Here is a 461,373-nt window from a genome sequence, read left to right on the forward strand (position 1 = left end):
GGTGGTGCCGGCCTCGTCGAATACCACCACCCGGTCCTCGCCCAGCAGGCGGTTGACCAGGGTCGACTTGCCCACGTTGGGACGACCGATGACACCGATCCGGATACCCTTGCTGCCGGTATCCGCGGGGATGTCCATGTCGCGCTCGGGGAACGGCGAGAGCACCTCGTCGATCAGCGCGGTGACATTACGGCCGTGGGCCGCTGCGATGGGCCGGGGATCGCCGAGACCGAGCTGCCAGAAGTCGGCCATGGCCGAGTGTTCCTCGAGGCCGTCGGTCTTGTTGACCACCAGCCAGGTCTTCTTCTGGTTGACCCGCAGGTGGTTGGCGATGGCCTCGTCGGCGACATTGAGGCCGGCACGCGCGTCCACCAGGAACAGCACGATGTCGGCTTCGTCGATGGCCTGCAGCGACTGTTCGGCCATGGCCGCGTCGATGCCTTCCTCGTCACCGCTGATGCCGCCGGTGTCGATGACGGTGTAGGCCTTGTTGCCGAGCATACCGTTGCCGTACTTGCGATCCCGGGTGAGGCCGGGGAAATCGGCCACCAGGGCGTCGCGAGAGCGGGTCAGGCGGTTGAACAGGGTCGACTTGCCCACATTGGGCCTGCCGACCAGTGCGATCACGGGGGTCATGGGCGGATGTCCAGAGCCTCCAGGCTTCCGTCATTGGCCAGGGCGTACACGCGCTTGCCGTCGGTGAGAGGGCGCACGCTGATGCCTGAGCCGTCAATATGGGTGCGGCCGACCAGGCGTCCGCTGCTGGCGTCGATAAAGTGCACATAGCCTTCGGCGTCGCCGAGCACGATGCGGCCGTCGGCGAAGGCCGGGGCGGTCACCGAGCGACCGTAGAGGTCCTCCAGGCGCCACAGCTCGTTGCCGCTGTTGGCGTCGAAGGCGATCAGGCGGCTGGCCTCGTCGACCACGTAAAGCGTCTCGCCCACCAGCACCGGGGTGTGGTAGCTGGACAACGGCGTCGACCACAGGGTCTCGCCGCTCTGGGCGTTGAGCGCCACCAGGCGACCATTGAAGCTGGTCACGAACAGGCGGCCGTCCGGAGTCAGCACCGGCTGGCCGGCCAGGTCGACCAGACGGTCGATGTCATTCATGCCGGTGGCCACGGCGATGGTGCGCTCGGAGATCTGCTGGCCCGAGCGGTTGTCGATGATCGACAGACGGCCGTTGGCAAAGCCGGCGAAGGTCACCTGATCGATGGCGGTGGGGGTGCCGGTGCTGCGCAGGGTCAGCGACGGCATATTGGCGCTGAACACCCACTGGCGGTCACCGGACAGGCGATCCAGGGCGGTCACGGTGCCGTCCACCGCCTGCACGATCAACAGCTGGGTGGTCGGCTGGGGCGCGGCCAGCACTTCGCTGGGCACACGGGTACGCCACTTGACCCGGCCATTGCGCTGGTCGAGGGCGACCACCTCGCCATTGCGGGTGGCGAGGAACAGATCGCCGTCCACTGCGGTGATACCGCTGGAGATCGGTGAATCCAGTTCGGCTTCCCATTGGGTGTCGCCGTTGGCGGTGTTGAACGCCTCGACCAGGCCTTCCTCGTCGGCGGCGAACAGGGTGGAACCGGCCAGGGCGGGTTCGATGGGGTAGGTGGCCTCACCCAGGCCTGCGCCCACGCCTTCGCTCCAGCGGGTTTCGACCCGGGTGGACTCGGCGAAGTCCTTGAGCTCCTTGGGCGGATACTGGGGCTCGGACTTGCTGGCGCAGCCGGTCAGCAGGGCGGTCAGGGTGACGGCGGTCGCCAGGGCGATCCGGGTTCGGTTAAACGGGGTCTTCATAGGGTGGCCTCCTGATCACCGAGGTCGTCGAGCTTGAGCGAGATACCGTAGAGCGGCTGACCGCTTTCTTCGGCCAGTGACTGGGCGCTCTGCCAGGCCTCGGCGGCCTGGTCGTGCTGGCCGGTGGCGTGGTAGATGTCGCCGCGCACGTTGTCGCGCTGGGCGGCCAGGGCCTCGGGGATGTCACCGTCGAGGGTGGCAAGGGCGGTCTCGTGGTTGCCCTCGGCGCTCTGCAGGCGCGCCAGGCGCAGGCGGGCGAGGCCGGTCAGGTAACCATCGTCGCTGCCCTCGATGAGGGTCTCCAGCGACTCGCGGGCGCCCTCGACATCGCCTGCGTCGACCTCCAGGCGGGCCTCGAGCAGCAGCGCAAGCTCGCTGTACAGGGTGCCGTCGTGGTCTTCCTGCAGGGTGTCGACCAGCCCCTGGGCCTGGGCCAGGGCCCCGTCGTCGAGGCTGTCGCGGCTGGCCAGGTCAAGAAGCTGCTGGTAGCTGCTGGAGGCGGCCACGGCCTGCCCCTGCTGGTAGTCCTGCCAGGCGTTCCAGCCGAACACGCCAGCGGCGGCCAGTACCGCACCGGCGAGCAGCGAGGTGCCGTTTTCCTTCCACCAGCGCTTGATCGCCTCAAGCTGTTCTTCTTCGGTTCTCAGCTCCGCCACGGGCGGTCTCCTTCTAATGGTCGTGCCGTCACTCGGACAGCAGGCTCGTCAGGGTGGTGGCCAAGGACGCTTGCTCGACCACGCGTTGTTCGCGGTCGTCACGCAGGAACTTGATCGCCACCTGGCCGTTTTCACGTTCGTTTTCGCCGATCAGCAGGGCGAGGCGGGCACCGCTGCGATCGGCCTTCTTGATGCGGCTCTTGAAGCTGCCGCCGCCACAGTGCAATTGCACGCCAAGGGCCGGCAGTTCATCGCGCAGGCGCTCGGCCAGGGCCATGGCGTCGCCGTCGGTGCTGGCGTCCATGCCCAGCACGTAGGCGTCGAGCGGGGCGCGGGCCTCCTGCGGCACGATGTCCAGGGTCTCGAGCAGCAGGATCAGACGCTCGATGCCCATGGCGAAGCCCACCGCCGGGGTCGGCTTGCCGCCGAGCTGCTCGACCAGACCGTCGTAGCGTCCGCCGGCGCACACGGTGCCCTGGCTGCCGAGGGCGTCGGTGGTCCACTCGAACACGGTGCGGCAGTAGTAGTCGAGACCGCGCACCAGGCGCGGGTTGATCACGTAGTCGATGCCGGCGGCGTCGAGTCGCGCGGTCAGCGCCTCGAAGTGCTCGCGGGACTCCTGATCCAGGTGATCCATCAGCTGGGGCGCCTGGCTCAGCATCTCGGCCATGGCCGGATTCTTCGAGTCGAGGATACGCAGCGGGTTGCTGGTCAGGCGGCGCAGCGAGTCCTCGTCGAGGACCTCGCGGTGCTGCTCGAAGTAGGCCACCAGGGTATCGCGGTAGGCCGCGCGCGCCTCGTTGGAGCCCAGCGAATTGAGCTCCAGGGTGACGTGATCAAACAGGCCGAGCTGCTTCCATAGACGCGCCGACAGCAAGATGACTTCGGCGTCGATGTCCGGGCCTTCCAGGCCGTAGGTCTCGACCCCGACCTGATGGAACTGACGGTAGCGGCCCTTCTGCGGGCGCTCGTGGCGGAACATCGGGCCGGTGTACCACAGCCGCTGGGTCTGGTTGTACAGAAGGCCATGTTCCATCGCCGCGCGAACCGCGCTGGCGGTGCCCTCGGGGCGCAGGGTCAGGCTGTCGCCGTTGCGGTCCTCGAAGGTGTACATCTCCTTCTCGACGATGTCGGTGACCTCGCCGATCGAGCGGGCGAACAGGGCCGTCTGCTCGACGATAGGGGTACGGATCTCGTTGTAGCCGTAGCGCTTCATCAGCGCCTGAACCTGGGACTCGAAGTACTGCCACACCGGCGAGGCGTCGGGCAACAGGTCATTCATGCCACGGATGGCCTGGATCTTCTTGCTCAAAACTTGCTCCTTGGTCTCGCCGTAGTCACGGCCCTCGCCCGGCCTCACCGGGCGAGAGCGTTACAGGCGAGCGATGACGTCGCGTTCTGTCGCTTCCTTCTCGGCGACCTTCTGGCGAATCAGCGCCTCGAGATCGTCGACCAGGTGGTCATTGCGCAGTTTGCTGGCGGGCTTGCCGTCGATGTAGACGAGGTTGGCCGGGGTGCCGCCGGTCAGACCCAGATCGGCTTCCTTGGCCTCGCCGGGGCCGTTGACCACGCAGCCGATGACGGCCACGTCCAGCGGCGTCATCACATCCTCGAGGCGCTCTTCGAGGGCGTTCATGGTGCTGATGACGTCGAAGTTCTGACGCGAACAGCTTGGGCAGGCGATGAAGTTGATACCCTTGGCCCGCAGGCGCAGGCTCTTGAGCATGTCAAAGCCGACCTTGACCTCTTCGACCGGATCCGCTGCCAGCGATACCCGGATGGTGTCGCCGATACCGTCCATCAGCAGCATGCCAAGGCCGATGGAGGACTTGACGGTGCCCGAACGCAGACCGCCTGCCTCGGTGATACCCAGGTGCAGCGGCTGCTCGATGCGTGAGGCCAGGTCACGGTAGGCGGCCACCGCCATGAACACGTCGGAGGCCTTGACGCTGACCTTGAAGTCGGGAAAGTCGAGGCGATCCAGGTGATCGATATGGCGCATCGCCGATTCGACCAGGGCCGCCGGCGTCGGTTCCCCGTACTTCTTCTGCAGGTCCTTCTCCAGCGAGCCGGCGTTGACGCCGATACGGATCGGGATACCGTTGTCACGGGCGGCGGAGACCACCGCCTGGACGCGGTCTTCACGGCCGATATTGCCGGGGTTGATGCGCAGGCAGTCGACGCCGAGCTCAGCCACGCGCAGGGCGATGCGGTAGTCGAAGTGGATGTCGGCCACCAGCGGCACCTGGGTGCCCTGCTTGATGCGACCGAAGGCCTCGGCGGCGTCCATGGTCGGCACCGAGACGCGCACGATATCGGCGCCGGCCTGTTCGAGGGCACGAATCTGGCCAAGGGTGGCCTCGACGTCCAGGGTGTCGGTGTTGGTCATGCTCTGCACCGAGATGGGAGCGTCGCCCCCGACCGGTACCGAACCGACATGAATCTGGCGTGACTGGCGTCTTTTGATCGGTGAGTGCGAATGCATGGCGATCAATCACTCTCCCAGGGTAAAGCGGGCGACATTGTTTCTGCCGGCACGCTGTTGCAGGTCGACGGTTTCTCCGCCCCACAACAACTCCACGCCGGTGGCGTTGCCGACAGTCATGCGGAAGGGCGGCTCGCCCTCCACGGTGGCTTCGGTGCCCGGTGACTGCAGGCCGACGAAGACACGGGTATTGGTGCTGTCGAAGATCTCGGTCCAGGACTGCTCGTTGAAGGTCAGCTTGAGGATACGACGGCTGTCGGCAGCCGGCGCGGCCTCGGCGGCGCCCTCATCCTCGGTGCCCTGTGCATCGTCGGCGCTAGCTGTCTGCTCGGCGCTGGCGTCGTCGGCACCAGCGCTTGCAGCCTGGTCGGTGCTGTCGTTGGCGCTGTCGTCAGCGGGCTCGCTGGCTTCGGCGGCAGCCGCTTCGGTGGCCGCCACGGTGCTCGGCGTCGAGGCGCCAGGCTCGGCGCCGGCGCTTTCTGCAGCGCTGTCGGCGGAGGCCTGCTCGCCATCGACCAGTCCCATCTCGCTGTCCTCGGCGGGCAGCGGGGGCAGGTTGTCGTCGCCCTCGGTGCCCTCGTCGCTGACCGCGGCGTTGCCGTCGATGGTGTCCACCGAGACCGGGCCGTTGTCGCTGACCTCGGGCGGCTCGCTGCCACCACGGCTCTGCCACCACATCAGGGTCAGCCCGATCAGGCCGGCGATGACCACCAGGGTCATCAGCCGAAACAGCCAGGCGCCCAGGCGCGAGGGGGGCTTGTTGATGTACACCGGGGTGACCTTGCGCTCGACTTCCTCGTTGCCCATGCGCGCTTCATACAGCGCCATCACCCGGCCGACATCGACGCCGAGCAACTGGGCGTAGCTGCGCAGGTAGCCGCGTCGGTAGGTCACCACCGGCACTTCATCGTAGTTGTCGATCTCCAGCCCCTCGATCACGGCGGGACGGAGGTTGAGGGCTGCCCCGACTTCCTCGCGGGTCAGCCCCTGGCTCTCTCGTTCATGGCACAGCAAGGCGCCGGGAGAGGCGTCCCCGGAGGGCGTTTTGGACAAGGAGACCTCGGAGTCGGTGTACTGACTGTCGCTCATGGCTGAGCTTCCTTCATCGTGTAAACAGTGATCAAAGCGCGCGTGAAGGCTGGTCGGGTTCGGCCGATGTCCGGGCGCCGGTGTCGGCGTCTCCCAGGCTAGCGGCAAGCTGCCTGGCGGCGGTGGTCCATCCCGCCTGGCTCACGAAGCGATCCAACTGTGATCGGGCGCGCATAAGGTTGCCCTGTGCGTATTCCAGTTCGGCGAGGGTCAAGTGGCTCGCGGGCAGGCTCGAGTCGATGCGTTGGGATCGCTCCAGCGCCGCCCTGGCCGTCTCGACCTCGCCGAGTTCCCACCGGCAGCGTCCCAGGTTGGCAAACAGCTGGGCCCGGTGGGCATAGTGTATATCGTGACTGGCCTGTTCAAGCTGCTCGCAGGCCTCACCGGTTTGCCCCCGATCATACAGGAAGGCGGCGTAATTGTTGCGTGCCCGGGTGAAGTTCGGGTCTTCATCGAGGGCGCGTCGAAAGAACTCGTCCGCCAGCGCCGCTTCCCCCTGGCGTTGGTGAATCAGTGCCAGGGCCTGCAGCGCGGCGGCGTCATCGGGATCGAGCGAGACGGCGCGATCGAGTGCCGCCGTGGCGCGGGGAAGGTTGCCCTGGCGCAGGTAGGCTTCGCCGAGGTTGCGATAGGCGACGGCGGGGGACTCGTCGGACTGGGGCACGGCGACGGCGCAGCCGGCAAGCGTCAGCGTCAGGGGGAGCGCGATGGCCAGTCCGATGACCAGGCCGCGCAGGCCGGCGCTTGAGCTGTCTGCCTGGCACGTCATGGCGTTGTCGTACTCCCGCTGCTTGGCCGTGGCGGGAAGGCGTCTGGCGACACCCGCCCGTGGGCAGGAAAAGGCCCGAATATCAAAGCGCCGTGCCGGAATGAAGTCAAGACGGCAGGGTCAGTCGGCGTCGATCTGGATCGACTGAATGTAGCGTTCGTGACGACGCGTACGATCCTTGACCCGTCCTACCAGCTGGCCGCAGGCGGCGTCGATGTCATCGCCCCGGGTCGAACGGATCGGCGCGGTATGACCCAGTTCGTAGAGCCAGCGCTGGAAGCGCATCACCTGGTTGCGGGAGGGCTTCTCGTAGCCGGAATGGGGGAAGGGGTTGAAGGGGATCAGGTTGATCTTGCAGGGCAGTTCCTTCAACAGTTCCGCCAGTTCACGGGCATGCTCCTGCTGGTCGTTGACGTCCTTGATCACCGTGTATTCGATGGTGACCTGGCGGGTGTCATCGCACTTGGCCAGATAACGGTGGCAGGCGTCCAGCAGTGAGCGGATGTTGTACTTGCGGTTGAGCGGTACCAGTTCGCTGCGCAGCGCATCATTGGCGGCGTGCAGCGAGATCGCCAGGCTGACGTCGAGTTCGTCGCCCAGGCGGTCGAGCATCGGTACCACCCCGGAGGTGGACAGGGTGACACGGCGTTTCGACAGGCCGTAACCCTGATCGTCGAGCATCAGCTTCATCGCCGGCACGACGTTGTCGTAGTTCATCAAGGGTTCGCCCATGCCCATCATCACCACGTTGGTGACCGGACGATTGGCGCTGTCCTTGCGTGAGCCGCCACTGTTGGAGGCGACCCATACCTGGCCGATGATCTCGGCGCTGGTGAGGTTACGCTGAAAGCCTTGCTTGCCGGTGGAGCAGAAACTGCAGTCCAGCGAGCAGCCGACCTGGGATGACACACACAGGGTGCGGCGCTTGCCGTTGTCGGCGGGGATAAGCACGGTTTCGACGTAGCTGCCGTCCTCGACCTCCACTACCCACTTGCGCGTCCCGTCCTTGGAGGCGCCTTCATAGACGACCTTGGGACCGCGTACCTCGGCGGTTTCCTCGAGGCGTGCGCGCAGCGCCTTGGACAGGTTGGTCATGGCGGCGAAATCGTCGACGCCTTCGTGGTGAATCCATTTCATCACCTGGGCGGCACGGAACTTCTTCTCGCCGATGGAGAGGAAGAAGGCTTCCATCTCTTCTCGGGTCATGCCGAGCAGGTTGACGCGTTGGGGAGCAGCGGTGGTGGTCATGGCAGGTTCAGCGGGTCGGTGGGCAGAAAGGAGCGAACGGATGCCAGGGGCATCCGTTCACCGATGGGGCCGCAATCACGAGGGTCGGACCCCGACGCCCTTAGCGCGGGCAGATCTCGTCTGCGCCGAAGAAGTAGCTCACTTCGCGCTCGGCGGACTCGGGGGAGTCGGAGCCGTGGACGGCATTGGCGTCGATGGAGGAGGCGAAGTCGGCGCGGATGGTGCCGGCGTCGGCTTCCTTCGGGTTGGTGGCGCCCATCAGCTCGCGGTTCTTGGCGATGGCGTTGTCACCTTCCAGCACCTGCACCACGACCGGACCAGAGGTCATGAAGGACACCAGGTCGCCGAAGAAGGGGCGTTCCTTGTGCTCGGCGTAGAAGCCTTCGGCCTGCTCCTGGGACAGGTGAACCATCTTGGCGGCGACGACCTTCAGTTCGGCCTTCTCGAAGCGCGTGATGATCTCGCCGATGACATTCTTGGCGACGGCGTCGGGCTTGATGATGGACAGAGTGCGCTCTGTAGCCATGAAACTCTCCAGTAGTTGGGCCCAGGAAGTGGGCATGGATGCCAGGTAGATGGCGTCGCGCCGCCCCGGGGACCGGGGCGGCGCGACGCGGGAAAACGAAGCGATGCGGCGTGTTGCGCCGAAGAGCGCAGATTATAGCGTCCTCGTGGCGCCTTGAACACAATTGTTCGTCGCGGCGCCAGCGAGTCCTGTCGCGATCACGGCGAATTCAGACGGTAAAGCTCTCGCCACAGCCGCACTCGTCCTTGACGTTGGGATTGTTGAAGCGGAAGAACCGGTTCAGCCCCTCGTTGACGTAGTCGACCTCGCTGCCGTCGAGCATCTCGAGCGCTTCCGGGGCGACATAGACCCGAGCGTCGTGTTCCTCGAACAGGGCATCGTCGGCCTGGACGTCGTCGGCGAAGTCGAGGACGTAGCTGTAGCCGGAGCAGCCGCTGGGCTTGACCGAGACCCGCAGTCCAAGCCCCTGGCCTCGCTCGTCGAGCACGCGGCGGATCTGGTCGGCCGCGGCGGGGGTGATCTTCAGGTGTGCCATATCATTCTCCTGGGTCGGGCGCTGCCGCCTGGGCGGCAGTCACCGAAACTGTCTCTGTCGTGCGCTGCCTGTCGAAGGGTGATGTTCTCAAGGCATGTCTCAAGGCATGGCGCGGGGCTCAGGCCTCACGGCATGGCGCGCTGGCGCAGGCCAATCAGCGCGGTGCGCAGGGCCTGGCCTGCGCGGTCGATGTCGTCTTCGCTGGTGAAGCGTCCGATGCTCAGGCGCAGCGAGGCCAGCGCCAGGCGGCGCGGCACCCCGATGCCCTGGAGCACGTAGGACGGTTCGACGCTGGCCGAGTTGCACGCCGACCCGGTCGACAGGGCGATGTCGCGCAGCGCCATCAGCAGCGACTCGCCGTCGACGCCCTCGAAGCCGAGGTTGATGATGTTGGGCACCGAGGCCTCGAGGCGGGTGTTGCAGTGCACGCCGTCGAGATCGGCGATGGCCTCGAGCAGGCGATCCCGCAGGCTCTGGATACGTGCCTGATCGGCCTCGCCTTCGTTCGCCGCCAGCGCGAAGGCCTCGCCCATGCCGGCGATCTGGTGGGTCGCCAGGGTGCCGGAACGCATGCTGCGTTCGTGGCCGCCGCCGTGGATCAGCGCCTCGAGACGAAGATCGGGGCTACGCCGCACATAGAGCGCGCCGATGCCCTTGGGGCCGTAGGCCTTGTGGCCGGACAGCGACATCATGTCGACCTTGCTTCGCCCCACGTCGAGGTCGATGCGGCCCACCGCCTGGGCCGCGTCGACGTGGATCATGGCGCCGTGGTCATGGGCCACCTCGGCCAGGGCGGCGATGTCATTGATGGTGCCGAGTTCGTTGTTCACCGCCATCAGCGATACCAGCACGGTGTCGGGGCGCATGGCCTCGGCCAGCTGGCCAGGGCTGACGCTTCCGTCGGCCTGGGGCGTCAGCCAGGTGACGTCAAAGCCCTCTCGCTCTGCCGCCTTGGCGGTATCGATGACCGCCTTGTGCTCGATGATGGAGGTGACCAGGTGGCGGCCCTTGTCGCGGTTGGCCCTGAGGAAGCCGGTAATGGCCAGATTGTCCGCCTCGGTGGCGCCGCTGGTCCAGACGATCTCTCGCGGGTCGGCCTTGATCAGGTCGGCGACCTGGCGCCGGCCGTTTTCCACCGCCTGCTCGGCCAGCCAGCCGGGCATATGGCTGCGCGACGCCGGGTTGGCGAAGGTGCCCTCGAGGGTCAGATGCCGACTCATGACCTCGGCGACACGGGGGTCGACCGGGGTGGTAGCGGCGTAGTCGAGATAGACGGGTGAAGTCATGGCGATGTCATCGTTGGCGGGCAGAGGGGCGAAAGTCTAGCTCAGGGCGCCGAGGTCACAATGTCGTCGTTGTGCTGGCGACGGCGCTGACGCCCGGCGATCTCGGCGATCTCCTGGCGCTCGGCCAGCTCGCCCAGGGTGACGCCGTCGAGGAAGTCCTGGATGCGCTCGGACAGCTCGAACCACAGGTGATGGGTCAGGCAGGTGTCGCCCTTCTGGCAGTCGGACAGACCGCCACAGCGGGTGGTGTCCACCGACTCCTTGACCGCATCGATGACCCGGGCCACCGAGATGGACGCTGCCGGCTCCGCCAGCAGGTAGCCACCGCCTGGCCCGCGCACGCTGTCGACCAGGCCGGCGCGCCGCAGGCGGGCGAACAGCTGCTCGAGGTAGGACAGCGAGATCTGCTGACGCCGGGCGATGTCGGCCAGGCAGATCGGGCCCTGGTCGGCGTTGACCGCCATGTCGAGCATGGCGGTGACAGCGTAGCGTCCCTTGGTGGTCAGGCGCATGGGGCGAACCCTCGACGCCGACATGGGTCGGCGGTCCGGAAAGTGTGGGCGTGGTCGGTAGCCGACGACGCTTGGATCAAAGCGATATTATGGGAAAGACCGAGTGTCGTGGTCAACTATTGGCGCCGTGCCGTCGTCGCCTCGTCTTCCCGCTCGGCCCCGTGCTCGGCGTCATTGGCCGTCTCGCTGCCGCCGGCACTGTCCTTGTCGGTGGTGCCTGGGTCGGAGGTGCCTTGGTCGGAGGTGCCTGGGTCGGAGGTGCCTGGCCCGACGTCTTCATTGCCGCTGGCGCTTTCGGTGCCGCTGGTGGCGGTGTCGGAGCCCAGGATATCGGCGTTGGCGTCACGCCCGATCACCGGCGCGCAGGCGCGGTCGACGTCTTCCAGTATCTCGGCAAAGTCCTCGTCGCGAATCTCCGGCATCTGGCCGTCGCGGTAGCTGTGGTCCAGTTGCCTCAGGGTCTTGCACATGCCGCTGATGCGTTCATCCACCGCGTGCATATGGTCGAGCATGGCCTGCATCGACTTGGCCACCGGGTCGGGCATGTCCTGGCTCATGCCGTAGGCGTCGAAGCCGAATTTCTGGCACATCGCCTCGCGACGGGCCGGGTCGACCTCGAGGCCCGGGTCGCTGTCCGGGTCGCGGCGCTGGACGATCTTGCCGGGGATGCCGACCACGGTGGCGCCGGCCGGGACTTCCTTGGTGACCACCGCGTTGGAGCCGACCTTGGCGCCAGCGCCGACGGTGAAGGGGCCGAGAATCTTGGCGCCGGCACCGACGATCACGCCGTCCTCCAGGGTCGGGTGACGCTTGCCCTTGTTCCAGCTGGTGCCGCCCAGGGTCACGCCCTGGTAGAGGGTGACATCGTCGCCGACGATGGTGGTCTCGCCGATCACCACGCCCATGCCGTGGTCGATGAAGAAGCGCCGGCCGATGGTGGCGCCGGGGTGGATCTCGATGCCGGTGAACCAGCGGCCCAGCGTCGACAGGGTACGCGCGATCCATTTGAGATTGCGCTTCCACAGCTGGTGGGAGATCCGGTGCAGCAGCAATGCGTGAAGGCCAGGATAGTTGGTCAGGACTTCAAGAAAGTTGCGCGCCGCCGGATCCCTGGCAAATACGCTGTTGATGTCTTCGCGTAGGCGTTGAAACATGCGGCGGTCCCTGAGTCGGTCAAGAGAATCATAGTGGGGGCTGGTGGTGGGCCATTCAAGCCTGCCACCTGTCGAGTCAGTGATCTGGTTAAGCTCAGCGGCTCGAAGGTGGACGCCGTGTCGCTCCAGAGCCGCCGGCCTGGCGCTGATCCTGCTGTTGGTTCTGCTGTTGGTTCTGTTGTCGGTTCGGGCTAGTCCTGGGCCGGCTTCTGGCCCTGGTGCGTGTCATGTTCCCGCTGTAATTCCGGCTCGTTGGCGCGGGCGCCCAGCGCCTGGCCGCCTGCGGCCTTCTCGGTGGCGCTGAGGATGCCACGCAGGATGTTGAGCTCCATGCGTTCGGGGCGCGAGCGCAGGATCACTCGGCGCAGCCTGGCCATCAATTGGCGAGGCTTCGCCGGGTCGTGGAAGCCGATGGTGATCAGCGCGCGTTCCAGATGAGCGAAATAGTGCTCCAGCTCCTCGTGGCTGGCCAGTGGCTGCGCTTCTTCCTCATCGTCCTGTGCCGGGCCTGGCTTATTCTGGGTCTGGGTCTGGGTCTGGGTCTGGGCCTGGGCCAGCCAGGCAAGGCGGCATTCGTAGGCCAGCACCTGCACCGCCGCGGCCAGGTTCAGCGAGCTGAAGTCGGGATTGGTGGGGATGTGGACGTGGGCGTGGCAGCGTTGCAGTTCGGCGTTGGACAGGCCGCTGTCCTCGCGGCCGAAGACCAGCGCGATGCGGGCCTCGGGCGTGGCCAGCTCGGCGGGCAGACGCTCGCCCAGCTCACGCGGGGTGATCATCGGCCAGGGCAAGGTGCGCGAGCGCGCGCTGGCTCCCACCACCAGGGTGCAGTCGGTGACCGCCTGCTCGAGGCTGTCGACCACCCGAGCGTCGTGGACCAGGGCATCTGCCCCGGAGGCGCGGGACACACTGTCGGCGGTGATGACCTCGCAGCGTGGTGCGACCAGGGCCAGATCGGCGAGTCCCATATTGTGCATGGCGCGGGCGGTGGCGCCGATATTGCCGGGGTGGCTGGTGCCGATGAGAACGATGCGAATGCGCTCGAGCATGGAAGATCCTGTAACGACGCGGCGGGTTGATGCGGTGGTTGGTGCAGTGGTCTATTCAATGACCGATGCAAGGGCGCTGATGGCGGACCGGTCGGCAGCGCCAGGGGCGCCAGTCTAGCATGGGTAGATGCGCGCTGGGGCGAAGTGCGTGGCATTCATGCCCGTGGTCTGCTAGGATTCGCGCCGAGTCAGTTACCCACGTCGACTCCGTTCTTTAACACCACCGACTCCCAAGGCCCGATCATGCATCCGATGGTCCAGTACGCCCTGCGCGCTGCCCGCAGCGCCGGCGAACAGTTTCTGCGCATTCGCGAACGAATCGAGAATGCCCACGACGAGCACAACCTCGACCGTCTGCTCGAGGACACGGCTCGCAACGCCGAATCCCTGATTACCCGCCAGCTGACCCGCGGTTATCCCCAGCACGGGGTCGTCGGTCGCTACACGCCCCACCGTGCCGGTGAAGGCGAAGGCGCGGATATCCTGTGGCGCATCGAACCCTTCCACGGTTACTCGAACCTGAGTGTGGCGTCCCCTGAGTTCGCCCTGTCCGTGGTATGTCTGATCAAGGGCCGCCCGGAGCACGCGGTGGTGATCTGCCCCTTCAGCGATGACGAATACCTTGCCAGCCGTGGCCGTGGCGCCCAGCTCAATGGCAAGCGTCTGCGTGTGTCCAAGATCAAGAGCGCCGCTGGCGCCCGCCTGTCGCTGGGGCTTCCCGATACCTACCTGCGCTCGCGTTTTCTGCCGACCTACCTGACCCTGGTGCAGCAGCTCGGCCCCCAGGCCGAACAGCTTCAAGCCAGCGCCTGTGGCCTGCTCGACATGGCCCGTCTGGCCGCCGGTCGTGCCGACGCCGCCTTCGTGCTGGGAGTCGAGGAGCAGGACCTGGACATCGGTTCGCTGCTGCTCAAGGAGTCCGGTGCCTTGATCGGCACCCCGGATGGCCAGCCCTCGGTGCGTATCGAAGGCGCCCTGATGGCCGCCAACCCGCGCCTGTTCAAGGCGTTGATCAAGCAGCTTGCGCCCCACGTGCATACCGCGCCCAGTCAGCCCTAAGAGGACTGATTCGGCACCGCTCGCGCGAGCGAGCGGTGATCGTGACGCCGTCACAGCAACGCCCCCGCGGCCTGGCCGCGGGGGCGTCATTCGTTGTTGGTGCAGTGAGTTCGGTGTGACCCTGGTCAGGGCGCCAGCGCGGCCACCACCTCTTCGACCTGGAGGCGGGTGCTGTCCAGGCCCTGGCCGGCCAGATACCAGAGTCGCGGCGAGCCGACGGCGATCGCCAGATCGTCACCGATGGCCTGCGTCAGCGCCTCGACATCGAGAGGCGTCTGGCCGATGGCGGCGCTGCGGTCCACCACCCACACCAGGTCGGGCTGGGTGGCGGCGATCTGCGCCGGCGTCAGCGGCGTGAAGGTACGCTCACCACGCGTCACGCTCTCGACGTTTTCGGGAAGTTCGGGCGAGGCCAGTCCCATCAGGTCATGCACGACGGCGTTGTGCTGGACGATAAGCTTTCCGTCGTTGTGGACGACCACCAGTACCTTGGGCGTCCCGCTGATCTCGGCCAATTGCTGATCGAGCGACTGGCGCAGGTCCGCAAGCGCCTGCTCACCCGCTTGCTGTGCATCGAACAGCGCAGCCAGATCGTCGACCCGATGTTCGAGCTGGTCCCAGGCGTCCTCGCCCTCGGTCGCCACGGCGTAGACCGGGGCAAGAGCTTCCAGATTTTCGCGTTCGGCTTCCAGACGCCCGCTGATCAGGATGGCATCGGGTGACAGTGACTCAAGGGCCTCCATGTCGGCGACCTTGAGGGTGCCCACGTCGGTGAAGGCGTCGTCGGCATAGTCGGACAGATAGTCGGGAAGCGTTGCCTGGGCGACACCTGCGATACGCTCGCGCTGCGCCAGGTTGTCGAGGATGTCCAGGGCCGCGTAGTCGAGGGCGACGACCCTTTCCGGCACCGGTTGCGCCCAGGCCTGGGCAGTGACGCTGAGCAGGGCGGCGATGGCGAGAGGCTTGTACATGCTTTCTCCATTGATAATCATTTTCAATGGAGATGTTATCGCAAATGCTCGGGCAAAGGGGGAGCGTCGCCGTGCTACGTTGCGTTGCGTACTGGCGAACGCTCCCTGGCGCCGGGGTTCAGGAACCCTGGCTGGCCGGGTCGCCGGAGTCTGTCTTGGCTGACCTGCCTTGTCGACGCTGGGTCCAGCGCTGCTTGGCGTACTTGCGCATATTGGTGACGTTGTCGGTCTCGTCGACGATATCCTGGCCGAGCACCGTCTCGATCACGTCCTCCATGGTGATCAGCCCCACCCAGGTACCGTGGTCGTCATACACCACCGCCAGATGCTGACGATCCCTGAGCATCATGGTGAAGACGTGCTCGACGCTGTCGTCGGCCTGTACCGAGGGGGCGTCCTGCATGATCTCTTTCATGTCCACGGATTCATCCGCCTGGTAGGCGTCGGCCTTGTGCACATAGCCGATGGCCTGCTCGCCGCCGTCCATCACCGGAAAGCGGGTGAACGGCGAGCGCACCAGTTCCTGCTCGAACTGGGCCACGGTCATCGATGGGCGCACCGTGACGCACACGGTTCTTGGCGTCATCACCTTGCTGATCTTGATCTCGTGCAGGTTGAGGATGTTGGTGATGGTTCTGGCTTCGTCCTGGTCCAGTGCCTTCTCGTCCAGGCCGATACGTGCCAGCGCCTTGATCTCGCCACGCATGTCGGTGTCGGCGGCATTGCCGCCGATGCGCTGGGTGATCTGTTCGGACATCCAGATGAATGGCTTGAGGAGCAGGATCAGGGTGTTGAGGATGGGCGGCAGCCAGGGCGACAGCTGGCGCCAGAAGGTGGCGCCGATGGTCTTGGGGATGATCTCCGAGAGGATCAGGATGGCCAGCGTCATCACCGCCGAGGCGACGCCCAGCCAGGCCTCGCCGAAGACCACCGCGACCTGGGCGCCGACGCCGGTGGCGCCAACGGTGTGGGCGATGGTGTTGAGCGTCAGGATAGCCGCCAGCGGGCGATCGATATCCCGCTTGAGGGCGTTCAGCTTCTTGTGCAGCGGCTCGTTGGTCTCCTGGACCTGGGCGATATAGCTCGGTGTCAGCGACAGGATGGCCGCTTCCAGTACCGAACACAGGAAGGAGGCGCCGATGGACAGTACGGCAAAGGCGATCAGCAGGAACATGCGGCCTCGTCACGTTTTAATGGGGTGGATGACAAGCATGAAAGGGGGCGCTGGCCAGGGCAAGTGACGGGGGGCATTTTCTGGAAAGAAACGACCTATCTCGCGTTGCTGCATGGTTTTCGAAGTGAACTGAGAGGCCGCCGACAGCGGTGCCGGCTCGCCGTGATCTTGCACCGACCTCGGAAAGCAAGAGGCCCCGCCGTGGATGATCCACGACGGGGCCTCGAGGGGCAGTTGCGGTGATATCAGGGCAGCTGCTCTTCCTCGGCGTCTTCCTTCTTCTCCGGGATCAGGTCGCGGCGCTGGAGCTTGAGCTTGATCAGCAGGGCCGCCGCCACGTAGATCGACGAGAAGGTACCCACGCCGATACCGATCAGCAGGGCCACCGAGAAGTTGTGGATCATGTCGCCACCGAGCCAGGCCAGCGCCAGCAGTACCAGCAGGGTGGTGCCGGAGGTCGCCAGGGTGCGGGACAGGGTCTGGTTGATCGCCTCGTTGAAGATCGCCGGCATGTCGTCGATACGCGACTTGCGGATATTCTCGCGGATACGGTCATAGACCACGATGGTGTCGTTGAGCGAGTAGCCGATCACCGCCAGCACGGCGGCCAGCACCGTCAGGTCGAACTCCATCTGGAACAGCGAGAAGGCGCCGACCACGATGATCACGTCATGGACCAGTGCCAGCAGTGCGCCGATGGCGAACTTGTACTGGAAGCGGAAGGCCACGTAGAGCATGACCACGCCGAGGGCGACCAGCATGCCGAGACCGCTCTGGTCACGCAGTTGACCGCCGACCTGGGCACCGACGAACTCGGCACGCACCAGGTCCACCTGGGCGCCGCCCTGGGCCAGCAGGCCCACGACCTGGTCGCCGACGTTGGCCTCGAAGGTCTGCTGCAGACGAATCAGCACCTCATTGGCGGCGCCGAAGGTCTGTACCGAGATGTCATTGAAGCCGGCTCCCTCGAGGGCGCCGCGCACGCTGTCCAGCGCCGGGGCGGTGGCGTAGCGGACTTCGACCAGGGTGCCGCCGGTGAAGTCGAGGCCCAGGGCCAGGCCCTGCACCACCAGCGACACCAGCGAGACCAGGATTAGGATCGCCGATATGGCAAAGGCGATCTTGCGCTGGCCCATGAAGTCGAGATTCAGGTTGGTGAGGCGTTTCATACCCTCTCCCCGTTGTGTGCAAGTGGACATGGGCTTAGATCCATAGCTTCTTCACCGGCTTGCCGCCGTAGATCAGATTGACCATGGCACGGGTCACCAGCAAGGCAGTGAACATCGAGGTCAGGATGCCCAGCGACAGGGTGACGGCGAAGCCCTTGACCGGGCCGGTACCGATGGAGAACAGGATCAATGCCACCAGCAGGGTGGTGATGTTGGCGTCGACGATGGAGCTGAAGGCGCGCTCGTAGCCGGCGTGGATCGCCTGCTGCACCGACAGTCCTGTGCGCAGCTCCTCACGAATACGCTCGAAGATCAGCACGTTGGCGTCGACCGCCATGCCCAGCGTCAACACGATACCGGCGATACCGGGCAGCGTCAGGGTGGCGCCGAGCATCGACATGGCGGCGACCAGCAGGGTCAGGTTCAACGCCAAGGCGATGTTGGCGATGACGCCGAACACCTTGTAGCGGATCAACATGAACAGCACGACCAGCAGCAGGCCGATCTGTACCGAGAGCATGCCGCGCTCGATATTGTCGGCGCCGAGGCTCGGGCCGATGGTGCGTTCCTGGGCGAAGTAGATCGGTGCCGCCAGTGAACCGGAGCGCAGCAGCAGTGCCAGCTCGCCGGCTTCGGTGGGCGATTCCAGCCCGGTGATGCGGAAGCTGTTGCCCAGCGCGCTCTGGATGGTGGCCAGGCTGATGATGCCGCGTTCGGTGTAGGGATCACGCACGGTTACCTGCTCACCGTCCTCCATCACCGTACGGTCACGGGTCTTGTGCTCGATGAACACCACCGCCATGTTGCGACCGATGTTGGTGCGAGTGGCGCGGTTCATCAGGGTGCCACCGGTGCCGTCCAGGTTGATGTTGACCTGGGGGCGACCGTTCTCGTCGAAGCCGCGGCTGGCGCTGGACACGCTGTCGCCGGTGATGATGACGTCGCGCATCAGGTCGGCGGTGCGTCCGGGCTCGTTGCGGAAGGACAGCGCCTCGGTCTCGTTGGACGGGGTGTCGGTGCGCGCCTCCAGGCGGAACTCCAGGTTGGCGGTGGCGCCGACGATACGCTTGGCGGCGGCGGTGTCCTGCACGCCGGGCAGCTCGACCACGATGCGATCCGGGCCCTGGCGCTGTACCAGCGGTTCGGCCACGCCGAGCTCGTTGACGCGGTTGCGCAGGGTGGTCAGGTTCTGGTTGATCGCGTAGTCCTGGATCTCGTCCACGGACGCGTCGGTCAGGGTCATCGCCAGGCTGGCGCCGCGTTCACGCTCGACGTCCTGGTACTGGAAGTCGGGGAACTCGCGGCGAATCAGCGTCTCGGCGGCGTCGCGGTCCTCGGCGTTCATGAAGTCCAGCGAGATGGTGCGGCCGTCGATCTCGGTGTTGCGGTAGCGGATGCGCTCTTCACGCAGGGTCTCGCGCATGGCGCTGGCGTTGACCTCGAGACGCTGATTGACCGCCGCTTCCATGTCCACTTCCAAAAGGAAGTGCACACCGCCACGCAGGTCCAGACCAAGGGTCATGGGCGAGGCCGCCAGCGAAGACAGCCACTCGGGGGTGGACTCTGCCAGGTTCAGCGCGACCACATAGTCATCGCCGAGCTGCTGTGCGATCAGGTCACGGGCGGGAATCTGGTCCTCGGCGTCGTTCAGCCGGATCAGCAGGCTGTTGGGCTCCTGTTCCACCGTCTTGACGTCGATGTCCGCCTCGGCCAGGGCCTGTTCGAGGCTCTGCTGCTGGGACTGGCTGAAACTCAGCTCGCCACGATCACTGCTGATCTGGACCGCTGGGTCTTCGGGAAACAGATTGGGAAGGGAGTAGACCAGGCCGACAAGAAGTACCACCAGGATCAGCAGGTACTTCCATAAAGGGTAACGATTGAGCATCGGGGCTCTGCCCTCAGGTTGCTGACAAATAAGGGAAAGCCGGGGGCGCTCGAGAGGTGCTCCGGGGACTTTCCAAAGCGAAGGGTGCGGCTGCCTCGCCAACGCGCGACAGCCGACCGATCGGCTCCCCCCGCGTCAGCATGGGGCCCCCTTCGGCGCACAGGGCCGAAGGGGAATGACACCAATCAGATGGACTTGATAGTGCCCTTGGGCAGCACGGCGGCCACGGCGTTCTTCTGCACGCTGACTTCGGTGCCTTCGCTGATTTCCATGGCGAGGAACTCGCTGTCGTCGCTGACCCGGGTGATGCGGCCCATCAGACCACCGCCGATGACGATCTCGTCACCCTTGGACAGGCCAGCGATCAGCTGCTTGTGCTGCTTGGCGCGCTTGGCCTGGGGACGCCACAGCAGGAAGTAGAAGATCAGCACGAAGCCGACCAGCATCACGATCTGGGCGATACCACCACCGGCGGCAGCGCCAGCATCCTGGGCCAGGGCCGGGGAGATGAAGAAGTCCAACATGTACGACGGTCTCCTGAAGTCGTGGGGAAAAGGGAGTCAGACGGCCGGCGGCTGCCGACCGGGTCATCAATTCGGGGCGGGGGGAACCGGCAGGCCACGCCTGGCATAGAACCCTTCCACGAAGTCAGCCAATGTACCCGCTTCGATAGCACCGCGCAAACCGGCCATGACACGCTGATAGTGACGCAGATTATGGATCGTGTTGAGCATCGATCCGAGCATCTCGCCGCAGCGGTCCAGGTGGTGCAGATAGCCCCGCGAGAAGTTCTGACAGGTGTAGCAGTCGCAGTCATCTTCCAGCGGGCGGGTGTCGTGACGATGCTTGGCGTTGCGGATCTTGACCGTGCCCTCGGCGGTGAACAGGTGGCCGTTGCGGGCGTTGCGGGTGGGCATCACACAGTCGAACATGTCGACCCCGCGGCGTACCCCTTCGACCAGATCCTCGGGCTTGCCGACGCCCATCAGATAGCGCGGCTTGTCCGCCGGCATCCACTCGGGCAGGTAGTCGAGCACCTTGATCATCTCTTCCTTGGGCTCGCCCACCGACAGCCCGCCGATGGCGTAGCCGTCGAAGCCGATGTCGCCGAGGCCCTTGAGCGAAGCCTCACGCAGATCCGGGTACATGCCGCCCTGGATAATGCCGAACAGCGCCGACGGTGAGTTGCCGTGGGCATCGCGGGAGCGCTGGGCCCAGCGCAGCGACATCTCCATCGAACGGCGCGCCTCGTCGTGGGTCGCGGGGTAAGGGGTGCACTCGTCGAAGATCATGACGATGTCGGAGCCCAGCGAGCGCTGCACCGCCATCGACTCTTCCGGTCCCATGAACACCTTGGAGCCGTCCACCGGCGAGCGGAAGTGCACGCCCTGCTCGGTGATCTTGCGCGTCTCGCCCAGCGAGAACACCTGGAAGCCGCCGGAGTCGGTGAGGATCGGCTTGTGCCACTGGGCGAAGTCGTGCAGGTCGCCGTGGGCCTCGATGACCTCGGTACCGGGACGCAGCCACAGGTGGAAGGTGTTGCCGAGGATGATCTCGGCGCCGATCTCTTCCACCGAGGCCGGGGTCATGCCCTTGACCGTGCCGTAGGTGCCCACCGGCATGAAGGTCGGGGTCTCGATGGTGCCGCGGGGAAAGGTGATGCGACCTCGGCGGGCCCGGCCGTCCTCGGCCAGCTTGTCGAAGCGCATGAAGCATTGCTCGCGCATGGGTCTCTCCGTGCCCCTTGGGGGCGTTGATTCGAGCCTGACGACGGTGGACCGCTCGGCCGAGCGGCCACCGCCTGGCAAATAGGGTCAGCGTGCCGGCGTCAGCAGCATGGCGTCGCCGTAGCTGAAGAAGGCGTAGCGTTCCTTTACCGCCTCGCGGTAGGCCTTCATCACGGTGTCGTAGCCGGAGAAGGAAGACACCAGCATCAGCAGGGTCGATTCCGGCAGATGGAAGTTGGTGATCAGGGCGTCCACGCAGCGCCACTCGTAGCCCGGGTAGATAAAGATGTCGGTGTCGCCGGAGAAGGGCGCGATCTCGCCCGACTGGCTGGCGGTCTCCAGGCAGCGCACGCTGGTGGTGCCAACGGCGATGACCTTGTTGCCGCGAGCCTTGGCCGCGCGCACCTGGGCGCAGGCCTGGTCACCCACCTCGATCCATTCGCTGTGCATGTGGTGCTCCTGGATATTGTCGACGCGCACCGGCTGGAAGGTACCGGCGCCTACGTGCAGGGTCACGTAGGCGGACTCGACGCCCCGCTCGGCCAGCCGCTCGAGCAGCGGCTCGTCGAAGTGCAGCCCGGCGGTCGGCGCGGCCACCGCCCCGTCGCGCCGGGCGTAGACGGTCTGGTAGCGCTCGCGGTCGGACAGCTCGTCGTCCCGGGTGATATACGGCGGCAGCGGCATATGGCCGTGGCGCTCCAGCAGCGCGATCATCGGGGTATCGCCGAGAAAGCTCAGCTCGAACAGGGCGTCGCGGCGGCCTTCGACCACCGCCTGGATGCCGCCCTCGAAGTGAAGCTCGGTTCCGGGCTTGGGCGACTTGCTCGAACGCAGATGGACCAGCCCCCGATGGGCGTCCAGCGGCCGTTCGAGCAGCATTTCCACCTTGCCGCCGCTGGCCTTGTGGCCGTGCAGGCGGGCGGGGATCACGCGGGTGTCGTTGAACACTAGCAGGTCGCCGGGCTCGAGCAACTGCTCAAGGTCCGGAAAGCGGCGGTGGTCGAGGTGTCCGCTGGCGCCGTCGACACACAGCAGGCGGCAGTCGCTGCGAACGTCGGACGGGTAACGGGCGATCAGCTCTTCAGGGAGCTCGAAATGAAAGTCGGCGCGCTGCATGGGAATTCGCAAGTCGTCAGGCGGGATGAAGGATGCCAAAGGCGCACAAGGATACCGTTTCCTGACCGCCACGTCAGGAAACGGCGTCGATCTTCTGTCACGACCACGCCATGGGCGTCAGCCCGTTTCGGCCATCCGCTAGGCGGGCAGCGCAGTCGGGTCGACGACCAGGGGCCATCGGGGTGGCTACCACAGCAGCAGAATCAGACCGTAGGCCATCAGCGTCACCACCACCGTACTGATCAGGTTGAGGGCAAAGCCGGCACGAATCATCGACTGGATCTTCATGTGACCGGTGCCGAAGACGATGGCGTTGGGTGGTGTGGCCACCGGCATCATGAAGGCGCAGCTGGCGGCGATGGCGGCCGGCACGGTGATCAGCATCACCGGCAGATCCAGCGACAGCGCCAGGGCGCCGAGCAGCGGCAGGAAGGCCGCCGCGGTGGCGGTGTTGGACGTTACCTCGGTGAGGAAGATGATCACCAGCACCACGCCGCCGATGATCGCCAGCACCGGCAGGGCACCGAGGATCGACAGCTGGTTGGCGATCCACTCGGCCAGCCCCGACTTGCTGATCGCGCCGGCCAGCGCCAGGCCGCCGCCGAACAGCAGAAGGATGCCCCAGGGCAGCTTCACCGCGTCTTCCCACACCATCAGCGCCTCGCCGGCACGACGGCCGGAAGGAATCAGGAACAGCGCCATGCCGGCGACGATGGCGATGGTGGTATCGGACAGCCAGGAGGCGCCCATGTCATTGAGCAGCGGGCGCAGGATCCACAGCGCCGCCGCGGCCAGAAACAGCAAGCCGACACGGCGTTCGGCGGCACTCATCGGGCCCATCTCGGCGAGCTGGTCCTTGATCAGGTTGTCGCTTTCACCCTTGCCGACCTTCAGCGAGAAGCCGCCGCGGGACAGCCACCACCAGGTCAGCGCCATCATCACCACGCTGATCGGTACCCCGACCAGCATCCACTGGGCGAAGCCCAGGTCGATGCCGCGATCATCGGCCAGATAGCCCGCCAGCAGGGCATTGGGCGGCGTGCCGATCAGAGTGGCCACACCACCGATGCTGGCCGAATAGGCGATGCCCAGCAGCAGCGCGGTGGCAAAGCGGCGCAGCTCATCAGGGTCGGAATCCTCGAGCAGGCTCAGCACCGAGATGCCGATGGGCAGCATCATGATCGAGGTGGCGGTGTTGGACACCCACATACTGAGAAAGCCGGTGGCGATCATGAACCCGGCGATCTGGCGCTTGGGCTCGCTGCCGACGACCTTCAGCACGTGCAGGGCGATACGCTTGTGCAGGTTCCAGGTCTGCATCGCGATACCGAGCAGGAAACCGCCGAGGAACAGATAGATGATCGGATTGGCGTAGCTGGCCGCGACCTCCTTGATGCTGCCGATGCCCACCGCCGGGGCCAGTACCAGGGGGATCAGCGAGGTCACCGGGATCGGGATCGCCTCGGTGGACCACCAGCTGGCCATCAGCAGTGCCATGCCGACGCAGCCCCAGGCGGCCTGGGACATGTCGCCGGGCGGGGGCAGCACCAGGGTGGCGATCAACAACAGCGGACCCAGCACCAGCCCGATGCGGCTGGCGATGGACGGATGGGGAACGGCTTCATTGCGAGTGTCAGCCATGGGCGACTCCATTCTGGGCTGGACGCGGGTCTTGTTGACCAGGGGCTTGGTTGACCTGGGGCAGGCGGAGCGCAGTCTACCAAGGTCTAACCCGAGCGGGCGAGCGTCAAGACATGGAGGAATGACCCACCTGCCGCCAGGGTGCCGAAACCGACGGCCGGTGGGGCTTTGGCTGACAACGGCCGAGGCCGATCCCAGGTCGGTGCTCGGCCGGATGCGGCGGGTGCCGCGCCCGACAGGGGCGGGAGTCGCCTCGACAATGCGCCATCCGCCCCGACAGGCGCCACCGAGCGGCTCAGGGGAATTGACCTCTGGCGCCACCCACGTATAATCCTCGCCCGTTGCCGGTGTGGCGGAATTGGTAGACGCAGCGGATTCAAAATCCGCCGGGTGCAAGCCCTTGTCGGTTCGAGTCCGACCGCCGGTACCACTTTAAAAACAGTCGCTTACGAGCGGCTGTTTGTGTTTCTACCCTCCCTCTTTCTAGTGTGTGGTCGCAGTTTGGTCGCAGAAGGCCGCGCTCAAGCTCGGCAGGCGCGAGCCTATGTCGTCCAGGCCCGCATCGAACATGTGCGAGTAGCGGCTGGTGACGATCAGGCTGGAATGCCCCAGCAGGTCGCGCACCGTGGTCATGCTCTCGCCAGCCTGGGCCAGCATGCTGGCATAGCTGTGGCGCAGGTCGTGGAAGCGCAGATCCTGGCGCCCCACCGCTACCCGGGCCTTTTCCCACACCGTTCGCAGCCGATGATAGGTGGTAGCGAAGGGCAGCTCCTCCAGCCAGGGCCTGGCATCCTCCGGTACTGGCACCACGCGGGCCTTGCCGCTCTTGGTCTGGTCTGGCCGCAGCAGGATGCGACCACCGTGGACGTTCGAGGCATCGAGGCTGAGCAGCTCGCCCTGGCGTAGCCCGGTCAGTGCTGCCAGGGCGATCACTCGTTTCTCGACAATGGAGTGATCGGGGATGGCTTGCAGCAGCTGACCCACCTGCTCGATGGTCAGGTACACATGCCGTTCGTTCTTCGGCATCTTCTTGCGGATCTTGTCGCCCAGGGGGCGGTCCAGCCACCCCCATTCCCGATAGGCAAGGTTCAGAACCCGCTTTACCACCTGCAGATGGTTGTTGATGGTGCTCTGCGCACGCCCTTGCTTGCGAAGGTCTCGGGCCATCTCGCGAGCCTTGTCGACGCTCTCCATGCCGAGCAGCACCCGGTCGCCCATGTAGTGGGCCACCGGACGGATGGCCTTCACCTGGCTGGCCACGTCGTATTCGTCGATCCATCGCTCGAGCCCCTCGATGAAGGTGCGCCGCGGCTGGCGTCCCATCACCTCACCCTGGAAAGCCGCTTCGTTCAGTTCGGCTTGGCGCTTCGCGGCGTATTCCCGCGCCTGCCGCTCCCCTTCTCTATCCCCCGCAAACGATCGTTGATGTCGGTGACCGTGGTACGTTTCCGTGACCACCCACCGGTTCCTCTTTTCCCTGTATCTGACTGTGATTCCCATGTGTCGCGTTCCTCAGGCTGAGGGCCGCGCTTGCAGCTCTCAGCGTACCTCTCCACTGCGATCTGCTCAAAGCGCACTGCGGTCCCGAACTGGACGAACCCGATCTTGTGCTTGTTGCCATAGACCCAGCTGAGGCTCATGCCCAGCCGTTCAGCGACCTGCTCGGGGCGTAGTAGTGCTCCTGCCATTGCAGTTTCCCTAATTCGCTGTCCTTGATGGCCCAATCTTGGCGACCCGTCGTCGCCTGCGAATCGGCACTCCTTAAGCTTCTCGGAAATTTAGGGGGCGACATTGACATTGTTTCTTGGATGTGTGTCGGCTTTGTTGGGGTGGCTGCAACCAGAAGCGGGTGCTATATAAGGGGTCACTGGATTAGACAGGGAGGCATGAGTGACGTGACGACAATAGACCCTTGGCAGATGATCTTTGATAAAGCCGGTGATCTTGTTGATGCTATATTGCATGAGCAACCGAAGAGTGAATTCGATGCGATCGATTTTGAAAATGCAATAAATAGCAAGGCGATAGAAATTGTTTGGGGGAAGATTGACCCTGAAGATGATTGGTCTGTGGTTATACGACCTGTAAAAAAGGGGGTTAAGCTTGATGATAAGATAGAGGAGCACTTCAATATTGCCCTGCGACAAGGTGTTTTTGCTCGTATGCTTTATGAAGAGAGCATGCGAAAAATAATAAAGAATTACACTGAAAGCTCTCAGCCAGGTGAATTGTTTAAGGTTGGTGATAAAATGATTTTAGCCTTTGCTTGTGCAGAGCAGCATGCAACGGCTTGGCGAATTTTGAAAGACGTAAAAAACAATAGTTATGAAGTGAAGCAGGAAAAGGCCCGCGCTGCGACTCAGGAGAAAAAGGAAGAAGGAGAGATTTTGCTGCGTGGTTTGGTGAAGGGAGCACTATCTAAACGCCCAGTCCATGGTTGGCAAGGGCATGTTAGAGCGGCGCAGACGATTGCCAAGACTTTATTTCCCCTGATCGATGAATATAGGCTTCCGCTGCCGAGTAGCGAAGACAAGCTCTCTGAGAGGATTGAGAAGCTCATCTTTCGTGAGCCCAGCGTTCGAAAAGTCTACAATGAAAATGCTAAGCATCCGCTTGAAGAGCCTACAAAGGTGCGTGAGGTGGGTGGAGTTAGAGTAGCATATTCACGTGATAGTGGGCCAGTCGGGTAACTCATTACAATGCGCGCACGGCGGTTTGAGTTTAGGGTTGAGCCGCTCTGACTTGCCGCCGTATTCATGCCATTAGCCTGAGGCTTGATAGCGTGATTGAATCGGATGCCCATGGTGGGCTTGGCAGGCGACTTTACAGAAGCTTGAAACAAATTCCTTCGGCAGAGTAGCACTTGCCGCCCCGCAGGGCGGCAAGTGAAAACGAGTGTCAGTACATGCTCGGATTCGGTGGCCCAAGCCAGGGGGCTAGGTCGATGTAGCGTGTTCGGTGGTCAGTAAACAAAGCCACCTGCTGGTGGGCAATCAGCACATCCAGGGCTTCCTTGAGGCGCTTTTTATCTCGCAGCGGGCGTGGGCCGCGTTGGCGTACATCGTTGTAACGCATGGTGCGCCAGTTGAACTGCCTGAGCTCATTGAACCACTCGTTTAGCAGCTGAGCATCTTGCTCCTCCTGGGGAGGTGGCATGAAAACCTGCATGAAGTGACCAGAGTAATAGAGGGTGATATCCATTGCCATCAACACCGTCTCCGGTGTGATGTTCCCCTCATACTCCTCGAACAAGTGTATCAGCGCAGCAACGCGAGCTATGTTTTCCGCAAGTTTCGAGCCATGATCGGGGCACGCCTCGAAATACCCGCCTGGGCCCATCTGGCGCTCGATTTCATTCGCCACTTGCACCCAACAGGCTGCACCTTCTGGCGTGAATTCCAATACTTCACGCGGCGTGTCAGGTGCCTTCACCAGGGTCAGGTTCTCCCGCGCCAAGGTGGTTAGGCGTGCTTCAGCCTGCTCCCAGGCATCCCATGTCAGGGAGGGCTGCAGCGAGTAGAAGCGCTGACCGCGGAGCGATAGTGGTGCACAGACAAGGAACCGGGCGAGCATGCCGGAGTCCCTTGCCTGTTGACCTTGTCTCTCCATGTACCTCTGTAGAACGCCGGGCTGCACCATCAGCAGCAGCATTAGACGAGCATCGTCCAGCACGATATCGTCCTTGGTGGCTCGTGTGATGACCGTGCTGCCGCCACTCCAAAGTGAGTTGATGTGGCCGCGTGCCCGGTTCATGGCGCCCTTGAAAAAGATCTCAGCCTCGTCAGTGGCCAGAGCGGCGGAGGGAATCGCCTTTTCCAGCCCAAGGAAGAGTGCTTCCGGTGAGGTGTCCTCAAACAGCAGTCGGAACTCGCGGGGCGGCTCGGGCCGGCGCTGATACAACTCGCGCAGCGATTGACGCTCACTCTCCGCAGTACCGCCCTTGGTCTGCTTACGGTAGATCGCCGAAGTCAGCACCTTTTCCTCGGTACGCCACTCCTCTAGATCCCCCAGATAGGTATCCAGCCGCTTGCGCCACTCTCGGCGCTGTTCACGTTGTACCTCCTGAACGGGATTGAGCACGCTGTCGAAAAGCGGTGTCTTGCCATCACCTGAGCCGGCGACACCCATTACGTATATCGTGGTCGGCTTGATCGTGCCGTAGGGCATCTTCAGGGCGTTGCGCCCTTGAGCCACCATGCTGATCCCGCCCAGCAGGGTCAGGACAGTGAGGTCCAACGGCACCTGACATTTCTGACTGAGCTCATGGCTGGATCGCCACAATAAAGTGGATTCGACGCGCTGGGGGGTGAAGCTGCCGGGGGCAGGCAGTATCGGTTGAAAGGGATAGCTCATTGTCACTCTCCTGTTTCGTGTGGTGGGTGCCACCAGGCCCGTTTCGGTGGCAGGACAGAGAGTGACGTTTCCAGCGCAGCAAAAAATCGGCACTGCTTAAGAAACGCAAATTGTTAAGCAAGGGTGTTGACATGGAGAGAAAAATACTATCTAGAATTTAGGGCTCTGTGATTAGCTAGGCTAACCTAAGTGGTTATTTCGGCTATTAGTAGCCGAAATAACCGGTTTCCAGTGGACGTTTGAAGCCAGGCTCCATGTCGCTGAGCAACTGGAGCTCTGTCTGGCTAAAAAATGGTCTAGATTTTTTTGTCATATCAGGTGTTTTTTATAGGCTTTTATCGGGTTGCTGTTTGGCATGCTGCGTACCTTGCCAACGAGCGTGGAAGCTGTCGGGGACTGTCGATAAGGGATTACAGGGAGTAGTGGAATCACGGGTGGATACAGATGGTGACCCGGTCTGAAGGTGAACTGTCAGGTGGTTCGCAGGATGGGGTCCACTTCGATGAAAAGCCTACCGGCGGCTCCCATCGAGACAGCGGATGCCCTGAGCGATCGGCTTGGTGTACGCCTTGCAGAGGTAACTGGCGGCGTTGAACACCTGGGCAAAGGTCGCCGTGTCATCGCGGTGCAGGCAGTACACGTAAGGCTGTCGTGTCAGCTTGTCCTTGGCGACATGAACCCTTCCATGCATGTCATAGTGGGTCCAGCCAATGGCCCAGTTCCAGGCACGGACGCAACGGTGGTAGAGGTTATCGTAAGAATAGCTGCCGTCTGGTGAGCGGGAAAACGTCCCAAGCGAGCAAAAGGCGTCGTAGTTGAGCAGCAGCATCAGGTGGTAGTGAGGCTTGGGGCTTGTGTCCTGTTCTCGGGCCCACAGATAGCGAATCTCGGTGTGGTACTTGGTGCCTGCCGCGTCGAACTCCCCGCGCAAGGCATAGAAGAACCGGTTGAGGCATGCGTTGTTAGCGTGAATCGGTCCCACCGGCATGGCTTGCGGAAAGCGCGGGTCGAGGCGAAACGCCAAGGTCCGGTTCTGCTGGAACGTGGTGTGCTGGAGGACCCGCAGGGTGGTCTCCAGGTAGTTCTCGATCTGGGGGCCCTGTTCACGCTGCTGCACGGGTAGCCCTCGGAACCAGTTATCGTAGTAGAGGCGAAGCTTTGGATTGTGAGGATGACGTTTGGGGCGATTCGGGAACATGGGAGTCTCCGAGTTGTGGCTCATGACACACGCGCACACGGCGCTCTCCGCCGTGAAGCGGTGGCTGTGACTGATGGTCATGGGCTTGGGGGTGGGTCTGTCGTCGTTGGCCCCCTGGTAGGGGCCACATTGCGATCAAGGGGAGTCAGCGCTCATGCGCAGCGCTGTGGATGCTGGTGAGTAGGGGGCTTGTCTGGGAATCGCCTCTGGCCAGGCGATCCTCTGTGGTGGTCTGCTCGTGCTGGCGTCATCCGCCATCATGTCGTTGTGAGTGTGATATCTCCTGATGATGTCGTGATGGGCATGGCCTTGTCTGCCATGCCTCTCTCTGTTGATCTCTCCCTTCTCGGTAATGGTCTCCTCTGATCTCTTCCGATGGAACGGTCGGAGGCTATGGAGGCCTCCTCCCTTGGTGTTCTTCTCCTTCTTCCCTTTCTGTTCTATCCAATATCCTTATTATTCTTTCAGTGCATATTACTAATACCGTAATGTCATTTATCGAGGTTGGGGAGTCAGTGCCCCGTGGCATGTGCGGTGGGGAATCGATGGTGAGGCAAGATCGGTCCCTGATCTGGAAAAAATAATTCCATTTCATCAAGGGGATAACTGTGAACCGGCCAAGTTCACATCATGAGGCAGGCCAGTAAAAAGTTTTCCAGATCTATATCACTCCTGTGAGCTGAACCCGCCATGGGCTTGTTTCACCTGAACAGGAGACCCGTTATGTCCCCACCCTGCGTGCGCTGCGAATCGCGGCGCATCATCAACCTCGAGACAGCCCGTACGCTTGGCACCGCCGCTGGCGGGCTGGTCGGCTCCCTGAAGGGCGCCTACGTCTCACTTTACTCGGGCAGCCTGCCGCTCAACCCATCATCGTCCTTTGCACATAGTCGGGTAGCGGCTGCCGTGATGTCGGCATCGACCGGTGGGATTGCCGGGGCTGCCGCCGGCCACCAGATGGTCCAGCACCTGTTTCCCCCCGGGCAGGGCTCACCCTGGCTCTGCCTTGGCTGTGGCCATGCCTTCCGGGTACTGGACTGATCCATCTCCCCACTTTCTCTCTCACTGCCGGCGACTTGCCGGCTTTTTCGTCCTGGAGATTTCTCATGGCACATCAGATCGAACACATGGCCTACGTCGGCGATATCCCCTGGCACGGCCTGGGGCAGCAACTCTCGCGTCATCAACCGCTGGAGGTCTGGCGGCAGCAGGCCGGCATGGACTGGCACATCGAGGCCTCCCCGGTGCGCTTCATCGCCGATGGCGCAGGCCACCTGGGCAGCATCCACTCCTTCCCGGAGCAGAAGGTGCTGTACCGCTCTGACACCCGGGCGCCGCTGTCGGTGGTCTCCCAGCGTTACAAGGTGGTGCAGCCTGAGGAGGTGTTGGAGTTCTATCGGGACCTGACCGAGTACGCCGGCTATGAGTTGGAGACCGCGGGGGTGCTCAAGGGCGGGCGCAAGTTCTGGGCACTGGCCCGCAGCGGCCTGGGTACTGCCCTGAAGGGCCAGGACCAGGTCAACGCCTACCTGCTGCTTGCGACCTCCTGTGATGGGTCGCTGGCCACCGTCGCCACACCCACCTCAGTAAGGGTGGTCTGCAATAACACCCTGACCATCGCCGTGGACGGCATGGCCCAGGGCGTGAAGGTGCCGCACAGCACCGAGTTCAACCCGCAACGCGTCAAGCAGCAACTGGGCATCTCGGTCTCGCAGTGGGACGACTTCATGTACCGCATGAAGACCCTGGCCGAGCGCAAGGTCAGCCAGGAGGAGATCAAGGCCTACTTCCAGTCGGTGATCTGCAACGCCGAGGCGCCGCTGGACGACCCCTCCAAGCTGCCCAACGTTCGCGCCCTCAATCGCGTCCAGAAGCTCTACCAGGGCAAGGGGCGCGGCTCCCAGCTGTGCACGGCGCAAGGTACTGCCTGGGGGCTGCTCAACGCGGTCACCGAGTACGTGGATCACGAGAAGCGCGCCCGCAGCAACGACTACCGCATGGACTCCGCATGGTTCGGCCAGGGCGCTGGCCTCAAGGACAAGGCGCTGGAGTCCGCCCTTGCGCTGGTGGCCTGAACGGCATCCGCGTTCTCCCAGTTCTGTTTTTCCCCTACCACGGCATAGCGCCCGGCCCTCTTAAGGCCGGGCGTTCCTGTTTCTGGAGGTATATATGCAATCGCCCATGACATTCGAAACCTGCCATGCCCTGACCCAGCTGACGCGTCAGTTGCTGGAGGCTGGCGAGCAAACGACCGAGACCCACGTGCTGGCCAAGGGTCAGGTCTATCGCGTTGCCGTGTCCCTGGAGCCGGTCTCTACCGAGCAACTCCCTGACGTCATCCAACGCTATCTGTAACGGAGGCCATCATGGCAACGCCCATTCATCCCAAGACCGCCGACCAGGCTCCGATCACTCAAGCCACCCAGGACAGCACCGCGATCATCCAGGTGATCGAGCGGGCCGCCCTCAACCCCGAGGTCGACATCGACAAGATGGAGCGTCTGCTGCAGATGCAGGAGCGGGTGCTCGATCGTCAGGCACTGATGGCCTACAGCGCCGCGATGGCGGCCATGCAGACCGAGCTTCCGAGCATTGCCGAGCGCGGCCAGGGCAACAACGGCGCCTACGCCACCCTGGAAGACATCGTCGACACCGTGCGCCCGATCATGCAGAAGCACGGCTTCGCGGTGAGCTTCCGGATCCAGACCCAGGAGCGCGGCATCCAGGTCACCGGCGTGCTGATGCATCAGGACGGCCACCGCGAGGAGACCAGCATGCTGCTGCCGGCCGACACCAGCGGCAGCAAGAACGCCGTGCAGGCCTTCGGCTCCTCGACCAGCTACGGCAAGCGCTACGTGCTCTGTGCCCTGCTCAACATCACCACCCGCGGCCAGGACGACAACGGCCATGCCGCCGCCCCGGTCAAGCTGGTCACGCCCTTCCAGTCGGGCCAGCTCAGACAGCTGATCGCCATCTGTCCTCCCGCCACCCAGGAATGGTTCGTCGGCAAGTACGGCGAGGCCGAGCGGGTGCCGCGCAGCGATTTCGACAAGCTGCGGGCCTCCCTACAGAAACGGGCAAAACCTCACCGTCAACGTCACTGACCGGCAGCGAGGGGGCAACCTCTCGCCCTCTATGCCGTGTTATCGAAAAGGAGAGCATCATGCAGATCCTGACACTGGAACAGGGCACGCCCGAGTGGCATGCCGCACGCCTGGGCATCGTCACCATGTCCGAGCTGAAGACCCTGCTGGTCAAGGGCAAGGGGCCGGCCGGCTTCGGTGCCGGTGCACTGAGCTACATGCACCAGCTGATCGGTGAGCGCATCACCGGTGAGCCCTCCGATGCCTTCCCGGGCAATGCCCACACCCAGCGCGGCCACGAACTGGAGCCGGTGGCCCGTGAGCTCTACCAGGAGGCCACCGGTCTGCCCCGGCTGGAGCAGGTCGGCATCATCCTCAATCACGGCGTGGGCTACTCGCCCGACTGCCTGGTGGACAGCCGCGGCCTGGTGGAGATCAAGACCAAGCTGCCCAAGTACCAGATCGAGCTGCTGCTGACCGACGAGCTACCCGAGGAGCACATGGCGCAATGCCAGGGTGGCCTGTGGGTCAGCGAACGGGAGTGGATAGACTTCGTCAGCTACTGGCCGGGGATGCCGCTATTCGTCAAGCGGGCTTACCGCGACGAGGCAATGATCCGCACCATCGCCGAGCGGGTCGAGGCCTTCTACGAGGAGTTGGAGCGCCGCATGGCGCTGGTGATGGCGGCCTGAGGAGAACAACCATGAACCACCGAAAGCTCAAGGCCGGCGAAATCGCCGGCACCTATGACATCACCGCCCCCATCACCGAGGCGGAGCTGGTCAGCATCGCCCAGGCCTTCGCCAGACGGCGGCTGGCCAAGGGACGCAGGATCACCCAGCCAGCGCTCGCATTCGACTACTTGCAGGTGCTACTGCAGGACTACGAGCACGAGGTATTCAGCGCTCTGTTCCTCGACAGCCAGCATCGGGTGATCTGTTTCGAGGAGCTGTTCCGCGGCACCATCGACTCAGCCAGCGTCTATCCGCGAGAGGTAGTCAAGCAGGCTCTGGCCTGCAATGCAGCCGCGGTGATCTTGGTCCATAACCATCCCTCGGGTGACCCCGAGCCTAGTGATGGGGATCGCCGTATCACCTTGCGCCTTAAGGAAGTAATGGGACTGATTGAAATCCGAGTTATTGATCACATTGTAGTAGGGGCAGAAGGTTTTTTCTCTTTTGCAGAATCGGGAGAAATTTAAGGGTGTGCGGGACCCTTTTTGTTTCTGGTTAAAAATATAAAATTGCGCTTCTTTTTTTCAGCAATAATTCATTTAAGAATTATTTTTTTTATTTTTTTTGCCATTTCTTCACTTGATACCTCTATGTCATCTGACAAACTTATCTTGCAATGATAGAATTCAGCGCCATTGGTAGTTGAGCCAATGCGCTCAATAGTAGTTCTCTCTCCATGAGCTGGTGAAATCCAAACACCAAGAGGAGCTCTCAGAGCCATCACATGGCTAATTAATTGATATCTATCTTTCTCATCTATTTTTGGTTTGTATTTTATTTCGCCCACGCCTAGAACGTTCTTTTTTTGTTGAAATATCAAGTCAGGTTTTACTGGAAACCTTCTGTTGTCCGTAAACAAAGTTTTTTGGTTTTTATGCTTATTTCCATCTTTTACTGATATTTTTTCGGACAAGAAGCTTTTGTTGAGATAGTTGCGGACAAAATCCTCAAAGATAGTATCCAAAGAAAAAATAAATGATGGTAAAGAGCTTCCTTGTGGGTCATACGAAAAGCCGATACGTTCGTGCCCAAGGTATATTGAATATATTTTTAGTGCATTTTTATAACTATCGATTATCCAGGAAGGGATTTGAGAAAGGCTAATTTGGTAATTTTCAGGAAGAGGAGCTGAGGGAATGCGATCAAGCGCATTCAATGAGTCAAGAAGGAGAAACCTCTCTTCTTCGAAATTAAGAGAATTCGGGATTATTTTAAGAAACTCAAGGCACGCGGATTTTAAATACTGGTTCGCTGTGAGGTTGGGGGAAAAAGAGAAAACATCTGAAAAAACCTCAATGTCGTTCCCCCTAGATAGATAGTTTTTTACCGTCTTGCCAAAGTTGATCTTTGGCTTGTAGTAGCCTGTATGTTTTTCTTGTACATAGTCCCTTGCAATGCCTTGTGTGTTTATGGATTTAAGGTAAAAACAAAAGCTTCTTATCAATACTTGGTGTGGTGCAAGAGAGTTTGATGTGGAATATTGACGTGTTACTGGAAGGAACGCATCGCAAGCCGAGTTGGCAATAGTCAGCATATGCCAAAGGTTGCTTATTGGGAATTTTGTTTTTAGATTTAGGGATAGCTCAGGTGTCAATGGAAGCAGGCCTATCAAGCCTTGAACTCTAAGCTCTGGGCCTGATAAAGTCTCTCTTATTTCAATCGCAGACATTTCTCTTATGCTAGAGAATACACGAGCCTTACCCAGGTTATCAAAGAGGGCGCTCCTGGGGAAAATTCTTGCCTCTCGCTCATGTAGCTCAATTATTTCTTTTTTGGTATTGGTTTTTATCATCCGTTTTCAACGCCTTCTTCCTCTGTCTCCTCATCTTCTTCGGGCTGAACTGTTATAACCTCCTCTATTTTTGCCTTTGTGGCATCAAAGGTGGCTTTGTCATGAATAAGGGCTCTCTTCAATGGTAGGGATACTCTCCCTGACCACACTTCGTTTAAGTCCTCAACCGATTTTACCTTCAAGAAGTTGGTATGGCCAAAGCCGTGAGGAAAGACCTCATTTAATATGTTGAACAGGTGGACTGTTCTGCTGATGACGTCACTTGGAACATGGTTGCTTTGCAGTTTTTCCTTCAAAATTGCTTCACTCGGTTCTAAGTCGACCACCCAGAACCTCCTGAGCAATGCGTCATCTAATTCGGTGACAGATCGGTCATATGGGTTAGCTGTGGCAATAACGACTAGATTCTCTGGTAAATGTGCAGAGTTTCCTGAAAAAGGCAGTGTGAAATGTTGTCCACGATAATCAACTTCAAGATATGTCAGTACTTCTCCAAAAACCCTTGCTATGTCTCCTCGGTTTAATTCATCAATCACGGCGACATAAGTTTTTCCCGGATTTTTAGAAGCTTTCTCTGAAAAGTTTAGGAATAACCGTGGTTCAAGCTTGTAAGTTACCCCTTTTCCATCAGAGGATTCGGCTGGTCGAAACCCTTCAATGAAGTCATCGTAACCAATTGCTGGATGGAATTGTAAGAAAAGAGTTTGATCTTTTTCGCCAGCAGTTATGGTGGTTGCAAGTTTTCTGGCGTAACTGGTTTTTCCGGTACCAGGAGGGCCTGCTAAAAGAAATGAAAAGCTTTCTTTTGCATGCATTGCTCCCAAAATAGTGGAGTATACTGGATCGTCTTCCGTTAAAGTGGTTTCTTCGCTTTCTGCTTTTTTTGTTTCTCCGTATGATGCTTTAAGGTTCAAGTGCGCGAGAAGTTTAGGTGCTAACTCTGACAGGTATTCTTCGTTGCTTGGCCGTTCACTTAAGAAGCTTGGCCATGGTACCTTGTGGTCAGATAATTTAAAGCGAGATTTGTAGGGCGGTTTAAAGTCGCTGAGACCCAGTTCGGTTTCGAGGAAGTGGCTCATCAACTTCTCCCAGCTATTTATTTCATCTGGGATTCCTTCGAATGCATAAATCCAGACAAGTAGGTCTTCGAACTGGAATGTGTCAGATATTTTTTCTTCGAATTTGGGCTTAAATTCTTCAGTCAGCTTTACTACGGATTTTTCACCTTCAATGATTCCCTGAAGGCGCATTTCACGATAGCCGCGTGAAGAAAATAAATTCCCCCACATTTTTGTGTCTTGCCTGATGATGTAGTCACCCGCAAACTCACCTTGATTCCACTGTATCCCTTTAAGCCTAGGGCGAAGCAGGTTGTTTCCACGCTCAGTGGGCGGAATTTTTAAACGACTACCGTTAAAATACCTGTCAAGGAAATGATCGGTACCTAGCTTTTTCGACATATCCACAAATTCGTCTGTTCCAACATCGTTAGAAGCAAACACAAAAGTGGGCAGTAGCCAATTAGCAGCATAGGACTGCAGACTTTCAATTGAGCTTTTGATTGTGTCTATGTCAAAATATTTCACGACTGTTTCTGCTCTTTTGCTGATGGCTTTTTGGATTTTCCTGGTTTTCTGTAATTGGATTTATTGCCAGCCCAGCTATCCCAAAGAGGGGATGGCTGCTTGACGCGTTCTACAACGCTTTGCCAGCTTATTTCTTTATTGCCGTCAGCTTCTAGCGCTGACTCGATGTAGTCGATGTAATCATCGCTCATGTCGATGCCCACAACATTTCTGTCGTGCGAAAGAGCAGTGAAAATAGTGGTTCCACTGCCAACGAATGGGTCTAGTACATGTCCGCCAGGAGGACTCCCTGCTTCTATACAGCGGCGTACTAACTCCGATGGGAAAGCTGCATTATGTTTGGCTCTCCGGCTTCTCTCGATTGGTATATTCCATACATCTTCTTCTACCAGCATTGAGCGATCAAAGCTGTAGAATCGGCTTTTGGAGAACATGAAAACGAACTCATACTGCCTGTGTGGCCTATCTCTTGCAGTCGGCTCAACAAAAGCATTGCAGCGGTTCCAAACTATCGCACTGCGGAGAGTCCATCCTCTTTCCTGCATAGCGAAGGCTACTTTCCAAGGTATTCCTATCATGCTTTTCTTGGGGATATCCCAGCCGCTTCTGTCTACGGGCCTTACTTTTTTTCGAAAGAAATCGCGCGAGGAGCATTTGGGGTCGCGGCCATGTGGCTGACCATTGCCGGAGTAGTAAGTATCACCAATATTTAGAAAAAAAGTTCCCTCAGGGTGAAGAGTTCTTTTCACTTCATCAAAAACTTCCATCAGCTTGTCAATGTAAATTTCAACGCTATCTTCATGACCAAGCTGACCATCGTAGCCATAATCCCTAACCCAGAAGTAGGGTGGAGATGTTACAGCGACGTTGAAAACGTTGTCTGGTATTTTTTTTAACGAGCTTGCAGAATCGCCCCGAAGAAGACCGGCAACATGATGGGCGCTGGATTTAAACCCTTGTTCTTCCCTTGTCACACAGGGGGACTGAAAACCTGAGTCTAAGTTTAATTGAATGTTCTCAGCTATCTTGTCCATTTTTTCCTCAAATATACGAATTTGATCTTTCTTAGCCCAAGCAGGTAAAAAAGCTGACATCACCCTTCTTCCGTGATCCGGAAAAGGCTGTGCTGGGCAAAAGAATGCTGCTTTATGTAAGTTCGCATGAATTCGCGCAGAACATCGGAGGCGGCTCTGTCTTCGGAACGACAAGCCTCCAGAAACTCTTCTCGGAGCTGTTTATCTACGCGAATGCGCATTCCGCAGTCTTTAGTTTTCATGGCGCCAACCGTAGCACATGGATACACGCATGTGTATCCATGCCAAGAGAAATTGGTTGCTACCATATACTTGGCAATTTGTCAACAATTTGTGAAGGATCGATGAATATCGAGATAGTTGCACCGGTTTCTGCTTGGTTGCTCCGTGTTTGAGCGATTTAATATGTGGAAAAATATAATCGTTTTAAATCATAGAATTATGAGGTGCTGGCGTGTTTCACAACAAGGATTTGGTTGCAAAAAGGATCTCTGGATGGATGACCCTCTGATGAATAGCTAATGGTCTGTCAGCTGATTGAGACGCTTTCGCTTCGGGAGCATTCCATGAAGCGCAGTCCGTGTGCTGGAAATACCCACGCTAGAGAGTCGTCACCTGCGCAGCGGACAGTTGTCCGCTGCGGTATCCCGTGAAATGTGGTCGCAGTTTGGTCGCAGATCACAGCGAATCCATGTGGTGTGTGTAAGCAGTGTAAATCTGCAACCCTTTGATCTATATACAAATGCCTGTAGCAAGCGCGGCCTTGTATTATCGAAAAACGGATTCAAAATCCGCCGCTGGAAACAGTGTGTCGGTTCGAGTCCGACCACCGGCACCATTCCCAATGCAGTTCGTGTATTCCCTCCTTACGCTCGTTTTTCCCTATCTGCAGTTCCCTAGGCGCTAGCGACTCGAGACAGGCCAGAACAGTACCCTCGATGGGCAACCTGAGAGACCGTTCAAGCTCGGGTCAGCAGATCATGAGGGTCGGTGTTGTCACGACCGGACCATCGTCCACGCGAAAGGTCGCGAGCCTCGAAACAAGCCCAGTACCCATTCCGGCGCTTGTCTCGCCTGACCATGTCTGTCAGCCGGTTCGATAAATCGAGCGCCTTATCCGCTCAGGACCTTCAAGACGCTCAAGCCTGATTCGAAGGCATGCACCGCACGCATCTCGGTAGGCAGCGGTGACAATGCGTGCCGATGTTGTATGCCAGATTAATGGTCCTGTCTTCGTCTATTTATCTCCTTTTTCCTCGGTGTTTGTAAGTAATAGTCCTTCCTTGTATCTCCCATGCTCGTAGGGTGCCGCCGAACAATACGGCTAGGATGAAAGTTGATTCAGGCCTTATGACAACAAGATGACAGGGTGGGCCCATGCTCAATAAAACGTTGCTTGCGTTGTCGGTTGCCGGCGCCAGTCTTGGTGTTTGTGCCGATGCCACCGTGATTCATGATGCCAACGGCTACGGTTTCGATGCCTATCGCCAGTTGGTGAGCTTTACCACCCTTGTCGTCGAGGATGGCAAGGTGGTGGCACGAGGCGATGAGCAACTGCTATCGCAGTATCCTGAACCACAGGCAACGATCGATGCGGGTGGCCGCACGCTGTTGCCTGGCCTGATCGACGCCCACGGACATCTGATGGGGCTCGGCTATAGCCTGCTCGAGGTCGAGTTGCGTGGCCTGGCGTCGGCCGAGCAGAGCGCCCGGGAAGTAGCCGACTTCGCCGAGGCAAATCCCGATCTGGAATGGATACGCGGCAGGGGATGGAATCAGGTGCTGTGGGACGGCAAGGCATTTCCCACCGCGCTAGTGCTCGATGAAGTGATTGCCGATCGCCCCGTGGTGCTGAGTCGAGTGGATGGGCATGCGATCTGGGTCAACAGCAAGGCCATGGAAATGGCAGGCGTGGATGGCGAGACCCAGGCACCGGAAGGGGGCGAGATCATTCGTGATGATGCCGGCACACCGACCGGCGTTTTCATCGACAATGCCGAGTTGCTTATCACCGACAAGATTCCCCCGCGCAGTGCACAGGAAATGGCCAAGGCCTTCGATACCGCTGTGGCACATCTGCAGGAGCTTGGCATCACTGGAATGCACGATGCCGGCGCCAGCGCCGCTGAGCTTGAGATGTACCACTCCAGGGCCGATGCAGGTGAGTTGGGGGTGCGCATCTACCCGATGGTGTCATCAAGCGACCCACAGCTTGACGAGATTCTCGCGCAGGGCATCCACGACGACCCCGAAGACTGGCTGGATATTCGCAGCGTCAAGATCTATGCAGATGGCGCCCTCGGCAGTAGAGGAGCGGCGCTGCTGGCGCCCTACAGTGATCGACCCGATTCCAGCGGACTGATGATCCAGAATCAGGACGCCCTGCAGGCGCTGGTCGATCAGGTCAGCAGCCAGGGATTCCAGGCCAATATGCACGCGATAGGCGACCGCACCAATCGTGTCGCTCTGGACGTTTATGCGCGTAGCCTGGAGCAGGATCCCCAGCGGCGTGAGCTTCGCCATCGCATCGAGCATGCGCAGGTGGTGAACGTCGATGATATACCGCGATTTACGGAACTTGGCGTCATTCCCTCGATGCAGCCCACCCATGCGACCAGTGACAAGAACATGGCCGGCGACCGGCTAGGCCAGGAGCGTCTCGCCGGTGCCTACGCCTGGCGCTTTTTCATGGACAGCGGTAGTCGTATCGCCGCGGGTTCCGACTTTCCGGTCGAGCCTGCCAACCCCTTTTACGGCTTGCACGCCGCCGTGACTCGGGAAGACCGCGACGACCAGCCCGAAGGAGGCTGGCTGCCCGGGCAGAAGCTCACCGTGGCCGAAGCCCTGCGCGGCTTTACCGTCGATGCGGCCTACGCGGCGCACCAGGAGGGTAGCCTGGGTGGCTTGATGCCGGGGCAGTGGGCGGATTTCGTGCTGGTGGATGCCGATATTCTGCGTGCCGATCCGGCGGAACTCTGGCGAACACAGGTGAGTGAAACCTGGATTGCTGGAGAGCGAGTGTTTGTGCGGGACCAATAGGCCGAAAGGTGCCCTACAAGGCTTGGAGCAAGGCCGATATGCAGAGGTTGTGGCGAAGGGGGGGGAGGGCGCCTGTTTACTCGTTCACGATGGCTCGATTTCAGTCTGACTCAGGGCGGTGATGGCGGTCTCGGCCAGGCCCACCAGCGATGAAATGTCCAGCAGCGAGGAGTGATGATACTCGGCGAGGCCGGGCTGGGTCCGCCAGTAGCGGGAGTCCTGTCCATCGATCTCCCACCCTGGTGGAATGTCCTGGACATCCCGCGGTTCGATGCTGAACGCGGCCACCAGCCCTTCGCCCTGATGCCAGCTCAGCAAGGTGGTCAGTGGCTGGCCGTTGTCGCGATTGATGAAGCACCGAAACAACCCTTGGGTCCAGACGTTCTGGGGGCTCGGTTGCTGTTCCGGGGCGAGTTCTCCGATGGAGAGCTCGCGCCAGATGGTGCCCTTGATCAATGGCTTCCAGATGCGCTTCGACGCCTTCAGCAGGATTTCCAGATAATCGTTGCGGATCTGATGCGCCAGAATCAGCGTATTGCAGTGGTTGATGAGTTCGTCCCACTGCATGCCGACCGCCAGGTGCTCCAGCTCATGGGCGAGCAGGGCGTCCACGGCGTGTCGTGTGGAAGGGTGTTGCAGGTAGTCGTGAAGCGGGTCGGACAGTTTCAGGTCATGGCGAGAGGTTTTCATATCGGTCCCTGCTGGGAAGAGGGACGGAATGCCACCTCTTGCCCCCGAAAAGCGATGCGACGGCGTCCATGCCGTCGCTGACTTGTCACTCGACCAATCCTTGGTCGGCAAGATCAGAATAGCCCCCTTAGACGGCTGTGCCTTTGACCAGGATCAGGTGGCCATGAGCATGGTTGTGCGATAGCGCTACTTTGCTGTTTTTTGGGCACAACTGGCCCAGTGTGGCGGAAAAACCTGTGGCCAGCTCTTCGCTTCAGCGCACCGTGGCCGTGCGTGAAGCGCGGGGCGAGGCTCGTGCGCCGGCTTTACAAGGGTTCGAGGCTCATCCATGTTGCCATTCTGAATCCACCGTCGGGCAGGAGGCTCATCATGAAGAAGCTGATCAACGATCCCAGAGGCAGCGTTCGCGAGATGCTGGAAGGCATGGTGGCCCTTCATCCTGGGCTTGCGCTGATGGATGAAGAAAACGTGGTCATCGACGCTAGCTTACCTGAAGACCCTGAGCGTCGGTCGGTGGCGGTGATATCCGGCGGCGGCAGCGGACACGAGCCGGCCCACGCTGGCTACGTCGGGCGCGGCATGTTGACGGCCGCCGTGGCGGGAGACGTTTTTACCTCACCGAGCGTCGATGCCGTGCTGGCGGCGATCCTTGCCTGCGCCGGTCCACGTGGGGCCCTGCTGGTGGTAAAGAACTATACCGGGGATCGTCTCAACTTCCGCCTTGCCGCTGAACTGGCAAGGGTCCGGGGGATTCCAGTAGAGGTGGTGATGGTCGCCGATGACGTGGCGCTGCGCGATTCACTACCCCGGGAGCAGAGTCGTGGTGTGGCCGGGACGGTACTGGTGCACAAGATCGCCGGTGCCGCTGTGGCCCGTGGTCTACCCCTCGAGGAGGTCGCCGCGCTGGCTCGGGGAGCGGCCGAATCGGTGGCGACCATGGGTATTTCCTTGGGTGCCTGCACGGTGCCGGCGGTCGGCCGGCCGGGGTTCGAACTCGGTGATGACGAGATCGAATTCGGATTGGGCATCCATGGCGAGAAAGGGGTTCGCAAGTCGGCCATGCTGCCGGCGGATACCATCGTCGATAGCATGCTGGAATCTCTGAGCCAGGCGTTGTCGGTGAAGGGGTGTCGCCTGGGTGTGCTGGTCAATGGTCTCGGCGGCACACCGCCGATGGAGCTTGCCATCGTGGCGCGACGGGCCTTGACCAGGCTGCGTGAGCTGGGGGCCGAGCCGGTGCTGGGGTGGTGCGGCAACTTCATGACGGCGTTGGAAATGCCGGGGTGCTCGCTGTCGTTGATGGTGCTCGACGAAGCCCGCGAGGACTTGCTCACGTCGCCGACCGAGGTACGCATCTGGCCAGGCAGTGCCGAAGTGGCAGCGGAGGTGAAGAGTGTGACTGCCAGCGTGCTTGATGAGCCGCTGCCGGGCGCCGACGAGGCTGGACCACCCTGCGAGCGACTTCAGCGAGCGGTGGCGGCGGTGGCGAGCGCCATGGTGGCCAGCGAGGAGCGCTTGACCGAGCTCGACAGTGCCGCCGGCGACGGCGACCTGGGGGCCAGCATGGTGCGCGCGGCTCAGGCGCTGCGCAAGCTTCCGGACAGCGCTTTTGGTGCGCCTGCCGACTGCCTGGCCAGGGCCGGGGAGGCCCTGAGGCGAGCGATTGGAGGAAGCTCAGGTCCCTTCTACGCCTTTGCCCTGCTGCGTGCGTCGCAGGCATTGCCGAGCGAAGGGGAGGTCGCAGCACAGGATTGGGCAAGGGCGCTCAAGGCCGCCGGTGACGCTATCGCCGAGATCGGAGGTGCTGCTCCTGGGGATCGCACCATGCTGGATGCGCTGATGCCGGCCAGCCAGGCCTTCGAGGCCGCGCTGGCAGAGGGATTGGACGGATCTCAGGCCTTTGCTCGGGCGGTCGAGGCGGCCTGGCGCGGCGTCGAGGCTTCGGCCCGCATGCATCCACGCTTTGGTCGCGCGGCCTACCTCGGCGATCGGGTGATGGGCGTGCCCGACGGTGGCGCCGAGGCGGTGGCAAAATGGCTCGAGGCCATCGACCGGTCCTGCGGCCGGCGCTAGAGCGCCACCAGTACCACCCAGGCGGTGGATAGGGTGAAGAGGTAGCCCAGCAGCGCCATCAGGCCGTCTCGTGCCAGCAGGGCCAGGCCGAACATGGTCTGAGCCGCGCCGGCGAGCGTGGCACTGAATGGAATCAGCTCCATCGGTGGCGTGGCGAGCGCAATGGCCAGACAGGCCAGGCCGATGGGGTAACGGGCGATCTGACCGGTGAATACAGTCAGCCTCGGTTTCAACAACCGATCGATCCAGGCGGCCGGCTTGCGCAGCCAGCCGATGGTTCGCTCGACCTTGTCGGTCTCCACCTCACGCCGCGCCAGCCAGGCCGGAAGCCAGACGCTCTTTTTTCCGGCCAGCAATTGTGCTGCAGCAAGCACGATTAGCAGCGCCATCATGGTGGGCACACCGGGGATATCACCGATCAGCGGAGTGAGCGTGACCAGGCCTGCGACCAGCAGAATGGGGGCAAAGCTGCGCCTGCCGACGGCGTTGATGACCTCAGCCAGACTCAGGCAGCGCTTGTCCTGGCTGGCGGCCTGTAGCTGGTCGAGCAGTTCGGTCAAGGATTCTGGAGAGGACTCTGAAGCGGTGGAACTCGTCGGCATGGGGCCTCGGGCGTGGGTAAAGCGACGTAGTATGGGGGCTGGAAAAGCCGCCTGTCCATGCCGTGAACCCAGCGCGCTTGACGCCTCCGGAGGCAGGCGGCGGTGTAGAGGCAGGCTTGCCAGGCCTGTCACATCGATCGTCAACTGCGTCCGCGCTTGTCGATGCGACGGCGACAGAACGGTGTCCAGGCAAGGGGCGAGGCGGGTGCGAGTTTAATATAAGTAGTTTCTTATTTTTAGAAGTTGTCGTATGCTGAAACTGATACGAGTCCTTCCCTATATCGGGGAGGGCTTTTTTTGTTGCCAGGCCTGATTCTCGATCGTTGTCTTCGACGCAGGCCGACGTTTAGCAGTGAGGTGCCAAGGATGTCGTTGAGACTTGCCAACCGTCTTGATGCGGAGCGTTTACAGCGCCTGATCGATGAAGCCTGCGGAACCGAACGGGCTGCCGCCGACCTGCTGGAAGAGCGACTGGAGCGTGCCGAGATTCGCGACCCGGACGAGATGCCCGATGACGTGGTCAGCATGAACAGCAAGGTTGTGCTCAGGGACGTCGACACGGACCGACTTCTGACGCGCACGCTGGTCTATCCTCATGCGCTGGCGACGACCGAAGATGGTCTATCGGTGATGGCGCCGCTGGGCGCCGAGCTGTTGACCCGTCGGGTCGGGGAAGAGTGGACGACCCAGGTGGCATTGGGGAAGCCAGGGCGCTGGCGGGTGGAAGAGATATTGTGGCAGCCGGAGCGAGAGCGTCAGTTTCATCGCTAGGGCTTGTCTGAAAAGTGCCTGCGCTCGGTAATACGGCGTTAAAAATCGGCTGGGGCGCCAGCCCGGTCAAAATACTCATTTACACCCCGTAAACTGCGCTTTCTCACCGATTTTTGCCTTGTCTAACCTTCGTTCGTCGACTTTTCGCTCATCGACTTCTCGCTCAAGGCCCAGTGAGCAGCGCAGCCGCAGCCTTTGGCATCACCTGGATGAGCAAAGGAGGAGGGAGATGGGCCGATTCACTCACCGGTTCTCAGGGTGTGTCCTCGGGCTGGGGCTTTTCCTCGCGGGTACAGGCGTTGCCGTGGCCGATATTGTCGTGCGGTTCTCCGGGACTCAGGGCATTCCCTTCACCGCTCAGTGGGAGTGGACGGGCCCAGGGCAGGAGCACAGGAGCGGGACCTGGGCGGGACGAGCGCCTCGGGTAGAGCGCCTGCCCGACGGAAGGTTCAGCATGACCGTCATCCAGCAGGCGTCCGGGGGCCGGCTGGAGGTGCTGGTCACCGGGCGCGGCAATCGTTCTTCCTCGTCCAGCAGTGGTGCCGGGGCGACGATGTTGTTCTCGTTGCAGTGAGCCTGGCCGCAAGGCCATGTCGTGATCGGTTCAGCGAGGCTCGAGCTCCCGGGGCAGACGGCTGCGATGTGAATTCTTGGTCATGGGGGGCGGGATGCCCAAGTGCTTGCGCGCCCAGTGTGCGGCCTCGGCGCGGTGATGCACCTTGATCTTCTTGAAGATGTTGTACAGGTGAGACTTGACCGTATGCTCACTCAGGAAAAGTTGGGTGGCGATATCCTGGTTGGACGCGCCGTTGCCGATGAAGCCGAGAATTTCCAGCTCCCGCTGGGTCAGACCGGCGACGGGACGGTAGGTGTTGAACTGCTGTCGTCGGAAATATTCGAACATCTGCTGTAGCAGCGGACGCGACATCCACAGGGCGCCATCGAGGAGTTGGATGATTCCCTTGCAGATATTGTCCAGTTCGTCGCGGCGATAGAAGATGCCCTGAAGGTGCAATGACGCCAACAATTCAGCGGCTTGTTCCTGGTTGGCCAGGTTGAACGCCGCCAGCAGAATGTCGGGAAACTGTGCCTTGAGCTCGTGGCAGCGATGCATGTCGCTGTGCGATAGCTGATCGGCGTCCAGTAGCCACAGTTGCACACCAGGAGGTGAGTTCGACAGTTCCGCTTCCAGGCCGGACACCGCCTCCGGGGCAAGAGGACTGACCTGGCAGTCGAGTACCTGGCTCAGGTGATGGGTGAACAACTGCGACTGCACGTTGGGGTGCGTGATCAGCCGGACGATCGGACCTTCCTGAAGGGCAGACATCGTCCCCTCCCTGTTCCCATGCGATGATTGATCGTTATCGTTTTTTGGTGATGCCGATTTAGTATCGTTATCGATACTAATATGCTTGTAAATGACCATTGGGCGTGAACTTTGTCATTTCCGAAGAATGGTTTTTTTGATTCGGGCCGCAAAGGATGGCCGCTGAGCGCCGTGGGTCGTAGGTGTCAGCACGCTGAACTGTGCGCCATTCGTCGTCTAGTCCATCGGAATTCTCACGAGGGAGTGTGATGCCGCTGTCATTGTGGATGTCTCTGGCCGCCATCTGTGCCATGGGGGCCATGTCTCCTGGTCCAAGTCTGGCCTTGGTGCTTCGTCATACGCTGGGAGGGGGGCGCAGCTCCGGGGTGGTGGCGGCGATCGCCCATGCGCTGGGCGTCGGCCTCTACGCCTTGCTGACCGTGTGGGGGCTGGGGGAGGTGATCGAACGCCATCCCTCCGCCTTTCGCGTGATCACGATCGGTGGGGCACTGTATCTGGCCTGGCTTGGCATAAAGGCGCTGAGGGCCGGGCGTGGCGGAGCGCTGGGCGCCCGACCCACCGCCGCCAGTCACCGCGTCGCTGCGAGAGAAGGGCTGTTGGTTGCCCTGGGTAATCCCAAGCTGATCCTGTTCTTCGTCGCGCTGCTCAGTCAGTTTGTCAGCCCCGAAATGTCCTCGATCGAGCGTGCCATCATTGTGCTGACGGCGATGCTGATCGACGGTGGCTGGTACGTCATCGTGGCGTTGGGGCTGTCGCACTCCCGCGTGCTGCCCTGGCTCCAGGCTCGCGCCCACTGGATCAATCGCATCAGCGGGGTGCTGCTGCTGGGGCTGGCGCTGAGGGTACTGGCGGGATAAGGCCGCCGCCGGCTGCGAGCATTTCGTGGCCGAGGCTGCTGGCGATGTCGGTTCATGCTGGCGCTGAGCGATGGAGGATGGCGTCCAGCGGACTTGCCGTCGGCAACACGCCATAGGCCGGGCTCGGGTGCTGGCCCAGGCGGGTGCGGCAGAAGGTATCCGCCACCTCGTGCGGCGCGTGCTGGACCAGCAGCGCTGCCTGGGTGCACTGGGCCAGCCACTGGGTCAGCCAGCGGGCCCTGGGCACCAGGTCTTCGCTGGTCTGTGGCTGAGGCAGCTGGGCCAAGGCGCGATCCAGATCCGGATGTCCACCTCGGGCATGCTCGAACAGCTGATACAGGGCCGCCATGGCCTCGGGGTGTCGCGCCATGACCCGCAGCACGTCGAGGCAGATCACGTTGCCGGACCCTTCCCAGATGGAATTGACCGGCGCTTCGCGGTAGAGCCGCGCCAGCGGTGCTTCCTCGACGTAGCCGATGCCTCCGAGGCACTCCATGGCCTCGGCCATGAAGCCGGGGGCGCGCTTGTTGTGCCAGTACTTGGCCAGGCTCGGCAGCAGCCGGGCCAGGGCGCGCTCCTGCTCCTCCCCGCGGCTGGCGCCGTCGAAGGCCTGAGCGGTGCGCAGCATCAGCGCCACGCCGGCCTCCACCTCCAGCGCCAGATCCGCCAGTACCGCCCGCATCACCGGCTGCTCGGCCAAGGGCGCCCCGAAGGCATGACGCTGACAGGTATGCTGCCAGGCCTCGCGCCAGGCCTGGCGCATCATGCCCACCGGGGCGCTGGCGGCGTCGAGACGGGTCTGCTGAACCATTTCCAGGATGGTGGCGATGCCGCGCCCAGGGTCGCCGAGCGGGTGGGCCCAGGCCCCCCGATATTCGATCTCGGCGGAGCCATTGGCGCGATTGCCGCACTTGTCCTTCAGTCGCTGAATCTCGATGGCGTTGCGCTCGCCATCAGGGGCGAAGCGAGGCACCAGGAAGCAGCTGAGGCCTTCGTCTCGCTGAGCCAGGGTCAGGAAGGCGTCGGACATGGGGGCGCTCATGAACCACTTGTGTCCGTACAGGCGCCAGCCGTCCTCGCCATGTTCGGCTCGGGTGGTGTTGGTGCGCACATCGCTGCCACCCTGCTTCTCGGTCATCGCCATGCCGAAGGTCAGGGCGTGCTTGTCGCTCGCCGGTAGTGCCCTGGAATCGTAGTCCTCGACGAGCAGCCCAGAGGCCCACCAATCCGGCAGTGAGCGTTCTCGACGCAGCACCGGGTAGGCGGCGTGGGTCATGGTCACCGGGCAGCAGATGCCGGTTTCGGCCTGGGTCAGCAGATAGAGTCCCGCCACGTGCGCCTGATGACCGCCGTGCCCCTCCTCCGTCCAGGCCATGGTATGGACGCCACGGGTGGTAGCCAGGCGCATCAGGGCGTGGTAGGCCGGGTGGTAATCGACGGCGTCGAGCCGGCGACCATGACGATCGAAAAGTCGCAATGAGGGTGGGTGGCGGTTGGCCTCGTCAGCCAGTCGCTGGGTCTCCGCACGACCGACATCCTGGCCCAGCAGGGACAGTCGGCAACTCACCCAGGCCGGCGCCAGATGGGCCAGCCAGAACTGAAGCACGGCGTCGTCGGCGAAGGCGTCGAAGGGAAGAGAGTACGGCTGATTGTCGACCCGGTGGCTCGCCAGGCACTCTCGCGGAGCTTGGTCATGCATGGCCCTGTCCTGATGACGAAAGACCTGATAGTCAGCATGGTGTGCTGTGCCCCTCGGGTCAAACGAGAGGGATGACGCAACGGGACGGGATGGGTAGTCTTGGGGCTTTCTCGGTGGAGCCCTTCGATGTGCCCTGTTTCCTCTTTCGACTCGGCTCCCACGGCCTCTGGCGTGACGAATGCTGGCGAGGCGTCCCCTGATAACCAGCGCGAGGCGCCCGCAGCGGTGATCGCCCGGGAGCGTGTGCAGGTGGTGGATGCCCGCAATCGTCCCTGTGGCAGCGCCTGGCGCGCAGAAATGCGCCGCTATCGGTTCTGGCACCGCGCCACCTACATCGTGGTACGCAATCGCCGTGGTGAACTATGTGTGCAGCATCGAACGCTGACCAAGGAAGCCTTTCCCGGCGGACTGGACCTGGCGGCGGGAGGCGTGGTCGGCGCCGGGGAGGCGGTCCACGTCTCGGCACGTCGTGAGCTGGCCGAGGAGCTCGGTATCCGCGCAGTAGCGCTGCGCCATTGCCTGGAGTTTCGCTACGATGAGGACGGGTATCGCATCTTTGGCAGCGTCTACTGCGTAGAGTGGGACGGCCCCTTGTCGCTGCAGGCCGAGGAGGTCGCCAGTGTGGCCTGGATGTCACCGCGTCGAGCCCTCGAGCTCGCCGGCGTGACGCCGGATACGCGGCTGGCCCTCGAGTTGCTGCTCGAGCGCGAGGGGGACAATTGAATGCCGCTTTGCCGCCAGGGCGTTGCGACTGGCGCAATGACGTCTGGCATGTCATCGTGAAGACAGTAAGCGCGAGTTCATCCCATGACCCTGCATGATGTCGAGTGCCGCACCCATAGCGGCGAGCCCTTCAACCTCCGCGCCCTGCGTGGCCAGGTGCTGCTCGTGGTGAACGTGGCGAGCAAGTGCGGCTTCACCCCTCAGCTGGCGGAGCTGGAGGCGCTCTATCGTGAACACCGCGAGCGCGGCTTCACCGTGCTCGGGTTCCCCTGCAACCAGTTCGCACGGCAGTCGCCGGAGTCCGCCGAGCAGTTCTGCGCTTTCGGTGAGCGTGAGTTCGGTGTCACCTTTCCCTTGATGGAAAAGGTCGAGGTCAATGGCGCCAAGGCCCATCCGCTGTTCAAACGCCTGAAGGCCGAAGCCCCAGGATGGATGGGGACGCGCGCCATCAAGTGGAACTTCACCAAGTTTCTGGTCGCCCGAGATGGCCGTGTGCTCAAGCGCTATGGGCCTCGCGATGGGGGCGACGCCATGATGCTGGACCTCGAGCGGGCACTGGACGAATCCTGACCTCTCTCCCGCTCAGCGTATGTCTCCTCCGCGCGCCACCACCAGCCGTTCCACCAGTTCGTTGTAGCGATGGCGCACCATCATGGTGGTCAGGCCCGAGAACAGCGCCCAGAACTTGCGTCGCCAGCCCTTGAGGCGAAGGTTGTGGGCGACCAGACGGCGCATCAATTGGTGGTCATCGAACTTGCGCCACTCACCGGCGACCGACATCTGCTGACGCGACAATACCGGCGCCAGCTCGATCCGAAAGACCCATTCCAGGTCCTTGAGGGCGATGCCGTCGCGCTCGATCACCTCGACCATCCGCGCATAGTCGGACTCTCTGGGCTCGCGTTCGAGCCACATGGGCGCCAGGGCAAGCCACAGCTCGCCGCGTTCATCGACCAGGGTCTGTGCATCCATCGGGCGGTCTCCTCAAGCGGTGGGCAGCATCCTGCCCGACCCCGTGCCGGTGGGCAAGAGAGCGACGCGATCGCCAGCAGAGCCGGACAGGGCCCTGGTGTGTTCAGGCGCAATGCGCGGCAAGGAAAAGCGCGGGAAGTCAGGGGCATGTGCACAAAGGCGGACAGGGCGGCGCTGTGCCGCTAGAATATCGCGACCACGCTCTACACATTGGATGGCTCTCCCTCGGGAGCCGCGAGTAACGAAGAGGTCTGTCGTGATCATCAAGCCCAAGGTACGCGGATTCATCTGCACCACCACCCATCCCGTCGGTTGCGAGAAGAACGTCCTCGAGCAGATCGAGGCGACCCGTGCGCGCGGCCTCGATGCATCCAAAGGGCCCAGGAAGGTGCTGGTCATCGGCGCCTCCAGTGGCTACGGTCTGGCCGCGCGCGTCACCGCGGCCTTCGGCTACGGCGCCGATACCCTGGGGGTGTTCTTCGAGAAGCCGGGCAGCGAGAAGAAGCCGGGCACGGCGGGCTGGTACAACTCTGCCGCCTTCGACAAGTTCGCCAAGCAAGAAGGGCTCTACAGCAAGTCCATCAATGGCGATGCCTTCTCCCACGAGGCGCGTGACAAGGCGATCGAGCTGATCAAGGCCGACATGGGCCAGATCGATCTGGTGGTCTACTCGCTGGCTTCCCCGGTGCGCAAGCTGCCCGATTCCGGCGAGCTCAAGCGCTCTTGCCTGAAGCCCATCGGCGAGACCTATCGTGCTACCGCCATCGATACCAACAAGGACACCATCATCGAAGCCCAGGTGGAGCCGGCGACCGAGCAGGAGATCGCCGACACCATCGACGTCATGGGTGGTCAGGATTGGGAACTGTGGATGGAGGCGCTGTCCGAGGCCGGCGTGCTGGCACCCGGCGCTCGCAGTGTGGCGTTCAGCTACATCGGTACCGAGATCACCTGGCCGATCTACTGGCACGGCGCCCTTGGCAAGGCCAAGGAAGACCTGGACCGGGCAGCCTCCGCCATCGATGACTCGCTCAAGCAGAGCGGTGGCGGCGCCAACGTGGCGGTGCTGAAGTCCGTGGTGACCCAGGCCAGTGCGGCGATTCCGGTCATGCCGCTGTACATCGCCATGGTGTACCGCGTGATGAAGGAGCAGGGTCTGCACGAAGGCACCATCGATCAGCTCAATCGTCTGTTCGGCGAGCGCCTCTACGGCGGCGAGGCGACCACCGATGACGTCGGGCGCCTGCGCCTGGACGACTGGGAGTTGCGTGACGATGTCCAGCAGGCGTGCAAGGACCTGTGGCCCCAGGTGACCAGCGACAACCTGTTCGACATCACCGACTACGCCGGCTACAAGCACGAATTCCTGAAGCTGTTTGGCTTTGAGCGCGATGACGTCGACTACGACGCCGACGTTGATCCTGTCGCCGAGTTCGACGTGGTGCAGCTGTAAACCAGAGGACTGCCGTTCGGCGATGAAGGAGGCCGCGACCGAGAGGTCGCGGCCTCCTTCGATGTGAAGCCAGCTGCCGTGGGTGTCGACCTGGTGTAGCCCATGCGCAACGGACATGGGCGCTGAATCTCGCAGATCAGTGGCGTAATATATGCCTCGCGCACACTCCTCGAGACCCCCCATGCCACACACCGTCAGCACAACACGTTCGCCGGATTTGCTTCGACAGGTCGGGGTCGTGGTCATGCCGGGGTTTTCGCTGCTGGCGCACGCCTGTGCCACCGAACCGCTGCACGTGGCCAACTTGCTGCACGGGCGAACCCTGTATCGATTGACCAGCTACGCCAGCGGCGGCGACGCGGTGACCAGCGCCTCCCAGCAGACGGTGTTGCCACGCGCCGCGCTGGGGGAGGCGGAGTCGCAGCCCGATATGGTGCTGGTGTGTGGTCCGGCCAAGCTGCCGGGGGGCATTCCTGATGACCTGGCCGCCTGGCTCAGGCGTCTGGCGGCGTCCGGGGTGGTGCTTGGCGGTATCGGCGGTGGCACCGAAGCCCTGGCCCGGCTGGGCCTGCTGGATGGCTACCAGGCAACGCTACCCTGGCAGCGTTTCGAGGCCTTCGCTGCGGCCCATCCCAGGGTGCGCCTGTCTCAGCAGCTGTTCGAGATCGACCGCGACCGGATCACCTGCGGCGGGGGGACCGCCGCCATGGACATGATGATCACCCTGGTGGAAAGCCACCACGGCTCAGGCCTTGCCACTCGTATCTCCGAGTACTTCGTGATGGAGCGCATCCGCATGGGGGACGAGCCCCAGCAGATCCCCCTGCGTTCACGCCTGGCCCATGCGCCGGACAGCCTGGTCGAGGCGGTCCAGCTGATGGAGGCCAACATCGAGGAGCCGCTGTCTACCCATGAACTTGCCGAGCACCTGGGGATCTCTCGCCGTCAGTTGGAGCGGCTGTTCAAGAAGTACCTGAAGTCGGTGCCGAGCCGCTATTATCTGGACCTGCGCCTGCAGAAGGCCCGTCGAATGTTGCGCGATACCGACCAGCCCGCGGGCGAGATCGCCCTGCAGACCGGCTTTTCTTCTGCCGCCCACTTTTCCACGGCCTATCGCAACCACTTCGGCATGACCCCGAGAGAAGAGCGACTGGGCTGACGCTCGAGGCTTTCTGTATCCGGTACGTCTTCAGGCCTTGATGAGCGACGCTTGTCGGAATGGTCTGGTCCTGAGGGTAACGGCTGCTGTCTTCACCGTGCTTCTCCCCTCCGTCGCGTTTCAGCTTCTCGCTCCGACCCTCTCGCTTCGCCCCTGCTCACTCCCGCATTTCTAGCCTCGCCTCCACTCGTTCCGTCTGCACGCGCTCCACTCGCCTCGTCTGCACTCGTCCCGTCTGCACTCGCTCTACTCGCCTCTGCGCTCTACATCATCTCCAGCACGACTCCTCTCGCTGATCTCTCCCCGGCTTCTGTCGTCCTATCGTTTCGCCTCTTGCTATCTCTACTGTGCACTGCCCGATGTGCCTACCCGCTAACAATTGGCGTATTTCCTTCTTTTGCGTCGCCGAGTGCATAGACCGGCACAGCAGTGGCACGTAAGGAATCTCCAATAAATGCTACATAGATACCGTAACTCCTGGAGCCGTTACGGCTTGTCCGCTGGCTGAGGTCAGGCAACGGCCAAGCAAATGGATCTGCTTTCGTCCCGGGAATGTCGATGGGCGTGTCGATAGCGGCCCGGGACGAAAAAAAAATGAAGAAGGCGTGTAAGAAAGTCGCAGGTAACACCTACCAACCACCATGAACAACAGACGAGTTGCTCGGAAGCCTGCCGCTATTGAGGTCGGAATTCTGTGCATATTCGAACGAAGCGTGAATGAAACGGTAGCAGCAAAGTGGAGGCGTCAGGATGCCATCCACGCAAACTAAAAAAGTGAAGACGGAGAGTTAGACATGAACCACACCACCATTTCTCGACTGGGTTTCTATGTGGCCCTGTACGGCGTCGTCGCCATTCTTTTCTGGATCGGCTTTTTCAAGTATCACCCCGATGAAGCTGCAGCGATCCAGGGCATTGTGGCCAGTTCGCCACTGATGGCCTGGCTCTATGATGTCGCCAGTGTCAATCAGGTATCGGCCGCGATCGGAACCGCCGAGATTATCGTCGGCCTGCTGGTAGCCGCCTATCCCATCTCGAAAAAGGCCGGCCTGGTGGGTGGTGCCTTGGCAAGCGTGATCTTTCTGACAACGACCAGCTTCCTGTTGACCACGCCGGGTGTGCTGCACGTCAGCAGCCTGTCGGGTGACACCCTGGCATTCCCGTCCCTGTTCGGAGGCTTCCTGGCCAAGGATCTGGTACTGCTCGGCGCATCGCTGGTGATCACCGGCTCAGCCTGGCAGGCGGTGAGTGCAGAGCGCAGTGCACAGCATGCTCAGGACGACGCTCTGGTTGCTGATGCTGCATAGAAATGAAAGGGCTTTTCGGTCTCGGGAGTGTGGCTTTCCCGGGCTGGAAAGCCCGGTCCGCGCCTGGTCCCTTTGTGAAGGGGCGCTGGTGGAGGACATGGCTACCAAGGTGTGTGGGCGCAAGAGTCCGTGTCGGCGCACCTTTCTAATCAAGAAGTTTGGGTGAATTAAATCAGCAGCTTAAACGAATATTGTGCCTGAATGATTAGATGGACATATTTGCAATTGCCAATATGAGGGATGCCGATTAGATTTGATGTTGCCGGGTAACAAAACGTTACGACGAGAGTCGGAAAGACGGAAAGTGGTTAGACCGAAGATAGAAGTAGAGGGCAGAGTGTCGGCGCGTCCAGGAAGATGATCCCAAGGGATGCTCGATAACGCACAAAATATCAAAACGATTCAACGTCGAAACACTATCGACGACTCCAAGGAGAGTGACATGAAAACCAAAATGATCTTTGCCGCAGTGATGGCCTCCATGTTTGCCGCTGGCAGTGTCTATGCCATGGACTCCGACACCCTGCAAAAGCGCATGCAGGAAATCGAAGAGCGCAGCACCGAAGCCTCTGAAGAGCAGAAGGTCGAGGCCCTGGAGCAGGAAGTGGCTGAGCTCAAGGACCTGCTGCAAATGACCGTAGAGAGCCTGGAAGAGTCCCAGTAACACAAGCTGGAGAAAGACACGCTGGAACACTGACGTAAAGGGCGCTCGCTCTGCAACCCGAGAGGATCGCCCTGGCAGCGCATGAACTAGCCAAAAGGACATGCAAGCGTGAAGGGAAATGTCGGTAAGGTGATAGAAAAGGTGTGCTCATCTTGATGACTCCCTTATCTACAGCGGCAGGGACGCCGTCTTGCCTTGCGGGTTTGAAGCGCTCTTTGGGTTGGTTGTGACAAGAAGTTGGGCATCAATATGCAGGCGGTTTCCGCTGGGTAGATGCCGCCAGCCAAAAGCGCTAGTGGTCAAACCAATGTTCGGACTGTGCAAGTCTGGTCATGCAGAGCAAGCGTCGGTTGCGTGCTGAAATGGTGCCCTTTAGATTGATCTTGTCGATTTGTGAACAGTGTTTTTCGAACGGATATCGATGCCTGTTCGTCGACACGTGGACGTTCATGGACCGAGCGCCTCAAGGACTTGAGTCGAAGGATTGGCTCACTGGCCGCAGGGACGCGGTCTTGCAGAGCGATTGAAGCGTGACATTGGATGTCCGGCGGAAGAGCTCGGGAGTGGTCGTCGAAGCGCCTACCTGTCGGTGGCCGTGACGCACCTTGGCTTTCACTAACGTTGGTTGATTACCGCTTCCTGCCACCACCCGGCAGCGCCATCCAGGGGCGGCGGTCAGGACAAGTGGTCGAAGGATGTTCGACGAAAACGAGGAGAGAGACATGAAAACCAAGATGTTGGCAACTGCAGCGCTGGTCTCGATGATGGCCGTCGGCTCAGCCTTCGCCATGGATTCCGATACCTTGCAGAAAAACATGCAGCGGATCCAGGAGAATGCCGAAAGCGCAGAGCGCCAGGCCAAGATTGCAGCCCTCGAGCAGGAGGTTGCAGAGCTGAAGGAACTGCTGCGCGAGACCATCGCGGCGTTCCAGGAAGCGAATATGTAAGTCGTCAGCAAAGACGGCAGCAGTGTTGTCGCGTTTCGCGACCGCTACGTGAAAGGCTCACTCAGGTGGGCCTTTTTAGCGTTTGAAGGATGCTGCGTTCGAATGCCCCTGCGTTCATGACATGCTCAACCGTGGCTACGCTGCTGCGGTTTGCTGGTATCCAGCGCTCGTCCATTGATGGGAGAAAGGTCAGGGCAGCCGATACCGATTCCTATGCTGGTGCCGATGGACGGAATCCTCGATAGTCACGTCATGTCCGGATCTGCCCCCTTCAGGGCCGGCCCTCTTCTGCGCATCGCTGCTGCGGGGCACTAGTCTGCAATCTCCCCCCGTTTGCTGGAGATTGGACATGACCAAAGCACTTCTCGTCATCGATGTTCAGGCCTCTTTTCTCCCGCGCCCCTACTGGGATGCCACTCGACTCGGTGATTGGCCGGAAGCTCAGCGTGCCTTGATCGATCTGGCACGCGAGGCTGGCATGTTGATGGTGCGAATCATCCATACGGAGCCGGGAAGCCAGGGCGCCTTTGATCCCGACAATGGATTGACCCGAGCCATGGAGGGCTTCGAAGACCCCGCTGATGTGACCTTTTACAAGACCGCCCACAACGCCTTCACCGATACAGGGCTGGACCGCTGGCTACGCGGTCGAGGGGTGTCTCGGCTATGGATCAGCGGTATTCGCACCGAGCAGTGCTGCGAGACCACCACCAGGGTGGCCTCCGATCTGGGATACGCAGTGGACTTCGTCAGTGAAGCGACCCTGACCTTTGCCATGCAGCGGGGAGCGCGAACCTTCAGCGCCAGCGACATCCGCGAGACATCGCCGAGCGGGTGGGGGTGAGCGACGAACGTCAGTTGCGCCGGCTGTGGAAGCGCTTTGAAGCTGACACGCCTGCCCGGTGGCGCCGCCAGCATAGTCAGTGGACGCAGGCTCAGCCGGACTGATGTTCAGTAGGCCCAGATTCTGCTGGTCGAGATTCGGCTGGTCGAGGTTCTGCTGGTCGCGGTTTCGCTGGTCGAGGCCCGGCGTGGTCGGCCTTGGCGGCGATCAACGCGCGAAACAATGAGCCCATCATCACCGGAGTGTCCTGTTCGATGACGAAGCCTGCCTGGTCCAGCAATGGCCGGGCCTGGCGAGTGATATCGGTGGCGATGGCGGATGTCAGCAGATTGAGCCCCCTGCGCGCCAGTCCCGAGGGCCGCTCGTCGCTCTGGAACTTGTCCATCACGCATAGCTGGCCGTCGCCTTTGAGGACGCGATGGGTCTCGGTGAGCCCCTTTGCCGGATCCGGCATCACCGCCAGGATCAGGTGCATCACCACCACATCGAAGCTGTTGTCGGCGTAGTCCAGCCGCTCGGCATCCATGGTTCTGGCCTCGACGTCGATGCCAAGCCGACAGGCGCGATCCTTGAGACGCTTGACCATCGCCGGGCACAGGTCGCTGGCGTGGATCTCCAGGTCTCGCGGTAGCCACGGCAGGTCAAGGCCGGTGCCGGCCCCCACCAGCAGTACCTTCATCCCCGACTGCCAGCACACCTGATTCAGAGCGCGCCGCCGCGCCCTGGCAAAGGTACGCTGGGCCACCGTGTCGTAGACGGGGGCATAAAGCGAATAGCGCCAGCGGTTCCAGACGGTGGTGTTGAGCATGGCGGAGCCCCTGGAGGTGGTAGTGATCGGGTCAGGTCCTGCGGGAGTCTTCAGCCTAGACGAAGCCTGGGTAGGCGTCATGACGATGGTGCAAGGGCAGGGCGCAAGGACAGAGCTTTGTGAAAAAGCGGGTCCCATTGCTGAAAGCCGTGGAGCGAGGGCGTCCCTATACTCGAAGCATCGATCCATTTCATGCTTTGCAGTAGCGCGCAAACTGCGCGCTCCCGTCCGACGACGGGCAACGCCAACCACAGCGGAGATCCCCGATGAGCCATACCCCGAGCCGTGCCGACTTCGACCAGTACATGGTGCCCAACTACGCTCCTCAGAAGGTCATCCCGGTGCGCGGCGAAGGCAGCCGTCTGTGGGATCAGGAAGGCCGCGAGTACATCGACTTCGCCGGCGGCATCGCGGTGAACTCGCTGGGTCACTGCCACCCGGTGCTGGTCGAAGCCCTCAAGGCCCAGGCCGACAAGCTGTGGCACCTGTCCAACGTCTACACCAACGAGCCGGCACTGGAGCTGGCTCGGGAGCTGACCGAGCGTACCTTCGCCGACAAGGTCTATCTGTGCTCTTCCGGTGGCGAGGCCAATGAGGCCGCGCTGAAGCTGGCGCGTCGCTGGGCCCATGACAAGCACGGGGCCCACAAGGACAAGATCATTTCCTTCCGTCAGTCCTTCCATGGTCGCACCCTGTTCACCGTCAGCGTGGGTGGCCAGCCCAAGTACTCCCAGGGCTTCGGGCCGGTGCCCGGAGGCGTGCTCCACGCCGAGTTCAACAATCTGGACAGCGTGCGCGAACTGGTCGGCGACGACACCTGCGCCATCATGGTCGAGCCGATGCAGGGCGAGGGCGGCATCGTGCCGGCCACGCCCGAGTTCCTCCAGGGCCTGCGTGACCTGTGCGACGAGCACGACGCCCTGCTGGTGTTCGACGAGGTGCAGACCGGCGTGGGCCGCTCCGGCTCGCTGTACGCCTACATGGACTACGCCATCACCCCGGACATCCTGACCAGCGCCAAGAGCCTGGGCGGTGGTTTCCCGGTGGGCGCCATGTTGACCACCGATCGCGTCGCCCCGGTGCTGGTGCTGGGCACCCACGGCTCTACCTACGGCGGCAACGCCCTGGCCTCGGCGGTGGCATTGGCGGCGATTCGCCATATCGACACGCCGGAAGTGCTCGGTGGCGTCGCCAAGCGTCACGACCTGTTCCGCGAGCACCTGGAAGCGATCAACCGCAAGCACGGTGTGTTCAAGGAAATTCGTGGCATGGGACTGCTGATCGGTGCCGAGATGGCCCCCGAGTATGAAGGTCGCGCCAAGGACATCCTGCCGCTGGCCATCGAGGAAGGTCTGATGGCGCTGATCGCCGGCCCCAACGTGCTGCGCATGGCGCCGTCGCTGGTGATTCCCGAGGCCGACATCGTCGAGGGACTCGAGCGTCTCGAACGCGCCATCGCACGGATGGTCAGCGCGTCGTGAAAGGTGCCGATCAACATGAGCTGACGGGAGGGCATCCGATGCTGGCCGTTCGCCCTGTGCGGCTAGGTGACCTGCCGGCGCTGGAGCGCCTGGCGGGTTCCGCCCAGCCACGTTTGACCAACCTGCCGGCCCACCGTGATCGCCTGGAAGAGCGCATCGCGCGCTCCCAGCGGGCGTTTGCCAGTGAGGCCGAGGTACCCGGGGACGAACACTACACCTTCGTGCTCGAGGATCGCGAGCGGGGTGAGGTGGTCGGTACGGCGACAATCCGCGCCCTGGCCGGGGCCACCGAGGCGTATTACACCTATCGCCAGGAAACCCTGATCCACGCCTCGCAGCAGCTCAATGTTCGCCGTGAGGTGCCGACCCTGGCGCTGTCCCATGAGGTCTCGGACGCCAGCCTGCTGTGCGCGCTGTCGCTGGATCCGCGGTACAAGGGCACCAGCGCCGAGAGCCTGCTGCGCCGCGCCCGGCTGATGTTCATCGCCCAGTACCCCGAGCGCTTCGCCGAGGTGCTGGCGATGGCCTTCCCGGGGTATCTGGACGACGACGGCGAGTCGCCGTTCTGGAACAGTGTCGGTCGCCACTTCTTCGTGCGCGACTACCACGAGATCAACTACACCGCAGGCGTGCGCTCGAAGAGCTTCATTGCCGAGGTGATGCCGCAGTTCCCGCTGTACCTGGCGCTGCTGACGCCCAAGGCGCGCGCTGCCATCGGGCGCGAGCACCCGGCCCACGAGGCGGCGCTGGAGGAGATGCTGGCCGAGGGCTTCCTGCGCTCGCGCCACGTCGACCTGTTCGACGCAGGCCCGGTGATCAAGGGTGACCGCATGCGTCTCGAGTCCTTCCGTCGCGCCGCCTGGCACCCGGTACGCATCCGCCCCGAGCACGCTCTACCCGACGCCGAGCCTGCGATGGTCGCCAACCAGCGCCTGGACGGCTTCTGCTGCACGGTGGCGCGCTACGCGCTGTCGCCGACCGGCCAGCTGATGCTGTCGCCGGCCCACGCCGAACTGCTGGGCGTGGAAGAAGGACGTGCGGTGCTGGCGGCGCCGCTGGGGCTGAGCGATGACGGGCTCGACCCGGGCTACGACGAGGGAGAGCTGTAATGCGCATGCGACCGATCATGGAAGGGGACCTGGACGAACTCCAGGCGCTGGCTCGGGAGACCGGCGTCGGCTTCACCTCCCTTCCCGATAACCGCGAGTTTCTGGCGGACAAGATCGCCTCCGCCACGAGCGCGTTCAACGAGCAGACCCCGGTGGACCAGCGTCTCTACTTCTTCGTGCTGGAGGACGAGGAGAGCGGGCATCTGGCCGGCTGCTGCGCCATCGAAGGGCAGGTCGGGCGTGAAGTGCCGTTCTATCACTACCGCGTTGGCACCCTGGCGCACTCGTCCAAGCAGCTCGACCTGCATCGCACCGTCGATACGCTGTTTCTGAGCTCGGATCACACCGGCGACGCCGAGGTCGCCTCGCTGTTCCTGCGCCCGGAGTTCCGGGGTGCCGATCGCCGCCATCAGCGCAACGGCGCGCTGTTGTCGATGATGCGTTGGCTGTTCATGGCCGAGTTCCGCGATCGTTTTCCCGAGAAAGTGCTGGCCGAGATGCGCGGACGCTTCGACGAGAACGGGCGCAGCGCCTTCTGGGACTGCCTGGGGGCCAACTTCTTCCCCATGGACTTCAACGAGGCGGATCGGCTGACCGGCCTTGGCCAGAAGAGCTTTATCGGCGAGCTGATGCCCAAGTTCCCGATCTATACGCCGTTTCTCTCGGAGCAGGCGCGTGCCTGCATCGGTCAGGTCCACGAGCACACCCGCCCGGCCCTGGCCATGCTCAAGAAGCAGGGGCTGCGCTGGGAAGGCTATATCGACATCTTCGACGGCGGTCCCACGGTCGAGGCCTACATCGACGACGTCAAGGGCGTGCGCTTGTCGCGACACGTGCGTGTCGAGGTCGACCCCAACGCCGACAGCGCCGAGCGGCCCCAGTGGCTGGCGGCGACCACCCGCATGGCCGACTTCCGTGCCGCCTGGGTCGGCCGCGGTCCCGACGCCGACGGCGTGCTGGTGCTCAATGACAACGAGGCGCGCAGGCTGGAGGTCGCCTCCGGCGACACCCTGCGCGTGCTGAATTCCGACGAGGAGGCGTGATGCAACCCACACAACAATTGCTTATCGATGGACAGTGGATGTCCGGCGACGCCGAGGCCTTCACCAAGCTCGACCCGATCACCGGCGCCGAGCTGTGGCAGGGCAAGGCCGCCAGCGCCGAGCAGGTCGCCCAGGCCGTTGCCAGCGCACGCAAGGCTTTTCCCGACTGGGCATTGACCTCGCTTGACGAGCGTGAAGCCTTGGTCGAGCGCTTCCGTGGCGTGCTTGAAAGCCACCGCGAGGACCTGGCGGCCAGCATCGCCCACGAGACCGGCAAGCCGCTGTGGGAAGCACGCACCGAGGTCGGCGCCATGATCGGCAAGGTGGCGCTGTCCATCCGTGCCCGCGAGGAACGCACCGGCGAGCGCGAGCGTGACCTGGGTGACGCCCGAGCGGTACTGCGCCATCGCCCCCATGGCGTGATGGCGGTATTCGGTCCCTACAACTTCCCCGGCCATCTGCCCAACGGGCATATCGTGCCGGCGCTGCTGGCTGGCAATACCGTGGTGTTCAAACCCAGCGAGCAGACCCCGCTGACCGCCGATCTGACCCTGCAGTGCTGGCTCGAGGCCGGCTTGCCGGCGGGCGTCATCAACCTGGTCCAGGGCGCGGCACAGGTCGGCCAGGCGCTGTCCGCCGATGCCGGCATCGACGGCCTCCTGTTCACCGGCAGCGCCAAGGTCGGTGGCCTTCTGCACAAGCAGTTCGCCGGCCAGATGGGCAAGGTGCTGGCGCTGGAACTCGGCGGCAACAACCCGCTGGTGGTCAAGGACGTGCCGGACGAGGACGCCGCGGTGCTGACCATCCTGCAGTCGGCCTTTCTGTCCGGGGGCCAGCGTTGCACCTGCGCCCGCCGCCTGATCGTGCCAGAGGGCGAGGCCGGTGATCGCCTGATCGACGCCCTGAGCGGTGCCATCGAGCGCCTGCGCGTGGCCGAGCCCTTTGCCGAGGAGGCGCCGTTCTACGGTGGTCTGGTCAGCGTCGAGGCGGCCGAGGGGCTGCTCGCCGCCCAGGCAGACCTGGAGGCTCGCGGTGGCAAGGTGCTGTCGCGCATGCGCCAGGTCGAGCCGGGCACCAGCTTGCTGACACCGGGACTCGTCGACGTGACCGGGGTCGAGGTGCCGGACGAGGAACACTTCGGGCCGCTGCTCAAGGTCTACCGCTACCAGAGCTGGGACGACGCCATCGCACTCGCCAATGACACCCGCTATGGCCTGTCCGCCGGGCTGATCGGTGGTGAGCGGGCCGATTGGGACGACTTCCTGCTGCGCATCCGCGCCGGTATCGTCAACTGGAACCGCCAGACCACCGGTGCCTCCGGCGACGCGCCCTTCGGCGGCGTCGGCGACAGCGGCAACCATCGCCCCAGTGCGTATTACGCTGCCGACTACTGCGCCTACCCGGTCGCCTCCGTCGAGAGCGAAGCCCTCAACCTGCCCGAGAAACTGCCGCCGGGGGTGAGCCTGTGAGCGATATGAGCCAGCGGGACGTGGTCGAGGTCAACTTCGACGGCCTGGTGGGGCCGACCCACAACTACTCGGGGCTGGCCCACGGCAACGTGGCGTCGATGTCCCACGGCGGCCTGGTGTCCAACCCCCGAGAGGCGGCGCTGCAGGGCCTGGCCAAGATGAAGGCGCTGAAGGACGCAGGCTACGTGCAGGGCGTGTTGCCGCCACAGCAGCGCCCTGACCTGGGGGCGCTGCGCTCGCTGGGCTTTGCCGGCGACAACGGTCAGGTGCTGGCCCAGGCCGCCAGCCAGGCGCCGCAACTGCTGCGCGCGGTGTGCTCCGCCTCCAGCATGTGGACGGCCAACGCCGGCACCGTGACACCGAGCCTGGATGCCGCTGACGGTCGAGTGCACTTCACCCCGGCCAACCTGCAGTCGAGCTTCCACCGCTTTCTGGAGCCGGAGACCACCGGTCGGGTGCTGGCGGCGATCTTCGCCGATCCCGCCCACTTCGCCCATCACCCGGTGCTGCCGGCGACGCCGGCGTTCTCCGATGAAGGCGCGGCCAACCATACCCGGCTGTGCGGCGAGCACGGCGAGCCAGGGGTGCACCTGTTCGTCTACGGGCGTCAGGCCTTCGGTGGTGACGGCGTCGAGCCGCGTCGCTTTCCGGCGCGCCAGACCCTGGAGGCCAGCCAGGCCATCGCCCGCCAGCATGGGCTCGCTGAGCATCAAGTGGTCTACGCCCAGCAGCACCCGGATGCCATCGACGCCGGGGTCTTCCACAACGATGTCATCGCCGTGGGCAATGGCCCGGTGCTGCTCTACCACGAGCTGGCCTTCCGTGACGAAGAGGCCACCCTCGATGCGCTGCGCGAGAAGATGTCGACGCCGCTGATTCCGGTGCGGGTACCGCTTGAGGCGGTCAGCCTCGAGGACGCGGTGGCCTCCTACCTGTTCAACTCCCAGCTTCTGTCCAATGACGACGGCAGCATGACCCTGGTGGTGCCGGGGGAGTGTCAGGAGCGTGAGGCGGTGTGGCGGTGCATCCAGGATCACCTGCTGGCCGGCAACAACCCGATCGGCGAAGTGGTGGTCAAGGACGTCAAGCAGAGCATGCGCAATGGCGGTGGTCCGGCCTGCCTGAGGCTCAGGGTGGTGCTGAGCCAGGCCGAGCGCGAGGCGCTGTCCGGCCGGGTGCTGCTCGACGACGCCCTCTACGCCGACCTGGTCGCCTGGGTCGAGCGTCACTATCGCGAGCGTCTGGCACCGGAAGACCTGGCCGACCCCAGACTCGCCGAGGAGACATTGGCGGCGCTGGACGAGCTGACGTCCCTCCTCGCGCTGGGCCCTGTGTACCCCTTCCAGGGAGCTGGCAACTGAGCCGCGATGGGCTCAAATGAACACGCGTATCCTGGTTGCTGTTTGTCGATTCGACCCCACCCTCCCCGGTGGGGTTTTTTATTGAGCGAGAGCGCCAGGTGGGCCTTGGTGCAGCGCTTCTGCCCAGGGCATGTAACGCAGCGAAAAGACCGCGTCCGGATGGCAGTCGTTGCCGCGTTGGCGTGGGGTCGCCGGGCTTGCCTGGAAGTCGGATTCGGTCGCGCTGGTGCGGGCGAAGGCTTCGCGGACGACGCCGATGCGACAGCTCAGGGCGTCGCGGTAGGCCTGGCGCATGGGCGGATCCAGGTTGCGGGCGCCTTCGTCGTCCTGCCACCACACCTGCCAGCCGCTTTCGGTGATGTCCTCGGCCCAGGCCGCGTAGACCCCTGGCGTCACGAAGCCTCCGCTGAACATGCTCAGGTGCAGCGGGCCCGTCAGTTGTTGGCTGGCGCTGGCCAACTGGCGCGTCAGTTCCTGGCGTACGCCGGGTTCACGAAACAGCCAGTCATCGAGTTCTTCCGGCAGGTACCAGCCCACCGGCGTCAGCGGCCATTGGCGCTGGATCTGCTGCTGTCGCGCGTGCGCCTTGGCCAACTGCTGGTACCAGTAGTGACGGAAGCGGGCGTTGTCGGGGAGGGTTTCGTAGTATTCGGGGTCCTGATAAAGACCGAGAATCAGATCGAGTCCCTGGCGTTCAGCGTCGACCAGGGCGCTGGACAGCCAGCCATCGGCGCCGCCGAAGGTCTCTTCGCCGTACTGGGTCCACTGCACGATCAAGGTGTGGACGCCGTTCTCGCGGGTACGCCGCCACAGCGTCTGCCACTGCTGTCGGCTGAGCGAGGCGTCGCGATTCTGAGGCTGGTAGAACAGGGTTTCGCTGCGGTAGGCCTCGGCGGCTCTTGTCTGGGGGCTGTCGTCGGCGGCAGCGACCGTCCCCACGGGCATCGCAAGGACCACCGTCAGGGTCAGTGGCGCGACAATGCCAGCGAATGGGACTGGCACCGCGGTGCCTTTGAGGTGTCCGACCACAAGAATGCTTGAGTTCATCACAGGCTCAGCTCCAGTTGGATCATCCAGCCGTCGCGTCCCTGGTAGAGGTTGCCCCCCAGGGATTGCTGGTACTCGGTGGAGACGCTCAGCTTGCGGCGAAAGGCGTTGTAGTGATCCTCGTCGTACCACAGCTCCCAGCGCAGTCCGGCGGCGAGACGTACATCCTCGTCCCAGCCGGTGGTGTCGTGGCTGGTGGCCTGGAGACTGGTGTAGGGCATCAGCGTCTGGGCCGAACGGGTCGGCAGCTTGAAGGTGCGGCCCTGGCGGTAGCGGCCGAACAGCTGGACATCGCCACGTTGGGTCCACCAGGCGGCGTCGAGATAGAGCGAGCGCTCGTTCCACTGCTCCTGGCTCGCGCGCCATTCGCTGCTGTAATCGCCCTGATCCAGAAAGGAGCCGGTGGCCCTCAGCAGCAGATTGTAGTCGGTGTGCTCGTCATCGTTTTTCTGGGTTTCGGCGAACATCTCGGCGTACAGGTTCAGGTTGTGACGGGACAGCGGCTTGGCCCGCAGACCCAGGCCTAGGGATCGTCCTCGTCCGTAGTCATCACGATCATCGCCGCCGAGTATGGTGCGCACATAGCCGGCCAGCTCCCGCCCCTGGTGGATCGGGTCGTGGCCAAGCGCGTGGTCCCATTGAACCACCTGGGTGTTGATATCGTGGCCGCTATCTTCGTCGTTATCGTGGTTCGATGGGTCACTGCGTATCCCCGGCGTCGGGCTGGTCGGCGACCAGCTGCTGGTCAGCGTGATCCGGTCGCGCCGCGTCAGCGTCTCGTGGGTCCTTCGCAGCCGGTAGCGGCGCTCGGCCATGGCCTCGAGGCTGTCCTCGCCCACCGCCAGGTCGAAGGGCTGCAGGTCGATGGCGTCCTCGATGCGCGTCATGGAGCGGGGGTTGTCGCCAATGCTGCTGTAGAGGTTCCCCAGGGTAGCGGCGCTGACGTAGTCCTCGGGATAGGCCTGGCGAGCGCGCTCCAGCAGCGCAATGGCCTCTGACCGAGCACCTGCTTCCTCCGTTGCAGCGAGCGTTAGTCCCAGCTCCCGGGCAAGCCTTGGCGAGTCCGGCGAGGTCGCCTGGGCCTGGGTCAGCCAGCGGCGAGAGAGGGTCGGATTGCCTGCCTGACGGGCCACTTGGCTCGCGCCTTCCAGGACGGCGGTGTCGGTCTTGGGCTTTCCGCCAGCGGCTGCCACTGCGCCTCTGGCCAGCGCCATGGCGTCGGCGTCGTCGTGGCGGGCCAAGGCGATGCGTGCGCCGAGCAGCCTCGCCTCAGGGCTGTCGCTATCCTCGGGCCACCAGCGCCAGGCGCCCTCGGTGTCGCCACTTGCCAGGGCACTGCGCGCGCCGGCCAGGCGATCTGTCAGGTCGAGTTCTCCGTCGCTGGTGCCGTCGCGTTCGAACGCTCGCCACTGACGCCAGGCGGCGTCGGGGTCGCCGGCGGCAAACAGCGCGAAGGCCAGGCGTTTGCGGGCCTGGACCTCTGGCTGCGTCATTGCAGCGGTCCCCGCGCCAGCTTCTGGCTGGCGCGGGGTGAGCTGTGTCAGCGCCCTCTGAAAATAGGCGGCGGCCTGGGCGGGCCTGTCTTGCGAGCAGATACCGAGGGCCGCCCAGGGTGGCGTGCTGGCGTCGGCCACGCTGCGAACGACAGGGCAACGATCGTGGCGGGCAAGCTGCTCGAGCAGGTTGTTGCGCTCGGTATCGGCCAGTCGGGGCCGGCGTACCAGCGCTTCCAGCGTTGAATCGGTGACGCCGGCATTGTCGTCGGCGTAAAGCTGGGCCAGTCGCGCCAGTGAGGTCGCCGATAGCCGCTCGGGGGCAAGCTTGAAGGCTTGCTCCAGCAGTCGCCGGGCCGCCTGGGGCCGCTGTGATGCCAGATACAGATAGCTTGCCTGCTCAAGCGAGCCGGAATCGCCGGTCAGATGATAGTGCTGCTGCCATAGCTCGGCGGCCTCGGGGCGTCCCAGCCGCTGGGTCAACTCGGCGCGCTCGCGCAGGATCGCCGGCGTCTGTGGCTGACGTGTCAGCAGGCGCAGCGCCTTGTCATCCAGCCCGTCGGCGCGATAGCGATCCAGCAGCACCCGATCGCGTCGCTGGTGCCAGGCCTCCGGCAGTTCCGTGGTTTCCAGCAGGTCGAGGGCATCGAGACGATCGGCGAGTATCAGCCAGCTTTGCGGACCTTCCTTTGCGTCGCACTCGGTGAAGGTGCTCAAGGCCTCGGGGTCGCCATGATCGCTGAGCCAGCTCACCAGCGTCAGGCAATCCATGTCCTGGCGGCTGGCCATCTGGCGGACCCTGTCGGTGTCGCCCACTGCCAGCGAGGTCTGCAGCAGCTTGCGGGTGTCGCTGGCGTCCAGCTGATCCGACTGCTCCAGGGTGGCCAGCCAGCGCTGGGCGATCCCGGGGTAGCCGAGAGCGATGGCGCGATCGGCGCCTGCGCGCAGCACGAAATGGCGGACGTCGCCCTCGGGAAGCCTGGCGATCACGGCATTGATGCCGCGTGCATCATCGGTCTGAATCATGGCGATCGACAGGCGTCGCCAGTCGTCGTCGTTCAGCGTATCTTCCATGGCGTGGGGCACCAGCGCATCGATCACGCCGTTCCAGTCCTGGATCTGCTCGGCCAGGGCGGCACGGTAGCGGTCCTGTGCCAGGGCGTCCTGCCGGGCGGGCACCGTAGCAAGCCATTCCAGCGCTGCCCGGGCGCCGCGGGTTGCGCGCAGATAGTCGGCCTGGGCGCTCCACAGGGCCTCCCGGGCGCTGCCCGACGTTTCGCTGAGCCATAGCGTCAACTCGCCCTCGCTGGCGTGGCCGTCGGCGATCCAGGCCTGGCGCAGGGCATTGATCTGGACCGCCGCCACGTTGGCGTCCAGCGCCCCCAGCGCCGCCATGGCGCCATCCAGATTGCCCTGCTTCGCCAGTGCCTGGGCCAGCAGGCGATAGGCCTCGACGTTCTCGGGTACCTGACTGATCAGGTGCTCCATCAGCTGCTGGACTTGCGCCCAGTCGCGCTGTTCTGCTGCCCGGTAGGCCTTGTCGAGATAGGGGTAGCTGTGAAACTCCTCGAACTGGCTCAGCCCCCAGGCCGGTGGCTGAGCCAGCAGCTGAGCCAGCGACACGGCGATCAGCAGCGACATTGCCCTGGCCTTCATACCGCCACATCCTCGAGGCTGCGGGCCGCCTGTCGGCGGTGGTCCGCCTGGAGCGCGAGCGCTCGCTCCAGATCATTCGACGTAATCATCCCGCGTGCGACAAGGAAGTCGCCCAGACGACCCTGTTCAGGATCGAAGTCGATCATCGCCTGACCGAACAGGGCGGGTGTGATAAGCCCTTGCTCCAGCAACAGTTCTCCGAGCAGGTACTGGTGAGCGCAGTAACCATCGAGGCGTGCGGCGTCGGCGTCTGCATCCAGTTCAAGCAGCCGGTCCCGGTCGACGTCGCCAAGCTCTCCCAGGTACCAGTGGCGCAGGCCAAGGGTGACGCGACCGAGCGGGACCAGACGCTGCTCGACAGGACGCTTGATGCGCCGGCCAATGGCGCCGATGGCGACCGGACTCAAGGCGGTCTCGGTGGCGATGATCAGGCTGTCGCCGCTCTCGCCGATGGGCAGCGTGGCGTAGCGCAGGGCGACATGCCGGGGCAGGGCGTCGATCAGCGGGGGCGACAGCACCAGCGGATGGATCTCGACGCTGGCGATGCCCCGCCGCCTGGCATCCAGCCTGGCCAGCGTCGCCCCGGACACCAGGTCTCGTGCAATCAGCTCTCTGGGTAGCCGACGTGCTCCGACGTCAACACCTATGCGTTCGATATCGCTTGCGGTGACAACGCCATCCTCGATCAACAGGGCTTCGAGAGAGACTTGCACGGCGTCGTCGAGCTGGGGGAAGTCGTGGGTGGTCTTGTCCCAGGCGAAGGTGCGGTGACGCGCCCGGGTGAAGAAAAGCTTCCAGGCCCGCACGTTAGCCAGAAAGTTGACCAGATTGCTCCACAGCATGCGTGGAAAGGACAGCAGGCCCTGACGCCAGCCGTAGTAGATCTTGACGAAGTAGAAGCGCTGGAAGGCCCTGTTGACCAGCAACAGGCCATTGATGGTGAGCAGGGTCTCCAGCAGCCAGCCACCGAGGATCGACTGGAAGTGCCAGGCCTGTGGCGACAGCACGGCGTACAGCCAAAGCCCTGCCAATACCAGCATCAGCAGGGTGGCGACCAGCGCCAGGGGGTAGGCCACCAGGCCACGACGGTCGCGCCACAGAAAGTAGTTGAGACGCCAGTTGGTGCGGCTCCAGCCCAGATGCTGATAACCCTGGAAGACGATACCGGTGATCCAGCGGGACTTCTGCCGGACCACCGCGCCCAGCGCCGTGGGGAAGTGCTCGCGCACACAGATCACCTTGCTGTCACGAATCGACAGGCCGTGGGCCTGTTCGCGCCGAGGCGACAGCTCGTCGCGCTCGACGCTGTAGCGCACGAAGACACAGGACAGTCCGCTTTCGTGCAGGCGAAAGCCGATATCGTAGTCTTCGGTCAAACTCCAGATGTCGAAGGTGATGCCGTCATTGAGCTCTCTCAAGTGGGCCAGCGCACGACGACTGAAGCAGGTGCCGACCCCGGCGCTGGGCACCTGGCCGCACATGGCCTCGCGAATCAGCACGTCCTTGCCGTGGTACTCGGAGAACTCGTCGATGTAGTGGCCGCCGGAGAGCTGATACCAGCGTGGTCGGAAGGGGTAGACCGGGACCTGGATCAGGTCCTTGTCCGGCAGCAGATAGTTGTAGAGCCTAAGCTCCATCGGCGAAATGACGTCTTCGGCGTCATGCAGGATGCAGCCGGCAAACTCGATCCCGGCGGCCTTCTCGAAGCGCGCGATGGCCTCGATGATGTTGTTCAGGCAGTCGGCCTTGCTGGTGGGGCCGGGGCGTACCGTGACCACCTTGTGCACGTTGCTGAAGCTCTGGCAGACCGCGTCGACCTCGGCCTGGGTCTCGGGGTCGTTGGGGTAGGTGCCGACGAAGATCTGATAATTCTCGTAGTCCATGGTACTGGCCATCAGCTGGGCCATCTGGCCGACCACGCCGACTTCCTGCCAGGCCGGCACCATGACCGCCAGCGGTTTCTCCCGGGCCTGATAGAGACGCTCCTCGTTGGCCCTGGGGTTATCGCGATAGATCGACCAGTAGCGCCAGCTACGCCGGGTCCAGTAGATCAGGTCGAGAAACAGATCATCGATGCCCATGGCCAGCATCAGCAGGCACAGCGTTATGGCGACGTACTTCAGGGCGTACAGCACATGGATGGTGGCGTCGACCAGCCACAGTGACAGCTCGGGGGATAACTCAGGCATCGCCGGCCTCGAGTGTCTCGACGGCGCGGACAAGCCAATCGTTGAGGTCTGCGATGATCTGCCTGGCGGCGTCGCCGCTACCGTAGGGATTGGGGATCGCGGCCATGCGCCGGCGCGCCTTTTTATCGTCGAGCAGGAGCGCCGAGGCGGCCACGATGGCGTCGCTGTCACTGCCGGTGAGGATGACGGTACCGGCGCTCAGGGCATCGCATCGCTCGGTGTGCTCACGCATCACCAGTACCGGCACACCGAGGGCGGGAGCCTCCTCCTGGATGCCGCCGGAGTCGGTGAGGATCAGATAGGCGCGGCCCATCAGCCAGACGAAGTCACGGTAGTCCTGGGGGGGCACCAGCAGCACGTTGGGGATGCCCGCCAGGGCGTGTTCGACGACGTCCTTGATCGCCGGGTTGAGATGGACCGGGTAGACCAGGTCGACGTCCGGGTAGCGAGCGGCGAGTGCGGCGATGGCGGTGCAGATGGTACGGATGCCATCGCCGTGGTTTTCCCTGCGGTGGCCGGTGATCAGCACCAGCCTGGCGTCGTCGCGCAGCGCGGCAAGCGGTGAGGGGGCTGCCGGGCGATAGCCTTGGCGGTCGAGGCGGTCTTTCATCCAGGCCAGGGCGTCGATGACGGTATTGCCGGTCACCAGGATGGAATCCGGTGCCACCTGCTCACGCAGCAGGTTGTGACGCGCCGACGCGGTGGGGGCGTAGTGGCGCTGGGCGATACGCGCCACCATGCTGCGGTACGCCTCCTCCGGCCAGGGCGACGCGATATTGCCGGTGCGCAGCCCGGCTTCCACGTGAGCCACCGGGACCCGCCGGTGGAAGGCCGCGAGGCTCGCGGCAAAGCAGGTAGCGGTATCACCATGGACCATCACCAGGTCGGGGGCCACCCGGGACATCACCTGATCGAGTGCCTGGATCATGGCCTGCATCAGACCGTTGAGGGTCTGCGCTGGTCTCATCACCGCCAGATTGCTGTCCGGCGTGAGGTCGAACAGCGACAGTGCCTGGAACAGCATCTCGTCGTGCTGGCCGCTGGCACTCAGATGCAGTGACAGTGCCGGGCATGCCTGTATGGCCTGGGCGACCGGGGCCATCTTGATCGCCTCGGGACGGGTTCCAACAACGAGCATGACGACAGGCATGAGACGTCCCATAGGAGCGGAGTAAAGTATTCTTTGATTATCTCAGCATACTTCGGTGCGAACTGGGCGCCATCGCAGTGATCTAGGTCAACAAAAGGATATTTTTTGCCGAAAGCGGCGAGAGGGCGACACCTCGTAAGGGAGAGGTGGAGCGACTCTTGGGAGAGAGGGTGGCGGCGAGCCTGGAGAGAGGGTGGCGGCGAGCGTGGAGAGAGAGCAGCGGCGGGAATCGAATCCCGGGACGACCCAGCCAGCCAGTCAGCAGGTTTTGCAATGCACAAGGAAGTCGAGCACCTTGTGCTCGCTCATCTCGCAAGGCTTCAGTTGCCACCCACGAGCGGTCAGGTAGCCATTGAGACTGACCATATCGTTGCCGCCCAACTCCCGCGCGAACACCTTGAGCGAGCGCCCTCGGTTGAAGGTGCGTCGGGTCATGGCGTAGCGGCGTCCCCGGTAGTGCACCTCGCTGTACCCCTCGGGCACACCTTCGAGCAAGAGCGCCAGGTCGTCGGGCGTCAGCTTGTCGGCTGTCAGATCGTCAGCAGCGGGATCTGAAGCCGGCTGCGGCCTGGCATCGGGCAAGTCTGGATGGGCCTTTGATGCTGCCGGCTTTCCAGTGGATGCTTGCGACATGGCATAGACCTCCAGGGCAATTGCTGCGGCGGCGAAGGGGCCGAGCGGTTATGCTGAGTCTACCCAAGTTTTCCCAGGCCAAGGAGGGATGCCCTGTGGCTGGAAGTAGCCTGTTAACCCTGATCGACGACATCGCCACCCTGCTCGACGATGTCTCGGTGATGACCAAGGTGGCGGCCAAGAAGACCGCCGGTGTTCTCGGCGACGATCTGGCGCTCAACGCCCAGCAGGTCACCGGCGTGGCGGCGGATCGCGAGCTGCCGGTGGTGTGGGCGGTGGCCAAGGGGTCGCTGTTCAACAAGTGTTTCCTGATTCCCGGCGCGCTGTTGATCAGCGCCTTCGTGCCCTGGCTGGTGACGGTACTGCTGATGCTTGGCGGGGCCTTTCTGTGCTTCGAGGGCGCCGAAAAGCTGGCCCACAAGTTCCTGCACAAGGAAGACGCCGAGCAGGAGCGCCAGGCGCGACTGGCGGCGCTGGCCGACGGCGAAACCGACATGAAGGCCTTTGAACGCGACAAGATCAAGGGCGCCATCCGCACCGACTTCATTCTCTCGGCGGAGATCATCGTCATCGCGCTGGGCACCGTCAGCGCCGCCCCCCTGAGCCAGCAGATCGCGGTGCTGGTGGCCATCGGCCTGCTGATCACCGTGGGCGTCTACGGCCTGGTGGCGGGGCTGGTCAAGCTCGACGACCTGGGGCTCTACCTGACGCAGAAGGACGGCGGCCTGGCACAGGCCCTGGGCCGAGGACTGCTCAAGGGCGCACCGCTGTTGATGAAGGGGCTGTCGATCTTCGGCACCCTGGCGATGTTCCTGGTCGGCGGCGGCATTCTTGCCCACGGCATCCCGGTGGTCGGGCACTGGATCGAGGGGCTGGCCGAGACCGAGGTAGCCCTTCCCGGCCTCGACGCCATCATGCACGGGCTGGTGCCAATGCTGGGGAACGGCCTGTTCGGCCTGGCCGTGGGTGCTGCCCTGGTGGCCGTCTGGACCGGCGTCCAGCGGCTTCGGGGCAAGGGCCACTGAATGTCAATGCTGGTCGATCATGCTTCGTTCGTCCTGGCCGTGGGCGCGGCTCAGGGGCAAGGGCCTCTGATCGTGGATAGGTAGACAGGGGCGGAGCGTGCTCCTGGCATCAAGCAAGAAGGGCGACCCGTGGGTCGCCCTTCTTGTGCGGTGGATGGCCCTTTCCTGGCTTTGCCGATGGCCCTTTCCTGTCTTTACTGATGTGGGGCCTAGCCGGTAGCGCGTCGGCGGGCCGCGACCAGGGCACGCAGGGCGTCCACCGTCAGGAATATCACCAGGCTTACCCCCATTACCGGCATCGCCAGTCCCAGCAGCAGCGCCACCAGCGAAATGAGCGCCAGCACCGACAGCGGCAATTCCAGCAGGGCTTGCCACAGTGTCTGGCTGTCGCGGGTCAGGGCACGGCGGCGCCACCACATGGCGTAGCCCCAGCCGACCATGGTCATGATGCCGATGCCGAGAGAGGCCAGCAGCAGTTGGTTGGGCAGGCCGAAGAGGATGCCCATATGGCCGTCGATGCCCCAGCGGGTGAGCTTGGCCGCAGGCGGGTAGTCGTTGAAGCTCACCTTATCCAGCACCTGGAAGCTTTGCGGATGGATCGCCACCTCGTCCACCTGGGACGGCCAGCTACGGTCGATCTCGCGCACCTTCCAGGCCTGATTGTCGCCGGGCACCAGCAACTCGATCTTGCCGGCGTCGAGGCCAGCCTCACGGGCCTGGCGTTCGACCGCGTCGAAGGCCTCAAGCGACCCCGACACGGTCGGGTGAGCGCCGGGCATTGAGTGGTCGGCGTGTGCGTCGTAGGCGACGTCGTGGGCCTGAAGCGACTGGGACACCCGAGGCGTCCCCCAGCCCGCGGCCTTGAGCATGGTGAAGAAGTTGTCGCCGGCGTACTTCGACCAGGTCATGCCGGTGGCCGACAGGGCCAGCAGGCCGACCAGCAGGAACAGCCCCAGCAGACTGTGGCGTCGGCGGGTGCGCAAGCGACGGGCGGTGCGGGTCTGCTTGCCGGGCTGCACTCGGGGCGAGGGGGTGACCGCCCAGATGGCCAGTCCGCCCAAGGCGGCGAGCCACATCCAGGAGGCGGCCAACTCGCTGTAGAGGCGGCCCGGGTCGCCCTGCATCAGGCTGCGGTGGATCTGGTCGATGATCCGGCGTAGCGGCAGCACCCCGCTGGTACCGTAGACGGTCATGTCGCCACGGATCTCGAGGCTTTGCGGATCGACAAAGATCGCCCGGTGTTCGCCGGCGTCAAGGCTCGGGTCGGCGAACATCACCCGGGTGGTGGCGCCGGGTTCGGGGGCCGGGCGCACGGCGCTGGGCAGGGCGGAATCATCGAGATAGTCCTGGGCCGCTGCAATCTGGCGTGACAATGGCCGGGCCAAGGTCGCGGAAGCGCTGTCCGAACCGGTGGTCAGTGCGTCCCGGTACAGTGCCTGCTCCAGTGCCGGGGTCAGCGCATAGAGCGTGCCGGTGAGGGCGGCGAAGAAGATGAAGGGCCCGACCAGCAGGCCGATATAGAAGTGCAGTCGTATCACCAGCGTCTTCAGCGCCGGCGCAACGGGTTTCGCGTGCGTCGTCATGGTCATTCTCTTGGAGTCGGAGTTGCCGACGGCGATGCCGTTCGGTGGCTCTGGAGGCGGTGGCCTCGATGGATCACGACAATGACGCGGGAGGGGCGCGGGGAGTCGGACGCTGGAAGCGCCCGCTGACAACGGGGGGAATGCCTGCAGCACAACGTGCCGGCGGGGCCCGCGGCGCCAGGCTAACCAATACCAGCAACAGCAGGGCCAGCCACGGCACCTGGGCAAACAGTACGCAGTAGCCACAGGCGGCCAGGTGATGATGCCCGGCGTCACCGATAGCCCCCTCGGCGGCAGGCTCGAACGTGCCGTGCCCCTCGACCTTGCCGACCGCCCCCTCGGCGGCAGGCTCAAACGTGCCGTGCCCCTCGACCTTGCCGACCGCCCCCTCGGCGGCAGGCTCAAACGCGCCGTGCCCCTCTACTTCCGTGGCGCTCGGCGTGGGATCATGCTGGGCATGGCCTTGTCCGGTGCCTTGAGCCAGGCCTTGGTGGTGACCATGTCCATGGTGGTGTTGTCGACCGGCCTCGTCCTCCATCGCCAGGCGCTGGACCTGGCTGATCAGTGGGCCTACGAACAGCATCAGCATGGCCAGCACCGCCAGCAGGCAGACCCGGCGCTGACGGCGGGGTCGGGAGCTCAAGAGACGAGCGGCTGAGGGCATGAAAGAGGCAACCTTAGCGATCGGGAATATGCAGACGGGCCACTATAGTGCAGCGCCTGGCGTTTGCCCACGGTGGAGGCATGCTCTTCCGAGGGACCTGTGCCGGCGGCAATAGGGGCACACGGGACAGCAGCACCAGCCAGGGAGCTTTCAATGGGTGACCGCTTTGAAGAAGGCGAAGAGATCGATGAAGGGATCGATGTGCGCCAGGGGCCGCATCCTGGGCCGGACCGAGAGGCGCCATCGCTTGGCAGCCAACGGCTGGATCGGCCGCTCCATGGGCCGTTGAACCAGTCTCGATGTCAGCCGTTGTCGCTGGGCTATCAGGCGCTGCTGGAGGAGGGACATCTGGTTGCCGATGCCGCCCAGGCCCGGGCGGTCGAGGCGCTGGACGCATTGCAGCAGGAGCTCGCTGGCGGCGTGATGAGCCGGGGCCTGTACCTCTGGGGGCCGGTGGGTCGTGGCAAGACCTGGCTGATGGATCTGTTCGTCGAATGCAGTCCGGTGACGGTGCGTCGTTGGCACTTTCATCACTTCATGCGCTGGGTGCACCAGCGTCAGTTTTACTGGCGCGGACAGCCCGACCCGCTGGCAAGGCTCGCCGAGGAGCTTTCCGCCGAGGTCGGGGTGCTGTGTCTCGATGAGGTGTTCGTCGAGGACATCGCCGACGCCATGCTGCTGGGCGGGCTGATGCAGCAGCTGTTCGCCAGACGCCTGACGCTGGTGGCTACCTCGAACCAGCCGCCGGCCGAGCTCTATCGAGATGGCTTCAATCGCGAGCGTTTCCTGCCGGCCATCGCCGCCATGCAGGCCCATCTTCAGGTGCTCGAACTGGATGGCGGTCAGGATCATCGCCGCCATCCCGGCGACGTTCACCAGCGCTATTTTGTGCGTAGGGCCGGCGACCCCGGCATTCTGTCCGAGCAGTTTGTTCGGCTGAGCGGCAGGGCGGCGACGCCCCGAACACTGGCGCTTGGTGGCCGCAAGCTGGAGGCCAGAGGCCTCGAAGGCCAGGTACTCTGGTGCGACTTCGCGGCCCTGTGCGAGGCGCCGCTGGCGGCGCTCGACTTTATCGCGCTATGTGATCGCTTCGATACGCTGTTGCTGGGGGAGGTGCCGTGCCTGGCTTCCAGGCCTGATGAGGATGACAGCGACGGCAGAGCCGCGCCGGATCGGCGACCGGGCGCTCCGCGTCCCATCGCTCGGGGTACCGAAGACGCCAGTGAGCGGGTGGCCGCCGGTGATCGCGTACTGCCGCCGCTGGGAGCCAGGGACGACAGCGTGCGTCGCTTTATTGCCCTGGTCGACGAATGCTACGACCGCCGGGTACCGCTGGTGATCGAGGCGTCGGTGGCGATGGAGGAGCTTTATCCCGACGGCTATCTGGCGTTTGCCTTCCGGCGCACCCTGAGCCGGCTTGGCGAAATGCAGCTGGCGCGCTTCGGGCAGCGCCGGTTGCCTTGATCCTTCCGGCGTCAGCCTGGGCGAGGCCGCGCTTGGCAGGCGCCGTCGAAAAGTGTCGGCAAGGACAACAACGCTCACAAGTGAACGGCAATAGACGGAAGTGGACAGCAATGGACGAAAATCGACAGATGAACGGGATCACCATCGAGCGCTTGAGCGCCGCTTCGCAACAGCTTGACCAGGTCGCCGACTGGACCTTTGACGCCTGGGGGCACCTGCATCCGGAGGCCGACATCGCCGGCTGGCGACAGGCGGTGGCTCAGATGTGCGGTCCGGCCGGGGTGCCCTCGGTGTTCGTGGCGATGAAGGAGGGGCAGGCCCTGGGCACGGCGAGCCTGTCGCCGGATGACATGAGCATTCGCCGGGAACTGTCGCCGTGGCTCGCCTCGGTCTACGTGCCGCCCGAACAACGCGGTCAGGGGCTCGCCTCCGCACTGGTACGGCGGGTGGAGCGGGAGGCCCGCGACCACGGCATCGAATGGCTTCACCTCTACACGCCGGATCAGCAGTCACTGTATCGCCGGCTGGGGTGGGAGGAGCTCGAAGAGCTCGACTACCTGGGTGAGCGGGTCACCATCTTGCGGCGGCGGCTGATTGATGGGTGAAGTGAAAAGGTTTGTCGGAGGATGGACTGTGCTCAAACAGTCTTTTTCGGAAGTTATCTGGTTGAATTTTTTATAAAAAACGAAGGTGTGTGGTGGGGTGGGCTAGCCGCTGGGTTTGCCGCAGGCTAGCCTTCGTCAGGAGTATGCCATCTACCTTTTTGCAATCGACTGACCCGGAGATCATGCCATGGACAAGCACACCATCGAAGGCAAGTGGAAGGAACTGAGCGGTGCCGCCAAGGAAAAGTGGGGAGAACTCACCGACGACGAGATTCAGCAGGCCGAAGGCAACAAGGAAAAGCTGATCGGCATCATCCAGCAGAAGTTTGGCCTGGCCAGAGAAGAGGTGGAGAAGGAGTTCGACAAGCTCAAGGGCCGGCTCGATCAGTAGCGGCGAGTGCCGCGGGCTCTGTCGCCCGTGCGGGCAGGCAGCGTCTTGTACCAGCGGGGAGTCATCGTGACTCCCCGTTGTTCGTTGTGGGTCAGGTCTGGTGTCCTCAGGTGCTCTCACCTTCCAGCAGGGCGAAGCCAACGTCGATCTGGCGTTCGGGGTCACGGCCCTCCAGATGGTCGATGATCTGCGAGGCGGCGAGCCGGCCGATGGCCTCGCGGGGGGAGGAGATGGTGGTCAGACGCGGCATCAGCGAGCGGCCGAAGGGCAGCCCGGTAAACCCGGCGATGGCGATGTCGTCGGGTACTCGCAGGCCCCGGCGCTGTGCGCCCAGCAGGGCGCCGCTGGCCATTACATCGTCGACGAAGTGGATCGCCTCGACGCCCGGGTGGTGGCGACGGACCTCGTCCAGCGCCGTGGCGCCCAGATCGAAGTGGCTGTCCTGGTGCCACTCCATCAGCGGGGCCGCAAGTCCGGCCTTCTCGAGCCTGGTGCGGTGGCCGGCGTAGCGCTGGGCGGCGCGATAGTTGGACTCGAGCCGGGTGCCGGCGAAGACGATATGACGGTAGCCCCGAGCGATCAGATGATCGGCCATGGCGGCGCCTGCCTTTTCGTGGTCCATGCCGACGTTCATGTCCAGCGCCGGGCCCAGTTCCATGATTTCCACCAGCGGTCGAGGAAAACGTTCCAGCAGCGCGCTCAGCCCCGGCTGGTGGCGCAGGCCGGTGGTCACCAGGGCGGTAGGGGACCAGCCGAGAAAGGTGCGGATCAGCTCTTCTTCGCGCTGCATGCTGTAGTCGGTGTTGCCCAGCAGCATCTGGTAGCCGTGCTGATCGAACTGTGCCTGCAGCCCCTGGATGACCTCGACGAACACCACATTGGACAGCGACGGCACGATCACCGGGATGAAACGCGAACTGGCCGATGCCAGGCTACCGGCCACCATGTTGGGCACGTAGCCAACCTTGGCGATCGCCGCCTCCACCTTGTTGCGGGTGGTCTCGCGTACGCTCTCCGGGCGGTGAATCGCCCGGGATACGGTGATCGAGGAAACACCAGCCTCACGGGCGACGTCGTCAAGCGTCGGGTTGTCCAGGCCCTTGCGGCGGCGGCGATCACCGCCCTGGGTCTCGTTCATCGGACTCTCCTTGATCGATGGCATCAGAGGGACGCCTGCCTTCCATGGTATGCCGAATGGAGCGCGCTGGCTCGCTCGTTCCCGGGCTGTCTACGTCGCAGGTCGGTGGAGACATGGCCCAGTTCCACGGCCTCGAGCGGCGGATGCCGAGCGCTTCATGCAGGGCAGCTTGGATCAAACGCTGCGCGCCTCGGGGCACCCATGGTCCCGACACCGGGATCACGGCGGTAGTTAGACATTGGTCGATGCCTATCGCTTTCGTGCTTGTGCAACAAGGGACTCTGGACTAAAAATGTTAGCGCTAACATCTTGCAGGACAGCAGCGGTGATCTTCACTCATCATCGTCGACCGGATTTCCTATCGTCCTGTTATCGGTATTGGTCGCTGGCCTTCGATGTGCCGGGGACAGATACCGCCTCCCTGCTCCTTCCGCAGATGAAGTCGAAGCAGGCCATACTCTTGTTTGTCGGCCCTGACGGCCTCGTTCCCGGAGAGCAGCATGAGCGAATCATCCACAACATCCGCCGGATCCCCTGTCTGTGGCGTGGTGGGGCTTGGCGCCATGGGCATGGGTATCGCCCGAAGCCTTCTGCGTGGCGGCCTTGAGGTGATCGGTTGCGACGTTTCCAGCGCCTCCCGTCAGGCCTTCGAGGAAGCCGGTGGCGAGGCGGTGGCGTCGGCCCGTGAGCTGGCGCCGCGCTGTGACGTGGTGCTGCTGGTGGTCGTCAACGCCGATCAGGTCGAGGCGGTGCTATTTGGAGAAGATGGCCTGGCGGCGACGCTTGCGTCGGGCAGCCTGGTGATCCAGTGCGCCACCGTGGCGCCGAGTTTCGCCGAATCCCTGGGACGCCGACTGGCAGAGGCTGGGCTGATGATGCTCGACGCCCCGATCAGCGGCGGGGCGGCCAAGGCGGCCAGCGGAGAGCTGTCGGTGATGGCCTCCGGGAGTGCTGAGGCCTTCGCCCTGGCCGAGGCACCGCTTGGTGCCATGGCGGCCACGGTCCACCGGCTGGGTGACACGCCGGGGCCCGGCTCCAGCGTCAAGCTGGTCAATCAGCACCTGGCCGGGGTGCATATCGCCGCCGCCGCCGAGGCCATGGCGCTGGGCCTGAAGATGGGCATCGACGGTCGCGCGCTGTACCGGGTGATTACCCAGTCGGCGGGCAATTCGTGGATGTTCGAGAACCGGGTGCCGCACATTCTGGACGGCGACTATCACCCGCTGTCGGCCGTGGACATCTTCGTCAAGGACCTCAACATCGTCCACGACACCGGCCGCGAACTGCGCCTGTCGATGCCAGTGGCGGCCAGCGCCCTGCAGCAGTTTACCGCCGCCAGCGGCATGGGGCTGGGACGCGAAGACGACGCCGCAGTGGTCAAGGTCTACGCCGCCACCGCAGGGATCGCACTGCCCGCGGCCAATGACGACGACGCCGGATAAGGCCGCGTCGCAGCCGTGCCCCTCCCCTTTATTCACCGTATTTGACGAGGACTGACCATGACTCTGGTACTCGGCGCCATCGCCGATGATTTCACCGGCGCCACCGACCTGGCCAACAATCTGGTGCGCTCCGGCATGCGCACCGTGCAGATGCTCGGTGTGCCCACCGGCAAGCCGCTTCCGGAAGGTGTCGACGCCGTGGTCGTCGCGCTCAAGTCGCGCACCTGCCCGGTGGAGGAGGCGCTGGCCGACAGCCTGGCGGCGCTGGACTGGCTGACCGAACAGGGCGCACGGCAGGTCTTCTTCAAGTACTGCTCGACGTTTGATTCCACCGCCGAGGGCAATATCGGCCCGGTGGCCGATGCCCTGCTCGAGCGTCTGGGCGGCGATCAGACGGTGATGGTGCCGGCCTTTCCGACGACCGGACGCACGGTCTATCAGGGTCACCTGTTCGTCGGCGATCGCCTGCTCAACGACAGCGGCATGCAGGATCACCCGCTCAATCCGATGACCGACGCCGATCTGGTGCGGGTGCTGGGCGCGCAGACGTCGCATGCGGTGGGGCTTCTGTCCCACTCGGTGATCCGCCTGGGCGCCGAGGCCTGTGCCAGCCACCTCGAACGCCTGGGAGGTGACAAGGTCCGCCACGTCATCTGTGACACCCTGGATGACGCCGACCTTGAGGTGCTGGCTGCGGCCTGCGTCGAGCTGCCCCTGGTCACCGGCGGCTCGGGCCTTGGCCAGGCGCTGCCCGCCGAGTATCGGCGCAAGGGCTGGCTTGAGGCGGTCGACGATGCGGCTCGGTTGGCCTCGGCCCAGGGACAGGCCCTGGTGCTTTCCGGTAGCTGCTCGCGGGCGACCCTGGCCCAGGTCGAGCACTTCCTCGAGCGCCATCCGGGGGTCGCCCTGGACCCGCTGGCGCTGGCCGAGGGTGACGCGCCCATCGCCGAGGCGCTGGACTTCGTGCGTCGCCACTATCGTGACTCGCCGGATGAACCGGTGCTGGTCTACGCCTCGGCTGCACCCGAGCGGGTCAAGGCCGCCCAGCAGCGCCTGGGTGTGGCCAAGGCGGGCGAGCTGGTCGAGCGGGCCCTGGCGACCCTGGCCGCCACCTTGGTGGACGAAGGTGTCGGCAGGTTGCTGGTGGCCGGCGGCGAGACCTCCGGTGCGGTGGTCTCGGCGCTGTCGCTGGACCAGTTGCATATCGGCGGGCAGATCGATGCCGGGGTGCCCTGGACCCAGGCCCGCGTCGGCGGGTCGACCCTGTCGCTGGCGCTCAAGTCCGGCAACTTCGGCGGCGTCGATATCTTCAGCCGCGGCTTTCAGGTGCTCAAGGAGATGAGCCAATGAGTGCACGTGACGTCAATCGTCTGCGCGAGCAGATCGCGACCTACGGCAAGTCATTGTTCGACCGCGGCCTGACCATGGGCTCCAGCGGCAATATCAGTGTGCGTCTGGACGACGGCGGCTGGTTGATGACCCCGACCAACGCCTGCCTGGGACGACTCGATCCGGCCAGCATCTCGACGTTGTCGGCGACGGGGGAATGGCTCGATGGCGACAAGCCGACCAAGGAAAGTTTCCTGCATATGGCGATGTACGCCGAGCGGCCCCAGTCCGAGGCCATCGTCCACCTGCACTCGACCCACTCGGTGGCGGTATCCTGCCTGCCGGATGTGGACCACCACGACTGCATTCCGCCGCTGACCGCCTACTACGTGATGCGCGTCGGCCGCCTGCCGCTGGTGCCCTACCACGTACCGGGGGACCCCAGCCTTGGCGACGCGGTACGTGGGCTCGCCGGCAAGCACAGCGCGGTGCTGCTGGCCAACCACGGCCCGGTGGTGGCGGGCAAGTCGCTGGAAGCAGCGGTCTACGCCACCGAAGAGCTCGAGGAGACCGCCAAGCTGTTCCTGCTGCTGCGCGGCCAGAATCCTCGTGGGTTGACGCCAGAACAGGTAGAGGAGCTCGAAGCACGCTTCCCCCGAGACTGACACGGCGCTTGCTGCGTCGATCTCAAGGCCCGCACGACAATGACAATCAGGAGAGCGAGATGCCCCGCCTGGCCGCCAACCTCAGCATGATGTTCACCGAACACGCCTTTCTCGACCGCTTTGGTGCCGCCGCCAAGGCGGGCTTTACCGGCGTCGAGTACCTCTTCCCCTATGACTTCGAGGCGCACGAACTGCGTGAGCGGCTCGACCAACATGGGCTGACGCAGGTGCTGTTCAACCTGCCCCCCGGCGACTGGGAGGCCGGCGAGCGAGGCCTTGCCAGCCTGCCGGGGCGCGAGGGGGAGTTCCGCGAGGGACTCGAGCGCGCGCTCGACTACGCCGCGGCGCTCGACTGTCCGCGCCTGCATGCCATGGCGGGGCTGCTGCCGCAAGGCGCCAGCGAGGCCACCCGAGAGGCCCATCTGGCCACCTACGTCGACAACCTTTCCCATGCCGCCGAGGCCTGTGGCCGGGCCGGGCGCACCCTGTTGATCGAGCCGATCAACGGTCGCGACATGCCGGACTTCCTGTTGCAGCGCCAGGAGCTTGCCAGGGAGGTGATCCAGCGCGTCGGCTCACCCCACCTCAGGCTGCAGTTCGACCTGTACCACTGCCAGATCGTCCAGGGCGACCTGATCCGTACCCTGGAAGCGCAGTTCGATGTGGTGGGACACGTTCAGCTCGCCGGGGTCCCGGAGCGCCATGAACCGGACCAGGGGGAGGTGAACTTTGGCCCGGTGCTCGAGCGTCTCGACGCCCTTGGCTATGACGGCTGGATCGGTTGTGAATATCGTCCCGCAGGTGACACCGTCGATGGCCTGGGCTGGGCGCGCGCCCATGGTGTTGTTGCCAAATAACTCGCCGCCGAAGGAGGAGGGCTTCCATGCATATCTTGATGACTGGTGCCTCTGGTGTATCGCTGGGGCAGCGCCCGGCGTGGGCCATCGTCCCCAAAGGAGGAGAACACCCATGCATATCTTGATTACTGGTGCAGCCGGCTTCCTTGGCCAACGTCTGGTTCAGGCGCTGCTGGCCAAGGGCGAGGTCAACGGCCAGCCGCTTTCACGCCTGACCCTGGTCGACCAGAGCACGCCGCCTCACCCGCAGGACTCAGGCCAGGTGGCGGTGACGTCCACCGCTCGGGATCTTACCGAAGAGGGAGCCTGGGACGCCCTGCTGGATGGCGCCCCGGACGTGATCTACCATCTGGCGGCGGTGGTCAGTTCTGCCGCCGAGGCCGATCTGGAGCTGGGGCTTGCGGTCAACTTCGACGCCACCCGGGCGCTGCTCGACGGCTGCCGCCAGCGCGGCCTGGCCACGACCCGGGTGATCATGGCCAGCTCGGTGGCGGTGTACGGCGGCGAGTTGCCCGAGGTGCTCGACGACATGACCGCGCTGCGGCCCCAGAGCTCCTACGGCAGCCAGAAGGCCATGTGCGAGTTGTTGATCAACGACTACAGTCGACGGGGCCTGATCGACGGTCTGGTGCTGCGCCTGCCGACCATCGTCATTCGGCCAGGCCGGCCCAACGCCGCGGCCTCGAGCTTTGCCTCCAGCATCCTGCGTGAGCCCCTGAACGGCGAGGCCGCGGTGTGCCCGGTGCCCACCGAGCTCGAACTGTTCGTGATGTCGCCTGGCAAGGTGGTTCAGGCGCTGGTCCACGGCGCCGAAGTCGCCGCCGATGCCCTGGGTGACTTCCGCGCCTTCATGCTGCCGGGTATCAGCGTGAACGTGGCGGCCATGCTCGACGCGCTGGAGCGTCAGGCTGGCGCTCAGGCGCGGGAGCTGGTGAGTTTCGAGCCGGATGAGCGTATCCGCGCCATCGTCGAGAGCTGGCCTGGGCGCTTTCGTACCGACAAGGCTGAGGCCCTTGGCTTTGTCGGTGACAGCGACTTCGATGCCATCGTCGCGGCCTTTGTCGAGGATCAGGCGACGGGCTAGCGCTAGCGGTGGGGAATCGAGGCTGAAGGCGGTTGCCCAAGGGCTGGCGCGGGTGCTTGGCGCGAGTCCTTGGCGCGGGGCCTTGGCGAGAGTCCTTGGCGTGGGTGCTTAGCGTGGGTCTTCGGGGGTATCCAGGTCGCGCACCACGCCGGGATCATCGACGTCGATCTCGAGCAGTGCCTGGCGGTGGCGGTGCAGTAACGCTCGGGCGCCGTCCTGGCCGTGAAGCTGCGTCATCTCGGGCCAGAAGTCGCAGCCAACGATCACCGGGTGGCCGGGTTGGCCGTGAAAGCGCGGCCTGACCAGTCGGTCGGCCCTGGCGCTGGCGGCAAGCCGGCGGCAAGTCGGTGCCGAGATCCAGGCCATGTCGCCGAGCCATACCGCCGCTGCGGTGAGCTCAGTACGTTGCTGCTGGCGTTGCTGAAGCAGCCAGCGAAAGGCCGCCGACAGGCTGTCGCCGAGGGCGTCGCTGGGACGTTCAAGCGACAGCAGCTCGAGGTTGGCAGACGGTGCAAGGTCCCAGTCGGCGAGGCTCTCGCCCGGCCCCAGCACCACCAGCCGCCGAGGGGTCAGCTCGGCCGCCGCCGCAAGGCTTGCCGCCAGCAGCCGACGACCATCCTTGAGGCGTGCATGGCGCTTGTCCGCGGCGCCGAAGCGCCGTGAACGACCCGCCGCCGCTACTACACAAATCAGTGGGGTGACGTGGGACGGATGGCGGCTTTCCTCACAAGAGGGGGTTGAAGCGGGAGTGCCCGACTGGCCGCTAGAGCGCATGGCGGTCCTTGCCCCGGCGTACCCGAACGATATCGGCCATCACCGCCAGGGCGATCTCCGCCGGGGTCTTGCTGCCCAGGTTCAAGCCGATCGGCATATGGATACGCGCGATCTCGTCATCGCTCAGACCACCGCTGCGGGATAGCCGCTCTGCCCGTGCCCGGGACGTCTGCAGCGATCCCATCACTCCGATATAGAACGCCTCGGAGCGTACCGCCTCGATCATCGCCAGATCATCGATGCGCGGGTCGTGGGTCAGCGCCACCACCGCCGTGGCAGCATGGCAGCCGCCTTCGGCGATAAAGCGGGACGGTAGGGTCGCCACCTTCTCGATGTTGCCGGAGGCGCCCCCGAGTTCATCGATAAAGGACTCCAGCATGCCTTCCCGAGGGTCGCAGACGATCACCTCGAAGCCGAGCCCCACGGCGAACTGGGCGCAGGCGACGGCCACCGGCGAGACCCCGGCAAGCAGCAGTCGGGCGGCTGGGCCGACGCGCAGTTGCGCACTGGCCTCACCATTCCCATCGACCAGAACGACGCGATCACCCAGGCCATCGTCTTGAACGAGTGAACGCGCGCCGCTGTCCAGATCGACGCGGCGAATCAGCGGCTTGCGTCCTTCCAGCGCCGCCTCCAGGGCGGAGAAGTGCGCCAGTGCCGCCTGGCCGGGGGCGAAGCGTTCGACCAGGACGTCGAGCACGCCGCCGCAGGGAAGGCTGGGCGCCGGGTAGTCGACGTCGTCGCCGGCGCCGTAGCGCACCCGCCTGACCGGCGTATCGAAATCACCCTGCCCAAGGCGCTCAAGAAAGTCCTCCTCGACGCAGCCGCCGGACAGCGAGCCAACGTGATCACCGTCACGGGTAGCAGCCAGCCAGGCGCCGGGTTCGCGTGGTGAGGAGCCATAGGTGGACAGCACCGTGGCCAGCCACAGGGTGCGCCCGTCGCGCAGCCAGGCGAGGGCACGTCGCACCACCGTAAGATCCAGATGTTGCATGGTCAGCGTGTCCTGTGTGTGACGAGCGCCACGCGATCAGCGTGGCGCTCGGGTGGCGGGTCAGGCCCCCAGTGCGGCCTTGAGCGCCTCCGGCCGCATCGGCAGGTCGCGCAGGCGCACGCCGGTGGCGTGAGCGATGGCGTTGGCGATGGCCGGCGCTACAACGCAGGTGCCAGGTTCGCCTAAGCCGACCGGGGTGTGGTCGTTGTCGACGAATTCAAGGTCCAGCTCCGGCACCTGATGCATGCGCAGCGGCGTATAGCTGTTCAGGTTGAGGTCCGCAGGCTGGCCTTCGGCGTACTCGGTGCCTTCGTGCAGGGCCATCGACAGGCCCCATAGCAGCGAGCCCTCCAACTGGGCCATGGCACCGTCGGGATGGGCCAGGGTGCCGGCATCCACCACCGAGGTCAGCTTCTCGACCGTCACCTCGCCGCTGGCACGATCCACCTTGACGCGGGCGACACAGGCCACCCAGGTCGGCATATGGCGTTCCTGGCCGAAGCTCAGCGCCACACCGAGACCGGTGTCCTCGGGCAGGGCGTCGCGCTCGTTCCAGCCGGCCTTGTCGAGGGTGCGTTCGAGCACTGTCTTGAGGCGCTCGGCGCCGCCGACGCTGTTGGGCGCCTCGCCGGCGTTGCGTCCTTCGGCCTTGAGCAGGTTCCGGCGGAACTCGGCAGGGTCCTGGTCGGCGGCCAGTGCCAGTTCGTCGATATGGCTCTCCACCGCCCAGGTGGTCCAGCCTGGCCCCACCGCACGCAGATAGCCGGGAACGAAGGCCTCGTGGGCCTTGTGGTTCTGCTGGGCCCACACCCGCTGGGCGCCCAGTGCGTACCAGTGGTCGGCACCACTGATGGCAAAGGAATCGATCTTGCCGCCACCTTCGACGAATTCGCCGAGAAAGCCGGGTGCGATATCGGCGGTGGGCCAGCCGGCGGCGGCGGCGTGTTCGCTGGCCTGGATGGCGCCGTCGGCTGCCAGGGCCGAGCGCAGCCGCTGCACCGAGGGTGAGCGCACGCAATCCATGCGACTGTCATCGGGGCGGGTAAAGACCATCTTGACCGGGGCACCCACGGCCTTGGCTGCCAGCGCCGCAGGCACGGCATAGTCGCCATAGAGACGGCGTCCGAAGCCGCCGCCCAGATAGTACTGGTGGAAGGTCACCTGGCTCTCGTCGACTTCCAGCGCCTTGGCTACCAGGGGCACCGCCACGGACTGCTGCTGGTTGCCGCAGTGGACGTGCCAGTGGCCGTCGCGCTCGACCACGGTGGCGTTGACCGGCTCGAGCTGGAAGTGCAGCACGCTGGACGTGGTGTAGGTGGCATCGATCAGCGACACGTCCTCGGCGGACGCGGCCTGCTCGAGGGTGGACGTCACCTCGCCGATATCGACGAACAGGGCGCCGTTGTCACGGCTCGGTGACTGGGTCAGACGGCGGCCTTCATCGAGAATGTCGGCCTCGGTGATCGAGATGCCGGAGCCGTTTTCCCATTCAATCTTCAGCGCATCGGTGGCACGCATGGCGGCGGAAAAGTTGTCGGCGATCACCGCCAGCCAGCCCTGGCACAGGCCCGAGGGGTCCTCCAGCCGGATGGTCTGGCGATAGCCGGCGATGGACTGGGCTGCGCTGTCATCGATGGAGGTGGCGCGGGAGCCGAAACGGGTAGGCGGCAGCACCGGGCGGGCGTAGAGCATCCCATCGACCTTGGCGTCGATGCCGAAGACGGCCTCACCGGTGGTCTTGGCGGGGATGTCCTGGGCTCGGCCGGAGGTGCCCAGCACGCGGCGCTCGGAGGCCGGCTTGAGCTCGATGGCTTCAAGCTCTTCGGCGCTGTAGCTGCGCGACAAGGTGCCGCTGGCAACGATCTCGCCGTAGCCGATGCGCTTGTCGCCGCTGATGACCTGACCGTCACGGGCCTGGCAGTCGGCGGCGTCGACCTCGAGCAGGCGCGCACCTGCTTCGATCAGCGCCTGGCGTCCGGCGGCGCCGGCACGGGAGAGCGGCAGGAAGCTGTGGTTCACCGACCAGCTACCCCCGGTGATCATGTAACCCCACTTGGGGTCGCTGTCGACGTATTCGATGGCGATCGTCGCCGGGTCGACCTCGAGTTCCTCGGCGACCAGGCGGGCCAGGCTGGTGCCCACGTGCTGGCCCATCTCGGCCTTGGTGCAGTGCAGGGTGACGTGACCCTGGGCGTCGATGGCGTACCACAGGGTCGGCTCGAAGCGACCCTTGGCCAGGGCCTCGCTGGCCGCGTCGGCGGCGCCGAAGGCCATGCCGGGCAGGCCAAAGGCGAGAACCGCGCTGGCGCCCAGGGTGCCGATCAGAAAGCCGCGGCGGCTAAGGCCGGGGCCTGCGTTTCGGTCGGCTAGGGACGTATCGCTGCGGACTGCGGAAGCGCCCCGATGGGCCGCCAGGGTGTCATCAAACCGGCTCATGGCGGGGCTCCTCGGCGCTGGTACGGGTTTCGCTGCGGGCAGCAGTAGCGGAGGCGGGGTCGAAGGTCTCGACGCCGCCCTGCTGAAGCGAGGAGGCGCGTTTCACCGCGCGATGGATGCGCACGTAGGCCATGCAGCGGCACAGGTTGCCGCTCATGCCCTGGGTGATCTCGTCATCGCTGGGGGAAGGCTTGCGCTTGAGCAGATCGGCCGCTTGCATGATCTGGCCGGATTGGCAGTAACCGCACTGGGGCACCTGCTCTTCTCGCCAGGCCTGTTGCAGCGGGTGGTTGCCGTCGGCGTCGAGGCCTTCGATGGTGGTGATCTCGGCACCTTCGGCGGCGGCCAGCGGCAGCACGCAGCTACGCGTGGCCGAGCCGTTGAAGTGGATGGTGCAGGCGCCGCACTGGGCGATGCCGCAGCCGAACTTGGTGCCGGTCAGGCCCAGGGTATCGCGCAGTACCCACAGCAGTGGGGTCTGGGGATCCACCTCGACGCTCACCGCTTCGCCGTTCAGGGTGAAGCTGGTCATGGGGGCTGGTTCCTCGCTGGTTTCATTGCGTAGCTTCAGGGTCCGTTGGTGCTTCTGATTTTTTTGTATGCGTCCCTTTTACCCGTTCTTGAGGCAACAGGGGACGCGAGGACGGTCGGGATGCCGTAACTGGCACACCATCTGCCTCTTAATAAGCGATGTCGCGATACTATAGACCAGTCGACTAGTGGGCAACGTTGAATGCGGGAACGGGCGAAATGCGTGGATGGCGGTTACCGCAAAGGCGCCGGGGGCGTCTGGCGCCTCTCGTGGTGAGGGCTGCTTCTCGACATGGAGTTCAGGGCGTCAGTGAATCTAGCTCTCGCTGAGACGTCGATGGAGTGCGTCGCCCTTGAGCATTTCGGGGTTCAGGCGAACGCCCAGCCCGGGTTCGCCGCTGACGCGGATCATGCCGTCCTCGACCGGCGGCAGGCCCTCGACGCAGTCGGCGTACCAGCCGTAGTAGAAGGCCCGGGTGAACTCCTGCTCGGCGACGTTGGCAAGCGCCATGGCCAGGTGGGTGGATACCGCCAGCGTCACCGGGCCGGAACAATCATGGAAGGCGATCGGGCGACCCTCGGCTTCGGCCAGGGTGGCGGCCTTGCGGGCGAAGCTGACGCCGCCGCCCCAGGTCACGTCGATGATCGGGGTGTGGATACGTCCGCGATGCAGCAGGTCGCGAATCTGCCCCAGGCCGCCGAGGGTCTCGCCGCCGGCCAGGGGGACGCAGGTGTCGGCCAGCTCGCCAAGCTGGTCGAAGCGATCCATCCACAGCGGGTCCTCGATCCAGTCCGGGTCAATGGGGGCCAGCGCCTGACAGATGGTGCGCGCCGCCGGCAGACTCCAGAGTCCGTGCAGTTCCGCCTTCAGGCGCATGCGATCGCCGTGGACACGACGGATCTCCTCGAACGGCCACAGCGCACGATTGAGATCGGCGGGCGAGATGGACATGCCGTGGCGGGCGCCTTCGGCGAAGTCGAAGGGCCAGATCTTCATGGCGGATATGCCCATCTCGAGAAGCTCTGCGGCGAGCTCTGCCGGACGCTCGAGAAAGGCGTCCAGGTCCTCGTAGCGGGGAGACGCCCCGTCATCCCCCGAGCCACCCTTGATGCCGAAGTTGTCCGGGCGTACCTCGGCGGACTTGGACACATAGTCGGGGCCGGCGCAGGTGTTGTAGAGCGGCACCCGCGCTCGGGTGGCGCCACCGAGCAGGTCATGCAGAGGCAGGCCGGCACGCTGACCAGCCAGGTCCCACAGGGCCACGTCGATGGCGGACAGCGCGCGGGTCTCGGCACTGGTGCCGCCAAAGCCCACGTAGGGTTGCATCTTGCGGTGCAGCGCCTCGATGCGGGAGGCATCCTCGCCCAGCAGCAGGGGAGCGAGGCGGCCATGAACATCGGCGTCGATGGCGTCGGTGCCGAACCAGCTCTCGCCCAGGCCCACCAGGCCGTCCTCAGTGTGGACGCGCACCCAGATCAGCGACGGACGAGCCGCAGGACGCAGGGTTTCGATACGCTGGATCTTCATGCTGGTCTCCGCAAGGTTCAGTGTTTCGCTACCGTTGATCGGCCCCGTTCGTCATTGCCGCGTACCGCCACCGTTCATCGCTGTTGTGCATCTTCAATGGCCACCCTTGCTGACGTCGCTTGATCCGCTCAGGCAGCTTGCGAGTGGCCGCCGTCAAATGACGTGTGACGCAAGCATCATGGCTGCTTTGACTGTGATTCGCCGAGCAGACTGACCAATTCCGGGACCAGTCTTTCACCGTGGCCGGCATCGACGATGTCCTGGTAGAGCCGGGTGATCGCCTGACTGAGCTGGCGCGAGGCGCCGAGGTCCTCGGACATGCTTTGATAGTAGCCCACGTCCTTGAGCGAGTTGGACAGGCTGAAGCGGAAGCCTGCAGGGTCGGCGTCGGTCAGGAAGGGACGCAGGCGTTCGAGCACCACGCCGCCGCCGCCACCGTTGCCCAGCACCTCGAGCAGCACGGCGTCGTCGATGCCGGCGCGTCGAGAGGCGGCGCTGGCCTCGGCCAGTACGGCGGTGAAGCCCAGCGAGACGAAATTGTGCAATAGCTTCAGGGTGTGGCCGGCGCCCACCGGGCCGCCGTGGGTGATGTGCTCGGCGAAGGCGCCAAACAGCGGCTTGAGCTCGTCAAACAGCGCCTGATCGGCACCGACGATCAGGTTGAGGCGGCCCTCGGCGGCCTCCTTCGGGGTGCGGGTCATGGCGGCGTCGACGAAACGGCCACCGGCCTCGCGCACCCTGGCGTCGATGGCCTGGGTGGAGCTGGGGATGGCGGTGGAGCAGTCAACCACGATCTGGCCTGGCTTGAGCCCCTCCAGCACGCCGCCTTCGTCGAACAGCACGCTTTCCACCTGGGGAGTGCCGGTGACGCACAGGATCACCAGATCGGCGGTCTCGGCGACCTCGCGGGCGCTGGTCAGAGCGCTTGCCCCTTTGTCGATCAGGTCGTCGCTGGGCTGATTGCCGGGGTGATCGAGAAAGCTCAGGCGATGGTCCGCGCGCAGCAGGCTGGTGGCGATCCCGTGGCCCATCAGGCCGACGCCGATCAGGCCGACGTGAAGCGAGGTGGTCATGTCCCTTTCCTTGTGGTGGTGGTAGTGGTGATGATGGTGGTTGGTGCTTGATAGTCCTGGGTGACGGCCTAGAGGAGGGCCGGCACCTTTCGTGCCAGGCCCAGACGTTTCCAGCGACGTCTAGCCGTGATGAATCGCAATGGTCTTGATGCGGGTATAGCTCCTGAGCCCTTCAAAGCCCTTTTCGCGGCCGTGGCCGGAGCGGCCGACGCCGCCGAAGGGCAGCTCGATACCACCGGCGGCGCCGTAGTTGTTGACGAACACCTGGCCCGAACGGATCGCCTTGGCCAGACGCAGTTGGCGGCCGCCGTCGGTGGTCCATACGCCCGCACACAGGCCGAAGTCGGTGGCGTTGGCCAGGCGTGCGGCCTCGGCCTCGTCGGCGAAGGCCTGGACCACCAGTACCGGCCCGAACAGCTCCTCGCGGCTGACGCCGTGGCCTTGCGGCACCTGGGTCAACAGGTGGGGGACCACGAAGTGGCCGTCCCGGGGGGCGTCGTCGGCCAGGCGTCCATGGGCGGCGATGTGGATGCCATCATCCTGTGCCGCCTGGATCAGCGTCATCACCTTGTCGCGCTGGCGTTCATTGATCAGCGGTCCGCAGTCCGGGTCGTTCTCGCCGACGTCACAGGTCAACCGCGCGAAACGCTCGCTCAGTGCCGCCACCACCTCATCGTGGATGCTCTGCTCCACCAACAGACGGCTGCCGGCGGAACAGGTCTGGCCGGCGTTCTGGATGATCCCGCGTACCACGGCGTCCAGGGCGCGTTCACGGTCGGCGTCGGCGAACAGCAGCTGGGGCGACTTGCCGCCGAGTTCCATGGTCACCGGCACGTGGTGCACCGCCGCCGCCTGAGTCACCAGGGTGCCGGTCTCCGGCGAGCCGGTGAACGACAGATGATCGATGCCGGGGTGGGCGGCCAGGGCGGCGCCGGCTTCACGGCCGAGGCCAGGCACCAGGTTGAGCGCGCCTTCCGGCAGCCCGCAGTCGACGGCCAGCTGGGCCAGGCGCAGCACGCTCAGACAGGCGTCCTCGGCGGGCTTGAGCACGCAGGTGTTGCCAGCGGCCAGCGCCGCCGCCACGCAGCGTCCGAAGATCTGGGCCGGGTAGTTCCAGGGGATGATCTGGGCGCACACGCCCCAGGGCTCGCGCAGGGTCATCACCGCATAGTCGGGATCGAAGGGGATGGTCTCGCCGTGGAGCTTGTCGGCGGCGCCGGCGTAGAAGCGGAAGTAGCGCGCGCAGGCGGCGATGTCGCCCCGGGCCTGGCTGATCGGCTTGCCGGTGTCGGCGCACTCGAGGGCGGCCAGGGTCTCCCTGTCGGCGTCGATGGCCTGACTGAAGGCATACAGCCATTCACTGCGCGCCCGCGCCGAGAACGTCGACCACTGGCCAAGCTCGCCTGTGAAGGCTGCCCGGGCGGCGGCCACCGCAGCATCGACGTCGGCTGCGCTGGACGCGGCGATACGGGCGATGACTTCGCCGCTGGCCGGGCGCAGCACCTCGAGGGTGTCGGCGGTATCGACCCAGTGACCGCCGATCAGGGCGCCGGTGGGTGGAGTGAGGGGGAGGGCGTACATGCTGTCGACTCCTGAGAAGGGGCGGAAGATGGGGTGGGCCCCGGCGCGGCCGGGGCAGTGATCGGTATCAGTAGAGCAGATCGACCAGGCCCAGCGAGATCCAGGGCATGTAGGTGATCGCCATCAGGCAGGCCAGGACCACCAGCACGAAGCGCGCAAGCCAAGGGATCAGCTCGTCGATGGACAGCTTGGCCACGGCGCAGGCGGCGAACAGATTGACCCCCAGCGGAGGGGTGAACATGCCGAGCGCCAGGTTGACCACCACGATCAGGCCGAAGTGCACCGGGTCGATGCCGTACTGCACGGCGATGGGGGTGAAGATCGGGGCCAGCACCAGGATCGCCGCCGAGGTCTCGACGAACATGCCGATCACCAGCAGCATAACGTTCACCGCCAGCAGGAAGCTGACCGGGCTCTCGAACACCTGGGTGACCCAGGCGGCAACCTCGCCGGGTAGCCCCGAGCGGCTGATCAGGAAGCTGAACAGCGCCGCCGCCGAGATGATCAGCATCACCGTGGCGGTGGAAATCACGCTCTGGCGCAGGATCGGCACCAGTTCCGACAGTGGCAGCTCGCGGTAGACCAGACCGCCGACGATCAGGGCGTAGAACACCGCCACCGCCGAGGCCTCGGTGGGGGTGAAGACCCCGCCATAGATGCCGCCGATGACCACCACCGGCATCAGCAGAGCGGCCCAGGCGCGACGCATTGAGGTGGTGAAGGCGGCGCGATCCTCGCGGTCGCGCAGGCCGTAGCCGCGCAGCTTGCAGAAGATGTACAGAAACAGCAGCAGCGCCGAGCCGATCAACAACCCCGGACCGATACCGGCAATGAACAGGCGCCCGATCGAGGTGTCGGTGCTGACGCCGTAGAGGATCAAGGGGATGGAGGGCGGGATCAGTACGCCGAGCTCCGCCGAGGAGGCCTGGATCGAGGCCGCCAGCGGACGCGGGTAGTCGTGGGCCACCATCGCCGGAATCAGGATGGAGCCGATGGCGAAGGTGGTGGCCACGCTCGAGCCGGAAACCGCGGCGAACATCATGCAGGTCAGCACGCAGGTCATGGCGAGCCCGCCCTGGAGCCCGCCGACGATGGACTTGGCCAGGTCCACCAGGCGCTGGGAGATGCCGCCGGCGGCCATCAGGTTGCCGGCCAGGATAAAGAAGGGGATCGCCATCAGCGGGAAGTTGTCGATGCCGACGAACATCTGCTGGGGCACCATCAGCAGCGGAAAACGGGTGAAGAACTCGATACCGATCACCGACGCCAGCAGGATCGACACGGCGATCGGCACGCCCAGGGCGAACAGGATGATCAGCGACAGTCCGATAGCGGCGTTCATGGCTGCTTCCTCCCTTCGGTACCGGACGAGGTCCCAGTGTCAGGGCCAGGACTGGATTCGGGTTCAGGCACGTGTGCGGGGGCCTCGGCATCGACCACGCCGATGGTCTCGCGTCCGGTCAACTGGGCGATCAGTCGAGTGATCACCGACAGCAGCGAAAAGGCGGCGCCGATCGGAATGGCGGCGTAGATCCAGGCGATCGAGATGCCGACGCCGGAGAGCATCTGGTTCTGCACGCGCAGCGTCATCTGATAGCCGTAGATCACCAGGATCGCCAGGACGATCATGCAGCAGGTGGCGATCAGTATCTCCAGCGTCTTGAGGGCGGAGGTCGGCACCAGCTTGTAGATCACTTCGACGGCCATCATGTAGCCGCCGCGAAAGGTCGCTGCGGCGCCCAGAAAGACGCACCAGATCATGGTGGAGCGGGCCATCACCTCCGACCAGGTGGAGGGGGCGTCGAACACGAACCGGGTCAGCACCTGGTAGAAGCCAAGGCTTACCGAGGCGATCAACATCAGCACCGCTGCGTAGAGGGCGACCTGGGAGATGGCCCGCTCGAGACGGAAGAACAGATCCAGCATGGGGCTTTCCTCATCGCGGGTAAGGCCCGAGGACGGGTCAGGCTTGACCGCCCAAGCGCTCGCCAACGGCAGGTAGCGAGCGCTCGGGCGGGAAGGTCAGTCGAGGATCAGTGGACGATCAGCTGCCGCAGTCGCTGGAGCGAATGCGATCGAGCATCTCCGAGCCGTACTCGTCGGTGTAGACCGAGTAGGAGGGCTCGACGGCGGCCTGGAACTGGGACTTGTCGATGTCATCGACCACGGTCATGCCCTTGGCCTTGAGTTCCTCGACGCCTTCGGTCTCGAGTCTCGACACCATCGCTCGGGTGGCCTCGGCGCCGGCTTGGGCGGCCTCCATGAACCAGCCCTTCTGCTCATCGGACAGGCCGTCCCAGAGGATCGGCGAGGCCAGCATGATGGCCGGAGAATAGACGTGGCCGGTCAGCGACAGGCGATCCTGGACCTCCCACAGATTGCCGGTGAGGATCACCGAGATGGGGTTTTCCTGGCCGTCCACGGTGCCCTGCTGCAGCGCGGTAAACAGCTCCGGGAAGGCCATCGGTGTCGGATGTACGCCCATCTCGTTGAACGCCGCCATGTGCATCTCGTTTTCCATGGTACGGATCTTGAGACCCTGGGCGTCTTCGGGGGTCTCGATGTCACGCTGGCTGTTGGTCATGTGGCGGAAGCCGTTCTCGGTCCAGGCAAGACCCACCAGGTCGTGCTCGCCGATCTTGTCGAGCAGGTCCTGGCCGACCTCGCCATCCAGCACGCAGCGGGCGTGGTCGTAGTCCTTGAACAGAAACGGCAGGTCGAGCACGTAGGTCTCGGGGACGAAGTTGCCCAGCGGCCCGGTGGAGGTGACAACGGCGTCGATGGTGCCGATCTGCAGGCCTTCGATCATGGCGCGCTCGCCGCCCAGCGCACCGGAGGGCTGCTCGTTGACCGTGAATTCGCCGTCGGACAGCTCCTCCAGGGTCGCCTTGAAGGCATCGATACCCTCGGAGTAGTGAGAGCTGTCCGAGGTGGTGTGGCCGACGGTGATGGTCTGGGCGGCAGCCGCTGGCAGGGCAAACCCGGCCAGTGCCACGGCCAGCAGGCAGGGCTTGAGGTGAAAGGCGGGGCGGCGTGTTGCGTGGCGTACAGTCGTCGTCATTGTTGTTTCCTCTTTGCGGGATGACGCTTGGGTGTGGCCGTGCCCGGTGGCACGGCCGGATCAGTGCTCGTGGTCGGCCAGGGCTCGTCCTCGCCTTAGCCGCTCGAAGTAGTCGTCGCCACCGATCTGACCGCCCTTGAAGGCGATCTCTAGATCCTGGTAGCGCGGGTCGTCGCTGTGGGCCTGGCACAGCGGCGAACCCGGGGTGTCCGGCAGCGGCATCTTGACCGTCAGGGCATGGATGTTCAGGGCGGTGATGGCATGGCTCGAGGTGTCGCCGCCGGCGACGCACACCCGGGTCAGCCCCTGATCGTCCACCAGCGCCTTGAGCATCTCGCCGAGGGCCTTGCCCAGACTGTGGCGGCTGGATTCGGTGGCCAGGCTGTCGTCGTGGCTGTCGGGTCCCATGGCGGTGTGCAGGATGACGCTGCGGCCACTGCTCAGGGCATCCAATGCCTTGAGGATGGCGGTAGCCATGGCCTCGTTGCGATGGGCGGGGATGGCCAGGCTGCGAGGGTCGAGCTCGATGCGCTGAAAACCGGCATGCTCGACCGCCCAGTGAATCTGGCGTGCGGTGGTGCTGGAGACGCTGCCGGAGACCACCGCGATGCGCTCGACCGAACGGGGCGGAGTGAAGTCCTCGCCACCTTCCACCAGCCCCAGGCGTTGCCACTCGGCGAGCAAGGCGTACTCGACGCCGGACGAGCCGACCACGAAGCCGCCCTTGCCGCCTTGTTGCTGCGGGCGAGTGCGCCAGAGTTGATGACCCACCACCTGTTGATGGGCGGGTTCGAGCACGTCGAACAGCACCGCCGGATGCTCGGCGAGGGCGTGATCCACGCGTTCGTCGATATCCGGCAGGGCCAGGCTGGGCACATCGATCAGGCCGACCGGCAGAGTGGTCTGGGCGGCCAGGTGGCGGCGCAGGTCCGCCTCGTGCATGGGGGTGACCGGGTGGCGCGACATCACGGGGTGTCGATCGATGCGGTAGATCTGATCCTGATAGGCGGCGTAGAGCTCGCCGAAGACGGTGTAGCGGCGCATCTGCGGCACCCCCACCACCAGTGGGATCGGTGTCTCGCCGAAGACGCCGCGCGCGACCTCCATGGCACAACCGATGCTGCCGACCTCAGGGCTGCTGTCGAAGGTGGAGCAGGTCTTGTAGTGGGTCAGCGCTGCGCCCTGTTCGGCCAGCCACTGGAAGGAACGCTTGAGCTCGCGGCGCATCCAGTCATTGGACTCGCTGCGGCTGGTGCCGGCCAGACCCAGGGCACGACAGTGGTCGAAGCGGGCGCGCTGCTCGGCGCTGGGGCGAGCGGTGAACAGCACACTGGGGACGCCCTGGCAGGCCAGGGCCTCGAGCGCGTCGGTGGAGCCGGTCAGGTCGTCGCCGTAGTAGCTCAGCAGCAGGTCGTTCATGGGCAGAAGGTCTCCAGAGCCTGGGCCAATTCGCCATGGTCACGGGCGTGGTCGGACAGCGAGATGCCGCGTGCAGCGGCGTCGTAGGCCTGGCGCAGGCTTCTGACGCCGGCGGCGATACCTCCAGGGTGGGCCATGATGCCGCCGCCTGCGGTGACGATCATGTCGCTGCCGCCCCCCATGGCGCGACAGGTGTCGATGGCCTGGCAGGCGGTCTGGTTGGACGAGAATACCGGCATCACGGTGTGGGCCGGTCCCGGGGGCTCGAACAGCGGCGTCAGGCAGGCCCGGGCGCTGGCGGCGACGCTGTCGTCGGATTCCGAAAACTTGTTGGCCAGACCATTGACGTGAAGGTGATCGACGCCGGCCAGGCGCCAGAAGGTCTGCCAGGCGGCGAAGTCCATGCCCAGCAGCGGCTCCCGGCTGAACATGCCCCAGCCGGCGCGGTGGCCGTGGATGGGCAGCTCACAGTGGCGCCGCAGATGACTGACGCCGGCCAGACCCACCGCGTTCAGGGCGACCATCACACAGCTACCGCCGGCGGCCAGCACGTGGTCGTGGTGCCGGCGCATCTCGTCGATCTCGCCGGTCATGTTGAAGGCCACCATGACCTTGCGTCCGGTGCGCTGCTCATGTTCAAGCACCAGCGGCATGATCGCGTCGACCCGCTCGGTGAACGGGCAGTGCGGGCCGTTGGCCTGGAGTTCATCGTCCTTGATGAAGTCGATGCCGCCATCCAGCAGTTCCTTCACCACCTCGGCGGTGGCATCGGGTGAGAGCCCGACGCTGGGCTTGATGATGGTGCCGATCAGGGGACCCTGGTCGACGCCGCTGAGGCGGCGGGTGCCGTCGATGCCGAACTGGGGCCCGGGGCAGGCCTCGGCAAAGGCGTGGGGCAGGCTGACGTCGAGCAGCCTGAGCCCGGAGAATTCCTTGAGTTCATACAGATTGCCGGCGAGGGTGGCCATCAGCGTGGTCAACGACGGACCGAGGTTCTCAAGGGGCCAGGACAATCGCACCCGGGCGCGCTGGTAGCGGGTGCCGGGCGGCTGGGGCCGGGTCGGCATGGGCAGCGAGGGCGCGTCGACGCTGTCGAGCAATTCGATGGACTCGACTCTGGCCGCATGACGCTTTCGAAAGTCATCGGTTTCCGCGGCCAGGCGGGTGAAGGTGCCGCAGGATTGCTCCCCGGCCATCACCTGGCAGGCCTGCTCCACCTCGAAGGGGGTCTCGATCAGGTAGCTGGCTTCGATTCGGTTCATGCCTGGCCTCTTGGTACTCGCGATGGCGCTGTCGTCAGACTCTGTGGAGAGCGTGGCCCCTCAGGTGATGCGCTGAATGCTGTCGGCGATGGCGTCCGGCTCGAACACCCGCTTCCAGTCATCGCGCATCAGCATCGGCTTGCCGTTCTCGATCGCCTTGTTGCAGGCATCCGAGAAAGCGCCGGGCTGTTCATCGAAGATCACCGCACCGAGGATGTTGAGATGGCCAAGCAGAAAGTCCCTGGCGCACTCATGGCTGACGCCTCGATCCACGACTTCGTCCATCGCTTCACGCATCACCGATAACAGTGTGGCACATACCGTTTCCGACAGACCGGGTTCCAGCAGCGCCATCTGTTCAACGCTGACGCGATGGCTGCGCCCGACGGGGGCATAGATGGTCCTGGCCACGGCCTCGCCGAGGGCAAAGTGGCGGTCATCGCCCTGCATCAAGGCGCTGACGATATGCTGGGTGGCGTGGCTGCCGCCGAAATAGTCGCGCTTGGCCTCGAGGGTGGTCTCGTCGTTGAAGATCGGGGGGTGGCAAGGGTGAGTGACGAAGTAGACCAGGTCGTCACGTTCGGGCAGATGGCCGGCGAAGGGGGCGGCGGCGTCCAGGCAGACCACCATGGTGCCGGCTTCGATCGACGGTGACAGCTCGGCGGCAATCTTCTGGATCAGGGTGTCGGGAACGGCCAGGATGACCACATCCGCGCCGGCCACCGCCTGCTCGGCGCTGTCGACGCACTCGATGTCGAGTTCGTCGCGAAGCCGTTGGCGGCCCTGTTCGCTGACCTCGACGTGACGCACGTCGAAGTCCGAAGTCTTGAGATTGCGGGAGAGGCGGGCGCCCATCTTGCCGCCGGCACCGATCAAGGCAATGGTCGTCATGGCCAGGTAACCTGTGTGAAAAAGTGGAAGAGGCAAGCTGTGCTGCAACTGGTATGATGACAATATAAGTGGCCGGGGCTGTCAAACACGACCTTGGTCGAGTGTCATGTTCCAGGACCGCTGGCATGGGTATGCTGCGGGGCCTGGCGCCGCGAGGTAGAGGCCATGAGCGACTCGTTGAAGATTTCTCGCCGCAAACTGTCCGACGAGGTGTTCGATCGGCTTTATCAGCAACTGCTGAACGGCGACTATGCGCCGGGGGACAGCCTGCCCTCTGAGCGGGAATTGATGGATACCTTCGGGGTCGGCCGGCCGGCCATCCGCGAAGCGATGCAGGCGCTGGAGCGGCTGGGGCTGGTGTCGATCCACCACGGGCAGCGGCCCAAGGTGCTGACGCCCAGTGCCGACGGCATGCTGGCCCAGATAGAACTGACCGCGATGCACCTGCTGTCGACCGAACCCGCCTCGCTCGAACACCTCAAGGAGGCGCGGCTATTCTTCGAGGTGGGCATGGTGGCGCGGGCGGCGCGGCAGGTGGGCGCCAAGGATCTGGCGCGCCTCGAGGCGCTGGTGGAGCGCCAGCGGGTGGCGTTGAACAAGGACATCGATGCCTTTATCGCGGCGGACATGGGGTTTCATGTTGCCATCGCCGAGACCACCGGTAACCCTATCTTCATCGCGGTCAGTCGGGCGATGTTCGAGTGGCTGGCCAGGTTCCATACCTCGCTGATCCACTGGAAAGGCAGCGAGCATGTGACGCTGGAGGAGCACGAGCGCATCTTGGCGGCGTTGAAGAACGGCGACGAAGGCGCTGCCATTCGCGAGATGACGCGTCATCTGGAAAGGGCGCGTTCGGTGTACGCTCCCAGTTGAGGGCGCATTGATCCCCGCTTTTGACGCTCGCCCCGGACGGGCGACACTTATCGAGAAGGAACGGGACCTTGGATAGTGATCTGGTCTACGCCCTGGACATGGCGGGGACGGTGGTCTTCGCCCTGTCGGGCATCTTGCTGGCGTGCCGCTCACGCATGGATCCCATCGGCATGCTGGTGCTGGCGGCGGTGACCGCCGTCGGAGGAGGGACCCTGCGTGATCTGGTGCTGGGTGTCGCCCCGGTGTTCTGGATCCGCGATCCGACCTATCTTTGGGTGATCCTGGCCACGGTGCTGTGCGCACTGGTCGGATTTCACTATATCCACCGCCTCAATCGGGTGGTGCTGCCGGTGGCCGACGCCTTCGGTCTGGCGCTGTTCGTGATCATTGGTGCCAATAAGGCGATGCTGCTGGGGACCTCGGGGGTCGTGGCGGTGTTGATGGGGCTGTTTACCGGGGTAGCCGGCGGCATGATCCGTGACGTGCTGGCAAGGCGGGTGCCGATGGTGCTGTGTCGTGAGGTCTACGCCACCGCCGCCATCGCCGGCGGTGTGGTCTTCGTGGCATTGGCGAGCCTCGGCGCCCCCAGGCTTGGCATCCTGCTGTCGCTTGCCACCACCCTGGGGCTGCGGCTCGCGGCGATCCGCTGGCAGCTGGCGCTGCCGGTGCTGGCCTGGGTGGTGATCGAGCCATCTCCAGGCCAGTCGGCGTCGAGTCGGGCGGCGGATGCCGACGCCGCAGCGGTGCCTCCTGACCCGGCGTCGATGCCGGCCGATGGCTATGACACACCGCTGACATCGGCCCGCGAGACGGCATCGTCCGCCGACGTCGCGCGTCCCAAGATGCGGGTGAGGATGGTCTCCCGAAGCAAGGCCGCCCGCCTGTGGCCCGAGGATGAGGACATCGACTGAGCGAGATCTGACGCGTTCACTTGTTCGCGCTGTTCAACCGAGGTGGCAGGTGCCATGCTCTTGTTCAGTGAGCCGATGTATTTGTCCCCTGCATGGTGAGAAGGGGGACGCCGCTCCCCCATGAGCGAGTGATGCCGACACTCTTGAGAAAAGGCCCGTACCGGTTTTTCTTCTACAGCGACGAAGGCGATCCACGAGAGCCGCCCCATGTTCACGTGGCGGCGGGCGATCAGGTCGCGAAATTCTGGCTGGATCCGGTCGAGTTGCAATCGAGCAAACGTCTGCGTGCCCATGAAATCACCCAGCTCTGTCGGCTGGTTGAACGGCACCAGGCAGAGTTTCTGGAGGCATGGCATGCGTACTTTACGTCTTGAATCCGAACCCCTGGCTGTTGATGTGGCATTCTCCTCCGATGCATTTTGCGTCACCCTGAATGATGGGCGAGAGCTTTCGATTCCGCTGGCCTGGTTTCCCAGGCTATTGCACGGCTCACGTGAGCAACGTGAGCAGTGGGAGCTGATCGGCGGCGGAGAAGGGCTGCACTGGGAGGCCTTGGACGAAGATGTCTCTGTGGCAGGTCTGTTGGCCGGTCGCGGTGATCAGACGCGCCGCCGCGAAAGCGTCGCTTGACCGGCCGTCTGGCTTGAAAACCACCATGAAGGGCGCTTCGGTGCGTCGAGCGTGCTTGTTCACGCTATTCGGCGCGATGACGCTGCTGCTGAGCGTCGCATCGCCGGCCCTGTTGTCATTACCGAGTGACACTGCCGTCTTTGCCTCGACTCAGGTTTCTGAGCAGGCCTCTCGATCTTCTCCTGTCGGCCAATCTCCAGGTGCGGTTGGCGCAAGTGTTGCTGTTGGCGAAAGCGGTGCTGCTGGCGAGAGTCGTACTATCGCCGAGAGGCGCGCCGCCGCCGAGATCCGTGCCGTCTACGAAACCTCCTTCGACCTTCTTCCCGCCGACAAGCAGCGCCACTACGCCCAGCGGCTGTGGCGGGTGACCGGTGACCCTGCCTACCTATGCGCCAATCATGCCTACGGCCGACGTCTGCTCGATCAGCTCGCGCGTGACGCCTTCACCGTCGCGGACAGTGACCGGCTTCGCCAGCGCAATCGCGAGTTGCTGGCGGCCTACCCCGAGACCAGCCCCAAGCAGCGTCGGCGCAAGGCCATGCTGTCGGAACATGTCGACATGATGCTGCCTCGGGGCATCCTGTTTCGGCTGGCCCAGGCCCGCTACCACGGCTTGCTTGGACAACTTTCCGAGGCTGATCGGCGCTTGCTTGAGCAGGCCGTGGGCGCAGTGGATTGGCGGGCCTTTCTGACCGACCCCGAGGTGGTGTCGGTGTATGCCGCCCAGGTGGCCAACCAGGCCGCCTTCCTGGCCCAGCTGGGGATCGTGGATCTGCGTGGCGAACTCGCCCGGGCCTTTCGTGACCGTTATCCACCCGGACGGATCGAGGAGCTGTCACCGGCGGAATATCGCAACTGGGTCTACGGCCTGACCCACTTCATCATCGCCGCGAGCCACTACTACCAGCGAATGCTGTCCGACGGCGAGCTCGATTGGGCGGTGGCGGCGTTGCTCGGCCAGGGAGAGGCGTTGGTGCAGGTCAAGGCCGATATCATCGCCGAGGTGGCGCTGTCGCTGCAGTTGGCAGGGCAGGCCGATCATCCGCTGGTGGCGGTGCTGCATGAAGCGCTGCTGGCACGACGGGATCCGCAGTCGGGCATCCTGCCCGCCACCGACGGCGGGTTCGATCTGGGCGAAGGTGAGCATCGCAATGTGCTGGCGATCATGACACTGGGGTGGGACGGGCGGTTGTATTCAAGGCCCCGGCTGGTCCTCAAGGACATCTCCGAGGAGCGTGACTGCCGACTACCTGGGCGGTCCCTGGCAACGTCGCCAGAGGACTGAGTTGGAGGCCGGGTCGGAGGTCCGCTCAAGGGGCAGGTCGAGGGTCGGGTCGAGAGGTCGGACGCTCGATCGACGCCTTGCTATACCCGGCAGCTCGACGTCGAGCGCCACAGGCTCCCCAGTCCGTCGAGGTGGTCCCGGGTGGCGGGCAACTGGGCCCCCAGTGACTCGTGCAGACGAAGGTAAAGCGGCGTCAGCAGCGGATTGCGTTCGCGCTCGGCGCATTCGTTGTCGATGTAGTAGGCACGCCGGGTACCGCAGTAGTGGATGGTGTCGCTCACCGGCTGGAAACGAAAGCCGGACAGGGTCAACAGCCGCGCCAGGGGAGGCTCCATCAGGGCGTAGAGATGTCGCCGTGCGGTCAGGCCGGCAAGGGCGTGGGCGCTCAAGAACAGGCCGGTGACGATCAAAGGAAATGCCTGGCGTTCCTCCGGAGGAAACTGTACCGGCAGCGTTTCTTCGCCCTTGCTTGGGGCCCGGAAAAGCCGCGAGATCGCCAGGCGAGAAATTTCGGCGATCTGGCGCCCGTCGTGCTGTCGCGGATGTAGCGAAGGCGCCGTGAAGACGCTGCGGGTGGCGTTCATCACCGGCAGGTCATCCGGACGATCGACGGGGGGAAATACCAGTCGCACGCAGCCCGCCGCCAGACCGCTTGAGCGATGTTCGACCAGGCAGTGGATGGCCTGTTCATCGAAGTCATCATGCTCCTGTCGCTTGTCACTGTCGCCTGGCAGGGCGTATTGAAGCTCACGTAGAAAGACGTCATGGCGCAGCGAATAGACCCGCTCCCTGTCCGCGACCGTCTTTACCAGGATCACCCGGAACTGGTCGGCGAACTGCTCCAGCAAGCGCTGTTGCCGGGATGGCCTCTCGGTGTCTGCTGCTGGCATGGGGGATCACCTCCGTGTTGTTATAGCCGGGCCGTAAAGGCCCGGCGGGCGTCCGGCTCCCTGCTCCGGTACACCCTGTCTATGATAATACCCATTCAATATGCACTAGTTTACCGAATCGATGTCGATCACTGGATCGAAGGCGAAGACCTCTTTGAAGGGCACAGGACGGCCCAGGTGATACCCCTGGCCATAGGTGATGTTGTAGGACGACAGCAGCGGAATCAGCGCCTCCTGGTCGACGAACTCCGCCACGGCCTGTTTGCCGAAGCCGGTGGCGATGTCGGACACCGCCTTGACGATGACGCGGCTGTCGGGATTGGTCGCCAGGCTGCGGATGAAGGAGCCGTCGATCTTGATATAGTCCACCGGCAACTGGCCCAGATAGTGGAAACTCGAGAAACCGACGCCGAAGTCGTCCAGCGCGGTCCGACAGCCTAGATCACGCACGCTCTGCAGCACCCCGCGGGCGGTGGAGAAGTCGGTGACGGCGGCGGTCTCGGTGACTTCCAGCACCAGATGATGGGGATCGGCCTGACTGACCGTCAGCAGGTTGGCCAGGTACTGCTTCAGCCCTTCGTCGTGGAGCGACTGTCCCGACAGGTTGACCGCCAGGCTGATGCCCTCGAGCCTCGCCAGGGCATGCACGCAGTGATGCAGCACCCAGCGATCGATGGCCACGATCTGGCCTGAATGTTCGGCCACCGGGATGAAGCGTGCCGGTGATATCAGGCTGCCATCGTCGTCGCGCATGCGCAGCAGCACCTCGTAGTGGCGGATCGAGCGATCCTCCAGCCGCACGATGGGCTGTACCATCAGCACGAAGTCACCCTCCACCAGGGCTCGGCGAATGCGGTCGACCCAGTAGACTCGCTCGTTGAGCTCATCCCGGGCGTTTTCCAGGGTGGCCAGCAGGTGCCAGCGCTGCAGGTTGCTGGCCTTGGCCTTGTACATGGCCACGTCGGCGCTGGCCATCAGGTCAGCGGGGGTGGCGCCCTCGGTGGGGAAGGGGACGATACCGATGCTCGCGGTGACCCGGTGGCGACGTCCTTCGGCGACGAACCCGAGGCTCTCGAACAACTGGTTGAGGTGCTGGGCGACGCGGATCGCGTGGTCGTCGTCGACCCCAGGCAGCAGCAGGGCGAACTCGTCGCCGCCGAGGCGCGAGATGACCCCTCGGTGGGCGTACTCCTGCTGCAGCAGGCGGGCCACGGTATGCAGCATGCGATCCCCGGCATGATGGCCGCTGAGCTCGTTGACCTCCTTGAACTGGTCAAGGTCCAGCAGCATGACCACGCCCTGCTCGTCACGGGCCAGGGCCTTGCGCAGCGACTCCAGGAAGAAGCGACGATTGTAGAGCTCGGTCAGCGGATCGCGCTCGGCGAGCCAGGTCAGTCTGGCCTCGGCGGCCTTGCGCTCGGTGATATCAAGTCCCACCGATATGCGTGCCAGGGAGGCTTTGGCACCGCTGTTCAGCGGGCTGTGGTACCAGATGATGGTGCGTGGCTCCCCATCGGGAAGGGTCAGGGTGCGTTCTTCCTGATGCAAGGGCTGGCTGGGCTCGCTGTCCCCCGGGCCTGCGCCGAAGATGTCGTCGAAACGACGCCCCAGCAGTTCCTGGGAGGGGCAGCCGAGCTGGTCCTTGAGGTAGTCGTTGACCATGTCGATGCGCCCCTCTTCGTCCAGCGTGAGGATATGCACCTGGGCGGTATCGATCAGATTGCTGACAAAGTCCCGCTCCCTGGCCAATTCATCGATACGACGTGCCAGCTCATCCCCCCGCTGAGCCACCTGGCGCTGCAGGCGCTCGAGCTTGTCGGCCAGGGTCAGGGTGCTGGATTCCAGCACGTCGATCTCGTCCGGCAGGCGACGTGGCGCCAGCGGCAAGGCTTCGCGCGCCTGGGAAAAGCCACCACTGGCCAGCGGCGGCAGCACCGAGGCCACCCGGCGCAGTCGAGCCATGGGACGCAGCAGGATCGCCAGCAGCAGGAGTTCGGCAGACAGCCAGCCAAACAGACTGGCCATCATCTGGGTCCGGGTATCGAGCTGGATGGCATGGATCTGGGTGGTGATGTCCGAGATCAGCACGAAATAGGCGGGTGCAAGAGCCCCGGAGGACGAGGTCAGCGGGACGGCGGAAAGCTCCAGATGACGTCCCTGCTGTTCGAGGCGCAGGGGTTCCTGCGCCAATGCCTCGAGGGAACCTTTTCGGCTTGCCTGGTGCAGCAGCGGCAGGCTCTGTGAGGCGTTGGTCACCGCCTGTACCCGTCCCTTCCAGCCGTCCAGTCGACGTGGTTCAAAGGCGGCTTCGGTGGCGCTGGTATCGACGCTGATCAGGGCGACTTCGCTGGTGGATATCTCGCGAGTCTGGCGGGCGACGTCCGCCAATGAGCGAGACAGCAGCAGGGTGCCTGCGCTGCCGCCGCTGGCCAGTATCGGGACCACGGCATACTGGCGGCACTCGGGAGAGCACTCGAGCGGCGACAGGGGGAGCTCCCGGGACATGACGCTTTCCACCCAGCGCCGATAATGAGGCGGCGGCGACTGGCCTGGTTCGAGCCCCAGCGACATGACCGCACGGGTGCGATCATCGTAGACCAGCATCTGTTCGATGCCCGCCTCCAGCTGGAGCGAGGGCCACAGTGAGGCCAACGCAGGGGACAGCGCCTCGGGCGGTGACGGCGGGGCCCCCTGCTCCAGCGCAGGGCCCAGGTCGGGCGAGGCCGCGATCAGTCCCGCCAGCTGCTGCAACCCTTTTTCCGAACGGCGGATGGCGAACTCGAGCTCACGCTGCTGGCGCTCGATCTGCTCCTGGCGCGTGGCGGTGAACTGACGTGTCAGGTTGGTGTGAGACAGGTAGGTGAACAGCACTGCCAACGCCACCAGCAAAAGGCTGGTGAGGGTGACCACTCGCCATGTGAGGCCCAGGCGAAGGCGCTCGGGGCGTGACGGGCTGGTAACCGGCATCAGAACCTCAACGAGAGCTGGAAGAGCCACATGTTCCAACGTCGCTCGGTGTCTTCAGGATCTGGATTATCCTGAACCGGCAGCCAGGCGGTCCCGTCCACATAGTGATATTCGCCCGCCAGCATGACCCGTGAATGGGGCTGCCACTGTAGACCGAAGGTCCAGTCATTGGCGTACTGGGAGTGGGCCGGACCACGGCCTTCGCGTTCGTAGTCGGTGCCGTTGCGGTCGTCGCGGTCGTTGACCAGGCTGTCGTAGCGGACCAGCCAGCGCCAGTCGTCGAGGAAGCGCCGGCGATATTGCACGTACCAGCTTTCACCCTGGTTCTCGTTGTCCTCGAAGGCGTCGAAGCCGGTGAGGCTGACGTCGCGCAGCGCGTACTCCGCGGTCAGGCTCCACAGCTCGGCGTTGTATTGAGCAGAGAAGATCCACGGCTGGAAATCGAGCTTGCCGTCTCCGGGAAAGGCACCGGGGGAATCGTAGTCGGCCTTGACCGAAGCCGCGCTGACGGCAAATACCATGCGACCGCCGTCGTGTTCGTAGCGCACCTGGCCTACCGCCGAGGTGTCGGCGTCGAAGGAGCCGGGTAACACATCGAGACCCAGCACCTCTTCCACATCGTCATCCACCTGCGCCTGGCCGACACCCAGCTGGGCATGGATCACGCCGTTGTCGATGCGCTCTTCGTGGTAGAGGCTGACGCCGTCGGCAGACAGCCCCAGGGAACGGGTGCGGTCGAAATAGATCGACTGTGGCAGCAGAATGCTGGGGCGGGTAAAGGCCACGTCCCGGGTCTGGTTGTAGAAGCCGAAGGGATTCTTGAAGCGCCCGACCTGAATGCCGAAGGTGCGATCCCGGTCGGACAGCATCTGCCAGTCGACGATACCGTAGTCGAGTTCCACCGAACCGTTGTCGACCTCGCCGGCGCGCCGGCTCAGGGCCTGGGCGGCCAGCAGCAGGTTCTCGGTGGGTCGGATGGAGGCGTTGATGCCGAGCTCCGTGTAGTCCCAGCTGCCGCCACTATCGCTGCTGTCGCCGAACATGTTGTTGTCGTCGGTGATCACCAGCGCCTGGCTCAGAAAACCGTGCACCTGGAAGGTGTCCAGGGGGGACGCCTGTGCGGTGGACACCAGCAGCAGCGGCACCAGCAGCGAAGGCGCCAGCAGCCCCAGGCGGCAACCCACCGACCTAATCCCTGGCAATGGCTTGGACGCGCTCATCCAGATACTCCCTTTCGATGTAGCCGATGGCTCCGGGGGTGGTGGCCACCGTGTCGATCATGTCTTGCTGACTGCGCACACGATGTGGCGCCTGCCCGGTACCCGAAAAGACGATGCGGTCCCAGGCCAGCTGCAACTGGTGAGGATAGACAGACAGCCATTCCTTGACGAAGGTGGCGTGGACGGGGTCGTCACTGGCCAGGACGTACACCTCCGCGCCTTGCCCGCTGGGCCAGGTGCGCAGGCGCATGGCAAAGATCGCCCGCAAGGTATCGCGGTCGAGCTCGTTCAGGGCAAGGCCAGGATGAGAAATGACCACCACCTCGTCTGCGGTCTTTCCCCACGCAGCCGTGCTGGCCAGCCCTCCGGAGATCAGGACCGTCCAGATGCAGAACAGGAGGCGAAGAGATAACCGACGCATCAACGCAGCCTCTCTGCAGCCTCGATGGAGGACAATCGCCACCTGGAGAGTGGCATCCACTGTGTCATAGTGCTCCGGATTCCCTGCATGGCTTCCTTGCGACGTCGCATTTCTTGGGCTTGGCCGCAGAAAAACGCTCTTTATAGGTAGATAGCCAGATGTCGTTACGCATCAAATGCGCCCAGCTTGTGCATTAACAAGCTTATCCTAAGGTGAGTCACTGTGGGGGAAAAGAGAGGTAGTAAAGAGTTTATGCCACCAACGCAAGGCGATGTGGTGCTTGCGAAGGTGGCATGGCAGAGAGAGGGACGGCCGGGATTCAGCCCTGAATGGCGAAGCTGGCCTGGTTCAACCACAGGTGCGCCGCGACGCTGGCGGCGTAGCCCAGCGCGATCACCGGGGCCCAGCGCAGGTGGCCCATGAAGGTGTAATAGCCGCGTGCCTGGCCCATCAGCGCGACGCCAGCAGCGGAACCGATCGACAGCAGGCTACCACCGACGCCAGCGGTCAGGGTGATCAACAGCCAGTGGCCGTGGGACATCTCTGGCTCCATGGTCAGTACCGCGAACATCACCGGAATGTTGTCGACCACCGCCGAAATGACACCGAGCGCGATATTGGCCCAGGTCGCGTCCCACTGGTTGTACATCACGTCAGACAGCAGTCCGAGATAGCCCATGAAGCCAAGACCGCCAACGCACATGACGACACCATAGAAGAACAGCAGGGTGTCCCACTCAGCCCGGGCGACCCGGTTGAACACATCGAAGGGGACCACGCTGCCGAGTTGCTCGAGCTTCTTCCAGTCGCCCTTCTGGGTATAGACGGTGCGCTTGCGATCCAGCGACTTGGGCAGGCTCTTGCGCAGATAGAAGCCAAAGAACTGCAGATAGCCCAGTCCGGTCATCATGCCAAGCACCGGCGGCAGGTGCAGCAGGGTGTGGCAGGCAACGGCGGTGGCCACCGTGAGCAGGAACAGGACGATGATGCGGCGTGCCCCACGCTTGAGCTCCACCGTCTCCTCGAGGCTGTCCGGGGTGCGATTGTGGATGAAGAAGCTCATCACCACCGCCGGGACCACAAAGTTGATCAGCGAGGGAATCAGCAGTTCGAAGAACTCCTGAAATTCGATCAGGCCGGCCTGCCAGACCATCAGGGTGGTGATGTCGCCGAAGGGGCTGAAGGCGCCACCTGCGTTGGCTGCGACCACGATGTTGATACAGCAGAGATTGATGAAGCGCTTGTCACCTTCGGCCACCTTGGTCACCACCGCACACATCAGCAACGCCGTGGTCAGGTTGTCGGCGATCGGCGAGATGACGAAGGCAAGGCCGCCGGTGAGCCAGAACAGGGTGCGGTAGCTGAAGCCTTTCTGGACCATCCAGGAACGCAGGCCATCGAAGATCCGGCGCTCGTCCATGGCGTTGATGTAGGTCATCGCTACCAGCAGGAACAGCATCAGCTCGGAGAATTCCAGCAGCGTCATATGGAAGGCATGCTCGGCCTCATCCGGCATACCGGATTGCACGTAGGTCCAGCCGATCAGCGCCCAGATAAGGCCTGCCGCCACCAGCACGGGCTTGGACTTGCGCATGTGCAGCTTTTCTTCCGCCATCACCAGGGCGTAGGCCAGTACGAAGATGGCCACCGCCAGAAAGCCGGCGAAGGAGCCGGTGAGGTCGAGTTCTCCGGTCACCGCCTGGCTGGCTCCCGCCAGGGTGAGCCCCATCAGCAGCAGAGCGGCGAGGACGAGCCAGCGACCCGGTCGTCGTATCCTCTTGTTGTCATAATTATGCATGACGATGTCATCCTGAATGTGAATGAGAAAGGGAGAAATCGACGTCGAGACTACCACAGCGTTTTGCACTGCAATATGCTGCCAAAGGCGCGCTGGAATGCACCTTTGGTAGGAGTAGTGAGGCCCTGTCCGGTTGTCGGGGCAAGAATCTGTGCTAGTTGATGCCGGCGGTGCTCATCTCGGCAGGTTCTGTGGCATCATGCTCGCCTGGAGAGCCTCCGGGAGCTCCATCTTCAGTTTCAGCCAGGCGCCTGTTCCATGTTTCTTGATGACTACCACTCCTGCGTCGATGATCGCATCGTGATTTCCGCTGACCAGGCGAGCCGCTTCGCCAAGTGCATAGCCGGCGACTTCAACCCCATTCACACACCGGGCGCACGGCGGTTCTGCGTACCGGGCGACCTGTTGTTCGCTCTGGTGCTGAAGCGTTTCGGACTGTCGCCGCACATGAACTTTCGCTTTCTCGCCATGGTGGGGGCGGATCGGGCGCTCAGTTTTCGCGAGGAAGGCGACCGGGTGATACGGGTGCTGGACGATGACGGCAAGTGCTATCTGGAGGTCGAACGGCGCGGAGAGGCGACCTTCGACGAGAGCGTCGTCGAAGCCTTCACGCGCTGCTACGTGGCGTTTTCTGGAAAGAACTTTCCTCACTACATGAAGCCGCTGATGGAAGACTGCGGTGTCATGTTCAATCCCAAGCGGCCGCTGGTGATCTACGACAGCATGGGCTTTTCGCTGACGCGACTGGATGCGCTGGAGCCGGCGTTACGGCTGCTGGATTCCCGCCTGGAGGTCATCGGCAAGCGCGGTGACGTGCACCTCGAGTTCGCCATCGACGCCGCTGGAGAAAGTATCGGTCATGGTGGCAAGAAGCTGGTGGTCAGTGGCCTGTGTCCCTATGACGCCGAGGCCATGGACGACATCGTCGACCAGTTCTACCAGTTGAAGCGGGATCACGCCGGCACTCCCTGCTGAGTCCGGGCCGGACCTGACGGCCGGCTGCTGGTATCGCCGGCGTCGGGAGCGACACCTTCTTCATGGGCAGGCACCTTTCGTACCCGCCAAGCCCTAGGCGCTGTCCGAAAAGTCGACGAGCGAAGGTTAGACAAGGCAAAAATCGGTGAGAAAGCGCAGTTTACGGGGTGTAAATGAGCATTTTGACCGGGCTGGCGCACCAGCCGATTTTTAACGCCGTATTACCGAGCGCAGGCACTTTTCAGACAAGCCCTAGCCCAGCAGCCCCCTGACCAGCCCCAACGCCAGAAACGCCAGCACCAGTGCCCACACCGGCAGCCGCTTCAGCAGCACGAATCCTGCCACCACGATCGCCACGTCGAGGGTCGAGACGATGGCGCTTTGCCACACCGGATCGATGAAGGCGGCCCCCAGCAGCCCGACCACAGCGGCGTTGGCACCGCTCATGGCGGCCCTCAGGCGAGGGCGACGGCCGAGCCGTTGCCAGGCCGGCAACAGCCCGATCACCAGCAGGGCCCCGGGAAGGAAGATGGCGACCAGCGCCAGGGCGCCCGCCCACACGCCGCCGGCAATGCTGCCCAGATAGGCGGCGAAGGTGAACAGCGGCCCCGGAACAGCCTGAGCGGCGCCGTAGCCAGCCGTAAACTCCTGAGTCGAGACCAGCCCGCGGCCGACCACCTCGGCGTCCAGCAGCGGCAACACCACATGGCCCCCGCCAAACACGAGTGCGCCGGCGCGATAGAAACCGTCGGCCAGCGTCGTCCAGGCGTTGGGCGAGAGCCAGTGCAGCAGGGGCAGCCCTCCCAGCAGCAGCGCGAACAGCACCAGGGCAACGGGACTCACCCAGGACGCCAGCGATGGTGCCGGCACGCCAGCGTCGTCGGTCGACGTTGGCGTCGCGCCTTCCAGCAGCAGGAGACCTGCCAGGGCTCCCAGCACGATGACCGCCACCTGGGCGCCGATGCCGCCGACGACCAGCATGATGGCAAGCGCCACCAGCGCCATCCCGGCACGCGGAAGATCCGGGCAGAGGCTGCGGGCCATGCCGGTCAGGGCCTGGGCGACGACCACCACGGCGACCAGCTTGAGCGAGTGGATCAGCGCTTCGCCAAGGGCGCCGTCCATGGCACCGGCACCATAGGCGAAAGCCATCATCGCCAGTGCCGAGGGCAGGGTGAAGGCGAGCCAGGCCAGCAGGGCGCCGACCAGGCCGCCGCGGATCAGTCCGATGGCGAGCCCCACCTGGCTGCTGGCCGGGCCGGGAAGAAATTGGCACAGCGCCACCAGTTCGGCGTAGGCGGATTCGCTCAGCCAGGCCCGGCGCTTGACGAAGACCTGATGGAAGTACCCCAGATGAGCGACCGGACCGCCGAAGGACGTCAGCCCGAGGCCAAGGAAGGTCAGAAAGATATCCAAGTGGCGTCGCGGCTGTTGTCGGAGGGGTTGTTGCGATTGTTGAGGGCTGTGTTCCATGACGTCACCGCGAGAAGTGGCAGTCCAGTCTGGCACCTCGAGGTGACAGTGAAATGAAAAGAGATAACGGAAGGCAGGTGGCATGGATAGGGGGCGTCATGCCCCCTCTCTGTCTGCGCTCTGTCTCCAGTCTATCTCAACTCAATCTCCGCTCTATCTCCAGTCTGGCCGACTAGCCCTTCGGCCAGGGCCTCATCCCACCAGTCAGCCAGCGCCGGTACTTTTCAGGAAAGCCTTAGGCGCTGTCCGAAAAGTCGACGAGCGAAGGTTAGACAAGGCAAAAATCGGTGAGAAAGCGCAGTTTACGGGGTGTAAATGAGCATTTTAAGCCGATTTTTAACGCCGTATTACCGAGCGCAGGCACTTTTCAGCCAAGCCTTAGCGCAGGTAGAGGCGGCCCTGTTCGTACAGACTGCGGCAGTCGCTGGCGTCGTGGAAGCGATCGGCTTCGATATTGCCGCTGGCAACCCCGGGGCCGGCGAAGCGAGGATCATCGCACTCACCGTCGTGGCTCCACTGGCTGCCGTCGTCGCCCCACTCGATCTCGCCACCGACGTAGCTGCTCGATGCGCTGGCAGAGGCGCCGGCCGACGCTGCGCTGCTGGTGGACAGCGACTCGGATACCACCAGGGTCGCGGGTGCCAGCTGGCCGCTGCCATCGTAGCTGCCGACCCAGACGTTGTAGTTGCCGCTGGGGGGCGAGGTCAGTACCACCGCCGGATCGGTGCCGTCGGCGTCATCGCTGCAGTGCCAGATGCCGCTGGCGTCGTAGACCACCAGGGTGGTATCGCTGGCCGAGGTGGCGGCGATCTTCAGCGGATAGCTGCCGGCGGTGTAGTTGATGTCCACATCCGGAGCCTCGGCGTTGACGAAGCCGGCGCAGTCGGCGCTGACCACACTGGCCCGGGTATTGCCGCCGGCCATCACGTCGAGGGTCTGGGGATCCGGCTGGAAGCCGGCGCTCAGGGTCAGGGTGGAATAGACCGGAGCGGCGGACCAGTCGAGCTGCTGGGCCACGGCAGGCTTGCTGGTGGACATGCCGGCGCAGGCGGTGGTCAGCAGAGGAAGCGCCAGAATGAGGGAGGTACGTGCGAAGGGGGGCATCGGATGTCCTTGGATGGCGACGGGGCGAATGAGACACCAGGTCAGTTGAACGAGGGGGCAGTCGAATGGACGGACGACATGACAAGAGCGACGCCCGAATTTCAGCGCACGCCCGGTCCTTAGCATAAAAAACCTGGATATCGGATACCACTTAATAAGCACTCACTAGCTCTGGGCGATAGTGCTGTGCTGAATCGGCGCATCAGGCTGAATCAGCAAAAAGTACGCTGAAAGTGTGTTCTACAGGCGTGGTACTGTGATTCATGGAAATTTGAGAGCAGGCGATGGCGTCGGGGGTCTTCGGAATGGGCCCGCGCAGGGCACCCGGGAATCCGGTTCGGTCTTCGCCAGCACTCGACGAGACCGTCATCTTCCCGACACGCAGAGGATGCTGCCGATGGATACCCCCCGTACGGAGCGAATCTCGATCTACCCCTTGACCACCCGCGTAAGAGTGGACGTCGAAGGCCAGGTCCTGGCCGACACCCTGCACGCGCTGGAACTCACCGAACCGGGCTACCCGCCACGTCTCTACCTGCCTCGCAGCGACGTCGACATGAGTCGTCTGGTAGAAAGCGACACCCGGACCCACTGCCCGTTCAAGGGTGACGCTCGCTACTTCCATGTGGAGGTCAACGGCCGCCGTTACGAAGATTCGGTGTGGAGCTACGAACAACCCCTCGATGGCGTCCAGGCGATCCGCGCCCACCTGGTATTCGATCCCAGGGTCGCGACCGCCAGCGTCGAATCCTGAAGAGGGGCCGCTTGGCGATAGAGAGCCCTGTCAGGCGGTCAGGCTGCCAGAAACTGGTCAGCACAGCTCCAGCGGCACTTCTTGGGCCTCGAAGGCCAGCAGCCATTGCTTGCGGCCCATGCCACCTGACGATAGAGAGCCCTGTCAGGCTGCCAGGAACTGGTCAGCACAGCTCCAGCGGCACTTCCTGGGCCTCGAAGGCCAGCAGCCATTGCTTGCGCCCCATGCCACCTGCATAACCCGTAAGGCTGCCATCACTGCCGATGACCCGGTGGCAGGGCACCACGATGGCGATGGGATTGCGTCCGTTGGCCGCGCCCACCGCCCGGTGGGCTCCCTTGCGGCCGAGTCCTTCGGCGATCTGGGCATAGCTTCGGGTCTCGCCGAAGGGGATCTCCGACAGCGCCTTCCACACCTGACGCTGGAAGTCGGTGCCCAGGGGATCCAGCGGCAGCGAGAAGCTCTGGCGTCGCCCCGCAAAGTAGTCATCAAGCTGTTCGCGGCAGGCGCGAGTGTGCTCCGAGGGGCGAGCCGTGATGGTCTCGGCACGACCGATGTCGATAAAGTCGAGTCGGGCGACGCCGCCAGCGGTAGCGGCGATGACGATGGCTCCCAGAGCGTCGACCTCGGGCGGATGGTAGACCTCGAGTCCAGCGAAGGCGTCGAGACAGGCGATGGGATCAAGGGTCGTTGTCATGGTCATGACTCCAGAGTTGCAGCAGCAGATAGCTGCGCCAGGGGCGGGCCTTGTCAATGTCGATGCCGATGTCGCTGTCGCCCCCAGCCAATGAAGGGGGGGACAGGACGCGTCGAATCACGGCGTCACCGGCGAGCCAGACATCGGGATCGCTTTCGCCCCTTAGACGGGCGTAGCCGGCGGTCCAGGGGCCGATGCCGAGAATGTCCTCCCAGTGCGGAGGCTTGCGCTCGTCACCTGCCACCGCCTCGGCCAGGCGTCGAAGCGTCTGGCGTCGGCTGTCGGGCATGCCGAGAAAGGCAAGCGGCGAGCCTGCCAGCGACGCCGCGCTCGGAAAGTGGCAGCCACCGTCCGGGGTCCTCTCGCCGAGGGCATCGACCAGCGTCTGGGTCAGGGCGCGCGCCTGGACGAGGCTGACCTGCTGGCCGAGTACGGCGCGAACGGCAGCCTCGAAGGGTGACCATAGCCCAGGCAGGCGCAGGCCTTCCACCAGCGGCAGAACGGGAGCCGCGTCGCGCAGGGTCGCGTCGATCAATGAGGGGGTAGCGTCCAGGTCGAGCATGCGCCGAATATTGGCGATGACGCCGGTCACCTGATTCAGATCGTCGATGACCAGTTCGACACGAAAGCCATGGCGTTCGGGCTGATGGAAGGCGGTGAAGTGCCCACGGGCGCTACGCCAGCGGAAACGTCGGCCGTAGTGATCGTCGCCGACCCACTCGAGACCGCGGATCGCTCGGCGAGCGAAGAAGTCGCGCAGCGTGGCGAAGGCGTAAGGGGGACGATAGCCGAGGGTCAGGCTCAGGCACTGGCCGAGCCCCTGCCCTGTGTCCTTGCGCGTGCTGGTGCTCGACACGCGCCGGCGGATATCACGGGGGCTGAGTCCGATGCGCTCGCGGAACACCTCGTTGAAGCGTCGTACGCTGCCGAAGCCGCTGGCCAGCGCGACCTCGCCGATGGTCAGGCTCGATTCATGCAGCAACTGTTTGGCGAACAGACAGCGACGATGCTGCGCATAGCCCGATGGCGAAATGCCCAGGTGGCGCTGAAACAGCCCTCGTAGATGGCGAGCTCCGATACCGAGCCGTGCGGCCAGGGCCTCGACCGAGTCACCATCCAGCGCGCCCTGGTCGATCAGCGCAAGCGCTCGCTTGAGGGTGGTGTCACTACCTTGCCAGGCAGGCGAGCCCGGGGCGCTGTCGGGACGACAGCGCAGACACGGTCGGTAACCCGCCTGGAGCGCGCCCAGCGCACTTTCGTAGTAGCGCACGTTGTCTTCCCGCGGCAGTCGCGCCGGACAGATGGGCCGACAGAAGATACCGGTGGTCAGCACCGCCACGAAGAAGCGACCGTCGAAGCGTGGGTCCCGGCTGAGCCGGGCACGTCGCAGCGTCGCGAGGTCAAGCGTCATGGGGTGGGATGCGCGGGCGCCTGATGCGTGGCCCGGGGCGCCTGGCTGGCGGGTGGCGTTCAGGTTGGCGGACGGCGCAGGCATGTCCCTCTCCCAGACGGTATGCTTGAGGACAAGTCTATCGCGTCCTTGTCCCCACAATGGCGGAAATCGGCACTCACTGGAAGATCGTTGTCCCCCCCGCACAGGAGAACCGCATGTCGCTACCCTTGACTCGCCACAATCGTCCGCGTCAGGTGCTTGACGCCATCGAGGCAGCCAATACCGGTCTCAGGGAAGACGACCGGCAGGCCAAGTTCGACAAGATCGCGGCCTCGCCCTACGCCTTCTTTCGAGGCACCAATCATCTGTACTGGGCCGATGTCTGGCATGACTGGCGCTTTTCGCTCTACGGCGGTCAGGTCGACACCCAGACCTGGTTGCAGGGTGACGCCCACGCCTTCAACTTCGGCGCCTATGGCCACCACGATGACCACGTGCGCTACGGCATGGACGATTTCGACGACTCGCTGATCGGTGACTATCAGTATGATCTCTGGCGCCTGGCCATCAGTCTGGTGCTGGACGCCCACGACAATCAGGGTCTTTCGCCCAAGGCGCTGCGCCGTGGTCTCAAGCACCTGGTGCTGGCCTACCATCGGGAGCTTGCCGACCATCGCCGAGGCGAGACCCCAGGGTACGTCAATGTGGAGAGCGCCAAGGGGCCGCTCAAGCCGTTCATGCAAAAGGTCGAGCGCAAGAAGAGTCGGGCCAAGATGCTCGACAAGTGGACCCGGCTCGACGATGACGGCCGCCGGCTCGAGCGTGAGGGCAAGCTGTCCAACCTGCCTGCCCACCTGGACAGCCAGTTGCGCAAGGCCATCAACGAGGAGTATCGCGATACCCTGAAAGGCGAGCGCAGCGAGTCCGAGGACGAGCACTTTCGCATCAAGGACACCGCGCGGCGTCTGGATGCGGGCACCGGTTCACTGGGACTGGACCGTTTCTACGTGCTGATCGAGGGTGGCAAGGACCACGAGCACGACGATGTCATTCTCGACGTCAAGGAGCAGCCTGGGCCGGCCGGACTGGTGCTGATGAGCGAGGCCGGCAAGCGCGCCTGGAAGGCGACCTTCCCGCATGAGGGCATTCGTCATGCCGCCGCTTTCCACGCCATCGCCGAACACCCGGATATCTACCTGGGCTGGCTGCACCTGGGCGACAAGGTGTTCTCGGTGCGCGAGCGCTCGCCCTACAAGGAAGACTTTCCTACCCACAAGCTGAAGGGCGGCAAGGACTATCGCCAGCTGGTAAAGCAGTGGGGTGGCATCCTCGCTCGCGAGCACCTGCGCGGCGCCGCTGCGCTGACGCCGGACGATCCGGGCCGTTTTGCCCGGGCGGTGGGCCGGCGGGTCGACGGTCACCTCGATCAGGTGGTCGAGATGGTGACCACCCTGGCGCACAGCTACGCGCGTTGTGTGGCCCAGGACCATCAGACCTTTGTGCAGTCACGCAAGGATCGGCAGTGATGCCTGGCCTGGCTCAGGTCTGCTCGCCCGGCTCCAGCGGCTCGCGGGTGGGGCCTCGATAGACCCGCGCCAGGGTCCGCGTCATCAGCTTGCGTGACAGACCCGGCACCAGGCGCATGCCAAGGGTGGCCAGGCGTGCCTGGCGGGTCGGCACGATCAGGTAGTCACCCTTGTGCAGTCCCGTGAGGGTATCGTCGGCGATGGCGTCCAGGCTGGCCTTGGGGATGGACAGGGTCTGGGCGCGATTTTCCGGCGTCCGGCCCTGTTCCAGGGTGTCGACCATGGGCGAGTCGAACTCGCCGGGGCACACCAGCTGTACACGGATGCCCTGGGGCGCGAGCTCGTAGTAGAGCGACTCGGTCAGCCCCACCAGGGCGTGCTTGCTGGCGCAGTAGGGGGTGTAGCCGAAGACCCCGGTCAAGCCCGCCACCGAGGCAATATTGATCAGCCAGGCCGCGGGGGCATTGCCCTTGTGTCCGTGCTGGCGCCCGCCCTGGGCCGCCAGAAACGGCAGCGCCGCCCGAGTGGCGTTGAGCGGGCCGAAGTAGTTGACCTCCATGACCTCGCGAAAGTCCCGCTGGGTCAGTGTCTCGAAGTAACCCTCGCGCATTACCCCGGCGCAGTTGATCAGACCGTCGATGGCGCCGCTTTCGGCGGCGATGGCGGCCATGGCCTCCTGCATCGCGGTTTCATCGGTGACGTCCGCCACCCGACAGTCGACCACCGCCGCCGGCGACTCGCCTCGCAGCGTCTCGAGCGCGGCAAGCAGGCGCTGTTCGTTGCGGGCCACCAGGGTGACCCGCGCGCCCTCGCGTATCAGCCGCTGTGCCAGCGCCAGGCCCAGACCCGAGGAACCTCCGGTGATGACGAAGTGACGATGTTCGAACATGGTGGCTCTCCAGCCGCCAGCCTGTCATGGCAGTCTGACAAGCGTGGCCTCTTGTGGATGGTGGTGGTCGACGGTGTGCCAAACGCTCTCGGTGATCAGGATGCCTGTCGCCAGCGACAGGGGATCGGAAAGGCCTCGAGGCGGGCCTTGAGAGAGGAGAGATCGACATCACCCGGCACCCTGATCTCCGCCACCAGGCCGAGGGTCGCATCCTGGCATGCCGTGATGCGTGCCACCCCGGGCCCCAGTTCGGCTTCGGCGATCTCGCCATAGACCCGGGTGACCGCGTCCTGTCGCAGGGCCGGCTTGAACACCTTGCCCACCGCCGTCAGTGGAATGCTGTCGAGGATCCAGATGTTCTTGGGGATGGCGGCCTTCTCGGCCAGGTGGGCCTGACAGTGGCTGAGCAGGTCGTCCTCGTTGACCTGGCGATTGGGCTGCAGGCTGACGTAGGCCACCGGCAGTTCGCCGACTCGGTCGCAGGGCTTGCCCACGGCAGCGGCCATCTGCACCGCAGGGTGGCGGTAGAGCGCGTCTTCGATCATCTGCGGATCGATGTTGTGCCCCCCGCGGATGATCAGATCCTTGGCGCGCCCGGTGATCCACAAATAGCCGTCGGCATCCTGGCGGGCCAGGTCGCCGGTGTTGAACCAGCCATCCTCGACCCAGATGTCGCGGTTCTGTTCGGGCCTGGAGTAACCGTCGAAGACGTTGGGGCCGCGGATCAACAGCGTCCCGATCTCGTTGACCTCACAGTCGCGCAGGTAGCGGTCCTGGTCGTCGAGGGCGACCACCCGAGCACCGGTATAGGGCAGCGCCAGGCCCACCGATCCGGTGCGACGCTCGCCTGCGAGCGGGTTGGCCATGCTGCCGCAGGTGCCCTCGGTCATGCCGAAGCCCTCGATCAGCGAGATGCCGGTCAGCTCCTCGAAGTGGCCGTGGACCGCCCGGGGCAAGGGCGCGCCGCCACTCAATGCACTTTCGAGGCTCGATACCTCGGCGTCGCCGAAGGGCACCTCGAGCAGGCGAGAGAAGATCGCCGGCACCGCACTGAAGAAGCTGACCCGGTGGCGCTCCATCAGCGACCAGAAGTTGTCGACCAGGCCGGGGCTGCGAAAGCCGCCCGGGGTGGCCAGCAGGATCTCCGCGCCGATCATCAGCGGCACCAGGCCGGTAATCAGTACGGCGTTGACGTGAAACAGCGGCAGGCCACAGAGGATCACCGCGTCCTCTCGGTGGCGAAACAGCATCTGCATCATCGCCGCGTTGGCCACCTCGTTGGCGTGGCTATGGGGTGCCAGCTTGGGCAACCCAGTGGTACCGCCGGTGTGGAACAGCGAGGCGCGCTCCTCGGGGCGAATCCTACGTTCATTGATGAGCCGATCGGCGGGGGCCCGATCGAGGCAACGGTCGAAGTCCTCGCACCAGTCGGCGGCGTCGGGCAGCGGCAGACGTTCGCGCAGAGCGCGGGCTTCGTCATCGCCGAGAAAGCGCGCGGCATCGACGTACAGCACCTTTTCGAGGCTCGGTACCCGGTCCTTGATGGCTTCCACCTTGTCCCAGATGTCGCTGCCCGGAAAGGGCGCCAGCGCCACCAGCACTCGGGTGCCGGCGGCGTTCATGATGCCGGCGATATGCTCGGGCTCCAGCATCGGGTTGATCGGGTTGACCACGCCGGCCGCCTCGCCGCCCCACAGGGTGAAGTGGGTCTGGGGCAGGCTCGGCAGCAGAAAGGACACCACGTCGTCAGCGTCCACGCCGAGGCGGTGAAAGGCGTTCGCAGCCTGCACCACACGGGCAAGAAACTCGGCGTAGGTGTAGCGCTGCCCCTGCTGCTGGGCCGTGGCGTCCATCACGAAGCGCAGCGCGGTGGCGTCGGGTCGGCGCCTGGCGCTGATCTGAATCAGCTCGAGGGTGCTGTCGGGCAGCTCCAGCGAGGCCCACGGGGTCGCCTCGATGACCTCGATGTCGGCGCGATCGCGAATCGCCGGAAAACGACTAATTCGCTCGAGATAGGAGGGCAGGGACGAGGCTGCGGCGGAAGCGGTGTCGATGGTCATCTTGGTTTCTCGAGGCGTCGCGGCGTCAGGACCAGGCGCGACAGCAGCAATCGTAAGTGTTGTTGTTGAACGTGCTAGCGGACCAGCCACTGCATCAGCTTGAGGACCTTGTGGGTGGTGCTGGTGTAGGGCGGTATCAACAGTTTCATGCTGTCGACAGGGCCCTGACGGTAGACCGGGCGCATCTTGGAGAAGGTGATGAAGCCGTCGCGGCCGTGGTAGTGACCCATGCCGCTATCACCCACGCCACCGAACGGCAGGTCATGCTGGCCCACGTGCAGAAGGGCATGGTTGACCGAGACGCCGCCCGACTGGATACGCTCGATGTAAAGGTCCACCAGCGCCCTGTCCTGGGAGAACGGATACAGCGCCAGCGGACGAGGACGTGCGTTGATGTAGTCGATGACTTCTTCCGGCTGGCGGTAGGTCTTGACTGGTAGCAGCGGACCGAAGATTTCGCGCTGCATGATCTCCATGTCATCGGTCACGTCCAGCACCAGGTGCGGGGCGAACTTGCGTGTCTCAGGGTTGCTTTGCTGTTGCGACAGGGGAATCACCCGCGCGCCCTTGGCCCTGGCGTCCTCCAGGGTCGCCTCGAGCCGGGCGAAGGAGGCGTCGTCGATGATCGAGGTGTAGTCGGGACTGGCGAGATCCGGATAGCGGTGTCCGACGATGCCCTTGGCGGCGTCGACCAGGGCATCCACGCTACCTTCCGGGAGAAACAGGTAGTCCACCGTGGTACAGATCTGGCCGGCGTTGAGCAGCTTGACGAACAGGATTCGCCGAGCGGCCTCGGCCAGGGAGAAGTCCGGGGCGATGATTGCCGGCGCCTTGCCGCCCAGTTCCAGGGTGACCGGGGTCAGGTTGTCGGCGGCGTTGGCCATGACCTTGCGCCCGGTGGCGGTGGACCCGGTGAACACCAGATGGTCGAAGGGCAGGCGGGTGAAGTGAGGCCCCAGCTCGCCGTCGTCGGCGAAGAACTTGAGCTTTTCCTCGGGGAAGTAGTCGGGGCTGAGGTCGATCAGCAGTTGGGCCAGTCGGGGAGAACGATCCGACATCTTGACCAGCGCCCGGTTGCCGGCGGCGAAGATGCCGATCAAGGGGGCGAGGCTCAGGTTCAGCGGAAAGTTCCAGGGCACCAGTACACCGACGACGCCCAGCGGTTGCGGGATAACGCTGTTGCGTGCACCGAAGTAGAGGCTGTGGTCGACCCGCCGGCGCTGGGGCTTCATCCACGACTTCAGGTGCTTGATGGCGTCCTTGATATCGCCGAGCACCACCACGAACTCGCAGAACAGGGTCTCCTCGCGGGAGCGATTGCCGAAGTCGTCGCTGATCGCCTGGACGAACGCCTCCTGGTGGTCCTTGAGCATGTTGGCCAGGGCCTTGAGGTGGCCGATGCGCTCCCGGTAGCTTGGCACCGGCGCCGCCAGATAGGCGCTTCGCTGCTGGTGGAAGGACTGCTCAAGCTGATCGAGGGTGCGGGGATCGGGTGACATCAGGGGGGCATTCATGCGTCGACTCCAGAGGTCGCGGTGGTCGTTGTGGCGGCGTCGCTGGCAATCAGGCCATGCAGGTCGCCGTGGCCGTCCAGCGCCGAGCAGGAGCCCGGCAGGGGCTTGGAAAAGTGGACGCGCGACACCTCGGCGGCCCGTCCTTCATCGAACACAGGCTCCTCTGCCCAGGCGTACTCCGCCAGGGCGAGGATGGTCAGCGAAGGGTTCACCCCCAGGTTGCCGGGAATCAGCGAGCCATCGATGACCCTCAGATTGTGGTAGCCGAAGGCGCGACCGCGATCATCGACGACGCCATCCTCGGCGCTGGTGCCGATGGCGACGCCGCCCATCAGGTGGGCGGTGCTGGGGGCGCCGGAGAGCACTTCGGTGGCCACGTTGCCGGCCTCGCCGCCACCGGCGGCCTCGACGAAGTGACGCGCCGCCTCGTGGGCGATGGGGAAGTAGTTCGACAGCGCCCGGTCATCCTTGTCCTGGTATACCGACCAGCCGGGCTTGAACATGGTGTACCAGGGGCGCTGGCTCTTCAGGTGGACGTAGGTGTCCCTGGTCTGCATCACCAGAAAGATGATCGAGTGTTTCGACTTGCCCACCGGGTTGAGCATTCGCAACGTGGTCAGCGGCTGGCGCAGGATATTGATCAGCATGCTGACAGAGCGCGGCACCTGACCATGGGTATCGGTCAGCGGCACGGCGCTCTGCAGCGCGAAGGTGGCGTCGCCGTAGCGGGGGAAGCGGTTGATCTCGATGCGGGTCTCGTCGTCGGGATCGAACATCGAGGTGATGGTCGGGCCGTGGCAGATTTCCTGGGGCTGGCCGCTGGCGTCGGCGAACCTGGCGGTGTTGACGATCAGCGTCTCGGAGTTGGTGCGGACCTCTCGCCCCAGGCGCGATGACAGCCGGGGCAGGGTCTGGTCCTGGTCCCTGGCCTTGAGCAGCAGCGGGATGGTGCCGAATACGCCGGCGGACAGCACCAGGCCCCGGCAGCGCAGCCGGTAGGGCTTCTTGGCGAACCAGGCGGTGGAGGACTGCACCGTGATCTCGTAGCCGGCGCTGCCGTCGCGCTGACCCTTGGCATCGGGCAGCGCCTCGATGCGCGTGACCTCACTCTCGGCGCGTATTTCCACGCCGTTGCGTTCGGCAAACCATAGGTAGTTCTTGACCAGAGTATTCTTGGCGTTGTGGCGACAGCCCATGGTGCAGCCGCCACAGTATTGACAGCTGTTGCGCTCGGGGCCGTCGCCGTCGAAGTAGGGGTCGCCGCGCTCGGCGCCGCTGGCGTCGTCGGGGTCCTCGGGAAAAAGCACCCCGGTATTGACCGTCTGGTAGGTGTGTTCGCGGCCCATGCGCCTTGCGGTTTCCTTCAGCGCTTCGTCGGCGGCGTTCTCGTAGTGGCTCTTGGTGACGCCGAGCATGCGCTGGGCCAGGCCGTAGAAGGGCGCCAGGCGTTGCTTCCAGTCGCCATGAACCCGGGTCCAGGACTCGGCGGCAAAGACCTCGTCCTTTGGAATCAGGTGCACATTGGCGTAGACCAGCGAGCCGCCGCCGACGCCGACGCCGTGCAGGGCGGTGATCTTGCGGGTCAGGCTGATCTGCAGATTGCCGGTCAGACCGAGCCTGGGGGCCCACAGGAATTTTTTCAGGTTCCAGGAGTTGTCCGAAAATTCCTCGTCCTTCCAGCGCCGGCCCTTCTCCAGCATCAGCACGCGATGGCCCTTTTCCGAGAGCCTCAGCGCGCTCACCGAGCCGCCGAAGCCGGTGCCGATGATGATCTGGTCATAGTCGAAACGGTCGTCTTGGCTGGACGTCATGGACTGGCCCCTCACGCTGTCGTTGTTGTCTACACCGAGCATAGTGAAGGCAGGGCCGGGCGGATTGACCGAAGGCGCGCGCTATTTGACAGATCGCGCAATATCGAGCGTTTCGGTCTTATGCTTTCGTCGCCATTGGGCGGGACTCTCGCCCATGATTCGCTTGAAGCTGCGGGTCAGGGCGCTCAATTGGCTGTAGCCAAGCAGGTCGGCGATCTCGGTCAGGCTCAGTTGGGTGTCGAGCATGTAGACCCGAGCGCTGCGCATGCGCACGCGATCGAGCAACTGCTGGAAGCTCAGGCCGCGCTTGAGCAGGCGGTCCTGGAGGGTACGTGGTGGTACGTCCAGGGCCTGGGCCACGGCCTCCAGGCTGACCTGATCGAGCGGCAGCAGGTTGGTGATGATCCACTCCACCTTGCTTTCGATGTCGTCCCAGCGATGACGGTGCATCAAGGAGTTGATCAGGTGCCGCAGGGCCGGACTGCCTCCGGCGATGGCGTGGTCGAGACAGCTGCGGTCGAACACCAGGGTGTTCTCGGGATGATTGAAGCGCAGCGCCGAGTGCAGCTGCTGGGTGTAGGGTTCGAGGTCTCTTGGTTCCTCGCCGCACAGGTAGACCGCGCGCAGCTTGATCGGCTCGCCGTAGAGGAAGGTGAGGATGTTGTAGGCGCCCATCAAGGTATTGTCGTTGTGCTGGCGTGATGGGGCGCTGCGCCCGGGCACACGATAGGTGAAGTGGTAGTAGGCCTGGTCATCGCGCTCCTCGAGACGCACATCGAGTCCTTGCACGTGGCGGCCGATTTCCTCGGCCACGGTGACCATCGCCTCGCGCAGGGTGGCGCACTGCTGGATCAGCAGGCCCACCATGCCCAGCATCGAGATATTCTGGTAGCGCCCCAGCAGCAGGCCGAAGTGGCGACAGCCGCTCATCTGGGCACCCAGTTCGAGCAGGTCGATCTTGGTGGCCACCGGAATCAGGCGGTCCGGCCGGTCGAGGTAGTCCGGCGGCAACGACAGTCGTGCCAGCGCCTGGTCGGCATCGACACCCTGCTCGTCGAGCAGGGTACGGTAGCCGGTCAGGGCCGCGGCACGCACCATGGGCTGCATGGGGGTATCTCCGGGACAGGGTGTGATCAGTATATCGCTCTGTGCGCGGGGCCGCGCTTGGTCAAAAGATATAGATGCCAGGCGTCTAATATGCCGAAGCGGGAGGTGCTGGTATACGCCGGCGGCGCCCCGCAGGGCGCCGCCGATGATGGAGCGAGTGTCGAGCTGCGCCGAAGAGGCGTCCCGGACTCAGCGATAGGTGTCCTTGAAGCGATCGCGCAGCTGATTCTTCTGCACCTTGCCCATGGTATTGCGCGGCAGGCTTTCGACGAAGAATACCCGCTTGGGCTGCTTGTAGCGGGCCAGCTTGTCGCTCAGCGCGGCGATGACGTCGGCCTCCTGGGGCGAGGCGCCTTCGGCGGGCACCACCACCGCGGTCACCCCTTCGCCCAGGTCAGGGTGGGGCAGGCCGATGACCGCGGATTCGGCGACGCCGTCCATCTCGTCGATATGCCCCTCGACCTCCTTGGGGTAGACGTTGTAGCCGCCGGAGATCACCAGATCCTTGTCGCGTCCGACGATCTGCACATAGCCCCGCTCATCGATCTGGGCCAGGTCGCCGGTGATGAAGAAGCCATCTTCCAGCAACTCCTCGGCGGTCTTCTCGGGCATCCGCCAGTAGCCCTGGAACACGTTGGGGCCGCGCACCTCCAGCATGCCGATCTCGCCCTGGGGCAGCGGCGTATGGTCACCCCCCTCTCGGTCGGTGATGCGTACCTCGACGCCGGGCAGCGGCATGCCCACGGTGCCGGCGATGCGATCACCGTCGTAGGGGTTGGAAGTGTTCATGTTGGTTTCGGTCATGCCGTAGCGCTCGAGGATGGCGTGGCCGGTGGCGGCCTCGAAGGCCTCGTGGGTCTCCGCCGTCAGCGGCGCCGACCCCGAGGTGAACAGACGCATGCGGGCGGTGGCCTCGCGGGTCAGGCGGGGATCCTTGAGCAGCCGGGTGTAGAAGGTCGGCACCCCCATCATGGTGGTGCCTTCGGCCATTTCCTCGAAGATGACGTCCGGGTCGAACTTCGCCAGGAAGCGCATGCTGGCGCCGGCCATCAGGATCACGTTGCAGGCCACGAACAGCCCATGGGTATGGAAGATCGGTAGGGCATGGATCAGCCGGTCGTGCTCGTTGAAGCGCCAGGCCTCGACCAGCGACTCGGCGTTGGAACCAAGATTGCGATGGCTCAGCATGGCGCCCTTGGAGCGGCCGGTGGTGCCGGAGGTGTAGAGGATCGCGGCCAGGTCATCCGGCCCGCGCTCGAGCATCTCGGTGACCGGTGTGGCCGCCTCGGCGGCCTCCATCAGGCTACCGTCGGCGGCGGTGCCCAGGGATTCGACTCGGGCGCCACCGCAGGAGGCAGCGACCTCGCGGGCGGCCGTGAGTGAATCCGGGCGGCAGACGAACAGGGCGGGTTCGGCGTCACCGAGGAAGTAGCGAATCTCCTCGCTGGTGTAGCCGGTATTGAGCGGCAGGTAGACTCCGCCGACCTTGAGGCTCGCCAGGTACAGAAGGATCGCCTCGGGGCTCTTGTCGACCTGGACGGCGACCCGGTCACCGGGCCCCACGCCGAGCGCGACCAGCGCCCCGGCGAGCCTGGCCACCGCTTCCAGCGCATCGCTGTAGCGGTAGTCACGGCCTTCGCGGGTGGTGATGAAGGGCGCGTCGCCACGCTCGGTCATGCGCTTTTCAAAGGTGGCAAAGAGGTTGTGATTCATGTGACGGGATCTCCCTTCAAGTGCTTGCGGGCGCGACGACGCTGGTCCCTGACCTGAGACGAGCAGGCCACCTTGCCTTCGGTGGTGTAGCGCTCATGGTTGCCTTCGATGTCGTCGAGCACGTAGAGATAGTTGACCATCAGTGAGCCGAACTGTGACAGCCCCCGGCGAGAGGTATCACCGAGCCAGTTGATGCGGTGCAGTTCGGCGCCATTGCCGAGATGGAAGCGGGCGACGGTATTCAGCGGAAGATTGCGCGCGTTGCGCTCCTTGGTGAGGTAGTGAGCGGCCAGCGGCTTGATCACCTCACCCAGGGCCTTGCTGCGCTCGGGGTCCTCGAGCCAGTCGTCCTGATCGAGCTCGGCCAGCAGGGCGCGGGTGTCGTCGTCGAGGCGACCGCGTTGGTCCTGGCGCTCGGCGTCCAGCCAGGCGCGAAAGCCGGGTACCGGTGACAGGGTGACGAAGTTCTTCAGCCGCGGCAGTTCCGACTTCAGCTCCTTGACCACCTGTTTGATCAGGAAGTTGCCGAAGGAGATGCCGCGCAGGCCGACCTGGCAGTTGCTGATGCCGAAGAAGGCCGCACTGTCGGCGTCTTCGGCCTCGATGGCCTCGTGGTTGGCGTCCAGGATCGGCTGGATGCGCTCGGGCATGCCCCTGGTCAGGGCCACCTCGACGAAGATCAGCGGCTCGTCGCCGATGGCCGGGTGAAAGAAGGCGAAGCAGCGCCGGTCCCGGGCGTCGAGGCGCCTGCGCAGGTCGTTCCAGTCGCAGATCTCGTGCACCGCCTCGTAGCGGATGATCTTCTCCAGTACCGCCGCCGGGGTGTTCCAGTCGATCCGCTTGAGCACCAGAAAGCCACGATTGAACCAGGACGCGAACAGGTGGGCGAAGTCGGCATCGAGCGCCTCCAGCGCCGGGAAGGCCTTGAGCCGGGGCAGCAGGTCCTCGCGCATGCGCACCAGCTCATAGGTGCCGCCGGCGGTCAGGTTGAGCCGGCGCAACAGCTCCTGGCGCTGCGGTTCGCAGGCCTCGAACAGTCGCTGCAGGTCGACATTGCCGCGACTGTCCCGGTAGCACTCGTAGGCGCCGTCGACGGCCTCGGGATCGGCACTGAACTGCTCGGTCAGGCACTGGAAGAAGCGCGTCTTCTCGTCTTCATCGAGGCAGCTATAGCCGTCCAGGGCCTGGCCGGCCAGGGCGATGCTGGAGGCCTCGCCATCGCTTTCCAGAAGCTTGCGACAGGCGTCGATCACCTGGGTATGTTCCAGCGGCGGGCCATCGCCCCGGCGTCTGAGCAAGGCGTCACGCTGGGTGATACTGGAGAACAGTTCCTGCAGAAAGCTGAAGTTCATCGGGGACATCTCCTCGGGGCTGGGCCAGGTGGGAGCGGGCCTGGTGGCCCGCTGGTCACACGCGTCGGCGTCGGGATCATCCGGCGCTCTCCATGATCAGGTCCGGCAGCCAGGTAGCGATGCCCGGGAAGAAGCACAGCAGCACGATGCCGAGCACCATGCACAGGGCGTAGGGCAGGCTGCCGAGCAGGATGTCCTTGAGCGCGATATCCGGCGCGATCCCCTTGATGATGAACAGGTTAAGGCCCACCGGTGGGGTGATCAGGCCGATCTCGAGGTTGATGGTCAGGATCACCGCGAACCAGTAGGGATCGAAGTTGGCCGCCAGAATGATCGGCAGCAGGATCGGCGCGGTCATCACGATCACCGCCACCGGCGGCAGGAAGAAACCGGCCACCAGCAGGAAGACGTTGATGATCCCCATCAGTACCCAGCGATTGACCTCCAGTGCCGCGATTGCCTCGGCCACCGTCTGGGTGATGAACAGCGACGACAGGGCGTAGGCGAAGATCTCGGCGCAGGCGATGATCAGCATGATCATCACGCTCTCGCGCAGGGCGTCGCGCATGATGGTGGTCAGCGGCTTCACCTGCCACATGCGATAGACCACGATGGCCAGGGCCAGACACAGGAAGGCCCCGGCGCCGGCCGCCTCCGAGGGAGTGGCGACACCGCCGTAGAGGGCGAACAGGATACCGCTGACCACCACCAGGAAGGGCAGCACCCGCACCAGCGCCTTCATGTTGGTCTCGACGTTCCTGGCGACGGTGTCCTTGAGCTCGCGGGCGGCGTCGGCGACGGGGCTGGGGGTGTCATAGCCACCGGCCAGCTTGCACGCGATCAGCGTCCAGGCCATGAACAACAGCGCCAGCATGATGCCGGGCAGGGCGCCGGCGATGAACAGCCGTCCGATCGAGGTCTCGGTGGAGATGCCATAGACGATCATGGTGACCGAGGGCGGAATCAGGATGCCCAGGGTGCCGCCGGCGGCGATGCAGCCAGCCGCCACGCCGTCGGGATAGCCGCGCTTGCGCATCTCGGGGATACCCAGCTTGCCGATGGCGGCGCTGGTGGCAGGCGACGAGCCGGACAGGGCGGCGAAGATCGAGCAGGCACCGATATTGGAAATGGCCAGTCCCCCCGGCACCTTGCCGAGCCACAGGTCCAGCGAACGGTAGAGGTCGCGGCCGGTGGGGGAGGAAGCCACGGCGGCGCCCATCAGGATGAACATCGGAATCGCGACGAAGCCGAACGACGCCAGGCTGCCGAAGAAGGTCTCGCCGAAGTAGGTCAGCTCGCTGACGCCCCGGTCCATCACCAGGGCGGCGAGGGACACGCCGCCAAGGGCAAAGGCGATGGGTGTGCCGATGGCCATCAGCACGAACAGGGCGGTAACGATAAGGATGCCACTGGTAACCGGATCCATCAGCGTGCTCCTCCCAGAATTTCCGCCAGGTACTGCAGCGCCAGCAGGGTCGAGCCCAGCGCCAGCGGCACCAGCGCTGGCCACAGTGGCGGATTCCACACCGTGCCGGTGGTCCAGCCTCCGTGGTAGGCCTCCAGCAGGTAGAGCCAGGAGCCGTAGGCCAGGGCGATGCAGAAGGCCAGGCCGCACAGTGAGGCGATCAGGTTCATGGCGCACTTGATGCCGCCCTTGAGCGCATCGGGCAGCACCGTGACCGCCACCTGGCCGCCGGTCAGCAGCACATAGGGGGCGCCCAGCAGCATGGCGCCGGTGATCGAGAAGATCGCGAATTCGGTCTGCCAGGTGGTGCTTTCACCGAGCAGGTAGCGCACGAAGATCATGTGGCAGACGGCCAGCACCCCTGCAAAGAGGGCGGCGCCGGCCACCACTGCCATAGCGATGGATAGCCGGTCCATCAGCCGACAGAAAGCGCCCACCGGGCCGGAGGCATGTCGCCGGGAACCGGGGGCTGCGGGTGCAGAGACGTGGGGGGGAGAGTGGGACGGTGTGTGTGACATGGAGCCTCCGAGGTGACCTGACCGCAACGAACGACGAGGCGCGGCCAGCGGCCGCGCCCACCTCGGTCTATTCCACCGCCAGGGCGGCGTCGATCAGTGCCTGGCCGTTGTCGACGTTCTCGGCAAAGCTCTTGTAGGCGCTCTCTTTCGCTACCTCGAGCCAGGCGTCGTAGTCTTCCTGGGACATCTGGACCACTTCGACGCCGTTTTCCTCGAACACTTCCACCATGGTCTGGTCGAGCTGGGCGGCCTGCTCGGCGAAGTACGCCTCGGCCTTCTCGCCAGCGTCGATCAGTGCCTGCTGTTGCTCCTCGTTGAGCCCGTTCCAGCTCTGCTCGGAGATCAGGATCGGCTCGTACATGAACCATAGGGCGTTCTCGCCCGGCGCCGTCAGGCAGCTGACCTGCTCGTAGATGCGATAGGAGACGAAGGAACCCGACGAGGTGTTGGCGCCGTCGAGCACGCCGGTCTGCATGGCGGTGTAGATCTCCGACGAGGGCATCGAGGCGATGGAGGCGCCGGCGGTGGCCAGCATCTCGTCGAACGCCGGTCCGGCGGCGCGCATGGTCTGGCCCTGCACCGTGTCGGGCGAGGTGATGCACTGCTGGTTGGAGGCGAAACCGCCAGCCAGCCAGGCGTCGGCCAGTACCCGGGCGCCGGCGTCCTCGATCACCTGCTTGATCATGTCCATGAACTCGGAGTCGTTGAGGCGCTGGGCACGCTCGTGATTGCGCACCAGACCCGGCATCAGGGTGGCCGAGAACTCGGGGTGGCGACCGCTGGCGTAGTCCAGCGGCAGCGAGGTCATGTCCAGGCGGCCGCGTACCAGCGCGCCCCACTGCTCCTTGGCCTTGAACAGCGACTGACCGGGATAGACCTGCAGGGCCAGGTCGACGCCGGCGGCTTCGACCTCCTTGGCCATCAACTGGACCATTTCGTCGCGCACGTCGCCCTGGCCACCGGGAAACTGGTGGGACACGCGCAGGGTGGTCTCGGCGCTGGCAATGGACGCGCTGGCGGTGGCGATGGCGGCGACAGCGAGAGTGAGAGCTTGGCGTTTCATGGTGACTCCTCGAGGCGTTGTTGTTGTGATGATTGTTGTAGTGGGTGTTGTAGCGAGCGTGATGATCACTGTTGTGGTGGTGGGATAAACGCGCCGAGGTCGGCGCGGGGGATGGAGGTCAAACATTTTTTATCTGCTATGATGTATACATCAATAGCCAGCATGTATATTCCTGTCAATTCGTGGGACTTAGACCATGGTGGAGTGAGGGCGCCGAGGGGTCAGCCGCATCAGTACAGGATATGCTGGAACGATTCGAGTTCAGCCAAGGGACAGCCAGGGGACAGCCATATGAGCAAGAAGCCCTCCAACGCCCAGCGTCTGCGGGACTCTCTCGAGGACGACATCATCAATGGTCGGCGCACGCCGGGTGAGCGACTGGACCCCGAAGAGCTGTGCAGGACCTACCAGGTATCGCGTACCCCGGTGCGCGAGGCCATCCAGCAGCTGGTGGCCAGTGGCCTGGTGACCGTCTACCCCAAGAAGGGCACCTTTGTCGCCAGGCTAGGGCTCGAGCGACTGATCGAGATGTTCGAGGTGATGGCCGAACTCGAGGGCATGTGCGGTCGACTGGCGGCGCGGAGAATCTCAGCCGATGAACTCAAGGCCTTGCGCGACGCCTTCGAAGGATGTCGCCGCGCCGGCGAGACCGGTGACAGCGACGACTACTACTACGAGAACGAAGCCTTCCACAGCGTCATCTATCAGGCCAGCCACAACGCCTTCCTGGCCGAAGAGGCCCAGACCCTCAAGCAGCGGCTCAAGCCCTATCGACGCCTGCAATTGCAGGTGCGTTCACGCATGCAGAGCTCGCTCGATGAACACCGTGAGGTGCTCCAGGCGATCGAAGCCGGTGATGCCGAGAGCGCCGAGCGCATCCTGCGTGACCACGTGCTGATCCAGGGCGAGCGCTTCAGCGACTTTGTCTCCAGCGTGCGCAAGCTGGAGGAGGGTGGGGGCGAGTTGCGACGCGCCACTGCCTCGAACTAGCCGGGCTCTGCCGTACCGGGATGGTGGTGTCGCAAGCAATGTCGCTTGACGACCACCACAGGCAGGGCCGAGGGTAGTCGGCATCCCACTTGCCAGCCTGAGGTAGCAGCCCATGTTTCCTGCCTTCGCCGGGCGCTATGCGTCCCTGCCCGATCGTATGCGCGCCGAGATGGCGCCCACCCCTGTGGCGGCGCCGCGTCTGCTGGCCTTCAATCGTCCGCTGGCCGAGGCGCTGGGTTTCGACCTTGACGCCTTCGACGCGACCCGTGCCGCCGAGGTGCTCGGTGGCAACGCGGTGCCCGATGGAGCGACGCCGATCGCCGCGGCCTACGCAGGGCATCAGTTCGGCAACTTCGTGCCACAGCTCGGCGATGGTCGGGCGATCCTGCTGGGCGAGCTAGCCCATCGAGACGGCGGCCTGCGTGAGGTCCAGCTAAAGGGCGCCGGACGCACGCCCTTTTCCCGCGGCGGTGATGGTCGCGCGCCGATCGGACCGGTGCTGCGCGAGTATCTGGTGTCAGAAGCCATGGCCGCACTGGGGGTGCCCACCACCCGGGCGCTGGCGGCGGTGGCCAGCGGCGAGCAGGTGGTGCGCCAGATGGTGGAGCCCGGGGCGGTACTGACCCGGGTAGCCTCGAGCCATGTGCGGGTCGGCACCTTTCAGTATTTTGCCGCCCGCCGTGACAGCGAGGCGCTGTCGCTGCTGGTGGACTTCTGCATCGAGCGACACTACCCCGAGCTGGCCGACTTGCCCGAGGCCGAGCGCGCGCTGGCGCTGGTCGAGGCGGTGGTCGAGCGCCAGGCCAGCCTGGTCGCCCAGTGGAAGGGGCTCGGCTTTATTCATGGGGTAATGAACACCGACAACTGCGCGATCTCGGGGGAGACCATCGACTATGGTCCCTGCGCCTTCATGGACGCCTTCCACCCGCACAGGGTGTTCAGCTCCATCGATGAGCGCGGCCGCTACGCCTGGGACAACCAGCCGGCCATCGCCCAGTGGAACCTGGCGCGCCTGGCCGAGACGCTGCTGCCGCTGATCAGTGACGATCAGGAGCGAGCGGTGGCGCTGGCCACCGAGGCCATCGAGGCCTTCGCCGAGTGCCATGACGACGCCTGGACGGCGGTGCTGCGTGCCAAGCTGGGGCTCGGGGCTGAAGACTCGCAAGGCCAGCCGGAAAGCCGCTCGACCGATGGTCAGGGGGGCCAGGTGGCAGACGAGGACCTGGCCCTGGGCGAGGACTTCCTCAAGGCCATGGAAGAGGGCAACGCCGACTTCACCCTGAGCTTTGCCCATCTGTCCCGGGCGCTGGCCGGTGATGAGGCAGCGCTTGCCGAGGGCTTCGAGCGCAGTGGCAGGCTCGAGGCCTGGCTGCCGCGCTGGCGCGAGCGTCTGGCCCGTGAAGGCGTCTCCGACGAGGTCGTCGGCGCGCGCCTGGCGGCGGCCAACCCCCAGGTGATACCGCGCAATCATCTGGTCGAGAAGGCCATTCGCGCCGCCATCGATGACGACGACCTGAGCGTATTCGAGACGCTGCTCGCCGCCGTGACCCGGCCCTACCGGATCCCGGACGATACCAGCCTGCTGGCCCCACCCGGGCGCGACGAGCGAGTGCTCAGAACCTTCTGCGGTACCTGAGGGACCCCACCGGCAACGTCGTCGCCGCCGGTGGGCTGCTCGCCAGCAGGACTTACGCCGACAGAACTTTCGCCAGCAGGGCTCGCGCCGGCTACTGCGGTGCCTGGCTGGCCTGCAGGGTGCGCGTCAGCAGTGCCCGCAGGGCGGCCGGGCGCACCGGCTTGAGCAGCAGCTGGTAGCCACCGCGGCGGACCTCTTCGGCCACCTCCTCGGTGCGGTCGGCGGTGATCACGATACCGGGCACCGCGCCGGTCAGGCGCTCCCCCAGGGCGTCCAGCGCCATCAGGCCGGTGACCTCGTTGTCCAGGTGATAGTCGGCGAGGATGGCGTCGGGGTCATCGTCCAGATGGCGCAGCACCGACTTGGCGCCACCGATGGAGGTGGCGGTGAACACCTCGCAGCCCCAGCCCGACAGCATCGCCTTCATGCCCTCGAGGATCAGCGACTCGTTGTCGATACACAGGATGCGCTTGCCGTCGAGCTTGCTGGCGACCTTGCGCGCAGGCCGGGAGTCCGTGTCCTCGGCCGGGGCCTTTGCCTCGACCCTGGGTACGCTGACTGAGAATACCGTGCCCACGCCGACCCAGGAGCGCACCCGGATGGGGTGGTCGAGCACCCGGCTCATGCGGTCGGCGATGGATAGGCCGAGGCCCAGTCCCTTCTCGCTTTCCTTGTGGCGCGAGGCCTGATCCAGGCGACGAAACTCCTGGAAGATCTCGGCCTGCTTGGCCTCGGGGATGCCGGGGCCGCTGTCCCATACCTCGATCAGCAGGCGCTCACCGCGCCGGCGAATGCCCAGCAGCACCCGGCCCTCCTGGGTGTAACGGATGGCGTTGGACAGGAAGTTCTGGATGATTCGGCGCAGCATCTGGCTGTCGCTGTCCACCCACAGGGCCGACCCCACCACCTTGAGGTCCAGGCCGCGATCTTCGGCCATCACCGCAAACTGGGCCTGCAGCGGGCGCAGGATGTCGGTCAGCGCAAAATGGCTGCGTCTGGGGGTCAGCGCGCCGGCGTCCAGCTTGGAGATATCCAGCAGGGTGCCGAGCAGCTCTTCGGCGGACTGCAGTGAGCTGTCGATATGGCCGATGGTGCGCTTCATGTCCTCGGCGCCCATGTCCTGGGACAGCGCCGAGGTAAACAGCCGCGCCGCGTTGAGTGGCTGCAGCAGGTCATGGCTGGCTGCGGCCAGGAAGCGCGTCTTGGAGGCGTTGGCGTCCTCGGCCACCTGCTTGGCCTGGCGCAGGGCCTGCTCGGCTTCGGCGCGCACTCGGTTCTCCTGGCGCAGCGCGGCGTTGGCTTCGGACAGGGCCAGGGTGCGCGAGCGTACCCGCTCCTCCAGGGTCTCGTTGGTTTCCTTGAGGGCGATCTCGGCCCTCCGGCGCTCGGTAATGTCCTGGTAGAGCGCGAAGAAGCCGAGGATCGCGCCGCTGTCGCCGAAGTGCGGAGTATAGGTCACCAGCATGTAGCGCAGGCCTTCGTTGGTGATCTCGAGCGACACCTCGAAGCTGACCCTTTCGCCACTCAGGGTGCGCTGAATCCAGGGAATGCGCTCCTCGGCCATGGTCTCCGGAATCACCTGGGTCACCTTCTTGCCGATGACCTCGTTGCGGTTGATGTTGAAGGCCTGCTCGTAGGCACGGTTGGTAAAGAGGTAGCGACACTCCCGGTCGAAGTAGGCGATCAACGCCGGCACGTTGTCGGTATAGATGCGGATATTGTTTTCCGAGCGGATCAGCGCTTCTTCGGTGCGTTTCTGCTGGGTGATGTCCTGATAGGTGTAGACGAAGCCGCCACCGGGCATGGGGTTGCCCTGGACCTCCAGCACGCTGCCGTCCTGGCGATATCGCACGTAGCGGTGGGGCTGGCCCTCGCGGATGTTGTCGAGCAGCAATTCCACGTGCTCTTCCGGGTCGCCGGGGCCGTACTCGCCGTTATGGGCGTTGTAGCGGAAGATGCGGTCGATCGGTGCGCCGACACGGATCAGGTGGTCAGGGAAGCGGAACAGCTCCAGATAGCGCTGGTTCCACACTACCAGGCGCAGGTTCTGATCCACCACGCTGATGCCCTGGTTGATGTTCTCGATGGTGGCCTGGAGCAGGGCGCGATTGAACTCCAGCACCTGGGAGGCCTCATCGACGATGGAGATGACGTCGGAGATGCCGATGCCACGCCCCTGCAGCGCGGAGTTGACGACGATGCGCGCCGACGAGGCGCCCAGCACCGAGGCCAGAAAGCGCTCGGTGAACTGGATCACGTCGATGGACGCTCGGGCACTGTCTTCCAGCGCCTTGCCGTTGCGCCGGGCGTAGTCCGAGAAGGCGCGGTCGACCTGGCCGGCGCTGAGGAAGCGCTGGCACAGCACCTTCAGGTCGCCGACCGTGGTAGCCCCGGTCCAGGGGCGATTGACCGAGGTCTGGCGGGTCTCGACGCTGTCGACGAACAGCGACGCCTGAATCCGTTCCACCACCCGCTGAGGGGTTACCTGGGAGACAAAGATGTAGGCCACCAGGTTGACCCCCAGCGACAGCATCACGCCGTGGGTAAAGCTGTCACCCACGTGCAGGCCGAACAGCGAGGTCGGTGACAGCCAGGCGATCCCCAGCGGCCCACCCTGGAGCCAGCCGGCGGGCAATACACCGGCGTTGATCATCGCTGGCAACAGCAGGGTGTAGGCCCAGATGGCGAAGCCCGCGTTCATGCCGACGATGACCCCCAGGCGATTGCCGCGCTTCCAGTAGAGCCCGCCGATCAGCGCCGGGGCGAACTGGGCGGCGGCGGCGAAGGACAGCATGCCGATGGAGGCCAGCGAGGTGAATTCGCCGATCAGCTGATAGAAGCCATAGGCCATGGCCAGGATCACGGCGATGGTAATGCGCCGTGCCCGCAGGACCAGGCGTCCGTAGTCGCGAGCCTTGGTGTCGAACCAGCGCATGCGGAACAGTGCCGGGATGACGATCTCGTTGGAGATCATGATCGAGACCGCCACGGCGGCGACGATGACCATGCCGGTGGCGGCGGAGAAGCCGCCGATAAAGGTCAGCAGGGCCAGCCAGCTCTGGTTGGCGGCCATCGGCAGCGACAGCACATAGGTATCGGGTGATACGTCGGTGCCGGCGAAGATGGTCAGGCCGGCGGCGGCCAGCGGCAACACGAAGAAGGCGAACAGCACCAGGTACAGCGGGAACATCCAGCGCGCGCGGGCGGCGTCGTCGCGGTGGGTGTTCTCCACCACGGTGACGTGAAACTGACGCGGCAGACACAGGATCGCCAGCATGGCCAGCAGGGTCTGGGCCCAGAAGCTCTGGCCGAAGTCCTGCTGGGCCAGTTGCCGCTGCAGCTGCAGGTGGGTGTCGGCCCGGGTCATCAGGTCCTGCAGGCCATCGAACATGCCCCAGGTGACGTAGGCGCCGAGGATCAGGAAGGCTACCAGCTTGACCAGCGACTCGAAGGCCACCGCGTGGATCAGGCCCTCGTGGTGCTCGGTGGCGTCGGTATGGCGGGTACCGAACAGGATGGCGAAGATCGCCATGACGATGGCCACATAGAAGGCGGTGTCACCGAACAGCGGCGCCTGGGTGATGTCGGAGGCGTCGGTGAGCACGGCAAAGGACGTGGACACGGCCTTCAACTGCAGGGCGATGTAGGGCAGGGTGCCGATCAGCGCGACCAGGCTGGCGAAGGCCGCCAGAGACTGGGTCTTGCCGTAGCGAGAGGCGATGAAGTCGGCGATCGAGGTGACGTTCTGGTGCTTGGCGACCCGCACCATCTTGGCCAGTACCGGCCAGAACAATAGAAGCGTCAGTACCGGACCGACGAAGATGCTGGCGAACGACCAGCCGGAGGTCGCCGCCTGGCCCACGGCGCCGTGGAAGGTCCAGGAGGTGCAGTAGATCGCCAGCGCCAGGCTGTAGACCAGCGGGCGACGATGGCTGGCCCCCAGGTGGCGTGCACGACGATCGCCGCGCCAGGCGATGGCGAACAGCACGGCGATGTAGATCAGTGAAACAGCGATCAATAGCCAACCGGCAAACATGGGCACCTCCTCGACGTCAGCGGCCATTCTAGGGCATTGGCGGCCTGCTCGGCAGGGGCGCAGCGTGGTTGCCTCGATTCGGGCGCCTGAAGCGCGAAGCATTGACGGAATTTTGCGCCATCAAGGGAAAGGCATTGCCTGGTCTCAAGGCCTTGGATCGCGACTAAGGTGGATTGCACCTTTGTAGTGATAGACCATCGGCTAATATTCCAGGAATGTTTGTAAGTTGCTGAAATATTTAATGTAATGGTTTTCTTGGTGCGGTGCATTTATGCTTTTCGACTAAAGTTATCGTTCCAGGAAAGGCCATTTTGTCTAGTCTGCTTCTCGAGCCTTTGTGTCGTCTTTGCGGCGGCATTTGGCGATCAAACCACTTCTTGAGGGTAGCCTTATGCTAGACAAGAGCGCACAGGCCTACTGGAAACGAAACATACGAACCATCCTCGGCTGTCTGGCCGTATGGTTCATCGTCTCCTATGGCTTCGGCATTCTGCTGGTGGATGTACTCAACAATATCCAGTTCTTTGGCTTCAAGCTCGGCTTCTGGTTTGCACAGCAGGGATCCATCTACACCTTTATCGTGCTGATCATTTTCTATGCCTGGAAGATGAACAAGCTCGATGAAGAGTACGACGTCCACGAACAGTGACACCCGCAAAATAACGTCAATGAACGGGAATTGATTCCATGGATGTACAACTACTTACCTATATATTTGTAGGGGCGTCCTTCGCGCTCTACATCGGTATCGCGATCTGGTCGCGTGCCGGGTCTACCAAGGATTTCTACGTCGCCGGCGGCGGCGTCCACCCTGCCGCCAATGGCATGGCTACCGCGGCAGACTGGATGTCGGCGGCCTCTTTCATCTCCATGGCGGGTCTTATCGCCTATCTGGGTTACGACGCCTCGGTCTACCTGATGGGCTGGACCGGTGGCTACGTCATGCTGGCCATGCTGCTGGCGCCTTACCTGCGCAAGTTCGGCAAGTTCACGGTGCCGGACTTTATCGGTGACCGTTACTACTCGAATATCGCCCGTACCGTGGCGGTCATCTGCGTTATTTTCGTGTCCTTTACCTATGTCGCCGGTCAGATGCGCGGCGTCGGTATCGTCTTCGCCCGTTTCCTCGAAGTCGAGGTCAATCTGGGCGTGGTCATCGGCATGGTCATCGTGTTCTTCTACGCGGTGCTCGGTGGCATGAAGGGCATCACCTACACCCAGGTGGCCCAGTACTGCGTGCTGATCACCGCCTTCATCGTGCCGGCGGTGTTCCTGTCGATCATGATGACCGGCCACGTGCTGCCGCAGACCGGGCTCGGTGCCACCTTCGTCGATGCCGCCGGCAACGACAGCGGCCAGTACATTCTCGATCGTCTCGACGGTCTGCTGACGGATCTGGGCATCACGCCCTACACCGACGGCAGTCAGCCGATGATCAACGTGTTCTTTATCACCGCAGCCCTGATGTGCGGTACCGCGGGTCTGCCCCACGTCATCGTGCGCTTCTTCACCGTGCCGCGGGTGCGTGACGCCCGGGTCAGCGCCGGCTGGGCGCTGGTGTTCATCGCACTGCTCTACACCACCGCTCCGGCGGTCGGCGTGTTCGCCCGCACCAATATCATCGAGACGGTACACGAGACCAGCTACGAAGAGGCACCGGCCTGGTTCAAGAGCTGGGAAGGCGTGGGCCTGATCGGCTGGCTCGACAAGAACGACGACGGTCGGGTGCAGATGGGGCCGGGCGCGCCGTTCGAGGGCAAGCCGACCTTCGAAAGCGGCCCGCTGGAAGAGGAAACTCCCGGCGAGCACGGGCAGCGGGTGGTGACCAATACGCCTACCGACAGCCCCAACGAGGTCTATATCGACCGCGACATCATCGTGCTGGCCAACCCCGAGATCGGCGGCCTGCCGGCCTGGGTGATCGCCTTGATGGCCGCCGGTGGCGTGGCCGCGGCGCTGTCCACCGCAGCCGGTCTGTTGCTGGTGATCTCGGCGGCGGTGTCCCATGACCTGATCAAGAAGCAGATCAATCCCAACCTCAGCGAGAAGGGGGAGCTGCTGGCGGCGCGTAGTGCTGCTGCGGTGGCGGTGGTGGTAGCCGGCTACTTCGGCATCAACCCGCCGGGCTTCGTGGCCCAGGTGGTGGCCTTTGCCTTCGGTCTTGCTGCCTCGTCCTTCTTCCCGGCGATCCTGCTTGGCATCTTCGACAAGCGCATGAACCGCGAAGGGGCCATCGTCGGCATGGTGCTGGGTCTGAGCTTCACTTTCATCTACATCGTCTACACCAAGTTCATCAACACCGATCCTTCGATCTGGTGGTTCGGCATCTCGCCGGAGGGTATCGGTACCCTCGGCATGATCCTCCACTTCGTTGTGGCCTTCGTGGTCTCGCGGGCAACCGCGGCACCGCCGGAGCACATCCAGGAACTGGTGGAGAACGTGCGTGTGCCGAGAGGCGCGGGTGAGGCCCACGCTCACTAGAGCGGGCCATCAGGCAGGGGCGTCGGACCACCATCCGCCGCTCCCTGCCAGACGACAACACTCCCCGACCCCGGCCTCGCCGGGGTCGGTCATGGAGCAGACATGATCGACATCGACTTCACTCATCCACCGTTTTCATTGCTCGACGAGGCCGAGCGCGAGCGGGTCCTGGGCGGGCTGGATATCGCCTACTACGGGCGGGATGACGTGATCCTCGATGCAGGGCAGTCCGGCGAGTTCGTCTTTGTGATCCACAAGGGCGAAGTCGCCGAACTGGACCCGGCCGAGGGCCCCGCCGGGGGGCGCATCGGCCACTACACCGGGGGCGATCTGTTCGGTGCCATCAGCGTGATCAACGGCCAGAGCCGTTACCGCTTCGTCGCCGAAGAAGAAAGCCTGTGTTACCTGATGCCGCACACCTTGTTTCTGTCGCTGTGCGAGAACAACGCCGCCTTCTCGGACTACTTTCACCAGCGCCTGATCAGCAAGACGCGCTTGCTGGCCGAACGTCGCGCCGAGGGCGGCGTCACCCTGGCCGGATTCATGCTCGCCCGGGTGAACGAGTGCATGCGTGAGCCGCTCAAGGTCGGCTCGACGACATGCATTCGCGACGCCGTGCTGACCCTCAAGGACAAGGGCGCCGACAGCCTGCTGGTCGAGACGCCCGACGGTCCTGGCATGCTGACCAAGACCGACCTGCTCGAGGCCCTGGTGCTGGAGGGGTGCGACGGTGATGCCGAGGTCGGTGGTATCGCTCATCTGTCGCTGGTGACGGTGGATGAAAGCCAGTACCTGTTCGAGGCACTGATCGAGATGACCCGCCACAAGGTGGCCAGGGTGGTGGTGCTTCAGGGCCAGCGGCTGATCGGTGTCGTGGAGCTGACCGATGTGCTCAGCTTCTTTTCCAGCCGCAGCTACGTGGTCAGCCTGCAGGTCGAGCAGGCGACGACCCTGGCCTCGCTCAGCGAAGCAAGTCAGCGTGCGCCGGAGCTGGTCGAGGCGCTGATGGCCCAAGGGGTACGCATGCGCTTCGCCATGGGCATGCTGTCGGCGCTCAATGGGCGCATCATCAGCAAGGCCTGGCACTTCTCGATGCCGGCCCCTCAGCGCGAGCGCGCCTGTCTGCTGGTGCTCGGCAGCGAAGGGCGCGGCGAGCAGATCCTGAAGACCGACCAGGACAATGCGCTGATCCTGGCCGATGACCAGCAGTGGGACGAGCTCAGCGCAGATACCGCGCGGTTCACCAGCGTGCTCGACGATCTGGGCTATCCGCGCTGCCCGGGCAACATCATGGTCTCCAACCCCCAGTGGGTCGGCACCCTTGCGCAATGGCGCGCGCGCATCCGTCGCTGGGTCAGCGAACCCGACGGAGAAAGCCTGATGCGTCTGGCGGTGCTTGCCGACGCCTCGGGGGTGGCCGGTGACTTTGCCCTGGTGGACCGACTCCACGACGTGCTGATCGAAGAAACACGGGGCAATGAACTGTTGCTGACCCATCTGGCGAGGGGAGTGTTGCGGTTCTCGACGCCCTTGACCCTGTTTGGAACGCTGAAGAAGCCCGAGCACGGCGTCGACATCAAGAAGGGTGGCATCTTTCCCATCGTCCACGGTGTTCGCACCATGGCGCTGGAGTGCGGGCTGCGCGAGACCTCGACCCACGACCGGCTGGCGGCGCTGGCGTCACTCGGGCGCATCGAGCGAGTGGTGGCGGAGGATCTCGGCGAGGCGTTGTCGCTGTTCTGTGAGCTTCGGCTTCGGGCGCAGCTGGCCTACCGGCGCGACGATGCCCGGGCCACGGACGCCCCGGACAGGGTGGTGGTGCAGTCGCTCAATTCGCTGGAGCGGGACTTGCTGCGCGAGGCGCTGCACCTGGTCAAGGAGTTCAAGGCCAGCCTGTCCCACCGCTATCACCTGGAGTATGCATGAGTGTCGAGGCAGCCCCCCAGGGCAAGCTGCCTTGGCGTCAATGGTTTCGCTTGGGAGAGTACCCGATGCTGAGAGCGATCAGGCGTGTGGCCGACAGGCGTCGGCAGGCCGATGGCGATTTCGCCTGGCTGTTCAATCCCTATACCGGCGACGAGCTGGTGTCCCTGGACTGCGAAACCACCGGCCTGGATACCCGTCATGCGGAGCTGGTGTCCATCGCTGCGGTGCGCATTCGTGACGATCGCGTCTTGACCAGCGAGTCGCTGGACCTGCGGCTCGCGCGTCCTGCCAGTCTGAGTGGTGACTCCATCTGTATCCATCGCCTGCGTGGGGTCGACCTGGAAGGCGGCCTCGAGGTGCGCGAGGCCTTGACGACGCTGCTGGAATTTATCGGCAATCGCCCATTGGTCGGCTGGTGTATCGACTTCGACCTGGCCATGCTGGATCGCTACCTGAAGGCGGAGTTTGGCTTCTCGCTGCCCAACGCCACCATCGACGTGGCCCAGCAGTACCGCAAGCGGCTGCGCCGAAGTCACCCGGAAATCGAGGTGCAGCCGACCTTTGAACAATTGGCAGAGCGACTTGGAGTCCCGATCATGGGACGCCATACGGCCCTGGGCGACGCCGTCACCACGGCGCTGATGCATCTGCGCCTGGAAAGCGGGGCACTCACGGCGCCATCGCGCTGACCCGTTGCCGTCATCCGCGCTGACCCGTTGCCGTCATCCGCGCTGACCCGGTGCCACCCGCACCGGCAACCATTCACCTGCAAGGAGATCCTGTCATGAGTCTGCACGCCATGTTGACCCTTCTCGAGCCCACGCTGCTGGCGCTGGGCCTGGTCTCGGTGCTGGTGGCCTACCTCCAGTACTATCGCCGTACCCGGGACCTGTGGGGCATGGTCAAGTTCTGGGAGAAGCGCCTGACCCTGACCGTGCGCGAGTTCGGCTGGCAACGTGCCGGCATCCTGCTGCTGTTGCTGGGCGTGGTGGTGCGCTATCTGCTGGCGCTGAACGTCGTCTAGGCCCCGGCTGACAGGCACTTGCGTTCTTCGACTTGCCAGACCAGACCAGACCAGACCAGACCAGACCACGACGCGCAAGGGCGCCACTACGGCGGTGTCGTCCTTGGCGGTTTCCGATGTGCTGCCGACGAGAAGCCCCTCCCGTATTGTCCTCGCCGGGGTAAGCGGTCGCTGACCTCTTCGCCACTAAAGCGTCCGGATGGTAGACTGGCGCCTCTTTCATTTTCAGCCGTGATGTCCCGCTCCCATGTCGCCACAGTCCGCCTCCGCCACCCTGTTCGATCCCCGTACCCCCGAGGATGACCATCTCTCGATCGATGCCGGCGACAGCCCGGCCGACCCTGCTGCGGGTGACGATCAGACGGAAGCCCAAGTTCAGGCCAAGGCACGGCGTGAGTTCAACAAGCTGCAGAAGCGCCTGCGCCGCCAGGCCGGCAACGCCATCATCGACTACGGCATGATCCAGGAAGGCGACAAGATCATGGTGTGTCTGTCTGGTGGCAAGGACAGCTACACCATGCTCGAGATCCTGCGCAGCCTTCAGCGCAACGCGCCGGTCAACTTCTCGCTGGTGGCGGTGAATCTGGATCAGAAGCAGCCGGGCTTTCCGGAGCATGTGCTGCCGAACTATCTGGACAGCATCGGCGTGGACTACCACATCCTTGAGCGCGACACCTATTCGGTGGTGAAGGAGAAGACGCCGGAGGGCAAGACCACCTGCGCGCTCTGCTCACGCCTGCGGCGCGGCTCGCTCTATGGCTTCGCCGAGGAGATCGGGGCGACCAAGATCGCCCTGGGCCACCACCGCGAGGACATTCTCGAGACGCTGTTTCTGAACATGTTCTTCGGTGGCAGCCTCAAGGCGATGCCGCCCAAGCTGCTCTCCGACGACGGCAAGAACATCGTCATCCGTCCGCTGGCGTACTGCCGCGAGGCCGATATCCAGGCCTACAGCGAGGCGATGGAGTTCCCGATCATCCCGTGCAACCTGTGTGGTTCCCAGCCCAACCTGCAGCGCCAGGTGGTCAAGGAGATGCTGGCCGAGTGGGAGGTCAAGCATCCCGGGCGCCTCGAGAGCATGTTCAAGGCGGTGACCAATGTGGCGCCGTCGCAGCTGGCGGATCGGCAACTGTTCGACTTCGAGGGGCTGGAGGCCGTACAGGCCGAACGCCAGGCCCGGCGCATCGACGTGGTGGATGCCGGCTGATCTCGCCAGCAGCGAATGTGCATGATGCCATGACAGCGAAAGAGGCCGCATCTCCGGATGCGGCCTCTTTCTTGTCACACGCCATCTATTACGCTTTGCTTTCCAGATCCTGGATACCGGGCCCTGCCGGCCAAGCCCGGCACACTGCCGCCAGGCCCGCTCAGGTAACTTCGGTGTCGGCCAGGGTCGACAGCGCGGTCAGGTCGAGGATATTGACCTCACGTCCCGATACCGCCACCAGATCCTGCTGCTGGAAACGCCCGAGGATACGGCTGACCGTTTCCACCGCCAGCCCCAGGTGATTGCCGATGTCGGCGCGGGACATGGACAGGCGGAAGCTGAACGGTGAATAGCCGCGGCGGCGGAAGCGGTCCGACAAGCCGAGGAAGAAGCAGGCCAGGCGCTGATCGGCGGTCTTGCGTGACAGCAGCTGCATCATCCGGCGGTCTTCTCGCAGCTCCTTGCTCAGGGTGCGAAACAGCTGGGCACGCAGCTCCGGTAGGGTCTGGGTCAGCGCATCGAGGCGGTCGAAGGGAATCTCGCACACCGTGGTGGTCTCCAGCGCCACCACGCTGCCGGGATAGCGGCCGTCGTCGATGCCATCCAGGCCAACCAGTTCACTGGGCAGGAAGAAGTTGGTCAACTGAGCTTCGCCGCTGCCTTCGGTGGTGATCTGCTTGAGACTCCCCGATCGGACCGCGAAGACGCTGGTGAAGCGATCTCCCTGCTCGACCAATCGTGTGCCTTTCTTGATCGGCGGGTGACGACGGATGATGGAATCGAAGCGCTCGAGGTCGGCGGTCTCCAGCGACAGCGGAAGGCACAAGGAACTCAGGCTGCAGGACTCACAGCGAGTCTCATGCAGCATGGGACGCCGCCGATCTTGGGCCGTAGGACTCATTCGCAGCTCCTGTGGATCTGGGATCGATATTGACTGGGCCATGGGGAGAACAGACGTCGCCCGTACAGCACGTTGATGGCACTATTCTACACCCTCAGATCAGCTAAAAGTGGCGTCTACCTCTTTAGGATTAATAACTTAGAGGTAGGATGCGTCATTGATGCAGCCCAGTCCAAAGTTGCCAGACGGCAAAGGCGATGATCATGCCAGCGGCGACAAGGCGTGTTGCCCGATGCGCCAGCAGGGCCTGCATTTGTCTGGCGGCGAGGCCCGTCACCACCAGCGCCGGAAGCGTGCCAAGACCGAAGCTCGCCATTAGCAGTGCGCCCTCGAGGGGCTCGGCCCGTGCCAGGCTCCAGGCCAGCATCGAGTACACCAGGCCACAGGGCAGCCAGCCCCAGATGGCGCCCAGCGCCACCGCCTGGGGCAGACGCACCACCGGCAACAGGCGTCTGCCTGCGGGTTCCAGGTACCTCCAGAGGTGACGTCCCAGTGCCTCGACGTGACGCAGGCCTTTCCATAGATCGGCAATGTAAAGCGCCATCAGGATCAACATCAGGCTGGCGACGATCTGCATCAGGCCACGCAGGGTCGGCGAAAGGCCGATCACCGAACCCAGGGTGGCAACCAGAGCGCCCGCCACACAGTAGCTAGTGATACGACCTACATTGTAGCCGAGCACAAGTGTGCTCACCCGCCAAGGTTGACGCATGCTGGGGGGGATGGCAAAGGTCAGGGCGCTCATGATACCGCCGCACATGCCAATACAGTGTGCACCGCCGAGCAGGCCAAACACGAAGGCCGCCATCATGGGGGGCAGTTCCAGGCCGGTAGGGTTCACTCAGGCCCTCTGGACGATGGATCACGCTCGGATGTCTGCGCAGGCGTTTCGGAAGAGGAAGCGCCGTCATCGGCACCGCGAGTGTCGTCCTCATCCTCGAACAGGATGCGATAGGCGGGGCCTTCGAGGTCCTCGAACTGGTCGTTGCGCACCGCCCAGAAGAAGGCCCAGACCGCCAGGCCCAGCAGGATCAACGACAAGGGTATCAACAGGTAAAGGATGCTCATGGGCCGGGGCTTGCGGTGACGGGTGAAGGCGTCGCGGTCGGCCTGGTGCGTCCGCGCCGCAGACGCAGGGCATTGCCGATGACCAGCAACGAGCTGAGTGACATGCCGATGGCGGCAAGCCATGGGGGCACGAAGCCCAGAGCCGCTGCGGGCAGCGCCACGACATTGTAGAGCACCGACCAGGACAGATTCTGGCGAATGATGCGACGGGTCTGGCGGGCCACCTCGATGGCTTCGACGATACCCGTGAGCGGTTCGCCCAGCAATACCAGATCGGCGCGGGTGCGGGTGAGGTCGCTGGCCCCGGCCATGGCGAGGGCAAGGTCGGCGCCCGCCAGTACCGGCACGTCATTGATGCCATCACCGACCATGGCCACCTTTTCGCCCTGCGCCTGCCGCGCCTTCAAGTGCCCGAGCTTGTCCTCGGGGGAGGCCTCGCCACGCCACTGATCGACGCCCAGCGTGCGGGCCAGCTGGCCAACGTTGACGGCGCGGTCGCCCGACAGGATCTCGATGGCAAGCCCCCGCTGGGCGAGGGCGGCGAGGGTCTCGGCGGCGTCGTCACGGGGCTGATCGTCGAGCTTGAACCAGGCCTGGGGCTTGCCTTCGCAGGCCAGCAGCAGCCAAAGCCCTGCGCCAGGGAGCTCAGTAGCGGGTTGGCCCAGGCAGGCAAAACGCGGCTGGCCCAGTCGCCAGCGCCGGCCGTCGATCACGCCTTCCACGCCCTGACCCGGGTGATTGCGCAGTTCGCTGGCCTGGCAGCTGGCGTCGCGCCAGGCAGCGAAGGCACGGGCGATGGGGTGCTCCGAGCCGGTCTCCAGTGCCGCCGCCAGGGCCAGATGACGGCGCTTGGCGGCAGCGTCCATCTCGCCATTGTTGGCGCTTCCTTCGGCGTCGCTCAGCGGCCGGTGTTCGGCGAGTTGCATGCGACCCCGGGTCAGGGTGCCGGTCTTGTCGAAGACGACGCGATCGAGGCAGGCCAGGGTCTCCAGCGCATCGGCTCGGGTCACCAGTACCCCGGCACGTCTCAGCCGGCCGTGGGCCACGGTCAGGGCTGTGGGGGTCGCCAGCGCCAGGGCGCAGGGGCAGGTCACCACCAGTACCGACAGGGTGATCCACAGGCTGCGGCTAGGATCGATCAGGCTCCAGACCAGCGCCACCAGGGCGGTGATGACCAGCAGGTTCAACACGAAGCGATGGGCCACCTGCTCGGCCAGGCGGGCGATACGTGGACGATGGGCGAAGGCACGGTCGGTGAGATCGAGAATGCCGGCGGCGCGGGTGTCGTCGCCGACGCGGGTGACCATCACTTCGATCGGGCTGTCCATGCACAGGGTACCTGCGTGCACGGTATCTCCCTGGCGACGCAGGCAGGGCAGCGATTCGCCGGTCAGCAGCGACTCGTCGATCTGGGCCAGGCCCGAGGTCAGGTTGCCGTCCGCGGGGATCTGGGCGCCGGGGCTGACCCGAACCCGGTCACCCGGGACCAGCCGACTGGCGGGGATGACGCGTTCATCGCCATGCTCGTCGAGGCGCACCGCGGCACTCGGCAGCGCGCTGGCCATGGCATTGCCGCTACGGCCGTAGTGGGTACGGGCGCGAGACTCCAGGTAGCGTCCGAACAGCAGGAAGAAGGTGAACATGCTGACCGAGTCGAAGTAGCGATCACCGGAGTCGCTCACGACCGACCAGGTGCTGGCGACGAAGGCCCCACCGATGGCCAGGGCCACCGGCACATCCATGCCCAGCACGCGGGTTCGCAGATCGCGCAGGGCGCCGACGAAGAAGGGTTGGGCCGAGTACAGTACCACCGGAGTGGTCAGCGCCAGCGATAGCCAGGCAAACAGACGCTCGAACTCGCTACTGAGATCACCGCCGTCGACGTAGTGCGGGATGGAAAACATCAGCACCTGCATCATGCCGACGGCCGCCACGATCAGGCGTCTTATCATCTGGCGCGACTGTTGCTTGAGCCGCTGCTGAGCCTGGTCCGGCTCGTAGGGCTGGGAGGGATAGCCGATGGCGGCCATCTCGGCCAGCAGGCGCGACAGCGACAGGCGTTCGGGATCCCAGCGCACCTGAAGGCGATGCTGGGAAAGATTGACAGCGCAGCTCTCCAGGCCGTCGAGGGCATTCAGGCGGTGTTCGATCAGCCAGGCGCAGGCGGCGCAGGTGATGCCATCCACCGCCAGGGTCGCTACCTTGGTGTCGCCATCCTGACGCACGAAACGATCCTGCAGGCCCGGATCGTCGAATACCTGATAGCGGGCCTCGTCGGCGGGTGTCGGCGATGGGCGCTCCGGCAGGGCGGTGCGAAAGCGATAGTAGCTGTCCAGGCCGCCGCCGACGATGGCCTGGGCCACCGCCTCGCAGCCCGGGCAGCACAGCGGATGGCGCTGGCCATCCAGGGTGATCGACCAGGGTGCTGTGGCCTCCACCGGGGCGCCACAGTGGTAGCACGAGGCCGCCATCAGAGTCCCGGTGTCAGGCGCACGGAGGTCTCCCGCGGGAACTCTGCCTCGCCGGTCAGGCGCCATTCAGGCTGTCCTGACGCGCCTTCTGCGTGGGGCTGCAGCTGAAGGTACCAGCGATAGCGCAGATTGCGGTCGAGGGTGCCGACATAGTGGCCTGCACGGGTGTGGGTCAGCACCAGTGCCCGGTCGCGGGCGCCATCGGTGGGGAACTTCAGCGCCAGATCCAGCCGCTCTGGGCGTTCGTCGCCATCGAGCGTTACCACCACGTCGCCGGTGGTGGCGTCGATGCGCAGCTCGGCCGCCAGCCCCAGCGCCTCGGCACGTTGCTGCTTTTCGAGCTGGACGTTGATGGCCAGACCTTCCTTGTAGTAATCGTCCGGCACCGAACCGTCGAAGTAGCGGATCGAGAAGGCCAGGTAGACCATGCTGAAGGTGACCGACGACAGCAGCAGGGCGATCAGGAACCAGGGCCAGAACTGCTTGTACCAGGGCGGCACCTGGGGATCGGACAGGGACATCAGGGGGTAACTCCTATAAAGCGGCTTTCACGTTCGATGGCCACGGACGGATCGTCCTCGGCGAGGACGCGAACGCTGATATCGGCACTGCGTTGTTCCATCTGATCAGGATTCACGCTCAAGGTCATCACCAGTTGGCGGGACTGGTTGGCGGGAACCTCGATGGCGGTGGTGTCGCTCTCGAGACCCTCGATGCCGGCTACCTCGATCACGTAGCGATGAGGGCGGTTGTCGAGGTTACGCACGGTCATGGCGTAGGAGTTGGCGATGCGTCCATCGGTCAGTGTCTGGTAGAGCCGAGCGCGATCGCGCTCCACATCCACATCCAGCGGTGTGCGGTCGGCGATGGTCCAGACGAACAGGCCGATCATCACCACCAGGGCGACCAGGTAGCCGATCAGGCGTGGTCTCAACAGGTGGGTCTTGTTGCCGTCGAGGGCGTGCTCGGTAGTGTAACGCACCAGGCCACGGGGGTAGCCCATCTTGTCCATGACGCTGTCGCAGGCGTCGATGCAGGCGGCGCAGGTGATGCACTGGTACTGCAGACCGTCGCGGATGTCGATGCCGGTCGGGCAGACCTGAACACAGAGGTCGCAGTCGATGCAGTGGCCAAGGCCCTGCTCTGCCGGGTCGGCGTTGCGCTTGCGCGGGCCGCGAGGCTCCCCGCGGTGGTAGTCGTAGGACACGATCAGGGTGTCGCGATCGAACATCACCGACTGGAAGCGGGCGTAGGGGCACATGTACAGGCAGACCTGCTCGCGCAGCCAACCGGCGTTCAGGTAGGTGAAGACGATAAAGAAGCCGACCCAGAAATAGGACCAGCCGCTGGCCGAGAGGGTGGCAAGGTCCGTCATTAGGCCACCGATCGGGGTGAAGTAACCGACAAAGGTGATGCCGGTGGCCGCCGAGATGATCAGCCAGATGGCGTGCTTGGCACTCTTGCGCCAGGCCTTGTCGGCGTCCCAGGAGCGTTTGTCGAGCTTGATGCGACGATTGCGCGGCCCCTCGATACGGTGCTCGACCCAGATGAACAGGAAGGTCCAGACGCTCTGGGGGCAGGTGTAGCCGCACCATACTCGACCGGCAAAGACGGTGATGAAGAACAGGCCGAAGGCGCAGATGATCAAAAGCCAGGACAGCAGCACGAATTCCTGGGGGTAGAAGGTGGCGGCGAAGATATGAAATTCGCGCCCCGGCAGATCAAACCAGACCGCCGGTCGATCACCCCAGGGAATCCAGGGCAGCAGCAGAAAACCGAGCATCAGCGCCCAGTTGGCGACCCGACGGACACGCTGGAACACGCCTTTGATCTCGCGTACGTAGATGTGCCGGCGGCTCTCGTACATGCTCTGGCTGTCGGGGGAATGGTGCGACACCGCAGGGTCGGTGACGTCGTGGGCAGGGATCTTGTCGCTCATGGCAGACTCACATCGCGTCGATGGGGCCGAAGCCCCAGTCTAGCGATTGACGGGTAGGTGGGTGGCGAGTGCGGCCAAGCGCCGCACTCGCCGCGGGAGCGATCCCGCTGGGGTCACTACTGACTCTTCTGGTCTTGATTCTGGCTCAGACCATAGACATAGGCGGCGACCAGGTGGACCCGCTCCTCGCCGATGTAGGCGGCCTGCGCCGGCATATGGCCATTGCGGCCGTTGCGCAGCGTCTGACGCACGGAGTCGGCCAGGCTCTGGCCCGGTGCCTGGTACAGCCAGCTGTCGTCGGTCAGATTGGGCGCGCCCAGCGCCTGGTTGCCGGTACCGTCAGGCATATGGCAGGCGGCACATACCGAGGTGAAGACGGCGCCGCCTTTTTCGGCACGTTCGGCGTCCTCGGCCTGGCCGGACAGCGACAGCACATGCTGGGTCAGGTTCTCGATATTGTCCGCGCCGAGCTGCTGCCATGACGGCATCAGGCCATTGCGTCCGTTGTTGATGGTGGTGACGATGTGCTCGGGCTCGCCGCCGTAGAGCCAGTCGTCGTCGGTCAGATTGGGGAAGCCGTAGCCGCCCTTGGCGTTGGAACCGTGGCAGATGGCGCAGTTGTTGAGGAAGATGCGCTCGGCCACCTGCATGGCGTCACCGTCCTGGGCGAGTTCCGGGATGGGTACCTGCTGGTACTTCTCGAAGATCGGTGCAAAGCGCTCTTCGGCCTGGGCGACCTCTTCCTCCCACTGACCTTCCTGGCTCCAGCCCAGCACACCGGCGAAGTTGCCGAGGCCCGGATACAGCACCAGATAGCCCAGGGAGAAGATCACCGTGGCAACGTAAAGCTGAAACCACCAGCGAGGCAGCGGGTTGTCGTATTCGTCGATACCGTCGGCGGTGTGGCCGGTGGTCTCGACGGTGCCGTCGGCGTCAGGGCGCTTGTCGGTCTTGCGGTTGGCCCACAGAAGCCAGAACGCAAAGCCGATGGTGCCGAGCGTGATGACGATGATCCAGGCACTCCAGAAGCCTGAGAGGGCATCACCCCAAAGCGTATTCATGTGTTCTTCTCTCCCCTGTCCTCTCGGGAATCGGCCTGTCGCTCGGCCGTGCGGTCACGATTCGGTTGTTCGTCGTCGTCGGCGAACGGCAGCTGCGCCGCCTGATCGAACTCGCGCTTGCGGCGGCTCGAGTAGGCCCAGGCCACCAGGCCCAGGAAGGCGATCAGCAGGATGCCGGTCAAGATGCCGCGAAAGGTTCCGATATCCATGGTTACGGGCTCTTCGCCGAGCTGGGCAACACCGTGCCAAGCTGCTGCAGGTAGGCGACCAGGGCGGTGATTTCACGCTCACCGCGGACCTCGCTGGTGGCGTTGGCGATCTGCTCGTCGGTGTAAGGCACGCCCAGTTTCTGAAGGGTGCGCATCTTGGCCGGGGTGTCCTCGCCGTCCAGGGTGTTCTCGAACAGCCAGGGGTAGGCCGGCATCACCGATTCCGGCACCACGTCCCGCGGGTTGTAGAGGTGGGCACGATGCCAGTCGTCACTGTAGCGACCGCCGACGCGGGCCAGGTCCGGGCCGGTGCGCTTGGACCCCCACAGGAAGTTGTGCTCGTAGACGGATTCACCGGCCACACTGTAGTGGCCATAGCGCTCGGTCTCGGCACGGAAGGGGCGAATCATCTGCGAATGACAGCCGACGCAGCCTTCGCGGCGATAGATGTCCCGGCCTTCCAGTTCCAGCGCGGACAGCGGCTCGAGGCCCTCGACCGGCTCCGTGGTCTGCTTCTGGAAGAACAGCGGTACGATCTCGGCCAGGCCACCGAAGCTGATTACCACCAGCACCAGCACCGCCATCAAACCGATGTTCTTTTCTATGATCTCGTGTTTCATGTCAGTCTCGGTCCTTCGTTGACTCAGGCGGTCTGGGGCAGGGGCGCGCCGCGCTTGGCGGAACCCTTGACGGTCATGGCCACGTTGACGGCCATGATCAGCATGCCGGTCACCCAGAAAAGGCCACCGATCAGGCGCACGATATAGCCGGGGCCGCTGGCCTCGACGGTCTCGACGAAGGTGTACATCAAGGTGCCGTCTTCGTTGATGGCGCGCCACATCAGGCCCTGCAGGATGCCGTTGACCCACATCGCGGCGATGTACAGCACGGTGCCGATGGTGGCCAGCCAGAAGTGCACCGCCACCAGCTTGACGGAGTACATCTCGGTGTGACCGAACAGGCGTGGAATCAGGTGGTACATCGAGCCGATGGTGATCATCGCGACCCAGCCGAGGGCGCCGGCGTGGACGTGACCGATGGTCCAGTCGGTGTAGTGGGACAGGGCGTTGACGGTCTTCACCGCCATCATCGGGCCTTCGAAGGTCGACATGCCGTAGAACGACAACGCGACGACGAGAAAGCGCAGGGTCGGGTCGGTTCGCAGCTTATGCCAGGCCCCGGAGAGGGTCATCATGCCGTTGATCATGCCGCCCCAGGAGGGCGCCAGCAGAATGATCGACATCACCATGCCCAGCGACTGCGCCCAGTTCGGCAGGGCGGTGTAGTGCAGGTGGTGGGGGCCGGCCCACATGTAGACCATGATCAGCGCCCAGAAGTGGACGATGGACAGGCGGTAGGAGTAGACCGGGCGCTCGGCTTGCTTGGGCACAAAGTAATACATCATGCCGAGGAAGCCGGCGGTCAGGAAGAAGCCTACCGCGTTGTGGCCGTACCACCACTGCACCATGGCGTCGATGGCGCCGGAGTAGATGGAGATGGAGTAGGTGGCGGTGACCGGAAGGGCCGCGCTGTTGACGATGTGCAGTACGGCAACGGTCAGGATGAAGGCGGCGAAGAACCAGTTGGCCACGTAGATGTGGGAGGTCTTGCGGACCTTGATGGTGCCGAGGAAGACGGCTGCGTAGGTAACCCACACCACCGCGAGCAGAATGTCGATGGGCCATTCCAGCTCGGCGTATTCCTTGACCTCGGTGAGGCCCAGCGGCAGGGTGACGACCGCGCACAGGATGACCGCCTGGTAGCCCCAGAAGGTAAAGGCGGCCAGCTTGTCGCTGATCAGCCTCACCTGGCAGGTGCGCTGGACGACGTAGTAGGACGTCGCGAACAGGGCGGAGCCGCCGAAGGCGAAGATGACCGCATTGGTATGCAGCGGGCGAAGCCGACCGAAGCTTGTCCAGGGCAAGCCAAGGTTGAGTTCCGGCCAGACCAGTTGGGCGGCGAGAATCACACCGAGGGTCATGCCCACGATGCCCCACACCACCGTCATGATCGCGAACTGCCGGACCACCTTGTAGTTGTAGGTCGGATGTTCAAATGCTGTGCTCATGATCAGTTTCCCATCGATCGCGTAAAGGGGACGATCCCCCGGCCATAGTGCCTGCCCGGCAATTGCCTCAGAATGATGCAGATCAACAACCACTCAGAATTCTAGCCCAGCCTGGCAGTGAGAAGAACTTAGCCTCTGGTGGCAGTGAACTTTGGAAACTTTGCCGTGTCACAACTCGTTTTACCCGACGCTTTTACTCAGGAATTCAGCCAGGCACTCGCCGCCGGGCACCGTGGCGAGTGGCAGGTGCCCGACCTGGCGCCGGTGATCCTGGAGGGACCACCTTGCCGAGACGTGTTGTTGCTGGCGCATGGGGCCGGTGCCGGACACGATTCACCCTTTTTGCTTGAATGGCGCGCGGCGCTGGCCCGGGCCGGCGTACAGACGCTGTCATTCGAGTTTGCCTATCTGCGCGAGATGCGTGCGGCGGGGCGTCGGCGGCCGCCGCCCAGGGTGGCTCGGCTGGTGGAGGAAATGCGCCTCTGGCGTGACGTTTTGTCGCAGATGGTGCCAGGGGCGCTGTGGCTCGGCGGCAAGTCCATGGGCGGGCGGGTGGCCAGTCTGCTGGCCGCCGAGGACGGTGCACCGGGGCTGGTGCTGGCTGGCTACCCCTTTCATCCCGTGGGCAAGCCCGAGCGCCTGCGGCTGGATCACTGGCCGTCGCTGGCTTGCCCTCTGGTGGTGCTGCAGGGTACCCGGGACCCTTTCGGTACTCGAGACGAGGTGGCGGGCTATGAGTTGCCGGCGCATGCGCGTCTTGAATGGCTCGAGGATGGTGACCACGACTGGTCGCCGCGGCGCTTGAGTGGACTGTCGCGTCAGGACCTGATGGCTAAGGCGGCGCGCGCTACCGCGGACGCCATGGGCAAGTCGTGAGCGCTTCTTTCTGCAAGGGTGGATATCACGGCGCTGTGGCGCCAGCCCTTGCGCCGTCTGGCTTTCGGCCCAAGTCGATGAATGCACGGGCAAAAGTCGGGACAAAAAAAACGAGAAAGATGCGTGGAGCGCGTTGACATCCCCCGGATGTTCTGTAGAATGCAGCGCCACGTGACCAGGGGTGGTTAGCTCAGCTGGGAGAGCACCAGCCTTACAAGCTGGGGGTCACAGGTTCGAACCCTGTACCACCCACCATCATGAAAATGATGGATGGACACGTAGAGTAGAGAGCGCTGGACCGGTAGTTCAGTTGGTTAGAATGCCGGCCTGTCACGCCGGAGGTCGCGGGTTCGAGTCCCGTCCGGTCCGCCAGCGTCTCTTCTCGAATTGGTCATCATTGCGGACCGGTAGTTCAGTTGGTTAGAATGCCGGCCTGTCACGCCGGAGGTCGCGGGTTCGAGTCCCGTCCGGTCCGCCACGATGACAAGCCAAAGACGACGTCTTCAGGAAACTCGAGACATCGCACCGTGTGAAATAACGTGGGTGATTAGCTCAGTTGGTTAGAGCACCAGCCTCACATGCTGGGGGTCACTGGTTCGAATCCGGTATCACCCACCACGCGGACCGGTAGTTCAGTTGGTTAGAATGCCGGCCTGTCACGCCGGAGGTCGCGGGTTCGAGTCCCGTCCGGTCCGCCAGTTTCACTCGATCCAGTTCGCTGGAAAAGTCCGGTCCTGTTACCGGCGCTTATTTCGGAAGGCCCCGCTGCTTCGCAGCGGGGCCTTTTTCGTGTGCGTCAGGTCAGCGGTGGTGGACGAGGGTTGACTGGAGGGCTATCCAGAGAGCTGTTCCAGGAGGGCGATTCCAGGGGCTATTTTAGGAGCTCTTTCAAGAGCTATCCCCGGAGCTGGCCAGAAAGAAACCTTTGCCCGACGATGCGTTTTGCGCGCATTTTCATCGAGGGGGGTGGCAGAGGGTGGACTGCTATCATACAGTTGTTTGAAATTGGTCGATGAGTGGCGCCAATTGTGTGAGCGCGCCATCCGACACCGCCAACAACAACGCGCAGCCTGTGCTGCGAAGGACCGCCCCGTGACCGCCTATCCCCAGCTCTTCACTCCCTTGCGCCTGGGCCATCTGAGCCTGCCCAATCGTGTGCTGATGGGCTCCATGCATACCAACCTGGAAGAAGCACCGCGCGGCTTCGAGCGTCTGGCCGCCTTCTACGCCGAGCGCGCCCGCGAGGGAGTGGCGCTGATTGTGACCGGCGGCATCGCCCCCAACGCCGAAGGCGCCGTCTTCCAGGGGGCCTCGCAGTTGACCAGCGAGGACCAGCTCGAGGGACACCGTCAGGTCGTCGAGGCGGTGCACGCCGAGGGCGGACGCATCTGCATGCAGATCCTGCACGCTGGGCGCTACGCCTATTCGCCGGAGCTGGTGGCGCCGTCGGCGATCCAGGCGCCGATCAATCCCTTCGTGCCGCGTGAGCTTACTGACGAGGATGTGGAGCGGCAGATCGACGACTACGTGCGCTGCGCGCGCCTGGCCCAGCAGGCCGGCTACGATGGCGTCGAGATCATGGGGTCCGAGGGCTACCTGATCAACCAGTTCATCTGTCGGCGCACCAATCAGCGCCAGGATCGCTGGGGCGGCGACTTCGACAATCGCTGTCGCTTTGCGCTGGAGATTTTGCGCCGGGTACGCGCGGCGGTGGGGGATCGCTTTCTGCTGATCTACCGGCTGTCGATGATCGACCTGGTGGAGGACGGCAGCACCCATGACGAGGTCATCGCCCTGGGGCGGGCGGTGGAAGCCGCCGGTGCCGACGTCATCAACACCGGCATCGGCTGGCACGAGGCCAGGGTGCCGACCATCGTCACCAGTGTGCCGCGGGCGGCCTTTACCGAGGTGTCCCGGCGCATGCGCCAGGCGGTGACAATTCCGCTGATCACCACCAACCGCATCAACATGCCCGAGGTGGCCGAGCGGGTGCTCGCCGAGGGCCACGCCGACATGGTCTCCATGGCTCGGCCTCTGCTGGCCGACCCCGCCTGGGTGGCCAAGGCTCGCGGCGACAGGGCAGACGAGATCAACACCTGCATCGCCTGCAACCAGGCCTGCCTCGACCACACCTTCCAGGGCAAGCTGACCTCGTGCCTGGTCAACCCTCGCGCCTGTCACGAGACCGAGCTGTCGCTGGAGCCGGCCGCCACGCCGCAGACGGTGGCGGTGGTAGGGGGCGGTCCTGCTGGACTCGCTACCGCCGTCAGTGCCGCCGAGCGGGGCCACAGGGTCACCCTGTTCGAGCGCCAGGCCAGTCTGGGGGGGCAGTTCAACTTTGCCCGTCGGATACCTGGCAAGGAGGAGTTCGACGAGACGCTGCGCTACTTCCGGGTCATGCTCGACAAGACCGGTGTCGACGTCAGGCTGTCCTGTGAAGCAACGGTGGCTGATCTTGAGGGCTTTGATCATGTGGTGCTGGCCACCGGCGTCCGTCCCCGCCAGCTTCAGTTGCCCGGTGCCGATCATGCCAGTGTGCTGAGCTACGCAGAGGCAATCGAGTCACCCGGGCGGGTCGGGCGGCGGGTCGCCATCATCGGCGCCGGCGGTATCGGCTTTGACGTGGCGGAGTTACTGACCCACGTCGCCCCGGGTGACGACCCCCTGGCCGAGTGGTGTGACGAGTGGGGCGTGGATCTCTCCGTGAGCGCGCCGGGAGGGCTCAAGCCCGCACAGCGTCCCGAGTCACCGCGGGAGGTCTTTCTGCTGCAGCGCAAGAGCTCCAAGCCCGGCAAGGGGCTCGGCACTACCTCTGGCTGGGTGCATCGGGCCTCGCTGCGCCATCGGGGAGTCCAGGCGATACCCGGCTGCGAGTATCAGCGTATCGACGACCAGGGCCTGCATCTGAGCGTTGACGGCGAGGAGCGCACCCTGGCCGTGGACAGTGTGGTGGTGTGTGCCGGGCAGGAGTCGGTGCGTGAGCTGGTAGCGCCACTTGAGGCCGCCGGCGTTCGGGTGTCGATCATCGGTGGGGCGGACAAGGCAGCGGAGCTGGACGCCAAGCGCGCCATCGATCAGGGCGTGCGTCTGGCGGCGTCACTGTAGGATTGTCGACAATAAAATATGCAGATTCGGTAATCCTCAGGAGGTGCGCTGTCGTGCCTCATGAGGACCGGGCAGGTGGCGTCCGGCGCTGGCTTCCCGGCCGTCGGCTACCTCGGCTTTGGTGCCTCTTGACCCTCTTAGGTCGAATTACGTCTGGACAATGAAACGCTTCTGCTGGCATGAGTTCTTATAGGTAAGGACGTTCAGCGTTGAAGATCCGAGCATCGTCATTGGCTAATGCTGTTCTACGCTGAGAGTACCCCCTCGACAAGGGCGATGGCAGGCAAGGGTGGGTGACGTCGTCCAGATCGAGTCCCGGGCATCACAGGAGGCATCGATGAGCATCTTCGACCATGTGCAGAACCGCTTCGCTCGCGTCCAGCAGGAAGAAATGTCCCTGCAGGAATATCTGGAACTCTGCCGTCAAGACCCTTCCGTCTACGCCAGTGCGCCAGAGCGCATGCTGGAGGCCATCGGTGAACCGGAGGTGATCGACACCGCCAAGGACCCGAGGCTGGCGCGGATCTTTTCCAACAAGGTGATACGCCGCTACCCGGCGTTCAGTGAATTCCATGGCATGGAGGAGGCCATCGAGCAGATCGTGGCCTACTTCCGCCACGCCGCTCAGGGCCTGGAAGAGAAAAAGCAGATTCTCTACCTGCTGGGGCCGGTGGGGGGCGGCAAGTCGTCGTTGGCCGAGCGGCTCAAGCTGTTGATGGAAAAAGTGCCGTTCTACGCCATCAAGGGTTCTCCGGTGCACGAGTCCCCGCTTGGCCTGTTCTCGCCCGAAGAAGACGGCGAGCTGCTCGAGAAGGAGTACGGCATTCCCGGTCGCCACCTGCGCAGCGTGATGTCGCCCTGGGCAGCCAAGCGACTCAAGGAGTCCGGTGGTGACATCTCCCAGTTCCGGGTGGTGCGGCTGTATCCCTCACGTCTCAATCAGATCGCCATCTCCAAGACCGAGCCTGGCGACGAGAACAACCAGGACATCTCCTCGCTGGTGGGCAAGGTGGACATCCGCCAGCTCGAGCTTTATTCCCAGGATGACCCGGACGCCTACAGCTTCTCCGGTGGCCTGTGTCGGGCCAACCAGGGTCTGATGGAGTTCGTCGAGATGTTCAAGGCGCCGATCAAGGTGCTGCATCCGCTGCTGACCGCCACCCAGGAAGGCAACTACAACCCCACCGAGGGCATGGGCGCGATACCCTTCGATGGCGTTGTGCTGGCCCACTCCAACGAGAGCGAGTGGCAGGCGTTCCGCAACAATCGCAACAACGAGGCCTTCCTCGACCGGGTCTACATCGTCAAGGTGCCTTACTGCCTGCGGGTCTCCGAAGAGATCAACATCTACAAGAAGCTGCTCGAGCACTCCTCGCTCAACCAGGCTCCCTGCGCGCCGGATACCCTGCGCATGCTGGCCCAGTTCTCGGTGCTGTCGCGGCTCAAGGAGCCGGAGAACTCAAGCGTCTACTCCAAGATGCGGGTCTATGACGGCGAGAACCTGAAGGACACCGATCCCAAGGCCAAGTCGATCCAGGAGTATCGCGACAGCGCCGGGGTGGACGAGGGCATGGACGGGCTGTCCACACGCTTCGCCTTCAAGATCCTGTCGAAGGTATTCAACTTCGACAACCATGAGGTGGCGGCCAACCCGGTGCACCTGCTGTACGTGCTGGAGCAGCGTCTGGAGCAGGAGCAATTGCCCAAGGAGACCTTCGAGCGTTACCTGCGCTACATCAAGGAGTACCTGGCGCCGCGCTACGTCGACTTCATCGGCAAGGAGATCCAGACCGCCTACCTGGAGTCCTACTCCGAGTACGGTCAGAACATCTTCGACCGCTACGTCACCTACGCCGACTTCTGGATCCAGGATCAGGAGTACCGGGATCCCGAGACCGGCGAGCTGTTCGATCGCCAGTCGCTCAATGACGAGCTGGAAAAGATCGAGAAGCCGGCGGGCATCTCCAATCCCAAGGACTTCCGCCACGAGGTGGTCAACTTCGTGCTCAGGGCGCGTGCCCAGAACAACGGCATGAATCCGGGCTGGCAGTCCTACGAGAAGCTGCGTGGTGTGATCGAGCACAAGATGTTCGCCAACACCGAGGAGCTGCTGCCGGTGATTTCCTTCAACGCCAAGGCATCCTCTGCCGACATCAAGAAACACGAGGACTTCGTGGCGCGGATGAAGGATCGAGGCTACACCGAGAAGCAGGTGCGCCTGCTGTCGGAGTGGTACCTGAGGGTGCGCAAGTCGCAGTAGCCGTGAAGGCACCGGGAGCGTCCCGGTGCCTGCCACCCTTGTCGACTGCGCCCAGGAGGTCCCATGACCTACTTCATCGATCGCCGAGCCAACGCCAAGAACAAGAGCGCGGTCAACCGCCAGCGCTTTCTTGACCGTTATCGGACCCATATCAAGCGCTCCGTGGAGGAGGCGGTGAATCGCCGTTCCATCACCGACATGGAGCGCGGCGAGAAGGTCTCGATCCCGAGCCGTGATATCTCCGAGCCGGTATTCCAGCACGGCAGCGGGGGGCGTCGCTCCATCGTCGCGCCGGGCAATCGCGAATTTCAGGAAGGGGATCGCCTGCGCCGTCCGGACGGTGGCGGCGGTGGTGGCGATGGCAGCGGCGAAGGCGGCGCTTCCAATCAGGGTGAGGGCATGGACGAGTTCGCCTTCACCCTGACGCGGGAGGAATTTCTCGAGTTTGTCTTCGACGGCCTGGAGTTGCCCCACCTGGAGCGCAAGCCGCTGGTCGACGTCGAGGAGGTGCGGCCGGTGCGCGCCGGGGTGTCCCGGGACGGGGTGCCGGCGAGGATCAACATCGTGCGCTCCATGCGCGAGGCCCAGGCCCGACGTATCGCCATGCGGGCGCCCATTCGTCGGGCCCTGCGCGAGGCTCAGGAGGCACTGGAGGTCGAGGAACGCAAGGATCCGGTGCTCCGAAACCCCGCTCGCATACAGGAGCTCAAGGACGAGATCGAGCGCCTGGAGCGGCGCCTGGAGGCGGTGCCCTTCATCGACACCTACGATCTTCGCTACAACCACCTGATCAACCAGCCCCAGCCATCGAGCAAGGCGGTGATGTTCTGCGTGATGGACGTCTCCGGGTCGATGACCCAGGCCCACAAGGACATCGCCAAGCGCTTCTTCCTGCTGCTGTACCTGTTTCTCGAGCGCAGCTACGAGCGGGTCGAGCTGGTCTTTGTCAGGCATCATACCGCCGCCAAGGAGGTCGACGAGGAGGAGTTCTTCTACTCCAGGGAGACCGGCGGCACCATCGTCTCCAGCGCCTTGACCCTGGTCGACGAGATCATCGACAAGCGCTACCCGCCGGGTCAGTGGAATCTGTACGTGGCCCAGGCCTCGGATGGCGACAACTGGGACGATGATTCGGTGAACTGTCGCGAGCTCCTGACCAAGTCACTGATGGGGCGCCTGCAGTACTTCACCTACGTGGAGATCACGCCCCACGCCCACCAGGCCCTGTGGGAAGAGTACGAGCGGGTGGAGGCGGCCTATCCTGACCGTTTCGCCATGCGTCAGATCGTCGAGCCGGGGGATATCTATCCGGTGTTCCGTGCCTTGTTCAAGCGTCGCGCCGAGAGTTGACCCCTCGGTCGATTCGACAGCAGGCCGGGGCCTTGCGGCCCCTGAACAAGCGCTACGCAACTCCGGGCGATGATAGAGCCCCGGAGAGGAGGGGAGCTCCATGACCACCTTGACCAAGCGCCACGCCAAGCCCATCGCCACCGGCTCCGACTGGAGCTTTGACGATCTCACCGAGTTCGAGGCCGAGATCGCGCGACTGGCAGACGAGTACCGGCTCGATACCTACCCCAACCAGATCGAGATCATCACCACCGAGCAGATGATGGACGCCTACGCCAGCGTCGGCATGCCGGTGGGCTATCACCACTGGTCCTTCGGCAAGCAGTTTCTGGCGGTGGAGCAGGCCTATCGGCGTGGTCAGATGGGGCTGGCCTACGAACTGGTGATCAATTCAGATCCCTGCATCGCCTACCTGATGGAAGAGAACACCCTGATGATGCAGGTGCTGGTCATGGCGCACGCCTGCTATGGCCACAACTCCTTCTTCAAGGGCAACTATCTGTTTCGGACCTGGACCGACGCCTCCTCGATCGTCGACTACCTGGTGTTCGCCCGCAAGTACATCAGCCAGTGCGAAGAGCGCCACGGTGTCCAGGCGGTGGAGCAGCTGCTCGACGCCTGTCACGCCCTGCAGAATTATGGCGTCGACCGCTACAAGCGTCCGTCCCCGGTATCTCCCGAGGAGGAGGCTCGCCGTCAGCAGGAACGCGAAGACTACCTGCAGACCCAGGTCAACACCCTGTGGCGCACCATTCCAACCGGTGATGTGGGCAGCATCGCCGAGCCCATGGCGTCCGAGGACGATCCGCTGGGGCTGCGAGGTGGCGGGCGTTATCCGCCGGAGCCCCAGGAAAACCTGCTGTACTTCATCGAGAAGAACGCTCCGCTGCTGGCGCCCTGGCAACGTGAGGTGGTGCGTATCGTGCGCAAGCTGGCCCAGTACTTCTACCCCCAGCGCCAGACCCAGGTGATGAACGAGGGCTGGGCGACCTTCTGGCACTACACCCTGATGAATCGTTTGTTCGACGAGGGCGCGGTGGACGAAGGGCTGATCCTCGAGTTCCTGCAGTCGCATACCGCCGTGGTCAGTCAGCCGGCCTTCGATAGCCCCTACTACAACGGCATCAACCCCTACGCCCTGGGGTTCGCCATCTTCACCGACCTGAAGCGTATCTGCGAGGCGCCCAATGACGAGGACCGCGAGTGGTTCCCCGACATCGCCGGCAGTGACTGGCGCGAGACGTTGAACTTTGCCATGCGCAACTTCAAGGACGAGTCCTTCATTCAGCAGTTTCTCTCGCCCAAGGTGATCCGCGATCTGAAGCTGTTCCAGATCGTCGACGATGACCAGGAGGAGACCCTGGAGGTCGGCGCCATCCATGATGAGCGAGGCTACCGGCGGGTGCGCGAGGCGCTGTCCACGCAGTATGCGCTGTCGCTGCGTGAGCCCAATATTCAGGTCTATGAGGCGGATATCCGTGGTGATCGTTCGCTGACGCTGCGCCACGTGCAGGATCAGCGGCGACCGCTGGCACGCAGTGTCTATCCGGTGATCCGTCATCTGCATCAACTGTGGGGCTTTCCGGTCAAGCTGGAGTCCTGGGACGGCGATGAGGTGGTGCGTCGCTATCAGTGGCCGCTGCCGGACAGCGAAGAAGGCGCTTGAGACTCGGCAAGAGCGGCAAACGACAACACCCCGGGCCATCGGCCCGGGGTGTTGTCGTTCTGGTGTGGCTCAGGGGCGCGCTCTTTTCAGCCTACCCCTGGTGAATCCGACGCTGGTCAGCCAGACGTCAGGGCTTGGCGGTCCAGGACTGGCACCACCCGCCCGGCTCCACGCTGTTCTGCGGGAACAGCTGGCAGCCTTCGGTCTCGGCGTTGAAGAACATGCAGTTGGCGCAGGTCTCTCCCTCTTCGTAGGCGGCGTTGCCACTGGCGTCGCTGGCGTTCTCGACGTAGCCGAGCGCCTTGGCCTGGGCGTTGTCGGTATCCAGGCGCGGCAGGCTCTGGGCCAGGGCGGTGCGGGACAGTACGCCAGCGCCCAGAGGCAGGGCGGCGATGCCCAGCAGACTGTGGCGCAGGAAGTCACGGCGGCTGTGCTTGGCCATGGTGGGGCTCCTCGTTGTGGCTCGATCGATGGTGATCGAAGTCGATAGTCGAACGGTCTTGGTTGGGCCCGTTTCTGCTGGACCGATGTTATCGAGTGTGCCCGGTGAGCCTGGGCGACCTCGTGCGCTCTAGGCGGCGCTGAACATTCAGATTAGCTAAGCCTTTGAGTCTTGGCGAATCCTCGCTACTCCGCTGCGGCAATCCGCCACGCAGGTGGTGCCTGTCGGGTGGTGCTGCCCGTGCCGCGCCGGCGCTGATATACTGCGCCGCGAGCACACCACATCTTGCCGTCTGTGCCGTGGGCTTGGTTGGCCTGGCGAAGACGGACATCGAAGGAGGGCGACCATGCAGAATGCAGTGATCCTGATCAATGCCGAAAAGGGCCAGGTCAAGGCGGTGGCGGAGCGCCTCGCCGAGGTCGACGGCATCAGCGAGGTGTACTCCACCTGCGGTCGCTACGACCTGGTGGCGATCGCGCGCACCCGTGATTTCGAGAGCCTGGCCGAACTCGTCACCGGGCGCCTGAACGCGGTGGAAGGGATCGCCGACACCGAGACCCTCAACGCCATGCAGGTGCACTCCCGTCACGACCTGGAGACCATGTTCTCGCTGGGGTGGTAGCAAGATCGCGTCGGCGGCCCGGTGACTGCGCCGGGCCGGCGCAACGCCGCTCGTTCGACGCGCCGGCGACCAGCACCTCTTCGCCATCTCGTGACTCTTTGCATCAAGGAAGCGTGTGGACCTTTCACTCGATCGCCTGATACCCCGCCCCCGAAACCTCCTTGTCTCGCTGGTGCTGGTCGCCGCGGGTGCCTTTCTGTGGCACAGCACAGAGCAGGGCTACCGTGATCGCATGAGCTGGATGGGGGTAACCGAGTGGGCCGAGCCCGGCGTCTTGTCCTTCACCCGCGTCATGCGTAACGATGGCTATCTGCTGGGATGGTCGGATGTCCGCGTCGGTGCGCTGTGGGTCAGCTATGAGCTACGCCAGAGCGGGGATCGGCAGATCGGGCCGCGACCCGGTTTCCGCCAGGACTGGCGCACGCTGTGGCCTGTCAGCACCTCTAGCTACTCGGGCAGTGGTTACGACCGTGGCCACCTGGCCCCGAACTACGCCATGGCCAAGGTGTGGGGAGAGGACGCCCAGGACGACAGCTTTCTGATGAGCAACATGATGCCGCAGAAGCCCGCGCTCAATCGGCAGCTGTGGCAGCGCCTGGAGGAGGTGGTGATGGACCACTTTCTGCCGCGCTTCGGCCGGCTGCAGGTGATCACCGGCCCGATCTACGCCGAGACACGAATCACCGATCTCGAGATCGATCGTCTACTCGATCGCGTCGGCTTCGTCGAGGTGCCGGTGGCGTTCTACAAGATCGTGGTGGTGCCGGGCGATACGCCGCTGGCGGTGGCATTTATCATGCCCCAGGACGTGCGTGGCGACGAGTCGCTCAAGCAGTTTCTGGTCAGCATCGACGAGGTAGAAGCAAGCACCGGGCTGAATTTCCTGCCGCGGCTGCCGGCGAGTCAGGAATCTGACTGGGAGTCGGTCGCGGGTGTCGGCGACTGGGCGTTGTCCCAGGTGGCGGAGTTGCCCTCGCGATTTGATTAGGGGGCGAAGTCGCGGGTAGCGCAATACCGTCGGGTCGCCTGTTGCTGTTCTGCTGCGTCAGGAGGGGGCGCAGAGGGATAGGGCAAGAGGAAGGTGAGGTAGAGGGATATCTGGGATCGGTGCAGATTTCAGACACAAAAAAACCGCGACGAGGCGCGGGTTCTTGTCGATCCAATGCGGATCCGTTGTCTGCATGACGATGGTGCCCAGGAGAGGACTTGAACCTCCACGTCCATAAGGACACTAGCACCTGAAGCTAGCGCGTCTACCAATTCCGCCACCTGGGCATGTCATGCGATTCTCTTGTCAATCTTGCATCAGTCTGTCGTGTTCGTCGACCCTGACGAGTCGATGGTGCCCAGGAGAGGACTTGAACCTCCACGTCCATAAGGACACTAGCACCTGAAGCTAGCGCGTCTACCAATTCCGCCACCTGGGCGAACACGTGCTGCTTGACTGACAAAGAGCGTGACGACTTGCATCGTCGTGATCCCGAAGGATCGTTGGTGCCCAGAAGAGGACTTGAACCTCCACGTCCATAAGGACACTAGCACCTGAAGCTAGCGCGTCTACCAATTCCGCCATCTGGGCAAGTGGCGCGTATGTTACCGAATCATCTGAATAATGCAAGCGTCTCGATAAGGAATCGCGCGATTTTTTTTGCCGTTGTGACCATTGCCTGAATGGGCCCTCGGTGGGCGGTGGGTCTATCCACGGGCGCTTATGGTTGGGTCAAGGCCGCGCCAGCGCTATACTGCGCGCATGTTACGACAAATTTTCGACAAGACCGCACGCTCGCGCCCGGGAGTCGGCGCTCACCTGCCGTCCTCGACCCTGCCAAGGATGCCTTTCGCATGACCCATTGGACGCTCGACGCCGACGAACACGCTCTCCGCGAAGCCCACAAGTACGACAACCCCGCCCCGTCCCGCGAATACCTGCTCAAGCGGCTCGAGGAAATCGGGGCGCCGGTGACCCATGAGGCCATGAGCGATCAGCTGGGTCTCGATGACGAGGACCTGCGCGAGGCGGTGCGTCGCCGCCTGTCCGCCATGGAGCGGGACGGCCAGGTGCTGCGCAACCGTCGCAACGCCTATGCGCTGATCGACAAGCTTGATCTGATCAAGGGCAAGGTGCTGGGGCATCGGGACGGTTTCGGCTTTCTATTGCGCGACGACGGCAAGAAGCCTGATCTGGTGATCCCCCCGCGACAGATGCGCCGGGTGTTTCACGGTGACCACGTGCTGGTGCGCATCAGCGGACGCGATCGCAGGGGCCGTGACGAGGCCACGGTGGTGGACGTCATCGCGCGCAACACCCAGACCATCGTCGGTGTGTATCGCGAGAATACTCCCGAGTTCGGGGTACTGATCCCCGAGAACAATCGGATCACCCAGGAGGTGATCATCCCGCACAGCGCCTGTGGTGGCGCCCAGGACGGCCAGGTCATCTCGGCACGCATCGTCAAGCAGCCCGAGACCCGGGTGCAGCCGGTGGGTGAGGTCATCGAGGTGCTGGGAGAGCGTATGGATCCCGGTATGGAGATCGACATCGCGCTGAGAAGCTACGAGATCCCGTCCGAGTTTCCGCCGGATGTCACCGACCAGATCGCCAGCATGTCCGCCGAGGTCGCCGAGGAGGACAAGCTCCACCGCATCGACCTGCGTGACAAGCCGCTGGTCACCATCGATGACGAGACCGCCAAGGACTTCGACGACGCGGTGTGTGCCTACAAGACGCGTTCGGGCAGCTGGAAGCTCCTTGTCGCCATCGCCGACGTGTCGCACTACGTGCGTCCCGGCAGCCCGCTCGATCAGGAGGCCATCGCCCGCGGCAACTCGGTGTACTTCCCGGGGCAGGTAGTGCCGATGCTGCCGGAGCTGCTGTCCAATGGACTGTGCTCGCTGAATCCGGACGTCGATCGTCTGGCGCTGGTGTGCGAGCTCAACATCTCCAAGACCGGGGCCATCAGCCGTTATCGCTTCTACGAGGCGGTGTTCCGTTCCCATGCCCGGCTGACCTACAACAAGGTGGCGGCGATCCTTCAGGACGAGGGGGAGGAAGGCGAGGCCCTGCGCCAGGAGTACAAGTCGCTGGTGCCGTCGCTGAAGAACCTGCACAGCCTCTACCAGTTGCTGCGAGAAGCGCGCACCGAACGGGGTGCCATCGACTTCGAGACCACCGAGACCGCCATCGTCTTCAACGACGAGCGCAAGATTGAGAAGATCGTGCCGCGCTCGCGCAACGACGCCCACAAGATCATCGAGGAGTGCATGCTGGCGGCCAACGTTGCCACCGCGCGCTTCCTCGACAAGCACGACCTGCCGGCGCTGTACCGTATCCACGAGCGTCCGTCGCCGGAACGCCTGGACAAGCTGCGGCTGTTCCTCAACGAGATCGGCATGTCACTCGGCGGTGGTGATGAGCCGACGCCCCAGGACTACCGTGACCTGGCCGAGGCGATCAAGGGCCGCGACGATGCCGACATCATCCAGACGGTGATGCTGCGCTCGATGAGTCAGGCGGTGTATTCGCCCCACAACGAGGGCCACTTTGGCCTGGCCTACCCGGCCTACGCCCACTTTACCTCGCCGATTCGTCGCTATCCCGATCTGCTGGTGCACCGCGCCATTCGTTCGGTGATCCGCGGACCGCGCCAGACCAACACCGTGCTGCGCGCCGAGGGAGCGCCGGTGGAGCCGCCGACCAAGTGGTGTCCCTATACCTTCGAGCAGATGCTCGAACTTGGCGAGCACTGCTCGATGACCGAGCGTCGTGCCGACGACGCCACCCGTGACGTCGAGGGCTGGCTCAAGTGCGAGTTCATGTCCGACAAGCTCGGCGAGGTCTACGACGGTACCATCGCCTCGGTCACCCAGTTCGGTATCTTCGTGCGCCTCGACGCGTTCTATGTCGAGGGACTGGTCCACGTCACCTCCTTGCCGTCGGACTACTACCACTACGAGCCCGAGAAGCATCGTCTCAAGGGCGAGCGTACCGGCACCAGCTATCGTCTGGGCGATGGGGTCACCGTTCAGGTGGCTCGGGTCGATCTCGACGAGCGCAAGATCGACTTCGAGATGGCCGACGACAAGCCGCGCCCTCGTCGGGCACCGCGCAAGCGTCGCGACGCAGGCGCGCAGGGCAAGGGGCGTAGCAATGGGCAAGGTGACAAGCCCGCCCAGGCCAGCAAGGGGCGGGGCGGCAGGTCGGCCCAGGGCGACACCAAGCGCCGTGCCGACGGCCCCTCCGGGGTCGGCGAACAGGACGCCCCGAAGAAGAAGGGCGGACGTCGGCGCCGCGGTCCGCGGCGTGGCAACAAGGGATGAACACCCGCGTGATGATTGACCAGGAGGCCGCCCGTGGCCAAGCATGATTCCAGACGCCGTCGCCACGGCCAGAGCCAGTCCCAGACGCATGACCAGGCGCGTACTCAGGCGCGTGGCAAGGGGCGTGGTCAGCATGGTCCGGCAGTGCCGAACGGCCTCGACAGTGTGTTCGGCGTTCACGCCGTCCGGGCGCTGCTGGAGCGTGGCGAATCACCCAAGGAACTGTGGGTGCAGGAGGGCGACGCCGGGCGTCGTCTGAGTGAGCTGGTCGATACCGCGCGCAGTCGCGGCGCCAGGCTCAGGAGCGTTCCTCGTGAAGAGCTCGACGGCCTTTCCCAGGGTGCCTCCCATCAGGGTATCGTGGCGTTCTGTCCGCCACTGGCGCCGGAGGGCGAGGAGTCCCTGTGGCACAAGCTCAAGGCCTGGCCACTGGAGACGCCGCCGCTGTTGCTGATCCTCGATGGTGTCACCGACGTTCACAACTTCGGCGCCTGTCTACGCAGTGCTGACGCCGCCGGGGTGCACGGCGTGATCGTGCCCAAGGACAAGTCGGCACCGCTCAACGCCACCGTGCGCAAGGTGGCCTGCGGTGCCGCCGAGAGCGTGCCGGTCTATCAGGTGACCAACCTGGCCCGCGCCATGGCGCGACTGAAGGAAGAAGGGGTGTGGATCACCGGTACCGCCGGCGAGGCCGATGCCAGCGTCTTCGCTGCCGACTTCACCGGGCCCATGGCGCTGGTGATGGGGGCCGAGGGCAAGGGCATGCGTCGGTTGACGCGGGAGGCCTGCGACACCCTGGTCAAGCTGCCCATGGCGGGCACCGTCTCGAGTCTCAATGTGTCGGTGGCCACCGGCGTCTGTCTGTTCGAGGTGGTGCGCCAGCGCGAGCTCAAGGCCCGCGGGTGACGGTGTCGCCCCAGCATCGGCTTGCAACCCTGATCACAACTCCGTAGAATCTGGGCGCCCGTGCGTTCTGCGCGGGACAGGCTAATTGTTATTCACTCCTTGCTTCCCCCGGCGCCGAGACTACTCAGGCCCCTGCGGAAGCTGCCAAACCGAAAGGAGAATCCATGCGTCACTACGAGATCGTCTTCATGGTCCACCCGGACCAGAGTGAGCAGGTTCCGGCCATGGTCGAGCGCTACACCAGCATCGTCACCGAGAACGCCGGTACTGTTCACCGTCTCGAGGATTGGGGCCGCCGTCACCTGGCCTACCCGATCAACAAGATCCACAAGGCTCACTACGTGCTGATGAACGTCGAGTGCAGCGGCGAGACCCTCGAGGAAATCGAGAACATCTTCCGTTTCAACGACGCCATCATTCGCAGCCTGGTGGTGCGCTGCAAGGAAGCCATCACCGAAGCGTCTCCGATGATGAAGCCGGTGGAAGAGAAGCGTGCCCGTCGCGAAGAAAAGCCGCGCACCGCTGAATCCGCCTGAGCCGCGCATCACTAGCTCTGCAACGCACGTATAAGGAGTCTTTCCATGGCACGCTTTTTCCGTCGCCGCAAGTTTTGCCGTTTCACCGCTGAAGGCGTGAAGCAGATCGACTACAAGGATCTGGACACGCTCAAGGCCTACATCACCGAGACCGGCAAGATCGTTCCCAGCCGCATCACCGGTACCAAGGCCCGTTACCAGCGCCAGCTGTCCACCGCGATCAAGCGCGCACGCTACCTGGCCCTGCTGCCTTACACCGACAGCCACCAGTAAGTCGTCGCCGATGCTGCCCGTCGCCCGATGGTCGATGAAAGGCATGCCCCAGGCGGCGCTGGTCGCGCTGGTGGCGTCTGCGGTGCCCTGGCTGTTCTGGTTCGGGGCGGCGATTGCCGCTCTGGTGACCTTGCGCAAGGGCATGGCACCGGCGATGCCGGTGATCGCCGCCGCGGCGGTGCCGGCAGGCTGGTGGTGGACCCAGGGAGATCCGATCCCTCTGGCGACCACCCTGCTGGCGCTGTTGATGGCCATCGTGCTGCGCTCCCGCATGCGCTGGGGCGAGGCGCTGATCCTGGGGTCGCTGGCCGGCGCTGCGATGATCCAGCTGGGGGTGTTCCTGCCCAAGGCGGACACCGCCCTGATGCTGGAGCAGCTGCGCCAGAGTTCCTCCGAGGTGGCGGCCATGCTCGACGAGCTGGCTGCCCAGGGGCTCGACGCCAGTCGGCTGGCCGAGCTGGTCATCAGCGGTGTCACCGGTCTGGTGGTGATGCTCGCTGCGGTGGCCTGTCTGGCCCTGGCACGCAGCTGGCAGGCGGGACTCTACAACCCGGGAGGTTTCCGGGAAGAGTTCCACGCCCTGCGGCTCACCCCGAGGGAGCTGATCCTGTTGGTGGTGCTGGTGATCGCCGGCACCCTGCTGGGTCTCCCCGGGATCGGCATGCTGGCCTGGATTCCGCTGCTGATGGCAGGCATCGGCCTGACACATGGTGTAGTTGGACGTAAGGGAATGAACGGGTTGTGGCTGGTCGCGTTCTATTTGCTGCTGATCACCACCTGGCCCATGATTCTCATCGTGCTGGTTGTGGCCCTGATCGATACCTTCGCGGACTTCCGCGGGCGTCTGGGTCACAGCAACTGACATAGAGGTTTACGAGATGGAAGTCATTCTGCTCGACAACATTGGCAAGCTGGGCGGTCTCGGTGACAAGGTCACCGTCAAGCCTGGTTACGGCCGCAACTACCTGGTGCCCTACGGTCTCGCCGTGCCGGCCACCAAGGACAACATCGCTGCCTTTGAAGCCCAGCGCGCCGAGCTCGAAGCTCAGGCCGCCGAGCGCAAGGCCGAAGCCGAAGCTCGCGCCGAGCAGCTCAACGACATCGAGCTGTCTCTGGTCGCCAAGTCTGGCGACGAAGGCAAGCTGTTCGGTTCCATCGGTCCGCGTGACCTGGCCGAGGCGATCTCCAGCGCCGGTATCGACGTCGCCAAGAGCGAAGTTCGCATGCCGGAAGGCCCGATCCGCCAGACCGGCGAATACGACATCGTGCTGCACCTGCATGCCGACGTCGACGCCACCGTACGCGTGGTGGTGGTGGCCGAGTAAGGTCGTCTCCCACGGCAGTGGCAAGGGCGCGGGAGTCACATCCCGCGCCCTTTTTTGTGGCTCGCGATCGCCCGCACGGGTGATCGTGCGACGGACCCGGCTTCGGGTAGACTAAGGCTTGTCTGGAGAGTGGCTGCGCTCGTCGACTTTTCGGACACAGCCTGGATCCAGTGGCATGGCGCCGTGAACAACAGCGAAGAGACAAGCGCATGAGTGACGTCCAGACCATCGATCGTGAAGCCGCGGCGCTGAAGGTTCCGCCGCACTCGGTGGAGGCCGAGCAGTCGGTGCTGGGTGGCCTGATGCTCGACAATCAGGCCTGGGACAATATCGCCGACCGGCTGGTGGCCGACGACTTCTATCGCTACGAGCATCGCCTGGTGTTCAACGCCATGGTGGCGCTGGCCGAGTCGAGCCGTCCGCTGGACGTGGTGACCCTGTCCGAGGCCCTGGAGGGGCGCGACCAGCTCGACACCGTGGGCGGGCTCGCCTACCTGGCGGAGCTGGCCCGCAACACTCCCTCGGCCAGCAATATCCGCGCCTATGGCGACATCGTGCGCGAACGCGCCACCCTGAGAAAGCTGATCCAGGCGGCCAACCAGATCGCCGACGGCGCCTTCAGCCCCAATGGGCGTCCTGCCGATGAGCTGGTCAACGAGGCCGAGCGGCTGGTGTTCCAGATCAGCGAGGATCGCCCCAAGGCCGGCGGCCCCATCGGCATGAGCGAGCTGCTGACCAAGGCCGTCGATCGCATCGACGAGCTGTTCAACATGAAAGGCGAGATGACCGGCCTGTCGACCGGCTTTCGCGATCTCGATGACATGACCTCCGGGCTGCAGCCCTCCGACCTGGTGATCGTCGCCGGCCGTCCGTCCATGGGCAAGACCACCTTCGCCATGAACCTGGTGGAGCACGCGGTGGTGTCCAGCGACAAGCCGGTGATGGTGTTCTCCATGGAGATGCCGGCGGACTCGATCATGCTGCGCATGCTGTCGTCACTCGGCCGCATCGACCAGACCCGAGTGCGCTCCGGTCAGCTCGAGGACGAGGACTGGCCGAGGTTGACCTCGGCGGTCAACCTGCTCAAGGACAAGCAACTGTTCATCGATGACACCGCTGCGCTGTCGCCCAACGAAATGCGCTCACGGGTGCGTCGCGTGGTGCGCGAGCACGGCAACCTGGCGATGATCATGATCGACTACCTTCAGTTGATGCAGGTGCCGGGGTTCGGTGACAACCGTACCGGCGAGATTTCGGAGATCTCGCGCTCGCTCAAGGGGCTTGCCAAGGAGTTCGGCTGCCCGGTGATTGCGCTGTCGCAGCTCAACCGCTCGCTGGAGCAGCGCCCCAACAAGCGTCCGGTGATGTCGGACCTGCGTGAATCCGGGGCCATCGAGCAGGACGCCGACCTGATCGGTTTCGTCTATCGTGATGAGGTCTACAATCCGGATAATCCCGACAACAAGGGGCTCGCCGAATTCATCATCGGCAAGCAGCGTAATGGTCCCATCGGGACGGTGCACATGGCCTTTATCGGCAAGTACACCCGCTTCGAGGATCTGGCGCCGGACAGCTACGGTGATACCTTCGGCGAATAAACGTGCTTGAGCCTGACCGACGGGCTCGTATAATGCCGCCCCTTGCGATTTCGACAGACACAGTGAAGGAGACCTGACATGGCAGGCGGATTTCGACGCGGCAATCGCCGTCGCGCGCCCAAGCTGGAAGCCCGTGGTGAGTTGACCTCGGTGGAACGGGAAGGCCCGTTCAAGGAATGGCTCGGCATGCCCGATCTGTATCGCTATCACCTGGTAGTGGACGGCGTGGACTACAGCTACCAGACAGAAGACTCCGAGCTGCCGGTGCAGATCGGCGACAAGGTGGTGTTTCGCTACAAGGAGACCAAGGCCGGCAATTGGGTCGACCGCAACTCCCTCGGCAAGGCCATCGATCCCTCCGACTACCAGTAGTCTCACCGCCGGATCCGTCGCCCGCGAGCATTCGTGTCGCGGGCCTTCGTTTGCCCTCCTTCAAGCTCTCCACTTCCTCCCGCAAAGGCGCTGCCTGCCGCTGAAGACCCCCTTTTCTCCGCCGCGATCATGGAGGTCGTTTAACCCGCTGTGCGCGCGAAACGGCCAATATGTATCCAGATCAGAGAAATTCTTCACACCGTCACGGGAATGTCACCCGAAGGGCCCAGGCTGTGCCATGATCAGAGAGTCACATGCGCGGCACAGGGAAATGAAACGAGTGTCATGGTCTGCCGAAATATCATCGGCACGCTCGTCGCCGTAGTGTCGTCACATAAGGAGGGCGGGGGCCACAGGACCCCCGTCGCGACAGGATGAAAAGAGGCGAAAGATACGATGGAAATTAATGATCTCAAGGCCTTTGTCGGCCGCCACGACAACTTCGAGATTCGCGTGATCGGCCATGCCGGCAGCCGTTTTTACCAGGTCGAACTGGAAGACGTGGAAGGTGCCCGCAAGATGCTCTGCCGCCGCGGCAAGCCGGTGTTGTTCCGCTCGCTGGACGACGTCTACCTGGAGCTCAAGCGTGCCGGTATCCACCGCGCCTACCTGGTCCAGCACGTGGCCCACGACGAGGTGATCGGTCGCGAGGCCCACTATGCCGAACCGCTGGCCTCACGTATGCCCCTGGTGTTTTGAGTGACATCGTTCCACACCACCCTGGTGCTGGAACCCTCTCGACGGCAGTCTCGCCGTCTCTGCCTTGCCACTGATGTACCCACGTTCAGCGAACAAGTCCCTGGCGCAAGCTGCCAGGGCCCTTGGCGGTGTCGACCTGCCTCATCGCTTCCTATGAGTCCCTGTTAGCCAGGGGCGCAGTCGGGCGAAGCCCAGATAGCCGATGTCCAGCAGTCCACGCAAACCGGGTACGCTGCTTAGCTGCACCCAACGGCGATGACCCAGCGTCGCGTACAATGCGCGAGTGGCATCCATGCCGATGAACCAGCGACCCGTGGCGTCGCGCAGGTGCAGCTTGCCCAGCATGTCATCGAAGCGCTGGCCCCAGGCCTCGGCGCAAAAATCGTCGTCGCGGATATCGATAAAGTGGATCAGCCGGCTGCGCGGATGCCGCCTCAGCCAGGCGATCTCCTTGCGGCATAGTGGGCACTGACCATCATGAAACAGCGCAAGCGGTGTGGCGAGTGTCTCGAACCGATTCATGGATTCGCTCCCTGAGGTCGATAGCCGTCGCGGTGGGGACCCTTACCGTAGCTCGGCTCGCATGCCAGGTTGTCGAGAAAGGACGTGGCCTGGCGGCGCATGGCGCTGCGCTTGTCATCGCTCATGCGGCGCAGCGAGCCATAGATCAGCTTCATGCGAGGATTGCTCGCCAGGGTGTCGGCGTGACGTTCGAGAAAGTCCCAGTAGAGGCTGTTGAAGGGACAGGCGTCTTCGCCCAGGGTCTTTTTCACGTCATAGCGACAGTGGCGGCAATGGTCAGACATCCGATCGATGTACTTGCCTGACGCACAGTAGGGCTTCGAGCCCATCAGTCCACCGTCGGCGTGCAACACCATGCCAAGCGTATTGGGCAATTCGACCCATTCGCAAGCGTCGGCGTAGACCGCCAGGTACCAGTCGCACAGGGCCTCGGGGCTGACATCGCACAGCAGAGCAAAGTTGCCTGTCACCATCAGACGCTGGATATGGTGCGCGTAGGCGTTGTCCCGGGTCATGCCAATCGCGCGGGATAGACAGCGCATGTCGGTGTCACCGCTCCAGTAGAAGTGGGGCAGACCCCTGCGGGCCTGCAAGGCGTTATAGCTCTTGTAGTCCGGCATACGGGTCCAGTAGATGCCCCTGACGTACTCTCGCCAGCCGAGGATCTGGCGGATAAAACCTTCCACCGCATTGATCGGTGCATGCCCCTCGAGATAAGCGGTTTCGGCGGCCTCGCAGACCTCTCTCGGGCTGAGCAGGCCAAGGTTCATGGGAGCGGACAGGCGCGAGTGGAAGAGAAAGGGATCGCTGTCGCTGATGGCGTCCTGGACGTCACCGAAGCTCGGCAGCAGGTGATCGATGAAGTGTCTGAGATCGACCAGCGCCTGGCGTCGGGTGACCGGCCAGTGGAAGCCATCCAGACGACCGAAGTGTTCATCGAAGTGTTCCTCCACCAGTGTCTGCACCTCACGGGTCATGTCGTCGACGGTGTGGCGGGGAGGCTTGGGCAGCGTGTAGTGCTGGGGCAGGGGTCGTCGGTTGTCCTTGTCGAAGTTCCACTGGCCGCCCATGGGTTCATCGCCCTCCATCAGCAGGCCGGTGCGGCGACGCATCAGTCGATAGAAGCCCTCCATGCGAGGCTGCCGGCGATGGGACAACCAGTCGCCGAATTCACCAGGCGTGCAGTAGAAGCGGTCGTCCTCGACCCATTGCCAGGGTATCCCGCCTTGGCGGCGCTCCATGGCATCCAGCAGCCGCCATTCGCCGGGCCTCGTGGTGACAATCCGCGAACAGTCGTAGGCTTGCGCGAGGCGTTCCGCCTCCGCCAGCAGGCCATGGGCGTTGTCCGGATCATCGAGGGCGCTGTAGTGGACGCGATAGCCCTTGTCGCGAAGAGTGGCGGCGAAGTGGCGCATGGCCGACAGCATCATGGCGATCTTCTGAGGGTGATGCGGCACGTAGCGGCCTTCCTCGGCGACCTCGCACAGCGCGACGACGTCGTTGTCGCCAGCGGTCTGCAAGAGTCCGAGGTCCAGGCTCAACTGGTCGCCGGTGATCAAGATCAAGGATCTGGACATGGGTTCACCAAAAATTGTACAAATCCTCTTCATAGTAACACTTCATTCGAGCCTGATACCCACCGGTGATAGGCTTTGTGCATTCGCTACCAAGAGGAAGTCACCTTCATGGATCAGTCCGTTCCCCCCTCAGTGGTGGAGGCCCATCGCCCGGAGCAGGCGCCGGTCGACCACCCCGCCGTCGCACGTGAAAAGATCGGCGTGCTGGTCGCCAACCTGGGTACGCCGGACGATACCGACTACTGGTCCATGCGCCGCTATCTCAGCGAATTTCTGTCGGACCAGCGGGTGGTCGACTATCCGCGCTGGCTCTGGCAGCCGCTGCTGCAGTTGATCATCCTGAGTCGCCGGCCATTTGCCTCCGGGGCGGCCTATCGCAGCATCTGGAACACCGACAAGGACGAGAGTCCATTGCTGACCATCACCAGAAGCCAGAGCGAGAAGCTGTCGACGCGGCTGCGCGCTGAGCTGGGGGACAATATCGAAGTCAGCTTCGGCATGCGCTACGGCAATCCCTCCACCGACAAGGCGCTCAAGGAGCTGGAGGAGAAGGGATGTCGGCGTATCCTGTTCTTCCCGCTGTATCCCCAGTACGGCTCACCCACCACCGCCACCGCCTGCGATCAGTTCTTCCGCCAGCTGATGAAGCGCAAGTGGCAGCCATCGGTGCGAACGGTGCCGGCCTACTTCGACGAGCCGGGCTATATCGAGGCCCTGGCCGCCTCTGTCAGCGAACGCCTGGAGAACGAGACGCACCAGCCCTCGGTGGTGGTGGCGTCCTATCACGGCGTACCCAAGCGCTTTCTGGAGGAAGGCGACCCCTACTACTGTCAGTGCAGGAAGACCACGCGACTGCTGCGCGAACGGCTGGGGCAGGCCGAGGACGAGGTGGTTACCGCCTTCCAGTCCAAGTTCGGGCCTGAAGAATGGGTGGGCCCCGCCACCGTCGACAAGGTGGCGGAGCTGGCGCGTCAGGGTCACAAGAGTATCGCCGTACTGTCCCCCGCCTTCAGCGCCGACTGCGTGGAGACCCTGGAAGAGATCGAGGAAGAGATCCGCGACGCCTTCATGGAGGCCGGCGGCGAGCACTTCATCTACATTCCGTGTCTCAACGATCGCGACGACCATATCGCGGTGCTGGCCGATATCGTCAAGCGCGAACTGGGCGGCTGGATCTGATCGCTCGGCCTTTCGCGCCACGATAGCCAGACACAGAACGGGCAGCCCATGGGCTGCCCGTTTCGTGTCTGGCTTGCATGATGCCCAGGCTTTGTACGAAAAGCCGGCGAGCGATGGTTAGACAAGGCAAAAATCGGTGAGAAAGCGCAGTTTACGAGGTGTAAATGAGCATTTTGACCTGATTTTTAACGCCGTATTACCGAGCGCAGGCACTTTTCGAACAAGCCTTAGTCTCGGTCGGGGTGGGGCACCGGCTTATCCCCAACCTCTTCCTCACGGAATTCGAGCGGCTTGCCGCGGGTCTTGTCCAGATACTTGAGGCGCTGGTGCAGGCCAGTCTTGGCCAGCATGTGGGCGCTTACCGGGGCGGTGATGAACAGGAACAGGGTGATCAGCATCTCCTGCAGGTGGGTGCCTTCCTGGGTGGCGCTGAAGTACACCATGGAGCCGGACAGGATGCAGCCCATGCCCAGGGTGGTGGCCTTGGTCGGGCCGTGCAGGCGCATGTAGAAGTCCCGCAGGTGGGCCATGCCCAGCGAGCCGATGAAGGCAAACAGCCCGCCGGCGATCAGCAGCACCGAGATCAGCCCCTCGAGAATGACGTAGAACATGGAATTCTCCCGAAGTTACTCGATGATATCGCCGCGCAGCAGATACTTGCAGACGGCAATGGTGCTGATGAAGCCGAGCAGCGCGATCAGCAGAGCGGCTTCGAAGTAGGTCTTGGAGTTGAGCCACACTCCCATCAGGATGATCAGGGCGATGGAGTTCACGTACATGGTATCCAGCGCCAGGATCCTGTCGGGCATGTCCGGGCCCACGGTCAGGCGAAACAGGTTCAGCAGCAGCGCCAGGCAGACCAGCGCCAAACTGATGGTCAAGGCGGTGTCTAGCATTCGAAGATCTCCTTCAGCGGCTGCTCGTAGCGTTCGCGGATGGTGCGGATCAGGGTCTGTTCGTCACGCACGTCCAGAGCGTGGATCAGCAGCGTCTTGCCGTCCATGCGCAGGTTGGCCGACACCGTTCCTGGGGTCAGGGTGATGGTGCTGGCCAGCAGGGTGATGGTGAATCGCTCCTCGAGCATCAGCGGATACTCGACGAAGTGGGGCCGAGTGCGGCGCCAGGGATTGATGATGATCCAGGCCACCTGCATGTTGGCCACCACGATGTCACCGATCACCCGGAAGAAGAAGCGCAGCAGTTTCCAGGGCTTCTTTACACCGGGCTGCATGTCCCAGAAGGGGTAGGTCAGCCAGGGGATGAGCACGGCCAGAAAGCCGCCAAGCAGCAGGTGACCGACCGAGACCGTGTTGACCAGCAACAGCCACACGACCAGCAGCAGCAGGCTGAGCAGCGGTGTCGGCAGTAGTGAGCGAGTGCGTCGGTTCATTGGGCGTCTCCCTGATCGATCAGAACGGCCTGAATCATCGGTTGCGGGTCGCTCAACTGTTCTGCAGTGGCCTCGGTGTAGCCGGCCAGGGGGCCGGCCAGGATCACCAGCAACGGCGACGATGCCAGCAGCCAGCCGGTGCCCGCCCACTGCCAGGGGGACAGCGAATCGCCGTCATCGCTGGCCTGGCTGCGCCAGAACAGGGTGGACCCTGCCCGCGACAGCGCCACGATGGCGCACAGGCCGGTGGCCAGCAGCAGAGGCCAGAACCAGAGACGTTGGGCGCTGTCGCCGGCGTTCATCAGCATGACCTTGCCCAGCGCCCCGGACAGCGGAGGCAGGCCCGCCACCGCCATGGACCCGATCAGGAACATCAGGCCCAGCGCCGTGGCGTTGCGCGGTATCCGGCCGCGCACCAGGCGGGTACCGGCCTTGCCACGCTGGACGCCGATCATGTCCGCCAGCAGGAACAGCCCGCCGGTGACCAGGGTGGTGTGCACCAGATAGAACAGGAGGCCCGATACCGCCTCGGGGGAGCGCATGCCGACGCCGGCGAGCAGGGTGCCCACCGATACCAGCACCAGATAGGCCACCAGCAGACGCAGGTCGCGGGCGGCCAGCACGCCGACACCGGCAATCGCCAGGGTGCCGAGCGAAAGCCACCACACCCAGCTCTGCTCAAGCGCCTCCAGGGGGCCTGCCTGGTCGCCGAAGACCAGCCAGTAGACCCGCAGGATGGCGTAGACGCCGATCTTGGTCATCACCGCAAACAGGGCGGCCACCGGCGGCGGCGCGCTGGCGTAGGCCCGCGGGAGCCAGAAATACAGTGGCAGTACCGCCGCCTTGAGGCCAAATACCACCAGCAGCAGCAGAGCGCCGGCGACGACCATGCCCTGACGCTCTCCCGGCAGCTGACTCACCGCCTGGGCCATGTCCGCCATGTTGAGGGTGCCGGTGGCCCCGTACAGCAGACCCACGGCGAACAGGAACAGCGCCGATCCCGCCAGGTTGAGCACGGCGTAGTGCACCGCCGACTGGATGCGCGCCTTGCCACCACCGTGGACCAGCAGGGCGTAGGAGGCCAGCAGCAGCACCTCGAAGAACACGAACAGGTTGAACAGGTCGCCGGTCAGGAAGGCGCCGTTGATTCCCATCAGTTGGAGCTGGAACAGGCCGTGGAAGTTGCTGCCCTTCTCGTCGTCGCCGCCGCAGGCGAACAGCACCGCACCAACCGCCAGCATCGAGGTCACGAACAGCATCAGTGCCGATAGCCGGTCCAGCACCATGATGATGCCGAAGGGCGGCTGCCAGTTGCCCAGGGCGTAGTACTGGATCTCGCCGCTGGCCGCCTGGCGCAGCAGCATCACGCTGATCACCAGCAGCGCCAGGGTGGTGGCAAGGCCGAGACCACGCTTGAGCGTGGCATTGCCGAATCGGGTCAGCAGCAGCGCCACCGCTGCTGCCAGCGGCAGCACGATGGGCATCACGATCAGGTGGGACATCAGCGTCGCTCCTCCTTGTCCTCGGCCTTGCGCCCGTCCACGTGGTCATTGCCCATGTCGCCCCGTGCACGCATCGCCAGGATCACCGCGAAGGCGGTCATGGCGAAGCCAATGACGATGGCGGTCAGCACCAGCGCCTGGGGCAGCGGATCGCTGTAGTCGCTCTTGCCGTCGATGATGGCGGAACCACCGGTGGTCAGTCCGCCCATGGAGAACAGAAAGAGGTTGGTGGCGTAGGAGAGAAGCGTCAGACCTACCACCACTGGGAAGGTTCGGCCGCGCAGCATCAGATACAGGCCACTGGCGGCGAGCACGCCGGTCGTTATGGCATAGAGCATTTCCATGTCACACGGTCTCCTTGCCGTCGGGGGTGGGGTCGTCGGTGCGGTGCAGGCCGCGTTCCGTCGCGTCATGGTCTTCCTTGGCCGGACGGTGGGGGGTGGTCACCTTGCCCAGGTTGGCCAGGATCATCAGGGTCGCACCGACCACCGCCAGATAGACACCGAGATCGAACAGCATCGCGGTGGCCAGTTCGATATCGCCGATCAGCGGGATATGGAAATGGCCGAAGGACGAGGTCAGGAAGGGTGCGCCGAACAGCCAGCTGCCGAAGCCAGTCAGGGCGGCGACACCGACGCCGAGGATCGCCACCGGCTGGTAGGGGAAGTCGAGACGCTTCTGGGTCCAGGCAACGCCCCGGGCCATGTACACCAGGATCAATCCCACCGCGGTGATCAGGCCGGCGATAAAGCCGCCACCGGGCTGGTTGTGGCCGCGCAGGAAGATGAATACCGACACCAGCAGTGCCAGCGGCAGTACCGTCTGGGAGATGGTGGTCAGAATCATCGGGTAGCGATCCGGCGCCCAGATGCGCCCCTCGCTGTCGCTGTGAGGCATGAACAGGCGCAGACGGTTGAGCAGCTTGAAGATGGCGAGACCGGCGATCGCCAGCACCGTGATCTCGCCCAGGGTGTCGAAGCCACGGAAGTCGACCAGGATGACATTGACCACATTGTGGCCGCCGCCGCCGGGCACGCTGTTGTCGAGGAAGAAGTCCGAGATGCTTTCGGTGTCGCGGGTCAGCACGGTGTAGTTGAGTCCGGCGATCACTCCGCCCAGACCGGTACACAGCACCAGGTCGCGCAGCGCCCGCGCCGGGGTGGATTCCCGAGGGGTCTTCTGGGGCAGGAAGAACAGCGCCAGCATCAGCAGGATCATGGTGACCACCTCGACCGATAGCTGGGTCAACGCCAGGTCCGGTGCCGAGAAGCGGGCAAAGGTCAGCGATACCAGCAGGCCCACCACCGACAGCATCAGCAGCGAGATCAGACGATGGCGATGGGTAATGGCGGTGCCAATGCCGGTGAACACCAGCAGCAGGGCGCCGACCAGCAGCACGCCGTCCACCGGTTGGTTGCCCTTGGCCCCGGTCAGGGTATCCATCTGGGCCAGACCGATGGCGCCGACCACCAGGGAGGCGGTCAGCAGCAGGGTCATGAAGCGCTGCAGCGAGGCGTTGTCGACGCATTCGGTGATGCGCTCGGCGCGATCGCCGATGCACTGGATGACACCCTCGAAGATACGGCTGGCATCACGCGGCGGGAAGTCCCGCACGAACTGGCGAATCTTGCGATGCAGGATATAGGTGATGACGCCGGCGACCAGTGCCACCGCGCTCATCGCCAGCGGCAGGTTGAAGCCGTGCCACAGGGCCAGGTGGAACTCCAGCGGCTCGAGCAGCACCGCCTCGACCGCAGGCGCCATCAGCCAGGTGGCCATCAGCGCCGGGAACAGGCCGACCAGGATACACAGCACTGCCAACAGCTCCGCCGGAGCCCGCATCAGATGGGGCGGCTCGTGCGGCGTCTTGGGCGGCGCGTGGCGCGGAGGGGAGAAGAACACCGCGTGGACCAGCCGCGCGGAGTAGGCCACCGACAGCACGCCGCCAATGGTGGCCAGTACCGGCAGCACCAGGCTGAGGCCACCGAAGGCGTGGGTCTCGAGGGCCTCGGTGAAGAACATTTCCTTGGAGATGAAGCCATTGAACAGCGGCACGCCCGCCATGGCGGCGCCGGTGATGCTCATCACCACGCAGGTGACCGGCATCGCCTTGGCCAGTTTGCCCAGCCGGGCCAGGTCGCGGGTGCCGGCCTCATGGTCGATGATCCCCGAACACATGAACAGTGCGGCCTTGAAGGTGGCGTGGTTGAGGATATGAAACAGCGCCGCCAGGACCGCCATGGGACTGCCGATGCCCAGCAGTACGGTGATCAGGCCCAGATGGCTGACGGTGGAGAACGCCAGGATACCCTTGAGATCCGCCTTGATCAGAGCAAACCAGGCGGCATACACCATGGTGACGATACCGATCACGGTCACGATGGCCGACCACAGCTCGCTGCCGGCGATGGCGGGATGCAGGCGCGCCATCAGGAAGATCCCCGCCTTGACCATGGTGGCGGAGTGCAGGTACGCAGACACCGGAGTCGGTGCCGCCATGGCATGGGGAAGCCAGAAGTGGAACGGGAACTGGGCGGACTTGGCGAAGGCGCCGAGCAGCACCAGGACCAGCATCAGCGGGTAGCGCGGGTCGGCCAGGATCGTCTCGCCGCTTTCCAGCACCACCTGCATGTCGAGACTGCCGACGATATCGCCCAGCAGCAGAAAGCCCGCCAGCAGGGCGAGGCCACCGGCGCCGGTGACCGTCATCGCCATGCGCGCGCCCTTGCGCGCCTCCGAGCGGTGTGACCAGAAACCGATCAGCAGGAAGGATGACAGGCTGGTCAACTCCCAGAAGAACCACAGCACCAGCAGGTTGTCGGCCATGGCGATGCCCACCATGGAGGCCATGAACAGGATCAGGTAGGCGTAAAAGCGGGCGTAGTTCTCGCTGGGGTCGAGATAGTAGTGGGCGTACAGGATGATCAGCAGGCCGATGCCCAGGATCAGCACATTGAACAGCAGTGACAGGCCATCGAGGCGAAAGGCCAGGTTCAGCCCCAGTTGGGGCACCCAGCTCAGGGAGACCCGAGGGATATCCCCGGCACCCAGGGCGGGTAGCTGGGCCAGGGTCATGGCCAGGGCAATGGCGGGAAGGACCGCCGTGGCGAGGGTGCAAAGAGGGCGGCCTCTAGATCCGGTCAATGCGGGGACCAGCACACCGAGAAGGGGGAGCAAGGGAATCCATAGCAAAGTCATCTGTCGGTCATCCTGCCTGTCCTTGAACGTGGTGAGCGCCGCGATGGTCTGAAAACACGAGCCCTCACAATGCCTTGGCCTACCGCCAGGGGTGTTGATCAGCTCACCCTGAAGCGCCGACCCACTTTACCCGAAAGATGGACGGACCGCTGCCCCGTGCGGATTCAACGTGATAGCCGTAGGCGCTCTAAAAATTGTACATGTAGTGTACAAGGCCTATATATTATCGCTATGCAGTAGGGCAATGCCTCCGTCGGTAGCGCACGATCTGTGCCCACGGGGCGCGTGCCGCGAATCCTCAGGCCTGTCGGGAGCGTGACATGGAAACAGAGCTGGTGTGGTTGCGTGGGGAACTGCGGCTGGCCGACAACCCCTTGCTGGACATCGCGCCCTCGGTCAGCGAGCGCCTGGTGGTGTTCGTGATCGACGAGGCGCTGCTTGATGGCACATCGGCAGACGGCGTGGCCGGTATCGGCGCTCGTCGGCTGCGCTTTCTGTGGCAGTGTCTCAAGGAGTTGCGTGGGACGCTGTTGAAGAAGGGTAGCGACCTGCTGGTGGCGGTGGACGAGCCGGTATCGCTGGTCGCCCGGCTGGCCGAGCAGTATCAGGTGACACGGGTGGTGGCCAGCGAGGCAGCAGGCGGGGACGACCAGCTTGAGCGACTGGCACGCTGCCTGCCAAGGCAGTGTCGACTGGAGCGTCGTGGTACGGGCACGCTGTGGACGTCGCAGACGTTGCCGATGACGTTGGATGAGGTACCGGCAAGCTGGTCGGCTTTCCGGCGTCGCCTCGGCGAGGCGTCTCCTCGAAGTCACAGCCGTCCGGCCCCGGCGACGCAGCCGGCGTGGCCGGAACGAGCGCCGCGCGGACTGCCCTCGTTGCAGCGATTGTCACGCGAAGCGGACGCCTTGAACGACGTGCCCGACAGCGCCGGGCTTGCCTTTGTCGGCGGTGAAGCGCCCGCCTGGCAGCGTCTCGACGACGTCGTGTGGGAGTCCGATTTGCTGGCGACCTATCAGCAGACGCGCAATGGTTTGATCGGCGCTGGCTTTTCGTCCCGTCTATCGCCCTGGCTGGCGCTTGGCTGTGTGTCGGCGACCCAGGTCCTCGAAGCACTGAGAGAATGGGAAGACCGGCGGGGTGCCAACGCATCATCTCGCCACTTCTATCACGAGTTGTTATGGCGCGAGTACTTCCACTGGGTGGCACGCCAGGAAGGCAAAGCGCTGTTCGGCGATCCCCCATCATCGCCGGGGCAGGCATTCGAGTGCTGGCGCCTGGGCGCTACCGGGCAGCCGCTGATCGATGCAGCCATGCGTGAGTTGTCGGTCAGCGGCTGGCTCTCCAATCGAGCGCGTCAGCTCGTCGCCAGCTACCTGGTGCACGATCTCGGGGAGGACTGGCGCCACGGCGCCGCCTGGTTCGAACGCTGTCTGATCGACCATGACGTTGCCAGCAACTGGGGCAACTGGAAGTACATCGCAGGAGTGGGCCGCAACGCCAAACCCAGGATCTTCGATATCGACGAACAGAGCCGGCGCTACGACCCCGATGAACGCTATGTCCGCCACTGGAAGGAGGTGAGCTTGCAGCCGTCTTCCTACGAGGCACTGGGGCATTGAGGCACCGGTGTATGGAAGGACGAGCGATGCCCAGTTCACCACGTTGTTCGACCTCCCGTATGAGGTCTCTTGCCCCTGCGGGTGGCTCTCACCTTGGTGGTAGTGGTGCCACATCTTGCGATGCTCTGGTGTCCTGACTGGCTGGTATGACAGCGGGTCCTGGGTCATCATGCCCGCATATTGATCGCCAAGGATTGCTTCATCATGCTGACCCGATTGTTCCCCGCCCTTCTCGTGGTGACCCTGGCCGGTTGCCAGAGTACCTCCGCCGCCCCCTCCGGCGATGCCGCGGCCGGTACCAATGCCAGTGCTGGTGCAAGCGTCACCGCCAGCGCCAGTGGCGAAGCGTCTGGGCAGGCCGCCCCTGCCGCCGCTGCAGTCGAGCCCCAGAGCTTCGATCAGTGGCTGGCCGGCTTTAGTGATCAGGCGCGTGCAGAAGGCATCAGCGAAGCGACCCTGGCGCGCGCGCTGGATGGCCTGCGCTACCGTCCCCGGGTGATCGAACTCGACGGCTCCCAGCCGGAGTTCGTGCGCCCGATCTGGCAATACCTGGATACCGCGGTCTCCAACGCCAGGGTGACCCAGGGGCGTGACAAGCTCGCCGCCAATCGCTCCGCGGCCGACCGCGCCGAGGCCGACTACGGTGTGCCCGCCGAGGTCCTTACCGCCATCTGGGGTATCGAGAGCAACTACGGCCAGAACTTCGGTGACTTCTCGACCCTGGAGGCACTGGCGACCCTGGCCTATGACGGTCGGCGCCGAGACTTTGCACGCGGTGAACTGATGGCAGCGCTCGAGATCATCGATGCCGGCGATATCACACCGCAGCGCATGAAGGGCTCCTGGGCGGGGGCGATGGGCCACACCCAGTTCATTCCTTCCAGTTTCGTGGCCTACGCCAAGGACGGAGACGGCGACGGTCGCCGTGATATCTGGGCGAGTATCCCCGACGTCATGGCGTCGACTGCCAACTATCTGGATCGTGCCGGTTGGCGTCAGGGCGAGCCCTGGGGTGTCGAGGTGCAACTGCCGTCCGGGTTCGACTACGCCCAGACCGAGCTCGATACCCGCAAGAGCGCTTCGGCTTGGGCCGGCCTGGGTGTGAGCCCGCTGGGCGGTGGCGATCTGCCGGCCTTCGATGAGGCGTCGGTGATCACTCCGGCCGGCGCGCGTGGTCCTGCTTTCCTGGTGGGACCGAACTTCCGCGCCATTCTGCGCTACAACAACGCCACCAGCTACGCCCTGGCGGTGGCCTCGCTGAGCGACCGTATCGCTGGGCGCGCCGGCATCGAGGGTGGCTGGCCTCGTGACGAGCAACCGCTCTCTCGTACTCAGGTGAAGACGCTGCAGTCGCGGCTTCAGGCGCTTGGCTACGAGGTGGGAACCCCGGACGGCATCATGGGTCCCAATACCCGGGCAGGGTTGCGCGCCTGGCAGCGCGACCAGGGGCTGGTGCCCGACGGTTTCGCCACGCTCAACCTGCTCGAACGCCTGAGCCACTGAGCGATCAATCAGCCCTGAAAACATCAAGGCGGCCCCTGACTCAGGGGCCTGACGTATCGGCGTCCGGCGGGACGCCCTCCACATGGAAATGGCACGATGACTCTCTGGAATCGATGGCTGTCGGGCCCCGCCCGACGGATGGCGCTGGCGGCGCTTCCCCTGTGCATGGCGCCGGCCGGCGGCGCCCTGGCCGATGACGGCCCTGACGTCTTTGGCTGGGTCGAGATGGCGACCCTGGAGCCCTGGGACGTCGAAGTGAAGGCAAAGCTGGACAGCGGGGCGCTGACGTCTTCGCTGGATGCCCGGGATATCGAGCGCTTCGACAAGGAAGGCGAACCCTGGGTGCGTTTCGCCCTCGAGCTCGAGGACGAGGAGACCGGTGAAACCTTCAAGAAGCAGCTCGAGCGCCCGCTCTATCGCGACATGACGGTGCGCGGCGCCGGCGGTCGCGACGAGCGCCTGGTGGTGTTGATGGAGGTGTGCATGGGGGACACCATCCACGAGGAGCAGTTCAGCCTGCGCAACCGGGAAGAGATGAACTACCCGATGCTGCTGGGTCGCCGTACCATCGGTGAGCTCGGGCTGCTGGACGTGCGCGAGACCTTCATGATCGAGCCGAGTTGCGACGAGAACTCTCCGGTCATCGAGCATGAGGGAGAGGGCGAGTACGGCACCAACAAGGATGACGGTGCCGATGACGAGGACAGCGAGAGCTGATACGTCGATGGCACCGCTGGTGTGGTCTACAGGGTTGGCCTAGGCGCTGTCCGAAAAGTCGACGAGCGAAGGTTAGACAAGGCAAAAATCGGTGAGAAAGCGCAGTTTACGGGGTGTAAATGAGCATTTTGATCCGATTTTTAACGCCGTATTACCGAGCGCAGGCACTTTTCAGACAAGCCCTAGAACAGCCTGGACAGTAGCGCGGTCACCGCGGTTTCTACCCGCAGGATGCGCTCGCCCAGGTGGATGCCCTCGCAGCCTGCCGCCAGCATCTGTTCCACCTCCCATTCGATGAAGCCGCCCTCGGGGCCGACCAGCAGGGTCACAGGCTCGGTCAGGCCTCGAGGGCAGGCAGTCGCCATCCCGGGGTGCGCCAACAGGCCCCGCCGTCCTTCCAGCAGGGACGGCAGACGGTCCTCGACGAAGGGCCGAAAGCCCCGCGCCGTGTCCACCACCGGCAGCGCAGTATCGCGGGCCTGCTCCAGGCCAAGCACCAGGTGCTGGTGGATCTTGGCGGGATCGAGTTCGGGGGACTGCCAGTAGCTCTTCTCCACCCTGCGGCTATGCAGCAACGTGATGCGCTTCACCCCCAGCGCGGTGGCATGCTCTATGCTTCTTGCCAGCATGCGTGGGCGAGGCAGCGCCAGCACCAGGTGCACCGGTAGCGCCGCGGGCGGAGCCTGATCGAGCCCGGAAACGTCGAAGCAGGCCTCATCGTCGGTCAGCGACACGAGCTGACCGCGGCCCAGCGGGCCGTTCTCCAGTCCCAGGGTCATCACGTCGCCCTGGCGGGCGCGGTGGACCTGGCGCAGGTGGGCCAGGCGCCGGGGGTCGCGGACCCGTGCCAACCCGGCGTCATCGACGTCGTTCCGGGTGAGAAGTATCAGATTCATGGAGCCTCGAGTACCGGTTTGTCTTGCAAGGGCCGTGTCGCGGTGCAAAATGGATGCGAACGAAGCCGAGGATCTGCAGCTGCAGTCCCTGGGCTTCCCACGAACAAAGGAGCAGCGCCGTGCGCGTGATTCGCAAGTATGCCAATCGCCGGCTCTATGATACCGAACAGAGCCGCTATGTAACGCTCGAGGATCTACGAAGCCTGATTCTCGAGGAAGTGCCTTTCCGTGTGGAAGATGCCAAGAGTGGCGAGGACCTGACGCGTACCATTCTGCTGTCGATCATCATCGAGCAGGAGCAGGCCGACAGCGACGCCGAGGTGTTCTCCAATGACCTGCTGCAACAGCTGATTCGGGTGTACGCCATGTCTCAGCCGCTGCCCCTGGCGCGCTACCTGGAGCAGGGCACCCGGTTGATGATGGAGCAGCAGAAGAAGATGCAGGATCAGTGGCAGCAGGCCATGCGGCATTCGCCGATGGAGCTGATGCGCGAGCTGGCCGAGGAAAACATGCGTTTCTGGCAGAACACCATCAGCCAGGGCGGAACCAGCCAGGGCGGGACCACCAAGGATGACGACGAGCGTTCCTCCTGACCCTCCCACGCCCGGCTCTGATGGAGAGAGGCCAGGAGGGCGAGAGCGGGCTTTTTCTGCCATAATGCCGCCTCATTTGGTACTCGAAAGGTAGTTGAGCGGATGAAGGTCCTGATCATCGGCGGCGGTGGCCGCGAACATGCCCTGGCCTGGAAGGTCGCCCAGTCGTCCAGCGTCTCCTCGGTCTTCGTGGCGCCAGGCAATGCCGGCACCGCACGGGAGGCGGGACTGACCAACGTCGATATCGCGGTATCCGACCTCGACGGGCTGGTGGACTTTGCCCGGCGCGAGAGCGTCGGCCTGACCATCGTGGGCCCCGAGGCGCCGCTGGTCGAGGGAGTGGTGGATCGTTTTCGTGACGCCGGGCTCGCGATCTTCGGCCCGACCCAGGGCGCTGCCCAGCTCGAGGGGTCCAAGTCCTTTACCAAGGACTTTCTGGCTCGCCACGCCATTCCCACCGCTGACTACAGCACCTTCACCGCCGTGGAACCGGCGCTGGCCTATCTGCGGGACAAGGGCGCACCCATCGTCATCAAGGCCGACGGCCTGGCGGCGGGCAAGGGCGTCATCGTGGCCATGACCGAGGCCGAGGCCGAGGCGGCGGTTCGCGACATGCTCGAAGACAACGCCTTCGGTGATGCCGGTGCTCGTGTCGTGATCGAGGAATTCCTCGAAGGTGAGGAAGCCAGCTTTATCGTCATGGTGGATGGCGAGTCCATCGTGCCCATGGCCACCAGCCAGGACCACAAGCGGGTGGGCGAGGGCGACACCGGCCCCAACACCGGCGGCATGGGCGCCTATTCGCCAGCACCTGTGGTCACCGACAGCGTCTACCAGCGCATCATGGACGAGGTGATTCGCCCCACGGTGCGTGGCATGGCCGACGAAGGGCATCCTTATACCGGCTTCCTCTACGCCGGGCTGATGATCACCGACGCGGGTGAACCCAAGGTGATCGAGTACAACTGCCGCTTCGGCGACCCCGAAACCCAGCCGATCATGATGCGCCTGCAGAGCGATCTGGCCGAGCTGTGTCTGGCCGGCGCCGAGGGTCGCCTGTCCGGTCACGATTGCCGCTGGGACCCGCGTCCGGCCATCGGTGTGGTGATGGCCGCCGAAGGCTACCCCGGCAGCTACCGCAAGGGCGACGTGATCAGCGGAGGCGACAGTGCCGAGGCCCTGGGCGTCAAGGTCTTCCACGCCGGCACCGCGGAAAAGGATGGCCAGGTGGTCACCTCCGGCGGACGAGTGTTGTGCGTGACCGCCCTCGGTCAGGATCTTGGCGAGGCTCGGGAGCTGGCCTACCGCGGGGTCAAGACGGTGAGTTTCGAAGGCGCCTTCTGGCGTTCGGACATCGCCCACCGCGCCATGGCCCGGCAGTCCTGATCGTCGGGTACCGGTCTGGCTTGCCCCATGGTACTGACCAACAATAATCAGCAAGGAGCGAGCATGGAACGCGTCAAACTGGAGTTTCCCGAGCAGGCGATCGTCCACCGTCATGGTTTGACGGTGCGCGTGACCGACATGAACTACGGGCACCATCTGGGCCATGACGCCGTGATTTCGCTGTTGCACGAGGCCAGGGCGGCCGCCCTGGCCCATCTCGGGCTTCACGAAGGTGACATGGGAGGCTATCCCAGTGTCGCCGCTGACCTGGCGGTGCAGTACCAGGCCGAGTCTCGTTGGCCGGATGCCTTGACGGTCGAGACCGCCATCCCCGAACCGGCGCGCAAGGCCATCACGGTCTACCATCGCATGCGTCGCGACAGCGACCAGCGGATAGTGGCGACTGCCAGGCTCAACCTGATGGTGGTCGACCCCCAGGCAGGGCGTGCGGTGGCGGTGCCCGAAGCGGTACGTGACGCCCTGGCGAGGGCTGGCTGATGTCGAGGGAGTATCCAGTCATCGCGGTCACCGGCTCGTCCGGTGCCGGCACCACTACGGTCAAGCGTACCTTCGAGCGCATGTTCGCCCGGGAAGATGTCCATGCCGCCTTCGTCGATGGTGACGCCTTCCATCGCTACACCCGCCAGGAGATGGCGCGGATCTTTCGCGAGGAGCCCGAGCGCAAGGATGAGCTGTCCCACTTTGCGGTGGAGGCCAACCTGCTCGATCGCCTGGAGACGCTGTTCCAGGAGTACGGTGACAGCGGCGCCGGGACCTTCCGGCACTATATCCACGCCGAAGACAAGAAGATGATCGAGGCCGGCTACCAGGTCGGCACCTTCACCGAATGGCAGCCGCTGCCCACCGGTACCGACCTGCTGTTCTACGAGGGTCTGCACGGTGGGCTGGTCACCAGTGAGGTGGACATCGCCCGCCACGTCGATCTGCTGGTGGGCGTCGCCCCGACCATGAACCTCGAGTGGATCCAGAAGATCGACCGCGACATGCATGCCCGCGGCTACACCCAGGAAGCGGTCATCGACACCATCCTGGGGCGCATGGATGACTACGTGCGCTACATCCTGCCGCAGTTCTCGCGTACCCATATCAACTTTCAGCGGGTGCCCACGGTAGATACCTCGAACCCCTTCGAGGTCCAGGATATCCCCACCGATGCCGAGTCCTTCGTGGTGATCCGGTTCCGCGATCCGTCCACCGTGGACTTTCCCTACCTGCTGGCGATGATTCAGGACGCCTTCATGAGTCGCCCCCACACCCTGGTGGTGCCCGGCTCTCGTCTATCCTTGGCGATGGAGCTGATCCTCGGTCCGCTGGTGCGTCATCTGCTGGCCCAACGACGTTTTCGTTGAGCTGCCGCACCGTTGATGCCGGCTTCGTCTGACTGACAGGTCGGGATCGACGGCACCGGAGCTGGTGTGGCGAAGCGTTTTGCGCCGGCGACGCACACCACGACCGCGGCACAGGTGGCGAGCATCGCCACGCTGATCGACTCGTTCAACAACCAGGCCGCCAGGCCAAGCCCGAGAAACGGCTGCAGCAACTGTAGCTGACTCACCGCGGCCACCCCACCGAGCGCCAGGCCGCGATACCAGAAGATGAAGCCAATCAGCATGCTGAACAGCGATACATAGCCCAGCGACCACCAGGCGGCGCTGCCGATACCCTGCAGGGTCAGCGGTTGCGATGCGACCGCCAGAGGCAGCATCAACGGCAGGGTCAGGGTCAGCGCCCAGCAGATCACCCGCCAGCCTTGCAGCCGTCTTGATAGTCGCGCGCCCTCGGCGTAACCGAGCCCGCAGACGGTCACGGCGGCCAGCATCAACAGATCGCCGGTCAAGGAGGCGCTGCCAGGCTGGCCGAGCGCGAAGCCTGCGACCAGCGCAGCACCGCTCAACGAGCAGGCCCAGAACGCCGGGCGGGGCCTGTCGCCGGTACGCAGCACCCCGAACAGCGCGGTAGCCATCGGCAGCAGGCCGATATAGACCAGCGAGTGCGCTGCGCTGACGTGCTCCAGCGCCATGGCGGTCAGCAGTGGAAACCCCACCACCACGCAGGCGGCAACCAGCCCCAGTGATGCAAGCTCATCGGTCCGCGGCCGGCGTCCCTTCAGGCACGCCAGCAATACCACCGCCACCAGTCCCGCCAGGCTGGCCCTGGAAAAGGTCAGAAACAGCGGATCGAAGGCCCTCACCGCCACCCGGGTGGCGGGCAATGAACCGCTGAAGATGGCCATGCCGAGGGCGCCGCAGGCCCAGCCCTTGCCAAGGTCCGGGCGGTGTGTCGGGTTCAATGGTCGGTGTCGTGAGGGCATCTGCGCGAACTCCGTGGCGGGTCAGTAGCGCCTAGGGTGAAGGGCGTGCGCTGGTGCAGCCAGAGACGGTGCAGTACAGTTTTGACAAACTGTCATGGTGGAGCCTCCAGTACAGATGAAGGCACAGGACATCGATCGTCGGGCGGGCATCAGCCTGGTCGAGCAGGTGGTAGCGCTGATCCAGCGCCGCATGGCCCAGCGTCAGCTGGCGCCAGGTGCGCGCCTGCCGTCGATTCGCGGCTTGGCTGAATCGCTCGGGGTGTCACGCTCCACCGTGGTCGAGGCCTACGATCGGCTGGTCGCCGAGGGCGCCATCCATTCCCGTCGCGGCGCCGGCTTTTTCGTCGGTGATCGCTTGCCGCCGCTGTCCCTGGCGGAGCTGGCGCCCCGTCGCGAGCGCGAAGTGGACCCGCTGTGGCTGACCCGCCAGGCGCTCGAGAGCGACCATTACCGGCTGAGGCCAGGCTGTGGCTGGCTGCCGGCAGAGTGGATGCCCCACGAGGAGATTCGCCGTGGGCTGAGGCAGTTGGCGAGGCGTTCCGGCGCTGTCGCCAGCCTGACCGACTATGCGTCGCCCCAGGGCCTGCAAGCACTGCGTCAGGTGCTGGCGCATCGCCTTACCGAGCGGGGGGTCGAGGCGGCGCCGTCCCAGATCCTGCTGACCGAGTCCGGCACCCAGGCCATCGATCTGTTGTGTCGGTTTCTGCTCGAGCCGGGCGACCGCGTGCTGGTCGATGACCCCTGCTATTTCAACTTTCATGCCCTGCTGCGTGCCCACCGGGTCAAGGTGGTGGGGGTGCCCTTCAGCCCTGCGGGGCCGGACCTATCGCGCCTTGCCGAGGCCCTCGAGCAGCATCGTCCGCGGCTCTATATCACCAACTCGGGGCTGCATAATCCAACCGGTGCCAGCCTGTCACTGGCGGTGGCCCACCGCGTGCTGCGCCTGGCCGAGCGTCACGACCTGCTGATCATCGAGGACGACATCTTCGCCGACTTCGAGCACCAGGCGTCACCACGCCTGGCGGCGCTGGACGGGCTCGAGCGGGTAATCCAGGTGGGCAGCTTCTCCAAGACCCTGTCGGCCTCGGTGCGCTGTGGCTATATCGCCATCCGCCCCGAGTGGTTCGAGGAGCTGGTCGACCTGAAGCTGGCGACCTCCTTTGGCGCCAGCGCGCTGTCGGCAGAGCTGGTGTTCCAGCTGGTCAGGGAAGGCGCCTATCGACGTCACCTCAACGTGCTCAGGACGCGCCTGGCAGACGCCATGGGACAGGTCATGCCGCGACTGCGCTCGGCGGGCCTGGAGCCCTGGGTGGAGCCCAGTGCGGGGCTCTTTCTGTGGACGCGACTGCCCGCGGGGCTCTGCGCCAAGGACGTGGCCAGAGCGGCGTTGGACGAGGATCTGGTACTGGCGCCTGGGGAGGTGTTCAGCCCGGAAACGGCGAACAGTCACTACCTGCGCTTCAATGTGGCGCAGTCGCTGGATGATGACGTCTTCAGGGCGCTGGACCGGGCCATGGAGCGGGCGGCCCGGGGCGGGGACTGACCTTCGTGGTGCCATGCCAGTCCCGCTCATCCTGGAGGGGGGGTCAGTGGCCGGGAGGCGCCTGCTTGACGGGGGCGTCCTTGGCGGCGCCAGAGCCGACAAAGCGCTGGGCCATGGGCTGGGCGCTGACGCCGTGCAGCACCACCGAGATCATGACCGTCAACACCACGCAGGCGAGGATCTCGTCGCTGCCGGGGATCGGGTACTGATCGTAGATCAGCAGTGCGAACAGGATGCTGGCCAACCCCCGAGGTCCGAACCAGCCGAGGAAGGTCTTTTCATAGGCGGACAAGCCGAGTCCGGTGAGCGATATCCAGATCGGAATCATGCGAATCACCGACAGGTACATCAGCGCCAGAGCAACGGTCTTCCAGGACGCATGCGAGAGGGCCAGCGGCACCATTACCGCACCGAAGATCAGGAAGGTGGCGATGGTCAAGAGCTGGCCCTCGCTCTCCATGAACTCCTCGATGAAGGTGGTGTCATGGCGTAGCTGGTTGCCGAAGGTCAGGCCGCCGAGGAACACCGCGATAAAGCCGTTGCCGCCGACGGTTTCGGCGACCAGATAGATCAGGAAGGCCAGCGCCAGAAACAGGATGCCCTGATAGATGACGGTGACGTAGCCGCGGTCGATGGCGGCGTCGAGCAGGCGGGCAAAGCCCCAGCCGAACAGCACCCCGACCAGCGGCCCGAGGGTCAGTTGCAGCAGGGCGAAGGTCCAGAGGTTGTTCGGGGCGTCGGCGACCTCGGTGCCGGTGGCCGCCACCGCCAGCAGTGCCGAGGCAAGAATCACGGGTACAGCCAGACCATCATTGAGCCCACTTTCGACGTTGATCGACTGGCGGATACGTTCCGGCACGCTGGGGCTCGATACCACCGCCTGGCCCAAGGCCGCGTCGGTCGGGGTAAGAATCGCCGCCACCAGCATGGCGGTGCCCCAGGCTGCTTCCGGCGAGACCCACTTGGCCATCAGCGTGCCCAGCAAGACCGTCAGGGGCATGCCGATCAACAGCATGCGCAGCGGAATCGCCAGGTTCTGGCGCAGAGACTTCAGCTTGACCACCGAGGCATCGGCGAACAGCACGATGATCAGGGTGATCTCGGCGATCACCTGGGTCAGCTCCTGCTGCATGTCCATGGGCACCAGGTCCGGCGTCAGCGCGCCCAGCCCCATCCCCGCGGCCATGAACACCATGGGCAGACTGATCAGCGAGGCCGAGATGCGCCGCGACAGCAGGGCAAAGGCGATGATGATCAGAAGGATCAGCAGCAGGGCGGTGTGATGCATGGCAGGCGACACTCCGAAAATGCATGGGAGCTACGGTTGTACCATAGCCGCAATGGCTTGGGGGGGCAGGCGAGCGCGATGACCAGAGATGCATAACTGGCGGTTTGGGAACGTTGCTCATGGGGCCTGGGTCAGTGATCGGGCGAGTCAGGGGACTGACAGCAGCCCTGTTGGCGGGTAATCTCGAAGACACCGTTTTTTCAGTGTGCCCCGGAGCCTGCCATGGATTGCCTGTTCTGCAAGATCATCAACCGCGAGATTCCCGCCGATATCGTCTACGAGGACGATCAGGTGCTGGCCTTCAACGATATCGATCCCAAGGCCCCGACCCATATGCTGGTCATCCCCAAGAAGCATATTGCCACCCTCAACGACATCACCGAGGAAGACCAGGCACTGGTGGGGCGCCTGCCGCTGACCGCCTCGCGTCTGGCCAAGGACCTCGGGTTTGCCGAAGACGGCTTCAGGGTGGTGATGAATTGCAATGAAGACGGCGGCCAGACGGTCTATCATATTCACATGCACGTGATGGGCGGTCGTCGCTTCACATGGCCGGCTGGCTAGCCGGCGCGCAACGGAGTCTCTTCCGGCAGTTCAAGCGCTCGACGCATCCGTGCATTCTCCGGCGTCGCCTGGTGTCCCCCAGGCGGCGCCGATCGCTTTTTGTTTCTAGGCGCAGCCGAGGGGCTGGTGCCCCATTTGAAAAGCCGGCGCCGATCGCTTTTGGTGTGTGTTGAGCGTCGAGGCGTCGCCGCCCTCAACATGAAGAACCGGCGCCGATCGCTTTTTGTTTCTAGGCGCTGCCGAGGGGCCGGTGCCCCATTTGAAAAGCCGGCGCTTGAGTGCCGCCGACGCTTGCGTAGAATAATCCCTTGATGCGAACGTTCATCGTTTCGCCCATGTTCGCTGGCTCACTTAGTCGTACAAGGATCGCGCCATGTCCCGCTCTCTCAGCCCCGCCGATCGGGCCATCCATCAGTTCGACAATGTATTGCGCACCCTGGTGCCGGGGGCGGCGCGGGCATCTCGGCCGACGCCCGCGGTCGATACGATCCATGACGGCGAAATGAGCCCGGATGAGCGCCATCACGCCGCCGGCCTGATGCGCATCAACCACACCGGCGAGGTATGCGCCCAGGCGCTGTACCAGGGCCAGGGCCTGACCGCCAAATTGCCGGAGGTGCGTGGCCAGATGGAGGAAGCCGCCCAGGAAGAGATCGATCACCTTGCCTGGTGCGAGGACCGGCTCAGGGAGTTGAATGCGCCCACCAGTCGACTCAATCCGCTGTTCTATGCGGCGTCCTTCGGCATGGGGGCGCTGGCGGGGGCGGTCGGCGATCGTGTCAGCCTGGGCTTTGTCGCCGCCACCGAGGAGCAGGTAGGCAAGCACCTGGACGAGCACCTCGAGACCTTGCCCGAAGGGGACAAGCGCTCCCGGGCGGTGCTCAGGCAGATGGCCATCGACGAGGCCCACCACGCCCAGCAGGCGCTGGAGGCTGGTGGCGCCAGGTTCCCTGGCCCGGTCAAGGCCGGCATGACGCTGATGTCCAGGGTGATGACCAAGAGCGTCTACCGCATCTGATCCTGTGCCGGTGGCCAGCGCCTGATGCTGCGATGGCCTCGCCCTCACGCAAAAGCCCCTGCCGATCGGCAGGGGCTTTTGCGTGAGGGTGGCTGTCGATCCGAGGCGCTCGCTGCTGCGCGGCGCTCGAAGCGGCCTCAGGACTCGACGATGGTGTAGGAATGGGTGACCTCGACGCCGCCCTTGGCCAGCATGATGGAGGCGCTGCAGTACTTGTCGGCGGAGAGTTCCACCGCGCGCTGGACCTGCTTTTCCTTGAGCCCCTTGCCGGTGACGGTGAAGTGCACGTGGATCCTGGTAAACACCGACGGCACGCTGTCGGCGCGTTCGGCCTCGATGTCGGCGACGCAGTCTTCCACCGGGGCGCGGGACTTCTCGAGGATCTCCAGCACGTCGAAGGAGGTGCAGGCGCCCATGCCCATCAGCAGCATCTCCATCGGGCGCGGCCCGGTGTTGCGGCCACCGTGATCGGGGGGGCCGTCGATGACCACGGCGTGGCCACTACCGGATTCGGCCACGAACTGACGGCCGTCGGTCCATTTGACGCTGGCTTTCATGGGGATTCCTTCTTTTTCTGCGATAGTGATGTCGATGTTTTTTGATGCGGTCTGCAGGATGCGGTCTGCAGGATGCAGCCGGACTCAATCAGCGTTCGCCAGGAGCGCCGCCGAGTCTGTGATTCAACGCCTCGAGGCGCTCGGGCGTACCCACGTCGACCCAGTCTCCCCGATGGTGGGTGCCGGCGACGAGGCCGCGGGCCATGGCCTCGCGAAGCAGTGGAGCGACAGGATAGCAGGGAGCGGGCAGGTCATTCACCAGACGCGGGTCGATCAGCGCTATCCCCGAGTAGGTCAACTTTGGCGAGCCGTCGCTCGAAACTCTGCCGCCGGCCGCCAGGTGGAAGTCGCCGTCCGGGTTGTGGACGGGGTTGTCGACCAGCACCAGATGGGCCAGATCGCCCTCCAGAGAGGGCAGGGCGCTGGGGTCGATGTCGCAGAAGGCATCGGCGCTGACCAGCACGAAGGGCTCCTCGCCGAGCAGTGGGCGAGCCTTGGCGATACCGCCGGCGGTCTCCAGCGGCTCGTCCTCGCGACTGTAGGCAATCGATACCCCGTAGCGTTCACCGTCGCCCAGGGTCTCGATAATCTGGTCGGCACGGTAGCTGACGTTGATCACCACCTGTTCGATACCGCAGCCGGCCAGGCGCCTGAGGTGGTGGCCAATCAGCGGTTCGCCGGCCACCGGCAACAGGGGTTTGGGGCAGTGGTCGGTCAGCGGCCGCATGCGTTTGCCGAGACCGGCGGCCAGGATCATGGCTTTCATGGGCGCACCTCTGCGACGCGGGCTTCGATCAGCGGGCGCAGGCTGTCTTCGACCCAGGCGCTGAAGTCGGCGTGTCCCGCGAGGCCCTCCAGCCCCTCGAGGCTGTCCTGAAGATGGGCAAGAAAGTGAGGTAGACGCGCCAGGTAGCCGTCGCGCTGGTCGCGCAGGGTCAGGCGACAGAAGATGCCGAGCACCTTGAGCGCACGCTGGGCAGCCATGGCATTGACCCAGCGCAGGAAACTGTCGCTATCTACCGAGTCAGACAGGCGCCCGTCGGCTATCGCGCGCTGGCGGAAAGCCTCGCTCCAGGCCGCCCGGGTGGCCGCATCGAAGCGCCGATAGCGCCCGTGCAACAGCGAGATCAGGTCATAGGTGATGGGGCCTGCCAGGGCGTCCTGGAAGTCGATCAACCACAGTTCGGCGGCGTGACGCATCAGGTTCATGGCATCGAAGTCGCGGTGCACGGTGACCACCGGCTGGGCCAGCGCCTGTTCGATCAGCGCCTGGCGCAGCGCAGGCCAGCCGGGAGGCTGGCCATCCAACTCCAGCCACTGGGCGAGGCACCAGTCGGGGAACAGGTCCAGCTCCCGGGCCAGCGTTACGGCGTCGTAGGGCGGCAGGCTATCGCTCGGAGCCTTCCGCTGAAGCTCCTCGAGCAGCGCGATGGCGGCGTCGAAATGGGCGTGGGTGGTGGCCTCGTCGGCACCGTCGAGGGCCAGGTGCAGCGGCTCGTCGCCGAGGTCCTCAAGCTCCACGAAGCCCTGGTCGGCGTCCACGGCATAGACCCGGGGTACCGGCAGGCCCGCTGCGTGCCAGTCACGGGCGATGGCGACGAAGGGGCCGACGTCCTCCTGGGGGGGTGGGGCGTCCATCAGCATGCGGGTCTCCCCACTTTCCAGGGTGAGGCGGTAGTAACGCCTGAAGCTGGCGTCGCCGGCGGCCAGCACGAGATCGCTCGAGCCCTCGATGGACGGGTGCTGTGCCTGTGCCCAAAGGCGCAGTTGCTCGAGTCGGCGGGGGCTTTCAGCCTGGGACATCGGGGGGAAAACTCCTGGTGGCGGCAGGGCGAAGGATGCCAATGTCGGTTGACGCTCCGTTGGCCTCACCGCATGCTGTGCATGGATCAAGGGCGGCCGTGGCGCGAATCTCGTTGGTACAGATCGGCGTTACAGGTCGGCCGCGGCCTGTATAATACCGATTCACCCCGTCGAGGACAGCGTGCAACATGGCCAAGCGATACGCATGGACGGCCCTGGCGGGCCTCGCCACCACCAGTCTGGTGTCGTCCCCCCTGTGGGCGGCCCCACCTGAACCCCTGCCGGCAAGCCAGATGGATTGGCAGCCCTGGGGCGATGACCGTCCCGCCGGGACGGTGTGCCGAGGCTACTACGTTCAGCCCGAATACCGCCTTCCTGCGCCGGCCATCGATGGCCAGGTCAACAGCGAATCCAACACCGCCAACTACGGCACCGACGGTGACACCGTGCTCGACGGTGAAGTGGTGCTGCGCAAGGGCGATACCCAGCTCGAGGCAACCCGGGTGCAGGTACCACCGGAGCGTGACCTGGCCAACGCCAGTGGTCCCCTGACCCTGCGCGACAAGGGCCTGCTGGTGCGCGGTGACAGCGCCGAGGTGTCGCTGAACAGCGACCAGGCCACCATCGATTCGGCCCACTACGTGGCCCACGAGTCGCGCCTGCGCGGCGATGCCATCCAGCTCGAGCGAGTCAGTGACAACGTCTTTCGTTTGCGCGAGGCCAGCTTCACCACCTGTGAGCCTGGCGACAGCACCTGGCGCCTGATCGGCAACGATATTCTGCTGGATCGCAATCAGGGCTACGGTACCGCCAAGCATGCCCGCCTGGAGGTAGGCGATGTGCCGGTGTTCTACTGGCCCTGGGTGCGCTTTCCCATCGACGAGCGGCGCCAGACAGGCTTCCTGTGGCCGACCATCGGCGTCTCCGACGGTGGTGTCGACTACGCACAGCCCTTCTATCTGAATCTGGCGCCCAACTATGACGCCACCATCACCCCGCGCTGGATCGACGACAGCGGGTTACTGATGGGGGCGGAGTTCCGTTACCTGTTTCCCACCGATCAGGGCACTCTGGAAGGCGCCTACATCGGTGACGACGAGTCCGCCGGAGATGACGACTCCACCACCGAGCTCGAGAACGGCGACGAACGCTGGTACTTCGACTACAGCCATTACGGGCGCTTCAGCTCGCGCGTTCCCTACCGGCTGCGCTATGGCGCCGCCAGTGACGGCCGCTATTTCGATGACTTCGGGCGTACCTTTGGTGAGACCGATACCAGCAACATGGCGCGTCTGGCCCAGATCGACTACCTCGGCGACACCTGGAACCTCCAGGCCAAGGCCCAGGGCTATCAGCTGCTGGACGATCCGGTCGACGAAGGCGACAAGCCCTTCTACCGGCTGCCGAGCCTGACCGCCAACGGCCGCTGGTCCCAGGACCTCGGCTTCTATCAGGAGTGGAACTCCAACGCCACCTACTTCTGGCGCGATATCGAGGGCGACGAGAACGGCTTCTACGACTACGAGGATACCCAGCGCCGCATCCCGCTCAGGGAAGACGTCAAGGGCGCCCGCCTGGATCTGGCGCCGGCGGTGGGCTACCGCTTCGAGCCGAGCTGGGGCTTCTTCGAACCCCGCGTGGCGCTGCAGCACACGAGCTATGACCTCGACTATGACGAGCGCATCACCGACAACAGCGAGAGCCCGACGCTGACCGCACCGGTGACCACCATCGACGCCGGGCTGATCTTCGAGCGCGACTTCGCCTTTGGCGGTGACGACTGGCGCCAGACCCTCGAGCCACGCCTCAACTACGCCTACGTACCGGAGCGCGACCAGAGCGACTTCCCCGACTTCGACACCGAGGAGCTGGCGTTCTCGTGGGGCCAGCTGTGGTCGCCGTACCGCTTCTCCGGCGGCGATCGTCTGGGTGACCTGAACCGTTTGTCCTACGGCGTGGAAAGCCGCTTCCTCGAAGACCAGAGCGGCCGCGAGCGGTTGTCTGTGGGGGTCGGGCAGTCGGCCTACTTCGAGGACCGCAATATCGATATGGCCGGTGATCCCGACACCTTGCCCGGTGATGAGGAGTCCTTCGACTACTACGAAGCCACCCGCGATCGTTCGCCCTGGGTGACCCGAATCAACTGGCAGATCACCGACAATTGGAGCACCCGCTGGCAGTGGCTCTACGACGACGAGGAGAGTCGCACCGAGAGCACCGGCCTCGGCGTGCAGTACCGTGCCGACGCCGGTCACGTGCTCAACCTGGGCTACCGCTGGGAGATCGAAGGCTTCGACAACGCCGACGATGACGATGACGTTCGCAACTACAACCGCGAAGAGTACGACATGTCCTTCGCCTACAAGGCGACGGATCGTTTCGACGTCATCGGCCGGGTGCTCTACGACAACACCAACGACCGTGCCCTCGACCAGATGGCGGGTGTGCAGTGGAACGACTGCTGTTATGGTGTGCAGGTCGTGTGGCGCGAGTGGATCGAGGACGAGGACACCGCCAACAACATCGAGGACGACACCACGGATCGCGGGCTCTTCCTGCGCTTTGTGCTCAAGGGCTTCGGTGGCATCGGTGGCGACGCGGACACCTACTTCCAGTCTGCGGTGCCCGGTTACCGTCCCGGCCTGAACTAAATACCCTGGCGTATCCCCAACGGCGAGCACGAGACGTGCTCGCCGCATCGAATCTGAGTGAACGAGGAAGCATGACTATGCGTAGCCGACCCCTTGCCGCCCTGGCGATGGCCGCCTGCCTGGCACTGACCACCGTGGCGGCCCACGCCCAGGATGGTTACCGCCAGCCGCTGGATCGGATCGTCGCCGTGGTCAACGAGGACGCCATCATGGCCTCCCAGCTCGATGACCGTGTCGAGCAGGCCATGGCCAGACTGCGCGCCAGCGACATGGACACTCCTCCGGAGCAGGCCCTGCGTGAGCAGATTCTGGACCGCATGATCGTCGAGGAGATCGAGGTGCAGATGGCCGAGCGCATGAACCTGAGCGTCGACGATACCGAGCTCAATCGTCAGGTGCGCGCCGTGGCCAACCAGAACGGTGTCAGCCTGGAGCAGTTCGCCGATCGGCTCGAGTCCCAGGGCATGAGCCTGTCCCAGGTGCGTGATCAGATCCGTCGCGAGATGCTGATCATGAAGGTCCAGCAGGCCCAGGTGTCCAGCCGGATCAACATCTCCGAGTCCGAGGTCGAGCGCTATCTGCAGCAGCAAGGCGTCGGTACCAGCCGCGAGGAGGCGCGCCAGGCGATCTTCCAGCGCAAGGCCGGCGATGAACTCGAGAAGTGGGTTCAGGAAATTCGCGGCGAGGCCTTCGTCGAGAAGCGCCTGAACCAGGGCTGATGTCGCAGCGGATGAAGGCACCGATCGTGGTGACCACCGGCGAACCCGCCGGCATCGGTCCCGAGCTTGCCCTGATGCTGGCTGCGCGCCACGCCACCGACTGGGTCGCCATTGGCGACCCAGAGCTGTTGAGGGCTCGCGCCTTGGCGCTCGGACTGGATGTCGAGGTGGTAATAGCGGCACCGGGCGAGGCGCACCCGGGGCCGCGCCGGCAGCGTCTGGCGGTATGGCCGGTCGCGCTCAAGGAGGCCAGCGAGCCTGGCGTGCTGTCGACGGCCAACGCCGACTATGTGCTCGAGACCCTGGATATGGCGGTGGTCCAGTGCCTGGCCGGCAAGGCCTCGGCGATGGTCACGGCGCCGCTGCACAAGGGGGTGATCCGCGACGCGGGCCATCACCACTTCACCGGCCACACCGAGTACCTGCGCGATGCCTGCGGGGTCGAGGAGGTGGTCATGATGCTGGCCACCGACAGCGCCCTGCACGGGCGCGTCGTCTCGGCCGACGCCACCACTGATTCATTGCGTTCGATACCGCTGCGGGTGGCCCTGGCGACCACCCACCTGCCGCTGCGCGAGGTGGCCGACGCGCTGTCTCGAGAGGGTCTCGAGCGAGTGCTGCGTATTCTGGCCCGGGACCTGACAGACTTCTTTGGCGTTGTCTCTCCGCGGATCGCCGTGTGCGGTCTGAACCCCCACGCCGGCGAGGATGGGCATCTCGGGCGCGAAGAGATCGAGATCATCACCCCGGTGCTCGAACGGCTACGTGAAGAAGGACTGGCCCTTGACGGGCCGCTGCCGGCGGATACCCTGTTCACCCCGCGTCATCTCGACGGCGTCGACGCGGTGCTGGCGATGTATCATGACCAGGGTCTGCCGGTGCTCAAGTACTCGGGATTCGGCCAGGCCGCCAACATCACATTAGGGCTGCCGCTGGCACGGACCTCGGTGGACCACGGCACCGCCCTGGACCTGGCCGGGCATGGCACTGCCAGTCCCGATAGCCTGGCGGTGGCGATTGCCGTCGCCGAGGATATGGGCAGCCGGGTGGCCGAGCGCTGAAGGTCCGTCACCCCAACCCTCGTTTTGCAAAGGATTCAAGCATGTCATCCCGCCCCACGGCGCACCGGGCCCGCAAGCGCTTCGGTCAGAACTTCTTGCGTGATCCCGGCGTCATCTCGCGCATCGTGCGTTCCATCGGGGCGCGCCCCGGCGACCGTATGGTCGAGATCGGCCCAGGCCAGGGGGCGCTGACCGAACCACTGCTCGATGCCACCGACGGTGATCTCGAGGTCATCGAGCTGGACCGGGACCTGATTCCGGGGCTGCGGGTGCAATTCTTCAATCACCCGAACTTCGTCATCCACGAAGGCGACGCCCTCAAGATGGACTTCGTTGCGCTACGCGGCGAGGGCCAGCCACTCAGGGTCGTCGGCAACCTTCCCTACAACATCTCGACCCCGCTGATCTCGCACCTGCTCAAGGCTGGCGACGCCATCCAGGACATGCACTTCATGCTGCAGAAGGAGGTGGTGGATCGTCTTGCGGCGCCACCGGGCGGAGGTGATCGTGGGCGGCTGTCGGTGCTGGCGCAGTACTTCTGCGACGTCGATTCGCTGTTCGTGGTACCGCCGGAGGCCTTCGTGCCGCGTCCCAAGGTGGACTCGGCCATCGTCAGGCTGACCCCGCGTGAGCGACCCCAGGGGCGGGCCAAGGACGAGACGTTGCTGTTCGACGTGGTGCGCGAGGCCTTCGGTCAGCGGCGCAAGACGCTGCGCAACAATCTCAAGGGACGCATCGACGGTGACGCCCTCGAGGCCCTCGGTATCGATCCGAGCCGGCGGCCCCAGACGCTGGAGGTGGAAGAGTTCGTGTCCATCGCCAACGCCTTGAGTGCAGAGGAGAATCCGTCATGAGCGAGATGCCCGACGTAAGGGTCGATGTGGAGCCCGCCTATCGTGAAGATGAATCTTCGCCGATGGAGAACCGCTTCGTGTTCAGCTACACGGTGACGGTGCACAATCATTCGCCGGGGAATATTCAGTTGATGGCGCGTTTCTGGAAGATCACCCAGACCAGCGGGCAGGTCCAGGAGGTTCGTGGCAAGGGGGTGGTCGGCAAGCAGCCGATGATAGGCCCCGGTCAGACCTTTCAGTACACCAGTCGTGCCATTCTCGACGGGCCGGTAGGGTTCATGGAAGGGGCCTACACCTGCGTGGACACCGCCAGCCAGCGTCCCTTCGAGGTGCCGATCACGGTGTTTCGCCTGGCCACACCCAACCAGATTCACTGATCTGGCGAATCGAACGCCCTTCAAGAGCCCCGAGATCCTATGAAACGCTACGCTATCGGTGACCTTCAAGGCTGTCACGAGGAATTCATCGCCCTGCTCGAGGCGCTCGACTTCGATCCACGTCGGGATCAGTTGTGGCTGGCCGGAGATCTGGTCAACCGCGGGCCGGGGTCGCTGGCCTGCCTGCGCGAAGTGATGGCGCTGGGGGAGGCGGCCAGGGTGGTGCTAGGCAACCACGACCTGCATTTGCTGGCGGTGGCGCGAGGTGGCGCCGCGACCAAGCGCAAGGACACCATCGACGATATTCTAGAGGCCGAGGATCGCGAGACCCTGCTCGACTGGCTCCAGGCCAGGCCGCTGCTGGTGCGCGATGGCAATACCCTGATGACCCACGCCGGCCTGCCGCCCCAGTGGGGGCTGGATCAGGCCGAGTCGCTGGCCGGTGAGGTCGAGTGGATGCTGACCGGCGAGCGTGCCGGCGATTTTCTCACGCGCATGTACGGCAATCGTCCGCGCCGCTTCAAGCCGCACCAGGAAGGGGTCGACCGCCTGCGGGCCATCGTCAACACCCTGACCCGTATGCGCTTCATCGACGCCGAGGGGCGCCTGGATTTCGACGCCAAGGAAGGCCTGGACAGTGCGCCGGATGGCTTCGCTCCCTGGTTTCAGTACCCTCGCCAGGATGATCCCTGGCTGCTGTTCGGCCACTGGGCCGCGCTCAACGGCGAGGCCAGCGGCAGTCGGGTTCGCGCCGAGGCGCTGGATACCGGCTGCGTCTGGGGCGGCAGCCTGACCGCGCTGGACCTGGACAGCGGCGAGCGCATCAGCGTGCCCAGTCGGCAGTTTGCGTAACGCCGCAGGCCACTCGCCGAGACCCACTTCCCCGTGCCCGACCCTTCCCTTTATCAAGGAGTCCATATGACGTCCGCCGCCTTCGAACATCTGGATATCGAGCGCCTGAGCCAGTGGCTCGATGAGCAAGGCGAGCTGTGTCTCGTCGATATTCGCGATCCCGGCAGCTACGCCCAGGGCCACATTCCCGGCAGCCGCCATCTGGACAACCACAGCGTAGGGCCGTTGGTCGAACAGACGCCGAAGGATAGACCCCTGGTAGTGGTGTGCTATCACGGCCATTCCAGCCAGCAGGCGGCAAGCTGGCTCAGCGCCCAGGGCTTCGAGCGCGTCTACAGCCTCGATGGTGGCTTTACCGAGTGGCAGCATCGCCTGCCCGAACGGGTGAGCCGGATGGCGTCATGACCCAGGAACGCGAGCAGCGTCAGGGCGACGAGCCTTGTGCGGGGCTGGAGGTCTATCGGGTGGGTGGCGCGGTACGCGACGCGCTGCTTGGCTGGCCGGTGAAGGACACCGACTGGGTGGTGGTCGGTGCCACCCCCGAGGCCATGCGCCAGCGTGGTTTTCGCCCGGTGGGGCGCGACTTTCCGGTATTTCTGCACCCCGAGACCCACGAAGAGTACGCCCTGGCGCGGACCGAGCGAAAGTCTGGTCACGGCTATACCGGCTTTGTGGTGCACGCCAGCCCCGAGGTGACCCTGGAGGAAGACCTGGCCCGCCGCGATCTGACCATCAACGCCATGGCCGAGTCACTCGACGGCGCGCTGGTGGATCCCTTCGATGGCCGTCGAGACCTCGATGATCGACTGCTGCGCCACGTCAGCCCGGCTTTCGTCGAGGATCCCTTGAGGGTGCTGCGTACCGCCCGCTTTCTGGCCCGTTATGCAGGTCTTGGTTTTCGCATCGCCGAACCGACCCAGGCGCTGATGCGCCAACTGGCCGACAGCGGTGAGCTCGACCATCTGGTGGCCGAGCGGGTCTGGGTGGAGACCGAGAAAGCGCTCGGCGAGCCCGAGCCGCGGCATTACTTCGATGCCCTGGCCGCCTGCGGTGCACTTAAGCGGCTGATGCCGGCGCTGAGCGAGGCGGGCGGTGATGCCCTGGAGCGTGCGCTTGTTCGGATGACGAGATTGCCCGAGGCGTTGTCCGGTTCGCCCTGTTGGCGCTGGGGGCGACTGGTGGAGGCACTGAGTGCGCCCGCACGCAAGGCCCTGGAGGAGCGCCTCAAGCTACCCAACGACTATCGTGACGCCGGGCATCAGTTAGCGTCGACCCGACAGCTGGCGTCGTCGCTTGCTCAGGACGGTGATCGCTCGGCGCCGTTGATCGCCATGGACTGGCTCGATGGCATCGACGCCTGGCGCCGCGGTGAGCGGGTGTCGCCGCTGCTGGCGGTGCTGGCACTTAGGCGTCCCGGGGACGCCGAACGGTTGGCGCTGGGCTATCGTACGGCGCTGGCGCTCTCGCCCAGAGACCTGCTCGATGAGGGCTTCAAGGGTGCGGCGCTGGGTCAGGAGCTACGACACAGGCGGCTTGCCGTCCTGGAAGACGCCTGGCGCTAGCGGGCTTGCGGGGCTACTGCTCGAGAGTCCCCTCGAGTGCTGCGCGTGAAGGCAGCGCCCGATCCCCCCAGTGGAACTCGATGGGCCACAACGGCTGGTCGTCCGCGTCGAAGGCCTGCCAGATCTCCTGATAGCAGCGCCCGTCGAGGGGGTGGCGGTGCTCCGGCAGCAGCTCGGCCATGGGCCAGAGCACGAAGGCGTGGTGCAGGATTTCGCCTCGCGGCAGGCTGACGCCGTCGATGTCGCCTACCTGCTCGCCGACGGTGAGGATGTCCACGTCGAGGGTGCGAGGGCTGAACTTGGGGCTGTCCTTGCGTCGACCATTGGCGGCCTCGAGACGTTTGCACCAGGCCTGCAGTTCGCCAACGGACCAGTCGCTGTAGAGGGCGACCACCAGGTTGTAGAAGTTGCGACCGTCTTCGAAGCCGACCGGCTTGCTTTCGTAGACCCGCGAGATGGCAAGCTCGCCAAAGGTCTCCGACAGGGCGTCCAGGCAGACGCGAATATGCTGGTCGCGCTCGATATTGCTGCCAAGACTCAGGGTTACCAGCGCCATCAGTGGCCCCCGGGGCGCTGACCGCGCTCGATGCTGACGCCTACGGCGCGGGCGTTGGCCACCGCCCCGGGCTTGCGCAGGGTCATCTTCAGCCAGGGCACGCCGAACTCCTCCTGAAATAGTTCCGCCAGCCGCTCGGCGAAGGTTTCCACCAACTCGAAGCTGTGTTCTTCGGCGAAGACCCCGATGCGACGGCTGATGGCGTCATAGTCGAGGGTCTGGCTCAGGTCATCGTCTTGCGCTGCAGCGCGGATGTCGGTGGCCAGCACCAGGTCCAGCGTCAGGCGCTGGGTGATGCTGCGCTCCCAGTCATAGACGCCGATGACGGTATCCAGTTCAAGGCCTTCGATCAGTACCTGATCCATCGGTGATCCCCGGTGATTGTCCTCCCGGCCGCTAAGCAAGAACCGGGAAAAGCAGGTGTGACAAGGCGCCCGATTGTACTTGAGCCGCCCCCCGGGAAACAGGCCGCGGGTGACTCGCGAGTGCTCGTACTGGCAAACTACGACGGAATGCCCTTGAGTGTGGCATCTTTCGCCAGCACCGGTTGCGTCGGGTCAGGAGTTGCCATGGGTTCATCGTTGGAAGTGATACTGCCCTTGACCGCTCTTGCCTACCTGAGCGGCACCTGGCTGGGCGCCATCAGCGTCTGCCGCTGGGCCGGGCGCCCGGATCCGCGGCTCAGCGGCTCCTGCAATCCCGGCTTCTCCAATGTGCTTCGCCAGCACGGCGTGCCGCTGGCGCTGGCGACGCTGGCGATCGACGCCCTGAAAAGCTGGCCGGTGCTGCTGCTCGGCCTGTGGCTCGAACTGCCGCCCTGGGGGCTAGGCCTGGTGGGGCTCGGTGTGCTGCTGGGCCACTGCTACCCGGCGTGGTATCGCTTCCGTGGTGGCAAGGCGGTGGCCAGCGCCTTCGGCGTGATGCTGTTGTTGACCCCTGGGGTAGCCCTGGTCAGCGCCGTGATCTGGGCGCTGCTTGCCTGGTGGGCGCACACCGCGGCGGTGGCCTCACTGACCAGCGCCACCCTGGCCCCGCTGCTGAGCCTGTGGCTGGCGCCGGACTTTGTCTGGGTAGTGCTGGTATTCGCCGGTCTTGTGGTGGCCCGCCACGCCATCAATATCGGCCGGTTGCGCCAGGGCAAGGAGCCCCACCTGTAAAGCGACCGGCTCGATGGGGCAGGCAGGGCTCCTGGGCGTATAGAGAGCGCAATCATGGCCCTTTCTTCTTGCTAGTCGACTACGGCGCGCTGAGTTGATCCATCGGCCAGCGCGGCACCGCCTTCATCTGACCCACGGTATCGCGTTCTCCCGCCAGCAGGCGCTGAGCACCGGCATAAGCGATCATGGCCCCGTTGTCGGTGCAGAAGCGGCCGCGAGGGTAGTAGGCGCGAGCCCCCTGTTTTCGCGTCGCTTCTTCCAGCTTGGCGCGCAGGCGCACATTGGCACTGACACCGCCGGCCACCACCAGGCGGGTGAGCCCGGTCTGCTTGAGGGCCCGACGGCACTTGATCGCCAGGGTGTCGGCGACGGCCTCCTCGAAGGCTCTGGCGACGTCGGCGCGGGCCTGGTCGTCGAGCTGGCCAGCCTGTTCTAAGTGACGAATGGCGGTCAGGGTGTGGGTCTTGAGCCCCGAAAAGCTGAAGTCGAGACCCGGGCGATCGGTCATCGGCCGGGGGAAGCGGAAGCGGCCCGGGTCGCCGCCCTCGGCCAGGGCGGCTACCCGCGGGCCGCCGGGATAATCGAGGTCCAGCATCTTGGCAGCCTTGTCGAAGGCTTCACCGGCGGCATCGTCCACCGATTCGCCCAGCAGTTGATAGCACCCGATGCCGTCAACCTGGACCAGCTGGGTGTGGCCGCCCGAGACCAGCAATGCCACGAAGGGAAAGGCCGGAGGCTCGTCCTCGAGCATGGGAGCGAGCAGGTGTCCTTCCATATGGTGAACGCCGAGCACCGGAATGCCGAGTGCGCGGGCCATGCCGTGGGCGGTGCTGGCGCCGACCATCAGCGCGCCGACCAGCCCGGGGCCTGCCGTGTAGGCGATGGCGTCCAGCTGGGTGCGTTCGAGCTGTGCTCCAGAGAGCACCTGGTCGATCAACGGCAGCAGGCGCCGGGTATGGTCGCGAGAGGCGAGTTCCGGCACCACACCGCCGTAGTCCGCGTGCATCGCCACCTGGCTATGCAACGCATCGGCCAGCAAGCCGCGGTCGGTGTCGTAAAGGGCGACGCCGGTCTCGTCGCAGGAGGTTTCGATGCCTAGTACGCGCATGGATCGGGCTCGGGAAACGGTGAAAGGGGGGAGTATTCTACGCCGATTTGGCTTCCGCTGCATAAGCGACGGGCTCCCTTTCGGCGGCCGCGGCGCGCCTTGTGGCAGGCAAGCAGCGCTGGCGGCGGGTACAGATTGAAGGGTGAGTGAGACGAAAGCATTTGCAAGAAAGCGGGATGGTCACTAAAATACTGTCCGCTGCAAGACTGGGTCGTGCATCCAGGGCTCGCTTCCCCCGTCTCTGTTCCGTTTCAGGTCATGCCCGCAGGGTTCCTGCGCTGAGCTGTTGTCAGCTCAAGGGTTGGCCGGACAAGGAGTGGTGCGGGGTATTGGCCTTGAAGGTGTGCGTACAAACCGAACTCAAGTTACCCAAGGTAGGTGAGTGCTTAATGCCTTCTGTCAAAGTACGTGATAACGAGCCGTTTGACGTCGCTCTGCGTCGCTTCAAGCGTTCCTGTGAAAAAGCCGGCGTTCTGTCCGAGGTTCGTCGTCGTGAGCAGTACGAGAAGCCGACTGCCGAGCGCAAGCGCAAGGCTGCTGCCGCTGTCAAGCGTCACGCCAAGAAGCTCCAGCGCGAGCGCAAGCGTTTCGAACGGCTCTATTGATCCGTACTTGAGTCGAGCGCGGTCCGCCGCCCTCGGTTCAGGAGGACGCCAAGCGGCCGCCATTGAGGTGGCCGCTTGTTTTTCTGACGTTTGTCGCCGACTCCCGCTTCGCTTCTCTTGCTCCTGCTAGTGCATTGTCTAGCGCGTTTCAGTCTAGACTAGCGCGCTTAAGTCGAGAGAGCTCCTGTCGAGCAGAATATGGCCGGTCAGATTCCCCAGCGTTTCATCGATGATCTCCTTGCCCGCGTCGACGTGGTCGAAGTGGTGGGAGAGCGCGTCAAGCTGAAAAAGGCCGGGCGCAACCATTCCGGTCTGTGCCCCTTCCACCAGGAAAAGAGCCCGTCTTTCACGGTCAGTGCGGACAAGCAGTTCTATCACTGCTTCGGCTGCGGCGCCCACGGCAACGCCCTGCGCTTTCTGATGGAGTACGACAAGCTGCGGTTTCCCGAAGCGGTGGAGCAGCTGGCCTCGCGGATGGGAATGGAAGTGCCGAGGGAAGGGGCGGACGACCCTCGCGCCCAGGCCCGCGAGAAGAAGCGCAAGGAAGGCGTCAACCTGCTGGAAATGTCGGCCAGCTATTTTCGCGAGCGGCTCAAGATGCCAGAAGGCAAGGCGGCGCGCGAATACCTCGAGGGTCGAGGGCTGTCCGATGAGGTGCGCGAGACCTTCGGCATCGGCTACGCGCCGGCCCAGTGGGAGGCGCTGAAGCGACACCTGGGCAGCCAGGGCGTCGATGAGTCGGTGCAGATCGAGTACGGCCTGCTGGTGCATCACGAGGACAGTGGCCGCAGCTACGACCGCTTCCGCGATCGGGTCGTCTTTCCGATCCGCGACATTCGCGGCAGGACGCTTGGCTTCGGCGGCCGAGTGATGGGCGACGCCAAGCCCAAGTACCTGAACTCTCCAGAGACGCCGGTGTTCCACAAGGGGCGCGAGCTCTACGGCCTCTATGAGGCACGTCAGGCCAATCATCGCCTGGAACGCCTGCTGATCGTCGAGGGCTACATGGACGTGGTGGCGCTGGCCCAGTTCGGCATCCGCAACGCGGTGGCGACGCTTGGCACCGCCACCACCGCCGATCACCTGCGTCGGCTGTTCCGTCTGGTCAGCGAGGTGGTGTTCTGCTTCGACGGCGACAAGGCGGGACGTCAGGCGGCGGCGCGGGCGCTGGAAACGGTACTGCCGGAGATGATCGATGGTCGCCAGGCACGCTTCCTGTTCCTGCCGGAGGGAGAGGATCCCGACTCCCTGGTGCGCAAGGAGGGAACCGAGGCCTTCGAGGATCGGGTGACGTGCGCAAGCCCTCTGTCGGAGTTTCTGTTCGAGCACGCCGCCCAGGGGCGCGATCTGGCCCAGCTTGAGTCGCGAGAGCGCTACGCCAGTCAGGTGCTGGCAGCGATCGAGAAGCTGCCGCAGGGGGTGCTCAAGTCGCTGATGCTGACCGAGCTCTCGCGTCGCACCGGGGTCGAGCAGTCGCGCTTCGAGGCGCTGCTGGCGCCGGCGCCCGAAGACAACGACGTCGCGCCGGTCGATGAGTTGTTCGAACCCGTCGTCGAGGACGGCGAGCCGGCGCCGCGACCGCGCCGTTCCGGGGGCGCCCTTGGCCTGATGGCGCGAACCCTGCAATTGCTGGTTCACGAGCCCAGGCTGGTGGAGCGCTTGCCCGAATCGCTGGACTGGTGCGGGGGGCAGGACGAGGACGCCCGGCTATGCCGGGAGGTCATTACCTTGCTGCGCGCTGGCGGCTACTCAAGCGCTCAGGTGCTGCTGATGCACTTTCACGGCAGCGAGGACGGTGAGCGGCTGGCGGCGCTGGCGCGACGGGAGTTGTTGATCCCGGTGGCGGCCAGGGCGGCGGAGCTCGATGGTCTGGTGAGCTATTTTCAGAGAGCCAGTCAGACCCCGTCCCGGCAGGAAGAGATCGACGCCTTGCTGAGGCGGCAACAGTCCGGCGAGCGGTTGTCGAGTGAAGAACGCGGGCGCTTGATGGAGTTGCTGGCGGCGGGGCGCTAGGTCGCTTGCGGCAGGGCGCGAGCGCTGTCACGACGGCAGGTTCGGCTACCACCAATGGTAAGAACCTGTGAGCGATCGACGACAAATATGAGGTATGGATGCGGGTAGGGTTGAATTTTGTCCTACCATCACCATCTAAGGGATACGGCGCTGACAAGTGGCGCAACCAGATAAACTAACACACCTGAGACATCGCGCAAACACTCCAGACTGGCAGAAGTGGCCCCAAAACCGCTATACTGTCCGGCTTACCGAGTTTCTCCACCTTAGCGCTTCAGGTGCTTCATTCTTCTTCGTCGAGATAGGGTTTCTATGGCTGGAAATGCGCAGCAGCAGTCACGTCTGAAGGAGTTGATCGCGCGCGGCAAGGAACAGGGCTTCCTGACCTATGCCGAGGTCAACGACCACCTTCCCGAAGATATCGCCGACCCCGACCAGGTGGAAGATATCATCGGCATGATCAATGACATGGGTATTAACGTCGTCGAGGAAGCTCCCGACGAAGATACCCTGATGATGTCGGATCACTCAACCGATGAATCCGCGGCTGAAGAGGCAGTGGCGGCCCTGGCCGCGGTGGAAAGCGATGTCGGTCGCACCACGGACCCGGTGCGCATGTACATGCGCGAGATGGGCACCGTCGAGCTGTTGACTCGTGAAGGCGAGATCGAGATCGCCAAGCGCATCGAAGAAGGCACCCGTGAAGTCATGTCGGCGCTGGCCTATGTGCCGGGTGCCGTCGAGTCGATCCTCGATGCCTACGATGCCACCCAGGACGAGGAAGCGCCGGGACGTCTCTCTGACCTGTTTTCCGGCTTCATCGACCCCGACGAAGGCATCCCCGGCGTGGCCGAGGCCGAAGTGCCCGAGGTGGACGAGCAGGCTGCCAGCGACGACGACGAAGACGGCGAGGAAGAAGAGGACGACTCCGGTGGTGGCCCGGATCCGGAAGAGGCCCGTGCGCGTTTCGGGCAGATTCGCGAGCAGAGTCAGGCCGCCAACGCCGCCATCGAGACCCACGGTCGTCAGTCCCGTGAGGCTCAGGAAGAGCTGGCACGTCTGGCCGAGCTGTTCTCTCCGATCAAGCTGGTGCCCAAGCACTTCGAACGTCTGGTCGGACAGGTCCGCATCAGCGTCGAGCAGGTGCGTGCCCAGGAAAAGACGGTGATGCAGCTCCTGGTGAAGCAGGCCAAGGTGCCGCGCAAGGCCTTTATCAAGGCCTTCCCGAGCAACGAGTCCCGGCTCGACTGGCTCGACGACTTCATGGCCGACAACGCCCGCTACGCCGATCGTCTCGCGCCGCTCAAGGCTGACGTACAGCGTGCCCAGCGCAAGATCGCCTTCGAGGAGGAGATGATCCAGCTGCCGGTGAGCGAGGTGAAGGAGGTCAATCGTCGCCTGTCCATCGGTGAGGCCAAGGCTCGCCGTGCCAAGAAGGAGATGGTCGAGGCCAACCTGCGTCTGGTCATCTCCATCGCCAAGAAGTACACCAATCGCGGCCTGCAGTTCCTCGACCTGATCCAGGAAGGCAACATCGGCCTGATGAAGGCGGTGGACAAGTTCGAATATCGTCGCGGCTACAAGTTCTCGACCTACGCCACCTGGTGGATTCGTCAGGCGATCACGCGTTCCATCGCCGACCAGGCGCGCACCATCCGTATTCCGGTGCACATGATCGAGACCATCAACAAGCTCAACCGCGTTTCGCGGCAGATGCTGCAGGAGATGGGGCGCGAGCCGACGCCTGAAGAACTGGGCGAACGTCTCGAGATGCCGGAAGACAAGGTGCGCAAGGTGCTCAAGATCGCCAAGGAGCCGATCTCCATGGAGACGCCGATCGGTGACGACGACGATTCGCACCTGGGTGACTTCATCGAAGACTCCACCATGGTGCTGCCGATCGACTCGGCCACCGGCGAGGGCCTCGTCGAAGCCACGCGCAACGTGCTCGGTGGCCTGACCGCCCGCGAAGCCAAGGTGCTGCGGATGCGCTTCGGTATCGACATGAACACCGACCACACCCTCGAGGAGGTCGGCAAGCAGTTTGACGTGACCCGCGAGCGTATCCGTCAGATCGAGGCCAAGGCGCTGCGCAAGTTGCGCCATCCGACCCGCTCCGAACCGCTGCGCTCCTTCCTCGACGAGTAACGCCTGTCTCGACCGAGCAGGGCTTGCGTCGACAGCGAAGCAGTAGGGTGAGCTCAGGACGCCCGTGGCGAAAGCCACGGGCGTTTTTTCATGTCATCGAATCAGGGTGAAGCGCTGCCGCACGCGAGCGTTTCCGGCGAGCGAAGGCTGAAAACGACAACGCCCGCGGTGATGGCCGCGGGCGTTGTCGTGTCACGACGCTGTGGTGGTCACGAGCTATTGGCTTCTGGCCTGACGCCGGCGGATCCACAGCACCAGTTCGACCATGGCGAACATCAGCAGGGTATAGCCGAACAGTTCCGTGACCTCTTCGGCGGCGTCCTTGAATACCCTGACGTAGCGTTCGGCGAGCAGGGCCTCCCACATCTCGCTGCGGCCGTAGAGCCGCGAGAAGGCAAAGGTGCAGAGGAAGCCTGCTGCAAACAGGCCGAAGGCGAAGCTTTCGACGAACTCCTCGAACTCGCGTACGAAGGCGTGACGCTGGCGAAGCACGCAATAGAGAATGGGCAGCAGCAGCAGGGTCACCAGGGTCTGCCAGGCGCCGTCGAAGACGTAGGCGTCGAGAAAGGCGTCCTGCTCGCGAATCAGGGCGGCGCCGAGCAGGCCGAACATCAATAGCGTCACCCGTGGCAGGCCGCCCAGCACCTGGCGGGCGTAGATCAGCAACAGGCAGCTGATCAGCAGCCACAGCGTCTGCATGCTCTCGGTAAAACCGACTTCGCTGAAGCGAATCTTTTCGGGCAGGCCGGTCTCCCACAGCACGCCCTGCATCATCGCGCCGATGATCAGGATATAGAGCAAGGCTCTGGCGCAGGTCGCGCGAAAGCTGATGGTAGGCGTGATGGAAGGGGGGGTATTGAGCATCCCTCTCAATCTCCAGAAAAGGGGTGTATCTGGAAGTGATTATACCCGTCGAGCCGGGGGAGTGTCTGGGAATCCCGAAGGATTCTTCGCCAGTCTTCGCCATATGCTTATACAGCATAGGTAAGGCGCAAGACAGGTGCCCAATGGCTTGGTCAGGGCCGCTCGTCCAGGCACGGGGGCTAGTGGTTAGCGCTGCGGCCGGCCTCCTCCACCAGCCAGTCGTGCACGGCCTTGACCCGGCGATCGTCGGTGGCGCCTGCCGCGTGGACGATGCCGTACTGCTTGCCACTGTCGACGCGGGCACGGAAGGGGGCGATCAGGGCGCCGCTCTTCAACTCGCTGGTGATCAGTGTTTCCCGGGCGATCGCCACGCCCATGCCGGCGATGGCGGCCTCCATGGTGAGGTGATTGCGGTTGAAGGTGTAGCCACGCTCCAGATTGATCGAAGGGGCGCCGATGGCGGATAGGTAGTGGCGCCACTCGCCATACTCCTGGCTGCCGCGCCAGGCGGTGATGTCATGCAGCAGCGGGTACCAGGCCAGGTCTTCGGGACGTCTGAGCGGTGGGCGGCCCTTCAGCAGGCCGGGTGAACAGACCGGGAAGATGCGTTCCTGCATCAGCGGGGTGATGGCAAGTCCCGGATAGTGGCCGTCGTTGAGGTCGAGTGCGAGGTCAAAGTCGCCGTCACGCAACGAGATGTTGCTGTCCTCGGCGGTGATATGCAGTTCGATATCGGGAAACCTGGCCTGCAGACGCGGCAGGCGGGGCATCAGCCACTTGTTGAGGAAGGAGGGCACCGAGCGCAGGCGGATGACCCCGCTCATTACCCCGCTGCGCAAGCGACTCACCTCGAGTCCCACCGCCTGGTAGGCGTCGTCCACCACGGCGGCCAGGCGCTTGCCTTCTTCGGTCAGTTCCAGGCGACGGGGCAGGCGCCGGAACAGCTTGAAGCCCAGCCGGTCCTCCAGTTGCTTGATCTGCTGGCTGACGGCGCCGGTGGTGACGTGCAGTTCCTCCGCCGCTCGGGTGAAGGACAGGTGGCGGGCGCTGACGGCGAAACCCTTCAGCCAGGCGTGGGTCTGGGCGTTGAGCAGTCGACTCATTGCGATGTGTTCCGACAAGAGGTCATGGTCTGGCCGTGGTATGGCGGTGGTTTAGGTATGGTTTAGCTGAGCTATAGTGAAGGCAAGATATTCTGCCTTGTCCATCGAAGCGATGGCAGCCAGCATAACGATATCCCGGAGGAACGGCAGCCCTCGCTTTAGCGAAATTGACCTCGCAGGTCTCGGACCTCCGCCCCTCATGCCCCACACTTCGCGTCATTCGTACAAGAGGCAGCGCCATGGCTATCAGCGTATTCGACCTGTTCAAGATCGGGATCGGGCCGTCCAGCTCCCACACCGTGGGGCCGATGAAGGCCGCCTACGACTTCGTCGAGGCGCTGCGGTCGCAGGACCTGCTGGAGCGCGTCGCGGGGATCGAGATTCACCTCTACGGTTCGCTGTCGGCCACCGGCAAGGGCCACGCCACCGATCGCGCCTGCGTGATGGGACTGATGGGTGAGCGTCCAGACCGCATCGATCCGGCCGTTGTTGGCCCCTGCATCGAAGAGCTGCTCGAGAGCCAGACCCTGTTGCTCGGTGGTCAGGTGGCGGTGCCTTTCCTGTGGGCCAGAGACCTTAAGTGGCACGAGGAGAGCCTGCCCTATCACCCCAACGCCATGACGCTGGTGGCCAAGGGGCACAGCGAGGAGGTCAAGCGCGAGACCTACTACTCGGTCGGAGGTGGCTTCGTCGTCGACGAGGCCCAGGCCCGGGACGGAGCGCTGGATTCCGACACCACCCCCTTGCCTTATGACTTCAATAGTGGCGCGGAACTGATGGCGCTGTGTCGTCTGCATGGCATGAGCATCAGCGAGCTGATGCTGGAAAACGAGAAGGCCTGGCGCAGCGAAGCCGAGGTGCGCTCCGGTCTGTGGGATATCTGGCAAGCCATGCAGGCCTGCGTCAACCGTGGTGTCGAGGGGGAAGGGGTGTTGCCTGGCGGGCTCAACGTCAAGCGTCGCGCCGCGTCGCTGTATCGCCGTCTCGAGGCGATGGGCGATGACGCCGGACTGATCGCCACGACGTTTTCGGCGATGGACTGGGTCAACGTCTACGCCCTGGCGGTCAACGAGGAAAATGCCGCCGGTGGGCGGATGGTCACCGCGCCCACCAATGGCGCCGCGGGGATCATTCCCGCCGTGCTGCACTACTACATGAAGTTTCAGCCCGGTGCCTGTGAGAAGGACGTGGTCAACTTCCTGCTGACCGCCGGTGCCGTCGGCATCCTTTGCAAGAAGAATGCTTCCATCTCCGGCGCCGAGGTGGGCTGTCAGGGTGAGGTGGGCTCGGCCTGCGCCATGGCCGCGGCCGGGCTCGCCGAAGTCATGGGGGCCAGCGTCCCCCAGGTCGAGAACGCCGCCGAGATTGGGCTCGAGCACAACCTGGGGCTGACCTGCGATCCGGTCGGAGGCCTGGTCCAGGTGCCCTGCATCGAGCGCAATGCGATTGCCTCGGTCAAGGCCATCAACGCCGCCCTGATGGCCTGTCGCGGTGATGGTGAGCACTTCATCTCGCTGGACAAGGCCATCCGCACCATGCGCGACACCGGCGCCGACATGCAGGAGAAGTACAAGGAAACCTCCAAGGGTGGACTCGCCGTCAACGCCATCGAGTGCTGAGCAGGACGCGGGCGCTGGTCGTGGTGGTTGACCAGTCGCTCGACGAGGACCGAACCATTTGAGCCTCTTCTTTCAGGCCCCCGTCGCGCCAGCGCGACGGGGGCCTTGTGCTTTTCAGGGGGAAAACCTCGCGGGGCCAAGGTGTTGCCGGTTTGTCGTAAGCAACCTATTGAAATGCGGAGAATACATCTTTGGTCTTGTTCAACGCTTGGCCAATTGCGTCGGGCCTTTGACTCTTCTAGCTTACGTAAACGTAAAGTAGAGCGTCGCCATCGCGGCATCGAACAACCATAACAACCTCAAGCCAGGGACCCCGGTCCCGCAGAGGACGCCACATGACCCAGCAGTACGTGCTAGAGACCCGTGGCCTGACCAAGTCGTTTCGTGGCTTCACCGCCGTGGACGGCGTGGATCTCAAGATCACGGAAGGGCATATCCACGCCCTGATCGGCCCCAACGGCGCCGGCAAGACCACGGTCTTCAATCTGCTCACCAAGTTTCTTCCGCCGACCCGCGGCGAGATCCTCTATCGCGGCAAGCCGATCACCCGCATGCGGGCCAACGAGATCGCGCGGCTGGGGCTGGTGCGTTCGTTCCAGATATCCGCCGTGTTCGCCCACATGACCGCGCTCGAGAACGTGCGTGTGGCCCTGCAGCGCAAGCTCGGCACCTCCTTCCACTTCTGGAAGTCAGAGCGCTCGCTGGAGCCACTCAACCAGCGTGCCATGGAACTGCTCGAGCAGGTGGGACTGGCCGACGTCGCCGATGTCCTCACCGTGGAGTTGCCCTACGGACGCAAGCGTGCGCTGGAGGTGGCCACCACCTTGGCGCTGGAGCCCACCGTGATGCTGCTCGACGAGCCCACCCAGGGCATGGGAGCCGAGGACGTCGACCGTATCGTCGAGCTGATTCGGCGGGTTTCTGCCGGGCGTACCGTGTTGATGGTCGAGCACAATCTGAGCGTCGTCAGTCGTCTTTGTGATCGCATCACCGTGCTGGCCCGGGGCTCGGTACTGGCCGAAGGCGACTATGCCAGCGTCTCGGCCGATCCGGCGGTGCGTGAAGCCTACATGGGCAGTGAAGCCAGCGTCGGTGAGGAGGCCAGCGCATGAACCAGACTCTCGACAGGCCAACTGCTTCACCGGCGGTCGGCGCCCATGGCGACGAAGCGCTCAGTCTAGCGGACGTCAACGCCTTCTACGGCGAGTCGCATATCCTGCATGGCGTGGAGCTGCGCGTGAAGCGGGGAGAGCTGGTGACCCTGCTGGGGCGCAACGGTGCCGGACGCAGCACCACCCTGAAGACCATCATGAACATGGTCGGTTCGCGCAGTGGCTCGATCAAGATCAACGGCCAGGAGACCCTGGCCATGAAGCCTCATCACATCCCGCGTCTGGGGGTCGGCTACTGCCCCGAGGAGCGTGGCATCTTCGCCAGTCTCGACGTCGAGGAGAACCTGCTGCTGCCGCCCACCGTGCGCTCGGGCGGAATGAGCCTGGATGACATCTACGCCATGTTCCCCAACCTCTACGAGCGGCGCCGCAGTCAGGGGACGCGGCTGTCCGGCGGCGAGCAGCAAATGCTGGCGATGGCCCGCATCCTGCGTACCGGGGCCGAGATCCTGCTGCTCGACGAGATCACCGAGGGGCTGGCACCGGTCATCAACCAGAAGCTCGCCGAGGTGCTGATTACCCTCAAGTCTCGGGGCATGACCATCGTGCTGGTGGAGCAGAACTTCCGCTTCGCCGCGCCCCTGGCCGATCGCCACTTCGTGATGGAACACGGTCGCATCATCGAGACCATCGAGGCGCGTGATCTGGACGCTCGTCGTGAGCACCTCAACAGCCTGCTCGGGGTCTAGTGTCCATGGCCGCTGTCTTCCAGGCCTTAGAGGACCTTTGCATCAACCACAAGATGTCCGGCAGTAGCCGTTCAACAACCACTTTCTAAACAACAACCTATTCAACAACAACAAGGGCCGCTGGCCCCAGGAGCCTCCCATGACCAAGGTACACGCTTCCTCCCCCCGTCTTGCCCGCCGCCACCTGGCCCTGGCGGTCGCCGCCGCCACCGGCCTGGGCCTGGCATCGTCGGCCATGGCGCAGGATGCCATCAGCGATGGCGAGGTGCGTATCGGCTATCTGGCCGACATGTCCGGCACCTACCGTGACCTGGCCGGCCCCGGCGGCCTCGAAGCGCTGAAGATGGCGGTAGAGGACTTCGGCGGCGAAGTCGCCGGTGCCCCCATCGAGGTGTTCAGCGCCGACGATCGCAACAGCGCCGACGTGGGCGCCAACACCGTGCGCGGCTGGGTCGACCAGCAGAACGTCGACCTGGTGGCCGGCATGGTCGCCTCCTCGGTGTCCATCGCCGTGACCAAGGTGCTGGAGGAGGCCGGTGGTCTGGCCATCATTTCCGGCTCGGCGGCCTCGAGCATCACCAACGAACACTGCACCCCGAACCATATTCACTACGTCTATGACACCTATCCGCTGGCCAACGGTACCGCCAAGGCGGTGGTCGAGCAGGGCGGCGACAGCTGGTTCATGCTCACCGCCGACTACGCCTTCGGTCATGCCCTCGAGAGCGACGTGGAAAAGGTGGTCACCGACAACGGTGGCACGATCATCGATCGCGTTCGCCATCCGTTCCCGACCAGCGACTTCTCCTCCTACATCCTTCAGGCCCAGGGCTCCGGCGCCAAGATCGTCGGTCTGGCCAACGCCGGCTCCGACACCGTCAACGCGATCAAGACGGCCAGCCAGTTTGGCCTGACCCAGAGTGGCCAGCAGCTGGCCGGCCTGCTGATCTTCCTCAACGACGTCCATGCCATGGGCCTGGAGACGACTCAGGGCCTGTTGTTGACCACCGGCTGGTACTGGGACATGGATGACGAGTCCCGCGAGTGGGCCGAGCGCTACTTCGAGCGGGTGGGCAAGATGCCGACCATGGTTCAGGCCGGCATCTACTCCAGCACCACCCAGTACCTGAAGGCGCTGGAAGACGCCGGCACCGACGATCCTGCCACCGTCAGGGCCAAGCTGGGCGAGGCGCCGATCAACGACTTCTTCGCTCGCAATGGCCAGATTCGCGAGGATGGTCGCATGGTGCATGACATGTACCTGGCCGAGGTGAAGGCTCCCGCCGACTCCGAGGGCGAGTGGGACCTTTACGAGATCCAGGCCACGATCCCGGCCGAAGAGGCCTACCGTCCGCTGTCCGAGAGTTCCTGCAAGCTCGTCAACTGAGCCGCCCGCGCTCGATCTACGCCGGGGTCACCAGGGTGGTGCCCCGGCCTGATGCTCAAGGGAAATCATCATGACCATGATATTCGGCGTACCGCTGGCGGTGTTCATGGGCCAGCTGATGCTGGGGCTGATCAACGGCGCCTTCTATGCGCTGCTCAGCCTGGGGCTGGCGGTCATCTTCGGTCTGCTGAAGATCGTCAATTTCGCCCACGGCGCCCAGTACATGCTGGGTGCCTTTGCTGCACTGCTCGGGGCTCAGTACCTGGGCATCAACTACTGGCTGGCGCTGTTGCTGGTGCCGCTGGTGGTCGGCGCCTTCGGTGCTCTGCTCGAGCGTCTGGTGCTGCGGCGCATCGCCCACCTGGATCACCTCTATGGGCTGCTGCTGACCTTCGGCCTGGCGCTGATCTTCGAGGGTAGCCTGATCAACCTGTTCGGCGTGTCCGGGGCCAGCTACCCGATTCCCGAGGCGTTGAGCGGCGGCATCAAGCTGCCCTTCATGTTCCTGCCGACCTATCGCGGCTGGGTGCTGGTGGCGGCCCTGGTGGTATGCCTGGGCACCTGGTTCATCATCGAGCGAACCCGGCTTGGCGCCTACCTGCGGGCGGGCACCGAGAACCCCGCCTTGATGCAGGCCTTCGGCGTCAACGTGCCGCTGCTGGTCACCCTGACCTACGGCTTCGGGGTGGCCCTGGCGGCCTTCGCCGGGGTACTCGCCGCGCCCTTGTACCCGGTGTCACCGACCATGGGCTCGAGTCTGTTGATCGTGGTCTTCGCGGTGGTGGTGATCGGCGGCATGGGCTCGATCCTCGGTGCCATCCTGACCGGTCTTGCCATGGGGCTGATCGAGGGGCTGACCAAGGTGTACTACCCGGAGGCAGCCAACACCGTGATCTTCCTGGTGATGATCATGGTGCTGATGCTGAGGCCCGCCGGGCTGTTTGGAAAGGAGGCCTGAGATGTCCACAACCACTACTTCGCCGACGCCGACTCAGACCCGGGCCCGCGCCGCGCGCCGACGCCAGGGCATGCTGATGATCGTGTTGCTGGCCATCGCCCTGGTCGCGCCGCTGTTTGCCTACCCGGTGTTCCTGATGAAGGTGCTGTGCTTCGCGCTGTTCGCCTGTGCCTTCAACCTGCTGCTGGGCTTCGCCGGACTGTTGTCCTTCGGCCACGCCGCCTTTCTCGCCACCGGGGGCTACGTCACCGGCTTTCTGCTGTCGAGCTATCCGGGCCTGACGCCGGAACTCGGGATCGTCGTCGGCACCCTGGCGGCGGTGATCCTCGGCACCCTGTTTGGGGCGCTGGCGATCCGTCGTCAGGGCATCTACTTCGCCATGGTGACCCTGGCGCTGGCCCAGATGATGTTCTTCTTCTACATCCAGGCGCCCTTCACCGGGGGCGAGGATGGCCTGCACGGTGTGCCGCGGGGCAAGCTGCTGGGGCTGATCGATCTGTCCGACAACCTGGCGATGTACTACGTGGTGCTGGCGATCTTCGTGATCGGCTTCGCCATCATCCAGCGCACCGTGCACTCGCCCTTCGGTCAGGTGCTCAAGGCCATCCGCGAGAACGAGCCACGGGCGGTGTCACTGGGCTACAACGTCGACGCCTACAAGCTGGTGGCCTTCGTCATCTCGGCGGGGCTTGCTGGCCTTGCCGGCGCGACCAAGACGGTGGTGTTCCAGCTTGCCTCGCTCACCGATGCCCACTGGCACATGTCCGGCGAGGTCATCCTGATGACCCTGGTCGGTGGTGTCGGCACCCTGTTCGGCCCGCTGGTCGGCGCTGGCCTGGTGGTCAGCCTGCAGACTCAGCTCGCGCAGTCGCCGCTGGGCAACTGGGTCAGCGTCATCCTGGGGTCCATCTTCGTGCTCTGCGTCCTGAGCTTTCGCAGCGGTATCGTCGGCGAGATCCAGAACATGGTGCGCAAGAACTTCAAATAGACACGGCGATTGCCGCTGTTCTCCCGCTGCCCGGCCTCAAGGCCGGGCTTTTTTTTGTCAGGATTTTTATCTCAGGGTGGAGTGCGTGGTTTTGATGTGGAGAAAAATATTGAAGATATGGTGAAATATAATGAGAACGCCTGGAGGTTGGGTGCAGTTGATGCGGGATACGTTCTGTTTGGAATGTACTATACCGGGGGTGGCGTCGAGAAAAACAAAGGAGTTGCATTAAGATATCTATTGGATTCAGCTAGGCTAGGTTTTATTAGATCGCAAAGACAATTGGGCGTGGCATATAGGGGGCTAACTTTACGTGACTTGGTGGATAAAGATGAAGCTGCAGCATTCGAATGGTTTTTATTGGCTGCAGAGCAAGGAGATAGGACTTCTGCAACGAATGTGGCAGTGTTTCTTCACGAAGGAAGAGGTGTAGATAAAGATGACGATGAGGCATTTCGTTGGTTTTCTAGGACGGAGGATATGCCTTATGGCCGCGATACATCAGGGTTTAGAGGGCTGGCAGCATTTTATGAAAAAGGTATCGGTACCGACATAGATCTCGTCCAAGCCTATAAATATTACGACCTTCTCTCCCCCGGCAGCGCCCCCGACAAAGCCCGCCTTGAAGAACAAATGACCCCTGAGCAGATCCGTGAGGCGATCCGACTTTCTCGCCAGTGGCAGGAAGAACACAATATCTTTGTTCCCAGCTACTACGGGCTTGAGTATCAGGAGGATGGGACCTTTCAGTAGTCGCAGGTGGCAGGCAACAAGAGGCAAGGCTTTTGGTGACCAGATGTCGAAGGCCCTCGATACGAAAACGTGTCGAGGGCCTTTTTGTCGCTGGGGGTTAGTCGGATGGCGCTGGCTCGTCTGTGCCTCGCCTGTCGCGGTATCGCGGTGGCAGGCGCTCTGCGAGGTGTTCGGCCAGGTAGTCGATGACCACGCGGACCTTGGGGGAGCGGTGGCGGTGGTGGGGGGTGACGGCCCAGACGCCGGTATCGCTGTGGCGGTAGGTGTCGAGCACGGAGACCAGCTCACCCTGGGCCAGATGATGCTCGACGTAGTAGTCGGGAAGCTGACCCAGGCCCACGCCCTTCAGCACGGCGTCGAGCAGGGCCGGGCCGGAGTTGCCCTGCCAGGGCCCCTTGATCGCCACTTCCCGGGGAATGCCGTCGACGGCGAAGCGCCAGCGATCGCGTGAGCCATGCAGACAGCGGTGATGCTTCAGCTCGGACAGGGCGTGGGGCTGCGAGTAGCGCTGGAAGTAGTCGGGGGAGCCCACCACGTACTCGCGGCGGTCGGCCAGACGACGGGCGATCATGGTGCTGTCCTCCAGCGTGCCCATGCGGATGCCGATATCGAAGCCTTCCTCGATCAGGTCCACCTGGCGGTTTGTGAAGTGCAGGCGCACGCCAAGCTGGGGGTACTGGATCAACAGGTCATTAATCAGAGGCGCCACGTAGCGCTCGCCAAAGGTGGTGGCGCAGGTCAGCGCCAGCTCGCCCCTGGGGTGAGCCTCGAAGTCCTTGACCACGGCGTCGGCCTCGCGAAAGCCGTCGACCAGTGCCTCGCATTGTTGATAGTAGAGCCGACCGGCCTCGGTCAGGCTTATCTGGCGGGTGGTGCGATACAGAAGCGGCGTATCGAGGCGGCTCTCCAGGGCGGCTACCTGTCGGCTGACGTGGGAGCTGGATACACCCAGGCGTCGGGCGGCGGCGGCAAAGGACTTCAGGCGTACCACTTCGATAAAGGCTTCAATGCCGGCCCAGGGATGCATGGCGCACTCCATTATTGCGAGACAGCAACAATGTTATGCCGAATGCGTGCTTTATCCCAGTCCGTAGCGGGGTCTAGACTGTGGTCATCATCCACCGGGTCAGGATGGCCCGTGCCCCTTACGTCAGTGCGCCAGGCTTGGTCGTTCTTGCCTGTCGTGCAGCCCCCAATCCGAGGAGATTGCCATGAAGTCTCGCGCCGCCATTGCCCTGGAAGCCGGCAAGCCGCTTACCCTGACCGAAATCGATGTCGAAGGCCCCAAGGCCGGCGAAGTGCTGGTCAGGGTGGTCGCTACCAGTGTCTGTCACACCGACGCCTATACCCTGTCCGGGGCCGACCCGGAGGGGCTGTTTCCTTCGGTCCTGGGGCACGAGGGTGCCGGTGTGGTCGAAGAGGTGGGGGAGGGCGTCACCAGCCTGAAGCCCGGCGACCACGTCATCCCGCTGTACACGGCCGAGTGCGGCGAGTGCAAGTTCTGCCGTTCGGGCAAGACCAACCTGTGCAGCTCGGTCCGTGCCACCCAGGGCAAGGGCCAGATGCCTGACGGCACCACGCGCTTCTCGCTGGATGGCAAGCCGCTCTATCACTATATGGGCACTTCCACCTTCAGCGAGTACACCGTGGTGCCGGAGGTCTCGCTGGCCAAGGTGTCCAAGGAAGCGCCGCTGGACAAGATCTGCCTGCTCGGCTGCGGGGTGACCACCGGGATCGGCGCGGTGATGAACACCGCCAAGGTCGAGCCGGGCGCCACCGTGGCGGTGTTCGGTCTCGGTGCCATCGGCCTTGCGGTGATCCAGGGTGCGGTGATGGCCAAGGCCGGTCGTATCATCGCCATCGACGTGAACCCGGACAAGTTCGAGCTGGCCAAGCAGTTTGGCGCCACCGACTTCGTCAATCCGCAGGACTACAGTGATTCCATCCAGCAGGTGATCGTCGACCTGACAGACGGTGGCGTCGACTACTCGTTCGAGTGCATCGGCAACGTCAACGTCATGCGTTCGGCGCTGGAGTGCTGTCACAAGGGCTGGGGCGAGTCGATCGTCATCGGTGTCGCCGGCGCCGGCGAAGAGATCTCCACCCGGCCTTTCCAGCTGGTGACCGGTCGGGTATGGAAGGGCTCTGCCTTCGGTGGCGTCAAGGGCCGTAGCCAGCTGCCGGGCTACGTCGAGCAGTACATGAAGGGCGAGCTGAATATCGACGACTTCATCACCCACAACATGGAGTTCGAGAAGATCAACGAGGCCTTCGACCTGCTTCACGCCGGCGAGAGCATCCGCACCGTACTGCATTACTGAGCCGGTAGCATCGAGACGGCGCTGATGAGGCCACGCCCACCTGACCCAAGCGATGGGCCAGGTGGGCGCCGATTGGCGGTGAGTCGATTGCTGGCGCAGTATTGATGCCAGCTCGCCCCACCGCCAGACGGCCGCGTCGTCCGCCAGAACGCACCGCGTCGTTTTATCCGCCCCGGACCTCGGGGCTTCATCGTTGAGGGGAAGTCGCCATGTCCATGAGCGAACATCTGGAACTGGTCAGCGCCAATCGCAGCTTCGGCGGCTGGCACAAGCGCTATCGTCATCATTCGCGGGCGCTGGACTGCGAGATGACCTTCGCCATCTACCTGCCGCCCCAGGCCGAGACGGAGAAGGTGCCGCTGCTGTGGTGGCTGTCGGGGCTGACCTGCACCGATGAAAACTTCATGCAGAAGGCCGGTGCCCATCGGCTGGCGGCGGAACTGGGCATCGCCATCCTCTGCCCCGACACCAGCCCCCGGGGGACTGACCTGCCAGGTGAGCACGACAGCTACGATCTGGGGTCCGGGGCGGGCTTCTACGTCAACGCCACCCAGGAGCCGTGGAAGGCTCACTACCGGATGTATGACTACGTCACCGAGGAGCTGCCTTCGGTGGTTCGTCAGCACTTCCCGCTCAACGGTCGCGAGTCCATCAGCGGTCACTCCATGGGAGGCCACGGTGCCTTGATTCTGGCGTTGCGCAAGCCGGGACACTACCGCTCGGTGTCGGCGTTCTCGCCGATCGTCAATCCGACCCAGTGCCCCTGGGGGCGCAAGGCGTTCTCGGCCTATCTGGGCGAGGATTCCAGCAAGTGGACCCAGTACGACGCCTGTGAACTGGTGGCCCGTGGCGCCTCACGTCAGCCGTTGTTCATCGACCAGGGCGACGCCGATGACTTCCTCTATGAGCAGTTGTGTCCAGAGCGGCTCGAGGCGGTCTGTGCCGAGCGCGATCACCCGCTGATCCTGCGTCGTCAGCCCGGCTACGACCACAGCTACTTCTTCATCGCGACCTTTATCGAGGATCACCTGCGCTACCACGCCGAGAAACTCTACGCCAAGCGCTGAGTGAGACTTCTCGCCAGCCTGCAGTACCCTCCAAGGTATCCACCACGGCCCCCGATCATCGGGGGCCGTGGTGTTTCTGGGCTTATTTTTTTGCCCGGGATTTCTGCGGCCTGAACTTCCGGACCATGGAGTGGGGGAAGAGAGTGCTGGGTGTTGGCGTGTCCGGGCAGGGGGTGGGCGTGCGCTGGCTGGCGAGCCAAAGGCGGCGTCCCGGCAAGGCATCAACGGGTCGCCTGGAGAGATAGCCCTGTCGTGAATGGGGAAATATGGCCGATCCTTTGCCTTGTCAGGTGACAGATGCGACCTCGTCATAGTCACCTGCGACATCATTGTCGGAGACGACTGGTCAAGCGGCAGCCGATAGCGATTATTTTGATGCCGAGACTCAGTCGCCAGGCGTAAAGTCGTCGGAGAAAAGCACGGACGCTCCTGCCTGCGATACCCGTAGCGACGCTGGCAACGTCGAGGGTGTCGACACCATGCGCGAGTCCTGTTCCGTTTACGACGTCGCGATAACAACAAATGGACGTGACGGTACCTCGTGGCTTGCGACGAGGAGGCCGACGCTGTGGAGAAGATGACCATGACCCTGCCTAGCCGGCCCGAGGGGCCACAGACCGTAGGCTTTCTGCTGCTCGAGCATTTCACCCTGATCTCGCTGGCCTCGGCCATCGAGCCGCTGCGCATGGCCAACCAGCTGTCGGGCCAGGAACTCTATCGCTGGTTCACCCTGAGCCTGGATGGTGCGCCGCTTCAGGCCAGCGACGGCCTGACCGTGACGCCGGACTCGTCGATCACGGTGCCGCTGTCGCTGGATATGGTCGTGGTCTGCGGCGGCGTGGCGCCGACCCGCCATGTGCACCAGGGCCACGTCAGCTGGCTGAAGGCCCAGGCACGCCACCTCAAGCGATTTGGCTCGGTGTGTACCGGTGCCTGGGCGCTGGCCCGGGCCGGGCTGCTCGAGGGTTATGAGGTCAGCACCCATTGGGAGTGCCAGGCAGCGCTGCAGGAGGCCTACCCGGGTATCGGCCTGACCTCGAAGCTTTTCGCCATGGATCGGGACCGTTTCACCTGCTCCGGCGGCACGGCGCCGCTGGACATGATGCTGACGCTGATCGGGCGTGACCATGGGCGCGAGCTGGCGGCGGGCATTTCCGACATGTTCGTGTGCGACCGGGTGCGTGGTGAGCAGGACCAGCAGCGGGTGCCGCTCAAGCATATGCTCGGCACCACCCAGCCGCGACTGCAGGAGATCGTCGCGCTGATGGAGAACAACCTTGAGGAGCCCATCGACCTGGACGAACTGGCCCGCTACGTCAGCCTGTCGCGGCGCCAGCTGGAACGGCTGTTCCAGCGCAACCTGCACTGCTCGCCGTCGCGCTATTACATGCGCCTGCGGCTCAATCGCGCCCGTCAGCTGTTGAAGCAGACCTCGATGTCGATCATCGACATCGCCGCCGCCTGTGGCTTCGTCTCCACCCCGCACTTCTCCAAGTGCTACCGCGAGTGCTTCGGCCTGCCGCCGCGGGAGGAGCGACTGGGCTGGAGCGCCTTCTCGCCGGTGGTGGCCGGTAGCACCGTATCCCCGCTGCTGGCGGCGGCCCCTGACGAACCGGTGTCCCGGGCGCTGTCGGCGTTGGAAGAAGCCCGCGGGGAGCCGACCTACGGCAGCTTCAAGGTGTTGCCCAAGTAGCGAAGGGCGTGTTGAACAATGCGCCTTCGCTGGCGGAATTTGCTGGACGAGGCCTGGGAGCAGGCTTCGGCATGCCTGGACGCCAGATATCGGCAGGAGAGCCTTTGGCCACACCGGTAAAATGCTGACAGCGGCGATTGCCCGCCCCACCCAAGGCCTTGATATACTCCCCGGATCGATTCCAACCGAGCCCGATGCATGCGCAACTGGTGGCGCCCTCTCAGCCGACTTCTGCTACGCGCCACCCTTGCCTTTGCGCTGGGGTCAGTGGTGCTGGTGCTGGTGTTTCGCGTGGTGCCGGTGTTCGGCTCCATGGTGATGCTGGAGCGCGAGGTCTCGTCCTGGTTCTCCGGCGACCCGCTGGACATCCAGCAGCGCTGGCGTCCCTGGGATGAGCTGTCAGACAACGCCAAGCTGGCGGTGATTGCGGCGGAAGACCAGCGCTTCCCCGATCATCATGGCTTCGACCTGGTGGAGTTGAAGCGTGCCATCGAGTCCGCCATGAACGGAGGCTCGCTGCGCGGGGCCAGCACCATTACCCAGCAGACCGCCAAGAATCTGTTTCTGTGGACCGGGCGGGACTATGTGCGCAAGGTGTTCGAGGCCTGGTTCGCCACCCTGATGGAACTGCTGTGGCCCAAGGAGCGCATCCTCGAGGTCTATCTCAATATCGTCGAATTCGACCGGGGGGTCTTTGGCCTGGAGGCCGCCAGTCGCCACTACTTTGGCGTCGGTGCCGATCAGTTGAGCGCCGCCCAGGCGGCCCGCCTGGCGGCGGTGCTGCCCAACCCGCGAGAGCGCAGCGCCTCGCACCCGGGGCCGCGCACCGCCCGTCATGCCGCCTGGATTCAGCGACAGATGAATAACCTGGGCCTTGGCTACCTGGAGAAGCTGTAGCCGGCAGGCGTCGCAGTCCTTGATCCTTTGGGTTCTGTCCATTCACTTCTTTCCCTCTTCGCCCCTTTGCTTCCGGCACGTCTTCGCGGTGTTTTGAGGCGCGTCGTTTCGCTTCTTTCCTTTGCCCACGGGTGCCTTTTGTCGCTGCCGGAACGGCGGTGACGCTTTTGGAATTCTCGTCGTCGCAATCAGGCGTCGTGGCCCCCCGGGGCGGCGCTATCCTGCCCGCACAACGCCAGCGTTCTGATGCTGGCGCTCTCCCTGAAGCGGGTAAGGACAACAGCGATGAACTCCCCTCTGACGCAAACCGAAACTGGTGCCATCGATGCCCGGGCGCTTCACCGCGAGGCCACGGTGATCGACGGTCTGATCATCGCCAAGTGGAGCCGTGAACTCCTCGAGGACATGCGCCGTGGTGGGCTGTCGGCGGCCAACTGCACCGTGTCGGTGTGGGAGGGGTTCCAGGCCACGGTGGACAATATCGTGGCCACCAACGCGCTGATGGAAGAGTGCAGCGACCTGGTGCTGCCGGTGCGCACCACCGCGGACATCCGGCGTGCCAAGCAGGAAGACAAGACCGGCATCATCTTCGGCTTTCAGAATGCCCATGCTTTTGAAGACCAGATCGGCTACGTCGAGATCTTCAAGAAGCTCGGCGTCGGTATCGTCCAGCTCTGCTACAACACCCAGAACCTGGTGGGCACCGGCTGCTACGAGCGCGACGGTGGCCTGTCCGGCTTCGGTCGCGAGATCGTCGCCGAGATGAACCGGGTCGGGGTGATGTGTGACCTGTCTCACGTTGGCGCCAACACCTCCCGCGAGGTGATCCTCGAGTCGTCCAGGCCGGTCTGTTATTCCCACTGCCTGCCCTCCGGGCTCAAGGAGCATCCGCGCAACAAGTCCGATGAGGAGCTCAAGTTCATCGCCGACCACGGCGGCTTCGTCGGCGTGACCATGTTCACCCCCTTCCTGCGGGCCGGGGTCAACGCCACCATCGACGACTACGTCGAGGCCATCGTCTACGTGATGAATATCGTCGGCGAAGACGCCATCGGTATCGGCACCGACTTCACCCAGGGCCACGATCAGGCCTTCTTCGAGTGGCTGACCCACGACAAGGGCTACGCCCGTCGCCTGACCTCCTTTGGCGAGATCATCAATCCCAAGGGCATTCGCACCATCGGCGAGTTCGGCAACCTCACCGAGGCGCTGCTGCGCCACGGCCTCAGCGAAGCCCAGGTGCGCAAGATCATGGGCGAGAACTGGGTACGGGTGCTGGCCGATGTCTGGGGCGAATAGCACACAACCACCACAACAATAACGCCTGCCAAGGAGTCGACCGTGACCAAGATGGCGCCTGAACTGCCCATAGAGGTGGACGTCGAGACCGGTGTCTGGACCACCGACGCCCTGCCGATGCTGTATGTGCCGCGACACTTCTTTATCAACAACCATATCGCCGTGGAGCAGGCGCTGGGCGTCGAGGCCTACGCCGAGATTCTCTACCACGCCGGCTACAAGAGCGCCTGGCACTGGTGCGAGAAGGAGGCCGAGTTGCACGGTCTGGCCGGCGAGGCGGTGTTCGAGCACTACATGACGCGTCTGTCCCAGCGAGGCTGGGGCCGCTTCATTACCGAGGCCATCGACCTGGAGGCGGGTACCGCCCGGGTGCGACTGGAACACAGCGCCTTCGTCTACCAGCTGGGCAAGGTCGGCTACCGGGTCGAGTACATGTTCACCGGCTGGTTCGCCGGTGCCATGGACCAGATCCTGGCGGCCTCGGGGTCGGCACTGCGTACCCGTGCCGAGCAGACCCAGAGCGCCGCCGAGCCAGGCTGCGAGGTGGGCCGCTTCGAGGTCCAGCCGCTCGCCACCGTGTCTCGCTGAGCTGCGCTATCTCGTCGATTCGGTGCGCCGCCCTGGTGTCCCTGTTGGGTGACGCTGTTCGGCGAACCCGGTTGACGACCCTATTCAGCAACCCCGGTCGGCGAGCTCAGACAGCAACCCCCGTCGGCGAGCCCAGCCAGCGGCTCCCGTCAGCGACCCCAGTCAGTGACCACCGCAGGCCAAGGCGTCTGTCGTGGTTCCACCTTCGTCCGGGCAGAGGAGTTTCCCCATGGCCTTTGACGCGATCTTCGAGCCGATCACCATCGGCAGTCAGACCATTCGCAATCGCGTGGTCAGCACCGCCCACGCCGAGGTCCACGCCACCGACGGTGGCATGACCACGGAGCGCTACGTGCGCTACTACGAGGAGAAGGCCAAGGGCGGCTGCGGGCTATGCATCTGCGGCGGCTCCTCGGTGGTCTCCATCGACAGCCCCCAGGCCTGGTGGAGTTCGGTGAACCTGTCCACCGACCGCATCATTCCGCACTTCCAGAATCTGGCCGAGGCGGTGCACCGTAACGGCGGCAAGGTCATGATCCAGATTACCCATATGGGGCGTCGTTCGCGCTGGGATGGCCACGACTGGCCCACCCTGGTGTCGCCCTCGGGCATTCGCGAACCGGTCCATCGTTCCACCTGCAAGACCATCGAGGAGGAGGAAATCTGGCGCATCGTCGGTGACTTTGCCCAGGCCGCTCGCCGGGCCAAGGAGGGCGGTCTCGATGGGGTCGAGCTGTCCGCCGTGCACCAGCACCTGATCGACCAGTTCTGGAGCCCCCGCGTCAACAAGCGCGAGGATGCCTGGGGCGGCACCTTCGAGGGCCGCATGCGCTTTGGCCTGGAGGTGCTCAAGGCGGTGCGTGCCGAGGTCGGCGACGACTTCGTGGTGGGTATGCGCATCTGCGGCGACGAGTTTCACCCCGACGGCCTGACACACGACGACATGAAGGCCATCGCCGCCTACTACGACGCCACCGGCAAGGTGGACTTCTTCGGCGTGGTCGGCTCCGGCTGTGACACCCACAACTCCCTGGCCAACGTCATTCCCAACATGTCCTATCCGCCGGAGCCCTTCCTGCACCTGGCCGCGGGCATCAAGGAAGTGGTCAGCGTACCGGTGATCCACGCCCAGAACATCAAGGACCCGACCCAGGCCAACCGCATCCTCGAAGGTGGCTACGTCGACCTGGTGGGGATGACCCGGGCGCATATCGCCGACCCCCACCTGATCGCCAAGATCAAGATGGGCCAGGTCGACCAGATTCGTCAGTGTGTCGGCGCCAACTACTGCATCGATCGCCAGTACCAGGGCCTCGACGTGCTGTGCATCCAGAACGCGGCGACATCGCGGGAGTACATGGGCCTGCCGCATGTCATCAGCCAGAGCGAAGGCCCGAGGCGTCGCGCGGTGGTGGTGGGTGGCGGTCCCGGTGGCATGGAGGCCGCCCGGGTGCTGGCCGAGCGCGGCCATGAGGTGACCCTGTTCGAGGCCGAGGACAGCCTGGGCGGCCAGATCACCCTGGCGGCCAGGGCCCCGAGTCGCGACCAGATCGCCGGGATTACCCGCTGGTATCAGCTCGAACTTGCCCGGCTCAAGGTGGACCTGCGCCTGGGCACCCGGGCCGATGTACCCACCATCGACGACCTGAGGCCCGACCTGGTGGTGCTGGCCACCGGCGGACGGCCGTTTCTCGACCAGTACGCCGACTGGGGCTTCGACCCTGACCCGGAAAAGAGCCTGGTTGTCAGCACCTGGGACATCCTCTCGGGCAAGGTGGCACCGGGCCAGAACGTGCTGGTATTCGATTCCATCTGCGAGTTCTCCGGGGTATCCGCCGCCGACTTTCTGGCCGACAAGGGCGCCCGGGTCGAGATCGTCACCGACGACATCAAGCCCGGGGCCGCGGTGGGGGGCACCACCTTCCCCACCTACTACCGCAGCCTGTACGAGAAGGAGGTCATCATGACCTCGGACCTGATGCTGCACGAGGTCTACCGCGAGGGGGTGTCGCTGGTGGCGGTGCTCGAGAACGAGTACAGCGGGGTGCAGGAGGAGCGCGTGGTCGACCAGATCGTGGTGGAGAACGGCGTGCGCCCGGACGAGCGGCTCTACCTCGAGATGAAGGAGGCCTCGCTCAATCGCGGTCAGGTCGATCTGGAGGCGCTCTACGCGGCCAGGCCGCAGCCCTGCCTGGCGCACCTGGACGCAGAAGGTCGCAGCGCTGGAGATCGCAGCGCCGGTTTCGTGCTGTTCCGACTGGGCGACGGGGTGGCGCCGCGCAATGTGCACGCCGCGATCTATGACGCCCTGCGTCTGTGCAAGGACGTTTGAGCGAGCCATGAGGGCGGCCCAGTCGCCGCCCCCCTGCCCCTCGTCGAGAGGAGATAGAAGATGCCCGCAACCGTTCTTCCTGACCTGCTGGCCGTGCTGGTGCTGGCCGTGCTGACACTGACCCTGGTGGGTGGGGCCAGACGCTTCACCCTGTGGCGACGCGGGCGGCCCTCGCCGGTGCCCTGGTTGGCGGGCCTGGCGGCGATGCCGCGCCGCTATCTGGTGGATCTGCACCACGTGGTGGCCCGGGACAAGGCCTTCGCCAACACCCACGTGGCCACCGCCGGGGGCTTCGTCGCCGCTGCGCTGCTGATGCTGCTGGTGTTGCTGGTGCCGATGCCGGCGGGGCTAAGGCTCGGCCTGACCGGCCTGATGCTCGCCGCCAGCGTGCTGATGCTGGTCGGTGCCAGGCTGGTCGCCAGGCGGCGGCGCTCGCCGCCGGCGCGGCTGTCACGTGGCCCCTGGATGCGCCTGCCCAGGAGCCTCACGCTGTTCTCGGCAAGCCTTGCCGGCGTTGCACTGGTCAGTCTGCTGTCCTCGCTGCTGCCGCCAGGCTGGCTCGGCGGCATCCTCGGCTGGGCGCTGGCTGGTGTGCTGCTGGTGGGGCTCGCACTGGGGCTCGCCGAGATGATGCTGGGCATGACCTGGGGCGGGCCGATGAAGCACGCCTTCGCCGGTGCGCTGCACCTGGCCTGGCATCGCCGGGCAGAGCGCTTTTCCACGCGCTCAAGCGAGCGCGAGGGGCGCACGCCGCGCTCCACCGGGCTCAAGGCGCTCGATCTGGACGACCCCGAGGCGCCGCTGGGGGTGGCGTGTCCCGAGGACTTCACCTGGAACCAGCGCCTGGGCTTCGATGCCTGCGTGCAGTGCGGGCGCTGCGAGGCGGTGTGCCCGGCCTTCGCCGCCGGCCAGCCGCTCAATCCCAAGAAGCTGATCCAGGATATGGTGCGGGGCATGACCGGCGCCAGCGCCGACAGCTACCACGGTTCGCCCTATCCCGGCCGGCCGCTCACTCAAGATAGAGGTCAAGACAATTCTCAGAACCAGGGCCGGCCGGGAGGACCCATCGTCGTCGAGGCGGGTGGCGCCCTGCTCGATGCCGATACCCTGTGGTCCTGCACCACCTGCCGGGCCTGCGTGGAAGAGTGCCCGATGATGATCGAGCACGTGGACGCCATCGTCGACCTGCGCCGTCACCTGACCCTGGAGCGCGGCAAGACTCCAGGCAAGGGCGCGGCGGTGCTCGACAATCTGATCGCCACCGACAATCCCGGCGGCTTCGCCCCTGGGTCACGCATGCACTGGGCGGCCGACCTGGCGCTCCCGCTGATGCGCGACTACGGCCAGGTGGATGTGCTGCTGTGGCTGGGCGATGGCGCCTTCGACATGCGTAATCAGCGTACTCTGCGCGCCCTGGTCAAGATCCTGCGGGCGGCGTCGGTGGACTTTGCCGTGCTTGGCAACGAGGAGCGCGATAGCGGCGATGTAGCGCGTCGGCTGGGGGACGAGGCGACCTTTCAGCGTCTGGCCCGGGCCAATGTGGCGACGCTTTCACACTATCGCTTTCAGACCATCGTCACCTGTGACCCCCACAGCTTCCACGTGCTCGGCAACGAGTACGGCGCCTTCGGCGGCGACTATCGGGTACGCCACCACAGCACCTTTATCCAGGAGTTGATCGCCGACGGACGGCTCACGCTCGAGTCCCGTCCGCGTGGCCGTGTCACCTACCATGACCCTTGCTATCTGGGGCGCTACAACGGCGAATACGAGGCGCCGCGCCAGGTGCTGGCGGCGCTCGGCATCGAGCTTGCCGAGATGCAGCGCTCCGGCTTCCGTTCACGCTGCTGCGGTGGGGGTGGCGGCGCCCCGATCACCGACGTGCCCGGCGAGCGGCGGATTCCCGACATGCGTATGGCCGACGTGGCCGAGACCGGCGCCGAGCTGGTGGCGGTGGGCTGCCCCCAGTGCACCGCCATGCTGGAAGGGGTGGTCGAAGCCACCGCCCAGGTGCGCGATATCGCCGAGCTGGTGGCGGAGGCGCTGATCGAGCCGCCCACCGGCAAGCGCCAAGCGCGCAAGGCGCCAGCACACGACAGGACGGTCGCCGCAAAAGGAGGTGTGGCAAGAGGCGCCGACCCGGTCGTGGACCGAGGCGTGGGCCGTGACGTAGAGGAGCTGAGCCAATGAACCCGTCCGATGAAGCGACGCGAGGCAGCACCCCAGTAGCGACGGCTCGGCTGCGTCGCGATCCCCGGCAAGACTGGATCGCCCGCAACCGCCTGCATCCGCAGCATCAGTCGGTACTGGCCGCTTTGGAGGACGCCACCTCGCCGCCGGCGTGGATGGGCCCCCAGGGACGGTTGCGCCGGAACCCCCACGCGGTGGGCTTTATTGGCCCCAACGGTCGCCGGCGTATCGACCGCAGCGGTGTCCAGGCGGGAGCCACCGCGTCGCCTGCAGGTCGCGCCCAGACCGCAGACGTTCAGGTCGCCCGCGACCGGCGCCGCGCGGTGACGTTGGAGGCCCCGGCGGGCTGGATCGCGGTGGTCCCGGATACCGCCACCGGCAGGCTGACCGAGCACGATCGCGATCTGTTCGGCCTGGCCCGCCGACTGGCCGATAGCGGTTCCAAGCCAGAGGGAGCTGAACTGGCCGTGGTGGCCATCCTGTTCGGGGATTCGCCGCCACCCGCGCTGAAGCAGGCGCTCGGCGAGGCCGGGGCCGATCGGGTGGTCTGCCTGGCGGTGGCGGAGGGTTATGCCCCCGAGGCACGTCTGGCGGCCTGCACCCGAGTGGACGACGCGCTGGCGCCGCGCCATTGGCTGTTTCCCGATACCGCCCTGGACGGCGGCGATCTGGGTCGCAGGCTGGCGGTACGGCTGGGCGAGCGGCCCGCCTGCGGGGTATGGCGCGTCGAGGCGGATGGCGGACTCGATGCCGACGGGTCCTGCGTCTGTCGGACCGGGTCCGGGCGCGAGGACCAGCCCCGTCCGCTGCCGCGCATCCTGATGGCGCTGGCTGAGTGCGCCGAGCCGGTGGTCGAGACCCGCCATGAGGCGAGAGCGATGGCCCTGGAGCCACAGCACGCGCCCCAAGCACTCCAAGCAAGGGTCGAGGATCTTGGTGCGGTGGCGGTGGACCCCGCCGAGATTGCCCTGCACGAGGCGCCCTTTATCCTGTCCGGCGGCAATGGCGTTGGCGACTGGCCCGGCTTTCACCGGGCCGCCCAGGCGCTGGGCGCCAGCGAAGGCGCCTCCCGGGTGGCGGTGGACGACGGCCATATGCCACGCCATCGCCAGGTGGGGGCCACCGGCACCTTCGTCAGCGCCCGGGTCTACCTGGCGGTGGGGATCAGCGGGGCGATCCAGCACCTGCAGGGGATCCAGCGCTGCGACAAGGTTATCGCCGTCAACCGCGACGCCGGCTGCGATATGGTCAAGCGGGCCGATCTGTCGGTGATTGGCAATGGCGACGAGATCTTCGCCGAACTGGTACGTCTGGTCGAGGCCGGGGGGGAACGTGGAGGCAAAGTTGATAGTGAGCGTGGCGATACCCACGAGTCCCGGCCCGCGGAAACATCCTCGAAGGAGGCCCTGAATGTTGCCTGAATCTTCCTCCCCCCATGGCGAGGCCCAGATCGGCGCCAGTGCCGATGCCAACGGCGGTGTCAAAAACAAAGCCAAGGCCAAAGCCAACGCCAAGGCCTCCAGCGCAGACGCTGCCTACCCGCAAGCCAGCGCCATCACCTCGCTTCGCCTGGATGTGCTTTTATCGGTGGGCCGCCATCGCCTGACCGGTCGCGCCCAGCGTGCCGATGGCGACGCCCGGGCGCTGGAAATGGCGCTGTCGCTGAAACAGGCGCTGTCGCTGAGACAGGCGTTGCAGACCGAGAAGACGCCCCCTCCCGAGGTGGAGTTGATTCCCTGGCACCAGGGGCCGGAGGGCGACGACACTGAAGCGGCGCTGCGTGGCTATCTGGGCATGGGCCTGGACGCCATTCGCTGGATCCAGGCACCGGCGGCGGCGGACGCCATGGCGCCACTTCGGGCGTCGCTGACATCGCCCTCGGCGGAGGACGCTTACCACCGTCAGGCGCGCCTGGCGCTTTGCGGGATGCGTGCCGAGCAGGGCGAGGGCACCGGCATGCTGCCCATGGTGCTGGCCGAGCAACTCGGCTGGGCCTGGGTGCCTGGGGTGGTGGCCCTCGAGCGTATTGAAGCGATCGAGGGTCGCCAGCGGCACGCTGAGGACGGCGAGCCAGGCAAGGTCAATGACTGCGAGGAGACCGCGCTGTTCCGGGCCATCGTGCTGCAGGCGCTGCCGCAGGGACAGCGACGTCGTCTGGCGGTGACCCTGCCGGCCATCCTGGGGGTGGACAGTGCGGCACCGGCCGCGCGCCAGAGCGCCTTCGGTCCGGCCCGGCGTGGTCAGCTGCGTCTGGTCGAGTCAGGCGAAGAGCTGGTGCTGGACCCGGCGGTGGAGCAGTGGCCGCTGATCCCGGCCCGCGCCCGCCCCAGGCGGCTCAAGATCGTCACCGCCACCAGCGCCCGGGATCGCTTCAAGGCCGCCGCCGCCAAGGCCGAAGGTGGCGGTGGTCGGGTGCTCGAGGATGTCTCGGCCACAGAAGGGGCCGCCGCCATCCTGTCGATGCTCGAGGCAGAGGGCGTCTTGCCTGCCGGCGGGGCCCGGCACGGTCAACAAGGTAGTCCACAAGGCGATGGACGCTGACGCCAAGCGGTGCCAGCATCAAGGCAGGGACCGCCAGTGGCAGGGCGCGTCGACCCGGCAAAGTCCGCACCGCTGCCTTACATGGACATAACTAGAGTCAAGCAATGACCGTCGAACCCGATACCACCGTGACTTCCGACGCCAGCCGATCCCGGCGTACCCGGGCGACCCTCAAGGGGCGCCAGACCGACCCCGACCTCCTCGAGGCATTGCGTCGGTTGCTGGGCGATGAACGCAAGCACCCCGAGCTGCGGCGGCGGGATCTCTTGATCGAGCACCTGCACGCTATCCAGGACGCCAATGGTCATCTGGCGCTTGACTGGCTGAGGGCGCTTTCGAGCTACATGACGCTGCCCATGGCGGCGGTCTACGAGACGGCGACCTTTTACGCTCACTTCGATGTGGTGCATGACGGCGAGGCGCCGCCACCCGCACTGACGGTGCGCGTGTGCGACTCGCTGTCCTGTGAGCTTGCCGGGGCCGAGCGCCTGGCCGAGGCGCTGAGCGACGGCCTCGACCCCGAGCAGGTGCGCGTCACCCGTGCCCCCTGCATGGGCCGCTGCGACCTGGCGCCGGTGGTCGAGGTGGGGCACCACCACCTGGGCCACGCTACCCCGCAGGCGGTGGAGGTGCTGGTGGAAACCGGCAAGGTCCACCCCGAGGCGGTGCTGTGGCAGCGCCTCGACGAATATCGCCGAGAGGGCGGCTACGAGCTGCTGCGCGGCTGCCGGGAAGGCCAGGTGACGGCCGATGAGTTGACCTCGATGCTCGAGCGCGCGGGGCTGCGTGGCCTCGGAGGCGCGGGTTTCCCGACCCATCGCAAGTGGCAGAGCGTTCGCGCCGAGCCCGGTCCTCGCTGGTGCGCGGTCAACGCCGACGAAGGTGAACCGGGGACCTTCAAGGATCGCTACTACCTGGAGCGCGCCCCCCACCAGATGCTGGAAGGCGCCCTGGTGGCCTGCTGGGCGGTCGAGGCAGAAGGCGTCTATATCTACCTGCGCGACGAGTATCCCGGCGTCCACCGGGTACTGATCGAGGCCATCGAGGAGCTCGAAGACGCCGGTATCGCGCAGCCGGGCCAGCTTATCCTCAGGCGTGGCGCCGGGGCCTACATCTGCGGCGAAGAGTCGGCGATGATCGAGTCGCTGGAGGGCAAGCCCGGCAAGCCCAGGCATCGTCCGCCGCTGGTCGCCCACAAGGGCCTGTTTGGCCGGCCTACGCTGGTCAACAACGTCGAGACCCTGTACTGGATACCGGTGCTGTGGCGCGAGGGGGTGGCCATGTACGCCGGTCAGGGCCGGCGCGAGCGTAGCGGCCTGCGCAGTTTTTCACTGTCCGGGCGAGTGCGGCGGCCTGGTGTCTATCTGGCGCCCGCCGGCATCAGCCTGCGCGAGCTGGTCGACGAGTACGGCGGCGGCATGGCGCAGGGCCATCAGCTGGCCGGCTATCTACCGGGGGGCGCCTCCGGCGGTATCCTGCCTGCCGCCAAGGCGGATATCGCACTGGACTTCGACACCCTCCAGGCCGAGGGCTGCTTTATCGGCTCGGCGGCGGTGATCGTGCTGTCTGATCAGGACGACCTGCGCGCGGTGGCCACCAACCTGCTGGCCTTTTTCGCCGATGAATCCTGCGGTCAGTGCACCCCCTGTCGGGTCGGCAGCGAGAAGATGCTGAGCCTGCTCGAGCGCGATCGATGGGTGGTGGAGGACCTGGAACGACTGTCCCGGGTGATGCAGGACGCCTCGATCTGCGGCTTGGGGCAGGCGGCGCCGAATCCGGTGCTGAGTCTGCTGCGCCACTTCCGCGATGATCTGGGGCGCCACGACATCATCGTCACCGATACCGCCGAGGGAGCGTGCTGATGACCGGATCCCGGAACGCTTTTGTCTCCCACGTCGCTGATGATTCGACGCTTGAGTCCTTCACGCTGACGCTGGATGGTGTCGAAGTAAGCGCCTGGCCCGGCGAGACCCTGTGGCAGGTGGCCAAGCGTGCCGGGGAGACCATACCGCACCTGTGCTTCAAGGACGCCAGCGGCTACCGCGCCGACGGCAACTGCCGTGCCTGCATGGTGGAGATCGAAGGCGAGCGGGTGCTCGCCGCCAGCTGCCTGAGGGAGGCGCGCCCCGAGATGGTGGTCAGAAGCCAGTCGTCCGAGCGCGCCCGGGTCGCCCGCGAGGGCGTGCTGGAGCTGCTGCTCAGCGATCAGCCGCCGCGCGACGATAGCCCGGACCGTGCAAGCCAGCTGTGGCAGATGGCCGATCACCTGGCGGTGGACGCCACCCGCGCCCGCGCACGCTACCCGAAGCGCAGGCCCGACGTCGTGCGTCATGCGCCCGGCGCTCGCCTTCCCGGCCAGTGCCCGCCGATCGCAGATGATGTGAGCGGGGGGCGCCATGCTTCCGCGACAGCAGACCACGACACCAGCCATCCGGCGATGACGGTCAATCTGGACGCCTGTATCCACTGCACCCTGTGCGTGCGCGCCTGTCGTGAGGTGCAGGTCAATGACGTCATCGGCATGGCCCATCGCGGCGCCGCCAGCAAGGTGGTGTTCGACCTCGATGACGCCATGGGCCAGAGCAGCTGCGTGGGTTGCGGCGAGTGCGTCCAGGCCTGTCCCACCGGCGCCCTGTCGCCGACCAGCCTGATCGATGCCCAGGGCCGTGGTAACAGCGACAGCGCCGAGCGCAAGGTGGACTCGGTGTGTCCCTACTGCGGTGTCGGCTGCCAGTTGACCTACCACGTCAAGGATGACGCCATCCTCTACGTGGAAGGCCGCGACGGCCCGGCCAACCAGGGAAGGCTGTGCGTCAAGGGACGCTTCGGCTTCGACTACGGCCGCCACCCGTCGCGGCTGACCCGGCCGCTGGTGCGGCGCGAGGGGGTGCCCAAGGGCATGGACGAGGGCTTCGATCCCGCCCGGCCACTGACCCATTTTCGCGAGGCCGACTGGGACGAGGCGCTGGCGCTGGCCGCCGGGGGCCTGACCCGGCTCAAGGCCGACCACGGCCCCAGGGCGCTGGCAGGCTTTGGCAGTGCCAAGTGCTCCAACGAGGAGGCCTGGCTGTTCCAGAAGCTGGTACGCACCGGCTTCGGCTCCAACAATGTCGACCACTGCACCCGGCTGTGTCACGCAAGCTCGGTGGCGGCGCTGATGGAATGCATCGGCTCCGGTGCGGTGACCGCCTCCTTCATGCAGGCGCTGAACGCCGACGTGGTGATCCTCACCGGCTGCAATCCGGCGGTCAATCATCCGGTGGCGGCGACCTTCTTCAAGCAGGCGGCCAAGGGTGGCACCCGGTTCATCATCATCGACCCACGGGGCCAGGCCATGGGCGCCTATGCCCATCGGGTGCTGCGCTTCACCCCGGGGGCCGACGTCTCGCTGTTCAACGCCATGCTGAACGTCATCATCGACGAGCAGCTCTTCGATGAGGCCTATATCCGTGAGCACACCGAGGGCTTCGAGCGGCTCAAGGCATCGGTGCGCGATCAGACGCCGGAGTCGGTGGCCATGGCCTGTGGCGTGCCCGCCGACGAGATCCGCGCGGCGGCGCGGGAATACGCCAACGCCGATCGGGCGATGATCTTCTGGGGCATGGGGATCTCCCAGCATACCCACGGCACCGACAATGCCCGCTGCCTGATCTCGCTGGCGCTGGCCTGTGGTCACACCGGGCGCCCCGGCACCGGCCTGCATCCGCTGCGTGGCCAGAACAATGTCCAGGGAGCCTCCGACGCCGGCCTGATCCCGATGGTGCTGCCGGATTACCAGCCGGTGTCCGACGCCCAGGTGCGGGCCTCCTTCGAGGAGCTGTGGGGCTACGCCGGCATAAGCAGCGACGGCAGCGGCGACGCCCTGGATCCCGAGCCGGGCCTCACCGTGGTCGAGATCATGGACGCCATCCACGCCGGCACCATTCGCGGCATGTACATTCTGGGCGAGAACCCGGCCATGTCGGACCCGGACCTGACCCACGCCCGTGGGGCGCTGGCAAGCCTCGAACATCTGGTGGTGCAGGACCTGTTCGTCACCGAGACGGCGCAGTTCGCCGACGTCATCCTGCCGGCCTCAAGCTGGCCGGAAAAGGACGGTACCGTGACCAACACCAACCGTCAGGTGCAGCTAGGGCGCCAGGCGCTGCCGCTGCCCGGTGATGCGCGGCCGGACTGGTGGATCATCCAGGAGATGGCGCGGCGCTTCGGTCTCGACTGGGACTATGGCCACCCGCGCGAGGTCTACGCCGAGATGCAGAAGGGGATGGCCTCGCTGAACCATATCGACTGGGAGCGACTCGAGCGCGAAGGCGCGGTCACCTATCCCTGCCTGGCGGAAGGGGCGCCGGGCGAAGACGTGGTGTTCTCCGAGGCCTTCCCCACGGCGAGCGGCAAGGCGCGCTTCTCGCCGGCGCTGCCGCTGCCGCCCGATGAACCTATCGACCGTGACTACCCGACGGTGCTGTCCACCGGACGCCAGCTTGAGCATTGGCACACCGGTTCGATGACCCGCCGGGCCCAGGTACTCGACGACCTGGAACCCGAGGCGGTGGCCAGCCTGTCGGCGGGGGAGCTCGCCCGACTGGGGTTGCGCCCGGGGGAGCGGGTGACCATCACCACCCGGCGTGGCGCCATCACCCTGGTGGCGCGGCTCGACGACGGCATGCCCGACGGCATGGTGTTCGTACCCTTCTGCTATGTGGAGGCCGCGGTCAATCTGCTGACCAATCCGGCGCTGGACCCTTACGGCAAGATTCCGGAGTTCAAGTATGCCGCCTGTCGCTTGAGTCGCGCCGAGCCGGCCCAGGTCACCTAGGCGCTGTCCGAAAAGTCGACGAGCGAAGGTTAGACAAGGCAAAAATCGGTGAGAAAGCGCAGTTTACGGGGTGTAAATGAGCATTTTGATCCGATTTTTAACGCCGTATTACCGAGCGCAGGCACTTTTCAGACAAGCCCTAATCTGAACGTAAGACACAGCAACAAGGAGTCACCCACCATGATGATTGCCGAGCTGATCGACGGTCGTGACTTTCGTGATCGTCTGTTGGCGCTGGGAGTGCGCCTGCCCGAGGATGCCTGCCCGGAGACCTGCGCCAGGATGGCCCGGCTCAAGGCACGTGAGGTCGGCCTGCCCGGACTAGCGGCGCTGGTGCGCGAATTGATGGACAAGCAGGAGGTGCTGTTGCCGTCGGTCCATCAGGCCATTCAGGCCCACCTGCTGGGGCTCGATGATAACGGCGAATCCAGGGCTGCAGGGAAGGGCTCAGCCTAGGGCGCCTAGCCTAGGGCGCCGACTGTGGTGCCGTCTATGGCTCAGCCTGGGGCGCAGGCTAGACCGCCGGCTTGCAGCCGCTCAGTCGCAAGGCGAAGATGGCGTTTCTTCGCCAGCGGCGGCAGGTGGCCCCATGATTCTGAGCGCTGAGCTCGCACAGCAGATCATCGACAAGACCCAGGATATTCTCGACGCCAACATCAACGTGATGGACGCGCGCGGGGTGATCATCGCCAGCGGTGATCACTCGCGTCTGGGTACCCTGCACGATGGCGCAATGCTGGCGCTTCAGCGTGGCAATGGACTCGAGATATCCGAGCATGACGTCGATGCCTTCAAGGGGGCGCGACCGGGCATCAATCTGCTGCTTCAGTGCGCCGGCGAGACCGTGGGAGTGCTCGGTATCACCGGTCCGCCATCGCAGGTACGTCAGGCGGCGCGGCTGGTCAAGGTGACCGCCGAGATGCTGGTCGAACAGGCCGACATGCTGAGTCAGCTTGAGTGGGCCAAGCGCCACCGGGAAGGTTTTATCCTGTCATGGGTCAACGCTGAGCTTTCTTCCGAGCAACTTCATGACTGGGCCGAGCGACTGGGGATCGACGTCGCCTGTCAGCGACTGGCGGTACTGATCGAGCTGGACAGAGGATCGCCCAGCGCAGATCTGGATGCCATGCAGCGACTGATGGAGCTTCTGGCCCGTGACAGTCTGGTCACCCAGGTCTCACCCCATCGCGTTCTGGTGCTCCAGCCTTTGACGGATCAGGCTGGACAGCACAAGCAGGGCGCACACCCAGGCCCCGACGGGGCTATCGAAGCCCTGCTGGCGCGACTGGCACGCCACGATATTCACGGGGCCAAGGTCGCCGTCGGGCGCGCCTTCGATGCACCCGGCCACCTCCACCTGTCCTACGAGAGCGCTCGGCAGGTACTGGCGATCGGCAAGCGCCAGTTTCCCGAGCGAATGACCTATCACTACGACGAGCTGCGCCTTCCGGTGCTGTTGTCGCCACTGAACGATGGCTGGCAAGGCGAGCAGTTGCGCGAGGCGGTCGAGCGCATTCGTGGAGCCGACAGCCATGGGCGCCTGCTCAAGACCCTGGCGATGCTGATCGAGCACGAGGGCAACCTGAGTCGCTGCGCCGATGCCCTGCACGTCCATCGCAACACCCTGCGCTATCGGCTGGATCGCATCCAAGAGATTACCGGTATTTCTCCCCATCGCTTCACCGGCCTGGTGGAGCTTTTCCTGGGTCTGGAGCTGTCGTCCGGCGACGGCGTTCGTTGATGCCCTCAGGCTGATCTTTCTCGCGGGTGGCGAGCGGTGGCTTGCGAGCTGCTGCTTGCGAGCTTGTGCCTCGATGCTGTCCTTCATGATGTCGCAGGGGGGCATCGGGCCTGCTGGTGTGTCTGCAGGTAGGGTGGTGGTTGCCACAAAGCCAGCCGTCAGGGCTTGCCTGCCATAAGAATGTGAAGCCACGGCGCTTAGCTTGTGGCTTTTTTCTTACATTAAATTACGAATTAGTTACCGAGAGTCGTAGCGACATTTTGTGCAGGATAATTAGCAGGGAGACAAATCTGTGCAGCTTTCCCCTGAGGCGGGCTGATCTAAGGCGTTCGCCCAGGAGGCTTGCGCCGCCCATCTGGACGCTCCTTCACCACTGAGGCCGGCCGATGAGTGACTGGAAGTCCGAGGAAGAGCGGAGTCTGGGCTTTCCGCCACTGCTGCTGGTGGTGCTGACCTTCGGGGCCCTGATGGCCCTGCATACCCTGTTCGCCTCCTCCTCGTCCTCATTGTTCCTGTTCGATCTTCTGACTTTCAGCCGTTGGGGCGCGGTGGCGTCGTTGCTGGCGACGCTCGGTATTCTGGCGCTGGTTATCGGCTGTGATCGTGTCAGGCGGCTGGCCTCGTTGGCGCTGCTGGGGTACAGCCTGGGACAAGGGCTATGGCTGCTTGATCAAGTCAATCGTCAGGTGAGCCTCGAGGCGCTGCCGGCAATGTCGTTGCTGCTGATGCTGCTGTTCGCCTTCTGTCTGTGGCACGGTCGAGGCGTCGGGCGCAGGCGCTACGCGGCCCTGGGAATCGTGTGCATGGTGGCTGGTGCGCTGGGATTTTCGATCCTTTGGACGACGGAGGATGCCCCTCGTTGGCGCCTTATACTGTTCGAGTCCCGGCCGCTTGGCACCGTCATGGTGTTTACCTATGGCGTCATCTTCTGGCTGTTCGCCCGCCAGCGCAGCTTGAACTTGCGACGGCTGGCGCCCAGGGTGATCAAGGTCGGGCTTATCGGCACCAGTCTCAGCATGCTGGTGGGCTTTGGGGGCTACCACCTCTATTCGCTCGATCTGAAACAGGATCTGAGCACGCAGCTGGATACCTTGAGTGAGCGCATCGCCAATTGGGAAGAACGCTACCGCCTGGGCTGGAGCGAATGGAGCCTTCCACTGACCCAGGCAGGAGGGTCGCCGGAACCCACCGGTCCCGCAGCCCGGGGAGAGGTGCTTGCCTACGTCTGGTGGCAGGACAGGGGCGCATTGCGCTGGAACCCCGCTGACGGTGGTGGGGCGACGTCTCGACTCGAAGAAATGCTGGCGTTGCACGAGGTTCGAAGTTGGCTCGAACAGCGTCAGAACGAGGCCATGCGCTGGTGGATTCCGGGCAAAGGCGCGGCGCTGCTAGAGGTCAACAGCTTCGGTGCTGCGGGCCCCCGGCTGGTCGTACTGGTCGACACGACGCTGTGGCTTGAGCATATGAGTGAAGGACTGACGGCGAACCTGTCGCTGTTGGGGCTCCGCCCGGCAGAGGCGTTGGATCATGGTGCCCGCGAGGTCTGGGTCGAGCGCGGCAGGCTGGCCGGCGTAATGCGAGACGATATTGCCCTGGCTGGCGGCACGCTGCTGCGGGTTCAGGCATCGAAGCCGCTGTCGCTCAAGTGGGTGCTATTGCCGGCGCTGTTGCTGGCGTTGGGCCTTTTTGTCACCTATCAACTGATGACCTGGATTGCGCTGGCGCGATTGCGTAGAGAGCAGGCGATTTCGCTGGCGACGCGTGAACAGGAGTTTCATTCCCTGTTCGGACTACACCCCGTGCCGATGCTGCAGGTTCGACGTTCGGGCCTGATCGGTGCGCTCAACGACTCTGCCACGGAAGCTCTGGGTGACAGCGCAGGGGAGGCTATCGCTCGACCCTTCACCGAGGTAGCCAGTCGACTGCTGGGATGCGGTGATGCGCCCGATGAATTGATGAAGCACTTCGACAATGTCATGACCGGGCGACAGCGGTCCGTGGTGTTCGAGTGCTCGATCGCGGATTCTACCTTCAGGATACGCCTGCAGCAGGTCCGGGTGGGGGCGGCCTGTGTGGGCCTTTTCGCCAGTTTCGCCGACATCAGTCTGCGTCAGCAGGAGCAAGCCAGGCTGTCGATCATGGAGCACTGTCTCAGGGAGAGCAGCAATGGGGTCGTGATCTTCGACGCCCAGTCCAGGGGCTGCCCCGTGATGTATGCCAACGCTGCTCTGTGCCGCATGCTGGATGCTTCGGCATCCTCGGTGACCGGACTGCTGGCGAGTGAGCTTGCCAGGACCATGTGTCTGGACCCGGTGACCGAAGCCGAGATCTGTCACTGGATGAAGACCCAGCAGCCGGGCTCGGTCACTGCGCTGGCCAGCCAGGGAGGAGGAGGCGGTCGCTGGTACGACCTGACGCTCTCGCCGGTGCATGCGCTCCGCGAAGGGGTAAGTCACTACATCGGCATCGTCGATGACGTCAGTCAGCGCAAGGTTCAGGAAGAGATGCTGGCCCACCAGGCCACCCACGACGCCCTGACTGGTCTGCCCAATCGCACCCTGCTGGCCGACCGACTGGAGCACGACGTAGCCCTGGCGACACGTCATCGGCAGGGGCTGGCGGTGCTGTTCATCGATCTGGATGCGTTCAAGCCGATCAACGATAGCCTGGGGCATGAGGTCGGTGATCGCGTGCTGATACAGGTCGCCAAACGCCTGAGCCGAGGGCAGCGACGCTCGGATACCCTGGCGCGTCTGGGCGGGGACGAATTCGTGCTGGTGCTGGTGGATATCGGTGGCAAGGACAAGGCCATCGCGGTGGCCGAGCGTCTGCTGAACCAGTTGCGTGAACCCTGCCGCGTCGACGGCTTCCAGCTGCAGATATCCGCGAGTATCGGGATCGCCTTGCTGGACACCGGGACCACCCTGTCGCCACAACGGCTGATCCAGCAGGCCGATCTGGCCATGTACCAGGCCAAGCAACGCGGGCGAAACCAGTATCAGTTGTTCACACGCACCCTCGACGGTGTCCCCGGGCGTCATGTGACCCTGCGCAACGCGCTGCGTATTGCCATGGAACAGCAGCGTCTGCAGTTGTTCTATCAGCCCCAGGTGGATGGCGAGGGCAGGATCACCGGTCTGGAGGCATTGATACGCTGGTCCCATCCCGAATTCGGCTGGGTCTCACCGTCGGAGTTCATTCCACTGGCCGAAGAAACCGGCCAGATCATCGATCTGGGGCGCTGGGTGATGCGCAGGGCCTGCTACGACGCCAAGCGCCTGTGGCGAAGTGGACTCAAGCCGGGGCGGGTGGCGGTGAACCTGTCACCGCTGGAATTTCATCGCATGGATTTTCTATCGAGCGTGTGCCAGACGCTGGATCAGACCCACCTGCATGCCGAGTGTCTGGAGCTGGAAATCACCGAAGGCATGTTGCTGGATGACCAGGAACGCGTGGCTCGTACACTGGGGGCCCTGGCGGCCCGCGGGGTCACCACGGCGATCGATGACTTCGGAAAGGGATACTCGAGCTTCGATTACCTCAAGTCCCTGCCCATCGACAAGATCAAGATCGATCGTGGTTTTGTCGCCCAGTGCCTGGACAGTGAACGAGATATCGCGGTCTGTCGCAGCGTGATCACCCTGGCCCAGGAGTTGGGCCTCGAGGCGCTGGCAGAAGGGGTCGAGACACCGCATCAATGTGCCGCCCTGAAGGACCTGGGCTGCACCACCTTCCAGGGCTATCTGTTCTCTCGACCGGTGCCTTTCCGGGAGCTTGCCGGCCTGCTGCGTCGCCCCCATCTGGCGCCGCAGCAGGAGGTCCCGATGGATCGGCAGGACTTGATTGGGGCGGAAGCGCGCCGACGCTGAGCGCCCGCCGAGTCCTAAAATCCGCCCTGGTGTCGTCTTGAAGACGACACCAGGGCTGGCTTCAGCGCAAGCGATGACGGCAGGCTATGTCAACAGGCTATGTCAGCAGGTCAAGACACCAGGCCGTGACAGAGAGACACCCAGGGGGCCGAGCGCAGGGGCTTTTCCGCCAGGCCCTAGCCGCTGGCCAGGCTCAACGCCGGGCTGCTGCCCAGGTTGGCTGCCAAGGTGGTGCGGTACCAGTCGATAAAGTCGATCACCCCGTATTCGTAGGTGGGGGAGTAGGGGCCGGGGCGATAGGCCAGGGAGTTGATGCCTCGCTGGTTCTCTTCGGCAAGCTTTCGGTCCTGGGCGTTGGTGGCGTCCCATACCCGGCTCAGGTTCTCGACGTCGTAGTCGACACCCTCCACCGCATCCTTGTGGACCAGCCATTTGGTGGTGACCTGAGTGCGCTGGGGACCCAGCGGCAGCACCCGGAACACCGCGGCGTGGTCGCCGACAAAGTGATTCCAGCTATTGGGCAGATGCAGGATGCGCAGGGAGCCCATGTCCTCGATGCCCTGGTGGGTCAGCGGACGGCGACAGGCGGCCCTGCCGTCCATGGTCATGGACACGGTGCCTTCGACCAGTGGGGTGCGGGTCAGGCGATTGCGCTTGCCTCCCGCCCAGCGCATCTTCCAGGGGATGCCGAGGCCATCCCACTCCTGCTGCTTGCGTGCCACCAGACTGCGGTATTCCGGCGTGGCACGAGGGTCCTCGGTGTCGTCAAACTCGTAGAGCGACTTGATCAGCTCCGGGTGAGAGCCGTTGCAGTGGTAGCACTCGCGGTTGTTCTCGAGCACCAGCTTCCAGTTGGCCTGCTCCTCGATGGTGGTGGTCACGGCCACCTTGAGGTTGGCCATGTCGTAGAAGCTCAGGTAGCTGTCGAAGATGGCCTTGAGGTCGCTCACGTCCGGCGGATTCTCGGCGAGGCTGACGAACAGGTAGCCGCCGGCCTCGGTCAGCGCGACCGGGGCGAGTCCGTAGTCCTCGAGTTGAAAGTCCTCGCCCATCTCGGTGCCGGCGAACAGCAGGCGTCCGTCCAGCTCGTAGGTCCACTGATGGTAGGGGCACACCAGCTTGGCCAGCTTGCCCTTTTCGGTGGAGCACAGGCGAGATCCGCGATGGCGGCAGGTGTTGTGGAAGGCGTGAATGGCGTCGCCATCGCCGCGCACGATGACCACCGGATTATGGCCGATGTCGAGGGTGATGAAGTTGCCCTTGGCGGGAATCTCGCAGCTCATGCCGGCGAAGATCCACTCGCGCTCGAAGATGGTCTGCATGTCGAGCTGGAACAGTCGTTCATCGTTGTAGAACGGCTGCGGCAACGAGAAGCCGAAGGGGTGGTGTGACATCGTCTCCAGGGCGAAACGACGGGCGTCCCCCAGGGGATCCTCCAGATTGAGATGGGCGATGGGCTCCATGGTGCACTCCTCGTGATGCGATAGATGCGGTGTCGATGGGCGCGGTGGCCCATGGCAAGGGGCGCCGCTATGGATCAGGGGAAAGCATTAGCGGCGCTATTGGCTGGCGTGCGTCGCGGTTGTCATGCTGCGCAGTCTGGGGCAAGGGGGATGACCCTGGGTATCTGGCGGCGACACCAGATGATGCCGTTGCGACCTCTTTGTCGCTGCAGCGAGCGTGGCCGGAGGATTCGAGTATGCTGATGTCGCGATCAGACAAGTGGCGCGCGAGGCGCGAGGGGCAGAATGCGCTCAATGACCAGGCCTCGAACGAGGTTCGGGGCCTGGATGAACCGCCGACTGTCTGCGAGCGAAACCGCCATGGTGACGAATTTTCTCAATCCGGTGACCACCCAGACCTGGGCCAATGGCCGCCACGTCGTGCGCTGCGTCAAGGTCATCCAGGAGACCTGGGACGTCCGAACCTTCTGCTTCATGGCCGAGCAGCCGGTGATGTTCTTCTTCAAGCCGGGGCAGTTCGTCACTCTGGAGCTCGAGATCGACGGTGAGTGCGTCTTTCGCTCCTATACCATCGCCAGTTCACCCTCCATCCCCTACAGCTTCTCGATCACCGTCAAGCGGGTGCCGGGGGGGCGCGTCTCCAACTGGCTGCATGACCAGATGGACGTGGGCCACGAGCTGGCGGTGCACGGCCCGGTGGGGGACTTCAACTGCATCGACCACACCGCCGACAAGGTGCTGATGCTCTCCGGCGGTGTCGGCATCACGCCGCTGATGTCGATGACCCGCTGGTTCTTCGATACCAATGCGGCGGTGGACCTGGCCTTTATCCACTGCGCCAGGACCCCCAGGGACATCATCTTTCACCGTGAGCTTGAGCATATCTTCTCGCGCATTCCCGAGTTCCGGCTAAATATCGTGTGTGAGCGGGACAACGAGCTGAACCAGGCCTGGTCGGGTTTCCGCGGCTTCCTGTCGGAGCCCATGCTGGAGCTGATGGCGCCTGATTTTCTTGATCGAGAGGTCTTCTGCTGCGGGCCCACGCCCTTCATGTCGGCGGTCAGGCGTCTGTTGACCCAGCGTGGCTTCGACATGAGTCGCTACCACGAGGAATCCTTCGGTGCCACGCCGGTCGACGTCCAGGAAGACGTCCACGAGCTGGCGGAGCAGGCCGAGGCGGAGGCCGAGGAGCTCGTTGCGGCCGACATGCACTGTGTCGAATTCGCCTCGGCGGGCAAGAGCGTACGCATCCAGCCGGGCGAGACCGTGCACGCCGCGGCCTCAAAGCTCGGACTGCATATTCCCAAGGCCTGCGGCATGGGCATCTGCGGCACCTGCCGGGTGCCACTGGTCGCCGGCGAGGTGGACATGGAACACAACGGTGGTATCACCGACGAGGACGTGGCCGAGGGCTTCATCCTGTCCTGCTGCAGTCGGCCCAGGGGTAACGTCACGGTGGACTGGTAGCGGCGGTGGCTCCCGGCGGAGGAGGGTCGTGGGCCACCCAGCGCGGCAGTGGTGTAACCGTCCGGTGCAGGTGACTCCGTATGGCGTTGATAAATAGGAGGGCCGTGAGAAATTCGGTTAGGCTGGAGTCTGATTTTTGCTGGTATTCGGACGCCATGCCATCCTCGCCCCTGCACCCGCTCCATCCATCACGGCCATCGCCGGCACCAGCGTCAGCACAGCAAGGGCACGCCGATGTCTCTGGCGGCGAGCCGCTCACGCCGGCGCTGTCGGTGGGCTTTGTGTTGCTGTCGCGCTTTACCCTGCTGCCCTTTGCTGCCTTCGTCGACTGCCTGCGGCTGGCGTCCGACGAGGGCGACCGCAGTCGTCAGCTACGTTGCCGCTGGCGCTTTCTGTCAGAGGATGGCGCCGAGGTTGCGTCAAGCTGTGGTGCGGTGATCTCGCCCTGCGAGCCGATAGGGGGGCGTCATGGGCAGCCTTTCTGTGATCCCCGCCAGTTCGACTACCTGGTGGTCATCGGCGGGGTGCTGGGGGATGGCGAGGAACCTGGTAGCCCTGAACGAACGAGCCATGAACGACGGGCTCTCGAGCGAAACCGCCCCGAGCGAGATGGCGGCACCCTCGACTATCTGCGCCATGCGGCAGCGTTGGGCGTGCCGCTGGTGGGGGTGTGCACCGGGGTCTACTCGCTGATCCAGGCCGGTGTGATGGAGGGGCGGCGCTGCTGCGTCAGCTGGTACCACCACCTGGATCTGACCCGGCGTTTTCCCGCCGTCAGCGCGGTGGCCGACCGCCTCTATGTCGACGATGGCGACCGCTTGACCTGTGCCGGTGGCGCTGCGGCGGCGGACCTGGCCGCCTATCTGGTGGAGCGCCACCTGGGACGCGCCTGGGCACGCAAGAGCCTGCACATCATGCTGCTGGACGGCCACCGAAGCGGCGACCACTCCCAGCCCCAGCCGGTGGTCTTCGATCGCATCGAGGATCGCATCGTGCGTCGTGCCGTGGCGATTCTCGAGCAGCATCTGGGCGAGCCGCTGTCGGTGGATGAGCTGGCGACGCGCGCCGGCGCCTCGCGTCGGGGGCTCGAGCGCAAGTTTCGCCAGGCCTTCGGTGTCGGCCCGCAGAAGTTCGCCCGTGACCTGCGCCTGCGCTACGGCCTGTGGCTTCTGTACTTCACCGACCATAGCGTCACCGAGATCGGCGAGCGCTGTGGTTTCGCCGACACCGCCCACTTTTCCCGCCACTTCCGCAGCGCCTTCGGACAGTCACCCTCGCGCCTGCGGCGCGATCCCGTCGGTCGCGAGGAGGCCGGCGTCGATCCCTTCTTCCTGCATGTCGGTGCACGTCTGGGGCATCGCTGAGCGCCCCCGCTGGCGCAATTGCCCCGGATAGTTCTCCTGACAACGTCATCCGAGCGCTCTTCCACGGCGCTCGGCTCATGCCTGCGTCCAACAAAGCTGTCGCATTTGTTCAAGTTTTGAAGGAGCCGCTCGGCTTCAATGACCTTATCCCGCCAGCCACCTGCGCTCGTCTGGGCCGGGCTCAGCCAGTCTGGGCCCGTCTGGGCCGGTCTGGGCCGGTCTGGGCCTATCTGGGCCCGTCTGGGCCGGTCCGGGCAGCGTCGATGTCCCTGACGGCGACGCCGATGTCGTTTCCAGAATGTCGGCGCCGGGATAGCGGCTTACCTTGGAGGCGGGGGACTGCCCGTCTTCGTCAGCCATCACAACGACAACATCGATCAGGCGAAAGCGGCCGCGAATAGGCGCTTCGCCATTACCGGAGATACCCCATGCCAAGCGCTCATCTGTCCAGCTCGTCACTGTCCCGGTTCGATCCACAGATCGCCGAGGCCATCGCCGACGAGGTCGTTCGCCAGCAGGATCATGTGGAGCTGATCGCCTCCGAGAACTACGCAAGTCCGGCGGTGATGGAGGCCCAGGGCACCCAGCTGACCAACAAGTACGCCGAGGGCTATCCCGGCAAGCGCTACTATGGCGGCTGCGAGCACGTCGACGTGGTCGAGCGTCTGGCCATCGAGCGGGCCTGCGCGCTGTTCAGCGCCGACTACGCCAACGTGCAGCCCCACAGCGGCGCCCAGGCCAATGCCGCCGCCTTCATGGCGCTGGTGTCCCCCGGCGATACCGTGCTCGGCATGAGTCTGGCTCACGGCGGTCACCTGACCCATGGCGCGGCACCGAACTTCTCCGGCAAGCACTACCACGCGGTGCAGTATGGTCTGGACGAGGCCTCCGGCCAGATCGACTACGCCGAGGTCGAGCGACTGGCCAGGGAGCATCGCCCCAAGTTGATCGTCGCCGGCTTCTCGGCCTACTCCCAGGTGGTCGACTGGCGCCGCTTTCGCGCCATCGCCGACAGCGTCGGCGCCTGGCTGCTGGTGGACATGGCCCACGTCGCCGGTCTGGTGGCGGCCGGGCTCTATCCAAGCCCGCTGCCCCACGCCCACGTGGTCACCACCACCACCCACAAGACCCTGCGCGGGCCGCGCGGTGGCCTGATCCTGTCCGCCAGCGGTGACGAGGCGCTGTACAAGAAGCTCAACGGCGCGGTCTTCCCCGGCCAGCAGGGCGGCCCCCTGATGCATGTCATCGCGGCCAAGGCGGTGGCCTTCCGCGAGGCCATGAACCAGGACTTCGTGCGCTACCAGGAGCGGGTCATCGTCAATGCCAAGGCCATGGCCGGGACCTTTCTCGAGCGCGGCTACGACGTGGTCTCCGGCGGCACCGAAGACCATCTGTTTCTGGTCTCGCTGATTCGCCAGGGGATCACCGGCAAGGACGCCGACGCAGCCCTGGGTCGCTCGCACATCACCGTCAACAAGAACGCGGTACCGGGAGACCCGCAGAGCCCCTTCGTCACCTCGGGCCTGCGCATCGGGACCCCGGCGGTGACCACCCGCGGCTTCGATGCCGAAGAGTGCGAGCGGCTTGCCGGCTGGATCTGCGATGTGCTGGACGTGCTGGCCCGTGGCGAGGACACCGCCGCCATCGAGGCCGACGTACGCCAGCGGGTCGGCGAGCTATGCGCGCGCCACCCGGTCTATCCGACCCCTCGGCAAGCCGCTGCCGTGCCGGCCTGATGACCCCCCGGCGGTCGTGACGCACCAGCGACCGCCCAGGCACTTTTCAGACACGCTCTAGCCCAGAGTTTTGAGGGACACCCTATGCAACGCTACTCCGGATTCGCGCTGGCCCGCCACGCCCTGAGTCACCACGAGAACTGGCAGCGCCAGTGGCGCAACCCGACCCCCAAGGCCGCCTACGACGTGATCATCGTCGGTGGTGGCGGCCACGGCCTGGCCACCGCCTACTACCTGGCCAAGGAATTTGGCGTGCGCAATGTCGCGGTGATCGAGAAGGGCTGGCTGGGCGGCGGCAACACCGCCCGCAACACCACCATCGTGCGCTCCAACTATCTGTGGGATGAGGCCGCCGCGCTCTATGAGCACTCGATGAAGCTGTGGGAAGGGCTGTCCCGGGATCTCAACTACAACGTGATGTTCTCCCAGCGTGGCGTGCTCAATCTTGGCCATACCCTGCAGGACATGCGCGACATCCAGCGCAGGGTCAACGCCAACCGGCTCAATGGCATCGACGGCGAGGTGCTCGACGCCAGGGGCGTGCAGGAGATCGTGCCGATCCTCGACTGCTCGAAGAACGCGCGCTACCCGGTGATGGGGGCCTCCTGGCAGCCCCGCGCCGGTGTCGCCCGCCACGACGCCGTGGCCTGGGGCTACGCCCGTGGTGCCGATGCCCTCGGCGTCGACATTCTGCAGCAGACCGAGGTGACCGGGTTCAAGATCCGTGACGGCCGCATCCTTGGGGTGCACACCAATCGCGGCGATATCGAGGCTCGCACCGTGGGCTGCGTGACCGCCGGCAACTCCGGGGTGATGGCCTCGCTTGCGGGGCTGCGCCTGCCGCTGGAGAGCCACCCGCTGCAGGCGCTGGTGTCAGAGCCGCTCAAGCCGGTGCTCGATACCGTGGTGATGTCCAACCACGTGCACGGCTATATAAGCCAGTCCGACAAGGGTGACCTGGTCATCGGCGCGGGCATCGACGGCTACAACGGCTACGGCCAGCGTGGCAGCTACGCCACCGTCGAACACACCCTGCAGGCCATCGTCGAGATGTTTCCGATCTTCTCACGGGTGCGCATGAACCGGCAGTGGGGCGGCATCGTCGATACCTGCCCGGACGCCTGCCCGATCATGTCGAAGACCCGGATCGAGGGGCTCTACTTCAACTGCGGCTGGGGCACCGGTGGCTTCAAGGCGACCCCCGGTTCGGGGCATGTGTTCGCGGCGAGCCTGGCCAAGGGCGAGATGCACCCGCTGGCTGCCCCCTTCTCGATCGACCGCTTCCACAGCGGCGCGCTGATCGACGAACACGGCGCCGCCGGTGTCGCCCACTGATTTCAGGAGGTTTCCATGTTCCATATCCATTGTCCCTACTGTGACGAGTGGCGCGAGGAAGAGGAGTTTCATCCCAGGGGGCAGGCGCACATCGCACGCCCCGAGGATCCGGCCGGCTGTTCCGACGAGCAGTGGGGCGACTACCTGTTCTTCCGCGATAACCCCCGCGGCATCCACCACGAGCTGTGGGTCCACGCGGTGGGCTGTCGCAAGTTTTTCAACGTGACGCGCCACACCCAGAGCTACGAAATCCTCGAGACCTATCGTATCGGCGAGCGACCGCGCTTTACCCGGGACAACCCCGACGGGGTGGTTGCGTCGGCGCCTGAGTCCCTTGACGACAGCGATATCGCCACCCCCGCCCAGGAGGTTCGCGCATGAGCCAGCCCAATCGCCTCGACACAGGGGGACTGATCGACCGCAGCAGGCCCCTGCGCTTTACCTTCAATGGCAAGGAGTACACCGGCTTTCACGGGGACACCCTGGCCTCGGCGCTGCTGGCCAACGGGGTGGACGTGGTCAATCGCAGCTTCAAGTACTCGCGTCCCCGCGGCGTCGTCGCCGCCGGTGCCGAGGAGCCCAATGCGGTGGTCCAGCTCGGCCAGGCCGAAGCCGAGCAGGTGCCCAATGTGCGCGCCACCCAGCAGGCCCTGTTCGAGGGGCTGACGGCACGTTCCACCAACGGCTGGCCCAACGTCCAGCGCGACCTGATGGGGACCATCGGCAAGCTAGGCGGCAAGCTGATGCCCCCCGGCTTCTACTACAAGACCTTCATGGCGCCGGCCTCGCTGTGGATGACCTACGAGCGCTATATCCGCAAGAGCGCGGGGCTGGGGCGCAGCCCGCTGGAGCGCGACCCGGATATCTACGACCACATCAATCGCCACTGTGAGGTGCTGGTGATCGGGGCAGGGCCTGCGGGACTGGCTGCCGCCCTGGCCGCTTCGCGCAGCGGCGCCCGGGTGATCCTGTGCGACGAGCAGGAACGCTTTGGCGGATCGCTGCTGGACGGGCAGGAATTGCTGGACGATCGTCCGGCGTTGCAGTGGGTCGAAGAGGTGCTGGAGGAGCTTGCCGCCAACCCCGAGGTGACGCTGCTGCCGCGTACCACCGCCAACGGCTACCACGACCACAACTTCGTCACCCTGCACGAGCGGCGCAGCGAGCACCTGGCCCACTGCGCGCCTCGAGTGGAGGGACGCCGTCAGTCGCGCTCGCGCCTGCATCGGGTGCGCGCCGCGCGCGTCGTGCTGGCCACTGGGGCCCATGAGCGTCCGCTGGTCTACGCCGGCAATGACGTGCCGGGGAATCTGCTGTGCTCGGCGGTGTCCACCTACATCCGCCGTTACGGTGTAGTGCCGGGCAAGCGGCTGGTGGTCTCCACCGGCAACGACGACGGCTACCGTGCCGCGCTCGACTGGCTGGACGCCGGGCGCGAGGTGGTGGCGGTGGCCGACGCCCGTCCTGCCCCCGACGGAGAACTGGTCGAGGTCGCCCGGGCGCGCGGTATCCGCGTTCTGCCGGGTGCCGCCGTGGTCGAGGCCAGGGGCGAGCAGCGGGTTGCCTCAGCGCGGGTCGCCGCCATCGATATCGACGCCTTTCGCGTTACCGGCGCCAGCGAGACGCTCGACTGCGACACGCTGGCCAGTTCCGGTGGATTCAGTCCGGTGATTCACCTGGCCTCCCACACCGGAACGCGGCCGAGTTGGCGCGACGACCTGATCGCCTTCGTGCCCAACCTGCCCAGGGGCATGTTGGCGGCCGGTGCCGCCGGCGGCACCTTTGGCCTGGCCGAGGTGCTGGCGGAAGGTCGCGACGCCGGCCTCGAGGCGGCGAGCCAGGCTGGCTTCGAGGGTGCCGAGCTTATACTGCCGGCGGTAGCCTCGCGGCGCGACGGTGCGGCGGTGGCGCTGTTCCAGGTGCCCCACGAAAAGCCGACCCTGCGGGCGCCCAAGCAGTTCGTCGACCTGCAGAATGACGTCACCGCCGCCGGGATCGAGCTTGCCACCCGGGAAGGCTTCGAGTCCATCGAGCACGTCAAGCGCTACACCGCCATGGGCTTCGGTACCGATCAGGGCAAGCTTGGCAACATCAACGGCATGGCCATCGCCGCGCGCTGCCTGGGGCGCTCGATTCCCGAGGTCGGCACCACCGTGTTCCGGCCCAACTATACCCCGGTCACCTTCGGAGCCATCGTCGGTCGCCACTGCGGAGCGCTGTTCGATCCCGAGCGCTACAGCGCGCTGCACCAGTGGCACGTCGGGCAGGGTGCCGAGTTCGAGGACGTGGGCCAGTGGAAGCGGCCCTGGTACTTCCCCAGGACCGTCAACGGCAAGCGCGAGACTCTGCACCAGGCGGTGATGCGTGAGTGCCGCGCGGTGCGCGAAGGTGTCGGCATCCTCGACGCTTCGACCCTGGGCAAGATCGATATCCAGGGGCCGGACGCCCGCGAGTTTCTCGGCCGCATCTATACCAACAAGTGGGCCAAGCTTGGCGTGGGCAAGGTGCGCTACGGCTTGATGTGCAAGGACGACGGCATGGTCATGGATGACGGCACCACCAGTTGTCTGGCCGAGGATCACTTCCTGATGACCACCACCACCGGTGGCGCCGCGGGAGTGCTCGAGTGGCTGGAGCTGTGGCACCAGACCGAGTGGCCGGAGCTCGACGTGAGCTTTACCTCGGTCACCGACCACTGGGCCACCATGACCGTCACCGGCCCCAGGGCGCGGGAGCTGATGAGCGAGCTTACCGAGGGCATCGATCTGGATCGCGAGGCGTTTCGCTTCATGGACTGGCGCGAGGGCAAGGTGGCCGGGGTGCCGGCACGGGTGTTCCGGATATCCTTCACCGGCGAGCTTGCCTACGAGATCAACGTCCAGGCCCACGCTGCCATGCACGTGTGGAAGGCGCTGTTTGCCCACGGCGAGAAGTACGACCTGACACCCTACGGTACCGAGACCATGCACGTGCTGCGTGCCGAGAAGGGCTTCATCATCGCAGGTCAGGACACCGACGGTTCGGTGACCCCGGAAGATCTGGGCATGCAGTGGGCGGTAGGCTACGACAAGCCGTTCTCCTGGGTGGGCCAGCGGGCGCTGACCCGCAGCGACACCGCGCGCCAGGATCGCAAGCAGCTGGTGGGGCTGAAACCCAGGGATCCGTCGGTGGTGCTGGAGGAGGGCGCCCAGATCGTGCTCGACCCTGACCATCCGATTCCCATGCCGATGGTCGGCCACGTGACCTCGAGCTACTACAGCCCGACGCTCGAAACCGGCTTCGCCCTGGCGGTGGTCAAGGGTGGCCACCAGCGGATGGGCGAGACCGTCTATCTACCCTGTGTCGACGGCACGGTCCACGAGGCCGAAATCGTTTCCACCATCTTCCTCGACCCCAAGGGGGAGCGCCAGAATGTCTGAAGCTATAGAACGTGCCCGTACCTTTGATGCCTTCCCGGACGAAGGCATCCCCCTGGAGTCGCCGCTGGCCTGGTCGTTTGAGCACGTCGGCTGCCCGGCGCCCGGCACCCACTCGCGGGTAGTGATGCGCGAACGCCAGCACGACCATCTGATCCTGCGCGGAGGCGCCATCGTGCTCGACGAGGCGGTGCGCGCGGTGCTGGGGCTGTCGTTGCCGGCGCGTCCGCTGGAACTCAGTCAGGGAGATAGGGCTTCGCTGCAGTGGCTAAGTCCCGACGAGTGGCTTGCCGTGCTGCCCCAGAGTGACGCCTTCCGCGTGGAGACGGCGCTGCGCAGCGCCCTGGGCGACGCCAGCGTGGCCTTCTCTGACGTCAGCGCCGGTCAGACGGTGATCGAGCTGACCGGTGATGACCAGGCCCTGCGCGAGCTGTTGATGAAGTCGGTGGTCTACGACGTCCACCCACGCCACTTTGCGGTGGGCAAGGGGGTGACCACGGTGCTGGCCAAGACCAGCGTCATCCTGCGTCGCCCCGACGAGCGACGCTGGGAGCTGGTGGTGCGGCGCAGTTTCGCCGACTACGTTTATCGTTGGCTGCTCGATGCCGGTGAGGAGTTCGCCATCGGCGTCGAGCGTGACGTCACCGCCGGGGAGACGACATGACGATCAGCGTGAGCGCCGTGCGCACGACCCACTGGATCCTGACCGCCCAGTGCCCGAGTCGTCTTGGCACCGTGGACGTGGTCACCCGCTTTCTGCGCGAGCAGGGCTGCTACATCACCGAGCAGCAGTCCTTTGACGACAGCAGCTCCTGTCGTTTCTTCATCCGCACCGAGTTTCGCCCTCCCGAGGGGGGCGAGTTCGATGCAGGCGCCTTCGAGGCGGCCTTTGCCGAGCGCGCGGCACCGTTCTCCATGGCATTCGAGCTGACCTCGCCAGAGCGCCTCACGCCGGTGGTGATCATGGTCTCCAAGGCGGATCACTGCCTCAATGACCTGCTCTATCGCTATCGTACCGGCCAGCTTCCGGTGGCCATCAAGGCGGTGGTGTCCAACCACCCCGATCTGGCGCCGCTGGCCGAGTGGCACGGGCTGCCCTATCACCATCTGCCGATCAGCGCCGAGACCAAGGCCGAGCAGGAGGCCCAGGTGTGGCGGATCGTCGAGGACAGTGGCGCAGAGCTGGTGATCCTGGCGCGCTACATGCAGGTGCTGTCGAGCGAGATGAGCGAACGCCTGGCCGGTCGAGCGATCAATATCCATCACTCGCTGCTGCCTGGCTTCAAGGGCGCCAAGCCCTACCACCAGGCCTTCGAGAAGGGCGTCAAGCTGGTCGGGGCGACCGCCCACTACATCAACGATGACCTGGACGAAGGCCCGATCATTACCCAGGGGGTGGAGCCGGTCACCCACGCCGATACCGCCGAGGACCTGGTGGCCCGGGGGCGTGATATCGAGTGCATCACCCTGGCCCGGGCGGTCACCCTGCACCTGCAGCGTCGGGTGTTTCTCAACGGCTCGCGCACGGTGGTGTTCCAGCGCTGACGTCAGGGACAGACAGGCGGCGACGACGAGGCGCTGAACTCCATCTTGCTGAACCAGGCGGTGGCGTCGCCTCCGGCGTTGTCGCCATCGCTCATCAGCGCCAGGCCATCGACGCCGTCGGGGCTCGCGCCGAACAGTCGACGGTAGTCGGCGGCCACGTCGCGCACCTCGCCGACCCACTGCCCAGCCTTGGCACCTCCGCTTTGCAGCGCCAGCAGGACGGCACGATCGGTAAAGGCGTTGGGCCAGCTGGTGCCTGCCGGCTGATTCGATGACCACACATAGTTGACCGACTCCACCTGCCAGGGCAGAAGGCCGGTGCGTCTGGCCACGTAGACCCGGGCGGGATAGTCGTCGCCACTCTCTGTGCGTTCGTCGACCCCGGAATAGACCCCGGATACCTGCCAGCACCAGCGCAGGTAGGGCGTCTCGCCGAGGTCGATGTCGCGCTCCAGATAGCGGGCCGAGGCCTGCCCCCGGGAGCGCGCTTCGAGCACGCTGACGCCATCGCGCTCGACCAGTCGGTAGGCCGTTTCGCCGGCGAAGGATTTGGTTGGCCAGTCGAGCATGGCGCGCGGGCTGAAGGTCTGGGCCTGGGCCTGGGCGCAGGTGGCAAACAGGACCGCGGCCGAGACAAGGGCGCGGGTAAGGGTACGCGGCGGTGGGGCAGCGAGGTGGCGAAGGGGAAGAATCCGGGCCATGCAGGCTCCTGTCGTCGGCAATCGGGGAAGCGGCTGAAACGACGTGAACGATATGAACCATCAGGTCCAAATCGTGTGGGCGACCATCGCCTGTGCGCACATCGTGTAGCTGCAGTTGTGCGCACTATGCCCAGTCGCGTCGGCTATTGGTACTGGGTCGTCGCCCCGGCGTTGAACCTTACACAGCGTCAACCCGGATTGTGAGAGATTTCCCCTTGTGGTGGTCGGGGACCGGCGACCATGCTGTAGGCACATTGACCTGGAAAGGAAGCTCCATCATGAAGCAGTGCTATCGCAAGATGTTCACCCTGTGCCTGGGCAGCGTGCTGGCGGGATCGATGGCGACCATGGCCTGGGCGCAGGGCGAGGTCGAGGTGAGCGACAGCGGTATCGCCAGTCTGACGTCGACCGATAGCCTGGAGGCGGTGGAATCTCGCTTCAAGGAGGGGCTGGAAAAACGGGGAATGGGACTGATGGCAAGCGTGGACCACCAGGCCAACGCCGCCGGGGTGGAGCTGGAATTGCCAGCGACGCGCACCTACATCTTCGGCAAGCCCGAGGTGGGCACTCGACTGATGCAGTGCGAGGGCAGTGTCGCGCTGGACCTTCCTCAGAAGATGCTGGTTCGCCAGCAGGATGATCACCTGGTGATCGAGTGGAACGACCCTCACTACCTGGTGGAGCGCCACGGCCTGCAGGACTGCGAGCTGCCCGTGGACAAGATCGCCGAGGCCCTGACCGGGCTGGCGCGGGAGGCAGCGGGCCAGCAGTGATGGCCTGGTCTTGCCCAGGCATCTCCCGAGCCTTGCTCACCGGGTCCGGCTCGGGACCTCTTTACCGGGGATCTGACACGCAATCGCTTGAGGCTGACTCAGGTGGGGGGTAACTGGCGCCCCGTCGGCGGGCTGCCTTGGTGGCCCGCCAGGGGGAGGCAGAATGGTGGGTCGATCAGCGAGATGCTTCCCTCGAGGTAGTTCAGTCGAGGTAGGTCAGTCGAGGTAGGTCAGTCGAGGTCCTTGCGCCAAGTCCGTCAGCCGAGTCCTTCAGTTCTGGCGACGGGTCTCCGCCTCGGCCATCGCTTCCTTTACCTTCAGCAGGTCCTGATCACTGGCGACGTTGTCGGTAGTCGCGCCAGGGGACGTACCGTCCTGGGGTTTATCAATTGTGCCGTTATAGGCATTGCCGACCCGGTGCAGCATGCCGAACTGCTTTTCGCAGTTGCGACAGGCCGAGCACAACATCAAGTGAAACCGCAGCGAAATACGCTCCCTGGCCGTCAGGGGGGCATCCAACTGCTTTGACATCAGCCGCGTAGCGGCCTTGCACATCATCATGCCGCGTCCTCCTTCCATCCCTTTTCAATGCAAGCGCGAAGCTTGAGGCGAGCCCGATGCAGGATCACCCAAGCGTTGTTTTCCTTGATGCCCACTTCCTTACAAATATCGTCGGTGGAAAGGCCCATCAATTCGCGCAGGGAGAAAACGCGAGCCACGTTTTCTGGAAGACTCAGCATACAAGCGTCGAATACTTTCCAGAAATTTTCGTTCTCGAACGCTTGCTCCGGGGTGCTCCATGCCTGGGGCTTGGCATCGGCGGCCCAGTGCCCATCCTGTTGAAACATGCGGTCGATGGCGTCGTCGCTGTGCTCTTCATCGAAGGGCTCCCAGCGACCATGACGCTTCTGCTGGCGCATCTGGTCGAGCAGCTTGTACTTGAGGATGCCGAATACCCAGGTTTCGTAGCCGGAGCGCCCCGAAAAGCTGTCGTTCTTCTCGATGGCGGCGATCATGGCTTCCTGCACGGCGTCCTCGGCGGCGGCATGATCGCGCAGGTGCATGCGGGCGAAGGACACCAGGCGGGGGCGCACGGCGGCGAGTTTCTTGTGGCGGTCGGTGAGCGTTTCTTGGGTCACGGCAGAATCTCCAGGGCGAGGGCTTCCATGTCGGCGAGGCGAGCCAGGTCCTGGGGCGTATCCAGGTCCCATACGGTCGTTGGACACTCCAGCGTCCACAAAAGCTCCGCAAGACGTGTGCGCGTCTGGGACATGACGCTGGACGTGCCCCAGTCGATTCCTCGGAAGAGACGGGGATCGGGGCGACGAACTCCAACCAGAGCATAGCCGCCGTCCTCGGCCGGAAGAAAGACGCTATCTGCGTCTTTAAGCCGTTTATGACAAGTTTTTAGTAATGTCTTATCCAATATCGGGCAATCTGTGCCGATTAGAAGGCTCGGGCCACCTGCCGAGCACAGCGCCGCGTGCATGCGCACCCCCAGGTCGCCTTCAGGCTGTGGTCTCAGCGTCACGCCGAACCGCTGGCGGATATCGACAAAGCACGGATGGTCATGCTCAAGCGCCGTCCACAGCGTGATGTTGCGCGCGGACGTCGTCTCCAGCGCCGTCTTCAGGGTGTACTCGATCAGTCTGTGCTGGAGACGAGCGGCGCCTTCGGCGCCGAGGGCGGGGATCATCCGCGTCTTGGCCTGGCCGGGGATTGGCGCCTTGGCCAGGATGGCCAGCATCGGACCATCCTCACGGTAAACACGGCGCTGATCGCCGAGCCCTTGGCCGCACGCCTGGCTATTCGCCAGATCCGGGCTGGCTGCCAGTCCGTCGCTATCGTGGTCAGCGCACATGGCGATACTCCTCGGCCAGGCGAACGGGATCGGCCCCACGCCAATAGCGAAAGCGCAGTCGCCACATCAGCAATATCGTCGTCAGCACGCCACCCTGCTCCCAGCGGCGACCGTCGGTGAGCACCTTGACGCCAAGGCAGGCGGGCGGAGACAGCCGCTTGAGGCGCTTGGACATTTCGATGTCTTCCATCAACGGCTGGTCGGGGAAGCCACCGACGGCGTCGAAGGCGCTGCGACGCATGAACATCGCCTGATCGCCGGTGGCGATGCCGGTCAGGCGTGAGCGCAGGTTCATGCAGGCGGCGATCAATGATAACCAGCGCGAGCGGCCCTGGATGCGCACGTCGAAGCGCCCCCAATGGCGCTTCTCCAGCGCCTTCAGTATCGCCGGCATGGCCGCCGTGGGGAGTCGAGTGTCGGCGTGCAGAAACAGCAAGGACAGCGCACTCGCCGCAGCGGCGCCCTGGTTCATCTGGCGCGCCCTTCCGCGGGGGCCGTCGATGACCCGATCGGCCAGGGGACGGGCAAGCGCCTGGGTATCGTCTTCGCTTCCGCCATCGACGACGATCACCTCGACACCCTGCTGGCGCCACTCGGATAGCCGCTCAAGACCCGCGACGATGGTCGCTGCCTCATCGAGGACGGGAATGACCACACACAGACGTGGTGCGACGGTCGGGGAGCCTGGTTCAGCGAGAGGCACGGCGGGCACCCTGCCAGGCGGCCCCGGCGGGGGCTTCGGTGGCGGCCGCCAGTTCGACGATCGGACCCGCCGCTGCCTCGGCGTCTGCCCTGTCGTGGGTGACCAGCAGCGCCGGAAGACGATGGTCGCGGATGCGCTGGAAGACCAGGTCACGCATCTCCTGGCGGAGTGCGGCGTCGAGCTTGGAGAAGGGCTCGTCCAGCAGCATCGCCTGGGGACGCGACAGCAGGGTGCGCATCAGCGCGACGCGAGCGCGCTGGCCGCCGGACAGCGTTGCCGGATCACGCTCACCGAATCCCGCAAGACCGATATCCGCCAGGGCCTCTTCGATGGCCTCGCGGCGCTCGCGTCGGCTGGCAGACGACGGCATGCCGAAGGCCAGGTTGCCGGCGACGCTGAGGTGGGGAAACAGCAGCGCATCCTGGAACAGCAGACCGAGTCGGCGGGCCGAGGCAGGCAGGTCGGTGACTCGCCTGTCGCCGAGGCGCACCTCGCCCTGGGCGTCAAAGGCGGGGGCGAGAAAGCCCGCGGCGTAGGCCAGCAGGGTGGACTTGCCGACACCGGAAGGCCCCATGACGCTGACCACCTCGCCGGGGGCGACCTGAGCATTCAGTGATACCAGTGGGGCACCGTCCAGCGAGATCACGACCCGATCGAAGACCAGTGCGCCCGTCGGGTTCGCTGGAGACGTGGGGGGAAGGTGGCATCGTGTGTCTGGTGTCTGTGACATGGTGGGCTCGGATGGCGTTGAGGCGGTTCAGGTCAGCAGGGCGCGTCGGTGGCGATGCAGTACGCGCGGCAAGCCGATGGCGAGGGCGAAACCGAGTGCCGGCAAGAGTAGCTGGGCCAGGGCATAGACCGCTGTCAGGCGACGATCCCCCCCGGAGGCAAGCGATACCGCCTCGGTGGTCAGGGTGGTCAGGCGTCCGGCCCCCAGCAGCAACGTCGGCAGATACTGGCCGACGCTGACGGCGACCCCCACGGCGGCGGCGGTGGCGATGGGGGCCAGCAGCAGCGGCAGGCGAACGCGTACAAAGGCGGCGGCCGGGCCATGGCCGAGACCTGCGGCGACCTGGGCCCAGCGGGGGTCAAGCCGCCGGTAGCTCTCGGCCAGTGACAGAAAGACGTAGGGCAGCACGAACAGGCAGTGTCCCAGTACCACCACCATGAAGCCCGGTGCCACCGACAGCTGCGCCTGAAGCTGCACCAGACCGTAGAGAAAGGCGACCGGTGGCACCAGCAGCGGCAGGTAGAGCACCAGGGTGGCGCTCGCTCCCATGCTGCGGTGATTGAGCGCTTCGCTCTCAAGACAGCCGATCACCAGGATGGTCGCGAGAGCGGTGGCGGCCAGCGCCAGCCACAGGGTATCGAGGGCGGCCGGCAGCAGGCCTGGCAGCGCACGACTCCAATTGGCCAGGGTCAGGGGCGTGGGCCAGGCCGAGGGAAAGGGCCAGAAGGCCGCCAGCGACCACAGCGTCAGCCCCAGCAGACTGGCACCGAGCAGGGTGACGCTGAGCCAGGTCAGACCGCCGCCCAGCAGGCTGCCGAGGCGTTGACCGCTGTTGCGTCGGCCGTCGGTCAGGCGTGGCGTGGCGCACCAGCGTACGGCCTGTTCCAGGCACCACCAGCAGGCCAGTGCCAGCAGCGTGATGCCGAGCTGGCTCAGCGCTGCGGCGGAGGCCATGAAGCGCATCGACAGGTCGGGATCGCCAAGCCAGCGGACCACGCTGACCGCCAGGGTCGGTGGGGTGGACGGCCCCAGGATCATGGCCACATCGACATTGGACGAGGCAAAGGCGATGACCGCATAGACCGGTAGCCGAATCAGCGGGTACAGGCTCGGCAGGACCGCCTTGAGAAAGGCGGTCACCGGCGAATAACCCAGCGACAGTGCCAGGTGCCGACGATCGTCGGCCTGGCACTGAGGCAGCGCCGATAGACTCATCAGCAGCAGAAAGGGGACTTCCTTGACCACCAGTCCGGCGACCAGCGCAAGGCCAAAGGGATCACCGGGAAACAGGTAGTCAGGAGGCGTGGCGTGACCGCTCAAGGCCGGGGAGACCAGGCGCATGGCCAGGCCCGAGGGCGCCAGCAGAAAGGCCAGACCGATGGCGGCGGCGGCGTGGGGCACCGCCAGGAGCGGCGACAGCAGGCGCTTGAGCCAGACAAAGGCGGCGCTGTCGGCGAAGGCACCGAGAAACAGCACCACGATGGTCAGGGCCAGGGCGGTGCTGATCAGGCCAGTGGTGAAGCTGAGCACCAGCATCTCGAAAAGCCCGGGGGTGTTCGCCAGGCTCACCCAGGGCTCCAGGCTCAGCTGCTCTCCACCGAGCACCGGCAGCCAGCCGAAGGCCGGCGCCGCAGCGCCTGCCAGGCCGGCCACCACCGGGGCCACCAGCAGCAGTACCGTCAGCGCCGGCGCCAGCCCCACCAGGCGGGAGAAGGTCGAGGTATCAGCGGCTGCCATAGCGCTCGAGCCAGGCCGCCTCTACCGCTTCCATCCAGCTCGGGTGCGGCTCGGGCAGGGTCTGTTGCAGGGCCTGTGGCGCCAGTCGCGCTGGCTGGTCATCCATGGGCGTCAATGCCTGACGCTCGGCCTCATTCAGGCGCGCGAGATCGAGCACGCTGGGGTCGCCCCAGACATCCAGTTGTTGCTTGCGCGCCTGGGCCTCGGGCGAGAGCAGGAAGTTGGCGGTGACCATGGCGCCGGCCTGGTGGCTGGCGTTGAACGGGATGGTGACAAAGTGAACGTTGCCGATGGTCCCGCCGTCGAGCACATAGCTGCGAATCGAGGGAGGCAGTTGGTAGTTGTTGACCGCAGCGGCGGGCTCGGCGGGGTTGAAGGTAAAGGCCAGCGACAGTTCGCCGTCGCCCATCAGGCTTCTGAGCGCAGGCCCTGAAGCGGGGAAGTCCCGCCCCTGGCGCCACAGATGGGGATGCAGGGCGTCGAGATAGTCCCACAGCGGTGCCATGGCCGCTTCGGCGTCGGCTTCGCCGACGGGGCGGGCAAGCACCGCCGGGTCGTCGATCAGTGCGATAAGCGCCTGCTTGAGAAAGGTGGAACCGTGGAAGTCCGGGACCAGTGGATAGGTGAAGCGCCCGGGATGCTGCTCGGTCCAGTCGAGCAGGGCGGCCATGCTGGTCGGCGGCGCCTCGACACGCTCGCTGTCGTAGTAGAACGTCAGCTGGGCCTTGCCCCAGGGTGACTCGAAACCCTCGGTGGGGACGGTGAAGTCGGTGGTCATCTCGGGATTGGCGTCCGGCGAGGTCAGCGCGAAGTTCGGCAGCCGCTGGGCAAAGGGCCCGAGCAGCAGATCATTGGCCTTCATCGCGGCGAAGTTCTCGCCGTTGATCCAGATCAGGTCGATGGCGCCCTCGTCGACGTTGCCGGCGGACTTCTCGGCCAGTACCCGGGAGACCGCAGCGGCGGTGTCGTCGAGCTTGACGTGGACCAGATCGATGTCGTGGCGCCGTTCGAGCTCGTCGGCGACCCAGTCGAGATAGCCATTGACGTTGGGGTCACCGCCCCAGGCGTTGAAGTAGACCGTCTGCCCCCTGGCCTGCTGCTCGATCTCCTGCCACGGCTGGTTCAGCGGCGTGGACGTATCCTGGGCCCAGGCGGGCGAGCCTAGCCCCAGGGCAGCCAGGGCGGTGAGGACGAAGGCGCCACCGGGAGGCCAGGTCAAGCGGAGGTCGGACAACGGGCGTCTACAGGAAAAAGGCGTGGTCATGGTCGCGTCCTTGTGACGATGGATAGGCAGGGTCGGATAGAGCCGGACAGGGTTGGATAGAACCGGGCAGGGCCGGACAGAGCCGGGAGCGTCAGCCGGCACGGGCGAGTTCCTCGAGTTCGTCGGCGACACGCCTGATGATGGGGGCCGAGAGGTAGTGATCGACGCGGTCGGCCACATGGGCGATCAAGGCATGGTCGCTTAGCTGTGCCGACCAGTCTTCACCACTGTGCTGCCTGTCGACCTGGCGGCGCTGCTGGGCACGCCATTTGGCACACCAGGTCAGCGACCATAGCCACATGGCGCGACGACAGGTGATCAGCGTCGACCAGTCGCTGTGATGACTGTCTTCGGCCATCAGTTCCTGCCAGCGCCGATACAGCGCCACCAGATCCTCGACGAACAGCACCGCGCGGCTGTTGAGGTCCCAGGTGGTGGAGGTGTAAAGGCTCAGGTGGGCCAGGTCGAAGCCGGGTAGCGAATAGCGGCACTTTTCCAGATCCACCAGTACGGCGCGTCCGTGAGGCGTGATCAGAAAGTTGCCGGGGTGAGCATCGAAGCTGATTAGGCGAATCTCGTCGTCGGCGATGCGAAGTCTCTGCGGGAGCTGTGCCAGCGCCTGTTCGATCAGGGCAGTGCTGGTGCGAGATAGCCCGGCCCCGGGGAGAAAGCGGGCCTGGGTGGCGATCTCGTCGAGCATCTCTCGCCAGGGATCCACCGGTGAGGCCAGGGGGGCGCGTTGATCGGGCAGCGGCAACCGGTGCAGGCTGGCCAGGGCCGAGGTCAGGGCCGGCAGGTCCGAGGGCAGGCTGGCGGGACGGCCATCGATGGCCTCCACCACCAGCGCGCCTCTGGGCAGCAGGTCGTCGCAGGGCAGCCAGTCATCGAGTCTGGGTGTATGGCCACTGGCCTGGGCGCGGTCAAAGCAGGCGACCTGATAGGCCAGGTTGGACGCCGCGTCCAGCCCCATCTGGCTCTGCTTGGGCAACCGTGCCAGCCAGCCGCCCTTGTCACTGCCGCCGGCCAGGCGCACATGCCAGTGGGCCAGGCCGGTATCGGCCAGCGGTTCCAGTCGATGCCCGGACAGAGGCCTCCCATGGCGCGCGAGACTATGCTCAAGCGCTATCAGCGGCGGGCCCGGCGATGGGCTCTCCGTTCGCGATGACGGTGGCGTCGAGACGCATCGCTCCATGTCGCGTTCCTTGGACGTAGTCTGCTGAGTCGGCAGGGGGCAACGATCCTTACACATTTTTTTAAGAAGATGCCACCGGGCGGACTTGGCCGGATCGAGACCGGGGTGGCGACAAGGCGGCGACAAGGCAAAGACAGGCTGGGTAGCAGCGTCGCCTTGCTCAGGTGGTTCTGGTAAACTGCGCCCCTTCCCGTGTCTCCACTACATCATGACAGCGCCAGGCTAACGCCTCCCGGTGCGCTGCTGTCGTGGAGAAACGGTCGGCCCTGGGCCGCTTGTCGCGATATCTCACAACCACTCCCCCTGGACCGCCTCATGATGCGATCGATCAAGCAAGACTGGTTTTCCAATATTAGGGGCGACGTGCTGTCCGGCATCGTCGTGGCCCTGGCGTTGATTCCGGAGGCCATCGCCTTCTCCATCATCGCAGGTGTCGATCCCAAGATTGGCCTCTACGCCTCCTTCTCCATGGCGGTGATCATCGCCTTCGCCGGGGGCCGGCCGGGGATGATCTCTGCCGCCACCGGCGCCATGGCACTGTTGATGGTGACCCTGGTCAAGGAGCACGGACTTCAATATCTGCTGGCCGCGACCCTGCTGACCGGGGTACTGCAGATCATCGCCGGCTATCTGCGCCTGGCCGATCTGATGCGTTTCGTCTCGCGCTCGGTGGTGACCGGCTTCGTCAACGCCCTGGCGATCCTGATCTTCATGGCCCAGCTGCCTGAGCTGACCAACGTCACCTGGCACGTCTACGCGATGACCGCGGCGGGTCTCGGCATCATCTATCTGTTCCCCTACGTGCCCAGGATCGGCAAGCTGCTGCCGTCCCCGCTGGTGTGCATCCTGGTGCTGACCGGCGTCTACCTGGCGACCGGCATGGACATCCGCACCGTCGGTGACATGGGCGAGCTGCCCGATACCCTGCCGATGTTCCTGTGGCCTGACGTGCCGCTGAATCTCGAGACCCTCGGCATCATCTTCCCCTATGCGGTCATGCTGACCGTGGTCGGTCTGCTCGAATCGATGATGACCGCCACTATCGTCGACGATCTGACCGATACCTCCAGCGACAAGAACCGCGAGTGCAAGGGCCAGGGTCTGGCCAACATCGGTACCGGTCTGCTCGGCGGCATGGCGGGCTGCGCGATGATTGGTCAGTCGGTGATCAACATCAAGTCCGGCGGGCGTGGACGCCTGTCTACCCTGCTGGCGGGGGTCTTCCTGCTGCTGATGGTGGTGTTCCTGTCGGACTGGGTCTCGCGCATCCCCATGGCGGCGCTGGTGGCGGTGATGATCATGGTGTCCATCGGTACCTTCAGCTGGAGCTCGCTGCGCGACCTCAAGAAGCACCCGATGTCCACCAATGTGGTGATGATCGCCACCGTGGCGGTAGTGGTGTGGACCCACAACCTGGCGATCGGTGTGTTCGTCGGTGTGCTGATCGCCGCGCTCAACTTCGCCAACAAGGTCGGCAACTTCCTGTACATCGCCAGTGACGAGCTGGAACAGCAAGAGGAGCTTGGCAAGGGACGGCGCTACCGCGTGGTCGGCCAGGTGTTCTTCGCCTCGTCTCAGCGTTTCTCCGCCGCCTTCGACTTCAAGGAAAGCGTCGAGAAGGTGGTCATCGACCTGTCACGTGCCCACTTCTGGGACATCACCGCGGTCCAGGCGCTGGACATGGTGGTGATCAAGTTCCGCCGTGAGGGCACCGACGTCGAGCTGATCGGGCTCAACGAGGCCAGCGCCACCATCGTCGATCGCTACGCCATCCACGATAACCCGGCGGCGGTGGAAAAGCTGATGGGTGGTCACTGAGGCAGGCGCCGAAGATGTGACGGGTGTGTGCCAGTTGGTGTAGAACTGGAGGTAACACCCGGATCGGGCTAGACAACAGGTCTGAGGGTCGCGCCCCGCTCGGGCGCGACGACAAGGCCACAATCGATGGAACGCGACGTCTGAGGACGCGCGTTCGCCCCCAACGCCAGGCAGGACGATTTCATGACAGAACAGGTGATGGCCGCCATCGACGGGTCCCAGTTTTCCGAAGGGGTCTGCGACTCTGCCGCCTGGGCCAGTCAGGCCCTCGATGCGCCGCTGACGTTTCTTCACGTGGTGGATAACCACCCCCAGACCGCCGAGGCCGATCTGTCCGGTAACCTGGGACTCGGCGCCAGGGAGCACCTGCTCGAGGAGCTGGCCAGTCTCGATGAGCGGCGGGCCAAGGTCGCCCAGGAGCACGGCCGCCTGATGCTCAAGGCGGCCAAGGATCGCGCCAGCGCCAGTGGTGTTGATGACCTGCATTGCCGACAGCGCAACGGCACCCTGGTGGAAACACTGCTGGAGCTGGAAGACGAGATCCGCCTGCTGGTGATCGGCAAGCGGGGCGAGAGCGCCCAGCAGGCCAGCGAGCACCTGGGCTCGAATCTCGAGCGGGTGGTCCGCGGTCTGCATCGGCCGATTCTGATGGTACCGGAGAGCTTCACGCCGCCGACTCGGGTGATGATCGCCTTCGATGGCAGCAAGACCACCCGCAAGGGCGTCGAGCTGCTGGCCAGGAGCCCGCTATTCAAGGGGATCGCCTGTCACGTGGTGATGGTCGGCGCCGATACCGGTGATAACCGCACCCAGCTGGAGTGGGCGCTGGACAGCCTCAAGGGCGCCGGTCACGAGGCCCAGGGCGAGATTCGCGCCGGAGAGGTCGAGGAGACCCTGCGCGCCTACCAGAAGGACCACGCCATCGAGATGGTGGTGATGGGAGCCTATGGCCACTCGCGGATTCGTCATCTGCTGGTGGGCAGCACCACCACCAGCGTGCTCAGGCGCACCTCGCTGCCGGTGCTGCTGCTGCGCTGACGAGGCTGAGCCGACACGACATCGACCCGCCGCCGAATCCTGTTCGGCGGCGGGTCGTTTCTTTTTTGCGTCTATGCGTCTATGCGTCGTCGGCGCGTTCCTGCTGCGGCGTCACCGATTCGCGACCTTTGCCCTTCATCCTGCACAGCAGCCACTCCAGCGAGAGGCAGCCGCCGCCGCGCAGGATCAGGGTGGCGAGGCTCGCCGCCCAGAGTCCGTGGGTGACCCAGGCCTCGGGATAGACGAAGGTCTGGATCACCAGGGTCATGATCAGTAGACCCAGGGCTGCAAGTCGCGTGGCAAGCCCCGCCCACAGCAGCAGCGACAGCGAGAACTCGGCGAGTGTTGCCAGGTAGGCGGCCAGCACCGGCGAAATCAACGGCAGGGCGTATTCGTGCTCGAACAGGAAGAAGGTGCTGTCGGCGATACCGAACCCTTCCACCTTGGTCAGCGCCGACAGAAAGAACACGGCGCCGAGTACCAGGCGCATCAACGCCAGCACCAGGTCCAGCGAACGACGCTCGAGCCAGGGGCAGAGTCGCCCGTAGTAGGTGTCCAGCAGGTTTGTCATCGGTGTCATGGGGTGCCTCGTAGCAAAGTGGGGGCGGGGTCCGGTACCGCCAGCGCGCCATGGCCGACCAGGGTGCCCAGGGCGTGGCCGAGGGCATCCTCTGCCACGCCGCTGTCGGCCAGTTCGCCCAGCGCCTGGGACAGCGAGGTCGGTGTGTCCAGCAAGCCGTACAGCGCTGCGCTTGCCGCATCGAGTGGCATAAGCCTGACCTGGCGACCCGAGCGGATCACCAGCCAGTGGCCGGCGCCTCGCTCGCCCAGGGGGGCGCCACCCTCTCCGCGCTCCAGCGCCTGCCACAGGGCTTCGACGTCATGTTGGCAACGGATGGCCCGGCTGGCTGGACGGGCCTGGACAAGCCGCTGGTCGTCAAGGACGGCGCCGATATCGGACGCCTCCAGCGGCGCTGTCTCGGCTGCGTGACTGACCTGAAGCCGGGCATGCTCGAGTCGCGCGATATCGGCAACGAACTGATAAGGCGCAAGCGCCGGTGCGCGCGTGAGAGCGTCGGCAAAGCCCTGGCCGTAGCGGCTGAGTCGAGGGTCCTGCGGGGGGCTTGTGGCCACGAAACTCGCGGCCTCGGCGCTGAAGCAGCGCTCGCCCAGCAGGGTCAGGGTATGGGGAAAGGCTTCCTTCAGGGCCTCGATCAAGCTTGAGCGAATATTGTTGCGGTAGACGTCGAGCCCGGCCTTGTGACCAAGCTGTGGTGGCGTCGCCTGGGGGCGATGCATGGCATCGATGAAGCTACGCTGCCAATCGAGCAGGCCGCTCATGGCGCTCTCCCTGTGTCTCGCGCCGAGGCGCTGGCTGCCAGGGTGGTGCTCGCATCGGCGTCGGGGCCATGGGCTGCATGCTGATGCCGGCGTGCCAGGTCGACCTCCTGCATCCAGCGCTCTAGCGTCGGCACCCGGTTGTCCCACTCGATCAGGGTGGGCAGGCCGGGACGCCGGGCGAGCACCTGACGGTAGCGTTGCCACACCGGCTCACTGACGGCGCTGCCATGGTCGTCGATGTACAGCTCGCCGGCGGCATCGAGGCTGTGGCCGGCCAGGTGCCATTCGCCGACGGCGGCCCAGGGCACCTCGTCCAGATAGGCATCCAGGTCGCGTCCCAGGTTGGCGGCGCTGATATAGGCGTTGTTGACGTCGAACAGCAGCCCACAGCCGGTCGTGTCCACCAGCCGCTGGAGGAACTCGGTCTCGCTGAAGCGATTGTCGAGGCTGACGTAGAGGCTCGGGTTCTCCACCAGCAGGCGGCGGCCGAGACGGTCCTGGGTGCGTGCGATATTGTCGCCGAGAACGCGCAGCGATTCCTCGGTCAGCGGCACTGGCAGCAGGTCGTTGTAGCTGTGGCCATCAAGACGGCTCCAGGCCAGGTGCTCGGAGACCAGCGCGGGGTTCAGGTGATCGACCAGGCGTGCAAGACGTTCCAGATGGGCCGGGTCGATGCCCTCGGCACTGCCCAGCGACAGGCCGACGCCGTGGACCGAGAGCGGGTAGCAGCGTGCCAGTTCATCGAGTCGATCCTGAAGGGGCCCGCCGGCGTTCATGTAGTTCTCGGCGTGCAGTTCGAGAAAGTCCGGGGCCTGGGCCGACTGGGCTGAGTGAACCGAGTGAGCCAGATGGACCAGCGCCTGCATATGCTGAAACTTGAGGCCGATACCGACCGCATTGGCCGCCATTGGCTGTGGCGCTGGCAAGGACGCCGAGACGGGCGTCTCGAGCGACTCGCGTGGAAGGCTGGATGACAGGGAAGAGGGCATGGGCGATTCGCTATGGCTTGAGGCTTGGCGTGTAAACGTCACGGGAAGGCCGTAGCCTCCCCGTGGCGCCAGTGCTCTGGCTCAGGGGCGCTCGACCTCGCTCAGGCTGCCATTGCCGTGGGGCGTTTCGATATCGGTACAGGTGCCTTCCGGGACCAGGGTCCAGGCGTTGCCCTGGTAGTCGACGGTAGAGGTGCCGGCGCAGGTGGTGCCTGGCCCTGCCTTGCAGTCGTTCTCTCCGGCCAGGGCGACGCCGTAACACTTTTCCATGTCGCCATCGGCGGCCTGGACGGTGGCGATGGCGCCGGCTTGCGCCAGGGCGGTGGACAGCACGGCGGCCATCATGACGGAACGTTTCATTTGCAAACCCTCATATAAACGGTTGGGCGACAGCAGGACTGTCGTGACTATGTCGCCGGGGTGAGGGATACCTGACATCGCAAAAGAGGCAAAAGCGCGACAACAGACTATCTGGCGCAGGGAGAAGTTGGCTATATTGGGCGGCTGTCTAACGTTGCAGAGAAGACACTGGTGAAGAGGTGGTCGAATCGGCTGTCTTTTCGAGGTTTTTTAGAAATACCGACTTTTTTGGAGAGAGCGATGAGCATTCAGCGTCACGACACCAAGACCCGCATGAGCCGCGCCGTCATCCACCACGGTGTTGCCTACCTGTGTGGTCAGGTCGCCGGACCGGACGCCCGTCAGGGGGATATCACCGCCCAGACCACCAGCATGCTGGAGCGTGTCGATGAGCTGCTGGCCGAAGTGGGCAGCGACCGCGAGCATCTGCTGAGCGCCACCATCTACCTGCAGAACGGCGAGGACTTTGCCGCCATGAACGCGGTATGGGACGCCTGGGTGCCGGAAGGCCACGCCCCCGCCCGTACCTGCGTGTGCGCGCCGATGCCGGCCAAGGAACTGAAGGTCGAGATCACCGTCACCGCCGCCGTCAAGGGCCTGTAACAGAGCCCCAGTGACCTAGCCGTTGACATAGCCGTCCGCTCGAACGACAACGCCGGCCCCGTGGCCGGCGTTGTCGTTTGTGTCGGTTTTGAGGCATTGGTCCTGGCGTCAGGGTGCGCCGGATAAAACGCCTGTGCCGCCCTTGAAGACGTCTTGTCTTCAGCGCAGGCAGGGATCTGCCCTTCAGCGCAGGCAGGGGTCTTCCATAGGTGGCTCACAAGGCCTCAGACGGCGGGCCAGGGCGTCGACGGCGATATTGAGCAGGGCGGTGATCACCAGCAGGGCGAAGGCCACGTCGAACATCAAGGTCTGGAAGGCGTCATCGATATTGTCGCCGAGGGTGGCGACCCCAAGCATGCCGAGCAGGGCGCTTTCACGCAGGATCACCTCGGCGCGGTAATAGACCAGCGCCAGCATGCCCGGGTACAGCCGTGGCAACAGCTCGTAGGCCAGCCGCCCCGAGGCCGGGAGTCCCGGCATGCCGGGCTCGATGGCCTGAGCGTGGCGACATACCAGAAAGGCGATCAGGGCGCCGTTATGCAGCGCCAGGGCCAGCCAGGCCGGCAGCAGCGATGGCCCCAGCAGCAACAGGAAGACGAAGGCCAGCATCAGCTCCGGGGTCGAGCGCAGAAAGATCAGCAGACCCTGGCCGATGCCCTGGCTGACGCGATTGCCGAAGTGGCGCGAGGCCAGGGGCCACAGCACCAGGGCGAGCAGCAGGGCGCCGACGGTGCCGAGCAGCCCCAGCAGCAGGGTATTGGCCACCGCGCCGACGAGGTCGGGCAGTTCGGCCAGCCAGCGGAGCACACCGCCGATGTCGCCCTGGAGCAGGGCGCGGGGCCAGATGTCTACGCTGACGAAGCGCCATAACAGGCCTGGGTCGATCTCGGGCCAGGGACCCAGCAACCACACGCTGGCCAGTCCCAGCGGCAGCAGCAGGCGCCGATGGGCCCACCAGGGCAGGGTGGCGATCAGCAGGTAAAAGGCCCACAGCAGGGCACCGGCCTCGAAGTAGCGACCCTCGCGAAAGGCGCTCTCGAGCTGGTAGCCCAGCGTCGGCAGACCGACAAAGCCCAGCAGCACGCTGCTTCTGAGCGCGCATTCGAAGCGGTAGCGGGTGTAGGCGGCCAGTTGGGCGAAGGCCTGGGGCAGCTCGGTATAGGCCAGCCGGGCCAGGCGCCCGGTACCCTCGGGCAGCGCCGCCTGGGGCGCCTGGGGCGTCTGCTCGAGGATCTCGGCGTAGACCTTGGCGAAGATGCCGGCGTAGGGAATCGCCAGGGCCGCCAGGGCGGTCAGCGCGGACAACCCGAACACCTGCAGGAACAGCAGCGCCCAGAACAGCTCATGTACCGCCCGCACCGCGGCACTGGCCGCGCGCACCAGGCGTGAGCGGGCGTAGACCAGCGCCAGGGGCAGGCCCAGCACCACGCCGGCCAGGGTGCCCCAGAAGGCCACCGCGATGGTCAGGCCGATGGCCTGCAGGGGCGTCTCGATGGCGCCGAAGTCAGGCAGCGCCAGGCCCATTGCCATGCGTCCGAGTTCGCCCCAGGGATCGCGGCTCAATACTTCGAGGTCGGCCAGCGGAATCGCCAGGGCAGCCAGCACCACCAGCCACAGGCTGTGGCGTGCCAGGCGGGCACCGATACCGTCGCCGGCCAACAGGCCTGGGCGTGTCGCTTGCGCGGCGCTCACGGTCGTGCCTGCTCCTCGCCGGCCTGGTGCAAGGCGTGGCGAGCGCTGGCCTCGGCCGGCGAATCGCTGTTGTCGTCGCGAGCAGGGCTGGGAGCAGCGGGAGAGGAGACCGTGCGTGACGCACTTGGGTAGAGCGCGTCGAGATCATCGAGGCTTAGATCTTGGCTGGGCGCGTCGAGCACCACGCGACCGTCGGCCAGCCCCCAGACGCGATCGAAGTGGCTCAGCGCCAGCTCGCGCTGGTGCAGCGCCATCACCGTGGTAGCGTGCTGGGTATCGATTCGATCGAGCAGCGCCATGGCCTGGTGGGGGTCGACGCTGGCGACCGGCTCGTCACCGAGAAATACCTGGCGGCGCTGATAGAGCGCACGGGCAATGGCGACCCGCTGGCGCTGGCCACCCGACAGCCGACCTACCGGGCGCCTGATGGCGCCTTCGAGCCCTAGTTCAGCGCACAGACTTGCGACATCTTCCCAGGCCTGGCGCAGCGGCCTGACCAGGTTCCACAGGTTGACCAGCGCCGAGTGGCGCTCCAGCCTGCCCATGTAGACGTTATGGTAGACCGATAGCTGAGGCACCAGGCCGTGGTACTGGGGACACCAGGCGGCGTGGCGGCCAAGACGGCGGCGCAGCTCCGCCAGCAGGGTGGACTTGCCGACGCCGCTTTCCCCGAGCAGGGCGACGCGCTCGCCGGGCGCAAGGCGAAGGTGGACGTCATGCAGCACCGTATGGTCGGCGTAGCCCAGGTCGACCCCGTCGAGGATCAGTGTCGGGAAGTCACCGTGGCCGTTGTCCCGGCCGCCGGTGACCTGACGTTGGCCATCGTCCATCAGCGCAGCAGGCCGAGGCTCTCGGCGACCGTCTCGATGGGGGCGTACATGCTGTTGTCGGCGGGAATGAAGCCGGAACGCGGGAAGCTCTCCAGCAGTTCGGGATCTTCCATCTCGAGCAGTGCCTGGCGAACCCTGTCGGTAAAGCCTTCGCCGAAGGCTTCATCGGCGTCGCCGCGCAGGGTCCACTGGTAGTCCGGGTAGCTCGGGGTAGACCAGATCACGCTGACCTTGTCGGTGTCGACATCGCCATTTTCCAGCGCCGCGTCCCACACCTTGAAATTGACCGCGCCCAGCTCGTAGGTGCCGGCCTCGACCAGGGCGATGGTGCGTGAGTGATCACCGGAGAAGCCGACCCGTGAGAACAGCTCTTCCGGCGCGGCGTCGAAGCGCTCGCGCAGGTAGTGCTCCGGCATCAGGCGACCGGAAGTGGAGGTCTTGGCGCCAAAGGTGAAGGTCTTGCCCTCGATCTCTTCGGGCAGCTGGTCGGCGGCCTCGAGTCCGGTGCTGGAGTGGGCGATGAAATAGCTCTCGAAGGCCGCATCCTCGACGCCCTGGGCCAGCGCCTGGGAACCGGGCACCAGGCGACGGGCCTGGACACCGGACAGACCGCCAAACCAGGCCAGCTGAACCTGGTCGTTGCGGAAGGCGGTGACCGCCGCACCGTAGGACTTCACCGGCACGTACTCGACCTCGACCTCGAGCGTCTCGGACAGATAGTCGGCCACCCGCGAGAAGCGCTCCACCAGACGCGATTCGTCCTCGTCGGGGATGGCGGTGAAGCGGAAGGTCTCGGTCTGGTCGGCCAGCGTCGGCAGGCTGAACAGCCCCAGGCTCAAGACGGTCAGAACGGAGGTCAGGGATGGCAGTGATCGCATGAGGCTTCCTGGCAATGATGTGGATGGCGGCGTGCGGACAGGGACGCAAGACAGGCCGCTATTGTTGTGCCAATACGCTAAGGAGGCAAGCCGAGGAGCGGGCCTGACGTTGTTGTCACTCGTCGACGCTGTACCTTGTGCTGCGCAGGCTGTCCTTGATCTTCTTGAGGTGGTGCAGGAAGTCCTCGCCGCGACGCAGGGTGACGCCGGTGGCCAGCACGTCGATCAGCGCAAGCTGTACCATGCGTGAGGTCATCGGCATGTAGTGGTCGGTGTCTTCGGGCGCGCTGACCGCAAGGGTTTCGGTGCACTGGCGCGACAAAGGTGAGTCCGGCGCGGTGATACCGAGCACCACGGCACCGTTTTCACGGGCCAGGGCGGCGATGTCGACCAGTTCCCGGGTGCGCCCGGTATAGGACAGCACCACCACCACGTCGCCGGTGTGGCAGGCCGAGGCGACCATGCGTTGCATCAGTACGTCGATGTAGGCGCTGACCGGCAGGTTGAAGCGAAAGAACTTGTGCTGGGCGTCCTGGGCCACCGCGCCGGAGGCACCGAGGCCGAAGAAGTGGATCTGCTTGGCCTGGATCAGGTAGTCGACCATGCGCTCGATGCGCTCGGGAGCGACCTCCCGACTGGCGAGGTCCAGCGCCGCAATGGTGGCGCCGAAGATTTTGCCGCTGTAGGCCTCGGCACCGTCATCGGGTTCCACCGCCTGGCTGACATAGGGGGTGCCGCCGGCCAGGCTCTGGGCCAGCTGGATCTTGAAGTCGGGATAGCCCTTGGCCTCGAAATTTCGGCAGAAGCGATTGACGGTAGGTTCGCTGACCGAGGCAGCTTGAGCCAAACTGGCGATACTCATGCCGGTTGCGGCGGCGGGGTCGGCCAGAATGACGTCGGCGACCTTGCGCTCGGAGCGGTTGAGCTCGTCGAGGCGGGTGCGAATGCGTTCGATAAGGTCGTGGCGAACCATGGTCGAGGTCGGCTCCGTGACGAAAGGCGCGGGCAACTGCGCGGTGGTGCGCGGGCAGCGGCGCATTTATTGGGGTACCCGAGACAATTCTCTCTGGGGATGTGGTGATTTAACTACGTATTGGCGGCTATCCTAGCGCTCCACCGATCTACATCCAACGTATAAGCGCGCCAGCGGGATATTTTGTGTAAGTTTACAAAATATTTTTCAATCTGGCCGTCGAAAGTTGACCATTTTTTTGTAAACTTAGATACCCTGACGGTAAGCAGGACACATCTCGCTCGATAGCCTTCTGCGATATCCAGGGGTCTACCACCAAACGAGGACGGTTATGACACGACACACCCGATCCGGTGACGCCGAGCGTACCGACATCGATCTGGCGTTGTTCGGCGCCCTGGGCGACCTGTCTCGCCGCAAGCTGTTCCCGGCGCTCTACCAGCTGGACCGCGAGGGACTCTTGCATGACGATACCCGGCTTCTTGGCCTGGCGCGTCAGGACATCGACCAGGAGGCCTTCCGCGAGCGCATCCATGGCTCCTTGAAGGAATACGTCAAGTCGAGCGAGCTCGATGACAAGGTGGTCGCCCGTTTCCTCGATCGCCTGTCCTTCCTGTCGGTGGACTTCACCACGGTGGAAGGCTATGGCGCCATCGCCGAGTGGCGTGAGCAGGGCGGTCAGCAGCGCCCGTTGGTGGTCTATCTGGCGGTGGGGGCGAGCCTGTATGGCGATATCTGCCGCCACCTCGAGGCCAGTGGCAGCCTGGACGAGCAAAGCCGCGTGGTGGTGGAGAAGCCGATCGGCTACGACCTGGAGTCGTCGCGGGAGGTCAACGATGCGGTGGGGGCGGTGTTCCCCGAGTCGCGGGTCTATCGTATCGACCACTACCTGGGCAAGGAGACGGTGCAGAACCTGATCGCGCTGCGCTTTGCCAATCCGCTGTTCGGAACCCAGTGGAACCAGAACCATATTTCCCACGTGGAGATCACGGTGGCCGAGAAGGTCGGCATCGAGGGCCGCTGGGGCTACTTCGACGAGGCTGGCCAGCTCAGGGACATGGTCCAGAACCACCTGCTGCAGCTGGTCTGCCTGATCGCCATGGACCCGCCGGCCAACCTCGACGCCGACGCCATCCGCGACGAGAAGGTCAAGGTGCTCAAGGCGCTCAAGCCATTCACCGACGACATGATCGGACGTGACGTGGTGCGCGGACAGTACACCGCCGGCACCAGCGACGGCACCAGTGTACCCGGCTATCTCGAGGAAGAAGGCGCCAATACCCGCAGCCATACCGAGACCTTCGTGGCGATGAAGACCGAGGTGTCCAACTGGCGCTGGGCCGGCGTGCCCTTCTACCTGCGTACCGGCAAGCGCATGCCCGAGAAGCTGTCACAGATCGTGATCCACTTCCGTCAGCAGCCGCACTATATCTTCGACCCGGACCAGCGGGCGCTGGCCGCCAACAAGTTGATCATCCGGCTGCAGCCGGAGGAAGGTATCCGTCTCGAGGTGCTGACCAAGGACAGTGGTCTCGACAAGGGCATGCGCCTGCGCCGTGGCCCGCTGCACCTGGACTTCAACAGCGCCTTCCCCAAGGCACGTATCCCCGACGCCTACGAGCGTCTGCTGCTCGAAGTCATGAAGGGCCAGCAGTACCTGTTCGTTCGGCGTGACGAGGTCGAGCATGCCTGGCACTGGTGCGACGAGCTGATCGCTACCTGGCAGGATCGTGACGAGCCGCCGCGCCGCTATCCGGCAGGCTCCTGGGGACCGGTGGCCTCCATCGCCATGATCACCCAGGACGGACGCAGCTGGTACGAGGACTACTGACATGAGCAGCGAGCAACTTTCTCCGTCTCCCCGAGAGCAACTGGCGCACCAGTTGGCGCAGACTGTGGCCACGGCGCTGCGCGAGGATCTGTCGTCCCAGGATCGCGCCCTGCTGATCGTGTCCGGCGGCTCCACCCCGGTGCCGTTCTTCGAGGCACTGTCCCGGGAAACACTGCCCTGGGATCGGGTCGACGTGACCCTGGCCGACGAGCGCTGGGTCGCCGCCGAGGCCGACGATTCCAACGCCCGGCTGGTCAGGAAGCACCTGCTGATCAACCGGGCCGAGGCGGCCACCTTTGTCCCGCTCACCACCGAACACGATACCCCCGAGGAAGGCACCGACGAGGTCGCCCAGCGACTGACGGGCCTGTCCTGGCCGGCATCGGTAGTCATCCTGGGGATGGGCGGCGATGGCCATACCGCCTCACTTTTTCCTGACAGTCGCGAACTGGACCTGGCACTGAGCACCGATGCCCATGTGGTGGCGGTGCGCACACCGAGCCAGCCCCAGGCGCGCATTACCCTGAGCGCCGAGCGCCTGCACCATGCCCGCCGCCATTACCTGCACCTGACCGGTGACGACAAGCGCGCCGTGCTGGGAAGCGCCATGGCCGGTGACAACGTACGTGAACTGCCCATTCGTGCCTTTCTTAGCTGCCCGCTGGCCGTCTACTGGGCGCCCTGATTTCCTGGAGCCACGCTCATGACCATTGAAAAACAGCTTCCGTCTACCCGCACCACCGAGCTCGACAGCATCTGCCTGAAGGCCGAGGTGATCCCGGTGATCGTCATCGATCGCATCGAGGACGCCGTGCCCATGGGCCGCGCCCTGGTCGAAGGTGGTCTCAGCGTGCTCGAGGTGACCCTGCGCACCGACTGCGCGATCGAGGCCATCGCCCGGCTGAAGAAGGAGCTGCCCCAGGCCAGCATCGCCGCCGGTACCGTGCTGACACCTGCCCAGTATCGTCAGGTCGAGCAGGCCGGTGCCGACTTCGTGGTGACCCCGGGCGCCACCGAGGCGCTTTACCGTTACGGCGTCGAGAGCCCGGTGCCGATGTTGCCGGGGGTGGCCACCATCTCCGAGCTGATGACCGGCTGGCAGTACGGCTATCGTCGCTTCAAGTTCTTCCCGGCCGAAGCCAGCGGTGGCGTCAAGGCGCTCAAGGCCTTCGCCGGCCCCATTGGCGAAGCTCGCTTCTGCCCCACCGGCGGCATCAACCTGGGCAACGCCTCCGAGTACCTGGCGCTGCCTAACGTCATGTGCGTGGGCGGCTCCTGGCTGACCCCGAAGTCGCTGGTCGACGCCGGTGACTGGGACGCCATCCGCGCCCTGGCCAAGGAAGCCGCGGATCGTTTCCATCACTGAAGCCATCACCGAATGCTCGATGACGAAGCGGCGCTGGCCGCTTCGTCATGATTCCTGAGCTCTCTGCACCGGAAGGGCGTCATGCCTATCCATGTGCTCTCTCGACAGCTGGTGCTGTCCTTGATCCGGCCTCTGGCCGGATTTTTTTTGTCCGCCGCCATGGGATGATGGTTGCCTGAGCGAGCGGAGAAAACCTATGAAACTGTTGATACTGGGCGCGACGGGGTTGGTGGGTAGCGAGGTGCTGCGCCAGGCATTGGCCCATCCCGACGTCACCGAGGTGCGGGCACCGGTACGCCGACCGCTGACGCTGGAGCACCCAAGGCTAGCCGCCCCGGTCGTCGATTTCGCCGATCTGGAGTCACTGCGACCGGACAAGACTGGACGAGGTGATGCACAGGCGCTGGAGGGGAATGACGAGTGGTGGAAGGCGGATGGCGTGATCTGCGCACTGGGCACCACCCTCAAGGCCGCCGGCTCGCGAGAGGCCTTTCGACGTGTGGATCTCGAGTTGCCGCTGTGGTTTGCGCGCCGCGCCAGAGCCGCCGGTGCCGAACGCTTTGCCTTGAACTCGGCACTGGGCGCCGATCGTGGCTCGCGCTTCTTCTACTCCCGGGTCAAGGGCGAACTGGAAGCCGAGTTGCTCGACCTCGACTACCCCAGCCTGACCTTGGTCAGGCCGGGCCTGATCGACGGTGAGCGAGCCGAGGTGCGCCACGCCGAGCGCCTGGGGCTCGCGCTTTCTCGCGGTCTGCGTCCGCTGCTGCCGCGCCAGTGGCGACCCAGTCCGGTGGCCCGCATCGCCGAGGCGCTGGTGCAGGGCGCCATCAGCGCGCCAGCCGGAAGGCATCTGGTGCAGGCCAGGGACCTGGCCTGACCCAAGCCTCAACGCAGTGATGGAATAGGCCGTCAATGAACCTAGGATTGCTTTACCGCGTGCTTGGACTACCAGGACTGCGCTTTCTGCTTCTGGTGGTGGGGTACAGCGTCGGTCATGAGATCGCCGATTACCTGGGCAGGGAGTACCGGGGTGGTGTGTCCTGGGGGATGACCCTGGGCTACCAATCGTGGGGGGTTGGGTTGCTGTCGCTAGTCGAAGGAGTCGTGGTGTACCGCTGGTCGCGGCGCTGGGTCAGGCTCGAGTGGTTGGCGGCAACGATCACCGCGGCCATCGTGCTGACCTGCACGGGGATCCTGACTGGATACTCGGGCGCATGGGCGCACCCTTATCGTCTGGCCTGGTTCCAGGGCTGCGCGGTGGCTGCCATCTTTCTGCCGCTGATCGTCCACAGGCTGGTCAATCGCTGGCGCCATGCCAGGGTGGGGAGGCGATAGGCCCTGGCATGGCGGCGGGGGACTTTCGGGTCACCCGAGGTTGTCGAGATGTCAGCTGTCGATCACGTCTTCGCGGCGCGGCAGGGCCGCGTAGGCGCCGGGGCGCGTCACCGCGTGGGCGCCGCAGCGACAGGCCAGGGTCAGGGCGCGTTCGAGGAAGGCCTCGTCGTGCTGCCAGTTGGGGCGCTGCCAGTCGTGGTCGGCCAGAGCCGCCAGCAGACCGCCGATAAAGGCATCGCCACCGGCGGTGGTATCGACCGCCTGGACCGGCGGCGGTGTCATGCGCTTGACGCCCTGGGTGGTGTGGGCGGCGACCGCACCGGGACCATCGGTGATCACGATCAGGCGAGCACCGGCGGCCAGGCGTTCGGCCAGCCAGTCGTCACGTGGGTGATCACCCCGCAGGGCGTCGAGTTCATCGGTGGACAGCTTGATCAGGTCGGCCTGGTCGAGCAGGCGGGTGACCAGGCCGACGTCGATGCTGTGCTCGGGCCAGAGGTTGTGACGCAGGTTGGCATCGACGCTGACCAGACAGCCTGCCCGGGAGGCCATCTCGGTGATCGCCAGGGAGGTGGCGGCGATGGCATCGTCCGTAAGGCTGTTGCTGCACAGGTGGACGATGGCGGGCTCGCTGAACACTCCATGGGGCAGATGCTCGGTGCGATACAACAGGTCGGCGGCGGGAGGACGATAGAAGTCGAAGGTGCGCTCGCCGTCTGCGTCGCGGGAGACGAAGGCCAGGGCGGTGCGGGCCTCGCGGGTGCGTGATACGCCGGAGACGTCGACGCCGTGGTGCTCGAGCTCACGGGCCAGGAAGTCGCCGAAGTGGTCGTCGCCCAGCATGCCGAGAAAGCGACTGGTCAGTCCCAGACGCGCACAGGCCACGGCCACGTTGGCCGGCGCGCCACCGGCGTAGGGGGTGAAGGTCTCTGGTCCCTCGGCGGCATCACCGAGACGACTGGAGAGCATGTCGACCAGGGCTTCACCAAAGGCGATCACGGGGGTCATGGCGGGATTCCTCGTCGATCAGTGGTTGTCGGCCAGCGACAGGGTGGTGCCGAGCATATGCTGGGCGCCGGGTACCAGCCACACCGGATCGAGGCGGGTGTTGGCGGACTCGACGCACAGAAAACGGCGGGCGGCGTCCAGCGGGGTGTCCGGGTTGGGTGTCTCGCCGGGATTCCACACCACCACCGAGTCGCTGTTCTGGCGAGCCACTCGCAGGCGGCGCTGGCCGTCATCGAGCACCACCTCGGCGTTGGAATGATAGATACGATCGACGCCTTCACGGACCCCGAGCTCACCCACCTGCTCGCTCTCGGCGAAGCCCTTGAGCTTGTCCAGGTAGCGGGCCCCAACGAGGCCTTCGACGCGGCAGGCGAAGACCTGATCCACCGCCAGATAGCTGTGCAGGGCGGCGGTCATCTTCACCGGCGTCTCGCCCAGGTGCTCGGTGATCAGCTCCACGTGCAGACGCTGGGCGTTGGCCTGGACCACCGCACGGGGATGCAACTGGCTGTGCAGGCGCTGTGGCAGTGACAGGTGCACCTCGACGCCGTCTTCGTGCTCGTCCACCGCGTCCAGTTGCCAGTCGGCCTTGCGCGCCGGGCCGTGCATCGGGCCGGAGCGGTCGGGGGACTCGTCGGCGGTGTTCTCGTCGGCGAACCACGGCCAGCACAGGGGAATGCCGCCACGAATCGCACCCGGCACGTCCTGGGGCGTGGGGGTCACCCACAGCCAGCCAGCGGGCACCAGAGGATCATCCGCACCGCTATCGACGGTGGCTTTGGCGGGAGAAGCGCCTGCGGCTTGCGCGGCGTCGGACGCGGGTAGATAGTGAAGCACCTGGGCGCCCTGCAACGAGATCGCCAGCTGGCCCCAGCTCTCGTTGGCCACCCAGATGTCGCGGCCGGCCCAGTGGATGTGCCCCTGGCCCTCTACCTCGTCGATACGTGTCTTGAGCGTTGCCGGAATCATTCGACCTCCTCGTTGTGGAGCGCCTCGGCGGCGCCCAGCAGCCCCGTCCACGGGGCCGTGACCACCTGGATGGAGATGGCTTCGTTGTAAGGGCGCATCCTTCCCTTGTTGCAGAAGGCGCTGAGAAACCCACTGTGAGGCAGCCAGTCGATCAGCCGTGGCACGATGCCACCACACAGGTAGACGCCGCCTCTCGCACCCAGGGTCAGCGCAGCGTCGCCCGCCACGTCGCCGAGGATCTTGAGAAAGCGCAGAATGGTATCACGCCCCAGCGGGTCGCCGCGGTTGGCGGCCTCGGTGACTTGAGCCGGCGTGCTGGCGCTGGCCTCCAGACCATCGATCTCGGCCAGTACTCGGTAAAGGTCGAGCAGGCCCTGACCGCACAGGATGCGTTCCACACTGACCCGGCCATAGCGACGGTGGAAGCGTCGATAGATCTCGAGTTCCTGTTCGTCGGTGGGCGCGAAGCTGGCATGGCCACCCTCGTTGGGCAGTGGCACCCAGGCGCGCCGTGCCGGGAAGACGCCAGCCATGCCGAGGCCGGTGCCCGGTCCGATGACCAGTCGAGCGGCATGCCCTTCGGCCTCGCCGGTCTGGATGCTGACCAGATCATGCGAATCGACGTGGGGGACGCCGAGCGCCTGAGCCATGAAGTCGTTGATGACCTTGAAGTCATCCAGGGCAAGGTCACGCTTGACCTCGCCCTTCAGGAAGCTCCAGTGATTGTTGGACATGCTGACCCGTTCAGCGTGCACCGGACAGGCGAACGCCAGGCACGCCTCCCGCGGGGCCTTCTCGCCGCTGGCGCCCACCCGCTCGAGGTAGTCACGGGCAGCCTCCACCACGCCGGGATAGTCGGCACAGGGCAGGGTCAGGATGTCGTGGGGGGCAGTCTTGCCCGGCGACACCAGCGCGAAGCGTGCGTTGGTGCCACCGATGTCCCCGATCAGCGCTTGGCGTGTCATGGGCGAACTCAGGCATCCTCGTCGTGGATCTGTCCCTGCTGGCGCTCGAGGTCGTCGGCCTCGAAGCCACCGAAGACGCCGGCGCCTTCCTCGGCGCCCATGGCCAGGTGACGGTAGCCGCCGAACAGCTCGCGACCCAGGCCCACATGGTAGTGGTCCAGTTCGGCCACGCGCTTGGGACGATCCCCCCATTCGGCGTCGCTGAGCACGACAGACAGCTCGCCCTTGTAGGCGTCCAGGCGCACCACATCGCCATCACGCAGCCTGGCCAGCGGGCCACCGTCCAGCGCCTCCGGGGTCATGTGGATGGCCGCAGGTACCTTGCCCGAGGCACCGGACATGCGCCCGTCGGTGACCAGGGCGACCTTGTAGCCGCGATCCTGCAGGACGCCCAGGTAGGGGGTCAGCTTGTGCAGTTCGGGCATGCCATTGGCCTTGGGGCCCTGGAAGCGCACCACCACGATGACGTCACGGTCGAGATCGCCGGCGTCGAAGGCGGCCTTGAGGTCGTTCTGTTCCTCGAAGATCTTGATCGGCGCCTCGACGACCCGGTGCTGAGCCTCTACCGCCGACACCTTGATGACGCCACGGCCGAGATTCCCCTCGAGCACGTTGAGGCCACCGGTGGCGGCAAAGGCGTTGGATACCGGGCGCAGCACGTCCGGGTCGAGGCTTTCCAGGGGGCCTTCGCGCCACACCAGCTTGCCATCCTCGAGGAAGGGCTCCTGGGTGTAGGCGGTCAGGTCGGTGCCGAATATCGTCGGGATGTCGCCGTGGATCAGGCCCGCGCCGAGCAGCTCCCGGATCAGCAGGCTCATGCCGCCGGCGGCCTGGAAGTGGTTGATATCGGCCTGGCCGTTGGGATAGACCCGGGTCAGGCTGGGCACCGCGGAGGACAGCTCCGAGAAGTCATCCCAGTTGATGGTGATACCCGCCGCCGCGGCCATGGCCACCAGGTGCATGGTGTGGTTGGTGGAGCCGCCGGAGGCCAAGAGGCCGACCATGGCGTTGACGATGGCACGCTCGTCGATCTGGCGATAGAACGGACGGTAGTCGCCGCCGGGCTCGGTATTGCGGATCGTCTGTTCGGTGGCGAAACGAGTCAGCGCTTCGCGCATGTCGGTACCGGGGTTGACGAAGGAAGCGCCCGGCAGGTGCAGCCCCATGAACTCCATCATCAGCTGGTTGGAGTTGGCGGTGCCGTAGAAGGTGCAGGTACCGGGGCTGTGGTAGCTCTCGGACTCGGCTTCCAGCAGCTCGTCACGGCCGACCTTGCCCTCGGCGAACAGCTGACGGACGCGGGCCTTTTCCTTGTTGGGCAGGCCGCTGGGCATGGGCCCGGCCGGGATGAAGGTAGTCGGCAGGTGGCCGAAGCGCGCCGCGCCGATGAACAAGCCCGGCACGATCTTGTCGCACACGCCAAGATAGAGGGCGGCGTCGAACATGTTGTGCGACAGGCCCACTGCGGTGGCCATGGCGATGACGTCGCGGGAGAACAGCGACAGCTCCATGCCCGGCTGGCCCTGGGTGACGCCGTCGCACATGGCCGGCACACCGCCGGCGAACTGGGCGGTAGAGCCCATCTGGCGGGCGCTTTCGCGAATCACCTCGGGAAAGGTCTCGAACGGCTGGTGCGCCGACAGCATATCGTTGTACGACGAGATGATGCCGAGGTTGGCGCTATTCATCAGCTTGAGCTGATTCTTGTCCTCGCTGCCGCACGCGGCAAAGCCGTGGGCCAGGTTGCCGCAGGACAGTTCGGAGCGATGGACGCCGCGACGATGCTGGGCCTCCATGCGCTCTTCGTAGAGGGCGCGCCTTTGCCGGGAGCGCTCACGGATGCGCTCGGTGACGCGGGCGACGGTGGGATCGAGCGAAGAAGCTTGCTGGCTAGCCATGGTCAACCTCAGACGTGTTGATGCGGGTCAGGTACGTAACTTTACCAAATAAAAAGCCAATTTCCTCCCCCTTGACCGAGTGCTTTGGTCGAATATGTAGTTTTTTTACAGGGAGTGGCCGGTGGTCGCCGCCTTCGACGATCTCGGCGACGAGCACCTCCAAAGTCTGGCACTCTGTGGCTGAATCGCAAAGCGCAAGGAGTGGGTTGTGACGCCATCATCCCCGCAGCAAGAACAGGGCGGCCACGCCGAGGAAGGTCTTTCGGTCAAGTGCCTGGAGACCGTCGCCGAGGTGCCGGCCGAGCACTGGAACGCCCTGGTGGACCCGGACCACCCCTTTGCCCGTCACGAATTTCTCGATGCGCTGGAGGCCACCGGTGCGGTGGGGGAGGGCACCGGTTGGCAGCCTCGACATCTGACGCTGTGGCGAGGGGCGCGACTGGTAGGCCTGCTGCCGTACTACCTCAAGGAACACTCCTGGGGCGAGTACGTGTTCGACTGGAGCTGGGCGGATGCCTGGGAGCGTGCCGGGGGACGCTACTACCCCAAGGCGGTGAGCGCGATCCCCTTCACCCCGGCGCCAGGCCCGCGCCTGGCACTGGCAGAAGGTGAAGACGAGCAGACCGTCATGGCCATGCTGGCGAGCCAGTGGCAAGACGACCCCGGGCTATCGGGCTGGCATCTGCTGTTTGCCGAGGACTCGGAGGTGGCCGCCTGGCGACAGGCCTGTCCGGGGCTGATCGCCCGAAGCGGCGTGCAGTTTCAATGGCGAGACGAGGGCTTTGGCGACTTCGAGGGATTCCTGGCGGCGATGACCTCGAAACGGCGCAAGGAAGTAAGACGCGAGCGTCGCCGTGTCGCCGACCAGGGCATCGAACTGCGGCGCCTCGAGGGTAGCGAGATCGACGAAGCGGCGATCCGCCACTTCTTTCGCTGCTATCGCATCACCTATCTCGAAAGAGGTGCGACAGGATATCTAAGCGAGGTATTTTTTCAGCGGCTTCGCCGTCATATGCCGGAAAACCTTGTGCTTGTTCAAGCTTTTGTTGAAGGCCGCCCGGTGGCCGCCGCGCTCTGCCTTCAGGGAACCCGAACCCTCTACGGTCGCTACTGGGGCAGCGAGGTGCTGGCCGACTGTTTGCACTTCGAAGCCTGCTACTACCAGGGTATCGAACACTGCCTTGCGCGAGGCCTCGACTGCTTTGACCCCGGTACCCAGGGTGAGCACAAGGTGTCCCGGGGCTTCGTCCCCCGCCGGCTGACGTCCTTGCATCATGTCAATGATCCCCGCCTCAACGATGCGGTAGCGCGATTTTGTCAAGAGGAAGCCCGACAGCTCGAACTGTATGTGGCGGCGGCTCACCGTGGACTACCGTTTCGAGGTAGAGCGTAATACGGTGCTATGATTCAACCGATACTCATGTGAGATAACGATTACATTACGCAGGCGCAGATGGATCGAGAGCGGTCGGGTTCGTAGTCGCGTTGGCGCGACAGTCCGATCGTTGCTGGTGTCTGCGGGCGGTTGGGTTCAGGGGACAGGCGATGGACGTCAAGCAACGTTGCAGTTGGTGGATCGGCGACCCCGGTGGTCGTGCCGGCCACCTGCTGGAGGGATTGCAGTCGAATGGCTGGCAGATGCATCCGCTGGTGTCGCCGCTGTCGGATTGCCGCTTGCAGCCTGATGACCCTTGCCGGGTCGGCATCATGGTACTGGAGGACCTGTCCTGTCAGGACCTGCGCCATCTGGAACCGCTGATCCTGAAAAGCGAAAGGCCCTGGATCGCGGTCAGCACCTCGGATCAGTGTGACGATCCCGAGATGCGTCGCATCATGGCCCACCTGAGCCACTCCCTGGTGTCGCCCCAGGTGGATCTGCTACGCCTGTCGATCCTGATGGAGCACGCTGCGGAACTGTCGATGCTGCAGCAGCGCGACCGTGAAGAACAGCGCATGTCGGCCGCCGCCGAAGACAGCGAGTACGAGTTCGTCGGTACGACGCCGGTGATGTGGAACCTGTTCAAGACCATCCGCAAGGTGGCGGTGGTCGATGCCCCGGTGTTCATCAGCGGTGAGTCCGGTACCGGCAAGGAGCTGACGGCTCAGGCCATCCACGAGCGCTCCACGCGTTCGCGCCAGCCCTTTCACGCCATCAACTGCGGCGCCCTGCCCGAGCATTTGATTCAGTCAGAGCTGTTCGGCCACGAGAAGGGCGCCTTCACCGGTGCCTCGCAACGCAAGATCGGTCGTATCGAGGCGGCCGACGGTGGCACCCTGTTCCTCGACGAGATCGGCGACCTGCCGCTGGAGCTTCAGGTCAACCTGCTGCGCTTTCTGGAAATGCGCTGTATCCAGCGCGTCGGTGGGCTCGAGGATATTCCGGTGGACGTGCGTATCGTCGCCGCGACCCACGTCAATCTCGAGCTGGCGGTGAAGGAGGGACGCTTTCGGGAGGATCTCTATCACCGGCTCAATGTGCTCCAGGTGCAGGTACCTGCCTTGCGCGAGCACTCGGAAGATATCGAGATCCTGGCGCGTTTCTTCTTCGAGCGCTTCTCCTGCGAGAAGGCCTCCTGTCTGAAAGGCTTTTCCCGAGAGGCGCTGTCGGTGATGCAGCGCTACCATTGGCCCGGCAACGTCCGCGAGCTGATCAATCGGGTTCGCCGGGCCATGGTGATGTGCGAAAACCGCCTGATCCAGCCCGAGGACCTCGGCATCGAACGGCGTGGCTTGAACCGCCACCAGATAACGCTTGAAGAGGTTCGCGAGGAAGCCGAGCGTGATGCGCTGCTCTCGGCGCTGGGGCGCAACAAGTACCGGGTCAACGCCGCCGCCAAGGAACTTGGCGTCTCCCGGGTGACCATCTATCGGTTGCTCGACAAGCACGGTATTTCACGTACGCCTCCCCAGGAGGCCGCCTTTTCCTGACGGCCTGGTGTCATTGATTCTGTTCGAGCGATAGTGAAGAGGCGTTATCGGCAGGTCTCTCCTCGCAGCGCTCTCTTCTCTCTATATGACATCTCGGCTATATGACCTCTCGGCAAACCACTCTTTAATAGCCCCGCTGCAAGCGGGGCTTTTTGCATCCAGGTTCCAGTGCTCTGCTATCTGGGGGCTTTCTATCGCCCTGGCATCTGGGTCCTTCTATCACCCTTGTATCTGCGCTCTGACATCCGGATCCGATTATCGACGTTGAGAGATCGCGGCAAGATGTCGACGCTATGCGGACGAAGCTGATGCTTCGTACTCCCGAAAAATGGGCCTGGCGCAAAAGTGTTGCTTTGTTGAAACATTGGCCAGAAGGACAGTGTTGAAGTGGTGAATGTCTAAAAAATACCTTTTATATCAGTATATTGCTTGTTGATGGGTCAGTTTTAACTGTGCTCAATCATGTGATTTCTGACATTTCTCCCCCATCCGTACAAGGTGCCGGCTTCCCTCGTAACGCGAATGTCGTCCTTGAACACACCCTGCCACATTTTTTTGCTGTTTCTTCTGAAACCCCCGCCACGCGGGCCCTTCAGCACGATAGTGCCAGGCTGGCAGCGTCGCTTTGCCTGTTTGTCGCTATCGCTCAGTTCTGTGCTGTACCAGTAACGGTACTTTTTGGAAAACCACCGACAAAACAGATAGTTGACGATGTTTTGTGCTGTTTTTTCTCATCGGCTGAAGGTGCGTTGTTTCATCCGCTTAACACTCTTCATTTCGCACAAAAATAAAAATGCCTATAAATCAACAGGTTATAAGTTGGCACGGCGATTGCTCTGTTCTTTGTGCAGGAGAAACACTGCAACGGGAACAGGACCCGAGGAGACGCCGACATGAACCAGACGATCGCAAACAGCCGGACCCTAGTCCTTGGCGCGTCCATCGCGATCGGTGTGGCGCTGGCCGCCACCGGATCCATGTCGGCCCGATCGGACACCGCGATGCTCGACGAGCAGCAGGTGTTCGGCGCTCCCGGGGAGCAGCACCTCGTCAATGACGGGGCGCTGGACACAATTCGAGGCCGCTTCGTGCCGGAGCAGGGAATCGACGCCGACGGCGTCATCCTCTGGGACGAACGGCCGGGACGAGGTGCCGGAGGCGGGGGCGACGACAGCAGCCATCGCGCAGCCAACGGGCTGAACAACCGTCAGAGCGCCAACGTCACTACGCAACGGGACTGGTGATCACCATGGGACACCTGAAGCACAAAGAAGGGCAAGGGGGAAGCGGGAACGCCGTGACGTGCCAGTGGCGTCTGGCCCTGGCCGCAGCGGTAGTAGCGGTGGGCCTGGTCGGTGTGGGGACCGACCAGAGCCTCGGCGCCGATCTTCGCCCCGGCGTCCAGCCCGGCGAGATCATCATGCTGCGAGAGGTCGAGACTGCGCCATTCGGCTACGTCAATCGCGAAAGCGGGCCGATTCGTGGCCGTGCCGACCTGATGCACAGCAGCAACATGGCGCGCAGCGCCACCGGCAGCGTTCACACCCGCATGGGTGGGGTCTCCGCGATCATGCTCGATGACACCCGGGCGGCCAGTATCTCCGCCGGCGTAGGCCGCGGCATGAGTCAGATGCACCGCGCCCTGGGTACCGGCGCCAATCTCGGCACCGGCCCCCTGGGCAGCAGCAATCGGGTAGCGACCTCGGTCGGTGGCGGATCGGCAGCCGGTGGCAGCGTGATCGGGGCGACCTCGGGTATCGCCAATACCGTGACTGGCGCGCTGGCGCCCCTGACCGGCGGGAGGCGCTGATCATGCGGATCTTCAAGCCTTCATTCGTGCCGGTACGGCTGACTCGCAGCCTGGTGCTTACCGCCGCCTTCGGGCTGGTGATGGTGAGCCCGGACCCGGCCCAGGGCCAGGACCTGAGCGGCCTGCGCAGCAGCAGCGTGATCAGCGGACAGGCGCTCAGCGGTGTCAGTGGTGTCGCGGCGGCCAACCAGGCCGCGGGCAACCAGAATCTGCAGTCCAACAGCGGCGCCCTGGCCATCGGTGATGGCGCCACCATCAACAATCGTCTGGTGCAGCAGGTGCGCATCGACGAACGACTCGCCGGCATGGAGGTGGGCACCGCCATCAGGGAGGGCGCCTTTAGTGGAGCCTCCGGGTGGATGTCCGTCAACCAGGCGGCGGGGATAGGCAACCTTCAGAGCAACAGCTTCGGCATGGCTCTGGGGAGCACGGTCAGCGGCCTGAGCGACGACAGTCTGCAACAGGTGCTGGCACCAAGGCAGGGGCTGAATGGGTCGAGCAGCAATGGCTCCGACAGCGCCATCCGGAATCTCGAGATCGATGAGAGTACCTTCGGGGGCGCCAGAGGAGTGATTCAGGTCAACCAGTCAGCCGGCACGGGGAACGCCACTCGCAACAGCTTCAGCTATCGCTTCAACCAATAGAGCAAGCGTGGAAGACAACGAGTGACGTCAATAAAAGCAGTGAAAAGACAGTACGGTTCATTCAGGAGAACGATCATGAAAACTTTCGAAAAAGCACCGCTCGCTCTGGCCATCTCTGCACTTCTGGTCGCACCGGCGGCACTGGCGGACAACAGCTTTGACACCGATTCCTACATGGATTCCGACGTCAACAACCGCTACGACGTTCATATCAAGAACGATTCCCACACCTACAAGCGGCTGGGTGCGCTCGGTGGAGCCCTGGTTACAGATGACAACTACTCCGGCGCCACCGTGGACAGCAAGCAGTTCAGCGACAACAACTATGCCACGCAAGACCTGACCACCAATGACGCGACCCTGGGCGGCAATGCCCTGCAGGGTGCTGCCGGTAATATCGGTGCCAACGTGGCCGCCGGTGACAACAACCAGCAGGCCAACGACGCCGCGCTGTCGTCTTCCGACGCGGCCACCGTATTCGGCCAGGCGGCTTCCTTCTCCTTCCAGTCCACCTCCAACAACATGACTGGCATCACCGGCAGCCCGAACACTGCCCTGATGGGTGGCAACGCCCTGCGTAACGCCAGCGGCAACATCGGCGTCAACGTCGCGGCTGGTATCGGCAACGCCCAGCACAACAGCCTGGCGGCAGCCGTCAACACCGCCAGCGGCAGCGCCGACGCCACCACCGGCGGCGTCCAGGCCAGCTACAACAACAGCACCACCACCGCAGGACAGGTCGTGACCCTGGAAAGCGGCTCCGAGTTCAGCGCCGGCGTGGTACTGGGCGGTGGCTACATCGGTGGCGGTGTCGGTAGCTACGAGGGCAACTGGGAGCAGACCAACGACGTCTATCCGGAAATCTGGCAGGGCGGCGATAGCCACCCCGGCGGCGAGTCCCTGTGGGGCCATGCTGACTTCGACGACCAGGGCCCGGATGGCAACGACGGTCGTTTCGAGGGTGAAGAAGGCGGTTCTCTCGGCTTCGTCGAGGCCGGTCTGATTGGCCTGGCCGGCACCGCTTCCGGTTCCAGCAACTCCTTCAATGAAGTGCTGGTCTACCAGGAAAATACTGCCACCCTGGGCGGCAATGCCCTGCGCGGCGCCACCGGCAACATCGGCGTCAACATCGCCTCCGGCACCGGCAACATGCAGCGCAACTCGCTGTCGATTGCCTCCAGCATGGGCGGCGCAGCCACCGGCGGTGGCGCGGGCGAAGCGCAGTAATCCGTTCGATCCAATCGGTACTTCCCCGGCCCATCTGGGTCGGGGATCTTTCCAACAAGACACGACCGCCAAAGCTCACCAAGAAGCTGGCCAATACGACACTCACCATCTGGATACGGGGGACAGGTCATGACACTGCCACGCTGGCCGCTGGCCGCGGCACTGGCCATCGGCCTCGCACTACCACTCGGCAACACCCAGGCTGCCACCATTCGCCTGGGAGGGATCGTGCCGGGGACGGTGATCAACAAGGACGTGCAGTCCATCCGTGAGCGTCGCTACGAAAATCTGGTCGAGCAGCGCACCGACTTTTCCTGTGGTGCCGCTTCGCTGGCCACCCTGCTCAAGTACGCCTACCAACGTCCCGACACCACCGAGCACGACGTGCTGGCGGGGATGCTGGAGGTAGCCGACCTGGAGCTGGTACAGCAGCAGGGCTTCTCCCTGCTGGATCTGAAGAACTATGTCGAGACCCTGGGCCTGCGCGGGCGCGGCTATGAAGTCGACGCCGAGACCCTGGATGACGTCTCGATTCCGGTGATCGTCCTACTGGACCTCAACGGCTACAAACACTTCGTGGTCATGAAGAAGGCCAGCGCAGATCGCGTCTATATCGGTGATCCGGCGTTGGGCAACCGGGTGATGTCCCGGGACGAATTCATGGCCGCCTGGAACAATATCATCTTCGCGGTGGTGGGCGACGGCTTCGATCGCTATACCGCCTTGCTCGATCCGCGCCAGCCTTTGACGGCGCATCGAATGAAGGACGTGTTTTCGCCCGTCTCACGCGAGCAGATGATCGACTTCGGTTTCCGTCACGCTGAACTGTTCTGATAACGATAACGCTCTTTCGGCAAGGCTCAGCGGCGAGCAGGAAGGCGCCGTCGATCAGGGGGCAACACCATGATGGGACATGACAGGGGACCAGGGCTGAAATACTGGGCAATGCTGTTGGCATTGTCGTTGGCTCTGGGCGCACCGGCAGCGTTGGCTGCCACCACCGACTTTGACCGCTTCGAGGGTTTCAGCGAGGCGCGTCAGCTATCCGACAGTGAACTGGGACAACAGCGCGGGCGCTTCGCCGATAAGGGGCGCCTGATGTTTTTCGGGGTGCAGATGGTCAGCGAATGGCGCACCGCGGCGGGGGATCATCTATCTGCCGGGGCGCAGATGCTGGGTGATCTGAGTCGAGGCCAACCCACGGTGAGCTTCCAGCCCACCATTACAGTGGTGGAGAGCGCCGCGGGTCTGGCAAGTCTTGGCAACGGTGCAACGATAGTCGATCGGGGCACCGCCAACGCCTCCGGCGTGGTGCAGTCGATCCAGGCGGGGGGGGACTTCAACGTCGCCGCCAATGACCTGGTCATCGATGTCATGGACGCCTCGAGCTTCGGTGGAGTGAGCCCGGACACCAGCGGCAATCTGACCCGCTCCATCGCCGGCAGTACCATCGCGGTATCCGCCGTCGGCAACAACATGAGCGTATCCGTGGACATTCCGGGTATGGGCAGCATCAGTCAGGCCATTGTACCCGGCGGCGGGCTGAATCAGGCGATCCAGCTCTCCAGCAACATGCAGCAGGTGCGCAACCTGACCCGGCTGCAGCTGTATATGGGTAACCAGGCCGGGGTGGGAGACAGGGCGGTACCCGGCATGCTCAGCGGCATCAAGTCCGCGGCGGCACTGCGTTGACAGCTATGAAGGATTTGGCCGTCGTAAACGCACAATTTGACTACACTTTACCAGGAGTGTCGGGGGACCCTGCTGGAAGGGGAGCAGAAGGGCGCAGTAGACGCTCGACAAGAAGTACAAACGATTTCATTCGGGGACAAGGAGATCGACGTGAATATCGTCATCAACAGGACGCTCTGCCCGCCGTTGGCGGGCCTTTTACTGGCCGGTGCTGCGGCGCCTGCTCTTGCACAACAGACCGTCGGAGCCGAACAGCAAGAAGCGCTGGAATCCCAGGAGGCCTCGCGCAGCGTGCAGGATATTTTCCGCGAGGAGCACGCGCTGTTTTCCGATCGCCTGACCATCGAACCCGGGATCACCTACACCTACTCGGATCGGGATAGCCTGGCACTACGCGGCTTTCTGGCACTGGACGCCATCTTTCTCGGCGAGCTGAATCTCGACAATGTCGAGACCCACATTACCACCCTGGATATCAATACCCGTTATGGCCTGACCGATCGGCTGGAAGCCAGCATCAATGTGCCCTTCGTCTATCGCACCACCACCATCCAGTCCATCGGTGGTGAGTTCTCCACAGAACGCAATGTGGAGGATGACGTCGATGAAGCCGGGCTAGGTGATATCTCGGCGAGCCTGTCCTACCGGCTGCTGCCGGAGACCGTGGAGAGGCCCGACGTGGTGGTCAGTCTGGGGGTGCGTGCGCCCACCGGCAAGGACCCCTACGGCATCGAAATCGAGCAATCCGATACCGCCGGTAACCTGTCGGTTCCCAAGGAATTGCCCACCGGCAACGGCGTCTGGGGCGTGACTGCCGGGGTGTCGGTACTCAAGACTCTGGACCCGGCCATCGTCTTCGCCAACCTGGGCTACACCTACAATATCGAGGAAGATTTCGACGATATTTCGGCGGGTGAGGGTGATCAGCGCGCCGATGTGGATCTGGGTGACAGCATCAGCGCAGGCTTCGGTACCGCCTTTGCCTTGAATGAGCGGCTGAGTCTGGCGTTGTCCTACTCCCACGAATATATCCGCAAGACCGAGATTACTCCGGAAGGTGGCAATGAGACCGAGGTTATCGGCAGTGACGCCACTATCGGGGTGTTCAATATCGGTGGCACCTACGCCATGACCGATTCCACCTCGGTGGTCACCAACCTGGGCATCGGCATGACCGATGACGCCTCGGATATCAGCCTGACCTTCCGTATGCCGTTCCAGCTATAGAGCGGTTGGCATTTAACCAGCGCAAGAACGCTCGCCAGTGAGTCGGCCGACCCTCGGGGTCGGCCGATTGCGTTGGTGCCTCTGGTCTTGATGCGCTCTCCTGGCCATCGTGACATGGGCCGACCCGCGACTCGCCCCCGACCGGGCGGCGATGGCATACTAGGCGCCGAATCGAATGTCGACGGTACCTGCATGCTCAAGACCTTGGCGATAGTGCTGCTGGCACTGCTCGCCCTGCTTCAGTATCGACTGTGGCTGGGCCAGGGCGGTGTCATGGAAATGAATGAAGTCAGCGGGCGGGTGGCGGCGCTGGAGGCGGAAAACCAGCCCCTGCGCGATCGCAATGCTCGCCTTAGCGCCGAGGTGGTGGACCTCAAGACCGGTCTCGATGCCATCGAGGAACGCGCTCGCAGCGATGTGGGCATGGTGCGCACCGACGAGCAGTTCTTCTGGGTGCCCGGGGTCGAGACCGACGTCGCCCCGGTGGCCCAACCGACACCGGGATCTGCCCAGGGGGCCAGTGAATGAGCCGACTGTGGCTGATCGTGCCGGCGGCGGGCGTCGGCAAGCGGGTCGGCGGGACCTGCCCCAAGCAGTATCTCGAAGTGGCGGGGCGACCGGTGCTGGCGCATACCCTGGCGCGGCTGCATCAGAGCTTTCCCGAGGCGCGGCTGTGCCTGTGCCTGGCGCCCGATGACGACTGGTTCGACCCGGCGCTGGTCCCCTTTACCGACTGGCAGCGGGTGGCCGGCGGCGCCGAGCGCGTGCACAGCGTGGTCAATGCCCTGGCGGCGGTCGCCGCCCAAGGCGCCCCCGATGACCTGGTGCTGGTGCACGACGTGGCGCGCCCCTGTGTCAGCGCCGATGACCTGTCACGGCTCTACAACGCTGCCCTCGCGAGCCCTGACGGGGCGCTGCTGGCCTCGCCGGTGGCGGATACCATCAAGCGTGACGATGGCCAGGGGGCGGTGGCGAACACCGAGGACCGACGGGGTCTGTGGCAGGCCCAGACGCCCCAGGCATTTCGCTTTGCTCTGCTTCAGGAAGCTCTGGCCCGGGCGCTGGCGCCGGACGGCATCGGTGTCGGCCGGATCACCGACGAGGCGTCGGCGGTGGAGGCCCTGGGCCGCGCGCCCCGACTGGTCGCCGGTCGCCGCGACAATATCAAGATCACCCACCCCGAGGACCTGCGCCTGGCCGAGTTGATCCTGGCCGGCGACGCGGTGCTCCGGGATCTGCACGAGAGTTCATGAACATGCTGCTGCCCCTGCGCATAGGCCACGGCTTCGACGTCCATCGCTTCGGCGAGGGTGACCACCTGATGATCGGGGGCGTGCGACTGCCCTTCGATCGGGGGTTCGTGGCGCACTCCGATGGCGACGTTCTGTTGCATGCCATCAGTGATGCGCTGCTGGGCGCCTGCGCCCTCGGTGATATCGGTCACCTGTTTCCGGATACCGACCCTGAGTGGAAGGGCGCCGACAGTCGCGACCTGCTGCGGCGGGTGGTGGCACGGGTGGCGCAGGCCGGCTACCGGGTGGCCAACCTGGACGCCACCCTGATGGCCCAGGCGCCGAAGATGGCACCGCATCTCGGTGCCATGCGCGACGCCCTGGCCGAGGACCTGGGCATCGACAGGGGCGCCATCAACGTCAAGGCCACCACGACAGAGCGTCTCGGCTTCACCGGGCGTGGCGAGGGCATCGCCGCCGAGGCGGTGGTGCTGATGGCGGCCATTGACAATGATGCCACCAGCGCCGCCGGGGACCCTGGCGCCAGTGTCACGAGGGCCGAATCGACATGAGCGATGCCATCGTCTGGCCCCCGGACTGGCCGCGCTATCTGGACGAGCGTTTCGGCGCCCCGATGGCTGGGCGTTACCGGGAAACCCCCGAGGATTTCCAGGTCGAGGAGGACCTTGGGTTCGCTCCTGAGGGCCAGGGCGAGCACCTGTGGCTATGGATCGCCAAGCGTGACACCACCACCGCCAGGGTCGCCTCGACCCTGGCCCACCAGTGTCAGGTGAGTCGCCGCGACGTCGGTTATGCCGGCATGAAGGATCGCACGGCGGTAACGCGTCAGTGGTTCTCGGTGCATCTTGCGCGGCGTGAGGCGCCGGAAGATCTCGACGCACGACTGGCGGCGGAGGGCTATGTGGTCGAGGCCGCCAGCCGTCATCCGCGCAAGCTCAAGCGTGGGGTCCATCGCGGCAACCGCTTTCGTCTAAAGCTGACCGGCGAGGTGGCTCGGGACCCTGGGCTCGAGCAGCGCTTCGAGGCCTTGGTGAGCGACGGGGTGCCCAACTATTTCGGGCCCCAGCGATTCGGTCACGAGGGACGCAACCTGAGCAAGGCCTGTGCGGTGCTCGAGCGCGGCTGGCGCAAGCGTGATGACCGCGAGGGCATGCTGTTGTCTGCCGCTCGCAGCTACCTGTTCAACGCCCAGTTGGCCGAGCGTCTGCGCAGGGGCTGCTGGCGAGAGGTGCTGGCCGGCGATGTGATGATGCTGGAAGGTACCCACAGCCTGTTCGACGTGGAAAGCCCCGATGACGCCTTGAAGGCGCGCCTCGAGCAAGGCGACATCCATCCCGCCGGGGTACTCTGGGGGACCGGTGGCAGTCGCGCCCGGGAGCGAGCCGAGGCGCTGGAGCAAGACGTCCTGGCCGAGGCGCCGGCGCTTTGCGCCGGACTCGAGAAGGCCAGGGTCAAGGCGTCCCGACGGGCGTTGAGAGTCATGCCCACCGAGGCCCGTCTGTGGCGTCAGGACGACGCGGTGTGGCTCGAGTTTCGCTTGCCCGCCGGGGCCTTTGCCACCGCCGTGCTGCGTGAGCTGATGGATCACCCCACCTTGAGCTTTCGCAACGCGCCGTCCGTCGACGAGCCTTTAGTGAAGGAGCCTGTGGCCAGGCAGCCTGGGGAAGAGCTGACCGGGGACGCGCAACCAGTGGCCGAGCAACACCAGGGAGATGCACCATGAGGAGACTGCTGCTATCCAACGACGACGGCGTCAACGCGCCTGGCTTGAAGGCCTTGCATGACGCCCTCAGCCCCTATGCCAAGCTCAGGGTGGTCGCCCCCGATCGTGATCGCAGCGGTGCCAGCAACTCCCTTACCCTGTCGCGTCCGCTGTCGCTCAGCCCCATGGACAGCGGCTTCTACAGCGTCGACGGTACCCCCGCCGACTGCGTCTATCTTGGCGTCAACGGCGTCTGGGACGAGACGCCGGATCTGGTGATCTCGGGTATCAACCATGGCGGCAACCTGGGCGACGACGTGCTCTACTCGGGCACCGTGGCGGCGGCCATGGAAGGGCGCAATCTGGGCATGACGGCCATCGCCGTGTCACTGGTCGGGCACCGCTACTTCGAGACCGCTGGCCGGGTGGCGGCGAGCCTGGTGGGGGCACTGGAGCAGCTTTCGCTGCCGCCGCGCAGCCTGCTCAATGTCAATGTGCCGGATGTGCCGTGGGAGGAGCTGCGCGGCTTTCGCGTCACTCGCATGGGCTATCGTGGCCCCGCCGAACGCCCCATCGAGACGCGCGATCCCCGTGGACGATTGCGCTACTGGATCGCCCCGGTGGGGGAAAATGCCGACGATGCGCCGGACACGGACTTCGCCGCGGTGGCGGAGGGTTACGTCTCCATCACCCCGCTGCAGACCGATCTGACCCGACACGCCGCACGCGATGATGTGCAGGACTGGCTTGATGCGCTCACCTGATCTCAGAGGCGTCGGCATGACGTCCCAGCGAACCCGGGACCGCATGGTCAGCCGCATGCGCGAGCAGGGCATTCGCTCGTCTCGCGTGCTCGAGGTGATGGCGCGGGAACCTCGCCATCTGTTCCTTGACGAGGCCCTGGCGCATCGTGCCTACGAAGATACCGCGCTGCCGATCGGCCATGGCCAGACCCTGTCGCAGCCCTGGATCGTCGGACGCATGAGCGAGCTGATCCTCGAGCAGGCGCCCGAGCGAGTGCTGGAGGTGGGCACCGGGTCAGGCTACCAGACGCTGATCCTGGCACGTCTGGTGACGGAACTCTGGTCGGTGGAGAGGATCAATGCTCTGCATCGTATCGCCGCCTCACGCCTGCGCCTGTTGAAGACCTACAACGCGCGCTTGAGGCTGGCCGACGGCGGGCACGGGTGGCCCGAGGCCGCCCCCTTCGACGCCATCCTGCTGACCGCCTGTGCCAGCGAACTGCCCGAACCTCTGCTGTCCCAGCTGGTGGACGGCGGCGTGCTGATCGCGCCGCTGGAAGGGCACGATGGACGCCAGTGGCTGACCCGTGTACGGCGCGAGGGAGAGCGCTTTGAATTCGAACGGCTGGAGCCGGTACGCTTCGTGCCGTTACTGGAAGGAGTAATTCGTTGAAACATTCGCTAGGCCTCTACCTCCGGGGTGCGGGCATGGGGGCGGCGGATGCCGTCCCGGGAGTCTCCGGGGGCACCATTGCCTTCGTCACCGGCATCTACGAGGAGCTGATCCACACCATCAAGCGCTTCGGTCCCAGTGCCTTCGGGGCGCTGAAACAGGGCGGCGTCAGGGGGCTCGTTGCTCACCTGAACCTGCGCTTCCTGCTTCCGCTGATGGCCGGCATCCTGACCAGCCTGATCACCGTGGCTCACCTGGTGGTGTGGCTGCTGGATAGCCATCCGCTGCTGCTCAACGGCTTCTTCTTTGGCCTGGTGGCGGCGTCGGCGCTGGTGGTCGGCAAGCACCCGGCCGACTGGCGCTGGTGGCACATGCTGCCGCTGGCGCTGGGACTGGTGCTGGCCCAGGCGCTGCCGTCGCTGATGCCGCTGGTCAACGCCCTCGGTAGCCCCTCGCTGGTACTGGTCGTCGGTGGCGCCATCGCCATCAGCGCGATGCTGTTGCCCGGCGTCTCGGGTAGCTTTCTTTTGTTGAGCATGGGCCTCTACGACGTGGTAATGCAGGGGATCCGTGGTTTTGATGTACCGCTGCTGGGGCTGTTTGCCCTGGGGTGCCTGGTTGGCCTTTTCACCTTTTCGCGTCTGCTGTCGTGGCTGCTGCGGCGTCATCACACCGCCACCCTGCAGCTGCTGGTCGGCTTCATCGTGGGCTCGCTGCCGATCCTCTGGCCCTGGCGGGAGCTGACGCGCTATCAGCTAGGCAGTGACAATCAAGTCATCCCGCTGGACTATCGCTATCTGGCCCCCTGGGATTATTCTGCGGTGACAGGAGAGGCCGCGCAGCTGGTGGGGGTGACGCTGCTCGCCATCCTCGGCATGCTGGTGGTCCTCATCGTTGCCAGGGTTGGCGCTTCGTCCGCCGCCCGCGAAGACGCCAACGCTAGCCGCTCGACGCGGTCAGCCGACAAGGAGACACCACACGATGCATAAGACTCTCGTCATCTCCAGCCTGGCGCTGGTCCTGGCCGGCTGTGTCAATCAGCAGGGCCCGAGCCAGCCGGTCCAGGTTCAGGACCTGTCGTCGGCCCGTGCCGCCCAGGTGCCTGCGCAGTACACCGTCGAGTCCGGCGATACGCTGTACGGCATCGCCTGGCGCCACGATATGGACTTCCGCGAACTGGCCCGGATCAACAATATCCAGCCTCCCTACCGCATCGACGTCGGCCAGACGCTGAGCCTGTCGGCCAACGGTCAAGCCCCGTCGTCGGGCGCCGGCGGCCAGCAGGTGGCGGGCGCGCAGGCAGGCCAGGGCGGGGCGGTGGCAACGCCCCTCGGCCAGGAAAGTCAGAACGCTCAGCCCTCCTCCGAGGATCTCGAGTGGCTGTTGCCGGACGGCAGCACCGAGACCGTGAGCGCGAGTACCGAGCAGATCAGCGGTACCGCGGCCCAGGGCGCGGCCGCCGTGGCCGGTGTCAGCGCGACCGCTCCGGGACCAGTGTACGACTACGACACCCCCGGCGCCGATGGCAGCCTGAGCAGTCAGGATGAGGCCGAGCGCGCCCAGCGCGAAGCCGAGGAATCGGTGGTGGCGGCCGCCGAGGAAGAGGCCAGGGCACAGCAACAGCAGCAGGCCGAGGCTAGCGATTCTGCACAGTCAGAAACCGTTGCCGCCAACGCTTCACAGGACAGCGGCAGCAGCAGCCAGGCCACGTCTTCCAGTGGCGGCGAAAGCGCTTCAAGCAGCGGGTCCCGGACCTATACGCCGGTCGATGAGGTCCCCTGGCAGTGGCCGGCCGACGGCCAGATTGTCAGCCAGTTCGGCGAGAGTTCGAGCATCACCGCCGGCATTGATATCGGCGGTCAAAAGGGGCAACCTGTCAGAGCGGCGGGGCCGGGCAAGGTGGTCTACGCGGGCAGCGGTGTGAGGGGCTACGGCAAGCTCATCCTGCTCAAGCATAACGATGAATACCTGAGTGCCTACGCCCATAACGACAGTCTCAAGGTCAGCGAGAACGATGTCGTAGAGGCAGGCCAGGTCATCGCCACCATGGGCGATTCCGACGCCGAGGACGTACGCCTGCATTTCGAGGTGCGCAAGGACGGCCAGCCGCAGGATCCGACGAAATATCTTCCTTCCCGTTGAGAAACGGCAGTTTCTCCAGGATGAGCGTCACACAATAATAATCTTTGGCGTTGATCGTAGTGGGTGACGACAACGCCGGGTCGCAACCACGGGGTAGCTATACGATGAGCATGCTTGAACGGGATCTTCAGGATGTGAATCTCGAAACGGTAGACGAGGCTGACGAGGACGCCGTCGAGGACGTGACGGACGAGGTCGAAGAGGTCGAGGAAGCCGACGACGAGACTCAGGCGTTCGAGAAGGCGCTGGGTCGCGAGGATCGCTATGCGCGCCAGAGCCTCGACGCCACCCAGATCTACTTGAACGAGATCGGCTTCTCGCCATTGCTGACGCCGGAGGAAGAGGTCTATTTCGGCCGTCTGGCGCGCAAGGGCGACCCCCAGGGGCGGGCTCGGATGATCGAGTCCAACCTGCGCCTGGTGGTGAAGATCGCGCGCCGCTACCTCAATCGTGGCCTGACCCTGCTGGACCTGATCGAAGAGGGCAACCTCGGCCTGATTCGTGCGGTGGAGAAGTTCGATCCGGAGCGCGGCTTTCGCTTCTCGACCTACGCCACCTGGTGGATTCGCCAGACCATCGAGCGGGCGCTGATGAATCAGACCCGCACGATTCGCCTGCCGATCCACGTGGTCAAGGAACTCAACATCTACCTGCGCGCCGCCCGCGAGCTGACCCAGAAGCTCGATCACGAGGCCACCGCCGAAGAGATCGCCGAACATCTGGACAAGCCCGTCGAGACCGTCAAGAAGATGATGGGGCTCAACGAGCGGGTGTCCTCGGTCGACTACCCCATGGGCGGCGAGAGCGACAAGCCGTTGATCGAGACCCTCACCGACGACAACGAGCAGGGGCCCGAGTCGACGCTGGTCGACGGCGACGTCAAGGCCCACGTCAATCACTGGCTGGCCGAGCTTACCGAGAAACAGTGCGAGGTGGTGGTGCGACGCTTTGGCCTTCGTGGCCACGAGGCCGCCACCCTGGAGCAGGTCGGCGAGGAGATCGGCCTGACCCGCGAGCGGGTGCGCCAGATTCAGGTCGAGGCGCTCAAGAAGCTGCGTCGGATGCTCGACAAGAAGGGCCTGTCGCTGGACGCCATCTTCGAGTAGCCCCGTCAGCCTGGCGTGACCAGGGTGCTGTCGGTGGCGGTACCCGGCGAGCAGATGATATCAGCGCATGCTGGGGCGCTTGGATAGAGGCATGGTCCCGACCTTCAAGACTGACCCCGTGAGACGTATCCGTAAGCGCCAGGCCAAGCCTGGCGCTTTTTTAGTGGTTATGTCTGTGGGTTATCATGGTTATGGGGTAACCGACTATGTTGGAAGGAATTTATGGTTCTATATGCCATGAAATGACCATTTCTATCGAGCATAATATGGTGGCAACACTAGCCTCTGCCCACTGACCTCGGAGTCCCCATGTCTCGCCCCCTGATCGCCGATATCGACCTGGATGCCCTGCGCCACAACTACCGGCTTGCCGCGGGCCTGGCCCCTGGCAGCCTCAGCGTCGCGGTGCTCAAGGCGGACGCCTATGGCCATGGCGCCGTCGCCTGCGCCAGGGCCTTGTCCGGCGAGGCGCCGATGTTTGCGGTGGCAGCGATCGAGGAGGCGGTCTCCCTGCGCGAGGCCGGCATCGAGGAGCCCATCGTGCTGCTCGAGGGGATCTTCAGCGCCGATGAGCTGGCCCAGGTGGAGGCGCTTGGCCTGGGCATGGCGATTCACAGCGACTGGCAGCTCGAGGCCGCCCTGGCCCGGCGCCCGGCCCGGCCCATCCCGGTGTGGCTGAAGGTGGACTCCGGCATGCATCGGCTGGGCTTCCCGCCCGAGCGGGCCGAAGCGGTCTGGCGGGCACTCGAGGCGGCCCCCGAGTGTGTCTGTGATCTTCACCTGATGAGCCACTTCGCCACCGCCGACAGTACCGATGCTGGCTACTTTCAACGTCAGCGCGAGTGCATTGTGGCGCTGGCCGAGCGTCTCGACGCGCCCACCTGCCTGGCCAACTCGCCAAGTATTCTTGCCCAGCCCTCGGCCCACGGTGCCATCAACCGTCCGGGAGTGATGCTCTACGGGGCCGACCCACTGGAGGTCGCCAACAGCGCAAGCCAGCAGCTTGCACCGGTGATGAGCCTGCGCAGCGAGATCATCGCCGTGCGCGAGCTTTCCGCGGGGGAGCCGGTGGGCTACGGGGGGCGCTTCGTCACCTCTCGGCCCTCGCGTATCGGGGTGGTGGCCTGTGGCTACGGCGACGGCTATGACCGCCACGCGGTGGACGGCACTCCGGTGCTGGTCGACGGCAAGCGCACCCATGTGGCCGGCAAGGTGTCGATGGACATGATGACTGTGGACCTGAGCGAACTACCCGAGGCAGGCATCGGCAGCGAGGTGGTGCTGTGGGGCCGCAGCCGTCACGGTGGCGTTCTGTCGGTGGATGAAGTGGCCCGATTCTGCGACACCATCAGCTATACCCTGTTGACCGGGGTGCTGCCACGGGTGCCCAGGCGGTACAATGGCGCCGTTAGCGACTGACGGCCTGGCTCGTCGGTCGTCCTGATCGACCGACGAGGGATCGCATGTCCAAGGACACAACGACCGCGCCACGTTACTGGACCCAGCCACGCTACTGGCCGACCTACCTTGCCATCACCGCCATGCGCGCCAGTGCCTGGTTGCCGTGGCGCTGCAAGCTGGCGCTGGGCCGATTGATCGGACTGGCTGCCTGGCGTTTCGCCGGGCGTCGCCGTCATATCACCGAGACCAATATTCGCCTTTGCTTTCCCGAGCTCGACCCGGCGGCCCAGGCCCGCCTGGTCAAGCAGAGCTTTCTGGCCAACGGCATCGGCATCTTCGAGACCGCCACCGGCTGGTGCCGGGATCCCGAACATCTGCGCCACCGGGTCACCTTCAAGGGCCAGGAGCATATGGCCAAGGTCCAGGCCGAAGGCAAGGGCGCGCTGATCATCGGCATCCACTTCTCCACCCTGGATCTCGGCGGCGCCCTGCACTCGCTGTTCTTTCCCGCCGACGTGGTCTATCGCCCCCACGACAATCCGGTGTTCGAGCGTTTCATGACCCGTGCCCGCAACGGCATCTTCGGTACCGCCATCGATCGTCATGACCTGCGTGGCGTGGTGCGACGGATCAAGGCCGGTCACCACGTCTGGTACAGTCCGGACCAGGACTTCGGTCGTGACGCCAGCGTGTTTGCGCCCTTCTTCGGAGTCGAGGCGGCGTCGATCAAGCTGACGGCCAAGATCGCCAAGATGACCGGCGCGCCGGTGATGCCGCTGATCTTTCATCGCAATCCCGACAATCGCACCTACAGCCTCGAATACCTGCCCGCCCTGGACAACTTCCCCAGCGGTGACGAGGTCGCCGACGCTGCCCGTATCAACGCGGTGATCGAGGCCGCGATTCGCCGCCATCCCGAGCAGTATCTGTGGATGCACCGGCGCTTCAAGACCCGCCCCAGGGGCGAGGCCAAGATCTACTGATGGACCCGCCTGGCGGGGCTTGCCGGCTTGGCCGCGGGCGCCCCGTCGGTCCAGGCGTCAACCGATCTGCTCGAGGCGCGCCGCCAGGCGTTCTCGCATGGGGGTCAGGTCGAGGCGGTGTGCGCCTCTTTCCAGGCGTTCCACGATAAAGGCCTGATCCATCGGGTCGCTGGCGCCGTCCGCCAGCGCCTGGCCGACCCGCTGAGCCATCCGCTGAATGCTGGGGAGCTGGTGTTCCCCGGCGAACAGTGACTGGGTCTTGAGCGACTTGAGCAAACCCAGCAGGGTGCTCTGGTCCTCGGCGCCGTAGGACAGGATCGGCACGAACAGGCGGTGCAGCAGGCTGTCGTAGCGTTCCACCGGCCAGGTCACACGGCGCTTGCCGTCACCGTCGACCATGGTGTTGGCCGGCTGCCATTTGAGGTAGCGGCACAGCAGATCGGTCATCCGGTGCAGGCACAGCCTGGCGGTGCCGGGGTCGTTGATCCCCGGTGACAGCGCCTTGATCGCCACTTCCATCATCTGGGTCAGTCCGTGGACGAAGTGCTCGTCGATGGATTCACCGTCGAGATAGGTGAGGGTGGAGAGCACCTCGTCGCACCACTCCTCGTTGGGCGTGTCCTCGCATTCCAGGATAGCGATGGGCAGACCTTCCACCACGTAGTCGCCGAAACGAAACTGCAGATGCAGCACGCCACCGATGCGCTCGGCAAGCTCCGCCAGTCGCTCGAGGTTGGCGTTCTGCACATAGCCCGCCATGCGCGCATGGATCTCGTGACACTGGGCGCTCGGCGGTGCAGCCGAGGGCAGGTAGCGCCAATGGTCATCGGTTTCCTTGTCGTGCAGACGCTGCATGCTGGCCAGGGTGGTGTCATGGAGCCCGGAGATCACGGCGTCGATCTGGATCGACTGGGAAGCGTTGTGGATGAAATAGACGAACAGCGCCAGGCAGTGCAGCACCATGGCGCAGGCCAGATAGATGGCGAGCGAACGCCAGGCGGCTTCGCCGTCGTCGACCTCCGGCACGATCAATAGAATCAGGATGAACAGGATGGTGCCCAGGTAGTGGCCGAGCACCCACTGATTGGCGCGCTCCGATACCAGCCCGAATACCAGCTTGTGGGAAAAGTTGCCGCCGGCCTGGGACAGCACCGACATCACCATGGAAAAGCTGAACACCATCAGCGAGATCATGCCGCCGAGCATCGCCGCCAGCAGTGACTGGGCGCTGCCCGGGGCGGTGAGACTGAGCTTCTGGATCACCTCCGGCAGCGAGGTGTCGCTGATCGGTGGGGCCAACGCCAGCAGGCCGAGCAGACCGTAGACCAGGGCTGCCAGGGTCGGCAGGTAGGCGATGCTGGTATAAAAGGCGCGAATCAACCGCACCGGATGGAAGGTCAGCGATGACATGGCAGGGACCCTGTCAGGTAGCGGTGGATGGGAGAGGTCGATGTCGACGACAAGATGCGTCGCATGTGGCTCTTATCGCTTCAAGCGTGCTGTCATGCAAGTACGCCGGTAAACGCTGGCGGCAGCGGAAAGACTGGAACTGCACAAACGACGACGCCACCGGCGTGGGCCGGTGGCGTCGTTGCAGTGCGCAGTGCTTGTCGTATCAGGCGTCGATACGCTTGTACTTCATCCGATGCGGCGTGTCGTCACCGACGCGCTTCTTGTGGTCGGCTTCGTACTCGGTGTAGTTGCCGGCGAAGAACTCGACGTGGGACTCGCCCTCGAAGGCCAGGATATGGGTCGCGATGCGGTCCAGGAACCAGCGATCGTGGGAGATCACCATGGCGCAGCCGGGGAAGGCCAGCAGAGCCTCTTCCAGCGCACGCAGGGTCTCGATATCCAGGTCGTTGGACGGTTCGTCGAGCAGCAGCACGTTGGCGCCCTGCTTCAGGGTCTGGGCCAGCTGCAGGCGGCCGCGCTCACCACCGGAGAGGTCCCTGAGGAACTTCTGCTGGTCATTGCCCTTGAAGTTGAAACGCCCGACGTAGGCCCGTGAGGAGACCTCGTAGCCGTTGATGTTGAGGATATCCTGTCCATCGGACACCGCTTCCCACACCGTCTGCTTGTCGTCGAGGGCGTCGCGCATCTGCTCGACGTAGGCGATGTCCACCGTCTCGCCGAGCACCACTTCGCCGGCGTCCGGCTTCTCGCTGCCCTGGATCAGCTTGAACAGGGTGGACTTGCCGGCACCGTTGCCGCCGACGATACCGACGATGGCACCCTGGGGGATGGTGAAGCTCAGGTCCTCGTAGAGCAGCTTGTCGTCGAAGCGCTTGGACACCCCGTGGAATTCGATGACCTTGTCGCCCAGACGCGGACCCGGCGGAATGTAGATCTCGTTGGTCTCGTTGCGCTTCTGGAAGTCGCCGGACTGCATCTCCTCGAAGCGGTTGAGGCGTGCCTTGCTCTTGGCCTGACGGCCCTTGGCGTTGGAGCGAACCCACTCGAGCTCGTGCTTGATCGCCTTCTGACGCGAGGCCTCGGCCTTGGCTTCCTGCTCCAGGCGCTTCTCCTTGGCTTCCAGCCACTGGGAGTAGTTGCCTTCGAAGGGGATGCCCTGGCCGCGGTCGAGCTCGAGGATCCAGCCGGCCACGTTGTCGAGGAAGTAGCGGTCGTGGGTGATGGCTACCACGGTACCGGAATAGTCGTGGAGGAAGCGCTCGAGCCAGGCCACGGACTCGGCGTCCAGGTGGTTGGTCGGCTCGTCCAGCAGCAGCATGTCCGGGTTGGACAGCAGCAGGCGGCACAGCGCCACGCGGCGACGTTCGCCACCGGACAGGTGGCCGACATTGGCCTCCCAGGGCGGTAGCCGCAGTGCCTCGGCGGCGACTTCCAGCTTGCGCTCCAGGTTATGGGCGTCGGCGGCCTCGATCAGGTTCTCGAGCTTGGCCTGTTCGGCGGCCAGCGCGTCGAAGTCGGCGTCCGGTTCGGCGTAGGCCGCATAGACGGCGTCCAGCTTGGCCTGGGCTTCCTTGATCTCGCCCAGTGCCTCCTCGACGGTCTCGCGCACGTTCTTGGTGTCGTCGAGCTCGGGCTCCTGGGGCAGGTAGCCCACGTTGAGGCCCGGCATCGGCCGTGCCTCGCCTTCGATCTCGGTGTCCACGCCGGCCATGATCCGCAGAAGGGTGGACTTGCCGGCGCCGTTGAGACCGAGCACGCCGATCTTGGCCCCGGGGAAGAAGGACAGGGAGATGTCCTTGAGGATCTGCTTCTTGGGGGGCACGACCTTGCCCACCCGGTTCATGGTGTAGACGTATTGCGCCATGGGAACTCGCTAGTGTTGGGGAAACGATCACCACCGGCGCTGACGGACGCCCTGGGCGTCGACAGCATAGCCAGACGTGGACGATGCCGCGTTTCCACTGGGGTTCGCGGAAAAAAGCTGGTCACAGATGATAGAGCCGGAGGCGCACAAACGCCAGCCGTGTGGCGAGATCGAGGGGCGCCCCACGCAAGGTGAGGGGATTCGCCAGGCGAGAGCGAATGGCGGGGGCGATGCACCGACCGCCCCGGGAAAGACAGGTGGCGCTGGGTGCTATTCCTCTTCTTCTTCCTCTTCCTCGTCATAGCCCCAGTCGTCATCGATGGCCTGGCGCAGGCGACGTTCCTCGAGCAGGGCTTCCACTCGTCGGCGGGCGCGCAGGGTGTCAGCACGGTTGGAAGGACGACTGCGGGAATAGTCCTCGTCGTTGACCGCCTCCTGATCAGAGAGGTCGAGGTAGGCATCATCGAGAAGGGAATCACGGCTCATGTGAAATCTCCCATGGCCAGAGCGCCGAAGCGCGTCTTGTCACACCATGCTTCCGACGGCGGGAAGCGCCAACAGAATCCGAGGACTCTGTTGGCTATATAAGCGGGAATCGAGAAAAGTGCAAGAGGGAGGCGTGGACTGGCTCAGGCGCTGTCGGCGCCGTCACGCAGGCGATCGATCTCGGCCAGGTTGGCCACACGTTCGCTGACGTCCTTCTGGACGCCGATGAAGTAGACCAGCTCGTCACTTTCGTCCAACACCGGGGTCAGTGACAGCTCGTTGTAGAACAGGGTGCCGTCCTTCTTGTAGTTGCGCAGAACTTCGCGGCAGGGGCGCAACTCCTTCAAGGCCTTGCGCACGACGTCGAGGGCCGGCTGGTCGGTATCGTCGTTCTGCAGAAAGCGGCAGTCGCGGTAGAGGATCTCGTCCGCGCTGTAGCCGGTCAGGCGCTCGAAGCCCTGATTCACGTAGATCAGGATATGCTCGTCGCCTTCCTTCTCGGCCACCACGATCCCGTCTTCCGAGGCGTTGACGATGCGTTCGAGCAGTTCCGGGGCGATCATGTTCGGTCGTGTCATGGGACGTCCTGTTGCGGGCTTGGCGTTACACCCTTGTTGCCTGGTAATCAGGGGCCGGGGATTCAGGGGCCAGGATGTGCACCAAACCGGTAGTCTCTCGTAGACGGTTTGTGCGCAACCTCGGGATGTAATGATGGCTCTAATCGGCAAAATTTGATGCTAAGCATGGCCAGGCGGCGAGATTAAATCAATGGTCCGCTAAGGAAACGCTGCATAAATTGCTGCGCTCGACATCTCGACCGCCGGCGGTACTCAGGGTCCTCATTTAACCCATGTAAACTCGAATCCTTGCGTTCCGGCGGCAACCGACCTGTCATCGCTCGCGACATTTCTTCAGCGCTTCCTGTCGTCTTTGCTGTGGCGGTAGTGTGGAGCGGACGCTGAGGCAGCCCTTGCGTCACTCTACCTCCGGCAGGCGCAGCGCGCTGAGGGCGGCCAGGGCGGCGGTGGCGGCCAGCACCAGCAACAGCGGGCCGGCGCCGAGCCATTGCGCCAGAGCACCGATCACGGCGCCGACGATCAGCATCAGCACGCCAGTGATGGTGTTGGACAGGGCCACATAGAGGGCACGATTGTCGGCGCCGGCCATGTCGACGATGTAGGTCTTGCGACCGAGGCGAATGCCCGAGTGGACGATGACCAGCAGCGCATAGACCAGGGCGTAGGGCCAGACACTTGCGCTCATCGACTCGGGCAACCAGGCCAGCGATGCCCCCAGCAGGCAGCACAGGGTGGTACCGATGGCACCGTCGCGCATCACCGTTTTGCTGGAGGCATCCGAACGCTTGCCCCAGATGGGGCTGGCGACCATGCCGGCGACCCCGGATACCACGATCAGAAGTCCCAGTCCGCCAAGTTCAGTACCGCCGTTGTCCTGGGCCATCAGCGCGACATAGGGCAACGCCAGGGCGCTGGACAGCAACAGGGCGCGGGTCAGATTGAAGTTACGAAAGGCGGCGTCGTCGCGCATCAGGGCGAGGCCGGTCTTGACCGAATCCCAGGCGTTGGCGCCGCCGTCGGTGGCGCCTTCCGCTTCTTCGATGGCGGCGGCGCACAGCGCATTGAGGGTCCATCCCAGCGCCGCCACGCCAAGCAGCACCGCCAGGGCGAGCTCACCGGGGCGGTCGTCGAACAGCACCAGCACCGCACCGGCGGCCAGGGTCACGGCGCCCGCCACGCTGCCGCTCCAGCCCATCAGGGTCCCGCGACGTTGCTTGGAGATGGTCTTGCCGAGCACGTCCTTGGTGGCGATGGACGACAGCCCCCGGGCCAGCGACAGGGCGACCAGGGCCAGCAGTACCAGGCCGCCGCCAACACCGCCTGAACCGATCAGGGCAAGAACCGACAGCGCCGCGGCGGCCAGCGCCTGGAGCAATCCACCGACCACCCAGACGCCCTTGCGCCGAGGTTTCAGGCGGATAAAACCGGCCACGAACAGTTGAGGCAGCAGGGCGCCGGCCTCGCGAATCGGCACCAGCAGGCCGACCATCCAGGTCGGCGCGCCGATGGCGCCCAGTAGCCAGGGCAGGACCAGACGAGCGCTGGAGAGCTCGTCGGCGAGCTTGTTGCCGAGCGACGCCAGCAGATGCAGGAAGAAGTTGCGCGGCTGCTCATCGCAGGCGCTGTCCGGGATGTCCTTGCACAGGCGACTGTCCTCGTCGCCGGTGAGCCACTCGTAAAGTCGCGTCTGGGTTTCGCCACTGGCCATGGAGGCTGTCCTGACTGTTATGATCGAGGTTTGAGGGAATACGGTGTACACGCTGCCTTGCAGCGCGTTGCCGGTGTTTCCACCTACGTGCTGGAACAGGGAGGCTGAACGTGGCACGCATTCGGATTATCTACTGTACGCAATGTCAGTGGCTCTTGCGTAGTGGCTGGTATGCCCAGGAGCTGCTCTCGACCTTTGGCGAGGATCTCGAGGAGGTGACGCTGGTGCCTTCCCACGGCGGACATTTCGAGATCCGGCTGGATGACGAGACCCTGTGGGAGCGCAAGCGAGATGGCGGCTTTCCCGACGTCAAGACGCTCAAGCAACGGGTCCGCGACGGCATCGCTCCCGAGCGCGATCTGGGCCATCTGGACCGTTGAACGTTGCCGATGGTCATCCTGTGTTGACGGTCTGAACGTGGGCTCGATGGCGTCATCCTGATTGACCGCGTTCCCCTTCGCGTGGCCATGGCTCGCGGCTCCTTACCCTCATCTTTACCCCAGGGAATGTCATGACAACTGATCGACAGGCCATGGCCTTCGGCCTTGGCGCCGTGGCGTTGTGGTCCACGGTGGCCACCGCCTTCAAGCTGGCGCTTGCCCATATGAGCCCGCTGGAGCTGATGTGGCTGGCGGCACTGGTGTCCTGGGCGCTGATGAGCGTGCTGATGCTGCGGCGCGGACAGCTGCATCAGGCACTTCGTCGCGGCTGGCGCACCGCTGTGTGGGCCGGGCTGATGAACCCGGTGGCCTACTACCTTGTGCTGTTTGCGGCCTATGACCGGTTGCCCGGACAGGAGGCCATGGCGCTCAACTACACTTGGGCGCTGGCCATGGCCCTGCTGGCGGTGCCGATCCTCAAGCAGCGGTTGACGCCGATGGACGTGGTGGCCGGCCTGGTGGCCTACGCCGGGGTCTGGGTCATCGCCACCCGCGGCCAGGTTTTTGACGTGTCCTTCGCCGATCCTCTGGGCGTCGCACTGGCGCTGGTGTCGACGCTGATCTGGGCGTTGTACTGGCTGTTCAATGCCCGCGACCGGCGTCCTCCACTGGTCGCCCAGTGGCAGAACTTCAGCGTCGGGGTGCCGGTGCTGACGCTGCTGATGGTGCTGGGGCCAGGCTTTCAGTGGCACGGCAGTGCCGCCCTGGGCGCGGGCATCTATGTCGGACTGTTCGAGATGGGCGTCGCTTTTGTGCTATGGCAGGCGGCGATGCAGCGGGTGTCGCGCACCGCCAAGGTCTCCAACCTTATCTTTCTGTCACCACCGGTGTCGCTGATGCTGCTCTACCTAGTGGTGGGCGAGCCGATACTCCCCTCGACCCTGATCGGATTGGTGCTGATCCTGCTGGGGCTTGGGCTGCAGCAGTGGCAGAAGGCGCCGGCTCACGTCGAGCCATCCTCCTCGTAGGGGCCCGCGGAGCGCCTCAGGAGGCGCTCGCTTGCTCGCTGCTTTCTTCGCTCGCGCTGCTGGTCGAGGCAGCTTCGGTTCCCTCTGATTCTTCGGTCTCGTCCAGCAGGGGCGCAAGGCTCGGCCAGACGTTGTCGAGCAGCCTCGGCTGGGCTTCGGCGGTGGGGTGGATGCCGTCGTCCTGCATCAGCTCCGGGTCCAGCGCCACGCCTTCGAGCAGGAAGGGCACCAGCGGCACCTCATGGGTGTCGGCCAGTTCTCGAAAGACCCCGGTGAAGGCCTGACGGTAGGCGTCGCCGTAATTCGGGGGAATATCGATACCCAGCAGCAGCACCTGGGCGCCGGCGGCCTGGCTCTTTTCGATCATGCCTTCGAGGTTTGCCGACATCTGGCTCGGCGGAAGGCCCCTGAGTCCATCATTGCCGCCCAGCTCCAGCAGAACGATGTCCGGGTCGTGCTGTCGGAGGAGTTCAGGGAGACGGGTGGCGCCCCCGCCAGTGGTTTCGCCGCTGATGCTGGCATTGACCACCTCGGCGCGGTGCGCCACTCGCTCGGCCAGCAACGCCACCCAGCCGGCGTCCCGTTCGATGCCGTAAGCGGCGCTCAAGCTGTCGCCCACTACCAGCAAGGTCGGCGGGGCTGTGTCAGACTGGGCCCAGACCGACCCCGGCACAAGGGCGGTCAAGACGCAGGCCATCATCAGCGTCTTCAGCATCCGCCTGGCGGGCGTTGCCCGGCGATCCTGCGCTCGTCTTCCTGACGTCGTGGCATCAGCAGCGCCGAAGCGCGAGGCTCCAGAAAAAAACCGCCGTGCCGCCCCAAACGTCCAAGTCCCAGGGAATGCCATCACCATGTCGCTGTCTCCTTCCGAGAATACCGTCCCGACCACCGTGCTGCGTGCGCGAGGCCTGTCCAAGCGGGTCGCCAGCGGAACGCGGGAACTGACCATCCTGCGCGAGCTTGAGCTCGACGTACAGTCCGGCGAGAGCGTCGCCATCCTCGGCCAGAGCGGTGCCGGCAAGTCGACCCTGCTGGCGCTGCTGGCCGGTCTCGATACGCCGAGTGCCGGCGAGCTTGCGATGTTCGGTACATCGCTTGCCGAGCTCGACGAGGACGGTCGCGCGGCGCTGAGAAACACCCGAGTGGGCTTCGTGTTTCAGAACTTCCAGTTGCTGCCGACCCTGACGGCGCTGGAAAACGTGCTGCTGCCGACCGAGCTGTCGACCCTTGCCAACCGTGAGGCCCGTGCCACCGACTGGCTCGGTCGAGTGGGGTTGGGCGAACGCCTGGATCACCTGCCCAAGCAGCTGTCCGGCGGCGAACAGCAACGGGTGGCGCTGGCGCGGGCCTTTGTCACTGGCCCCGAGCTGGTGTTTGCCGATGAACCGACCGGCAATCTCGACCCGGACACCGGGGAGCGCATCATTCAGACCCTGTTCGAGCTCAACCGTTCCGAGGGCACCACCCTGGTGCTGGTTACCCACGACCACGCTCTGGCGAGGCGCTGCGATCGGTGTCTGCGCCTGGCCGACGGCCAGCTCACCGAGGTGACATCCAAGCTTCCAGCCGAGGCGCCAGACGCCCAGCGGGAGGCCTCGGCATGAGTGAGCGAAGCTCCACGGCGAAGGGCCAATTGGGACGTCAGCTGGTGATGGCGGCGCGCTCTCTGCGGCGCGATCTTCGTGCGGGTGATGTACGCGCCTTGCTGGTGGCGCTGACCCTGGCGGTGGCCGCCTCGACCATGATGGGGTTCTTTCTCGACCGGCTGGAACGTGGTCTGACCCGTCAGGCTAGTCAGATGATGGGCGGCGATGTGGTGCTGGAGCAGTCCGATCCCTTCGCTCTGGAGATCCGGGAGCGTCTGGAAGGCGCCGGCATGCGCCTGAGCGACCAGGTCGATCTGGTCTCCATGGCCAGTCGCGATGGCGCCTTTCAGCCGGTCAGCATCAAGGCGGTGGACGAAGACTATCCACTCTACGGCGTGTCCCGGGTCGACCAGGGCGCCGGCGTCGAGGAGCTCGCCAGTGGCCCTGCGCCAGGCGAGGTGTGGCTGGCGCCGAGGCTCGAGACGCTGCTGGACATCGAACTCGGCGATAGTCTGACGCTCGGCAGGGGCGAGTTCCAGGTGACCGGCTGGATCGAGCGGGAGGCCGACCAGTCTGCCGGCTTCGGCAGCTTCAACCCGCGGGTGATGATGCACGTCGACGACGTCGAGGCGACCGGGCTGATCCAGCCCGGTTCGCGCATCGAGTTCGAGATCCTTGCGGCCGGCTCGCCCCAGGCGGTGGAGACGCTGTCGCCCTGGCTTGCCCGCCTGCGCGCCGACGGCGTCGAGGTACGTGACGTGCGCGAGGACCGGCCGCGGCTGGGCTCGGCGCTGGAGCGAGCCGAGACCTACCTGAGCCTGGCCGGTCTAGCCGCCGTGCTGCTGGCCGGGGTGGCGGTGGCCATGGCGACGCGGCGCTACGTTGATCGCCATCTGGATACCGCCGCGCTACTGCGCTGCTTCGGCGCTTCCCAGCGGGACCTGGCGCGTATCTTCACCTTCCAGCTGGCCGGTCTGGCGCTGGTGGCCTCGCTGATCGGCGCGCTTCTGGGGCTGGCGGGACAGGCGTTGCTGCTGGGCTTGATGCAGCGTTTTTTACCGCTGGAGCTGCCGCCTCCCGGAGCGTTGCCGTTGTGGCTCGGCGTGCTGACGGCACTGGCCGTGCTGACCGGCTTTGCAGGGCCGACCCTGCTGCGCTTGAAGCGGGTTAGCGCACTCAAGGTACTGCGCCGGGAGCTGGACCCCTTGCCCGCCTCCGGCTGGTCGCTGCTGCTGGCGGCGGCGCTGGCCTTCGGTGCTCTGCTTTGGCTGTACTCCGGCAGCCTGGGGCTGGCGGCGGGGCTCTTGGCCGGCGGCATGGTGGCACTGGGCGTACTGTGGGGCCTGGCGGGCTTGATCCTCGATGGACTGTTGCGTCTGGCCGCGCGGCTCGACGGTGGTGATCCCGCTGGTCTGCGCGGGTCGTTGCGTCTGGGCGCTCGGCAGTTGGCGCGCCGTCGCAACGCCAGCCTGGGGCAGATGCTGGCGTTCGCGGTGACCTTCTTCGCCATGACCATGATCGCCTTGGTGCGGGGCGATCTGTTGACCACCTGGCAGGCGCAGTTACCCGAGGACACACCCAATCACTTCGCGATCAATATCCAGCCCGGCGAGCGCGACGACTTCGAGCAGCGGCTCGAGGCCATCGCCGAGGCCAGCAGTGATCTCTACCCCATGGTCCGCGGGCGTATCACCGCGATCAACGGCCAGCCGCCGAGGCAGGCCGTGCCCCCCGAGGCGAGGGGAGAAAACGCCCTGCGCCGGGAGCTCAACCTGACCTGGCGGGAGGATCTGCCGAGCGGTAATCGTCTGGTGGCCGGCGAATGGTTCACCTCGCGCGCCGAGGCCGGCGGCTGGCTCGACGAGGTGGACGCCCAGCCGTCCTCGGCGCCCGCAGGCGATGACGTCGCCGAGACGGCGCCGATCTCCATGGAACGAGAACTGGCAGAACGTCTGGGGCTGGCGCTGGGGGATCGTTTAAGTTTCACCATCGGCGCCGACACCCTGGTCGGTGAGATCACCAGTCTCCGCGACCTCGATTGGGACAGCTTCAAGCCCAACTTCTACGTGATCTTCCCGCCTGGTGTGCTGGAACGCTACGGCCATAGCTACATCACCGCCTTCTATCTGGAGCAGCAGCAGAAGCGCGAACTGGGGAGCCTGGTCCAGGCCTTTCCGGGGGTGACGCTGCTCGACGTGGATGCCCTGCTGGGGCAGGTCCGTGAGGTGCTGGGGCACGTGACCCGGGCGGTGGAAGTGGTGCTGGCCTTCGTGCTGCTGGCCGGGGTCAGTGTGCTCTACGCCGCGTTGATCGCCAGTCAGCCGGTACGTGCCCACGAAAGCGGCTTGTTGCGCGTCTTTGGCGCAGGTTCCCGTCTGCTAGCGCGGGTGCAGTGGGCTGAATTTGCCGTTCTGGGACTGGCCAGCGGCCTGATGGCGGCGCTGCTGGCGGAGGTCGCCACGGCCGCGTTATATCTGCTGTGGCTGGATCTGCCGCCGCGGGTGCATCCCAGGGTCTGGCTGCTGGTCCCGACGCTCGGCGCTGTGGTACTGGGCCTGGTAGGGCATCTGTTGTCCCGTGGCATTCGTCGACAGGCGCCGGCGGCGAGCTTGGGGCTGCTGGGCGAGGCCTGAAAGGCGAATCATCATGAAAGGGCGGAGCGTCTCACGAAACGCGAAGCGCCTCATGCAAAGCGAAGCGCCTTATGCAAAGCGATGCGCCTTATGAACAGGGAAGTGCGTCATGAAGGAGCGACGATGACCAGGACCAAGGTGGCAAAGGGAAAGAAGCGGGGCTCAACCAGCAACGCCTCTCGCAAGAACGCCTCCGGCAAGACCATGTCCGCCGAGGAGTGTCAGCGGTTTCGGCTGCTGTCGGCCCAGCTGGAATTGGCCCAGCGAGCGGATCGGGCAGTGGTAGTGCTGGTGGCCGGTCACGCCGCCACCGGCAAGGGCGAACTGATCAACCTGCTCAACCACTGGCTGGAGAACCGGTTGACCGAGGTGCACGCCCTGGTGCCCGGCGACGAGGAGCGCCGACGACCTTACTGGTGGCGATTCTGGCGACGTCTTCCAGGGCGTGGCCGGCTCGGGGTGTTCGTCCATGGCTGGGTCGGCGATGCGGTGCTGGCGCGGGCCTCCCGCGCCTTGGGCGAGGGCGCCTACAATGACCGCATCGAACAGATGCGTCAGTTCGAGGCGGAGCTTGCCGCCGACGGAGTTCGCCTGGTCAAACTGTGGCTGCAGATCGATGCAGACACCCAGCGACAACGACTCGAGGCCTGGGCCGCCGACCCGGCCAGTCGCTGGCAGGTCACCGACGAAAAGTGGCGCCGCCACGCCCAGCATGGCCTGCTCGATGAGCTTGCCCGCGACCTGCGTGCGCGCACCCACTGTCGCCACAGTCCCTGGATCGAGCTCGACGCGAGCCCCGGCAACGACCTGCTGCCCCAGGTGGCCGAAGTCCTCGAGAAGGTCATGGCAAGCCCTGTCCCGGCCCTCGAGCGCCCCGAGACTCCCCCACTGAATGCCATCGCTCCCCCTCGGCTCGACGCCCTCGAGCATGACGACCCGCCCCCCCGACTCAAGAAGCGCGACTACAGCGAGCGCCTGGCCGACGCCCAGGCCAGGCTGGCCCAGCTGGCGCGCAGTGCCGCGCGCCAGGGAGTGCCACTGGTGGTGGTGTTCGAGGGCCATGACGCTGCCGGCAAGGGCGGCGGCATCCATCGCCTGACCTCGGCGATGGATGCACGTCAGTACCGTGTGCATCAGATCGCTGCGCCCACCGAGGAGGAGCGCCAGCACCCGTGGCAGTGGCGCTTCTGGCATCGTCTGCCCCGCGATGGCCGGGTGGCGATCTTCGACCGCTCCTGGTATGGCCGGGTGCTGGTGGAACGGGTCGAAGGCCTCGCCGATGAGCGGGACTGGCGACGCGGCTTTGAAGAGATTCGCCAGTTCGAGGCGCGCCTGCTCGAGCACGGCACCGTGCTGGTCAAGCTGTTCCTGGCCATCGACAAGGACGAGCAGCTCGAGCGTTTCGAAGCCAGGGCCGAGACCCCTCACAAGCGGCACAAGCTCACCGACGAGGATTGGCGCAACCGCGAGCGCTGGGACGACTACCAGCAGGCCATCGACGAGATGTTCGCGGAAACTCATGCCCCTGGCGGCGAGTGGGTGCTGATCGACGCCAACGACAAGCGTCGGGCGCGCCTGGCGGTGATCGAGGAGGTGAGTCGGCGGTTGTCGGCGCGCCTGCCGCTGGATTGAGTGAACGATGTCCTGTTAACACTGCTGAAGGCCTGTCGACGGATTCGTTCAGGCGCTACAGTGAAGGCTGACACAACAGCCGTATCGGCAAAGATCGTTGGTGTTTGCCAGGTTCTATTTTCACACCGGAGGTGAAAGTTCATGAAGTGCCGTCTGTCTTCCCGCCACGCCGTCCCTTTCGTGGCGCTGCTTTCTCTGGGGGCGAGCGTCGCCCAGGCCGACGCCGAACGTCTCGAGGCTGACCTGCGTGCGGCCCTGGAGCGTGAAGGTACCCTCGAGATCGGCGAGGTATCCGATGAGCTGCTCGGCAGCACCACCAGCGCCGAGAACCTGACCCTGACCGGCGACAACGGCGAACGCCTGACCATCGCGCGCTACCTGGTCGAGGGCGACTACGACGCACCGGAAGAAGTGGTGCTCGAGGACATCGAGCTGGTCGACCGGGGCGCCAGCATGCTGCTTGAGCGGCTGGTGTTCGAGGAGCCCGGCCAGCCTGTGCTCGATCTGCGTGATCTGCCCTGGGATGAAGACAACCCGCTGGCCGGGATTAGCCTGGAAGGACTGGTGATGGATCAGCGCCAGGGCAAGGTGGGGGCTGACCTTCCCTGGGGCGACTATCCCGGACGCATCGAGATCCAGAGCCTGGGCGCCAGCGACGTCAGCGCCGATGCCATCGGCAGCCTGACGCTGACCGGGATGAGCGGCTCCAGCGACAACTTCGAGGAGCTCGGGGCCGGAACCTTCTCGCTGCCGTCACTCAGTCTGACCGGCCTCAAGGGGCTTGCGAGCGACGCGCCCACGGTGGACGCCCTCGAGCTCGAGGACCTGGAGATCGCCACCGATCGCCTGGTGGCAAGCCTTGAGCATCTGGTGGCCGACGGCGACATGAACGACGGCGAGTACAGCGGGCGCATGGACAACCTGACGGTGGATCTGGCCAGGATGATCGAGCTGGCGCCGGTGGACGAGCGCACCCAGCTACGCCTGGTCAGCAACGTGCTGACCGATGGCTCCGGACAGCTCACCCTGGACGCCGACATGGACGGTACCTGGGAGGCCAGCGGTGCCAATGGCCAGGTGGCCAGCCGTTTCGAGATGACCGCAGCCGATGCCTTCCGCCTCGGCTTCGACAGTGACCTGCCGGTAAACCTGCCCAAGGGCCAGGACCCTGCGGCCTACTTTGCCGGCCTCGAGGACTGGACCGAGCTGGACACCCAGGGCGGCGACGTCTCGCTCAGTCTCAGCGATCTGGGCGTGTTCGGGCGTATCGCACCGGTGGTGGCAGCGACCCAGGGGGTGTCCGAAGACGCCCTGCTCGAACAGCTCAGGACCCAGTCCGAAGGCTTCGGCATCATGATGGGACCGCAGATCGGCGCGGTGCTCACGGGGCTGGTGCAGATGATGGCCGGCGAGGCCAGCGAGATGTCGATCGACCTCAGCCTGCCACCCAGCCGACAGCTCCAGAAGCTGGCCCAGGACCCGCTGGGGCTGCCCCAGGCTCTGTCCATGGAAGTCACGATGGACTAGGGCTTGGCCGAAGGGTCGTGGCGCTCGCCGGCGTTTCGGGCTGAGCCTGGAAAAGAGCGCCCGGTGGGCCACGCTTCAGTCTGACTGAAGCCAAGATGAGAAATCATGCAGCAGCCCATGACGGTCTTTCATGTGAAAGCGGTCATGGGCTGCGCTATGATGGCGGCCCGCTTTTCGCGATTGCCCCTTGAATCCCCCGCTGCGAGGTTATGCCGCCGATGTTCAGCCGTGATATGCAGATTGCCGGTTTCGATGATGCCCTGTTCGATGCGATGCAGAAGGAAGTCGCCCGTCAGGAGGCTCACATCGAGCTGATTGCCTCCGAAAACTACGCCAGCCCCCGGGTGATGGAAGCCCAGGGTAGCCAGCTGACCAACAAGTACGCGGAAGGCTATCCCGGCAAGCGTTACTACGGTGGCTGCGAGTACGTCGACGTGGTCGAGCAGCTGGCCATCGACTATGCCAAGGAGCTGTTTGGCGCGAGCTACGCCAACGTCCAGCCGCACTCCGGCTCCCAGGCCAACGGCGCGGTCTTCCAGGCCCTGGTCAAGCCCGGTGACACCGTGCTGGGCATGAGCCTCGACGCCGGCGGTCACCTGACCCACGGCGCCCGCCCGAACTTCTCTGGCAAGCACTACAATGCCGTGCAGTACGGCATCGACGAGTCCGGCCGCATCGACTACGACGAGGTGGCCCGCCTGGCCCGCGAGCACCAGCCGAAGATGATCATCGCCGGTTTCTCCGCCTACTCCCAGGTCATCGATTGGGCACGCTTCCGCGAGATCGCCGACGAGGTGGGTGCCTTCCTGCTGGTGGACATGGCCCACGTGGCCGGCCTGGTTGCCGCCGGTGTCTATCCGAATCCGCTGCCCCACGCCCATGTGGTCACCACCACCACCCACAAGACCCTGCGCGGTCCGCGTGGTGGCCTGATCCTGTCCGCCGAGAACGACGCCGACATCGAGAAGAAGCTGCAGTCTGCGGTCTTCCCCGGTGGCCAGGGCGGCCCGCTCGAGCACGTCATCGCGGCCAAGGCGATCTGCTTCAAGGAGGCCATGGCGCCCGAGTTCAAGACCTACCAGCAGCAGGTGGTCAAGAACGCCCAGACCATGGCCAAGGTATTTATCGAGCGTGGCTACGACGTGGTCTCCGGCGGCACCGAGGATCACCTCTTCCTGCTGTCGCTGATCAAGCAGGGCCTGACCGGCAAGGACGCGGACGCCGCCCTGGGTCGTGCCCACATCACCGTCAACAAGAACGCCGTGCCCGGTGATCCGCAGAGCCCCTTCGTGACTTCTGGCCTGCGTATCGGCACCCCGGCGGTCACCACCCGTGGTTTCGGCGAGAGCGAGTGCGGTAATCTGGCTGGCTGGATCTGCGACATCCTCGACGTCATGGCCAAGGGCGAGTCCACCGAGGTCATCGAGGCCGAGGTCAAGGCCAAGGTGGAAGACGTCTGCACCCGCCTGCCGGTCTACGGCTGAGTGCCCGGCGGGATGACCCGCCGCTCAGGCCACCAATGACACCCCCGAGAGCCCCGCTCTCGGGGGTGTCGTCGTTCTGGGGCTGTGTGCTTGCAGCGGGGCGTCGGCAGTCGATGCACCATTGTGGTGCCTTATCCTGCACCGGACACGGCCGCGCCCGCCCCGGACCTGACGGGGCCTCGTTGCGCTGACGTCTACCTTCCCGTCATCTGCTTGTTTTCCCGTTGCTCTGTTGAGCGCTGGCGCAGCCCTTGCTTTGCATCTCGGTGAACCCTTTTGATGCGAAGGTCCCACCATGCACGCCAGCACGACTCCCCGAATCGGTGCCTTCGACGGGCCCAGGCTGCTGTTCACCGACCTGGATGGCTCGCTGCTCGACCACCATGACTACGGCTGGAAGCCCGCCGAGCCCTGGCTCGATGCCCTGCGTGAGGCCGGCGTTGCGGCGATCCCGGTGACCAGCAAGACCCGCAGTGAACTGCTCGGGCTGCGCCAGCAGCTCGGCCTCGCCGATCGCCCCTTTATCGCCGAGAACGGCGCGGTGATTGCGCTGCCCCCCAGCTGGTGTCACGCCCGACGTGAGGGACAGCCGGGCCCGGATGGCCTGGTGATCCGCACCCTCGGGGTGGATATCGGGCTGATTCGCCGGCGGGTGGCGATCTGGCGTGAGCGGCTGTCCGCGCGCTTTCTGACCATGAGCGAGATGGCGCTGGAGGACGTGGTGGCCTTCACCGGTCTGGATGAACAGGAGGCTCGCCTGGCACGCCTGCGCGAGGGCAGCGAGCCGCTGTTGTGGGAAGACGACGAAGCGCTGCTGCAGCGCTTTCGCGAGGGCCTGGCCAGTGACGGCCTGCGCATGACGAGGGGCGGGCGCTTCTGGCACGTGCTCGGCGACACCGACAAGGGCCAGGCGGTGCAATGGCTGTGCGCCCGCTTCGAGGCGCTCAAGGGCCGACGCCCCGAGACCCTGTCGCTGGGCGATGGCCCCAACGATGTCGCCATGCTCGAGGCCACCGATGCGGCGGTGGTGATTCGTGCCCGCCATGGCCTCGACGTGTCCCCGTGCCAGCCGCGCTTGTATCGCAGCGAGGCGCTGGGCCCCAGGGGCTGGGCCGAGGGGGTTGCGCACTTCTGGGGAGAGCAGGACGCGGCGGAGCCTGCCAGCAGCGCTGAGGCCGGCAGCGTAGATGCCGGCGGCGCCGACGACAAGGATCATCACAAGCTGGGCGAGGAGGGTGAGGCATGAGCGATTTCCACCAGAACGGCATCATCACCGACTTTCACAACCTGACCCGGCGCAAGGTCGAAGACCTGGAGGCGGATCTGGAGCGCTTCGGCCGCCAGCGCCCGCTCGGGCTGATCCTGCCGTCATTGTACTCGGAGCTGGAAGGACCGGCGCTGGACGCCATCGTCGAGTCCCTGGCCCAGGCGAGCTATCTGTCGGAGATCGTGATCGGCCTCGATCGTGCCGACCGGGACCAGTTTCTGCGGGCACGCGAGTTCTTTTCGCGCCTGCCCCAGCACCATCGCATCCTGTGGAATGACGGCCCGCGCCTGAGCGAGCTGGACGCGCAGCTGGCCGAGGAAGGCCTGGCGCCACAGCAGCCGGGCAAGGGCCGCAATGTGTGGTTCTGTGCGGGCTATGTGCAGGCATCCGGGCGCACCGCCGCGGTGGGGCTGCATGACTGCGATATCCTGACCTACGACCGCGGCCTGCTGGCACGGCTGATGTATCCGGTGGCCCACCCACGCTTCAACTACGCCTTCTGCAAGGGCTACTACCCGCGTATCGCCGAGGGCAAGCTCAACGGCCGGGTCTCCCGGCTGATGGTGACCCCGCTGCTGCGGGCGCTAAAGATCATGCACGGGCCCTTGCCTTACCTGGACTACCTGGACAGCTATCGCTACCCGCTGTCGGGGGAGTTCTCGATGCGTACCGAGGTGCTGGACAACATCCGTATCCCCGCCGACTGGGGGCTGGAGATCGGGGTGCTGTCCGAGGTCCACCGCGACCACTCCACCAATCGGCTGTGTCAGGTGGATATCGCCGACGTCTACGACCACAAGCATCAACCGGTGTCCGCCGATGACGCGGCCACCGGGCTCAACCGCATGAGCCTGGATATTGCCAAGGCGCTCTATCGCAAGCTGGCCACCCAGGGTGTGGGTTTCTCGTCGGAAGGCTTTCGTACCCTCAAGGCCACCTACTATCGCCTGGCCCTCGACCTGATCGAGGCTTACGACCACGACGCCACCATGAACGGGTTGAGCCTGGACCGTCATGCTGAGGAGCAGGCGGTGGAGCTGTTTGCCGCCAATCTGATCGAGGCCGGTAACGCCTTTCTCGACAACCCCAGGGAGAAGCCCTTTATCCCCAGCTGGAACCGCGTGCGTGCGGCCTTGCCGGACCTGCCCGAACAACTATATAGCGCGGTAGAGGCCGATAACGCGGGGGATGTCTAAGGCTTTGACGAAAAGTGTCTGCGCTCGGTAATACGGCGTTAAAAATCAGGTCAAAATGCTCATTTACACCACGTAAACTGCGCTTTCTCACCGATTTTTGCCTTGTCTAACCATCGCTCGTCGACTTTTCGTTTAAAGCCTAAATCGCGCTGGCACCAGGCCCTGGTGCCAGCGCCTTGATAAACCCAGTCAGTCGGGCTCCGGCCCCATGATGGTATGGAACAGTTCTTCGCTGGGCAGGCCTTGGCTCATCTCGAGCTTGCCATCGTTGCGATAGACGATGCCCGGGGTCGCCACCATGCCGAAGCTGCGAAACAGTTCATGGTTGCTCTGCAGGCGTTGCTCCAGGTCTCTGGGCAGTTGGCGCATGGGCTCAATCGGATCGCCGCTCTCATGGGCGCGGAGGGCGGCCTGAGGGTCGTCGGCGGCCAGCATCGTGACCGCCTGGCGCGGACTCTCGGGGTCGAGGATACCGACCATCACGTGGCGTAGCTGGACCTGGCCGCTTTCGACGAAGGGCCGGCTCTGCTGCCACAGGCGGGTGCAGTAGGGGCAGTTGGGATCGGTGAACACATAGACGATGCGCTCGGCGTCGGGATCGCCGTCGGCGATCCAGGCGCTGTCCTCAAGGCTCTGCCAGGTGGTCTCGTCCTGGGGGCCGCGTACCAGGCGCTCCAGCGGCGCCTCCGACAGATTGTTGGCGTCGGCGTCGATCAGATTGCCGACGATGGCGTGCTCGCCATCCTCGGTGACGAAGATGGTCATCGGCTGTCCGCGATGGCTGGCGGCGAAGCCGCTAAGCCCACCCGGCGCGTCGAATTCACCGTGCACCTCAAGGCCTTCCTCTTCCAGCGCCTCGATGGGGGCGGGGTGGCCCTCGGCCTCGACGCTGGACAGTGGCATCAGGCCGAAGGCCACCGCCGCCAGGGTCATGAAGGAACGCTGATGGCGGGGCAGGTCGGGCAGGCGGGGCAGTCGGGGGCGGCGGGGCATGTCGTTACTCTCCGGCATCTTGTAGGACGAATCCCGCGACAAGCGAGAATCACTCGCACTAGGACAGCAGCAAACGCCTTCGGTTCGACCGCTGACGTCGCCGGGCAGTGAAAGCGCCAGGGCCGCGCTGTTGTGCGATACACCGAGCGTGCGGCGACTTATCTGTCGGTGCGCACCAGCCACAGTGAACGATAGGGGGCCAGGGTGTCGACGGGCCGCCAGGCGCCTCCTTCCAGCAGGTCCTGCCAGCCGGACTGATCGAGACCGTCCAGTACCAGTGGCTGAGGCCGATCGGTGACGTTGTGAATGGCCAACAGTCGACGGCCATCGTCCAGGGGGCCGCGCTGGATCGCCAGCAGCTCCGGTGGTGTGGGGATGACCGTCTGGGCCGCATCGGGGTGGAAGCAGGGTTCCCTGCGACGGATCTCGAGACGGCGGGTGAGGGCGAAGAACACCTCGCGGGTCGGCGTGTGACGGCTGTCCAGCAGAGGTTCCAGCTCCTGGCGGTCCCAGCGCTTGCGATTGATCGAACGCAGGCGCCCGCTGCGTTCGACCCCGTCGTGGTCGTTCTGGGTGGCGGTCAGGCAGTGCAGGTAGACGCCGGGGATACCCTTCAGCACCAGCATCAGGTGCTGACTCAACAGGAAGCGCTCGACCTGCCACGGGTCGGGTCCGCGCCTGGTGCCGCTCATGGCATCGAACCAGGTGATATTGAGCTCGTAGGGGCTGTCGCTGCCGTCGGCCTGCCGGCGCATGCTGACGAAGCCACCGAAGCGCTGCATCAATGCGACCAGGGCGTCGATCTCGTGGCCTTCCAGCCAGCCTTCCAGCGGGCGCACGCCAATGCCATCGTGGCTGGCGGTGAAGTTCAGATAGCTGCAGCCGGCGGGGAGCTCGGGCAGGCTGTCGAGCCAGCGTGCCAGGGTGCCGGCCTCGCCACTGGTCAAGGTGTGCAGCAACAGAGGTGGCAGCGGGAACTGATAGACCAGGTGGGCCTCGTCGGGCGGCGTGTCCTGTCGCTCCAGGCCGAAGTAGCTGATGTTCTCGGCGTGGGGCACGTTGGTTTCGGTGATGATCAGGGTGCCGGGGGCGACGTGGTCGACCACCGCCCGCAACAGCCGCACCACCGCGTGGGTCTCGGGAAGATGGATACAGCGGGTGCCGGGGCGTTTCCACAGGAAGGCGACGGCGTCCAGCCGGACGATGCGGGCCCCCTGCTGCAGGTAGAACAGCAGGATGCCGACGAATTCGATCAAGACGTCGGGGTTGGCGAAGTTGAGGTCGATCTGGTCCTCGGAGAAGGTCGCCCACAGGTGACGAACGCCACGGCGGGTGCTGACGGGGACCAGTAACGGCGAGCTGCGCGGACGCACCACCTCGCTGAGATCGGTATCGGGGTCCATCTCGATGAAGTAGTCGCGCCCGGGCAGGTTGCCGCCGAGATAGTCGGCGAACCACAGTGATTCTCGCGAGACATGGTTGAGCACCAGGTCCACCATCAGATCATGGTGACTGGCCAGGCGCCGGATATCGCGCCAGTCGCCCAGTTTCGGGTCGACCTCGCGATAGTGGATCACCGAGAAGCCGTCGTCGCTGCTCCAGGGGAAGAAGGGCAGCACATGGACACCGCTGAAGACGGTCTTCAGGCGCTTGCTCAGGAACTCATCGAGTACCGCCAGGGGGGGCTTGTCGGCATCCAGCAGCGAGTCGCCATAGACGATCAGCCACTGGTCCTGCTCGCTCCACAGCGTCTGGCGTGCACCATGACGGTGCCTCAACCCGGCCCCCTGCGCTTCGATCAGGCGCAGCAGACGGCGCAGGACCTCTTCGCTGCGTGCACCATAGAGAGGCGCGAGCAGCTCTGCGGCACGCTGGCGAAAGTCGTCGGGTTCCAGGGGGGAGAGGTGGCTTGCCATGGTGTCCTCCGCAGGCGTGGGGGCGCCTTGCCCCGTGAGCGCTCGCCATTTCATTGACGGCTAGAAAGAAAGTATCAAGCACAGGGCGTGCCAACTCAGCTGAAATCGCGGATGACCTGGGCCATTGCGCTGGGCGGGGCAGGCCTCAGCCGTTACACTATGGCGACATATTTTTCCTGCCGGACTGTCCGCTATGCATTGCCCCTTCTGTGGCGCCCAAGAGACCCGAGTGACTGACTCCCGGCTGGTCGCCGAAGGTGATCAGGTGCGCCGACGGCGGCAGTGTGCTGGCTGCGGTGAGCGCTTCACCACCTACGAGACCGCTGAACTTATCATGCCACGGATCATCAAGGCCGATGGCTCGCGGGAGGTGTTCGACGAGATCAAGCTGCGGGCCGGCATGCTGCGGGCGCTGGAAAAACGCCCCGTCAGCGCCGAGTCGATCGAGGCGGCGGTGGAACGTATCCGCCAGAACCTGCGCGCACGGGGCGAGCGCGAGGTCCAGGCGCGGGTGGTCGGTGAAGAGGTGATGAATGCCCTGAAGCGCCTCGATCAGGTGGCCTATATCCGCTTTGCCTCAGTCTATCGACGGTTTCAGGATATCGACGAATTTCGCGCCGAGATCGACCGCCTGGCCCAGGAGCCGAGTTTCTCGCCCGACACCGGGGAGAGCACATGAATCCGACGGACATCACGGCAGGCCAGGATGAAGCCTGGATGGCCAGGGCATTGAAGCTGGCCGAACGCGGTCGCTACACCACCATGCCCAATCCGAGGGTCGGTTGCGTACTGGTCAAGCACGGCAAGCATCTGGCCGACGGCTACCATCAGCGCGCCGGGGAGCCCCACGCCGAGGTCCATGCACTCGAGGCTGCCGGTGAGCACGCCCGAGGCGCCACCGCTTACGTGACGCTGGAACCCTGCTCCCACCAGGGGCGCACAGGGCCTTGCTGCGATGCCTTGATCAAGGCCGGTGTCGCCAGGGTGGTGGTAGCCATGCAGGATCCCAATCCTCAGGTGGCGGGACGCGGTATCGCACGCCTGCGTGACGCCGGGGTCGAGGTAAGGCTCGGTTGCCTCGAGGCGGACGCCCAGGTATTGAACGCCGGCTTCGTGTCGCGCATGACCCGGGGGCGTCCACGGGTCAGCCTCAAGCTCGCCATGAGCCTCGACGGCCGTACCGCCATGGCCTCCGGCGAGTCCCAGTGGATCACCGGTGCCGAGGCTCGGCGTGACGTCCAGCGGCTGCGGGCTCAGAGCTGCGCCATCCTCACCGGGGTGGATTCGATCATCTTCGACAACTCGCGGCTGACGGTGCGTGCCGATCAGCTCGGGCTCGATGACGCAGAGGCCATCGCCCGACGCCAGCCGCTTAGGGTCGTGGTGGACTCGCGCCTGCGCATGCCGCTGGCCGCGGCCTGCCTGAGCGAGCCAGGGGAGACGCTGGTGGTCTGCGTCGAGGGCAGCGAATCCCCTCGCAGAGACGCGCTGATGCGCTCCGGCGCGCGGGTGCTGGAGATGCCTGCAGGCGACGACGGCCGCGTCGATCTTGGCGCGCTGCTCAAGTGGCTCGGTGACGAGGGCGGCTGCAACGAGCTGTTGGTGGAGACCGGCGCGACCCTGGCAGGTGCCTTGATGGATGCCTGTCTGGTGGACGAGTTGCGTCTTTACATGGCGCCGACCCTGCTCGGCTCCGACGCGCGCGGGCTGATGGCGTTGTCGGGCATCGAACGCATGGCCGAGCAGCGGCCTCTGGAAATTCTCGATATCCGTGCCCTCGGCAAGGACTGGCGTATTCTGGCGCGCCCGGCGCTGGCCGCCTGCGCCGAGCACTGACCCGACGAAAGTCACCGGGGCCCGGGATCGTAGTAGCGGGGCTTCATATAAGCGGCGCCCGACGCGGAGTCGCAGTGGCCGATCTTGATATAAGCGGCGCCCGACGCCCTGTCTGGTCTTTGTCTTTGACTGGCGCCCGACGCCGCGCCACGGTACCCTGACGCGGTTTCTGGCCGCCGTCGCGAGTGGCCATTTTAGATCCAGGGAGCATACATGTCGCAGTCTTCCAGCGGGGGCCTGGCCCCTATTGCCGAACTCGTCGAGGATATCCGCCAGGGCCGCATGGTGATCCTGATGGACGACGAGGATCGGGAAAACGAAGGTGACATCATCATGGCCGCCGAGAAGGTCGAGGCCTGGCACATCAACTTCATGGCGGTTCACGCCCGTGGTCTGATCTGCATGCCGATGACCCGGGAGCGCTGCGAACAGCTCAAGCTGCCGCTGATGGTGCAGGACAATGGCTCCGGTTTCGGTACCAAGTTCACCCTGTCCATCGAGGCCGCCGAAGGCGTCAGCACCGGCATCTCCGCTGCTGACCGCGCACGCACGGTGCAGGCCGCCAGCGCGCGCAATGCCAAGGCAGAAGACATCGTCCAGCCCGGCCACATCTTTCCGCTGATGGCCGAGCCCGGCGGCGTGCTCAGGCGCGCCGGCCACACCGAGGCGGCCTGCGATCTGGCCGCCCTGGCCGGTTGTGATCCCAGCGGTGTGATCTGCGAGATCATGAACGACGATGGCAGCATGGCCCGACGTCCTGAGCTCGAGCGCTTCGCCGAGACCCACGGGATCAAGATGGGCACCATCGCCGACCTGATCCACTACCGGATCCACAACGAGCAGACGGTAGAAGAGGTCGAGCGACTGCCGGTGACCACCGCCTACGGTGAGCTGACCGCCCACGTCTTTCTCGACCGCACCCACAAGGTGCACCACCTGGCGCTGGTGAAGGGCTCGCCGAGTCCGGACAGCGTGACCACGGTGCGGGTGCATCTGGCCAACGAGATGCGTGACCTGATGTGCCTGGTCAAGGGCGAGGACGCCTCCTGGCGCGCCCACCAGGCGCTGGAAGAGGTGGCGCGGGCCGAGCAGGGTGTCTTCGTGCTGCTCGATGACATGCGTCCGCATCAGGACCTCAACGATATGCTGCAGGTGTTCCTGGAGCGCCGCCGCACCGCTCGCGGCAGCGAGTCCGACGGCGCCGGCAACTACCTGACCATCGGAACCGGCTCCCAGATCCTGCGCGAGCTCGGTGTCGGCAGGATGCGTCTGCTGAGCTCACCGTGGAAGTTCTCCGCGCTGTCGGGTTTTGATCTCGAGGTGGTGGACATCGTCTCGCCAGGTGATATCAGCGGTTGATTCACGCCGGGCGAGGCAGTAATGCTGGCGTCCGGTGTTTCGGTTTTTACCAGGGGACAGGCCCTTTGACAGGGTCACCCCGACTACCGGCCCCAGGCCGGTACATTCAGGAAGATTCAAGATGCAACCTATTTCCCAAGTCGAAGGCAGCTTCGTCGACGTCCAGGGCCGCTACGTGATCGTCGTGGGCCGCTTCAATCACCATGTGGTAGATAGCCTGGTCGAGGGCGCGGTGGACAGCCTGGTGCGCCACGGGGTGGACATGGAGATGATCGACATCGTCCACGTCCCGGGCGCCTGGGAACTGCCGCTGGCGGTCAAGCGTGTGCTCGCGGTGGCGCGTCCCGACGCCGTGGTCGCGCTCGGCGCGGTCATTCGCGGCGGTACCCCGCACTTCGAGCACGTGGCCGGCGAGTGCAATTCCGCGCTGTCGCGGCTGCAGCTGGAGTTCGATACCCCGGTGGCCAACGGTGTGCTGACGGTCAACTCCATCGAGCAGGCCATCGAGCGGGCCGGCACCAAGGCCGGCAACAAGGGCGTCGAAGCCGCCATGGCCGCCATGGAGATGGTGTCGCTGCTGCGTCATTTTGGTGACGATGCCGAGGAGACCCCCGCATGAGCCGCGAACAGCGTGCGCCCAGCAAGGCCCAGCAGTCTCGCCGTGCGGCTCGCGAGCTGGCGGTGCAGGGACTTTATCAGTGGCAGATGACGGACAAGTCCATCACCGCGGTCGAGGCCGAATTTCGCAGCCAGGTGCCCGATGACGACCTGGAGGTGCACGAGAACTGGCTCAAGGTCATGGAAATCGCCGATCTGGCGCTGTTCCATGAGCTACTGCATAACGTCGCACGCTACCGCAAGGAGCTCGACGCCTCCATCTCGCCGCTGCTGGACCGCCGCCTCGAGGACATCGATCCGATCGAGCTGGCGATCCTGCGCCTTGGGGCCTACGAGCTGTCCAAGCGTCTGGAGGTCCCTTATCGGGCGGTGATCAACGAAGGGGTCGAGCTGGCCAAGTCCTTTGGCGCCACCGATGGCCACAAGTACATCAACAGCATTCTCGACAAGCTGGCCATCAAGCTCAGAAGCGCCGAGGTCAGTGCCCGTCGCCGCTGAAGGTCGCGCCTGATGTACGGAGAATTCGAACTCATCGAGCGCTGGCTGGCGCCCGCGACGGGCGAGCCCGGCAAGGCCTCCGGCGTTTCGCTCGGGGTGGGTGACGACGCCTGCCTGATGCGCCCGGCGCCAGGGCACGAACTGGTCGTCAGCGTCGACACGTCGGTGGAAGGGCAGCATTTTCCCGAAGACGCACCGCCGCAGGCGCTGGGGCATCGTGCCCTGGCGGTGAGCCTGAGTGATCTGGCCGCCATGGGCGCGCAGCCGCGCTGGTGTCTGATGGCGCTGACGTTGCCCGAGGTGGAAGAGCAGTGGGTGGCAAAGTTCGCCCAGGGCTTCCATGCTGTGTGCGACGAGGCGGACATGACCCTGGTCGGGGGCGACGTCACCCGGGGCCAGCGCGCCGTCAGCGTCACCGTGATGGGTGAGGTACCCACGGGCGAGGCGCTGCGTCGTGACGGTGCCCGTGCCGGCGACGTGCTGGCGGTCACCGGTGCGCTGGGTGGCGGTGCCGGGGGACTGGCGGCCTGGTACGAGGGTCAGCGAGATCTTGAGTCACCGCTGCTTGCCCGCTACCTGTTGCCCCAGGCGCGCTGGCAGGCGGGGCTGGCACTGCGGGGACTGGCCAACGCGGCCATCGACGTCTCCGACGGGTTGCTTGCCGACCTTGGCCACCTGCTGAAAGCCAGCGGTGTCGGGGCGCGTCTTGACGCCGAAGCGCTGCCTCTGGCCGAAGGGCTCGTAGAGGCCCTCGGCACCGAGGCGGCCCGAGAGGCCGCCCTGACCGGCGGCGACGACTACGAGCTGGTCGTGGCGCTGCCGTCTGCAGCGTTCGATCGGGCCCGCCTGGCACTGGCGGAACTGGGGCTCGCCTTCGTTGCCATCGGCCAGGTCACCGCGTCGCCGGGGATACAAGGGGTGAATGCCTCTTCGCTGCCGGGGTGGCAACATTTCCACGGAGGGACATCGTGAACAAAGCACCGGCTAGCGTGTGGCGTCGACCGACCCATTTCCTTGCCTTCGGGCTGGGCAGCGGGGCGGCGCCCTTTGCCCCGGGGACCTTCGGGACCCTGGCGGCCATTCCCTTCTACTGGCTGTTGTCCGAGCTGACCCTGGGCTGGTACCTGGTGATGATCGCCATCACCTTCGTCTGGGGTGTCTGGCTGTGCGACAAGACGTCCCGGGACCTCGGCGTGCACGACCACTCCGGTATCGTCTGGGACGAGTTTGTCGGCTACTGGCTGACCATGGCGGCGGTGCCCTTTTCGTGGGAAGCGGCGCTGTGGGGCTTCGTTGTCTTTCGCGTATTCGACGTGATCAAGCCCTGGCCCATCCGCTGGGCCGATCGTCGCGTCGCCGGCGGCTTCGGCATCATGGTCGATGATGTCATGGCCGGCGTTTACTCCTGGTGCACCATGCACTTGTGGTTCTGGCTACACTGAACAGCGTATCGTCACGCCGACGGGGGCAGGGAGGCTCCTCTCGGCAGAGAGGGCAAGGAATGCGCAAGGAACGATGGATCGTACCGGTGGTGGTGGTGCTGGCGCTGGCCTGGGCGGTTGCCCAATATCTCGCCGGTCTGCTGTTCGAGCGCGAACTGGAGAGGGCGCTTGCCGATCTCGAGGCGCGCGGTGACCTGCGAATCTCGCGTGACGACGTGGAGCAGGGCTGGCTGCGTTCCTCCGGCGTGTTGCATGTGGCTCCCCTGATCGGTCACGCCTGGCATCTTGCGATTCCCTATGAGGCACGCCACGGCGTACTCGATACCAGCGTCTTTGGCCGGCTCGATGTACACGTCGGCGACGCCGACCGGCGCCTGTTCGGTGATGCCATGCCGGCAAGCCCGCCCCGCTGGGAAGCCCACTACCGCACCCTGGGGGGCACCCTGCAGGGGGAGTTGCGGCTGGCACCATTTCTCATCAGTCAGTCGCCGTCCGGTGAAGCGCCTCGCTCGCTGCAATTCTCCGGCGGACGTATCGCCTTTGACGGAGTCTATGGCGACTGGCGCACCCAGGTGCTGCTCGAGGCGATCGAGTTGCGCGATGGAGACGCGGTGCTGGAAATCGGCCCGCTCCATCACGAAAGCCGTTACGCCTATACCCCCGGGGCCCTGCACTTCACCCAGCAGGACAAGCTGACCCTGGACGCCGTCAGTCTGCGTCACCCTCAGGTCAACCTGGATGGCACCGAACTGGTGCTCGAGGCCCGCACCCTGCTGGATGACAGCGAGCTGAGGCTGCAGAGCACCTTGACCATCGGTGAGGTGCGCTCCGGCGACGACATGCTGGTGGACGGCGAGGTCAGTCTGGAGCTGTCTCGCATCAACGCCGAGGCGCTGCGTTCGGTGGTGGCCCTGGCGCGTCACAAGACCGCGCTAGGCACCGTCTCGCTCGAGGACGCCGAGGCCTACTCGGCGATGGATCGCGCCCTGGCCCAGTTGCTCAAGGACTCTCCGCGTCTGGATCTGAAGGACGTGGATCTCGACAGCCCCATGCTGGGACTGAGTCTCAAGGGCGAGGGCGTGCTGGTGCTGGACCCCCGAGACCTTGCGTCGCTGAGCCTGCTGTCGCTGGATCGCCCCGAGATGCGTGAGCGCTTTCGCCAGCGCCTGGACGGAGACTTCGAATGGCGTGAGCCGCCGGCCGTGGTCGCGCTGTGGCTGGGGTTGCCGCTGGATACCTCGATGCTGGGCATCGACGTGGTCAAGGGGCGACTGCGGGTCAACGGACGTCCGCTACCACCGCTGCTGGGTGGTTGAGCGGACTCCGCTCACACCGTCAGAAGAGCCACCAGATTCCTGTCCCCTGAGTCCCTCCCGGCCGGGCCCGACAGCGTCCCCGATGGCGTCACTCTGCTGCTATCCTCCTGTCACGCCTTGAACTTGGTCGTGGTCGCCCGCATTGCTGATACCCAGACGGGCAAGACGCCCCCTACTTCAGGATGAGGACACCATGAGCGATGATCGCGATCCCCGGTCCGACGATCTGGACTGGATTCCCATGAGTGGCGACGCCGAAGACGGAACCGCGGACGGCCTGGCCGATGGCGAGCAGGTCCAGGGCCATGCGGTGATTCCTGCCAGCGCCTCGCTGCCGGAACGGCTTTACCTGTTGCCGATTCACAATCGTCCCTTCTTTCCCGCCCAGGTGCAGCCGCTGGTGATCAACCGCGAACGCTGGTCCGAGACCATCGAGCGGGTCGCCAATACGCCCCATGACACCGTCGGTCTCGCCTTCGTCGGAGAGGCCGGTGTCGAGGAGCTGTCCCACGAGGACTTTCCGACCATCGGCACCGCGGTCAAGGCCCACAAGCTGCAGGGCGAGGACAACCAGATCCAGTTCATCGCCCAGGGCGTGCGACGCTTCAAGATCGAGCGCTGGCTGTCGCGCACCCCGCCGTTTCTGGTCGAGGTGTCCTACCCTCGTGAGCCGGTGGACGCGGAGGAAGACGAGACCCGCGCCTACGCCATGGCGCTGATCAACGGCATCAAGGAACTGTTGCCGATCAATCCGCTGTACGGCGAGGAACTCAAGCACTACCTCAATCGCTTCAGTCCCCACGAGCCGGGCCCGTTGACCGACTTCGCCGCCGCCATCACCTCCGCCCAGGGGCAGGAGCTGCAGGACGTGCTCGCCACGCTGCCGGTGGTGCCGCGGATGCAGAAGGTGCTGCCGCTGCTGCGCAAGGAGATCGAGGTGGCGCAGCTGCAGAGCGAGATCAGCGAGCAGGTCAACGCCCAGATGCAGGAGCGTCAGCGCGAATTCTTCCTGCGCGAGCAGCTCAAGGTGATCCAGCGTGAGCTGGGCATCTCCAAGGACGACCGTGAAAACGACGTCGACACCTTCCGCGCGCGCCTCGAGGGCCGCGAGGTGCCCGAGCGGGTGCAGGAACGCATCGACGACGAGCTGGCCAAGCTGTCGGTGCTCGAGACCGGTTCGCCCGAATATGGCACCACCCGCAACTATCTGGACTGGCTGACGGCCATGCCCTGGGGCCAGCGCAGCCAGGACCAGCTGGACCTGGGCCATGCCAGACAGGTACTCGACCGCGACCATGACGGACTCACCGACGTCAAGGAGCGGATCGTCGAGTTCCTCGCAGAGGGCACCTTCAAGGGTGACGTGGGGGGCTCCATCGTGCTGCTGGTGGGACCACCAGGTGTCGGCAAGACCTCCATCGGTCGCTCCATCGCCGAGGCGCTCGGCCGTGAGTTCTATCGCTTCTCGGTGGGTGGCATGCGCGACGAGGCCGAGATCAAGGGCCACCGGCGCACCTACGTCGGCGCCATGCCCGGCAAGCTGGTCCAGGCGCTCAAGGAGGTCGAGGTCGAGAACCCGGTGATCATGCTCGACGAGATCGACAAGATGGGCCAGTCCTTCCAGGGCGATCCGGCCTCGGCCTTGCTCGAGGTGCTGGACCCGGAGCAGAACGTCGACTTCCTCGACCACTACCTGGACGTGCGTCTGGATCTGTCCAAGGTGCTGTTCGTGTGCACCGCCAATACCCTGGATTCCATCCCGCCGGCGTTGCTCGACCGTATGGAGCAGATTCGCCTGTCGGGCTATATCGCCGAAGAGAAGCAGGCCATCGCCAGGAACCACCTCTGGCCCAAGCTGCTCAAGCGCGACAACATCCCCAAAAAGCGTATCAATCTGACCGCCGCAGCCCTGCGCCAGGTGGTCGAGGGCTACGCCAGGGAGGCCGGTGTCAGGCAACTGGAGAAACAGCTGCACCGGATCGTGCGCAAGGCCGCCGTCAAGCTTCTGGAGAACGACCAGGCGACGGTCAAGGTCTCGCTCAAGAACCTCGAGGAATTCCTCGGCGCCCCACTGTTCCGCAAGGAAAAGGTGATGAAAGGGCAGGGCGTGGTCACCGGCCTGGCCTGGACCTCCATGGGCGGTGCCACCCTGTCCATCGAGGCCGGCAAGGTGCACGGGCTGGATCGCGGCTTCAAGCTCACAGGCCAATTGGGCGACGTGATGAAGGAGTCGGCTAACATCGCCTACAGCTATGTTCAGGGGCACCTGACCGAGTACGGCGCCGATGCCGGCTTCTTCGATGCCTCCTTTGTTCACCTGCACGTGCCGGAAGGCGCCACCCCCAAGGATGGCCCCTCGGCGGGGGTGACCATGACCACGGCGCTGCTGTCACTGGCGCGTCATCAGTCCATCGAGCGCAACCTGGCGATGACCGGGGAGCTTACGCTGACCGGACAGGTGCTGCCGGTGGGCGGGATCCGCGAGAAGGTCATCGCCGCGCGCCGCAGCGATATCTTCGAGGTGATCCTGCCCGAGGCCAATCGGCGCGACTATGACGAACTGCCGGAGTACCTCAAGGACGGCATGACCGTGCATTTCGCCAATCGGTACAAGGACGTCGCCAAGGTGGTGTTCGGCTAACGACGGCATGACGGTGCATTTCGCCGACCGCTCTCGTCGGCCACTGCAAGGACGTCGCCAAGGTGGTGTTCGGCTAACGGTCATATGACGGCGCATTTCGCCGACCGCTCTCGTCGGCCACTGCAGGGACGTCGCCAAGGTGGTGTTCGGCTAGCGGCAATATGACGGCGCATTTCGCCGACAGTGAGCCGGCAAGCCGTTCCGGATCGGGCCCGAGGCCGCATGACGCGGTTCTCGGGCCCGTGGCGTGATGGCCTGTGCAAGGCTAGTCAGTGCCGTCTGTGCGTGACAGAATCGACAGTCTGGACACGCGACACCGCCCGGTTGCCTTCTGCATCACGGGTGGACGAAAAATGACGAGGATTCCATGCCTGAGTATCGCTCCCGTACCACCACCGCCGGTCGCAACATGGCCGGCGCTCGCGCCCTGTGGCGCGCCACCGGCATGAAGGATGGCGACTTCCAGAAGCCGATCATCGCGGTGGCGAACTCCTTCACTCAGTTCGTGCCGGGCCACGTTCACCTGAAGGACATGGGCCAGCTGGTCGCCCGTGAAATCGAAAAGGCCGGCGGTGTGGCCAAGGAATTCAACACCATCGCCGTGGACGACGGTATCGCCATGGGCCACGACGGTATGCTCTATTCGCTGCCGAGCCGCGATCTGATCGCCGACAGCGTCGAGTACATGGTCAACGCCCACTGCGCCGACGCCCTGGTGTGCATCTCCAACTGCGACAAGATCACGCCTGGAATGTTGATGGCCGCCATGCGCCTCAACGTGCCGGTGATTTTCGTCTCCGGCGGCCCCATGGAAGCCGGCAAGACCAAGCTGCTGGATCACGGCCTGGACCTGGTGGACGCCATGGTCATGGCCGCCGACGATTCGGTGGACGAGGAAACCCTGAACGAGGTCGAGCGCAGCGCCTGCCCCACCTGTGGCAGCTGCTCCGGCATGTTCACCGCCAACTCCATGAACTGCCTGACCGAGGCGCTGGGTCTGGCGCTGCCGGGCAACGGCACGGTGCTGGCCACCCACGCCGATCGCCGCCGCCTGTTCGAGACGGCAGGCGAGCGCATCGTCGAGCTGGCCAGGCGCTACTACGAAGGTGACGAAGCGCACCTGCTGCCCCGTGCCATCGGCTCCAAGGCGGCGTTCAAGAACGCCATGACCCTGGACATCGCCATGGGCGGCTCCACCAATACCATCCTGCACCTGCTGGCCGCCGCCCAGGAGGCGGGCGTCGACTTCAACATGATGGACATCGACCGGCTGAGCCGCGAAGTCCCTCAGCTGTGCAAGGTGGCGCCCAATACCCAGAAGTATCACATCGAGGACGTGCACCGGGCCGGCGGCATCATGGCGATCCTCGGCGAGCTGGATCGCGCCGGAGTGTTGGATACCTCGGTGCCCACGGTCTACGGCGACAGCCTCAAGCTGGCCCTCGATGAGTGGGACATCATGCGCAATCCGTCGGCGGAGGTGGTCAACTTCTTCAAGGCCGGCCCCGGTGGTATCCCGACCCAGACGGCGTTTTCCCAGAGCGCCCGCTGGCCGAGCCTGGACGGTGACCGCGCCACCGGTTGTATCCGCGACTACGAACACGCCTTCTCCAAGGAGGGCGGACTCGCCGTGCTGAAGGGCAATATCGCCGAGAACGGCTGTGTGGTGAAGACCGCCGGCGTCGACGACAGCATCCTGGTGTTCGAAGGGCCGGCCCACGTGGTCGAGTCTCAGGATCAGGCGGTGGAACATATCCTTGGCGACAAGGTGAAGGAAGGCGACGTGGTGGTGATCCGCTACGAAGGCCCCAAGGGCGGCCCGGGCATGCAGGAGATGCTCTACCCGACGTCCTATCTCAAGTCCAAGGGGCTGGGCAAGGGCTGCGCCCTGCTCACCGACGGACGCTTTTCCGGCGGCACCTCAGGGCTGTCGATCGGCCACGTCTCACCGGAGGCCGCCGCCGGCGGCGCCATCGCTCTGGTGGAAAACGGCGACCGTATCCGCATCGACATCCCCGCTCGGACCATCAATGTCCTGCTGGACGACGCCGAGCTTGCCGAGCGCCGCCAGCGCCAGCAGGAGCGCGGCAAGGATGCCTGGAAGCCGAGCATTCAGCGTCTGCGCAAGGTGACTCCTGCGCTGAAGGCCTATGCCTTGTTGGCCACCTCGGCTGACATGGGCGCGGTGCGCGATCTGGAAAAGCTTGACGACTAGTATCTGCGCTTTTTAGCACAGAGTAGCTCGATGAAGGCCGGCATACGCCGGCCTTCATCGTTGATGGCGTCCAGCGCTCAGGCGACCCGCTTGAGGAAATGAGCGACCGATCAGCGAAATGAAACAGCTTGCGTGTACGCCGGAACTCGATAATTTCCGGGGATTTGGTCATTCTGACGTGACAGGGGATCGACAGATCAAAGAAGCCCTCGACAAGATGGGCGAGATGCAGGCACGGGGACCGCTATGAAAACACAGACTCTCAATGTGGGCCTGGTGGGTTACGGCATGGCTGCCAAGACCTTCCATGCCCCCTTGATCCAGGCCGCGCCAGGGCTCGAGCTGACCTCGGTGGTCAGCTCCGACGCCGACAAGGTCTTGCGTGACCTTCCGGACGTGACGGTGCACGCCAAGCTCAACGAGCTGCTCGAGGTGCGCCACGTTGACCTGATCGTGATTGCTACACCCAACGAGCAGCACTATGCCATGGCCAAGGCGGCCCTTGCGGCAGGCAAGCACGTGGTGGTGGACAAGCCGATCACGGTGTCGGCCTCGGAGGCGCGTCAGCTCCGCGCCCAGGCGGACCGCTCGGAACTGCTGCTCAGCGTCTTTCACAATCGTCGCTGGGACTGCGACTTCCTGACGGTGCGCAAGCTTCTGGAGCAGGGCCGGCTGGGGCGAGTGACATCCTTCACCTCGCGATTCGATCGCTATCGACCGGCGGTTAACAACCGCTGGCGAGAGCAGCACAAGCCCGGTGGCGGCATCTGGTACGACCTCGGTCCGCATCTGCTCGATCAGGCCATAGAGCTGTTCGGCATGCCCCGGGCAATTCTACTGGAACTGGCCTCCGCCAGAGATGGCGCCGAGGTGGACGACGACTTTCTGGCGCTGCTCGAGTACGACCGCCTCAGGGTGACCCTGCAGGCCAGTTCGCTGGTAGCCGAGCCCAGCCCGCGCTTCGTGGTGCACGGCACCGAGGGCAGCTATTCGATCTACGGGCTCGACCCCCAGGAAGACTGGCTCAAGCAGGGACTGACGCCGAGTGAAGACTGGGGCGTCGACGATGCGCCGGGACAACTGACCCTCAACCGGGGCAGCGCCGAGGAGCCGGACCTGGTCACCGAAGAGTGGCTGTCGGAACCGGGCAATTATCCCGCCTTTTACACTGCCGTCGCTCAGACCCTGCTGCATGGCGACCCGCCGCCGGTGTCCGGCGAGCAGGCGGTGGACGTGATGACCTTGCTGGAAGCGGGGCTCGACAGCTACCGCCAGGGGCGCTGGGTGCGCCTGAAGGAAGGCAACAGCAACCTCCGCCGGCTGCACGCCCGTCGCTGAGGCGAATCAGCCAGGCACGACAAGAGGGCCTTGGCCAAGGAAGCTTGGCCAAGGCAAATTCGACCAAGGCACGTTGACCAGGGGGCCGTCAGGACCCCCTGGTCGTATTGGTAGGGTGGGTCTTACCAAAGTGAGGTATCGGCCTGCTCGCCCTTGAGCTTGTCCCGGGCGATGTACAGCGCAGCGATGGCGCGGGCCTCGTGGAAGTCCTCCCGGGCGAGCAGCGCGGTTATGCTGTCCAGCGCATGGGTCTCCACCACCAGCGGCTCCGGCTCATCGCCCTCCAGGCGCTTGGGGTAGAGGTCGCTCGCCAGCATGACCTGCATACGCTGGCGCATATAGTTGGGCGACAGGGAAAGCTCGACCAGCGGTTCGATACGCCGGGCGCCCACACCACACTCTTCCATCAGCTCGCGGTTGGCGGCGGTGACGATGTCCTCGCCGGGGTCCACGACGCCCTTGGGCAGGGTCAGTACATAGTCCTCGAAACCGGCGGCGTACTCTCGGATGAGCAGCACATGGTCGGGGTCGGGCATGGCGACGATCATGACCGCGCCGATGCCCTTGCCGTTGCCAAGCAGCCGTTCGAAGTGACGCTCGGCGCCGTTGGAAAAGCGCAGTTCGAGTTCCTCGACCCGGAACAGACGGCTCTCGGCGACGGTCTTGCGTGAGAGGATGCGGGGTTTTTCCGGGGAACTGTCGTCCATGGGGGCTCCTGGGCGGTGGGATGGGCTGGTGAATAGCGTAATGACTAGGGCTTGTCTGAAAAGTGCCTGCGCTCGGTAATACGGCGTTAAAAATCGGATCAACATGCTCATTTACACCCCGTAAACTGCGCTGTCTCACCGATTTTTGCCTTGTCTAACCTTCGCTCGTCGACTTTTCGGACAGAGCCTAGCGTAATGAACATGGGGTTGGCGGCGTCGCGGGACATCCGCCGTCCGCACCGGGCCGAGACCAGGCGCAAGCGCCCGGGCTGCGAGCCCGAATGCCTTTGAGGTACACTAACACGTTACTCAGGTGTCGGCGGACGTTCGCCGGCGCAGTGGAACAAGCATTGAGCTGGTGATGGCTGGAGATGAGGTAATGCTCGATTGGGACACCATCGATACCGTGCTGCTGGACATGGACGGCACCTTGCTGGACTTGCACTTCGACAGTCATTTCTGGCTGGAGCATCTGCCTCGCCGCTACGTAGAACTGCACAAGCTGGATGAGGCCACCCAGGAAGTGGTGCGCGCGCGGATCATCCGGGAGCAGGGCACTCTCAACTGGTACAGCCTGGCCTACTGGAGCCGCGAGCTCGACGTGGATATCGTCGCGCTCAAGCGCGAGGTCCAGCATCTGATCGGCCTGCGCGGCGATGCTCTGGACTTTCTGGGCTGGCTCAAGAGCGCCCATCCGCGAGTGGTGCTGGCGACCAACGCCGATCGCGAGAGTCTGGCGCTGAAGCTGCCGCTGACGGGCCTCGACGACTACCTTGACGCCATCGTGTCGTCTGCCGATATCGGTGAGCCCAAGGAAGAACAGGCGTTCTGGCATGCGCTCAACGAGATCGAGCCCTTCGACCGCGAGCGGACCCTGTTCATCGACGACAACGCGGCGGTGCTCGAAAGCGCCCGCGAGTACGGTATTCGCCATCTGCTGGGGATCCGCCAGCCGGACAGCCGGCGGCCGGAGAAGTCGCTCAAGGACTTTATCGCGCTGGACCGTTTCGCCGATATCATGCCCTCGGCGCCGCAGACTCCGGAGGCCCCCCGTGGATAGCGTCAGACTCGACAAGTGGCTGTGGGCGGCACGATTCTTCAAGACCCGCGCCCTGGCCAAGAAGGCCATCGAGGGTGGCAAGGTCGAGGTCGACGGGGCCAGGGCCAAGACTAGCAAGTCGGTGAGCCCCGGCATGTTGATACGTGCGCCTCAGGGCTGGGATGTGTGGGAGGTCGAGGTGCTCGAGGTCAGCGAGCAGCGTCGTGGGGCGCCGGAGGCGCGGCGGCTGTACCAGGAGACCGAGCAGAGTCGCGAACGTCGCGAGCGCGAGGCCGATCAGCGCCGCCAGGCCAACGAGGTCTTCAAGCATCCGCTCAAGCGCCCCGACAAGCGGGCGCGCCGCGATATCAAGCGCTTCCAGCGCGAGGGCGGCTCCTGACGGCGCGCGTCGCGCTCATCCCAGCGCCCTCGTCGAACACCCTTCTTTTCGTCAGACGCGCGCCCGCCGGGGCGCGCCCAGCAGAGATCGTTTTTCATGGCTGATCAGATACAGCGATTCATTATCGATGACACCAACGTCCGCGGCGAAGTCACCCGCCTGTCCGAGGCCTACGACGAGGTGCTCAAGCGTCACGAGTATCCGGCCGCCGTCAATCGTCAGCTCGGTGAACTGCTGGCGGCGGTGGCTCTGTTGACCGACACCGTGAAGCTTGACGGCACCATGACCCTCGAGGTGCGCGGCAGTGGTGACGTCTCCCTGATGATGGCGGAGTCCAATCCTGGCGGTGAGCTTCGCGCCATCGCCCGCCTCGCCGAAGATGCGGCACTGCCCGGCGATGAGGCCGGCTTTCGCGAGCTGGTGGGAGAAGGCCAGATCGTGATCACCCTCGACCCCAAGGAAGGGCGGCGCTATCAGGGTATCGTCGGCATCGAGCACGATCGCCTGGCCGGCTGCCTGGAAGCCTACTTCACCCAGTCCGAGCAGCTGCCCACGCGGCTGTGGCTGGCGGCGGACGGTGTCAGCGCCGGTGGCCTGCTGCTGCAGCGACTGCCCGACGAGTCGCTCAATCAGGATGACGACGCCTGGGATCGCGCCTATCACTTGGCTGCCACCCTCAGCGAACAGGAATTGCTGGAACTGGATGCGGCAACTTTGCTGGTGCGGCTGTTCCATGAGGAGCCATTGCGTACCTTCGAATCCAAGGCGTTGCGTTTTGGTTGTACTTGTTCTCGTTCGCGCATCGCCGGGGGACTGATGTCGCTGGGGCACGAGGAATTGCGTCAGATCGTCGCGGAGCAAGGTACGATCGAGACCCAGTGTCACTTCTGCAACACCCGCTACGCCTTCACCGCGGCCGATGTCGAAGCCTTGATCGAGGACCCCAGCGACGGCAGCCCAACGGTGCATTGAGCGGTTGCAGCGTCCAGGCCCGAGCCGTTTCGCTGGCATGAATGGCAGGCTCGAGGTTATCGGGACTGCGGTGGCGGTTGCAGGTTTGTAGTGGAATGACAGGAAATGCACCAAAAAGGCCGAAATGTTGTAATTAAACTACAATAACGTCTTGAAAAATGGGCATTTCCTGTCTCGGGGTTTTTTGCCATAATCCCCGCCGATCCCGGACGCGTCGTCAGTCGAAGAAGACGGTCGAACCGCGTAGTCGACTCGCCGGATCCCTTGCGCCGTTCGCCCTGTCGGATGGCGCCAGTCCACGAGAGAGAAGCCGAAGGCCCAGGAATCCTATGACCACCACCACGCAGTCTTCTACCGTTCACGTCAACCTCAGCACTGCCGAGCTCATCGAGCGTGCGGTGGCCCAGGGCGAGGGCCGACTGGCCTCCCACGGCGCCCTCGTGGTCAAGACGGGTGAACGTACCGGGCGCTCCCCCAAGGACCGGTTCATCGTCGACGAACCGTCCACCAGTGCCCAGATCGACTGGGGCAGCGTCAACCGTCCCTTCGACGCCGAGCGTTTCGATGCACTGTGGGAGCGAGTGGAAGGCTACCTGGGCGAGAAGGACAGCTATGTCAGCGAGCTTCACGTGGGCAGCGATCCGACCCACTACCTGCCGGTTCGTGTGACCACCGAGACCGCCTGGCACAACCTCTTTGGCCGCACCATGTTCGTGCGTCCCGAGGCCTACAATGCGTCACGCAAGGACGAGTGGGAAATCCAGAATGCCCCGCACTTCGTGTGTGAGCCGAGCCGTGACGGCACCAACTCCGATGGCTGCGTGATCATCAACTTCGCCAAGCGCCGGGTGCTGATCGCCGGCATGCGTTACGCCGGCGAGATGAAGAAGGCCATGTTCTCGGTGCAGAACTTCCTGCTGCCCGAGGCCGACGTGCTGCCCATGCACTGCAGCGCCAACGTCGGCGAAGACGGCGAGACCACCCTGTTCTTCGGCCTGTCCGGCACTGGCAAGACCACCCTGTCAGCGGACCCGGGTCGCTACCTGATCGGCGACGACGAGCACGGCTGGGGCGTCGGTACCGTGTTCAACTTCGAGGGTGGCTGCTACGCCAAGTGCATCGACCTGTCGGAAAAGAACGAGCCGGTCATCTGGAATGCCATCAAGTTCGGTACCGTGCTCGAGAACGTGGTGCTCAACGATCGTCGTGAGCCGAACTACGCCGACGACAGCCTGACCCAGAATTCCCGCGCCGCCTATCCGCTCGAGCACGTCGACAAGCGTGTGGCCGAGAACCGCGCCGGCGAGCCCAACGCCATCGTCTTTCTGACCTGTGACATGAGTGGCGTGCTGCCGCCGGTGTCGGTGCTGTCCAAGGAGGCCGCCGCCTATCACTTCCTGTCCGGCTACACCGCCAAGGTGGGCTCCACCGAGATGGGCTCTTCCAGCGGTCTGGAAGCGACCTTCTCCACCTGCTTCGGTGCGCCGTTCTTCCCGCGCCCGGCCCGCGAGTACGCGGATCTGCTGATCAAGCGCGTGGCCGAGAAGGACGCCCAGGTCTACCTGGTCAACACCGGCTGGACCGGCGGTGCTTACGGCGAGGGCGGCTCACGCTTCTCCATCCCGACCACCCGCGCCATCATCCACGCGATCCAGACCGGCGTGCTGCGTGACGTGGAAACCCGCCACATCGACGGCCTGAACCTGTCGGTGCCGGTGTCCGTGCCCGGCGTCGACTCCAGCCTGCTGGACCCGCGTCAGACCTGGGAAGACCAGGCGGCCTACGATCGCAAGCGCAGCGAACTGGCAGGCAAGTTTGTAGAGAACTTCAAGAAGTTCGACGGCGTCAGCGACGCCATCGTCAAGGCGGGCCCGAGCCTGGTCTAGGCGGCTCCGGGCCTGATACAGGCCGAGGGCCAAGTTTGTAGGGCTGACATACGGCCAAGAAGTTCGACGGCGTCAGCGACGCCATCGTCAAGGCAGGCCCGAGTCTGGTCTAGGCGGCTCCGGGCCTGGTTTAACCTGCGGGTTGCCAAGGCAGTAAACGACTGAACCTTGCCGCGAGGCAGGGGTCGAGAAGAGGAGAAGGCGATGGCCTTCTCCTCTTTTTTTGCGCTTGTTCCAGCGCCTTGCCGTCGATAGTTGGCGAAGGTCCGGACGGACAGCGACGATTGAGTGTAAGGAAGGGGAGGGGCAGACCGACCCAGCACAATCCTTGACGCAGGAGACTCTACAATGAAACGACGCAATTTCCTCGCGCTGCTCGGGCTCGGCGGCCTCGCCAGCATGGTGCCGGCGGTGGCCAATGCCCGCCCGGAGCTGGAGCTTTCGCCAAGTCCCGATATCGAGCCGCTGGAATTGAGCGAGAGCGAGTGGCGTGAGCGCCTGAGCCCGGCCCAGTACGATGTGCTGCGCGAGGCAGGGACCGAGCCGGCAGGCTCCAGTCCGCTCGACGGCGAGAAGCGTGAAGGCGAATTTCGCTGTGCCGGTTGTGATCTGTTGTTATTCACCAGCGCCATGAAGTACGACTCCGGCACCGGCTGGCCGAGCTTCTACGAGCACGTGGAGGGCCACCTGCTGACCAGTGTGGACTACAAGATCCTGTGGCCGCGTACCGAGTACCACTGCGCTCGCTGTGGTGGTCATCAGGGGCACGTGTTCGAGGATGGGCCCGATCCCACCGGTCTGCGCTGGTGCAACAACGGGGTCGCGCTCAAGTTCGTTCCGGCCTGAACGAAAAGCTGCCCGGGGGATGACGCCGGGCAGCGGGTGGCGGCGGCGCAAAAGGGCGCTTTGTGATACCTTGGCCGGATCACAGACGTCGTATTGCCAAGGATTTCATGGACGCTACAGCCAAGATCATTGCCCGCCTGGCCGAAGAACTGGCGGTCAAGGCCCCTCAGATCTCCGCGACCGTCGAGCTGCTGGATGGCGGCGCGACGGTGCCGTTCATTGCGCGCTATCGCAAGGAAGTGACCGGAGGACTCGACGATACCCAGCTGCGCAACCTGGAAGAGCGCCTGGGCTATCTGCGTGAACTGGAAGAGCGCCGCACCACAGTGCTTGCGGCCATCGACGAGCAGGGCAAGCTCAGCGATTCGCTGGCCGCCAGCATCCAGGCTGCCGATACCAAGCAGCGCCTGGAAGACCTCTACCTGCCCTATCGCAAGAAGCGCCGGACCAAGGCACAGATCGCCCGGGAAGCGGGTCTCGAGCCGCTGGCCGACGCGCTGCTGGCCGATCCAACCCTCGACCCCGAGACCGAAGCCGCGGGCTACCTGCGGCCTGCCGAAGGCGAGACGCCGGCGATCGAAGACGCCAAGGCGGCGCTCGATGGCGCCAAGCAGATCCTGATGGAGCGCTTCGCCGAGGACCCCGAGCTGGTCGGACGCCTGCGCGAGAGGCTGTGGAGCGAGGGCGAGCTGTCCAGCCGCGTGATCGCCGGCAAGGAGCAGGAGGGCGCCAAGTTCTCCGACTACTTCGAACACGATGAACGGCTTGCCAAGGTGCCTTCTCACCGCGCCCTGGCGATGTTCCGTGGCCGCAACGAGGGTGTGCTGGCGCTGGCGTTGCGCCTGCCTGGCGAAGACGAGGCGCCGGTTCACCCAGCTCAGGTCGCCATCGCGCGTCACTTCGAGATTCGCGACGAGGGGCGCAAGGCCGACCGCTGGCTGGCCGAGGTGGTGCGCTGGACCTGGCGGGTCAAGCTCTACACCCATCTCGAGACCGAGCTGATGGGGCGTCTGCGTGAGCGGGCAGAAGGCGAGGCCATCGACGTCTTCGCCGCCAACCTCAAGGATCTGCTGTTGGCGGCGCCGGCCGGCCCCAAGGCCACGCTGGCCATCGATCCCGGCCTGCGCACCGGCTGCAAGGTGGCGGTGGTCGATGCCACCGGGCAGTTCCTCGAGCAGGCCACCATCTTTCCCCACGCCCCGCGCAATCAGTGGGATGCGTCGCTTGCCGAACTGGCGAAACTGGTCAAGAAACACGGCGTCGAGCTGATCGCCGTGGGCAACGGCACCGCCAGCCGGGAGACCGATCGGCTGGCCGGGGATCTGCTCAAGGCGATGAAGGATCCCCGGTTGTCGAAGGTCATGGTCTCGGAGGCGGGGGCTTCGGTGTACTCTGCCTCAGAATATGCCTCCCGTGAGCTGCCTGATCTCGACGTGACCATTCGTGGCGCGGTGTCGATCGCGCGCCGCCTGCAGGACCCCCTGGCCGAGCTGGTCAAGATCGAACCCAAGTCCATCGGCGTCGGCCAGTACCAGCACGACGTCTCCCAGGTCCAGCTGTCACGCAGCCTCGAGGTGGTCATCGAGGACTGCGTCAACGCGGTGGGGGTCGACCTCAATACCGCCTCCTCGGCGCTGCTGTCGCGGGTGGCGGGGCTCAATCCGGGGCTGGCCGAGAACATCGTCACCCAGCGCAACGCCAAGGGCGCCTTCCGTGATCGCCGTGATCTGCTCGAGGTGTCCCGGCTGGGGCCCAAGACGTTCGAGCAGTGCGCCGGCTTCCTGCGCATCATGAACGGCGCCAATCCGCTGGATGCCAGCGCCGTGCACCCGGAGGCCTATCTACTGGTCGAGCGCATCGCCGAGCGCAGCGGGCGCGAGCTGTCCGGGCTGATCGGCGACAGCGCCACGCTGAAGGCGCTCAAGCCCAGCGAGTTTGCCGACGAGCGCTTCGGGGTGCCCACCGTCAGCGATATCATCGCCGAGCTCGACAAGCCTGGCCGCGACCCTCGTCCCGAGTTCCGTGCAGCGCAGTTCCGCGAGGGCGTCGAGACGCTCAAGGACCTCGAGCCGGGCATGGCGCTGGAAGGTACCGTGACCAACGTCACCCACTTCGGTGCCTTCGTCGATATCGGTGTGCATCAGGACGGTCTTGTGCACATTTCAGCGCTGTCGGACCGCTTCGTCGAGGATCCACGCACCGTGGTCAAGGCGGGCGACATCGTCAAGGTCAAGGTGATGAACGTGGATCTGCAGCGCTCGCGTATCGGGCTGTCCATGCGCATGGACGATACTCCCGACAGCGCCGACGGAGGTGACGCTCGCCAGGCCCCCAGACGTCGCGAAGGCGGTGGCAAGGGCAAGGGCCCTCGGAGCCAGCAGGGTCGCGGTCAGGCAGGCAAGGGAGGGCGCGACGAGGCAGCTCCCATGGGCGCTCTGGGTGCCGCTCTGCTCAAGGCGAAGCAGGGTCGTTCTTGAAACCTGCCAATGGAACGCCATAATCTGTCGACCTTATCCAGCGATCTCGACTGTCGACCTTCGCTGTCGACCGTATCTGTCGACTGAAACAACGGGCGCCTGAGCGCCCGTTGCCGTCGCCGCCATTCGAAGCAGGCCCCCGGGCCCTTCCACGACACGGGGTGTTCACCTTGTCCACTCAGCTTTCTTCGCTCCTCGAACGCCTGCGCGGCCCGGCGGCCGCACGACGCTTCGGCCGCCTGCGCCGCGGCATTGAAAAGGAGGGGCTTCGGGTCGACGACCGCGGCGTGATCGCGGCGACCTTCCATCCCCGGGCGCTGGGCTCCAAACTGACCCACCCCCATATCACCACGGACTACTCCGAGGCGCTGCTGGAGTACATCACGCCGGTCTACAGCCGTCCCGACGAGGCGCTGGAATTTCTGGCCGATCTCCACCGCTACACCTATCGCCATCTGGACGGAGAGTGGATCTGGCCGGCCAGCATGCCTTCCCGGCTCAATGGCAACGACAGCGTGCCCATCGCCGACTACGGGAGCTCCAATGTCGGCACCATGAAGCATGTCTATCGTCGCGGCCTGGACGCTCGCTACGGGCGGATCATGCAGTCGATCGCCGGCATCCACTACAACGTGTCGCTGCCCGACGACCTGTGGACGCTGCTGCAGACCCTGGACGAGCAGGAGCAGGTGTCCATGGGCGAGTACCGCTCGTCGCGCTACTTCGGGCTGATCCGCAACTTCCGGCGCCATAGCTGGCTGCTGCTGTATCTGTTCGGAGCATCGCCCGCCATCGACGACAGCTTTCTGGATGACGGCGAGATTCCTGAGGGTCTGGAACGCCTCGGCGAGCGCACCCTGGTATCTCGCTATGCGACCAGCTTGCGGATGTCCGATCTGGGCTACCAGAACAAGGTGCAGGATCAGCTCAAGATCTGCTTCAATTCGTTGTCGAATTACGTCAACACCCTGCGCCATGCCATCGCCACCGGCTGGCCGGACTACGAGGCGTTGGGTGTGCGTGATGGCGATAGCTGGCGTCAGCTCAACGCCAACATCCTGCAGATCGAGAACGAGTACTACAGCGATATCCGTCCCAAGCGGGTCACCCGTCACGACGAGACACCGAGCCAGGCCCTCGAGGCCCGCGGTGTCGAGTACATCGAGGTCCGCTGTCTGGATATCGATCCCTTCGCTACCCTGGGGATCGATGCCGCCCAGACCCGCTTTCTCGACACCTTCCTGGTGTGGTGTCTGCTGTCCGACAGTCCCTGGATCTCCGACGAGGAGTGTGACCACCTGGACGACAATCGGCGCCTGGTGGTGGAGCGCGGTCGCGAGCCCGGGCTCGAGCTCAATGACCGAGGCAACCGCCGCGGTCTGGTCGACTGGAGTCGTGCCATCGTCGCCGAGATGCGCGAGGTCGCCTCGCTGCTCGACCAGCTCGAGGATGGCAGTCCCCACCAGCAGGCGGTGGACGCGATCGCGCCGCGCATCGATGATCCGTCGCTGACGCCTTCTGCTCGCGTGCTGGCGCGCCTCGAGGACAACGGTGAGGAGTTTGTCGAGGCCATGGTCGCCATCGCCCGTGAGCAGGCCGCAGCGCTGGCTGACGAGCCGCTCAATCGGTGTCGTGCGTCCATGCTGGAAGACCTGGTCGAGACCTCTCATCAGCAGCAGCGGGAGATCGAGGCATCCGACACCAGCGATTTTGCTCAATTCCTGAGCGACTATTTCAGCCGAGCCCGGGAGACCCGGGCGTTGGCACCCACGGATCAACCGACCCATAGCGGAGAGAGCCTGAAATGAGCGAGTGGAGCCTGCGGCAGTGGAGCCTGGCGGGACTGGGCTTTTGCGTGGCAATGATGGCCGTGGCCCTGGGGCTTGAACACCTGGTCGGGCTCGAGCCCTGTCCGCTTTGTGTGTTTCAGCGGGTGGCGGTGATCGCGGCGGGGCTGGTGTTTGCCGTGGCTGCGCTGCATGGACCCCGTGGTGCATTCGCCACAGTGGCCTACAGCGGTCTGGCGGCCCTGGCGGTGTTCTCCGGGATCGCTGTCGCCGGGCGTCATCTGTGGCTGCAGTCGCTGCCGGCGGATCAGGTGCCGAGCTGTGGCCCCGGTCTTGACTACATGATCGATGTGCTGCCGCTGCAGAAGGTCATCGCCTCGGTGTTGTCCGGCTCCGGCGAGTGCGCCGAGGTCGGCGCTACCCTGCTCGGGCTGTCGCTGCCAGGCTGGACGTTGATCGGCTTTGTGGTACTGCTGGCGGTGCCGGTGGGCATGCTCACAACGCTGCGGGCCACGACCAGCGGCTATCGCTGGAACGGCTGAAGCTTGGCGGTAGAGGCGTGCTCTGCGCCGTTTTGCTGTCGGTGATGACGGCCAATCAGGTACTTGGCATGCATTCGTTGACAGGGGCGGCGGCACGAGGGAGTCTGTTCATCCGCCTGGATTCGGGGTGAGGCAGTGCTAGGGAGGCCGCCATGTTGGAAGATTGCAAGACCGCTCGCGAACGCTGGGGAGGCGTCCATCGACTGATCGACCGCTGGCTCGAGCAGCGCGAGGGTCTGCTCGTTGTCTTGAATGAGCTCGAACAGTCATGCGATGCGGATCTGGAAACCATCACCAAGGAACGCATCGACACCTTCAGCGAGACGCTGATGGACTACATCAGCGCCGGCCATTTCGAGGTCTATCCGCAACTGAGGGAAGAGGCGCGTGCCTTCGATGACACGTCGGCACTGAATATCGCCGATCGTCTGCTGGAACGCCTCGAGATGTCCACCGAACTGGTGCTGTCCTTTGACGAGGACTACTCTACTCCGGTGCGCTGCCAACGCTTTCTGCCGCGTTTGCCGGCCTGGCTCGAGCGTCTGAAGAAGGGCCTGTCGGAGCGCTTCGGCCTGGAAGATCAGCTGATTGCACGGCTCCACGACGAGCACGCCCCCGCCGAAGGCATCTCCTGACAGGGGGTGCCGGCGGTGAAGGAGGGTAGTGAGGGCGGACCGTGAGGGCGGACAGTGAGTGAGAGGGTTAGTGAGAGGGTGAGTGAGCGCGCAAGGCCAGCGCAGCGCCTTGATCGCCTCCGATAACACCGAAGGCTTTGGTGGCGTTGTTCGCACCAGGCCGCCGATTTCGCCCGCTCCCGATACTCGAGGAGCCGACACTTCCGGATCTGGCTGTTGAGGGGCCGCCACGTCAGGTCGTCCAGGCGGTCGTGTCTGGCGACAGCCCAGGTCGGCGGTGCCAGGCCAGGTCAATTGCGTCGGGCCAATTGAGTTTTGTGCACTGCAAGCATAAGATTTTCCGCGTCCTGAACGCCGCCCGAGGCAGCCAAGGTGTCGGCCGACGTCTGCATGATGCCGCCCGGGCCCCTTCACGGCGACAATCCCAAGGAGCCATGATGAAAGACCCCGTACGTATTGCCATCACCGGTGCCGCCGGTCAGATCAGCTACTCTCTCGCCTTCCGTATCGCCGCAGGCGACATGCTGGGCCCGGACCAGCCGGTCATCCTGCAGCTGCTCGAGATCACTCCGGCCATGGAAGCGCTGAATGGCGTGGTGATGGAGCTCAACGACTGCGCCTTCCCGCTGGTTCAGGACATCGTCGCCACCGACGATGCCAACGTGGCCTTCAAGGACGCCGACTTCGCCCTGCTGGTGGGTGCCCGTCCGCGCGGTCCGGGCATGGAGCGCAAGGACCTGCTCGAGGCCAACGCCGCCATCTTCTCCGCCCAGGGCAAGGCCATCAACGACAACGCCAGCCGTGACATTCGCGTGCTGGTGGTGGGCAACCCGGCCAACACCAACGCCCTGATCGCCTCCTGCAACGCGCCGGACCTCGACGCCGGTCAGTTCACCGCGATGATGCGTCTGGACCACAACCGGGCCAAGACCCAGCTGGCGCAGAAGGCCGGCAAGCACGTCACCGACGTCGACAGCATGATCGTCTGGGGTAACCACAGCGCGACCCAGTACCCGGATCTGTCCCACTGCAAGGTGGACGGCAAGCCGGCCTTCGACCTGGTCGAGCGCGACTGGTACGAAAACGACTTCATCCCGACCGTGCAGCAGCGTGGCGCCGCCATCATCAAGGCGCGTGGTGCATCCTCCGCTGCCTCCGCCGCATCCGCCGCCATCGATCACATGCGTGATTGGGCGCTGGGCAGCGACGGCATCGTCAGCATGGGCATTCCCGCCGACGGCAGCTACGGCGTCGAGCCGGGCATCATGTATTCCTACCCGGTGGTGTGCAAGGACGGCAAGTACGAGATCGTCCAGGGCCTCGAGGTCGACGAGTTCAGCCGCACCAAGATGAAGGCGACCGAAGACGAGCTGCGCGAAGAGCGCGCTGCGGTCGAGCACCTGCTGGGCTGATATCGGTCTCGCAAGGCCCGACAGGGCCTTGCACAGCATCGCCGGCACGTCGACCAGTGGTCATCGTGCCAACGAAGAACCCCGCCACATTGTGGCGGGGTTCTTTTGTGGATGGCGTCGGCGTCGTTCGAGGGGCTTGTCTCAACCGCGCTTGGCTCAACCGCGCAGGGAGATGATCTTCCAGCCCTTGGCCTCGGCGACTTCGCGCAGGGCCGGGTCCGGGTCCACCGCGACCGGATGATCGACCTGCTCGAGCAGCGGCAGGTCGTTGTGGGAGTCGCTGTAGAACCAGGCGCCGTCGAGGGTGTCGTCGCGCTCAGAAAGCCACTGTTCCAGGCGGGTCACCTTGCCCTGCTGAAAGCTCGGCACGCCGCTGACCCGGCCGGTGTAGCGGCCATCGACGAGCTCCGGTTCCACGGCGATCAGGTCATCGATGCCCAGGCGTTCGGCGATGGGGCCAGTGATGAAGCGATTGGTGGCGGTGATGATCAGAAGGGTGTCGCCCCGCGCGCGGTGGCGGGCGATCAGTTCCTCGGCCTGGGGCAGGATGGCGGGCTCGATCTTGCTGGCCATGAACTGCTGATGCCAGGCGGCGAGCTGTTCCATGGAATTGTCCGCCAGTGGCTTCAGGGCCACCTCCAGGAAGGCCATCATGTCGAGACGACCGGCGTCGTAGTCGGCCTTGAAACGGTCATTGGCCTCGCGATAGGCCACCGCGTCCACGGCGCCCTGCTCGAGCAGGAATTCGCCCCAGGCATGGTCGCTGTCGATCGACAGCAGGGTATTGTCCAAATCGAAGATGGCCAGACTCAAGGTGTGTCTCCCGGCGCTTGGGTGAGGCGACCTCCCGGCCCGGCGATCTGTGTCGGAGTGGCCAGCAACAGGCGTATGTCATGCCCATGGGCCCCTGGCCCGGGAAGGCCACAAAGGGGGCGATTATGTCAGAACCTCGGCAGGGGTTCGAGATGTCGTATTGATGCGCTTCGAGCCATTGTGGAAGAATGCAGTCAATACCGATTGGAAAGGTGAAGCCCGTGATCGACGCAGACGGCTTTCGCCCCAACGTTGGCATCATCATCGTCAACGACCAGGGGCAGCTGCTATGGGCGCGTCGGGTAGGGCAGAACGCGTGGCAATTTCCCCAGGGAGGCATCAAGTCAGATGAGACGCCCCAGCAGGCTTTGTTCAGAGAGCTCCACGAAGAAATCGGCCTGACCGCCGAGGATGTGGAGGTACTGGCCTGCACCAGGGGGTGGCTACGCTACCGCCTGCCGCGACGCATGGTTCGCACACATTCGCGCCCAGTGTGCATAGGACAGAAACAGAAGTGGTTCCTGCTGCGGATCCGCTGCCAGGAAAGCCGCATCTGTGTGGATGGCACCCCCAAGCCCGAGTTCGATGGCTGGCGTTGGGTCAGTTACTGGTATCCGCTGGGGCAGGTGGTACCGTTCAAGAGGGAGGTCTACCGCCGAGCACTACGTGAGCTATTGCCTCGCGCCCAGAGCCTGGCGCTGGAGAAGGGATGAATCCAGCGCCCGCGGCAGCACATCAGCCACGTCGGCGAGAGGCCGGTGGCGTTGCTGCCTCCCACTTATCGTTCGGTCGCCCCATGGCCGGACCAGTACAAGAACAGGGGTGAGACCTTTCCATGCTCAAGGTCCTGCAACGAATCATTCAGGAGGTCAACAGCGCGCGCAGCCTGGACGCGGCGCTGGCGACCCTGGTGCGCCGGACACGCAAGGCGATGCAGACCGATGTCTGTTCGTTCTACCTGTTTGACGGCGAACGCGATGCGCTGGTGCTGATGGAGACCATTGGCCTGAGAACCCAGGCGGTGGGCCAGGTGGCGCTGCCGGTAGGGGAGGGGCTGGTCGGCACCGTGGCCCGCCGCGAGGAACCGCTCAACCTGGAGGACGCCCAGGCTCACCCCAGTTTCCGTTACTTCGAGGCCACCGGTGAAGAGCGCTACTCGAGCTTTCTCGGTGTGCCCATCATCCATCAGCGCCGCATGCTCGGTGTACTGGTGGTGCAACAGGCAGAGCGTCGTCGTTACGATGAATCCGACGAGGCCTTCCTGGTCACCATGGGCGCCCAGCTTGCCGGCGTGCTGGCCCATGCGCTGGCTACAGGTGGGTTGACCTGCCCGGCCTTTCCCGGCGTCCAGGCGACCTTCATCGGGGTCGCCGCCTCACCCGGCATGGCCATCGGCGAGGCGGTGGTGCTGTCACCGCCGGCCGATCTCGATAGCGTGCCGGATCTGGTGCCCACCGACGTCGAGTTCGAGATCGCACGGCTCAAGGACGCCATCGCTCGGGTGCGCGAGGAGATTCGTGCCGCCGGCGAGCGGCTGGCCAATCGTATCTCGGCCCAGGAGCTGGCGCTGTTCGACGTCTATCAGCAGATGCTCGGCGAGGCGGCGCTGTCCCAGGAAGTCGAAAAGCGCATCCGCGAGGGCCAGTGGGCGCCCGGCGCCCTGGCCGACGTGGTGCGCCGCCATGTGCAGTATCTGGAGAGGGTGGACGACGATTACCTGAGAGAGCGTGCCGCCGACGTGCGCGATCTTGGTCGTCGAGTGCTGGCCCATCTGCAGGAAGAGTCGCCGCGGTTGCCCGAACACTACCCCCAGGGGGCCATCCTGATCGGTGACGAGATCAGCGTCGCGCTGCTTGGCGAGGTGCCCCGGGACCGACTTGGCGGACTGATCTCGGTACGAGGGTCGAGCAACTCCCATGTGGCCATCATCGCCCGTGCCATGGGGATTCCGCTGGTGTCGGGGATGATCGACCTGCCATTGCCGCGACTCGACGGCGCCCCGCTGGTGCTGGATGGTCACCGAGGGCGCGTGTTCGTGCGTCCTGGCCCGGAGCTGGTGGCCCATTACCAGAGCCAGATCGACGAGGAGAAGGCCCTGGCGGCGCTGCTCGAACACGAGCAGGACCTGCCCAGCGTGACCCCGGACGGTCACGCCATGACGCTGATGGTCAATACCGGACTGACCGTCGATACGGTCGCATCGCTCAAGACGCGTATCGGCGGGGTAGGGCTGTATCGCACCGAAGTGCCGTTCATGATCACCGAACGTTTCCCCGGCGAGCAGGAGCAGACCCGGCTGTACAGGGAGCAGCTCGAGAGCTTTGCACCGCTTCCGGTGGTGATGCGGACCCTGGATATCGGTGGCGACAAGGACCTGCCGTACTTCCCCATCGAAGAGGCCAACCCCTTTCTCGGCTGGCGCGGTATTCGCGTCACCCTGGATCACCCCGAAGTGCTGATGGTACAGCTGCGCGCCATGCTCCGGGCCTCCCAGGGGCTCGACAACCTCGAGCTGCTGCTGCCCATGGTGACCAATGTCGATGAAGTCGATGACACCCTGAAGCTGATCGAGCGGGCGATCATCGAGCTGGGCGAAGAGGGGGTGGAAGTGCGCCGGCCGCGCCTCGGGGTGATGCTCGAGGTGCCGGCGACGCTCTACCAGCTCAAGGCACTGGCGGCGCGGGTCGACTTTTTCTCCGTGGGCAGCAACGACCTGACCCAGTACCTGCTGGCGGTGGATCGCAACAACCCGCGGGTCGCCGACCTCTACGATTCCTGTCACCCTGCGGTGCTGTCGGCGCTGCATCGCCTGGCCGCCGAGAGCAGCGAGCTGAACGTGCCGACCTCGGTGTGTGGCGAACTCGCCGGCGACCCGGCAGGTGCGCTGCTGCTGATGGGCATGGGCTTCCGGGTGCTGTCGATGAATGGCCCCAACCTGCCGCGTGTGCGGGCGGCCATTCGCCGGGTATCGCGGGAGGCGGCAGCCGAGCTGGTGGAGCAGACCCTTGCGCTGGATACGCCAGCCGAGGTGCGCGCCCACCTGGCGAACCGCATGCAGGCCTGGCAGCTGGCCCATCTGCTGCCGCCCAGGGATTGAGCGAGGCAGCGGCCGTCAAGGATGGCCGCGCGCCTTGGCATCTCGCAGCGTGGCCAGCGACGCTTCAGCCGTCTCGGTCGATGGTCAGCGCCAGCCGGGTCTCGCCCTGAGGCCGCCCGCCCGGGCCAAAGCGCCGTTCCGAGATGTCGAAACGCTCGCCGTTCACGTCGCGGTGCAGCGTCAACTCGCTGGTGGCACGGGTGCCGTAGTCGTCGCCGACGATAAAGGCCGGTGACAGGAAGCGTTCGAGCTCCAGCCCCACGCCGGTGTCCGGCAGGCTAGCGTCCGGCGCCGGGTGGCGGTCGAGGAAGCCCTGGCGGGCGTTTGCCAGGGAGGCGTGTCTGGCCTCGGCGATGTCTTCGGCCAGGGCGTTGCGCACCTGGACCAGCTTGGGCCAGGGGGTATCCAGAGAGGCGTTGGACAGGCCGTGCACTCCGGCCTCGACCGCCTGCAGTGCGCAGCCGTGGCGATGCCGCTCGAGGTGCCAAAGCCGCTTGCCGTCGCCGATCAGCAGATTGAAGCCACCGTAGCGCAATGCCTCGCCCGCACTCTGGCATTCGAGCCAGGCCTCGAGGTCATCGGTTTCGAGGCCACGGCGCACCAGCAGGCCGCGGCTTTCGCTCGGTTGCGGTGGTATCAGTTCCGGGTCGCGAACATTGGTGATGGCGGCGAAGCGGCCGCGACGATGGATGCCGAGCCAGGTCCCGCCGGCCTCGAGGTCGCGACCGGCGAGCAGTCCCGGGGCGTCCAGCCAGGCGGCCAGGGGCGCGGTGGGGCGCGAGTGGACCTCGTCGCGGTTGGCGATCAAGGTGATCGGCCGCGCACTGTCCGGGGCGAAGTGAAAGGCAATCAGGCACATGGGCGCAGCGTAGCCGGATTTTCTGCCCAGGGGAATCCGGGGAGAGCCTGCAACTGTGCCACCATGACAGGCTGCGGCCGGCAACGTACACTCTTGGCTTCTTCATTCAACAGGATGGAAGATGGAAGGCGACGATAGCAGGGATCGCTTTTGGCGCAGGCTGGTGATTCCCATCCTGTGGCCGGTGGTAGCCGCCCAGGGGGTGCTGCTGGCGCTGTGTCTGGTGCTGGGCGCCTCGCTGCACTGGCTGATGCCCGCCGCCGCCGGCTGGAGCACCACCCTGTGGATCGTCATGGGTCTGCTGGTGGGCACCACGCTCAACATCCTCGTCTTCCTGGTGCTGCTCAAGCATCGCCTATCCCGCGCTCAGCGTGACTTCGACAGCCTGCTCGAACGGGTCGAGAGCCAGTTGTCGCCACAACTCGATGGGCAGCACGAAGCCCCCTCGCCGGAAGACTCGCTGATGGAGCGAGTCAGGTGGCTGCTCGAGGCCATCGACGCTCGACCGAAGGCAGGCCAAAGACGACGTGGCAGTCCGCCTGACGTCGAGAGCGGTGATGCGGTTTGGCTCGAAAGCCAGGGGGAAGTCAGAGCAGATATCGGAGTAGATAGCCAAGTAGATAGCCGAGCAGAGAACACGCCGGATTCGCTGGGCGAGCCCAGCGACTGGGAGCACGAAAGCCGGCGCCTGGCCGCGGCGCTGTCCCGCGCCAGAGAAGAGTCGCGTCTGAAGTCGAGCTACCTGAGCCACGTCGGCAAGGCACTGGCGCCCTTGATCGCCGAGCTCGATCAGCTGATCAACCGGGCCGGCGACGGCGCCGAGCCCGAGGCGTTACGCCGACTGAGCGATATACGGTTGTTGCTCGACAACCTCGAGGACGGCACCGACACGGCGCCTGTGGCAGAGCCTTCCGAGTCATCGGCCGACGAAGCGACACCCAGGGTGCTGATCGTCGACGACGGTCCGGTCAACCTGATGCTGGCGCGGGAGGTTCTCGAGCGCCGAGGCGTCGAGGTGGTGACCGCGACCCGCGGAGAGGAAGCGCTGGAACGGCTGGCGGCGGTTGCCGTCGATCTGGTGCTGATGGATATCGTGCTGCCGGATATCGACGGCGTCGAGACCTGCCGTCGTCTACGCGCGATGGAAGCGGCGGACTCTGGCCGCCGGCGTGCGGTGGTGATCGCCCTGACCGCCAATGCCAGCGATCAGGACCAGGCGCGCTTTCAGCAGGCCGGCATGGACGCCTGGCTGGCCAAGCCCTATCGTCCCCAGGCGCTGCTCGAACTGCTCGATCACTGGTTGCCGCTGCCGACGAGGTCGGTCTGATGCTGGCGTCCCTGGTCTCCTATCTGGCGCTCGGTACCGCGGCGGGCTTCCTGGCCGGTCTCTACGGCGTGGGTGGCGGGCTGATCATCGTGCCCAGCCTGATGACGGTATTCGCGCTGCAACAGGTGTCCGGCGAGGTGGCCATGCACGTGGCGGTGGGGACCTCGCTTGCGACCATCGTGATCACCGGCGCCTCGTCCGCCTGGGGCCACTTTCGCCGGGGCAGCATTCGGCGCGACTGGTTGGTAGCGCTGCTGCCGGGGCTGGTGATGGGCGCCGTGCTTGGGGTGTTCGTTGCCGGCGCCCTGTCTGGCGGCCTGCTCGGCACGCTGTTCGGCGTCTTTCTGCTGCTGGTCGCCGCCAAGCTGGTGCTGGGGCGCTCGCCCAAGGCGGGGCGCCAGGCACCCGGGCGTGGCAGCATGGTCGTCGCCGGCGGTGTCATCGGTGGTGTCTCTGCCCTGTTCGGTATCGGTGGGGGGACACTGAGCGTTCCCTGGCTGATTCGCTGCGGTGCCAGCATGACCCAGGCGGTCGGTACCTCGGCGGCCTGCGGACTGCCCATCGCCCTGGTCGGCGCCGTGACCTTCATCGCCATGGGCCTTGGTGATCCGCGTCTGCCCGATGGCGCCTTCGGTTTTGTCATGCTGCCGGCGCTTTTGGGGATTGCCCTGACCAGCGTTCCCTGTGCTCGGCTTGGTGTGCGACTGGCGCATCGGTTACCCGCTCGGGTGCTCAAGCTGTCCTTCGCGCTGTTGCTGACGGTGGTGGGGCTCGGCTTCCTGCTGTAGCGAACCGTCGCCGCCGCTTGCTGTCCTATTGCCGCTGTAGCGTTTTTCTGGCGGTCATCCGCTTGTATAGCGCTACGTTACTCTCTGGTCACCTCGGTCACTTTCAGGAAATCTACCGACTATGCTGTCTTATCCCCAGATCGATCCCGTTGCCATCTCGCTGGGTCCGCTCCAGGTCCACTGGTATGGACTGATGTACGTGGTGGGCTTTGTCGCTGCCTGGTGGTTGGGCTGTCGACGCGCCCACCGCATCGGCCTGACCCGGGACGACGTGGGCGACCTGCTGTTCTACGCCGCCCTCGGCGTGGTGCTCGGCGGACGCCTTGGCTACGCGCTGTTCTACGGGCTGGATCAGTGGCTCGCGGACCCGCTGTGGATCGTCAAGGTGTGGGACGGCGGCATGAGCTTCCATGGCGGCCTGCTCGGGGTGTTGCTGGCGGCCTTGCTGTTCGCCCGGCGCAAGAACCTGGCGTTCTTCACCCTGACCGACTTCGTCGCGCCGCTGGTGCCGATCGGCCTGGGGGCCGGGCGTATCGGCAACTTCATCAATCACGAACTGCCGGGCCGCGTCACTGACCTTCCCTGGGGCATGCCGTTCCCTGGCTACGGCCCCGAACCGCGTCATCCTTCCTCGCTGTACGAGGCGCTGCTCGAAGGCCTGGTACTGTTCGTGGTGCTGTGGTGGGTGTCGAGCACACCGCGACGTCGCGGCCTGGTCTCTGGTCTGTTCCTGTTGATCTACGGCTTGAGCCGTTTCGCCGTGGAGTTCGTGCGTCAGCCGGACCCGCAGCTTGGCTTCATTGCCCTGGGCTGGGTCACCATGGGCATGCTGCTTAGCCTGCCGATGATCCTGTTCGGCGTGCTGTTGGTGGCCTGGTCTCGCCGCCAGCCGGTGGATGCCAGTACCGCGCCTGCGGCCGGCTAGGCGCTGACGAGCCGCCGATGCATGATGCGGCCGCCTTGACCGCGCCCGGTTGGACACGCCCAAGAGGCTGCGTCACGCAGACCGGGCCCCGGTGGCCGCGCCAAGCTGGCCGCGCCAAGCTGGCCGCGTCTGGTATCGAAGCATGCCGAGCAGTACAATTGCCGGTTTTTCTGGTTTCGAGAAACCGTCCCGAATCCGTCACGACCAAGCGAGTGAATCCCGATGCCTGTTGATAGCGCTGCCGAAGCCACCGACCTTCCCGCCCTGGAGCAGCCGTATCTGGATTTGATGCGCAAGGTGCTGGACGAAGGTATCGAGCGTGACGACCGCACCGGCGTGGGCACACGCTCGATCTTTGGTCATCAGATGCGCTTCGATCTGTCCCGCGGCTTTCCGTTGGTGACCACCAAGAAGCTGCATCTGCGGTCGATCATCCATGAGCTTCTGTGGTTTCTGAAGGGCGATACCAATATCGCCTACCTCAAGGAAAACGGCGTGCGTATCTGGGACGAGTGGGCCGACGAGAACGGCGACCTCGGCCCTGTCTATGGCTATCAGTGGCGTAGCTGGCCGGATCCTCGCGGTGGCAGCGTCGATCAGATCGAGACACTGCTCGACCAGCTTGCCACCAACCCGCGCTCACGGCGGCTGATCGTGTCCGCCTGGAACCCGGCGCTGGTGGACGAGATGGCACTGCCTCCCTGTCATTGCCTGTTCCAGTTTTACGTGGCCGACGGCAAGCTGTCCTGCCAGCTCTATCAGCGCAGTGCCGACATCTTCCTTGGCGTTCCCTTCAATATCGCAAGCTACGCGCTGCTCACTCGGATGATCGCCCAGGTGGCGGGTCTTGCCCCCGGTGATTTCGTTCACACCCTGGGGGATGCCCACCTTTATCTGAACCATCTCGAACAGGCCGAGTTGCAGCTGAGTCGAACGCCCACCCGGGCGCCTCGCCTGGAGCTGGAGCCGTCGGTGGATAACCTGTTCGACTTCCGTTTCGAGCACATCAGCATCCACGACTATGAACCCCATCCCCATATCAAGGCCGAGGTAGCGGTATGAGCAGCGCCGACAATGCGAGCGAAGGCCAGGATCTGGCGAGGCTCGACACCTTCGTGCCGGTGGCGATGATCGCCGCCATGTCGCGTAACCGGGTCATCGGGGTCGACAACCAGCTGCCCTGGTACCTGCCGGAGGACCTCAAGTTCTTCAAGCGCATGACCCAGGCCAAGCCCCTGGTGATGGGACGCAAGACCTTCGAGTCCATCGGCCGTCCGCTGCCTAACCGGCTGAATATCGTGGTCACCCGTGACACCTCCTTTCATCACGATGGCGTCAGGGTCTGTCACGACCTGGCCAGCGCGATCGAACTGGCCGACCGTCAGGCCACCATCGAGGCCGCCGAAGAGATCATGGTCATGGGCGGGGCTCAGATCTACGCCCAGGCCATGCCGATCGCATCGCGGCTCTATCTCACCGAGGTGGATGTCGATATCGAAGGTGACGCCCACTTCCCGGCGCTTGAAGGCGACTGGCAGGAAGTCGCCAGCGAAGCCGGCTCGCCGAGCGAAGGCCAGCCCGCCTACCGCTTCGTTCGCTACGAGCGTTCAGCCGAGAGCTGAAGCGCCTAATGCCTGGTTGCGGATTTGCGGTAGTCGCCACGGGACGAAATTGGCGTCTTGCAGGTGACACGATGAGCGTCGCCGAGCGGCGACAATTGCGACATCGCAAGCCCTGGCACAGACTGTGGCGACAACCCTGATAACAGCGGGGCGTGACCGGAGTCACCCCTGCAACGCGGCATTTTGCTGAGCCTGGAGGAGTCGACGTGATCGAGACACACGCAGAACACCCGTTGGAGGCGCTCGAGCAACGCACGGCGACGCTATTGGACGGACTGCGTGAGGGGCGTCGGCGCGAGCGGCAGCTGTCCAGCGAGCACCAGCGTATGGCCGACGAGCGCCGGCGCTTGGTCGAGGAGTGCGAACGGCTGGCGTCGGAGCGAGAGCGGTTGAGCGCTGAGCTGAACGCCGAATTGACCGCCGCCCGAGAGCGTCAGCGCGAGCTTGAGTCGCAGCTTGGCAGCGCCGTCGAACGCAGCGGACAGCTCGAGACGGAGCTTGAGGCACTGCGCGCCGAGCGCCAGGCGCTGTTTGAAGAAAACAGCGAACTGACCGAGGAAAATCGCGAACTCGACGAACAGAATCGTGAACTCGAGGCCCACAACGCCAGGCTGCGTGAGCGCGTCGAACATCCCGAGGCCGAGCCTCAGTCCCCCGCCTTTGTTCGTCCCAAGCGACGCGCCCAGGGCCTGGCCGCCCTGATGCAGCATCGCCCGCGTCATGCCAGTGGTGATCAGTCAGCCGACGAGACAGACGATCGGACGACTGAACAAGCAGCCGACCAGGCGTCTGACCAGACAGCGGCTTCCACAGCCGTTGAGCAAGCCGAGCAAGCCGACAAGACCTCTGCCGAGCACAGCGGTGAGCAAACCCCTGACCAAGCCTCTGACCAAGCCTCTGACCAAGCCCCTGAGCAAGCCTCTGACCAGGATGCTGAGCGAGATGGCGAGCCGGCCGGCGAGGTCGCTTCGGCTGTAACGGCCAGCGAAGCGTCCCCGGCCCCGTCCACTGACGCGACGGTGTCATCCGACGGCTCTCGGTCGCAGTCAAGCCAACAAAGCCAAGGGGCGCCTTCCGGGAACGCTGACCTCCAGGGTGATACATCCGAAGCGACAGGCTCCGACGAGGCTGGCCGCCAGGGGGATCTGGCCATCGACAAGGCGCCGTCTCCCCAGGCGCTGTTGGGTGAGTGGTACCAGCGCTATGACAAGACCTTCTTCAAGGGCCACACCCGTCCCTTGAAGGTGGGCATCCACGAGGACCTGGCGGCCAGCGAGCCCTGGCCCGAGAAGCTGGTGCGGCGGGCCCTGGCCTGCTACGTCAACCTGCCGCGGTATCTCAAGTCGGTCAGGGAAGGCGCCGAGCGTATCGACCTCCAGGGCGCGCTGGTCGGGGAGGTCGATGCCCAGGCCGCCGAACACGCCAAGCGCAAGCTGGACCGCCTGCAGGCGGAGCAGCAAGGGCGCGGCAAGGTGTCGCAGCGGCGCAGCGGCCAGGGCCGGCGGCGCGCTGGCGCAGGCAAGGGCAAACAACCCCAGGGGGCATCAAAGGCCGACCCGCAGCCCCATCGGGAAGCCGAGAGTGAACAGAGCAGCCGCCCGGCGATGTCCCAGGGGCGCGCCTCGCATCTCCACCAGCCGCAGAACGAGTCCAGGCACCAGTCTCATGGCCACGACAGCGAGGAGTCGCGGCTACAGCGCAAACTCGACGCCCTGATGGCCCGCCACAATGGTAGTCACTGACCGCGCTCCTTGGGTGTGGTCGTTGTCTGGGCGCTTTATGCCTGGTCCTGATGTGCGGTCCTCAATTGTGCGGTCCTTATGGACGGCCGCCGCCGTTGACGACTGTCGACAGTGTTCAACCCAGCTGACTTGAAAGCGTCACATCAGCGGGGCATGATGTAGTCGCTATGCCCGGCGCAGCATTCTATGCAGAATCGGTACGAGGTTAGCGAACAATGTTCGTTAAGTCGTTTTTCCGGTTCCAGCGCTGGCGGCGCCTTCGCAGGGATCGGTGTCGAATCGAGGGGCGGCGGGAACGAAAACAGTGTTTTTTTCTTGTTGCGCTCCTGAGAATCCCGGTATATGGTTGCCCTTGCGAGCATTGGACTATAACAAGGCTTCGCCGCTGTCAGGCTCGCTGCCTCGGTTCCCTGCCAGGAACCACAAGGCCAGAAAAACGAGCCGGCAACGACCGGCAAGCCAAGGCTGCCAAGCGCAGCAACGATCGAAACAGCAAGCTAGTCAAAAGGAACTCAGCAATGAAAAAGACACTGTTAGCGACTGCCATCGCCGGTGCTGCCGCCTTTACCGCCGTCAGTGCCCAGGCCGCCACCGTCTACAACCAGGACGGCACCAAACTCGACATCTACGGCAACGTCCAGCTGGTCTACGCCGGAGTCAAGGATGACGATGGCGAAACTCGTGACGAGATCGCCGACAACGGTTCTACCTTCGGCTTCGCCGCCGAGCACGTCATCTACAACGGTCTGATCGGCTACGCCAAGATCGAAATCGACGACTTCAAGGCCGACGAAATGAAGGTCGCCGGTCGTGATGCAGGCGACACCGCCTACATCGGCCTGAAGGGCAACTTCGGTGACGCTCGCGTTGGTTCCTACGATTCCCTGCTGGACGACTGGATCCAGGATCCGATCTCCAACAACGAATACTTCGACGTTTCCGACTCCAACACCTTCAAGGGTGCTCCGGGTGACGAAGCTGGCGACGCTGACGTTATCGTCGGTGATCCCGAAGGCGACAAGATCACCTATACCTCTCCGGTCTGGGGCGGCTTCCAGTTCGCTCTGGGTACCCAGTACAAGGGTGACGGCGAGTCCGAGAACCTGACCGATTCCGGTGAGGCCTCTATCTTCGGTGGTCTGAAGTACACCTACGGCGGCTTCTCCATCGCCGGTGTCTACGACGATCTGGGTATCTACGACATCGAAGATCAGTCATTCACCTACATCGCTACCGATGTTGATGGTGATAGCGTCACTAACAGTGTAGAAACGGTGGACATCGATAGCGACCTGGGCGACCAGTACGGTGTCACCATGCAGTACCAGTGGGACAGCCTGCGCGTTGCCGTCAAGTACGAGCGCTTCGAGTCCGACAACGACCTGCTGAAAGACGCTGACTACTACGCCATCGGTGCCCGTTACGGCTACCTGGACGGTATGGGTGACGTTTACGGCTCCTACCAGTACATCGACTTCGGTGGCAGCGGCTTCAGCGACTTCGACAGCGCCAACGATGACGAGAACGACGACGACAACCACAACGAGTTTGTTGCCGGCGTGACCTACAACATCTCCGACGCCATGTACACCTACGTGGAAGGCGCCGTGCGTGACCGTGACAACGACCAGGGTGACGGCTACGCCGTGGGTCTGACCTACCTGTTCTAATCCGACAGGTTTGACCCCCTAGCGTTGGAACGCTATAAACGAAAGCCGATCCTCCGGGATCGGCTTTTTTTCTGCTCTCAATCGGCAAGCATGTGAGGATCCATGAAAGACGTCACCCTACCCGCGGCGCTGCTGGCGCTTGGTGTTGCCCTTGCAGGTACCACCGTACAGGCTTCTGACAGTGCCATGACCGAGCGCTTCCGTGAGGAGAACCGCCAGCTCGATCTGACCGGCTTCTTCAAGCCGGAGAGTGACGCCCGCAGCCAGAGCTTCATGTTCGGGTCCCCCCATGCCCATGACTTCGAGGTAGAGGAAGAAGGGGTCTATCGTTTCGAGAGCCGTGTCAGCGCAGGCTATGAAGACAGCTACCAGATCGATGCGGTGCTGATGGACGATGCCGGCAACGTGATCGCTCGGGGCGAGGGCTACGGCCAGGATGGTGGTCTCCAGTTGGAGAGTCGCCTGACACCCGGCAAGTACGAGTTGCAGGTCAAGGGCACCCGCTTTGGTCGACGCGGTCGCGCCGGCGACGGCTACAGCATCGCCGTGGTGGGTCTCGATGATCGTGGTAATCGTATCGAGGTGGATGATGGCACCGGCTTGCAGTTCGTGGGCTCGGATCGTGACGGGAGCCAGAGCGCCTTTGTCACCAGTCGTGACGCCGTGGTTACCCTGGGTAGTCAATCCGGTGCCTCCGGGGCCGCCGCGACTCAGTCTGCCGCAGCCCAGTCCTCCAGCGCAGCAGCGACTTCTGCGTCTGCCTCCTCCGCAGCGGCAGCAGGCGAAGTGGCCTCAAGCGCAGGTGCCTCGGCGGCCACCACGGCGTCCACGGCCGGGGTGGCGGGTTCCTCCTCGGCGGCCGGTGCCACAGCAGGTGCAGCCGCCGGCGCTGGCGCGGCAGCCAGCGTCAGCGGTAGTGCAGCGCGCAGCGATAACCCGGATGAGCGTCAGGTGCAGAGCGTCAAGACCGACGTCAAGATTCGCGCTCGTGGTGAGGTACTGAGCTTCAACGTGGCCGAGCCGAGCAGCGTGCGTATCACCACCTCGACCTTCCCGCCGGGCGACGAAGACACCTATCGCCTGACCATGGAGGTGGCCGATGCCTCCGGGCGTATCGTCGCCGAGGGTGAAGGTCAGGGCTTCAACGGCAACGTCGATCTGACCACCCAGCTGGATCCGGGTATGTACCACATTCGGGTCACCGGTCAGAAGTTCGGCAACGCGCAGGACGGCCCCAACAACTACGAGCTCAAGGTCGTGCTCGACAACTGATATCGCGAGCGACGTATCGTCGCGAGTGGTGACAACAGGACGGGCCCTTCGGGGCCCGTTTTTTGTGCAAGACGTTGGTCTCTGGCCGGTGGGGTCGCCCGACAAGCCGAACGATGCCACCACGGTGGACACAAAAAAATACCCCCGCCTTTAGGCGGGGGCATGGGGACGTGCTGTGACGGGATTGGTCAGCGGGTGGCACTTCTCGCCTGGTGGCAAGATGGGTCAGTCACCGACCCTTGCGATGGCCTCACGGACACCGGCAGCATACTCCGGGTGGCACTTCTCGAAGTGGCCGAGCTGACGCTCCTTGATAAAGTCCGGGACACCCTGCATATGCCGGGCGATATTGCCGAACAGTCGCTCCCGCTGCTCCGGGCTCATCAATTCGAACAGGGCGCGCGGCTGCGAATAATCGTCGTTGCCTTCGCGATGGTCGTAGCGCCAGGCGTCGCCTTCCAGCGGCAGCGGCGGTTCCACTACGCTCGGGTCCTCGGTCGGTCCATCGAAGGAGTTGGGCTCGTAGTAGGCGTCGCCGTTTTGCTCTCCGTTGGCGAAGAAGCGCATCGGGCCGTCCTTGTGGTAGTGGTGGACCGGACACTTCGGCTGGTTGACCGGCAGCGCCTCGTAGTGGGTGCCGAGGCGGTAGCGGTGGGCGTCGGCGTAAGAGAACACCCGTGCCTGCAGCATCTTGTCCGGCGAGAAGCCGATGCCCGGCACCTTGTTGGACGGTGAGAAGGCAGCCTGCTCGATCTCGGCAAAGTAGTTGTCGGCGTTGCGGTTGAGCTCGAAGTAGCCGACCTCGATCAGCGGGTAGTCGCCATGGGGCCACACCTTGGTCAGGTCGAAGGGATTGAACGGCGCCTGCCTGGCCTGTTCCTCGGTCATCACCTGGATAAAGAAGTTCCAGCGCGGGTAGTCGCCGTTTTCCAGGGCGTTGTAGAGGTCTTCCTGGGTGGTCTCGCGGCTCTTGCCCACCACCTGTTCGGCCTCGGCATCGGTAAAGTGCTTGTGACCCTGGGCGGTGCGGAAGTGGAACTTGCACCACACGCGCTGGTTGTCGGCGTTGATCAATGAGTAGGTGTGGGAACCGTAGCCATTGATGTGACGAACGTCGGTGGGCAGGCCACGGTCCGACATCAGCATGGTCACCTGATGCAGTGACTCTGGCGACAGCGACCAGAAGTCCCAGGCCGCGGTGGCCGAGCGCATGTTGGTGCGCGGGTGGCGCTTCTGGGTATGGATGAAGTCCGGGAACTTGGACGGATCACGGATAAAGAACACCGGCGTATTGTTGCCGACCACATCCCAGTTACCTTCCTCGGTGTAGAACTTCAGGGCGAAGCCGCGCACGTCACGCTCGGCGTCCGCCGCACCCTGTTCGCCGGCCACGGTGGAGAAGCGGGCCAGCATCGGCGTCTGGCTACCCGGGGTGAAGACCTTGGCCCTGGAGTAGCGGGTGATGTCCTGGGTGATGGTCAGGGTGCCGTGGGCGCCCCAGCCCTTGGCGTGGACGGTGCGCTCGGGGATGCGCTCGCGGTTCTGGTGAGCGAGTTTCTCGAGAAGCTGGTAGTCCTCGAGCAGCAGAGGTCCACGGGGGCCCGCACTCAGGCTGTTCTGGTTGTCACCGATGGGGGCACCGGCGCTGGTGGTCATTGTCTTGCGGGTCATGTGGCGTCTCCTGCTCTTGGTCTGGTCCGATATAAGGTATAGACCGCTGTCGACGAAGAACAATCGAACCTTTCTATTTCGTTTATAGGAAATGGATGTTTAGCGTTACTATTTATGCTATTCACGATGCATGTAACGTATTTCGCACCACCGCCACCGGCGGTTCGACCCTGAAGGAAAGCCTTCGTGCCCAAGCTGTGCAGATTTGTCGCTTCGCTCTCGCTGCAACTGAGAATGATGACTGGCCTGGCGATGACCTGGGTTGTCGTGGTGACGATCCTGCTGGCGTGGGGCTGGTACACCGGCAAGGACCTGGTGCGTGAGGTGAACTTTTCTCACCTGCGTTACGAGACGCATCTGATCGCCGATGAGGTGACCGAAGAGATCGAGACACGCCTGGCGATGCTTGAGCGGGTGGCGTCCAGGCACCCGAGTGGCGCGTTGCTCGACCCCGGCGGTGGGGTGTTGAAGGACAACAGCGTACTGCTCGAACTGTTCGACGGCCTGGTGGTGTTCGACGGCGACGGCAAGGTGGTCACCGATTGGCCGGTGACACCGGGGCGCGAAGGGCTCGATATCAGCGATCGTGAGTACTTCAGTTTTTTGCGCGAGGTCGGGCGGCCCTACGTCAGTGACCCCATCTATGGGCGTATTACCGGGCTTCCGCTGGTGCTGATGCTGGTGCCGCTGAAGGGCGACGACGGTCGTTTCATGGGGGCTCTGGGAGGCGTAGTCGAAGTTCATTCGGGCGGTATCTTCCGACGCTTGAGCCGGGTCCGGCTGGGTGGCGAAGGCTACGCAGCCGTGTTCAGCGCCTCAGGGCAGGTGCTCTACCACCCTGACCGTCGGCGCGTGATGGGGACGCTGGGAGACCTGTCCCACAACCCGGCCCTGGACCTGGCCCTCGATGGCTGGGAGGGCGAGCGTTATGGACCTACGGTAAATGGCGAAATGACCTTTCAGGCCTACCGGCAGGTGTGGCCGGCGGACTGGATCGTCGGCGTGTTCTTGCCGGAAGGCCAGGTATTGGCGCCCTTGTGGGGCTTGCTGAAACGCCTCAGCTGGGTCGGGGTGGGTATCGCGCTATTGCTGCTGCCGCTTCTTGGCTGGATGGTTTGGCTGCTGCTGCGGCCGCTTTACCAGTTGCAGTCGCAGATCGCCCAGGTAGGCAAGGGGCTGCGTGGGCGCGTCTCGCTGGGTACCGAGATGAAGGAATTGACCCAGGTCGCCGAGGCATTCAATGCCGTGGAGGTCGAGCGAAACCGGGCGCTGAATGATCTGCGCGGACGTCAGGCGTTCCTCGACAGCGTGCTGGCGTCCTCGCCGGTGGGCATGTTCGTGACCGACACCCAGGGGCGCATCACCTACATGAATGACGCCCTGGCCCAGTTGACCGGTCGTACCATGAAAGGGCAGGACCGCTACGGCTGGGTCCAGGCGATCCACGCCGAGGATCGTGATGCGGCGATCGAGCTGTGGCGCTACAGCATGGCCTCAGGGAAGGACTTTCTGCGTCAATACCGCTACTGGCGGGCCGATGGCGAGCTTCTGTGGCTGGAGGTTCACGCCAGCCAGGTCGCCATCGATACCGAGGTGATCGGCTTCGTCGGTACCGTGAAGGACATCACCGCCCGTCGTCAGCAGGAGGCGATACGTCAGTGGGAGGCCGAACACGATCCCCTTACCGGCCTCTTGAACCGTCGAGGCTTCGAGCGTCGCCTCGAGGAGGCCATGGCGGACTGGCGCAAGTTGGCCAAGCCCTCCGTTCTGATGCTGTTCGACCTGGATCGCTTCAAGCCGATCAACGATGAGGGTGGCCATCCGCTCGGTGACGAGATGCTGCGTCGCATCGCTCGGGAAGTCGGCCGCTGTGTTCGCAGCAGCGATCACGTGGCACGCCAGGGCGGCGATGAATTCGCGGTGCTGCTGCCAAGTTGCACACTGGCCCAGGCGCAACGCATCGGCGAGGCCATCCTGGCGGTGATCAACGACACCTGTGTGGTCCACGAGGGGCGTGAATACCATGTCACCACGAGCCTCGGCATCACCGAGTTTCGTGAAGGCGATGCCGATATTCACGCCCCCATCGAACGTGCCGATGCGGCCAGCTACGCGGCCAAGCGCCAGGGGCGCAATCGCCTGGTGGTGGACGAGAGCGAGGCGTAAGGCCGGCCGCACCGACGACCCAACCAACGACCCCACCGCCAACCACCCGACGACTCTTTGGCTGTCGCATCAGCGCCTGGGCGACGTCGGTCGACGTCCGATGACGCCCAGGCACTTTTTCATCCAGGCCGAAGGGGGCAGGGCATCTTCAGGGATGCTATTGATTGCCGCGTAGCTGGCGCTCCAGCTGCCCCAGTCGTGGGTCGTCCGGGCGTAGTCGGCGCAACTCGGCCAGGGCCGACAGCGCCTGGGGGATGCGCCCGCTGGTGGCGTTGACGTAGACCAGGGCGTAGAGCAGGTCGGGATCTCCGGGTGCCTGCCGGCGTCCCTGTTCGAGTGCCGCCAGGGCCTCGTCCTTGCGTCCCAGGCGGTCCAGCATCAGTCCGCGGTTGTAGTGGGTGCGGGCGTGGTCCGGGCGCCATTCGGCCGCCTTCTCGAGCCAGGACAGGGCCTCTTCCATCCCACCCTCTTCTTGCATCCCTCCATCCTCTGCCAGCGACAGTGCCAGCAGGTAGGCCAGGTGGCCTCGATCCGGTGCGGGCATGCCATCGAGGGCGATGCCGTCCTTCAGCAGTGCTCGGGCGTCCTGTTGGCGGCCTTCGGCGCTGAGCTGGGTGACCAGGTTGGCGCGGGCCGGCAGGAAGTAGGGGTCCATCGCCAGCGCCGCACGATACTGTTGCTCGGCTTCGTCCTCGCGTCCGGTACGCGCCAGCAGTACCGCCAGGTTGAGGCGGTTGCCGGGCAGGTCGGCGTTCTGCTCCAGGCGCCGCTCGTAGTCGCGACGTGCCTCGAGAAAGGCTGCACGACGCTCTTGTGGCATGACCATCAACGAGGTGCCGGCCAGCGCCTTGACCGCCTCGTCGCGTACCGCCAGGCGTTCGTCATCGATCAATGGAAGCAGCAGCTCGACCCTGGCGCCTTCGGGGGCCTGGGCGAATACTGGCGCTGCGGCGGCACGGACCAGTGGGGACTCGTCTTGCAGCGCCTGCTCAAGCGTCGGCAGGGCGTCGCCGGCAAAGGGGGTGAGCGCGTCCACCGCGGTGGCGCGCACTATGTCCGGAGTATCGTCATCCTCAATCAGCGCCTTCAGATAGTCCGGCGCTTCAGGGCGGCCCAGGCGGGCCGACTGAAGCGCCACACCGTAGTGGGAACGACTGGCGCTGCGGCTGTCGTCACCGAACCACTCACGAATCTGCGCCGCGGCGTCGGCGGGCGACAGGTCCTGGTGGCAGCCGGTGCAGGCGTCGGGGCTACCGGTGGCCTCGGCGAGATCCGGGCGGGGCACCCGGAAGCTGTGGTCGCGACGCGGGTCCACCACCATGTAGGTGGTCTCGGGCATATGGCAGCTCACGCACTGGGCGCCTTCGCTGCCGGGGGTATGGTGATGGTGCTCGGGACTGTCGTAGTTGTTGCGCTGCATGGTCGGGAAGCGCGGCGGAGGCGCCGGGTTGTGGCACTGCAGGCACAGGCCGTTGCCCTCGATCTTTACCTCGCTGGTATGCGGGTCATGACAGTCCATGCAGCTGACACCCTGCTGGTACATGCGGCTCTGGGTGAACGAGCCATAGACGTAGACCTCGCCCTGGATCTGGCCGTCGGCGTGGTACATGCCCTCGCCCAACAGGCTCGGCAGGGCGGCATCGGTCAGCGGAGCACCATGCACCGGGCCCGCGCCCAGCATCTGGCGGCGACTGTGGCAGCGAGCGCACTGCTCGACCAGCTCGGGGGCGTCCATGTCGGCGAGATCCAGGGCAAGGCCCATATCGCCGGCTGAGGCGGGAGAGGACGCGGGAGCGACTTCGTCGGCCTGCCACCGGGCCGCCCAGTCCAGGTGATCCTGGGCGGGGCCGTGGCAACTCTGGCAGCCGACACTCTGCTCGTGCCAGGTGGTGGCGAAGCTGTCGCTTTCAAGATCGTAGTGCTTCTCGAGGTTGGTCGAGTGGCAGTCGGCGCACATGGCGTTCCAGTTCTGGTAGCGCCCGCGCCAGTGCAGGGGGTCATCCGGGGTAAACGCCTGGCCCGGGTAGAGCGAGAACCAGCGCTGCCCACCTTCGTCGGCGGGGCGCGAGTCCCAGGCGATGGTCAAACTCTGCAGTCGTCCCCCTGGCTGCTCTACCAGATACTGCTGCAGCGGGCGTACGCCGAAGGTGTGGCGGATCTCGAAGGTCTCGGCGGGGTCCTGTGGGCCTTCCAGAGTCGCCAGGAAGGTATCGCCTCGGCGGTGAAAGCGTGCCTTGACCTCGCCATCCTCGAAGCTGGCGTCGTCGAAGTCGCCCAGTACATTGTCGGGGGTGGCGTCGCGCAGCGCCCAGGCGTGGTCGGAATCCTGCCATGCCTGGGTCTCGGCCTCGTGACAGGAGGCGCAGCTTCCTTCGGGGGCGTAGCCCTTGGCTTCGGTGGCCGTCGTCGGGGGCGTTCCCTGAGGCGCCTGGGCAATGCTCTCCGGTGCGGCCAGCAACCCCGCCATCAGGGCCATGGCAAGCGCTGGTGCCGATACCATCGAAAGCGCTGGTGTCAGCGTCGACGAAAGCGCAGGTGCGGGCCCTGTGGACTCGACGCTCGGAAGGAGCGTCGCAAGTCGAGCACGCAGGCATCGAAGAAAGGATAAACGGCCAGGTTCACGCATTACGTCGGGTCACTTGTGCAGTCGGGTTCAACGCCGTCAGGCGGTCGTGGGCAAGCTGTCGGTTTGCAGAGCGCGATGATGCAAGCTCTCGTGCACTTGGCAGGGCCTGTGCCAGGCGTTGCCAGAGGGATTCTTTACTGTCCATGCCATCGCCTTCGCCGCCGCCATCCCCATCGCTGCCGCCGTCGCCACCAGTATCGCGAAAACCTGCCGCTGGCTTGGCGATCTCGCGATCGGGACCGAGGCGGGCGCGACACAGGGCGTCGAGTCGGTTGGCAAAGCGGGCGCGCGCCTCGCTATTGCTGTCCAGATGGGGTTCCAGGGCCTCCCAGTGTCGGCGCACCGCGACCAGGTCGCGGGCATCGAGGGATCGCTTCAGGCGATGAAGCCCGGCCACGCCGCTGGCCTCGCGACGCTGGCGCTGTTGTTGCTGGTGATATTGCCAATGCGCACGCACCTTGGCACCGATGGCAAGGCGCCGCCACAGCCAGGCGGTGAGCGACACCAGCAGCACCAGTCCCAGCAGCCAGGGCAAGACGCCGAGAACGAGGCGCGACCAGTCCTCTGCGCTGCGAGCGGCGCGGGGTGCCGAGACGCTGACCTCGAGTGGCGCAAGCTCTGCCTGCTCCAGGCTGTCGCTCTCGGGATCGTACCAGCGCAGCGAGACTCCGGGCAGAGAACTCTTGCCACCGGTTTCTGCCACATAGGTCACGCGGTCGGTACGGGTGCCGCCATCGCTGGACTCTTCAAGGCGTGGTGTCTCGGGATAGACCCCGAGCGGGGCCATCGCTGTCTCGTCGCCTGCCTCCTTGGCCGGTGCAGACAGCAGGTCGGGCAGCAGCAGAGCGCTGCCGCCGCTCAGTCGCGCGGTGACCGTGCGGGTGACGCTGTCGCCGGCCTCGAGCTCGATGGGGCCGCTGTCACCGTCGGCACCGTCTTGCTCCGGTGACTGTCGGTCGTCGCCCGCGTTTTCGGTGTCGTCAGCATCACCATCGTCTCCTTTCTGGCCCTGCGCCTGCTCACCGTTCTTGCCATTCTCTCCGTTCTTGCCGTTCTTGCCGTTCTTGCCGTTCTCACCCGCTCGCACGATCTCGAGCGTCTGGGTCAGCTCGATGTCGCGGGCCGACAGATAGGGCTCGAGTCCCTCGGCGGCCTCGGGCAGCTGGGCCGTCAGGGTCACCGGTGGCAGGGTGAGGCGTTGCTGGGTCGGGGAGTTGTCCTCGGGAGAGGCGTAGGTGACCTCGAGGCTGCCGCTGCCCAGTTCGAAGCGTCCGGCGGACAGTGGCGTCAGGCGATAGCGGCGCGATACACCGGACCAGGTCTTTCCATCGACGCGCTGGCTGGTCGGGGTGGTGGCGCGATCGCCCAGGGTCACCCTGAGCCCCGGCTGGTCCAGGCTCGGAAAGGTGACAGGCTCAGGCATCCAGGTGGGTACCAGCACCTGGACACGCAGCTCGGCGCTGTCGCCGGGCGCCAGCTCCTGCGGCTCGAGCTCGACCGTGAGCCGGACCGGGGACGAGCTGGTATTCGCCGCTGTCGCTGCGGCCGAGCAAAGTGTCGACATCAGCGCCAGCGACGACAGCAGCAACGACAGCAGCATGAGCCCCGCCAGACTCGGCGCACTCTTGCCAGGGCGCGAGGCGCGGCTGACTCGACGTGGGTTCATGGCGCCGTCTCCCTGTCGTTGTCGCTATCACGATCACTATCGGTCCCACTCACGGAGCTAGCGGGAGCCTGCGCCTCGATGGCGAAGCGCTGGCGTAGGAAGTCGCTGGTATCGGTGTCCAGGGTCTCGATCCACTGCTCGGCGGTGATCTGCTGGCCAGGTTTCTCCACCGGCTGTTCGGTGTCCTCACCCCGGGCCTCTTCATTGTCGAATACCACGTCGTCGGCGCCGATGCCGAGCTCCTCGCCGGTATCGGACTGCTCACGGGTGTCCTCGACGTAGGCGAGTATCTCCCTGGCCAGTTCCAGGTTGCGTTGACCTTCGGGATAGTCGGGGTCGCGCTCGAGCACCGTCTCGAAGGCGTCGATGGCGGGGCGGTACTGACGATTCTTGATCAGCGCCAGACCCTGGGTGAAGGCAGCATCGGCGCTGTCGAGCCGTTCGAGCACCTCGACCGCCGCCTGGTACTGGCCATCGCGGTAGAGCGCATAGCCGAGCCAGGCCGGATCCTCGAAGTGGCGGGCCGCACGGCCGTAGTCGTTGTGTTCGGCCCACCATCGGCCCTGCTGGTCCGGCGTCAGAAAGGCGTCTGCGAGGCCTTGGGTCAGCCTTCCCGCCAGGCTGGTGTCGAGGGTCTCGGTGGCCCTGGACGCCTCCTGGGCCAGGGCCGGCGTGACGGGCCCGGCCCACAGCACCGGCAGCAGCGCCAGGCCGGACAGGCCGAGCTGCCAGCCGCGGCGAAAGCCCAGTAGAGCGAGCAGTGCCGCCGGCCAGGCCAGCCATACGCCGCGATCCTCCCAGGCCAGGCGGTCGTCATCGCGTAGCGCCTGCTGGTAGGTGGCGGCCAGACGGCGGGTGATCTCGTCCACGTCGGCGTCGTCAACGCTCAGCCCCACGCGGGTCGCGCCTGCCACCGACGCCGTGCTTGTCCCGGAGCTGCGGGGAGCGTTCACGTCCAGCACCAGCAGGGTGTCATCCTCGCCGAGACCGGCCGTGACGGAACCCTGCGCGGTGACGCCGTCGCTCACCAGCAGTACCGCGCCGGGAAGCCCTGCGTTGTCGCGTCGAGCCCCGTCGAGCACGCTGGCGGCAAGCGCCAGCGCTTGCCCGGCGGCGTCGCCGTCTTCCGGCATGACGTCGCTGGAAAGCCCCTCGAGGTAGGGCGTGACCAGCGCCGGGTCGTCGGTCAGCGGCACCACCTGGTGGGCACTGCCGGCGTAGGCGATCAAGGCGGTACGGGCGCCGTCGCGACGTTCGAGCAGGGTCTGGATCTTGTGCTTGGCGCGCTCCAGGCGGCTTGGTGGCACGTCGCTCTGGTCCATGCTGGCGCTGACCTCCAGCACCACCACCAGCGGGGCGCTCTGGGCGATCAGCGGGTTGGGCATGCGCGTCCAGGCGGGACCGGCAACGCCCAGGATCAGCAGGATGGCGAGCAGCGCCAGGGTGTCCAGCGGCCGCAGTCGGCGGCGGTCGTGCCCATCGGCACGCAGGGCAGATGCCAGGTGGGGGGCAAAATGGTCACCGCCGATGTCCGCCGAGGGGGTCCGGCGGCGCCACCACCACAGCACCACCACCAGCGGCAGCAGCAGGCACCACAGTGGACGCAGCAGGTGCAGCGCGGAGAGACCGTCGAGCCATTCGCTCATGGCGTGCCCTCCTGCGTGTTGTCGCCGCGGCTGGTATCAGGGTGTTCGGCGACGTCTGTCCGGGTATCTGCCTTCCCGCCAGCGGGAGCGCCAGCCGTCCGTGAGCGGACCAACTGCCGGCGATCGAGCGCCAGGGTCAGCAGCACCAGCGCCGCCGCCAGAGCGAGCGGCCAGTGACTCAGCGAGCGGTGCTCGCGATAGCTGTGGGTGGCGACCTCACGCGGTGCCAGTTCATCGATCCGCGCGTAGATGGCGGCAAGTGCCTGCTGGTCGGTGGCGGTGAAGAAGGCGCCGTCGGTGGTCTCGGCGATGGCCTCGAGGGTTTCGCTATCGACGCGGTTTTCGCCGCTGCCCTGAGGATCACCCATGGCGATGGTGATCACCCGCACGTCGCGCTCGGCGGCGATGGAGGCGGCGTTGATGGGGCTCATGCGGCTGCCGGTGTCGGCGCCGTCGGACAGCAGGATCAACAGCCGCTGTTCCACGTCGCTTGCCTCGAACTGGCGGATGGCCAGACCCATGGCGTCACCCAGCGCGGTATGCGGGCCGGCCATGCCGACCTCGGTCTGGTCGAGCAGCGTGGTCAGCGTCTTGAGGTCCTCGGTCAGCGGCGCCTGGACGTAGGCCCGCGAGCCAAACACGATCAGCGCCAGACGCTCGCCCTCGCGATCGGCGACGAAGTCGGCGATGACCTCCTTGACCGCCGCCAGGCGCTGGCGGGGCTCACCCTCGGCATCGATCAGGTCGGACTCATCCATGCTGCCGGAGATGTCCACCGCCAGGATCAGGTCGCGGGCGGCGCTCTGCCAGACGATGGGTTCGCTGAGTTTCTCCGGACGGGCCAGGGCCAGCACGATCAGTCCCCACACCAGCGGCTGTGTCAGCCGAGCCAGCGGCGAGCGCTGGCGGCCGCGCGGAACCGAGACACCGGCGGCCTCCACCAGTCGCTGAAAGAACGGCAGGCGCAGCGCTGCCAGCCGTTGGCGGTGGGCTGGCAGCAGCCAGTAGGCCAGTAACGGCAGCGGCAGCAGGGCCAGCGCCCAGGGCGTCGCCAGTTCGATCATGACGCCGACTCCTGGGGAATATCGCGACGGTGGTGGCGGATCCAGCGTCGGCTCAGTGCCACGAGTTCCGCCGATGGGGGATTGGTGCCGTCTGTCGGGGTGGCCCGGTAGGGCGCCGTGGACAGCTCCTGGCCCAGCGGGCCGTCGAAATGCGGGGTGCGTCTGTCGCCCAGGCTTGCATCGAGAAAGCGCCACCAGCGCTGGCCGGTCAGGCCGGCGACACGCTCTCGCGGATAGGCAGAGAGGGCGGTCCGCCTGAGGATCTCCGCCAGGGCGATCGCTCCTTCGTCATCCAGGCGCTGGTCGAGCTCGATCAGGGCGGCGCGGCGATAGGCATCGGCACGCCAGCGCAGATACCGACGGATGCCCCATAGCGCCAATAGCGCCACTATCACGACGGCCAGCAGCGACCAGCCCCAGGTCTGGGGTATCCAGGGGATCGCAGGGGGAACCGGTGCCTCGGACAGCTGATCGATCAGGTCGGGCAACATCACGATATCGTCGTTGCTCGCAGCGGTACTCATCGCGGCCCCCCTGTCGCCGGGTCATCGCCAGCGTCTGAACCAGCAGCACCCTCGGACGGCAGCCCCAGTAAGGTACGCAGCTGGGGCAGGGTGGGGGAGCCCGCAGACAGCGACGCCAGGCCGACGCCAAGCTGTCGTGACCAGCGCTCAAGCTGCTGGCGGCGCTCCCTGGCCACGCTTTCCAACGCCCGGCGCTGATCGGCGTCGGAGGTATCAAAGCGGGCGTGGCGTTGACCGTCGGTGGCCACGCAGGCGAGGTCGTCAGGCAAGCGCTCGGACAAGGGGTCGCTGACCGCCACCAGCATCAGGTCATTGTGGCGGCGGATGGCGCCGAGCAGTGCTTCGGTGCGCGGGCCCGGAACGTCGAAATCGCTGAGCAGGATGATCAGGTGGTCACGGCTGGCCAGGCGTGCCACCGACGTCAGTACCTGATCCAGCGAGGTCGGCGCGGGTGCCTTGCGCTGTGGATGCAAGGCCTGGTTGGCCTGGGCCAGGGCGCTCAGGTAGCGCATCAGCTGGGCCCGGGAGCGACGCGGTCGGAACTCTTCGACGGCCTCGTCGCTGACCACGATGCCGCCCACCCGGTCGCCCTGCTCCAGCACAGCGAAGCCCAGCAGCGCGGCGGCTTCGGCGGCGGTGACCGACTTCATGGCGTGGCGGCTGCCGAAGAACATCGACATGCGCTGGTCGACCACCAACAGGGCGGGGCGATCGCGCTCTTCGGTGAACACCCGTACATGGGGAGTGCCGGTGCGCGCGGTGACCCGCCAGTCGATGTTGCGCACGTCGTCCGATGGCTGATAGTCGCGTAGTTCAAGGAAGTCCAGGCCGCGCCCCCGGAGGTGCGAGCCATGGCGGCCATTGAGCACGCTGCGAGCCGGCTGGCGCGGCAGCAGTCGCAGGCGGCGGCCCTGGGGTTCCAGCGCCGTCAGCTGGGCCAGGTCCAGGTGCACGCGCGGATCCAGCGTGGTTCGCTCCGTGGAGCCGGGCACCGTCCGGGAAGCCGGGTGTCTGGCGAATGGCAGGCGCATCGATACCTCTTGTCCAGGGATCCGTCCCTTGCCGGGGCGAGGCTCACGCCGTGGCGAAGTCTGGCGGCTAGAAGGCGTGTACGGACCGGGTTTGCACGAGACCAGGCCTCAGGGGAGCGCCACGCAGCCAAGCAGGGTGGCGACCGCGTCGTCGGCGCTGAAGCCCTGGCCCTGGGCCTCGAAGCTCAGCCCGATGCGGTGGCGCAGCACCTCCGGAGCCACCTGCTGGACGTCCACCGGATCCACGTAGTCGCGGCCTTCGAGCCAGGCGTGGGCGCGGGCGCAACGGTCGAGCGCCAGCGAGGCGCGCGGGCTGGCGCCGAGTTCGATGTAGCGGGCCAGGTCGTCGCTGAAGTCCGCCGGGTGACGGGTGGCGTCCACCAGCGTAGCCATGTACTGCTCCATCGGCTCGGCCACGTGCAGGGCGGCGATCTCGCGGCGGGCGGCGAAGATCGCCTCCTGGGCCAGGGCCACGGGGACCTGAGCAGGAGCGTCGCCGGCGGCCGGGCTTGCCTCGCGATTGTTGGCCTGCTCTTCCTGACGCACCAGGCGAATCACCTGAACCTCTTCCTCGCGGCTGGGGTAGTCGACCCGCACATGCATCATGAAGCGGTCCATCTGCGCCTCGGGCAGCGGGTAGGTGCCTTCCTGCTCGATCGGGTTCTGGGTAGCCAGCACCATGAACAGCGCCGGCATCTTGTGGGTCGTGCCGCCCACCGTGACCTGGCGCTCCTCCATGGCCTCGAGCAGGGCCGACTGTACCTTGGCCGGGGCGCGGTTGATCTCGTCGGCCAGCACCAGATTGGCGAACAGCGGGCCCGGGTGAAAGCGGAATACCGCGCCTTCCTCGCCCTGATGGTAGACCTCGCTGCCGGTCACGTCGGAAGGCAGCAGGTCGGGCGTGAACTGGATACGACTGAAGTCGGCCTCCAGGTGGCGCGCCATGGCCTTGACCGCGCGGGTCTTGGCCAGTCCCGGCAGGCCTTCGATCAGCAGGTTGCCGCCGGCCAGCAGGCCGATCACCAGCCGCCGAATGACGTCGCGCTGGCCGATGATCGACTCGCCGATGGCGGCCTCGAGTCCCTTGATGTCGTCGTTGAGGCTCATGGTTTCTCCGGGTAAAGGCGTTGCCAGTCGCGGGCCATGTCGATCAACTGCCAGTCGCGCGCTTCAGCCTGTTCCAGGCCATCGGCCAGGCGTCCGATATGGCTGTCGCTGTCGTAGGCGACCTCGCGCTCGCCATCGGTGTGGTGAACCAGCACGCCAAGGCGCGGGCCTTCGCCCTCGGTGGTCCAGATCAGCATCGGCACGTCGCCGTCTGAGTTGCCCACGGCGAGAATAGGGCGCTGGCCCAGATGGCGGTTGATCGATATCACCTTGCCGGGGCCGTCATCGAGCCAGATGTCGCCGCCGCGCTTGTAGAGCTGCGGATCGTCTTCGAGATCGACCAGTTCCATCTCGCCGGTACTGCCGATGATGTTCTGGGGCGGCACGCCATAGACGTCGCTGGCGAAGACGCGCATGAACTCGAGCCCGCCACCGGAGACGATGTAGGTCGAGAAGCCGTGGTCGCGCAGATAGCCGAGCAGTTCGAGCATCGGCTGGTAGACCATGTCGGTGTAGAAGCGGCCGGTCGCGGGGTGGGTGGCGTTGGCCAGCCAGTCGCTCACGTCCTGCTGGAAGTCACTCAGCGACAGGTCCTGGTGGGACAGCGACAGCAGCGCCTGGATGCCTTCCTCGCCTGCCTCCAGCAGGGTGTCGATGTCACCTTCGGCGGCGGCCTTCTTGAGCGGCGTGTCGAGCGCCTCGGGGTCGGCCTCGCTGGCGCGGTCCAGGGCGTAGAGCAACTGGGTGTAGGCGGGCTGTTCACTCCACAGGGTGCCATCGTTGTCGAACACCGCGATGCGTCGCTCCTGTGGCACGAAGTCTTCGCTGTCCGGATCGCTGGTGGTCTCGACAAAGTCGACGATGGTGCTCTTGCTGTGACCGGCATTCCAGGAAGGCAGCGGGTCGGCCAGTGCCATCGCAGGAAGCAGAGACAACAGTACCGCGGGCAGCAGCGTTGCCAGTGACTGTCGTTGGAGGATGCTCGGATTAGGGGGATTCATGCACTCGGTTCCTTGAGAGAATGGAAGGGGCTCTTCGACCCGTCTTTTTTCACCGACGAGCCGCCCCCGGGGGAGCGGCTCGTGGCGTTCAAGCCGGCGTTAGTGAACGCTGGCGGGTTGTTCCAGGGCTTCCATTACCTGATCCAGACTGAAACTTGCTGCCTTCATGCGTGGCGGAAACTCCTTGAAGGTCTCCAGGAAGTTTGCCACATAGGACTGGGCGGGCAGGGCCAGGAAGGAGTGATCCAGCAACCAGTCATAGTAGGTGTTGGAGGTCAGCTGAGCACGCTCGTAGGGATCGCGGCGAAGGTTGAACATCAAGGGGACACGCAGCGGGGTGAAGGGGTTCGCCCACACTTCGAAGGTACCCTCGATGCGCTGCTCCATGAACACCAGCTTCCAGTCATCGTAGCGCAGCGCGGTCAGGTCACCGTCATCGGAGAAGTAGAACACCTCATGACGGGGGCCTTCCTCACTTTCCCCGGTGAGCAGGGGCAGGAAGTTGTAGCCGTCCAGATGTACGTTGTACTCGCGACCGATGGCCTGAACGCCACCCTCCAGCAGGTCCTGCTTGATGGAATCGTTGCCGACGGCGGCCATGAAGGTCGGCATCCAGTCCATGTGGTGCATGACCTCGTTGGAGATGGAGCCTTCCTCGATCTGACCTGGCCAGCGGACCATGGCGGGTACCCGCCAGCCGCCTTCCCAGTTGGTGTTCTTTTCACCGCGGAATGGCGTCATGCCAGCGTCGGGCCAGGTATTCATGTGCGGCCCGTTGTCGGTGGAGTAGAACACGATGGTGTTGTCGGCGATGCCCAGCTCGTCAAGCTTGTCGAGGAACTGGCCCACGTGCATGTCGTGCTCGACCATACCGTCGGCGTATTCGTTCTGACCGGAGATACCGCGCAGCTCGTCCTTGACGTGGGTACGGAAGTGCATGCGGGTGGCGTTCCACCAGACAAACCAGGGGGTGCCCTCGGCGGTCTTGCGCTCGATGAAGTCCAGCGCCGCGGCGGAGGATTCCTCGTCGATGGTCTCCATTCGCTGGCTTGTCAGCGGTCCGGTGTCCTCGATCTGCCCGTCGGCGCTGGACTTGATTACCCCACGGGGGCCGAAGGCCTCGCGGAAGGTACGCCCGTCCGGCATTTCCATATCGGCAGGGTAGTCCGGGTGCTCGGGTTCTTCCTCGGCGTTGAGGTGATAGAGGTTACCGAAGAATTCGTCGAAACCGTGATTGGTCGGCAGGTGTTCGTCGCGATCACCCAGGTGGTTCTTGCCGAACTGGCCGGTGGCGTAGCCTTCGGCCTTGAGCAGGGCGGCGATGGTCGGGTCCTTCTCGCTGATGCCCTGAGCGGCGCCCGGCAGGCCGACCTTGGATAGCCCTGTGCGAAACACGCTCTGGCCGGTGATGAAGGACGAGCGGCCGGCGGTGCAGGACTGTTCACCATAGTAGTCGGTGAACATCATGCCTTCGTCGGCGATGCGGTCAATATTGGGGGTCTGGTAGCCCACCAGACCGTGGGTGAAGGCCGAAATATTGGACTGCCCGATATCGTCGCCCCACAGCACCAGGATGTTGGGTTTGGACGAGTTCCCGTTGTCCTGCTGCTGGGAGTCATTCTCCTGGGCAAGCACCGACGTGGACATCGTCATGATAAGGCTGGCCGCTAGATAACCGCTCCAGCGTTGCGCTCTGTTGCGATAAGGATTGAATGCGAACACCGTCTGTCTCCCTGACCCGGTCACGTACGACGATGACCAGTGATTTGACGCGATGAGAGGCTCCAAGGGAGCCCGATCGAACGAGTATAGGAGGAGTTGTTGACGATTCAGTGCAACAGAAGAGGTAAGGCGGGGGAGGATAATCAGGGTAAGGAGAGAAAGCGTCTCATTGCGGCGAGAAAGTCCGATGTTGGCGGACGTTTCGCGTCAAATACAAGGAGTTGCTGGATTGTCGTATTTTTGTAAAAAAGTGTTTTGATGACGCGGTCGACGTCGGTACAGAAATTGGAAGGGCGTCGAACGAAAGATCAGATAGAAAGGCTAGACAGAAAAGCCAGAAAGAAAAGACAGACAAGATACAAGAAAGACAATCGATGGCGCGCCCGGGAGGATTCGAACCTCCGACCACCTGATTCGTAGTCAGGTACTCTATCCAGCTGAGCTACGGGCGCGCAGATGCCGCAGGGGATGCGGCGTCGAGAGGCTGCGCATGGTAGAGCAAAGAATGTGATTTCGCAAGGTGTCTTCGGGAGGCAGTACCAGGCCCGGCCTGCGGGACTGGCCGCCGAATCAAGTAGCGGAGCTGCTTGATCAGGAACCAATCAACCGATCCGCCAACTTGCCGATATCGTCGACGCTATAGTCCGGTACCGGGACGCCGTCCGCCGGCAACATGGCGTTGTAGGGTCGTAGCACCAGTGCACCCTGCCAGCCGGCGGCCTGGGCGCCGATGGTATCCCACAGGTGGCAGGCAATCAGGCACAGTCTAGATGGCGGTGTCTGCATGGCCTCGGCGACCTGGGCGTAGGTGTCCGGCGCGGGCTTGAACTTTTTGACCTGGTCGACGCTGAACGAGCGCTCGAAATACTCGGCCAGTCCTGCCTTTTCCAGCGGCGTGGGGCCAGCGCCCGGTGCCGAGTTGGTCAGGGTGACCATGCGAAAGCCGGCCTGACGAAGCCGCTCGAGTGCCGGGGCCACGTCGGAGTGCGCCGGCATGGAGCCGATGCGCTCACCCAGTTCGTCGAGATCGTTCTGCTCGAGGGTGACCCCGTGAATCTCGGCGGTCATGCGCAGGGCGCCTGCGCCGAGTTGGCCGAAGGGCGTATAGAGACCCGACAGGGTCATCGACTGGGAGTAGAGGATCAGCTGGGCGAACCATTCGCGCAGCATCGCCGGGTCGCCGAACAGCCGATCGAACAGCGGCTCAAGGTGGGTCAGGTCGAGCAACGTTTCGTTGACGTCGAAGACCAGCACGTCGGGGCGTTCTGGGGCAGTCATGGCGTCTCCTTGATCGAGCCCGTCGCGATCGACGGGGCCTTCGGTGGCCTCGGCCAGGTACCACGACCAGGCACCACGACAGGACGCCACAGTAGCGTCCTGTCGATAGGGTGGTCGTTACTCGGCCTTCTTCCAGTCGAACTTGGCGAAGGGTTCGTCCACCGGGGTGTTGGCCAGGTGATTGGTGTAGTTGCTCATGACCTTCTGGGACAGGGCCAGGATCACTTCGAGCACCTGGCGCTTAGTGTAGCCGGCGTCGAGGAAGGCCTGCACGGCGTCGTCATCGACGTTGCCACGTTCGCGCACGACCGACAGGGTGAAGGTACGCAGCGCTTCGAGGCGCTCGTTGGGCAGCGGGTCTTCGTTGCGCAGGGCGTCGGAGACGGCGTCATCCACTTCCATCTGCTTGGCGATGGCGGTGTGGGCCGGCACGCAGTAGTGACAGTTGTGCTCGACGTTGATGGTTTGCCACACCACGGTGGTTTCCTCGGCATCGAAGGAGGAATCCAGAAATAGCTGGTGCAGGCGCTGGTAGCCTTCCAGCAGGCCCGGTGCCTCGGCCATGACCGCGTGCAGGTTGGGGATCATGCCAAAGGCGTTGACCGAGTTGTCGAGCAGTGCCTGGCTCTCTTCGGGGGCGCTTTGCTTGTCGTGGAGGCTAAAGTCGGTCATCGGGTTCTCCTGTGTGATGGCGCCTGTGGCAAGGCCGCAGACCGTTGCAGACCGGGGCGTTGCACGCGCCATTGATTCCGAATTTTTTGAGCGATTGCTCAAAATTGGCCGCCAGCAGGCCCTGCTGAAAGCCGTTCGGGCACACTCTAGCTATACCTGAGCGATCACTCAAGTTAAAATTTGAGCAGTTGCTCAATTTTCTGAAGGCCGTACCGGCCACGACACCGGACCCATCCATGCCGCGCGCGACACTACACAACCGTCAGGATTCGCTTGAACGTGCCCTGCACCTGTTCTGGCAGAAGGGGTTCCACGCTACCTCGCTCAAGGACCTGGAACGCACCCTCGATATGCGGCCGGGCAGCATCTATGCCGCCTTCGGCAGCAAGGATGCGTTGTTTCAGGAGGCGCTGGAACGCTATGCCCGGCTCGGGCTGGTCGAGCTCGAGCGTACCCTGGCCGAGTACGACTCGCCCTTGGCGGGGCTGGCCGCCTACCTGCGCAAGCTGGGCTGTCTGCGGGACCAGGAGCTTCCCAGCCGGGCCTGCATGCTGGTGAAGAGCCTGCTGGAGTTGGGCGAGCGAGAGCAGGCGGCGCTGGGCAAGGCCGAGGCCTTGCTCGAGGCCATGGAAGCCGGCTTCGTCGAGCAGTTTCGCGCAGCCAAGGACGCCGGAGAGCTTGAGCCGAGCGCCGACCCGGTGCGCCTGGGACGGCGGCTACAGGCCGAGGTGATGGGTCTTCGCGCCTACGCCCAGCGCGAGGTCGATAGCCAGGCGGTGCACGCCCTGGCCGACGATATGGCCCGGTCGATCGAAGCGCTGCGGCTTCCCTGATAGCGGCGCGCCTGTTCTGATCGAAGCGCTGCGGCTTCCCTGATAGCGGCGCGCCTGTTCTGATGCACGTCCGCCAATGGTGGGCTGCCTGCCGAGTCCGACGCAGGTAACGCCAGACTCGGCAGCGGGCAGGGCCTCAGGAGGCGGAGGGTGATGTCGCCTCGGGTGACGCGGTATCGCTATCGCCTGAGCGTGGCCGGCGACGTTCCACCAGGCGACGCACGCCCACATAGAAGAGCGGGGTCAGCAAGAGCCCGAACAGGGTCACCCCGATCATCCCGTAGAACACCGCCACGCCCATCGCCTGACGCATTTCGCTACCCGCACCGGAGGCCAGCATCAGCGGGATGACGCCCGCGGTGAAGGCCACCGAGGTCATCAGGATCGGCCGCAGGCGCAGGCGGCAGGCGGTCAGCACAGCGTCCAGTCGCGACTGTCCCTGGCTCTGCTGCTCGCGGGCGAACTCCACCAGCAGGATGGCGTTCTTGCAGGCCAGCGCCACCAGCACGATCAAGCCGATGCGGGTGAAGATGTTGTTGTCACCGCCGGTCAGCCACACACCGGCCATGGCCGACAGCAGCGTCATTGGCACGATCAGGATGATCGAGAACGGTAGCGACCAGCTCTCGTACTGGGCCGCCAGCACCAGGAACACCAGCAGCACCACCAGCGGGAAGACGTAGATCATGGTGTTGCCCGCCAGCACCTGCTGGTAGGTGACCTCGGTCCACTCGTAGGCCACGCCGGCCGGCAGGGTGGTGGCCAGCACCTCCTCGATCGCCTGCTTGGCCTGGTCACTGGACACGCCCGGTGCCGGCGAGCCGTTGATGTCGGCGCTGACGAAGGTGTTGTAGTGCATGACCCGGTCCGGCCCGGTGGTCGGGCTGACCTCGACGAAGCTGCCCAGCGGGATCATCCGGCCGTCGTTGCTGCGTACCTTGAGCTGGCGGATGGCCTCGGCGTCCAGGCGGTATTCGGCGTCGGCCTGGGCGCGCACCTGGTAGGTGCGCCCGAAGCGGTTGATGTCGTTGACGTAGAGCGACCCCAGGTAGATCTGCAGGGTGTCGAACACCGCGTCTAGCGAGACATTCATCACCAGCGCCTGCTCGCGGTCCACCTCCACGTCGTACTGCGGCACCTGGATGCGGTAGCTCGAGTAGACACCGGCCAGCCGCGGATCCTGGTTGGCGGCGCCGACCACCGCCTGGGTCGCCTCGAACAGCCCGTCGAAGCCGACGTTGCCGCGGTCCTGTAGCTGCAGCTTGAACCCCCCGGTGGTGCCGAGGCCAAGGATCGGCGGGGGCGGGAACACCGCCACGTAGGCCTCGTCGATCTGGGCGAACTGGGCATTGAGGCGGGCGGCGATGGCGCCGGCCGAAAGCTCCGGCGACTGGCGCTCGTCGAAGGGCGCAAGCGGGGTAAAGACGATGCCCGAGTTGGAGGCGTTGACGAAGCCATTCACCGAAAGACCGGGGAAGGCCACGGTGTTGGCTACCCCCGGCGTTGCCAGGGCGATCTCCTGCATCTCGGCGAGCACCTCGCTGGTGCGCTCGAGGCTCGCGGCGTCGGGCAACTGGGCCATGGCCACCAGGTACTGCTTGTCCTGGGACGGAATGAAGCCGCCGGGGACCTCCTGAAACAGCTTGCCGGTGAGTCCCAGCAACGCCAGGTAGCCGAGACCGACGATCAGCCCGAAGCGCAGCAGGCGACGAATCAGCCCGGTGTAGCCCCGCGACATGGCAGCGAAGGCCCGGTTGAAGGGGCTGAACAGCCAGCGGCCGAACAGGGCGTCGATCAGCCGGGTCAGCCAGTCGGGCTTCGCCCCGTGGGGCTTGAGCAACAGCGCCGACAGTGCCGGTGACAGGGTTAGCGAGTTGAACGCCGAGATCAGCGTCGAGATGGTGATGGTCAGCGCGAACTGCTGGTAGAACTGGCCGGTCAGACCGCTGATGAAGGCGGTCGGCACGAACACCGCGGTCAGTACCAGGGCGATGGCGATGATCGGCCCGGTGACCTCGCTCATGGCTATGCGGGTGGCCTCATAAGGCGAGTGGCCGAGTTCGATATTGCGCTCGACGTTCTCCACCACCACGATGGCGTCGTCCACCACGATGCCAATCGCCAGCACCAGGCCGAACAGTGACAGCGTATTGATCGATACGCCGATCAGTTGCATCACCGCGAAGGTGCCGATCAGCGAGACCGGCACCGCGATCAGCGGAATCAGCGATGCTCGCCAGGTCTGCAGGAACAGCACTACCACGACCACTACCAGCAGCACCGCCTCCAGCAGCGTATGCACCACCGCCTCGATGGAGCCCCGCACGAACACCGTGGGGTCGTAGACGATGTCGTAGTCGACGCCGTCGGGGAAGGTCTCGGCGGCCTCGGCCATATAGTCGCGCACGCCGTCGGACAGGGCGATGGCGTTAGAGCCCGGACGCTGGAACACCGGCAAGGCCACCGCGTCCTTGCCGTCGAGCTGGGCGCGCAGGGCGTACTGGTCGGCACCGAGCTCCACCCGGGCGACGTCGCCCAGGCGGGTGATGCGGCCGTCGTCGTCCACCCGGATCACGATCTGGCGAAATTCTTCAGGCGAGGACAACCGTCCCTTGACGTTGAGCAGGCGCTGGAACTGGCTTTCGCGCGGGGCTGGCTGGGCGCCCAGGCTGCCGGCGGCGACCTGCTGGTTCTGCTCACGCAGCGCCGCCACCACGTCGCTGGCGCCGAGGCCCCGGGAGGCGATGGCGTCCGGGTCGAGCCACACCCGCATGGCGTACTCGCCGGCCCCGAACAGGCCGACGTCACCTACGCCCTCGAGGCGAGCGATGTCGTCCTGCAGGTTCAGCCGCGCAAAGTTCGACAGCCACAGCTGGTCGTAGCGCCCATCCGGTGAGGTCAGGTGGACCACCATGGTCAGGTTGGGCGACGACTTCTCGGTGGTCACCCCCAGCGCCTGGACCTCCTGGGGCAGGCGAGGCGTGGCGCGGGCCACCCGGTTCTGGACGTTGACCTGGGCCTGGTCCAGGTCGGTGCCGAGGGCGAAGGTCACGGTCAGCGTCAGGTTGCCGTCGGCGGTGGACTGGGAGTCCATGTACAGCATGCCTTCGACCCCGGTGATCTCCTGCTCCAGCGGGGTGGCCACGGTCTTGGCGATGACCTCCGGATTGGCGCCGGGGTAGTTGGCCTTGACCACCACGGTGGGCGGCACCACCTCGGGGTATTCAGAGACCGGCAGCTTGAACAGCGCCAGGCTGCCGGCCACCACGATCAGGATCGACAGCACCGCAGCGAACACCGGGCGTCTGATAAAGAAGTTCGACAGGTTCATGTGCGCGCAGGCTCCTGATCGAGGTGCTTGGCGTCGAGGCGTTCGGCCAGGCGACGGGTACGCTCTCGCAGTTGCTCCAGCGGGGCGCGGTCGGGGCCGTCGACCAGCGCAGGAGAGATCGCCATGCCGGGGCCGAACTTCGAAGGACCGGCGGCGACCACGGACTCACCGCCCTCGAGCCCTTCGCTGATCTCGCGCCAGGCCCCGAAGCGGGCGCCGGTGGTGACCTTGCGGTAGGCGAGTTTGCCCTGTTCGTCGGCGACCAGTACAAAGTTGGCGTCGAGGTCGGTGCCAATGGCGCGGTCGGGCACCAGCACCCCATCGCGATGGCGGGCGGCAGCGATTCGCACCCGGGCGAAGGCGCCGGGGCGCAGCGAGGGATGCCCGGCGTCGAAGCGAGCGCGCACCCTCAGGGTGCCGGTGGCCTCATCGACCCGGTTGTCGATAAAGTCGAGCTCGCCCAGGTAGGCGAAGTCGTCCTGGCCGGCGAGCTGCAGTTCTACCGGCCAGCCCTGATCGGCGGTAATCTCGGCAAAGTCGCGGTTCCAGCTGCGCTCGTCGATATCGAAGTAGGCGTCGACCTGGTCGGTGCTGACGATGGTGGTCAACACGCTCTGGCCGGCGCTGACCACGTTGCCCACCGTCAGGTCGGCGCGGGAGACGCGACCGCTGATCGGCGCGCTGACCTCGGCGTGGGCCAGATCGAGACGAGCACTGTCGAGCTGTGCCTGCAGCGAGGCGACCTCGGCATTCTGGGCCTGGGCACTGGCGCGCCGGGCCTCGGCTTCCTCGCGGGCCATCAGGTTGCGCCCGACCAGCTGATTGGCACGGTTGGCCTCACCGTTGGCGCGGGCCAGCTCGGCCCGGCCCCTGGCAAGCCCCGCCTCCAGCTCACGCACCCGCGCCTCGAAGGGCGCCAGGTCCAGGCGCACCAGCGGTTGGCCCTGTTCGACCAGGGAGCCTTCCTCGAACAGGATCTCGGCCACCTGACCGGTGACCCGGGGGCGCAGGGTGACACGCTCGGGAGCCTCGAGGCGGGTGGTGTAGCGATACCAGTTCGAGACCGGCTGACGCACCGCCTGAACCACCTCGACCCGAGGCGCGGGCGCAGAGCCCGCGCCATCGGCAGCGTCACCCTGTCCTCCCTGACCTTCGCCGGGTTGGCAGGCCGCCAGCAACAGCGCCAGGGTGGCGAGCCCCAGGCCACGGGCCAGGCGACGTGTTGCACGAGGTGCAGTGCGACGTGCCGTGCGACTCGCCTTGCGATGTCCAGTGCGGCCAGCGCTATCGGCACCCCCTCGAGCCGGCAGGTCGTCAGGCTGCGGTGGCGATACGGCAAGCGCAGGGGAGGGGGCAGGCGACACCACCTGGGGGTCGCACGGGGGGCGTTGGTCGGACATCTGGCGACTCCTGAGCAAAAGGTTCGCCAGTGTAATCCTCGATCGAGACTTGTATTAGACCGGTTGGTCGCACATTATTGATGCCAAATATGCACGCATGTGTGCGCTTGTACCTTCTGTGGAGACCTTCATGGACCAACCGAGTCGTCTGCTGCTGCTGGTCGATGTGGCCGAGCTTGGCAGCTTTTCCGAGGCCGCCAAGCGCCGCGAATTGGATCGCTCGGTGGTGTCCAAGCATATCGCGCGCCTCGAGCAGGAGCTGGGGGTGCGCCTGCTCAATCGCTCGACGCGCTCGCTGTCACTGACCCAGGCGGGGCAGGCCATGGTGCAGCAGGGGCGTGAGCTGCGTGACTGGATGTACCACACCCAGGCGCTGGCCGAGAACCTGCAGCAGCTGCCGAGCGGACGGCTCAAGGTGAGCGCCCCGGGCATCCTCGGCCGCTGCCTGGGCTTCGAGGCCATGCGACGCTTTCGCCAGCACTATCCCGATGTGCAGGTGGACCTGCAGTTGGAAGAACGACGGGTCGACGTGATCGGTGAAGGCTATGACCTGGTGCTGCGGGTCGGCGACCTGAAGGATTCCAATCTGGTGGCCTCGCCACTGGCGCCCAATCATCTGTTGATCGGCGCCAGTCCCGCCTTTATCGAGCGCCATGGTGAGCCACGAGACCTCGCCACCCTGGCCCGGCTGCCGGCGTTGACCTTCAGCTCACAGCAGTTCCAGCTCGACTATCTGCCGTACCTCGATGACCAGGGGCGGGAGCAGAAGCTGCCGCTCAATAGCCAGGTGCGCACCAGCGAGGCTGAGGTGATCAAGCGTGGGGTAATGGAAGGCATGGGCATCGGGGTACTGCCGGCCTTCGCCATGTACAACGAAGTCAGTGACGGGCGCATCTTGCCGCTGATGACCGACCTGGCACTGCCGGAGTTCGGCGTCATCACGCTGCTCTATCCCCACCGCGAGATGCCGCTGCGTACCCGGCGCTTTATCGAGATTCTGCGCGAGATGGTCGGCTCGCCACCCCAGTGGGAGGCACGCATCCCCGGCTTTGCCGAAATGTACGGCAAGGGCACTGGTGGGATGGGCCTGGCGTCCTGAGTGTGGAAAGGGTGACGAGCCGGCTGTTAGTCGCACGTCGCTGCGCGGTGAGCCTAGCCAGCATCGAAGGCCGGCAATACCTCCTCGGCCAGGCGATGCAGGGTCTCTTCCACCGGCGCCTGGTTGCGGCGCAGGTTCAGGCCGATGTGATTGACGCCGGCGGCCTGCATGGCCTCGAGCTCGGCGATCAATCCCTGGCTGCCGACCCTCAGCCCGAAGCGGTGGCGGCGAGGCGGTTCGTCCGCGCGCTCGGCCAGGTCCAGGTGCAGGAAGCTGATGTAGGGCTTGTCGCCGGCCACCTCGCGCCACAGGCCGACCCGACGGCGGTGGTCCTCCGGCGTGCCGGGGTAGGCCAGCCAGGCATCCATGTGCTGACCGACCCAGTCCGGGCGCTGCTGGGCCAGACCGGCCACCAGCAGGGGCGGTGGCGTCGCCATCGGCAGCAGCGCCTGGCCCGCGTCCAGGCGCGCATCCTGATCGCCCCTCAGCACCGCGACGGCGTCGCGAAAGGCCTCGCCGCGCTGCTCGAAAGGTATGCCGAACAGCGGATACTCCACCGGACGGTCACCGCTGGCGACACCCAGCAGCAGCCGGTCACCGCTGAGCTGTTGCACGCTCGCGGCGGCCTTTCTGACCAGCCAGGGCATGCGCAGCGGCAGCACCGCAGCGGCGGTGCCCAACAGTGCATGCTGCGTGGACGCCGCCAGATAGCCCAGGTAGGTGAACATCTCGAACACCTGACCGGCGTCGCCAAAATGCGGGTCGTAGAGCGGTACATCGCGCAGCCACAGCGCACGAAAGCCGAGGCGATCGGCCAGCTGGACAGGGTTAAGGTGTTCGCTCAGATCGGGGACGCCGAAGGCGCGACCATCGCGCAGGCGGGCGGCTTCACCGGCGGGGCTCCAGTCATTGTCCAGCGCCAGCTCCAGACCCAGGGTCAAGGGGCCACTGGTCAGTCGTTGCAAGCTCATCTTGGCTCCTGCCTCGAGGGGAGGCGTATCAATTCGATAGAACGCTAGGCGCTGTCCGAAAAGTCGACGAGCGAAGGTTAGACAAGGCAAAAATCGGTGAGAAAGCGCAGTTTACGGGGTGTAAATGAGCATTTTGATCCGATTTTTAACGCCGTATTACCGAGCGCAGGCACTTTTCAGACAAGCCCTAATCGTTGTAATGGAGTGTGGCGCCGTCAGGGGCGGGGAAAAAGAGGCTCGCGGCGGAATCACTTTTTCGTTTGCGGCAACAATCGACACGAAACATCCGATGATGCTGGCGCAGGCACGGGGCAGGGCGACACCATTGAACTGACACGGTGAGTCCTGCTTCACTAGGACAGCGGTATCAGCGATAAAGATATCGCCGACTGGGGCCGGCTCAGGGAAGGGCAGCGGGCGATGCCACGGCGCAACGGGAGGAAAAAATGAAAGACGAGACAACCCAGCAGGTCATCTTGGCCGGAGAGCCGATCGACGAGCACCAGGGCCACTATTCCGACGAGCGCTTCTGGGCCAAGGTCGGGCGCTACGCCAAGGCCGCCGGCGAGGTCACCCTGTCCCGGGCACTGACGCTCTACTACGCCGCCCGGGACAAGGACACTCCTGTGTGGGCCAAGACCACCATCTACGGTGCGCTCGGCTACTTCATCTCACCGCTGGACGCCCTGCCGGATCTGACCCCGCTGGTCGGCTACACCGACGACATGGGCATGCTGGCGGTGGCGCTGATGACCGTGGCGGCCTACGTCAAGGATGAGCACAAGGACAGGGCCAGCGCTACCTTGACACGCTGGTTTTCCTGATCAGCCCTCGACCTCCACGACCACCTTGCCGACGGCCTTGCCCGAGGTGAGGTGGGCGTAGGCCTTGCCGACGTCGGCCAGGGCGAAGCGGTTGTCGTCCACCAGCGGCGTCAGTGCCCCCGAATCGATGATCTCGGCAAGCGTCGACAGGATGTTGCCGTGCACTTCCCGCCCGACGTTGTGGATCATCGGAATCAGCATGAAGATCACGTGCAGCGAGGCGCCCTTGAAGTGCGCCGGGGTCATGTCCAGTTCGGCCAGCGACATGGTCGTCGCCACCTGGCCGTTGAGCTTGACCGCATTGAAGGAGTTGATCAGGTTGGGGCCGCCCACGCTGTCGAAGATGACGTCGAAGCCGGCACCATCGGTGTGCTGGTTGACGTAGTCATCGACGCTCTGGGTCTTGAAGTCGATGGCGGTGGCACCGAAGCCTTCGATCAGTTCGCGCTGTTTGTCGCCGGAACCGGTGGCGTAGACCTCACACCCCAGATGGCGGGCAAGCTGCACCGCCACATGGCCGACGCCACCGGCGCCGCCATGCACCAGTACCTTATCGCCGGTTCCTGCGCCTGCGCGGGTCAGGCCCTCGTAGGCGGTGATGGCGACCAGCGGCAGGGCCGCGGCGTCACGCATCGACAGGGAACGCGGTTTGTGCGCGATCAGTCGGGCGTCGGCGAGCATGTACTCGGCCAGACTGCCCTGCAGGTCGGTGAGCCCGCCGGCGCAGCCGTAGACCTCATCGCCCGGGGCGAAGCCGGTCACGCCTTCGCCGACTTCCTCGATGGTGCCGGCAAAGTCCATGCCGAGCACGGCGGGCAGATCCGGTGCGATCGGCAGCTCCTCCTGGCCCAGCTGACGGATCATGGTGTCGATGGTGTTGACGCTGGTGGCGGCGATACGCACCACCACCTGACCGGCGCTGACCTGGGGGCGAGGCAGTGTGGCGGATTCGAACGGCGCGTCCTCGCCGTAGCGGTTGAGGACCATGGCGGACATCGATGAGGTGGACATTGTCGGTCTCCTGTAGGGGGTGTGGATCAATGCCTACAGGATTGCCGATGCCGCCTTGGAAAAAAACGCCATGACCCGGGAATCAGTTTCTGGAAATCGCTGACAGTGCGCGCCGGCTACTGCGTAGTACGGCGTAGTAGGGCGTAGTGCTGTCAGTGCCTGTCCCAGATCGGTGGAGTGCCGATCTTCTCCAGCAGGAAGTCGATGAAGACCCGGACCTTGGCCGTCAGCACGTTGGCTTTCGGGTAAACCAGCCAGATGGCGGAATGATCGTCGACCTCGTGGTCGGGCAGTATCCTGACCAGCGTCCCCTGTTCCAGGTCCTCGTGGATGCTCCACAGCGCATGCATGGTGATGCCGGTGCCCGCCACTGCGGCCACCCTCATGCTGGCGCCATCGTCGCAATAGACGCGGGGCTTGGCCCCGGCCGGGGGAAAGGTGTGAGGGGTGCGCATCCCGTTCTTTGATAACGCCCGCGGCGTGCCACCCTGAAAGGCCACCAGCCGATGGCTTTGCAGGTCCTGCGGCGTCCTCGGCACGCCGTGGCGCTTCAGGTAGTCGGGGGAGGCACACAGCACGCGCTTGTCGTCGGCCAGCTTGCGCGCCTTGAGGTTGCTGTCCTCGATCGGATAGTTGCGCAAGGCCAGGTCAAACCCACCCTCGATCAGGTTGGTCTGGGTATCCGACAGTCGCAACTCCAGGCTGACGCTGGGATAGCGTTCGAGAAATTCCGGCAGAATCGGTGCGACATAGAGCTGGGCGAAGGTGCTGGAGGCGGCGAATCGCAGGCGCCCGGTCGCCTCTTCGCTGTCCTTGCCGAGGGCGGCGAGCCCGGCGTCCTCCTGGGCCAGCATCTCCTTGGCGAAGGGAAGAAAGGCCGCGCCCTCCTGGGACAACGATACCTTGCGGGTAGAGCGGTGCAGCAGGTCGGCACCGACCTGATGTTCAAGCTTGGATAGTCGAGCGCTGGCGACCGCCGGTGCGATGCCGAGTTGGCGTCCCGCCGCGCTGATATTCAGCGTCTCGGTCGCCAGTACAAACAGGCGTAGTCCATCTGTGTCCATTCACTAGGCTCCCGGTGACGTTGATGGCCTCGGCACCAGCTTAAGGCAAGCGCCACGCTGCAGATAGCGCGGTTCGCTGCAGGGCCGAGGCAAGGGCTTGAAAGGACCGCGGCGCGGTGGTGCTCCGGCGATGCCTTACCCTGCCTCGACCTTGCTTTAACCATGCCTTCACCGTGCGCAACGCCCCCCGGCCGGGCCGGGCGGCAGCACCGAGCGGCCCCCGGGGCAGAGGCGCGGTATCGAGCCTGCACGAATCTTTCCGGGAGGCCGGGGGCACGGCGAACGCGAGGCGTCGGGAGGTCAGCGCGACGCGAAGTCGAAGCTGCCATCCGTGCGCACGTAGAACAGGCATTCGGCGTCCGAGGTGCAGGTCAAGAGCGGAGCCGAGTCGTCATTCGCGCTGAAATAGCTGCCAGAGGGAAGCGGTGACGAGCCCTGAATATCGGCCCCGCTCAGTTCGGCGTCGCCCTGGATGACAACTGCGCGCAAGGCATCACCGTCCCCGCTGATGGTCCCCGAGCCTCCTGCCGGGATCTTCAGCAGGGAGCCGTTGGCTTCTCCGGGCGCGGTGCTTCCCCAGAGAAAGGCCACTTCGGCGCCCTTTTCCTGCGACTGGCCGGGTACCTCGAGCCAGTTGATGGCATCGGCATCTAGCCAGACCATATTGCCGGCTTCTAGGTTGACGGGTTTCTCACCATTGTCGAAGGCCTGGTCCGAGGGCTGGACCAGGTAGGGGCCCTTCAGAATTTCCAGAAAGATGGTGGCGCCTTCTTCGGCGATGGCGGAGGTAATGTGATCCTCGCCAGCCGGCTGTGTCCAGAACGACCCCGGACCCATCCACATGGTGGCGGCATCCGGGTCATCATTGTGCACGGCACCCTCGATGACGACCGCACGGTAGGTGATGTTGTGAATATGTGGGGGCGAGGCAAAGCCTTCCTTGAACTCGATGATGGCGCCACTGGGCACATCTTTGGTGATGTCGCCCCACAGCACGCTGGCCTGGGGACTGGCGTCGCCTCTGGCAGGGTTCAGCGGCTGTGGCGTCACCTCCGAGCGCAGCACCACCTCGGTGGCGGCGGTGGCTGGGCCGGCGATCGAGAGCGTTGCCATCGCGACGCTGGTGGCAAGCAGGGGGAAAGCAGACAAGCGCATGGGATCACTCCTGAGAAGACGCTGGTTGGACGGCGGGGGGGCCGGAGCTTCGGAATGCGAGGGTCGGCAACCGAAGCCTCGTTCAAGGCTCCGCAGGGAGTAGCATGGCTACCGGCCCAGCAGTGAGGCGATGAACGGTATCGGCTGGGGTTGGGGGGATAAACCGCCTATATTCGAAAAATAAATCCGGAGAATCCGAATAATGCTCGTTCACAACATGCGCCTCTTTCTGACCATCGTGGAAAAGGGCAGCCTGGTGGCGGCGGCCAGAGAGACGGGGCTTTCCAGTACCACCGTGTCCGAGCGCCTGGCGTCGCTGGAGCAGTACTTCGGCGTGGTGCTGATCAATCGCACGACCCGCTCCATCAGCCTCACCGAAGAAGGCCGTACCCTGGTCGAGGGCGCCAAGCAGGTGCTGGCAGAGCTTGAGGAGCTGGAATCCCGCATTCGTCATGGCGCCCAGACCCTGTCCGGGCCGATTCGCATCAGCGTGCCCATCGACCTGGGCCGCGGGGTGGTGTCCCAGGTGATGGCGAACTTTGCCCGCGAAAACCCGGATGTATCGCTCGAACTGTCGCTGTCGGACGGTTTCACCGATATCGTCGGTCAGGGCTTTGATCTGGCGCTTCGGTTCGGGCAAGTGCTGGACAGCAGCCTGCGCATTCGCCAGCTGGGATCGTTTCGCCGGATCGTCTGTGCCGCCCCTACCTACCTGGAGCGCCATGGCGTTCCTGGCATCCCCACGGAACTCGCACAGCACAACTGCCTGGTGATGCGTTTTGGTGCGGCGCTGGACAACGTCTGGAGCTTTGGGCCTGAGGACGCACCGCAGCAGGTGACGGTTAAGGGCAATCGGATCGCCAACGACGGCTCACTGGTGCGCCAGTGGGCGGTGGAAGGTCATGGCATCTGCCTCAAGTCCGAGCTGGACGTCCAGGAAGACCTTGAACAGGGGCGGCTGGTGCCACTGCTCGAGGACGTGGCAGCGCCCCCCAAGCCCTTGCAGCTGATGTTTCCTCCCGCTCGCGACCAACCCCGGCGGGTGAAGGCTTTCGCCGAAACGCTCTGCCAGGAGCTATCTGTGAGAGAGCAGGCCGTCTCGGCCCGAGAGAACTGGTAAAGAGAGCTGGTAGAGGGAACTGGCAGAGAGCAGGCAGAGGGAACCGGTAAAGAGAGCTGGTAGAGAGCTAGCAGAGGGAACTCTGGTACAGAGAGCTGGCACTGCCGGGCGTCTTGTCGGGGGAGAGAATGTGAGGGAAGTGCCTGAAAGGGCAAAAATTGGTCCCCATTATACGGATTTTGCGAATTCTGAAACCGGAAAGCGGCCATTCTGAAGCCATCTCGACTGGGCTAAGTTGGTCCGAGTGTCATCGAGCTGAATGGTAGCCACGGGAGGCCGGCGTGCAAGGCGCAGAATGGCTCGACCATCCGCAGTGCCAGGCCGGCGACGGATTCACGAATCTGTCCGAGGGGATTGTCATGCAGTACAGAAATTTCACCACCTTTAACGTATCGGTACGCCGAGGTGCCGCCTGGGTGACCTTCCTGGATGCCCCTCTGGACCCGAATGGTGCCATCTTTCTCGACGAGATGAGCAAGCTGCTGGATCATCTCGAGCGCGATGCCAGAATCGATGCCATCGTCTTTCAGTCTCGGTTCCCTGAAGTGTTCTCGCGCCTGGCGGGATACAAGACATTGAAGGGTGCCTCGTTCCCCCAGGTCGGCGATGACGACAGCAGAAAGCGTGAGTTCAAGCGTCTTCTTGCGCGAATCGAAGACCTCCCGCAGACCACCATCGCCAAGGTGGAAGGCATGGCCCGGTATGGAGGCCACGAGCTCGTCATGGCGTGTGACGTACGCATTGCCGCAAGAGGCCTTGCGAGATTCGTACCGATGGAGGTCGGCTTGACGGGGCTGCTGGCCCGTGGCGAGTCTTACGGGCACGAGAATCGTGTGGGTCCGGTCGGTGGACTGAGTTCCTTGCTGGGTAGCCGAGACTACGGAGCCGATCAGGCGGAATATCTTGGCACCATTCACCGTGCCCTGGATCCGGAAGATGTCGCCGCCTATGTCGATGATCTGGTGAGACGGCTGACGGGCCAGACCAGCGAGACAGACGAGCGCAGAGACATCGACCCTGCGTCGACACCCTTGCACGATAGCCCAAGGGAAGATGCGCAGACGGATTACACAGGCTTCGCCCTGGCCTAGGGCTTGTCTGAAAAGTGCCTGCGCTCGGTAATACGGCGTTAAAAATCGGATCAAAATGCTCATTTACACCCCGTAAACTGCGCTTTCTCACCGATTTTTGCCTTGTCTAACCTTCGCTCATCGACTTTTCGGACAGCGCCTAGTCGAGAGGAATGACGCGCGACCTGACAGACGGTATGACGAGCCCGGTGTGAACCTCCCGGGTCGGCAGGATCATGGCTTCCCGCGTGCGAACGTGCCGACATCGACAGCACGATCCTTGATGTAACGTTCTGTTGTTTAATTGCTTTCTTTTGGATGTTTTTCCGTTTTGCCGGTCATTGGTGAGATAGGCTGGGGGCGCCGATACCTCGGCGACTTTTCACCAAAAAAAGACGGGAAGGATCCATGTCACGACACCTCTTGCTTGCCTCTCTGCTGATCGCGGTATCCACCAGCGCCATGGCCAGCGACCTCAAGCCTGGACAATGGGAAATTATCCAAAGCATGTCAGGCGACCAGATGCCTGAGCAGATGACTCAGGAGACGGCCGAGACGCAGTGCATGACCGCGGAAGAATCCAGTGACATGATCGCCACGTTGCGCGAGGACTGGACATCGTCTGGTTGCGAAGACATCAAGATCAGACGCGATGGCGATACCATCGATGCCCAGGCAACCTGTCCCGCCGGCGCTCGCACGACCACCTTCGATGCCAGTATCACGATGCACAGTGACGAGCACTTCAATAGCATGATCGAGATGGACAACGGCCAGCAGGTCACCATCGAGCAGGAAGGTCACTGGGTCGGCGAGAACTGTGAAAGCTAAGCCAAGCCAAGCCAAGCCAAGTAAGACCAAGCCAAGTAGCCAAGCACGGCCCTCGAACCACTTGGCTTGCAGCATGGCTGATCAAGACGAAGGCCCGCCTATGGCGGGCCTTCTGTTTTTCTCCATCAAGGCAATAACGCGTGGGGGCGTTACCACCTGGCCAGGTGCCCGCCACCTTCCCGGGGGGACCTGTGATTATTGCGCCTTCTCGATATCACCTGGCTTCCAGCTGCCGTCCAGCGCCGGTTCGGCGGGGGCATAGAGGCGCAGGATGGCGAAGAAGCCTCGCCCCGGGGCGGTGGCGAGCCAGTTGTCCTGCTGGCCCTCCGGGGCCTCGGGGCCGAGATAAAGCTGGGTACTGCCGTCGTCTTCCTGGGCGGGTTCATCGAGCTTGCCGAGCGAGGGAAACGGTTGGCCATTGTCGAGGCCCGAGGCATTCTCAGCCTCGTACAACGTCACCGACCAGAACAGTTCCGCCGGGATATCGGGGGGCAGTGTCAGGGTGTAGTGCTGGTCGCCGCCCAGAGGCTCGCCGTCCGCATCCTCGAAGGCGATCATGTAGAAGGCGCCCTTGCCGGGGGTCATCGACACCATGCCGGGGCTGATCGAGAAGTAGTCGGTGAAGAACCAGGCGCGGGCGTCCAGTTCACGGTATCCCGCCTCGCTCGACATCCAGTCGAGCCCGACCGGCACGTCGGGCCAGCGGGCCGAGACGTTGTTGACCGGATTCAGCCATTGGCGGTCCTCGTACACGCGGAAGTCCTCGCCGTTCAGACCGTGCTGGAAGCCGATGACGCGGCTGGTCTTGTAGCCGGTCTGGGCGGCGGCTTCCAGTGTCTTTCGGGTCGACTCATCCGGGGCGAAGTCCCGATCCGAGGCGATACCGATACCCTCGAGCATGCCCAGCCAGTCGGGGCCGGCAAGGGCTTCTCCTTCGGTATCGACCAGATACTTGAGCTGGTCGAATGCCGTGGCATCGGAGCGCGGCAGCATGTTGTAGGAGCCGCCCGCGGCGTCCGGGAATTCCATCGGCCTGGCGCTATCCTTCTCGCCGAGGGGATAGATCAGCGACTGTTTCAACAGGTCCGTCGCCGGCGCGATGTTGTCGAGGGACTGATAGAACGAGCGCAGGAAGAAGAAGACGTTGTTGGTGCCCGAGCGATAGACGTAGTGATCCTCGGGAACGTCGCCCTCCCAGCCCGGCGGCACGATCAGGAAGTTGCCGCCCTCGCCACCGTCTGGCCCCGGCAGGCCCAGATCACCGAAGTATTCGCCGCCGTCGACGGGAATCGGGCGTTGCCAGGCATCCAGCAGGATACCCTGCAGCTTCGGTGGCGCCTCGAAGACCAGCGGGCCGCTCTCGCCCAGGTCTGCGAATACCATGCCGTAGATCAGGTCCGAGTTGGGCGTCGTGATCAGCGTCCTGGCGTCCAGGCGCTCGGTCCAGATGGGCATGACGTTGTAGCCGGTGCCGAAGGCCTCCGCCGCGCCGTCGCGCATTCCCATGGTGTTCAATAGTGGCAGCGCCCACAGATAGGTCTGTGTCGCTCGCTGGAAGGTCAGCTCCTCCATCAACTGTTGGGCGGTCTGCTCGGTGGGACGGTTCTGTTCAAAGGGCAGGTTGGCAAGTTCCGTCGCGCGCTCGGACTGGGCCAATGCGACCGGTGTCAGGGCCAGTGGCAGGGTCAGGGCAAGACCGGCGCACAGAAGGGGTCTGGACAGGCATTTCATGATCGGCTCCCGCGGCGTGAAAAGGGGCGACCCGCCGGCAAGGGCGGCGGGTCGAACAGGGGATTACTCGACGAGTTCAAAGTCCGGGAGTGAGAAGGACTTGTCGAAGAAGGCCTGGCCTGGTGCGTAGAGGCGGAAGTACACGAACCAGCCATCATCCTCGACCGTCTTCATGTGATTGCTTTCCAGGCCGTCCGGGGCATCTGGACCGATGTAGAGATCGATGGAGCCGTCTTCGTTGTACTGGAGCTGTTCCATGCGGCTGTCGAGGCTGACATCGGAGATCTCCGTTCCTCCGTTGTCATAGGGGCGGCGAGTGTCTTCGCTGTAGAGCGTCAGCGACCAGAACTGCTCCACCGGAACCTCCGCCGGGACATGCAGCACGTAGTTGCGATCGGCGCGCAGCATGTCGCCGTTGGCGTCACGCTTGGTGGTCATGTAGACCTGTCCCGCGCCGGGCGTCGGGTTGACCATTCCCTCGCTGGAGCCGACCGCCTCGTAGAACCAGGTCGCACGTTCGTCGATCTGCTGCAGCGTATCGGTGGCCTGGGCGACGACGAAGTCGAAGCTCTTGTACCAGGAGGTGCCCTCCCACCAGACATCCGCATAGCGCGGATTCACCTGCAGGTTGCGGGTCATCAGCTCACCCAGGGCCGCGCCCTGCAGCAGGATCTCTCGCTGGCGCTCGTCCGGTGCAAAGGCCTCGCCCTTGATGATGCCGAGCGGCGCGAGCATCGCCATCCACGCCTTGTCGATCTCGCGCACCGGCTCTTCGTCGATGATCGAGGCGAGCTTTTCCCAGTAGGCGAGGCCCCGTGGGGCGGTGGCGCTCCACTCGACGTCCTTGCCCTTGACGAAGGTGCTGGGCGAGGTGTCACCCACCGGCCCCATCTGGTATTGGGACACATAGGTGTCGTAGTAGGCCGGGTCGGGATCGAGGATACGGATGCCCACCAGCACGTTGTTCGTCTCGCTCTGGAAGACGTGGGCATCTTCCTCGCTGTAGTCGTCGGGATCGTCACCGGGGCCGACCACGATGTAGGTGGCGCCTTCGCCCTTGTCGGGGCCGGTCAGGCCGAGGTCGAATACCGGGCGCATCCACATGTCGAGCACCCCGCCGGCGGTCTGGCCGGGTGGGTAGTCGATCTGCACCGGTCCATCGGAAAGATCGGTGAAGTTGAAGATGTAGGGGGTCGTCAGGTTGGCGGTGACGATGCCGCGTTTTTCCTTGAGCGTCTCGAGGACGGCAAAGGCACCGGGTTCATCGGTACCGAAGGCTTCGCCCTGGTTGTCCCGCCAGGTCGTCGTGCTGACCAGCGGCGTCGACCAGATATAGGCCTGGGCGGCCCGCTGTACGTCCATGGTATCGAACAGTCGCTGCGACGCCTGTTCATCGAAGTAGCTGTCCTGCAGTTCGATCTCGCCGGCGGGCGTCTCGATCACCTCGTCGCCCTTGAGGGTTGCCTGATCGAGTGGAACGGCCGACTGCGCGAGCCCCGAAGCGCAGAGCAGCGCCCCGGCGACGGTGGCCGTGGTCATGTGACGAAGCATCTTCCCGAACTCCCTTTCTGTTATCGATGGTGGTCTGAGCCGGGCGGACATCGCCTCCATCCCGCCAATCCGCGCCGTCGTGCTGTCGATCCGATCGTGCCTGGTGTCGTCCGAGCCTCGGGTGGGCGGGGACGTCACGCATCGACAGGACGCAACATAGCCCGCCCGGCGCAGCGCCTGATTCGCCACCGCTCGAGAATCGTCTTCAAAACATTTCTGATTTAGAAAGCTGGCACAGAGCCCGAGATCCCGCCACTAAGCCGCCTTCGGGCCGCTGCTGTTTCTGCATAGTACTTTCGAATGGGGCTGTGGAGCGCTTCCTGGGGGAGGGGGCAGGGGAAAGGTCAGGGGGGGGCAGTCAGCCAGAAGCGGACGTTTAGCCAGAGAAGATAACGCCTGCATTACGGGCCGGTTTGGAGCGAAGCGGAAACCGGTCCCGTTGATGCACTGGTTAAATCATTTTCGGCGCCGGTTCTTTCGCCTTGCGCCCTTCTGATTGTTTCTTTTCTTTTTTCGTTCTTTTTCTTTTTGTCGCTTTTCGCGGTTATCAGTGCTTTTTCTTTCTACCGGATATTGGTAGTGCCTCTCGCTTTTTTCTATTACATTAGTTTCTTTAAATAGCCCAAGTTTTTCACGCACGTCTCGCGCTTCCGCGTAGTCATCTTCAGACCAAGTATCTGTATCAATGTATATCATATCTTCACTACCACCATTTGAGCCGGGGGGATCGGTGGCGACTCCAACCACGATTCTCCGTTCAGTCTTAAGCAGCTTTGCGGACTGACAGTATGCGATGAGAAGCCCAGCTCGAAATTCTCGATATTCCCGGTAGGACTCGAAATGTCCGGAAATAGGTAGTACTAGCCAGACATACATAGTCTCAGGATTGGTTGGGGATAGCAGGAGACGGACGCCCCTCTCGTCTGGATTTAAAGACCTGATTTTCTGGTGTATTGAATCTGCTAAGATTCGACGTCCAACTCTCGACTCGGAAGCAAATTCCCTAATGCCAAGGGTAACCGAGTCGAAGTCTTCAGCGTTGCTGAAGTGCCACGTATTGTTTTTCGCATGTTGACCAAAATACTCGATGAATCTGTCAATAAAGTAAGAAGATGCGTCAAGCTCCTTGCCTTTCTTATATTGAGGCAAATCCTTTATTTCGTCATAGATGCCCTCATCTACAATAATGAGGTCCTCGTCGTTAACATAGAAACCTGGGTCACGATCCTTGTTCGATTGCGATAAATAAAACCCTAGAAGATCCTCTTCACCTGCCGAAATAGCTAAACGGCCCGACGAAACCAATGCTTCCTTATCAGATAGATAGCTGGTAAAGTCGTAAACCGTATCTAGCTCTCGCATCAAAGTATCTAGTGCTAAATCGTCCAGCACATGAACGAAGCCTTTCTCAGGATTTACCGACCCAACTTGGAAAGGAGTTTTCTCCATTTCCTTCCCGATTAATGCCGGGTTGAGCATCAAAGACCCTGATCCCGAAGCATGTTTTCTGAACCTTTCTACTGCGTTTCTTGCGACCAGTATTCGATGAATTCTTATTTGGTCGTTGGAAGGGAAAGAAATCGGAAAGGGTTGAGTACATTTTCGATCTAAAAATATTCGACCAGGGTGCTCGCAAAGAAATTTTTCGGCACCAAACACTTGAGGCGCGGATTTTAATACTGCCTTTCTTACCCAGCGCCCCCAGTCTACTTCCAAATCACCGGTATCTTTAAAGGCAATATCTTTGTCAGAGAAAATGATTACGTGTTCTTTGAAAACAACAAGAAGGTCACAAAGTTCTTTACCATCGCCACTCTCGGCTTTCTTCCCTTCGTCTGTGTACAGGTTCGGAAAACACCAGGGACTTAGAAAGGTATTTTTACCTAGCCAAGCGAGATAACGCTCTGAGGCTGTCACTCCCTGTGCTTCTTCTTGCTCTTCACTCATTGCTTTCCTTCGATTTAACAGGTGTTCGACAGCCGGCTCGTTTCATTGACTTGAACGCGTCGGCACGTTCATTCGGGTTATACCGCGCGCCATATCCACACCTAACCGTCTGAAAATCAGGAAAATTAAGTATAGCTTGGTAGTATAATATCAATTATCGTTCCAGCCTCATAACACCGATGACCGAGCACGCTGCCTTTGCCGGCATGTCCGCTTTGTGTCGTAAGCAGGCTCCGGACCAGTCAGGCCCTTCTAAGCCACCTCGTTGCGAACTTGGCATAGATTTATCCTTTCCGCCACTGACGCTACTCCAACGCGTAGCATCCTCAGCATAAATTCGCGTGATTCCGCATGAGTCCTCGTAACCCTCTATAACTGTCAGAGCCTAGTAGTGGTGCGTGTTGGCGGCCAGCGCATGAGTGCATTAAAACCGACGGGTTTAGCGCGCAGGCGGGGCGGGGTGTCGAGAGCGCGCCAGGGTCGCGCGTTTGATAGGGCTCAAAACGGATCAACCCCGCCGTATGGCGGGGTTGATGGGTAGGGCGCTTCCCAGAGTTGCCTCCAGCTCCTCAGGCGTCTCGCTGTCGCCCTGCAGTTCTGGATGGCCTCTCTCGGTATTTTACCGCTCAGCTCTGGAATCTCTGTTCAGTAGTTGTCGCTGGTGTGAGTTAGCGGTAGCAACTTGAGGAAGAGAGCACCGATAGCGGCCAATTGTCTCTGCTCAATCTCATGTTTGACCTGTTGGGTTTCCTGCTGGTCGAGGTGGCTGAAAGCTCCTCTAAGGGCTGCTTGCTGTTGTCGGTCTGATGGCCGGTGTCGATCTTGTGGCAACACCGAATTGGGCTAAAAACAAGGCGTGGGTCATCTTCGAGCAGCAGGATTGATGAGGTGCAAAAGTACGGTTGAGCCCGGGCAGGAAGGGCTTGCAGCAATATCCAGGATCAATAATTGGGGAAAAAAGCGCCGGAATGTCAGGGGAGGGGGCATGGATCGCAGGGCTGACATGGCGCCCTCTGCAGGATTCGAACCTGCGACCTGCCGCTTAGGAGGCGGCTGCTCTATCCTGCTGAGCTAAGAGGGCGTTGGGGCGGCATTATAAGCGGCTGACTCGCCAAGATAAACCCGCAGTTGGCAGGGAAGGTGGCTGGGACGGTGGCAGGGAAGGTGGCTAGGCAGGTGATGAGGGCGGGTGTCAGCGCTGGCCTGGCTCGGTAGAATGCGCGCCACGGCTCTTTGTTATCCACACCTGTCTGGCGTTTTCGATGTCTCAACACCCCACGAGTGACGCTGCCGTCACTCCCGCTGCTGGTTCTGTCGCTGCTTCTGATGCTGCCGCTTCTGTTGCTGGTCATGCGTCCGGCGGTGCGCCGCTGTCTGTCCATGGCGATCGCCACTTCGATGGACTGGCGGACAAGTTCTCGGCGTCGCTCTACGGGCACCTGCGCGGCGAGCTGCGCCTGTCGTTGCTGGACCGCCTACTGCCGGAGATGCTCGATCTCGAAGGCCAGCCGGTGCTGGACGTGGGGGCGGGGCTCGGTCAGCAGGCCCAGTGGTTTCTCGAGCGTGGGCATGCGGTGACGCTGGCCGAGCCCGCCGGCGAAATGCTCGACCGGGCCCGGGAGGCGATCGACGCCCAGGGTGTCGAGGCGTCCCGGGTCCGCTATCTGACGTCGCCGCTGCAGGACCTGGCGGGCGAGGCCCCTGGGCCCTGGCCGCTGGTGGTGTGCCACGCGGTGCTCGAATGGCTGGGCGACCCCAGGGCGGCCATCGATCGTCTGGCCGCGCTGATGGCGCCAGGGGCTCAACTGTCGCTGATGGTGTTCAACCGCGACGCCCTGCGGCTGTCCAACGTGGTCAAGGGCAACCTGGACAAGGCGCTGGAGGATCGGCTCGAGGGCAAGGGGCAGCGTCAGCGGCTGACACCGATCTCGCCGCTGACCCATGACCAGGTGATGGCCTGGACCGAAGAAGCCGGGCTTCGTTGCGAGGGCGTGGCGGGGATCAGGGTGTTCCACGATTACCTGCGCCACCCGCCCCAGAACGACAAGGAACTCGACAAGCTGGTGGCGCTGGAGCACGCCTACTGCCGCCTGGACCCCCATTGGCGGCTGGGCCGCTATCTGCTCTATACCTTCCGCCGTCCGGCCGACCCCGAGGAGCGTCCATCGCCGCGCGACGGCGGCGCTGACACCCGTGAGGAGACCCCGACATGAGTGCCGAAACCCCGGTGTGCCAACTGCTCGAGCGTCAGGACGCCGACTATCGCGGCTGGTGGTGGGTGGCGCCGCCTCGGGATAGCTGGCTCGAGCAGGGCGAAGGGACCCTGATCAGCGCCGATGTGTCGGTGCGTGCCGCCTGGCAGGCCCAGGGGCGCCCGGCGCTGTCGCCGTTCTCGCCCGAGGCGTCGCCGCCGCCGGGGGTGGTGCTGTTCTGGCCCAAGTCCCACGCCCTAGGGGAGTGGTGGCTGTTGTGGCTGTGTCAGGTATTGCCCGAAGGCACGCCGATGCAACTGGTGGGCGAGCACCAGGGTGGCATCAAGCGGGTACTCAAGGTGCTGGCGGCTCTGGGCATGGGCTGTCGCAAGCTCGACAGCGCCCGGCGCTGCTCGCTGTTCGCGACCCGCTCGGCGCCCCAGCCCCTCGATCCGGAAGCGGTGTGGACGCGTTTCGAGGCCGCCGGCCTGACGCTGGCAAGCCATCCAGGCGTCTTCGGACACGGCAAGTTCGACGAGGGCACGGGGCTTCTGATCGAGCAGCTAGAGACCGCCTTGCCCCGGGGCCAGGTGCTCGACATGGGCTGCGGTGACGGCATTCTGGCGGCCTGGATGGCACAGCAGGGGCGTGATGTCACCGCGGTGGACGTCAGCGCCTTTGCGGTGGAAGCGACCCAGCGCTCGCTGGCGGCCAATGGGCTAAACGGCGAGGCACTGGAAAGCGACGTCTACTCGGCGCTGGCGGGTCGTCGCTTCGACGCCATCGTCTCGAATCCGCCGTTTCACCAGGAGCGCTCCATCGACTACGGCCCGGCGGCCCGTCTGATCCAGGAGGCGCCCCAGCACCTGACGCCAGGCGGGCAATTGATCCTGGTGGCCAACGCCTTCCTGCCCTACGCAGATCCCCTGGAGAAGGCCTTCGGCGGCTTCGAGATCCTGGCCGACAATGGCCGTTTTCGGGTCTACCGTGCCCGCCTCGCCAGGGGCTAGCTAGGTACCTGCCGGGCTAAGTGCCTGCTGGGCTAGGTCTTCTGACCCGGCGTGCGGTAGTGGATCTCGGTGATCAGCCAGGTGGTCTCCCCGCCGGGGGCGGCCACCGTCACTTCGTCGTCCAGCGACTTGCCCAGCAGCGCCTTGGCCAGCGGCGCGTCGACGCTGATCCAGCGCTTGCTGGTGTCGGTCTCGTCGTGGCCGACGATGCGCAGTGACATCTCTTCACCGTCTTCGTCCTCCAGGGTGACGAAGGCGCCGAAGAACACCCGATCGGTGTCCGCCGGCAGGCGGTCCACCACCTGCAACTCATCCAGGCGTTTGGTCAGGTAGCGAATGCGACCGATGACCCGGTTGAGCTCCTTCTTGTTGTAGGTGTAGTCGGCGTTCTCGCTGCGGTCGCCAAGGGCCGCCGCCTCGCCGACCTTGGCCGATAGCTGCGGTCGCTTGACCCGGCTCAGGTGGTCGAGAATGCCCCTCAGGCGCTCGGCACCTTCCAGGGTAATCAGGTTGCTCTTGGGTTCCTGACGGGGATCCTTCGCCGGGTCACGCCAGCGAGTCATGTTGCGGCCTTTCATGGCGATCCTCGGTGAGTCGTTGAATCAGACAAGGTCCACGAGGGTGCCGCGACTTGGGTCAGGTCGCAAGCGCTTTGGGTGGTGGGGGAAAGGTCAGGGGAGCGATGCAGTGAGCGGTCGACGAAGAATGCGACTGGCGAATAAATCAAACGTTCGTTACATTTCGGGGAGGGCGCCAGAACGCGTGTGGCTTTCCGTATCGGGTCACAACGCTGCCGGTTAGTGCTCGGCAGCGCTTGGCCTGATCGCTCGGCCTGATGGCTTGGCCTGATCGCGCACTACGGCCGCCCACCATGACCACCCAGCATCAGGGTGCATCACAATAACAGTATCCGGAGCCGCCAAATGTCACGAACCCTGTTTTCCGCCTCGCCTGATGTTCCATCTACCGCGTTGCGTCGACGCCCGCGTCGGCTGCTGGCCACGACGGCACTGACGCTTGTTACCCTGTCCGCCTGCCTCGCCAGCGGCGTGGCGCTGGCCTGGCAGGGTGAGCTCGACCAGCTCAGGAACCGCTGGGAAAGCGTCACCACCTCGAGCGCCTTGTCGGCCCAGGAAGCCCCGTTGACGGCGTTGGCCGCCGAGGCCCACGAGCTGAGCTCGGCCAATCCCAACGTCAGCGAGCTGCTGGTTTGGGAGGGCATCATCGAGGCGTCCCTGGCCAAGGCCAAGGGCGGGCTCGGCGCGCTGGACAACGCCAAGGCCGCGCGGCGGGCGCTGGAGCGGGCCATCGCACTGGACGCCAACGGCCTCGATGGCTCGGCTTACGTGACCCTGGGGGCGCTGTATGACCGTGCTCCGGGCTGGCCGGTGGCCTTCGGTGATGACGACAAGGCCGAGGAAATGTTCAAGCGCGCGCTGACGATTCGCCCCGGCGGTATCGACGTCAACTACTACTACGCCGCCTACCTGGCCGACGAGGGCCGCGACGCCGAGGCCCGCCAGCACGCAGAAAAGGCCATCGCCGGCGCGGTTCGCGCCGGACGCGAAGCCTCTGATGAGGCGCTCAAGGCCGAGGCGCGCGCCCTGCTCAACGAGCTATGATCAGGCGCTCAACGAGCTCTGACCCGCGCCGATTTCCCTGTCGTTTCCCGCCTTGACAGGAGGCCCCACCTGGACTCGCCTTGTGGGGCCCCTGACCGATCCGGATAATGGGCCGATCTGTCTGCGGAGGTCCCCATGCCGGAAACGAGCAACATCGATGCCCCCTTTACCGCCCAGGACGTCGAACTGGTGTCACGCGATTGCCTGCACCAGGGCTTCTTTCGTCTGGACAAGCTGACCTTCCGCCATCGCAAGTTCGAAGGTGGCTGGAGCGAGGCGGTGGTGCGCGAGGTGCATAGCCGGCACGACGCCGTGGGCGTCATGCTCTATGACCCCGAACGCGACAGCGTGGTGCTGGTGGAGCAGATCCGTGCCGGCGCAATGGAAGACGCCCACACCCCGTGGAAGCTCGAGTGCGTGGCCGGACTGGTCGACAAGGACGAGTCTGCCGAGGAAGTGGCCCGTCGCGAGGCCCTCGAGGAGGCCGGTTGCGAGGTCGGGGACCTCATCTTGCTGCATAGCTACTATCCTAGTCCGGGTGCCTGCGACGAACGTGTGACGCTTTTCTGCGGTCTCGTCGATACCAGCGGACTGGGTGGGGTGCATGGCCTGGACGAAGAGCACGAGGATATCCGCGTCCATGTGTTGCCATTTCATCGTGCCTGGGAACTTCTCAATCAAGGGAGACTCGATAACGCCATGTGCCTGATCGGCTTTTACTGGCTGGCCGCCGAACGGGCGTCGTTGAGAGCAAGGAGGTAGCGTGACCCAACGCAGCGCCTACGTCACCGATCTGCGCACCCTGCAGAGCGAGTGCACGGCCAACTACATCCGCCTGACGCGCCTGCTGGGCGAGCTGGAAGAGGGCGAAAGTCGCGAGGTCGAACTGCTCAACGGCGAGCGTCGACTCGGTGCCCTGCGTCTGCATGTCGAAGAGCTGGCGCCCTATACCAGCATCATTCGCGTCAGCCAGGAGGGTATCCTCGACGGCGTCATCGACAGCCCGCGCATGCGCGTGCACCTTTATCACGATGTGCGCATGGCCGAGGTCACCGACTTTCAGCGCCGGCGCCACTTCGATGGCCGCTACCGCTATCCCAACGCGCATATGCACCAGCCCGACGAGAAGCTGCAGATCAATCGCTTCCTCGGCGAATGGCTCGATCACGGGCTGGCCCACGGCCACTCGCTGGATCTGCCGCAGTTGCCCTGAGCCGGTTCGCCGTTGCCGCCCGTCGAGAGATCTCCATGCGCCTGATCCAGATTAGCGATTGCCACCTGTACGCCGACCCGATGGCGCGCTCGCGCCGAGGCCTGCCCGCCCATCAGCTTGAGGCGGTGGTCAAGGCGGTGGACGCCGACCGCCCGGACCTGGTGCTGGTCACCGGTGACATCAGCCAGGACGAGTCCGAGGCCGCCTACCGGCTCGCCACCGAGCGATTGAGCGAGCTCGACTGTCCCTGGTTCTGGATTCCCGGCAATCACGACGACGTGGCGTTGATGGGCGCCGAGCGGGACATCCTGCCCGAGGTCGAGGCCGGCCACTGGCGGCTTCTGCAGCTCGACACCCAGCTTGTCGGTGAGGCCACCGGGCAGCTCGGAGAAGAGGCCCTGGCCGCGCTCGGCGCGCGTCTGGCCGAGGACGACCGGCCGACCCTGATCGCCATGCACCATCCGCCGCTGGCGGTGGGCAGCGCCTGGATCGACGCCCTGGGCCTGGTAGATGCCGACGGCTTCTGGGAGGTGCTGGACGGCTATCCTCAGGTGAAGATGGTGCTGTGCGGTCACGTGCATCAGGCCTTCCACGGCGTGATGTCTCTGGCCCATGGAAGGGTCGACGTCTACGCCTGTCCCTCCACCTCTGACCAGTTCCTGCCCGGCAGCGAGGACTTCGCCGTGGACGAGGCGTCGCGCCCCGGCTACCGGGTGGTGGAGTTGAAACGAGAGGGAGAGTGGCAGACCTGGGTGGAGCGCGTCGATATCTAGGAGTCTTACGCTTGGTTCTAAAAAGATAGTTATTAATTCTTTTACGTTATTACTCGCCCCGCAGTATCCTCGCTGACATCTCCACTTTTCCCGTCATGCGAGGTGTCCGGCCATGACCAGCCTTTCCGCACCAGCCCGTGAGCGCGCCGCCCAGGCGTCGCTCACGCCGAAGCGACTGACCCACCTCAAGCAGCTCGAGGCGGAGTCCATCCATATCATCCGTGAAGTGGCCGCCGAGTTCTCGAACCCGGTGATGCTCTACTCCATCGGCAAGGACTCCTCGGTGATGCTTCACCTGGCGCGCAAGGCCTTCCATCCTGGCCCGCCGCCGTTCCCGCTGATGCACGTGGACACCACCTGGAAGTTCCGCGAGATGATCGCCTTCCGCGACCGCATGGCCAAGGAAGCGGGCATGGAGCTGATCGTCCACACCAACGAGGAAGGGCGTGCCGCCGGCATCAACCCCTTCGACCACGGCTCCAGCGGCTATACCGACGTGATGAAGACCCAGGCCCTCAAGCAGGCGCTGGACCAGTACGGCTTCGACGCCGCCTTCGGTGGCGCCCGCCGCGACGAAGAGGCCAGCCGTGCCAAGGAGCGGGTGTTCTCCTTCCGCGACCGTCACCACCGCTGGGACCCCAAGAACCAGCGTCCGGAATTGTGGAATCTGTACAACGCCCGCATCAACAAGGGCGAGTCGATCCGTGCCTTCCCGCTGTCCAACTGGACCGAGCTGGATATCTGGCAGTACATCTACCTCGAGAACATCGACATCGTGCCGCTTTACTTCTCCGCCCCGCGCCCGGTGGTGGAACGCGACGGCATGCAGATCATGGTCGATGACGAGCGCCTGCCCCTGGCCGAGGGCGAAGAGCCCGAGCAGAAGTGGGTGCGCTTCCGCACCCTGGGCTGCTATCCGCTGACCGGTGCGGTGGAGTCGAAGGCCCAGACCCTGCCGGAGATCATCCAGGAGATGCTGCTGACCCGTACCAGCGAGCGCTCCGGCCGTGCCATCGATCATGACCAGGCCGGTTCCATGGAGAAGAAGAAGCGCGAAGGCTACTTCTGACGCCGGCACCGACCGCACGCAGCCACGCGCCTTGCTCCGGCCGACAGTGATCGGGAGCGAGGACGCAGATGACAGATCAAGGGCCCGGCGTCCAGCACGACGTCGGGTCACCATCAGGGGTACAGCATGTCTCACCAGTCCAGTCTGATTGCTGACAACATCGAGCAGTATCTGCACGAGCACGAAAACAAGGACCTGTTGCGGTTCATCACCTGCGGCAGCGTCGATGACGGCAAGTCGACCCTGATCGGTCGCCTGCTGCACGATTCCAAGATGATCTTCGACGACCAGCTGGCGGCCATCACCCAGGCCTCCAAGACCAAGGGCACCACCGGCGAAGAGGTGGATCTGGCGCTGCTGGTCGACGGTCTGCAGTCGGAGCGCGAGCAGGGCATCACCATCGATGTGGCCTATCGCTTCTTCTCCACCGACAAGCGCAAGTTCATCATCGCCGACACCCCGGGGCACGAGCAGTACACCCGCAACATGGCCACCGGTGCCTCCACCGCCGGCCTCGCGGTGATCCTGATCGACGCCCGTTATGGCGTGCAGACCCAGACCCGTCGTCACAGCTTCATCGCCGACCTGCTGGGCATCCAGCATCTGGTCATCGCGGTCAACAAGATGGATCTGGTCGACTACTCCCAGGCGCGCTTCGACGAGATCGTCGCCGACTACCGCGCCTTCGCCGAGCAGCTCGATGCGAGCGACATTCACTTTGTGCCGCTGTCGGCGCTCAAGGGTGACAACGTGGTCGATCGCGGCGAGCGCCTCGACTGGTACCAGGGCCCGGCGCTGCTGGAGCTTCTGGAGACCGTGGAGGTCAGCCGGGATCAGAACCTGAGCGATCTGCGCTTCCCGGTGCAGTACGTCAATCGCCCCAATCTCGACTTCCGCGGCTACGCCGGCACCCTGGAGGCGGGCATCCTGCGCCCCGGCCAGGCGGTAAAGGCGCTGCCGTCCAACAAGCTCAGCCGGGTCGAGCGTATCGTCACCTTCGAAGGCGATCTTGACGACGCCTACCCGGGCCAGGCCATCACCGTGACCCTGGAAGACGAGATCGATATCTCGCGTGGCGACTGGCTGGTGGCGGCGGACGCCGACATCACCCTGTCCAATGCCTTCGACGCCGACATCGTGTGGATGCACGACGACGCCCTCGAGCCTGGGCGTCAGTACGATATCCGCATGGCCGGGCGTGCCGTGGCAGGCCACGTCGACGCCATCCACTATCAGGTCGACGTCAACAGCCTGGAGCGTCATGGTGCCGAGCGACTCGAGCTCAACGCCATCGCCCGCTGCCGGGTCGCGCTGACCGCAGAGGTGCCCATCGATGACTACGCGCGGGTGCCTGGCACCGGCAGCTTTATCGTCATCGACCGGCTGACCAACGTCACCGTGGGCGCCGGCATGATTCGCGGTGCGGCCAGTGTCGAAGGCGGCGCTGCCGAGCAGGTCGACTGGGCCGGCTTCGAGCTGGAACTCAACGCCCTGGTGCGCAAGTACTTCCCCCACTGGGAGGCCAAGGACGTGCGCGAGCTGCTCAAGCGCTGACGTCCGGGACCGGCTTCACCATCGTTGGTTCGCTGCAACAGCGGCGTCTCAGTGGCCTGGTTGAATCAGGATACTAGTGCTTTCCGATGGATTTAACTCCAACTGCGCAGCCAGATGGTGGCGGGCTGGTGCCTGGGCTAGACCAAAGGCAGGATGCGTCGCGTGTGACGTCATGACGACGTCTTCCATTCCCCCACGGAAGCAGGGAGGGCACGAACATGGTGGCCTGCCATCTCTATGACAATATCGAAATCGCCTGCCTGTACCATTTTCCGGTCAAGCTGTCGCTGCGAGACGGTGACGAGAAGCACGGCGAGGCACTGGATACCGCCTTCAACGAGGATCGCGAGGAGTGTCTGTCGCTGAAGACAGAGCGCGGCGAGCGCATGGTGGTGCTCGACGACATTACCCGCATGGAAGTGCTGGTCGACAATCCCCATTTCATGGTGCTGGACTTCGTCTGACGCGGATCCGCCACTGACACAGCCCCTGGCACAGCCCCTGGCGACGACGCCCCGCTGACTGGATCAGCGGGGCGTCGCGTCTTATGGGGGCAGGGGGGCAGGGGATCAGGCTGGGCGCGTCGCGATCACGACGGCCCGACGCGGTGCCGGGTGGCCTTCTCGGGTCAGGTGGGGGCGTTCAGGGTCCAGGAAGTCACCCAGCGACTGAAAGGTCATCCAGTCGGTGGAGCGCTGCTCCTCCAGGCTGGTGGCGGCTTCATCCACCACCCGAACGTCGCAAAAGCCGACCTTCTCGAGCCAGCCCACCAGGGCGCGCGACGATGGCAGGAAGTAGACATTGGGCATCGCCGCGTAGCGATCGCCCGGCACCAGTACCCGGGTCTCGTCGCCTTCCACCACCAGCGTCTCGAGCACCAGTTCGCCGCCCCGACGCAGGGCGTCGCGTAGCTGCATCAGGTGGTCGAGGGGGGAAGGGCGGTGGTAGAGCACGCCCATGGAGAACACGCTGTCGAAGAAGCCCAGGCCCTGGGGCACATCGTCGATGCCCACCGGCAGGAAGTGGGTGCGCCCGCCGTCGGCATCGCCGACGAAGTGCTTTACCGCCTGGAACTGCCAGTAGAAGCGCGGTGAGGGATCGATCACCAGCACGAAGTCGGCGCCGGCGCCGGCCATGCGCCAGGCGTGATAGCCGTTGCCGCCACCCACGTCGAGCACCCGTCGACCGCGCAGCGGCGACAGGTGCGGCGCCAGCCGCTGCCACTTCCAGTCCGAACGCCACTCGGTATCGATCGCGATGCCTGCCAGCCGGTACGGGCCCTTGCGCCACGGCATCAGCGCGCGCAGCAGGTTCTCGCTCTGGCGACGACGACTGTCATCAAGCTCCAGCTCGACCGTGACCTCGTCGCGATCCAGGTACACCTGACGCTTGTCGGGCAGCGCCGGCAGCTTGGCCACCGCCTTCTCCCAGGCCGGCAGGTCGCCGTGACGCTGGCGGTCGAGGCCACGGGCGAACTGCTCGGGCAGGCGGGCAAGCCAGTCGCCCATGCCGGCGTGGCGGAAGGATTGCTCGAGAAAGGCGCGGTACACATCGCGCTGATGCTCGGGAATCATTTGAAGGCCACCATGGAGGCGAAATTCAGATACTGAAACCAGGTCAGCGAGCGCGCAAAGCCTACCCGCGCCAGGCGCTGGTGGTGCTGCTCCAGGGTGTCGGGCACCAGCACGTTTTCCAGCGCGTTGCGCTTCTGGCTGATCTCCAGGTCGCTGTAGCCATTGGCGCGCTTGAAGTCGTGATAGCGCTCCACCAGCCAGGCATTGTCCTGTTCGTCACCGGCCTTGATCTTCTCCGACAGGATCAATACACCGCCGGGCTCCAGCGCCTGGTAGAGCTTCTCGAGTACACCGTCGCGGTCTTCCGGGGCCAGAAACTGCAGCGTGAAATTTAACACGATCATGCCGCTGGGACGGTAGTCGAGGTGGCGGATGTCGCCTTCGATCACCTCGATGGCGTGGTCGGGGCACTCGTGCTCGAGGGTCTGGCGGGCGCGCTCGACCATCGCCGGGGACAGGTCGACCCCGGTCAGGCTGAAGGCGTCCCTGGGTAGCTGGCCGGCCAGCGCCAGGCCCACGGCGCCAAGCGAGCAGCCAAGGTCATAGACGTGGGCGCCGTGGCGCAGGTGGCGCTCGGCGATCACCCCCAGCATGCCGAGGATCTGGCCGTAGCCGGGGACCGATCGGCGAATCATGTCGGGGAAGCAGGCGACGACCCGCTCGTCGAACGAAAAGCGCGCCACCTTGTCCAGGGGTGTGGAAAAGATGGCGTCACGGTAAGATGCGTCACTCATGGATTGCCAGTGTTGTCGGGCTCGGGGGGAGTGATTGTACGCGCCCCGCGGTCAGGCTGCACGATGAGGCTTGCCGTCGCCGTTCGGCCCAGCTTTGCCCACCAGACAGGGCCCAAGGAGAGGAATCATGCCATCGATCGATCGAACGCCGGCCTGGCAGGCGTTGAAGCAGAAGGCACAGGAAGTCGGCAAGCGGCACCTGTGCGACATGTTTCGCGAGGATGCCGGGCGATTTGCCACCTTCAGCCACGAGGCTGCGGGGCTGAAACTCGACCTGTCCAAGCAGCGCTGGGACCAGCAGACCCTCGAGGATCTGCTGGCGCTGGCCGACGAGGCCTGCGTGCCCGACGCCATCCGTCGCCTGCTGGCCGGTGAGCGGGTCAACGTCAGTGAAGACCGTCCTGCGCTGCATACCGCGCTGCGTCTGCCGCAGGATACGTCTCTGGTGGTCGAAGGCGAGGATCTGGTGCCGGCGGTGCACGCCACCCTGGACAAGATGGCGACCATGGTCGAGCGCTTCCATTCCGGCCAGTGGCGCGGCGCCACCGGCAAGCCGATCCGCGACGTGGTCAATCTGGGGGTCGGGGGCTCCGACCTGGGGCCGCTGATGGTGACCCACGCCCTGGCCGACTATCGCCCGGCGGATACCCATCCGGTCGAGGTCCACTTCGCCTCGACCATGGACGGCTCCCAGTTGGTCGACTACCTGATGCGCTTCGACCCCGAGACCACGTTGTTCGTGCTGTCGTCGAAGTCCTTCACCACCATCGATACCCTGTCAAACGCCAACACCGCGCGGGATTGGCTGCTGTCCCGGCTGGTCGAGGCGCGCCAGGAGGGCGTGGATCGCGAGTTGGTGCTGCGCCAGCACTTCATCGGTGTCTCGGCAAGCCCGGACAAGATGGCCGAGTGGGGCATCGCCTGCGACCACCAGCTCGAGTTCTGGGAGTGGGTCGGCGGGCGCTACTCGCTGTGGGGCGGTATCGGCCTGCCCATCGCCCTGGTCATCGGCATGGACGGCTTCCGCGACTTCCTGGCCGGCGCCCACGCCATGGACGTGCACTTCCAGAAGGCGCCGCTCGAGGACAATCTGCCGGTGCTGCTGGCGCTGGCCGGTATCTGGAACAACAACTTCCTGGATATCCGTGCCCACTCGATTCTGCCCTACGATGGACGCCTGGAATACTTCGCTGCCTACCTCGAACAGCTCGAGATGGAGTCCAACGGCAAGTCGGTGACCAACGACGGCGATATCGTCGACTACTCCACCTGTCCGGTGCTGTGGGGCCAGCTCGGGCCCAACGCCCAGCACGCCTTCTACCAGTTGCTGCACCAGGGCACCCAGGCGGTGGAGTGCGACTTTATTGCGCCGCTGGCCCGCTACGATGACGTCGAGGATCCGGCCACCCGCGAGCACCTGATGGGCCAGCACCGGCTGACGTTGGCCAACTGCTTCGCCCAGTCCCGCGTATTGATGCTCGGCGACGACGCCATCGCCGATGACGGTCCCAGGCCCGAGCACAAGCGCTATCGTGGCAACCAGCCCTCGACCACCCTGCTGCTGGAGCGGTTGACCCCTCAGACCCTGGGCGCGTTGATCGCCCTCTACGAGCACAAGGTGTTCGTCCAGGCCACCATCTGGGGCATCAATCCCTTCGACCAGTGGGGCGTTGAACTGGGCAAGAAGATCGCCAACGAGACCCGTGACATCATCGAGGGGCGCCAGGGCCTGGAGGCGATGGATGACTCCACCCGCGGGCTGATCGAGGCCACCTGGCAAGCCGCGCGGGACTGATGGCCGTTGGCATGCGTGATGGCGACGGCGCCCCAGCGGGCGCAGGGGAGGGTCGAAAACTGGCCATTTATACAGGTTTTCCGTTATGCTGAGCCCATCAACAGCGTCGAGTGCTGCCGCAGCGAGCGGCGTGCTCTACCTGCATGGATTCAATAGTGCCGGCGCCTCGCCCAAGGCGCGGCTGATCAAGGCCGCCTGTGCGGAGCTGGGGCTTCCCTGCGAGACCCCGGACCTGTCCTCGCAGGCGGCCGACGCCCTGCGGCTCGCCGAATCGCTGTTACCCCGGCTGGGGGCCAGTCCGATGCTGATGGGCAGCTCCATGGGCGGCTTTCTGGCCACGGTGCTGGCAGAGCGCCACGAGCTGCCGGCGGTACTGGTCAATCCGGCGGTGCGACCGGCCAGGCTGGTCGACACCATGCTCGGCGAGAGCTTCGTCAACGCCTACACCGGTGAGCGCTTCGTGGTCGAGCAGGGCCACCGCGACCAGATCGCCGAGATGACGCCGGAGGTGGTGGCACCCGGGCGCTATCTGCTGCTGCTGGTGACCGAGGACGAGACGCTGGACAGCGCCGACGCCTTCGCCGCCTACCGCGGGGCCAAGGCGATCCTGCATCCCGGCGGCGAGCACGGCTTCAATGCCCTGGCCGACTACCTGCCGGCGGTGTTCGCCCACGGTGGTCACGCCCTGGCGCCCGGGCGAGTGGCGCCGGTACCGGCCGAGTGAGCCGTTCAGTCGACGGCGCAAAGACGATCCCAGTCATCCTGATGATGGACCACGCATGACCCAATACAGTGCCAGTTCGATCGAGGTGCTTTCCGGGCTGGAGCCCGTTCGCAAGCGCCCCGGCATGTACACCGACACCTCCCGCCCGAATCACCTGGTCCAGGAGGTCATCGACAACAGCGTCGACGAGGCGCTCGCCGAACACGCCAACGAGATCCGCGTGGTACTGCGGGACGACGGCGGCATCGAGGTGACGGACAACGGTCGCGGCATGCCCATCGACGTTCACCCGGAGCACGGGGTATCGGGGATCGAGCTGATCATGACCCGGCTGCACGCCGGCGGTAAGTTCTCCTCGTCGAGCTACCGCTTCTCCGGCGGTCTGCACGGGGTCGGGGTGTCGGTGGTCAACGCCCTGTCGCGACGCCTCGAGGTCGAGGTCCTGCGCGACGGCGAGCGCCACACCATGGCCTTCGAGCACGGCGACAAGGTCGAGGACCTGCACGTCATCGGCACCGCGGCCAAGCGTGCCAAGGGCACCCTGGTGCGCTTCTGGCCGGATACCAGCTACTTCGATAGCCCCAACCTGGCGGTGGGACGGCTCAAGCACCTGCTGCGGGCCAAGGCGGTACTCTGCCCCGGCCTCAAGGTGGAGCTGGTGGAAGCCGACGGCACCGCCACCACCTGGCAGTTCGCGGACGGTCTACGCGACTATCTGGCTCAGACCACCGACGGCTACGAGGTGCTGCCGAGCTCGCCCTTCGTTGGTCACTTCGCCGACGACGAACAGGGGGTAGACTGGGCGATTCAGTGGTTGCCCGAAGGCGGCGACTCGCTGATGGAGAGCTACGTCAACCTGATCCCCACCGCCCAGGGCGGCACCCACGTCAACGGTCTGCGCTCGGGGCTGCTCGAGGCACTCAAGGAATTCTGCGAGTACCGCAGCCTGCTGCCGCGCGGGGTCAAGCTGACCGCCGAGGACCTGTGGGAGCGGGTCGCCTACGTGCTGTCGGTGAAGATGCTCGATCCGCAGTTCGCCGGCCAGACCAAGGAGCGGCTGTCGTCACGCACCGTGGCGGGCTTCGTCTCCGGCGTCGTCAAGGACGCCTTCTCGCTGTGGCTCAACCACCATGTCGACCAGGCCGAGGCGCTGGCCGAGCTGGTGATCAGCGCCGCCCAGCGGCGCCAGAAGAGCTCGAAGAAGGTGGCACGCAAGAAGGTCACCTCCGGCCCTGCGCTGCCCGGCAAGCTGGCCGACTGCAGTGGCCAGGACCCGGCCTTGAGCGAGCTGTTTCTGGTCGAGGGTGACAGCGCCGGGGGCAGCGCCAAGCAGGCGCGCAACCGCGAGACCCAGGCGATCCTGCCGCTGCGCGGCAAGATCCTCAACACCTGGGAGGTCGACTCCCACGATATCTACGGCTCCCAGGAGGTCCACGACATCGCCGTGGCCATCGGCGCCGACCCGGCCAGTGCCGACCTGTCCAAGCTGCGCTATCACAAGATCTGCATCCTCGCCGATGCCGACTCCGACGGGCTGCACATCGCCACCCTCCTGTGCGCGCTGTTCGTGCGCCACTTCCCGTCGCTGGTCGACGCCGGCCACGTCTTCGTCGCCATGCCGCCCTTGTACCGCATCGACCTTGGCAAGGAGGTCTACTACGCCCTGGACGAGAGCGAGAAGGCGGCCATCCTGCGCAAGCTGGAAGGCAAGCGCGGCACCCCCAACGTGCAGCGCTTCAAGGGCCTTGGCGAGATGAGCCCGCTGCAGCTGCGCGAGACCACCATGGCGGTGGAGACCCGGCGGCTGGTACAGCTGACCCGGGAGGAGGGCGACGGCACCATGGAGATGATGGACATGCTGCTGGCCAAGAAGCGCGCCTCGGACCGCAAGAGCTGGCTCGAGGACTACGGCAACCTGGCGGATATCGAAGTGTGACGGGCCGCCATCGCGGTGACTTGCACGCAGTGACGCTCCCGGATTTCACGTCGTCGGTTCAGGCGACCAGGATTGAGAACGAGGGATCATGACTCTGGACATTGAGGTGGCGGAGGGCGACGTCGAGCGACTGTCCCTGCGCGAATACACCGAGAAGGCCTACCTCGACTATTCGATGTACGTCATTCTCGACCGGGCCCTGCCCCATATCGGCGACGGCATGAAGCCGGTGCAGCGGCGCATCATCTACGCCATGCGCGAGCTGGCGTTGAACGCCAACGCCAAGTACAAGAAGTCGGCGCGTACCGTCGGCGACGTGCTCGGCAAGTTCCACCCCCACGGCGACAGCGCCTGCTACGAGGCCATGGTGCTGATGGCCCAGTCGTTCAGCTATCGCTATCCGCTGGTGGACGGCCAGGGCAACTGGGGTAGCCCGGACGATCCCAAGTCCTTCGCCGCCATGCGCTACACCGAAGCGCGGCTGTCGAAGTTCGCCGAGGTACTGCTCAGCGAACTCGGCCAGGGCACCGTGGACTGGGCGCCCAACTTCGATGGCACCATGAACGAGCCGGTGGTGCTGCCGGCACGTCTGCCCCACGTGCTGCTCAATGGCGGCACCGGCATCGCCGTGGGCATGGCCACCGATATTCCGCCGCACAATGTGCGCGAGGTGGTCGAGGCCACCTGCGAGGTGCTGCGCAATCCCGGCGTCACCACCGCCGACCTGATGGCGCACCTGCCTGGCCCGGACTTTCCCACCCGGGCGGAGATCATTACCCCGCGCGCGGACCTTCGAAAGCTCTACGAGAGCGGTCGCGGCAGCGTCAAGATGCGCGCCCGCTACGAGCAGGAAGAGGGCCAGGTGGTGATCACCGCGCTACCCTACCAGGTCAGCGGGGCCAAGGTGCTGGAGCAGATCGCGGCGCAGATGCAGGCCAAGAAGCTGCCCATGGTGGCCGACCTGCGCGACGAGTCGACCCACGAGGAGCCGACCCGTCTGGTGATCGAACCGCGCTCCAATCGGGTCGATATCGAGTCGCTGATGGCGCACCTGTTCGCCACCACCGACCTCGAGAAGAACGTGCGGGTTAACCTGAACGTGATCGGCCTCGACGGCCGCCCGCGGGTGATGCCGCTGCCTGAGCTGCTCGGTGAATGGCTCGACTTCCGTCGCACCACGGTGCGCCGTCGCCTCGAGCACCGGCTGGGCAAGGTCAACGATCGCCTGCACCTGCTCGAAGGCCTGTTGATCGCCTACCTCAATATCGATGAGGTGATCCGCATCATCCGCGAGGAGGATGAGCCCAAGAGCGCGCTGATGGCAGCCTTCGGTCTGACCGACCGTCAGGCCGAGGCGATCCTGGAGCTGCGCCTGCGCCACCTGGCCAAGCTCGAGGAGATGAAGATCCGCACCGAGCAGGACGAGCTCGAGGCGGAGCGCAAGCGTCTTGAAGAGCTGCTCGGCAACGAGGCAGCGATGACCGACCTGATCGAGCAGGAGCTGCGCAAGGCCGCCGAGGAGCACGGCGACGAGCGCCGCTCGCCGATCGTCGAGCGCGAGGAGGCCAGGGCGCTGTCCGAGGTCGAACTGGTGGGCGCCGATCCGGTGACGGTGGTGCTGTCCGAGAAGGGCTGGATTCGTGCTGCCAAGGGCCACGACATCGACCCCTCCGGGTTGTCCTACAAGGCCGGTGACGCCTTCCATCTGGCCGCGCGAGGCAAGACCAACCAGCCGCTGGTGCTGCTCGATGACACCGGCCGGGCCTATACCCTGCCGGCCCACCAGCTACCCAGTGCCCGCGGCCAGGGAGAGCCGGTCACCGGCAAGGTCAACGTGGTGGCCGGCGCGCACATGGCCGGCGTCATGCTGGCACCGGGGGACGCCCGCTTCCTGCTGGCCTCCGACGGCGGCTACGGCTTCGTCGCCCGGCTCGAGGACCTGACCGGCAAGAACCGTTCCGGCAAGGCGGTGCTGAGCCTGCCCAAGGGCTGCAATGTGCTGCCCCCGGTGGAGCTGCCGGCGGCCGAGGAATTGACCGTGGCCACGGTCTCCAACGAAGGCCGACTGCTGCTGTTCCCGCTGGACCAGTTGCCGGAGATGTCCAAGGGCAAGGGCAACAAGATGCTGGATATTCCCGGCGCCCGGGCGGCCCGGCGCGAAGAGTTTGTGCGCGGCCTGGTGGTGCTGGCGCCAGGGGATACCCTGGTGGTGCACGCCGGCAAGCGCAAGCTGTCGCTCAAGAACGGTGAGCTCGACTACTATCGGGGAGATCGCGGACGGCGAGGCAGCAAGCTGCCACGCGGGCTGCAGAAGGTCGACCGGCTCGAGCGCCTCGAGGCGTAACCCTTACGACGGTACGGCGCCCGCCGGTTGCTGCGGGTGCCCAAGGAAGACACATCATGACACGACGAATCCTGATGCGCGCCACCGGCCGGGCCCGGCCCGGTCAGCTTGCCGGCCTGGGGCGGATCCTGGCCCGCAGCGGCGCGCGCCTTCTGGACATCAACCAGAGCGTGACCTTCGGTATCGTCTCGCTGGAGGCGCTGGTAGCGCTTGACCACGAGGCCGACCTGGAAGGCGCCCTGTCGGGCGCCGGCGATGAACTGGGCCTGGACGTCCAGGCGATCCAGATCAGCGCCGAGGAGTACCATCGCTGGAGCGAGACCGCGAGCCAGCCGCGCCTGATCATGACCCTGCTGGCGCCGCGACTGCCCGCCGGCATCCTGGCCGAGGTGGGGGCGCTGACCGCCGAGCACGGGCTGACGGTGGAGTTGATCCATCGCCTGTCCGGGCGCGAGCCGCTGGACGGCGAGGCACCGGCCCAGGGCAGCTGCGTCGAGTGCTGGCTGCGCGGCGAGGACGTCGACCTTGAGTCGTTGCGCGAGAAGGCGCTGGCGCTGGGTGCGACCCACGGGGTCGATATCGCCCTGCAGGAAGACTCCATCTGGCGCACCCACCGTCGCCTGGTGTGCTTCGACATGGACTCGACCTTGATCAAGGCCGAGGTCATCGACGAGCTGGCGCGCCGCCACGGGGTCTACGACGAGGTGGCCGAGGTTACCGAGCGGGCCATGCGCGGTGAGCTCGACTTCCAGCAGAGCTTCCGTGAGCGCATGGCCAAGCTGAAGGGCCTGGACGAGTCGGTGCTGGCCGAGATCGCCGAAGAGCTGCCGCTGATGGACGGGGTGGAACAGTTGATGGCCCAGCTCAAGCGGCTGGGCTACCGCACCGCCATCCTGTCCGGCGGCTTCACCTACTTCGCCCGCCATCTGCAACAGCGGCTGGGCTTCGACGAGATCCACGCCAACGAGCTGGTGATCGAGAACGGCAAGGTCACCGGCGAGGTGCGCGAGCCGATCGTCGATGCCGATCGCAAGGCCGCGTTGTTGCACCAGATCGCTCAACGCGAGGGGATCGCCATGGAACAGACCATCGCCGTGGGCGATGGCGCCAACGATCTCAAGATGCTGGCCGCCGCCGGACTCGGTATCGCCTTTCGGGCCAAGCCGCTGGTGCGTGCCCAGGCCCGTCAGAGCATCTCGACCCTGGGGCTTGACGCCGTGCTCTATCTGATCGGCTATCGCCAGGCGGATCTGTCCTGCCAGGCGCCGGGCCACGACTAGTCCGGACGTCATCGCTGCCTGGACGAGATGTTCACTTCTACTGCAAGGGAGCCCAGGGCTCCCTTTTTTTGTGTCTCCCATTCCCGCACGGTGCCAGCGAGCCTGGACGTTGTCGCGAACCTGGTAGCGACATGGCGCTGCAGGCACCCGCGAAGCAAAGTTCCCTCGCTCAGGACGAGCCATTGACCGCAACTCCGAGGGAAAGGTCGTTGCAAGCGGCCGAGATCAAACAGTGGTGGTGGAGCGATATAACCTGATCGGGGTCGTTATTATGTACTTCGAAAGGCGTAGTTGACACGAGTCAGCAGAGAGGTGTGTACGGCGGTTTCGGTAGCCTCAAGGGGCCAAAAAGAGAGTAGCCTGAATTGGCAAACTTTTGGTCCCCACGAGGAAACCCTTCCCATGGAAAATGACACAGGAAAGCTGAGACTCGGCGCTTTGCTCGCGCTGGTCGTCGGCTCGATGATCGGGGGCGGTATCTTTTCGCTTCCGCAGAACATGGCGGCGAGCGCCGCACCAGGGGCGGTGCTGATCGGCTGGGGAATTACCGCGGTCGGCATGCTGGCACTGGTGTTCGTCTTCCAGACCCTGGCCAATCGCAAGCCGGAACTCGACGCCGGCATCTATGCCTACGCCAAGGCCGGCTTCGGCGACTATCTTGGCTTCTCTTCCGCCTGGGGTTACTGGATCAGCGCCTGGCTCGGTAATGTCAGCTACTTCGTTCTGTTGTTCAGCACCCTGGGCTTCTTCTTCCCCATCTTCGGCGAGGGTAATACGCCGGCGGCCATCGGCTGTGCCTCGATCCTGTTGTGGGCGGTTCACTTCCTGGTGGCCAGGGGCATCCAGCAGGCGGCGTTCATCAATCTGGTGACCACCATCGCCAAGATCGTCCCGCTGATCATGTTCGTCGTGCTGGCCGCCATCGGCTTTCACCTGGACGTCTTCACCATGGACTTCTGGGGCACCGGCAACGCCGATCTGGGCAGCGTCATGGACCAGGTTCGCAACATGATGCTGGTCACCGTCTGGGTATTTATCGGTATCGAGGGTGCCAGTATCTATTCCGCCAAGGCTCGCGATCGTCGCGATGTCGGGCGCGCCACCGTGATCGGCTTTGTCGGTGTGCTTCTGCTGTTGGTGATGGTCAATGTGCTGTCCATGGGCATCATGAGCCAGCCGGAACTCGCCGAGCTCAAGAACCCGTCCATGGCGCTGGTGCTGAGCCAGGTGGTCGGCCCCTGGGGCGGACATCTGATCAGCCTGGGCCTGGTGATCTCGCTGCTCGGCGCCTTGCTGTCCTGGACACTTCTGTGCGCCGAGATTCTTCACGCGGCTTCCAGCGACGGCACCATGCCTGAACTGTTGAGCAAGGAAAACGCCAACAAGGTGCCGGTCAACGCCCTGTGGCTTTCCAACGGTCTGATCCAGCTCTTTCTGCTGCTGACGCTGGTCAACGAGTCCACCTACCTGAGCCTTCTTTACCTCGCAAGCTCGATGATCCTGGTGCCTTATCTGTGGTCGGCGGCTTACGCCCTGTTGCTCGCGGTAAAGGGGGAAACCTACGAGAAGGAGCCTGAGGTACGCCGCAAGGATCTGTTTATCGGCGGCCTGGCTACCCTCTACGCGATCTGGCTGCTGTTTGCCGGCGGTATCGACTATCTGTTGCTGTCGGCGCTGCTTTACGCCCCTGGGGCCGTGTTCTTCTACAAGGCCAAGAGCGAGCGTGATGAAAAGGTCTTTACCCCCATCGAGAAGATTATCTTCGCGGTCACTGTCGCCTCGGCGCTGGCGGCCACGCTGGGGCTCTATCAGGGGTGGTTGAGTCTGTAGTTATGTAGTTAGACCTCGATGTTCAACATGTTACAGCGGTCAGGTTCATTGATGATGCGGTAGTGACAGTCCCGCAATAGGGAAGGAGAAACAGAATGAAAAGTGGATCTTCACGATTGGGTGTCTATTCCGAGGTAGGCAAGCTTCGCAAGGTCATGGTGTGCTCGCCAGGGCTTGCTCATCAGCGGCTGACCCCCAGCAACTGTGATGACCTTCTGTTCGATGATGTGCTGTGGACCAACCAGGCCAAGCGTGACCACTTCGACTTCGTGACCAAGATGCGCGAGCGTGACATCGAAGTGCTCGAGATGCATAACCTGCTCACCGAAACCCTCGAAAATCGCGATGCCATGCGCTGGATTCTCGAGCGCAAGGTGACCTCCAACCTGGTCGGCTTCGGCCTTGCCGATGAGGTCCGCGCCTGGCTCAGTGAACTGGAGCCACGGAGACTCGCCGAGTTCCTGATCGGCGGGGTGTCCTGGGCCGACATCACCGATAGCCACGGAGGCGAGACCCTCAAGACCTTCCGTGACTATCTGGGACAGTCCAGTTTCGTTCTTCCGCCGCTTCCCAACACCCTGTTCACCCGGGATACCACCTGCTGGATCTACGGCGGGGTGACGCTCAATCCGATGTTCTGGCCGGCCCGCCGCCAGGAGACGCTGCTGACCTCGGCGATCTATCGCTTCAACCCGCGCTTCGCCGGTGCCGACTTCAAGGTGTGGTACGGCAATCCCGACCAGGACCACGGTTCGGCCACCCTGGAGGGCGGCGACGTGATGCCGGTGGGCAACGGCGTGGTATTGATCGGCATGGGCGAGCGCACCTCGCACCAGGCCATCGGTCAGGTGGCGAGCGCGTTGTTCAGGGCCGGCGAGGCCGAACGGGTGATCGTGGCGGGGCTGCCCCGGTCGCGTGCCGCCATGCACCTGGACACCGTCTTCAGCTTCTGCGATCGCGACCTGGTGACGGTCTTCCCTGACGTGGTCAAGGACATCGTTCCCTTCAGTCTGCGCCCCGACGAGAGCAAGCCCAGTGGCATCGACGTGCGCCGCGAGAAGGGGAGCTTCATCGAGGTGGTGGCCGAGGTGCTGGGACTGCCGAAACTGCGAGTGGTGGAGACCGGTGGCGACAGCTTCGAGGCCGAGCGCGAACAGTGGGACGACGGCAACAATGTGGTCGCCCTGGAGCCAGGCGTGGTAGTCGGCTATGACCGCAACACCTACACCAACACCCTGCTGCGCAAGGCCGGGGTCGAGGTGATCACCATCAGCGCCAGTGAACTGGGCCGTGGGCGAGGCGGCGGTCACTGCATGACCTGTCCGATTCAGCGAGATCCCGTCGACTTCTGACGACGACGCTACGCGTTACTTCGCTTCTTTAACTGTGAATCGACGGCTGCCCTGGTGGCCGTCAAGGAGACCCTCATGTCCTTCAATATCCACAACCGTCACCTGCTGTCGTTGATGCATCACTCCGAGCGTGAGCTGCGCTACCTGCTGGACCTGTCGCGGGATCTCAAGCGGGCCAAGTACAGCGGCTGCGAGGCCCAGCGACTCAAGGGCAAGAACATCGCCCTGATCTTCGAGAAGACTTCCACCCGCACCCGCTGCGCCTTCGAGGTGGCCGCCTATGACCAGGGCGCCAACGTCACCTACATCGATCCCACCTCGTCCCAGATCGGGCACAAGGAGTCCATGCGCGATACCGCCCGGGTACTGGGGCGCATGTACGACGCCATCGAGTACCGCGGCTTCAGCCAGGAGGTGGTCGAGGAGCTGGCGGCGTTCTCCGGGGTGCCGGTCTACAACGGCCTGACCGACGAGTACCACCCGACCCAGATGATCGCCGACGTGCTGACCATGCGCGAGCACGCCGAGAAGCCGTTGCACCAGATCTCCTTCGCCTACCTGGGCGATGCCCGCAACAATATGGGCAACTCGCTTCTGCTGATCGGCGCCAAGCTGGGCATGGACGTGCGGATCGCCGCGCCACGTTCGCTGTGGCCGGACGAGGAGCATCTGGCCAACTGCCGGCGCTTCGCCGAGGACAGCGGCGCGCGCATCTGCCTGACCGAGGACCCCCGCGAGGCGGTCAGAGGCGTCGACTTCATCCACACCGACGTCTGGGTGTCCATGGGCGAGCCGGTGGAGGCCTGGGCCGAGCGCATCGACCAGTTGCTGCCCTACCAGGTCAACAAGGCGCTGATGGAGGCCGCCGGCAACCCCAGGGTCAAGTTCATGCACTGCCTTCCGGCCTTCCACAACTGTGACACCAAGGTGGGGCGCCAGGTCGCCGAGCAGTACCCGATGCTGAAGGACGGCATCGAGGTCACCGAGGAGGTGTTCGAGTCACCGGCCTGCATCGCCTTCGAACAGGCGGAGAACCGCATGCATACGATCAAGGCGGTGATGGTCTCGACCCTCGGCGATGTGTAAGTCACGCACCAACGGATCGGCAAGATAGCCTGGCGGCCCCTGGGCCGCCAGCAACCCCGAACGGGAAGGACACTGTTATGCGTATCACGATTGCCCTTGGTGGCAACGCCCTGTTGCGGCGTGGCGAGGTCATGAACGGCGAGGCCCAGCGCGCCAACATTCGCATCGCCTGCGAGCAGATCGCGCGCATCGCATCAGGCAACGAGCTGGTGATTGCCCATGGCAACGGGCCCCAGGTGGGCCTTTTGGCCCTGCAAGGGGCGGCCTACGACGAGGACAACGCCTTTCCTCTGGATGTGCTGGGTGCCGAGACCGAAGGCATGATCGGCTACATGATCGAGCAGGAGCTCGGCAATCTGTTGCCGCCGGAGGTGCCCTTTGCGTCGCTGTTGACCCAGGTCGAGGTGGACGCCGACGACCCTGCCTTCCAGCAGCCGAGCAAGCCCATCGGCCCCATCTATCAGCGCGACGAGGCCTGCCGGCTGGCAGAGCTCAAGGGCTGGACCATGGCGCGAGACGGCGATCACTACCGCCGGGTTGTGCCGAGCCCTAGACCCAAACGGATCTTCGAGATTCGCCCGCTGCGCTGGCTTCTGGAGAAGGGCACCGTGGTGATCTGTGCCGGCGGTGGCGGCATCCCCACGGTCTACGGGGAGGAGGGCAAGCTCGAGGGCATCGAGGCGGTCATCGACAAGGACCTGTGCTCATCGCTGTTGTCGCAGGAGCTGGCCAGCGATCTTCTGATCATCGCCACCGACGTGGACGGGGTCTATCTGGACTGGGGGACCCCGCATAGCCGGCGGGTCACGATGGCCGATCCCGATAGCCTGGAAGCCCAGGGTTTTGCCGCAGGATCCATGGGGCCCAAGGTACAGGCGGCCTGTGAGTTTGCTCGTTCAAGCGGCAAGACGGCAGTTATCGGTGCGTTGGCCGATATAGAGGCTATCGTCGCCGGCCACGCCGGCACTCGGGTGAGTATCAGGGCCACCGGCATAAGCTTTGCTCAGGAGACGACGACTCCTTGAAGGAGGAGCGGGACATGCCTGGTTGCCTGCCCTCGTCTGGAGGCGGCTGGCTACCGCCGATGGGGGAGCGCTCTCCAGGTTGACGATCGTTAGGATGGAGCCCTCGGAATGGCGTTAGGGGCGCCAACGCCACGGAAGGCGTTCTGGCCGGGTGGTTATCCACCCGGCCGTTTTTATGCGTTCCGACTAGATTCGCGGGTGGTCATTGCCGCTTATTTTGCCAGTTCGTCGGCCATGCAGTTGGCGTAGAAGGTGACCGCCGCCGGCCAGTCAGAGAACACCGCCTTGACCCCGATATCGCGGGCCATCACGTCAAGCGCCACCATCTTGTCGCCATCGTTGTCGACGACATTGTCGATGGTCTGGTGGTACCAGGCACCGTCACGGGTCAGCGGCGCCGAGCGCTCGAAGGACCAGGCGATCAGCTCCAGTCCTGCCTCCTTGGCCTTCTCGGCGTAGACCGATGGCACGATGGGCCGGTCTTCGCTGTCCCCCTCGGCCAGCAGCATCCACATCGGCGGGGCCAGAATCTTCACCCCCATATCGGCCAGCTCCTGCATCGACGGCTCCCAGCTTGCGGGATCGGTCACGTCGAAGCCTTCCACGTCATAGCGATCGTCCAGGTACACCGCCTGGTCGGCGAACTCGGTGTTGTCGACCCAGTAACGCACGTCATCGAGCAGAAACGACTGGGGAAAGACGTCTTCCGGGGGCACGCCGGCCTCGACGTACTCGTCGATCAGCTTCTGGGCATAGTCCTGCTGGCTCATGCCGTCGAAGGGCATCTCGACGCTCGGTGTCTTCAGCTCCGGGGTCATCTTGACGCCCAGGTCCTGAAACAGCGCGATGCTTTCGGCGTGACTCATCAGGGTACCGCGATCGGCATAGAGCTCGGTGCGCCAGCGCGGGTTGCCGGCCAGGTAGGCCTCCAGGGTGTCGGCGCTGGTGTCGACGCCGTCCATGCGGCCTTCCAGGGTCTTGAACTCGGCCAGGGTGATGTCGCTGGTGCAGCACTGGACGTCGGCGGCGTTGGTCAACTTGCCATCGGCATCGAAGGTCGGTGGCACGCTGCACTGCTCGGCAAGCTCGGTCTCGAGGATATTGGTGGTGCCGTGCAGGTCGCACTGGGAGTGGCGGCAGACCAGTTCCTTGTCTTCGGTAAAGGCCACGTCGCACTCGAGCACGCCAGCGCCCATGCGCGCGGCGGCCAGGTAGGATTCCCGGGTGTGCTCGGGGAACATCAGGGGGGCGCCGCGGTGGCCGATGGAAAAGTCGCTCCGGGTGGGCTGCTCAAGGTTGGCCGCGCACTGCTCAAGGGTCGCCTTGAGCTCCGCGGACTGGGCATTGTCCTCGTCCATGTCGTCGATCAGGAAGTAGGGGCGGGGGCCCAGACTGACCGGCAGGGAGGAAGAAGCGCTGGCGTTGGAGGCGTTGTCCTCGGCCATGGCGGGCGCGACAGTGGCCCCGCAGAGCGCGATGGCAGTGATCGCGCATGACAGTAACGCGGCGAGGGGAGCGGGGCGGCGGTGGTGATGGGCATCCATGGAGCGTCTCCTTTGTGTCAGCCATGCTGAACCATCAGCACGAGTCTGGTGGTGTTGTCAGAGATTACGGTGGTTCCGGGGCGCCGGAATCGCTCTATTACCCTAGTCCGGCTCGAGGACATTCACATGACAGCGAGCGCTCTTGGCGCCCGCGCTGGCGCGCCGCAGTTGACAACGTCGCTGAAGACTGATTTTCTAGAGCGCATGAACATGACATCTCGCCACCTCGACCTACGACTACTACTACGCGTTTGAATGCGCGTGGCGACGCCCTTTGTGCTTGCGTCGCCGGCAGGATCGCCACCAGTCAGGTTGAGTCGAGGTTGCAAGATGTCCGTCAGTACCCAGTGCCCCACCATGAACCCGTCCCGTCACGCCACCTGTGGTGTCCGCTCTCGTCGTTGCGACGATGTACGGATGGCTGGTGCGCGAATTGTCGTGGTCGCTATCGTCTCGGTCCTGGAACGACTTATGACGCCCCGCTCGCCTCTGGCGAGCGGGGCGTCGCCGTTTTCACCTGGCCTTTGCTCACAAGGCGCTGGCCGGGTCGCCCAACAGGCCTTCCAATAACGCTTCGCTCGACACACCCTATTCCGGAGAAAACGCCATGATGCTCAAGGACCCTTCGACCAAGTACCGCCCCTTCGTGGCCGTGGACCTGCCTGATCGGCAGTGGCCCAGCCAGCGCATCGAGACCCCGCCCCAGTGGTGCAGCGTCGATCTGCGCGACGGTAACCAGGCGCTGATCGATCCGATGGACCAGGAGCGCAAGCAGCGCTTCTTCGATCTGCTGGTCAAGATTGGCTTCAAGCAGATCGAGGTGGGCTTCCCCTCCGCCTCCCAGACCGACTTCGACTTCGTGCGCAGCCTGATCGAGGAAGGCAAGGTCCCGGACGACGTCACCATCCAGGTACTGACCCAGGCCCGCCCGCATCTGATCGAGCGCACCTTTGAATCGCTCAAGGGTGCCAAGAACGCCATCGTTCACGTCTACAACGCCACCGATCCGGTGTTCCGTCGCGTAGTATTCAACGTCGACAAGCCCCAGTGCATCCAGATCGCGGTCGATGCCACCACCCAGATCCGTGACCTGATGAAGGCGGCCCCCGAGACCAACTGGACCTTCCAGTATTCTCCGGAGCTGTTCACCACCACCGAGATGGACTTTGCGGTGGAGATCGTCAATGCCGTGCGCGAGACCTTCGGGGCCAGCGCCGACAACAAGATGATCGTCAATCTGCCGGCCACGGTGGAGTGCGCCACCCCCAACAACTACGCCGACCAGATCGAGTGGTTCTGCCGCAACGTCGAGCACCGCGATCACCTGATCGTCAGCGTCCACCCCCACAATGACCGTGGTACCGGTGTGGCCGCCGCCGAACTGACGGTAATGGCCGGCGCCGACCGGGTCGAGGGCACCCTGTTCGGCAACGGCGAGCGCACCGGCAACGTCGACATCGTCACCCTGGCGATGAACCTCTACACCCAGGGCGTCCATCCGGGCCTCGACTTCTCCAACATCACCCCGATCATGCGTGAGGTCGAGCACTGCAACCAGCTGCCGGTCCACCCGCGTCATCCCTACGTCGGCGATCTGGTGTTCACCGCCTTCTCCGGCTCTCACCAGGACGCCATCAAGAAGGGCATGGCGCTGCGCAAGGAAGACCCCGACAGCGTCTGGGCGGTGCCTTACCTGCCCATCGACCCGCTCGACGTGGGCCGCAGCTACGAGGCGGTGATCCGCGTCAACAGCCAGTCCGGCAAGGGCGGCGTCAGCTACCTGCTGGAGCAGGAGCACGGCATCGAACTGCCGCGCCGGCTGTCCATGGAGTTCAGCCTGGTGGTGCAGGAGGTGGCCGATCGGGTCGGCAAGGAGATCACCTCGGCGATGATCTACCAGACCTTCGTCGACGAGTACCTGGCCAAGACCGAGCCCTACAGCCTGGTCAGCCACCGCCTGTCGTCCGAGCCGGACAGCCCGACGGTGACGCTGGAAGCCTGCATCGCCAAGGACGGTGAGCGCCACACCATCAGCGGCGAAGGCAACGGCCCGCTGGCGGCCTTCGTCAAGGCGCTGCGCAGCGAAGGCCACGACATCGAGATCATCGACTACCACGAGCACTCCCGCGGTCAGGGCGCCGACGCCGAGGCGATCGCCTACGTCGAGGTCCGAGTCAAGGGCGAGGCGGTGTTCGGCGTCGGTACCGACGAGAGCATCACCAGCGCCTCGATCAAGGGTGTGATGAGCGCGATCAACCGCTGCCTGTCCACCGAAGAGGTGGCGCCCAACGTCACCGCCGACAGCGTGGCCTGATTCGCGCCGCTGGCAAATGGCGTAAACGCACCGCCCCCGGGGGAAACCCCGGGGGCGGTTTTTTTGCAGCATGCTTTGTGTGGTCCAGGGAGGGGCGTTCTGCGGAGTGGGTCACCAGCAGTCGTTACTAAAGACGTTTATCGGGAGCGAAGGGCATCTCTCGGGCTTCATCGACCATCGCCTTGAAGCTGAAATGCGCCGGGTTGATCAGGTAGTTGGTTTCCCTCGGCACGATGACGCTTGGCACCGCGAGATTCGTCACCGACGTTGTGGATTAACTGCTTTCGCAAGGCGAGTGTCTGTCATGAGCGATACTCACACGCAGACGCCGTGCTCGAGCCGTCCAATCAGGTTCAGCACGGCAGCTGTACCAGCCGATGTCACCACCATATCCACCGGCCGCGTGTTTCCAAGACCAGGGGCAGGGGTAAGCAGCCACTGGTTAGTCTGCTGCGTGTCACCCTCGAACAGATCAATGGCGCAGTGGTATACCTCGGCAACACGATAAAGCCGGTCGCCCTCGTCCACGGTGAAGCGGCCAGTCGTCGCTCGACGCCTCAGTGTGGTGGGGGAGATGGCGACAAAGCGTCTCAGGTCCTGCTTTCCTAACCCCGTGAAGGAGGCGAGCATGGAGTACACCTCGTAGGCGACACCATTTCTTAACGCTTCGTGCAGTTGCGGGCCTCGCCGGGGAAGCCCAATGGCGTGCCAGAGGTCACTTTTGTGGTCGGCCTGCTTCGGTCGGAAAACCTTGATGGCAGACTTCATGTTTCACCTTTCCTTGTGGCATCGGTCGATATCACAAAAGAGGACGAGAGGCTGTTGCAGCTTCCCTCGCCCCACGACGGGCCTGATAACCAGCGTACTTTGACGATTGCGTCACAGCTACAACGGCGTCTTGCTGGCTTCGCCGGGGACCTCGCGGACCAGGGTCGGCATCAGGAAGCCGGGCAGGCGGGTGCGCAACTCGTCGACCAGGGCGTTGGCGCGGGCGTCGGCCACGTCGAAGTGGGCTGCCCCGGACACCGGGTCGAAGGCGTGCAGGTAGTAGGGCAGTACGCCGGCCTCGAACAGCCGCTCCGAGAGCGCCTCCAACGCATCTACCGAGTCGTTCACTCCCTTGAGGATCACGCTCTGGTTGAGCAGGGTCACGCCGGCCTGCTTGAGCCGCGCGCAGGCGCCGGCGACGGCCTCGTCGATCTCGTTGGCGTGGTTGATATGCAGCACCATGACCTTCTGCAGGCGGGTGCCGGTGAGCCACTCGAGCAGGGGGCCGTCGACGCGATCGGGGATCACCACCGGCAGCCGGGTATGCAGGCGTAGTCGCTTGAGATGGGAGATGGCGTCGAGCCGCTCGACCAGCCAGGCCAGCTGGCGATCGCTGGCGGCCAGCGGATCGCCACCGGACAGGATCGCCTCGCGCAGAGTATCGTCCTCGCGCAGGTAGTCTAGGGTGTCGTCCCACTGGCTGCGTGAGGGCGCGTTTTCCTGGTAGGGGAAGTGGCGACGGAAGCAGTAGCGGCAATTGATCGCGCAGGCGGGGCTGGTGATCAGCAGTACCCGTCCGGCGTACTTGTGGATCAGGCCGCGACGGGCGGTGTGCTGGGCCTCCTGGAGCGGATCGGTGACGTAGCCCTCGGGGTTTGTCTGCTCGGCATCCAGGGGCAGCACCTGGCGCAGCAAGGGGTCGCCCGGGTCTGCGTGGCGCATGCGCGCGGCAAAGGCCTCGGGCACACGCACCTCGAACAGGGAGTGGCCGGCCTCGGCGCCGGGGATCAGGGAGGCGTCGAGCCCCAGGCGTCGGCACAGCTCGCGCGGGTCACGAATGGCGCCGGCCAGCTGGCGCTGCCAGCCGCCGGGGGCGGGAAGTCCCGGCTCATCCGGGGCAGAGCAATGCAAAAGCGTCGAGCTTCGGGTTATCATGCGGGCCATCCATCGATGCGTGCGAGGGGCTTGTCCTCGCAAAATGTCAGTTGAGTGCCGCTCTGAGCCGATGGCCGGGCCGGGCACCGAAAGGAACGAGATCTCATGGCGAACTATTCTACCAACGAATTCAAGGGCGGTCTGAAGGTGATGCTCGACGGTGACCCCTGTGCCATCGTCGAGAACGAATTCGTCAAGCCCGGCAAGGGCCAGGCCTTCAACCGCGTGAAGCTGCGCAACCTGATGACCGGCCGCGTGTGGGAGCGTACCTTCAAGTCCGGCGAGTCGCTGGAAGGCGCCGACGTCATGGATCTGGACATGGAGTACCTCTACACCGACGGTGACATGTGGTACTTCATGAAGACCGACGGTTCCTTCGAGCAGTACGCCGTCGAGAAGAAGGCCCTGGGCGACAGCGACAAGTGGCTCAAGGAGCAGGTGGTGTACACCGTGACCCTGTGGAACGACAACGCCATCTCGGTCTCCCCGCCCAACTTCATCGAGCTGGAAGTGGTCGAGACCGACCCGGGTCTCAAGGGCGACACCGCCCAGGGCGGCTCCAAGCCGGCGACCCTGTCCTCCGGCGCGGTGGTGCGCGTTCCCCTGTTCATCAACCAGGGCGAAGTGCTCAAGATCGACACCCGTAGCGGTGATTACGTCTCCCGCGCCTGAGGCGAGGGCGATATCCCCGGATCGGCAGATCGATATACAGACAAAGGCCACGCGATCGCGTGGCCTTTGTCGTTTGGGCAAGTGCAAGGAACGAACGATGACAGACTGGCAACCCACGGCCTCGCTGGACACCCTGCGCCGCCGCGCCGTGCTGATGCAGCGGGTGCGCGGCTTCTTTGTCGAGCGCGGCGTGCTCGAGGTGGAGACCCCCTGTCTCGGTCACGGCGGCAGCACCGACGTGCACCTGGCGTCGCTGTCTTGCCAAGCCGTCACCTCGGCGGGCAGCGAGACCCTGTGGTTGCAGACGTCGCCGGAATTTCACATGAAGCGCCTGCTGGCGGTCGGCAGTGGGCCGATCTTCCAGATCGCCCGCAGCTTTCGCGACGGCGAGGTGGGACGCCGCCACAATATCGAGTTCAGCATGCTGGAGTGGTATCGCCCGGGGTGGAGTCTCGACGCGCTGATCGAAGAAACCCAGGCGCTGATCCGCGAGGTGCTGCCGTTTAATCCCGGCCCGACGCAAAAGCGTCGCTATCGCGAGCTGTTTGGCGAGGTGCTGGATATCGACCCCTTCGACTTGGATCTCGCATCGCTTCGCCGTCTTGCCGGTGAACGCGGCGGCCTCGACATGGCCGAGGCGCCGCGCGATGAGTGTCTCGACTTGCTGATGAGCCTCGTCATCGAGCCCGAGCTAGGCCGCGACGGCATCGACGTGGTGCTGGACTACCCGGCCAGCCAGGCGGCGCTGGCCCGGCGTCACCAGGATCCCCGCGACGGCGCCTGGGTGGCCTCGCGCTTCGAGGTCTATCTAAATGGGCTCGAGCTTGCCAACGGCTACGACGAGCTGACCGATGTGGACGAACAGCGCGCACGCTTCGCCGACGACAATCGTGCCAGGCGTGAGGCAGGCCTTGCCGAGGTCGACGTCGACGAGCGCCTGCTGGCGGCACTGGACGCCGGCATGCCCGAGGGCAGCGGGGTCGCCCTGGGGCTCGACCGGCTGATCCAGCTGGCGCTGGGCAAGTCGCGCCTTGAAGAGGTGATCACCTTTCCCACACCGCGCTGTTGAGGGGGGCTGGGCACCTCGTGGGGTGGTCAGCCCAGGTGCCCAGATCTTTTGATTGTCAGCTAGAAGGGGGCGCGGGACAGGGAGGTAGAAGGTCTGTGGCGGTTCAGCCCTGGAGCTTCGCGACGGTGGCCATCGGCAGGAACATGCGTAACGGATTCGATGGCAGAGACTGAAAACCAAAGCCTGTGTATAGACGCAGCCTTCTTTCCACCGCCTGCGAGTCTCCGCAGTCCAGAATATCGAGCAGCACAACGGCCGTGCCTATTCTCAGTGATGCTGCAAAGGCTCGATTCAATGCATCGACCAGCAGGCGTCTACCGATTCCCTGCCCCTGGAACTGTTGATCGACGCCGATCATGCCGATGAAGGCGGCAGAGATACTGCCATCCGCATTCGCCAGGCGCTTGTAGCGGTTGGGCAGGTCGCTACAGTCCACGCTATGGGCGTTGAGCGAATAGAAACCCAGGATATTCGAGGGATCCCGAGTTGGGTCTGTCATCACGAAGACGCGAATCGTGCCACCATCCATCAGCCTGCTGGCGGTGCGCTGCAGAAAGTTGTCGACTTGATCCACCCCAGACGAAAAAGCCGCTCGATGGTGTCGAGACTTGTCGAGCGCCTCGATGACGACGGTGGCCGACATCAGCGCTTCGCCACCGTCTGCCGATGGTGGGTGAAGGCGTCACGTAGCTTCTCGGTCGGAGCCGGAGGGTTCTCGATGGCCTCAAGGAAGGCCTCATGATCTTCAGGCATGAGCCGTGTCACTTCATGCGCCCGGATGGTCTCCATTGCCCGCTCATACGCTGCGGACAACGCGAACGTGGACATGTCCTGGCCACTCAGCGCGGCCGCCTGCTCGATGGCTTGCTTGATACGCGGTGTTGTACGGAAGCCAAAACGTTCAGTGTTGCGCTGACGTGCTTCTGTACTGGCGTCGGAAGATTGGCTGGCCAAGGTGTTGACCTCCAGTGCATGTGATCTTCAAATCACACTGTACGCCCTGCCGGCGTACATCTCCAGAGCTTGCTTTCTTTCCCCTCGGTGTCTTGCTGTGTTCGTTCAGTTGTTCAGTTGTTCAGTCGTTCAGTCGTTCAGTCGTTCAGTCGTTCAGTCGTTCAGTCGATTGGGCGGAAGGCTCTGTGGGGGCTTGGCACAGACGCGAAAGGGGCGGCCACCGCCGCCCCTTTCAATAGTGTTGTCATGCCTAAGGCGTTGTCTTGCCACCGGCGTTGCCGACACGCCTTGGCGCTTCAGTCCGCGCTGGCGGTCGCTTCGCCGTCTGCCGTCGCCGGTGCTGCGCTGGTTCCCGGCTCGCCGCCCAGGCGTTGGCCCATGCTCACCGCGACGGGGCTGCCGGCCTTGCCGCTCAAGGCATCGAAGTCGACCTTTTCGGCGAAGGCCATGACCACGGTGGAGCCGAGCTTGAAGCGGCCCATCTCGGCGCCCTTGGCGAGGTGAATCGGGCGATCGAAGCGGACACGCTCGACCCGACCGGACTGCGGTGTCACCTGGCCGGCCCACACCGTTTCAATGGCGGCGACGATCATCGCACCCACCAGCACCAGCACCATGGGGCCGTGTTCGGTCTCGAAGTGGCACACCAGCCGCTCGTTGCGGGCGAACAGGCCCGGGACGTGGCGGGTGGTGGCGTCGTTGACCGAGAACAGGCGCCCGGGCACGTAGACCATCTCGGTCAGGGTGCCGGCAAGCGGCATATGCACCCGGTGGTAGTCCTTGGGCGACAGGTAGACGGTGGCGAAGCTGCCGCTCTGGTAGCGGGTGGCCGCCCTGGGGTCGCCGCCGAGCAGTTCGGTCATGCTGAAGCGATGGCCCTTGGCCTGGACCAGCCGGCCATGGTCGATGGCGCCCCATTGGGACAGGGTGCCGTCGGCGGGACACAACAGGCCGTCTTCCAGCGGGCGGGCGCCGGCCGCCAGCGCCCGGGTGAAGAAGGCGTTGAAACTCGGGTAGACCCTGGGGTCCGGTTCCACCGCCTGGCTCATGTCGACCTTGAAGCGCTTGATGAAGGCGCGGATCAACAGGTTCTTGAGCCAGCCGATACGGCAGTCGGCAAGCAGGCCGACCAGGCGCGACAGCAGGTGGTGGGGGATGGGGTACTGGATCAGGGAAAACAGCTTGGCGAGGGTCACGAAGGGACGATCTCCGGGTGGTCAATGACGCGCACGCGGCCTCACGGCCGCGCCGCTGGTGCAATCAAGTGCCCTAGGCTCAGTCCGAAAAGTCGACGAGCGCAGATACTTTTCAGACAAGCCCTAGATGGGCAGAGGGACAAGGGGGTCAGTGTTCGATGGGGGTATCGTCGCGATTGCCCCACTCCTTCCACGAGCCCGGGTAGGCACGCATGCGTTCGAACCCCAGTGCCTTGCCTACCAGCCAGGTGAAGCCGCTGCGATGATGGGTCTGGCAGTGAGTGACCACTTCCATATCCGGGGTGATACCCATGGCACCCAGCTCGGTGATCAGCTCGGCGTAGTCACGCAGGCGAAGTGAGCGTTCACGGTCCATGGCGTCGGTCCACTCCATGTTGACCGCTCCGGGCAGGTGGCCGAGGTGCCGGTTCTGGCCCTTGTTGCCATCGAACTCGTCGACGGAGCGGGCATCCCAGATGGCGAAGTTGTCGCTGCCCAGGCGCTCTTCAAGCTCGAGTCGGTCGATCGCGACCTCGGGATTGAGGACCTCGGCCTGGTAGTCCGAGGGCTTCGGCGCATGGTCTTCGGTGGACTGGGGCAGCCCCTCGTCACGCCAGGCGTGAATGCCGCCATTCAGGTAGGAATAGCGCTTGTGGCCAATCAACTCCAGCGTCCACAGCAGGCGCCCGGCCCAGCCGCCGCCCTCATCATCGTAGGCGACCACGTGGGTGTCCCGGGTCAGGCCCAGCGACGAGAACAGCTGTGACAGGGCCTCTTCATCGGGGACGTCGTTGGGGACGTCGCCGGAACCTTTCAGCAGACGACGATGGTCGAGAAAGATCGCGCCGGGCACATGGCCCTCGGCGTAGCTTTCCGCCTTCAGCGGCACGTCGATCACCAGGATGTCCTCGTGATCCAGCACGCCGGCGAGTTCCTCGGGCTCGGCGATCAAGGGCAACAGATTGTCTTCTGAGCTCATGGTTCTCTCCTGGCGGATCCACACGGATGAAAGGGGCGGGCGCTGTGTCTGGCGCCTGGCACTTCGCGAGGGGACGCTACTGGCGTTTCCCTATTGGCTATCCAGACTATCGACGATACGACGATAACTGGCAAAGCGTTCCGGGTGAATCGCCCCCTCGTCGATGGCGTCGAGAATGGCGCAGCCCGGCTCCTGCCGGTGGCGGCAGTCGCGGAAGCGACACAGGCCGAGGTAAGGGGCGAATTCGATAAAGCCCTCGGTGACCTCGCGCTCTGTCAGGTGAGTGAGGCCAAACTCGCGGATGCCGGGGGAGTCGATCAGCTCGCCCGAGGCCAGACTCTCGTCCGGTGCGGGCAGGTGGTAGAGCTGGGCGGTGGTGGTGGTGTGGCGACCCTTGCGCGAGTCCTCCGACAGCGCGCCGATGCGCAACTGTTCGTCGGGCAGCAGGCGGTCGATCAGTGAGGACTTGCCGACCCCGGACTGGCCGACGAACACCGAGGTGCGGTCGGCGAGCTGGGCGTAGAGGGCGTCGAGTCCGCCGTCGACCTCGGTGGAGGTGGCCACCACCTGGTAGCCGATGCCGCGGTAGCGATCGAGCAGCCCGCGCAGTTCGCCGCCCTCGTCGGGCAGCAGGTCGGTCTTGTTGAGTACCAGCACCGGGGTGATGCCGGTGGCCTCGGCCGCCACCAGGTAGCGATCGATCAGGCCGGCGTGGGGCTCGGGTTCCACCGCGAAGACGATCAGTATCTGGTCGATATTGGCCGCCACGGGCTTGAGTAGCCCGCGCATATCCGGGCGTTCGAGCACATTGTCGCGCTCGCCTCGGGCCACCACCACGCCGCTGCCGTCCTCGCCGGCCCGCCAGATGACGCGGTCTCCGGTGACCAGGCCCTCGAGGTTGGCGCGCAGATGGCAGCGGGTGGGCGTCTCGCCGGCACGGCTGGCGACGTCCAGGGTCCGTCCGAAGTGAGCGATCACTCGGCCGTCTCGCTCGGCGCCGTATTCGCCGGCGGCAAGCTTTTCGTCGTCCTGGCCGGCCTTTCTGGCGGCGCGCTCGGCGCGTTCGGCCTGGATCTTCTCGATGCGCCAGCGCTGCTGGCGGCTCAACTTGCGTTTGCTCATGAGCACCCGATGGTCGGTACAATGGTCGGCATTGTACCTACACGCACGGCCCCTGTCCCGACAAGGGCCACCGCCTGATCAAGGAAGCGACGATGTCCGATGCCAGCGCCAGCCCCGACGATACCCTCAACCCGCGTCCTGACGATGCCAAGACCGGCCCGCGAAACGACGCCCTGATCTGGATCGACCTGGAGATGACCGGGCTCGACCCGGAGCGTGAACGCATCATCGAGGTGGCCACCCTGGTCACCGACGGCGAGCTCAATGTCATCGCCGAGGGGCCGGTGATCGCGGTTCACCAGAGCGACGCATTGTTGTCCGGCATGGATGAGTGGAATACCCGTACCCACGGCAATTCCGGGCTGGTCGAGCGGGTGCGCAAGAGCCAGATCGATACCCGCGAGGCCGAGCGCAGGACGCTCGAGTTTCTCTCAGCCCATGTGGCCCGGGGAACCTCGCCGATGTGCGGCAACTCGATCCACCAGGACCGGCGCTTTCTGGAGCGCGAGATGCCCGAGCTGTGGGCGTTTTTCCACTACCGCAATCTCGACGTCTCGACCTTGAAGGAGCTGGCCAAGCGCTGGAATCCCCAGGCGCTGGAGGGCTTTTCCAAGCGCAACGTGCACCTGGCCATGGACGACATCAAGGAATCCATCGCCGAACTCGCGCACTATCGCAAGACGTTCCTCAAGGCTGGGGAATAGTCAGCAGTTGACGCCAGGTTCGAGGCGAGGGGCGCGTTCAGCTTGAGGCGCTCGGCTCGACACGCTCAAGCAGAGGTGATCAGCTCGGCGCGCCGCTGGCGCTGGCGGGCGAGCGCCCAGCGTACGTGCTCGCGCACCAGCTCGGAGGGATAGGCCAGGCGGGTGAGCAGGGCGCGTTCGATGGCGGCGCTCCAGGGGGCGTTACCGAGCCCCACCGCCAGGTTGCGCAGCCAGCGTTCGTAGCCGATACGCCGAATCGGGCTGCCGGCGGTGCGCTCGAGAAACTCCTCCTCGCTCCAGCCGAACAGGGTCAGCAGCTCTACCCGGTCGAGATCGTGGCGCGGCGCGAAGTCAGGTTCGCTGCTTGCCCGTGTGAAGCGGGTGAAGGGGCACACCAACTGGCAATCGTCGCAGCCGAACACCCGATTGCCCATGGCCTCGCGATAGCGCTCGGGAATGGCGCCGAACAGCTCGATGGTCAGGTAGGAAATGCAGGCGCGGGCGTCGACCACCTTGTCCTCGACGATGGCGCCGGTGGGGCAGGCGGTGCGGCAGGCGCTGCAGCTGCCACAGTGTTCCTGCTCGAATGGCTCGTCCACCGGCAGCGGCAGGTCGGTGTAAAGCTCACCGAGAAAGAACATCGAGCCGGCTCTGGGGTTGAGCAGCATGGCGTTCTTGCCGAACCAGCCGATACCGGCCTTGCGCGCCAGGCCGCGCTCCATCACCGGGGCCGAGTCGACGAAGGCGCGGTAGCCGAAGTCCCCGACTTCCGCCTCGATGGTCTTTGCCAGGCGCTGTAGCCGCTTGCGCATCAGCTTGTGGTAGTCACGCCCGGTGGCATAGCGTGACACATAGGCGCGGCTGGGCTGTCCCAGCACCTTGGTGGTCTCCACCTCCGGCGGCAGATAGTCCAGGCGCACACTGATGACCCTGATGGTGCCGGGTTCGAGCTCGGCCGGACGGGTGCGTTTGGTGCCGTGCTTGGCCATGAAGCCCATCTCGCCGTGGAAACCTGCCTCCAGCCAGCGCTCGAGATGGGCCTCATCGTCGCTCAAGTCGACGTCAGTGATGCCGACCTGCTGGAAGCCGAGCTCCCGCCCCCAGGTGCGGATGCGCGCCGCCAGGTCGTTGAAGTCGACGTCGGTGGACGGGGACGATGCAGACATAAATGAGGACATACCCGGCAAATGGCAAGACAGCCCGGCTCTGCGCTTGGCGCGAGAGGAGAAGGGCTTAGACTTCATAGGGAAGGAAGTGACCGCCATGGTAGACCATCACGATCGAAGGGAGAACCGCATGGACATCTTGGACGGCGGCGTGATTGAGCCAGGACAGACTCCGTTGTACACCGCCGAGCAGGTGCGCGAGCTGGACCGACGGGCGATCGCCGGCGAGAGCGACGGCTTCGCCCTGATGCACCGGGCCTCCGGCGTCGCCTGGCGCTGGCTGAAGGCGCGCTGGCCGGCGACCAAGTCGCTGACGGTGTTCTGCGGTGGCGGCAACAACGGCGGCGACGGCCATGTGCTGGCAGCGCTGGCCGCGACCGAAGGGCGCCAGGTGCAGCGCATTTCCCTGACCCCGCGTGAACGCTTGAAGGGTGACGCCTTGCGCGCGGCCGAGATGGCCGATGACGCCGGGGTCGGCTTTATCGAATGGCGAGAAGGATTGCGCGTGGAGGGAGACGTGGTGGTCGATGCCATGCTCGGCACCGGCTTTGCCGGCGACCTGCGTCCGACCTACGCCGCGGCCATCGCCGCCATCAATGAAAGCCGGTGTCCGGTGCTGGCGGTGGATATTCCCTCGGGCATCACCGCCGACGGCGGCGCCGAGCCCAGCATGGCGGTCAGGGCGGTGATGACGGTGACCTTCATCGCCGACAAGCTGGGACTGCACACCGGGCGTGGCGCCGCCCTGGCCGGCGAGGTGGTGGTGGAATCACTGGGGGTGGACGCCCTGGCCCATGACGATATCACGCCCACCGCCTGGCGCCTGCAGTCGAGCCTGGTGAACCTGGCGTTGCCTCCGCGTGAGCGCGACATGCACAAGGGCGCCGCCGGATTCGCCGGCATCTTCGGTGGCGCACCCGGGTTCGGCGGGGCGGCGCTGCTGGCGGCAGAGGCCTGCGCCAGGGTGGGCGCTGGCCGAGTGCTGCTGGCCACCGCGCCGGAACACGTCGGCGCCAGTCTGGTGCGCTGCCCCGAGGTCATGGCGCGTGGGGTGACCCATGCCAGCGAACTCGATGAGCTGCTCGATCGCCTTAGTGTGCTCGCCGTGGGGCCAGGGCTTGGCCAGGGGAGCTGGGGCCAGTCGGTATTGCAGACCGCGCTGAAGCGCTCGATTCCGCTGGTGCTGGACGCCGATGCCCTCAACCTGCTGGTCAGCCGTTTTGCCGATCAGCGACGTGACGACTGGATCCTGACCCCCCACCCGGGAGAAGCGGCACGCCTGCTCGAGACCAGCGTGGCCGAGGTCGAGGCGGACCGCCCCGGTGCCGCGCGCGCCCTGCAGCAACGCTGGGGCGGGGTGATCGTGCTCAAGGGGGCCGGAACGTTGATCGCGGGTCCCGAGGGCCTGGCGCTGTGTCCTTTCGGCAACCCGGGCATGGCCAGCGGCGGCATGGGCGATACCCTGACCGGTGTGCTGGCGGGCCTGATGGCCCAGGGCCAGGCCCCGGGCTGGTCACTGGAACGTACCGCGCGGCTGGGCGTGCTGGTACACGCCCTGGCCGGTGACATGGCGGCGAGAGAGGGCGGTGAGCGTGGTCTGTTGGCCAGCGATCTGGCATCCTGTGCACGAAAATTAGTCAATCCGACGATGGGCGAGGAAGATGCAGCTGCGACTCGATGATGAAGACCGCCAGGTCGCACTGGGGGAGTGCCTGGGACGGGCCTTGCAAGGACGAGGACGCGTCCACCTGTCGGGAGAGCTTGGGGCCGGCAAGACCACCCTGGCTCGCGGTGTGTTGCGCGCCTACGGCCATCAAGGTGCGGTGAAGAGTCCTACCTATACCCTGGTGGAGCCCTACGAGCTTTCGCTGGACGGGGAGCCGGTCACGCTGCACCACTTCGACCTCTACCGCCTGGGCGATCCCGAGGAGCTTGAGTTCATCGGTGGGCGCGATCTGCTCGCCGAGGGGCATCTGTGCCTGGTGGAGTGGGCCGAGCGCGGCGAGGGCTGGCTGACGCCGCCGGATCTCGAGGTAGCGCTAAGCCACGCCGAGACAGAAGGGCGCGAGGCGCGCATCAGCGCCGCCACGACCCTGGGCGAAGCGCTGCTGACACGCCTGGAAGACGAAGTCTCCCGCGATCAACGACTGGCGGGAGGCAAGGCATGAGGCGTCGCCTTCCGGCCCGTATGGGTGCTGGTCTATTGACGTTGGTGGCCACACTGGGCCTTACGCTTTCGAGCCTTGCCCAGGCCGCCAGCGTGGACAACATGCGCCTGTGGGCCGCGCCGGATCACTCGCGGCTGGTGTTCGACCTGTCGGCGCCGGCCACCGCCAACGTCTTCGAGCTCGACAACCCGCGCCGGTTGGTCATCGATCTCAGTGGCACCAGCCTGGCCGCCGATCCTGCCAGCATGGACCTGTCCAACAGCGCCATCAGCTCGGTTCGAACCGGCGTGCGCGATGGCGGCGACCTGCGCGTGGTGCTCGAACTCAGCCGTGCCATCGAGCCGCGTCACTTCTCGTTGGCGCCCAACAACCAGTACGGCGATCGTCTGGTGGTGGATCTGGAGTACCCCGGCGAGAGCGCGGTGGAAGACCCCATCGATCCCATCGAGTCGATGATCCGTGAGCAGGAGATCGCCGCCGAGCGGGCCAAGACCGTGGCGGTGGCCGAGGGCCGTGACCCGGTGGAGGCAGCTCCGGTGATCGACACCGCTCAGCCCCATCCCAAGCGCGACATCATCATCGCCGTGGATGCTGGGCACGGTGGCGAGGACCCCGGCGCGCTGGGCCCGAGCGGTACCCGCGAGAAGGACGTGGTGCTGCAGATGGCCGATCGCCTGGCGCGCATGATCAACGATTCCCCCGGCTTCAAGGCGGTGTTGATCCGCGACGGCGACTACTACGTCGGGCTGCGTCAGCGCACCCTGATCGCCCGCGAGCAGAAGGCCGACTTCTTCGTCTCCATTCACGCCGACGCCTTCAACAGTCCGCGTCCCCACGGCAGCTCGGTGTTCGCGCTGTCCCAGAGCGGAGCCACCTCGGAGACCGCCAAGTGGCTGGCGGCCAGCGAGAACCGCTCGGATCTGATCGGCGGGGTCGACGGCAACCTGTCGCTGGACGACAAGGACCAGGTGCTCAGGGGCGTGCTGCTGGACCTGACCATGACCGCGACCCTCAATGACTCCCTGACCATCGGCGATGAGGTGCTCAGTCGCATCGGACGCATCAACGACCTGCACAAGCCCAGGGTCGAGCAGGCCGGCTTCGTGGTGCTGAAGTCTCCGGACATTCCTTCGCTGCTGGTGGAGACGGGCTTTATCTCCAACCCCGAGGAAGAGCGACGACTCAAGGACGGCGGCTACCAGCAGCGGATGATGAGCGCCGTGTTCGGCGGCATCCGCTCGCACTTCGAGCGCAACCCACCACCGGCAAGCCTGCTGGCCTGGCAGCGCGATCAGGGGCGGTCCACCGCTACCAACGAGTATCGCATCCAGCCAGGCGACACCCTGTCCGCCATCGCCTCGCGTCACGGCGTGGCGCTCAGCGCGCTCAAGCAGGTCAACGAGCTGTCGGGGGACGTCATTCGCGTCGGCCAGGTGTTGAGGATTCCCAGTTCATGAGTGATATCCCGTGTGAGAGCGAGCCTGGCGTCCAGGTGTCACAGCGCCGCTCGATCAAGATTCTCGACCCCCGGCTGGCCAACCAGATCGCCGCCGGCGAGGTGGTGGAGCGCCCGGCCTCGGTGGTCAAGGAGCTGATCGAGAACGCCATCGACGCCGGCAGCACCCGCATCGAGGTGGACATCGAGTCCGGCGGTGCCCGGTTGATCCGGATCCGTGACGATGGCTCCGGCATTGGCGAGGAGGACCTGCCGCTGGCGCTGTCACGACACGCCACCAGCAAGATCCTGTCGCTGGAGGAGCTCGAGGGCGTCGCCAGCCTCGGCTTTCGCGGCGAGGCGCTGGCCTCGATCAGCTCGGTGTCGCGACTGGAACTGACCTCCAACGTCGAGCAGGACCCTCAGGGCGGCTGGCGGGTGGTGGCCGAAGGGCGGCGCATGGAGCCCCGCGTCACGCCGGCACCCCATCCTCGTGGCACCTCGGTGGCGGTGCGTGATCTGTTTTTCAACACTCCGGCCCGGCGCAAGTTCCTGCGTACCGAAAAGACCGAGTTCAACCATGTCGAGGAGGCCTTTCGGCGCCAGGCGCTGTCGCGCTTCGACATCGGCTGGACCCTTCGCCACAACCAGAAGACCATTCACCAGTTGCCGGTGGCACGGGATGACCACGCGGTGGAGCGACGTCTCGCCTCGCTGCTGGGCAAGAACTTCCTGGACAATGCCCTGACCCTGGACATCGCCACCGGCAGCCTGCGCCTGTGGGGCTGGGTGGGACTACCGACCCACTCCCGCGCCCAGGCCGACCAGCAGTACTTCTTCGTCAATGGCAGGGTGGTGCGCGACCGGCTGGTGGCCCACGCCATCCGCCAGGCCTACCGCGATGTGCTGTTCAATGGTCGCCACCCGGTATTCGTGCTCTATCTGGACGTGGACCCCACGGTGGTGGACGTCAATGTTCACCCGACCAAGCACGAGGTGCGCTTTCGCGACGGGCGCATGGTCCACGACTTCCTGTTCTCGAGCCTGCACCGGGCGCTGGGCGAGGCCCGCGCAGGGCATCAGGATGGTCAGTCTTCGCAGCAGCAGGCGAGCATCCAGAGTGATGGCCTCGACGTCGACCCCGAGACCGGCGAGATCCGCGAACCGCCCCCCCAGGGCGGGAATCCCGGCCAACACCCGTCCCGGCAACAGCCTTCCTGGCAGCAGCAGCCGATGGCGCTGCACCCGCGCCGCGACGAGGGCGAGGGCGGTGTCACCCCGGACCGGGTGCGCGCCTTCATGGACGGCTACCGCAAGCTGCACCCGGACCACGAAGACAGCCTGCTGACGCCGCAGCCAGGAGGCCCTGGCGCCGGCGGTCTGGCCGCCGGCACGGCCCAGGCCGAGCGCCATAGCCCCACGCCGAGAACCTGGCCCGGCGCCGCTGGCGCGGCTAGTGAGTCCCCTGCCGGGGTCGGCGGCGCATCGCTCACCTCGTCGACGCTTGAGGTGATGCCGGAAGACGACGCCACCCAGGCGCCGCCACTGGGCTACGCCATCGCCCAGTTGCACGGCATCTACATTCTGGCCCAGAGCGCCCAGGGGCTGGTGCTGGTGGACATGCACGCGGCCCACGAACGGATCGTCTACGAGCGCATGAAGACCCAGGTCCACGGTGGCGCGCTGGACGCCCAGCCGCTGCTGGTACCGGTGTCGCTGGCGGTCAGCGCCGCCGAGGTCGAGACCGCCGAGCGCGAGCGCGAAGCCTTCACCCGGCTTGGTGTCGAACTCGATGCCGCCGGTCCAGAGACCCTGCTGGTGCGCCAGGTGCCGGCGCTGCTGGCCGATGCCGATGTGGAACCGCTGGTGCGCGAGATGCTCTCGGACCTGGAGCGCTACGGCCGCTCCGATCGCATCGAGGCCCACATCAACGAGTTGCTGTCGACCATGGCCTGCCACGGCAGCGTACGCGCCAATCGCCAGTTGACCATTGCCGAGATGAACGCGTTGCTGCGCGACATGGAGCGCACCGAGCGCAGCGGCCAGTGCAACCATGGCCGCCCCACCTGGACCCAGATGAGCCTCAAGGATCTGGACCGGCTGTTTCTGCGAGGGCAATGATGGCGCCGACAGACGCTCCGGCCGCGGCCACGCCGCCTGCGCAGGACGACCGACCGCTGGCGCTGCTGCTGATGGGCCCCACGGCGGCGGGCAAGACCGATCTTGCCATCGAGATCCGCGAGCGCCTGGGTGGCGAGATCATCAGCGTCGATTCGGCGATGATCTATCGCGGCATGGACATCGGCTCGGCCAAGCCCTCGGCCGAGGAACTCGCCCGGGCGCCCCATCGACTGATCGATATCCGTGATCCGGCCCAGGCCTACTCGGCGGCAGAGTTTCGCGACGATGCCCTGGCCGAGATGCACGATATCGCCGCCAGTGGTCGGCTGCCGCTGCTGGTCGGTGGCACCATGATGTACTACAAGCGCCTGGTCGAGGGGGTCGCCAACCTGCCCTCGGCGGACAGCGCCGTGCGTGAACGCCTGTCCCGCCAGGCCGAGCAGGACGGCCTCGAGGCGTTGCATCGGCGCCTGGGCGAGGTCGATCCCGAGTCGGCCGCGCGCATTCACCCCAATGATCCTCAGCGCCTGATGCGGGCGCTGGAAGTGTTCGAGCTGTCCGGGCGGCCGATGAGCGAGCTGTGGAATGAGCAGCGTCGTGAAACCTTTCCCTTTCGTCTGCTGTCCATAGGGCTCGCTCCCGCCGAGCGCTCCGTGCTGCACGAGAGAATCGCCAGGCGCTTCACCGCCATGCTGGACGGCGGATTTCTCGATGAAGTGGCGGCGCTCAAGGCGCGTGGCGATTTGACGCTGTCGCTGCCATCGATGAAGAGCGTGGGCTATCGTCAGGCATGGCAGTACCTGGATGGCGAGTTTGATCGTGAGACGTTCATTCATCGTGGCGTGGTGGCGACGCGTCAGTTGGCCAAGCGGCAGCTGACCTGGATGCGTAGCTGGCCTGCGCTGACCTGGGTGGACCCGTTGGCGGCCGACCCCGCCGAGCGCCTCGTGAAACTCGTGCGCGAAGCGGGGACTTAGCGTAAGATAACGAGTTCGTGCGACCACTTGCAGGGTCCCGCCGAACAACCGAATACCTGTCGCCCGCCGTCTTGAAGACCTCGGCGGGCGGCACCATAACCTAAAACCCTAAGACACTTCAGGGAGAGCAACATGTCCAAAGGGCAGTCCCTTCAAGACCCGTACCTGAACATTCTGCGCAAGGAGCGCATTCCGGTATCGATTTTCCTGGTCAACGGCATCAAGCTGCAGGGCCAGATCGAATCCTTTGACCAATTTGTCATCCTGCTGCGCAACACCGTCAGCCAGATGGTCTACAAGCACGCCATCTCCACGGTGGTGCCGTCACGCAATGTGCGTCTGCCGGCCCAGGATCCCGCTGCGCAGCCGGAGAGCTGATATTTCGTGAGGTATTGATTGTTTTTTGAACGTCCCGACGCCGGTGAAACGGCGGTACTCGTCCATATCGACTTTCAGGACGAGAAGGAGCGCGAAGATCCCGGTGAGTTCCACGAGCTGGTGAGGTCGGCGGGTGCCGAACCCGCAACCCTCGTGACCGGCTCGCGGCAACGACCCGACCCCAGGAGTTTCGTGGGGTCGGGCAAGCTCGAGGAAATCGGCGAGGCCCTGGCGGTACACAAGGCCGAGCTGGTGATCTTCAACCACGCGCTCAGTCCTTCCCAGGAACGCAACGTCGAGCAGACGCTGAAGTGTCGTGTGCTCGATCGTACGGGCCTGATTCTGGATATCTTCGCCCAGCGGGCGCGGACTCACGAGGGCAAGCTGCAGGTGGAGCTGGCCCAGCTCGAGTACATGTCCACGCGCCTGGTGCGAGGCTGGACCCACCTGGAACGCCAGAAGGGCGGTATCGGCCTGCGCGGTCCGGGTGAAACCCAGCTCGAGACCGACCGCCGCCTGCTGCGTGCGCGCATCAAGTCGATCCACAAGCGCCTGGACAAGGTGCGTAGCCAGCGCAGCCAGAATCGCCGCGCCCGCTCGCGTGCCGAGATCCCCAGCGTCTCGCTGGTGGGCTACACCAACGCCGGCAAGTCAACGCTTTTCAACAGCTTGACGGCGTCTGAGGTCTATGCGGCGGACCAGCTCTTCGCTACTCTCGACCCTACGCTGCGGCGTCTTGAGGTCGAGGACGTGGGGCCGGTGGTGCTGGCGGACACGGTGGGCTTTATCCGCCACCTGCCGCACAAGCTGGTGGAGGCGTTCCGTGCCACCCTGCAGGAGGCCGCCGAGGCCAGCCTGCTGGTGCATGTGATCGACTCAGCGGATCCTGATCGTGAGCTCAACGTCACCCAGGTGGAGGCGGTGCTCGACGAGATCGGCGCGCTGGACGTGCCGACGCTCAAGGTGATGAACAAGATCGACCTGTTCGACAGTTCGCCACGCATCGAGCGCGACGAGCACGGGGTACCGCAGACGGTGTGGCTGTCGGCGCAGAAGGGGCTGGGGCTGGACCTGCTGACCCAGGCCCTGACCGAGCGGCTGGCGGAAGACATCATCGACTTCTCGCTGACCCTGACGCCGGAGCAGGGCAAGCTGCGCGCGGCGCTGCATGAGCTGAATGCCGTGCGCGACGAGTCCTTCGACGAGGACGGCCAGACGCAGCTGGATGTGCGTCTGCCGCGTCGTGACTTCAATCAGTTGATGGCACGCCTTGGCGAGCGTGCCGCCGATTACCTTCCCGTCGCGCTGCAGGAACGCGACGTCTGGGAAGCCTGAACCGACCCGCCTGACGGGTCGGCAAGAGCGTCGCCCGGATGGCGACGCCACAAGGAAAGCACTGAAGAAATGTCGCGAGCGACGACAGTTCGGTCGCCGCCGGAGCGCAAAGGTCGGAGTTGACACAGGGTCAAATGAGAACCTTGAGCACCGCCGGCGGCCGAGATGCCGAGCGCAGCAATGTATGCAGTGTTTTCCAAGGATCGCAATCGATGCGCCTCGTCTAGGCGGGGGCACAGAGTGGAGACGACGTATGGCCTGGAATGAGCCTGGTGGCGGCAACGGCAACCAGCACGACCCCTGGAGTGGCGGGGGGCGCCGTGGCGGTAATGGGGGCGGTGGCAACCGCGGTGGCGACAATCAGGGTCCCCCCGACCTCGATGAGGCCCTGAAGAAGTTTCAGGACAAGCTCAATGGCATGCTCGGCGGCCGCGGCGGCAAGCGCGGCGGTGGCAAGGGTGGCGGCAAGGGCGGTGGCAATCGCCCGCGCAATACCTTCGCCTTGCCGGGACTGTTGATCATCATCGGTCTCGCCGTATGGGCGGCCAGCGGCTTCTATCTGGTCGACCAGTCGGAGCGTGGCGTCGTACTGCGCTTCGGCAAGTTCCAGGAAGTCGTCACCCCGGGTCTGCAGTGGAATCCGCCGCTGATCGACGACGTGCGCATGGTCAACGTTACCCGCGTGCGTTCGGTCAGCCAGACCCAGTCGATGCTGACCCAGGACGAGAACATCGTCTCGGTCGAGATCTCGGCCCAGTACCAGGTGGCAGCGCCGCGTGACTACGTGCTTAACGTGCGTGATCCCGAGCTGTCGCTGGAAAACGCCCTCGACTCGGCGCTGCGTCACGTGGTCGGTGGCACCGACATGATCGACATCCTGACCTCGGGTCGTGAGATCCTCGGCAGTGCCGTGACCAGCCGTCTGCAGACCTACCTGGACAACTACGGTACCGGTATCCGTCTGGTGACCCTGAACGTCGAGTCCACCTCGCCGCCCGATGCGGTGCAGGATGCCTTCGATGACGTCATCCGTGCCCGCGAGGATCGTCAGCGCACGATCAACCAGGCCATGGCCTACGCCAACGCCATCATCCCGGCGGCTCAGGGTCAGGCGCAGCGTATCGTCGAGCAGGGCCAGGGTTACCGCGAATCAGTGGTCGCCGAGGCGCGTGGTCAGGCCAACCGCTTCACCGCACTGCTGACCCAGTATCGCAATGCCCCCGAGGTGATGCGCGAGCGTCTCTACCTCGACGCCATCTCCGAGGTGCTCGGCCAGACCAACAAGGTACTGGTGGACGTCGATCAGGATGGCCCCTTGATGGTGCTGCCGATGGACCGTATCGGCCGTGGTCTGGGCACGTCCACCGCTGCCGACGCCGAGAATCAGCTCGATCCGCAGGTGCTGGAGCGCATCCGTGCCGAGTCCGCCAACGCGGCCTCCAATTCAAGCTCGAACCGCAACGGTCGTGACACCGGTATTCAGCGGGAGGGTCGCTAAATGATCAATAATCGATCCCTGCTCATCGTCGGCGGCCTGGCCGCCGCCGCCTGGCTGGCCAGCAACAGCCTCTACGTGGTCGACGAGACCGAGCGTGCGGTCAAGCTGCGCTTCGGTGAGATCATCGAGGAAAATATCCAGCCGGGCCTGCACGTCAAGGTGCCGATCACCCAGACCATTCGCAAGTTCGACACCCGGGTGCTGACACTGGATACCGACGCCAGCCGCTACCTGACCCAGGAGCAGAAGGCGGTGATCGTGGACTCCTACGTCAAGTGGCAGGTGGTCAACCCCACTCGCTACTACGAGGCCACGGCCGGCGACGAACTGATGGCGGTTCGCCTGATCCAGCCGCGGGTCGACGAGAGCCTGCGTAACGAGTTCGGCCAGTTGAACCTGCAGCAGATCATCTCCGAGAAGCGTGACGAGCTGATGTCCGGCCCCACCGAGGAGCTCGACAAGCTGATGCGCGAAGAGATCGGGGTGGCCATCCTCGACGTGCGGGTCAAGCGTATCGACCTGCCCGAGGACGTGTCCTCGGCGGTGTACGATCGCATGCGCTCCGAGCGTGAGCGTGAGGCCCGCGAGTGGCGTGCCCAGGGCCAG

Annotated in this window: 399 protein-coding genes, 11 tRNA genes and 1 pseudogene (2 of these 411 running past the window's edge); 233 read left to right on the forward strand and 178 right to left on the reverse strand. The window is 64.6% G+C overall.

Annotated elements, in window-relative coordinates:
- The 14 genes and pseudogenes from der to NFH98_RS02910 form a co-directional block, all read right to left on the reverse strand.
- Positions 1-636, reverse strand: partial view of a ribosome biogenesis GTPase Der gene (der, locus tag NFH98_RS02845; protein WP_045992742.1) — the 5' portion only. Its footprint begins 768 nt before the window's first position; only the first 636 of its 1,404 coding nucleotides appear in the window; it begins with the start codon at positions 634-636; its stop codon lies beyond the left edge, outside the window.
- Entirely contained in the window at positions 633-1,799 is a 1,167-nt protein-coding gene (gene bamB / locus NFH98_RS02850) for an outer membrane protein assembly factor BamB (protein ID WP_045992743.1), read from the reverse strand. Before bamB ends, der begins: the two co-directional genes overlap by 4 nt.
- Positions 1,796-2,455: a YfgM family protein gene (locus NFH98_RS02855; RefSeq protein WP_045992744.1), complete on the reverse strand. Its 660-nt coding sequence runs from the start codon at positions 2,453-2,455 to the stop codon at positions 1,796-1,798. The genes bamB and NFH98_RS02855 overlap by 4 nt, the downstream gene beginning before the upstream one ends.
- 28 nt (positions 2,456-2,483) lie before the next feature.
- The gene (hisS, locus tag NFH98_RS02860; protein WP_261395062.1) at positions 2,484-3,767 is read right to left on the reverse strand and encodes a histidine--tRNA ligase; all 1,284 of its coding nucleotides are present in this window, start codon (positions 3,765-3,767) and stop codon (positions 2,484-2,486) included.
- Between the two features lie 60 nt (positions 3,768-3,827).
- A complete protein-coding gene (gene ispG, locus NFH98_RS02865; protein WP_045992780.1) occupies positions 3,828-4,940 on the reverse strand; it encodes a flavodoxin-dependent (E)-4-hydroxy-3-methylbut-2-enyl-diphosphate synthase in 1,113 nt (370 codons plus the stop codon).
- A 9-nt stretch (positions 4,941-4,949) separates the two neighbouring features.
- Entirely contained in the window at positions 4,950-6,029 is a 1,080-nt protein-coding gene (locus NFH98_RS02870) for a helix-turn-helix domain-containing protein (RefSeq protein WP_253029249.1), read from the reverse strand.
- 31 nt (positions 6,030-6,060) lie between these two features.
- On the reverse strand, positions 6,061-6,798 hold the full coding sequence (pilW, locus tag NFH98_RS02875; RefSeq protein WP_052704343.1) for a type IV pilus biogenesis/stability protein PilW: 738 nt from the start codon (positions 6,796-6,798) through the stop codon (positions 6,061-6,063).
- A gap of 120 nt (positions 6,799-6,918) precedes the next feature.
- Positions 6,919-8,046 (reverse strand): dual-specificity RNA methyltransferase RlmN, encoded by a 1,128-nt coding sequence (gene rlmN, locus NFH98_RS02880; RefSeq protein ID WP_108131248.1) that lies wholly within the window; start codon positions 8,044-8,046, stop codon positions 6,919-6,921.
- 100 nt (positions 8,047-8,146) lie between these two features.
- Positions 8,147-8,572 carry a nucleoside-diphosphate kinase gene (gene ndk, locus NFH98_RS02885; RefSeq protein WP_045992747.1) on the reverse strand — a complete coding sequence of 142 codons (426 nt, stop codon included), beginning with the start codon at positions 8,570-8,572 and terminating at the stop codon, positions 8,147-8,149.
- A 208-nt stretch (positions 8,573-8,780) separates the two neighbouring features.
- Complete coding sequence (locus NFH98_RS02890) at positions 8,781-9,107, reverse strand: HesB/IscA family protein (RefSeq protein WP_045992748.1); 327 nt, start codon at positions 9,105-9,107, stop codon at positions 8,781-8,783.
- 125 nt (positions 9,108-9,232) lie between these two features.
- A complete protein-coding gene (locus tag NFH98_RS02895; RefSeq protein ID WP_213228215.1) occupies positions 9,233-10,393 on the reverse strand; it encodes an aminotransferase class V-fold PLP-dependent enzyme in 1,161 nt (386 codons plus the stop codon).
- A 41-nt stretch (positions 10,394-10,434) separates the two neighbouring features.
- The gene (locus tag NFH98_RS02900) at positions 10,435-10,905 is read right to left on the reverse strand and encodes an Rrf2 family transcriptional regulator (protein ID WP_045992750.1); all 471 of its coding nucleotides are present in this window, start codon (positions 10,903-10,905) and stop codon (positions 10,435-10,437) included.
- 353 nt (positions 10,906-11,258) lie between these two features.
- A pseudogene (gene cysE / locus NFH98_RS02905) lies at positions 11,259-12,059 on the reverse strand (serine O-acetyltransferase); the annotation flags it as partial.
- Positions 12,060-12,250: 191 nt separating this feature from the next.
- Positions 12,251-13,105 carry an RNA methyltransferase gene (locus NFH98_RS02910; RefSeq protein ID WP_349622187.1) on the reverse strand — a complete coding sequence of 285 codons (855 nt, stop codon included), beginning with the start codon at positions 13,103-13,105 and terminating at the stop codon, positions 12,251-12,253.
- A 243-nt stretch (positions 13,106-13,348) separates the two neighbouring features.
- On the opposite strand from NFH98_RS02910, the gene NFH98_RS02915 reads away from it, so the two are divergent.
- The gene (locus NFH98_RS02915) at positions 13,349-14,164 is read left to right on the forward strand and encodes an inositol monophosphatase family protein (RefSeq protein WP_349622188.1); all 816 of its coding nucleotides are present in this window, start codon (positions 13,349-13,351) and stop codon (positions 14,162-14,164) included.
- Between the two features lie 125 nt (positions 14,165-14,289).
- Here the strand turns inward: NFH98_RS02915 and NFH98_RS02920 are convergent, their stop codons facing one another.
- From NFH98_RS02920 to NFH98_RS02955, 8 genes are all read right to left on the reverse strand, one after another.
- Positions 14,290-15,135, reverse strand: coding sequence for an ABC transporter substrate-binding protein (locus tag NFH98_RS02920; RefSeq protein WP_222515671.1), 846 nt, complete (start codon positions 15,133-15,135; stop codon positions 14,290-14,292).
- Positions 15,136-15,253: 118 nt separating this feature from the next.
- Positions 15,254-16,309, reverse strand: coding sequence for a CNNM domain-containing protein (locus tag NFH98_RS02925; protein ID WP_222515670.1), 1,056 nt, complete (start codon positions 16,307-16,309; stop codon positions 15,254-15,256).
- A 245-nt stretch (positions 16,310-16,554) separates the two neighbouring features.
- Positions 16,555-17,478, reverse strand: coding sequence for a protein translocase subunit SecF (secF, locus tag NFH98_RS02930; protein WP_045992759.1), 924 nt, complete (start codon positions 17,476-17,478; stop codon positions 16,555-16,557).
- Between the two features lie 34 nt (positions 17,479-17,512).
- Positions 17,513-19,363, reverse strand: coding sequence for a protein translocase subunit SecD (secD, locus tag NFH98_RS02935; protein ID WP_108131253.1), 1,851 nt, complete (start codon positions 19,361-19,363; stop codon positions 17,513-17,515).
- A gap of 185 nt (positions 19,364-19,548) precedes the next feature.
- On the reverse strand, positions 19,549-19,887 hold the full coding sequence (gene yajC, locus NFH98_RS02940) for a preprotein translocase subunit YajC (protein WP_045992761.1): 339 nt from the start codon (positions 19,885-19,887) through the stop codon (positions 19,549-19,551).
- 66 nt (positions 19,888-19,953) lie between these two features.
- Positions 19,954-21,072, reverse strand: a complete 1,119-nt coding sequence (gene tgt / locus NFH98_RS02945; RefSeq protein WP_502878757.1) for a tRNA guanosine(34) transglycosylase Tgt — start codon at positions 21,070-21,072, stop codon at positions 19,954-19,956.
- A 105-nt stretch (positions 21,073-21,177) separates the two neighbouring features.
- Entirely contained in the window at positions 21,178-22,206 is a 1,029-nt protein-coding gene (queA, locus tag NFH98_RS02950) for a tRNA preQ1(34) S-adenosylmethionine ribosyltransferase-isomerase QueA (protein ID WP_349622190.1), read from the reverse strand.
- A 186-nt stretch (positions 22,207-22,392) separates the two neighbouring features.
- Positions 22,393-23,847, reverse strand: a complete 1,455-nt coding sequence (locus NFH98_RS02955; RefSeq protein ID WP_349622191.1) for an SLC13 family permease — start codon at positions 23,845-23,847, stop codon at positions 22,393-22,395.
- Between the two features lie 343 nt (positions 23,848-24,190).
- On the opposite strand from NFH98_RS02955, the gene NFH98_RS02960 reads away from it, so the two are divergent.
- A tRNA-Leu gene (locus NFH98_RS02960) sits at positions 24,191-24,277 on the forward strand.
- A gap of 53 nt (positions 24,278-24,330) precedes the next feature.
- On the opposite strand, the gene NFH98_RS02965 is transcribed toward NFH98_RS02960, so the two are convergent.
- On the reverse strand, positions 24,331-25,170 hold the full coding sequence (locus NFH98_RS02965; RefSeq protein WP_349622192.1) for a tyrosine-type recombinase/integrase: 840 nt from the start codon (positions 25,168-25,170) through the stop codon (positions 24,331-24,333).
- Between the two features lie 563 nt (positions 25,171-25,733).
- Here NFH98_RS02965 and NFH98_RS02970 point away from each other — a divergent pair.
- Positions 25,734-26,537: a hypothetical protein gene (locus NFH98_RS02970; protein WP_349622193.1), complete on the forward strand. Its 804-nt coding sequence runs from the start codon at positions 25,734-25,736 to the stop codon at positions 26,535-26,537.
- 208 nt (positions 26,538-26,745) lie between these two features.
- On the opposite strand, the gene NFH98_RS02975 is transcribed toward NFH98_RS02970, so the two are convergent.
- Both NFH98_RS02975 and NFH98_RS02980 read right to left on the reverse strand, forming a co-directional pair.
- Positions 26,746-28,200, reverse strand: coding sequence for a YfjI family protein (locus tag NFH98_RS02975; RefSeq protein ID WP_349622194.1), 1,455 nt, complete (start codon positions 28,198-28,200; stop codon positions 26,746-26,748).
- A gap of 511 nt (positions 28,201-28,711) precedes the next feature.
- A complete protein-coding gene (locus NFH98_RS02980; protein WP_349622195.1) occupies positions 28,712-29,398 on the reverse strand; it encodes a YagK/YfjJ domain-containing protein in 687 nt (228 codons plus the stop codon).
- A gap of 723 nt (positions 29,399-30,121) precedes the next feature.
- On the opposite strand from NFH98_RS02980, the gene NFH98_RS02985 reads away from it, so the two are divergent.
- The 6 genes from NFH98_RS02985 to radC all read left to right on the forward strand — a co-directional run bounded on the left by NFH98_RS02985 (position 30,122) and on the right by radC (position 33,682).
- Entirely contained in the window at positions 30,122-30,439 is a 318-nt protein-coding gene (locus NFH98_RS02985) for a hypothetical protein (protein ID WP_349622196.1), read from the forward strand.
- A 65-nt stretch (positions 30,440-30,504) separates the two neighbouring features.
- Positions 30,505-31,473, forward strand: coding sequence for a DUF932 domain-containing protein (locus tag NFH98_RS02990; RefSeq protein WP_349622197.1), 969 nt, complete (start codon positions 30,505-30,507; stop codon positions 31,471-31,473).
- A 106-nt stretch (positions 31,474-31,579) separates the two neighbouring features.
- On the forward strand, positions 31,580-31,753 hold the full coding sequence (locus NFH98_RS02995; RefSeq protein WP_349622198.1) for a hypothetical protein: 174 nt from the start codon (positions 31,580-31,582) through the stop codon (positions 31,751-31,753).
- A gap of 11 nt (positions 31,754-31,764) precedes the next feature.
- Positions 31,765-32,502 (forward strand): ERF family protein, encoded by a 738-nt coding sequence (locus NFH98_RS03000; protein ID WP_349622199.1) that lies wholly within the window; start codon positions 31,765-31,767, stop codon positions 32,500-32,502.
- A gap of 59 nt (positions 32,503-32,561) precedes the next feature.
- On the forward strand, positions 32,562-33,173 hold the full coding sequence (locus NFH98_RS03005) for a lambda exonuclease family protein (RefSeq protein WP_349622200.1): 612 nt from the start codon (positions 32,562-32,564) through the stop codon (positions 33,171-33,173).
- Between the two features lie 11 nt (positions 33,174-33,184).
- Positions 33,185-33,682 carry a RadC family protein gene (radC, locus tag NFH98_RS03010; RefSeq protein WP_349622201.1) on the forward strand — a complete coding sequence of 166 codons (498 nt, stop codon included), beginning with the start codon at positions 33,185-33,187 and terminating at the stop codon, positions 33,680-33,682.
- Positions 33,683-33,750: 68 nt separating this feature from the next.
- Here the strand turns inward: radC and NFH98_RS03015 are convergent, their stop codons facing one another.
- Genes NFH98_RS03015 through NFH98_RS03030 form a run of 4 tightly spaced genes read right to left on the reverse strand, consistent with a single transcriptional unit; the run spans position 33,751 to position 37,869 of the window.
- On the reverse strand, positions 33,751-35,007 hold the full coding sequence (locus NFH98_RS03015) for a 5-methylcytosine restriction system specificity protein McrC (RefSeq protein WP_349622202.1): 1,257 nt from the start codon (positions 35,005-35,007) through the stop codon (positions 33,751-33,753).
- The gene (locus NFH98_RS03020; RefSeq protein ID WP_349622203.1) at positions 35,004-36,593 is read right to left on the reverse strand and encodes an McrB family protein; all 1,590 of its coding nucleotides are present in this window, start codon (positions 36,591-36,593) and stop codon (positions 35,004-35,006) included. The genes NFH98_RS03015 and NFH98_RS03020 overlap by 4 nt, the downstream gene beginning before the upstream one ends.
- The gene (locus tag NFH98_RS03025) at positions 36,590-37,687 is read right to left on the reverse strand and encodes a DNA-methyltransferase (RefSeq protein ID WP_349622204.1); all 1,098 of its coding nucleotides are present in this window, start codon (positions 37,685-37,687) and stop codon (positions 36,590-36,592) included. Before NFH98_RS03025 ends, NFH98_RS03020 begins: the two co-directional genes overlap by 4 nt.
- Entirely contained in the window at positions 37,687-37,869 is a 183-nt protein-coding gene (locus tag NFH98_RS03030; protein WP_349622205.1) for a plasmid-related protein, read from the reverse strand. The genes NFH98_RS03025 and NFH98_RS03030 overlap by 1 nt, the downstream gene beginning before the upstream one ends.
- A gap of 1,135 nt (positions 37,870-39,004) precedes the next feature.
- On the opposite strand from NFH98_RS03030, the gene NFH98_RS03035 reads away from it, so the two are divergent.
- Positions 39,005-40,666 carry an amidohydrolase gene (locus NFH98_RS03035; protein ID WP_349622206.1) on the forward strand — a complete coding sequence of 554 codons (1,662 nt, stop codon included), beginning with the start codon at positions 39,005-39,007 and terminating at the stop codon, positions 40,664-40,666.
- Positions 40,667-40,750: 84 nt separating this feature from the next.
- On the opposite strand, the gene NFH98_RS03040 is transcribed toward NFH98_RS03035, so the two are convergent.
- On the reverse strand, positions 40,751-41,356 hold the full coding sequence (locus tag NFH98_RS03040; RefSeq protein ID WP_045992774.1) for a hypothetical protein: 606 nt from the start codon (positions 41,354-41,356) through the stop codon (positions 40,751-40,753).
- Between the two features lie 369 nt (positions 41,357-41,725).
- Between NFH98_RS03040 and NFH98_RS03045 the strand changes: the two genes are divergently transcribed.
- Positions 41,726-43,429 carry a dihydroxyacetone kinase family protein gene (locus NFH98_RS03045; protein ID WP_349622207.1) on the forward strand — a complete coding sequence of 568 codons (1,704 nt, stop codon included), beginning with the start codon at positions 41,726-41,728 and terminating at the stop codon, positions 43,427-43,429.
- Here NFH98_RS03045 and NFH98_RS03050 read toward each other — a convergent pair.
- Positions 43,426-44,031: an exopolysaccharide biosynthesis protein gene (locus NFH98_RS03050; protein ID WP_348827581.1), complete on the reverse strand. Its 606-nt coding sequence runs from the start codon at positions 44,029-44,031 to the stop codon at positions 43,426-43,428. The two genes, NFH98_RS03045 and NFH98_RS03050, sit on opposite strands and share 4 nt — an antisense overlap.
- A gap of 366 nt (positions 44,032-44,397) precedes the next feature.
- Between NFH98_RS03050 and NFH98_RS03055 the strand changes: the two genes are divergently transcribed.
- Positions 44,398-44,802, forward strand: coding sequence for a GreA/GreB family elongation factor (locus NFH98_RS03055; protein WP_045992777.1), 405 nt, complete (start codon positions 44,398-44,400; stop codon positions 44,800-44,802).
- A gap of 304 nt (positions 44,803-45,106) precedes the next feature.
- Positions 45,107-45,376 (forward strand): hypothetical protein, encoded by a 270-nt coding sequence (locus NFH98_RS03060; protein ID WP_349622208.1) that lies wholly within the window; start codon positions 45,107-45,109, stop codon positions 45,374-45,376.
- Positions 45,377-45,406: 30 nt separating this feature from the next.
- Here the strand turns inward: NFH98_RS03060 and NFH98_RS03065 are convergent, their stop codons facing one another.
- Entirely contained in the window at positions 45,407-46,129 is a 723-nt protein-coding gene (locus NFH98_RS03065) for a response regulator transcription factor (RefSeq protein WP_108131263.1), read from the reverse strand.
- Positions 46,130-46,377: 248 nt separating this feature from the next.
- Between NFH98_RS03065 and NFH98_RS03070 the strand changes: the two genes are divergently transcribed.
- The gene (locus NFH98_RS03070) at positions 46,378-46,986 is read left to right on the forward strand and encodes a LysE family translocator (RefSeq protein WP_083970155.1); all 609 of its coding nucleotides are present in this window, start codon (positions 46,378-46,380) and stop codon (positions 46,984-46,986) included.
- 52 nt (positions 46,987-47,038) lie between these two features.
- On the opposite strand, the gene NFH98_RS03075 is transcribed toward NFH98_RS03070, so the two are convergent.
- A complete protein-coding gene (locus NFH98_RS03075; protein WP_349622209.1) occupies positions 47,039-48,685 on the reverse strand; it encodes an acyl-CoA dehydrogenase family protein in 1,647 nt (548 codons plus the stop codon).
- Positions 48,686-48,856: 171 nt separating this feature from the next.
- Between NFH98_RS03075 and NFH98_RS03080 the strand changes: the two genes are divergently transcribed.
- On the forward strand, positions 48,857-49,408 hold the full coding sequence (locus tag NFH98_RS03080) for an NUDIX hydrolase (RefSeq protein ID WP_231498436.1): 552 nt from the start codon (positions 48,857-48,859) through the stop codon (positions 49,406-49,408).
- Positions 49,409-49,492: 84 nt separating this feature from the next.
- On the forward strand, positions 49,493-49,978 hold the full coding sequence (locus tag NFH98_RS03085; protein ID WP_045990894.1) for a glutathione peroxidase: 486 nt from the start codon (positions 49,493-49,495) through the stop codon (positions 49,976-49,978).
- 12 nt (positions 49,979-49,990) lie between these two features.
- On the opposite strand, the gene NFH98_RS03090 is transcribed toward NFH98_RS03085, so the two are convergent.
- Positions 49,991-50,380: a DUF7079 family protein gene (locus NFH98_RS03090; protein WP_108131267.1), complete on the reverse strand. Its 390-nt coding sequence runs from the start codon at positions 50,378-50,380 to the stop codon at positions 49,991-49,993.
- A gap of 256 nt (positions 50,381-50,636) precedes the next feature.
- Here NFH98_RS03090 and fabV point away from each other — a divergent pair, with 256 nt between their 5' ends.
- The 6 genes from fabV (at position 50,637) to NFH98_RS03120 (ending at position 56,754) form a co-directional block, all read left to right on the forward strand.
- Positions 50,637-51,833 (forward strand): enoyl-ACP reductase FabV, encoded by a 1,197-nt coding sequence (fabV, locus tag NFH98_RS03095; RefSeq protein ID WP_349622210.1) that lies wholly within the window; start codon positions 50,637-50,639, stop codon positions 51,831-51,833.
- A gap of 181 nt (positions 51,834-52,014) precedes the next feature.
- Entirely contained in the window at positions 52,015-52,992 is a 978-nt protein-coding gene (locus NFH98_RS03100; protein ID WP_181248576.1) for a GlxA family transcriptional regulator, read from the forward strand.
- Between the two features lie 794 nt (positions 52,993-53,786).
- On the forward strand, positions 53,787-54,299 hold the full coding sequence (locus NFH98_RS03105; RefSeq protein WP_045990897.1) for a DUF417 family protein: 513 nt from the start codon (positions 53,787-53,789) through the stop codon (positions 54,297-54,299).
- A 442-nt stretch (positions 54,300-54,741) separates the two neighbouring features.
- Complete coding sequence (locus NFH98_RS03110; RefSeq protein WP_045990898.1) at positions 54,742-54,963, forward strand: hypothetical protein; 222 nt, start codon at positions 54,742-54,744, stop codon at positions 54,961-54,963.
- Between the two features lie 722 nt (positions 54,964-55,685).
- On the forward strand, positions 55,686-55,910 hold the full coding sequence (locus tag NFH98_RS03115; protein ID WP_124802861.1) for a hypothetical protein: 225 nt from the start codon (positions 55,686-55,688) through the stop codon (positions 55,908-55,910).
- Positions 55,911-56,259: 349 nt separating this feature from the next.
- Complete coding sequence (locus tag NFH98_RS03120; protein WP_349622211.1) at positions 56,260-56,754, forward strand: cysteine hydrolase family protein; 495 nt, start codon at positions 56,260-56,262, stop codon at positions 56,752-56,754.
- A gap of 91 nt (positions 56,755-56,845) precedes the next feature.
- On the opposite strand, the gene NFH98_RS03125 is transcribed toward NFH98_RS03120, so the two are convergent.
- Positions 56,846-57,562, reverse strand: coding sequence for a class I SAM-dependent methyltransferase (locus tag NFH98_RS03125; RefSeq protein ID WP_349622212.1), 717 nt, complete (start codon positions 57,560-57,562; stop codon positions 56,846-56,848).
- Positions 57,563-57,828: 266 nt separating this feature from the next.
- Between NFH98_RS03125 and NFH98_RS03130 the strand changes: the two genes are divergently transcribed.
- Genes NFH98_RS03130 through astB form a run of 5 tightly spaced genes read left to right on the forward strand, consistent with a single transcriptional unit; the run spans position 57,829 to position 64,025 of the window.
- Positions 57,829-59,043: an aspartate aminotransferase family protein gene (locus NFH98_RS03130; protein ID WP_287163232.1), complete on the forward strand. Its 1,215-nt coding sequence runs from the start codon at positions 57,829-57,831 to the stop codon at positions 59,041-59,043.
- Positions 59,044-59,081: 38 nt separating this feature from the next.
- The gene (locus NFH98_RS03135; RefSeq protein WP_349622213.1) at positions 59,082-60,152 is read left to right on the forward strand and encodes an arginine N-succinyltransferase; all 1,071 of its coding nucleotides are present in this window, start codon (positions 59,082-59,084) and stop codon (positions 60,150-60,152) included.
- Positions 60,152-61,195: an arginine N-succinyltransferase gene (gene astA / locus NFH98_RS03140; RefSeq protein WP_045990904.1), complete on the forward strand. Its 1,044-nt coding sequence runs from the start codon at positions 60,152-60,154 to the stop codon at positions 61,193-61,195. Before NFH98_RS03135 ends, astA begins: the two co-directional genes overlap by 1 nt.
- Positions 61,195-62,664 (forward strand): succinylglutamate-semialdehyde dehydrogenase, encoded by a 1,470-nt coding sequence (gene astD / locus NFH98_RS03145; protein WP_349622214.1) that lies wholly within the window; start codon positions 61,195-61,197, stop codon positions 62,662-62,664. Before astA ends, astD begins: the two co-directional genes overlap by 1 nt.
- Positions 62,665-62,669: 5 nt before the next feature.
- Positions 62,670-64,025, forward strand: a complete 1,356-nt coding sequence (astB, locus tag NFH98_RS03150) for an N-succinylarginine dihydrolase (RefSeq protein WP_222515818.1) — start codon at positions 62,670-62,672, stop codon at positions 64,023-64,025.
- Between the two features lie 78 nt (positions 64,026-64,103).
- Here the strand turns inward: astB and NFH98_RS03155 are convergent, their stop codons facing one another.
- The 5 genes from NFH98_RS03155 to NFH98_RS03175 all read right to left on the reverse strand — a co-directional run bounded on the left by NFH98_RS03155 (position 64,104) and on the right by NFH98_RS03175 (position 72,193).
- Positions 64,104-65,027, reverse strand: a complete 924-nt coding sequence (locus tag NFH98_RS03155; RefSeq protein ID WP_349622215.1) for a DUF4434 domain-containing protein — start codon at positions 65,025-65,027, stop codon at positions 64,104-64,106.
- Between the two features lie 44 nt (positions 65,028-65,071).
- Complete coding sequence (locus NFH98_RS03160) at positions 65,072-68,221, reverse strand: NfrA family protein (protein WP_349622216.1); 3,150 nt, start codon at positions 68,219-68,221, stop codon at positions 65,072-65,074.
- Entirely contained in the window at positions 68,218-70,410 is a 2,193-nt protein-coding gene (locus NFH98_RS03165) for a glycosyl transferase family protein (RefSeq protein ID WP_349622217.1), read from the reverse strand. The genes NFH98_RS03160 and NFH98_RS03165 overlap by 4 nt, the downstream gene beginning before the upstream one ends.
- On the reverse strand, positions 70,403-71,560 hold the full coding sequence (wecB, locus tag NFH98_RS03170; RefSeq protein ID WP_349622218.1) for a non-hydrolyzing UDP-N-acetylglucosamine 2-epimerase: 1,158 nt from the start codon (positions 71,558-71,560) through the stop codon (positions 70,403-70,405). Before wecB ends, NFH98_RS03165 begins: the two co-directional genes overlap by 8 nt.
- A gap of 258 nt (positions 71,561-71,818) precedes the next feature.
- Positions 71,819-72,193: a hypothetical protein gene (locus tag NFH98_RS03175; protein WP_261391954.1), complete on the reverse strand. Its 375-nt coding sequence runs from the start codon at positions 72,191-72,193 to the stop codon at positions 71,819-71,821.
- Between the two features lie 95 nt (positions 72,194-72,288).
- Here NFH98_RS03175 and NFH98_RS03180 point away from each other — a divergent pair, with 95 nt between their 5' ends.
- The gene (locus tag NFH98_RS03180; RefSeq protein ID WP_108131280.1) at positions 72,289-73,218 is read left to right on the forward strand and encodes a DUF808 domain-containing protein; all 930 of its coding nucleotides are present in this window, start codon (positions 72,289-72,291) and stop codon (positions 73,216-73,218) included.
- A gap of 209 nt (positions 73,219-73,427) precedes the next feature.
- On the opposite strand, the gene NFH98_RS03185 is transcribed toward NFH98_RS03180, so the two are convergent.
- Together NFH98_RS03185 and NFH98_RS03190 are read right to left on the reverse strand one after the other, a co-directional pair.
- Entirely contained in the window at positions 73,428-74,801 is a 1,374-nt protein-coding gene (locus tag NFH98_RS03185) for a PepSY-associated TM helix domain-containing protein (protein WP_349622219.1), read from the reverse strand.
- A 73-nt stretch (positions 74,802-74,874) separates the two neighbouring features.
- Positions 74,875-75,465 (reverse strand): DUF2946 family protein, encoded by a 591-nt coding sequence (locus tag NFH98_RS03190; protein ID WP_222568231.1) that lies wholly within the window; start codon positions 75,463-75,465, stop codon positions 74,875-74,877.
- Positions 75,466-75,618: 153 nt separating this feature from the next.
- Here NFH98_RS03190 and zapE point away from each other — a divergent pair, with 153 nt between their 5' ends.
- The 3 genes from zapE to NFH98_RS03205 all read left to right on the forward strand — a co-directional run bounded on the left by zapE (position 75,619) and on the right by NFH98_RS03205 (position 77,925).
- Positions 75,619-76,929, forward strand: a complete 1,311-nt coding sequence (gene zapE / locus NFH98_RS03195) for a cell division protein ZapE (RefSeq protein WP_349622220.1) — start codon at positions 75,619-75,621, stop codon at positions 76,927-76,929.
- A 110-nt stretch (positions 76,930-77,039) separates the two neighbouring features.
- Entirely contained in the window at positions 77,040-77,534 is a 495-nt protein-coding gene (locus tag NFH98_RS03200; protein WP_261391953.1) for a GNAT family N-acetyltransferase, read from the forward strand.
- A gap of 187 nt (positions 77,535-77,721) precedes the next feature.
- Complete coding sequence (locus NFH98_RS03205) at positions 77,722-77,925, forward strand: CsbD family protein (protein ID WP_045990910.1); 204 nt, start codon at positions 77,722-77,724, stop codon at positions 77,923-77,925.
- A gap of 106 nt (positions 77,926-78,031) precedes the next feature.
- Here the strand turns inward: NFH98_RS03205 and NFH98_RS03210 are convergent, their stop codons facing one another.
- Entirely contained in the window at positions 78,032-79,063 is a 1,032-nt protein-coding gene (locus NFH98_RS03210; protein WP_349622221.1) for a LacI family DNA-binding transcriptional regulator, read from the reverse strand.
- 500 nt (positions 79,064-79,563) lie between these two features.
- On the opposite strand from NFH98_RS03210, the gene ltnD reads away from it, so the two are divergent.
- The 5 genes from ltnD to denD all read left to right on the forward strand — a co-directional run bounded on the left by ltnD (position 79,564) and on the right by denD (position 84,440).
- Entirely contained in the window at positions 79,564-80,505 is a 942-nt protein-coding gene (ltnD, locus tag NFH98_RS03215) for an L-threonate dehydrogenase (protein ID WP_108448013.1), read from the forward strand.
- 57 nt (positions 80,506-80,562) lie between these two features.
- Entirely contained in the window at positions 80,563-81,855 is a 1,293-nt protein-coding gene (gene otnK, locus NFH98_RS03220) for a 3-oxo-tetronate kinase (RefSeq protein WP_349622222.1), read from the forward strand.
- Complete coding sequence (gene otnC, locus NFH98_RS03225; protein ID WP_045990915.1) at positions 81,852-82,499, forward strand: 3-oxo-tetronate 4-phosphate decarboxylase; 648 nt, start codon at positions 81,852-81,854, stop codon at positions 82,497-82,499. Before otnK ends, otnC begins: the two co-directional genes overlap by 4 nt.
- A gap of 59 nt (positions 82,500-82,558) precedes the next feature.
- Positions 82,559-83,356, forward strand: a complete 798-nt coding sequence (otnI, locus tag NFH98_RS03230) for a 2-oxo-tetronate isomerase (RefSeq protein WP_222568226.1) — start codon at positions 82,559-82,561, stop codon at positions 83,354-83,356.
- A gap of 112 nt (positions 83,357-83,468) precedes the next feature.
- Entirely contained in the window at positions 83,469-84,440 is a 972-nt protein-coding gene (gene denD, locus NFH98_RS03235) for a D-erythronate dehydrogenase (RefSeq protein WP_349622223.1), read from the forward strand.
- 108 nt (positions 84,441-84,548) lie between these two features.
- On the opposite strand, the gene NFH98_RS03240 is transcribed toward denD, so the two are convergent.
- The 13 genes from NFH98_RS03240 to NFH98_RS03300 all read right to left on the reverse strand — a co-directional run bounded on the left by NFH98_RS03240 (position 84,549) and on the right by NFH98_RS03300 (position 99,990).
- Positions 84,549-85,214 (reverse strand): nucleotidyltransferase family protein, encoded by a 666-nt coding sequence (locus tag NFH98_RS03240; protein WP_222568224.1) that lies wholly within the window; start codon positions 85,212-85,214, stop codon positions 84,549-84,551.
- Positions 85,204-86,208 carry an XdhC family protein gene (locus tag NFH98_RS03245; protein WP_222568223.1) on the reverse strand — a complete coding sequence of 335 codons (1,005 nt, stop codon included), beginning with the start codon at positions 86,206-86,208 and terminating at the stop codon, positions 85,204-85,206. Before NFH98_RS03245 ends, NFH98_RS03240 begins: the two co-directional genes overlap by 11 nt.
- 60 nt (positions 86,209-86,268) lie before the next feature.
- Complete coding sequence (locus tag NFH98_RS03250; RefSeq protein WP_222568222.1) at positions 86,269-88,644, reverse strand: xanthine dehydrogenase family protein molybdopterin-binding subunit; 2,376 nt, start codon at positions 88,642-88,644, stop codon at positions 86,269-86,271.
- The gene (locus tag NFH98_RS03255) at positions 88,631-89,176 is read right to left on the reverse strand and encodes a (2Fe-2S)-binding protein (RefSeq protein ID WP_045991771.1); all 546 of its coding nucleotides are present in this window, start codon (positions 89,174-89,176) and stop codon (positions 88,631-88,633) included. The genes NFH98_RS03250 and NFH98_RS03255 overlap by 14 nt, the downstream gene beginning before the upstream one ends.
- A gap of 315 nt (positions 89,177-89,491) precedes the next feature.
- The gene (locus tag NFH98_RS03260) at positions 89,492-90,703 is read right to left on the reverse strand and encodes a mandelate racemase/muconate lactonizing enzyme family protein (protein WP_222568221.1); all 1,212 of its coding nucleotides are present in this window, start codon (positions 90,701-90,703) and stop codon (positions 89,492-89,494) included.
- A 176-nt stretch (positions 90,704-90,879) separates the two neighbouring features.
- Positions 90,880-91,776, reverse strand: coding sequence for an NAD(P)-dependent oxidoreductase (locus NFH98_RS03265; RefSeq protein WP_045991769.1), 897 nt, complete (start codon positions 91,774-91,776; stop codon positions 90,880-90,882).
- A 120-nt stretch (positions 91,777-91,896) separates the two neighbouring features.
- Complete coding sequence (locus tag NFH98_RS03270; protein ID WP_349622224.1) at positions 91,897-93,357, reverse strand: aldehyde dehydrogenase family protein; 1,461 nt, start codon at positions 93,355-93,357, stop codon at positions 91,897-91,899.
- A 67-nt stretch (positions 93,358-93,424) separates the two neighbouring features.
- Entirely contained in the window at positions 93,425-94,699 is a 1,275-nt protein-coding gene (locus tag NFH98_RS03275; RefSeq protein ID WP_045991767.1) for a TRAP transporter large permease, read from the reverse strand.
- A complete protein-coding gene (locus NFH98_RS03280) occupies positions 94,696-95,283 on the reverse strand; it encodes a TRAP transporter small permease (RefSeq protein WP_349622225.1) in 588 nt (195 codons plus the stop codon). The genes NFH98_RS03275 and NFH98_RS03280 overlap by 4 nt, the downstream gene beginning before the upstream one ends.
- Positions 95,284-95,401: 118 nt before the next feature.
- Complete coding sequence (locus tag NFH98_RS03285) at positions 95,402-96,418, reverse strand: TRAP transporter substrate-binding protein (RefSeq protein ID WP_045991765.1); 1,017 nt, start codon at positions 96,416-96,418, stop codon at positions 95,402-95,404.
- 60 nt (positions 96,419-96,478) lie between these two features.
- Complete coding sequence (locus tag NFH98_RS03290) at positions 96,479-97,837, reverse strand: four-carbon acid sugar kinase family protein (protein WP_349622226.1); 1,359 nt, start codon at positions 97,835-97,837, stop codon at positions 96,479-96,481.
- Positions 97,834-99,099, reverse strand: a complete 1,266-nt coding sequence (locus NFH98_RS03295; protein ID WP_349622227.1) for a ribulose-bisphosphate carboxylase large subunit family protein — start codon at positions 99,097-99,099, stop codon at positions 97,834-97,836. Before NFH98_RS03295 ends, NFH98_RS03290 begins: the two co-directional genes overlap by 4 nt.
- 60 nt (positions 99,100-99,159) lie before the next feature.
- Positions 99,160-99,990, reverse strand: coding sequence for a phosphogluconate dehydrogenase C-terminal domain-containing protein (locus tag NFH98_RS03300; RefSeq protein WP_108448026.1), 831 nt, complete (start codon positions 99,988-99,990; stop codon positions 99,160-99,162).
- A gap of 165 nt (positions 99,991-100,155) precedes the next feature.
- On the opposite strand from NFH98_RS03300, the gene nanR reads away from it, so the two are divergent.
- The 5 genes from nanR (at position 100,156) to NFH98_RS03325 (ending at position 103,689) form a co-directional block, all read left to right on the forward strand.
- Entirely contained in the window at positions 100,156-100,863 is a 708-nt protein-coding gene (nanR, locus tag NFH98_RS03305; protein WP_045991761.1) for a transcriptional regulator NanR, read from the forward strand.
- Positions 100,864-100,961: 98 nt separating this feature from the next.
- Positions 100,962-101,774, forward strand: a complete 813-nt coding sequence (locus NFH98_RS03310) for a trimeric intracellular cation channel family protein (protein WP_348828116.1) — start codon at positions 100,962-100,964, stop codon at positions 101,772-101,774.
- Between the two features lie 131 nt (positions 101,775-101,905).
- Positions 101,906-102,148, forward strand: coding sequence for a DUF4160 domain-containing protein (locus NFH98_RS03315; RefSeq protein WP_124802813.1), 243 nt, complete (start codon positions 101,906-101,908; stop codon positions 102,146-102,148).
- A complete protein-coding gene (locus NFH98_RS03320; RefSeq protein WP_124802811.1) occupies positions 102,129-102,404 on the forward strand; it encodes a DUF2442 domain-containing protein in 276 nt (91 codons plus the stop codon). Before NFH98_RS03315 ends, NFH98_RS03320 begins: the two co-directional genes overlap by 20 nt.
- 55 nt (positions 102,405-102,459) lie before the next feature.
- Positions 102,460-103,689, forward strand: coding sequence for a DUF3541 domain-containing protein (locus NFH98_RS03325; RefSeq protein ID WP_348827605.1), 1,230 nt, complete (start codon positions 102,460-102,462; stop codon positions 103,687-103,689).
- An 80-nt stretch (positions 103,690-103,769) separates the two neighbouring features.
- On the opposite strand, the gene NFH98_RS03330 is transcribed toward NFH98_RS03325, so the two are convergent.
- From NFH98_RS03330 to nhaD, 5 genes are all read right to left on the reverse strand, one after another.
- Positions 103,770-104,579 (reverse strand): PEP-CTERM/exosortase system-associated acyltransferase, encoded by an 810-nt coding sequence (locus NFH98_RS03330; RefSeq protein WP_348827606.1) that lies wholly within the window; start codon positions 104,577-104,579, stop codon positions 103,770-103,772.
- 105 nt (positions 104,580-104,684) lie between these two features.
- Positions 104,685-107,546, reverse strand: a complete 2,862-nt coding sequence (locus tag NFH98_RS03335) for a bifunctional diguanylate cyclase/phosphodiesterase (RefSeq protein ID WP_349622228.1) — start codon at positions 107,544-107,546, stop codon at positions 104,685-104,687.
- Complete coding sequence (locus tag NFH98_RS03340; protein ID WP_231498440.1) at positions 107,546-108,766, reverse strand: putative porin; 1,221 nt, start codon at positions 108,764-108,766, stop codon at positions 107,546-107,548. Before NFH98_RS03340 ends, NFH98_RS03335 begins: the two co-directional genes overlap by 1 nt.
- On the reverse strand, positions 108,735-109,247 hold the full coding sequence (locus tag NFH98_RS03345) for a substrate-binding domain-containing protein (RefSeq protein WP_231498441.1): 513 nt from the start codon (positions 109,245-109,247) through the stop codon (positions 108,735-108,737). Before NFH98_RS03345 ends, NFH98_RS03340 begins: the two co-directional genes overlap by 32 nt.
- 259 nt (positions 109,248-109,506) lie before the next feature.
- Positions 109,507-110,985 (reverse strand): sodium:proton antiporter NhaD, encoded by a 1,479-nt coding sequence (gene nhaD / locus NFH98_RS03350; protein ID WP_045991758.1) that lies wholly within the window; start codon positions 110,983-110,985, stop codon positions 109,507-109,509.
- A 258-nt stretch (positions 110,986-111,243) separates the two neighbouring features.
- Here nhaD and NFH98_RS03355 point away from each other — a divergent pair, with 258 nt between their 5' ends.
- Positions 111,244-111,960: a DUF3581 family protein gene (locus NFH98_RS03355; RefSeq protein WP_222568215.1), complete on the forward strand. Its 717-nt coding sequence runs from the start codon at positions 111,244-111,246 to the stop codon at positions 111,958-111,960.
- 252 nt (positions 111,961-112,212) lie between these two features.
- Here the strand turns inward: NFH98_RS03355 and chrA are convergent, their stop codons facing one another.
- Together chrA and NFH98_RS03365 are read right to left on the reverse strand one after the other, a co-directional pair.
- Positions 112,213-113,376 carry a chromate efflux transporter gene (gene chrA, locus NFH98_RS03360; protein ID WP_308812407.1) on the reverse strand — a complete coding sequence of 388 codons (1,164 nt, stop codon included), beginning with the start codon at positions 113,374-113,376 and terminating at the stop codon, positions 112,213-112,215.
- A gap of 435 nt (positions 113,377-113,811) precedes the next feature.
- The gene (locus tag NFH98_RS03365; protein ID WP_052704305.1) at positions 113,812-114,537 is read right to left on the reverse strand and encodes a hypothetical protein; all 726 of its coding nucleotides are present in this window, start codon (positions 114,535-114,537) and stop codon (positions 113,812-113,814) included.
- 397 nt (positions 114,538-114,934) lie between these two features.
- On the opposite strand from NFH98_RS03365, the gene NFH98_RS03370 reads away from it, so the two are divergent.
- On the forward strand, positions 114,935-115,291 hold the full coding sequence (locus NFH98_RS03370) for a DUF427 domain-containing protein (protein WP_045992174.1): 357 nt from the start codon (positions 114,935-114,937) through the stop codon (positions 115,289-115,291).
- Between the two features lie 163 nt (positions 115,292-115,454).
- On the opposite strand, the gene NFH98_RS03375 is transcribed toward NFH98_RS03370, so the two are convergent.
- Together NFH98_RS03375 and NFH98_RS03380 are read right to left on the reverse strand one after the other, a co-directional pair.
- Complete coding sequence (locus NFH98_RS03375; protein WP_108131303.1) at positions 115,455-115,988, reverse strand: methylated-DNA--[protein]-cysteine S-methyltransferase; 534 nt, start codon at positions 115,986-115,988, stop codon at positions 115,455-115,457.
- The gene (locus NFH98_RS03380; protein ID WP_231498443.1) at positions 115,972-117,483 is read right to left on the reverse strand and encodes a DNA-3-methyladenine glycosylase 2 family protein; all 1,512 of its coding nucleotides are present in this window, start codon (positions 117,481-117,483) and stop codon (positions 115,972-115,974) included. The genes NFH98_RS03375 and NFH98_RS03380 overlap by 17 nt, the downstream gene beginning before the upstream one ends.
- A gap of 113 nt (positions 117,484-117,596) precedes the next feature.
- Here NFH98_RS03380 and NFH98_RS03385 point away from each other — a divergent pair, with 113 nt between their 5' ends.
- Positions 117,597-118,907 (forward strand): DUF2252 domain-containing protein, encoded by a 1,311-nt coding sequence (locus NFH98_RS03385; RefSeq protein ID WP_045992173.1) that lies wholly within the window; start codon positions 117,597-117,599, stop codon positions 118,905-118,907.
- 13 nt (positions 118,908-118,920) lie between these two features.
- On the opposite strand, the gene NFH98_RS03390 is transcribed toward NFH98_RS03385, so the two are convergent.
- The 10 genes from NFH98_RS03390 to NFH98_RS03435 all read right to left on the reverse strand — a co-directional run bounded on the left by NFH98_RS03390 (position 118,921) and on the right by NFH98_RS03435 (position 132,399).
- Entirely contained in the window at positions 118,921-119,796 is an 876-nt protein-coding gene (locus tag NFH98_RS03390; RefSeq protein WP_108131304.1) for an SDR family NAD(P)-dependent oxidoreductase, read from the reverse strand.
- Between the two features lie 95 nt (positions 119,797-119,891).
- Positions 119,892-121,856, reverse strand: a complete 1,965-nt coding sequence (locus NFH98_RS03395) for an acyl-CoA synthetase (RefSeq protein WP_108131305.1) — start codon at positions 121,854-121,856, stop codon at positions 119,892-119,894.
- A 74-nt stretch (positions 121,857-121,930) separates the two neighbouring features.
- A complete protein-coding gene (locus NFH98_RS03400) occupies positions 121,931-123,370 on the reverse strand; it encodes a coniferyl aldehyde dehydrogenase (protein WP_108131306.1) in 1,440 nt (479 codons plus the stop codon).
- Complete coding sequence (locus NFH98_RS03405; RefSeq protein ID WP_349622229.1) at positions 123,367-125,181, reverse strand: FAD-dependent oxidoreductase; 1,815 nt, start codon at positions 125,179-125,181, stop codon at positions 123,367-123,369. The genes NFH98_RS03400 and NFH98_RS03405 overlap by 4 nt, the downstream gene beginning before the upstream one ends.
- Positions 125,182-125,262: 81 nt before the next feature.
- Entirely contained in the window at positions 125,263-126,288 is a 1,026-nt protein-coding gene (locus tag NFH98_RS03410) for an AraC family transcriptional regulator (RefSeq protein ID WP_045992169.1), read from the reverse strand.
- A 189-nt stretch (positions 126,289-126,477) separates the two neighbouring features.
- On the reverse strand, positions 126,478-128,001 hold the full coding sequence (locus NFH98_RS03415; RefSeq protein ID WP_045992168.1) for a malonate--CoA ligase: 1,524 nt from the start codon (positions 127,999-128,001) through the stop codon (positions 126,478-126,480).
- Positions 127,998-129,353 carry a malonyl-CoA decarboxylase gene (locus tag NFH98_RS03420; RefSeq protein WP_253029016.1) on the reverse strand — a complete coding sequence of 452 codons (1,356 nt, stop codon included), beginning with the start codon at positions 129,351-129,353 and terminating at the stop codon, positions 127,998-128,000. The genes NFH98_RS03415 and NFH98_RS03420 overlap by 4 nt, the downstream gene beginning before the upstream one ends.
- 76 nt (positions 129,354-129,429) lie before the next feature.
- Positions 129,430-130,779 (reverse strand): TRAP transporter large permease, encoded by a 1,350-nt coding sequence (locus NFH98_RS03425; RefSeq protein WP_349590042.1) that lies wholly within the window; start codon positions 130,777-130,779, stop codon positions 129,430-129,432.
- Complete coding sequence (locus NFH98_RS03430; protein WP_197037048.1) at positions 130,779-131,336, reverse strand: TRAP transporter small permease subunit; 558 nt, start codon at positions 131,334-131,336, stop codon at positions 130,779-130,781. Before NFH98_RS03430 ends, NFH98_RS03425 begins: the two co-directional genes overlap by 1 nt.
- Before the next feature lie 67 nt (positions 131,337-131,403).
- Positions 131,404-132,399: a TRAP transporter substrate-binding protein gene (locus tag NFH98_RS03435; protein WP_108131311.1), complete on the reverse strand. Its 996-nt coding sequence runs from the start codon at positions 132,397-132,399 to the stop codon at positions 131,404-131,406.
- 291 nt (positions 132,400-132,690) lie between these two features.
- On the opposite strand from NFH98_RS03435, the gene NFH98_RS03440 reads away from it, so the two are divergent.
- The gene (locus tag NFH98_RS03440) at positions 132,691-133,389 is read left to right on the forward strand and encodes a GntR family transcriptional regulator (protein ID WP_045992163.1); all 699 of its coding nucleotides are present in this window, start codon (positions 132,691-132,693) and stop codon (positions 133,387-133,389) included.
- 112 nt (positions 133,390-133,501) lie between these two features.
- Positions 133,502-135,025, forward strand: coding sequence for a protein adenylyltransferase SelO (locus tag NFH98_RS03445; RefSeq protein WP_349622230.1), 1,524 nt, complete (start codon positions 133,502-133,504; stop codon positions 135,023-135,025).
- Positions 135,026-135,116: 91 nt separating this feature from the next.
- Here NFH98_RS03445 and NFH98_RS03450 read toward each other — a convergent pair whose 3' ends face one another.
- Positions 135,117-139,061 (reverse strand): hybrid sensor histidine kinase/response regulator, encoded by a 3,945-nt coding sequence (locus NFH98_RS03450; protein ID WP_349622231.1) that lies wholly within the window; start codon positions 139,059-139,061, stop codon positions 135,117-135,119.
- A gap of 391 nt (positions 139,062-139,452) precedes the next feature.
- Here NFH98_RS03450 and NFH98_RS03455 point away from each other — a divergent pair, with 391 nt between their 5' ends.
- The 6 genes from NFH98_RS03455 to ttcA all read left to right on the forward strand — a co-directional run bounded on the left by NFH98_RS03455 (position 139,453) and on the right by ttcA (position 145,699).
- Entirely contained in the window at positions 139,453-139,710 is a 258-nt protein-coding gene (locus NFH98_RS03455; protein ID WP_045992160.1) for a DUF4212 domain-containing protein, read from the forward strand.
- Between the two features lie 38 nt (positions 139,711-139,748).
- Positions 139,749-141,542, forward strand: coding sequence for a sodium:solute symporter family protein (locus tag NFH98_RS03460; protein ID WP_108131315.1), 1,794 nt, complete (start codon positions 139,749-139,751; stop codon positions 141,540-141,542).
- A 102-nt stretch (positions 141,543-141,644) separates the two neighbouring features.
- Positions 141,645-143,468 carry a DUF294 nucleotidyltransferase-like domain-containing protein gene (locus NFH98_RS03465; protein WP_222568206.1) on the forward strand — a complete coding sequence of 608 codons (1,824 nt, stop codon included), beginning with the start codon at positions 141,645-141,647 and terminating at the stop codon, positions 143,466-143,468.
- Entirely contained in the window at positions 143,465-144,157 is a 693-nt protein-coding gene (locus NFH98_RS03470; RefSeq protein ID WP_308812406.1) for a 3'-5' exonuclease, read from the forward strand. The genes NFH98_RS03465 and NFH98_RS03470 overlap by 4 nt, the downstream gene beginning before the upstream one ends.
- A 95-nt stretch (positions 144,158-144,252) precedes the next feature.
- Positions 144,253-144,492 (forward strand): hypothetical protein, encoded by a 240-nt coding sequence (locus tag NFH98_RS03475; protein ID WP_239452527.1) that lies wholly within the window; start codon positions 144,253-144,255, stop codon positions 144,490-144,492.
- Positions 144,493-144,739: 247 nt separating this feature from the next.
- Positions 144,740-145,699 carry a tRNA 2-thiocytidine(32) synthetase TtcA gene (ttcA, locus tag NFH98_RS03480; protein ID WP_349622232.1) on the forward strand — a complete coding sequence of 320 codons (960 nt, stop codon included), beginning with the start codon at positions 144,740-144,742 and terminating at the stop codon, positions 145,697-145,699.
- A gap of 160 nt (positions 145,700-145,859) precedes the next feature.
- Here ttcA and fnr read toward each other — a convergent pair whose 3' ends face one another.
- The 10 genes from fnr to ccoN all read right to left on the reverse strand — a co-directional run bounded on the left by fnr (position 145,860) and on the right by ccoN (position 155,416).
- A complete protein-coding gene (fnr, locus tag NFH98_RS03485; protein ID WP_045992157.1) occupies positions 145,860-146,600 on the reverse strand; it encodes a fumarate/nitrate reduction transcriptional regulator Fnr in 741 nt (246 codons plus the stop codon).
- Positions 146,601-146,754: 154 nt separating this feature from the next.
- The gene (locus NFH98_RS03490) at positions 146,755-147,441 is read right to left on the reverse strand and encodes a sulfite exporter TauE/SafE family protein (RefSeq protein WP_253029125.1); all 687 of its coding nucleotides are present in this window, start codon (positions 147,439-147,441) and stop codon (positions 146,755-146,757) included.
- The gene (gene ccoS, locus NFH98_RS03495) at positions 147,438-147,668 is read right to left on the reverse strand and encodes a cbb3-type cytochrome oxidase assembly protein CcoS (RefSeq protein ID WP_253029124.1); all 231 of its coding nucleotides are present in this window, start codon (positions 147,666-147,668) and stop codon (positions 147,438-147,440) included. Before ccoS ends, NFH98_RS03490 begins: the two co-directional genes overlap by 4 nt.
- Positions 147,665-150,139 carry a heavy metal translocating P-type ATPase gene (locus NFH98_RS03500; protein WP_349622233.1) on the reverse strand — a complete coding sequence of 825 codons (2,475 nt, stop codon included), beginning with the start codon at positions 150,137-150,139 and terminating at the stop codon, positions 147,665-147,667. Before NFH98_RS03500 ends, ccoS begins: the two co-directional genes overlap by 4 nt.
- Positions 150,139-150,660, reverse strand: coding sequence for a FixH family protein (locus NFH98_RS03505; protein ID WP_045992153.1), 522 nt, complete (start codon positions 150,658-150,660; stop codon positions 150,139-150,141). Before NFH98_RS03505 ends, NFH98_RS03500 begins: the two co-directional genes overlap by 1 nt.
- The gene (gene ccoG / locus NFH98_RS03510) at positions 150,660-152,078 is read right to left on the reverse strand and encodes a cytochrome c oxidase accessory protein CcoG (protein ID WP_287163150.1); all 1,419 of its coding nucleotides are present in this window, start codon (positions 152,076-152,078) and stop codon (positions 150,660-150,662) included. Before ccoG ends, NFH98_RS03505 begins: the two co-directional genes overlap by 1 nt.
- Before the next feature lie 116 nt (positions 152,079-152,194).
- Positions 152,195-153,139 (reverse strand): cytochrome-c oxidase, cbb3-type subunit III, encoded by a 945-nt coding sequence (ccoP, locus tag NFH98_RS03515; RefSeq protein WP_287163147.1) that lies wholly within the window; start codon positions 153,137-153,139, stop codon positions 152,195-152,197.
- Entirely contained in the window at positions 153,136-153,348 is a 213-nt protein-coding gene (locus NFH98_RS03520) for a CcoQ/FixQ family Cbb3-type cytochrome c oxidase assembly chaperone (RefSeq protein ID WP_045992151.1), read from the reverse strand. Before NFH98_RS03520 ends, ccoP begins: the two co-directional genes overlap by 4 nt.
- Positions 153,349-153,350: 2 nt before the next feature.
- Complete coding sequence (ccoO, locus tag NFH98_RS03525) at positions 153,351-153,968, reverse strand: cytochrome-c oxidase, cbb3-type subunit II (RefSeq protein ID WP_287163145.1); 618 nt, start codon at positions 153,966-153,968, stop codon at positions 153,351-153,353.
- 23 nt (positions 153,969-153,991) lie between these two features.
- Positions 153,992-155,416, reverse strand: a complete 1,425-nt coding sequence (gene ccoN, locus NFH98_RS03530) for a cytochrome-c oxidase, cbb3-type subunit I (RefSeq protein WP_045992149.1) — start codon at positions 155,414-155,416, stop codon at positions 153,992-153,994.
- Between the two features lie 165 nt (positions 155,417-155,581).
- Here ccoN and NFH98_RS03535 point away from each other — a divergent pair, with 165 nt between their 5' ends.
- The 10 genes from NFH98_RS03535 (at position 155,582) to NFH98_RS03580 (ending at position 164,673) form a co-directional block, all read left to right on the forward strand.
- The gene (locus NFH98_RS03535) at positions 155,582-156,292 is read left to right on the forward strand and encodes an alpha/beta family hydrolase (RefSeq protein ID WP_124802784.1); all 711 of its coding nucleotides are present in this window, start codon (positions 155,582-155,584) and stop codon (positions 156,290-156,292) included.
- Between the two features lie 179 nt (positions 156,293-156,471).
- A tRNA-Val gene (locus NFH98_RS03540) sits at positions 156,472-156,547 on the forward strand.
- 40 nt (positions 156,548-156,587) lie between these two features.
- Positions 156,588-156,664, forward strand: a tRNA-Asp gene (locus tag NFH98_RS03545).
- Between the two features lie 29 nt (positions 156,665-156,693).
- A tRNA-Asp gene (locus tag NFH98_RS03550) sits at positions 156,694-156,770 on the forward strand.
- 63 nt (positions 156,771-156,833) lie between these two features.
- Positions 156,834-156,910, forward strand: a tRNA-Val gene (locus tag NFH98_RS03555).
- 3 nt (positions 156,911-156,913) lie between these two features.
- Positions 156,914-156,990 (forward strand) — tRNA-Asp (locus NFH98_RS03560).
- Positions 156,991-157,384: 394 nt separating this feature from the next.
- Positions 157,385-159,397, forward strand: coding sequence for an NADPH-dependent 2,4-dienoyl-CoA reductase (locus tag NFH98_RS03565; protein WP_287163144.1), 2,013 nt, complete (start codon positions 157,385-157,387; stop codon positions 159,395-159,397).
- Positions 159,398-159,734: 337 nt separating this feature from the next.
- Positions 159,735-161,657: a PrkA family serine protein kinase gene (locus tag NFH98_RS03570; RefSeq protein ID WP_108131323.1), complete on the forward strand. Its 1,923-nt coding sequence runs from the start codon at positions 159,735-159,737 to the stop codon at positions 161,655-161,657.
- Positions 161,658-161,720: 63 nt separating this feature from the next.
- Positions 161,721-163,007: a YeaH/YhbH family protein gene (locus tag NFH98_RS03575; protein WP_045992146.1), complete on the forward strand. Its 1,287-nt coding sequence runs from the start codon at positions 161,721-161,723 to the stop codon at positions 163,005-163,007.
- Positions 163,008-163,107: 100 nt separating this feature from the next.
- Positions 163,108-164,673, forward strand: coding sequence for a SpoVR family protein (locus NFH98_RS03580; RefSeq protein ID WP_108131324.1), 1,566 nt, complete (start codon positions 163,108-163,110; stop codon positions 164,671-164,673).
- Positions 164,674-164,800: 127 nt separating this feature from the next.
- On the opposite strand, the gene NFH98_RS03585 is transcribed toward NFH98_RS03580, so the two are convergent.
- Positions 164,801-165,115 (reverse strand): high-potential iron-sulfur protein, encoded by a 315-nt coding sequence (locus tag NFH98_RS03585; RefSeq protein WP_045992144.1) that lies wholly within the window; start codon positions 165,113-165,115, stop codon positions 164,801-164,803.
- 346 nt (positions 165,116-165,461) lie between these two features.
- On the opposite strand from NFH98_RS03585, the gene NFH98_RS03590 reads away from it, so the two are divergent.
- Entirely contained in the window at positions 165,462-165,737 is a 276-nt protein-coding gene (locus tag NFH98_RS03590) for an Lrp/AsnC family transcriptional regulator (RefSeq protein ID WP_045992143.1), read from the forward strand.
- A gap of 115 nt (positions 165,738-165,852) precedes the next feature.
- Positions 165,853-166,725, forward strand: coding sequence for a DNA/RNA non-specific endonuclease (locus NFH98_RS03595; RefSeq protein ID WP_287163138.1), 873 nt, complete (start codon positions 165,853-165,855; stop codon positions 166,723-166,725).
- 200 nt (positions 166,726-166,925) lie between these two features.
- Here NFH98_RS03595 and NFH98_RS03600 read toward each other — a convergent pair.
- The 3 genes from NFH98_RS03600 to NFH98_RS03610 all read right to left on the reverse strand — a co-directional run bounded on the left by NFH98_RS03600 (position 166,926) and on the right by NFH98_RS03610 (position 167,316).
- A tRNA-Leu gene (locus NFH98_RS03600) sits at positions 166,926-167,012 on the reverse strand.
- Positions 167,013-167,077: 65 nt separating this feature from the next.
- Positions 167,078-167,164, reverse strand: a tRNA-Leu gene (locus NFH98_RS03605).
- A 65-nt stretch (positions 167,165-167,229) separates the two neighbouring features.
- Positions 167,230-167,316, reverse strand: a tRNA-Leu gene (locus tag NFH98_RS03610).
- 263 nt (positions 167,317-167,579) lie between these two features.
- Here NFH98_RS03610 and rnr point away from each other — a divergent pair.
- The 9 genes from rnr to NFH98_RS03655 all read left to right on the forward strand — a co-directional run bounded on the left by rnr (position 167,580) and on the right by NFH98_RS03655 (position 175,763).
- The gene (rnr, locus tag NFH98_RS03615; protein ID WP_108131325.1) at positions 167,580-170,054 is read left to right on the forward strand and encodes a ribonuclease R; all 2,475 of its coding nucleotides are present in this window, start codon (positions 167,580-167,582) and stop codon (positions 170,052-170,054) included.
- Between the two features lie 165 nt (positions 170,055-170,219).
- Positions 170,220-170,960 carry a 23S rRNA (guanosine(2251)-2'-O)-methyltransferase RlmB gene (gene rlmB / locus NFH98_RS03620; RefSeq protein ID WP_349623103.1) on the forward strand — a complete coding sequence of 247 codons (741 nt, stop codon included), beginning with the start codon at positions 170,220-170,222 and terminating at the stop codon, positions 170,958-170,960.
- A 164-nt stretch (positions 170,961-171,124) separates the two neighbouring features.
- Positions 171,125-171,496 carry a 30S ribosomal protein S6 gene (gene rpsF, locus NFH98_RS03625; RefSeq protein ID WP_045992140.1) on the forward strand — a complete coding sequence of 124 codons (372 nt, stop codon included), beginning with the start codon at positions 171,125-171,127 and terminating at the stop codon, positions 171,494-171,496.
- Positions 171,497-171,541: 45 nt separating this feature from the next.
- Positions 171,542-171,769 (forward strand): 30S ribosomal protein S18, encoded by a 228-nt coding sequence (gene rpsR / locus NFH98_RS03630; protein ID WP_016853668.1) that lies wholly within the window; start codon positions 171,542-171,544, stop codon positions 171,767-171,769.
- A 10-nt stretch (positions 171,770-171,779) separates the two neighbouring features.
- The gene (locus tag NFH98_RS03635; protein WP_108131326.1) at positions 171,780-172,631 is read left to right on the forward strand and encodes a hypothetical protein; all 852 of its coding nucleotides are present in this window, start codon (positions 171,780-171,782) and stop codon (positions 172,629-172,631) included.
- A 16-nt stretch (positions 172,632-172,647) separates the two neighbouring features.
- Positions 172,648-173,094, forward strand: coding sequence for a 50S ribosomal protein L9 (gene rplI, locus NFH98_RS03640; protein WP_045992138.1), 447 nt, complete (start codon positions 172,648-172,650; stop codon positions 173,092-173,094).
- Between the two features lie 209 nt (positions 173,095-173,303).
- Positions 173,304-174,692 carry a replicative DNA helicase gene (gene dnaB / locus NFH98_RS03645; protein WP_045992137.1) on the forward strand — a complete coding sequence of 463 codons (1,389 nt, stop codon included), beginning with the start codon at positions 173,304-173,306 and terminating at the stop codon, positions 174,690-174,692.
- A 78-nt stretch (positions 174,693-174,770) separates the two neighbouring features.
- A complete protein-coding gene (locus NFH98_RS03650; RefSeq protein ID WP_045992136.1) occupies positions 174,771-175,064 on the forward strand; it encodes a hypothetical protein in 294 nt (97 codons plus the stop codon).
- Between the two features lie 396 nt (positions 175,065-175,460).
- Entirely contained in the window at positions 175,461-175,763 is a 303-nt protein-coding gene (locus NFH98_RS03655) for a DUF6482 family protein (RefSeq protein ID WP_045992135.1), read from the forward strand.
- Between the two features lie 141 nt (positions 175,764-175,904).
- Here the strand turns inward: NFH98_RS03655 and NFH98_RS03660 are convergent, their stop codons facing one another.
- Both NFH98_RS03660 and NFH98_RS03665 read right to left on the reverse strand, forming a co-directional pair.
- Positions 175,905-176,285: a thiol-disulfide oxidoreductase DCC family protein gene (locus NFH98_RS03660; protein ID WP_108131327.1), complete on the reverse strand. Its 381-nt coding sequence runs from the start codon at positions 176,283-176,285 to the stop codon at positions 175,905-175,907.
- Positions 176,282-177,862 carry a cryptochrome/photolyase family protein gene (locus tag NFH98_RS03665; RefSeq protein ID WP_349622234.1) on the reverse strand — a complete coding sequence of 527 codons (1,581 nt, stop codon included), beginning with the start codon at positions 177,860-177,862 and terminating at the stop codon, positions 176,282-176,284. Before NFH98_RS03665 ends, NFH98_RS03660 begins: the two co-directional genes overlap by 4 nt.
- Positions 177,863-177,970: 108 nt before the next feature.
- Here NFH98_RS03665 and hemH point away from each other — a divergent pair, with 108 nt between their 5' ends.
- Positions 177,971-179,041 carry a ferrochelatase gene (gene hemH, locus NFH98_RS03670; protein WP_124802770.1) on the forward strand — a complete coding sequence of 357 codons (1,071 nt, stop codon included), beginning with the start codon at positions 177,971-177,973 and terminating at the stop codon, positions 179,039-179,041.
- 227 nt (positions 179,042-179,268) lie between these two features.
- On the opposite strand, the gene NFH98_RS03675 is transcribed toward hemH, so the two are convergent.
- The 6 genes from NFH98_RS03675 to NFH98_RS03700 are packed head-to-tail and all read right to left on the reverse strand — an operon-like array spanning position 179,269 to position 185,131.
- Positions 179,269-179,652: a Na+/H+ antiporter subunit G gene (locus tag NFH98_RS03675; RefSeq protein WP_045992131.1), complete on the reverse strand. Its 384-nt coding sequence runs from the start codon at positions 179,650-179,652 to the stop codon at positions 179,269-179,271.
- Positions 179,653-179,667: 15 nt separating this feature from the next.
- On the reverse strand, positions 179,668-179,937 hold the full coding sequence (locus tag NFH98_RS03680; RefSeq protein ID WP_045992130.1) for a K+/H+ antiporter subunit F: 270 nt from the start codon (positions 179,935-179,937) through the stop codon (positions 179,668-179,670).
- Positions 179,931-180,431: a Na+/H+ antiporter subunit E gene (locus NFH98_RS03685; protein WP_045992129.1), complete on the reverse strand. Its 501-nt coding sequence runs from the start codon at positions 180,429-180,431 to the stop codon at positions 179,931-179,933. Before NFH98_RS03685 ends, NFH98_RS03680 begins: the two co-directional genes overlap by 7 nt.
- Positions 180,428-181,936 (reverse strand): monovalent cation/H+ antiporter subunit D, encoded by a 1,509-nt coding sequence (locus NFH98_RS03690; protein ID WP_108448056.1) that lies wholly within the window; start codon positions 181,934-181,936, stop codon positions 180,428-180,430. Before NFH98_RS03690 ends, NFH98_RS03685 begins: the two co-directional genes overlap by 4 nt.
- Positions 181,933-182,277, reverse strand: coding sequence for a Na+/H+ antiporter subunit C (locus tag NFH98_RS03695; protein ID WP_045992127.1), 345 nt, complete (start codon positions 182,275-182,277; stop codon positions 181,933-181,935). The genes NFH98_RS03690 and NFH98_RS03695 overlap by 4 nt, the downstream gene beginning before the upstream one ends.
- Position 182,278: 1 nt before the next feature.
- Positions 182,279-185,131, reverse strand: coding sequence for a monovalent cation/H+ antiporter subunit A (locus NFH98_RS03700; RefSeq protein ID WP_349622235.1), 2,853 nt, complete (start codon positions 185,129-185,131; stop codon positions 182,279-182,281).
- Positions 185,132-185,451: 320 nt separating this feature from the next.
- Here NFH98_RS03700 and NFH98_RS03705 point away from each other — a divergent pair, with 320 nt between their 5' ends.
- The 3 genes from NFH98_RS03705 to rloA3 all read left to right on the forward strand — a co-directional run bounded on the left by NFH98_RS03705 (position 185,452) and on the right by rloA3 (position 188,973).
- Positions 185,452-186,753, forward strand: coding sequence for a DASH family cryptochrome (locus tag NFH98_RS03705; RefSeq protein ID WP_349622236.1), 1,302 nt, complete (start codon positions 185,452-185,454; stop codon positions 186,751-186,753).
- Positions 186,754-186,957: 204 nt separating this feature from the next.
- Positions 186,958-188,256: a lytic murein transglycosylase gene (locus NFH98_RS03710; RefSeq protein ID WP_349622237.1), complete on the forward strand. Its 1,299-nt coding sequence runs from the start codon at positions 186,958-186,960 to the stop codon at positions 188,254-188,256.
- A gap of 138 nt (positions 188,257-188,394) precedes the next feature.
- Complete coding sequence (gene rloA3 / locus NFH98_RS03715; RefSeq protein WP_045992177.1) at positions 188,395-188,973, forward strand: retropepsin-like aspartic peptidase RloA3; 579 nt, start codon at positions 188,395-188,397, stop codon at positions 188,971-188,973.
- A gap of 182 nt (positions 188,974-189,155) precedes the next feature.
- Here rloA3 and NFH98_RS03720 read toward each other — a convergent pair whose 3' ends face one another.
- Positions 189,156-189,869, reverse strand: a complete 714-nt coding sequence (locus NFH98_RS03720; RefSeq protein WP_045992123.1) for a 16S rRNA (uracil(1498)-N(3))-methyltransferase — start codon at positions 189,867-189,869, stop codon at positions 189,156-189,158.
- Positions 189,870-189,988: 119 nt separating this feature from the next.
- On the opposite strand from NFH98_RS03720, the gene phaR reads away from it, so the two are divergent.
- The 4 genes from phaR to NFH98_RS03740 all read left to right on the forward strand — a co-directional run bounded on the left by phaR (position 189,989) and on the right by NFH98_RS03740 (position 193,218).
- Positions 189,989-190,462 carry a polyhydroxyalkanoate synthesis repressor PhaR gene (gene phaR / locus NFH98_RS03725; protein ID WP_045992122.1) on the forward strand — a complete coding sequence of 158 codons (474 nt, stop codon included), beginning with the start codon at positions 189,989-189,991 and terminating at the stop codon, positions 190,460-190,462.
- A gap of 102 nt (positions 190,463-190,564) precedes the next feature.
- A complete protein-coding gene (purD, locus tag NFH98_RS03730; protein ID WP_045992121.1) occupies positions 190,565-191,848 on the forward strand; it encodes a phosphoribosylamine--glycine ligase in 1,284 nt (427 codons plus the stop codon).
- Positions 191,849-191,911: 63 nt separating this feature from the next.
- Positions 191,912-192,346 carry an acyl-CoA thioesterase gene (locus NFH98_RS03735; RefSeq protein WP_045992120.1) on the forward strand — a complete coding sequence of 145 codons (435 nt, stop codon included), beginning with the start codon at positions 191,912-191,914 and terminating at the stop codon, positions 192,344-192,346.
- Positions 192,346-193,218: a phosphoribulokinase gene (locus tag NFH98_RS03740; RefSeq protein ID WP_045992119.1), complete on the forward strand. Its 873-nt coding sequence runs from the start codon at positions 192,346-192,348 to the stop codon at positions 193,216-193,218. Before NFH98_RS03735 ends, NFH98_RS03740 begins: the two co-directional genes overlap by 1 nt.
- Here the strand turns inward: NFH98_RS03740 and NFH98_RS03745 are convergent.
- Complete coding sequence (locus NFH98_RS03745; protein ID WP_349622238.1) at positions 193,188-194,180, reverse strand: DMT family transporter; 993 nt, start codon at positions 194,178-194,180, stop codon at positions 193,188-193,190. The two genes, NFH98_RS03740 and NFH98_RS03745, sit on opposite strands and share 31 nt — an antisense overlap.
- Positions 194,181-194,295: 115 nt before the next feature.
- On the opposite strand from NFH98_RS03745, the gene NFH98_RS03750 reads away from it, so the two are divergent.
- Positions 194,296-195,723, forward strand: a complete 1,428-nt coding sequence (locus tag NFH98_RS03750; RefSeq protein WP_108448063.1) for an aminotransferase-like domain-containing protein — start codon at positions 194,296-194,298, stop codon at positions 195,721-195,723.
- Positions 195,724-195,766: 43 nt separating this feature from the next.
- Here NFH98_RS03750 and NFH98_RS03755 read toward each other — a convergent pair whose 3' ends face one another.
- On the reverse strand, positions 195,767-197,011 hold the full coding sequence (locus NFH98_RS03755; protein WP_045992117.1) for a cation:proton antiporter: 1,245 nt from the start codon (positions 197,009-197,011) through the stop codon (positions 195,767-195,769).
- A 222-nt stretch (positions 197,012-197,233) separates the two neighbouring features.
- Here NFH98_RS03755 and NFH98_RS03760 point away from each other — a divergent pair, with 222 nt between their 5' ends.
- The gene (locus tag NFH98_RS03760) at positions 197,234-197,575 is read left to right on the forward strand and encodes a histidine triad nucleotide-binding protein (protein ID WP_045992116.1); all 342 of its coding nucleotides are present in this window, start codon (positions 197,234-197,236) and stop codon (positions 197,573-197,575) included.
- 373 nt (positions 197,576-197,948) lie between these two features.
- The gene (gene coq7, locus NFH98_RS03765) at positions 197,949-198,593 is read left to right on the forward strand and encodes a 2-polyprenyl-3-methyl-6-methoxy-1,4-benzoquinone monooxygenase (protein WP_108131334.1); all 645 of its coding nucleotides are present in this window, start codon (positions 197,949-197,951) and stop codon (positions 198,591-198,593) included.
- A gap of 137 nt (positions 198,594-198,730) precedes the next feature.
- On the opposite strand, the gene NFH98_RS03770 is transcribed toward coq7, so the two are convergent.
- The 3 genes from NFH98_RS03770 to NFH98_RS03780 all read right to left on the reverse strand — a co-directional run bounded on the left by NFH98_RS03770 (position 198,731) and on the right by NFH98_RS03780 (position 200,953).
- Positions 198,731-199,150 (reverse strand): OsmC family protein, encoded by a 420-nt coding sequence (locus NFH98_RS03770; protein ID WP_045991845.1) that lies wholly within the window; start codon positions 199,148-199,150, stop codon positions 198,731-198,733.
- Positions 199,151-199,238: 88 nt separating this feature from the next.
- Positions 199,239-199,916 carry an N-acetylmuramate alpha-1-phosphate uridylyltransferase MurU gene (gene murU / locus NFH98_RS03775; RefSeq protein WP_349622239.1) on the reverse strand — a complete coding sequence of 226 codons (678 nt, stop codon included), beginning with the start codon at positions 199,914-199,916 and terminating at the stop codon, positions 199,239-199,241.
- Entirely contained in the window at positions 199,913-200,953 is a 1,041-nt protein-coding gene (locus NFH98_RS03780; RefSeq protein ID WP_045991847.1) for an aminoglycoside phosphotransferase family protein, read from the reverse strand. Before NFH98_RS03780 ends, murU begins: the two co-directional genes overlap by 4 nt.
- Before the next feature lie 188 nt (positions 200,954-201,141).
- On the opposite strand from NFH98_RS03780, the gene NFH98_RS03785 reads away from it, so the two are divergent.
- From NFH98_RS03785 to NFH98_RS03820, 8 genes are all read left to right on the forward strand, one after another.
- The gene (locus tag NFH98_RS03785; RefSeq protein ID WP_045991848.1) at positions 201,142-203,604 is read left to right on the forward strand and encodes an LPS-assembly protein LptD; all 2,463 of its coding nucleotides are present in this window, start codon (positions 201,142-201,144) and stop codon (positions 203,602-203,604) included.
- 71 nt (positions 203,605-203,675) lie between these two features.
- Entirely contained in the window at positions 203,676-204,323 is a 648-nt protein-coding gene (locus NFH98_RS03790) for a SurA N-terminal domain-containing protein (RefSeq protein WP_253555377.1), read from the forward strand.
- 11 nt (positions 204,324-204,334) lie between these two features.
- Positions 204,335-205,384 (forward strand): 4-hydroxythreonine-4-phosphate dehydrogenase PdxA, encoded by a 1,050-nt coding sequence (gene pdxA / locus NFH98_RS03795; protein WP_349622240.1) that lies wholly within the window; start codon positions 204,335-204,337, stop codon positions 205,382-205,384.
- A 41-nt stretch (positions 205,385-205,425) separates the two neighbouring features.
- Positions 205,426-206,238 (forward strand): 16S rRNA (adenine(1518)-N(6)/adenine(1519)-N(6))-dimethyltransferase RsmA, encoded by an 813-nt coding sequence (gene rsmA / locus NFH98_RS03800; RefSeq protein ID WP_108448069.1) that lies wholly within the window; start codon positions 205,426-205,428, stop codon positions 206,236-206,238.
- Positions 206,235-206,615, forward strand: coding sequence for a Co2+/Mg2+ efflux facilitator ApaG/CorD (apaG, locus tag NFH98_RS03805; RefSeq protein WP_045991851.1), 381 nt, complete (start codon positions 206,235-206,237; stop codon positions 206,613-206,615). Before rsmA ends, apaG begins: the two co-directional genes overlap by 4 nt.
- Positions 206,616-206,654: 39 nt before the next feature.
- Positions 206,655-207,467, forward strand: a complete 813-nt coding sequence (locus NFH98_RS03810) for a symmetrical bis(5'-nucleosyl)-tetraphosphatase (protein ID WP_108448070.1) — start codon at positions 206,655-206,657, stop codon at positions 207,465-207,467.
- 66 nt (positions 207,468-207,533) lie between these two features.
- Positions 207,534-207,872: a thiosulfate sulfurtransferase GlpE gene (glpE, locus tag NFH98_RS03815; RefSeq protein ID WP_222515613.1), complete on the forward strand. Its 339-nt coding sequence runs from the start codon at positions 207,534-207,536 to the stop codon at positions 207,870-207,872.
- On the forward strand, positions 207,869-209,029 hold the full coding sequence (locus tag NFH98_RS03820) for a tRNA nucleotidyltransferase/poly(A) polymerase-related protein (protein WP_315901101.1): 1,161 nt from the start codon (positions 207,869-207,871) through the stop codon (positions 209,027-209,029). Before glpE ends, NFH98_RS03820 begins: the two co-directional genes overlap by 4 nt.
- 13 nt (positions 209,030-209,042) lie before the next feature.
- Here the strand turns inward: NFH98_RS03820 and folK are convergent, their stop codons facing one another.
- Entirely contained in the window at positions 209,043-209,585 is a 543-nt protein-coding gene (gene folK, locus NFH98_RS03825; RefSeq protein WP_045991855.1) for a 2-amino-4-hydroxy-6-hydroxymethyldihydropteridine diphosphokinase, read from the reverse strand.
- Positions 209,585-209,950: a dihydroneopterin aldolase gene (folB, locus tag NFH98_RS03830; protein WP_349622241.1), complete on the reverse strand. Its 366-nt coding sequence runs from the start codon at positions 209,948-209,950 to the stop codon at positions 209,585-209,587. Before folB ends, folK begins: the two co-directional genes overlap by 1 nt.
- A 204-nt stretch (positions 209,951-210,154) precedes the next feature.
- On the opposite strand from folB, the gene NFH98_RS03835 reads away from it, so the two are divergent.
- A complete protein-coding gene (locus NFH98_RS03835) occupies positions 210,155-210,742 on the forward strand; it encodes a glycerol-3-phosphate acyltransferase (protein WP_045991857.1) in 588 nt (195 codons plus the stop codon).
- A gap of 79 nt (positions 210,743-210,821) precedes the next feature.
- Here NFH98_RS03835 and tsaD read toward each other — a convergent pair whose 3' ends face one another.
- Positions 210,822-211,850, reverse strand: coding sequence for a tRNA (adenosine(37)-N6)-threonylcarbamoyltransferase complex transferase subunit TsaD (gene tsaD / locus NFH98_RS03840; RefSeq protein ID WP_222568193.1), 1,029 nt, complete (start codon positions 211,848-211,850; stop codon positions 210,822-210,824).
- A 389-nt stretch (positions 211,851-212,239) separates the two neighbouring features.
- Here tsaD and rpsU point away from each other — a divergent pair, with 389 nt between their 5' ends.
- The 3 genes from rpsU (at position 212,240) to rpoD (ending at position 216,616) form a co-directional block, all read left to right on the forward strand.
- Positions 212,240-212,455 (forward strand): 30S ribosomal protein S21, encoded by a 216-nt coding sequence (rpsU, locus tag NFH98_RS03845; RefSeq protein ID WP_013333229.1) that lies wholly within the window; start codon positions 212,240-212,242, stop codon positions 212,453-212,455.
- 198 nt (positions 212,456-212,653) lie between these two features.
- A complete protein-coding gene (dnaG, locus tag NFH98_RS03850) occupies positions 212,654-214,468 on the forward strand; it encodes a DNA primase (protein ID WP_222568192.1) in 1,815 nt (604 codons plus the stop codon).
- A gap of 312 nt (positions 214,469-214,780) precedes the next feature.
- Entirely contained in the window at positions 214,781-216,616 is a 1,836-nt protein-coding gene (gene rpoD, locus NFH98_RS03855) for an RNA polymerase sigma factor RpoD (RefSeq protein WP_108131339.1), read from the forward strand.
- A 216-nt stretch (positions 216,617-216,832) separates the two neighbouring features.
- Here the strand turns inward: rpoD and NFH98_RS03860 are convergent, their stop codons facing one another.
- The gene (locus NFH98_RS03860) at positions 216,833-217,480 is read right to left on the reverse strand and encodes a hypothetical protein (protein ID WP_108131340.1); all 648 of its coding nucleotides are present in this window, start codon (positions 217,478-217,480) and stop codon (positions 216,833-216,835) included.
- Between the two features lie 179 nt (positions 217,481-217,659).
- Positions 217,660-218,583, reverse strand: a complete 924-nt coding sequence (locus tag NFH98_RS03865) for a LysR substrate-binding domain-containing protein (protein ID WP_124802750.1) — start codon at positions 218,581-218,583, stop codon at positions 217,660-217,662.
- Positions 218,584-218,822: 239 nt separating this feature from the next.
- On the opposite strand from NFH98_RS03865, the gene NFH98_RS03870 reads away from it, so the two are divergent.
- The 7 genes from NFH98_RS03870 to NFH98_RS03900 all read left to right on the forward strand — a co-directional run bounded on the left by NFH98_RS03870 (position 218,823) and on the right by NFH98_RS03900 (position 226,149).
- Complete coding sequence (locus NFH98_RS03870; protein ID WP_124802748.1) at positions 218,823-220,202, forward strand: L-serine ammonia-lyase; 1,380 nt, start codon at positions 218,823-218,825, stop codon at positions 220,200-220,202.
- Between the two features lie 335 nt (positions 220,203-220,537).
- The gene (locus NFH98_RS03875; RefSeq protein ID WP_124802746.1) at positions 220,538-221,314 is read left to right on the forward strand and encodes an ABC transporter ATP-binding protein; all 777 of its coding nucleotides are present in this window, start codon (positions 220,538-220,540) and stop codon (positions 221,312-221,314) included.
- Entirely contained in the window at positions 221,311-222,063 is a 753-nt protein-coding gene (locus NFH98_RS03880; RefSeq protein ID WP_045991865.1) for an ABC transporter ATP-binding protein, read from the forward strand. Before NFH98_RS03875 ends, NFH98_RS03880 begins: the two co-directional genes overlap by 4 nt.
- Positions 222,064-222,202: 139 nt before the next feature.
- Positions 222,203-223,450: an ABC transporter substrate-binding protein gene (locus NFH98_RS03885; RefSeq protein WP_045991866.1), complete on the forward strand. Its 1,248-nt coding sequence runs from the start codon at positions 222,203-222,205 to the stop codon at positions 223,448-223,450.
- Positions 223,451-223,520: 70 nt separating this feature from the next.
- On the forward strand, positions 223,521-224,408 hold the full coding sequence (locus tag NFH98_RS03890; RefSeq protein WP_045991867.1) for a branched-chain amino acid ABC transporter permease: 888 nt from the start codon (positions 223,521-223,523) through the stop codon (positions 224,406-224,408).
- Between the two features lie 70 nt (positions 224,409-224,478).
- Positions 224,479-225,396, forward strand: a complete 918-nt coding sequence (locus NFH98_RS03895) for a branched-chain amino acid ABC transporter permease (RefSeq protein WP_371931873.1) — start codon at positions 224,479-224,481, stop codon at positions 225,394-225,396.
- Positions 225,397-225,405: 9 nt separating this feature from the next.
- The gene (locus NFH98_RS03900) at positions 225,406-226,149 is read left to right on the forward strand and encodes a tetratricopeptide repeat protein (RefSeq protein ID WP_222568191.1); all 744 of its coding nucleotides are present in this window, start codon (positions 225,406-225,408) and stop codon (positions 226,147-226,149) included.
- A 97-nt stretch (positions 226,150-226,246) separates the two neighbouring features.
- On the opposite strand, the gene NFH98_RS03905 is transcribed toward NFH98_RS03900, so the two are convergent.
- A complete protein-coding gene (locus NFH98_RS03905) occupies positions 226,247-227,176 on the reverse strand; it encodes a LysR family transcriptional regulator (RefSeq protein WP_222568190.1) in 930 nt (309 codons plus the stop codon).
- 184 nt (positions 227,177-227,360) lie between these two features.
- Between NFH98_RS03905 and NFH98_RS03910 the strand changes: the two genes are divergently transcribed.
- From NFH98_RS03910 to NFH98_RS03980, 15 genes are all read left to right on the forward strand, one after another.
- Positions 227,361-228,470: an S-(hydroxymethyl)glutathione dehydrogenase/class III alcohol dehydrogenase gene (locus NFH98_RS03910; protein ID WP_349622242.1), complete on the forward strand. Its 1,110-nt coding sequence runs from the start codon at positions 227,361-227,363 to the stop codon at positions 228,468-228,470.
- A gap of 209 nt (positions 228,471-228,679) precedes the next feature.
- Complete coding sequence (gene fghA / locus NFH98_RS03915; protein WP_349622243.1) at positions 228,680-229,537, forward strand: S-formylglutathione hydrolase; 858 nt, start codon at positions 228,680-228,682, stop codon at positions 229,535-229,537.
- Between the two features lie 577 nt (positions 229,538-230,114).
- Positions 230,115-231,230, forward strand: a complete 1,116-nt coding sequence (gbdR, locus tag NFH98_RS03920; RefSeq protein WP_045994991.1) for a choline metabolism transcriptional regulator GbdR — start codon at positions 230,115-230,117, stop codon at positions 231,228-231,230.
- 198 nt (positions 231,231-231,428) lie between these two features.
- The gene (gene mtgA, locus NFH98_RS03925) at positions 231,429-232,127 is read left to right on the forward strand and encodes a monofunctional biosynthetic peptidoglycan transglycosylase (RefSeq protein WP_349622244.1); all 699 of its coding nucleotides are present in this window, start codon (positions 231,429-231,431) and stop codon (positions 232,125-232,127) included.
- 285 nt (positions 232,128-232,412) lie between these two features.
- Positions 232,413-233,426: a dipeptidase gene (locus NFH98_RS03930; RefSeq protein ID WP_045994977.1), complete on the forward strand. Its 1,014-nt coding sequence runs from the start codon at positions 232,413-232,415 to the stop codon at positions 233,424-233,426.
- A gap of 42 nt (positions 233,427-233,468) precedes the next feature.
- Positions 233,469-234,014, forward strand: a complete 546-nt coding sequence (locus tag NFH98_RS03935; protein WP_222515607.1) for a DUF5943 domain-containing protein — start codon at positions 233,469-233,471, stop codon at positions 234,012-234,014.
- Positions 234,015-234,243: 229 nt separating this feature from the next.
- Positions 234,244-236,346, forward strand: a complete 2,103-nt coding sequence (locus tag NFH98_RS03940) for an oxidoreductase (protein ID WP_349622245.1) — start codon at positions 234,244-234,246, stop codon at positions 236,344-236,346.
- Between the two features lie 60 nt (positions 236,347-236,406).
- Complete coding sequence (locus NFH98_RS03945) at positions 236,407-238,536, forward strand: DUF3483 domain-containing protein (protein WP_349622246.1); 2,130 nt, start codon at positions 236,407-236,409, stop codon at positions 238,534-238,536.
- Positions 238,533-239,957: an electron transfer flavoprotein subunit alpha/FixB family protein gene (locus tag NFH98_RS03950; protein WP_349622247.1), complete on the forward strand. Its 1,425-nt coding sequence runs from the start codon at positions 238,533-238,535 to the stop codon at positions 239,955-239,957. Before NFH98_RS03945 ends, NFH98_RS03950 begins: the two co-directional genes overlap by 4 nt.
- On the forward strand, positions 239,947-241,077 hold the full coding sequence (locus NFH98_RS03955) for an electron transfer flavoprotein subunit beta (protein WP_349622248.1): 1,131 nt from the start codon (positions 239,947-239,949) through the stop codon (positions 241,075-241,077). Before NFH98_RS03950 ends, NFH98_RS03955 begins: the two co-directional genes overlap by 11 nt.
- Before the next feature lie 104 nt (positions 241,078-241,181).
- Positions 241,182-242,939, forward strand: a complete 1,758-nt coding sequence (locus tag NFH98_RS03960; protein WP_185696368.1) for an NADH-ubiquinone oxidoreductase-F iron-sulfur binding region domain-containing protein — start codon at positions 241,182-241,184, stop codon at positions 242,937-242,939.
- A complete protein-coding gene (gene fdhF / locus NFH98_RS03965) occupies positions 242,939-245,893 on the forward strand; it encodes a formate dehydrogenase subunit alpha (protein ID WP_124802728.1) in 2,955 nt (984 codons plus the stop codon). The genes NFH98_RS03960 and fdhF overlap by 1 nt, the downstream gene beginning before the upstream one ends.
- Before the next feature lie 180 nt (positions 245,894-246,073).
- Positions 246,074-246,349, forward strand: coding sequence for a hypothetical protein (locus NFH98_RS03970; protein ID WP_045990997.1), 276 nt, complete (start codon positions 246,074-246,076; stop codon positions 246,347-246,349).
- Between the two features lie 133 nt (positions 246,350-246,482).
- The gene (locus tag NFH98_RS03975) at positions 246,483-247,634 is read left to right on the forward strand and encodes a sugar diacid recognition domain-containing protein (protein ID WP_185696367.1); all 1,152 of its coding nucleotides are present in this window, start codon (positions 246,483-246,485) and stop codon (positions 247,632-247,634) included.
- A 386-nt stretch (positions 247,635-248,020) separates the two neighbouring features.
- A complete protein-coding gene (locus NFH98_RS03980; protein WP_052704194.1) occupies positions 248,021-251,503 on the forward strand; it encodes a putative bifunctional diguanylate cyclase/phosphodiesterase in 3,483 nt (1,160 codons plus the stop codon).
- Between the two features lie 176 nt (positions 251,504-251,679).
- On the opposite strand, the gene gbca is transcribed toward NFH98_RS03980, so the two are convergent.
- A complete protein-coding gene (gene gbca / locus NFH98_RS03985; RefSeq protein WP_124802722.1) occupies positions 251,680-252,966 on the reverse strand; it encodes a glycine betaine monooxygenase oxygenase subunit in 1,287 nt (428 codons plus the stop codon).
- A 360-nt stretch (positions 252,967-253,326) separates the two neighbouring features.
- Between gbca and gbcB the strand changes: the two genes are divergently transcribed.
- The 8 genes from gbcB (at position 253,327) to purU (ending at position 263,829) form a co-directional block, all read left to right on the forward strand.
- Entirely contained in the window at positions 253,327-254,433 is a 1,107-nt protein-coding gene (gbcB, locus tag NFH98_RS03990; RefSeq protein ID WP_124802720.1) for a glycine betaine monooxygenase reductase subunit, read from the forward strand.
- Positions 254,434-254,588: 155 nt separating this feature from the next.
- Complete coding sequence (locus NFH98_RS03995; RefSeq protein ID WP_124802718.1) at positions 254,589-255,797, forward strand: GlxA family transcriptional regulator; 1,209 nt, start codon at positions 254,589-254,591, stop codon at positions 255,795-255,797.
- A 428-nt stretch (positions 255,798-256,225) separates the two neighbouring features.
- Positions 256,226-257,533, forward strand: coding sequence for a serine hydroxymethyltransferase (glyA, locus tag NFH98_RS04000; RefSeq protein WP_349622249.1), 1,308 nt, complete (start codon positions 256,226-256,228; stop codon positions 257,531-257,533).
- An 84-nt stretch (positions 257,534-257,617) separates the two neighbouring features.
- A complete protein-coding gene (locus tag NFH98_RS04005) occupies positions 257,618-258,868 on the forward strand; it encodes a sarcosine oxidase subunit beta family protein (protein ID WP_045991001.1) in 1,251 nt (416 codons plus the stop codon).
- Positions 258,869-258,883: 15 nt separating this feature from the next.
- Positions 258,884-259,249, forward strand: coding sequence for a sarcosine oxidase subunit delta (locus NFH98_RS04010; protein WP_349622250.1), 366 nt, complete (start codon positions 258,884-258,886; stop codon positions 259,247-259,249).
- Positions 259,246-262,287, forward strand: a complete 3,042-nt coding sequence (locus NFH98_RS04015; RefSeq protein WP_349622251.1) for a sarcosine oxidase subunit alpha family protein — start codon at positions 259,246-259,248, stop codon at positions 262,285-262,287. The genes NFH98_RS04010 and NFH98_RS04015 overlap by 4 nt, the downstream gene beginning before the upstream one ends.
- A complete protein-coding gene (locus tag NFH98_RS04020; RefSeq protein ID WP_349622252.1) occupies positions 262,280-262,948 on the forward strand; it encodes a sarcosine oxidase subunit gamma in 669 nt (222 codons plus the stop codon). The genes NFH98_RS04015 and NFH98_RS04020 overlap by 8 nt, the downstream gene beginning before the upstream one ends.
- Positions 262,945-263,829: a formyltetrahydrofolate deformylase gene (purU, locus tag NFH98_RS04025; RefSeq protein ID WP_349622253.1), complete on the forward strand. Its 885-nt coding sequence runs from the start codon at positions 262,945-262,947 to the stop codon at positions 263,827-263,829. The genes NFH98_RS04020 and purU overlap by 4 nt, the downstream gene beginning before the upstream one ends.
- Positions 263,830-263,831: 2 nt before the next feature.
- On the opposite strand, the gene NFH98_RS04030 is transcribed toward purU, so the two are convergent.
- The gene (locus NFH98_RS04030; protein ID WP_349622254.1) at positions 263,832-264,530 is read right to left on the reverse strand and encodes a DUF3047 domain-containing protein; all 699 of its coding nucleotides are present in this window, start codon (positions 264,528-264,530) and stop codon (positions 263,832-263,834) included.
- A gap of 278 nt (positions 264,531-264,808) precedes the next feature.
- On the opposite strand from NFH98_RS04030, the gene NFH98_RS04035 reads away from it, so the two are divergent.
- Positions 264,809-265,303: a DUF302 domain-containing protein gene (locus tag NFH98_RS04035; RefSeq protein ID WP_052704195.1), complete on the forward strand. Its 495-nt coding sequence runs from the start codon at positions 264,809-264,811 to the stop codon at positions 265,301-265,303.
- Positions 265,304-265,573: 270 nt separating this feature from the next.
- Here NFH98_RS04035 and NFH98_RS04040 read toward each other — a convergent pair whose 3' ends face one another.
- From NFH98_RS04040 to NFH98_RS04075, 8 genes are all read right to left on the reverse strand, one after another.
- Positions 265,574-265,864, reverse strand: coding sequence for a zf-HC2 domain-containing protein (locus tag NFH98_RS04040; RefSeq protein ID WP_045991007.1), 291 nt, complete (start codon positions 265,862-265,864; stop codon positions 265,574-265,576).
- Positions 265,861-266,442, reverse strand: a complete 582-nt coding sequence (locus NFH98_RS04045) for a sigma-70 family RNA polymerase sigma factor (RefSeq protein WP_045991008.1) — start codon at positions 266,440-266,442, stop codon at positions 265,861-265,863. Before NFH98_RS04045 ends, NFH98_RS04040 begins: the two co-directional genes overlap by 4 nt.
- Entirely contained in the window at positions 266,439-267,164 is a 726-nt protein-coding gene (locus NFH98_RS04050) for a TIGR04282 family arsenosugar biosynthesis glycosyltransferase (protein WP_349622255.1), read from the reverse strand. Before NFH98_RS04050 ends, NFH98_RS04045 begins: the two co-directional genes overlap by 4 nt.
- A complete protein-coding gene (locus NFH98_RS04055; protein ID WP_349622256.1) occupies positions 267,154-267,867 on the reverse strand; it encodes a TIGR04283 family arsenosugar biosynthesis glycosyltransferase in 714 nt (237 codons plus the stop codon). Before NFH98_RS04055 ends, NFH98_RS04050 begins: the two co-directional genes overlap by 11 nt.
- Entirely contained in the window at positions 267,854-268,513 is a 660-nt protein-coding gene (locus NFH98_RS04060) for an ATP-binding cassette domain-containing protein (protein ID WP_258183891.1), read from the reverse strand. Before NFH98_RS04060 ends, NFH98_RS04055 begins: the two co-directional genes overlap by 14 nt.
- A gap of 111 nt (positions 268,514-268,624) precedes the next feature.
- Positions 268,625-270,334: an ABC transporter permease gene (locus NFH98_RS04065; protein WP_349622257.1), complete on the reverse strand. Its 1,710-nt coding sequence runs from the start codon at positions 270,332-270,334 to the stop codon at positions 268,625-268,627.
- Complete coding sequence (locus NFH98_RS04070) at positions 270,321-271,598, reverse strand: ABC transporter substrate-binding protein (RefSeq protein ID WP_349622258.1); 1,278 nt, start codon at positions 271,596-271,598, stop codon at positions 270,321-270,323. Before NFH98_RS04070 ends, NFH98_RS04065 begins: the two co-directional genes overlap by 14 nt.
- A gap of 91 nt (positions 271,599-271,689) precedes the next feature.
- Positions 271,690-272,790, reverse strand: coding sequence for an aminoglycoside phosphotransferase family protein (locus tag NFH98_RS04075; protein ID WP_349622259.1), 1,101 nt, complete (start codon positions 272,788-272,790; stop codon positions 271,690-271,692).
- Positions 272,791-273,105: 315 nt separating this feature from the next.
- Between NFH98_RS04075 and NFH98_RS04080 the strand changes: the two genes are divergently transcribed.
- Both NFH98_RS04080 and NFH98_RS04085 read left to right on the forward strand, forming a co-directional pair.
- The gene (locus NFH98_RS04080; RefSeq protein ID WP_045991010.1) at positions 273,106-274,608 is read left to right on the forward strand and encodes a SulP family inorganic anion transporter; all 1,503 of its coding nucleotides are present in this window, start codon (positions 273,106-273,108) and stop codon (positions 274,606-274,608) included.
- Between the two features lie 183 nt (positions 274,609-274,791).
- Positions 274,792-275,646 carry a universal stress protein gene (locus tag NFH98_RS04085; RefSeq protein ID WP_108448124.1) on the forward strand — a complete coding sequence of 285 codons (855 nt, stop codon included), beginning with the start codon at positions 274,792-274,794 and terminating at the stop codon, positions 275,644-275,646.
- 79 nt (positions 275,647-275,725) lie between these two features.
- Here NFH98_RS04085 and NFH98_RS04090 read toward each other — a convergent pair whose 3' ends face one another.
- The 4 genes from NFH98_RS04090 to NFH98_RS04105 all read right to left on the reverse strand — a co-directional run bounded on the left by NFH98_RS04090 (position 275,726) and on the right by NFH98_RS04105 (position 278,336).
- Positions 275,726-276,226, reverse strand: coding sequence for a DoxX family protein (locus NFH98_RS04090; protein ID WP_349622260.1), 501 nt, complete (start codon positions 276,224-276,226; stop codon positions 275,726-275,728).
- The gene (locus NFH98_RS04095) at positions 276,223-276,987 is read right to left on the reverse strand and encodes an HvfC/BufC family peptide modification chaperone (RefSeq protein WP_349622261.1); all 765 of its coding nucleotides are present in this window, start codon (positions 276,985-276,987) and stop codon (positions 276,223-276,225) included. Before NFH98_RS04095 ends, NFH98_RS04090 begins: the two co-directional genes overlap by 4 nt.
- Entirely contained in the window at positions 276,984-277,976 is a 993-nt protein-coding gene (gene bufB, locus NFH98_RS04100; protein WP_349622262.1) for an MNIO family bufferin maturase, read from the reverse strand. Before bufB ends, NFH98_RS04095 begins: the two co-directional genes overlap by 4 nt.
- Before the next feature lie 81 nt (positions 277,977-278,057).
- Complete coding sequence (locus tag NFH98_RS04105) at positions 278,058-278,336, reverse strand: BufA1 family periplasmic bufferin-type metallophore (RefSeq protein WP_045991014.1); 279 nt, start codon at positions 278,334-278,336, stop codon at positions 278,058-278,060.
- A 240-nt stretch (positions 278,337-278,576) separates the two neighbouring features.
- Between NFH98_RS04105 and NFH98_RS04110 the strand changes: the two genes are divergently transcribed.
- Positions 278,577-278,939, forward strand: a complete 363-nt coding sequence (locus tag NFH98_RS04110) for a RidA family protein (RefSeq protein ID WP_045991015.1) — start codon at positions 278,577-278,579, stop codon at positions 278,937-278,939.
- A gap of 183 nt (positions 278,940-279,122) precedes the next feature.
- On the opposite strand, the gene NFH98_RS04115 is transcribed toward NFH98_RS04110, so the two are convergent.
- The 4 genes from NFH98_RS04115 to NFH98_RS04130 all read right to left on the reverse strand — a co-directional run bounded on the left by NFH98_RS04115 (position 279,123) and on the right by NFH98_RS04130 (position 283,312).
- A complete protein-coding gene (locus NFH98_RS04115; protein WP_124802696.1) occupies positions 279,123-280,631 on the reverse strand; it encodes an ABC transporter permease subunit in 1,509 nt (502 codons plus the stop codon).
- On the reverse strand, positions 280,628-281,461 hold the full coding sequence (locus tag NFH98_RS04120; RefSeq protein ID WP_349622263.1) for an ATP-binding cassette domain-containing protein: 834 nt from the start codon (positions 281,459-281,461) through the stop codon (positions 280,628-280,630). Before NFH98_RS04120 ends, NFH98_RS04115 begins: the two co-directional genes overlap by 4 nt.
- Complete coding sequence (locus NFH98_RS04125) at positions 281,461-282,339, reverse strand: putative selenate ABC transporter substrate-binding protein (protein ID WP_181248571.1); 879 nt, start codon at positions 282,337-282,339, stop codon at positions 281,461-281,463. Before NFH98_RS04125 ends, NFH98_RS04120 begins: the two co-directional genes overlap by 1 nt.
- Before the next feature lie 115 nt (positions 282,340-282,454).
- Positions 282,455-283,312: a MurR/RpiR family transcriptional regulator gene (locus NFH98_RS04130; protein WP_045991062.1), complete on the reverse strand. Its 858-nt coding sequence runs from the start codon at positions 283,310-283,312 to the stop codon at positions 282,455-282,457.
- 331 nt (positions 283,313-283,643) lie between these two features.
- On the opposite strand from NFH98_RS04130, the gene zwf reads away from it, so the two are divergent.
- The 5 genes from zwf to NFH98_RS04155 all read left to right on the forward strand — a co-directional run bounded on the left by zwf (position 283,644) and on the right by NFH98_RS04155 (position 287,844).
- Positions 283,644-285,143 (forward strand): glucose-6-phosphate dehydrogenase, encoded by a 1,500-nt coding sequence (zwf, locus tag NFH98_RS04135; protein WP_045991016.1) that lies wholly within the window; start codon positions 283,644-283,646, stop codon positions 285,141-285,143.
- Between the two features lies 1 nt (position 285,144).
- On the forward strand, positions 285,145-285,828 hold the full coding sequence (gene pgl / locus NFH98_RS04140; protein WP_349622264.1) for a 6-phosphogluconolactonase: 684 nt from the start codon (positions 285,145-285,147) through the stop codon (positions 285,826-285,828).
- An 18-nt stretch (positions 285,829-285,846) separates the two neighbouring features.
- Positions 285,847-286,509: a bifunctional 4-hydroxy-2-oxoglutarate aldolase/2-dehydro-3-deoxy-phosphogluconate aldolase gene (locus NFH98_RS04145; RefSeq protein ID WP_045991018.1), complete on the forward strand. Its 663-nt coding sequence runs from the start codon at positions 285,847-285,849 to the stop codon at positions 286,507-286,509.
- A 196-nt stretch (positions 286,510-286,705) separates the two neighbouring features.
- Entirely contained in the window at positions 286,706-287,386 is a 681-nt protein-coding gene (locus NFH98_RS04150; RefSeq protein WP_349622265.1) for a Rossmann-fold NAD(P)-binding domain-containing protein, read from the forward strand.
- Between the two features lie 35 nt (positions 287,387-287,421).
- Entirely contained in the window at positions 287,422-287,844 is a 423-nt protein-coding gene (locus NFH98_RS04155) for a hypothetical protein (RefSeq protein ID WP_349622266.1), read from the forward strand.
- Between the two features lie 51 nt (positions 287,845-287,895).
- On the opposite strand, the gene NFH98_RS04160 is transcribed toward NFH98_RS04155, so the two are convergent.
- Genes NFH98_RS04160 through edd form a run of 4 tightly spaced genes read right to left on the reverse strand, consistent with a single transcriptional unit; the run spans position 287,896 to position 292,684 of the window.
- A complete protein-coding gene (locus tag NFH98_RS04160) occupies positions 287,896-288,852 on the reverse strand; it encodes a carbohydrate kinase family protein (RefSeq protein WP_349622267.1) in 957 nt (318 codons plus the stop codon).
- Positions 288,853-288,870: 18 nt separating this feature from the next.
- Complete coding sequence (locus NFH98_RS04165; RefSeq protein ID WP_349622268.1) at positions 288,871-289,821, reverse strand: D-hexose-6-phosphate mutarotase; 951 nt, start codon at positions 289,819-289,821, stop codon at positions 288,871-288,873.
- Positions 289,818-290,786 (reverse strand): glucokinase, encoded by a 969-nt coding sequence (glk, locus tag NFH98_RS04170; RefSeq protein ID WP_045991023.1) that lies wholly within the window; start codon positions 290,784-290,786, stop codon positions 289,818-289,820. Before glk ends, NFH98_RS04165 begins: the two co-directional genes overlap by 4 nt.
- An 8-nt stretch (positions 290,787-290,794) precedes the next feature.
- The gene (gene edd, locus NFH98_RS04175) at positions 290,795-292,684 is read right to left on the reverse strand and encodes a phosphogluconate dehydratase (RefSeq protein WP_349622269.1); all 1,890 of its coding nucleotides are present in this window, start codon (positions 292,682-292,684) and stop codon (positions 290,795-290,797) included.
- Between the two features lie 208 nt (positions 292,685-292,892).
- Here edd and NFH98_RS04180 point away from each other — a divergent pair, with 208 nt between their 5' ends.
- The 20 genes from NFH98_RS04180 (at position 292,893) to lpxL (ending at position 312,215) form a co-directional block, all read left to right on the forward strand.
- Positions 292,893-294,077, forward strand: coding sequence for a GNAT family N-acetyltransferase (locus tag NFH98_RS04180; RefSeq protein ID WP_483234532.1), 1,185 nt, complete (start codon positions 292,893-292,895; stop codon positions 294,075-294,077).
- A 152-nt stretch (positions 294,078-294,229) separates the two neighbouring features.
- Entirely contained in the window at positions 294,230-295,612 is a 1,383-nt protein-coding gene (locus NFH98_RS04185) for a sigma-54 interaction domain-containing protein (RefSeq protein ID WP_239452493.1), read from the forward strand.
- Between the two features lie 893 nt (positions 295,613-296,505).
- Positions 296,506-296,856: a hypothetical protein gene (locus NFH98_RS04190; protein ID WP_045991026.1), complete on the forward strand. Its 351-nt coding sequence runs from the start codon at positions 296,506-296,508 to the stop codon at positions 296,854-296,856.
- Positions 296,857-296,909: 53 nt separating this feature from the next.
- The gene (locus NFH98_RS04195) at positions 296,910-297,422 is read left to right on the forward strand and encodes a hypothetical protein (RefSeq protein WP_045991027.1); all 513 of its coding nucleotides are present in this window, start codon (positions 296,910-296,912) and stop codon (positions 297,420-297,422) included.
- A gap of 2 nt (positions 297,423-297,424) precedes the next feature.
- The gene (locus NFH98_RS04200) at positions 297,425-298,066 is read left to right on the forward strand and encodes a FapB/FapC family functional amyloid domain-containing protein (protein WP_045991028.1); all 642 of its coding nucleotides are present in this window, start codon (positions 297,425-297,427) and stop codon (positions 298,064-298,066) included.
- Positions 298,067-298,141: 75 nt separating this feature from the next.
- Entirely contained in the window at positions 298,142-299,293 is a 1,152-nt protein-coding gene (locus tag NFH98_RS04205; protein ID WP_108131379.1) for a FapB/FapC family functional amyloid domain-containing protein, read from the forward strand.
- Between the two features lie 129 nt (positions 299,294-299,422).
- The gene (locus NFH98_RS04210) at positions 299,423-300,127 is read left to right on the forward strand and encodes a C39 family peptidase (protein ID WP_108131380.1); all 705 of its coding nucleotides are present in this window, start codon (positions 299,423-299,425) and stop codon (positions 300,125-300,127) included.
- Between the two features lie 69 nt (positions 300,128-300,196).
- A complete protein-coding gene (locus NFH98_RS04215; protein WP_124802684.1) occupies positions 300,197-300,985 on the forward strand; it encodes a hypothetical protein in 789 nt (262 codons plus the stop codon).
- Between the two features lie 150 nt (positions 300,986-301,135).
- Complete coding sequence (locus NFH98_RS04220) at positions 301,136-302,212, forward strand: transporter (protein WP_231498461.1); 1,077 nt, start codon at positions 301,136-301,138, stop codon at positions 302,210-302,212.
- A gap of 192 nt (positions 302,213-302,404) precedes the next feature.
- Positions 302,405-302,740 carry a cell division protein FtsB gene (gene ftsB / locus NFH98_RS04225; protein ID WP_045991030.1) on the forward strand — a complete coding sequence of 112 codons (336 nt, stop codon included), beginning with the start codon at positions 302,405-302,407 and terminating at the stop codon, positions 302,738-302,740.
- The gene (ispD, locus tag NFH98_RS04230; RefSeq protein WP_045991031.1) at positions 302,737-303,465 is read left to right on the forward strand and encodes a 2-C-methyl-D-erythritol 4-phosphate cytidylyltransferase; all 729 of its coding nucleotides are present in this window, start codon (positions 302,737-302,739) and stop codon (positions 303,463-303,465) included. The genes ftsB and ispD overlap by 4 nt, the downstream gene beginning before the upstream one ends.
- 14 nt (positions 303,466-303,479) lie before the next feature.
- Positions 303,480-304,016, forward strand: coding sequence for a 2-C-methyl-D-erythritol 2,4-cyclodiphosphate synthase (ispF, locus tag NFH98_RS04235; protein WP_045991067.1), 537 nt, complete (start codon positions 303,480-303,482; stop codon positions 304,014-304,016).
- Entirely contained in the window at positions 304,013-305,188 is a 1,176-nt protein-coding gene (truD, locus tag NFH98_RS04240) for a tRNA pseudouridine(13) synthase TruD (RefSeq protein ID WP_348815454.1), read from the forward strand. Before ispF ends, truD begins: the two co-directional genes overlap by 4 nt.
- Positions 305,185-305,931 (forward strand): 5'/3'-nucleotidase SurE, encoded by a 747-nt coding sequence (surE, locus tag NFH98_RS04245; protein ID WP_045991032.1) that lies wholly within the window; start codon positions 305,185-305,187, stop codon positions 305,929-305,931. Before truD ends, surE begins: the two co-directional genes overlap by 4 nt.
- On the forward strand, positions 305,918-306,583 hold the full coding sequence (locus tag NFH98_RS04250) for a protein-L-isoaspartate(D-aspartate) O-methyltransferase (protein WP_045991033.1): 666 nt from the start codon (positions 305,918-305,920) through the stop codon (positions 306,581-306,583). The genes surE and NFH98_RS04250 overlap by 14 nt, the downstream gene beginning before the upstream one ends.
- A gap of 35 nt (positions 306,584-306,618) precedes the next feature.
- Positions 306,619-307,572 carry a DUF368 domain-containing protein gene (locus NFH98_RS04255; RefSeq protein ID WP_108131381.1) on the forward strand — a complete coding sequence of 318 codons (954 nt, stop codon included), beginning with the start codon at positions 306,619-306,621 and terminating at the stop codon, positions 307,570-307,572.
- The gene (locus NFH98_RS04260) at positions 307,565-308,725 is read left to right on the forward strand and encodes a peptidoglycan DD-metalloendopeptidase family protein (RefSeq protein WP_348815455.1); all 1,161 of its coding nucleotides are present in this window, start codon (positions 307,565-307,567) and stop codon (positions 308,723-308,725) included. Before NFH98_RS04255 ends, NFH98_RS04260 begins: the two co-directional genes overlap by 8 nt.
- 110 nt (positions 308,726-308,835) lie before the next feature.
- The gene (gene rpoS, locus NFH98_RS04265; protein ID WP_348816158.1) at positions 308,836-309,831 is read left to right on the forward strand and encodes an RNA polymerase sigma factor RpoS; all 996 of its coding nucleotides are present in this window, start codon (positions 308,836-308,838) and stop codon (positions 309,829-309,831) included.
- 309 nt (positions 309,832-310,140) lie between these two features.
- On the forward strand, positions 310,141-311,250 hold the full coding sequence (gene alr / locus NFH98_RS04270) for an alanine racemase (RefSeq protein WP_348815456.1): 1,110 nt from the start codon (positions 310,141-310,143) through the stop codon (positions 311,248-311,250).
- Between the two features lie 44 nt (positions 311,251-311,294).
- A complete protein-coding gene (gene lpxL / locus NFH98_RS04275; RefSeq protein ID WP_108131384.1) occupies positions 311,295-312,215 on the forward strand; it encodes an LpxL/LpxP family Kdo(2)-lipid IV(A) lauroyl/palmitoleoyl acyltransferase in 921 nt (306 codons plus the stop codon).
- A 57-nt stretch (positions 312,216-312,272) separates the two neighbouring features.
- Here the strand turns inward: lpxL and NFH98_RS04280 are convergent, their stop codons facing one another.
- The 5 genes from NFH98_RS04280 to NFH98_RS04300 all read right to left on the reverse strand — a co-directional run bounded on the left by NFH98_RS04280 (position 312,273) and on the right by NFH98_RS04300 (position 318,264).
- Positions 312,273-313,625 carry a DUF2254 domain-containing protein gene (locus NFH98_RS04280; RefSeq protein WP_045991038.1) on the reverse strand — a complete coding sequence of 451 codons (1,353 nt, stop codon included), beginning with the start codon at positions 313,623-313,625 and terminating at the stop codon, positions 312,273-312,275.
- Positions 313,626-313,830: 205 nt separating this feature from the next.
- Positions 313,831-315,492 (reverse strand): energy-dependent translational throttle protein EttA, encoded by a 1,662-nt coding sequence (gene ettA, locus NFH98_RS04285; protein ID WP_045991039.1) that lies wholly within the window; start codon positions 315,490-315,492, stop codon positions 313,831-313,833.
- A 270-nt stretch (positions 315,493-315,762) separates the two neighbouring features.
- Entirely contained in the window at positions 315,763-315,978 is a 216-nt protein-coding gene (locus NFH98_RS04290) for a PA3496 family putative envelope integrity protein (RefSeq protein ID WP_108131385.1), read from the reverse strand.
- 143 nt (positions 315,979-316,121) lie between these two features.
- Entirely contained in the window at positions 316,122-316,556 is a 435-nt protein-coding gene (locus NFH98_RS04295; RefSeq protein WP_108131386.1) for a PAS domain-containing protein, read from the reverse strand.
- A gap of 397 nt (positions 316,557-316,953) precedes the next feature.
- Complete coding sequence (locus NFH98_RS04300; protein ID WP_108448146.1) at positions 316,954-318,264, reverse strand: MFS transporter; 1,311 nt, start codon at positions 318,262-318,264, stop codon at positions 316,954-316,956.
- 110 nt (positions 318,265-318,374) lie between these two features.
- Between NFH98_RS04300 and NFH98_RS04305 the strand changes: the two genes are divergently transcribed.
- Complete coding sequence (locus NFH98_RS04305) at positions 318,375-318,644, forward strand: Rdx family protein (protein ID WP_045991043.1); 270 nt, start codon at positions 318,375-318,377, stop codon at positions 318,642-318,644.
- 131 nt (positions 318,645-318,775) lie between these two features.
- Positions 318,776-319,672, forward strand: a complete 897-nt coding sequence (locus NFH98_RS04310) for a DMT family transporter (protein WP_348815457.1) — start codon at positions 318,776-318,778, stop codon at positions 319,670-319,672.
- Positions 319,673-319,688: 16 nt separating this feature from the next.
- Here the strand turns inward: NFH98_RS04310 and NFH98_RS04315 are convergent, their stop codons facing one another.
- A complete protein-coding gene (locus tag NFH98_RS04315; RefSeq protein WP_221621128.1) occupies positions 319,689-320,387 on the reverse strand; it encodes an arylesterase in 699 nt (232 codons plus the stop codon).
- Between the two features lie 136 nt (positions 320,388-320,523).
- Between NFH98_RS04315 and NFH98_RS04320 the strand changes: the two genes are divergently transcribed.
- The 7 genes from NFH98_RS04320 to NFH98_RS04350 all read left to right on the forward strand — a co-directional run bounded on the left by NFH98_RS04320 (position 320,524) and on the right by NFH98_RS04350 (position 330,997).
- Entirely contained in the window at positions 320,524-321,276 is a 753-nt protein-coding gene (locus tag NFH98_RS04320) for an ABC transporter ATP-binding protein (RefSeq protein WP_108448147.1), read from the forward strand.
- Positions 321,273-323,891 carry an ABC transporter permease gene (locus NFH98_RS04325; protein ID WP_349622270.1) on the forward strand — a complete coding sequence of 873 codons (2,619 nt, stop codon included), beginning with the start codon at positions 321,273-321,275 and terminating at the stop codon, positions 323,889-323,891. The genes NFH98_RS04320 and NFH98_RS04325 overlap by 4 nt, the downstream gene beginning before the upstream one ends.
- Positions 323,892-324,014: 123 nt before the next feature.
- Complete coding sequence (locus NFH98_RS04330) at positions 324,015-325,523, forward strand: polyphosphate kinase (protein WP_348815461.1); 1,509 nt, start codon at positions 324,015-324,017, stop codon at positions 325,521-325,523.
- 141 nt (positions 325,524-325,664) lie between these two features.
- Positions 325,665-327,050, forward strand: a complete 1,386-nt coding sequence (locus NFH98_RS04335; protein WP_045991046.1) for a hypothetical protein — start codon at positions 325,665-325,667, stop codon at positions 327,048-327,050.
- A gap of 218 nt (positions 327,051-327,268) precedes the next feature.
- Positions 327,269-328,534: a serine hydroxymethyltransferase gene (gene glyA / locus NFH98_RS04340; protein ID WP_348815462.1), complete on the forward strand. Its 1,266-nt coding sequence runs from the start codon at positions 327,269-327,271 to the stop codon at positions 328,532-328,534.
- 295 nt (positions 328,535-328,829) lie between these two features.
- Positions 328,830-329,780: an HAD-IIB family hydrolase gene (locus NFH98_RS04345; RefSeq protein ID WP_348815463.1), complete on the forward strand. Its 951-nt coding sequence runs from the start codon at positions 328,830-328,832 to the stop codon at positions 329,778-329,780.
- Positions 329,777-330,997, forward strand: coding sequence for a glycosyltransferase family protein (locus tag NFH98_RS04350; protein ID WP_348815464.1), 1,221 nt, complete (start codon positions 329,777-329,779; stop codon positions 330,995-330,997). Before NFH98_RS04345 ends, NFH98_RS04350 begins: the two co-directional genes overlap by 4 nt.
- A gap of 189 nt (positions 330,998-331,186) precedes the next feature.
- On the opposite strand, the gene dsbG is transcribed toward NFH98_RS04350, so the two are convergent.
- Complete coding sequence (gene dsbG, locus NFH98_RS04355; protein ID WP_349622271.1) at positions 331,187-331,990, reverse strand: thiol:disulfide interchange protein DsbG; 804 nt, start codon at positions 331,988-331,990, stop codon at positions 331,187-331,189.
- Positions 331,991-332,148: 158 nt separating this feature from the next.
- The gene (locus NFH98_RS04360) at positions 332,149-333,906 is read right to left on the reverse strand and encodes a sugar phosphorylase (RefSeq protein ID WP_045993088.1); all 1,758 of its coding nucleotides are present in this window, start codon (positions 333,904-333,906) and stop codon (positions 332,149-332,151) included.
- A 193-nt stretch (positions 333,907-334,099) separates the two neighbouring features.
- Here NFH98_RS04360 and nrdR point away from each other — a divergent pair, with 193 nt between their 5' ends.
- The 11 genes from nrdR to NFH98_RS04415 all read left to right on the forward strand — a co-directional run bounded on the left by nrdR (position 334,100) and on the right by NFH98_RS04415 (position 347,169).
- Positions 334,100-334,585: a transcriptional regulator NrdR gene (gene nrdR, locus NFH98_RS04365; protein ID WP_045993087.1), complete on the forward strand. Its 486-nt coding sequence runs from the start codon at positions 334,100-334,102 to the stop codon at positions 334,583-334,585.
- Complete coding sequence (gene ribD, locus NFH98_RS04370; protein ID WP_349622272.1) at positions 334,582-335,742, forward strand: bifunctional diaminohydroxyphosphoribosylaminopyrimidine deaminase/5-amino-6-(5-phosphoribosylamino)uracil reductase RibD; 1,161 nt, start codon at positions 334,582-334,584, stop codon at positions 335,740-335,742. The genes nrdR and ribD overlap by 4 nt, the downstream gene beginning before the upstream one ends.
- 213 nt (positions 335,743-335,955) lie before the next feature.
- Entirely contained in the window at positions 335,956-337,101 is a 1,146-nt protein-coding gene (gene ribBA, locus NFH98_RS04375) for a bifunctional 3,4-dihydroxy-2-butanone-4-phosphate synthase/GTP cyclohydrolase II (RefSeq protein ID WP_108131394.1), read from the forward strand.
- Positions 337,102-337,222: 121 nt separating this feature from the next.
- On the forward strand, positions 337,223-337,720 hold the full coding sequence (gene ribH / locus NFH98_RS04380) for a 6,7-dimethyl-8-ribityllumazine synthase (protein ID WP_045993084.1): 498 nt from the start codon (positions 337,223-337,225) through the stop codon (positions 337,718-337,720).
- Positions 337,717-338,217, forward strand: a complete 501-nt coding sequence (gene nusB, locus NFH98_RS04385; RefSeq protein WP_045993083.1) for a transcription antitermination factor NusB — start codon at positions 337,717-337,719, stop codon at positions 338,215-338,217. Before ribH ends, nusB begins: the two co-directional genes overlap by 4 nt.
- Positions 338,218-338,229: 12 nt before the next feature.
- Complete coding sequence (gene thiL / locus NFH98_RS04390; protein ID WP_349622273.1) at positions 338,230-339,189, forward strand: thiamine-phosphate kinase; 960 nt, start codon at positions 338,230-338,232, stop codon at positions 339,187-339,189.
- Positions 339,186-339,659 (forward strand): phosphatidylglycerophosphatase A family protein, encoded by a 474-nt coding sequence (locus tag NFH98_RS04395; protein WP_045993081.1) that lies wholly within the window; start codon positions 339,186-339,188, stop codon positions 339,657-339,659. Before thiL ends, NFH98_RS04395 begins: the two co-directional genes overlap by 4 nt.
- A gap of 59 nt (positions 339,660-339,718) precedes the next feature.
- Positions 339,719-340,975, forward strand: coding sequence for a DUF945 family protein (locus NFH98_RS04400; RefSeq protein ID WP_349622274.1), 1,257 nt, complete (start codon positions 339,719-339,721; stop codon positions 340,973-340,975).
- Between the two features lie 193 nt (positions 340,976-341,168).
- The gene (lon, locus tag NFH98_RS04405; protein ID WP_045993079.1) at positions 341,169-343,616 is read left to right on the forward strand and encodes an endopeptidase La; all 2,448 of its coding nucleotides are present in this window, start codon (positions 341,169-341,171) and stop codon (positions 343,614-343,616) included.
- A 367-nt stretch (positions 343,617-343,983) separates the two neighbouring features.
- Positions 343,984-345,831, forward strand: a complete 1,848-nt coding sequence (ilvD, locus tag NFH98_RS04410; RefSeq protein WP_108131397.1) for a dihydroxy-acid dehydratase — start codon at positions 343,984-343,986, stop codon at positions 345,829-345,831.
- Between the two features lie 246 nt (positions 345,832-346,077).
- Positions 346,078-347,169, forward strand: coding sequence for an oxidoreductase (locus NFH98_RS04415; RefSeq protein WP_349622275.1), 1,092 nt, complete (start codon positions 346,078-346,080; stop codon positions 347,167-347,169).
- Between the two features lie 122 nt (positions 347,170-347,291).
- On the opposite strand, the gene nudE is transcribed toward NFH98_RS04415, so the two are convergent.
- Positions 347,292-347,876 (reverse strand): ADP compounds hydrolase NudE, encoded by a 585-nt coding sequence (nudE, locus tag NFH98_RS04420; protein ID WP_045993076.1) that lies wholly within the window; start codon positions 347,874-347,876, stop codon positions 347,292-347,294.
- Between the two features lie 379 nt (positions 347,877-348,255).
- On the opposite strand from nudE, the gene yrfG reads away from it, so the two are divergent.
- The 10 genes from yrfG to NFH98_RS04470 all read left to right on the forward strand — a co-directional run bounded on the left by yrfG (position 348,256) and on the right by NFH98_RS04470 (position 359,872).
- Positions 348,256-348,936 (forward strand): GMP/IMP nucleotidase, encoded by a 681-nt coding sequence (gene yrfG / locus NFH98_RS04425; RefSeq protein ID WP_108131398.1) that lies wholly within the window; start codon positions 348,256-348,258, stop codon positions 348,934-348,936.
- Entirely contained in the window at positions 348,929-349,315 is a 387-nt protein-coding gene (locus tag NFH98_RS04430; RefSeq protein ID WP_108131399.1) for an RNA-binding S4 domain-containing protein, read from the forward strand. The genes yrfG and NFH98_RS04430 overlap by 8 nt, the downstream gene beginning before the upstream one ends.
- Before the next feature lie 96 nt (positions 349,316-349,411).
- The gene (gene hslO, locus NFH98_RS04435; protein WP_108131400.1) at positions 349,412-350,287 is read left to right on the forward strand and encodes an Hsp33 family molecular chaperone HslO; all 876 of its coding nucleotides are present in this window, start codon (positions 349,412-349,414) and stop codon (positions 350,285-350,287) included.
- A gap of 329 nt (positions 350,288-350,616) precedes the next feature.
- Positions 350,617-352,173 (forward strand): phosphoenolpyruvate carboxykinase, encoded by a 1,557-nt coding sequence (locus NFH98_RS04440; RefSeq protein WP_045994135.1) that lies wholly within the window; start codon positions 350,617-350,619, stop codon positions 352,171-352,173.
- A 348-nt stretch (positions 352,174-352,521) separates the two neighbouring features.
- The gene (msrB, locus tag NFH98_RS04445) at positions 352,522-353,019 is read left to right on the forward strand and encodes a peptide-methionine (R)-S-oxide reductase MsrB (RefSeq protein ID WP_045994136.1); all 498 of its coding nucleotides are present in this window, start codon (positions 352,522-352,524) and stop codon (positions 353,017-353,019) included.
- A 107-nt stretch (positions 353,020-353,126) separates the two neighbouring features.
- Positions 353,127-355,496 (forward strand): Tex family protein, encoded by a 2,370-nt coding sequence (locus NFH98_RS04450; RefSeq protein WP_349622276.1) that lies wholly within the window; start codon positions 353,127-353,129, stop codon positions 355,494-355,496.
- 161 nt (positions 355,497-355,657) lie between these two features.
- Positions 355,658-357,304: a glutamate--cysteine ligase gene (gshA, locus tag NFH98_RS04455; RefSeq protein WP_502878737.1), complete on the forward strand. Its 1,647-nt coding sequence runs from the start codon at positions 355,658-355,660 to the stop codon at positions 357,302-357,304.
- Positions 357,301-357,825: a disulfide bond formation protein B gene (locus NFH98_RS04460; protein ID WP_045994139.1), complete on the forward strand. Its 525-nt coding sequence runs from the start codon at positions 357,301-357,303 to the stop codon at positions 357,823-357,825. Before gshA ends, NFH98_RS04460 begins: the two co-directional genes overlap by 4 nt.
- Positions 357,826-357,977: 152 nt before the next feature.
- On the forward strand, positions 357,978-358,460 hold the full coding sequence (gene rsd, locus NFH98_RS04465) for a sigma D regulator (protein WP_045994140.1): 483 nt from the start codon (positions 357,978-357,980) through the stop codon (positions 358,458-358,460).
- A 437-nt stretch (positions 358,461-358,897) separates the two neighbouring features.
- Complete coding sequence (locus tag NFH98_RS04470) at positions 358,898-359,872, forward strand: malate dehydrogenase (protein WP_045994141.1); 975 nt, start codon at positions 358,898-358,900, stop codon at positions 359,870-359,872.
- A 156-nt stretch (positions 359,873-360,028) separates the two neighbouring features.
- Here the strand turns inward: NFH98_RS04470 and NFH98_RS04475 are convergent, their stop codons facing one another.
- Positions 360,029-360,685 carry a histidinol-phosphatase gene (locus NFH98_RS04475; protein WP_045994142.1) on the reverse strand — a complete coding sequence of 219 codons (657 nt, stop codon included), beginning with the start codon at positions 360,683-360,685 and terminating at the stop codon, positions 360,029-360,031.
- A gap of 221 nt (positions 360,686-360,906) precedes the next feature.
- On the opposite strand from NFH98_RS04475, the gene NFH98_RS04480 reads away from it, so the two are divergent.
- Positions 360,907-361,398 (forward strand): RNA pyrophosphohydrolase, encoded by a 492-nt coding sequence (locus NFH98_RS04480; protein WP_045994143.1) that lies wholly within the window; start codon positions 360,907-360,909, stop codon positions 361,396-361,398.
- Positions 361,399-361,520: 122 nt separating this feature from the next.
- The gene (gene ptsP, locus NFH98_RS04485) at positions 361,521-363,782 is read left to right on the forward strand and encodes a phosphoenolpyruvate--protein phosphotransferase (RefSeq protein ID WP_045994144.1); all 2,262 of its coding nucleotides are present in this window, start codon (positions 361,521-361,523) and stop codon (positions 363,780-363,782) included.
- A 64-nt stretch (positions 363,783-363,846) separates the two neighbouring features.
- On the opposite strand, the gene NFH98_RS04490 is transcribed toward ptsP, so the two are convergent.
- Positions 363,847-364,641 carry an NRDE family protein gene (locus tag NFH98_RS04490; protein WP_349622278.1) on the reverse strand — a complete coding sequence of 265 codons (795 nt, stop codon included), beginning with the start codon at positions 364,639-364,641 and terminating at the stop codon, positions 363,847-363,849.
- A gap of 121 nt (positions 364,642-364,762) precedes the next feature.
- On the opposite strand from NFH98_RS04490, the gene NFH98_RS04495 reads away from it, so the two are divergent.
- From NFH98_RS04495 to NFH98_RS04530, 8 genes are all read left to right on the forward strand, one after another.
- The gene (locus NFH98_RS04495) at positions 364,763-365,968 is read left to right on the forward strand and encodes a response regulator (RefSeq protein ID WP_349622279.1); all 1,206 of its coding nucleotides are present in this window, start codon (positions 364,763-364,765) and stop codon (positions 365,966-365,968) included.
- Positions 365,968-366,756, forward strand: coding sequence for a sulfite exporter TauE/SafE family protein (locus tag NFH98_RS04500; RefSeq protein ID WP_349622280.1), 789 nt, complete (start codon positions 365,968-365,970; stop codon positions 366,754-366,756). Before NFH98_RS04495 ends, NFH98_RS04500 begins: the two co-directional genes overlap by 1 nt.
- Positions 366,757-366,877: 121 nt before the next feature.
- Positions 366,878-367,681 carry a prolipoprotein diacylglyceryl transferase gene (gene lgt, locus NFH98_RS04505; protein WP_348815479.1) on the forward strand — a complete coding sequence of 268 codons (804 nt, stop codon included), beginning with the start codon at positions 366,878-366,880 and terminating at the stop codon, positions 367,679-367,681.
- 222 nt (positions 367,682-367,903) lie between these two features.
- Positions 367,904-368,743 carry a thymidylate synthase gene (locus NFH98_RS04510; protein WP_045994149.1) on the forward strand — a complete coding sequence of 280 codons (840 nt, stop codon included), beginning with the start codon at positions 367,904-367,906 and terminating at the stop codon, positions 368,741-368,743.
- Positions 368,740-369,303: a dihydrofolate reductase gene (locus tag NFH98_RS04515; RefSeq protein WP_222515572.1), complete on the forward strand. Its 564-nt coding sequence runs from the start codon at positions 368,740-368,742 to the stop codon at positions 369,301-369,303. Before NFH98_RS04510 ends, NFH98_RS04515 begins: the two co-directional genes overlap by 4 nt.
- A gap of 206 nt (positions 369,304-369,509) precedes the next feature.
- Positions 369,510-371,045 carry a ProQ/FINO family protein gene (locus NFH98_RS04520; RefSeq protein ID WP_349622281.1) on the forward strand — a complete coding sequence of 512 codons (1,536 nt, stop codon included), beginning with the start codon at positions 369,510-369,512 and terminating at the stop codon, positions 371,043-371,045.
- A gap of 518 nt (positions 371,046-371,563) precedes the next feature.
- Positions 371,564-372,715 carry a porin gene (locus tag NFH98_RS04525; protein WP_108131409.1) on the forward strand — a complete coding sequence of 384 codons (1,152 nt, stop codon included), beginning with the start codon at positions 371,564-371,566 and terminating at the stop codon, positions 372,713-372,715.
- Between the two features lie 102 nt (positions 372,716-372,817).
- The gene (locus NFH98_RS04530; RefSeq protein WP_108131410.1) at positions 372,818-373,987 is read left to right on the forward strand and encodes a hypothetical protein; all 1,170 of its coding nucleotides are present in this window, start codon (positions 372,818-372,820) and stop codon (positions 373,985-373,987) included.
- 225 nt (positions 373,988-374,212) lie between these two features.
- Here NFH98_RS04530 and NFH98_RS04535 read toward each other — a convergent pair whose 3' ends face one another.
- Positions 374,213-375,658, reverse strand: coding sequence for a catalase (locus NFH98_RS04535; protein ID WP_108131411.1), 1,446 nt, complete (start codon positions 375,656-375,658; stop codon positions 374,213-374,215).
- A 186-nt stretch (positions 375,659-375,844) separates the two neighbouring features.
- On the opposite strand from NFH98_RS04535, the gene NFH98_RS04540 reads away from it, so the two are divergent.
- Positions 375,845-377,824 (forward strand): sensor domain-containing diguanylate cyclase, encoded by a 1,980-nt coding sequence (locus NFH98_RS04540; protein ID WP_308812403.1) that lies wholly within the window; start codon positions 375,845-375,847, stop codon positions 377,822-377,824.
- Between the two features lie 157 nt (positions 377,825-377,981).
- Here the strand turns inward: NFH98_RS04540 and NFH98_RS04545 are convergent, their stop codons facing one another.
- The 12 genes from NFH98_RS04545 to NFH98_RS04600 form a co-directional block, all read right to left on the reverse strand.
- Complete coding sequence (locus NFH98_RS04545; protein ID WP_197037051.1) at positions 377,982-380,324, reverse strand: tetratricopeptide repeat protein; 2,343 nt, start codon at positions 380,322-380,324, stop codon at positions 377,982-377,984.
- A gap of 118 nt (positions 380,325-380,442) precedes the next feature.
- A complete protein-coding gene (locus tag NFH98_RS04550) occupies positions 380,443-382,116 on the reverse strand; it encodes a hypothetical protein (protein ID WP_349622282.1) in 1,674 nt (557 codons plus the stop codon).
- On the reverse strand, positions 382,113-383,762 hold the full coding sequence (locus NFH98_RS04555) for a VWA domain-containing protein (protein ID WP_108131414.1): 1,650 nt from the start codon (positions 383,760-383,762) through the stop codon (positions 382,113-382,115). The genes NFH98_RS04550 and NFH98_RS04555 overlap by 4 nt, the downstream gene beginning before the upstream one ends.
- Positions 383,759-384,826: a VWA domain-containing protein gene (locus tag NFH98_RS04560; RefSeq protein WP_108131415.1), complete on the reverse strand. Its 1,068-nt coding sequence runs from the start codon at positions 384,824-384,826 to the stop codon at positions 383,759-383,761. The genes NFH98_RS04555 and NFH98_RS04560 overlap by 4 nt, the downstream gene beginning before the upstream one ends.
- Positions 384,823-385,350 carry a DUF4381 domain-containing protein gene (locus NFH98_RS04565; RefSeq protein ID WP_108131416.1) on the reverse strand — a complete coding sequence of 176 codons (528 nt, stop codon included), beginning with the start codon at positions 385,348-385,350 and terminating at the stop codon, positions 384,823-384,825. Before NFH98_RS04565 ends, NFH98_RS04560 begins: the two co-directional genes overlap by 4 nt.
- Positions 385,347-386,381, reverse strand: a complete 1,035-nt coding sequence (locus NFH98_RS04570) for a DUF58 domain-containing protein (RefSeq protein WP_108131417.1) — start codon at positions 386,379-386,381, stop codon at positions 385,347-385,349. The genes NFH98_RS04565 and NFH98_RS04570 overlap by 4 nt, the downstream gene beginning before the upstream one ends.
- Before the next feature lie 108 nt (positions 386,382-386,489).
- A complete protein-coding gene (locus NFH98_RS04575) occupies positions 386,490-387,488 on the reverse strand; it encodes an AAA family ATPase (RefSeq protein WP_108131418.1) in 999 nt (332 codons plus the stop codon).
- Positions 387,485-388,489: an HAD family hydrolase gene (locus NFH98_RS04580; RefSeq protein WP_108131419.1), complete on the reverse strand. Its 1,005-nt coding sequence runs from the start codon at positions 388,487-388,489 to the stop codon at positions 387,485-387,487. Before NFH98_RS04580 ends, NFH98_RS04575 begins: the two co-directional genes overlap by 4 nt.
- 99 nt (positions 388,490-388,588) lie before the next feature.
- A complete protein-coding gene (locus tag NFH98_RS04585; protein ID WP_108131420.1) occupies positions 388,589-390,142 on the reverse strand; it encodes an arylsulfatase in 1,554 nt (517 codons plus the stop codon).
- Positions 390,143-390,586: 444 nt separating this feature from the next.
- Positions 390,587-390,663 (reverse strand) — tRNA-Arg (locus NFH98_RS04590).
- 139 nt (positions 390,664-390,802) lie between these two features.
- Positions 390,803-391,489: a haloacid dehalogenase type II gene (locus tag NFH98_RS04595; protein WP_108131634.1), complete on the reverse strand. Its 687-nt coding sequence runs from the start codon at positions 391,487-391,489 to the stop codon at positions 390,803-390,805.
- A 117-nt stretch (positions 391,490-391,606) separates the two neighbouring features.
- Entirely contained in the window at positions 391,607-392,161 is a 555-nt protein-coding gene (locus tag NFH98_RS04600) for a carboxymuconolactone decarboxylase family protein (RefSeq protein WP_108131421.1), read from the reverse strand.
- A 236-nt stretch (positions 392,162-392,397) separates the two neighbouring features.
- Here NFH98_RS04600 and NFH98_RS04605 point away from each other — a divergent pair, with 236 nt between their 5' ends.
- Positions 392,398-392,994 (forward strand): TetR/AcrR family transcriptional regulator, encoded by a 597-nt coding sequence (locus NFH98_RS04605; protein WP_286986177.1) that lies wholly within the window; start codon positions 392,398-392,400, stop codon positions 392,992-392,994.
- A gap of 136 nt (positions 392,995-393,130) precedes the next feature.
- Here NFH98_RS04605 and NFH98_RS04610 read toward each other — a convergent pair whose 3' ends face one another.
- Positions 393,131-396,325, reverse strand: a complete 3,195-nt coding sequence (locus tag NFH98_RS04610; RefSeq protein ID WP_348827642.1) for an efflux RND transporter permease subunit — start codon at positions 396,323-396,325, stop codon at positions 393,131-393,133.
- On the reverse strand, positions 396,322-397,725 hold the full coding sequence (locus NFH98_RS04615) for an efflux RND transporter periplasmic adaptor subunit (protein ID WP_348827643.1): 1,404 nt from the start codon (positions 397,723-397,725) through the stop codon (positions 396,322-396,324). Before NFH98_RS04615 ends, NFH98_RS04610 begins: the two co-directional genes overlap by 4 nt.
- 130 nt (positions 397,726-397,855) lie before the next feature.
- On the opposite strand from NFH98_RS04615, the gene NFH98_RS04620 reads away from it, so the two are divergent.
- The gene (locus NFH98_RS04620) at positions 397,856-398,824 is read left to right on the forward strand and encodes a LysR family transcriptional regulator (protein WP_348827644.1); all 969 of its coding nucleotides are present in this window, start codon (positions 397,856-397,858) and stop codon (positions 398,822-398,824) included.
- Positions 398,825-398,877: 53 nt separating this feature from the next.
- On the opposite strand, the gene NFH98_RS04625 is transcribed toward NFH98_RS04620, so the two are convergent.
- Positions 398,878-399,795, reverse strand: coding sequence for a TIGR03571 family LLM class oxidoreductase (locus NFH98_RS04625; RefSeq protein WP_222515559.1), 918 nt, complete (start codon positions 399,793-399,795; stop codon positions 398,878-398,880).
- Between the two features lie 446 nt (positions 399,796-400,241).
- Here NFH98_RS04625 and NFH98_RS04630 point away from each other — a divergent pair, with 446 nt between their 5' ends.
- Complete coding sequence (locus NFH98_RS04630; protein ID WP_348827645.1) at positions 400,242-400,619, forward strand: YkvA family protein; 378 nt, start codon at positions 400,242-400,244, stop codon at positions 400,617-400,619.
- Here the strand turns inward: NFH98_RS04630 and NFH98_RS04635 are convergent, their stop codons facing one another.
- From NFH98_RS04635 to NFH98_RS04645, 3 genes are all read right to left on the reverse strand, one after another.
- Positions 400,620-401,630, reverse strand: a complete 1,011-nt coding sequence (locus tag NFH98_RS04635; protein WP_348827646.1) for a zinc-dependent alcohol dehydrogenase family protein — start codon at positions 401,628-401,630, stop codon at positions 400,620-400,622.
- A 152-nt stretch (positions 401,631-401,782) separates the two neighbouring features.
- Positions 401,783-402,694: a LysR family transcriptional regulator gene (locus tag NFH98_RS04640; protein WP_348827647.1), complete on the reverse strand. Its 912-nt coding sequence runs from the start codon at positions 402,692-402,694 to the stop codon at positions 401,783-401,785.
- A gap of 300 nt (positions 402,695-402,994) precedes the next feature.
- Positions 402,995-403,849, reverse strand: a complete 855-nt coding sequence (locus tag NFH98_RS04645; RefSeq protein ID WP_349622283.1) for a DUF4437 domain-containing protein — start codon at positions 403,847-403,849, stop codon at positions 402,995-402,997.
- Between the two features lie 202 nt (positions 403,850-404,051).
- Here NFH98_RS04645 and NFH98_RS04650 point away from each other — a divergent pair, with 202 nt between their 5' ends.
- The 3 genes from NFH98_RS04650 (at position 404,052) to NFH98_RS04660 (ending at position 406,870) form a co-directional block, all read left to right on the forward strand.
- The gene (locus NFH98_RS04650) at positions 404,052-404,969 is read left to right on the forward strand and encodes a LysR family transcriptional regulator (RefSeq protein ID WP_349622284.1); all 918 of its coding nucleotides are present in this window, start codon (positions 404,052-404,054) and stop codon (positions 404,967-404,969) included.
- Between the two features lie 359 nt (positions 404,970-405,328).
- Positions 405,329-406,060 (forward strand): enoyl-CoA hydratase/isomerase family protein, encoded by a 732-nt coding sequence (locus tag NFH98_RS04655; protein WP_349622285.1) that lies wholly within the window; start codon positions 405,329-405,331, stop codon positions 406,058-406,060.
- 387 nt (positions 406,061-406,447) lie between these two features.
- On the forward strand, positions 406,448-406,870 hold the full coding sequence (locus NFH98_RS04660) for a DUF3617 domain-containing protein (protein WP_287162970.1): 423 nt from the start codon (positions 406,448-406,450) through the stop codon (positions 406,868-406,870).
- Between the two features lie 195 nt (positions 406,871-407,065).
- Here the strand turns inward: NFH98_RS04660 and NFH98_RS04665 are convergent, their stop codons facing one another.
- The 4 genes from NFH98_RS04665 to NFH98_RS04680 all read right to left on the reverse strand — a co-directional run bounded on the left by NFH98_RS04665 (position 407,066) and on the right by NFH98_RS04680 (position 413,180).
- Positions 407,066-408,601 carry a DUF1254 domain-containing protein gene (locus NFH98_RS04665; protein ID WP_349622286.1) on the reverse strand — a complete coding sequence of 512 codons (1,536 nt, stop codon included), beginning with the start codon at positions 408,599-408,601 and terminating at the stop codon, positions 407,066-407,068.
- Between the two features lie 63 nt (positions 408,602-408,664).
- A complete protein-coding gene (locus NFH98_RS04670; protein ID WP_349622287.1) occupies positions 408,665-410,152 on the reverse strand; it encodes a DUF1254 domain-containing protein in 1,488 nt (495 codons plus the stop codon).
- Positions 410,153-410,608: 456 nt separating this feature from the next.
- On the reverse strand, positions 410,609-412,099 hold the full coding sequence (locus NFH98_RS04675) for a hypothetical protein (RefSeq protein ID WP_349622288.1): 1,491 nt from the start codon (positions 412,097-412,099) through the stop codon (positions 410,609-410,611).
- A 1,004-nt stretch (positions 412,100-413,103) separates the two neighbouring features.
- Positions 413,104-413,180, reverse strand: a tRNA-Arg gene (locus NFH98_RS04680).
- A gap of 181 nt (positions 413,181-413,361) precedes the next feature.
- Between NFH98_RS04680 and NFH98_RS04685 the strand changes: the two genes are divergently transcribed.
- Both NFH98_RS04685 and NFH98_RS04690 read left to right on the forward strand, forming a co-directional pair.
- Complete coding sequence (locus NFH98_RS04685; RefSeq protein WP_349622289.1) at positions 413,362-414,312, forward strand: methyltransferase domain-containing protein; 951 nt, start codon at positions 413,362-413,364, stop codon at positions 414,310-414,312.
- A complete protein-coding gene (locus NFH98_RS04690) occupies positions 414,309-415,301 on the forward strand; it encodes a methyltransferase (protein WP_349622290.1) in 993 nt (330 codons plus the stop codon). The genes NFH98_RS04685 and NFH98_RS04690 overlap by 4 nt, the downstream gene beginning before the upstream one ends.
- Positions 415,302-415,333: 32 nt before the next feature.
- Here the strand turns inward: NFH98_RS04690 and greB are convergent, their stop codons facing one another.
- Positions 415,334-415,879 carry a transcription elongation factor GreB gene (gene greB, locus NFH98_RS04695; protein ID WP_306169422.1) on the reverse strand — a complete coding sequence of 182 codons (546 nt, stop codon included), beginning with the start codon at positions 415,877-415,879 and terminating at the stop codon, positions 415,334-415,336.
- 345 nt (positions 415,880-416,224) lie between these two features.
- Between greB and NFH98_RS04700 the strand changes: the two genes are divergently transcribed.
- The 7 genes from NFH98_RS04700 to NFH98_RS04730 all read left to right on the forward strand — a co-directional run bounded on the left by NFH98_RS04700 (position 416,225) and on the right by NFH98_RS04730 (position 421,996).
- Positions 416,225-416,923 (forward strand): hypothetical protein, encoded by a 699-nt coding sequence (locus NFH98_RS04700; protein WP_240184294.1) that lies wholly within the window; start codon positions 416,225-416,227, stop codon positions 416,921-416,923.
- A gap of 135 nt (positions 416,924-417,058) precedes the next feature.
- Positions 417,059-417,685 carry an NUDIX domain-containing protein gene (locus NFH98_RS04705; protein ID WP_108131435.1) on the forward strand — a complete coding sequence of 209 codons (627 nt, stop codon included), beginning with the start codon at positions 417,059-417,061 and terminating at the stop codon, positions 417,683-417,685.
- Between the two features lies 1 nt (position 417,686).
- Entirely contained in the window at positions 417,687-418,136 is a 450-nt protein-coding gene (locus NFH98_RS04710) for a DUF1249 domain-containing protein (RefSeq protein ID WP_045994525.1), read from the forward strand.
- Positions 418,137-418,171: 35 nt separating this feature from the next.
- Positions 418,172-418,909, forward strand: a complete 738-nt coding sequence (locus NFH98_RS04715) for a metallophosphoesterase (RefSeq protein ID WP_222515553.1) — start codon at positions 418,172-418,174, stop codon at positions 418,907-418,909.
- Between the two features lie 112 nt (positions 418,910-419,021).
- Positions 419,022-419,978, forward strand: a complete 957-nt coding sequence (cysD, locus tag NFH98_RS04720; protein ID WP_045994523.1) for a sulfate adenylyltransferase subunit CysD — start codon at positions 419,022-419,024, stop codon at positions 419,976-419,978.
- 126 nt (positions 419,979-420,104) lie between these two features.
- The gene (gene cysN / locus NFH98_RS04725) at positions 420,105-421,532 is read left to right on the forward strand and encodes a sulfate adenylyltransferase subunit CysN (RefSeq protein ID WP_045994522.1); all 1,428 of its coding nucleotides are present in this window, start codon (positions 420,105-420,107) and stop codon (positions 421,530-421,532) included.
- Positions 421,533-421,750: 218 nt separating this feature from the next.
- Positions 421,751-421,996, forward strand: a complete 246-nt coding sequence (locus NFH98_RS04730; RefSeq protein WP_108131637.1) for a Rho-binding antiterminator — start codon at positions 421,751-421,753, stop codon at positions 421,994-421,996.
- Positions 421,997-422,101: 105 nt separating this feature from the next.
- On the opposite strand, the gene cmoB is transcribed toward NFH98_RS04730, so the two are convergent.
- Both cmoB and cmoA read right to left on the reverse strand, forming a co-directional pair.
- A complete protein-coding gene (gene cmoB, locus NFH98_RS04735) occupies positions 422,102-423,106 on the reverse strand; it encodes a tRNA 5-methoxyuridine(34)/uridine 5-oxyacetic acid(34) synthase CmoB (RefSeq protein WP_213227692.1) in 1,005 nt (334 codons plus the stop codon).
- A complete protein-coding gene (cmoA, locus tag NFH98_RS04740) occupies positions 423,103-423,840 on the reverse strand; it encodes a carboxy-S-adenosyl-L-methionine synthase CmoA (protein WP_108131439.1) in 738 nt (245 codons plus the stop codon). Before cmoA ends, cmoB begins: the two co-directional genes overlap by 4 nt.
- 127 nt (positions 423,841-423,967) lie before the next feature.
- Between cmoA and pgi the strand changes: the two genes are divergently transcribed.
- The 9 genes from pgi (at position 423,968) to arcC (ending at position 437,212) form a co-directional block, all read left to right on the forward strand.
- Positions 423,968-425,635, forward strand: a complete 1,668-nt coding sequence (pgi, locus tag NFH98_RS04745; RefSeq protein WP_213227694.1) for a glucose-6-phosphate isomerase — start codon at positions 423,968-423,970, stop codon at positions 425,633-425,635.
- A gap of 85 nt (positions 425,636-425,720) precedes the next feature.
- Positions 425,721-426,359, forward strand: coding sequence for a YqiA/YcfP family alpha/beta fold hydrolase (locus NFH98_RS04750; RefSeq protein ID WP_213227696.1), 639 nt, complete (start codon positions 425,721-425,723; stop codon positions 426,357-426,359).
- Positions 426,360-426,414: 55 nt separating this feature from the next.
- Complete coding sequence (gene parE, locus NFH98_RS04755; protein WP_349622291.1) at positions 426,415-428,295, forward strand: DNA topoisomerase IV subunit B; 1,881 nt, start codon at positions 426,415-426,417, stop codon at positions 428,293-428,295.
- An 88-nt stretch (positions 428,296-428,383) separates the two neighbouring features.
- A complete protein-coding gene (parC, locus tag NFH98_RS04760; protein ID WP_045994515.1) occupies positions 428,384-430,639 on the forward strand; it encodes a DNA topoisomerase IV subunit A in 2,256 nt (751 codons plus the stop codon).
- A gap of 56 nt (positions 430,640-430,695) precedes the next feature.
- A complete protein-coding gene (gene serB / locus NFH98_RS04765; protein WP_348827673.1) occupies positions 430,696-431,919 on the forward strand; it encodes a phosphoserine phosphatase SerB in 1,224 nt (407 codons plus the stop codon).
- A 402-nt stretch (positions 431,920-432,321) separates the two neighbouring features.
- Positions 432,322-433,749, forward strand: a complete 1,428-nt coding sequence (arcD, locus tag NFH98_RS04770) for an arginine-ornithine antiporter (protein ID WP_349622292.1) — start codon at positions 432,322-432,324, stop codon at positions 433,747-433,749.
- Between the two features lie 95 nt (positions 433,750-433,844).
- Entirely contained in the window at positions 433,845-435,101 is a 1,257-nt protein-coding gene (gene arcA / locus NFH98_RS04775) for an arginine deiminase (RefSeq protein ID WP_349622293.1), read from the forward strand.
- A gap of 75 nt (positions 435,102-435,176) precedes the next feature.
- Positions 435,177-436,187: an ornithine carbamoyltransferase gene (locus tag NFH98_RS04780; protein WP_045994511.1), complete on the forward strand. Its 1,011-nt coding sequence runs from the start codon at positions 435,177-435,179 to the stop codon at positions 436,185-436,187.
- Positions 436,188-436,264: 77 nt separating this feature from the next.
- The gene (gene arcC / locus NFH98_RS04785) at positions 436,265-437,212 is read left to right on the forward strand and encodes a carbamate kinase (RefSeq protein WP_349622294.1); all 948 of its coding nucleotides are present in this window, start codon (positions 436,265-436,267) and stop codon (positions 437,210-437,212) included.
- Positions 437,213-437,424: 212 nt separating this feature from the next.
- Here arcC and NFH98_RS04790 read toward each other — a convergent pair whose 3' ends face one another.
- On the reverse strand, positions 437,425-438,756 hold the full coding sequence (locus tag NFH98_RS04790) for a glycerophosphodiester phosphodiesterase family protein (RefSeq protein ID WP_349622295.1): 1,332 nt from the start codon (positions 438,754-438,756) through the stop codon (positions 437,425-437,427).
- A 607-nt stretch (positions 438,757-439,363) separates the two neighbouring features.
- Here NFH98_RS04790 and leuA point away from each other — a divergent pair.
- Positions 439,364-441,070, forward strand: a complete 1,707-nt coding sequence (gene leuA / locus NFH98_RS04795) for a 2-isopropylmalate synthase (protein WP_349622296.1) — start codon at positions 439,364-439,366, stop codon at positions 441,068-441,070.
- A gap of 315 nt (positions 441,071-441,385) precedes the next feature.
- Here the strand turns inward: leuA and NFH98_RS04800 are convergent, their stop codons facing one another.
- Complete coding sequence (locus NFH98_RS04800) at positions 441,386-441,838, reverse strand: Xre family toxin-antitoxin system antitoxin (RefSeq protein ID WP_108449818.1); 453 nt, start codon at positions 441,836-441,838, stop codon at positions 441,386-441,388.
- Between the two features lie 117 nt (positions 441,839-441,955).
- Positions 441,956-442,993, reverse strand: coding sequence for an EF-P beta-lysylation protein EpmB (epmB, locus tag NFH98_RS04805; RefSeq protein WP_222568118.1), 1,038 nt, complete (start codon positions 442,991-442,993; stop codon positions 441,956-441,958).
- 105 nt (positions 442,994-443,098) lie between these two features.
- Here epmB and efp point away from each other — a divergent pair, with 105 nt between their 5' ends.
- The gene (gene efp, locus NFH98_RS04810; protein ID WP_045994506.1) at positions 443,099-443,665 is read left to right on the forward strand and encodes an elongation factor P; all 567 of its coding nucleotides are present in this window, start codon (positions 443,099-443,101) and stop codon (positions 443,663-443,665) included.
- Positions 443,666-443,762: 97 nt separating this feature from the next.
- Positions 443,763-444,734, forward strand: coding sequence for an EF-P lysine aminoacylase EpmA (epmA, locus tag NFH98_RS04815; protein WP_349622297.1), 972 nt, complete (start codon positions 443,763-443,765; stop codon positions 444,732-444,734).
- 103 nt (positions 444,735-444,837) lie between these two features.
- Here the strand turns inward: epmA and NFH98_RS04820 are convergent, their stop codons facing one another.
- From NFH98_RS04820 to rsgA, 5 genes are all read right to left on the reverse strand, one after another.
- Entirely contained in the window at positions 444,838-445,377 is a 540-nt protein-coding gene (locus NFH98_RS04820) for a GNAT family N-acetyltransferase (protein ID WP_349622298.1), read from the reverse strand.
- Positions 445,377-445,688, reverse strand: a complete 312-nt coding sequence (locus NFH98_RS04825) for a type II toxin-antitoxin system TacA family antitoxin (RefSeq protein ID WP_213227713.1) — start codon at positions 445,686-445,688, stop codon at positions 445,377-445,379. The genes NFH98_RS04820 and NFH98_RS04825 overlap by 1 nt, the downstream gene beginning before the upstream one ends.
- Before the next feature lie 296 nt (positions 445,689-445,984).
- A complete protein-coding gene (gene asd, locus NFH98_RS04830; protein ID WP_349622299.1) occupies positions 445,985-446,884 on the reverse strand; it encodes an archaetidylserine decarboxylase in 900 nt (299 codons plus the stop codon).
- A 148-nt stretch (positions 446,885-447,032) separates the two neighbouring features.
- The gene (locus NFH98_RS04835) at positions 447,033-447,863 is read right to left on the reverse strand and encodes a sulfurtransferase (RefSeq protein WP_045993089.1); all 831 of its coding nucleotides are present in this window, start codon (positions 447,861-447,863) and stop codon (positions 447,033-447,035) included.
- A gap of 90 nt (positions 447,864-447,953) precedes the next feature.
- A complete protein-coding gene (gene rsgA / locus NFH98_RS04840) occupies positions 447,954-448,985 on the reverse strand; it encodes a small ribosomal subunit biogenesis GTPase RsgA (RefSeq protein ID WP_213227717.1) in 1,032 nt (343 codons plus the stop codon).
- Positions 448,986-449,077: 92 nt separating this feature from the next.
- On the opposite strand from rsgA, the gene orn reads away from it, so the two are divergent.
- Positions 449,078-449,689 (forward strand): oligoribonuclease, encoded by a 612-nt coding sequence (orn, locus tag NFH98_RS04845; protein ID WP_348827681.1) that lies wholly within the window; start codon positions 449,078-449,080, stop codon positions 449,687-449,689.
- A gap of 65 nt (positions 449,690-449,754) precedes the next feature.
- Here the strand turns inward: orn and queG are convergent, their stop codons facing one another.
- Positions 449,755-450,855 (reverse strand): tRNA epoxyqueuosine(34) reductase QueG, encoded by a 1,101-nt coding sequence (gene queG / locus NFH98_RS04850; RefSeq protein WP_045993091.1) that lies wholly within the window; start codon positions 450,853-450,855, stop codon positions 449,755-449,757.
- Positions 450,856-450,985: 130 nt separating this feature from the next.
- On the opposite strand from queG, the gene NFH98_RS04855 reads away from it, so the two are divergent.
- The 9 genes from NFH98_RS04855 to hflC form a co-directional block, all read left to right on the forward strand.
- A complete protein-coding gene (locus NFH98_RS04855) occupies positions 450,986-452,536 on the forward strand; it encodes an NAD(P)H-hydrate dehydratase (protein WP_306168859.1) in 1,551 nt (516 codons plus the stop codon).
- Positions 452,517-453,023, forward strand: a complete 507-nt coding sequence (gene tsaE / locus NFH98_RS04860) for a tRNA (adenosine(37)-N6)-threonylcarbamoyltransferase complex ATPase subunit type 1 TsaE (protein ID WP_222515538.1) — start codon at positions 452,517-452,519, stop codon at positions 453,021-453,023. The genes NFH98_RS04855 and tsaE overlap by 20 nt, the downstream gene beginning before the upstream one ends.
- 20 nt (positions 453,024-453,043) lie before the next feature.
- Positions 453,044-454,480, forward strand: a complete 1,437-nt coding sequence (locus tag NFH98_RS04865) for an N-acetylmuramoyl-L-alanine amidase (protein WP_108131638.1) — start codon at positions 453,044-453,046, stop codon at positions 454,478-454,480.
- Positions 454,477-456,579, forward strand: coding sequence for a DNA mismatch repair endonuclease MutL (gene mutL, locus NFH98_RS04870; protein ID WP_349622300.1), 2,103 nt, complete (start codon positions 454,477-454,479; stop codon positions 456,577-456,579). Before NFH98_RS04865 ends, mutL begins: the two co-directional genes overlap by 4 nt.
- Positions 456,579-457,556 carry a tRNA (adenosine(37)-N6)-dimethylallyltransferase MiaA gene (gene miaA / locus NFH98_RS04875; protein ID WP_045993120.1) on the forward strand — a complete coding sequence of 326 codons (978 nt, stop codon included), beginning with the start codon at positions 456,579-456,581 and terminating at the stop codon, positions 457,554-457,556. The genes mutL and miaA overlap by 1 nt, the downstream gene beginning before the upstream one ends.
- A 132-nt stretch (positions 457,557-457,688) precedes the next feature.
- On the forward strand, positions 457,689-457,934 hold the full coding sequence (hfq, locus tag NFH98_RS04880; protein WP_045993095.1) for an RNA chaperone Hfq: 246 nt from the start codon (positions 457,689-457,691) through the stop codon (positions 457,932-457,934).
- 18 nt (positions 457,935-457,952) lie between these two features.
- Positions 457,953-459,269 carry a ribosome rescue GTPase HflX gene (hflX, locus tag NFH98_RS04885; protein ID WP_045993096.1) on the forward strand — a complete coding sequence of 439 codons (1,317 nt, stop codon included), beginning with the start codon at positions 457,953-457,955 and terminating at the stop codon, positions 459,267-459,269.
- A gap of 253 nt (positions 459,270-459,522) precedes the next feature.
- The gene (gene hflK, locus NFH98_RS04890; protein WP_108131457.1) at positions 459,523-460,767 is read left to right on the forward strand and encodes an FtsH protease activity modulator HflK; all 1,245 of its coding nucleotides are present in this window, start codon (positions 459,523-459,525) and stop codon (positions 460,765-460,767) included.
- On the forward strand, positions 460,768-461,373 hold the 5' portion of the coding sequence (gene hflC, locus NFH98_RS04895) for a protease modulator HflC (protein WP_045993098.1). It continues 297 nt past the right edge of the window; the window shows 606 of its 903 coding nt (coding positions 1-606); the start codon lies at positions 460,768-460,770; its stop codon lies beyond the right edge, outside the window.

This window comes from Halomonas sp. H33-56, assembly GCF_040147035.1.
Classification (GTDB): domain Bacteria; phylum Pseudomonadota; class Gammaproteobacteria; order Pseudomonadales; family Halomonadaceae; genus Halomonas; species Halomonas litopenaei.

Coding starts and splice junctions, on each gene's coding strand:
- bamB (WP_045992743.1), bottom strand. CDS start 1,799: ATGAAGACCCCGTTTAACCGAACCCGGATCGCCCTGGCGACCGCCGTC.
- ispG (WP_045992780.1), bottom strand. CDS start 4,940: ATGCATTCGCACTCACCGATCAAAAGACGCCAGTCACGCCAGATTCAT.
- NFH98_RS02870 (WP_253029249.1), bottom strand. CDS start 6,029: ATGAGCGACAGTCAGTACACCGACTCCGAGGTCTCCTTGTCCAAAACG.
- pilW (WP_052704343.1), bottom strand. CDS start 6,798: ATGACGTGCCAGGCAGACAGCTCAAGCGCCGGCCTGCGCGGCCTGGTC.
- rlmN (WP_108131248.1), bottom strand. CDS start 8,046: ATGACCACCACCGCTGCTCCCCAACGCGTCAACCTGCTCGGCATGACC.
- ndk (WP_045992747.1), bottom strand. CDS start 8,572: ATGGCTACAGAGCGCACTCTGTCCATCATCAAGCCCGACGCCGTCGCC.
- NFH98_RS02890 (WP_045992748.1), bottom strand. CDS start 9,107: ATGGCACACCTGAAGATCACCCCCGCCGCGGCCGACCAGATCCGCCGC.
- NFH98_RS02895 (WP_213228215.1), bottom strand. CDS start 10,393: ATGACTTCACCCGTCTATCTCGACTACGCCGCTACCACCCCGGTCGAC.
- NFH98_RS02900 (WP_045992750.1), bottom strand. CDS start 10,905: ATGCGCCTGACCACCAAGGGACGCTACGCTGTCACCGCCATGCTCGAC.
- NFH98_RS02910 (WP_349622187.1), bottom strand. CDS start 13,105: ATGCTCGAGCGCATTCGCATCGTTCTCATCGGCACCAGCCACCCCGGC.
- NFH98_RS02915 (WP_349622188.1), top strand. CDS start 13,349: ATGCATCCGATGGTCCAGTACGCCCTGCGCGCTGCCCGCAGCGCCGGC.
- NFH98_RS02920 (WP_222515671.1), bottom strand. CDS start 15,135: ATGTACAAGCCTCTCGCCATCGCCGCCCTGCTCAGCGTCACTGCCCAG.
- NFH98_RS02925 (WP_222515670.1), bottom strand. CDS start 16,309: ATGTTCCTGCTGATCGCCTTTGCCGTACTGTCCATCGGCGCCTCCTTC.
- secF (WP_045992759.1), bottom strand. CDS start 17,478: ATGAAACGCCTCACCAACCTGAATCTCGACTTCATGGGCCAGCGCAAG.
- secD (WP_108131253.1), bottom strand. CDS start 19,363: ATGCTCAATCGTTACCCTTTATGGAAGTACCTGCTGATCCTGGTGGTA.
- yajC (WP_045992761.1), bottom strand. CDS start 19,887: ATGTTGGACTTCTTCATCTCCCCGGCCCTGGCCCAGGATGCTGGCGCT.
- tgt (WP_502878757.1), bottom strand. CDS start 21,072: ATGCGCTTCGACAAGCTGGCCGAGGACGGCCGGGCCCGCCGAGGTCGC.
- queA (WP_349622190.1), bottom strand. CDS start 22,206: ATGCAGCGCGCCGACTTTCATTTCGAGCTCCCTGAAGAGCTGATCGCC.
- NFH98_RS02955 (WP_349622191.1), bottom strand. CDS start 23,847: ATGGCTGACACTCGCAATGAAGCCGTTCCCCATCCGTCCATCGCCAGC.
- NFH98_RS02965 (WP_349622192.1), bottom strand. CDS start 25,170: ATGGGACGCCAGCCGCGGCGCACCTTCATCGAGGGGCTCGAGCGATGG.
- NFH98_RS02970 (WP_349622193.1), top strand. CDS start 25,734: ATGAGTGACGTGACGACAATAGACCCTTGGCAGATGATCTTTGATAAA.
- NFH98_RS02975 (WP_349622194.1), bottom strand. CDS start 28,200: ATGAGCTATCCCTTTCAACCGATACTGCCTGCCCCCGGCAGCTTCACC.
- NFH98_RS02980 (WP_349622195.1), bottom strand. CDS start 29,398: ATGTTCCCGAATCGCCCCAAACGTCATCCTCACAATCCAAAGCTTCGC.
- NFH98_RS02985 (WP_349622196.1), top strand. CDS start 30,122: ATGTCCCCACCCTGCGTGCGCTGCGAATCGCGGCGCATCATCAACCTC.
- NFH98_RS02990 (WP_349622197.1), top strand. CDS start 30,505: ATGGCACATCAGATCGAACACATGGCCTACGTCGGCGATATCCCCTGG.
- NFH98_RS02995 (WP_349622198.1), top strand. CDS start 31,580: ATGACATTCGAAACCTGCCATGCCCTGACCCAGCTGACGCGTCAGTTG.
- NFH98_RS03000 (WP_349622199.1), top strand. CDS start 31,765: ATGGCAACGCCCATTCATCCCAAGACCGCCGACCAGGCTCCGATCACT.
- NFH98_RS03005 (WP_349622200.1), top strand. CDS start 32,562: ATGCAGATCCTGACACTGGAACAGGGCACGCCCGAGTGGCATGCCGCA.
- radC (WP_349622201.1), top strand. CDS start 33,185: ATGAACCACCGAAAGCTCAAGGCCGGCGAAATCGCCGGCACCTATGAC.
- NFH98_RS03015 (WP_349622202.1), bottom strand. CDS start 35,007: ATGATAAAAACCAATACCAAAAAAGAAATAATTGAGCTACATGAGCGA.
- NFH98_RS03025 (WP_349622204.1), bottom strand. CDS start 37,687: ATGTCAGCTTTTTTACCTGCTTGGGCTAAGAAAGATCAAATTCGTATA.
- NFH98_RS03030 (WP_349622205.1), bottom strand. CDS start 37,869: ATGAAAACTAAAGACTGCGGAATGCGCATTCGCGTAGATAAACAGCTC.
- NFH98_RS03035 (WP_349622206.1), top strand. CDS start 39,005: ATGCTCAATAAAACGTTGCTTGCGTTGTCGGTTGCCGGCGCCAGTCTT.
- NFH98_RS03040 (WP_045992774.1), bottom strand. CDS start 41,356: ATGAAAACCTCTCGCCATGACCTGAAACTGTCCGACCCGCTTCACGAC.
- NFH98_RS03045 (WP_349622207.1), top strand. CDS start 41,726: ATGAAGAAGCTGATCAACGATCCCAGAGGCAGCGTTCGCGAGATGCTG.
- NFH98_RS03050 (WP_348827581.1), bottom strand. CDS start 44,031: ATGCCGACGAGTTCCACCGCTTCAGAGTCCTCTCCAGAATCCTTGACC.
- NFH98_RS03055 (WP_045992777.1), top strand. CDS start 44,398: ATGTCGTTGAGACTTGCCAACCGTCTTGATGCGGAGCGTTTACAGCGC.
- NFH98_RS03065 (WP_108131263.1), bottom strand. CDS start 46,129: ATGTCTGCCCTTCAGGAAGGTCCGATCGTCCGGCTGATCACGCACCCC.
- NFH98_RS03070 (WP_083970155.1), top strand. CDS start 46,378: ATGCCGCTGTCATTGTGGATGTCTCTGGCCGCCATCTGTGCCATGGGG.
- NFH98_RS03075 (WP_349622209.1), bottom strand. CDS start 48,685: ATGCATGACCAAGCTCCGCGAGAGTGCCTGGCGAGCCACCGGGTCGAC.
- NFH98_RS03085 (WP_045990894.1), top strand. CDS start 49,493: ATGACCCTGCATGATGTCGAGTGCCGCACCCATAGCGGCGAGCCCTTC.
- NFH98_RS03090 (WP_108131267.1), bottom strand. CDS start 50,380: ATGGATGCACAGACCCTGGTCGATGAACGCGGCGAGCTGTGGCTTGCC.
- NFH98_RS03100 (WP_181248576.1), top strand. CDS start 52,015: ATGCCACACACCGTCAGCACAACACGTTCGCCGGATTTGCTTCGACAG.
- NFH98_RS03105 (WP_045990897.1), top strand. CDS start 53,787: ATGAACCACACCACCATTTCTCGACTGGGTTTCTATGTGGCCCTGTAC.
- NFH98_RS03110 (WP_045990898.1), top strand. CDS start 54,742: ATGAAAACCAAAATGATCTTTGCCGCAGTGATGGCCTCCATGTTTGCC.
- NFH98_RS03115 (WP_124802861.1), top strand. CDS start 55,686: ATGAAAACCAAGATGTTGGCAACTGCAGCGCTGGTCTCGATGATGGCC.
- NFH98_RS03120 (WP_349622211.1), top strand. CDS start 56,260: ATGACCAAAGCACTTCTCGTCATCGATGTTCAGGCCTCTTTTCTCCCG.
- NFH98_RS03125 (WP_349622212.1), bottom strand. CDS start 57,562: ATGCTCAACACCACCGTCTGGAACCGCTGGCGCTATTCGCTTTATGCC.
- NFH98_RS03130 (WP_287163232.1), top strand. CDS start 57,829: ATGAGCCATACCCCGAGCCGTGCCGACTTCGACCAGTACATGGTGCCC.
- NFH98_RS03135 (WP_349622213.1), top strand. CDS start 59,082: ATGCTGGCCGTTCGCCCTGTGCGGCTAGGTGACCTGCCGGCGCTGGAG.
- astA (WP_045990904.1), top strand. CDS start 60,152: ATGCGCATGCGACCGATCATGGAAGGGGACCTGGACGAACTCCAGGCG.
- astD (WP_349622214.1), top strand. CDS start 61,195: ATGCAACCCACACAACAATTGCTTATCGATGGACAGTGGATGTCCGGC.
- astB (WP_222515818.1), top strand. CDS start 62,670: ATGAGCCAGCGGGACGTGGTCGAGGTCAACTTCGACGGCCTGGTGGGG.
- NFH98_RS03160 (WP_349622216.1), bottom strand. CDS start 68,221: ATGAAGGCCAGGGCAATGTCGCTGCTGATCGCCGTGTCGCTGGCTCAG.
- NFH98_RS03165 (WP_349622217.1), bottom strand. CDS start 70,410: ATGCCTGAGTTATCCCCCGAGCTGTCACTGTGGCTGGTCGACGCCACC.
- wecB (WP_349622218.1), bottom strand. CDS start 71,560: ATGCCTGTCGTCATGCTCGTTGTTGGAACCCGTCCCGAGGCGATCAAG.
- NFH98_RS03175 (WP_261391954.1), bottom strand. CDS start 72,193: ATGTCGCAAGCATCCACTGGAAAGCCGGCAGCATCAAAGGCCCATCCA.
- NFH98_RS03185 (WP_349622219.1), bottom strand. CDS start 74,801: ATGACGACGCACGCGAAACCCGTTGCGCCGGCGCTGAAGACGCTGGTG.
- NFH98_RS03190 (WP_222568231.1), bottom strand. CDS start 75,465: ATGCCCTCAGCCGCTCGTCTCTTGAGCTCCCGACCCCGCCGTCAGCGC.
- zapE (WP_349622220.1), top strand. CDS start 75,619: ATGGGTGACCGCTTTGAAGAAGGCGAAGAGATCGATGAAGGGATCGAT.
- NFH98_RS03200 (WP_261391953.1), top strand. CDS start 77,040: ATGGACGAAAATCGACAGATGAACGGGATCACCATCGAGCGCTTGAGC.
- NFH98_RS03205 (WP_045990910.1), top strand. CDS start 77,722: ATGGACAAGCACACCATCGAAGGCAAGTGGAAGGAACTGAGCGGTGCC.
- NFH98_RS03210 (WP_349622221.1), bottom strand. CDS start 79,063: ATGAACGAGACCCAGGGCGGTGATCGCCGCCGCCGCAAGGGCCTGGAC.
- ltnD (WP_108448013.1), top strand. CDS start 79,564: ATGAGCGAATCATCCACAACATCCGCCGGATCCCCTGTCTGTGGCGTG.
- otnK (WP_349622222.1), top strand. CDS start 80,563: ATGACTCTGGTACTCGGCGCCATCGCCGATGATTTCACCGGCGCCACC.
- otnC (WP_045990915.1), top strand. CDS start 81,852: ATGAGTGCACGTGACGTCAATCGTCTGCGCGAGCAGATCGCGACCTAC.
- otnI (WP_222568226.1), top strand. CDS start 82,559: ATGCCCCGCCTGGCCGCCAACCTCAGCATGATGTTCACCGAACACGCC.
- denD (WP_349622223.1), top strand. CDS start 83,469: ATGCATATCTTGATTACTGGTGCAGCCGGCTTCCTTGGCCAACGTCTG.
- NFH98_RS03240 (WP_222568224.1), bottom strand. CDS start 85,214: ATGCGCTCTAGCGGCCAGTCGGGCACTCCCGCTTCAACCCCCTCTTGT.
- NFH98_RS03245 (WP_222568223.1), bottom strand. CDS start 86,208: ATGCAACATCTGGATCTTACGGTGGTGCGACGTGCCCTCGCCTGGCTG.
- NFH98_RS03250 (WP_222568222.1), bottom strand. CDS start 88,644: ATGAGCCGGTTTGATGACACCCTGGCGGCCCATCGGGGCGCTTCCGCA.
- NFH98_RS03255 (WP_045991771.1), bottom strand. CDS start 89,176: ATGACCAGCTTCACCCTGAACGGCGAAGCGGTGAGCGTCGAGGTGGAT.
- NFH98_RS03260 (WP_222568221.1), bottom strand. CDS start 90,703: ATGAAGATCCAGCGTATCGAAACCCTGCGTCCTGCGGCTCGTCCGTCG.
- NFH98_RS03265 (WP_045991769.1), bottom strand. CDS start 91,776: ATGACCACCTCGCTTCACGTCGGCCTGATCGGCGTCGGCCTGATGGGC.
- NFH98_RS03270 (WP_349622224.1), bottom strand. CDS start 93,357: ATGTACGCCCTCCCCCTCACTCCACCCACCGGCGCCCTGATCGGCGGT.
- NFH98_RS03275 (WP_045991767.1), bottom strand. CDS start 94,699: ATGAACGCCGCTATCGGACTGTCGCTGATCATCCTGTTCGCCCTGGGC.
- NFH98_RS03280 (WP_349622225.1), bottom strand. CDS start 95,283: ATGCTGGATCTGTTCTTCCGTCTCGAGCGGGCCATCTCCCAGGTCGCC.
- NFH98_RS03285 (WP_045991765.1), bottom strand. CDS start 96,418: ATGACGACGACTGTACGCCACGCAACACGCCGCCCCGCCTTTCACCTC.
- NFH98_RS03290 (WP_349622226.1), bottom strand. CDS start 97,837: ATGAACGACCTGCTGCTGAGCTACTACGGCGACGACCTGACCGGCTCC.
- NFH98_RS03295 (WP_349622227.1), bottom strand. CDS start 99,099: ATGAACCGAATCGAAGCCAGCTACCTGATCGAGACCCCCTTCGAGGTG.
- NFH98_RS03300 (WP_108448026.1), bottom strand. CDS start 99,990: ATGACGACCATTGCCTTGATCGGTGCCGGCGGCAAGATGGGCGCCCGC.
- nanR (WP_045991761.1), top strand. CDS start 100,156: ATGAGCGACTCGTTGAAGATTTCTCGCCGCAAACTGTCCGACGAGGTG.
- NFH98_RS03310 (WP_348828116.1), top strand. CDS start 100,962: ATGGCGGGGACGGTGGTCTTCGCCCTGTCGGGCATCTTGCTGGCGTGC.
- NFH98_RS03315 (WP_124802813.1), top strand. CDS start 101,906: ATGCCGACACTCTTGAGAAAAGGCCCGTACCGGTTTTTCTTCTACAGC.
- NFH98_RS03320 (WP_124802811.1), top strand. CDS start 102,129: ATGCGTACTTTACGTCTTGAATCCGAACCCCTGGCTGTTGATGTGGCA.
- NFH98_RS03330 (WP_348827606.1), bottom strand. CDS start 104,579: ATGCCAGCAGCAGACACCGAGAGGCCATCCCGGCAACAGCGCTTGCTG.
- NFH98_RS03335 (WP_349622228.1), bottom strand. CDS start 107,546: ATGCCGGTTACCAGCCCGTCACGCCCCGAGCGCCTTCGCCTGGGCCTC.
- NFH98_RS03340 (WP_231498440.1), bottom strand. CDS start 108,766: ATGAGCGCGTCCAAGCCATTGCCAGGGATTAGGTCGGTGGGTTGCCGC.
- nhaD (WP_045991758.1), bottom strand. CDS start 110,985: ATGCATAATTATGACAACAAGAGGATACGACGACCGGGTCGCTGGCTC.
- NFH98_RS03355 (WP_222568215.1), top strand. CDS start 111,244: ATGTTTCTTGATGACTACCACTCCTGCGTCGATGATCGCATCGTGATT.
- NFH98_RS03365 (WP_052704305.1), bottom strand. CDS start 114,537: ATGCCCCCCTTCGCACGTACCTCCCTCATTCTGGCGCTTCCTCTGCTG.
- NFH98_RS03370 (WP_045992174.1), top strand. CDS start 114,935: ATGGATACCCCCCGTACGGAGCGAATCTCGATCTACCCCTTGACCACC.
- NFH98_RS03375 (WP_108131303.1), bottom strand. CDS start 115,988: ATGACAACGACCCTTGATCCCATCGCCTGTCTCGACGCCTTCGCTGGA.
- NFH98_RS03380 (WP_231498443.1), bottom strand. CDS start 117,483: ATGCCTGCGCCGTCCGCCAACCTGAACGCCACCCGCCAGCCAGGCGCC.
- NFH98_RS03385 (WP_045992173.1), top strand. CDS start 117,597: ATGTCGCTACCCTTGACTCGCCACAATCGTCCGCGTCAGGTGCTTGAC.
- NFH98_RS03390 (WP_108131304.1), bottom strand. CDS start 119,796: ATGTTCGAACATCGTCACTTCGTCATCACCGGAGGTTCCTCGGGTCTG.
- NFH98_RS03395 (WP_108131305.1), bottom strand. CDS start 121,856: ATGACCATCGACACCGCTTCCGCCGCAGCCTCGTCCCTGCCCTCCTAT.
- NFH98_RS03400 (WP_108131306.1), bottom strand. CDS start 123,370: ATGAATGCCCCCCTGATGTCACCCGATCCCCGCACCCTCGATCAGCTT.
- NFH98_RS03405 (WP_349622229.1), bottom strand. CDS start 125,181: ATGACGTCCAGCCAAGACGACCGTTTCGACTATGACCAGATCATCATC.
- NFH98_RS03410 (WP_045992169.1), bottom strand. CDS start 126,288: ATGCAGCCCATGGTGCGTGCCGCGGCCCTGACCGGCTACCGTACCCTG.
- NFH98_RS03415 (WP_045992168.1), bottom strand. CDS start 128,001: ATGAATCACAACCTCTTTGCCACCTTTGAAAAGCGCATGACCGAGCGT.
- NFH98_RS03420 (WP_253029016.1), bottom strand. CDS start 129,353: ATGAACTTCAGCTTTCTGCAGGAACTGTTCTCCAGTATCACCCAGCGT.
- NFH98_RS03425 (WP_349590042.1), bottom strand. CDS start 130,779: ATGGATCCGGTTACCAGTGGCATCCTTATCGTTACCGCCCTGTTCGTG.
- NFH98_RS03430 (WP_197037048.1), bottom strand. CDS start 131,336: ATGTCACACACACCGTCCCACTCTCCCCCCCACGTCTCTGCACCCGCA.
- NFH98_RS03435 (WP_108131311.1), bottom strand. CDS start 132,399: ATGAAACGCCAAGCTCTCACTCTCGCTGTCGCCGCCATCGCCACCGCC.
- NFH98_RS03440 (WP_045992163.1), top strand. CDS start 132,691: ATGAGCAAGAAGCCCTCCAACGCCCAGCGTCTGCGGGACTCTCTCGAG.
- NFH98_RS03445 (WP_349622230.1), top strand. CDS start 133,502: ATGTTTCCTGCCTTCGCCGGGCGCTATGCGTCCCTGCCCGATCGTATG.
- NFH98_RS03450 (WP_349622231.1), bottom strand. CDS start 139,061: ATGTTTGCCGGTTGGCTATTGATCGCTGTTTCACTGATCTACATCGCC.
- NFH98_RS03455 (WP_045992160.1), top strand. CDS start 139,453: ATGCTAGACAAGAGCGCACAGGCCTACTGGAAACGAAACATACGAACC.
- NFH98_RS03460 (WP_108131315.1), top strand. CDS start 139,749: ATGGATGTACAACTACTTACCTATATATTTGTAGGGGCGTCCTTCGCG.
- NFH98_RS03465 (WP_222568206.1), top strand. CDS start 141,645: ATGATCGACATCGACTTCACTCATCCACCGTTTTCATTGCTCGACGAG.
- NFH98_RS03470 (WP_308812406.1), top strand. CDS start 143,465: ATGAGTGTCGAGGCAGCCCCCCAGGGCAAGCTGCCTTGGCGTCAATGG.
- NFH98_RS03475 (WP_239452527.1), top strand. CDS start 144,253: ATGAGTCTGCACGCCATGTTGACCCTTCTCGAGCCCACGCTGCTGGCG.
- ttcA (WP_349622232.1), top strand. CDS start 144,740: ATGTCGCCACAGTCCGCCTCCGCCACCCTGTTCGATCCCCGTACCCCC.
- fnr (WP_045992157.1), bottom strand. CDS start 146,600: ATGAGTCCTACGGCCCAAGATCGGCGGCGTCCCATGCTGCATGAGACT.
- ccoS (WP_253029124.1), bottom strand. CDS start 147,668: ATGAGCATCCTTTACCTGTTGATACCCTTGTCGTTGATCCTGCTGGGC.
- NFH98_RS03500 (WP_349622233.1), bottom strand. CDS start 150,139: ATGGCGGCCTCGTGCTACCACTGTGGCGCCCCGGTGGAGGCCACAGCA.
- NFH98_RS03505 (WP_045992153.1), bottom strand. CDS start 150,660: ATGTCCCTGTCCGATCCCCAGGTGCCGCCCTGGTACAAGCAGTTCTGG.
- ccoG (WP_287163150.1), bottom strand. CDS start 152,078: ATGAGCGACAAGATCCCTGCCCACGACGTCACCGACCCTGCGGTGTCG.
- ccoP (WP_287163147.1), bottom strand. CDS start 153,139: ATGAATACGCTTTGGGGTGATGCCCTCTCAGGCTTCTGGAGTGCCTGG.
- NFH98_RS03520 (WP_045992151.1), bottom strand. CDS start 153,348: ATGGATATCGGAACCTTTCGCGGCATCTTGACCGGCATCCTGCTGATC.
- ccoO (WP_287163145.1), bottom strand. CDS start 153,968: ATGAAACACGAGATCATAGAAAAGAACATCGGTTTGATGGCGGTGCTG.
- ccoN (WP_045992149.1), bottom strand. CDS start 155,416: ATGAGCACAGCATTTGAACATCCGACCTACAACTACAAGGTGGTCCGG.
- NFH98_RS03570 (WP_108131323.1), top strand. CDS start 159,735: ATGAGCATCTTCGACCATGTGCAGAACCGCTTCGCTCGCGTCCAGCAG.
- NFH98_RS03575 (WP_045992146.1), top strand. CDS start 161,721: ATGACCTACTTCATCGATCGCCGAGCCAACGCCAAGAACAAGAGCGCG.
- NFH98_RS03580 (WP_108131324.1), top strand. CDS start 163,108: ATGACCACCTTGACCAAGCGCCACGCCAAGCCCATCGCCACCGGCTCC.
- NFH98_RS03585 (WP_045992144.1), bottom strand. CDS start 165,115: ATGGCCAAGCACAGCCGCCGTGACTTCCTGCGCCACAGTCTGCTGGGC.
- NFH98_RS03590 (WP_045992143.1), top strand. CDS start 165,462: ATGCAGAATGCAGTGATCCTGATCAATGCCGAAAAGGGCCAGGTCAAG.
- rnr (WP_108131325.1), top strand. CDS start 167,580: ATGACCCATTGGACGCTCGACGCCGACGAACACGCTCTCCGCGAAGCC.
- rpsF (WP_045992140.1), top strand. CDS start 171,125: ATGCGTCACTACGAGATCGTCTTCATGGTCCACCCGGACCAGAGTGAG.
- rpsR (WP_016853668.1), top strand. CDS start 171,542: ATGGCACGCTTTTTCCGTCGCCGCAAGTTTTGCCGTTTCACCGCTGAA.
- NFH98_RS03635 (WP_108131326.1), top strand. CDS start 171,780: ATGCTGCCCGTCGCCCGATGGTCGATGAAAGGCATGCCCCAGGCGGCG.
- rplI (WP_045992138.1), top strand. CDS start 172,648: ATGGAAGTCATTCTGCTCGACAACATTGGCAAGCTGGGCGGTCTCGGT.
- dnaB (WP_045992137.1), top strand. CDS start 173,304: ATGAGTGACGTCCAGACCATCGATCGTGAAGCCGCGGCGCTGAAGGTT.
- NFH98_RS03650 (WP_045992136.1), top strand. CDS start 174,771: ATGGCAGGCGGATTTCGACGCGGCAATCGCCGTCGCGCGCCCAAGCTG.
- NFH98_RS03655 (WP_045992135.1), top strand. CDS start 175,461: ATGGAAATTAATGATCTCAAGGCCTTTGTCGGCCGCCACGACAACTTC.
- NFH98_RS03660 (WP_108131327.1), bottom strand. CDS start 176,285: ATGAATCGGTTCGAGACACTCGCCACACCGCTTGCGCTGTTTCATGAT.
- NFH98_RS03665 (WP_349622234.1), bottom strand. CDS start 177,862: ATGTCCAGATCCTTGATCTTGATCACCGGCGACCAGTTGAGCCTGGAC.
- hemH (WP_124802770.1), top strand. CDS start 177,971: ATGGATCAGTCCGTTCCCCCCTCAGTGGTGGAGGCCCATCGCCCGGAG.
- NFH98_RS03675 (WP_045992131.1), bottom strand. CDS start 179,652: ATGTTCTACGTCATTCTCGAGGGGCTGATCTCGGTGCTGCTGATCGCC.
- NFH98_RS03680 (WP_045992130.1), bottom strand. CDS start 179,937: ATGCTAGACACCGCCTTGACCATCAGTTTGGCGCTGGTCTGCCTGGCG.
- NFH98_RS03685 (WP_045992129.1), bottom strand. CDS start 180,431: ATGAACCGACGCACTCGCTCACTACTGCCGACACCGCTGCTCAGCCTG.
- NFH98_RS03695 (WP_045992127.1), bottom strand. CDS start 182,277: ATGGAAATGCTCTATGCCATAACGACCGGCGTGCTCGCCGCCAGTGGC.
- NFH98_RS03700 (WP_349622235.1), bottom strand. CDS start 185,131: ATGACTTTGCTATGGATTCCCTTGCTCCCCCTTCTCGGTGTGCTGGTC.
- NFH98_RS03705 (WP_349622236.1), top strand. CDS start 185,452: ATGGAAACAGAGCTGGTGTGGTTGCGTGGGGAACTGCGGCTGGCCGAC.
- NFH98_RS03710 (WP_349622237.1), top strand. CDS start 186,958: ATGCTGACCCGATTGTTCCCCGCCCTTCTCGTGGTGACCCTGGCCGGT.
- rloA3 (WP_045992177.1), top strand. CDS start 188,395: ATGGCGCTGGCGGCGCTTCCCCTGTGCATGGCGCCGGCCGGCGGCGCC.
- NFH98_RS03720 (WP_045992123.1), bottom strand. CDS start 189,869: ATGAATCTGATACTTCTCACCCGGAACGACGTCGATGACGCCGGGTTG.
- purD (WP_045992121.1), top strand. CDS start 190,565: ATGAAGGTCCTGATCATCGGCGGCGGTGGCCGCGAACATGCCCTGGCC.
- NFH98_RS03735 (WP_045992120.1), top strand. CDS start 191,912: ATGGAACGCGTCAAACTGGAGTTTCCCGAGCAGGCGATCGTCCACCGT.
- NFH98_RS03740 (WP_045992119.1), top strand. CDS start 192,346: ATGTCGAGGGAGTATCCAGTCATCGCGGTCACCGGCTCGTCCGGTGCC.
- NFH98_RS03745 (WP_349622238.1), bottom strand. CDS start 194,180: ATGCCCTCACGACACCGACCATTGAACCCGACACACCGCCCGGACCTT.
- NFH98_RS03750 (WP_108448063.1), top strand. CDS start 194,296: ATGAAGGCACAGGACATCGATCGTCGGGCGGGCATCAGCCTGGTCGAG.
- NFH98_RS03755 (WP_045992117.1), bottom strand. CDS start 197,011: ATGCATCACACCGCCCTGCTGCTGATCCTTCTGATCATCATCGCCTTT.
- NFH98_RS03760 (WP_045992116.1), top strand. CDS start 197,234: ATGGATTGCCTGTTCTGCAAGATCATCAACCGCGAGATTCCCGCCGAT.
- coq7 (WP_108131334.1), top strand. CDS start 197,949: ATGTCCCGCTCTCTCAGCCCCGCCGATCGGGCCATCCATCAGTTCGAC.
- NFH98_RS03770 (WP_045991845.1), bottom strand. CDS start 199,150: ATGAAAGCCAGCGTCAAATGGACCGACGGCCGTCAGTTCGTGGCCGAA.
- murU (WP_349622239.1), bottom strand. CDS start 199,916: ATGAAAGCCATGATCCTGGCCGCCGGTCTCGGCAAACGCATGCGGCCG.
- NFH98_RS03780 (WP_045991847.1), bottom strand. CDS start 200,953: ATGTCCCAGGCTGAAAGCCCCCGCCGACTCGAGCAACTGCGCCTTTGG.
- NFH98_RS03785 (WP_045991848.1), top strand. CDS start 201,142: ATGGCCAAGCGATACGCATGGACGGCCCTGGCGGGCCTCGCCACCACC.
- NFH98_RS03790 (WP_253555377.1), top strand. CDS start 203,676: ATGACTATGCGTAGCCGACCCCTTGCCGCCCTGGCGATGGCCGCCTGC.
- pdxA (WP_349622240.1), top strand. CDS start 204,335: ATGAAGGCACCGATCGTGGTGACCACCGGCGAACCCGCCGGCATCGGT.
- rsmA (WP_108448069.1), top strand. CDS start 205,426: ATGTCATCCCGCCCCACGGCGCACCGGGCCCGCAAGCGCTTCGGTCAG.
- apaG (WP_045991851.1), top strand. CDS start 206,235: ATGAGCGAGATGCCCGACGTAAGGGTCGATGTGGAGCCCGCCTATCGT.
- NFH98_RS03810 (WP_108448070.1), top strand. CDS start 206,655: ATGAAACGCTACGCTATCGGTGACCTTCAAGGCTGTCACGAGGAATTC.
- glpE (WP_222515613.1), top strand. CDS start 207,534: ATGACGTCCGCCGCCTTCGAACATCTGGATATCGAGCGCCTGAGCCAG.
- NFH98_RS03820 (WP_315901101.1), top strand. CDS start 207,869: ATGACCCAGGAACGCGAGCAGCGTCAGGGCGACGAGCCTTGTGCGGGG.
- folK (WP_045991855.1), bottom strand. CDS start 209,585: ATGGCGCTGGTAACCCTGAGTCTTGGCAGCAATATCGAGCGCGACCAG.
- folB (WP_349622241.1), bottom strand. CDS start 209,950: ATGGATCAGGTACTGATCGAAGGCCTTGAACTGGATACCGTCATCGGC.
- NFH98_RS03835 (WP_045991857.1), top strand. CDS start 210,155: ATGGGTTCATCGTTGGAAGTGATACTGCCCTTGACCGCTCTTGCCTAC.
- tsaD (WP_222568193.1), bottom strand. CDS start 211,850: ATGCGCGTACTAGGCATCGAAACCTCCTGCGACGAGACCGGCGTCGCC.
- rpsU (WP_013333229.1), top strand. CDS start 212,240: ATGCCTTCTGTCAAAGTACGTGATAACGAGCCGTTTGACGTCGCTCTG.
- dnaG (WP_222568192.1), top strand. CDS start 212,654: ATGGCCGGTCAGATTCCCCAGCGTTTCATCGATGATCTCCTTGCCCGC.
- rpoD (WP_108131339.1), top strand. CDS start 214,781: ATGGCTGGAAATGCGCAGCAGCAGTCACGTCTGAAGGAGTTGATCGCG.
- NFH98_RS03860 (WP_108131340.1), bottom strand. CDS start 217,480: ATGCTCAATACCCCCCCTTCCATCACGCCTACCATCAGCTTTCGCGCG.
- NFH98_RS03865 (WP_124802750.1), bottom strand. CDS start 218,583: ATGAGTCGACTGCTCAACGCCCAGACCCACGCCTGGCTGAAGGGTTTC.
- NFH98_RS03870 (WP_124802748.1), top strand. CDS start 218,823: ATGGCTATCAGCGTATTCGACCTGTTCAAGATCGGGATCGGGCCGTCC.
- NFH98_RS03875 (WP_124802746.1), top strand. CDS start 220,538: ATGACCCAGCAGTACGTGCTAGAGACCCGTGGCCTGACCAAGTCGTTT.
- NFH98_RS03880 (WP_045991865.1), top strand. CDS start 221,311: ATGAACCAGACTCTCGACAGGCCAACTGCTTCACCGGCGGTCGGCGCC.
- NFH98_RS03885 (WP_045991866.1), top strand. CDS start 222,203: ATGACCAAGGTACACGCTTCCTCCCCCCGTCTTGCCCGCCGCCACCTG.
- NFH98_RS03890 (WP_045991867.1), top strand. CDS start 223,521: ATGACCATGATATTCGGCGTACCGCTGGCGGTGTTCATGGGCCAGCTG.
- NFH98_RS03895 (WP_371931873.1), top strand. CDS start 224,479: ATGCTGATGATCGTGTTGCTGGCCATCGCCCTGGTCGCGCCGCTGTTT.
- NFH98_RS03905 (WP_222568190.1), bottom strand. CDS start 227,176: ATGCATCCCTGGGCCGGCATTGAAGCCTTTATCGAAGTGGTACGCCTG.
- NFH98_RS03910 (WP_349622242.1), top strand. CDS start 227,361: ATGAAGTCTCGCGCCGCCATTGCCCTGGAAGCCGGCAAGCCGCTTACC.
- fghA (WP_349622243.1), top strand. CDS start 228,680: ATGTCCATGAGCGAACATCTGGAACTGGTCAGCGCCAATCGCAGCTTC.
- gbdR (WP_045994991.1), top strand. CDS start 230,115: ATGACCATGACCCTGCCTAGCCGGCCCGAGGGGCCACAGACCGTAGGC.
- mtgA (WP_349622244.1), top strand. CDS start 231,429: ATGCGCAACTGGTGGCGCCCTCTCAGCCGACTTCTGCTACGCGCCACC.
- NFH98_RS03930 (WP_045994977.1), top strand. CDS start 232,413: ATGAACTCCCCTCTGACGCAAACCGAAACTGGTGCCATCGATGCCCGG.
- NFH98_RS03940 (WP_349622245.1), top strand. CDS start 234,244: ATGGCCTTTGACGCGATCTTCGAGCCGATCACCATCGGCAGTCAGACC.
- NFH98_RS03945 (WP_349622246.1), top strand. CDS start 236,407: ATGCCCGCAACCGTTCTTCCTGACCTGCTGGCCGTGCTGGTGCTGGCC.
- NFH98_RS03950 (WP_349622247.1), top strand. CDS start 238,533: ATGAACCCGTCCGATGAAGCGACGCGAGGCAGCACCCCAGTAGCGACG.
- NFH98_RS03955 (WP_349622248.1), top strand. CDS start 239,947: ATGTTGCCTGAATCTTCCTCCCCCCATGGCGAGGCCCAGATCGGCGCC.
- NFH98_RS03960 (WP_185696368.1), top strand. CDS start 241,182: ATGACCGTCGAACCCGATACCACCGTGACTTCCGACGCCAGCCGATCC.
- fdhF (WP_124802728.1), top strand. CDS start 242,939: ATGACCGGATCCCGGAACGCTTTTGTCTCCCACGTCGCTGATGATTCG.
- NFH98_RS03970 (WP_045990997.1), top strand. CDS start 246,074: ATGATGATTGCCGAGCTGATCGACGGTCGTGACTTTCGTGATCGTCTG.
- NFH98_RS03975 (WP_185696367.1), top strand. CDS start 246,483: ATGATTCTGAGCGCTGAGCTCGCACAGCAGATCATCGACAAGACCCAG.
- NFH98_RS03980 (WP_052704194.1), top strand. CDS start 248,021: ATGAGTGACTGGAAGTCCGAGGAAGAGCGGAGTCTGGGCTTTCCGCCA.
- gbca (WP_124802722.1), bottom strand. CDS start 252,966: ATGGAGCCCATCGCCCATCTCAATCTGGAGGATCCCCTGGGGGACGCC.
- gbcB (WP_124802720.1), top strand. CDS start 253,327: ATGGTGACGAATTTTCTCAATCCGGTGACCACCCAGACCTGGGCCAAT.
- NFH98_RS03995 (WP_124802718.1), top strand. CDS start 254,589: ATGCCATCCTCGCCCCTGCACCCGCTCCATCCATCACGGCCATCGCCG.
- glyA (WP_349622249.1), top strand. CDS start 256,226: ATGCCAAGCGCTCATCTGTCCAGCTCGTCACTGTCCCGGTTCGATCCA.
- NFH98_RS04005 (WP_045991001.1), top strand. CDS start 257,618: ATGCAACGCTACTCCGGATTCGCGCTGGCCCGCCACGCCCTGAGTCAC.
- NFH98_RS04010 (WP_349622250.1), top strand. CDS start 258,884: ATGTTCCATATCCATTGTCCCTACTGTGACGAGTGGCGCGAGGAAGAG.
- NFH98_RS04015 (WP_349622251.1), top strand. CDS start 259,246: ATGAGCCAGCCCAATCGCCTCGACACAGGGGGACTGATCGACCGCAGC.
- NFH98_RS04020 (WP_349622252.1), top strand. CDS start 262,280: ATGTCTGAAGCTATAGAACGTGCCCGTACCTTTGATGCCTTCCCGGAC.
- purU (WP_349622253.1), top strand. CDS start 262,945: ATGACGATCAGCGTGAGCGCCGTGCGCACGACCCACTGGATCCTGACC.
- NFH98_RS04030 (WP_349622254.1), bottom strand. CDS start 264,530: ATGGCCCGGATTCTTCCCCTTCGCCACCTCGCTGCCCCACCGCCGCGT.
- NFH98_RS04035 (WP_052704195.1), top strand. CDS start 264,809: ATGAAGCAGTGCTATCGCAAGATGTTCACCCTGTGCCTGGGCAGCGTG.
- NFH98_RS04040 (WP_045991007.1), bottom strand. CDS start 265,864: ATGATGATGTGCAAGGCCGCTACGCGGCTGATGTCAAAGCAGTTGGAT.
- NFH98_RS04050 (WP_349622255.1), bottom strand. CDS start 267,164: ATGTGCGCTGACCACGATAGCGACGGACTGGCAGCCAGCCCGGATCTG.
- NFH98_RS04065 (WP_349622257.1), bottom strand. CDS start 270,334: ATGGCAGCCGCTGATACCTCGACCTTCTCCCGCCTGGTGGGGCTGGCG.
- NFH98_RS04070 (WP_349622258.1), bottom strand. CDS start 271,598: ATGACCACGCCTTTTTCCTGTAGACGCCCGTTGTCCGACCTCCGCTTG.
- NFH98_RS04075 (WP_349622259.1), bottom strand. CDS start 272,790: ATGGAGCGATGCGTCTCGACGCCACCGTCATCGCGAACGGAGAGCCCA.
- NFH98_RS04080 (WP_045991010.1), top strand. CDS start 273,106: ATGATGCGATCGATCAAGCAAGACTGGTTTTCCAATATTAGGGGCGAC.
- NFH98_RS04085 (WP_108448124.1), top strand. CDS start 274,792: ATGACAGAACAGGTGATGGCCGCCATCGACGGGTCCCAGTTTTCCGAA.
- NFH98_RS04090 (WP_349622260.1), bottom strand. CDS start 276,226: ATGACACCGATGACAAACCTGCTGGACACCTACTACGGGCGACTCTGC.
- NFH98_RS04095 (WP_349622261.1), bottom strand. CDS start 276,987: ATGAGCGGCCTGCTCGATTGGCAGCGTAGCTTCATCGATGCCATGCAT.
- bufB (WP_349622262.1), bottom strand. CDS start 277,976: ATGCCCTCTTCCCTGTCATCCAGCCTTCCACGCGAGTCGCTCGAGACG.
- NFH98_RS04105 (WP_045991014.1), bottom strand. CDS start 278,336: ATGAAACGTTCCGTCATGATGGCCGCCGTGCTGTCCACCGCCCTGGCG.
- NFH98_RS04110 (WP_045991015.1), top strand. CDS start 278,577: ATGAGCATTCAGCGTCACGACACCAAGACCCGCATGAGCCGCGCCGTC.
- NFH98_RS04120 (WP_349622263.1), bottom strand. CDS start 281,461: ATGGACGATGGCCAACGTCAGGTCACCGGCGGCCGGGACAACGGCCAC.
- NFH98_RS04125 (WP_181248571.1), bottom strand. CDS start 282,339: ATGCGATCACTGCCATCCCTGACCTCCGTTCTGACCGTCTTGAGCCTG.
- NFH98_RS04130 (WP_045991062.1), bottom strand. CDS start 283,312: ATGGTTCGCCACGACCTTATCGAACGCATTCGCACCCGCCTCGACGAG.
- zwf (WP_045991016.1), top strand. CDS start 283,644: ATGACACGACACACCCGATCCGGTGACGCCGAGCGTACCGACATCGAT.
- pgl (WP_349622264.1), top strand. CDS start 285,145: ATGAGCAGCGAGCAACTTTCTCCGTCTCCCCGAGAGCAACTGGCGCAC.
- NFH98_RS04145 (WP_045991018.1), top strand. CDS start 285,847: ATGACCATTGAAAAACAGCTTCCGTCTACCCGCACCACCGAGCTCGAC.
- NFH98_RS04150 (WP_349622265.1), top strand. CDS start 286,706: ATGAAACTGTTGATACTGGGCGCGACGGGGTTGGTGGGTAGCGAGGTG.
- NFH98_RS04155 (WP_349622266.1), top strand. CDS start 287,422: ATGAACCTAGGATTGCTTTACCGCGTGCTTGGACTACCAGGACTGCGC.
- NFH98_RS04160 (WP_349622267.1), bottom strand. CDS start 288,852: ATGACCCCCGTGATCGCCTTTGGTGAAGCCCTGGTCGACATGCTCTCC.
- NFH98_RS04165 (WP_349622268.1), bottom strand. CDS start 289,821: ATGATTCCGGCAACGCTCAAGACACGTATCGACGAGGTAGAGGGCCAG.
- glk (WP_045991023.1), bottom strand. CDS start 290,786: ATGACACGCCAAGCGCTGATCGGGGACATCGGTGGCACCAACGCACGC.
- edd (WP_349622269.1), bottom strand. CDS start 292,684: ATGGCTAGCCAGCAAGCTTCTTCGCTCGATCCCACCGTCGCCCGCGTC.
- NFH98_RS04185 (WP_239452493.1), top strand. CDS start 294,230: ATGGACGTCAAGCAACGTTGCAGTTGGTGGATCGGCGACCCCGGTGGT.
- NFH98_RS04190 (WP_045991026.1), top strand. CDS start 296,506: ATGAACCAGACGATCGCAAACAGCCGGACCCTAGTCCTTGGCGCGTCC.
- NFH98_RS04200 (WP_045991028.1), top strand. CDS start 297,425: ATGCGGATCTTCAAGCCTTCATTCGTGCCGGTACGGCTGACTCGCAGC.
- NFH98_RS04205 (WP_108131379.1), top strand. CDS start 298,142: ATGAAAACTTTCGAAAAAGCACCGCTCGCTCTGGCCATCTCTGCACTT.
- NFH98_RS04210 (WP_108131380.1), top strand. CDS start 299,423: ATGACACTGCCACGCTGGCCGCTGGCCGCGGCACTGGCCATCGGCCTC.
- NFH98_RS04215 (WP_124802684.1), top strand. CDS start 300,197: ATGATGGGACATGACAGGGGACCAGGGCTGAAATACTGGGCAATGCTG.
- ftsB (WP_045991030.1), top strand. CDS start 302,405: ATGCTCAAGACCTTGGCGATAGTGCTGCTGGCACTGCTCGCCCTGCTT.
- ispD (WP_045991031.1), top strand. CDS start 302,737: ATGAGCCGACTGTGGCTGATCGTGCCGGCGGCGGGCGTCGGCAAGCGG.
- truD (WP_348815454.1), top strand. CDS start 304,013: ATGAGCGATGCCATCGTCTGGCCCCCGGACTGGCCGCGCTATCTGGAC.
- surE (WP_045991032.1), top strand. CDS start 305,185: ATGAGGAGACTGCTGCTATCCAACGACGACGGCGTCAACGCGCCTGGC.
- NFH98_RS04250 (WP_045991033.1), top strand. CDS start 305,918: ATGCGCTCACCTGATCTCAGAGGCGTCGGCATGACGTCCCAGCGAACC.
- NFH98_RS04255 (WP_108131381.1), top strand. CDS start 306,619: ATGGGGGCGGCGGATGCCGTCCCGGGAGTCTCCGGGGGCACCATTGCC.
- NFH98_RS04260 (WP_348815455.1), top strand. CDS start 307,565: ATGCATAAGACTCTCGTCATCTCCAGCCTGGCGCTGGTCCTGGCCGGC.
- rpoS (WP_348816158.1), top strand. CDS start 308,836: ATGCTTGAACGGGATCTTCAGGATGTGAATCTCGAAACGGTAGACGAG.
- alr (WP_348815456.1), top strand. CDS start 310,141: ATGTCTCGCCCCCTGATCGCCGATATCGACCTGGATGCCCTGCGCCAC.
- lpxL (WP_108131384.1), top strand. CDS start 311,295: ATGTCCAAGGACACAACGACCGCGCCACGTTACTGGACCCAGCCACGC.
- NFH98_RS04280 (WP_045991038.1), bottom strand. CDS start 313,625: ATGTCATCGCTGACCTTCCATCCGGTGCGGTTGATTCGCGCCTTTTAT.
- ettA (WP_045991039.1), bottom strand. CDS start 315,492: ATGGCGCAATACGTCTACACCATGAACCGGGTGGGCAAGGTCGTGCCC.
- NFH98_RS04290 (WP_108131385.1), bottom strand. CDS start 315,978: ATGAGCCGTGATTCCCTTCTCGATGATGCCTACCTCGACCTCTCTGAT.
- NFH98_RS04295 (WP_108131386.1), bottom strand. CDS start 316,556: ATGACACGACCGAACATGATCGCCCCGGAACTGCTCGAACGCATCGTC.
- NFH98_RS04300 (WP_108448146.1), bottom strand. CDS start 318,264: ATGGCCAGTGGCGAAACCCAGACGCGACTTTACGAGTGGCTCACCGGC.
- NFH98_RS04310 (WP_348815457.1), top strand. CDS start 318,776: ATGACAACTGATCGACAGGCCATGGCCTTCGGCCTTGGCGCCGTGGCG.
- NFH98_RS04315 (WP_221621128.1), bottom strand. CDS start 320,387: ATGCTGAAGACGCTGATGATGGCCTGCGTCTTGACCGCCCTTGTGCCG.
- NFH98_RS04320 (WP_108448147.1), top strand. CDS start 320,524: ATGTCGCTGTCTCCTTCCGAGAATACCGTCCCGACCACCGTGCTGCGT.
- NFH98_RS04325 (WP_349622270.1), top strand. CDS start 321,273: ATGAGTGAGCGAAGCTCCACGGCGAAGGGCCAATTGGGACGTCAGCTG.
- NFH98_RS04330 (WP_348815461.1), top strand. CDS start 324,015: ATGACCAGGACCAAGGTGGCAAAGGGAAAGAAGCGGGGCTCAACCAGC.
- NFH98_RS04335 (WP_045991046.1), top strand. CDS start 325,665: ATGAAGTGCCGTCTGTCTTCCCGCCACGCCGTCCCTTTCGTGGCGCTG.
- glyA (WP_348815462.1), top strand. CDS start 327,269: ATGTTCAGCCGTGATATGCAGATTGCCGGTTTCGATGATGCCCTGTTC.
- NFH98_RS04345 (WP_348815463.1), top strand. CDS start 328,830: ATGCACGCCAGCACGACTCCCCGAATCGGTGCCTTCGACGGGCCCAGG.
- NFH98_RS04350 (WP_348815464.1), top strand. CDS start 329,777: ATGAGCGATTTCCACCAGAACGGCATCATCACCGACTTTCACAACCTG.
- dsbG (WP_349622271.1), bottom strand. CDS start 331,990: ATGCCCCGCCGCCCCCGACTGCCCCGCCTGCCCGACCTGCCCCGCCAT.
- NFH98_RS04360 (WP_045993088.1), bottom strand. CDS start 333,906: ATGGCAAGCCACCTCTCCCCCCTGGAACCCGACGACTTTCGCCAGCGT.
- nrdR (WP_045993087.1), top strand. CDS start 334,100: ATGCATTGCCCCTTCTGTGGCGCCCAAGAGACCCGAGTGACTGACTCC.
- ribD (WP_349622272.1), top strand. CDS start 334,582: ATGAATCCGACGGACATCACGGCAGGCCAGGATGAAGCCTGGATGGCC.
- ribBA (WP_108131394.1), top strand. CDS start 335,956: ATGTCGCAGTCTTCCAGCGGGGGCCTGGCCCCTATTGCCGAACTCGTC.
- ribH (WP_045993084.1), top strand. CDS start 337,223: ATGCAACCTATTTCCCAAGTCGAAGGCAGCTTCGTCGACGTCCAGGGC.
- nusB (WP_045993083.1), top strand. CDS start 337,717: ATGAGCCGCGAACAGCGTGCGCCCAGCAAGGCCCAGCAGTCTCGCCGT.
- thiL (WP_349622273.1), top strand. CDS start 338,230: ATGTACGGAGAATTCGAACTCATCGAGCGCTGGCTGGCGCCCGCGACG.
- NFH98_RS04400 (WP_349622274.1), top strand. CDS start 339,719: ATGCGCAAGGAACGATGGATCGTACCGGTGGTGGTGGTGCTGGCGCTG.
- lon (WP_045993079.1), top strand. CDS start 341,169: ATGAGCGATGATCGCGATCCCCGGTCCGACGATCTGGACTGGATTCCC.
- ilvD (WP_108131397.1), top strand. CDS start 343,984: ATGCCTGAGTATCGCTCCCGTACCACCACCGCCGGTCGCAACATGGCC.
- NFH98_RS04415 (WP_349622275.1), top strand. CDS start 346,078: ATGAAAACACAGACTCTCAATGTGGGCCTGGTGGGTTACGGCATGGCT.
- nudE (WP_045993076.1), bottom strand. CDS start 347,876: ATGGACGACAGTTCCCCGGAAAAACCCCGCATCCTCTCACGCAAGACC.
- yrfG (WP_108131398.1), top strand. CDS start 348,256: ATGCTCGATTGGGACACCATCGATACCGTGCTGCTGGACATGGACGGC.
- hslO (WP_108131400.1), top strand. CDS start 349,412: ATGGCTGATCAGATACAGCGATTCATTATCGATGACACCAACGTCCGC.
- NFH98_RS04440 (WP_045994135.1), top strand. CDS start 350,617: ATGACCACCACCACGCAGTCTTCTACCGTTCACGTCAACCTCAGCACT.
- msrB (WP_045994136.1), top strand. CDS start 352,522: ATGAAACGACGCAATTTCCTCGCGCTGCTCGGGCTCGGCGGCCTCGCC.
- NFH98_RS04450 (WP_349622276.1), top strand. CDS start 353,127: ATGGACGCTACAGCCAAGATCATTGCCCGCCTGGCCGAAGAACTGGCG.
- NFH98_RS04460 (WP_045994139.1), top strand. CDS start 357,301: ATGAGCGAGTGGAGCCTGCGGCAGTGGAGCCTGGCGGGACTGGGCTTT.
- rsd (WP_045994140.1), top strand. CDS start 357,978: ATGTTGGAAGATTGCAAGACCGCTCGCGAACGCTGGGGAGGCGTCCAT.
- NFH98_RS04470 (WP_045994141.1), top strand. CDS start 358,898: ATGAAAGACCCCGTACGTATTGCCATCACCGGTGCCGCCGGTCAGATC.
- ptsP (WP_045994144.1), top strand. CDS start 361,521: ATGCTCAAGGTCCTGCAACGAATCATTCAGGAGGTCAACAGCGCGCGC.
- NFH98_RS04490 (WP_349622278.1), bottom strand. CDS start 364,641: ATGTGCCTGATTGCCTTTCACTTCGCCCCGGACAGTGCGCGGCCGATC.
- NFH98_RS04495 (WP_349622279.1), top strand. CDS start 364,763: ATGGAAGGCGACGATAGCAGGGATCGCTTTTGGCGCAGGCTGGTGATT.
- NFH98_RS04500 (WP_349622280.1), top strand. CDS start 365,968: ATGCTGGCGTCCCTGGTCTCCTATCTGGCGCTCGGTACCGCGGCGGGC.
- lgt (WP_348815479.1), top strand. CDS start 366,878: ATGCTGTCTTATCCCCAGATCGATCCCGTTGCCATCTCGCTGGGTCCG.
- NFH98_RS04510 (WP_045994149.1), top strand. CDS start 367,904: ATGCCTGTTGATAGCGCTGCCGAAGCCACCGACCTTCCCGCCCTGGAG.
- NFH98_RS04515 (WP_222515572.1), top strand. CDS start 368,740: ATGAGCAGCGCCGACAATGCGAGCGAAGGCCAGGATCTGGCGAGGCTC.
- NFH98_RS04525 (WP_108131409.1), top strand. CDS start 371,564: ATGAAAAAGACACTGTTAGCGACTGCCATCGCCGGTGCTGCCGCCTTT.
- NFH98_RS04530 (WP_108131410.1), top strand. CDS start 372,818: ATGAAAGACGTCACCCTACCCGCGGCGCTGCTGGCGCTTGGTGTTGCC.
- NFH98_RS04535 (WP_108131411.1), bottom strand. CDS start 375,658: ATGACCCGCAAGACAATGACCACCAGCGCCGGTGCCCCCATCGGTGAC.
- NFH98_RS04545 (WP_197037051.1), bottom strand. CDS start 380,324: ATGGTATCGGCACCAGCGCTTGCCATGGCCCTGATGGCGGGGTTGCTG.
- NFH98_RS04550 (WP_349622282.1), bottom strand. CDS start 382,116: ATGAACCCACGTCGAGTCAGCCGCGCCTCGCGCCCTGGCAAGAGTGCG.
- NFH98_RS04555 (WP_108131414.1), bottom strand. CDS start 383,762: ATGAGCGAATGGCTCGACGGTCTCTCCGCGCTGCACCTGCTGCGTCCA.
- NFH98_RS04560 (WP_108131415.1), bottom strand. CDS start 384,826: ATGATCGAACTGGCGACGCCCTGGGCGCTGGCCCTGCTGCCGCTGCCG.
- NFH98_RS04565 (WP_108131416.1), bottom strand. CDS start 385,350: ATGAGTACCGCTGCGAGCAACGACGATATCGTGATGTTGCCCGACCTG.
- NFH98_RS04570 (WP_108131417.1), bottom strand. CDS start 386,381: ATGCGCCTGCCATTCGCCAGACACCCGGCTTCCCGGACGGTGCCCGGC.
- NFH98_RS04575 (WP_108131418.1), bottom strand. CDS start 387,488: ATGAGCCTCAACGACGACATCAAGGGACTCGAGGCCGCCATCGGCGAG.
- NFH98_RS04580 (WP_108131419.1), bottom strand. CDS start 388,489: ATGAATCCCCCTAATCCGAGCATCCTCCAACGACAGTCACTGGCAACG.
- NFH98_RS04585 (WP_108131420.1), bottom strand. CDS start 390,142: ATGACGATGTCCACGTCGGTGCTTGCCCAGGAGAATGACTCCCAGCAG.
- NFH98_RS04595 (WP_108131634.1), bottom strand. CDS start 391,489: ATGACTGCCCCAGAACGCCCCGACGTGCTGGTCTTCGACGTCAACGAA.
- NFH98_RS04600 (WP_108131421.1), bottom strand. CDS start 392,161: ATGACCGACTTTAGCCTCCACGACAAGCAAAGCGCCCCCGAAGAGAGC.
- NFH98_RS04605 (WP_286986177.1), top strand. CDS start 392,398: ATGCCGCGCGCGACACTACACAACCGTCAGGATTCGCTTGAACGTGCC.
- NFH98_RS04610 (WP_348827642.1), bottom strand. CDS start 396,325: ATGAACCTGTCGAACTTCTTTATCAGACGCCCGGTGTTCGCTGCGGTG.
- NFH98_RS04615 (WP_348827643.1), bottom strand. CDS start 397,725: ATGTCCGACCAACGCCCCCCGTGCGACCCCCAGGTGGTGTCGCCTGCC.
- NFH98_RS04620 (WP_348827644.1), top strand. CDS start 397,856: ATGGACCAACCGAGTCGTCTGCTGCTGCTGGTCGATGTGGCCGAGCTT.
- NFH98_RS04625 (WP_222515559.1), bottom strand. CDS start 399,795: ATGAGCTTGCAACGACTGACCAGTGGCCCCTTGACCCTGGGTCTGGAG.
- NFH98_RS04630 (WP_348827645.1), top strand. CDS start 400,242: ATGAAAGACGAGACAACCCAGCAGGTCATCTTGGCCGGAGAGCCGATC.
- NFH98_RS04635 (WP_348827646.1), bottom strand. CDS start 401,630: ATGTCCACCTCATCGATGTCCGCCATGGTCCTCAACCGCTACGGCGAG.
- NFH98_RS04640 (WP_348827647.1), bottom strand. CDS start 402,694: ATGGACACAGATGGACTACGCCTGTTTGTACTGGCGACCGAGACGCTG.
- NFH98_RS04645 (WP_349622283.1), bottom strand. CDS start 403,849: ATGCGCTTGTCTGCTTTCCCCCTGCTTGCCACCAGCGTCGCGATGGCA.
- NFH98_RS04650 (WP_349622284.1), top strand. CDS start 404,052: ATGCTCGTTCACAACATGCGCCTCTTTCTGACCATCGTGGAAAAGGGC.
- NFH98_RS04655 (WP_349622285.1), top strand. CDS start 405,329: ATGCAGTACAGAAATTTCACCACCTTTAACGTATCGGTACGCCGAGGT.
- NFH98_RS04660 (WP_287162970.1), top strand. CDS start 406,448: ATGTCACGACACCTCTTGCTTGCCTCTCTGCTGATCGCGGTATCCACC.
- NFH98_RS04665 (WP_349622286.1), bottom strand. CDS start 408,601: ATGAAATGCCTGTCCAGACCCCTTCTGTGCGCCGGTCTTGCCCTGACC.
- NFH98_RS04670 (WP_349622287.1), bottom strand. CDS start 410,152: ATGCTTCGTCACATGACCACGGCCACCGTCGCCGGGGCGCTGCTCTGC.
- NFH98_RS04675 (WP_349622288.1), bottom strand. CDS start 412,099: ATGAGTGAAGAGCAAGAAGAAGCACAGGGAGTGACAGCCTCAGAGCGT.
- NFH98_RS04685 (WP_349622289.1), top strand. CDS start 413,362: ATGTCTCAACACCCCACGAGTGACGCTGCCGTCACTCCCGCTGCTGGT.
- NFH98_RS04690 (WP_349622290.1), top strand. CDS start 414,309: ATGAGTGCCGAAACCCCGGTGTGCCAACTGCTCGAGCGTCAGGACGCC.
- greB (WP_306169422.1), bottom strand. CDS start 415,879: ATGAAAGGCCGCAACATGACTCGCTGGCGTGACCCGGCGAAGGATCCC.
- NFH98_RS04700 (WP_240184294.1), top strand. CDS start 416,225: ATGTCACGAACCCTGTTTTCCGCCTCGCCTGATGTTCCATCTACCGCG.
- NFH98_RS04705 (WP_108131435.1), top strand. CDS start 417,059: ATGCCGGAAACGAGCAACATCGATGCCCCCTTTACCGCCCAGGACGTC.
- NFH98_RS04715 (WP_222515553.1), top strand. CDS start 418,172: ATGCGCCTGATCCAGATTAGCGATTGCCACCTGTACGCCGACCCGATG.
- cysD (WP_045994523.1), top strand. CDS start 419,022: ATGACCAGCCTTTCCGCACCAGCCCGTGAGCGCGCCGCCCAGGCGTCG.
- cysN (WP_045994522.1), top strand. CDS start 420,105: ATGTCTCACCAGTCCAGTCTGATTGCTGACAACATCGAGCAGTATCTG.
- NFH98_RS04730 (WP_108131637.1), top strand. CDS start 421,751: ATGGTGGCCTGCCATCTCTATGACAATATCGAAATCGCCTGCCTGTAC.
- cmoB (WP_213227692.1), bottom strand. CDS start 423,106: ATGATTCCCGAGCATCAGCGCGATGTGTACCGCGCCTTTCTCGAGCAA.
- cmoA (WP_108131439.1), bottom strand. CDS start 423,840: ATGAGTGACGCATCTTACCGTGACGCCATCTTTTCCACACCCCTGGAC.
- pgi (WP_213227694.1), top strand. CDS start 423,968: ATGCCATCGATCGATCGAACGCCGGCCTGGCAGGCGTTGAAGCAGAAG.
- NFH98_RS04750 (WP_213227696.1), top strand. CDS start 425,721: ATGCTGAGCCCATCAACAGCGTCGAGTGCTGCCGCAGCGAGCGGCGTG.
- parE (WP_349622291.1), top strand. CDS start 426,415: ATGACCCAATACAGTGCCAGTTCGATCGAGGTGCTTTCCGGGCTGGAG.
- parC (WP_045994515.1), top strand. CDS start 428,384: ATGACTCTGGACATTGAGGTGGCGGAGGGCGACGTCGAGCGACTGTCC.
- serB (WP_348827673.1), top strand. CDS start 430,696: ATGACACGACGAATCCTGATGCGCGCCACCGGCCGGGCCCGGCCCGGT.
- arcD (WP_349622292.1), top strand. CDS start 432,322: ATGGAAAATGACACAGGAAAGCTGAGACTCGGCGCTTTGCTCGCGCTG.
- arcA (WP_349622293.1), top strand. CDS start 433,845: ATGAAAAGTGGATCTTCACGATTGGGTGTCTATTCCGAGGTAGGCAAG.
- NFH98_RS04780 (WP_045994511.1), top strand. CDS start 435,177: ATGTCCTTCAATATCCACAACCGTCACCTGCTGTCGTTGATGCATCAC.
- arcC (WP_349622294.1), top strand. CDS start 436,265: ATGCGTATCACGATTGCCCTTGGTGGCAACGCCCTGTTGCGGCGTGGC.
- NFH98_RS04790 (WP_349622295.1), bottom strand. CDS start 438,756: ATGGATGCCCATCACCACCGCCGCCCCGCTCCCCTCGCCGCGTTACTG.
- leuA (WP_349622296.1), top strand. CDS start 439,364: ATGATGCTCAAGGACCCTTCGACCAAGTACCGCCCCTTCGTGGCCGTG.
- NFH98_RS04800 (WP_108449818.1), bottom strand. CDS start 441,838: ATGAAGTCTGCCATCAAGGTTTTCCGACCGAAGCAGGCCGACCACAAA.
- epmB (WP_222568118.1), bottom strand. CDS start 442,993: ATGATAACCCGAAGCTCGACGCTTTTGCATTGCTCTGCCCCGGATGAG.
- efp (WP_045994506.1), top strand. CDS start 443,099: ATGGCGAACTATTCTACCAACGAATTCAAGGGCGGTCTGAAGGTGATG.
- epmA (WP_349622297.1), top strand. CDS start 443,763: ATGACAGACTGGCAACCCACGGCCTCGCTGGACACCCTGCGCCGCCGC.
- NFH98_RS04820 (WP_349622298.1), bottom strand. CDS start 445,377: ATGTCGGCCACCGTCGTCATCGAGGCGCTCGACAAGTCTCGACACCAT.
- NFH98_RS04835 (WP_045993089.1), bottom strand. CDS start 447,863: ATGAGCTCAGAAGACAATCTGTTGCCCTTGATCGCCGAGCCCGAGGAA.
- rsgA (WP_213227717.1), bottom strand. CDS start 448,985: ATGAGCAAACGCAAGTTGAGCCGCCAGCAGCGCTGGCGCATCGAGAAG.
- orn (WP_348827681.1), top strand. CDS start 449,078: ATGTCCGATGCCAGCGCCAGCCCCGACGATACCCTCAACCCGCGTCCT.
- queG (WP_045993091.1), bottom strand. CDS start 450,855: ATGTCTGCATCGTCCCCGTCCACCGACGTCGACTTCAACGACCTGGCG.
- NFH98_RS04855 (WP_306168859.1), top strand. CDS start 450,986: ATGGACATCTTGGACGGCGGCGTGATTGAGCCAGGACAGACTCCGTTG.
- tsaE (WP_222515538.1), top strand. CDS start 452,517: ATGCAGCTGCGACTCGATGATGAAGACCGCCAGGTCGCACTGGGGGAG.
- NFH98_RS04865 (WP_108131638.1), top strand. CDS start 453,044: ATGGGTGCTGGTCTATTGACGTTGGTGGCCACACTGGGCCTTACGCTT.
- mutL (WP_349622300.1), top strand. CDS start 454,477: ATGAGTGATATCCCGTGTGAGAGCGAGCCTGGCGTCCAGGTGTCACAG.
- miaA (WP_045993120.1), top strand. CDS start 456,579: ATGGCGCCGACAGACGCTCCGGCCGCGGCCACGCCGCCTGCGCAGGAC.
- hfq (WP_045993095.1), top strand. CDS start 457,689: ATGTCCAAAGGGCAGTCCCTTCAAGACCCGTACCTGAACATTCTGCGC.
- hflK (WP_108131457.1), top strand. CDS start 459,523: ATGGCCTGGAATGAGCCTGGTGGCGGCAACGGCAACCAGCACGACCCC.